At 45.0% G+C, this 461,373-nt stretch carries 407 protein-coding genes, 5 tRNA genes, 2 other RNA genes, 4 pseudogenes, 1 riboswitch and 1 other annotated feature (2 of these 420 cut by a window edge); of the genes and pseudogenes, 285 read left to right on the forward strand and 133 right to left on the reverse strand.

Translation table 11 applies throughout. The annotated features are described in order from the left end of the window. Nucleotide 1 carries a 1-nt sliver of a 2-iminobutanoate/2-iminopropanoate deaminase gene (gene ridA / locus EL341_RS03245; protein WP_047780020.1) on the forward strand. 386 nt of this gene lie to the left of the window's left edge, so a 1-nt sliver of its 387-nt coding sequence is all that appears in the window; its start codon lies beyond the left edge, outside the window; the stop codon is cut by the window's left edge — 1 of its three bases falls inside, at nt 1. A 78-nt stretch (nt 2-79) separates the two neighbouring features. Here the strand turns inward: ridA and EL341_RS03250 are convergent, their stop codons facing one another. Together EL341_RS03250 and rsmC are read right to left on the reverse strand one after the other, a co-directional pair. Beyond that, entirely contained in the window at nt 80-1,075 is a 996-nt protein-coding gene (locus EL341_RS03250; protein WP_114986236.1) for a Gfo/Idh/MocA family protein, read from the reverse strand. Nucleotides 1,076-1,214: 139 nt separating this feature from the next. Further along, the gene (gene rsmC, locus EL341_RS03255) at nt 1,215-2,270 is read right to left on the reverse strand and encodes a 16S rRNA (guanine(1207)-N(2))-methyltransferase RsmC (protein ID WP_126467029.1); all 1,056 of its coding nucleotides are present in this window, start codon (nt 2,268-2,270) and stop codon (nt 1,215-1,217) included. 158 nt (nt 2,271-2,428) lie between these two features. Here rsmC and EL341_RS03260 point away from each other — a divergent pair, with 158 nt between their 5' ends. Then, nucleotides 2,429-2,860: a DNA polymerase III subunit psi gene (locus tag EL341_RS03260; protein WP_074820235.1), complete on the forward strand. Its 432-nt coding sequence runs from the start codon at nt 2,429-2,431 to the stop codon at nt 2,858-2,860. Then, a complete protein-coding gene (gene rimI, locus EL341_RS03265) occupies nt 2,829-3,269 on the forward strand; it encodes a ribosomal protein S18-alanine N-acetyltransferase (protein ID WP_047780024.1) in 441 nt (146 codons plus the stop codon). The genes EL341_RS03260 and rimI overlap by 32 nt, the downstream gene beginning before the upstream one ends. 352 nt (nt 3,270-3,621) lie before the next feature. Here the strand turns inward: rimI and EL341_RS03270 are convergent, their stop codons facing one another. Further along, nucleotides 3,622-3,936: a BON domain-containing protein gene (locus EL341_RS03270; protein ID WP_047780026.1), complete on the reverse strand. Its 315-nt coding sequence runs from the start codon at nt 3,934-3,936 to the stop codon at nt 3,622-3,624. Nucleotides 3,937-4,391: 455 nt separating this feature from the next. Beyond that, complete coding sequence (locus EL341_RS03275; protein WP_074820233.1) at nt 4,392-4,793, reverse strand: helix-turn-helix domain-containing protein; 402 nt, start codon at nt 4,791-4,793, stop codon at nt 4,392-4,394. Between the two features lie 113 nt (nt 4,794-4,906). Between EL341_RS03275 and EL341_RS03280 the strand changes: the two genes are divergently transcribed. Together EL341_RS03280 and prfC are read left to right on the forward strand one after the other, a co-directional pair. Further along, a complete protein-coding gene (locus EL341_RS03280; RefSeq protein WP_074820602.1) occupies nt 4,907-5,407 on the forward strand; it encodes a DUF2938 domain-containing protein in 501 nt (166 codons plus the stop codon). Nucleotides 5,408-5,563: 156 nt separating this feature from the next. Further along, nucleotides 5,564-7,153 (forward strand): peptide chain release factor 3, encoded by a 1,590-nt coding sequence (gene prfC, locus EL341_RS03285; protein ID WP_047780028.1) that lies wholly within the window; start codon nt 5,564-5,566, stop codon nt 7,151-7,153. Nucleotides 7,154-7,763: 610 nt separating this feature from the next. Here the strand turns inward: prfC and EL341_RS03290 are convergent. After that, nucleotides 7,764-8,018, reverse strand: a complete 255-nt coding sequence (locus EL341_RS03290; protein WP_074820230.1) for a hypothetical protein — start codon at nt 8,016-8,018, stop codon at nt 7,764-7,766. Nucleotides 8,019-8,686: 668 nt separating this feature from the next. Here EL341_RS03290 and EL341_RS03295 point away from each other — a divergent pair. From EL341_RS03295 to EL341_RS03435, 29 genes and pseudogenes are all read left to right on the forward strand, one after another. Continuing rightward, nucleotides 8,687-9,193, forward strand: a complete 507-nt coding sequence (locus EL341_RS03295; RefSeq protein WP_047780030.1) for a fimbrial protein — start codon at nt 8,687-8,689, stop codon at nt 9,191-9,193. Between the two features lie 285 nt (nt 9,194-9,478). After that, nucleotides 9,479-11,992, forward strand: a complete 2,514-nt coding sequence (locus tag EL341_RS03300) for a fimbria/pilus outer membrane usher protein (RefSeq protein ID WP_114986239.1) — start codon at nt 9,479-9,481, stop codon at nt 11,990-11,992. Between the two features lie 36 nt (nt 11,993-12,028). After that, nucleotides 12,029-12,748, forward strand: a complete 720-nt coding sequence (locus tag EL341_RS03305; protein ID WP_047782491.1) for a fimbrial biogenesis chaperone — start codon at nt 12,029-12,031, stop codon at nt 12,746-12,748. Between the two features lie 17 nt (nt 12,749-12,765). Continuing rightward, nucleotides 12,766-13,293 (forward strand): fimbrial protein, encoded by a 528-nt coding sequence (locus EL341_RS03310; RefSeq protein ID WP_047780032.1) that lies wholly within the window; start codon nt 12,766-12,768, stop codon nt 13,291-13,293. 9 nt (nt 13,294-13,302) lie between these two features. Continuing rightward, nucleotides 13,303-13,815, forward strand: a complete 513-nt coding sequence (locus EL341_RS03315; RefSeq protein WP_053007502.1) for a fimbrial protein — start codon at nt 13,303-13,305, stop codon at nt 13,813-13,815. 26 nt (nt 13,816-13,841) lie between these two features. Further along, nucleotides 13,842-14,828: a hypothetical protein gene (locus tag EL341_RS03320; RefSeq protein ID WP_074820226.1), complete on the forward strand. Its 987-nt coding sequence runs from the start codon at nt 13,842-13,844 to the stop codon at nt 14,826-14,828. 108 nt (nt 14,829-14,936) lie between these two features. Then, nucleotides 14,937-15,221 carry an IS1 family transposase gene (locus EL341_RS03325; protein WP_126467031.1) on the forward strand — a complete coding sequence of 95 codons (285 nt, stop codon included), beginning with the start codon at nt 14,937-14,939 and terminating at the stop codon, nt 15,219-15,221. A gap of 400 nt (nt 15,222-15,621) precedes the next feature. After that, nucleotides 15,622-15,729: pseudogene (locus tag EL341_RS17770) on the forward strand (peptide chain release factor 3); the annotation flags it as partial. Between the two features lie 1,576 nt (nt 15,730-17,305). Continuing rightward, a complete protein-coding gene (locus EL341_RS03335) occupies nt 17,306-17,812 on the forward strand; it encodes a fimbrial protein (protein WP_074820224.1) in 507 nt (168 codons plus the stop codon). Nucleotides 17,813-18,099: 287 nt separating this feature from the next. Further along, nucleotides 18,100-20,607 (forward strand): fimbria/pilus outer membrane usher protein, encoded by a 2,508-nt coding sequence (locus EL341_RS03340; RefSeq protein WP_074820222.1) that lies wholly within the window; start codon nt 18,100-18,102, stop codon nt 20,605-20,607. Nucleotides 20,608-20,632: 25 nt separating this feature from the next. Then, nucleotides 20,633-21,355 carry a fimbrial biogenesis chaperone gene (locus EL341_RS03345; RefSeq protein WP_047782494.1) on the forward strand — a complete coding sequence of 241 codons (723 nt, stop codon included), beginning with the start codon at nt 20,633-20,635 and terminating at the stop codon, nt 21,353-21,355. 122 nt (nt 21,356-21,477) lie between these two features. Then, complete coding sequence (locus tag EL341_RS03350; protein WP_232036587.1) at nt 21,478-21,900, forward strand: fimbrial protein; 423 nt, start codon at nt 21,478-21,480, stop codon at nt 21,898-21,900. A gap of 9 nt (nt 21,901-21,909) precedes the next feature. Next, nucleotides 21,910-22,413 carry a fimbrial protein gene (locus EL341_RS03355; protein WP_074820218.1) on the forward strand — a complete coding sequence of 168 codons (504 nt, stop codon included), beginning with the start codon at nt 21,910-21,912 and terminating at the stop codon, nt 22,411-22,413. A gap of 284 nt (nt 22,414-22,697) precedes the next feature. Next, the gene (locus EL341_RS03360; RefSeq protein WP_126467033.1) at nt 22,698-23,426 is read left to right on the forward strand and encodes a hypothetical protein; all 729 of its coding nucleotides are present in this window, start codon (nt 22,698-22,700) and stop codon (nt 23,424-23,426) included. 122 nt (nt 23,427-23,548) lie between these two features. Further along, nucleotides 23,549-23,833 (forward strand): IS1/IS1595 family N-terminal zinc-binding domain-containing protein, encoded by a 285-nt coding sequence (locus EL341_RS03365; RefSeq protein ID WP_053007506.1) that lies wholly within the window; start codon nt 23,549-23,551, stop codon nt 23,831-23,833. Between the two features lie 802 nt (nt 23,834-24,635). Further along, nucleotides 24,636-25,079, forward strand: a complete 444-nt coding sequence (locus EL341_RS03370; protein WP_074820212.1) for a hypothetical protein — start codon at nt 24,636-24,638, stop codon at nt 25,077-25,079. A gap of 370 nt (nt 25,080-25,449) precedes the next feature. After that, entirely contained in the window at nt 25,450-25,671 is a 222-nt protein-coding gene (locus tag EL341_RS03375; protein ID WP_074820210.1) for a hypothetical protein, read from the forward strand. Between the two features lie 1,091 nt (nt 25,672-26,762). Beyond that, on the forward strand, nt 26,763-27,269 hold the full coding sequence (locus EL341_RS03380; RefSeq protein ID WP_047780038.1) for a fimbrial protein: 507 nt from the start codon (nt 26,763-26,765) through the stop codon (nt 27,267-27,269). Between the two features lie 287 nt (nt 27,270-27,556). Continuing rightward, nucleotides 27,557-30,058 (forward strand): fimbria/pilus outer membrane usher protein, encoded by a 2,502-nt coding sequence (locus EL341_RS03385; RefSeq protein WP_074820209.1) that lies wholly within the window; start codon nt 27,557-27,559, stop codon nt 30,056-30,058. Nucleotides 30,059-30,082: 24 nt separating this feature from the next. Then, nucleotides 30,083-30,799 carry a fimbrial biogenesis chaperone gene (locus EL341_RS03390; RefSeq protein ID WP_047780040.1) on the forward strand — a complete coding sequence of 239 codons (717 nt, stop codon included), beginning with the start codon at nt 30,083-30,085 and terminating at the stop codon, nt 30,797-30,799. A 16-nt stretch (nt 30,800-30,815) separates the two neighbouring features. Further along, nucleotides 30,816-31,346, forward strand: a complete 531-nt coding sequence (locus EL341_RS03395; RefSeq protein ID WP_047780041.1) for a fimbrial protein — start codon at nt 30,816-30,818, stop codon at nt 31,344-31,346. Between the two features lie 9 nt (nt 31,347-31,355). Further along, the gene (locus tag EL341_RS03400; protein WP_074820206.1) at nt 31,356-31,853 is read left to right on the forward strand and encodes a fimbrial protein; all 498 of its coding nucleotides are present in this window, start codon (nt 31,356-31,358) and stop codon (nt 31,851-31,853) included. A gap of 49 nt (nt 31,854-31,902) precedes the next feature. After that, the gene (locus EL341_RS03405; protein ID WP_047780042.1) at nt 31,903-32,892 is read left to right on the forward strand and encodes a hypothetical protein; all 990 of its coding nucleotides are present in this window, start codon (nt 31,903-31,905) and stop codon (nt 32,890-32,892) included. A 110-nt stretch (nt 32,893-33,002) separates the two neighbouring features. Continuing rightward, the gene (locus EL341_RS03410) at nt 33,003-33,287 is read left to right on the forward strand and encodes an IS1/IS1595 family N-terminal zinc-binding domain-containing protein (protein ID WP_158487416.1); all 285 of its coding nucleotides are present in this window, start codon (nt 33,003-33,005) and stop codon (nt 33,285-33,287) included. Between the two features lie 1,061 nt (nt 33,288-34,348). After that, nucleotides 34,349-35,314, forward strand: a complete 966-nt coding sequence (locus tag EL341_RS03415) for a hypothetical protein (protein WP_126467035.1) — start codon at nt 34,349-34,351, stop codon at nt 35,312-35,314. Between the two features lie 548 nt (nt 35,315-35,862). Then, nucleotides 35,863-36,510, forward strand: coding sequence for a molecular chaperone OsmY (osmY, locus tag EL341_RS03420; RefSeq protein ID WP_114986245.1), 648 nt, complete (start codon nt 35,863-35,865; stop codon nt 36,508-36,510). 38 nt (nt 36,511-36,548) lie between these two features. After that, on the forward strand, nt 36,549-36,737 hold the full coding sequence (locus EL341_RS03425) for a CsbD family protein (protein ID WP_047780051.1): 189 nt from the start codon (nt 36,549-36,551) through the stop codon (nt 36,735-36,737). Nucleotides 36,738-36,747: 10 nt separating this feature from the next. Then, a pseudogene (locus EL341_RS03430) lies at nt 36,748-37,665 on the forward strand (patatin-like phospholipase family protein); the annotation flags it as partial. Between the two features lie 111 nt (nt 37,666-37,776). Next, nucleotides 37,777-38,553 carry a TatD family hydrolase gene (locus tag EL341_RS03435; protein WP_047780052.1) on the forward strand — a complete coding sequence of 259 codons (777 nt, stop codon included), beginning with the start codon at nt 37,777-37,779 and terminating at the stop codon, nt 38,551-38,553. On the opposite strand, the gene EL341_RS03440 is transcribed toward EL341_RS03435, so the two are convergent. Continuing rightward, nucleotides 38,554-39,255, reverse strand: a complete 702-nt coding sequence (locus tag EL341_RS03440) for a YtjB family periplasmic protein (RefSeq protein WP_047780053.1) — start codon at nt 39,253-39,255, stop codon at nt 38,554-38,556. A 127-nt stretch (nt 39,256-39,382) separates the two neighbouring features. Here EL341_RS03440 and serB point away from each other — a divergent pair, with 127 nt between their 5' ends. Next, nucleotides 39,383-40,360 carry a phosphoserine phosphatase gene (gene serB, locus EL341_RS03445; RefSeq protein ID WP_047780054.1) on the forward strand — a complete coding sequence of 326 codons (978 nt, stop codon included), beginning with the start codon at nt 39,383-39,385 and terminating at the stop codon, nt 40,358-40,360. A 111-nt stretch (nt 40,361-40,471) separates the two neighbouring features. After that, entirely contained in the window at nt 40,472-41,851 is a 1,380-nt protein-coding gene (gene radA / locus EL341_RS03450; RefSeq protein WP_047780055.1) for a DNA repair protein RadA, read from the forward strand. Nucleotides 41,852-41,890: 39 nt separating this feature from the next. Here radA and EL341_RS03455 read toward each other — a convergent pair whose 3' ends face one another. Continuing rightward, a complete protein-coding gene (locus EL341_RS03455) occupies nt 41,891-42,892 on the reverse strand; it encodes a zinc-binding alcohol dehydrogenase family protein (RefSeq protein ID WP_114986247.1) in 1,002 nt (333 codons plus the stop codon). A gap of 105 nt (nt 42,893-42,997) precedes the next feature. On the opposite strand from EL341_RS03455, the gene EL341_RS03460 reads away from it, so the two are divergent. Next, nucleotides 42,998-43,909, forward strand: coding sequence for a LysR family transcriptional regulator (locus EL341_RS03460; RefSeq protein ID WP_114986248.1), 912 nt, complete (start codon nt 42,998-43,000; stop codon nt 43,907-43,909). A gap of 384 nt (nt 43,910-44,293) precedes the next feature. Continuing rightward, nucleotides 44,294-45,427, forward strand: a complete 1,134-nt coding sequence (locus tag EL341_RS03465; RefSeq protein ID WP_126466704.1) for an IS481 family transposase — start codon at nt 44,294-44,296, stop codon at nt 45,425-45,427. 166 nt (nt 45,428-45,593) lie between these two features. On the opposite strand, the gene EL341_RS03470 is transcribed toward EL341_RS03465, so the two are convergent. Both EL341_RS03470 and ettA read right to left on the reverse strand, forming a co-directional pair. Then, the gene (locus EL341_RS03470; RefSeq protein WP_114986249.1) at nt 45,594-46,241 is read right to left on the reverse strand and encodes a Rossmann-fold NAD(P)-binding domain-containing protein; all 648 of its coding nucleotides are present in this window, start codon (nt 46,239-46,241) and stop codon (nt 45,594-45,596) included. Nucleotides 46,242-46,461: 220 nt separating this feature from the next. Continuing rightward, nucleotides 46,462-48,129, reverse strand: a complete 1,668-nt coding sequence (ettA, locus tag EL341_RS03475) for an energy-dependent translational throttle protein EttA (RefSeq protein ID WP_074820175.1) — start codon at nt 48,127-48,129, stop codon at nt 46,462-46,464. Nucleotides 48,130-48,440: 311 nt separating this feature from the next. Here ettA and sltY point away from each other — a divergent pair, with 311 nt between their 5' ends. Both sltY and trpR read left to right on the forward strand, forming a co-directional pair. After that, nucleotides 48,441-50,339 carry a murein transglycosylase gene (sltY, locus tag EL341_RS03480; RefSeq protein ID WP_074820601.1) on the forward strand — a complete coding sequence of 633 codons (1,899 nt, stop codon included), beginning with the start codon at nt 48,441-48,443 and terminating at the stop codon, nt 50,337-50,339. A gap of 79 nt (nt 50,340-50,418) precedes the next feature. After that, on the forward strand, nt 50,419-50,721 hold the full coding sequence (trpR, locus tag EL341_RS03485) for a trp operon repressor (protein ID WP_047780060.1): 303 nt from the start codon (nt 50,419-50,421) through the stop codon (nt 50,719-50,721). A 53-nt stretch (nt 50,722-50,774) separates the two neighbouring features. Here the strand turns inward: trpR and yjjX are convergent, their stop codons facing one another. Continuing rightward, nucleotides 50,775-51,302 carry an inosine/xanthosine triphosphatase gene (gene yjjX / locus EL341_RS03490; RefSeq protein WP_047780061.1) on the reverse strand — a complete coding sequence of 176 codons (528 nt, stop codon included), beginning with the start codon at nt 51,300-51,302 and terminating at the stop codon, nt 50,775-50,777. 53 nt (nt 51,303-51,355) lie between these two features. Between yjjX and gpmB the strand changes: the two genes are divergently transcribed. Continuing rightward, nucleotides 51,356-52,003: a 2,3-diphosphoglycerate-dependent phosphoglycerate mutase GpmB gene (gene gpmB / locus EL341_RS03495; protein WP_074820173.1), complete on the forward strand. Its 648-nt coding sequence runs from the start codon at nt 51,356-51,358 to the stop codon at nt 52,001-52,003. Here gpmB and robA read toward each other — a convergent pair. Then, nucleotides 52,000-52,869 carry an MDR efflux pump AcrAB transcriptional activator RobA gene (robA, locus tag EL341_RS03500; RefSeq protein WP_126467037.1) on the reverse strand — a complete coding sequence of 290 codons (870 nt, stop codon included), beginning with the start codon at nt 52,867-52,869 and terminating at the stop codon, nt 52,000-52,002. The two genes, gpmB and robA, sit on opposite strands and share 4 nt — an antisense overlap. 322 nt (nt 52,870-53,191) lie before the next feature. Between robA and creA the strand changes: the two genes are divergently transcribed. Beyond that, nucleotides 53,192-53,680, forward strand: a complete 489-nt coding sequence (gene creA, locus EL341_RS03505) for a protein CreA (protein ID WP_047780065.1) — start codon at nt 53,192-53,194, stop codon at nt 53,678-53,680. A 71-nt stretch (nt 53,681-53,751) separates the two neighbouring features. Here creA and arcA read toward each other — a convergent pair whose 3' ends face one another. Beyond that, complete coding sequence (gene arcA / locus EL341_RS03510; RefSeq protein ID WP_047780066.1) at nt 53,752-54,471, reverse strand: two-component system response regulator ArcA; 720 nt, start codon at nt 54,469-54,471, stop codon at nt 53,752-53,754. 881 nt (nt 54,472-55,352) lie between these two features. After that, nucleotides 55,353-55,466, forward strand: a sequence feature (Thr leader region). A gap of 47 nt (nt 55,467-55,513) precedes the next feature. Here arcA and thrA point away from each other — a divergent pair. The 3 genes from thrA to thrC are packed head-to-tail and all read left to right on the forward strand — an operon-like array spanning nt 55,514 to nt 60,211. Beyond that, nucleotides 55,514-57,973 carry a bifunctional aspartate kinase/homoserine dehydrogenase I gene (gene thrA / locus EL341_RS03515; protein WP_126467039.1) on the forward strand — a complete coding sequence of 820 codons (2,460 nt, stop codon included), beginning with the start codon at nt 55,514-55,516 and terminating at the stop codon, nt 57,971-57,973. A 1-nt stretch (nt 57,974) separates the two neighbouring features. Continuing rightward, the gene (thrB, locus tag EL341_RS03520) at nt 57,975-58,904 is read left to right on the forward strand and encodes a homoserine kinase (protein ID WP_047780068.1); all 930 of its coding nucleotides are present in this window, start codon (nt 57,975-57,977) and stop codon (nt 58,902-58,904) included. 17 nt (nt 58,905-58,921) lie between these two features. Next, nucleotides 58,922-60,211, forward strand: coding sequence for a threonine synthase (gene thrC / locus EL341_RS03525; protein ID WP_047780069.1), 1,290 nt, complete (start codon nt 58,922-58,924; stop codon nt 60,209-60,211). Between the two features lie 316 nt (nt 60,212-60,527). Here thrC and yaaA read toward each other — a convergent pair whose 3' ends face one another. Next, a complete protein-coding gene (gene yaaA, locus EL341_RS03530) occupies nt 60,528-61,304 on the reverse strand; it encodes a peroxide stress protein YaaA (RefSeq protein ID WP_074820160.1) in 777 nt (258 codons plus the stop codon). Nucleotides 61,305-61,572: 268 nt separating this feature from the next. Here yaaA and tal point away from each other — a divergent pair, with 268 nt between their 5' ends. From tal to EL341_RS03545, 3 genes are all read left to right on the forward strand, one after another. Further along, the gene (gene tal / locus EL341_RS03535; protein ID WP_074820157.1) at nt 61,573-62,526 is read left to right on the forward strand and encodes a transaldolase; all 954 of its coding nucleotides are present in this window, start codon (nt 61,573-61,575) and stop codon (nt 62,524-62,526) included. Nucleotides 62,527-62,710: 184 nt separating this feature from the next. Next, nucleotides 62,711-63,298 carry a molybdopterin adenylyltransferase gene (gene mog, locus EL341_RS03540; protein ID WP_047780074.1) on the forward strand — a complete coding sequence of 196 codons (588 nt, stop codon included), beginning with the start codon at nt 62,711-62,713 and terminating at the stop codon, nt 63,296-63,298. 359 nt (nt 63,299-63,657) lie between these two features. Further along, the gene (locus EL341_RS03545; RefSeq protein WP_126467041.1) at nt 63,658-64,980 is read left to right on the forward strand and encodes an MFS transporter; all 1,323 of its coding nucleotides are present in this window, start codon (nt 63,658-63,660) and stop codon (nt 64,978-64,980) included. Nucleotides 64,981-65,295: 315 nt separating this feature from the next. Here the strand turns inward: EL341_RS03545 and satP are convergent, their stop codons facing one another. Beyond that, a complete protein-coding gene (gene satP / locus EL341_RS03550; RefSeq protein WP_126467043.1) occupies nt 65,296-65,868 on the reverse strand; it encodes an acetate uptake transporter in 573 nt (190 codons plus the stop codon). A 336-nt stretch (nt 65,869-66,204) separates the two neighbouring features. Here satP and dnaK point away from each other — a divergent pair, with 336 nt between their 5' ends. The 3 genes from dnaK (at nt 66,205) to nhaA (ending at nt 70,902) form a co-directional block, all read left to right on the forward strand. After that, nucleotides 66,205-68,115 (forward strand): molecular chaperone DnaK, encoded by a 1,911-nt coding sequence (gene dnaK / locus EL341_RS03555; RefSeq protein ID WP_047780077.1) that lies wholly within the window; start codon nt 66,205-66,207, stop codon nt 68,113-68,115. 116 nt (nt 68,116-68,231) lie between these two features. Beyond that, nucleotides 68,232-69,362, forward strand: a complete 1,131-nt coding sequence (gene dnaJ / locus EL341_RS03560; protein WP_047780078.1) for a molecular chaperone DnaJ — start codon at nt 68,232-68,234, stop codon at nt 69,360-69,362. 355 nt (nt 69,363-69,717) lie between these two features. Beyond that, nucleotides 69,718-70,902, forward strand: coding sequence for a Na+/H+ antiporter NhaA (gene nhaA / locus EL341_RS03565; RefSeq protein WP_074820154.1), 1,185 nt, complete (start codon nt 69,718-69,720; stop codon nt 70,900-70,902). Nucleotides 70,903-71,063: 161 nt separating this feature from the next. On the opposite strand, the gene rpsT is transcribed toward nhaA, so the two are convergent. Then, nucleotides 71,064-71,327, reverse strand: a complete 264-nt coding sequence (gene rpsT / locus EL341_RS03570) for a 30S ribosomal protein S20 (protein ID WP_047780080.1) — start codon at nt 71,325-71,327, stop codon at nt 71,064-71,066. 386 nt (nt 71,328-71,713) lie between these two features. On the opposite strand from rpsT, the gene ribF reads away from it, so the two are divergent. The 10 genes from ribF to folA all read left to right on the forward strand — a co-directional run bounded on the left by ribF (nt 71,714) and on the right by folA (nt 84,958). Then, nucleotides 71,714-72,652 carry a bifunctional riboflavin kinase/FAD synthetase gene (gene ribF / locus EL341_RS03580; protein ID WP_047780081.1) on the forward strand — a complete coding sequence of 313 codons (939 nt, stop codon included), beginning with the start codon at nt 71,714-71,716 and terminating at the stop codon, nt 72,650-72,652. A gap of 31 nt (nt 72,653-72,683) precedes the next feature. Next, a complete protein-coding gene (gene ileS, locus EL341_RS03585) occupies nt 72,684-75,500 on the forward strand; it encodes an isoleucine--tRNA ligase (RefSeq protein ID WP_074820153.1) in 2,817 nt (938 codons plus the stop codon). Beyond that, a complete protein-coding gene (gene lspA, locus EL341_RS03590) occupies nt 75,500-75,991 on the forward strand; it encodes a signal peptidase II (RefSeq protein ID WP_074820600.1) in 492 nt (163 codons plus the stop codon). The genes ileS and lspA overlap by 1 nt, the downstream gene beginning before the upstream one ends. A gap of 73 nt (nt 75,992-76,064) precedes the next feature. Next, nucleotides 76,065-77,009 (forward strand): 4-hydroxy-3-methylbut-2-enyl diphosphate reductase, encoded by a 945-nt coding sequence (gene ispH / locus EL341_RS03595; RefSeq protein WP_047780083.1) that lies wholly within the window; start codon nt 76,065-76,067, stop codon nt 77,007-77,009. 288 nt (nt 77,010-77,297) lie between these two features. Beyond that, nucleotides 77,298-78,116, forward strand: coding sequence for a 4-hydroxy-tetrahydrodipicolinate reductase (gene dapB / locus EL341_RS03600; protein ID WP_074820151.1), 819 nt, complete (start codon nt 77,298-77,300; stop codon nt 78,114-78,116). A gap of 485 nt (nt 78,117-78,601) precedes the next feature. Beyond that, entirely contained in the window at nt 78,602-79,750 is a 1,149-nt protein-coding gene (gene carA / locus EL341_RS03605) for a glutamine-hydrolyzing carbamoyl-phosphate synthase small subunit (protein WP_047780085.1), read from the forward strand. 18 nt (nt 79,751-79,768) lie between these two features. After that, nucleotides 79,769-82,990, forward strand: coding sequence for a carbamoyl-phosphate synthase large subunit (carB, locus tag EL341_RS03610; RefSeq protein WP_074820149.1), 3,222 nt, complete (start codon nt 79,769-79,771; stop codon nt 82,988-82,990). A gap of 219 nt (nt 82,991-83,209) precedes the next feature. After that, complete coding sequence (locus EL341_RS03615) at nt 83,210-83,989, forward strand: threonine/serine exporter family protein (protein ID WP_114986259.1); 780 nt, start codon at nt 83,210-83,212, stop codon at nt 83,987-83,989. Further along, nucleotides 83,986-84,450, forward strand: coding sequence for a threonine/serine exporter family protein (locus tag EL341_RS03620; protein WP_047780088.1), 465 nt, complete (start codon nt 83,986-83,988; stop codon nt 84,448-84,450). The genes EL341_RS03615 and EL341_RS03620 overlap by 4 nt, the downstream gene beginning before the upstream one ends. Nucleotides 84,451-84,475: 25 nt before the next feature. Further along, nucleotides 84,476-84,958, forward strand: coding sequence for a type 3 dihydrofolate reductase (gene folA / locus EL341_RS03625; RefSeq protein ID WP_074820147.1), 483 nt, complete (start codon nt 84,476-84,478; stop codon nt 84,956-84,958). Nucleotides 84,959-85,010: 52 nt separating this feature from the next. Here folA and apaH read toward each other — a convergent pair whose 3' ends face one another. The 6 genes from apaH to lptD all read right to left on the reverse strand — a co-directional run bounded on the left by apaH (nt 85,011) and on the right by lptD (nt 91,905). After that, entirely contained in the window at nt 85,011-85,844 is an 834-nt protein-coding gene (gene apaH, locus EL341_RS03630; RefSeq protein WP_047780090.1) for a bis(5'-nucleosyl)-tetraphosphatase (symmetrical) ApaH, read from the reverse strand. A gap of 35 nt (nt 85,845-85,879) precedes the next feature. Beyond that, complete coding sequence (apaG, locus tag EL341_RS03635) at nt 85,880-86,257, reverse strand: Co2+/Mg2+ efflux protein ApaG (RefSeq protein ID WP_047780091.1); 378 nt, start codon at nt 86,255-86,257, stop codon at nt 85,880-85,882. Between the two features lie 77 nt (nt 86,258-86,334). Further along, nucleotides 86,335-87,144, reverse strand: a complete 810-nt coding sequence (gene rsmA / locus EL341_RS03640; RefSeq protein WP_047780092.1) for a 16S rRNA (adenine(1518)-N(6)/adenine(1519)-N(6))-dimethyltransferase RsmA — start codon at nt 87,142-87,144, stop codon at nt 86,335-86,337. After that, nucleotides 87,137-88,135 carry a 4-hydroxythreonine-4-phosphate dehydrogenase PdxA gene (gene pdxA / locus EL341_RS03645; RefSeq protein ID WP_047780093.1) on the reverse strand — a complete coding sequence of 333 codons (999 nt, stop codon included), beginning with the start codon at nt 88,133-88,135 and terminating at the stop codon, nt 87,137-87,139. Before pdxA ends, rsmA begins: the two co-directional genes overlap by 8 nt. Further along, nucleotides 88,122-89,459, reverse strand: a complete 1,338-nt coding sequence (gene surA, locus EL341_RS03650) for a peptidylprolyl isomerase SurA (protein ID WP_232036602.1) — start codon at nt 89,457-89,459, stop codon at nt 88,122-88,124. The genes pdxA and surA overlap by 14 nt, the downstream gene beginning before the upstream one ends. A gap of 73 nt (nt 89,460-89,532) precedes the next feature. Next, nucleotides 89,533-91,905: an LPS assembly protein LptD gene (lptD, locus tag EL341_RS03655; RefSeq protein WP_074820142.1), complete on the reverse strand. Its 2,373-nt coding sequence runs from the start codon at nt 91,903-91,905 to the stop codon at nt 89,533-89,535. Nucleotides 91,906-92,084: 179 nt separating this feature from the next. Between lptD and djlA the strand changes: the two genes are divergently transcribed. Genes djlA through EL341_RS03670 form a run of 3 tightly spaced genes read left to right on the forward strand, consistent with a single transcriptional unit; the run spans nt 92,085 to nt 94,576 of the window. Then, nucleotides 92,085-92,900 carry a co-chaperone DjlA gene (djlA, locus tag EL341_RS03660; protein WP_047780095.1) on the forward strand — a complete coding sequence of 272 codons (816 nt, stop codon included), beginning with the start codon at nt 92,085-92,087 and terminating at the stop codon, nt 92,898-92,900. Between the two features lie 60 nt (nt 92,901-92,960). After that, nucleotides 92,961-94,043, forward strand: coding sequence for a hypothetical protein (locus EL341_RS03665; RefSeq protein ID WP_126467045.1), 1,083 nt, complete (start codon nt 92,961-92,963; stop codon nt 94,041-94,043). A 26-nt stretch (nt 94,044-94,069) separates the two neighbouring features. After that, nucleotides 94,070-94,576, forward strand: a complete 507-nt coding sequence (locus tag EL341_RS03670; RefSeq protein ID WP_074820139.1) for an AAA family ATPase — start codon at nt 94,070-94,072, stop codon at nt 94,574-94,576. A 42-nt stretch (nt 94,577-94,618) separates the two neighbouring features. Here the strand turns inward: EL341_RS03670 and rluA are convergent, their stop codons facing one another. The 3 genes from rluA to EL341_RS03685 all read right to left on the reverse strand — a co-directional run bounded on the left by rluA (nt 94,619) and on the right by EL341_RS03685 (nt 100,772). After that, nucleotides 94,619-95,272 (reverse strand): bifunctional tRNA pseudouridine(32) synthase/23S rRNA pseudouridine(746) synthase RluA, encoded by a 654-nt coding sequence (gene rluA / locus EL341_RS03675; protein ID WP_047782505.1) that lies wholly within the window; start codon nt 95,270-95,272, stop codon nt 94,619-94,621. A gap of 87 nt (nt 95,273-95,359) precedes the next feature. Continuing rightward, complete coding sequence (rapA, locus tag EL341_RS03680) at nt 95,360-98,266, reverse strand: RNA polymerase-associated protein RapA (RefSeq protein WP_047780097.1); 2,907 nt, start codon at nt 98,264-98,266, stop codon at nt 95,360-95,362. A gap of 139 nt (nt 98,267-98,405) precedes the next feature. Next, nucleotides 98,406-100,772 carry a DNA polymerase II gene (locus tag EL341_RS03685; RefSeq protein ID WP_074820137.1) on the reverse strand — a complete coding sequence of 789 codons (2,367 nt, stop codon included), beginning with the start codon at nt 100,770-100,772 and terminating at the stop codon, nt 98,406-98,408. 599 nt (nt 100,773-101,371) lie between these two features. Here EL341_RS03685 and EL341_RS03690 point away from each other — a divergent pair. Next, the gene (locus EL341_RS03690; protein ID WP_047780099.1) at nt 101,372-102,079 is read left to right on the forward strand and encodes a DsbA family oxidoreductase; all 708 of its coding nucleotides are present in this window, start codon (nt 101,372-101,374) and stop codon (nt 102,077-102,079) included. Between the two features lie 313 nt (nt 102,080-102,392). On the opposite strand, the gene EL341_RS03695 is transcribed toward EL341_RS03690, so the two are convergent. The 4 genes from EL341_RS03695 to thiB all read right to left on the reverse strand — a co-directional run bounded on the left by EL341_RS03695 (nt 102,393) and on the right by thiB (nt 106,191). After that, the gene (locus tag EL341_RS03695) at nt 102,393-102,833 is read right to left on the reverse strand and encodes a DUF1090 domain-containing protein (protein ID WP_047780100.1); all 441 of its coding nucleotides are present in this window, start codon (nt 102,831-102,833) and stop codon (nt 102,393-102,395) included. Between the two features lie 82 nt (nt 102,834-102,915). Next, on the reverse strand, nt 102,916-103,617 hold the full coding sequence (gene thiQ / locus EL341_RS03700; protein ID WP_047780101.1) for a thiamine ABC transporter ATP-binding protein ThiQ: 702 nt from the start codon (nt 103,615-103,617) through the stop codon (nt 102,916-102,918). Continuing rightward, the gene (gene thiP, locus EL341_RS03705) at nt 103,601-105,208 is read right to left on the reverse strand and encodes a thiamine/thiamine pyrophosphate ABC transporter permease ThiP (protein WP_074820134.1); all 1,608 of its coding nucleotides are present in this window, start codon (nt 105,206-105,208) and stop codon (nt 103,601-103,603) included. The genes thiQ and thiP overlap by 17 nt, the downstream gene beginning before the upstream one ends. Beyond that, on the reverse strand, nt 105,184-106,191 hold the full coding sequence (thiB, locus tag EL341_RS03710) for a thiamine ABC transporter substrate binding subunit (protein WP_074820132.1): 1,008 nt from the start codon (nt 106,189-106,191) through the stop codon (nt 105,184-105,186). The genes thiP and thiB overlap by 25 nt, the downstream gene beginning before the upstream one ends. Nucleotides 106,192-106,270: 79 nt before the next feature. Next, a riboswitch (TPP riboswitch) is annotated at nt 106,271-106,389 on the reverse strand. A gap of 141 nt (nt 106,390-106,530) precedes the next feature. Here thiB and EL341_RS03715 point away from each other — a divergent pair. Beyond that, on the forward strand, nt 106,531-107,226 hold the full coding sequence (locus tag EL341_RS03715; RefSeq protein WP_074820130.1) for a DJ-1/PfpI family protein: 696 nt from the start codon (nt 106,531-106,533) through the stop codon (nt 107,224-107,226). A gap of 28 nt (nt 107,227-107,254) precedes the next feature. On the opposite strand, the gene EL341_RS03720 is transcribed toward EL341_RS03715, so the two are convergent. Next, the gene (locus EL341_RS03720) at nt 107,255-107,971 is read right to left on the reverse strand and encodes a DUF554 domain-containing protein (protein WP_047780105.1); all 717 of its coding nucleotides are present in this window, start codon (nt 107,969-107,971) and stop codon (nt 107,255-107,257) included. Nucleotides 107,972-108,681: 710 nt separating this feature from the next. Here EL341_RS03720 and EL341_RS03725 point away from each other — a divergent pair. Both EL341_RS03725 and EL341_RS03730 read left to right on the forward strand, forming a co-directional pair. Further along, nucleotides 108,682-108,981 carry a DUF5862 family protein gene (locus EL341_RS03725; protein WP_074820126.1) on the forward strand — a complete coding sequence of 100 codons (300 nt, stop codon included), beginning with the start codon at nt 108,682-108,684 and terminating at the stop codon, nt 108,979-108,981. 102 nt (nt 108,982-109,083) lie between these two features. Next, nucleotides 109,084-109,410 (forward strand): DUF5862 family protein, encoded by a 327-nt coding sequence (locus EL341_RS03730; RefSeq protein WP_074820124.1) that lies wholly within the window; start codon nt 109,084-109,086, stop codon nt 109,408-109,410. Nucleotides 109,411-109,495: 85 nt separating this feature from the next. On the opposite strand, the gene flhA is transcribed toward EL341_RS03730, so the two are convergent. The 7 genes from flhA to EL341_RS03765 are packed head-to-tail and all read right to left on the reverse strand — an operon-like array spanning nt 109,496 to nt 115,840. Next, complete coding sequence (flhA, locus tag EL341_RS03735) at nt 109,496-111,592, reverse strand: flagellar biosynthesis protein FlhA (RefSeq protein WP_047780107.1); 2,097 nt, start codon at nt 111,590-111,592, stop codon at nt 109,496-109,498. Next, nucleotides 111,585-112,715 carry a flagellar biosynthesis protein FlhB gene (gene flhB / locus EL341_RS03740; RefSeq protein ID WP_074820122.1) on the reverse strand — a complete coding sequence of 377 codons (1,131 nt, stop codon included), beginning with the start codon at nt 112,713-112,715 and terminating at the stop codon, nt 111,585-111,587. The genes flhA and flhB overlap by 8 nt, the downstream gene beginning before the upstream one ends. Continuing rightward, on the reverse strand, nt 112,708-113,487 hold the full coding sequence (fliR, locus tag EL341_RS03745) for a flagellar biosynthetic protein FliR (protein ID WP_074820120.1): 780 nt from the start codon (nt 113,485-113,487) through the stop codon (nt 112,708-112,710). Before fliR ends, flhB begins: the two co-directional genes overlap by 8 nt. Before the next feature lie 8 nt (nt 113,488-113,495). After that, nucleotides 113,496-113,768, reverse strand: coding sequence for a flagellar biosynthesis protein FliQ (gene fliQ / locus EL341_RS03750; protein WP_047780110.1), 273 nt, complete (start codon nt 113,766-113,768; stop codon nt 113,496-113,498). 2 nt (nt 113,769-113,770) lie between these two features. After that, a complete protein-coding gene (gene fliP, locus EL341_RS03755; RefSeq protein ID WP_083399608.1) occupies nt 113,771-114,580 on the reverse strand; it encodes a flagellar type III secretion system pore protein FliP in 810 nt (269 codons plus the stop codon). Continuing rightward, nucleotides 114,577-114,969 carry a flagellar motor switch protein FliN gene (gene fliN, locus EL341_RS03760; RefSeq protein WP_047780111.1) on the reverse strand — a complete coding sequence of 131 codons (393 nt, stop codon included), beginning with the start codon at nt 114,967-114,969 and terminating at the stop codon, nt 114,577-114,579. Before fliN ends, fliP begins: the two co-directional genes overlap by 4 nt. Then, complete coding sequence (locus EL341_RS03765; RefSeq protein WP_047780112.1) at nt 114,962-115,840, reverse strand: FliM/FliN family flagellar motor switch protein; 879 nt, start codon at nt 115,838-115,840, stop codon at nt 114,962-114,964. Before EL341_RS03765 ends, fliN begins: the two co-directional genes overlap by 8 nt. 576 nt (nt 115,841-116,416) lie before the next feature. On the opposite strand from EL341_RS03765, the gene EL341_RS03770 reads away from it, so the two are divergent. The 7 genes from EL341_RS03770 (at nt 116,417) to fliJ (ending at nt 123,094) form a co-directional block, all read left to right on the forward strand. Beyond that, nucleotides 116,417-117,439 (forward strand): sigma-54 interaction domain-containing protein, encoded by a 1,023-nt coding sequence (locus tag EL341_RS03770; protein WP_047780113.1) that lies wholly within the window; start codon nt 116,417-116,419, stop codon nt 117,437-117,439. A 73-nt stretch (nt 117,440-117,512) separates the two neighbouring features. Beyond that, nucleotides 117,513-117,866 carry a flagellar hook-basal body complex protein FliE gene (locus EL341_RS03775; protein WP_047780114.1) on the forward strand — a complete coding sequence of 118 codons (354 nt, stop codon included), beginning with the start codon at nt 117,513-117,515 and terminating at the stop codon, nt 117,864-117,866. A gap of 10 nt (nt 117,867-117,876) precedes the next feature. Next, a complete protein-coding gene (gene fliF, locus EL341_RS03780; protein ID WP_074820116.1) occupies nt 117,877-119,505 on the forward strand; it encodes a flagellar basal-body MS-ring/collar protein FliF in 1,629 nt (542 codons plus the stop codon). Beyond that, the gene (locus EL341_RS03785; RefSeq protein ID WP_047780116.1) at nt 119,468-120,514 is read left to right on the forward strand and encodes a flagellar motor switch protein FliG; all 1,047 of its coding nucleotides are present in this window, start codon (nt 119,468-119,470) and stop codon (nt 120,512-120,514) included. Before fliF ends, EL341_RS03785 begins: the two co-directional genes overlap by 38 nt. Nucleotides 120,515-120,518: 4 nt before the next feature. Continuing rightward, on the forward strand, nt 120,519-121,283 hold the full coding sequence (gene fliH / locus EL341_RS03790) for a flagellar assembly protein FliH (protein WP_047780117.1): 765 nt from the start codon (nt 120,519-120,521) through the stop codon (nt 121,281-121,283). Next, nucleotides 121,276-122,595 carry a flagellar protein export ATPase FliI gene (fliI, locus tag EL341_RS03795; RefSeq protein WP_114986267.1) on the forward strand — a complete coding sequence of 440 codons (1,320 nt, stop codon included), beginning with the start codon at nt 121,276-121,278 and terminating at the stop codon, nt 122,593-122,595. The genes fliH and fliI overlap by 8 nt, the downstream gene beginning before the upstream one ends. A 73-nt stretch (nt 122,596-122,668) precedes the next feature. Then, entirely contained in the window at nt 122,669-123,094 is a 426-nt protein-coding gene (gene fliJ / locus EL341_RS03800; RefSeq protein WP_047780119.1) for a flagellar export protein FliJ, read from the forward strand. A 143-nt stretch (nt 123,095-123,237) separates the two neighbouring features. Here fliJ and EL341_RS03805 read toward each other — a convergent pair whose 3' ends face one another. Both EL341_RS03805 and EL341_RS03810 read right to left on the reverse strand, forming a co-directional pair. Then, nucleotides 123,238-126,165, reverse strand: coding sequence for an autotransporter outer membrane beta-barrel domain-containing protein (locus EL341_RS03805; protein WP_126467047.1), 2,928 nt, complete (start codon nt 126,163-126,165; stop codon nt 123,238-123,240). A 199-nt stretch (nt 126,166-126,364) separates the two neighbouring features. Beyond that, the gene (locus EL341_RS03810) at nt 126,365-126,760 is read right to left on the reverse strand and encodes a winged helix-turn-helix domain-containing protein (protein WP_164720436.1); all 396 of its coding nucleotides are present in this window, start codon (nt 126,758-126,760) and stop codon (nt 126,365-126,367) included. Between the two features lie 750 nt (nt 126,761-127,510). On the opposite strand from EL341_RS03810, the gene EL341_RS03815 reads away from it, so the two are divergent. Further along, the gene (locus tag EL341_RS03815) at nt 127,511-128,287 is read left to right on the forward strand and encodes a winged helix-turn-helix domain-containing protein (RefSeq protein WP_047780122.1); all 777 of its coding nucleotides are present in this window, start codon (nt 127,511-127,513) and stop codon (nt 128,285-128,287) included. A gap of 601 nt (nt 128,288-128,888) precedes the next feature. Here the strand turns inward: EL341_RS03815 and flgN are convergent. The 3 genes from flgN to flgA form a co-directional block, all read right to left on the reverse strand. Next, complete coding sequence (flgN, locus tag EL341_RS03820; protein ID WP_047780124.1) at nt 128,889-129,317, reverse strand: flagellar protein FlgN; 429 nt, start codon at nt 129,315-129,317, stop codon at nt 128,889-128,891. A gap of 5 nt (nt 129,318-129,322) precedes the next feature. Beyond that, nucleotides 129,323-129,601: a flagellar biosynthesis anti-sigma factor FlgM gene (flgM, locus tag EL341_RS03825; RefSeq protein ID WP_047780125.1), complete on the reverse strand. Its 279-nt coding sequence runs from the start codon at nt 129,599-129,601 to the stop codon at nt 129,323-129,325. A gap of 433 nt (nt 129,602-130,034) precedes the next feature. Then, a complete protein-coding gene (flgA, locus tag EL341_RS03830) occupies nt 130,035-130,850 on the reverse strand; it encodes a flagellar basal body P-ring formation chaperone FlgA (protein WP_114987476.1) in 816 nt (271 codons plus the stop codon). 102 nt (nt 130,851-130,952) lie between these two features. Here flgA and EL341_RS03835 point away from each other — a divergent pair, with 102 nt between their 5' ends. From EL341_RS03835 to EL341_RS03890, 12 genes are all read left to right on the forward strand, one after another. Continuing rightward, a complete protein-coding gene (locus tag EL341_RS03835) occupies nt 130,953-131,303 on the forward strand; it encodes a flagellar basal body protein (protein ID WP_047780126.1) in 351 nt (116 codons plus the stop codon). Nucleotides 131,304-131,305: 2 nt separating this feature from the next. After that, nucleotides 131,306-131,731 carry a flagellar basal body rod protein FlgC gene (gene flgC / locus EL341_RS03840; RefSeq protein WP_047780127.1) on the forward strand — a complete coding sequence of 142 codons (426 nt, stop codon included), beginning with the start codon at nt 131,306-131,308 and terminating at the stop codon, nt 131,729-131,731. Then, complete coding sequence (flgD, locus tag EL341_RS03845; RefSeq protein ID WP_047780128.1) at nt 131,731-132,423, forward strand: flagellar hook assembly protein FlgD; 693 nt, start codon at nt 131,731-131,733, stop codon at nt 132,421-132,423. The genes flgC and flgD overlap by 1 nt, the downstream gene beginning before the upstream one ends. 6 nt (nt 132,424-132,429) lie before the next feature. Continuing rightward, on the forward strand, nt 132,430-133,617 hold the full coding sequence (gene flgE, locus EL341_RS03850) for a flagellar hook protein FlgE (protein WP_047780129.1): 1,188 nt from the start codon (nt 132,430-132,432) through the stop codon (nt 133,615-133,617). A 10-nt stretch (nt 133,618-133,627) separates the two neighbouring features. Continuing rightward, nucleotides 133,628-134,359: a flagellar basal-body rod protein FlgF gene (gene flgF, locus EL341_RS03855; protein WP_047780130.1), complete on the forward strand. Its 732-nt coding sequence runs from the start codon at nt 133,628-133,630 to the stop codon at nt 134,357-134,359. 66 nt (nt 134,360-134,425) lie between these two features. Beyond that, on the forward strand, nt 134,426-135,211 hold the full coding sequence (flgG, locus tag EL341_RS03860) for a flagellar basal-body rod protein FlgG (RefSeq protein ID WP_047780131.1): 786 nt from the start codon (nt 134,426-134,428) through the stop codon (nt 135,209-135,211). 70 nt (nt 135,212-135,281) lie between these two features. Continuing rightward, nucleotides 135,282-135,956: a flagellar basal body L-ring protein FlgH gene (gene flgH, locus EL341_RS03865; RefSeq protein WP_074820595.1), complete on the forward strand. Its 675-nt coding sequence runs from the start codon at nt 135,282-135,284 to the stop codon at nt 135,954-135,956. Nucleotides 135,957-136,025: 69 nt separating this feature from the next. After that, entirely contained in the window at nt 136,026-137,102 is a 1,077-nt protein-coding gene (locus EL341_RS03870; RefSeq protein WP_269471918.1) for a flagellar basal body P-ring protein FlgI, read from the forward strand. A 10-nt stretch (nt 137,103-137,112) separates the two neighbouring features. After that, nucleotides 137,113-137,424 carry a rod-binding protein gene (locus tag EL341_RS03875; protein WP_047780133.1) on the forward strand — a complete coding sequence of 104 codons (312 nt, stop codon included), beginning with the start codon at nt 137,113-137,115 and terminating at the stop codon, nt 137,422-137,424. Between the two features lie 113 nt (nt 137,425-137,537). Further along, nucleotides 137,538-138,899 (forward strand): flagellar hook-associated protein FlgK, encoded by a 1,362-nt coding sequence (gene flgK, locus EL341_RS03880; protein ID WP_074820101.1) that lies wholly within the window; start codon nt 137,538-137,540, stop codon nt 138,897-138,899. Between the two features lie 104 nt (nt 138,900-139,003). Next, nucleotides 139,004-139,921, forward strand: coding sequence for a flagellar hook-associated protein FlgL (gene flgL, locus EL341_RS03885; protein ID WP_074820099.1), 918 nt, complete (start codon nt 139,004-139,006; stop codon nt 139,919-139,921). 11 nt (nt 139,922-139,932) lie between these two features. After that, nucleotides 139,933-140,952 carry a hypothetical protein gene (locus EL341_RS03890; RefSeq protein WP_074820097.1) on the forward strand — a complete coding sequence of 340 codons (1,020 nt, stop codon included), beginning with the start codon at nt 139,933-139,935 and terminating at the stop codon, nt 140,950-140,952. A 347-nt stretch (nt 140,953-141,299) separates the two neighbouring features. Here the strand turns inward: EL341_RS03890 and EL341_RS03895 are convergent, their stop codons facing one another. After that, nucleotides 141,300-141,839 (reverse strand): hypothetical protein, encoded by a 540-nt coding sequence (locus EL341_RS03895; protein WP_074820096.1) that lies wholly within the window; start codon nt 141,837-141,839, stop codon nt 141,300-141,302. Further along, nucleotides 141,814-142,794 (reverse strand): transcriptional regulator, encoded by a 981-nt coding sequence (locus tag EL341_RS03900; RefSeq protein WP_074820592.1) that lies wholly within the window; start codon nt 142,792-142,794, stop codon nt 141,814-141,816. The genes EL341_RS03895 and EL341_RS03900 overlap by 26 nt, the downstream gene beginning before the upstream one ends. 1,407 nt (nt 142,795-144,201) lie before the next feature. Between EL341_RS03900 and EL341_RS03905 the strand changes: the two genes are divergently transcribed. The 14 genes from EL341_RS03905 (at nt 144,202) to lafU (ending at nt 157,558) form a co-directional block, all read left to right on the forward strand. After that, the gene (locus EL341_RS03905; protein ID WP_074820094.1) at nt 144,202-144,897 is read left to right on the forward strand and encodes a DUF1120 domain-containing protein; all 696 of its coding nucleotides are present in this window, start codon (nt 144,202-144,204) and stop codon (nt 144,895-144,897) included. Between the two features lie 90 nt (nt 144,898-144,987). After that, the gene (locus tag EL341_RS03910) at nt 144,988-145,779 is read left to right on the forward strand and encodes a fimbria/pilus chaperone family protein (RefSeq protein ID WP_083399606.1); all 792 of its coding nucleotides are present in this window, start codon (nt 144,988-144,990) and stop codon (nt 145,777-145,779) included. A 12-nt stretch (nt 145,780-145,791) separates the two neighbouring features. Then, a complete protein-coding gene (locus EL341_RS03915) occupies nt 145,792-148,236 on the forward strand; it encodes a fimbrial biogenesis usher protein (protein WP_126467053.1) in 2,445 nt (814 codons plus the stop codon). A gap of 21 nt (nt 148,237-148,257) precedes the next feature. Further along, a complete protein-coding gene (locus EL341_RS03920) occupies nt 148,258-148,812 on the forward strand; it encodes a DUF1120 domain-containing protein (RefSeq protein WP_074820089.1) in 555 nt (184 codons plus the stop codon). Between the two features lie 266 nt (nt 148,813-149,078). Beyond that, nucleotides 149,079-149,909: a flagellin N-terminal helical domain-containing protein gene (locus tag EL341_RS03925; protein ID WP_074820087.1), complete on the forward strand. Its 831-nt coding sequence runs from the start codon at nt 149,079-149,081 to the stop codon at nt 149,907-149,909. A 186-nt stretch (nt 149,910-150,095) separates the two neighbouring features. Beyond that, nucleotides 150,096-150,935, forward strand: a complete 840-nt coding sequence (locus EL341_RS03930) for a flagellin N-terminal helical domain-containing protein (RefSeq protein ID WP_047780142.1) — start codon at nt 150,096-150,098, stop codon at nt 150,933-150,935. A gap of 351 nt (nt 150,936-151,286) precedes the next feature. Then, nucleotides 151,287-152,597 carry a flagellar filament capping protein FliD gene (gene fliD / locus EL341_RS03935; protein ID WP_047780143.1) on the forward strand — a complete coding sequence of 437 codons (1,311 nt, stop codon included), beginning with the start codon at nt 151,287-151,289 and terminating at the stop codon, nt 152,595-152,597. A 29-nt stretch (nt 152,598-152,626) separates the two neighbouring features. Continuing rightward, a complete protein-coding gene (fliS, locus tag EL341_RS03940; protein ID WP_047780144.1) occupies nt 152,627-153,022 on the forward strand; it encodes a flagellar export chaperone FliS in 396 nt (131 codons plus the stop codon). Further along, a complete protein-coding gene (locus tag EL341_RS03945) occupies nt 153,015-153,329 on the forward strand; it encodes a hypothetical protein (RefSeq protein WP_047780145.1) in 315 nt (104 codons plus the stop codon). Before fliS ends, EL341_RS03945 begins: the two co-directional genes overlap by 8 nt. A gap of 4 nt (nt 153,330-153,333) precedes the next feature. Continuing rightward, nucleotides 153,334-154,479 carry a flagellar hook-length control protein FliK gene (locus EL341_RS03950; protein ID WP_074820086.1) on the forward strand — a complete coding sequence of 382 codons (1,146 nt, stop codon included), beginning with the start codon at nt 153,334-153,336 and terminating at the stop codon, nt 154,477-154,479. A gap of 14 nt (nt 154,480-154,493) precedes the next feature. Further along, nucleotides 154,494-154,985, forward strand: coding sequence for a flagellar basal body-associated FliL family protein (locus EL341_RS03955; RefSeq protein ID WP_047780146.1), 492 nt, complete (start codon nt 154,494-154,496; stop codon nt 154,983-154,985). A 30-nt stretch (nt 154,986-155,015) separates the two neighbouring features. After that, nucleotides 155,016-155,726 (forward strand): FliA/WhiG family RNA polymerase sigma factor, encoded by a 711-nt coding sequence (locus EL341_RS03960; protein ID WP_047782513.1) that lies wholly within the window; start codon nt 155,016-155,018, stop codon nt 155,724-155,726. A gap of 12 nt (nt 155,727-155,738) precedes the next feature. After that, a complete protein-coding gene (motA, locus tag EL341_RS03965; protein ID WP_047780147.1) occupies nt 155,739-156,602 on the forward strand; it encodes a flagellar motor stator protein MotA in 864 nt (287 codons plus the stop codon). Then, nucleotides 156,602-157,558 (forward strand): putative lateral flagellar export/assembly protein LafU, encoded by a 957-nt coding sequence (gene lafU / locus EL341_RS03970; protein ID WP_074820083.1) that lies wholly within the window; start codon nt 156,602-156,604, stop codon nt 157,556-157,558. The genes motA and lafU overlap by 1 nt, the downstream gene beginning before the upstream one ends. 963 nt (nt 157,559-158,521) lie before the next feature. On the opposite strand, the gene leuD is transcribed toward lafU, so the two are convergent. Genes leuD through leuA form a run of 4 tightly spaced genes read right to left on the reverse strand, consistent with a single transcriptional unit; the run spans nt 158,522 to nt 163,237 of the window. Next, nucleotides 158,522-159,124: a 3-isopropylmalate dehydratase small subunit gene (gene leuD, locus EL341_RS03975; RefSeq protein ID WP_074820082.1), complete on the reverse strand. Its 603-nt coding sequence runs from the start codon at nt 159,122-159,124 to the stop codon at nt 158,522-158,524. A 13-nt stretch (nt 159,125-159,137) separates the two neighbouring features. Then, the gene (leuC, locus tag EL341_RS03980; RefSeq protein WP_047780150.1) at nt 159,138-160,538 is read right to left on the reverse strand and encodes a 3-isopropylmalate dehydratase large subunit; all 1,401 of its coding nucleotides are present in this window, start codon (nt 160,536-160,538) and stop codon (nt 159,138-159,140) included. A 2-nt stretch (nt 160,539-160,540) separates the two neighbouring features. Beyond that, nucleotides 160,541-161,632 (reverse strand): 3-isopropylmalate dehydrogenase, encoded by a 1,092-nt coding sequence (gene leuB / locus EL341_RS03985; RefSeq protein ID WP_126467055.1) that lies wholly within the window; start codon nt 161,630-161,632, stop codon nt 160,541-160,543. Nucleotides 161,633-161,683: 51 nt separating this feature from the next. Further along, nucleotides 161,684-163,237 (reverse strand): 2-isopropylmalate synthase, encoded by a 1,554-nt coding sequence (leuA, locus tag EL341_RS03990; protein WP_074820078.1) that lies wholly within the window; start codon nt 163,235-163,237, stop codon nt 161,684-161,686. A 701-nt stretch (nt 163,238-163,938) separates the two neighbouring features. On the opposite strand from leuA, the gene EL341_RS03995 reads away from it, so the two are divergent. The 30 genes from EL341_RS03995 to lpxC all read left to right on the forward strand — a co-directional run bounded on the left by EL341_RS03995 (nt 163,939) and on the right by lpxC (nt 203,798). After that, a complete protein-coding gene (locus EL341_RS03995) occupies nt 163,939-166,935 on the forward strand; it encodes a type VI secretion system Vgr family protein (protein ID WP_126467058.1) in 2,997 nt (998 codons plus the stop codon). A 94-nt stretch (nt 166,936-167,029) separates the two neighbouring features. Beyond that, a complete protein-coding gene (locus EL341_RS04000; RefSeq protein ID WP_126467060.1) occupies nt 167,030-168,301 on the forward strand; it encodes a T6SS immunity protein Tli3 family protein in 1,272 nt (423 codons plus the stop codon). Further along, nucleotides 168,301-169,560, forward strand: a complete 1,260-nt coding sequence (locus tag EL341_RS04005; protein ID WP_126467062.1) for a T6SS immunity protein Tli3 family protein — start codon at nt 168,301-168,303, stop codon at nt 169,558-169,560. Before EL341_RS04000 ends, EL341_RS04005 begins: the two co-directional genes overlap by 1 nt. A gap of 4 nt (nt 169,561-169,564) precedes the next feature. Further along, nucleotides 169,565-172,048 carry a T6SS effector phospholipase Tle3 domain-containing protein gene (locus EL341_RS04010; RefSeq protein ID WP_126467064.1) on the forward strand — a complete coding sequence of 828 codons (2,484 nt, stop codon included), beginning with the start codon at nt 169,565-169,567 and terminating at the stop codon, nt 172,046-172,048. A gap of 133 nt (nt 172,049-172,181) precedes the next feature. Further along, nucleotides 172,182-173,450 carry a T6SS immunity protein Tli3 family protein gene (locus EL341_RS04015; protein ID WP_126467066.1) on the forward strand — a complete coding sequence of 423 codons (1,269 nt, stop codon included), beginning with the start codon at nt 172,182-172,184 and terminating at the stop codon, nt 173,448-173,450. After that, a complete protein-coding gene (locus tag EL341_RS04020) occupies nt 173,450-174,718 on the forward strand; it encodes a T6SS immunity protein Tli3 family protein (protein WP_126467068.1) in 1,269 nt (422 codons plus the stop codon). Before EL341_RS04015 ends, EL341_RS04020 begins: the two co-directional genes overlap by 1 nt. A 4-nt stretch (nt 174,719-174,722) precedes the next feature. After that, nucleotides 174,723-177,167, forward strand: a complete 2,445-nt coding sequence (locus EL341_RS04025; RefSeq protein ID WP_126467070.1) for a T6SS effector phospholipase Tle3 domain-containing protein — start codon at nt 174,723-174,725, stop codon at nt 177,165-177,167. A 29-nt stretch (nt 177,168-177,196) separates the two neighbouring features. Next, on the forward strand, nt 177,197-178,423 hold the full coding sequence (locus tag EL341_RS04030; protein ID WP_114986279.1) for a hypothetical protein: 1,227 nt from the start codon (nt 177,197-177,199) through the stop codon (nt 178,421-178,423). A gap of 3 nt (nt 178,424-178,426) precedes the next feature. Next, complete coding sequence (locus EL341_RS04035) at nt 178,427-178,693, forward strand: PAAR domain-containing protein (RefSeq protein ID WP_114986280.1); 267 nt, start codon at nt 178,427-178,429, stop codon at nt 178,691-178,693. A 137-nt stretch (nt 178,694-178,830) separates the two neighbouring features. Beyond that, nucleotides 178,831-179,217: a cytochrome b562 gene (gene cybC / locus EL341_RS04040; RefSeq protein WP_074820076.1), complete on the forward strand. Its 387-nt coding sequence runs from the start codon at nt 178,831-178,833 to the stop codon at nt 179,215-179,217. A gap of 309 nt (nt 179,218-179,526) precedes the next feature. Beyond that, a complete protein-coding gene (locus tag EL341_RS04045; RefSeq protein WP_047780154.1) occupies nt 179,527-181,326 on the forward strand; it encodes an AMP-dependent synthetase/ligase in 1,800 nt (599 codons plus the stop codon). A gap of 413 nt (nt 181,327-181,739) precedes the next feature. Next, nucleotides 181,740-183,458 carry an acetolactate synthase 3 large subunit gene (ilvI, locus tag EL341_RS04050; RefSeq protein ID WP_126467072.1) on the forward strand — a complete coding sequence of 573 codons (1,719 nt, stop codon included), beginning with the start codon at nt 181,740-181,742 and terminating at the stop codon, nt 183,456-183,458. A gap of 2 nt (nt 183,459-183,460) precedes the next feature. Further along, complete coding sequence (gene ilvN / locus EL341_RS04055; RefSeq protein ID WP_047780156.1) at nt 183,461-183,952, forward strand: acetolactate synthase small subunit; 492 nt, start codon at nt 183,461-183,463, stop codon at nt 183,950-183,952. 405 nt (nt 183,953-184,357) lie between these two features. Beyond that, nucleotides 184,358-185,368, forward strand: coding sequence for a catabolite repressor/activator (gene cra, locus EL341_RS04060; protein ID WP_047780157.1), 1,011 nt, complete (start codon nt 184,358-184,360; stop codon nt 185,366-185,368). 541 nt (nt 185,369-185,909) lie between these two features. After that, on the forward strand, nt 185,910-186,368 hold the full coding sequence (gene mraZ, locus EL341_RS04065) for a division/cell wall cluster transcriptional repressor MraZ (RefSeq protein WP_047780158.1): 459 nt from the start codon (nt 185,910-185,912) through the stop codon (nt 186,366-186,368). Nucleotides 186,369-186,371: 3 nt separating this feature from the next. After that, complete coding sequence (gene rsmH, locus EL341_RS04070; RefSeq protein ID WP_047780159.1) at nt 186,372-187,313, forward strand: 16S rRNA (cytosine(1402)-N(4))-methyltransferase RsmH; 942 nt, start codon at nt 186,372-186,374, stop codon at nt 187,311-187,313. Beyond that, entirely contained in the window at nt 187,310-187,630 is a 321-nt protein-coding gene (gene ftsL, locus EL341_RS04075) for a cell division protein FtsL (protein WP_047780160.1), read from the forward strand. Before rsmH ends, ftsL begins: the two co-directional genes overlap by 4 nt. 82 nt (nt 187,631-187,712) lie before the next feature. Then, on the forward strand, nt 187,713-189,482 hold the full coding sequence (gene ftsI, locus EL341_RS04080) for a peptidoglycan glycosyltransferase FtsI (protein ID WP_047780161.1): 1,770 nt from the start codon (nt 187,713-187,715) through the stop codon (nt 189,480-189,482). Further along, the gene (gene murE / locus EL341_RS04085; protein ID WP_126467074.1) at nt 189,469-190,968 is read left to right on the forward strand and encodes a UDP-N-acetylmuramoyl-L-alanyl-D-glutamate--2,6-diaminopimelate ligase; all 1,500 of its coding nucleotides are present in this window, start codon (nt 189,469-189,471) and stop codon (nt 190,966-190,968) included. Before ftsI ends, murE begins: the two co-directional genes overlap by 14 nt. Further along, a complete protein-coding gene (murF, locus tag EL341_RS04090) occupies nt 190,965-192,341 on the forward strand; it encodes a UDP-N-acetylmuramoyl-tripeptide--D-alanyl-D-alanine ligase (protein ID WP_074820066.1) in 1,377 nt (458 codons plus the stop codon). The genes murE and murF overlap by 4 nt, the downstream gene beginning before the upstream one ends. Further along, nucleotides 192,335-193,417, forward strand: a complete 1,083-nt coding sequence (mraY, locus tag EL341_RS04095; protein WP_074820064.1) for a phospho-N-acetylmuramoyl-pentapeptide-transferase — start codon at nt 192,335-192,337, stop codon at nt 193,415-193,417. Before murF ends, mraY begins: the two co-directional genes overlap by 7 nt. Nucleotides 193,418-193,419: 2 nt before the next feature. Continuing rightward, nucleotides 193,420-194,739: a UDP-N-acetylmuramoyl-L-alanine--D-glutamate ligase gene (murD, locus tag EL341_RS04100; RefSeq protein ID WP_074820061.1), complete on the forward strand. Its 1,320-nt coding sequence runs from the start codon at nt 193,420-193,422 to the stop codon at nt 194,737-194,739. After that, nucleotides 194,739-195,950: a cell division protein FtsW gene (ftsW, locus tag EL341_RS04105; RefSeq protein ID WP_047780166.1), complete on the forward strand. Its 1,212-nt coding sequence runs from the start codon at nt 194,739-194,741 to the stop codon at nt 195,948-195,950. The genes murD and ftsW overlap by 1 nt, the downstream gene beginning before the upstream one ends. Next, nucleotides 195,947-197,005: an undecaprenyldiphospho-muramoylpentapeptide beta-N-acetylglucosaminyltransferase gene (murG, locus tag EL341_RS04110; RefSeq protein ID WP_074820059.1), complete on the forward strand. Its 1,059-nt coding sequence runs from the start codon at nt 195,947-195,949 to the stop codon at nt 197,003-197,005. The genes ftsW and murG overlap by 4 nt, the downstream gene beginning before the upstream one ends. A gap of 104 nt (nt 197,006-197,109) precedes the next feature. Further along, the gene (gene murC / locus EL341_RS04115; RefSeq protein WP_217639202.1) at nt 197,110-198,540 is read left to right on the forward strand and encodes a UDP-N-acetylmuramate--L-alanine ligase; all 1,431 of its coding nucleotides are present in this window, start codon (nt 197,110-197,112) and stop codon (nt 198,538-198,540) included. Continuing rightward, nucleotides 198,533-199,444, forward strand: a complete 912-nt coding sequence (locus EL341_RS04120; protein ID WP_047780169.1) for a D-alanine--D-alanine ligase — start codon at nt 198,533-198,535, stop codon at nt 199,442-199,444. The genes murC and EL341_RS04120 overlap by 8 nt, the downstream gene beginning before the upstream one ends. A gap of 1 nt (nt 199,445) precedes the next feature. Continuing rightward, complete coding sequence (ftsQ, locus tag EL341_RS04125; RefSeq protein ID WP_047780170.1) at nt 199,446-200,276, forward strand: cell division protein FtsQ; 831 nt, start codon at nt 199,446-199,448, stop codon at nt 200,274-200,276. A 2-nt stretch (nt 200,277-200,278) separates the two neighbouring features. Further along, entirely contained in the window at nt 200,279-201,535 is a 1,257-nt protein-coding gene (ftsA, locus tag EL341_RS04130; RefSeq protein ID WP_047780171.1) for a cell division protein FtsA, read from the forward strand. Nucleotides 201,536-201,604: 69 nt separating this feature from the next. After that, a complete protein-coding gene (gene ftsZ, locus EL341_RS04135) occupies nt 201,605-202,762 on the forward strand; it encodes a cell division protein FtsZ (RefSeq protein WP_047780172.1) in 1,158 nt (385 codons plus the stop codon). A 118-nt stretch (nt 202,763-202,880) separates the two neighbouring features. Next, a complete protein-coding gene (gene lpxC / locus EL341_RS04140; RefSeq protein ID WP_047780173.1) occupies nt 202,881-203,798 on the forward strand; it encodes a UDP-3-O-acyl-N-acetylglucosamine deacetylase in 918 nt (305 codons plus the stop codon). 3 nt (nt 203,799-203,801) lie between these two features. Here the strand turns inward: lpxC and EL341_RS04145 are convergent, their stop codons facing one another. Then, nucleotides 203,802-204,320: a DUF721 domain-containing protein gene (locus tag EL341_RS04145; RefSeq protein WP_047780174.1), complete on the reverse strand. Its 519-nt coding sequence runs from the start codon at nt 204,318-204,320 to the stop codon at nt 203,802-203,804. A 36-nt stretch (nt 204,321-204,356) separates the two neighbouring features. Between EL341_RS04145 and secM the strand changes: the two genes are divergently transcribed. The 3 genes from secM (at nt 204,357) to mutT (ending at nt 208,418) form a co-directional block, all read left to right on the forward strand. Beyond that, nucleotides 204,357-204,881: a secA translation cis-regulator SecM gene (gene secM / locus EL341_RS04150; RefSeq protein WP_083399605.1), complete on the forward strand. Its 525-nt coding sequence runs from the start codon at nt 204,357-204,359 to the stop codon at nt 204,879-204,881. Between the two features lie 106 nt (nt 204,882-204,987). Then, on the forward strand, nt 204,988-207,705 hold the full coding sequence (gene secA / locus EL341_RS04155; protein ID WP_047780176.1) for a preprotein translocase subunit SecA: 2,718 nt from the start codon (nt 204,988-204,990) through the stop codon (nt 207,703-207,705). 299 nt (nt 207,706-208,004) lie between these two features. Next, complete coding sequence (mutT, locus tag EL341_RS04160) at nt 208,005-208,418, forward strand: 8-oxo-dGTP diphosphatase MutT (protein WP_327078768.1); 414 nt, start codon at nt 208,005-208,007, stop codon at nt 208,416-208,418. 76 nt (nt 208,419-208,494) lie between these two features. Here the strand turns inward: mutT and yacG are convergent, their stop codons facing one another. The 4 genes from yacG to EL341_RS04180 all read right to left on the reverse strand — a co-directional run bounded on the left by yacG (nt 208,495) and on the right by EL341_RS04180 (nt 210,977). Continuing rightward, the gene (gene yacG / locus EL341_RS04165; protein ID WP_047780177.1) at nt 208,495-208,692 is read right to left on the reverse strand and encodes a DNA gyrase inhibitor YacG; all 198 of its coding nucleotides are present in this window, start codon (nt 208,690-208,692) and stop codon (nt 208,495-208,497) included. A gap of 67 nt (nt 208,693-208,759) precedes the next feature. Next, nucleotides 208,760-209,512 carry a cell division protein ZapD gene (zapD, locus tag EL341_RS04170; RefSeq protein WP_074820053.1) on the reverse strand — a complete coding sequence of 251 codons (753 nt, stop codon included), beginning with the start codon at nt 209,510-209,512 and terminating at the stop codon, nt 208,760-208,762. Further along, nucleotides 209,509-210,132, reverse strand: a complete 624-nt coding sequence (gene coaE / locus EL341_RS04175) for a dephospho-CoA kinase (RefSeq protein ID WP_074820050.1) — start codon at nt 210,130-210,132, stop codon at nt 209,509-209,511. The genes zapD and coaE overlap by 4 nt, the downstream gene beginning before the upstream one ends. After that, a complete protein-coding gene (locus EL341_RS04180) occupies nt 210,129-210,977 on the reverse strand; it encodes a prepilin peptidase (protein ID WP_074820048.1) in 849 nt (282 codons plus the stop codon). The genes coaE and EL341_RS04180 overlap by 4 nt, the downstream gene beginning before the upstream one ends. 177 nt (nt 210,978-211,154) lie before the next feature. On the opposite strand from EL341_RS04180, the gene EL341_RS04185 reads away from it, so the two are divergent. Then, nucleotides 211,155-212,198: a GMP reductase gene (locus EL341_RS04185; RefSeq protein WP_047780181.1), complete on the forward strand. Its 1,044-nt coding sequence runs from the start codon at nt 211,155-211,157 to the stop codon at nt 212,196-212,198. A gap of 286 nt (nt 212,199-212,484) precedes the next feature. On the opposite strand, the gene hofC is transcribed toward EL341_RS04185, so the two are convergent. Genes hofC through ppdD form a run of 3 tightly spaced genes read right to left on the reverse strand, consistent with a single transcriptional unit; the run spans nt 212,485 to nt 215,605 of the window. Continuing rightward, nucleotides 212,485-213,672 (reverse strand): protein transport protein HofC, encoded by a 1,188-nt coding sequence (hofC, locus tag EL341_RS04190; RefSeq protein ID WP_074820046.1) that lies wholly within the window; start codon nt 213,670-213,672, stop codon nt 212,485-212,487. Beyond that, complete coding sequence (gene gspE, locus EL341_RS04195) at nt 213,669-215,159, reverse strand: type II secretion system protein GspE (protein WP_074820044.1); 1,491 nt, start codon at nt 215,157-215,159, stop codon at nt 213,669-213,671. The genes hofC and gspE overlap by 4 nt, the downstream gene beginning before the upstream one ends. Next, nucleotides 215,156-215,605, reverse strand: a complete 450-nt coding sequence (gene ppdD / locus EL341_RS04200) for a prepilin peptidase-dependent pilin (protein WP_074820042.1) — start codon at nt 215,603-215,605, stop codon at nt 215,156-215,158. Before ppdD ends, gspE begins: the two co-directional genes overlap by 4 nt. Nucleotides 215,606-215,863: 258 nt before the next feature. Between ppdD and ampD the strand changes: the two genes are divergently transcribed. After that, complete coding sequence (gene ampD / locus EL341_RS04205; protein WP_126467076.1) at nt 215,864-216,406, forward strand: 1,6-anhydro-N-acetylmuramyl-L-alanine amidase AmpD; 543 nt, start codon at nt 215,864-215,866, stop codon at nt 216,404-216,406. A 67-nt stretch (nt 216,407-216,473) separates the two neighbouring features. Here ampD and EL341_RS04210 read toward each other — a convergent pair whose 3' ends face one another. Then, the gene (locus EL341_RS04210; protein WP_047780186.1) at nt 216,474-217,814 is read right to left on the reverse strand and encodes an amino acid permease; all 1,341 of its coding nucleotides are present in this window, start codon (nt 217,812-217,814) and stop codon (nt 216,474-216,476) included. Nucleotides 217,815-218,597: 783 nt separating this feature from the next. On the opposite strand from EL341_RS04210, the gene pdhR reads away from it, so the two are divergent. The 7 genes from pdhR (at nt 218,598) to EL341_RS04245 (ending at nt 230,620) form a co-directional block, all read left to right on the forward strand. Next, on the forward strand, nt 218,598-219,362 hold the full coding sequence (pdhR, locus tag EL341_RS04215) for a pyruvate dehydrogenase complex transcriptional repressor PdhR (protein WP_047780187.1): 765 nt from the start codon (nt 218,598-218,600) through the stop codon (nt 219,360-219,362). Between the two features lie 123 nt (nt 219,363-219,485). After that, nucleotides 219,486-222,155, forward strand: coding sequence for a pyruvate dehydrogenase (acetyl-transferring), homodimeric type (gene aceE / locus EL341_RS04220; protein ID WP_047780188.1), 2,670 nt, complete (start codon nt 219,486-219,488; stop codon nt 222,153-222,155). A 14-nt stretch (nt 222,156-222,169) separates the two neighbouring features. After that, nucleotides 222,170-224,041, forward strand: coding sequence for a pyruvate dehydrogenase complex dihydrolipoyllysine-residue acetyltransferase (aceF, locus tag EL341_RS04225; protein ID WP_126467078.1), 1,872 nt, complete (start codon nt 222,170-222,172; stop codon nt 224,039-224,041). Nucleotides 224,042-224,221: 180 nt separating this feature from the next. Then, nucleotides 224,222-225,646, forward strand: a complete 1,425-nt coding sequence (gene lpdA, locus EL341_RS04230) for a dihydrolipoyl dehydrogenase (RefSeq protein WP_047780190.1) — start codon at nt 224,222-224,224, stop codon at nt 225,644-225,646. Nucleotides 225,647-226,132: 486 nt separating this feature from the next. Next, nucleotides 226,133-227,527, forward strand: coding sequence for a chitoporin ChiP (gene chiP / locus EL341_RS04235; RefSeq protein ID WP_408634896.1), 1,395 nt, complete (start codon nt 226,133-226,135; stop codon nt 227,525-227,527). Nucleotides 227,528-227,584: 57 nt separating this feature from the next. Beyond that, the gene (chiQ, locus tag EL341_RS04240) at nt 227,585-227,914 is read left to right on the forward strand and encodes a ChiQ/YbfN family lipoprotein (protein WP_047780191.1); all 330 of its coding nucleotides are present in this window, start codon (nt 227,585-227,587) and stop codon (nt 227,912-227,914) included. A 21-nt stretch (nt 227,915-227,935) separates the two neighbouring features. Further along, on the forward strand, nt 227,936-230,620 hold the full coding sequence (locus EL341_RS04245) for a beta-N-acetylhexosaminidase (protein WP_126467080.1): 2,685 nt from the start codon (nt 227,936-227,938) through the stop codon (nt 230,618-230,620). 334 nt (nt 230,621-230,954) lie between these two features. On the opposite strand, the gene EL341_RS04250 is transcribed toward EL341_RS04245, so the two are convergent. Next, nucleotides 230,955-231,230 carry a hypothetical protein gene (locus EL341_RS04250; protein WP_047780193.1) on the reverse strand — a complete coding sequence of 92 codons (276 nt, stop codon included), beginning with the start codon at nt 231,228-231,230 and terminating at the stop codon, nt 230,955-230,957. 352 nt (nt 231,231-231,582) lie between these two features. Here EL341_RS04250 and acnB point away from each other — a divergent pair, with 352 nt between their 5' ends. Then, entirely contained in the window at nt 231,583-234,183 is a 2,601-nt protein-coding gene (acnB, locus tag EL341_RS04255; protein ID WP_047782516.1) for a bifunctional aconitate hydratase 2/2-methylisocitrate dehydratase, read from the forward strand. A gap of 211 nt (nt 234,184-234,394) precedes the next feature. Then, on the forward strand, nt 234,395-234,757 hold the full coding sequence (gene yacL / locus EL341_RS04260; RefSeq protein ID WP_074820033.1) for a protein YacL: 363 nt from the start codon (nt 234,395-234,397) through the stop codon (nt 234,755-234,757). Here yacL and yddG read toward each other — a convergent pair. Both yddG and hemL read right to left on the reverse strand, forming a co-directional pair. Continuing rightward, a complete protein-coding gene (yddG, locus tag EL341_RS04265) occupies nt 234,754-235,641 on the reverse strand; it encodes an aromatic amino acid DMT transporter YddG (RefSeq protein ID WP_074820031.1) in 888 nt (295 codons plus the stop codon). The genes yacL and yddG overlap by 4 nt on opposite strands. A 272-nt stretch (nt 235,642-235,913) precedes the next feature. Beyond that, a complete protein-coding gene (hemL, locus tag EL341_RS04270; RefSeq protein WP_074820030.1) occupies nt 235,914-237,197 on the reverse strand; it encodes a glutamate-1-semialdehyde 2,1-aminomutase in 1,284 nt (427 codons plus the stop codon). Between the two features lie 375 nt (nt 237,198-237,572). On the opposite strand from hemL, the gene erpA reads away from it, so the two are divergent. Beyond that, on the forward strand, nt 237,573-237,917 hold the full coding sequence (erpA, locus tag EL341_RS04275; RefSeq protein ID WP_074820028.1) for an iron-sulfur cluster insertion protein ErpA: 345 nt from the start codon (nt 237,573-237,575) through the stop codon (nt 237,915-237,917). Nucleotides 237,918-238,047: 130 nt separating this feature from the next. Here the strand turns inward: erpA and EL341_RS04280 are convergent, their stop codons facing one another. Genes EL341_RS04280 through mtnN form a run of 3 tightly spaced genes read right to left on the reverse strand, consistent with a single transcriptional unit; the run spans nt 238,048 to nt 240,239 of the window. Then, nucleotides 238,048-238,662 carry a TRIC cation channel family protein gene (locus EL341_RS04280; RefSeq protein ID WP_047780198.1) on the reverse strand — a complete coding sequence of 205 codons (615 nt, stop codon included), beginning with the start codon at nt 238,660-238,662 and terminating at the stop codon, nt 238,048-238,050. A 21-nt stretch (nt 238,663-238,683) separates the two neighbouring features. Then, entirely contained in the window at nt 238,684-239,520 is an 837-nt protein-coding gene (btuF, locus tag EL341_RS04285; protein ID WP_074820582.1) for a vitamin B12 ABC transporter substrate-binding protein BtuF, read from the reverse strand. Nucleotides 239,521-239,537: 17 nt separating this feature from the next. Next, a complete protein-coding gene (gene mtnN / locus EL341_RS04290) occupies nt 239,538-240,239 on the reverse strand; it encodes a 5'-methylthioadenosine/S-adenosylhomocysteine nucleosidase (protein ID WP_047780199.1) in 702 nt (233 codons plus the stop codon). Nucleotides 240,240-240,501: 262 nt separating this feature from the next. Here mtnN and dgt point away from each other — a divergent pair, with 262 nt between their 5' ends. From dgt to EL341_RS04305, 3 genes are all read left to right on the forward strand, one after another. Then, a complete protein-coding gene (dgt, locus tag EL341_RS04295; RefSeq protein ID WP_074820024.1) occupies nt 240,502-241,998 on the forward strand; it encodes a dGTPase in 1,497 nt (498 codons plus the stop codon). Nucleotides 241,999-242,294: 296 nt separating this feature from the next. Continuing rightward, a complete protein-coding gene (locus EL341_RS04300) occupies nt 242,295-243,449 on the forward strand; it encodes a CdaR family transcriptional regulator (RefSeq protein WP_047780201.1) in 1,155 nt (384 codons plus the stop codon). A 323-nt stretch (nt 243,450-243,772) separates the two neighbouring features. Beyond that, complete coding sequence (locus tag EL341_RS04305; protein ID WP_074820020.1) at nt 243,773-244,771, forward strand: reverse transcriptase family protein; 999 nt, start codon at nt 243,773-243,775, stop codon at nt 244,769-244,771. A 95-nt stretch (nt 244,772-244,866) separates the two neighbouring features. Here EL341_RS04305 and garD read toward each other — a convergent pair whose 3' ends face one another. After that, a complete protein-coding gene (gene garD / locus EL341_RS04310; protein WP_074820017.1) occupies nt 244,867-246,429 on the reverse strand; it encodes a galactarate dehydratase in 1,563 nt (520 codons plus the stop codon). A gap of 558 nt (nt 246,430-246,987) precedes the next feature. On the opposite strand from garD, the gene EL341_RS04315 reads away from it, so the two are divergent. The 5 genes from EL341_RS04315 to EL341_RS04335 all read left to right on the forward strand — a co-directional run bounded on the left by EL341_RS04315 (nt 246,988) and on the right by EL341_RS04335 (nt 252,863). Continuing rightward, nucleotides 246,988-248,328 carry an MFS transporter gene (locus EL341_RS04315; protein WP_047780204.1) on the forward strand — a complete coding sequence of 447 codons (1,341 nt, stop codon included), beginning with the start codon at nt 246,988-246,990 and terminating at the stop codon, nt 248,326-248,328. 114 nt (nt 248,329-248,442) lie between these two features. Continuing rightward, nucleotides 248,443-249,780, forward strand: coding sequence for a glucarate dehydratase (gudD, locus tag EL341_RS04320; protein WP_047780205.1), 1,338 nt, complete (start codon nt 248,443-248,445; stop codon nt 249,778-249,780). Nucleotides 249,781-249,883: 103 nt separating this feature from the next. Beyond that, nucleotides 249,884-250,651, forward strand: coding sequence for a 2-dehydro-3-deoxyglucarate aldolase (garL, locus tag EL341_RS04325; protein ID WP_047780206.1), 768 nt, complete (start codon nt 249,884-249,886; stop codon nt 250,649-250,651). Between the two features lie 98 nt (nt 250,652-250,749). Further along, nucleotides 250,750-251,634 (forward strand): 2-hydroxy-3-oxopropionate reductase, encoded by an 885-nt coding sequence (gene garR, locus EL341_RS04330; RefSeq protein ID WP_074820014.1) that lies wholly within the window; start codon nt 250,750-250,752, stop codon nt 251,632-251,634. An 89-nt stretch (nt 251,635-251,723) separates the two neighbouring features. Further along, complete coding sequence (locus EL341_RS04335; protein ID WP_074820011.1) at nt 251,724-252,863, forward strand: glycerate kinase; 1,140 nt, start codon at nt 251,724-251,726, stop codon at nt 252,861-252,863. A 225-nt stretch (nt 252,864-253,088) separates the two neighbouring features. On the opposite strand, the gene emrB is transcribed toward EL341_RS04335, so the two are convergent. The 4 genes from emrB to EL341_RS04355 form a co-directional block, all read right to left on the reverse strand. Next, nucleotides 253,089-254,639 (reverse strand): multidrug efflux MFS transporter permease subunit EmrB, encoded by a 1,551-nt coding sequence (emrB, locus tag EL341_RS04340; RefSeq protein ID WP_047780209.1) that lies wholly within the window; start codon nt 254,637-254,639, stop codon nt 253,089-253,091. A 7-nt stretch (nt 254,640-254,646) separates the two neighbouring features. After that, complete coding sequence (emrA, locus tag EL341_RS04345; protein WP_047780210.1) at nt 254,647-255,813, reverse strand: multidrug efflux MFS transporter periplasmic adaptor subunit EmrA; 1,167 nt, start codon at nt 255,811-255,813, stop codon at nt 254,647-254,649. A gap of 178 nt (nt 255,814-255,991) precedes the next feature. After that, nucleotides 255,992-256,498 (reverse strand): transcriptional repressor MprA, encoded by a 507-nt coding sequence (gene mprA, locus EL341_RS04350; RefSeq protein WP_047780211.1) that lies wholly within the window; start codon nt 256,496-256,498, stop codon nt 255,992-255,994. A 282-nt stretch (nt 256,499-256,780) separates the two neighbouring features. Continuing rightward, nucleotides 256,781-257,497 (reverse strand): XRE family transcriptional regulator, encoded by a 717-nt coding sequence (locus EL341_RS04355; RefSeq protein ID WP_047780212.1) that lies wholly within the window; start codon nt 257,495-257,497, stop codon nt 256,781-256,783. Nucleotides 257,498-257,636: 139 nt separating this feature from the next. Between EL341_RS04355 and EL341_RS04360 the strand changes: the two genes are divergently transcribed. The 21 genes from EL341_RS04360 (at nt 257,637) to EL341_RS04460 (ending at nt 272,443) form a co-directional block, all read left to right on the forward strand. Then, nucleotides 257,637-257,996 (forward strand): antiterminator Q family protein, encoded by a 360-nt coding sequence (locus EL341_RS04360; RefSeq protein ID WP_047780213.1) that lies wholly within the window; start codon nt 257,637-257,639, stop codon nt 257,994-257,996. A 451-nt stretch (nt 257,997-258,447) separates the two neighbouring features. Beyond that, entirely contained in the window at nt 258,448-258,765 is a 318-nt protein-coding gene (locus EL341_RS04365; RefSeq protein WP_047780214.1) for a phage holin family protein, read from the forward strand. Continuing rightward, entirely contained in the window at nt 258,755-259,180 is a 426-nt protein-coding gene (locus EL341_RS04370) for a lysozyme (protein ID WP_047780215.1), read from the forward strand. Before EL341_RS04365 ends, EL341_RS04370 begins: the two co-directional genes overlap by 11 nt. Further along, nucleotides 259,177-259,578: a hypothetical protein gene (locus EL341_RS04375; protein ID WP_047780216.1), complete on the forward strand. Its 402-nt coding sequence runs from the start codon at nt 259,177-259,179 to the stop codon at nt 259,576-259,578. The genes EL341_RS04370 and EL341_RS04375 overlap by 4 nt, the downstream gene beginning before the upstream one ends. Further along, nucleotides 259,484-259,762, forward strand: coding sequence for an Rz1-like lysis system protein LysC (lysC, locus tag EL341_RS04380; protein WP_428480387.1), 279 nt, complete (start codon nt 259,484-259,486; stop codon nt 259,760-259,762). The genes EL341_RS04375 and lysC overlap by 95 nt, the downstream gene beginning before the upstream one ends. Before the next feature lie 354 nt (nt 259,763-260,116). Further along, complete coding sequence (locus EL341_RS04385; protein WP_074820007.1) at nt 260,117-260,614, forward strand: phage neck terminator protein; 498 nt, start codon at nt 260,117-260,119, stop codon at nt 260,612-260,614. A gap of 4 nt (nt 260,615-260,618) precedes the next feature. Next, nucleotides 260,619-261,701, forward strand: coding sequence for a DUF3383 family protein (locus EL341_RS04390; RefSeq protein WP_074820005.1), 1,083 nt, complete (start codon nt 260,619-260,621; stop codon nt 261,699-261,701). A 17-nt stretch (nt 261,702-261,718) separates the two neighbouring features. Further along, nucleotides 261,719-262,156 (forward strand): phage structural protein, encoded by a 438-nt coding sequence (locus tag EL341_RS04395; RefSeq protein ID WP_074820003.1) that lies wholly within the window; start codon nt 261,719-261,721, stop codon nt 262,154-262,156. 113 nt (nt 262,157-262,269) lie between these two features. Further along, the gene (locus tag EL341_RS04400; protein ID WP_083399604.1) at nt 262,270-262,686 is read left to right on the forward strand and encodes a phage tail assembly chaperone; all 417 of its coding nucleotides are present in this window, start codon (nt 262,270-262,272) and stop codon (nt 262,684-262,686) included. Between the two features lie 193 nt (nt 262,687-262,879). Beyond that, the gene (locus EL341_RS04405; protein ID WP_074819999.1) at nt 262,880-264,664 is read left to right on the forward strand and encodes a hypothetical protein; all 1,785 of its coding nucleotides are present in this window, start codon (nt 262,880-262,882) and stop codon (nt 264,662-264,664) included. Then, nucleotides 264,664-265,332, forward strand: a complete 669-nt coding sequence (locus EL341_RS04410; protein WP_074819997.1) for a phage baseplate protein — start codon at nt 264,664-264,666, stop codon at nt 265,330-265,332. Before EL341_RS04405 ends, EL341_RS04410 begins: the two co-directional genes overlap by 1 nt. A gap of 41 nt (nt 265,333-265,373) precedes the next feature. Continuing rightward, nucleotides 265,374-265,694, forward strand: coding sequence for a phage baseplate plug family protein (locus EL341_RS04415; RefSeq protein ID WP_074819995.1), 321 nt, complete (start codon nt 265,374-265,376; stop codon nt 265,692-265,694). Between the two features lie 46 nt (nt 265,695-265,740). Next, nucleotides 265,741-266,706, forward strand: a complete 966-nt coding sequence (locus EL341_RS04420) for a phage protein (RefSeq protein ID WP_074819993.1) — start codon at nt 265,741-265,743, stop codon at nt 266,704-266,706. Further along, complete coding sequence (locus EL341_RS04425) at nt 266,693-267,358, forward strand: Gp138 family membrane-puncturing spike protein (RefSeq protein WP_126467082.1); 666 nt, start codon at nt 266,693-266,695, stop codon at nt 267,356-267,358. The genes EL341_RS04420 and EL341_RS04425 overlap by 14 nt, the downstream gene beginning before the upstream one ends. Further along, nucleotides 267,355-267,708 carry a hypothetical protein gene (locus tag EL341_RS04430; protein WP_047780239.1) on the forward strand — a complete coding sequence of 118 codons (354 nt, stop codon included), beginning with the start codon at nt 267,355-267,357 and terminating at the stop codon, nt 267,706-267,708. Before EL341_RS04425 ends, EL341_RS04430 begins: the two co-directional genes overlap by 4 nt. After that, nucleotides 267,708-269,129 carry a baseplate J/gp47 family protein gene (locus tag EL341_RS04435; RefSeq protein WP_126467084.1) on the forward strand — a complete coding sequence of 474 codons (1,422 nt, stop codon included), beginning with the start codon at nt 267,708-267,710 and terminating at the stop codon, nt 269,127-269,129. Before EL341_RS04430 ends, EL341_RS04435 begins: the two co-directional genes overlap by 1 nt. Beyond that, nucleotides 269,126-269,869: a DUF2612 domain-containing protein gene (locus tag EL341_RS04440; protein WP_126467086.1), complete on the forward strand. Its 744-nt coding sequence runs from the start codon at nt 269,126-269,128 to the stop codon at nt 269,867-269,869. The genes EL341_RS04435 and EL341_RS04440 overlap by 4 nt, the downstream gene beginning before the upstream one ends. Then, on the forward strand, nt 269,866-270,534 hold the full coding sequence (locus EL341_RS04445; RefSeq protein WP_126467088.1) for a phage tail protein: 669 nt from the start codon (nt 269,866-269,868) through the stop codon (nt 270,532-270,534). The genes EL341_RS04440 and EL341_RS04445 overlap by 4 nt, the downstream gene beginning before the upstream one ends. Next, a complete protein-coding gene (locus tag EL341_RS04450; RefSeq protein WP_126467090.1) occupies nt 270,534-271,124 on the forward strand; it encodes a tail fiber assembly protein in 591 nt (196 codons plus the stop codon). The genes EL341_RS04445 and EL341_RS04450 overlap by 1 nt, the downstream gene beginning before the upstream one ends. Before the next feature lie 126 nt (nt 271,125-271,250). Next, nucleotides 271,251-272,009, forward strand: coding sequence for a phage tail protein (locus EL341_RS04455; protein WP_126467092.1), 759 nt, complete (start codon nt 271,251-271,253; stop codon nt 272,007-272,009). Nucleotides 272,010-272,017: 8 nt separating this feature from the next. Then, on the forward strand, nt 272,018-272,443 hold the full coding sequence (locus EL341_RS04460; RefSeq protein ID WP_126467094.1) for a tail fiber assembly protein: 426 nt from the start codon (nt 272,018-272,020) through the stop codon (nt 272,441-272,443). Nucleotides 272,444-272,607: 164 nt separating this feature from the next. On the opposite strand, the gene EL341_RS04465 is transcribed toward EL341_RS04460, so the two are convergent. Together EL341_RS04465 and EL341_RS17710 are read right to left on the reverse strand one after the other, a co-directional pair. Beyond that, nucleotides 272,608-273,006, reverse strand: coding sequence for a phage tail protein (locus EL341_RS04465; RefSeq protein WP_232036588.1), 399 nt, complete (start codon nt 273,004-273,006; stop codon nt 272,608-272,610). Between the two features lie 6 nt (nt 273,007-273,012). Further along, nucleotides 273,013-273,087 (reverse strand): annotated as a pseudogene (locus EL341_RS17710) (phage tail protein); the annotation flags it as partial. A 116-nt stretch (nt 273,088-273,203) separates the two neighbouring features. Between EL341_RS17710 and EL341_RS04470 the strand changes: the two are divergent. Together EL341_RS04470 and EL341_RS04475 are read left to right on the forward strand one after the other, a co-directional pair. Then, entirely contained in the window at nt 273,204-273,767 is a 564-nt protein-coding gene (locus EL341_RS04470) for a recombinase family protein (RefSeq protein WP_047780243.1), read from the forward strand. Between the two features lie 167 nt (nt 273,768-273,934). Further along, nucleotides 273,935-274,831, forward strand: coding sequence for a tail fiber protein (locus tag EL341_RS04475; RefSeq protein ID WP_126467098.1), 897 nt, complete (start codon nt 273,935-273,937; stop codon nt 274,829-274,831). 184 nt (nt 274,832-275,015) lie between these two features. Here EL341_RS04475 and EL341_RS04480 read toward each other — a convergent pair whose 3' ends face one another. The 4 genes from EL341_RS04480 to grxB form a co-directional block, all read right to left on the reverse strand. Further along, nucleotides 275,016-276,581 carry a DHA2 family efflux MFS transporter permease subunit gene (locus EL341_RS04480; protein WP_164720437.1) on the reverse strand — a complete coding sequence of 522 codons (1,566 nt, stop codon included), beginning with the start codon at nt 276,579-276,581 and terminating at the stop codon, nt 275,016-275,018. Beyond that, nucleotides 276,565-277,665: an HlyD family secretion protein gene (locus EL341_RS04485; RefSeq protein WP_114986315.1), complete on the reverse strand. Its 1,101-nt coding sequence runs from the start codon at nt 277,663-277,665 to the stop codon at nt 276,565-276,567. The genes EL341_RS04480 and EL341_RS04485 overlap by 17 nt, the downstream gene beginning before the upstream one ends. Before the next feature lie 580 nt (nt 277,666-278,245). Next, nucleotides 278,246-278,941, reverse strand: a complete 696-nt coding sequence (locus EL341_RS04490; protein WP_047780245.1) for a pirin family protein — start codon at nt 278,939-278,941, stop codon at nt 278,246-278,248. A gap of 186 nt (nt 278,942-279,127) precedes the next feature. Then, on the reverse strand, nt 279,128-279,775 hold the full coding sequence (gene grxB / locus EL341_RS04495; RefSeq protein ID WP_126467102.1) for a glutaredoxin 2: 648 nt from the start codon (nt 279,773-279,775) through the stop codon (nt 279,128-279,130). On the opposite strand from grxB, the gene EL341_RS04500 reads away from it, so the two are divergent. After that, on the forward strand, nt 279,752-279,988 hold the full coding sequence (locus EL341_RS04500) for a hypothetical protein (RefSeq protein ID WP_126467104.1): 237 nt from the start codon (nt 279,752-279,754) through the stop codon (nt 279,986-279,988). The two genes, grxB and EL341_RS04500, sit on opposite strands and share 24 nt — an antisense overlap. Before the next feature lie 95 nt (nt 279,989-280,083). Here the strand turns inward: EL341_RS04500 and EL341_RS04505 are convergent, their stop codons facing one another. From EL341_RS04505 to EL341_RS04520, 4 genes are all read right to left on the reverse strand, one after another. Next, complete coding sequence (locus EL341_RS04505) at nt 280,084-280,476, reverse strand: VOC family protein (RefSeq protein ID WP_126467106.1); 393 nt, start codon at nt 280,474-280,476, stop codon at nt 280,084-280,086. Nucleotides 280,477-280,640: 164 nt separating this feature from the next. Then, the gene (locus EL341_RS04510) at nt 280,641-280,967 is read right to left on the reverse strand and encodes a hypothetical protein (RefSeq protein ID WP_126467108.1); all 327 of its coding nucleotides are present in this window, start codon (nt 280,965-280,967) and stop codon (nt 280,641-280,643) included. Nucleotides 280,968-281,218: 251 nt separating this feature from the next. Then, nucleotides 281,219-282,547, reverse strand: a complete 1,329-nt coding sequence (locus tag EL341_RS04515) for an MATE family efflux transporter (RefSeq protein ID WP_047780249.1) — start codon at nt 282,545-282,547, stop codon at nt 281,219-281,221. Nucleotides 282,548-282,745: 198 nt separating this feature from the next. Then, a complete protein-coding gene (locus EL341_RS04520; RefSeq protein ID WP_126467110.1) occupies nt 282,746-284,854 on the reverse strand; it encodes a WG repeat-containing protein in 2,109 nt (702 codons plus the stop codon). Nucleotides 284,855-285,134: 280 nt separating this feature from the next. Here EL341_RS04520 and EL341_RS04525 point away from each other — a divergent pair, with 280 nt between their 5' ends. Further along, complete coding sequence (locus EL341_RS04525) at nt 285,135-286,040, forward strand: diaminopimelate dehydrogenase (RefSeq protein WP_074820577.1); 906 nt, start codon at nt 285,135-285,137, stop codon at nt 286,038-286,040. Nucleotides 286,041-286,136: 96 nt separating this feature from the next. Here EL341_RS04525 and cfa read toward each other — a convergent pair whose 3' ends face one another. Beyond that, nucleotides 286,137-287,288 (reverse strand): cyclopropane fatty acyl phospholipid synthase, encoded by a 1,152-nt coding sequence (cfa, locus tag EL341_RS04530; protein WP_126467112.1) that lies wholly within the window; start codon nt 287,286-287,288, stop codon nt 286,137-286,139. 502 nt (nt 287,289-287,790) lie between these two features. Between cfa and EL341_RS04535 the strand changes: the two genes are divergently transcribed. Further along, nucleotides 287,791-288,687 carry an acetamidase/formamidase family protein gene (locus tag EL341_RS04535; protein ID WP_126468237.1) on the forward strand — a complete coding sequence of 299 codons (897 nt, stop codon included), beginning with the start codon at nt 287,791-287,793 and terminating at the stop codon, nt 288,685-288,687. Between the two features lie 19 nt (nt 288,688-288,706). Here the strand turns inward: EL341_RS04535 and EL341_RS04540 are convergent, their stop codons facing one another. Continuing rightward, nucleotides 288,707-289,066, reverse strand: a complete 360-nt coding sequence (locus tag EL341_RS04540; RefSeq protein WP_074819966.1) for a DUF4186 domain-containing protein — start codon at nt 289,064-289,066, stop codon at nt 288,707-288,709. A gap of 117 nt (nt 289,067-289,183) precedes the next feature. Further along, a complete protein-coding gene (locus EL341_RS04545) occupies nt 289,184-289,738 on the reverse strand; it encodes an HdeD family acid-resistance protein (RefSeq protein ID WP_126467114.1) in 555 nt (184 codons plus the stop codon). Nucleotides 289,739-289,837: 99 nt separating this feature from the next. On the opposite strand from EL341_RS04545, the gene EL341_RS17775 reads away from it, so the two are divergent. Both EL341_RS17775 and EL341_RS04555 read left to right on the forward strand, forming a co-directional pair. Further along, nucleotides 289,838-290,011, forward strand: coding sequence for a contractile injection system protein, VgrG/Pvc8 family (locus EL341_RS17775; RefSeq protein WP_408634897.1), 174 nt, complete (start codon nt 289,838-289,840; stop codon nt 290,009-290,011). A 796-nt stretch (nt 290,012-290,807) separates the two neighbouring features. Continuing rightward, the gene (locus tag EL341_RS04555) at nt 290,808-291,056 is read left to right on the forward strand and encodes a hypothetical protein (RefSeq protein WP_126467118.1); all 249 of its coding nucleotides are present in this window, start codon (nt 290,808-290,810) and stop codon (nt 291,054-291,056) included. A gap of 11 nt (nt 291,057-291,067) precedes the next feature. Here the strand turns inward: EL341_RS04555 and EL341_RS04560 are convergent. Together EL341_RS04560 and EL341_RS04565 are read right to left on the reverse strand one after the other, a co-directional pair. Then, a pseudogene (locus EL341_RS04560) lies at nt 291,068-292,183 on the reverse strand (IS3 family transposase). 295 nt (nt 292,184-292,478) lie between these two features. Continuing rightward, a complete protein-coding gene (locus EL341_RS04565) occupies nt 292,479-293,951 on the reverse strand; it encodes an MvaI/BcnI family restriction endonuclease (protein WP_126467120.1) in 1,473 nt (490 codons plus the stop codon). A 280-nt stretch (nt 293,952-294,231) separates the two neighbouring features. Here EL341_RS04565 and EL341_RS04570 point away from each other — a divergent pair, with 280 nt between their 5' ends. After that, entirely contained in the window at nt 294,232-295,857 is a 1,626-nt protein-coding gene (locus tag EL341_RS04570; protein ID WP_126467122.1) for a DNA cytosine methyltransferase, read from the forward strand. Nucleotides 295,858-296,148: 291 nt separating this feature from the next. On the opposite strand, the gene ssrA is transcribed toward EL341_RS04570, so the two are convergent. The 3 genes from ssrA to smpB all read right to left on the reverse strand — a co-directional run bounded on the left by ssrA (nt 296,149) and on the right by smpB (nt 298,003). After that, nucleotides 296,149-296,513: a transfer-messenger RNA gene (gene ssrA, locus EL341_RS04575) on the reverse strand. A 204-nt stretch (nt 296,514-296,717) separates the two neighbouring features. Further along, nucleotides 296,718-297,227, reverse strand: coding sequence for a DUF2165 family protein (locus tag EL341_RS04580; protein WP_047780307.1), 510 nt, complete (start codon nt 297,225-297,227; stop codon nt 296,718-296,720). Nucleotides 297,228-297,520: 293 nt separating this feature from the next. Further along, on the reverse strand, nt 297,521-298,003 hold the full coding sequence (gene smpB / locus EL341_RS04585; protein ID WP_074820575.1) for an SsrA-binding protein SmpB: 483 nt from the start codon (nt 298,001-298,003) through the stop codon (nt 297,521-297,523). 255 nt (nt 298,004-298,258) lie between these two features. Here smpB and EL341_RS04590 point away from each other — a divergent pair, with 255 nt between their 5' ends. After that, nucleotides 298,259-298,693, forward strand: coding sequence for an SRPBCC family protein (locus tag EL341_RS04590; RefSeq protein WP_047780308.1), 435 nt, complete (start codon nt 298,259-298,261; stop codon nt 298,691-298,693). Then, entirely contained in the window at nt 298,683-298,979 is a 297-nt protein-coding gene (locus EL341_RS04595; protein WP_047780309.1) for an RnfH family protein, read from the forward strand. The genes EL341_RS04590 and EL341_RS04595 overlap by 11 nt, the downstream gene beginning before the upstream one ends. 44 nt (nt 298,980-299,023) lie before the next feature. On the opposite strand, the gene bamE is transcribed toward EL341_RS04595, so the two are convergent. The 3 genes from bamE to nadK form a co-directional block, all read right to left on the reverse strand. After that, nucleotides 299,024-299,374, reverse strand: a complete 351-nt coding sequence (gene bamE, locus EL341_RS04600) for an outer membrane protein assembly factor BamE (RefSeq protein WP_047780310.1) — start codon at nt 299,372-299,374, stop codon at nt 299,024-299,026. Nucleotides 299,375-299,558: 184 nt separating this feature from the next. Beyond that, nucleotides 299,559-301,220 carry a DNA repair protein RecN gene (gene recN / locus EL341_RS04605; RefSeq protein WP_047780311.1) on the reverse strand — a complete coding sequence of 554 codons (1,662 nt, stop codon included), beginning with the start codon at nt 301,218-301,220 and terminating at the stop codon, nt 299,559-299,561. An 84-nt stretch (nt 301,221-301,304) separates the two neighbouring features. Then, the gene (gene nadK, locus EL341_RS04610; RefSeq protein ID WP_047780312.1) at nt 301,305-302,186 is read right to left on the reverse strand and encodes an NAD(+) kinase; all 882 of its coding nucleotides are present in this window, start codon (nt 302,184-302,186) and stop codon (nt 301,305-301,307) included. Nucleotides 302,187-302,310: 124 nt separating this feature from the next. Here nadK and grpE point away from each other — a divergent pair, with 124 nt between their 5' ends. Both grpE and EL341_RS04620 read left to right on the forward strand, forming a co-directional pair. Further along, entirely contained in the window at nt 302,311-302,892 is a 582-nt protein-coding gene (gene grpE / locus EL341_RS04615) for a nucleotide exchange factor GrpE (protein ID WP_047780313.1), read from the forward strand. Between the two features lie 340 nt (nt 302,893-303,232). Beyond that, nucleotides 303,233-304,630: a cytochrome c peroxidase gene (locus EL341_RS04620; protein WP_074819955.1), complete on the forward strand. Its 1,398-nt coding sequence runs from the start codon at nt 303,233-303,235 to the stop codon at nt 304,628-304,630. 87 nt (nt 304,631-304,717) lie between these two features. On the opposite strand, the gene ung is transcribed toward EL341_RS04620, so the two are convergent. Next, on the reverse strand, nt 304,718-305,395 hold the full coding sequence (ung, locus tag EL341_RS04625; protein ID WP_074819952.1) for a uracil-DNA glycosylase: 678 nt from the start codon (nt 305,393-305,395) through the stop codon (nt 304,718-304,720). A 385-nt stretch (nt 305,396-305,780) separates the two neighbouring features. Between ung and grcA the strand changes: the two genes are divergently transcribed. Continuing rightward, the gene (grcA, locus tag EL341_RS04630; RefSeq protein WP_047780316.1) at nt 305,781-306,164 is read left to right on the forward strand and encodes an autonomous glycyl radical cofactor GrcA; all 384 of its coding nucleotides are present in this window, start codon (nt 305,781-305,783) and stop codon (nt 306,162-306,164) included. 102 nt (nt 306,165-306,266) lie between these two features. On the opposite strand, the gene srmB is transcribed toward grcA, so the two are convergent. Further along, complete coding sequence (gene srmB / locus EL341_RS04635; protein WP_047780317.1) at nt 306,267-307,607, reverse strand: ATP-dependent RNA helicase SrmB; 1,341 nt, start codon at nt 307,605-307,607, stop codon at nt 306,267-306,269. Nucleotides 307,608-307,792: 185 nt separating this feature from the next. Between srmB and EL341_RS04640 the strand changes: the two genes are divergently transcribed. The 5 genes from EL341_RS04640 to rseC all read left to right on the forward strand — a co-directional run bounded on the left by EL341_RS04640 (nt 307,793) and on the right by rseC (nt 311,557). Beyond that, nucleotides 307,793-308,539 carry a tRNA1(Val) (adenine(37)-N6)-methyltransferase gene (locus EL341_RS04640; protein WP_126467124.1) on the forward strand — a complete coding sequence of 249 codons (747 nt, stop codon included), beginning with the start codon at nt 307,793-307,795 and terminating at the stop codon, nt 308,537-308,539. Nucleotides 308,540-308,887: 348 nt separating this feature from the next. Then, complete coding sequence (gene rpoE, locus EL341_RS04645) at nt 308,888-309,463, forward strand: RNA polymerase sigma factor RpoE (RefSeq protein ID WP_047780319.1); 576 nt, start codon at nt 308,888-308,890, stop codon at nt 309,461-309,463. Nucleotides 309,464-309,509: 46 nt separating this feature from the next. Continuing rightward, nucleotides 309,510-310,142, forward strand: coding sequence for an anti-sigma-E factor RseA (gene rseA / locus EL341_RS04650; RefSeq protein ID WP_047780320.1), 633 nt, complete (start codon nt 309,510-309,512; stop codon nt 310,140-310,142). A gap of 3 nt (nt 310,143-310,145) precedes the next feature. Continuing rightward, nucleotides 310,146-311,090 (forward strand): sigma-E factor regulatory protein RseB, encoded by a 945-nt coding sequence (gene rseB, locus EL341_RS04655; protein WP_047780321.1) that lies wholly within the window; start codon nt 310,146-310,148, stop codon nt 311,088-311,090. A gap of 11 nt (nt 311,091-311,101) precedes the next feature. After that, on the forward strand, nt 311,102-311,557 hold the full coding sequence (gene rseC / locus EL341_RS04660; protein ID WP_047780322.1) for a SoxR-reducing system protein RseC: 456 nt from the start codon (nt 311,102-311,104) through the stop codon (nt 311,555-311,557). Between the two features lie 98 nt (nt 311,558-311,655). On the opposite strand, the gene bhsA is transcribed toward rseC, so the two are convergent. Beyond that, entirely contained in the window at nt 311,656-311,916 is a 261-nt protein-coding gene (bhsA, locus tag EL341_RS04665) for a multiple stress resistance protein BhsA (protein WP_074819946.1), read from the reverse strand. 365 nt (nt 311,917-312,281) lie between these two features. Between bhsA and lepA the strand changes: the two genes are divergently transcribed. From lepA to pdxJ, 6 genes are all read left to right on the forward strand, one after another. Next, nucleotides 312,282-314,096: a translation elongation factor 4 gene (gene lepA / locus EL341_RS04670; RefSeq protein WP_047780324.1), complete on the forward strand. Its 1,815-nt coding sequence runs from the start codon at nt 312,282-312,284 to the stop codon at nt 314,094-314,096. Between the two features lie 16 nt (nt 314,097-314,112). Then, complete coding sequence (gene lepB, locus EL341_RS04675; RefSeq protein ID WP_047780325.1) at nt 314,113-315,102, forward strand: signal peptidase I; 990 nt, start codon at nt 314,113-314,115, stop codon at nt 315,100-315,102. Nucleotides 315,103-315,266: 164 nt separating this feature from the next. Further along, the gene (gene rnc, locus EL341_RS04680) at nt 315,267-315,947 is read left to right on the forward strand and encodes a ribonuclease III (protein ID WP_047780326.1); all 681 of its coding nucleotides are present in this window, start codon (nt 315,267-315,269) and stop codon (nt 315,945-315,947) included. Continuing rightward, nucleotides 315,944-316,870 (forward strand): GTPase Era, encoded by a 927-nt coding sequence (era, locus tag EL341_RS04685; RefSeq protein WP_047780327.1) that lies wholly within the window; start codon nt 315,944-315,946, stop codon nt 316,868-316,870. The genes rnc and era overlap by 4 nt, the downstream gene beginning before the upstream one ends. Nucleotides 316,871-316,881: 11 nt before the next feature. Then, nucleotides 316,882-317,625, forward strand: coding sequence for a DNA repair protein RecO (gene recO, locus EL341_RS04690; protein WP_074820573.1), 744 nt, complete (start codon nt 316,882-316,884; stop codon nt 317,623-317,625). A gap of 211 nt (nt 317,626-317,836) precedes the next feature. Next, nucleotides 317,837-318,568, forward strand: coding sequence for a pyridoxine 5'-phosphate synthase (pdxJ, locus tag EL341_RS04695; protein ID WP_047780328.1), 732 nt, complete (start codon nt 317,837-317,839; stop codon nt 318,566-318,568). Between the two features lie 57 nt (nt 318,569-318,625). Here pdxJ and barA read toward each other — a convergent pair whose 3' ends face one another. Continuing rightward, a complete protein-coding gene (barA, locus tag EL341_RS04700; protein ID WP_074819944.1) occupies nt 318,626-321,397 on the reverse strand; it encodes a two-component sensor histidine kinase BarA in 2,772 nt (923 codons plus the stop codon). A gap of 81 nt (nt 321,398-321,478) precedes the next feature. Here barA and rlmD point away from each other — a divergent pair, with 81 nt between their 5' ends. The 6 genes from rlmD (at nt 321,479) to queE (ending at nt 329,970) form a co-directional block, all read left to right on the forward strand. Further along, nucleotides 321,479-322,810, forward strand: coding sequence for a 23S rRNA (uracil(1939)-C(5))-methyltransferase RlmD (gene rlmD, locus EL341_RS04705; RefSeq protein ID WP_126467126.1), 1,332 nt, complete (start codon nt 321,479-321,481; stop codon nt 322,808-322,810). A gap of 16 nt (nt 322,811-322,826) precedes the next feature. Further along, nucleotides 322,827-325,058: a GTP diphosphokinase gene (gene relA / locus EL341_RS04710; RefSeq protein ID WP_074819936.1), complete on the forward strand. Its 2,232-nt coding sequence runs from the start codon at nt 322,827-322,829 to the stop codon at nt 325,056-325,058. 111 nt (nt 325,059-325,169) lie between these two features. Next, nucleotides 325,170-325,976, forward strand: a complete 807-nt coding sequence (mazG, locus tag EL341_RS04715; protein ID WP_047780332.1) for a nucleoside triphosphate pyrophosphohydrolase — start codon at nt 325,170-325,172, stop codon at nt 325,974-325,976. Nucleotides 325,977-326,089: 113 nt separating this feature from the next. Beyond that, the gene (gene pyrG / locus EL341_RS04720; protein ID WP_114986330.1) at nt 326,090-327,727 is read left to right on the forward strand and encodes a glutamine hydrolyzing CTP synthase; all 1,638 of its coding nucleotides are present in this window, start codon (nt 326,090-326,092) and stop codon (nt 327,725-327,727) included. Between the two features lie 179 nt (nt 327,728-327,906). After that, entirely contained in the window at nt 327,907-329,208 is a 1,302-nt protein-coding gene (eno, locus tag EL341_RS04725) for a phosphopyruvate hydratase (RefSeq protein ID WP_126467128.1), read from the forward strand. A gap of 90 nt (nt 329,209-329,298) precedes the next feature. After that, nucleotides 329,299-329,970 carry a 7-carboxy-7-deazaguanine synthase QueE gene (gene queE / locus EL341_RS04730; RefSeq protein WP_074819927.1) on the forward strand — a complete coding sequence of 224 codons (672 nt, stop codon included), beginning with the start codon at nt 329,299-329,301 and terminating at the stop codon, nt 329,968-329,970. A gap of 115 nt (nt 329,971-330,085) precedes the next feature. Here queE and queD read toward each other — a convergent pair whose 3' ends face one another. After that, entirely contained in the window at nt 330,086-330,448 is a 363-nt protein-coding gene (gene queD / locus EL341_RS04735; RefSeq protein ID WP_047780336.1) for a 6-carboxytetrahydropterin synthase QueD, read from the reverse strand. 454 nt (nt 330,449-330,902) lie between these two features. On the opposite strand from queD, the gene EL341_RS04740 reads away from it, so the two are divergent. After that, the gene (locus EL341_RS04740) at nt 330,903-332,147 is read left to right on the forward strand and encodes a pyridoxal-phosphate-dependent aminotransferase family protein (RefSeq protein WP_047780337.1); all 1,245 of its coding nucleotides are present in this window, start codon (nt 330,903-330,905) and stop codon (nt 332,145-332,147) included. 267 nt (nt 332,148-332,414) lie between these two features. Here EL341_RS04740 and EL341_RS04745 read toward each other — a convergent pair whose 3' ends face one another. From EL341_RS04745 to EL341_RS04755, 3 genes are read right to left on the reverse strand one after another with little or no spacing between them, the layout of a single operon-like run. Beyond that, on the reverse strand, nt 332,415-333,527 hold the full coding sequence (locus EL341_RS04745) for a M20 family metallopeptidase (RefSeq protein WP_126467130.1): 1,113 nt from the start codon (nt 333,525-333,527) through the stop codon (nt 332,415-332,417). A 55-nt stretch (nt 333,528-333,582) separates the two neighbouring features. Continuing rightward, entirely contained in the window at nt 333,583-334,050 is a 468-nt protein-coding gene (locus EL341_RS04750) for a YjiG family protein (RefSeq protein ID WP_126467132.1), read from the reverse strand. Between the two features lie 11 nt (nt 334,051-334,061). Further along, complete coding sequence (locus tag EL341_RS04755; RefSeq protein WP_126467134.1) at nt 334,062-334,892, reverse strand: nucleoside recognition domain-containing protein; 831 nt, start codon at nt 334,890-334,892, stop codon at nt 334,062-334,064. A 370-nt stretch (nt 334,893-335,262) separates the two neighbouring features. On the opposite strand from EL341_RS04755, the gene EL341_RS04760 reads away from it, so the two are divergent. The 13 genes from EL341_RS04760 (at nt 335,263) to rpoS (ending at nt 345,439) form a co-directional block, all read left to right on the forward strand. Continuing rightward, entirely contained in the window at nt 335,263-336,039 is a 777-nt protein-coding gene (locus EL341_RS04760) for a basic amino acid ABC transporter substrate-binding protein (RefSeq protein ID WP_126467136.1), read from the forward strand. 67 nt (nt 336,040-336,106) lie between these two features. Beyond that, nucleotides 336,107-336,868: an amino acid ABC transporter permease gene (locus EL341_RS04765; protein WP_047780342.1), complete on the forward strand. Its 762-nt coding sequence runs from the start codon at nt 336,107-336,109 to the stop codon at nt 336,866-336,868. Next, complete coding sequence (locus EL341_RS04770; protein ID WP_047780343.1) at nt 336,861-337,589, forward strand: amino acid ABC transporter ATP-binding protein; 729 nt, start codon at nt 336,861-336,863, stop codon at nt 337,587-337,589. Before EL341_RS04765 ends, EL341_RS04770 begins: the two co-directional genes overlap by 8 nt. Nucleotides 337,590-337,654: 65 nt before the next feature. Then, the gene (locus EL341_RS04775; protein WP_126467138.1) at nt 337,655-338,608 is read left to right on the forward strand and encodes an aminoimidazole riboside kinase; all 954 of its coding nucleotides are present in this window, start codon (nt 337,655-337,657) and stop codon (nt 338,606-338,608) included. Between the two features lie 76 nt (nt 338,609-338,684). Further along, entirely contained in the window at nt 338,685-338,981 is a 297-nt protein-coding gene (gene ftsB, locus EL341_RS04780) for a cell division protein FtsB (protein ID WP_047780345.1), read from the forward strand. A 68-nt stretch (nt 338,982-339,049) separates the two neighbouring features. After that, nucleotides 339,050-339,688: a 2-C-methyl-D-erythritol 4-phosphate cytidylyltransferase gene (ispD, locus tag EL341_RS04785; protein ID WP_114987500.1), complete on the forward strand. Its 639-nt coding sequence runs from the start codon at nt 339,050-339,052 to the stop codon at nt 339,686-339,688. An 18-nt stretch (nt 339,689-339,706) separates the two neighbouring features. Next, nucleotides 339,707-340,180, forward strand: a complete 474-nt coding sequence (ispF, locus tag EL341_RS04790; RefSeq protein WP_047780347.1) for a 2-C-methyl-D-erythritol 2,4-cyclodiphosphate synthase — start codon at nt 339,707-339,709, stop codon at nt 340,178-340,180. 8 nt (nt 340,181-340,188) lie between these two features. After that, entirely contained in the window at nt 340,189-341,229 is a 1,041-nt protein-coding gene (gene truD / locus EL341_RS04795) for a tRNA pseudouridine(13) synthase TruD (protein WP_114987502.1), read from the forward strand. Between the two features lie 123 nt (nt 341,230-341,352). Then, nucleotides 341,353-341,499 (forward strand): hypothetical protein, encoded by a 147-nt coding sequence (locus EL341_RS17565; RefSeq protein WP_158487422.1) that lies wholly within the window; start codon nt 341,353-341,355, stop codon nt 341,497-341,499. Nucleotides 341,500-341,555: 56 nt separating this feature from the next. Continuing rightward, a complete protein-coding gene (gene surE, locus EL341_RS04800; RefSeq protein WP_047780348.1) occupies nt 341,556-342,305 on the forward strand; it encodes a 5'/3'-nucleotidase SurE in 750 nt (249 codons plus the stop codon). 2 nt (nt 342,306-342,307) lie between these two features. Then, nucleotides 342,308-342,940 carry a protein-L-isoaspartate(D-aspartate) O-methyltransferase gene (locus EL341_RS04805; protein ID WP_047780349.1) on the forward strand — a complete coding sequence of 211 codons (633 nt, stop codon included), beginning with the start codon at nt 342,308-342,310 and terminating at the stop codon, nt 342,938-342,940. A gap of 286 nt (nt 342,941-343,226) precedes the next feature. Beyond that, nucleotides 343,227-344,390: a murein hydrolase activator NlpD gene (gene nlpD / locus EL341_RS04810; RefSeq protein ID WP_071845443.1), complete on the forward strand. Its 1,164-nt coding sequence runs from the start codon at nt 343,227-343,229 to the stop codon at nt 344,388-344,390. Nucleotides 344,391-344,449: 59 nt separating this feature from the next. Continuing rightward, entirely contained in the window at nt 344,450-345,439 is a 990-nt protein-coding gene (gene rpoS / locus EL341_RS04815) for an RNA polymerase sigma factor RpoS (RefSeq protein ID WP_047780350.1), read from the forward strand. A gap of 83 nt (nt 345,440-345,522) precedes the next feature. Here rpoS and EL341_RS04820 read toward each other — a convergent pair whose 3' ends face one another. Further along, nucleotides 345,523-347,634, reverse strand: a complete 2,112-nt coding sequence (locus tag EL341_RS04820; RefSeq protein WP_126467140.1) for a TonB-dependent siderophore receptor — start codon at nt 347,632-347,634, stop codon at nt 345,523-345,525. A gap of 221 nt (nt 347,635-347,855) precedes the next feature. Here EL341_RS04820 and EL341_RS04825 point away from each other — a divergent pair, with 221 nt between their 5' ends. Next, nucleotides 347,856-348,962, forward strand: coding sequence for an ABC transporter substrate-binding protein (locus EL341_RS04825; protein ID WP_126467142.1), 1,107 nt, complete (start codon nt 347,856-347,858; stop codon nt 348,960-348,962). A gap of 4 nt (nt 348,963-348,966) precedes the next feature. Continuing rightward, nucleotides 348,967-349,542, forward strand: a complete 576-nt coding sequence (locus EL341_RS04830; protein ID WP_047780353.1) for an MSMEG_1061 family FMN-dependent PPOX-type flavoprotein — start codon at nt 348,967-348,969, stop codon at nt 349,540-349,542. A gap of 165 nt (nt 349,543-349,707) precedes the next feature. On the opposite strand, the gene mutS is transcribed toward EL341_RS04830, so the two are convergent. Then, nucleotides 349,708-352,269, reverse strand: a complete 2,562-nt coding sequence (mutS, locus tag EL341_RS04835) for a DNA mismatch repair protein MutS (RefSeq protein WP_126467144.1) — start codon at nt 352,267-352,269, stop codon at nt 349,708-349,710. 883 nt (nt 352,270-353,152) lie between these two features. Between mutS and EL341_RS04845 the strand changes: the two genes are divergently transcribed. Together EL341_RS04845 and EL341_RS17570 are read left to right on the forward strand one after the other, a co-directional pair. Next, nucleotides 353,153-354,163 carry a Fic family protein gene (locus EL341_RS04845; protein WP_126467146.1) on the forward strand — a complete coding sequence of 337 codons (1,011 nt, stop codon included), beginning with the start codon at nt 353,153-353,155 and terminating at the stop codon, nt 354,161-354,163. A gap of 268 nt (nt 354,164-354,431) precedes the next feature. Then, nucleotides 354,432-354,602 (forward strand): hypothetical protein, encoded by a 171-nt coding sequence (locus EL341_RS17570; protein ID WP_164720438.1) that lies wholly within the window; start codon nt 354,432-354,434, stop codon nt 354,600-354,602. Here the strand turns inward: EL341_RS17570 and EL341_RS04850 are convergent. From EL341_RS04850 to tssB, 16 genes are all read right to left on the reverse strand, one after another. Beyond that, nucleotides 354,599-355,216, reverse strand: a complete 618-nt coding sequence (locus EL341_RS04850; RefSeq protein ID WP_047780356.1) for a Fic/DOC family protein — start codon at nt 355,214-355,216, stop codon at nt 354,599-354,601. The two genes, EL341_RS17570 and EL341_RS04850, sit on opposite strands and share 4 nt — an antisense overlap. 530 nt (nt 355,217-355,746) lie before the next feature. Beyond that, nucleotides 355,747-356,517 (reverse strand): hypothetical protein, encoded by a 771-nt coding sequence (locus EL341_RS04855; RefSeq protein WP_126467148.1) that lies wholly within the window; start codon nt 356,515-356,517, stop codon nt 355,747-355,749. A gap of 40 nt (nt 356,518-356,557) precedes the next feature. Next, nucleotides 356,558-357,916, reverse strand: a complete 1,359-nt coding sequence (locus EL341_RS04860; protein ID WP_126467150.1) for a VasL domain-containing protein — start codon at nt 357,914-357,916, stop codon at nt 356,558-356,560. Nucleotides 357,917-357,963: 47 nt separating this feature from the next. After that, complete coding sequence (tssM, locus tag EL341_RS04865; protein WP_047780359.1) at nt 357,964-361,491, reverse strand: type VI secretion system membrane subunit TssM; 3,528 nt, start codon at nt 361,489-361,491, stop codon at nt 357,964-357,966. Between the two features lie 3 nt (nt 361,492-361,494). Further along, nucleotides 361,495-362,907, reverse strand: coding sequence for a type VI secretion system protein TssA (gene tssA / locus EL341_RS04870; protein WP_126467152.1), 1,413 nt, complete (start codon nt 362,905-362,907; stop codon nt 361,495-361,497). Between the two features lie 7 nt (nt 362,908-362,914). Next, nucleotides 362,915-363,601 (reverse strand): type VI secretion system-associated protein VasI, encoded by a 687-nt coding sequence (gene vasI, locus EL341_RS04875; RefSeq protein WP_047780361.1) that lies wholly within the window; start codon nt 363,599-363,601, stop codon nt 362,915-362,917. Then, the gene (gene tssH, locus EL341_RS04880) at nt 363,595-366,267 is read right to left on the reverse strand and encodes a type VI secretion system ATPase TssH (protein ID WP_126467155.1); all 2,673 of its coding nucleotides are present in this window, start codon (nt 366,265-366,267) and stop codon (nt 363,595-363,597) included. The genes vasI and tssH overlap by 7 nt, the downstream gene beginning before the upstream one ends. 11 nt (nt 366,268-366,278) lie before the next feature. Beyond that, entirely contained in the window at nt 366,279-367,043 is a 765-nt protein-coding gene (gene icmH, locus EL341_RS04885) for a type IVB secretion system protein IcmH/DotU (RefSeq protein WP_047780363.1), read from the reverse strand. After that, nucleotides 367,043-368,386 (reverse strand): type VI secretion system baseplate subunit TssK, encoded by a 1,344-nt coding sequence (tssK, locus tag EL341_RS04890; protein ID WP_126467157.1) that lies wholly within the window; start codon nt 368,384-368,386, stop codon nt 367,043-367,045. Before tssK ends, icmH begins: the two co-directional genes overlap by 1 nt. Nucleotides 368,387-368,395: 9 nt before the next feature. Continuing rightward, nucleotides 368,396-368,920, reverse strand: coding sequence for a type VI secretion system lipoprotein TssJ (gene tssJ, locus EL341_RS04895; protein ID WP_047780365.1), 525 nt, complete (start codon nt 368,918-368,920; stop codon nt 368,396-368,398). Then, nucleotides 368,917-370,152, reverse strand: a complete 1,236-nt coding sequence (tagH, locus tag EL341_RS04900; protein WP_053007539.1) for a type VI secretion system-associated FHA domain protein TagH — start codon at nt 370,150-370,152, stop codon at nt 368,917-368,919. The genes tssJ and tagH overlap by 4 nt, the downstream gene beginning before the upstream one ends. Before the next feature lie 3 nt (nt 370,153-370,155). Next, complete coding sequence (gene tssG, locus EL341_RS04905; protein WP_047780366.1) at nt 370,156-371,133, reverse strand: type VI secretion system baseplate subunit TssG; 978 nt, start codon at nt 371,131-371,133, stop codon at nt 370,156-370,158. Continuing rightward, a complete protein-coding gene (gene tssF, locus EL341_RS04910; protein WP_126467159.1) occupies nt 371,112-372,830 on the reverse strand; it encodes a type VI secretion system baseplate subunit TssF in 1,719 nt (572 codons plus the stop codon). The genes tssG and tssF (EL341_RS04910) overlap by 22 nt, the downstream gene beginning before the upstream one ends. A 32-nt stretch (nt 372,831-372,862) precedes the next feature. Continuing rightward, entirely contained in the window at nt 372,863-373,279 is a 417-nt protein-coding gene (gene tssE, locus EL341_RS04915) for a type VI secretion system baseplate subunit TssE (RefSeq protein ID WP_053007540.1), read from the reverse strand. A gap of 4 nt (nt 373,280-373,283) precedes the next feature. Then, the gene (tssC, locus tag EL341_RS04920) at nt 373,284-374,771 is read right to left on the reverse strand and encodes a type VI secretion system contractile sheath large subunit (protein ID WP_047780368.1); all 1,488 of its coding nucleotides are present in this window, start codon (nt 374,769-374,771) and stop codon (nt 373,284-373,286) included. An 89-nt stretch (nt 374,772-374,860) separates the two neighbouring features. Continuing rightward, nucleotides 374,861-375,367, reverse strand: a complete 507-nt coding sequence (gene tssB / locus EL341_RS04925; RefSeq protein WP_047780369.1) for a type VI secretion system contractile sheath small subunit — start codon at nt 375,365-375,367, stop codon at nt 374,861-374,863. A 752-nt stretch (nt 375,368-376,119) separates the two neighbouring features. Here tssB and EL341_RS04930 point away from each other — a divergent pair. From EL341_RS04930 to EL341_RS04990, 13 genes are all read left to right on the forward strand, one after another. After that, a complete protein-coding gene (locus EL341_RS04930) occupies nt 376,120-376,635 on the forward strand; it encodes an Hcp family type VI secretion system effector (RefSeq protein WP_047780370.1) in 516 nt (171 codons plus the stop codon). Between the two features lie 74 nt (nt 376,636-376,709). Beyond that, nucleotides 376,710-378,461 carry a type VI secretion system baseplate subunit TssF gene (gene tssF / locus EL341_RS04935; RefSeq protein ID WP_126467161.1) on the forward strand — a complete coding sequence of 584 codons (1,752 nt, stop codon included), beginning with the start codon at nt 376,710-376,712 and terminating at the stop codon, nt 378,459-378,461. An 84-nt stretch (nt 378,462-378,545) separates the two neighbouring features. Next, complete coding sequence (locus tag EL341_RS04940) at nt 378,546-380,726, forward strand: type VI secretion system Vgr family protein (RefSeq protein ID WP_126467163.1); 2,181 nt, start codon at nt 378,546-378,548, stop codon at nt 380,724-380,726. Nucleotides 380,727-380,743: 17 nt separating this feature from the next. Next, nucleotides 380,744-381,958 (forward strand): DUF2169 family type VI secretion system accessory protein, encoded by a 1,215-nt coding sequence (locus EL341_RS04945; protein ID WP_074820679.1) that lies wholly within the window; start codon nt 380,744-380,746, stop codon nt 381,956-381,958. 14 nt (nt 381,959-381,972) lie between these two features. Beyond that, nucleotides 381,973-382,326, forward strand: a complete 354-nt coding sequence (locus EL341_RS04950; protein WP_074820683.1) for a DUF4150 domain-containing protein — start codon at nt 381,973-381,975, stop codon at nt 382,324-382,326. A gap of 17 nt (nt 382,327-382,343) precedes the next feature. Next, entirely contained in the window at nt 382,344-382,550 is a 207-nt protein-coding gene (locus EL341_RS04955) for a hypothetical protein (protein WP_074820685.1), read from the forward strand. A gap of 18 nt (nt 382,551-382,568) precedes the next feature. Next, nucleotides 382,569-383,087, forward strand: a complete 519-nt coding sequence (locus EL341_RS04960) for a hypothetical protein (RefSeq protein WP_074820688.1) — start codon at nt 382,569-382,571, stop codon at nt 383,085-383,087. Between the two features lie 21 nt (nt 383,088-383,108). Continuing rightward, the gene (locus EL341_RS04965; RefSeq protein WP_074820690.1) at nt 383,109-384,215 is read left to right on the forward strand and encodes a beta propeller repeat protein; all 1,107 of its coding nucleotides are present in this window, start codon (nt 383,109-383,111) and stop codon (nt 384,213-384,215) included. Nucleotide 384,216: 1 nt separating this feature from the next. Continuing rightward, nucleotides 384,217-384,762 (forward strand): hypothetical protein, encoded by a 546-nt coding sequence (locus EL341_RS04970; protein WP_074820693.1) that lies wholly within the window; start codon nt 384,217-384,219, stop codon nt 384,760-384,762. 443 nt (nt 384,763-385,205) lie between these two features. After that, a complete protein-coding gene (locus tag EL341_RS04975) occupies nt 385,206-385,466 on the forward strand; it encodes a hypothetical protein (protein ID WP_074820694.1) in 261 nt (86 codons plus the stop codon). 253 nt (nt 385,467-385,719) lie between these two features. Then, nucleotides 385,720-386,406, forward strand: coding sequence for a ZIP family metal transporter (locus EL341_RS04980; RefSeq protein ID WP_074820696.1), 687 nt, complete (start codon nt 385,720-385,722; stop codon nt 386,404-386,406). Between the two features lie 225 nt (nt 386,407-386,631). After that, nucleotides 386,632-387,711, forward strand: coding sequence for a lytic murein transglycosylase B (gene mltB, locus EL341_RS04985; RefSeq protein WP_126467165.1), 1,080 nt, complete (start codon nt 386,632-386,634; stop codon nt 387,709-387,711). Between the two features lie 236 nt (nt 387,712-387,947). After that, complete coding sequence (locus EL341_RS04990; RefSeq protein ID WP_074820700.1) at nt 387,948-388,691, forward strand: SDR family NAD(P)-dependent oxidoreductase; 744 nt, start codon at nt 387,948-387,950, stop codon at nt 388,689-388,691. Between the two features lie 76 nt (nt 388,692-388,767). Here EL341_RS04990 and EL341_RS04995 read toward each other — a convergent pair whose 3' ends face one another. Together EL341_RS04995 and EL341_RS05000 are read right to left on the reverse strand one after the other, a co-directional pair. Continuing rightward, nucleotides 388,768-390,204: a 6-phospho-beta-glucosidase gene (locus tag EL341_RS04995; protein ID WP_126467167.1), complete on the reverse strand. Its 1,437-nt coding sequence runs from the start codon at nt 390,202-390,204 to the stop codon at nt 388,768-388,770. Nucleotides 390,205-390,420: 216 nt separating this feature from the next. Beyond that, nucleotides 390,421-391,155, reverse strand: coding sequence for a MurR/RpiR family transcriptional regulator (locus tag EL341_RS05000; RefSeq protein ID WP_074820704.1), 735 nt, complete (start codon nt 391,153-391,155; stop codon nt 390,421-390,423). A 240-nt stretch (nt 391,156-391,395) separates the two neighbouring features. On the opposite strand from EL341_RS05000, the gene EL341_RS05005 reads away from it, so the two are divergent. The 18 genes from EL341_RS05005 (at nt 391,396) to EL341_RS05095 (ending at nt 416,534) form a co-directional block, all read left to right on the forward strand. Then, entirely contained in the window at nt 391,396-391,953 is a 558-nt protein-coding gene (locus EL341_RS05005) for a Ppx/GppA phosphatase family protein (protein WP_074820706.1), read from the forward strand. 231 nt (nt 391,954-392,184) lie between these two features. Next, on the forward strand, nt 392,185-392,673 hold the full coding sequence (gene pncC / locus EL341_RS05010) for a nicotinamide-nucleotide amidase (RefSeq protein ID WP_162488760.1): 489 nt from the start codon (nt 392,185-392,187) through the stop codon (nt 392,671-392,673). Between the two features lie 104 nt (nt 392,674-392,777). Next, nucleotides 392,778-393,821 (forward strand): recombinase RecA, encoded by a 1,044-nt coding sequence (recA, locus tag EL341_RS05015; RefSeq protein WP_074820708.1) that lies wholly within the window; start codon nt 392,778-392,780, stop codon nt 393,819-393,821. 27 nt (nt 393,822-393,848) lie between these two features. After that, nucleotides 393,849-394,331: a regulatory protein RecX gene (locus EL341_RS05020; protein WP_074820709.1), complete on the forward strand. Its 483-nt coding sequence runs from the start codon at nt 393,849-393,851 to the stop codon at nt 394,329-394,331. Nucleotides 394,332-394,471: 140 nt separating this feature from the next. Continuing rightward, the gene (gene alaS / locus EL341_RS05025) at nt 394,472-397,099 is read left to right on the forward strand and encodes an alanine--tRNA ligase (RefSeq protein WP_074820711.1); all 2,628 of its coding nucleotides are present in this window, start codon (nt 394,472-394,474) and stop codon (nt 397,097-397,099) included. Between the two features lie 273 nt (nt 397,100-397,372). Then, nucleotides 397,373-397,558 (forward strand): carbon storage regulator CsrA, encoded by a 186-nt coding sequence (csrA, locus tag EL341_RS05030; RefSeq protein ID WP_027275176.1) that lies wholly within the window; start codon nt 397,373-397,375, stop codon nt 397,556-397,558. A gap of 282 nt (nt 397,559-397,840) precedes the next feature. Next, nucleotides 397,841-397,933: transfer RNA gene (locus tag EL341_RS05035), tRNA-Ser, on the forward strand. Nucleotides 397,934-397,958: 25 nt separating this feature from the next. After that, nucleotides 397,959-398,035, forward strand: a tRNA-Arg gene (locus EL341_RS05040). 74 nt (nt 398,036-398,109) lie between these two features. Beyond that, a tRNA-Arg gene (locus tag EL341_RS05045) sits at nt 398,110-398,186 on the forward strand. Nucleotides 398,187-398,390: 204 nt separating this feature from the next. Beyond that, nucleotides 398,391-398,467: transfer RNA gene (locus EL341_RS05050), tRNA-Arg, on the forward strand. Nucleotides 398,468-399,839: 1,372 nt separating this feature from the next. Then, nucleotides 399,840-401,420, forward strand: coding sequence for a MotA/TolQ/ExbB proton channel family protein (locus EL341_RS05055; protein WP_074820715.1), 1,581 nt, complete (start codon nt 399,840-399,842; stop codon nt 401,418-401,420). 91 nt (nt 401,421-401,511) lie between these two features. After that, nucleotides 401,512-402,993, forward strand: coding sequence for a TolC family protein (locus tag EL341_RS05060; RefSeq protein ID WP_126467169.1), 1,482 nt, complete (start codon nt 401,512-401,514; stop codon nt 402,991-402,993). Nucleotides 402,994-403,010: 17 nt separating this feature from the next. Then, complete coding sequence (locus EL341_RS05065; protein ID WP_126467171.1) at nt 403,011-403,571, forward strand: hypothetical protein; 561 nt, start codon at nt 403,011-403,013, stop codon at nt 403,569-403,571. Then, complete coding sequence (locus EL341_RS05070) at nt 403,571-404,863, forward strand: HlyD family type I secretion periplasmic adaptor subunit (protein WP_047780395.1); 1,293 nt, start codon at nt 403,571-403,573, stop codon at nt 404,861-404,863. The genes EL341_RS05065 and EL341_RS05070 overlap by 1 nt, the downstream gene beginning before the upstream one ends. A gap of 39 nt (nt 404,864-404,902) precedes the next feature. Further along, nucleotides 404,903-408,961 carry a beta strand repeat-containing protein gene (locus EL341_RS17575; RefSeq protein ID WP_164720439.1) on the forward strand — a complete coding sequence of 1,353 codons (4,059 nt, stop codon included), beginning with the start codon at nt 404,903-404,905 and terminating at the stop codon, nt 408,959-408,961. Nucleotides 408,962-409,019: 58 nt separating this feature from the next. Next, nucleotides 409,020-413,075 (forward strand): beta strand repeat-containing protein, encoded by a 4,056-nt coding sequence (locus EL341_RS05080; RefSeq protein WP_126467173.1) that lies wholly within the window; start codon nt 409,020-409,022, stop codon nt 413,073-413,075. Nucleotides 413,076-413,115: 40 nt separating this feature from the next. Continuing rightward, a complete protein-coding gene (locus tag EL341_RS05090; RefSeq protein ID WP_074820721.1) occupies nt 413,116-415,185 on the forward strand; it encodes an ATP-binding cassette domain-containing protein in 2,070 nt (689 codons plus the stop codon). Nucleotides 415,186-415,676: 491 nt separating this feature from the next. Continuing rightward, complete coding sequence (locus EL341_RS05095; RefSeq protein WP_053007543.1) at nt 415,677-416,534, forward strand: winged helix-turn-helix domain-containing protein; 858 nt, start codon at nt 415,677-415,679, stop codon at nt 416,532-416,534. Nucleotides 416,535-417,345: 811 nt separating this feature from the next. Here the strand turns inward: EL341_RS05095 and EL341_RS05100 are convergent. After that, a tRNA-Arg gene (locus EL341_RS05100) sits at nt 417,346-417,420 on the reverse strand. A gap of 284 nt (nt 417,421-417,704) precedes the next feature. Between EL341_RS05100 and ccmA the strand changes: the two genes are divergently transcribed. The 10 genes from ccmA to mlaA are packed head-to-tail and all read left to right on the forward strand — an operon-like array spanning nt 417,705 to nt 425,481. Further along, entirely contained in the window at nt 417,705-418,331 is a 627-nt protein-coding gene (gene ccmA, locus EL341_RS05105; RefSeq protein WP_074821478.1) for a cytochrome c biogenesis heme-transporting ATPase CcmA, read from the forward strand. After that, complete coding sequence (gene ccmB, locus EL341_RS05110; RefSeq protein ID WP_047780399.1) at nt 418,331-418,990, forward strand: heme exporter protein CcmB; 660 nt, start codon at nt 418,331-418,333, stop codon at nt 418,988-418,990. Before ccmA ends, ccmB begins: the two co-directional genes overlap by 1 nt. 47 nt (nt 418,991-419,037) lie before the next feature. Further along, nucleotides 419,038-419,772: a heme ABC transporter permease gene (locus tag EL341_RS05115; RefSeq protein WP_074820723.1), complete on the forward strand. Its 735-nt coding sequence runs from the start codon at nt 419,038-419,040 to the stop codon at nt 419,770-419,772. Then, on the forward strand, nt 419,772-419,987 hold the full coding sequence (gene ccmD / locus EL341_RS05120) for a heme exporter protein CcmD (RefSeq protein WP_047780401.1): 216 nt from the start codon (nt 419,772-419,774) through the stop codon (nt 419,985-419,987). Before EL341_RS05115 ends, ccmD begins: the two co-directional genes overlap by 1 nt. Next, complete coding sequence (gene ccmE / locus EL341_RS05125; RefSeq protein WP_047780402.1) at nt 419,984-420,484, forward strand: cytochrome c maturation protein CcmE; 501 nt, start codon at nt 419,984-419,986, stop codon at nt 420,482-420,484. The genes ccmD and ccmE overlap by 4 nt, the downstream gene beginning before the upstream one ends. Then, nucleotides 420,481-422,442 (forward strand): heme lyase CcmF/NrfE family subunit, encoded by a 1,962-nt coding sequence (locus tag EL341_RS05130; RefSeq protein ID WP_047780403.1) that lies wholly within the window; start codon nt 420,481-420,483, stop codon nt 422,440-422,442. Before ccmE ends, EL341_RS05130 begins: the two co-directional genes overlap by 4 nt. After that, nucleotides 422,439-422,993: a DsbE family thiol:disulfide interchange protein gene (locus EL341_RS05135; protein WP_047780404.1), complete on the forward strand. Its 555-nt coding sequence runs from the start codon at nt 422,439-422,441 to the stop codon at nt 422,991-422,993. Before EL341_RS05130 ends, EL341_RS05135 begins: the two co-directional genes overlap by 4 nt. Next, nucleotides 422,993-423,487 carry a cytochrome c-type biogenesis protein gene (locus EL341_RS05140; protein ID WP_074820725.1) on the forward strand — a complete coding sequence of 165 codons (495 nt, stop codon included), beginning with the start codon at nt 422,993-422,995 and terminating at the stop codon, nt 423,485-423,487. Before EL341_RS05135 ends, EL341_RS05140 begins: the two co-directional genes overlap by 1 nt. Beyond that, nucleotides 423,487-424,689, forward strand: a complete 1,203-nt coding sequence (gene ccmI, locus EL341_RS05145) for a c-type cytochrome biogenesis protein CcmI (protein ID WP_074821480.1) — start codon at nt 423,487-423,489, stop codon at nt 424,687-424,689. Before EL341_RS05140 ends, ccmI begins: the two co-directional genes overlap by 1 nt. A gap of 36 nt (nt 424,690-424,725) precedes the next feature. Next, a complete protein-coding gene (gene mlaA / locus EL341_RS05150; RefSeq protein WP_074820727.1) occupies nt 424,726-425,481 on the forward strand; it encodes a phospholipid-binding lipoprotein MlaA in 756 nt (251 codons plus the stop codon). Nucleotides 425,482-425,583: 102 nt separating this feature from the next. Here mlaA and fadL read toward each other — a convergent pair whose 3' ends face one another. Continuing rightward, the gene (gene fadL, locus EL341_RS05155; RefSeq protein ID WP_126467179.1) at nt 425,584-426,879 is read right to left on the reverse strand and encodes a long-chain fatty acid transporter FadL; all 1,296 of its coding nucleotides are present in this window, start codon (nt 426,877-426,879) and stop codon (nt 425,584-425,586) included. Nucleotides 426,880-427,293: 414 nt separating this feature from the next. On the opposite strand from fadL, the gene EL341_RS05160 reads away from it, so the two are divergent. Next, complete coding sequence (locus tag EL341_RS05160) at nt 427,294-427,587, forward strand: YfcZ/YiiS family protein (protein WP_074820730.1); 294 nt, start codon at nt 427,294-427,296, stop codon at nt 427,585-427,587. A gap of 82 nt (nt 427,588-427,669) precedes the next feature. Beyond that, a complete protein-coding gene (sixA, locus tag EL341_RS05165; protein ID WP_074820733.1) occupies nt 427,670-428,149 on the forward strand; it encodes a phosphohistidine phosphatase SixA in 480 nt (159 codons plus the stop codon). A 59-nt stretch (nt 428,150-428,208) separates the two neighbouring features. On the opposite strand, the gene EL341_RS05170 is transcribed toward sixA, so the two are convergent. From EL341_RS05170 to smrB, 4 genes are all read right to left on the reverse strand, one after another. Further along, nucleotides 428,209-428,538: a low molecular weight protein tyrosine phosphatase family protein gene (locus EL341_RS05170; protein ID WP_047780410.1), complete on the reverse strand. Its 330-nt coding sequence runs from the start codon at nt 428,536-428,538 to the stop codon at nt 428,209-428,211. Continuing rightward, nucleotides 428,535-428,759 (reverse strand): hypothetical protein, encoded by a 225-nt coding sequence (locus EL341_RS05175; protein WP_047780411.1) that lies wholly within the window; start codon nt 428,757-428,759, stop codon nt 428,535-428,537. The genes EL341_RS05170 and EL341_RS05175 overlap by 4 nt, the downstream gene beginning before the upstream one ends. A 141-nt stretch (nt 428,760-428,900) precedes the next feature. After that, nucleotides 428,901-429,335, reverse strand: coding sequence for a hypothetical protein (locus EL341_RS05180; protein ID WP_074820735.1), 435 nt, complete (start codon nt 429,333-429,335; stop codon nt 428,901-428,903). Between the two features lie 77 nt (nt 429,336-429,412). Further along, nucleotides 429,413-429,955: an endonuclease SmrB gene (smrB, locus tag EL341_RS05185; protein ID WP_071845444.1), complete on the reverse strand. Its 543-nt coding sequence runs from the start codon at nt 429,953-429,955 to the stop codon at nt 429,413-429,415. 191 nt (nt 429,956-430,146) lie between these two features. Here smrB and prmB point away from each other — a divergent pair, with 191 nt between their 5' ends. From prmB to EL341_RS05220, 7 genes are all read left to right on the forward strand, one after another. Then, nucleotides 430,147-431,079: a 50S ribosomal protein L3 N(5)-glutamine methyltransferase gene (prmB, locus tag EL341_RS05190; protein ID WP_047780413.1), complete on the forward strand. Its 933-nt coding sequence runs from the start codon at nt 430,147-430,149 to the stop codon at nt 431,077-431,079. A gap of 65 nt (nt 431,080-431,144) precedes the next feature. Beyond that, a complete protein-coding gene (gene aroC / locus EL341_RS05195; RefSeq protein WP_047780414.1) occupies nt 431,145-432,230 on the forward strand; it encodes a chorismate synthase in 1,086 nt (361 codons plus the stop codon). Nucleotides 432,231-432,244: 14 nt separating this feature from the next. Beyond that, on the forward strand, nt 432,245-433,078 hold the full coding sequence (gene mepA / locus EL341_RS05200; protein ID WP_047780415.1) for a penicillin-insensitive murein endopeptidase: 834 nt from the start codon (nt 432,245-432,247) through the stop codon (nt 433,076-433,078). 3 nt (nt 433,079-433,081) lie between these two features. Next, on the forward strand, nt 433,082-433,882 hold the full coding sequence (locus tag EL341_RS05205) for a sulfite exporter TauE/SafE family protein (RefSeq protein ID WP_126467181.1): 801 nt from the start codon (nt 433,082-433,084) through the stop codon (nt 433,880-433,882). 46 nt (nt 433,883-433,928) lie between these two features. Continuing rightward, nucleotides 433,929-434,489 carry an elongation factor P hydroxylase gene (locus tag EL341_RS05210; protein ID WP_126467183.1) on the forward strand — a complete coding sequence of 187 codons (561 nt, stop codon included), beginning with the start codon at nt 433,929-433,931 and terminating at the stop codon, nt 434,487-434,489. Between the two features lie 46 nt (nt 434,490-434,535). Next, nucleotides 434,536-434,820 carry a YfcL family protein gene (locus EL341_RS05215; RefSeq protein ID WP_126467185.1) on the forward strand — a complete coding sequence of 95 codons (285 nt, stop codon included), beginning with the start codon at nt 434,536-434,538 and terminating at the stop codon, nt 434,818-434,820. A 195-nt stretch (nt 434,821-435,015) separates the two neighbouring features. Then, entirely contained in the window at nt 435,016-435,246 is a 231-nt protein-coding gene (locus EL341_RS05220) for a hypothetical protein (protein WP_047780419.1), read from the forward strand. A gap of 128 nt (nt 435,247-435,374) precedes the next feature. Here EL341_RS05220 and mnmC read toward each other — a convergent pair whose 3' ends face one another. Then, the gene (gene mnmC, locus EL341_RS05225) at nt 435,375-437,399 is read right to left on the reverse strand and encodes a bifunctional tRNA (5-methylaminomethyl-2-thiouridine)(34)-methyltransferase MnmD/FAD-dependent 5-carboxymethylaminomethyl-2-thiouridine(34) oxidoreductase MnmC (protein ID WP_126467187.1); all 2,025 of its coding nucleotides are present in this window, start codon (nt 437,397-437,399) and stop codon (nt 435,375-435,377) included. 173 nt (nt 437,400-437,572) lie between these two features. Here mnmC and fabB point away from each other — a divergent pair, with 173 nt between their 5' ends. Together fabB and rhtA are read left to right on the forward strand one after the other, a co-directional pair. Beyond that, nucleotides 437,573-438,787: a beta-ketoacyl-ACP synthase I gene (fabB, locus tag EL341_RS05230; RefSeq protein WP_126467189.1), complete on the forward strand. Its 1,215-nt coding sequence runs from the start codon at nt 437,573-437,575 to the stop codon at nt 438,785-438,787. A 184-nt stretch (nt 438,788-438,971) separates the two neighbouring features. Beyond that, on the forward strand, nt 438,972-439,886 hold the full coding sequence (rhtA, locus tag EL341_RS05235; RefSeq protein ID WP_047780423.1) for a threonine/homoserine exporter RhtA: 915 nt from the start codon (nt 438,972-438,974) through the stop codon (nt 439,884-439,886). Nucleotides 439,887-440,050: 164 nt separating this feature from the next. On the opposite strand, the gene EL341_RS05240 is transcribed toward rhtA, so the two are convergent. After that, nucleotides 440,051-441,091, reverse strand: coding sequence for a PLP-dependent cysteine synthase family protein (locus tag EL341_RS05240; protein ID WP_047780424.1), 1,041 nt, complete (start codon nt 441,089-441,091; stop codon nt 440,051-440,053). 144 nt (nt 441,092-441,235) lie between these two features. Between EL341_RS05240 and EL341_RS05245 the strand changes: the two genes are divergently transcribed. From EL341_RS05245 to amtB, 7 genes are all read left to right on the forward strand, one after another. Next, nucleotides 441,236-441,697 (forward strand): Lrp/AsnC family transcriptional regulator, encoded by a 462-nt coding sequence (locus tag EL341_RS05245; protein ID WP_047782544.1) that lies wholly within the window; start codon nt 441,236-441,238, stop codon nt 441,695-441,697. A 131-nt stretch (nt 441,698-441,828) separates the two neighbouring features. Further along, complete coding sequence (locus tag EL341_RS05250; RefSeq protein WP_126467191.1) at nt 441,829-443,568, forward strand: SmdA family multidrug ABC transporter permease/ATP-binding protein; 1,740 nt, start codon at nt 441,829-441,831, stop codon at nt 443,566-443,568. A gap of 1 nt (nt 443,569) precedes the next feature. Further along, nucleotides 443,570-445,342, forward strand: coding sequence for a SmdB family multidrug efflux ABC transporter permease/ATP-binding protein (locus EL341_RS05255; protein ID WP_074820747.1), 1,773 nt, complete (start codon nt 443,570-443,572; stop codon nt 445,340-445,342). 590 nt (nt 445,343-445,932) lie between these two features. After that, a complete protein-coding gene (locus EL341_RS05260) occupies nt 445,933-446,145 on the forward strand; it encodes a hypothetical protein (protein WP_074820748.1) in 213 nt (70 codons plus the stop codon). A gap of 34 nt (nt 446,146-446,179) precedes the next feature. Next, on the forward strand, nt 446,180-446,386 hold the full coding sequence (locus tag EL341_RS05265) for a hypothetical protein (RefSeq protein ID WP_074820749.1): 207 nt from the start codon (nt 446,180-446,182) through the stop codon (nt 446,384-446,386). Nucleotides 446,387-446,856: 470 nt separating this feature from the next. Next, nucleotides 446,857-447,195: a P-II family nitrogen regulator gene (glnK, locus tag EL341_RS05270; protein ID WP_074820751.1), complete on the forward strand. Its 339-nt coding sequence runs from the start codon at nt 446,857-446,859 to the stop codon at nt 447,193-447,195. 38 nt (nt 447,196-447,233) lie between these two features. Further along, nucleotides 447,234-448,520, forward strand: coding sequence for an ammonium transporter AmtB (gene amtB, locus EL341_RS05275; RefSeq protein ID WP_126467193.1), 1,287 nt, complete (start codon nt 447,234-447,236; stop codon nt 448,518-448,520). Between the two features lie 67 nt (nt 448,521-448,587). On the opposite strand, the gene EL341_RS05280 is transcribed toward amtB, so the two are convergent. Together EL341_RS05280 and tesB are read right to left on the reverse strand one after the other, a co-directional pair. After that, nucleotides 448,588-449,889, reverse strand: coding sequence for a serine/threonine transporter (locus EL341_RS05280; RefSeq protein WP_083399628.1), 1,302 nt, complete (start codon nt 449,887-449,889; stop codon nt 448,588-448,590). Between the two features lie 501 nt (nt 449,890-450,390). Beyond that, entirely contained in the window at nt 450,391-451,257 is an 867-nt protein-coding gene (tesB, locus tag EL341_RS05285; protein ID WP_047780432.1) for an acyl-CoA thioesterase II, read from the reverse strand. 255 nt (nt 451,258-451,512) lie between these two features. On the opposite strand from tesB, the gene EL341_RS05290 reads away from it, so the two are divergent. Next, nucleotides 451,513-451,938 (forward strand): YbaY family lipoprotein, encoded by a 426-nt coding sequence (locus tag EL341_RS05290; RefSeq protein WP_074820755.1) that lies wholly within the window; start codon nt 451,513-451,515, stop codon nt 451,936-451,938. Nucleotides 451,939-451,956: 18 nt separating this feature from the next. Here EL341_RS05290 and EL341_RS05295 read toward each other — a convergent pair whose 3' ends face one another. Beyond that, nucleotides 451,957-452,280: an MGMT family protein gene (locus EL341_RS05295; RefSeq protein WP_047782547.1), complete on the reverse strand. Its 324-nt coding sequence runs from the start codon at nt 452,278-452,280 to the stop codon at nt 451,957-451,959. Between the two features lie 175 nt (nt 452,281-452,455). Between EL341_RS05295 and ffs the strand changes: the two genes are divergently transcribed. Next, nucleotides 452,456-452,552, forward strand: an RNA gene (ffs, locus tag EL341_RS05300) — signal recognition particle sRNA small type. Nucleotides 452,553-452,716: 164 nt separating this feature from the next. Here the strand turns inward: ffs and EL341_RS05305 are convergent. From EL341_RS05305 to EL341_RS05330, 6 genes are all read right to left on the reverse strand, one after another. Beyond that, nucleotides 452,717-453,223 (reverse strand): hypothetical protein, encoded by a 507-nt coding sequence (locus tag EL341_RS05305; protein ID WP_074820757.1) that lies wholly within the window; start codon nt 453,221-453,223, stop codon nt 452,717-452,719. Continuing rightward, nucleotides 453,210-454,019 (reverse strand): winged helix-turn-helix domain-containing protein, encoded by an 810-nt coding sequence (locus tag EL341_RS05310; RefSeq protein WP_126467195.1) that lies wholly within the window; start codon nt 454,017-454,019, stop codon nt 453,210-453,212. Before EL341_RS05310 ends, EL341_RS05305 begins: the two co-directional genes overlap by 14 nt. 279 nt (nt 454,020-454,298) lie before the next feature. Then, nucleotides 454,299-455,966: a GGDEF domain-containing protein gene (locus EL341_RS05315; protein ID WP_126467197.1), complete on the reverse strand. Its 1,668-nt coding sequence runs from the start codon at nt 455,964-455,966 to the stop codon at nt 454,299-454,301. A gap of 369 nt (nt 455,967-456,335) precedes the next feature. Further along, nucleotides 456,336-457,292 carry an iron exporter MbfA gene (gene mbfA, locus EL341_RS05320; RefSeq protein WP_047780441.1) on the reverse strand — a complete coding sequence of 319 codons (957 nt, stop codon included), beginning with the start codon at nt 457,290-457,292 and terminating at the stop codon, nt 456,336-456,338. A 120-nt stretch (nt 457,293-457,412) separates the two neighbouring features. Further along, complete coding sequence (locus EL341_RS05325) at nt 457,413-460,562, reverse strand: efflux RND transporter permease subunit (protein ID WP_047780442.1); 3,150 nt, start codon at nt 460,560-460,562, stop codon at nt 457,413-457,415. A gap of 19 nt (nt 460,563-460,581) precedes the next feature. Further along, nucleotides 460,582-461,373, reverse strand: the 3' portion of a protein-coding gene (locus tag EL341_RS05330; RefSeq protein ID WP_126467199.1) for an efflux RND transporter periplasmic adaptor subunit. The gene runs 396 nt beyond the window's last position; 792 of the gene's 1,188 nt are visible here — the last part of the coding sequence; the start codon falls outside the window, past its right edge; the stop codon is at nt 460,582-460,584.

Consider the following 461,373-nt stretch of genomic DNA (forward strand, 5'->3'; position numbering starts at 1 on the left):
ATCGTTTTCTTTCTACTATAAGTAAGATTCCAGGGTTCAGATTTGGAATCTTACTGTCAGTTCCCCGCACTTATCGTCTTTAGTATTTATTCGCGACCGATGTATCTGCCGGAAATTTTACCCCAGTCAGTGCACGTATGTTGGTTAACAAACGGGATGTACTGCGAGAAAGGGTCAGACCGGCATGATAGATTTCTTGGTTACGCACTAATTCAGCAAACACATCCGCTTCATAGTACATGGTATTTTCATGCTGTGGCTGTGATATCTCCTGCGGTTGTCCGCCGCGTGGGGTGAAGATGATGTTTCGACACTGCGAAATCTTATCTATCACCAAGGTTCCTTCTTCTCCCTGAATTTCGCTGGGAATATAAGAATCACTGATTTTTGAGTGGAACAATACCGCATCAAAACCGTTGTAGCTCATCCAAACGCTACCATGCCCATCTACGCCGGATTTTAACAGCGTGGCGCTGGCGTCCAGACTCATCGGTTCACCAAATAGCGCAATAGCGCTGGCCAGACAGTAATAACCAATATCCATAATTGAGCCATTAGAGAAGGCCGGATTGAAGGTATTCGGATTTTCTCCGTCCAAGTAGCGCTGGTAGCGTGATGAATACTGGCAATAATCAATAAAGACCTTACGTACTTTACCGAGCTGCGGGAGCGTTTGTTTTAGTATTGAAAAATTGGGCAAATAGGCGGTCTTAAATGCCTCAAATAAAACCACCTGATGTTTCAGGGCGCAGGCAATCAGACTTTCCATCTCCTGAATATGGGAGGTCATCGGTTTTTCACAAATAACGTGCTTGTTGTGCTGTAGCATCAACAGAGCTTGTGAATAGTGCAGGGAGTTTGGACTGGCAATGTACACTGCATCGATTTGATTGCAGTTGGCCAGCGCCTGTAGATCGTCAAAAAACAGCTCGGCCTGATTGGGTTTGCCAAAGTCATGAGCGGTGTTTAATGATCGGGAGTATACGGCGGTGAGTTTTAGCTTTCCTGTGGCATGGGCAGCATCAATAAACTGTTGAGTAATCCAGTTGGTACCAATAACGGCGAATCGAATCATAGGACAGTTCCTCGAAAGGAAAAGAAGGATATCTTATAGACTAGCACAGCTATTGTTGCAGATTCAGTTGGATAGCATTATTGGTAACAGACCTGCATGGTAGTGCAGGTCTGGGAACACCTAGTTTACTCGCTGACTTTTAGCGTCTACCTTTGGCTTTTTTATCTTTCGCTGGGCTGGATGGACGCGCCATTACTGATTGGTAAACCTTGAAACGTCCGGTTTGAGCCAACACTTCATGGCTGCCGAAAGTGGCATCCAGAATATCCGGATAAGGCAGGAATGCGTTGGCAACAATGCACAGGCGACCGCCCAATTGCAGATGTTTGGTTGCCCCACGGATCAGCGATTCAGCGGCACTCAAGTTGGTTTGCAATCCATCGTGAAACGGAGGGTTGGAAATAATGAAATCAAAGCGGCCTTCAATATCAGAGAACACATCGCTGGCGATGACTTTGCCTGATAAATCATTGGCAGCCAGCGTGGCTTTACTTGATTCAAGAGCCGCAGCGCTGACGTCACTTAATGTCAGCTCCAGTCCATCAACGCTTTTAGCCAGTATCATCGATAGCACACCGGCACCACAGCCAACATCCAGAACTTTACCTTTGACATTATCCAGGACTGAAAGCAGCAGTTGGCTGCCGACATCCAGGCCATCACGGCTGAATACGCCGGGCAGGGTTTTAATCGGTAAATCATCCAGCGTATATTCATCCCACCACTTGGTCAGATCGAACTGAGCCTGACGTTCAGAGCGGAAATGGTAGAGGCTACAACGGCGTGCGCTGTCAATTTTAGCAATCGCGCCGAACTCCGCCAGTAAGGTTTCTGCGCTACGAACTCCACTGCGGTTTTCACCAACAATAAACAGCTCGGTGCCGACGGGGAGGAGGCTGAGCAGTGACTGAAGCTGGAATTGAGCTTCCTGCTTGCTTTTGGGCCAGTAAAAAATCAAGGTATCACAGCCAGCGGTGAGTTCTGGTTGTGGCAGTAGATTAAACTGCGCTTTGTCACCTAAAGTTCGGCTAAGCTGGCGCCAATGGTGATATTGGGTACAGTGAACCCGGATATCCTGCGCCTCAAGCTGACAGGCGAGGTTGTCTTGTAAATCACCGGCAAACAGCACCCGGCGTTGAGTAAATTCATCAGTGTGCCGTAGTATTACTTCACTAGCGGGGCATAAAACGGACATATTATTCTCCTGTGAAGCAACAAGCCGCTGCCTCAGATAGTATTCGGCCAGAATTATAGAGCTTTATTGGCGGAAGTTCGATGGGTTTGCTAGCATAGCGCGGCTTAACCGTGTAATTTCATCCTGGCGGCAAAGGTAAAGAGTAACAGCGGAGAACCATGGCAACATCACGACGTGACTGGCAACTGGAACAAATGGGCATCAAGCAGTATCAACTGCGGCGTCCAACGGCGCTTCATGGTGAAGTGGCTATTGTGATACCTGACACCATCAAGCTGGTTTTATTGTCCGAACAACTTCCCGCGTTATCATCGCCGTTGATGTTGGATATTTTACGCGCCATGCAGCTAACGTCGGAGCAGGTTTATGCTCTGATGCCTGAGCAGGCGATGATGATTCCAGAAAATATACGCTGTGTTTTGTGGCTGATCGGGTTGAATGAACCGCCGTCATTACCAACCGCGTTAGCTGAATTACCTTTATTGACCAGTCCTTCCTTGGCTGAATTGGCCAATGATCCTGATGCGAAGCGCATCCTATGGCAACAGATATGTCGTGATGAATACTATTTCTTCCCTCACTCCGAGTGATTTAACCTCGGTTTATCAAATTGAACTGGCTAGTCATGCTTTTCCCTGGACGGAAAAAACGCTGTTGAGTAATCAAGGGGAACGTTACCTTAACCTCAAATTGTGTGTTGATCAGGCTATTGCCGCTTTTGCTATTACTCAGGTGGTATTGGATGAAGCCACCCTGTTTAATATTGCGGTACACCCTGATTATCAGCGTAGAGGGATAGGGCGAGAATTATTGCAGGCTTTAATTGATCAATTGCTGGAGCGTAATGTGATGACGCTGTGGCTGGAAGTCAGGGCTTCAAATCACGCCGCTATTGAACTGTATCGTTCATTTGATTTTAACGAAGTCACCGTGAGGAAAGGGTATTATCCAGCAGTGAACGGCAGGGAAGATGCTATTGTGATGGCTTTAACGTTGTAGTGGTTAGTTGTAAATAGATAATAAAAAACGCCGATGACATTAAATCCATCGGTGTTTGATACCACAGACAAATATTTCCGAATCGGATTCAGTGAACATTTCGTCCGTAAAAAGAACGTCAGAATATTAGCTTTTCTTCACGGACGAGGAGGAATGTTTTTGAGTTCAACGGGCGTCAGGCCTAGGCTTCTTAGGGGCGCTCCGGCTGGCAAGCCAGCTACGACCCCAACAGAACCCTCTCCTTCCGTTTTGGTTAACGAGCCCATTCATATTTTAGAATTTTGTTATCAATCTGAAACGCCGATGATATTAAATCTATCGGCGTTTTTTATGGAGAAATATGACAAAGTCACTACTTAACGAGCAGTGAGTTTTCAACGGAATGGACGCCAACCACGGTTTTTGCTGCATTAACAGCGGCCTGTGCTTCTTCAGCGGAGCGAACAAAACCACTTAGCTGAACTTTACCTTTAAAGGTAGTGACGCTGATTTGAGTTGAACGAATATTTTTTTCACCTAACAGCGCAGTTTTAACTTTGGTGGTTAACACTGAGTCATCAATATAACCGCCGGTACCTTCGGTTTTAGCCGTTGGTGAACAACCTGCGACGGCTATAGTCATCACAATAGCGCCAAATAGGGTTGTTATTAACTTCGCAATCTTCATTCCCATACTCCTTAATGATTGATGAATATCTCTGGTGAAAACGGTTAATGAAAACCGTCGCGCTGGTTCATCCAATCTCCAATCTATTGGTGATATCGCGCTAAAAACACTCTCTTAATATAGAGATTAAATAGCTAGACGGCTAATTTTTTAGTGCTGACGGGTATCGTCAATGGGGATATAGGTTAATTGAGGAAGAGATGAAGAAAATATAGACGGTCTTATTCATCATGCTTGTCAGTTAAGAAAATGCAATCGGTGAGTTTTATCTTTTGACCTTTCTATTGAGCGCTGTCATTAAGCTTAACTGACAAGCGCTATAGTTATAGCGGGCTTTAATTCATCATAATCGGCATTTATCCGATGGCGTTATTTTGCCTGTTTTCTGTTTTAGCATGGGCGATAAACAAATTCTGTTTGGATAAAGAAAGAGGGCGACGGTGAATGCTCTTCTTTTATAGTGTGCTTTTTGTTCCAGCCGCTTTGAGCATCTTTTGAAATGCCGGGCATTGCATATGATTGGGAGCCGGACAGTTTGCCGCATGGTTTAATCCATCACGTATTGCACTAAGGCGCTGTATGGTTTTACCTATCTCGTTAGCTTTTGCCGCCAGCATTTCTCGATCGAGGGCCGGTTCCCCTTGTTGATTAAACATGCCAGCGATCTCCGTCAGAGAAAAACCGGCGGACTGACCTAAAGCGATCAGCGCCAGTCGTTGTAGTACATTCTCATGGTATTGCCGACGTAAACCTTTGCGGCCAATGGATTGAATTAGCCCCTTCTCTTCATAAAAACGCAGAGTTGAAGGGGGCAAACCACACTGTTTCGTCACTTGTGCAATATCCAGCTGTTTCATACTTGACCTCAAGTGAACTTTAAGTAGTAGGATGTTTGATACCTTACATTAGCCGAGGGGCAGATTAAACCAGCAGGATTGACTATTCTGTGTACTGCTGGATGCTGAATATTATGAATGACTTTATTGATATCTTAATACGCATCGTTTTTATTGGCGTTGGAGCCACTTTGTGTATGGATCTTTGGGCGCGAATACAGCGGGTTTTATGGGGTATTACGTCATTAGATTATGCGCTGGTCGGTCGTTGGCTTGGTTGGATAGCACGCGGTCGATTTTATCATACGACGATTCTGACCAGTGGCAGAATTACAGGTGAGCATATTATTGGTTGGGTCGCTCACTATTTGATTGGCGTCATGTTAGCCGCTCTACTAACTATTGTGGTCGGCTCGAAATGGCTCTATCAGCCAACGCTGATTCCAGCGCTCATTACTGGCATAGTCAGCGTAGTAGCGCCTTTTTTTGTTATGCAGCCGGCCTTTGGTTTTGGGATTGCTGCTGCAAAAACGCCAGCACCAAATATCGCTCGAATTCGTAGCATGATAACGCATTTGGTGTTTGGTTTAGGCATTTACCTAGCGGCGAAAGTATCGCTATGGCTATTAGGATAATATTTTGATGCAATAGGCGCTTTAAAGCCCGCAACGATTCCCGTTAGCGGGTTTTTAGTATCCTTTCGATTCTCATCTGTGTAAAATCCACCCCCATTGCACCCATTCGAACATGGTTTTATGTACACAGGTTTGTACATATCTGAGATTACATAAATGAAAGAAACTTCAAGAGCCGCGGAAATAGCGTGCCGACGCACGTTTGCTATTATTTCCCACCCCGATGCGGGTAAAACGACCATTACTGAAAAAGTATTGTTATTTGGACAGGCAATCCAAACGGCGGGAACGGTTAAAGGCCGTGGTTCCAACCAGCATGCTAAATCTGACTGGATGGAGATGGAAAAGCAGCGCGGTATTTCTATTACCACCTCGGTGATGCAGTTCCCTTATAAATCATCGCTGGTTAACCTGCTGGATACTCCCGGACACGAAGATTTCTCGGAAGATACCTACCGGACTTTAACCGCGGTTGACTGCTGTTTAATGGTGATTGATGCGGCCAAAGGTGTAGAAGATCGTACCCGTAAGCTGATGGAAGTAACCCGCTTGCGCGATACGCCGATTTTAACCTTTATGAACAAGCTGGACCGTGATATCCGCGACCCTATGGAGTTGCTGGATGAAGTGGAAAACGAACTGAAGATCATGTGTTCACCGGTCACCTGGCCAATTGGCTGCGGTAAGCTGTTTAAAGGGGTTTATCATTTATATAAAGATGAAACCTATCTGTATCAGAGCGGTAAAGGGCATACGATTCAGGAAGTCCGTATAGTTAAAGGATTGGATAATCCTGAACTGGATACGGCCGTTGGTGAAGAACTGGCCGCTCAGCTACGTGAAGAACTGGAGCTGGTAAGAGGTGCATCGCCGGAGTTTGAGCTGGAGTCATTCCTTGCTGGTGAATTGACGCCGGTATTCTTTGGCACCGCTTTGGGTAACTTTGGCGTCGATCATATGCTGGATGGGTTGGTTGACTGGGCTCCGGCACCTATGCCGCGTAAAACCAATGTGCGTGAAGTTATCGCTTCAGAAGAGAAGTTCAGCGGTTTTGTGTTTAAAATTCAGGCCAATATGGATCCTAAACACCGAGACCGTGTGGCGTTTCTGCGTGTCGTTTCGGGTACCTATGAAAAAGGCATGAAACTGCGTCAGGTACGGATTGGTAAAGATGTGGTGATTTCTGATGCGCTAACCTTTATGGCTGGCGATCGCTCTCATGTTGAAGAGGCTTATCCGGGCGATATTATCGGATTACATAATCACGGTACTATCCAAATCGGCGATACCTTCACTCAGGGTGAAGATATGAAGTTCACCGGTATTCCTAACTTTGCCCCAGAGCTATTCCGTCGTATTCGCCTGAAAGATCCATTAAAGCAGAAGCAGCTATTAAAAGGCTTAGTACAGCTATCGGAAGAAGGTGCGGTTCAGGTTTTCCGTCCTATTGCCAATAACGATCTGATTGTTGGAGCGGTGGGTGTGCTGCAGTTTGACGTGGTGGTTGCCCGTCTGAAGTCTGAATATAACGTTGAAGCGATTTATGAATCCGTGAACGTATCTACCGCTCGTTGGATTGAGTGTGATGATGCGAAAAAGCTGGAAGAGTTTAAACGTAAAAACGAACTAAACGTAGCATTAGACGGTGGTGATAACCTGAGCTATATCGCACCAACCATGGTTAACCTAAATCTAACGCAAGAGCGCTATCCGGATATTATGTTCCGTAAAACCCGGGAACATTAATGGGTTTTATCTTCTGAGTTAGTTCCTGACTGACCAGCGCAATTTAATCATTAAACGCCTGATGTTTTACATCAGGCGTTTGAGGCTGCTGACAAACTTTTTAATCAGCATCAATGGTTGTTCCGGCTGTAAAAATCTTGAGTGAATATCACCTAAGTGCTCAGCCGGAAGGACATCAGTATTCAGCTTTAGCGTGCGTCGTGCCTAGCCGGGTTACGGGCACTCCGGCGGGCAAGCCCGCTACGACCCCCACACCCGTCTCTCCCGACGATTGCGTATATTAGTACTTTATCAACAATCTGAAACGCCTGATGTTTTACATCAGGCGTTTTTTTACGCTATGGGCAAAATAAAATAGCTTCCTGGTGTGTGACCGAGCGGTTTTTCATCGATTCTCTTCCATAATTTTTGCTGCAACACTGCAACACTGCAACACTGCAACACTGCAATTTCTCGTGTTCCTTGGGGTAACCAACATCATTAGCACCCTAATCCGTCATATGACTTAATCAGCTTGGCTGGTGAGGACTCTTGGTGGATAGAGAGGCATAAGTTACTTGGTAGAGCCTATTTTTATCTGGCCTTTAGGTTGGTTTAAGGCGGTAGTTCATTATCCATAGCTTTGAACTGGCGTTGTTAGATAAACATTAAATTGATTAAGGGTATAAACGTTCTGACGGGGATTCGGTAATAACGCTATTTGGCCCGTTCCAGCTGGTTTTGCATAGTAATATGTTGATTTAATCATCGGTTTATAGGTGAAATAATATTTTTGTTTTATTTTTAATCGGTTGGTTTTTTGTTTTTTGTTTTTTATTTTTTGCGTGTATTGTTTTGCTGGATGTGTGTTTTTTTGATTTTTCATCTTGTGTTTTTAAGAGCGAGAGAATCTTTAATTAAGGTTTTTTATTATTTCAAATGTTGTTTTTCATGGTTTTTCTGTTTATATGCAATTGATTATTAATGATTTTATTGGTTATTTTGATTTTCTTACATAGCCTCTTTATTTATGTGGATAAATTCTTGTTTTGTTTTGATCATATATTTTAACAAATCAAAATGAGTTGAAATTATAATATTTTAAAAATGTTCAGTATATTATGCCCTCCAATTCTGCTTATTTCGATTTAAAACTCTGCTCTTATGTTGTTTTCTGGTTTTTAATTGGTGTTATGTCTTGTAATTGTCACATATATAGATCATTCGATCGTTATAAGTGTTTATAGTGGTTTTTTATTCTTATTCTTTATGTATAATGCCGGGTATGGAGAAGGTGTTGTGATAAAATTCATTTTCTTTCCAATGATGATATTTAAATACCACCTTAAACTGTGTGTGTTTAATGCCTGGTTTATTTTTAGTGCGTATTTCACACCGATTTTATTTCCAAGTTCTTATTTGTAAAGGGTGTTTAATAAAGGGTTTTAGCCTGGTTTCGGCATTTTTTAACGTAAAGGTTCTATAAAGGATCTTTATATATGGAGGCGCAGATTGAACCTGTGCCGTTGTTAGCTAGAGGAAAAGGAAAAAACTATGAAACTGTCTCAAATTGCCATGGCAACTTTACTGGCGAGCGGTATCGCATTTGGCGCGCAGGCTGCTGGTAACACCGGCACTGTAACGTTCTCCGGTGAGGTGGTGGATTCACCATGCGATCTGGCGGCGGGTCAAGACGGTGCGGATATTAAAGTGGACTTTGGTCAGCTGTCTGTTGCTGGGCTAAATGGTGGCCGAGTGGCAACTAAAAACTTTGAAATCAAGTTAAAAAACTGCGTTATTGATAAAAAAACTGCGGCGATTACTTTCACCAGTACTGACCAGATCGCGGGTAAAAACCTGCTGAAAACCAATGGTGATGCAACTGGTTTAGGTATCAAACTGAATAATATTACTTTTGGTACCGCGCTGGAACTGAATGGCTTGGCCAACGGCGATCAGACTTTGACTTACATTGCCGGTGTTCAGAAAGCCGATGAAGCCACCGATGTTACTGCGGGGGCATTTACCGCCAGCGCTAACTTCGAAATTGCTTATAAATAAGCGACATCTTTAACCGTAGCGGAAACGCTCGGTCAGAAGAACTCGTTTGTATGGCAGGACATCACACTGTCCTGCCATTTTATCAGCACCACGCGTGAACGTTACTTACCGCAGAGCTATAGCAAAAAGTTGTCCATGACGGTTACCCATGTTGGCTCAGGTTTTTGCTATGACTCTTCAGTGATTTTGAGTACTCACAGAATAAAAGGATGTATTTGTAATTCGGTTTACCACGAGATGTAAAAGACATGATGTATTGCTGGTAAAAAGGACTTTGAATAAAAGATGACAACTCAGCCCCAGTTTATAAAAAATCGTATTACGTTATCGATATTATTGATGCTAGTGACGGGAAATGCACAGGCTGTCAAATTCAATCTCGATATGCTCAATGCCGAAGATAAAGCGAATATTGATTTTTCAAATTTTTCCCAGACCGGCTATGTGATGCCCGGTGAGTACCAATTACAGGTCAAATTGAACGGGGAAAGTCTGGGCAATGAGATGGTGATACCGTTTTATCCCTTTCAATCCGCAACGGATCTGACTTCAGCTTCAGACTCGGATGAACTGCCTCAGGCCTGTTTAGCACCTGAGATGGCGGAAAAACTGGGGTTGACCAATGCTGCCCGCCAGAAATTGACCACCTGGCATGATAATCAATGCATAGACTTTAGTGCCCTGCCAGGAGTAATGCTGACCCCAAATCTGGGGGCCGCTGCGTTGGAAATCAATTTGCCTCAGGCCTGGCTGGAGTACAGCGATGCAACCTGGGTGCCACATTCCCGCTGGGATAACGGTATTGCCGGCGGGCTGCTGGACTATAACCTGAATACCTCATTTAGCCGTTCTAAGGACGGTCAGCGCCAACGGGACATCAGCTTTAACGGTACCGCCGGATTGAATGCCGGTGCTTGGCGTTTACGAGCAGACTATCAGGGCCGAGATAGTCAGGTTTCCGGGCGACAGAGTTATTCTCAACGAAACTTTGATCTGACCCGAGCCTATTTGTATCGCCCCTTGCCGAGCCTGCAGTCCACGCTGACGCTGGGGGAAGACTATGTTAACTCCTCCCTGTTTGATTCCTGGCGCTACACCGGGATGAAGCTGGCCAGCGATGAGCGGATGTTACCGCCGCGCTTGAGGGATTATGCGCCGGAAATTATCGGCGTGGCTAATACCAATGCTCGAGTAACGGTCACCCAGCAGGGCCGAAAAGTATATGACAGTGTCGTACCAGCAGGCCCGTTTCGTATTCAGAGCCTGGACAGTGCCATTCGCGGCACGCTGGACGTCACTATTACTGAACAGAATGGCGAAGAGCGTAAGTTTAGTGTGTCCACTGCATCGGTTCCCTACCTGACTCGACCTGGGCAGGTGCGTTATCAGTTGATTGGCGGGCGACCGAGTACCTGGGATCACGACCTGCAAGGGCAGACGTTCGTCGCCGGCGAAATCAGTTGGGGAGTCAGCAATGCCTGGTCAGTCTACGGTGGCGGCACGGTCTCGCAAGACTATCAAGCGGCTGCATTGGGGGTGGGACGCGATTTGTTCATGTTGGGCACTGTTGCACTGGACGTTACTCAGACCACCGCGAGGTTCCCTGATAAAGAAGAACTGAAAGGTAAATCCTGGCGGCTCAGTTACTCCAAGTTTTTTGACCAGATGGATGCGGACGTGACATTTGCTGGCTATCGCTTCTCGGAGAAAAACTTCCTCAGTATGCAGGAGTATCTGGATAAGCGTTATCAGGGCGGCGATCGTGGCCGGCAGAAAGAGCGCTATCAGGTGAACGTGAATAAGCGTTTCGATGCCTTTTCGCTGGGGCTGAACTATGAGCGCCAGACCTACTGGGATCGGGGAGATACCGAACAGTTTGGTGGCAGCGTAGGCACATACTTTAACCTGCCATCGCTGGATTTAAGAAATTTATCGGTGAGTGGTTCGGTGACCCGCAGCCAGTATCAGGGGCGTCAAGATGACATGGTTAGTGTGATGATATCGGTGCCGTTGGGTAGTGGAACAGTGAGCTATAACGGTAGCCGTAGCCGTGGGCGTTATAGCCAACAGATGGGGTATTACGGATTAGTTGGTCAGGACAGCTACAGCATGAATGCCGGCATTGACAGCGGCGGGAATGACTCAACCACGGGGCAATTTAATGGCATGTACACCCACAATGGCGATTTGGCCAGAGTCAGCGGTAATGTGGCTTTTGCCAGCCGGGGAAACTCATCATTAGGTCTGAGCGCCAGCGGTGGTTTGACGGTGACTGGTCAGGGCGCGGCATTGCACCCGGCCGGGTATAACGGTGGTACCCGGCTGATGTTGAGTACCGATGGGGTTGCGGGCGTGCCGTTAGACGGACTGGGTGTTAAGAGTAACGCCTGGGGGATCGGGGTGCTGGGGGATGTGAACAGTTATTACCGCACCACCGCCCGAATAGATTTGGATACCTTGCCGGATGATGTTGAAGCGATGCAGGGCGTGGTGGAAGCGGCGCTGACGGAAGGGGCGATTGGCTTTCGCCGTTTTTCGGTGTTGCAGGGCGCCAAGGTTTTTGCAGTGTTAAGGCTGGCGGACAGCAGTTATCCGCCGTTTGGCGCCAGCGTCAGAGACCACCGGGGACGTGAAGTCGGTCTGGTGGGAGAGCAGGGACTGGCATGGCTCAGTGGTATTTCACCAGAGGGTATGCTGACGGTGGAATGGGCTGGAAAAGTGCAATGTCAGGTTAGCCTACCGGCACAGATAGGGGAATCGAATCTGTTATTACCTTGTCCGGTGACGGCATCTAATTAAGTGAATGATAAGTAAATGATAAGTGAGTTAATTAATATGAGAAATAAACAGATTACAGCCCGACTTGTTGGATTTTTTATCACCTTGCTGATCTTACCTTTATCCGGTCAGGCTGCAGTGACGCTGGATCGCACTCGGGTAGTTTTTGATGGTGGCAGCAAGTCCGTCAGTTTGAATATCAGCAATGATAATCAGCAGCAGCCTTATCTGGCTCAGGCTTGGCTGGAAGATGCACAGCAAAATAAGTTGTTGACCGGCCCTTTGGTGATCACACCGCCGGTCCAACGGCTGGAGCCCGGGGCGAAGAGTATGATCCGCATTACCGCGGCATCCGGTCAATTACCACAGGATAAAGAGTCTCTATTCTATCTGAACCTGCGGGAAATTCCGCCGGTGAGCGACAAGCCAAATGTGCTGCAGATAGCGCTGCAAACCAAAATTAAACTGTTTTATCGGCCAAAGGCGCTGAAGCGCGATCCCGGTTCAGTTTGGCAAGATCAACTGGTCTTGCATACTGAGGGTGGCGGTTATCGGATAGAGAATCCAACGCCGTATTACATCACGGTGATCGGACTGGGTGGCAGTGAGAAGCAGTCACTGGAAGGGGACTTTGAGACGGTGATGCTGTCACCAAATAGCAGTGTCAAAGTGAAAAGTGCGGCTTATGGCAAACCCTATTTAACTTATATCAATGATTACGGTGGGCGTCCTACGCTGGCATTTCGTTGCAACGGTAGTCGGTGCGTGGCTCGCTAAACAGGGGGAGAGGGCTGATGAACAGGAGATGGATGGGATTAAGTGTCTGCCTACTTTTGCTGCTCTCTTTAGCGAGCCGAGCGGACGACAATCTGAATGTGGTCTTTAACGGGAGGTTGCTGGCGCAAAGTTGCGAATTTGATTCGGTGGGTGGTTATCAGGAGATCCCCTTACCCACTAAAACGCTACATTTTTTTGATCGCCAGACACGTACCGAAAGCACGCCGTTTACCCTTGGTTTGATCGGCTGTACCTCAAGCACAATGGGAAAAGTGGTGAAATTGACCTTTAGCAGTGCGCAGACTCAACTGGTGAATGGGGTGGCTATGTTAGCCACCAGCGGCAATACCGGTCTGGTGATTGGTTTGGAAGACGGTGCCGGTCAGGCAATAACGCTGGGTCAAGCGGTAAACGTTGGAAGCATTAGTCAGGTTGGTCCGGTGGGGGTTAACCGATTCCAGTTTGCTGCATATGCTCTGGCTCCGGGGGCGGTGAAGGCGGGTAGCTATAGTGCGACGGTTACATTTGAAGTGGATTATCAGTAGGAGAGAATCATGCGACTAAATAGCCAGCGATATGGATTATATGGCCTGCTGAGTTTGATGTTAGCGAGTGGCGCAGTACAGGCGGATGTGCCTGTTACAGTAAAAGTGACGCTACTGGAACCGGCGTGTCAAGTATCGGGTGAAAACGGAGAAACCCAGCTGGAGATGCCATTTGGCGATGTCGCATTTCAGTATGTGGGTACTGCCAAAGCGGAACAGTCGGTGAATATCAGGGTCACGTGTAGTGGCGGCCCACCAGCGGGTAAGAGCTTGAAAATGTATTTTACGCCAACGTCCTATGGAATTGTGCCAGCTCTTGGACAGAATGTGCTGGGTACGTCAATGACTGGAGTGGGTATTGCATTAACGAATGCTCAAAGACCGTTCAATATTGGTCAAGGACTGCCGATACAAGCCGGACTATTTAGGCTCACCGGGCAGTTGGTTATGCAAGATGGCACTAATGTGGAAGTCGGTGGGGAATTTAGTGCCAGTGCGTCATTGTTTGCCACCTATATGTAGTGAGCCGGTGGAAAGGGAGAGGTTAAATGTATCTGGAGAATGAACAAATGGGCAGAACAAGCAAAATAAGATACTTCACAGTGTTGGGGCTCTGGGTATCCATCGGTTTGATGGCGATGAGACCGGCTGTTGCTGCCTACAATGCTGTCGCTGACAGCGCTATTTCCAGAGTAACTATTAAAGGCAATGTTTCGGCGGGTGTTGGCTATATATCGAAGTTTATTATCGATGCATATACGGTGAGTGGCATAGTAAATTGTGGACCAGCAAATGGGGATGCGTATAAGGCATGGCACTATACCTTGATTGATTTACCGAAAAATAGCGCAGGCCGCTATATGATTAATAAAAACTTATCCTTTTCTGCGACGGCGGCTAATAATTCATTAGGTCAATGGATAAATGCATATGCAAGGGGGTGTTCTAGCGATATGGGGCCGGGGATCGTAGCAAGTGTCGAGGCCGATTACATGTCGGTTGCTTTTCCTATTGAATTAAACTTTTATCTCGAAAGTCGCCCTATTGATAATGTGATTACCTTTCCAACAATGATTTTAGGGGGGTATCTTCGCAGTTTCGGTGGGCCACAAGGACTCGAGTCGAAGAAGTATGCCATTCCAATTCGGTTGGAGGGGGGCACACTGCAGTTAAAAAATAGCTGTACCGCGAATCCGACTGCGTTGGTAATAGACCATGGAATATTGCCGAGTGGCACACCATCCCATCGCACCTCGACACCTATTACTTATACCTGTGATTCACCTGTGGATGCGACATTATCAATAGAATATGAGGCTAACGGGGATGGTTATTTGCCGTTGAAAGATGCGAAAGGGCTAACTGGCGCAGTGTCCAAGTTGACCATTACCGATCCGCAAACCAATGCATCAGGCACCACCATTAAAACAAAGATTCAGACTGAGAAGACTTTTACAGTTAGCAGCGAACTTTCTCAAACTATCGGCAATGGTGCATTCACGGGCAGCGCCTGGTTAACTGCGGTGCATAATTAATCAATCAATATATAGCGATATGCCTCTGGCTGATATCTATAGGCATGATGGCATAAGGTGATGGGATATTGTCAGGCTAAACCTAATTTTTATTGGATGATGGGTAAGATGCTACAGTCAAAAAAAAATACTATTTGCCAATTCTGTGGTTCAGGCGCACTAGTCAGAAAGCACGGTAAGTCAAGAGCGGGTATACAACGTTTTTGGTGTTCATTCTGTAGCCGGACATTTCAGAATGATTATATTTATACCGGTTGGGAGCAGCAGGCTAAAACCATGATGGTTGATTTTTTAAGTCAGGGGCTGTCAACCGATGAAATCAGTAAAAAATCGGGTTGGCCTGCACGACGGGTGAAGAAAATGATTTCAAGTCTTAAGTTAAATAAAGATTAACTGGCGTAAATAGCCCGTCTCTTCTCTATTTTCACGTTAATCGTTGCTGATTATCTCAGCTAAGCAGCGTTTTCTCGCCGTTGTGATTGGTTAGACGCAAGGCTTATCGGTATCGCCTTTAAGGTGTATTGATAGCTTTCCGGCATTAACATGCATTTGTTGTCAGCCTTGCTATTATTCCTGTAGCTGTTCATTCCTCTCGATCTACCGTCAGGCAAAACGTGATTTATCTTATTCCACGTTTTGCTCTAGTCTCGTTTGAAAGCCTGCTAGTCAGGTTAAGCATTCCTTTTAATCCCCATAAGTGAGCTTACTTAACGTATCTATTGCTTGTTGGATGGAGAGTGGCAATAGGAAACGCTGGAAGAGTTTAAGCGTAAGCACTAACTAAACGTAACCATTAGACGGTGGTGATAACCTGAGCTATATCGCACCAACTATGGTTAATCTAAACCTAACGCAAGAGCGATATCTGGATATTATGTTCCGTAAAACCCGGGAACATTAATGGGTTTTATTTTCTGAGTTAGTTCTGGACTGACCTGCGCAATTCAATCATTAAACGCCTGATGTTTTACATCAGGCGTTTGAGGCTGCTGGCAAACTTTTTAATCAGCATCAATGGTTGTTTCGGCTGTAAAAATCTTGAGTGAATATCACCTAAGTGCTCAGCCGGAAGGACATCAGTATTCAACTTTAGCGTGCGTCGTGCCTAGCCGGGTTACGGGCACTCCGGCGGGCAAGCCCGCTACGACCCCCACACCCGTCTCTCCCGACGATTGCGTATATGAGTACTTTATCAACAATCTGAAACGCCTGATGTTTTACATCAGGCGTTTTTTTACGCTATGGGCAAAATAAAATGGCTCAGCGGTGTGTGACTGAGCGTTTTTCATCGATTGTCTTCCATCAGTTTTGCCGTAACACCGGTATTTCCTTCGTGAGGAGGGATAACCGATATCGGCAGAGCCTTTCTCAATACACTAAGGCTGCAAGCCTATTGTTATCTGGTATTCAGGTCGATTTGAGGCAGACAGTAGCGTTAACCAAGAATTGGTTAGAAGAGAAGGCGGTTTTGATCATCTGGCCTGTAATAATGTTACTTAACCTGTTTTGAGTGATATTTGTATGACAATGTGTTGGTTTGTTCGGTAAAACATAGATATAAAATAATTAAAAAATTGCTTTTCCTGTACGGGTTGCTTGTCATGATTTTTCTATTTTAGGTTTTATAAAAGTTACTTTTTATCTGTTTTTTATTTCACTAATCATAATAGGATTGGTGAGTTCGTTATTATCAGGGTGCTAATGAGTTGGTGGTTTGGTTCTTTTTGTGTGTTTTTTGTTTTTTTATGTGTTGGCTTTGATTTGTTTTTTTATTTCATAAGGGTTGTTTTTTTATATTTTTAATGATTGAAGTGATTTTCATTGAGTTTTTAGTGTCTTTTTAATTTAATGCTTCATGAGTTATTCTTATTTATCTATTTGAAATTTAATGTATTTATTTATTTTATTCATTATAGTTAAATAAATTTTAATAATAATGGTGTTTTTTTTAGATAAATATTGATTATTTTTATTGTTTGTTTTTTATAGGTATTTAATAACTTTAAATAAGTTGATCGAATAATTTTAAAAAAAATTTAGTATATTATCGCTGTTATTCTTATTTATTTCGATCTAAAGCTCTGCTTTGTTGTTGATTTTTAGTGATTATTGGCTTTACCGTCTTTGTTTTTTGACTTAAATAGATCATTCGATCGTCAAAAGTGTGTTTAGTGGTTTTTTATTCCTGTTTGTGTGTATAATGCCGAACGTAGGGGAAACGGCAGGATACTATCCATTTTCTTTCCAAAAATGATGTTTAAATACTGTCATTCCTTATGGGTGTTTAATTTCTCATTTGTTTTTTGTGCGAGATTTATACCGATTTTATTTCTCATCCTTAATTATTAAAGGGTGGTTGTAATAAGGCATTTAGCCTGATGATGTCATTTTGACGTAAAGGTTCTACAAAGGATCTTTATATATGGAGGCGCAGATTGAACCTGTGCCGTTGTGAGCTAGAGGAAAAGGAAAAAACTATGAAACTGTCTCAAATTGCCATGGCAACTTTACTGGCGAGCGGTATTGCATTCGGCGCTCAGGCTGCCGGTAACAAGGGTACTGTGACGTTCTCCGGTGAAGTGGTGGATTCACCATGCGATCTGTCGGCGGGTCAAGACGGTACGGATATTAAAGTAGACTTTGGCCAGCTGTCTATGGCGGGACTAAACGGTGGCCGAGTGGCAACCGAAAACTTTGAGATCAAGTTAAAAAACTGCGTTATGGGTAAAAAAACCGCGGCTATTACTTTCACCAGTACTGACCTGATGGCCGATAAAAACCTGCTGAAAACCAACGGTACTGCTACTGGTTTAGGTATCAGCCTGAAAGGGATTACCTTTGGTACTGCGTTAGACCTGACTGGTTTAGCCGACGGCGACAACACCCTGACCTATACCGCAAGCGTTCAGAAAGCGGATGGTGAAACCTCAGTTACTGCCGGTACTTTTACCGCCAGCACCAACTTCGTGATTGCCTATAAATAAGCGACGTGTTTGACCAAGGGGAACATTCTCGGTCAGAAGAACTCGTCTGTATGGCAGGGCATCACACGGTCCTGCCATTTTTATCAACATATAACATGAATGCTTCTTATCAGTAGAACGATAGCAAAAAGTTGTCCATAACGTTTACCGCTGCCGGGACAGTCTTTTGCTATAACTCTTCGATTATTTTGAGTTTTCGCAGAATAAAAGGATGCGTTGGTAATTTGTTTTACCACGAGATGTAAAAGACGTGATGCACTGCTGATGAAAAGGACTTTGCATAAAAGATGAAGATTCAGCCCCGGTTTATAAAAAATCGTATTACGTTATCGATATTGTTGGTGCTAATGACAGGGAGTGCACAGGCTGTCCAATTCAATCTCAATATGCTCGATGCCGAAGATAAAGCGAATATTGATTTTTCAAATTTCTCCCAGACCGGCTATGTGATGCCCGGCGAGTACCAATTACAGATCAAATTGAACGGGGAAAGTCTGGGTAATGAAATGACGATACCGTTCTATCCCTTTCAATCTACTACGGATGCGGTTTCAGCTTCAGATCCTCTTCCGCAGGCCTGTTTGGCACCGAAGATGGCGGAAAAGCTGGGGCTAACTGAAGACGCTCTTAAGAAACTGACCACCTGGCATGATAATCAATGCATAGACTTTAGCACCCTGCCGGGGGTGACGCTGGTGCCTGATTTAGGGGCCGGTGCGCTGGACGTCAATCTGCCTCAGGCCTGGCTGGAGTATAGCGATGCGACCTGGCTACCACCTTCCCGCTGGGATCACGGTATTGCCGGTGGGCTGTTGGACTATAACTTGAATACCTCGTTCAGCCGTTCTGAGGATGGTCGGCGCCAGCGGGATATCAGCTTTAATGGTACCGCTGGGTTGAATGCCGGTGCCTGGCGATTACGGGCCGACTATCAGGGCAGCGACAGCCAGGTTTCCGGGCGACAGAATACTTCTCAACGAAACTTTGACCTGACCCGGGCTTATTTATACCGACCTTTACCCAGCTTGCAGTCCACGCTAACGCTGGGGGAAGACTATGTGAACTCCTCCTTATTTGATTCCTGGCGTTATACCGGGATGAAGCTGGCCAGTGATGAGCGGATGTTACCGCCGCGTTTAAGGGAGTATGCGCCGGAAATCATCGGCGTGGCCAATACCAATGCTCGGGTGACGGTGACCCAGCAGGGGAGAAAAGTGTATGACAGTACTGTGCCAGCAGGCCCGTTTCGTATTCAGAGCTTGGACAGCGCCATTCGAGGGACGTTAGACGTCACCATTACTGAACAGAATGGGGAAGAACGAAAGTTCAGCGTATCTACCGCATCGGTGCCGTACCTGACCCGACCGGGACAGGTACGTTATCAGCTGATTGGCGGGCGCCCCAGTACTTGGGATCACGATCTGCAAGGGCAGACGTTCGTCGCCGGTGAAATTAGCTGGGGGGTCAGCAATGCTTGGTCGGTATACGGTGGTGGCACCGTATCGCAAGACTATCAGGCGGCAGCACTAGGGGTGGGTCGCGATCTGTTCCTGTTGGGCACCATCGCGCTGGACGTTACCCAGACTACCGCGCGGTTCCCTGATAAAGAGGATCAAAAAGGCAAATCCTGGCGGCTCAGTTACTCCAAATTTTTTGACAAGTTGGATACCGATGTCACGTTTGCCGGTTATCGCTTCTCGGAGAAAGAATTCCTCAGTATGCAGGAATATTTGGATAAGCGTTATCAGGGCGGCGATCGGGGTCAGCAGAAAGAACGCTATCAGGTCAACGTGAATAAGCGTTTCGATGCTTTTTCACTGAGTTTGAACTATGAAAAACAGACCTACTGGGATCAGGGTGAGACCGAACAGTTTGGTGGCAGTGTGGGCACCTATTTTAATTTGCCATCGCTGGATTTAAGAAACCTGTCGGTGAATGGCACAGTGACCCGCAGCCAGTATCAGGGACGTAAGGACGACATGGTCAGTGTGATGGTGTCGGTGCCGCTGGGTAGTGGCACGGTGAGCTATAACGGTAGCCGTCGCAGCGGGCGCTATAGCCAGCTGGTGGGGTACTACGGTCTGGTGGGGAAAGACAGTTACAGTATGAATGCCGGCATTGATAGTGGTGGCGGAGAGTCGAGCGACGGTCAATTTAATGGTATGTACACCCATAACGGCGACTTGTCCAAAGTCAGCGCTAATGTGGCGGTAGCCGGGCGGAGCAGTTCCTCAGTGGGGCTGAGTGCTAGTGGTGGTTTGACGGTGACTGGTCAGGGCGCGGCATTGCACCCGGCCGGGTATAACGGCGGTACCAGGTTGATGCTGAGTACCGACGGGGTGGCAGGCGTACCGTTAGATGGTCGGGGAGTTAAGAGTAACGCTTGGGGGATCGGGGTGCTGGGAGATGTGAACAGTTACTACCGTACCACCGCCCGGATCGATCTGGATACCTTACCGGACAATGTTGAAGCGACTCAAGGGGTGGTTGAAGCCTCGCTGACGGAAGGGGCGATTGGTTATCGCAAGTTTTCAGTATTACAGGGCGCTAAGGTGTTTGCGGTGTTAAGGCTGGTGGACAGCAGTTATCCGCCATTTGGTGCCAGCGTCAGAGACAGCCGAGGACGTGAAGTGGGTCTGGTCGGAGAACAAGGACTGGCTTGGCTTAGCGGTATTTCACCAGAAAGTACGCTGAAGGTGGAATGGGCTGGAAAAGTGCAATGTCAGGTTAGCCTGCCGGCGCAGATAGGGGAATCGAATCTGCTATTACCCTGTCAGGCGTTGGAATCTAATTAAGTGATTAATAAGTGAGTGAATGGATATGAAAAACAAACAAATTACCGCCCGCATCGTTGGGATTTTTATCACCTTGCTGATTTTACCTTTATCGGGTCAAGCAGCGGTGACGCTGGATCGCACTCGGGTGGTGTTTGATGGCGGCGGCAAGTCCGTCAGCCTGAATATCAGCAATGATAATCAGCAGCAGCCCTATCTGGCACAGGCTTGGCTGGAGGATGAGCAGCAGAATAAGTTGCTGACCGGTCCATTGGTGATCACGCCGCCGGTACAACGTTTGGAGCCGGGAGCGAAAAGTATGATCCGTATTACCGCGGCGGCGTCGAGTCAATTGCCACAGGATAAAGAGTCACTGTTTTATCTTAACCTGCGGGAAATTCCGCCGGTGAGTGACAAGCCAAATGTGCTGCAGATAGCCCTGCAAACCAAAATCAAATTGTTTTACCGACCGAAGGCGCTGAAGCGTGATCCTGGTTCGGTTTGGCAGGATCAATTGGTGTTGCATGCTGAAGGTGGCGGTTATCGGATAGAGAACCCAACCCCGTATTACGTGACGGTGATTGGTTTGGGTGGCAGTGAAAAACAGTCACTGGAAGGGGATTTTGAGACGGTGATGCTGGGGCCGAACGGCAGTGCTCGAGTGAAAAGCGCGGTTTATACCAAGCCCTATTTAACCTATATCAACGATTACGGTGGTCGCCCTACGCTGGCATTTCGTTGCAGCGGTAGTCGATGCGTAGCACGTTAAACAAGGTGGGCGAATTGATGAACAGAGGATGGTTAGCAGGAAGTTTCTGTTTGCTTTTAATGCTCTCTGTAACAAGCAGGGCGGCTAAGCACTTGGATGTGAGGTTTAACGGGGTGCTGTTGATGGAAAGCTGTCAATTAGAGCAGGAAGGCGGCCATCAGGAAGTTATTTTGCCCACCAAAACGTTACATTTTTTTGACCGTAACAGTCGTACGGAAACCTCGCCCTTTTACTTTGGCTTGAAAGGGTGCACGCCAACCATGATGGGCAAGACGGTGAAACTGACCTTTAGCAGTGCACAGACTCAACAGGTAAACGGGGTAGCGATGTTAGCCACTAGCGGCAATACCGGTTTGGTGATTGGTCTGGAAGATGGTGCCGGTCAGGTAATTACTCTGGGTCAAGCAGTGAAGGCCGGACCCATCAGTCAGGTCGGTCCGGAAGGGGTTAACCGATACCAGTTTGGTGCTTATGCCTTGGCACCGGGGGCGGTGAAAGCGGACAGCTATAGCGCGATGGTCACAGTCGAAGTTGACTATCAGTAGGAGATGATGATGCGAAATGGATGGCGATATGGGTTAGGTCTGTTAAGCCTGATGCTGACGAGTGCGGTAGTCCAGGCGGATGTGCCTATTACCGTTAGTGCAGTGATCGTCGCGCCAGCGTGTCAGGTGAGCGGTGTAAACGGCGAAACAAAGCTGGAAGTGCCGTTTGGTGATGTACTGGTACAGCATGCCGGTACGGCGAAAGCCGAGAAATCGGTCGGGATCAGGGTTAAATGTACTGCCGGAGCACCGGTGGGTAAGAGCTTAAAAATGTATCTAACACCCACCTCCCATGGGGTGATGCGTAGCATGGGACAGAATGTGTTAGGCACCTCAATGAGCGGAGTCGGTATTGCGTTAACGGGTAATCAAACACCGTTAAATATAGGTCAATGGGTTCCGATGAAAGCCGGGGTATTGACGCTAACCGGGCGGTTGGTCATTCAGGATGGGATCAGCTTAGAAGGCGGGGAGTTTAGTGCCGACATGTCATTATTTGCCAGTTATATGTAGTGAGATGCGCTAAACATATCCTTGATCAAATGCGGAAGAATAATTAGATGGATAGAACAGGCACAATAAAAAGTTTCATCATGTGGGGGCTCGGGTTATTCATCGGTTTGATGTGTATCCGGCCAGCTGCTGCTATTTATAATGTTACAGCCACTACAGCTATCTCCCAGGTAACTATTAGTGGCAAGGCGACAGTGGATACCGGGCTGATAACGACGTTTGTTATCAGCAGCGCTACGGTATCGGGCGAGGTAAATTGTGGTGACCGTAATGAGCCGCCTAATATGGCGTATCAGTATACGTTGATTGATTTGCCAAGGGATACCGACAATTATAGTCGTTATCGGATCAATGACAATTTATCCCTGTCGGCGACGGCGGCGAATGGTTCACTAGGAACATGGATAAATAATCAATATTCAGCGGTTTGTTCTAACAATAACTCAGCGAAATTTGAGCCTGCCTCGAAATTGGCGAATGCTTATCCTATTACCCTGTCTTTTTATGTCAAACATCGTCCCATTGATAATTTGATTACTTTTCCTGCCATGCCGTTGGGGGGATATATTCGTAGTTTTGGTGGCGCAAGAGGGGTAACGGATAAGGTTTATGCTATTCCCATTGTGTTGATGGGGGGAACCATACAATTACCCAGCACTTGTACCGTGAATCCAACGGCTTTGGTCTTAAACCATGGGACAGTGCCAGTTGGTCTGGCCTCTCATCGCGTGTCCGTCCCTATTACTTATACCTGTGATTCGTCGGTAAGGGCGACTTTTAAACTGAGCTATGACGCTGACGGAAATGGCGCGCTGCCGTTAAAAGACTCGGCAGGAAGAACCGGTGCTGTATCTAAGCTGACCATTACCGATCCGCAAACTGGCACCTCAGGACGAACGATTAAAGCGGCTATCCAGAAAGAAAAAACCTTTACGGTCAGTAGCGAACTTTCCCAGATTACCGGCAGCGGTGCAGTAAGCGGCAGTGCCTGGTTAATTGCGACACATGATTAATAAAGAGATGGAGCAATGCTGGTGCCATATAGTCATCGGTTTTCCTGAATACGGTGATGAGGGATGCCTGAAGGTGCCAGGTTGTCAGGTTAAACATAATTTTTTAATAGGTGATTGATGAGATGTTACGGTTAAATAAAAATATTATTTGTCAATTCTGTGGTTCGGGCGCATCGGTCAGAAAGCATGGTAAGTCAAAATCAGGTATGCAGCGCTTTTGGTGCTCATCCTGTAGCAAGACGTTTCAGAATGACTATATTTACACCAGTTGGGAACATCAGGTTAAAACCATGATGATGGATTTTTTAAGTCAGGGACTGTCGACCGATGAAATCAGTAGAAAATCAGGTTGGCCGGTACGTCGAGTGAATAAAATTATTTTAAGTCTGGAATTGGATAAAGCTTAACCGGCATAAACAGCCGGACAGTTCTCTATTTTCGCGTTAGTTAATAGTTGCTGATAATTTCAACTAAGCAACGTTTTCTCGCTGTGGTGATTCACTCAATGCCAGGCTTATCGGTATAGCATTTAAGCTGTATTGATGGTTTTTCGGGTAAGCGGTTATTCAGGATGGCACACTGTCGTGGCGGGCTGAGAATTTAGCGCCGGTGTATCGTTATTTGCCTGTTGTATGTAGTGAGATGTAGTGAAAATATTCCCGATAAAAGGGATATGGAGAATAAACAGATGAATGAAACAGGCAAAATAAAATACCTCACCGTGTGGGGGCTAGGGTTTATTGCTCGGCTTACTGAGTTTTAGGTCAGCTTTTGCCAATTATAACGTTATCGCTAAGACGGCTATTGCTAAGGTGACTATTAGTGGGGTGGCAGAGACGGATACTGGGCTGATATTTCAGCACGTAATCAAAAGGGATACGGTCTCTGGAACCATGGATTGCGGACCTGGAAATTTGCCTGCTGGTGATGCATATCACTATATGTAGATTGATTTGCCGATAGATCTTGAAAGCGGAGTTATCGGATTAATGAGAATTTATCCATGTCGGTGGTTCTGACGAATAGTAATTCACTGGGTAATTATGAAGAGAAATATTCAACAATTTGTTCCAGCAGTGTAGTACAGGAGCGTTATCGAGAAGCCAATTTACTGTGGTGGGCTTTTCCCGTTACCCTGTCTTTTTATCTCAAACATCGTCCTATTGATAATTTAATTACTTTTCCTTCCATGCCATTGGGGATATGTTTATGGTTTTGGCGCACCGAAATGGTGCCCGCCAGAAGGCTTATGCCATTCCGTATATGCTGATGGGGGGAACGATAGCGTTATCCACCTCGTGTACTGTGAATCCGACAGTCCTGACCTTAAATCATGGTACAGTGCCGGTTGGTTTATCATCCCATCGAACGACAGCGCCGATTACTTATACTTGCAATGCGCCGGTTAAGGCGACGTTTACGTTGAGCTATGAGGCTAACAGTAATGGTGCATTACCCTTGAAAGATGCAGCAGGAAAAACGGGGGCGGTGTCTAAGTTGACCATTACCGATCCGCAAACCGGTGCTTCCGGCCGAAGTATTCATGCAGAGATTCAGACATCAAAAACCCTTACGGGCAGCAGTGAACTTTCCCAGATTACCGGCAGCGGTGTCGTCACTGGCAGTGCTTGGCTAATTGCAACACACGATTAATAAGAGATGGAGCAATGCCGTTACCATATAGTCAGCGGTTTGCTGGAATACGGTGAATCGTTGCTGATAGTCTCCATTAAGCAACGTTTTTTCGCTGTTGTGATTGATTAGATATAAGTCTTATCGGTATAGCATTTAAGCTGTCTTAATCGCTTTCCGGCATTAATATGCATATGTTGCCTGTCTTGGCGTCATCCCTTCTTTGTTTGTCCCTGTTGACCTCTCTTCTGGCAAAACGTGGTTTCTCTTCCTCCACGTTTTGTCCCAGCTTCGTTTGAAAGCCCACTTTTCAGGTTAGGCCTTTCTTTTAATACCAATAAATTTAATAAGGTTATTTTTAATGTAAAGATTCTACAAAGGATCTTTATATATGGAAGCGCAGATTGAGTCAGTGTTGTTGCGAGCTAGAGGAAAAGGAGAAAACGATGTCATCGTCTCAAATTGTCATGGCAACTTCACGGGCGTTTCGAGCCGAATTATTCAAGTTGCTATCCAGACCGTAAAAACTTTTACGGTCTGCAATGAACCTGCTGACATTACCTGTAGCAGGGTATTAACCAGCAGTGCTGGGCTCATTGCAACACATGATTAGCCAAACGATAGTGACAAGTGGGTCGTGTTTTGTTGTTTTATTCGTGCGGTGAGTGAACTGACATTATTAGACATTTCCTCAGGGTCAGGATAGTTAGTTAACCTACATTATATTGTTAGTGAGACTCTCTGGTTAATAGATTGGAATAGGAAAAGGCGATGTCATGGATTGATATTATACCCATATTTATTCACGCTGAGTTTATCAGGGGCTTTAGCCTGTCTTTGTTAGTTATCATATGAAAATGCGTGGGCTGAAAGAATCAATCCCTGATTGTAAAGTTATATAAATTATTCGTTAATACAGGATTTCATGGTTTTTATAAAGTTTAATTTTTTATTTTATTTTCTATTTGTTTTTATTGTTTTTTGTTTATCAAGGGTTGATTTTTTTGTTTTTTTATTATTTTGAATGATTTTTTATCGATGTCTTTTGCTACTACCGTCTTATTTTTAATAATCGAATTTCTATTATCATATTGATAAATAATGATTATTTGTGTTTTGTTTCTTTTTGTTAAACTGAGATTAATGATTGTTATTTTTTTTTAAAAAATAAATTGATTGTATTCTTATGCTTGTTTTTTTATGGGATTTAATATTGTCATTGATTTTAAATATATTGCTTAATTAAGATTTTAAAATAATTTAGTATATTACTTTGCATTATTTGATTTTTTTCGATCTAAAACTCTGTGTTTCTGTTGTTTTTTGGTGTTTTTTGGTTTTAATGTCTTTTCAATGCACAATAAATAGATCTTTCGATCGTTAAAAATGTTAAAAGTGGTTTTTTATCCTTAGTTTTTATGTATAATGCCGAATATGGAGAAAACGGCAGGATACTATCCATTTTCTTTCCAAAAATGATATTCAAATACTGTCGTGATTTATTGAATCTTAATTTCGTCATTGGTTTATGACGAAATTAAGATCGAATTCTTGCCAACTTTTGATTTAAAAAAAGGGTGGTTGGAATAAGGTATTTAGTCTGCTTGGATTATTTTTTAACGTAAAGATTCTGCAAAGGATCTTTATATATGGAGGCGCAGATTGAACCTGTGCCGTTGTTAGCTAGAGGAAAAGGAAAAAACTATGAAACTGTCTCAAATTGCCATGGCAACTTTACTGGCGAGCGGTATCGCATTTGGCGCGCAGGCTGCTGGTAACAAGGGCACTGTAACGTTCTCCGGTGAGGTGGTGGATTCACCATGCGATCTGGCGTCGGGTCAGGACGGTACGGATATTAAAGTAACTTTTGATCAGCTGTCTGTGGTTGGTATCAACGCTGGCCGAGTGGCTGCCGAAAACTTTGAAATCAAGTTAAAAAACTGCCTGTTGAGTAAAAAAACGGCACAAATTACTTTCAATAGTACCGATCAGATCGCCGGTAAAGAGCTGCTGAAAACCAACGGTACTGCGAATGGTTTAGGTATTAACCTGAAGGGTATTAAATTTGGTACCGCGTTAGACCTGACTGGTCTGGCCGACGGCGACAACACCCTGACTTACACTGCAGGCGTTCAGAAAGCTGATGAAGCAACTGTGGTTACTCCTGGTACCTTTAGCGCCAGCGCCAACTTCGTGATTGCTTATAAATAAGCGATGTCTTTGACCGAGGGGAATATTCTCGGTCAGAAGTACGCGTTTGTATGGCAGGGCATCACATTGTCCTGCCATTTATCAGCGCCCTGAGTGAATACGTCTTACCGCAAAACTATAGCAAAAGATAGTTCATAGCTGTTACCGATGTCGGGACTGGCTTTTGCTATGACTTTTCGGTGATTTTGAATCTTCACAGAATAAAAAAGGAATGCGTTTGTAATCAAATTTATCGCGAGATGTAAAAGACGTGATGTACTGCTGGTGAAAAGGACTTTGAATAAAAGATGACAACTCAGCCCCGGTTTATAAAAAATCGTATTACGTTATCGATATTATTGATGCTAATGACAGGGAGTGCACAGGCTGTCAAATTTAATCTCGATATGCTCAATGCCGAAGATAAAGCGAATATTGATTTTTCAAATTTTTCCCAGACCGGCTACGTAATGCCCGGTGAGTACCAATTGCAGATCAAATTGAACGGAGAAAGTCTGGGTAATGAAATGACGATACCGTTCTATCCTTTCCCATCCACCTCTGATTCAGCTGCGGAAACGAATGAGCTTCCGCAGGCTTGTCTGGCGCCAGAGATGGCGGAAAAGCTGGGGCTGACCGAAGATGCTCTCAAGAAACTGACCACCTGGCATGATAAGCAATGTATAGATTTTAGCGCCCTGCCGGGGGTGATGCTGGTGCCTAATCTGGGTACTGGCGCGCTGGAAATCAATTTACCTCAGGCCTGGCTGGAGTACAGCGATGCGACCTGGCTGCCGCCTTCCCGCTGGGAGAACGGTATTGCTGGTGCATTGCTGGATTATAACCTGAATACCTCGATCAGGCGCAGCGAGGACGGTCAGCGACAGCGGGATATCAGCTTTAACGGCACCGCTGGTTTGAATGCCGGAGCCTGGCGGTTACGGGCCGACTATCAGGGGAATGATAGTCAGGCTTCCGGACGACAGAATACTTCTCAACGAAACTTTGACCTGACTCGAGCCTATCTGTATCGCCCTTTGCCCAGTCTGCAGTCCACGCTGACGTTGGGGGAAGACTATGTGAACTCCTCCTTGTTTGATTCCTGGCGTTATACCGGGATGAAACTGGCCAGCGATGAGCGAATGTTAGCTCCGCGTTTAAGGGATTATGCGCCGGAAATTATTGGCGTGGCCAATAGCAATGCTCGGGTGGTAGTGACCCAGCAGGGACGAAAAGTGTATGACAGTATCGTACCAGCAGGCCCGTTCCGTATTCAGAGTCTGGACAGCGCCATTCGCGGCACCTTAGACGTCAAGATTACTGAACAGAACGGTGAAGAGCGTACGTTTAGCGTGTCTACCGCATCGGTGCCTTACTTGACCCGACCGGGACAGGTGCGCTATCAGCTGATCGGCGGTAGGCCCAGTACCTGGGAGCATGATCTGCAAGGGCAGACGTTCGTCGCCGGTGAAATCAGTTGGGGGGTCAGCAATGCCTGGTCGGTATACGGTGGTGGCACCGTATCACAAGACTATCAGGCGGCGGCGCTGGGGATAGGACGCGATTTATTCCTGTTGGGTACCATGGCACTGGATGTCACCCAGACCTCTGCTCGGTTCCCCGATAAGTCAGATCAGAAAGGCAAATCCTGGCGGCTTAGTTACTCTAAGTTTTTTGACAAGTTGGATACCGATGTCACGTTTGCCGGTTATCGCTTCTCGGAGAAAGATTTCCTCAGTATGCAGGAATATTTGGATAAACGTTATCAGGGCGGCGATCGGGGTCAGCAGAAAGAGCGCTATCAGGTCAACGTGAATAAGCGTTTTGATGACTTCTCAGTAGGGTTGAACTATGAAAAACAGACTTACTGGGATCAGGGCGAGACCGAACAGTTTGGTGGCAGCATCGGTACCTATTTTAGCCTGCCGTCGCTAGATTTAAGAAACCTGTCGGTGAATGGCACGGTGACCCGCAGCCAGTATCAGGGGCGTCAGGACACTATGTTCAGTCTGATGGTGTCAGTGCCGCTGGGCAGTGGAACGGTGAGCTATAACGGCAGTCGTTATAGCGGGCGCTATAGCCAGCAGGTGGGGTATTACAACACAGTGGGTCAAGACAGCTACAGCCTGAATGCCGGTATTGACAGCGGTGGGGAAGGGTCGAGTAATGGTCAATTTAACGGCATGTACACCCATAACGGTGACTTGTCCCGAGTCAGCGCTAATGTGGCGGTGGCCGGGCAGGGCAGTTCATCCGTGGGACTGAGTGCCAGCGGTGGCTTGACCGTGACCGGACAAGGGGCGGCGCTGCATCCAGCGGGATATAACGGTGGCACCCGACTGATGTTGAGTACCGACGGGGTTGCGGGCGTGCCGTTAGATGGTCGGGGCGTTAAGAGCAACGCCTGGGGGATCGGGGTGTTGGGGGATGTGAACAGTTATTACCGCACCACCGCCAGAATCGATCTGAATACTTTACCGGATGATATTGAAGCGATGCAGGGAGTGGTGGAAACCTCGCTGACGGAAGGGGCGATTGGCTATCGTAAGTTTTCAGTATTGCAAGGGGCCAAGGTGTTTGCGGTACTGAGGTTGGCGGACAGCAGCTACCCGCCGTTTGGTGCCAGCGTCAGAGATCACCGGGGACGTGAAGTCGGTCTGGTGGGAGAGCAGGGACTGGCATGGCTTAGCGGTATTTCACCAGAAAGTATGCTGAAGGTGGAGTGGGCTGGAAAAGTCCAGTGCCAGGTCAGCTTGCCGGCGGAGATAGGGGAATCGAATCTGTTATTACCTTGCCAGACGGCCAATTAATTTAATGATAAGTGAGTGAAAATAATGAATAAATCTATTAAGGCCGGTGGGTTATGGCTGTCAATAATGTTGTTGTCAGCGCCGCTGATTGGACACGCGGCGGTAACGCTGGATCGTACTCGGGTGGTATTTGATGGGGGGAGTAAGTCCGTCAGCCTGAATATCAGCAATGAGAATCAGCAACAACCCTATCTGGCGCAGGCCTGGCTGGAAGATGAGCAGCAGAATAAATTGCTCAGCGGTCCATTAGTGATCACGCCGCCGGTACAACGGTTGGAGCCGGGGGCGAAAAGTATGATCCGCATTACCGCCGCGTCTGGTCAACTGCCACAGGATAAAGAGTCACTATTCTATCTTAACCTGCGGGAAATTCCGCCGGTCAGCGACAAGCCGAATGTGCTGCAGATAGCCCTGCAAACCAAAATCAAGCTGTTTTACCGGCCGAAGGCGCTGAAGCGTGATCCCGACTCGGTGTGGCAGGATCAACTGGTATTGCATGCTGAAGGTGGCGGTTATCGGATAGAAAATCCAACACCGTATTACATCACGGTGATCGGGCTGGCTGGCAGTGAAAAACAGTCACTGGAAGGGGATTTTGAGACGGTGATGCTGGCGCCAAACAGCAGTGCTCGGGTGAAAAGCGCAGCGTATGGCAAGCCCTATTTAACTTATATCAATGATTACGGTGGTCGTCCTACGCTGACGTTTCGTTGCAGCGGCAGTCGGTGCGTGGCGCGCTAAACAGAGTGAGGGGCTTATGAACAGAGGATGGATAGGGGGAAGTGTCTGTCTGCTATTAGCGCTGCTCTCTCTTGAGAGCAGGGCGGCCAAGCATCTGGATGTGACGTTTAAAGGGGTGCTGATTATGGAAAGCTGCAAGCTTGAGCATGAGGGCAGCATTCAGGAAGTCCCTTTACCCAATAGTAGGTTACATTTTTTTGAGAACAACAAGCGTACAGAAAGCACGCACTTTTACTTTGGTGTGAAAGGGTGTACGCCGACCATGATAGGAAAGATGGTGAAGCTGACCTTTACCAGTACGAAGACCAAACTGGTGGATGGGGTGAGGATGTTAGCTACCAGCGGCAAGACTGGTCTGGTGATGGGGCTGGAAGATCGTTTCGATCAAGCAATAACGCTGGGTCAAGCGGTGAGGGCGGGAACCATCAGTCAGGTCGGTCCTACCGGCCTTAACCGATACCGGTTTGGTGTTTATGCGCTGGCACCGGGGGCGGTGAAGGCGGGTTCCTATAGTGCAACGGTCACGGTTGAGATGGATTACCAGTAGGAGAAGACGATGCGAAATGGATGGCGATATGTGTTAGGGCTGTTAAGCCTGATACTAACGAGTGGCACGGTACAGGCGGATGTGCCCGTTACGGTTAGAGCGGTGATAGTGGAGCCGGCGTGTCAGGTCACTGGTATGAACGGTCAATCGGAGTTGGAGGCGTCGTTTGGTGATGTGCTGGTGGAGAAAGCAAATACCGCCAAAGCATCAGCGGTTATCAGGGTTTTCTGTACTGCAGGGGCTCCGGTGGGTAAGAGCTTAAAAATGTATCTGACGCCTACCGCCCATGGAGTGATACGCAGTATGGGACAGAATGTGTTAGGCACCTCGATGATCGGTGTGGGTATTGCGTTAACTGACAATCAAACACCGTTAAATGTTGGCCAATGGCTGCCGATACAGACCGGGCTGTTTGTGCTTACTGGTCAGTTGGTTATTCAGGATGGGATTCAGTTAGAGGGCGGGGAATTTAGCGCCAGCGTGTCGTTGTTTGCCACCTATATGTAGCGATATGCGCTAAAAGGATCCTTGATAAAGGGATGTGGAGAATAAGCAGATGAGCAGAACAGACAAAATTAAATACTGCACCGTGTGGGGGCTGGGGTTATTGATCGGCTTGCTGGCTATCAGGTCGGCGGTGGCTGATTATGTGCCTCCTTATAATGTTAGACCATATTATGGGATTGAGGGATCTCCCGCTATTTCCAATGTGCGCATTAGCGGTCAGGCGACGGCGGATAAGGATCTTATAGCGACTTTTACTATCCTTGCGAGTACGGTAAGTGGTTTGGTAAATTGTGGCCCCCGCAATCAGCCGCCTGGCGCAGCATATCACTATACAATGATTGATTTGCCGCGAGAAAGTAATGGGCGTTTTCGTATCAATGAAAATTTATCCATGTCCGCGTCGTCGAAATTTGGTGCAGTGAATACATGGACAGATACAATATCTTCAACGGTTTGTTCTAATCAGAATTCAAAGGCAAATGAACCCGCTGAGAAATTGACGAATGCTTATCCTATTAAGCTGTTCTTTTATGTTAAACATCGCCCGATTGATAATTTGGTTACCTTTCCTTCCATGCCATTGGGCGGTTATATTCGCGCTTTTGGTGCACAAATAGGCGAGACTGGTAAGGTATATGCCATTCCCATTGTGCTAACGGGGGGAACCATATCGCTAGATACTGCCTGTACTGTCAGTCCCCAATCCCTGACGATCGATCATGGAGGGGTGCCTCGAGGTCTGACCTCTCATCGTATGTCTGCCCCTATTACTTATACCTGCGATACGCCAGTTAAGGCGACGTTTACGCTGAGCTATGAGGCTGACGGGAATGGTGCACTGCCGTTGAAAGACTCCTCAGGAAGGGTTGGTGCGGTGTCTAAGCTGACCATTACCGATCCGCAAACCGGAGCTTCAGCCCGAAGTATTCATGCGGAGATTCAGACATCAAAAACCTTTACGGTCAGCAGTGAACTTTCCCAGATTACCGGCAGCGGTTTAGTCAGCGGCAATGCCTGGCTAATCGCGACACATGATTAATTTAATTAAACGATAGCGCCGTACGGGCGCCAACTAGTGACAGGCGTGATGACGTAAGGCGATGAGATGTTATCAGGTTAAAACTTATTTTTTATTGGATGATGGTTAAAATGTTAAAGTTAAGAAGAAATATTATTTGTCAGTATTGCGCTTCAGGCGAATCAGTTAGAAAGCATGGTAAGTCAAAATCAGGCATGCAGCGGTTTTGGTGTTCATCCTGTAGCAAGACCTTTCAGAATGATTATATTTATACTAGTTGGGAGCATCAGGTTAAAACCATGATGGTGGATTTTTTAAGTCAGGGACTGTCGACCGATGAAATCAGTAAAAAATCCGGTTGGCCGATACGGCGGGTAAATAAAATTATTTTAAGTCTTGAGTTAGATAAAGGTTAATCGGCATATTTTTTCCTATTGCTAATAATGATCTGATAGTAGGGTCAGATATGATAACTAAAGCATATATTATGCCAATTAGGGTCAATCTGAATTTAACTCAGTAATTTTATCGGGATATTACCTATCGTAATGCTCAGCAATATTAATTTTTTTATTTCTCCTATAATTAAGATAGCTCAGTGATGTATGGCTGGGCTATCTTAATTAATTCTTTTCATTAATCCTTCTCATTAATTCCCTTCGGTGGCTTTCTTTTTGATACCGATGTTTATTTATCGTCATTTGGATTTTTACTAAAATTTATATAAGTTTAATAAAGGTTTTGTGGTTATGAAAATGTTTACATTATTTTCATAATACTGCTTTGTTATGGGCTAATTAAAACTATATTTTTGTATATTCTGAGGTTTTTTTCACGGTTCTATATATTATCTAGATTAGTGATTTAATTTCATCTCATTGATTTTTATGTTTTTTATTTTTTGTGATTTATAATGGAATTATATATTTAAATAGTTTGATTAATTAATATTTTTGAATGAATTGATACATTAAGTTGGTTTTTCTTATTTATTTCGATCTAATATTCTGTTTTTTTATTTCATGTTGGTTTTTTTGGCTTTTGCTGTCATTTTTTCGTCATTTTACAGACTATTAGATCGACAAGCTAAATAAAAATGGTTTTTTGTCCTATCATTTTATGTATAATGCTAATTGTAAATAAACGGCAGGATACTCTCTGCTTCTTTTCGAAATAAATGATATTCAAATACTCTTTGGTTTGTGCTTGATTGGTTTTTTATTACAGGGATAATACTGATTTCATTTCTTTTATTTATTGATGAAGGGTTGTTTGAATAAGGTATTTAAACTGACATTGCCATTTTTAATGCAAAGGTTTTAGGGTGCGTCTTTATATCGATGCGTAGATTTATCCTGATTTATCAGGATAACGAATGCCAATGTCTGGAGCACGGTGATTTGGCAGAAATGGAAAGTGTATGGCAGTGATATATGCAGAAAGGATCCTTGATAACAGGGAGATGGAGAATAAACAGATGAATGGAACAAACAGCATAAAATACTGTATCGTGTGGGGGCTCGGGCTATTGATCGGCTTGATGGGAAGCAGGCCAGCAGCGGCTGCCTATAATGTTCTCGCGGGTACGGCGAAGTCTGTGGTGACCATCAGTGGTAACGCGAAGGTGGATACCGGACTGATAACGACGTTTGTTATTAATAGTAATACGGTAAGTGGTGATGTAAAGTGCGGTGCCCAAAATCTGCCCCCTAACACAGTAAATCACTATACGCATATTGATTTGCCAATGGATTATAACCTCAATCGTTTTCGGATTAATGAAAATTTATCCATGTCTGCCACGACGACGAGTAAGAATAGTCCAGTGAATGCTTGGTCATACGAGTCGTCAGTGGTTTGTTCTAATAGGGGGGGAACGGATAAACCACCTGCCAGTGATATGATGAATGCTTATCCGATTACCCTGAGTTTTTATGTTAAACATCGCCCGATTGATAACTTGATTACCTTTCCTGCTATGCCATTGGGTGGCTATATTCGCGCTTTTGGTGCAAAAATCGGAGTCACTGGGAAGGCCTATGCTATTCCTATATTACTGGCGGGGGGGACCATATCGTTACCGACTAGCTGTCGTGCCTTTCCTAACTCTCTAACTATCGATCATGGTACGGTGCCCCGAGGTCTGTCCGCTCATCGTATGTCTACCCCTATTACGTATGCCTGCGATACGCCAGTCAAGGCGAGGTTTACGCTGAGTTATGAGGCTGACCGAAATGGTGCTCTGCCATTGAAAGACACATCAGGAACAGTTGGCGCGGTGTCTAAGCTAACCATTACCGATCCGGATACTCTAGCTTCAGGCAGAAGTATTCATGCGGAAATTCAGAGATTCAAAACCTTTACGGTCAGCAGCGAACTTTCCCAGATTACTGGCAATGGTGCTATAAGCGGTAGCGCTTGGCTAATCGCAACACACGATTAATTTAGCTATTCCTATTGATCTACCGTCAGGCAAAACGTGGTTTCTCTTTTTCCACGTTTTGCCCCAGTCTCGTTTGAAAACCTGACCCTCCGGTCACATATCTTTTTTATACGCTTGAGTTTCCTTTGCTAAATATAAACATGCTTACAAAGTTTTTGTGCGCTAGACGGCAGTTTACTTTGGCTGTTTTATAGTTAAGCCAAGCGTGAATCGTTTTTTTTGTTATTTTTCCCGATGTTTTTTCTGCCGTGTTGCCAATAGATGACATTAAGTATTCAACTAACTCAATAAGTTATTGCGCGACGTTATTAGATTGTTACTGATATATGAGGTTTTGTCGTCTTAAGGCGACGTTTTAGGTCAATACTGCATAGGGTTTGGGCGTAACTTATTGGTTTTCATATTAATGAAAATATTGGTCTGGCAATTGCATGATTGAAGTTTAATCGCTGATTCTATCGGTATTTCACCCGCTAAGTTGCGGAGCGATCGCGGTTTGCAGGCAATAATTCTGCTTAATCCTTAACAATGATTCAAGGTGGTTATGAATGAAAAATATATCCTTCACACGTTGTTGTATTGCCGCCATTTTTTCCACCGCGGTGATGGGTAGCAGCGCATTTGCTCAAGAGACCATCGCCACTAAAGCTGAGAATGTTGCAGAAAAAGTCGGTACATCTATTGATAAATCCGTTGATAAAGTCGGTGAGTCAATCGATCACTCGATGAAAAAGATCGATGGTTTCATGGATGACAGCACCATCACCGCTAAAGTAAAAAGTGCCTTATTGGATCAGAAAAGTATTCAGAGTACCGATATTTCTGTGAAAACAACGGCGGGTGCCGTGACCCTCAGTGGTTTTGTCAGTAGCGATGCGCAATCAACTCAGGCAGGCGAGATTGCCAAGCAGGTTGCGGGAGTAAAATCGGTGAGTAATAAACTTCAGGTACAAACCGACAAACGTCACTCGGTTGAAAACTATGTAAATGATTCGGTGATTACCAGTGAAATTAAGACTAAATTTTTAGCCGATAAAATAGTCCCTGCGCGAAAAATTAAAGTGGACACCAGTCAAGGCGTGGTTCAGTTAACGGGAACCGTAGATAAAGTGACCCAGATAGCACAAGCGGAAAGCATTGCCCAGCAGGTTAAGGGGGTGAAAAGTGTGAAAAACGATCTGGTCATCAAACAATAACCGGTAAGATAAACGGGTCTGACTCGGAGGCTGTGACTATGAATAGTGATATTATTCTAGGCAGGTTAAAACAGTGGAAGGGTTCTGTCAGATTGTGGTGGGCAGAACTGGCTGGTATCGAAGATGAGTTCTTTGCTGGGAACAGCGATTGGCTGTCGGGAATCTTACAAGAAGATTACGGAAAAGAGCAGGAAAGAGTATCCTCTGAATCCAGAGTTCATCATTAAGGATAAAAAATTGGGTAATAGAATACCTGTCACGTTGGGATGTCTGGAACCGTTAACCAACCGGCCAGAGCCACCGGGCAAAATTGCGCTGGTGTGCGAGGGCGGTGGTCAGCGAGGGATTTTTACCGCGGGGGTTTTAGATGAATTTCAGCGGGTAGGATTTGACCCATTTGATATCATGCTTGGCACCTCTGCCGGTGCCCAGAACTTATCCGCTTATGTTTGTGGTCAACTGGGCTATGCGCGCCGCATTATTGTGCGTTATAGCACTTCGCCTCAGTTCTTTAATCCCTTGCGCTTTGCCAAAGGCGGCCATCTGATTGATATTGATTGGTTGGTTGATACCGCTTCCGACCAGATGCCGCTGGATATGGACTATGCTATTCAGAAAATGGCAGGTGAGCGAGAGTTTTATATGTGCGCTTGCCGTAGCGATGATTTTACGCCGACCTATTTTCCTGCCCGAAAAGAGAACTGGCTACAGGCGCTTAAGGCATCCAGCGCGATTCCTGGGTTTTACCGCACCGGCGTTGATATCGATGGCGTAACCTATATGGATGGCGGCATCAGCGATGCGATTCCCGTTGAGGAAGCCTACCGGCGCGGGGCTGATACCATTGTGGTGATCCGAACCGTTCCGTCTCAGTTTTACTATACCCCGGCATGGGTGAAACGGATGGAGCGCTGGTTTTCGGAAAGCTCGACCCCGCAGATGCTGCGTATTCTGCAACAGCATGAAGCGACCTATACGCGTACTCAGCAGTTTATTGAGAATCCTCCGGATGGCGTGCAGATTTTGGAAATTTTCCCACCCAATCCCCTGACCAGTAACGCGCTGGGTAGTCGTGTTGCGGCGCTAAATAAGGATTATCATTTAGGTAAACGCTGTGGGCGTTACTTTATGGCAACTATTGGTCGTTCTCTACTGCATCATAATGAACGGCAACAAAGAAATAAGGTTAACGTTCAGTCTAAGGTTTTTCAGCCTGATATGATTGAGCAGCCGTAACCCTGATTATCCTTGCATAGCGGAGGTGGTGTGAAGCCGGTGTTTATCGATACCCATTGCCATTTTGATTTTCCACCTTTTGTTGAGCATGAGGAAGAGAGCCTGAGTCTGGCGGCGCAATCTGCGGTTGAGCGTATTATTGTGCCGGCGGTCACGTGTGACAGGTTTGAGGGGATTGTGCAACTGACGCAGCGCTTCCCGATGATTTATGGCGCGCTCGGACTGCATCCACTTTATATTGCTTCTCATCAGGATGAAGGGCTGGATAGGCTACAACAGTTGTTAAGCCAAAATAACGGCAAGCTGGTGGCGGTAGGGGAAGTGGGTCTGGATGAATATATGGACACACCGCAATCCGACCGGCAGGTTTGGCTGCTGTTGGAGCAGCTTAAACTGGCTAACCGATTTGAATTACCGGTGATTCTTCATTCCCGCCAAACCCATGATAAGTTAGCCAAAATTTTGCGCCAGACCAAACAAGTGCGTACCGGGGTGGTTCATGGCTTTTCCGGTAGCTTGGCGCAGGCGATGGCTTTTGTGCGCTTGGGTTATGCGATTGGTGTGGGTGGGGTGATTACCTATGAGCGAGCACAGAAAACGCGACAGGTTATGGCGGCGCTACCTCTGGAGGCGTTGGTGTTAGAAACTGACGCGCCGGATATGCCGTTGGCTGGATTTCAAGGGCAACCTAATCGACCGGAACGATTGACGCTGATTTTTGAACAGCTCTGCCGCTTGAGATCTGAACCGGCGGAACAGATTGCCCGACAGCTTTATGCCAACAGTGTGGCGCTATTCTCGCTGTAGTTACCGATAAGGCTTCTTTTTATGCGGGCGTTTCTTTTTCTGTACCGTTTTTGTTGATTCAACAGAGTCTGCCGTCGCATGTTTGCTATCACTTGCGGTTAACGGATAAGGAGACTTTTTCCCGTCAGTGTTTTGCCGAGTCAGCAGCGTTCGGGCCAGAATAATGCCGATCACCATTGCCAGCAGTAACATCAGCCGCAACATATTGGTGGTATTATCCACTTGCTCAGTTTCAGTAGCCAGTACATGTGTGTCGAGCGTGAGGCGAATAAACCCAAGCGGCCCATCTTTCCCCGCTATCATTTCCACGACTTGCTGATTGAAATCGCTTCCCGGTCGTTGACCGTCGATCGCCAGCCGATCTCTAACGCTGGTTTTATCACCAACCTGAGCGACCAGTGAGCCATCTACGCGATAAACCGAGGCATCAAGTATCCGGCTATGTTGCGTCAGATGTTGTAGAATGGCTTCAATTTGTTGGTCATCAGTACCATTAATCGCGCTTTCCAGCAACGGAGATAAAGTAAACGTCACCTGCTTGGCCAAGGTGCGAGCCAAATCCTGCGATTGTTTTGCTTGTACTGCCTGATTGTTTAAGCTGAAATAAGAGACACCCTGCATCAGAGCGACTAATAAAGCCAGACAAAACAGGATGATAACAATCCGGTGCAGATTAAATTTGAATTTAAGCCGTTTGGTCATGCAACTACCTTATGTGCTGAAGATGTTTTATGTTGCCAGAACTCTATCCATTAGGATAGCTTGAAACGCTGTTTTGCCATTGAATCTCTTTTTTGGCCGATAAGCCTCGTATTTAAGGAGTTGTAGTATGCCGATTAGCCTGACCTATAGCGATTTGCCCGCAGAAATAGACGGCTGGCCAGGATTGCCACTGTCATTGAGTGGTGATGAGGTCATGCCATTAGACTATTGGGCTGGACATACGGGCTGGTTACTTTATGGCAAGGGGCTGGATAAGCAACGTTTGTCTTCGTTTCAGCGCCGATTGAATGAGCCTTTAGTGGTGGTGTCAGCCTGGACGGTGGATAAGTATCAAGTGATCCGCTTGGCCGGGGTGCTTGCCACCAAAGCCAAGAAAATTGCCGAAGAGTATCAGTTGGACGTCGCCCAGATGGGCAACCTTCCTTCTTTGCGTTCGCCGGGATTGCTGGTAATGGATATGGATTCTACCGCCATTGAAATTGAGTGTATTGATGAAATAGCCAAGTTGGCCGGCGTAGGCGAGCAGGTTGCTGAAGTGACCGAACGGGCCATGCGTGGTGAGCTGGATTTTGCCGCTAGCTTGCGTCAGCGGGTCGCGACGCTAAAAGATGCCGATGCGGCGATTCTTGAACAAGTCAGGGAAAACTTACCGCTGATGCCAGGGTTAGTTACGCTGGTAGAAAAACTACATCAGGCTGGCTGGCATGTCGCCATCGTGTCCGGTGGGTTCACCTATTTTGCTGACTATCTGAAAGAAAAACTGAATCTGGTGTCGATTTCTGCTAACCAGTTAGGGATTAAACAGGGTAAGTTGACCGGCAGAGTGACCGGCCAAATTGTTGATGCCAAATTTAAAGCGGTGAAGTTACAACAGTTGGCGGAAGAACTGTCGATTCCTATGGAGCAAACGGTGGCTATCGGTGACGGTGCTAACGATTTAAAAATGATTAAAGTTGCTCATTTGGGAATCGCTTATCATGCTAAGCCGAAGGTGTATTCAAAATCGAAAGTGGCGATCCGTTTTGCTAATTTGCTGGGCGTCTTATGCATTCTTTCCGCAAGTCTGAATCATGAAGGTAAATAGCAACGAGGCAGATTTTCGGCTGATGTGTAAGCGAGAATACTTGCCGAGCCTGTTGCTGTTTCGCTGTTAATAGTTACCGTTTTAACGATGTTTATATAGGTTGAGGTTACCATGGCTAAGCCGGCAAAGCGTGCTTTTGTATGTAATGAATGTGGTGCGGATTATCCGCGTTGGCAGGGGCAGTGTAGCGCTTGCAACGCGTGGAATAGCATTACTGAAATTCGTCTGGCGGCGGCCTCCTCTTCCCGAGTCGATCGTTTCTCCGGCTATGCCGGAGATGCTGGCATCAGCCGAGTACAAAAGCTATCGGATATTAGTCTGGATGAGCTACCGCGCTTCTCTACCGGTTTTAAAGAGTTTGACCGTGTTTTGGGCGGCGGGGTGGTACCGGGCAGCGCCATTCTGATTGGCGGTAATCCGGGTGCGGGTAAAAGTACCTTATTGCTGCAAACCATGTGTAAATTGGCCGGGCAAATGAAGACGCTGTACGTTACCGGCGAGGAGTCTTTACAGCAGGTTGCCATGCGCGCTCACCGTCTGGGTTTACCCACCGAGCATTTACAGATGCTGTCTGAAACCAGCATTGAGCAAATTTGCCTGATCGCTGAGCAAGAACAGCCGCGCCTGATGGTGATTGACTCTATTCAGGTGATGCATATGGCCGATATTCAGTCATCTCCCGGTAGCGTGGCACAGGTGCGGGAAACGGCGGCCTATCTGACCCGTTTTGCCAAAACCAAAGGCGTGGCGATTATTATGGTCGGTCACGTAACGAAAGATGGTTCTTTGGCTGGCCCCAAGGTATTGGAGCACTGTATCGACTGCTCGGTATTGCTGGATGGGGATGCCGACTCCCGTTTTCGCACATTGCGCAGTCATAAAAACCGCTTTGGTGCCGTGAATGAGCTGGGGGTCTTTGCCATGACGGAGCAAGGGCTAAAAGAGATCAGTAATCCTTCCGCCATTTTCCTCAGTCGAGGGGACGAAATTACCTCCGGTAGTTCAGTCATGGTGGTATGGGAAGGATCTCGTCCGTTGCTGGTGGAAATTCAGGCTTTGGTCGATCACTCAATGCTGTCTAACCCACGTCGGGTGGCGGTAGGGCTGGAACAGAATCGTTTGGCGCTGCTGCTGGCGGTGCTGCACCGCCATGGCGGTTTGCAAATGGCCGATCAGGATGTGTTTGTTAACGTGGTGGGTGGCGTTAAAGTGACGGAAACCAGCGCTGACTTGGCGTTGTTGCTTTCTCTGGTCTCCAGTTTACGTGACAGGCCACTGCCGGAAGATTTAGTGGTGTTCGGCGAAGTGGGGTTGGCCGGTGAGATTCGCCCGGTACCCAGCGGTCAGGAACGCATTTCTGAAGCAGCCAAGCACGGCTTTAAGCGCGCTATTGTGCCGCATGCTAATGTACCGAAAAAAAGCTTACCGAATATGCAGGTGTTTGGTGTGAAGAAGCTGTCTGATGCGTTGAGTGTGTTGGAAGATCTTTAACGCGTGCTGAATTTTTACAGCACGCGATTGGCATCAGAATCAGTAAACGATAGCTATCTTGCCGGTCATATGGCCTTCGAGCTGTTTTTTATGCGCTTGAGAGATGTTTTCCACACTTAAACCGTGCAGCGTTTCATTCAGGGTTCCTTTCAGTTCACCCTTATCAATCATATCGGCAACGCGCTGAAGAATCGCGCCTTGTTCGGCAATGTCTGGCGTTTGGTACATGCTGCGGGTAAACATCAGTTCCCAATGTAAAGCGACGCCTTTAGAACGGATTAATGACTGTTCCAGCGGCTGCTTGTTCTCAACAATAGAACAAATATGGCCAAATGGCGCGATCACTTCAGCCATCGCTTGCCAGTGACCGTCGGTATCGTTCAGACAGAAGATATAATCCACCTGTTTGATATCGTGCTTCAGCAGATTTTGCTTCAGATCTCGATAGTCTACGGTGAGATCGGCACCGCGATCCAAACACCATTTAGCTGATTCAGGTCGAGATGCGGTGGCAATCACCCGTACTTTGCTGCGCAGTGCTGCCAGAGAAATGGCCAGAGAACCAACGCCACCAGCGCCACCAATAATTAATAGCGTTTTATCACTGCCGGCGTCCTGAATTTTCAGGTGTTCAAACAGGCCTTCCCAAGCGGTAAGCGCCGTTAGTGGGATTGCCGCTGCTTCGGCCCAAGCTAAAGATTTAGGTTTATGGGCAGTGATTCTGGAGTCTATCAACTGATGTGTGGTGTTACTGCCCGGGCGGGTAATATCACCTGCGTACCAAACTTCATCACCAATGGCGAATCCCGAGGCTTTTGGGCCAACGGCGGTGACAATACCTGCGGCATCCCAACCCAATATCCGAGGCTCCTGTAGGCCATTTTGCTTTAATCCGGCATGAACTTTGGTATCTACCGGATTCATGGCAATCGCTTTAACCTGAACCAACAGATCAAAACCTTGTGGGGCCTGTTCGGGTACATCAATTTGGATAAAGTTTTGCGGGTTTTTAGGGTCAACAGCAATGGCATATTTAGACATAAAGGCGTTCCTTTCTGGAGAGTGAATACGGACAGTCTAGTGGTTGAGGTAGAAAGTGATAAGATAACCTTTAACAAACACACTGTTTATATAAGATGAACAATCATGTTTAGACAATTACAGGATATGGCTCTGTTTGCGCTGGTGGTTGAGACGGGAAGTTTTACCGCTGCCGCTAAGCGTGCCGGATTACCGAAGTCGAGCGTTAGTCAGCGTATTAGTCAGTTAGAACAGCAACTGGGATTGCGTTTATTAATGCGAACCACTCGTCAATTGAGTTTAACCTTTGCCGGGGAGCGTTATCTGGTGCATTGTCAGGCAATGGTTCAGGCTTCAGAACAGGCCGGGCAATCATTACAGATGTTGAAAGCGTCACCGAGCGGAAGAATTCGTATTACGGCTCCGGGTGGATTGGCTATTGCGTTATTGGCGCCGATAGTGACTGATTTTCAGCAGCGGTATCCGGAAGTATCCGTTGAGGTTTATGTTTCCGATACGGTAAAAGACTTGGTTGCCAGTGGATTCGATCTCGGTATTCGTACCGGAAAACCGCAAGACTCAAGCCTGATTGGTCGTTTTCTTGCTCACTATCCGCGTTATTTATTGGCTGCACCAGACTATCTTGCTCAGTTTGAACCGATTACTCAGCCAAGCCATCTGCTTCAACATCGCTGTATTACTCATCGGGCTTGGTCAGAATGTCTGCTGCGTAAAGGTGATGAAACTTTCCGCTGGTTACAGCCGGGGCAGCATGTGACGGATAATTTATTGTATGCCCGCCAGTGTGCGATCGCCGGTGGTGGCATTACGTTTCTGCCGGCTTTTCTGACCGCCGAGGTGATTCAGCGGGGTGAGCTACAACAGGTGCTGCCTGACTGGCAGGCGGAAGGCAACGAACTGTATTTGGTCTACCCCAGCCGTAAGTTAAATATGCCAGCGCAGGAAAGATTTATTGAAACGGTTATGAACCATCCGTTGGTTGCCGATTATTCGGTTAAACCTTCCCTGTTTGATTAAGCACTACAGGGAAGAGTAATGCTTGTCAGTTAAGAAAATGCGATCGGTGAGTTTTATCTTTTGACCTCTCTATTGAGCGCTGGAATTCAGCCGACAACAGAGAGAGGGAGCAAGCCCATCAGGGATGATGGGCGAGGCGCTGCTTCGTTGGGAACGAATCAGCGCCGGTGCGTTAACCCGAGCGAAGGCGGAGGGGAGGCGCCGTAGGCGGCCTGGATTCGGGGGCGAAGGCGTGGGAGTGCAGAGGGCGTTTGTATGGACTGGGGACATAGGTAACAGGTGTTCAGGGACATAGGTAACACTTTTTAGAACGTAATCGCTGGTGCTTTTACGTTTTGTTGTTCCATTATCGGCATATCACTATTCCATACTAAGGAGAGTTATATGCCGTGGAATGAGGTTACCATCATGTCTTTAAAAGAAGAGTTTGTTACTCTGGCCACTTTACCCGGGGCGAATATCTCTGAGTTGGCACGGCGATTCTCTATTAGTCGGAAGACGGCTTATAAATGGCTCTCTCGTTACCAGCAACAAGGTCTCCCGGGATTAGCTGAACGTTCACGTAAGCCCTTGTCTTCACCCTCCAAAACCGCCGATGATGTTGAACTCAAGCTGATAACGCTACGTCAACGTTATCCCGCCTGGGGACCCAGAAAGCTCAAACGATATCTGGAAAATAAAGGAGAAAGCGTCCCTGCCGTTGCCACCGTTGCCGCTATATTGAAGCGTCATCACCTCATTGAGCCTCAGGCTTCCCTACAGGCTCAACACTGGCAGCGCTTTGAACATCCTCACCCCAATGACTTGTGGCAAATGGATTTTAAGGGGTGGTTCTATGTCAGCAATCAGCGCTGCTTTCCACTGACTATTCTTGATGACCACTCTCGTTTTTCACTGTGTTTACGAGGTTGTCAGGGCGAGTCACATGACGATGTTAAACCCGTTCTGATTGATGTATTCCGCCATTACGGCTTGCCCGTTGCTATGACAATGGATAATGGGGCACCGTGGGGAGTTTCCCGAGCACATTACCGCTTTACACGTTTAAGTGCCTGGTTAATTCATCTTGGAATACGAGTGTCCCATTCACGCCCTCATCATCCTCAGACACAAGGTAAAGACGAACGTTTTCATCGTTCTTTAAAAGCGGAAGTATTAAATAATCGGGCATTTAGTGAAATGAGACAATGCCAGACGGCTTTTGATAGCTGGCGACGAATTTATAACTGCAAACGGCCTCACGATGCCTTATCACTGGAGGTACCAATCTCGCGTTATCAAATCAGTCAGCGTGCTTATCCTGAGACATTGCCTGCAATAGAATATGATGAAGGGCTGGTGGTGAGAAAGGTTCAAATGAATGGACACATCTGTCTCTATGGTAAGAGATATTTGGTCAGCAATGCATTCTGGGGATATCCGGTCCTGGTAAAAGAAACCGCTGATGAGTATGAAAGAGATATCTATTTTACTCACCAGCGTATTGCCAAAATTGACTTACGTAGGCCATTGGATTAGAAATAATGTGTAACCCATGTCTCCGAACACCTGTTACCTATGTCTATAATCCATACAGCGTTCGCCTAACGCCCTTTGCTCGGCCACGTGCACCAACGTTAATTGATACTCTGCACTGATAGTGGACGAAACTTTCGCTGTCATTAAGCTTAATTGACTGGTATTACTACAGGGAAGAGGCTTTTTTCCGCAGTTGGTCGGACTCAATAATGTCGACGCTGGATGCGCTGGGGGAGAAGGCTTCTTGCCACAGGACATAGGCAACATCTCTGGCGGGAATTGCTTTCCATTTTCCCGGTAGTAAGTGAAACAGCGGTGCGGCTAATAGCTCCGGGGTACGCGGTGTATCTCGCTTACCGATTAGCATGGAAGGGCGGGCTATGGTCAGGTGCGGCCAGTTTTGTGCGATGAGCGCCTGTTCCATTTGGCCTTTGGTTTTATTGTAAAACACCCATGATTTGGCATTGGCTCCCAGTGCACTGACCACCAGATAGTGGCTTGCGCCAAGGCGTCGGGCGGTTTTGCCACCGTGTACCGGCAAGGTAATATCGGCAAAGCGGAAGGCTTCCCGGCTACCGGCAGTTTTTTGAGTGGTGCCCAAGCAACAGAAGGCGACATCAACCGGTTCTGTCAGAGTATCAAGCAGAATTTGTACATCGCTACCGACCGGATTAATCACTTTATCGCCGATGTTGGCCAGTGGATGGCGGCTAGGGGCATAAATATGGGTAATGCGGGGATCGGATTGCAGCATGTTTAAGAGCTGGCTGCCGATGAGTCCGCTGGCGCCCAGTAATAGTGCTGTGGTTGGCATCATCTTCTCCCATGTTTGTGGTGGTAATGAATAAAGTGCCCTGAGTATTAGGGGGAATGCCGTTTACTTAAGCGTTTCATTCCATTTAACCCATTATTCCGGTTTTTACCGGGATGATGGAGTTGATGAGTCATCACATACAAAGTGTAAACGCTTAACTGACCAGCGCCCCCTTATTTAAGGAGGCGCTGATACTGCTGTTTATAAGAATAGACCAGTATTATTTGGCAATCTTCTTATATTTGATGCGGTGTGGTTCAAGGGCTTCGGCACCCAGCGTGCGTTTTTTCCACTCTTCGTATTCGGTAAAGTTACCTTCGAAGAACTCCACTTTGCCTTCATCGCCGTAGTCGAGAATATGGGTGGCAATACGGTCAAGGAACCAGCGGTCATGGGAAATAACCATGGCGCAGCCGGGGAATTCCAAGAGGGCGTTTTCCAGTGCGCGCAGGGTTTCAATATCCAGATCGTTGGTTGGTTCATCGAGCAGTAACATATTGCCGCCAACCTGCAATAGTTTCGCCAGATGCAGACGACCGCGCTCACCACCGGAAAGCTCTCCAACGCGTTTACCCTGATCGGTGCCTTTGAAGTTAAAACGACCAACGTAAGCTCGGCTTGGCAGTTCAAAGCTACCGATCTTCATCATGTCCTGACCGCCGGAGACTTCTTCCCATACCGTTTTACTGTTATCCATGCTGTCACGGAACTGATCAACGGAGGCGATTTTCACCGTGTCACCTAACACAATGCTGCCGCTATCCGGTTGTTCTTGCTGGGAGATCATCCGGAATAGGGTTGATTTACCCGCGCCGTTAGGGCCGATAATACCGACGATAGCACCTTTAGGAATCGCGAAGGACAAGTCTTCAATCAGCAGGCGGTCGCCGTAGGATTTTTGCAGGTTGCTGATTTCCAGTACTTTGTCGCCAAGGCGTGGACCCGGTGGAATAAACAGCTCGCTGGTTTCATTACGTTTTTGGTACTCAACGCTGTTAAGCTCATCAAAGCGGGCAAGACGAGCCTTGCTCTTAGCCTGACGGCCTTTAGGATTCTGACGAACCCATTCCAGCTCTTTCTCAATCGATTTACGACGGGCAGCTTCGGAAGAGGCTTCCTGTTCCAGACGCTTATCTTTCTGTTCCAGCCATGAAGAGTAGTTGCCTTCCCACGGAATACCTTCGCCGCGGTCAAGTTCCAGAATCCAGCCGGCCACGTTATCCAGGAAGTAACGGTCGTGGGTAATCGCCACCACGGTGCCTTCGTAGTCGTGCAGGAAGCGTTCTAACCAAGCGACGGATTCGGCATCCAAGTGGTTGGTTGGTTCGTCCAGCAGCAGCATGTCTGGTTTTTCCAGCAATAGGCGGCACAGGGCGACACGGCGGCGTTCACCACCGGACAGGTGCTCAATTTTGGCATCCCAAGGTGGAAGGCGCAGGGCATCAGCGGCACGCTCTAACTGGTTATCCAGGTTATGCCCGTCGTGGGACTGGATAATGGCTTCCATCTCGCCTTGTTGCTTAGCCAGCTTATCAAAATCGGCATCCGGTTCTGCATAGGCGGCATAAATTTCATCCAGACGCGTCAGCGCGTTTTGCACTTCGCTGACTGCTTCTTCAACCGCTTCTTTAACGGTTTGTTCTGGGTTGAGTTTCGGTTCTTGCGGTAAATAGCCGATCTTGATACCCGGCTGAGGGCGTGCTTCCCCTTCAATATCGGTATCAATACCCGCCATAATGCGTAGTAAGGTTGATTTACCTGCGCCGTTTAACCCCAGTACGCCGATTTTGGCACCGGGAAAGAAGCTGAGAGAGATATTTTTTAGAATATGTCGTTTCGGAGGAACTACTTTCCCGACACGATGCATAGTATAGACGTATTGTGCCATAGTCTTACAGGTATCCATTACATTGGTAGAGTACAGAATAGTCGCCTATTGTATCGTTTATCCGAGGGAAGTCTAATTTCTCCTTTATGAATAAAAATGAAGAGTTTGTTGTCTTATTGGTATTGTAGATTTTCAGGTTTTAACCAGCATAACGTTAGGTATAGAGATATACTATTGTCAGTATGTGTGTGTAACGCTAAACAGGTTTAGCCTGAGGCGCAGAGCGTAAAACAACAGGAAAAGTGAGGAAGCTTGTGACGGATAATCAGCGTAATTTGGGAAAAAGTAACTTAATTAATAAGTGTGCCCTAATGGTTGGACTAATCATGGCGGTAACAGCCCAGAGTGTATGGGCTGACTCACTCAACGCCCAGCGCGATCGCTATCAGCAGGTTAAGCAAGCGTGGGATAATAAGCAGATGGATGACGTTGCTCGCTTGATGCCAACGTTAACCGATTACCCGCTCTATCCTTATTTGGAGTATCGCCAATTGACTCAGGATTTGAGTGCATTGACGGTGGAACAGGCGGAAAAATTTACCGCGCACTATCCGACTTTACCGTTGACGCGTAATCTGAGAAATAATTTTATCAATGAGCTGGCTAACCGTCAGGATTGGCAAGGTATTGTTGATTTTTCTGCCGAAGCCCCGTCTTCTGTAGCATCTCGCTGTAACTTTTATTATGCCAAATGGGCTACTGGCCATAAACAGCAGGCCTATGATGAAGCGAAAACTATTTGGTTAAGCGGCCAGTCTCTCCCAGCCTCCTGTGACAAATTATTTAGTGAATGGCGTAATGCCGGTCATCAGACTCCGCTGGTTACCCTGGAGCGTATTCGTATGGCCAGTCAGGCCGACAATACGTCTCTGGTGACATCGCTGGTGAATCAACTGCCAGCCAATTATCAAACGATTGGTGAAAGCGTTGGCAAACTGCAGAAGGATCCGATGACGGTTGAATCTTTTGCGGCGAACCTGTCACCAACCGATTTTACCCGTGAAGAAACCCGCCTGGCTTTTGCAAAAGTTGTCCGTAAAGACGTAGAGAAGGCGCGCTCTATTTTGCCGCAAATTGTACGTCAGCAAAAAATGAGTCAATCCGAACGGCAGGCGTTGGAAGATATGATTGCTGGTCGACTGATTAACAATAATACCACTGATGAACAGGCGAGATGGCGCGATGCCACCCTTGCTCGCAGTAGCAATGGCGATTTAATCGAGCGGCGGATTCGCTTGGCGCTAAGTAATGCCGATAAATCGGGCGTGTCTCAATGGATTAGCCGCTTACCCGCTGACGCTGCGGCAAAAGAAGAGTGGCGTTATTGGAAGGCCGATGCGTTACTGGAAAGAGGTCAGCGTGCTGAAGGGCAAGCCATTTTGCGTGAGTTGATTAACACTCGTGGTTTTTATCCGATGGTGGCCGCTCAACGTTTAGGGATTCATTATCCGGTCAGAGTGGAAACTGCGGTTAAACCAACTAAAGCATTGACTCAGCGCTCTGAAGTGAATCGCGTGCGCGAACTGATGTACTGGCGTCAGGATAATCTGGCACGAACCGAGTGGCGTAACCTGATCCAGAGTTTATCCAAACCGGATCAGGAAGCGCTGGCACGTTATGCTTACGATCAAGACTGGGCCGACCTTAGCGTACAGGCCACCATCGTTGCGAAGCTGTGGGATCATATTGAAGAGCGTTTTCCTTTGGCTTATCCAACGTTGTTTAAAACCTCAACCAATGATAAAGAAATTACAGTTTCGTTTGCGATGGCCATCGCTCGTCAGGAAAGCGCCTGGAATCCTCAGGCTCAATCACCGGTTGGCGCACGAGGGTTAATGCAATTGATGCCGGCAACGGCTAAGCAAACGGCAAAAAGAAATGACATCAACCATTACAGTAACGTTAGCCAGCTATTTGATCCACAAACCAATATTCGGTTAGGTACCAGCTATTTGGAACATACTTATCAAACGTTTAACCGTAACCGTATCTTGGCCGCTGCGGCTTATAATGCGGGGCCGGGTAGGGTAAATAGTTGGTTAAATAATAGCGCCGGGCGCTTGGATGCGGTGGCTTTTGTGGAAAGCATTCCGTTTAATGAAACCCGGGGTTATGTGAAGAATGTGTTGGCATATGATTTGTTTTACCGCAGCTTTATGAGTCAGCCAACGGTAGTCATGACCGATGCGGAATGGAAACGCAGTTACTGATAATGTGCTTAGTTCTGCATTTTTTCCCCGGCTTATGATATTGTACTAGTGAGATAGTTCGTTAGCCGGGGTTTATAGAATGTCAGAACAACATAAGCAGCAGGATTGGCAAAGCTTTGTCATGCTATTACAACAAGCATTTACCGATGGTCACCAGCAGGCGCTATTACAGCTTTTAATGACGCCGGATGAACGTGAATCATTTGGTACTCGGGTAAGAATTGTTGAAGAGCTAATGCGCGGCAATATGAGCCAGAGGGAATTGAAAAGTGAATTAGGGGCAGGTATTGCCACTATCACCCGCGGTTCCAACAGTCTGAAAATCGCTGAGCCAGCATTTAGAGCCTGGTTGGAAGACGCGTTGATTAATGAGAAAAAATAGTCAGCTCAGCTTGAATAATGTTTTGAGTTAACTCGCATTATTCAAGCTGGTTTTTATTTGGTATGTACCTGATAGATTTCGTTATGGAAAGGTACAAATGCCAGCAGTAGGGCCTGTTGATAAACGCTAGTGCGTGAAAGTTTACCGCCGGTAAACAAACCGATGGCTCCACCCTGCTGTTTAATATTACTGACGCCGGTCAGCTCAGCCATTTCGTCACCCAGCTCTTTTCCTTCGTATAGATTTTTTAAAATAACTGGGGGCAGCGTCAGGCTGGCGGAACGCGCTTCGCCACGACAGCGATTATTTTCAATGACAATCCAGGCAAAAGTCATATCATCATCAATACCTGCTTCTATGCCGATCCAGAAATCAGCTTCCGGTCTTACCTGACGTGCAGACATCACACGATGACGGGCACCGGTTCTGGTTTCTTTATCACCCATAGGTTGATTAGGAACGCCGCTATTAACTTCAACGCTTTCGATACGACAGCTGTCAGGACCGAATAGCTCATCAAAGGCTAGACGGATGGCGTTTATTTTGGCAGGGTTAGTGGTTGCAGCAATTACGTGATACATAGTTAAATCAAGATAGTAAGAAGACAATTCCCACAGTATAACGGATAACAGGCATGACACAGGTATACTTAATTCGACATGGTGAAACAGAATGGAACGTAGCCCGCAAAATTCAAGGGCAAACGGACAGTAATTTAACCCAAATGGGTGAGAGTCAGGCTCGACAAGCCGGGATGCGATTACAAAATATGGGGATAACTCATATTATCGCTAGCGACTTAGGTCGAACGCGTCGTACCGCTGAGCTTCTGGCTGAATACTGCCAGATTGAACCCACCTTTGATGCCCGCTTGCGTGAGCTTAATATGGGTATTTTGGAACAGCGCTGTATTGATTCGCTGACGGAAGAAGAAGAACACTTACGCCTGCAGATTCTGAACGGCAATCCTGATGGACGTATTCCTGAAGGGGAGTCATTAAGCGAATTAACCGCGCGTATGCGTGCGGTATTGGACGATTGTAAGAAACTTCCACAGGGGAGTCGCCCGGTGCTGGTTAGCCACGGCATCGCTTTGGGAAGCTTGCTGGGTAATGTGTTAGGGCTTCCGCCTTATGCAGAGCGTCGTTTACGTTTGCGTAACTGCTCACTCTCTTTGGTAGAGGGCCAGAATAGTCCCTGGCTCGCTCCGGGTTGGGTGGTGGAATTTGCCGGCGATACACAGCATCTGACGGCAAATGCCCTTGATGAAATCCAGCGTTAACGCTGGATTGGTATCATATATTCACCGCTAATCACCGCAGGGGTCGCGTCACCGACCTTCCCCTGTTTGGGGTGAAATATCTCAATATCATAACCCTTACGGCGCGTCAGCTTCAGTAACGGCAGACAGGTTCCGTAAAGGGTCATGACAAAGTGTTGTAAGTCTTCTGGCGGCCCATTATAGCGAAACAGGGCATATTCTCCCGACTGTAGCGTAATCGGGTGACCTTCTACGCCTTGAGGAACATGCTGTGGTTCTAGCGCGGTGGTATAGAACACTTCCTGCTCATCGTCTTTTTCCTGACTTGGACGAGAGTGATTCAGACCATACAGAATCGGCGGAATATCTACCGGCAGTGTGCCCAGATATTGTTTCCAAAACTGAGTGCGGATCTGCGTTTTGGATTGAAAGATATCTTCCAGTCGACAGGTGTAGCTTTGGGTTACGCCAATAAGCTGTTTCTCTTCCTGCATAACGTATTCAACCGGGATTAAGTTATTGTCGGATAACTTAATGGGTGGACACATGCCGATGGCACTCCATGAATCGGAGCGACGATAAAAAGCGGGGGTTTGGGCAAACTGTTTCTTAAAAGCTCGGGTGAATGTCTGTTGGGAATCAAAACGATATTGTAAGGCGACATCTAATATCGGGCGGGCTGTTAATCTCAGAGCAACAGCGGCTTTTGATAATCGGCGAGCTCTAATATAAGAACCAATCGCTTGTCCGGTAATGTCTTTAAACATCCTTTGCAGATGCCACTTAGAATAGCCTGATTTGGCAGCAACATTATCCAGCGATAATGGTTGATCTAAATGACTCTCTAGCCAGTGAAGGAGATCGTGGATAATACTGGCTTGATCCATAAAAAACTTCCTCATCATTGGGGCGCATTATCTACAATGAGTACCGCTATGTTGGCTTGTAACACGGGTTGCCAGTACATCATGGAAAACGCTTTTAAGCAATTCAATGATATTGGCGTAATATTGAGCTTGAAACAAGGTATTACTGTTCGATATGACGACAATTTTTTCATAAGGGTAATTTTTGTTTATGTGGTTTCTCGTTTATTGTTATTGATAAACAAAGTGAGCAACATGGTCTGGATAAGAGATGATTTAACGTATAACTTAACGATAATTAGGCTAATATTTTGATTGCTATACCGTTTGCCGGAGAAAATTAATGAGTAAAGTTATGTTGGGTGTTTGCTCTTTAGCGCTGTTTTTTTCTGCCGCTCTGAGGTCAGAACAGATTGGATCGGTTGATACTGTATTTAAGCTATTGGGGCCAGATCATAAAATTGTTATTGAAGCGTTTGATGATCCTGAGGTCGACAATGTGACCTGTTATTTGAGTCGGGCGAAAACCGGCGGAATCAAAGGGGGCTTGGGGTTAGCTGAAGATACCGCCGATGGCGCTATTTCTTGTATTCAGGTTGGGCCTGTTACGCTTAGTGATAAGGTTAAAAGTCGTAAAGCGGATGGTGAGACGGTATTTCGTAAGAGAACATCCATCATTTTTAAAACCATGCAGGTGGTGCGTTTTTATGATGATAAGCGTAATACGCTGGTGTACTTAGTCTATTCCGATAAAGTGATTGATGGCTCACCGAAAAATGCGTTAAGTACCGTTCCGATTATTCCATGGGGAACGGAAGCTTTAGCCAAATAATGATTGTTGAATTAAATCAGACAATAAAAAAACCAGCTTTAAAGCTGGTTTTTTATTCGGGATGGTTTGAATTACTCTTCAAGATCGCCGCAGAAACGATAGCCTTCACCATGAATGGTGGCAATGATTTCCGGTGTATCTGGAATGGATTCAAAGTGCTTACGGATACGACGGATAGTAACGTCAACCGTACGGTCATGAGGTTTTAGTTCACGGCCGGTCATTTTTTTCAGTAGCTCTTCACGGGACTGGATTTTTCCTGGGTTCTCACAAAAATGCAGCATCGCACGGAATTCACTGCGCGGTAGCTTGAACATTTCACCAGCAGGATCGATTAAAGAGCGGCTGTTGATATCCAACGTCCAACCGTTAAATTTATAGTTTTCAACCAGCTTGCGTTCTTCGCCGCTGACGGCACTTAAATTCATGGTACGGGATAGCAGATTACGCGCACGGATAGTCAGTTCGCGAGGATTAAATGGCTTGGTGATGTAATCATCGGCACCAATTTCCAAGCCAAGAATTTTATCTACTTCGTTATCTCTACCGGTTAAGAACATCAAGGCGACGGCTGCCTGCTCACGAAGCTCACGAGCAAGCAACAGGCCATTTTTACCTGGCAGATTGATATCCATGATGACCAGATTAATATTATGGTCGGATAAAATCCGATGCATCTCAGCACCATCATTGGCTTCAAAGACAACGTATCCTTCCGCCTCGAAAATGCTTTTTAATGTGTTACGAGTTACTAGTTCGTCTTCAACGATCAGGATATGCGGGGTTTGCATGTCTGTTACCTAATTTGCCAACAAAATCAAATTTAATATTACAGCGGCCGCATTTAACTTTATAGCGTTAAAATAAGCTACTGCAGTATAAGGGACGAATCCCCAATCAATTTTTCAAATTTCAACACAATCGTAGGTTCGGCTAAGGTAACCACTTAACATACCGCTGATTTGTTAAAATCAATCGTTTATTACTCTTTATTGTAGCAGTAATATAACAGGAGTCTCGCTTTTGCCGATCAACAAAATTGTTGCTTGTTGATATATATCAATAATAGTTATAGCACATTAGCCGATTTGTGAGAAAAATCTACAAAATTAGCCCATGCCAGTTGCTATTCATTGACATTTTATTCACATGAAAGGTCAATAAACACGCATTCTATCGAGGGTTTAAATGACGTTTTTCTCTAATGTTATTAAGGAGTGTGCCATGAAAAGGGGATTTTCTCCTGTTTTGTTGGAAAAGAAAATAATTTTTAACAAATATTTTTCAAATATAACCTTTATGAAACCCTATAAATACAAGGGATAATGGGGAGATATGCTGGCTAAATTCATCCCGAAAGGTGATACGATATTGAGGGACAGGATTCATTGCGCGACATTTTTCGTAATATAACCCGTTAAAATTGTAGAAAAAACGAACAAAAAGCGGCAAGAAATAGATATGTTATTTTTTTCTAGAGGTTTTTTCTTGATATCGTTTTGATTTTTAAAAGTATTATTTATGTTTTTTACGTTGGTAGTGGACGCTGGCGTGTAATTAATTTGAATAAAAAACAAAAAAAAATTGACTCTTAATCATAATTGCTTTAACCGTATATAGCGTTAACTGAATATTTTTATTTATTTCTGAGACAGACAGATTATGAAAAGCATCGACAGCCTGATTATTACAACCACCATCACCGGTACAATTGGTAGCGGGGCGGGCTGACGCTTAAACAAAATAAAAAAGCCCGCACCGTAAATCGAGTGCGGGTTTTTTTTTGCTGATTTTTAATAATGATTTAAATCTTAAGGCAGGAGAGGCCAAGAAATGCGAGTTCTGAAATTTGGCGGTACATCAGTAGCGAATTCTGAACGCTTTTTACGCGTAGCAGATATCATCGAAAATAATGCACGTCAGAGTCAGGTCGCTACGATACTGTCTGCTCCGGCAAAAATTACTAACCATTTGGTTGCCATGATTGAGAAAACCGTTGCGGGTCAGGACGTGGTGACCAATATCATGGATGCAGAACAGATTTTTGCCCAACTGCTAAAGGGATTGGCGGAAGACCAACCAGGGTTTGAATATAGCCGGTTAAAAAGTGTAGTTGAGCAGGAGTTTGCCCAGCTTAAGCATGTTCTCCACGGTATCTCACTGTTAGGCCAATGCCCTGACAGTGTGAATGCGTCGATTATCAGTCGCGGTGAAAAGCTCTCTATCGCGATTATGGAGTCAGTATTCCAGGCCAGAGGATACGGTGTTACCGTGATTAATCCGGTCGCTATGCTGTTGGCTCACGGTCATTACCTTGAATCGACCGTCGATATTACTGAATCCACTCGCCGACTGGTGGAAATGGGTATCCCTAAAGATCACGTGGTCCTGATGGCGGGCTTTACTGCCGGTAACGAAAAAGGTGAATTGGTGGTGTTAGGGCGTAACGGCTCGGATTACTCCGCAGCGGTGTTAGCAGCCTGTTTACGTGCTGATAGTTGTGAAATCTGGACGGATGTTGATGGCGTCTATACTTGTGACCCGCGCTCGGTGCCTGACGCGAAGCTATTAAAGTCGATGTCTTATCAAGAGGCCATGGAGCTGTCCTATTTTGGCGCTAAAGTTCTCCATCCTCGCACCATCGCCCCTATCGCCCAGTTCCAGATTCCTTGCCTGATTAAAAACACCTCTAACCCACAAGCCCCCGGAACCTTGATTAGCCGAGAAAGCGGTGACGATCGTTATCCGGTGAAAGGCATTACCAACCTGAATAATATGGCGATGATCAATGTATCGGGTCCAGGCATGAAAGGAATGGTGGGGATGGCGGCTCGGGTGTTCTCGGTGATGTCACGGGCGGGGATTTCTGTGGTATTGATTACCCAATCGTCTTCAGAATACAGCATCAGTTTCTGTGTGCCACAAAGTGAATTGTCCCGCGCCAGAAAAGCGCTGGAAGATGAATTCTATCTGGAACTGAAAGATGGTTTGTTAGATCCACTTGATGTGGTTGAGAAGCTGGCGATCATTTCGGTGATTGGTGACAACATGCGTACGCTACGCGGCATGTCTGCGCGTTTCTTTAGTGCGCTAGCCCGGGCAAACATTAATATTGTCGCCATTGCTCAAGGTTCGTCAGAGCGTTCTATTTCTGCGGTAGTTAACAATGATTCTGCAACAACGGCGGTGCGTGCCAGCCATCAGGTACTTTTTGGTACCAGTCAGGTGCTGGACGTATTCTTGATTGGCGTTGGTGGTGTCGGTGGGGCGTTGTTGGATCAGATCTATCGTCAGCAGCCGTGGTTAAAGCATAAAAATATTGAACTGCGAGTATGTGGTATTGCTAACTCTCGCGGTATGGTGACCAACACTCTGGGTATCGATTTAACCAACTGGCGTGAAGCATTAGCCGCGGCAGAAGAGCCGTTTAATCTGGGCCGTTTGATTCGTTTGGTGAAAGAGTATCATCTGTTGAATCCGGTTATTGTGGATTGTACTTCCAGTCAGGAAGTGGCATCACAATATGCTGATTTTCTGGCCGATGGTTTCCATGTCATCACGCCTAACAAGAAAGCCAATACCGGTTCGATGAACTATTATCATCAGCTACGCCAGGCTGCCAGCGTGGGTAACCGTAAGTTTCTTTATGATACTAACGTTGGTGCCGGATTACCGGTTATCGAAAACTTGCAAAATTTATTGAATGCCGGTGATGAATTAATGCGTTTTTCCGGTATTCTTTCCGGCTCATTATCGTTTATTTTCGGTATGCTGGATGAAGGTTTAAGCTTATCTGAAGCGACTAAGCTGGCGAAAGAGAAGGGCTATACCGAGCCGGATCCTCGCGATGATTTATCCGGTATGGACGTTGCTCGTAAGCTGTTAATTCTGGCGCGTGAAGCGGGTTATGCGTTAGAGCTCGACCAGATTAATGTGGAGTCCGTCCTGCCTGCTTCGTTTGATGCCAGTGGTGATGTTGATACCTTTATGCAGCGCTTGCCTCAACTGGATAGTGAGTTTGCTCAGCGGGTTGAACTGGCGGCTAAGCAGGGTAACGTGTTACGTTACGTTGGTTTGATTGAAGATGGCCAATGCCGAGTGAAAATTGAAGCGGTGGATGGTAACGATCCGCTGTTTAAAGTAAAAAATGGGGAAAATGCGCTGGCGTTTTATACCCGTTATTATCAGCCGTTGCCGTTAGTCTTACGCGGTTACGGTGCAGGGAATGATGTGACTGCTGCTGGCGTATTTGCCGATATGTTACGTACGCTGTCAGGAAAGCTGGGAGTTTAAAATGATAAGAATATATGCGCCTGCCTCAATTGGTAACGTCAGCGTGGGTTTTGATGTGCTGGGCGCGGCGGTATCGCCGGTGGATGGCACCCTGCTAGGGGACTGCGTCAGTATTCAGTCTGCCGATCGGTTTAGCCTGAGCAATAAAGGGCGTTTTGTCAGTAAATTACCGACTGAGCCTAAAGAAAATATTGTTTATCAATGCTGGGAGCTGTTTTGTCAGCGTCTGGGGCGTGAATTGCCCGTTGCAATGGTGTTGGAAAAGAATATGCCGATTGGATCCGGACTCGGATCCAGCGCTTGTTCTGTGGTTGCCGGTTTAATGGCGTTGAATGAATATTGTGACAATCCATTTAATGAAACAGAATTGCTTGCCATGATGGGAGAACTGGAAGGTCGAATTTCCGGTAGCGTCCATTATGATAATGTTGCTCCCTGCTATTTGGGTGGCATGCAACTGATGTTGGAAGAGAATGGTATTATTAGTCAGTCAGTGCCAGGTTTTGACGACTGGTACTGGGTGATGGCTTATCCGGGCATTAAAGTCTCGACCGCGGAAGCGCGGGCGATTCTACCAGCACAGTATTTGCGTCAGGATTGTGTTCGCCACGGTCGTTATCTGGCTGGCTTTATTCACGCCTGCCATACGCAGCAGCCTGAACTGGCCGCTAAGCTGATGCAGGACGTGATTGCTGAACCCTATCGTACCCGTTTATTACCCGGTTTTGCTGAAGCTCGTAAAGCCGCTCAGGATATCGGTGCACTGGCCTGTGGAATTTCTGGTTCTGGCCCAACGCTGTTTGCCGTCAGCGATTGTTTGGAAACCGCTCACCGTCTGGCTGACTGGCTATCCAAACACTATGTACAAAATGATGAAGGCTTTGTTCACGTTTGCCGTCTGGATACCGCCGGTGCCCGTAAATTGGATTAATGGAAAATAGCGACACAATGAAACTGTATAACTTAAAAGATCATAATGAACAGGTTAATTTTGCCCAAGCGGTACGTCAGGGATTAGGTAAACAGCAGGGGCTATTCTTCCCAGCGGATCTGCCGGCGTTTGATAGCTCGGAAATTGATGAACTGCTGGCTATGGATTTTGTCAGCCGCAGTGCTCGTATTCTGTCGGCTTATATTGGTGAAGAGATTGCTGCTGCTGATGTTGCTAAGCGCGTTGCGAATGCATTTCAGTTCCCGGCACCCGTGGTGCCGGTAGAAAAAGATATCGGCACGTTAGAGCTATTCCATGGCCCAACGTTGGCATTTAAAGACTTCGGCGGGCGCATTATGGCGCAGATGTTGACGCAAGTGGCTGGCGATACGCCGGTGACCATTCTAACCGCTACTTCCGGCGATACTGGTGCGGCGGTTGCCCACGCATTCTATGGCCTGAAGAATGTACGAGTCGTTATTCTTTATCCGAACGGTAAAATCAGTCCATTACAGGAAAAACTGTTTTGTACGCTGGGCGGTAATATTCATACCGTTGCGATTGATGGGGATTTTGATGCCTGTCAGGCGCTGGTTAAGCAGGCATTTGATGATGAAGAGCTGAAGGTAGCGTTGGGTCTTAACTCCGCCAACTCAATCAATATCAGTCGGTTGTTGGCGCAAATCTGTTATTACTTTGAGGCGGTGGCGCAACTAACGCCAGCACAGCGTGAGCAACTGGTGATTTCAGTTCCAAGCGGTAACTTCGGGGATTTAACCGCTGGTTTACTGGCTAAATCCATGGGCTTACCGATTAAACGCTTTATCGCCGCGACCAATGCGAATGATACCGTACCGCGCTATTTGGATGAGGGGAAATGGCTGCCGAATAAAACCGTGGCAACCTTATCTAATGCGATGGACGTGAGTCAGCCAAATAACTGGCCGCGCATTGAAGAACTGTATCGTCGTAAAGAGTGGTCACTGAAGTCGCTTGGCCATGGTGCCGTTAGTGATGAAACCACCCGTGAAACCATGCGTGAAATGGCTAAGTTAGGCTATACCTCAGAACCACACGGTGCCATTGCTTATCGTCTGTTGCGTGATGAATTGCAAGAAGGGGAATATGGTCTGTTCCTTGGTACTGCGCATCCAGCGAAGTTTAAAGAGAGCGTGGAAGAAATCTTAGGCACAACCTTGGCATTGCCTCAAGCGTTAGCTGAGCGTGCGGATCTGCCGCTGTTATCCCACAATTTACCTGATGGATTTGCCCCGTTACGTGCATTCCTGATGGCATTACCTAAGTAGTTGATTAGGGGAGAGGACATATCATATGGCTCGAGAAAGGGCCATATGGGATTGTTGACAAGATCGTTTAATTTGATCTCAGTGAATATTTCGTCCGTAAAAAGAACGTTGAAATATTCACTTCGTCTTACGGACGAGAGGGGATGTTTTGGAGTTCAACGTGCGTCGGGCTTAGCCGGACTACGGGCGCTCCGGCAGCTAAAGCTGCTACGACCTCCATGCCCGTCTCTCCCTCCGATTGAGTGTATGAGAATTTTATCATCCAATCTAAAATGGCTCCCACGGGAGCCATTTTTTTCGAGCAAAGAATCCATCACTAGGCTTGTTCGGCGCGTTTAAATACCAGTTCATTGCCCTGAGAGGCGGACTGTTCGAACTGATAACCTTCCAAATCAAAATCAACCAGCTGTTCAGCGCGAGTTAATCTGTTTTTGATAATAAAGCGGCTCATTAAACCTCGGGCTTTTTTGGCGTAGAAACTGATAATTTTATACTTACCGTTTTTCTCATCTAAAAATACCGGTTTAATGATGGTTGCGTTTAAATTTTTAGTCTGCACCGATTTAAAATATTCATCGGAAGCCAGATTAACCAAAATATCATCGCCCTGATCTTTCAACGCTTGATTCAGCTTATCGGTGATGCGTTTCCCCCAAAACTGATACAGATCTTTTCCACGGGCGTTTTCCAGTCTGGTCCCCATTTCAAGGCGGTAAGCCTGCATCAGATCGAGCGGGCGTAACACGCCGTATAAGCCTGATAGCATACGCAGATGCTGTTGAGCAAAATCAAAGTCTTGCTCATTGAAATCTTCAACATGCAGGCCGGTATAAACATCACCTTTAAAGGCCAGAATGGCCTGGCGAGCATTTTCCGGGGTGAAATCCGGCTGCCATTCGGCAAAGCGGGCTGCATTCAAACCGGATAATTTATCACTGATGCTCATCAGGCTAGCGATTTGAGCTGGCGTTAATTTACGGCAGGTTTTTATTAAAATTTTTGACTGATCCAGCAGCTCCGGTTGGGTGTAGCGCTCGGTGATCAACGGGCTGGTGTAATCTAAAGTTTTTGCCGGAGAGATAGTAATCAGCATAATCAGATCCTGTGATAAATATGTTTTTGCTACTTTAGCAGAAAGTGACAGAGGAAAAAGCGATGGATTTAATAGGGGTAGAGCACAAGGGATTGTTTGCTGTTTTTTTCTTTTATTTATCAATATATAACTGATGAATGGTGTGATAAAAAACCACGGCTTTTACTCTGAATCCACGTTACACCGTTGCGCCCTTGTTAAGTCATGTTATCATCAGTTGAGCCCTTTAATATAATGATGCCAACTCGCTTAACAATGAGACCTATCCATGACAGATAAACTGACCTCTCTACGTAAAATAACTACCGTTGTGGCTGATACCGGCGATATTGCAGCAATGAAGCTGTACCAACCTCAGGACGCAACCACTAACCCTTCACTGATTCTAAACGCCGCACAGCTACCGGAATACCGCAAGCTGATTGATGATGCGATAGCTTGGGCAAAAAGCCAGAGTTCCGATCGTGCTCAGCAAATCGTGGATGCATCCGATAAGCTGGCGGTGAATATTGGTCTGGAAATTCTAAAACTGATTCCAGGACGTATCTCTACCGAGGTTGATGCTCGCCTGTCATACGATACTCAAGCTAGCATTGTTAAAGCTAAGCGTTTAATCAAACTGTATAACGATGCAGGTATCAGCAACGATCGTATTCTGATCAAGTTAGCTTCAACCTGGCAGGGTATTCGTGCCGCTGCTGAGTTGGAAAAAGAAGGCATCAACTGTAACCTGACGTTACTGTTCTCTTTCGCTCAGGCTCGTGCCTGTGCTGAAGCGGGTGTTTATCTGATTTCCCCGTTCGTAGGGCGTATTCTTGACTGGTATAAAGCCAACGGCGATAAAAAAGAGTTTGCTCCGCAGGAAGATCCGGGCGTGGTTTCTGTTACCGGTATTTACGAATACTATAAACAGCACGGTTTTAAAACGGTTGTCATGGGTGCCAGCTTCCGTAACGTTGGTGAGATTATTGAATTGGCCGGTTGCGATCGCCTGACTATTGCTCCGGCATTGCTGAAAGAGCTTTCTGAAGCTTCGGGTGAAGTTGAGCGCAAACTGTCTTACAGCGGTGAAGTGAAAGCTCGTCCGGCGCCGTTGACTGAAGCTCAGTTCTACTGGCAGCACAATCAGGATCCAATGGCGGTAGATAAACTGGCTGACGGTATCCGTAAGTTTGCTGTCGATCAGGAAAAACTGGAAAAAATGATTGCAGACCTGCTGTAATTTGCTGCTGCTGTAGTTTACTGATGTGTTTTAAATACCGGCTAATGGCCGGTATTTTTTTATCTTCGACTAAAGATTAGTTGGTATAATACCGTACCATGACCTGAACCTATGCTAAACGCGGTTTGGGAAGCTATCTGATTAAATATAAAAGTAAAAAACAGCGCTTAGGCGAGGACAAGATATGAATAAATTACGCATTGGTTTGGTATCGGTATCCGATCGTGCATCTAACGGCGTTTATCAGGACCAAGGTATTCCGGCGCTGGAATCATGGTTAAAAACCGCACTAAAAACTGAATTTGTCACCCAGGCTCGCCTGATTCCCGATGAGCAAGCGATGATAGAGGAAGCATTGTGTGAACTGGTGGACGAACGAGGATGTCATTTAGTATTGACCACCGGTGGTACTGGCCCGGCGCGGCGCGATGTGACACCCGATGCGACCTTAGCCATTGCCGACCGCATTATGCCCGGTTTCGGTGAGCAGATGCGCCAGATCAGCCTGTATTATGTGCCGACCGCCATTCTGTCTCGTCAGGTTGGTGTTATTCGCAAGCAGGCGCTGATTATTAATCTTCCGGGACAGCCTAAATCTATTAAAGAAACGCTGGAAGGGGTAAAGGATCAGGATGGAAAAACCGTTGTAGCCGGTATTTTCGCCAGCGTTCCTTACTGTATTCAACTGCTGGATGGCCCGTATGTTGAAACCCATTCGGACGTTGTCGCTGCGTTTCGTCCCAAGAGTGCCATTCGTCATATCGATATTTAGTTTACTACTGTCAGCAAGATATCGCGGTGAACCGCACAGGATGTGCGTAAGTTATTGACTAGTAACTGAATGGTTGATGGCGTTTATGGTTCACAGGCCACTCCGTTAGTTTAATCAAAATAATACATTGCTGAACCCGGTGTGATGCCGGGTGCATGGCATGTACTTTTTCATTCATGCAGGGTTCACCTCTCATTTTAAATTTAGCCGATGGCGTTATGGCTAAGTTAAATACCAACTTTTTACCAAATTAAGATCCCCATCTATTTGTGTATTGTCTGGATTACGATATAGTAAAAATTAGTTTACAAGGACTGATTTAATTTTTTATATCCACCTCTAGATATTGATGGAATTTTATGATTCAGCAAGAAAATCGCCAATTAAATAAACAAGACTATAAAACGTTAACGCTGGCGGCATTAGGCGGTGCGCTGGAGTTTTATGATTTCATTATTTTTGTGTTCTTTGCCGTGGTTATCGGTCAGTTGTTCTTCCCGCCGGGGATGCCTCAGTGGCTGGTATTGATGCAGACCTACGGTATTTTTGCCGCAGGTTATCTGGCTCGTCCGCTGGGGGGCATTATTATGGCTCACTTTGGTGACTTGGTGGGGCGTAAACGGATGTTCTCATTGAGCATATTACTTATGGCGGTACCGACATTAGCGATGGGAATGTTGCCGACCTATGAATCTATTGGGATTGCCGCTCCATTGTTACTGCTGTTGATGCGTATTTTTCAGGGCGCGGCAATTGGTGGTGAAGTTCCCGGCGCCTGGGTATTTGTGGCAGAACACGTACCTAAAAAGCGCATTGGTCTTGCCTGTGGCGTGTTAACCGCCGGTTTAACCATCGGTATTCTGTTGGGATCGTTGGTGGCTACCGTCATTAATTCGATGATGAGTTTGGAGGCCATTCATAATGGTGGCTGGAGAATACCTTTCTTTCTGGGCGGTATTTTTGGCCTATTCGCTATGTATTTACGCCGCTGGTTAAAGGAAACGCCAATCTTTATTGAAATGCAGGCGCGTAAAGCGCTGGCAAGTGAATTACCGTTAAAGTCAGTGGTATTTAATCATACTAAAGCAGTCAGCGTTTCTATGCTGCTGACTTGGTTGTTGTCCGCTGGTATCGTGGTGGTGATACTGATGACGCCAAATTACCTGCAAACTCAGTTTGGTATTGAGCGAGTGATTGCGCTGAAGGCTAACAGTATTGCGATTATTGCCCTCTGCGCCGGTTGCATTATCGCTGGGGTATCTGCTGACCGATTTGGTGCCAGCAAGACGTTGATTTTCGGTAGCATCTTGCTGGGAATAGCCAGTTGGACTTTTTATCATTCAGCCACTAACGTCGATTTGTTGTTTGTGACTTATGGTTTAGCTGGGCTGAGTGTTGGCGTGGTGGGGGCGGTGCCGTTTGTCATGGTGAGAGCTTTCTCGGCTGAAGTGCGATTTTCCGGGCTCTCTTTCTCTTATAACGTGTCTTACGCCATATTTGGCGGTTTAACGCCGATTTGTGTCACGTATATGATGAAATTTACTCCCATGGCTCCGGCGTATTATGTGTTAATACTGTCGATCATTGGCTTATGTTTGGGTCTGTATTTGCGTAATGATATTGATGCAACGGAAGATGTAGCTGAACTGGAGCCTGTCGATTTGCAGAAGCAGGCGGTATAGATGGGGAATTAAGTGAATGCTCGGAATAGGTATTAATAACAAAGATAGACTGCTCATAAACCTTTTTTAAATGAGGTGCAGTGGATATTCCGGTCGTCATTAATGTAGAGAAAATATAACCATCGAGTGCGACCGGACAGGTAGGTTTTCGACTATGACGTGCGTCGGGCCTACCTTTCCTATGGGCACTTCGGTAGCTAAAGCTACTACGACCCAAACGGAAAGGTTTCCCTCCGTTTGAGTGCAGAAGATAAGAACTTTGTAGCAATTTAAAAAGCCTGCATTATGCAGGCTTTTTTATTTCGGGCGGGCGAATTACTTCGCTTTAGGTGCACCAATTGGCAGAACGGTTCGGCCAAATTGTTCGTTCAGTACTTCAGCCATGGCCAAGTAGATAGCGCTGGCGCCACAAACGATGCCTTCAAAACCGGCAACGTTCAGTAGTGCTTTATTGCCGGTGATATTACCAACCGACAGCATAAAGAACAGTATGGTCAGGCTGGCAAAGACAAACTGCAGTCCGCGGTTAGCACGTAGGGTTCCGAAGAACATAAACAGGGTGAAGATACCCCAGAGGGCTAAATAGATGCCCAGGAAGGTGCTATCCGTGGCTTCAACGTGGCCAATTGATGGAATTAACCAGATGCCAACGAGCGTCATCCAGAAGAAACCGTATGAAGTAAAGGCGGTGACGCCAAAAGTATTGCCTTTTTTGAACTCTAAGATACCTGCAATAACCTGAGCCAGGCCGCCGTAAAAAATACCCATAGCGACAATAGCGGTAGTGACCGGGAAGAAACCGGCGTTATGTATATTTAATAAGATAGTGGTCATTCCAAATCCCATTAATCCTAACGGACCTGGGTTGGCTAATTTATTCGCGTGCATAAATCCTCTGTACTCATGGGATGCTTGATTAATAAGTAAATTTTATCCGCCAATAACGATCTTCACGGACAATGACCACTTGTAAATAGTCTATTGGTATTACAAGTGACCGCGCATGATAATGAGGGTGAGGCACCGAGACAATGGTTTAGATCAGGATTAATGTAAAATTTTTTTTATTTCCCCCCTTGATGACAGACTTGCCGCCCCCATCTTATGTACAACGGTAAAACAGGCCTATGGATGTATAACTTAAAACAGCAGTTGAAAAGTTATTTTACATCCCCATATAGGTGAGTATGTGAACGAATATAGTTTTTAAGGGGAGAACATCTGATGGGTAAAATTATTGGTATTGACTTGGGTACAACGAACTCATGTGTTGCTGTTATGGACGGCACGCAGGTTCGCGTAATTGAGAACGCGGAAGGGGATCGTACTACTCCGTCAATTATCGCCTATACCCAGGACGGCGAAATTCTGGTTGGTCAACCTGCAAAACGTCAGGCAGTGACTAACCCACAGAATACGCTTTTTGCAATTAAGCGTCTGATTGGTCGTCGTTTTGGCGACGAAGAAGTACAGCGCGACCGCGACATCATGCCTTTCAGCATTGTTGGTGCTGATAACGGTGATGCATGGGTTGAAGTTAAAGGTCAAAAAATTGCGCCACCACAAATTTCTGCTGAAGTTTTGAAAAAAATGAAGAAAACAGCGGAAGATTTCTTAGGTGAGCCAGTGACTGAAGCGGTTATTACCGTTCCAGCTTACTTTAACGACTCACAGCGTCAGGCAACGAAAGATGCTGGTCGTATCGCTGGTTTAGACGTTAAACGTATTATCAACGAACCAACCGCAGCCGCTCTGGCTTACGGTCTGGATAAAGAGATGGGTAACCGCACTATCGCCGTTTATGACTTAGGTGGTGGTACATTCGATATCTCAATTATTGAAATTGATGAAGTTGACGGTGAAAAAACCTTCGAAGTGTTAGCAACCAATGGTGATACACATTTGGGTGGTGAAGACTTCGATAACCGTTTAATCAACTATCTGGTTGATGAGTTCAAGAAAGAGCAAGGTTTTGATCTGCGCAATGACCCGCTGGCAATGCAACGCCTGAAAGAAGCGGCTGAAAAAGCGAAGATTGAGCTGTCCTCTGCTCAGCAGACCGACGTTAACCTGCCGTATATTACTGCAGATGCAACCGGTCCTAAGCATATGAACATCAAAGTGACGCGTGCAAAACTGGAGTCACTGGTAGAAGATTTAGTTAATCGTTCTTTAGAGCCGTTAAAAGTTGCGCTGAAAGATGCAGGTCTGTCAGTCACTGATATTGACGATGTTATCTTGGTTGGTGGTCAGATCCGTATGCCACTAGTGCAGAAGAAAGTATCAGACTTCTTCGGTAAAGAACCGCGTAAAGACGTTAACCCGGATGAAGCAGTAGCTATCGGTGCTGCGGTTCAGGGCGGCGTGTTGGCTGGTGATGTGACTGATGTATTGTTGTTAGACGTAACTCCACTGTCTCTGGGTATCGAGACCATGGGTGGCGTAATGACTTCATTAATTTCTAAGAACACCACTATCCCAACTAAACATAGCCAAGTGTTCTCAACGGCGGAAGATAACCAGTCTGCGGTAACAATTCATGTTCTGCAGGGTGAGCGTAAACGTGCGGCGGATAACAAGTCACTGGGTCAGTTCAATCTGGACGGTATCCAATCTGCACCACGCGGTATGCCGCAAATCGAAGTAACTTTCGATATCGATGCGGATGGTATTCTGCATGTGTCAGCGAAAGATAAGAACAGTGGTCGTGAGCAAAACATCACCATTAAGGCATCTTCTGGTCTGAATGAAGAAGAAATCCAAAAAATGGTGCGTGAAGCAGAAGCCAACGCCGATGCTGACCGTAAGTTTGAAGAGTTAGTACAAACTCGTAACCAAGGTGACCACCTGTTACACAGCACGCGTAAACAAGTGACCGAAGCAGGTGACCAATTACCAGCTGATGATAAAACGGCTATTGAGTCTGCATTAAGCGCGCTGGAAACTTCGCTGAAAGGTGAAGATAAAGCCGATATCGAAGCGAAGATTCAGGCACTGGTTGAAGTATCCGGTAAGCTGATGGAAATGGCACAACAGCAGCACGCTGAAAGTGCTTCCGCAGGCGCCGACGCTGGCCAGAGCAAAGACGACGATGTTGTTGATGCAGAGTTCGAAGAAGTTAAAGACAAAAAGTAATCGCCCTTGAGCGGGCACGGTAATGATACTGAAAATATGGTATTGTTAACGGAACTTGGCACGGGCGTTGAGGAAACTCTACGCCCGTGTACGCATATATAGGGTAAAGTCCACAGATGGCGAAGAAAGACTATTACGAAATTTTAGGCGTAAGCCGTGACGCGGATGAGCGTGAAATTAAAAAAGCGTATAAGCGTTTAGCGATGAAACATCACCCGGATAGAAATCAGGGTGATAAAGAGTCTGAAGAGAAATTCAAGGAAATCAAAGAAGCCTATGAAATTCTGACCGATGCGAATAAAAAAGCAGCCTATGACCAATATGGTCACGCAGCCTTTGAACAAGGCGGCATGGGTGGCGGCGGAGGTTTCGGCGGCGGCGGCGGTGATTTCAACGATATCTTTGGTGATGTGTTTGGTGACATTTTCGGCGGTCGACGTCAGCGCGCAAGCAGAGGGTCTGACCTGCAATATAATATGGCGCTAACGCTAGAAGAGGCTGTCCGAGGCGTAACCAAAGAGATCCGTATTCCGACACTGGCTGAGTGTGATGTATGTCATGGCAGCGGTGCCAAGGCAGGAACGTCCTCAACCACCTGTTCGACCTGTCATGGTGCTGGTCAAGTGCAGATGCGCCAAGGGTTCTTTGCGGTTCAACAAACCTGTCCTACCTGTCATGGACGCGGCAAAATCATTAAAGATCCATGCACCAAATGTCATGGTCAGGGTCGGGTAGAGAAGACCAAAACGCTATCGGTTAAAATTCCTGCCGGAGTTGATACGGGCGATCGTGTACGTTTATCCGGCGAAGGTGAAGCGGGTGAGAACGGCGCACCAGCGGGCGATTTATACGTTCAGGTTCAGGTTAAACAGCACCCAATTTTTGAACGCGATGGCAATAATCTTTACTGTGAAGTACCGATTAACTTTGCTATGGCGGCGTTAGGTGGCGAAATTGAAGTCCCAACCTTAGATGGTCGGGTTAACCTGAAAGTCCCTGCGGAGACCCAAACTGGCAAACTATTCCGTATGCGCGGTAAAGGTGTGAAGTCGGTGCGTGGTGGAAGCCAAGGCGATCTGCTATGCCGTGTAGTGGTTGAGACCCCAGTTAAGCTAAACGACAAGCAAAAACAGTTGCTGCGTGAGCTTGAGGAATCTCTCGGTGGAGATAAAGGCGCGAAGAATAGCCCGCGTTCTAAATCCTTTCTGGACGGCGTGAAGAAATTCTTTGATGACCTGAAAGGCTAACGACCAGACGCAATCGCAATATACTGAAAAATACCCAATCAATGATTGGGTATTTTTTTGTCTTGGCGATCGCAATAGATAACAAATGCTATTCTATAGTTGTAGGGCGTTTTTTATTTGGTTGGGTGTTTTTTGATGTTATTGAAATGACTAATTGATTATTAAGAAAAAATTTAAATTTCGTTCATGAATTCACGCTGTCTATTGGCGATTTACTGCTGAGTTTTACTTGGTTTTTAGTTTTTTACTTTACTTTAATAAATTAACTGAGATTTTATAGTATTATTGCGTGATTCTATATCAAACAATAACAGTCATGTACCTGATCTCAGGTATTGAAGGAGCCGTAATCACTATGACTCACTATCTACGCCAATTTCTTAAATTAGAAGCCTCGGGCGGTATTTTATTAATCATTGCCGCACTTATTGCCATGGGAATGGCTAACTCGCCTTTACAGACCGCCTATGAAGGATTTTTGCATCTTCCGGTGGTGATTCAATTTGCTTCTCTGGATTTAAGTAATTCGCTGGCCCATTGGATTAATGATGGCCTAATGGCGATTTTTTTCTTGGTGATTGGGCTTGAGGTTAAAAAAGAGCTAATAGAAGGCTCTCTGGCCGGAAAGGATAAGGCGTTATTTCCTGTAGTTGCCGCCGTCGGTGGGATGATTTTACCCGCTGCGGTTTACCTGATGTTTAATTTCAATGATCAGGTGACTCGTACCGGATGGGCGATTCCGGCCGCGACCGATATTGCTTTTGCCCTTGGTGTGATGGCATTGCTGGGTAGCAGAGTACCGACCAGCCTGAAAGCTTTCTTGATGGCGTTAGCTATTATTGATGATTTAGGCGCCATTATTATTATCGCTCTGTTTTACACCAAAGAGCTGTCTATGGTAGCGCTGGCAGGAGCCGCTCTGACCATTGTGGTTATGGCAGTGATGAACTGGCGTGGGGTGGGTAATAAACTGGCTTATATCATCGTTGGTGCCGTGCTATGGGTATTTATGCTCAAGTCTGGCATACATGCAACGCTGGCTGGAGTGATTACCGGGTTCTTTATTCCATTAAACGGAGCAGAAAAGAGTAAACCGCTGGATAGTTTGATCCATCAACTGCATCCCTGGGTGACCTACTTTATTTTACCGGTGTTTGCTTTTGCTAATGCAGGGGTTGCTCTGACCGGCGTTACGCTGAGCTCTCTGGGCGGTATATTGCCGCTGGGTATCATGCTGGGTCTGGTGGTGGGTAAACCTATTGGTATTTTCGGTTTTTGCTGGTTAGCGCTAAAAGCAGGTTTGGTTCGTATGCCTGAATCTATCAACCTGAAACATATTTTTTCTGTGTCGGTGTTGTGTGGTATTGGTTTTACCATGTCGATATTTATTTCGTCATTGGCGTTTGAAGGGTTGTCGGATGAATATATTACCTACTCGCGCTTAGGTATTTTGATCGGTTCAACAGTAGCGGCTATTTTGGGCTACTTCTTGTTAAAGCTATCGTTAGGCAATCGCCGAATCGTTGAAGAAGATGCGTAACAGCACGAAGTTTTAACGAAAAGTATCATCAATACGTCTGGTTAACGTGAAGGTTAGTCAGGCGTTTTTTATTGTGGCAGGGAATTGATATCTAAACAGGTTCTAAATCGCAGGCATAAAAAAAACCGGCATAGCCGGTTTTTTTTAGAAACGCTCAACGATTACTGCATAGCGTTGATTTGTGCAACCAGGTTTGACTTATGACGCGCAGCTTTATTCTTATGAATTAAGCCTTTTGCTGCCTGACGGTCAACAATAGGTTGCATGTCATTAAATGCTGCTTGCGCGGCTGGTTTGTCACCTGCTGCAATCGCCATTTGTACTTTCTTGATGAAGGTACGCATCATAGAGCGACGGCTTGCATTATGCTTACGGCGCTTTTCTGACTGGATGGCGCGTTTCTTAGCTGATTTGATATTAGCCAAGGTCCAACTCCCAAATAGTTTCTTGAGGACATTCTAAAGGCGAAGGAATATGCCCTTTCGACCTTCTTTTGTCAACGGATTTGTGCAAATTAGCGCCGCCATTTCCCATTTTTTTACAAAAAAGAAGCGACGACACCGCGGTTATCGATGGCGCAGAATTCTAACAGCTTTGCCTGACGGAATACAGTAATTAACGCGTTTTCTTTAATGCATCCGTTGAAGAGGGCTATGTTACCACTTATTGAGCGGCAATATTCATAACAAATTTGCCTGAGAATCAGAAAATAGTGGAAGATTTTCGCTTATCTTGTAATCGCTGGTTAACCTTAGCCGCCGCAGTTGCTATAATCGGCGACTTCCACTAGTACAGATCCCAGAGCTGAGTTATGGAGCTGATTCGCGGCATACACAATATCCGACCTCGTCATCACGGATGCGTTTTGACAATCGGTAACTTTGATGGAGTTCATCTTGGTCATCAGGCGCTGCTACGTCAGTTGAAACGGGAAGGAAAGCGATTGGGGCTTCCTACCATGGTGATGATTTTTGAACCTCAGCCTTTAGAGCTATTTGCACCAGAGCAGGCGCCGGCGCGGTTGACCCGGTTGCGTGATAAATGTAGATATCTGGCGCAGGCGGGTATTGATTATCTGCTGTGCGTTAATTTTGACGCTGATTTTGCGGCCAACAGCGCAGAAGATTTTATTTCTCAGTTGCTGGTTGATTTGTTGGGTGTTAAGTTTTTGATGGTCGGCGATGACTTTCGCTTTGGCGCTAAGCGGCAGGGGGATTTTTCACTGCTGCAAAAAGCCGGCGAAAAATATGGTTTTTCCGTTGCTGATAGCGAGAGTTTCTGTGAATCAGGTAAACGCATCAGCAGCACTATGATTCGCCGTGCTCTGCACGACGATGAACTCACATTGGTCGAGTCTTTATTGGGGCGTCCATACAGTATTTGTGGACGCGTCGTTCATGGCGATGCGTTGGGACGAACCATTGGTTTTCCAACGGCGAATATACCGATGAAACGTTTAGTGACTCCGGTTAAAGGGGTTTACGCCGTTGAAGTGTTGGGACTGAACGATAAACCATTGCCCGGCGTAGCCAATATTGGAACTCGCCCAACGGTTTCAGGGGTTCGCCAACAGCTTGAAGTGCATTTATTAGACGTTGATATGGACCTGTATGGTCGCCATATTGATGTAGTAATTAGAAAAAAAATACGTAGTGAGCAGCGTTTTACATCGCTGGACGCTTTAAAACAGCAGATTGAAAATGATGTCGTGTCCGCCCGCCAATATTTTGGACAAACGGTACGAACTTAATTTCTAGCCGAGATATGGAACAGAGAATCGAATGACTGACTATAAGAATACGTTGAACTTGCCGGAAACCGGGTTTCCGATGCGTGGCGATTTAGCCAAGCGCGAACCGGATATGTTGAAACATTGGTACGAATCCGATCTTTACGGTGCGATTCGTCAGGCTAAAACCGGGAAGAAAACCTTTATTCTTCACGATGGCCCTCCATATGCCAACGGCAGCCTTCACATTGGTCATGCGGTTAATAAAATTCTCAAAGACATTATCATTAAGTCAAAAACCTTGGCTGGCTACGATGCGCCTTATATTCCTGGTTGGGACTGTCATGGTTTACCGATTGAGCTGAAAGTTGAGCAGTTGGTGGGTAAACCTGGCGAAAAAATCAGTGCGGCGGAATTCCGCAAAGCTTGCCGTGATTATGCGGCAGAGCAAGTTGAAGGTCAGAAAAAAGATTTTATCCGTTTAGGGGTATTGGGTGACTGGGATCATCCTTATCTGACGATGGAGTTTAAAACTGAAGCCAATATCATTCGTTCTCTGGCAAAAATTATCGGTAACGGTCATTTGCATAAAGGCGCTAAGCCGGTTCACTGGTGTATTGACTGTCGTTCTTCTCTGGCTGAGGCCGAGGTGGAATATTACGATAAAACGTCACCATCGATTGATGTGCGCTTTGCGGCCGTTGATCCGGCTGCGGTAGCGGCCAAATTTGGCGTGAGTGATATCAAGGGGCCGGTTTATTCAGTTATCTGGACCACCACTCCGTGGACTTTACCAGCAAACCGCGCGATTTCTTTGCATCCTGAATTTGAATACCAATTAGTTCAGGTTGGCAATGAGTCGCTGATTCTGGCTGCCGATTTGGTTGATAGCGTGATGAAGCGTGCCGGCGTTGAAAGCTGGAGCGTATTGGGCAGTGCCAAAGGTAGCGATCTTGAACTGATGCGTTTTAAACATCCGTTCCTGAATTTTGATGTGCCGATTATTCTGGGTGAGCACGTGACTCTGGATGCCGGTACTGGTGCAGTACACACCGCGCCAGGTCATGGTCCTGATGACTATGTGATCGGTCAGAAGTATCAGTTAGAAGTGGCTAACCCGGTTGGCCCAGACGGCTGCTATCTGCCGGGAACCGGTGCCGGTCTTGATGGCTTAAACGTATTTAAAGCCAATGACGTGATTGTCGAGATTTTACGTGACCACGGTGCTTTATTGCATGTGGAAAAAATGCAGCATAGCTATCCGTGCTGCTGGCGTCACAAGTCACCGATTATTTTCCGTGCGACACCGCAGTGGTTTATCAGCATGGATCAAAATGGCCTGCGTAAAAAATCGCTGGAAGAAATTAAAGATGTTCGCTGGATCCCTGACTGGGGTCAGGCACGTATTGAGACCATGGTAGCGAATCGCCCTGACTGGTGTATTTCCCGTCAGCGTACCTGGGGTATGCCAATGTCTCTGTTTGTGCATAAAGATACCGATGAGCTGCATCCTCGCGCATTAGAGATTATGGAGCAGGTGGCGCAACGTGTTGAGCAACACGGTATTCAGGCATGGTGGGATTTGGATCCTAAAGATGTGTTGGGTGAAGAAGCTGCCGACTACGTTAAAGTGCCTGATACGCTGGATGTGTGGTTTGACTCGGGTTCAACTCATGCCTCAGTGGTTGATGTACGCCCTGAATTCCACGGTCACAGCGCGGATATGTATTTGGAAGGTTCCGATCAGCATCGCGGCTGGTTTATGTCATCGTTGATGATTTCAACGGCGATGAAAGGTAAAGCGCCTTATCGTCAAGTTCTGACCCACGGTTTCACCGTTGATGGTCAAGGACGTAAGATGTCTAAGTCGATCGGTAATACCATCAGCCCTCAGGATGTGATGAACAAACTGGGGGGTGACATCCTGCGTTTGTGGGTGGCTTCAACGGATTATACCGGTGAAATCGCGGTATCTGACGAAATTCTGAAGCGTTCCGCCGATGCTTATCGTCGTATTCGTAACACCGCTCGCTTCTTACTGGCTAACTTAAACGGTTTCGATCCGCTTAAGGATATGGTGAAGCCGGAAGAGATGGTGCTGCTGGATCGTTGGGCGGTAGGTCGTGCTTTAGCGGCGCAAAACGAAATTGCTGCCAGCTATGATAACTATGACTTCCATTTGGTCACCCAGCGTCTGATGCAGTTCTGCTCCGTTGAGATGGGTTCCTTCTATCTGGATATCATCAAAGACCGTCAATACACCGCTAAAGGCGATAGCCTGGCGCGTCGCAGCTGTCAGACAGCGCTTTATCATATTGCCGAGGCTTTGGTTCGTTGGATGGCACCGGTGATGTCGTTTACCGCCGATGAAATCTGGAACTATTTACCGGGAGAGCGTGATCAGTTCGTGTTTACCGGAGAATGGTATCAGGGGCTGTTTGGTCTGGCCGAAGGCGAAAGCATGAATGATGCCTATTGGGATGAACTGCTGAAAGTGCGCGGTGAAGTTAATAAGGTGTTGGAGCAGGCGCGTAATGACAAACTACTGGGCGGTGCATTAGAAGCGGCTGTTACGCTGTATGCCGATCAGGGACTTTCCGATAAGTTGAATGCGCTGCAAAACGAGTTGCGTTTCGTGTTGTTGACGTCTGGTGCCAAGGTTGAGCCAATTGCTCAGGCTAGTGCAGAAGCACAGCAGAGCGAAATGATTAAAGGCCTGAAAATTGGTCTGGCGAAGGCTCAGGGGACTAAGTGTCCACGCTGCTGGCATTATACTCAGGACGTTGGTCAGAACGCCGAACACCCTGAACTCTGTGGTCGTTGTGTGACTAACGTTGCCGGTCATGGCGAAGAGCGTAAGTTTGCATGATGAGTAAATCTATTGGTTCGACAGGACTCCGCTGGCTTTGGCTAGCGGTTGTTGTTCTGGTTATTGATTTGCTGAGTAAGTTTTGGGTCATTAAGAATTTCAGATTGGGTGAATCGGTAGATTTACTGCCTTTCTTTAATTTTTACTATGCGCGAAATTACGGTGCGGCATTTAGCTCTTTTATGGGACAGCGCTGGGCGTTGGCCGCGGTGGCAATTACCATTAGCATTGTGCTAATGGTAATGATGTATCGAACTGTGGCTAAGGACAGATGGAGTAATATTGCTTTTGCGTTAATTATTGGTGGCGCATTGGGTAACCTGTTCGATCGCCTTTATCATGGATTTGTCGTCGACTTTTTTGATTTTTTCATTGGTGACTGGCACTACCCAACCTTCAACGTTGCTGATTGCGCTATTTGTATCGGTGCGGTGATGGTGGTATTGGAAGGCTTTATCTTCTCGAAAAAGAAAGAGAAGCCTGAATCCTAATCGTCACGTAAACGCTTTATCAGTCTGTTCGGCATGAGCCCGAACAGACATGAGTACCATTTGGAGAGTAAACATGCAGATATTGTTGGCCAATCCACGCGGTTTTTGCGCCGGGGTAGACCGGGCCATCAGCATTGTTGAGCGAGCGCTGGAAATTTATGGTGCGCCAATTTATGTGCGTCATGAAGTGGTTCATAACCGCTATGTGGTGGATAGCCTACGTGAGCGTGGGGCAGTATTTATTGAGCAGCTAACGGAAGTGCCGGATGGCGCGATACTGATTTTCTCCGCTCACGGTGTTTCACAAGCGGTTCGAGCCGAGGCTAAAGCCCGCGATCTAACGGTATTTGATGCAACCTGCCCGCTAGTGACTAAAGTGCATATGGAAGTGGCTCGCGCCAGCCGTAAAGGCCGTGAGGCTATTCTGATCGGTCATGCCGGACATCCTGAAGTTGAAGGGACAATGGGGCAGTACAGTAATCAGGAAGGCGGTATGTATCTGGTCGAGTCACCGGAAGACGTCTGGGATCTACAGGTTAAGAATGAAAAAAACCTGTGCTTTATGACTCAGACAACCTTATCCGTTGATGATACCTCCGATGTTATTGATGCGCTGCGTAAGCGTTTCCCGGATATTATCGGCCCTCGCAAAGATGATATCTGCTATGCCACTACCAATCGTCAGGAAGCCGTACGTAATCTGGCTTTAGAAGCGGATTTAGTATTAGTGGTTGGTTCCAAAAACTCCTCCAACTCTAATCGGCTAGCTGAATTAGCGCAGCGAATCGGTAAGCCGGCTTATCTAATCGATACTGCTGAAGATATTCAGGAAGAGTGGGTTAAAGGTCTTAACTCTGTTGGTGTCACAGCCGGTGCTTCTGCTCCCGATGTGCTGGTTCAGGCGGTGATCGCTCGTTTAATTTCATTGGGTGGCTTGCCTGCGGTAGAAATGCATGGCCGTGAAGAGAGCATTGTGTTCGAAGTTCCCAAGGAATTACGCGTTAAGCAGATTGACTGATATTCAGCGACCTTATATCCAATTCTTTTTAATGGGCCGATTTATTCGGCCCATTATATTTTGGTGATAAAACTCTATCTTAGCGACTGCTCTTTTTATCTGTTCCTGTCTGGTTCAGAGCATTGTTACAGATATTGCAGTAGCAAATACATTGGCGGATTTTGATTAGCTTTGCTGTTTTATCATGAATGATTATAAGTAAATAAATTTGTCAGAATTGAAGGTGAACGCTACCCTGATACGTAAAAGGTAGCTTTGCACAATAGAATAAAAATTCAGAGGAAAATTATGACCAATAAGCAGGTTAGGATTGCCATTGCTGGCGCTGGTGGGCGTATGGGGCGTCAGTTGATTCAGGCCGTTCATCAAGCGGATGGCGTAACGCTGGGGGTCGCTTTGGAACGTCCGGGGTCTTCGCTGGTTGGTGTTGATGCCGGAGAACTGGCGGCTATTGGTCAGGTAGGGATTCTTGTAAGCGATAATTTGCAGGCGATCGCTAATGACTTTGATGTATTTATTGATTTCACCCGTCCGGAAGGCACGCTGGAACATATTGCATTCTGTCGTCAGCATCATAAAGCGATGGTGATTGGCACCACCGGTTTTGATGAGGCGGGTAAAGCCGTTATCCAGCAGGCTTCTAAAGAGATTGCTATCGTCTTTGCTGCCAACTTTAGCGTAGGGGTAAATCTGGTGCTTAAGCTACTGGAACAGGCGGCTAAAGTGATGGGCGACTATACTGATATTGAGATTATCGAAGCTCATCATCGGCATAAAGTTGATGCTCCATCAGGTACCGCACTGGCCATGGGCGAAGTTATTGCCGACACCCTCGGCAGGGATTTAAAAACCTGCGCAGTATATGGCCGAGAGGGACATACAGGTGAGCGTGCTCGTGAAACTATTGGGTTTGCTACCCTAAGAGCGGGAGATATTGTGGGTGAACATACCGCCATGTTTGCCGATATTGGTGAGCGTGTGGAAATTACCCATAAGGCCTCCAGTAGAATGACCTTTGCCAATGGTGCAGTAAGGGCGTCCGGATGGATAGTTCAACATAACTCAGGTTTATATAGTATGCGAGATGTTTTATCGCTGAATGATTAATTAATTTTAGTTATCTTAAGGTTAACTTGATTTTCTAATTGAGTTAGCCTTTATTTTTATTTAATTATTCATTTGATTTTAAATGAATTTGTTGTTGGATTTATTTGTTTTAATTACTTCGGTTTATTTTTTGAATTTTATTGGTGTTTTTTTGGTTTTTAATCGTTTTTTTTGTCTTTTAGTCTCATTTTCATCTCCACCTCTCTCCTTTTTGCCCTATATAGCATAAATTTCTATTATGTCTCTTAGTAATCGTTTTCTAATTGAGTTTTACTTGTCTTTTTGGGTGTTAAGTCTCAATTTTCATGCTGGATGGTTAAAATTGTAATAAAAATGTGTATTTTTATAGACAACGGACTATTCGATCATTAAAATGCGCCCAATTTGCCCAAAATATGTCAATAAGACTTTTTTTGTGCTTTTTATCAAGGTATAGTTGTGAATTAATATGCATGTAATGTGACTTTTTATTCTAGGAGGGCGTTTTGAGTAAGACAGCGCTACTGGTTCTTGAAGACGGAACCCAATTTCACGGTCGGGCCATTGGGGCCAACGGAACGGCAATTGGGGAAGTTGTTTTTAATACCTCAATGACCGGTTATCAAGAAATCCTCACTGACCCATCTTATTCCCGCCAAATCGTAACGCTTACCTACCCTCATATCGGCAATGTCGGCACCAATACTTCAGACGAAGAATCCACCATGGTTCACGCTCAGGGGTTGGTTATCCGCGATCTTCCGTTAATTGCCAGCAACTTCCGCAATCAGGAAGGACTGTCCGAATACCTTAAACGTCATAATATTGTCGCTATCGCTGATATCGATACGCGTAAGCTGACCCGTTTATTACGCGAAAAGGGGGCTCAGAATGGCTGCATCATCGTTGGTGATGTGGTTGATGCCCAACTGGCGCTGGAGAAAGCCCGCGCTTTCCCGGGTTTAAAGGGAATGGATCTGGCAAAAGAAGTCACAACAAAAGAAGCATATCACTGGGCTCAGGGAAGCTGGACACTAGAGGGTGATCTACCCGCAGTAACCGATAATAGCGAGCTACCTTATCATGTGGTGGCCTATGACTATGGAGTGAAGCGTAATATTTTAAGAATGCTGGTGGATCGCGGCTGTCGCTTAACGGTTGTTCCGGCGCAGACGCCGGCTGAAGACGTATTGAAGCTCAATCCTGACGGTGTTTTTCTGTCAAACGGCCCGGGAGATCCGGCACCTTGCGACTATGCTATTCAGGCCATTAAACAGCTTTTAGACACGAATATTCCGGTGTTCGGTATCTGTCTGGGGCACCAACTATTGGCGCTGGCCTCTGGTGCACAAACCATCAAGATGAAGTTTGGCCACCACGGCGGTAACCATCCGGTGAAAGACCTGGATGGTAACTGTGTGATGATCACCGCACAAAATCATGGTTTCGCCGTGGATGAAACCACGCTGCCAGCGAATCTACGTCCTACGCATAAATCATTGTTTGACGGCTCTTTACAGGGTATTCATCGCACCGATAAAGCAGCATTCAGTTTTCAAGGGCACCCGGAAGCTAGCCCTGGCCCGCATGATGCGGCACCGCTGTTCGATCATTTTATCGAACTGATTGAATCTTATCGTTCTACCGCTAAATAAATCAGGATCCCATAAACCATGCCAAAACGTACTGATATTAAAAGCATCCTGATTCTTGGTGCTGGCCCTATTGTGATCGGCCAGGCCTGTGAGTTTGACTATTCCGGTGCTCAGGCGTGTAAAGCGCTGCGGGAAGAAGGGTACCGAGTGATTCTGGTTAACTCCAATCCGGCCACCATCATGACTGACCCTGAAATGGCCGATGCCACCTATATTGAGCCCATTCACTGGGAAGTGGTGCGCAAGATTATCGAAAAAGAGCGTCCGGATGCGGTGCTGCCAACCATGGGCGGACAAACTGCCCTTAACTGTGCCCTTGAACTGGAACGTCAGGGCGTGCTGGCTGAATTTGGCGTGACCATGATTGGAGCCACCGCGGATGCGATTGATAAAGCAGAAGACCGCCAGCGTTTTGACAAGGCAATGAAAAAGATTGGGCTGGATACTGCACGTTCCGGTATCGCCCATAATATGGAGGAAGCTTACGCCGTTGCGGCGGACGTTGGCTTCCCCTGTATTATCCGACCTTCATTCACCATGGGCGGAACCGGCGGCGGGATCGCCTATAACCGCGAAGAGTTTGAAGAAATCTGTGAGCGCGGCTTGGATCTGTCACCCACCAAAGAATTGCTGATTGATGAGTCGCTCATCGGTTGGAAAGAGTATGAAATGGAAGTGGTGCGGGACAAAAATGATAACTGCATTATCGTTTGTTCGATTGAAAACTTCGATGCCATGGGAATTCATACCGGCGACTCGATTACGGTCGCTCCGGCACAAACCCTGACCGATAAAGAGTATCAAATCATGCGTAATGCCTCGATGGCGGTACTGCGTGAAATTGGGGTGGAAACCGGTGGTTCTAACGTGCAGTTTTCTGTCAATCCGAAAAATGGCCGCCTGATTGTTATCGAGATGAACCCTCGGGTGTCCCGATCTTCGGCGCTGGCATCGAAGGCGACAGGTTTCCCGATAGCCAAAATAGCCGCCAAACTAGCGGTAGGCTACACCCTCGATGAACTGATGAATGATATTACCGGTGGTAGAACGCCGGCCTCGTTTGAACCTTCCATTGACTATGTTGTGACTAAAATTCCGCGCTTTAATTTTGAGAAGTTTGCCGGAGCCAACGACCGCTTAACCACGCAAATGAAGTCGGTGGGGGAAGTGATGGCCATTGGTCGCACTCAGCAGGAATCGTTGCAAAAAGCGTTACGCGGTCTGGAGGTTGGCGCGAATGGCTTCGATCCTAAAGTGAATCTGGACGATCCGGATGCACTGACCCGCATTCGCCGTGAACTGAAAGAAGCCGGCGCTGAGCGTATTTGGTACATTGCCGATGCTTTTCGGGCTGGCATGTCCGTTGACGGTGTGTTTAATCTGACTAACGTTGATCGCTGGTTTCTGGTACAGATTGAGGAACTGGTACGCCTGGAAGAAAAGGTGGCCGAACGCGGCATTACCGGTCTGGATGCTGATTTTATGCGCTTGCTAAAACGTAAAGGGTTTGCCGATGCCCGGCTGGCTGAGCTGGTTGGCTTCTCTGAAGCGGAAGTGCGTAAACTGCGTCATAAGTACAATCTGCATCCGGTGTATAAGCGAGTGGATACCTGTGCGGCTGAATTTGCTACGGATACCGCCTACATGTACTCAACGTATGAAGATGAGTGTGAGGCTAACCCGACCAACGATCGGCCAAAAATTATGGTGCTGGGCGGAGGCCCGAACCGTATTGGTCAAGGGATTGAGTTTGACTACTGCTGCGTACATGCTTCGCTGGCGCTGCGTGAAGATGGCTACCAAACCATTATGGTGAACTGTAACCCTGAAACGGTTTCCACCGACTATGACACCTCCGACCGTCTCTACTTTGAACCGGTGACTCTGGAAGATGTGCTGGAGATTGTGCGATTAGAACAGCCTACCGGCGTTATCGTGCAATACGGCGGGCAGACGCCACTGAAGCTGGCTCGCGCATTGGAAGCGGCTGGTGTACCGATTATTGGCACCTCTCCGGACGCGATTGACCGGGCTGAAGACCGTGAACGTTTCCAGCAGGCGGTGCACCGACTAGGACTAAAACAACCGGCTAACGCCACGGTATCAACCATTGAAATGGCGGTGGATAAAGCGGTTGGTATCGGTTATCCGCTGGTGGTACGCCCTTCCTACGTGTTAGGGGGCAGGGCGATGGAAATTGTCTATGATGAGATGGATTTGCGCCGTTACTTCCAAAACGCGGTAAGCGTGTCTAACGATGCACCGGTATTGTTGGACCATTTTCTGGATGATGCCATTGAAGTGGACGTTGACGCCATCTGTGATGGTGAAAGAGTTCTGATTGGCGGCATTATGGAGCATATCGAACAAGCTGGCGTGCATTCCGGTGACTCCGCTTGTTCTCTGCCTGCTTATACTCTGAGTCAAGAGATTCAGGATGAAATGCGCCGCCAGGTTGAGAAGCTGGCTTTTGAGCTGTGCGTTAGAGGATTAATGAACGTCCAGTTTGCAGTAAAACAGAATGACGTTTATCTGATTGAGGTTAACCCGAGAGCAGCGCGTACCGTGCCTTTCGTCTCTAAAGCCACCGGAGTGCAGTTGGCGAAAGTCGCCGCACGGGTGATGGCCGGTAAATCTCTGGCGGAGCAGGGAATAACTAAAGAAGTGATCCCGCCTTACTACTCGGTAAAAGAAGTGGTGCTACCGTTTAATAAATTTCAGGGAGTAGACCCGATTCTGGGGCCAGAAATGCGCTCCACCGGTGAAGTGATGGGAGTGGGTCGTAGTTTCGCTGAAGCCTTTGCCAAAGCGATGTTAGGCAGCAGCCCGAATCGTATTCCCCGTGGACGCGCATTACTGTCGGTGCGTGAAGGCGATAAATCCAGAGTGGTGGATCTGGCGGCTAAACTGCTGAAGCAGGGTTTCGAACTGGATGCTACCCACGGTACAGCGATTGTGCTGGGGGAGGCGGGTATTAATCCACGCTTGGTTAACAAGGTGCATGAAGGTCGTCCGCATATTCAGGATCGCATTAAAAACGGTGAGTATAACTATATCGTTAATACCACTGAAGGCCGTCAAGCGATTGAAGACTCCAAACTGATTCGCCGCAGTGCGCTACAGTACAAAGTGCACTATGACACCACCTTGAACGGCGGCTTTGCCACCACCATGGCAATGAACGCGGATGCCACAGAGAAGGTGATTTCAGTACAGGAAATGCATCAAATGTTGAAGTGATAAGGATTGGTGTTGTCACTGCTTAAACCCACAAATGGTTTTTTATTTGTGGGTTTTTCCTTTTCCTGACCAGCATCAATAAAACCCTAATCCTCAATAGCGGGCATTTGAAGCGGGTTAAAATTAAGTGTTATTCTAGTCGGCGTTTTGTAATATCGTGGTTGACGGTAGGGTTCTGACCGTTGTCCCCTTTCTCTGATTCGCTCAGGTAAAAATAACGTGGAATCTGATAAAATTCATCAGCGCCAGCGAGAAATTACTCGCTTGTGTATCCAATGTGCTTTGCTACTGTTACAGCACGGAGCAGAGAGCATGTTGGTGGAGCAACTCGCTCAACGGCTCGGTAAAGCGCTCGGGGTGGATGAGGTGGAAAGTTCGCTGTCGGCTAATGCAATTGTGTTGAGCACTATCTATAAAGGCCACTGCGTTACCTCTACCCGTAAAAATATCGATCGCGGCATAAATATGCATGTTGTGACGGAAGTTCAGCGTATTGTTATTCTGACCGAGCACCGTTTATTAGACATCGATGACGTTCAGAAACGACTCAATAATATTAAGCCGTTGCGCTATCCGCGTTGGTTAATGGTACTGATGGTCGGGTTATCCTGTGCCAGTTTCTGTAAACTGGCTGGTGGTGACTGGGATGCGGTGCTGGTAACCTTATTGGCCAGCGGTCTGGCAATGTACGTCCGCCAGATTCTAACCTCACTACAGATGAATCCATTAATTAACTTTTTTGCCACCGCGTTTGTGGCGACCACGGTCGCCGGCTGGCTGGTGAACTGGATGAATATTCCGAGCGCCTCCGTTGCAATGGCCTCCAGCGTACTACTGTTAGTTCCCGGTTTCCCGCTAATTAATTCCGTCTCGGATATGTTTAAAGGCCATATAAATATGGGGATTGCCCGCTGGGTGATGGCCAGCCTGTTAACGCTATCGACCTGTATTGGTGTAGTGGTGGCGATGGCCATTTGGGGTTTCAGGAGCTGGCTATGAGTTTTATCATGATGCTAGTCGGCAAGATGTGTCTGGCTGCAATACCGGCAGTTGGCTTTGCGTTGGTATTTAATGTACCGGTTAAGGCCTTAAAGTATTGTGCTTTGCTGGGGGCAATTGGTTACGGCACAAGAACCATTCTGATGTATTACCAGTTTCCTCTGGAATGGAGTACATTACTCACCACTATTTTGATTGGCAGCATTGGTATTAGCTGGTCGCGTCGTTTTTTGGCACACCCTAAAGTGTTTACCGTTGCCGCCGTTATTCCGATGTTTCCCGGCGTTTTTGCCTATAAGGCAATGATCGCGCTGGTTGAGATTTCGCATAAGGGTTACTCTCCGGAACTGTTGGAAACCCTGATTACCTATTTTCTTCGGGCATCGTTTATTGTTGGTGCTTTATCGATTGGGCTGTCTTTGCCCGCACTTTGGCTCTATCGCCGCAGACCCAGCGTGTAATGGCAACGTTTAGCAGGATAATTTGATGATAATTAGTTTAATTGCCGCCATGGCGGCCAACCGGGTGATTGGTGCTGATAACGCTATGCCATGGCATCTTCCCGCCGATCTGGCTTGGTTTAAGCAAAATACTTTAAATAAGCCGATTATTATGGGACGCAATACCTATGAATCGATAGGGCGGCCGTTACCCGGCAGATTGAATATTGTGATTAGCCGTCAGCCGCAAACCGATGAGCGGGTTACTTGGGTGACTTCGTTAGAACAGGCGATTGAAGCCGCTGGTCAGGTTGATGAAGTGATGATTATTGGCGGTGGACGGGTTTATCAGCAGGCTTTATCTTGTGCTGACCGACTGTATCTAACCCACATTGATGCCGAATTGCAGGGGGATACCCATTTTCCTGACTATCAGCAATACGCATGGCGTCAAACATTTTCTCAGCAACATCCTGCCGATGAACGTAATCAGTATGATTATCGGTTTGAGATTTTGCAGCGTTCGTAAGAGCCAATAAATCCGGTATTTATCATGGATAGATACCGGGTCGCATCGGCAGTTAGTTATCCAGTTCGGCTATTTGAGCTAATGAATCTTGCTGAAAGTAGCGCTTATCTTCCCATCTCAGCATAGTCAGTTTACCTCCCCAGCAGCATCCGGTATCCAATGCATAAATACCTTCTGGAGTTCCTTGGCCTTCCAGTGACGCCCAGTGACCGAAGGCAATGGAATAGTGCTCTGTTACTGAACCCGGTAAATCAAACCAGGGTTTTAACGGTGCCGGTGCTTTCTTGGGAACGTCTTTGCAAATCATATCCAGACAGCCGTTGGGATAGCAAAAGCGCATTCTGGTTAGGGCATTAGTGGCATAGCGTAATCTCGGCAGCCCTGACAGCTCATCGTTCCAGCAGTTGGGTAAATCACCGTACATTGAATCAAGAAACAGTGGATAACTATCGCTGGAGAGAATGGACTCCACCTCCCGAGCACAGCGTTTAGCGGTTTCAATTGTCCACTGTGGGCTGATTCCGGCATGTCCCATCACCAGCGCTTTTTCTTCATCAACCTGAAGGACTGGCTGACGGCGTAGCCAGTTAATTAATTCGTCACAGTCAGGGGCTTCAAGTAACGGCGTTAGGTTATCTTTTGGTTTATTGCGACTGATACCGGCGTAAATGGCCAGCAGGTGAAGGTCATGATTGCCCAGTACAAGACGAGCGGAGTCCCCTAATGAACGCACATAGCGCAGGACTTGTAGTGAGTCAGGCCCGCGAGCAACTAAATCGCCGGTCAACCAGAGGGTATCGACGGTGGGGTTAAAATCGGCCTGAGCCAGAAGGGCCTGTAATTCGTTAAAGCAGCCGTGAACATCACCAACTAAAAGTGTAGCCATAGACAGGAACTAGCCTTTTTATTATTCAATATTGATCAGTGAATCAGCGATGGAATCGCCAGACGAAACACTGGAATCACAATTTGGAATGGCTGCCCCAAATGATCGATCATATTGTAGTGGCCTTCCATTGTCCCCAGCGGTGTTTCCAGAATAGCACCGCTGGTGTACTGATATTCACTGCCGGCGGCAATAATCGGTTGTTCACCGATTACGCCTTCGCCCTGAACTTCAGTATGTTTACCATTTGCATTGGTAATTAACCAATAACGTCCCAGCAGTTGAACCTGTTCTCGCCCCAGATTGCGTACTGTCATGGTATAAGCAAAGACAAAGCGCTCTTCATCCGGCAAAGATTGGGTTTCAACATAGAAACTTTGTGCCTGAATAAAAATCCGGGGTTTGTTGATCATGGTACAACTCCTGTTCAGCCTCCGGTCTTATACACTTTATCTTTCAAGCTGCCTGAACGTATCTTGAATGACTTAGTTTATATACCCTTGGTTGATAACCAATTCGCCATTTTACAATATAGCTCAACGGAGATATTTTCTGCCCGCATGTTCAAATCTAAACCTAAGTCAGTAAGCTGTTCAGCGGTGAACAGATGACCCAGGCTATTGCGGATAGTTTTTCGCCGTTGGTTAAATGCCTCAGTGGTCAGACGGCTTAAGATGCGGATGTCTTCCACAGGATAAGGAATATTATCGTGTGGAATCAGCCGTACGACTGCCGAATCAACTTTTGGTGCCGGGCGGAATGCCGTTGGCGGCACTTCCAGCACTGGAATCACTCGGCAATAATATTGCGCCATCACGCTTAATCGGCCATAAGCCTTGCTGTTAGGCCCGGCAACCAGTCGGTTAACCACTTCTTTCTGCAACATAAAATGCATATCGCTGATAGCATTAGTATAGCTGAAAAGGTGGAACATCAGCGGCGTTGAGATGTTATAAGGCAGGTTGCCAAACACTCTTAACGGCTGGCCGATTTCTTTGGCCAGCGCAGCGAAATCAAAGGTCATTGCATCTTGCTGGTAAATCGTTAGCTTATCTTTCAGCTTCGGGTTTACTTCCAGACGGGCGGCCAAATCCCGATCCAGTTCAATTACCGTCATATGATCCAAGCGCTCAGCTACGGGTTCGGTTAACGCGGCTAAACCTGGGCCAATCTCCAGCATTGCCTGACCCGGCTGAGGGTGAATGGCGGATACGATACTGTCGATCACATAGGGATCGCTTAAAAAGTTTTGCCCAAAACGCTTACGGGCGAAGTGGCCTTGGTGAACACGATTATTCATTACGATTATTTATCATTTTAATAGCAAGATTGAGCGCTACGGTAAAACTGCCCACATCGGCGTTTCCTGTAGCAGCAAGGTCCAGCGCCGTACCATGGTCGACAGAGGTCCGGATAAAAGGCAGCCCCAGCGTGATATTCACCGCTCGGCCAAACCCTTGATATTTCAATACCGGTAATCCCTGATCGTGATACATGGCTAATACTGCATCAGCATGCTGTAAGTATTTGGGCTGGAATAGGGTATCGGCAGGCAATGGACCAACTAAGTGGATCCCTTGCTGACGTAATTTCTCCAGCGTAGGGGAGATAGTGTCTATCTCCTCATGTCCCATATGCCCGCCTTCGCCAGCATGAGGGTTAAGTCCGCAAACATAAATTTGTGGTTGGTGGATACCAAACTTGGTTTGCAGGTCATGATGTAAAATAGTGATGGTTTCCGTCAGGCTCTGTGGCGTAATCGCAGCGGAAACTTGTGATAACGGCAAATGGGTGGTCACCAGCGCAACCCGTAACTCTTCCGTCGCCAGCATCATAACCACACGTGGTCGCTGGCTTCTTTCGGCAAAAAATTCGGTATGACCGCTAAATGTATGGCCGGCATCATTAATAATACCTTTATGCACCGGACCGGTTATCAATGCGGCGAATTCACCGTTTAAACAACCGTCGCAGGCGCGAGCCAGAGTCTCTATCACATATTGCCCGTTTTTTATTTCAAGCTGACCCGGTTTGACCGGTGCTTTTACAGGAACGGGAAGAATAGTGAGTGAGCCTTTTTCCTGAGCGCGCGGCGGCTGTAAGGGATCGTAGCTGCGCAATTGTAAAGGCAGCCCAAGTAGGGCTGCTCTTTGCTGTAGTAAGTCAGGATCTGCACAGGTCACTAACTCAACCGGCCAAGCCTGCTGAGCTAACTGAACCGTTAAATCGGGGCCGATACCAGCCGGTTCACCCGGTGTGATAACGACCCGCTGGGGATTACTGACCATCATTGCCGCTGTTATTCATAATCTTAACGTAAGCACTGGCGCGAATTTCTTGCATCCAGCTTGGCACTTCTTCAGAGAACTTACGGTTGAAAATCATGCGGTAAGCGCGATCTTTCTGGGCCACATCAGTTTTATCAACCTGACGGGTATCCAGCAACTGAATCAGATGCCAGCCAAAGGAAGAGTGTACCGGCGCGCTGGTTTCATTTTTCTGCAAACGCATTAAAGCATCGCGGAAAGCGGGATCGTAAGCTTCAGGTGATGACCAACCCAAGTCGCCGCCTTGTTGGGCTGAACCTGGATCTTCAGAGTATTTACGCGCCATTTCTTTAAAATCAGCTTTACCACTGCGGATATCGGCGGCAATAGATTCTATTTTGGCTCTGGCCTGATCATCCGTCAGGACAATCGATGGCTTAATCAGAATATGACGGGCGTTGACTTCCATTACGGAAATGGCTTTTTGCTCACCGCGAATATCGTTAACTTTCAAAATATGGAAGCCGACGTTGGAGCGAATAGGCCCAACAATGCTGCCTTTTTTCGAGGTTTGTAGTTCATTGGCAAAAATGGATGGTAGTTCCTGCATTTTACCCCAGCCCATCTTGCCGCCTTGCAGCGCCTGAGGATCGGCTGAATAGGTTACCGCCATCTTGCCGAAGTCGGCGCCAGCTTTCAGCTGCTCAACTAAACCCGTGGCTAACTCGCCAGCCTTATTCATCTGATCCTGCGTTGGGTTTTCTGGCAGAGGAATCAGGATATGGCTTAAGTTAAGTTCAGCACTGCCGCTAAGCTGATTAGAGATTTGGTTAGCCAGCGTGTCGACTTCCTGAGGTAACACCGTGACGCGACGGCGTACTTCATTACTACGCACTTCGCTTAACAGCATCTCTTTACGGATTTGCTCACGATAGCGGTTGTAGTTGATACCTTCAGTAGCAAGGCGACTTTTAAGCTGGGCAACGCTCATGCGGTTTTGTTGAGCGATATCAGCAATGCCTCGGTCAAGCTGCGCTTCATCAATTTTAATACCCATTGATGTGCCTAACTGACTGATAATGCTGTCCATTATCAGTCGTTCAGTAATCTGGGTGCGCAGGGTTTTGTCATCCGGCAACTGCTGTCCTGCCCGACGGGCATTGCTTTTAACCGAAGACATCAAATTATTGACGTCGCTTTCCAATACCACGCCATTGTTGACGATAGCGGCGACGCTATCAACATGTTGCCCTTGAGGTGCAGCAAGAGCGGTATGCGATGCTAAAGACATTGATGCGAGCGATGCGCAGATCGCTAAACTTGCGGTCAGCGATCTCCAGTTTTTCATTACTTTTTTCATATAGTCCATCCGCTTTTGGCGGTTTAGGGTAAAAATTTTACTAACGTTTAAACGATTAGCATTAGAAAGCTTGCTGATACGGCAGAATACCGGAGCGTAACATTTTGCTTCCGCCCAGGCTGTGGTTACTACTTAAACCACGCAGCTCAACGTTAAAGGATACTTTGTTGTCATAATCGCTCTGGAAGTTGCCTTTGGAGTTCCAACCAACAATTTTACGTTCGTATCCGACACCGACAGCCCAACAGCAGGTATTGTACTGAACGCCTATTAGACTATCGGCAGTCTGATTTAGTTTCGTATCATAGAAATATGCGCCAGTAACAGACCATCTGTCTGCAATTGGCCAGGTTGCAATACTACCAACCTGTGAAATATCCTGATTATAGGATGTTCTACCATTAGATATGTTGGTGGTCATGGCTGAGACATACTCTTTACTGGCGTAACGGTAGCTCAATTGTAGCACTCGCTCGCTGTCTTTGCGGTATTCTGCTACTGCGTTACCAACCGCTATCGTATCCAGACGGGCATCATATTGCACACCGCCGCGCAGGCCAAAATTGGAGTCAATTTTCCAGTAACTGTCCCCGGCCCAGACAACGCTACCGGTGTCTCTGCTTTTCTCGATCTTGTTGGTGTAAAAATCTTCATTGCCAGTACGAGATTTTTCAAAGAAATAAATCTGACCGAGCGAGGCATTAAACCGCTCGTTTTGGCGTTCATCATATACTCGGGTTGTCAAACCGGTAGTGAACTGGTTAGCTGAAGCAATACGATCTAATCCACCATAGGTGCGATCGCGGAATAATCCGGTGTAATCGCTTTGCAGTAGCGTTGAGTCATAAACATAAATATCGCTCTGATCTTTATAAGGTACGTAGAGATATTGCACGCGAGGTTCCAGCGTTTGCGTGTAGTCTTGCCACATATCCATCGGGCGATCGAAAATTACTTTGCCGGATATTTTATACTGCGGTAATACCCGGTTAACGGAGTCTTGTAGATGAGGAGCTAGAGTACCGTAATATTTGTAAAAATTATCCGAAAAATCCTGCTCATAGTGAGTGGCCATCAGCTTTACTTCGGTATCCAGACTACCCCAGCGGTTGGCGATAGGGTAGTTTAGCGTGGGCTCAAGATGGGCACGAACCGCCGTTGGATTACTTGGATTTTCACTGGAAAACTTGGCGAGTTGACCATAGGTATGCAGATCAAAACCGAAGATATTGTTTTGGTAGTTATTAATATCGATTTGTGGTTCGGCGCGATAGGCATTAGCGTTACCAAAACCGGCGATAATCTGAAACTTTTTCATCGCCACGGTCGCGTCCCAGTTTTGGTTGGCGTAGCCTACGCTATATTTCTGGGTGGCATAACCATCGGTGCTGGAGCCGTAATCGCTGTCAAAATCGCTTAAGTAACGGCCATCACTTAACTTGGTGTAGTCAATATTAAAGCGCCAAAACTTATCCATGACCCCATTGTGATTCCAGTAGAACAGCCAGCGGTCGGTATTGCTGGCGTTAGGGAAATCGGAAGCGTATTGGTCGTCGCTTTTTAACCAATCAAATTCCATAATACCGGCACCCGGTGCCAGTAAATAACGGAACTCGTTCTGAAACTGTGTGCCGCGCTCACTGATATAGTGTGGCGTCAGCGTAGCATCGAAGTTAGGGGCAATATTCCAGTAATACGGCAGCATAAACTCGAAGCCGCTGTTATTACTGTATTTAGCGTTAGGCAGTAGGAAACCGGAGCGGCGTTTATTACCGGTCGGCATCTGTAAATAGGGGCTATAGAAAACCGGTACGGGGCCGATTTTAAAGCGGGCATTCCAAATCTCAGCCAGCTCTTCTTCATTATCGTGAATAATTTCGGAACCCACGATACTCCAACTGCTATCGCCGGGTAAACAGGAGGTAAAGGTACCGTTTTCCAGAATCGCATAGCGGTTATCTTCACGCAGTTTCATCTGATCGGCTTCACCACGGCCTTGACGGCCTACCATCTGATAGGTTCCCTGATACAAGTCAGTATCTTTGCTATTCAGGTTTGACCAGGCTTTAGGACCGCTAAGCTTGATCATATCATCATCATACTTAACGTTACCGGTTGCAGTCACGGTACGCAGTGGATCGGTTTGACCTTCTTGAGGTGTTTGGGTGACCTCGGCTTCATCAGAGACCAGCAAACGATTACCTTGCTCTATGATAACGTTGCCTTTAAATATGGCACTGGCAGGGTAATTGACTTCACTGTCATCCGATTGAATGTTAACCGGTAACGAGTTCGGATCGCCCGAAACTAATGGACGTTCATACATTGGAATGCCGAGTCGACATTGTTCCGCTAAAGGGTTAGCCAGTGCACTTTGGCTGTATAACGCCATCCAGATGGTGGTGGCAAGCAGTGTGGGATAACGTTTTTTCATTCGGTTATTCTTGGTATTCCGTCAGTTGCGGCGATTTATGCAGAAGTAAATATGTTGAGATTATATCACTCATCTCGGTTACACCAGCGTTAAATCTTACCATCACCGTTAGGTGGTTCAATATTTGACGGGTATGATAATGCAATTTACGGCTAACGGCATTGTCAATTGAGGATCATATGCAGTATTGGGGAAAAATCCTTGGCGTTATTTTAGGTGTAGTATCCGGCGGAGGCTTCTGGGCGATACTTTTGGGGCTATTCGTTGGCCATATGGTTGATAATGTAAGAAATGCTCGTCGGGGTGGTTTTTTTGCCAATCAGCAGGCTCGTCAGGATCTTTTTTTCCGTACCACTTTTCAGGTGATGGGGCACTTAACCAAATCGAAAGGTCGGGTAACGGAGGTAGATATTCAGAATGCGTCTATGATTATGGATCGTATGCGTATTCACGGTACGCGCAGAGAAGATGCGCAACAGGCCTTTCGCGAAGGTAAACAGAGTGGATATCCGCTGCGTGAAAAACTGCGTGAACTGAGAACAATTTGTTTTGGCCGTGCCGATCTGATCCGTATGTTTCTGGAAATTCAGCTTCAGGCGGCGTTTGCCGATGGGGTGTTACACCCTAATGAACGGCAGGTATTGTACATTATTGGTGAAGAGTTGGGGATTTCCCGCGCTCAGTTAGATCAACTGCTCAGCATGATTGACGGTGGCAGACAGTTTGGCCAGTCCGGTGGATGGCAAGGACAGCAGCAAGGATATCGCCCGGCATCAGGGCCTACCTTAGCGGATGCCTGTAAAGTTTTAGGTGTCAAGCCGGATGATGAGGTGGCTACGATTAAGCGCGCTTACCGTAAGTTGATGACTGAACATCATCCGGACAAGTTGGTGGCAAAAGGATTACCACAGGAAATGATGGAAATCGCTAAACAGAAAGCGCAGGAAATTCAGGGTGCCTATGATTTGATTAAGCGAGAAAAAGGATTTAAGTAGGCCTACTTTCAGTTAATCAATCAGTGAACAGGGAACCATTGCTCAATAAGGAGTGTTCAAATGAAACGGTTATTGGTCGGTATCAGTACGCTGTTGTGTTGTTCATTGGCTTCAGCGCAGTCGGTGAAGGTCAGTGAATTGGTTTATCAAACCGACAGCTATAACAAGTACCGTTTACCTTGGGTGACTCAGTCAGATAATCCTCAGTCAGCACAACGAATTAATGACGCTATTTTTAGCCGCTCTGTGGCGTATCTTCCTGGCAATGATCCCCAATTAACCCTGAATAATGCGGTGAAGCAGGGCATTGATGGTGTCGCCAGTCTGGATTATGGTTTAGTTGAGAGTAACGACAACTTTATTACTCTGGCCATCTTTACTGAGTTCTGCGGTGCTTATTGCGAAAGCGATACCAGCCAATTTAGTTTTGATCTCAAACACGGTACCGGCATTTTACTCACCGATATCATTCGCCCTGAAGCGTTAAGTTCAATCAACGATATGATAAAGGCTAATATTCGGGGGGAAATTGATGCTTTGATTAAGCGGCAAAATAAATCCCCAACGCCAGTTGAAAAACAAGACGAAGACTATGTTGATTATCAGGCATTTTATGGTGATTGCTGGGTAATGAGGGATGAAGACGACATTCGTTTCACCAATAGTTTTTCGTTGGAAAAAGGCAAACTGGTATTTTTCAATGACCGTTGCAGTAACCATGCCAACCGCGCTTTGGATGAGTTAGGGGAATTTACCACTAAAATCTCAGTGAGCAAAATAGCCGATCTTTTAACGCCTTATGGCCGCAGTCTGTTATCTGGAAAAAAGGATGGGGTGATATCACCGCCGGCTCAGCTATTTAATCGGATGTTATACGGCACGATTGGCAATAAAACGTCTATTGCGATCAACGCTAATTGCTTATCCAAGTCGGTTAATGGCGCTTATTTTTATACTAAATATGGTCAACCTATTGAGCTGAACGGTTCTTGCCTGAGTGCTAATGCTCAATCGGTAGTAATGACCACCTCCTCCGGAGATACCGCAGCTGAACGTATTGAACTGACCTTAAAAGAGGGAGAGTATCAGGGAAGCTGGATATCACAGGGAAAAACCTTGCCGATCACAATTTTACTGCCGTAATACTGGAATAAGTAAACGGAGACATAATGTTAATTGTATTCAGTGGATTACCTGGCGTGGGTAAAAGTACCCTTGCTAAAGCGCTGGCAAAAAAGACCTCGGCCATTTATTTGCGCATTGATTCCGTTGAGCAGGCGATTCGCAGTGCCAAGGTGCTAAGGGATGATATTGGGATTTCAGGATACGCTGCCTGCTATGCTTTAGCGAAAGATAACCTATTGCTGGGGCAAACGGTGATCGCTGACTGCGTTAATCCGGTGAGTTGGTCGCGGGATGCCTGGATGCGTGTTGCCACTGAAGCTGAGGTGCCGGGGTTAGAAGTGGAGATCGTTTGCTCTGATTTAGTCGAGCACCGCCAACGGGTTGAAACCCGAAAAGTGGATGTTCCCGAGCTCACATTGCCCGACTGGGCAGCGATTATGAGCAAAGAGTATCAGCCGTGGCAACGAGCAAGAATAGTGATTGATACCGCAGGTAAAGAGATTGCCTGCTGTGTTGATGAGCTACTGGCTCATATTCATGTCTGCGAGTAATTCACACTAAAGCTGATGATTTTATGGCTGAAAAACCAGATTTTAGAAATCCGGTTCACAACGAAAGTGCATCGGTGTGCCAAAAGCCGGATGAGTAATACAAAGCTCTTGAGCATGAAGCTGGAGCCGGGAAGCCATCGCTTTCGCTTCCGGATGGGCATAAAAACGATCGCCTAAAATCGGGTGATCCATTGCCAGCATATGTACGCGTAACTGATGGGATCGCCCGGTAATCGGCATAAGCTTAACGCGAGTGGAACCATCCTCATCACGCTGAATAACCTGATACTCCGTTTGAGCACTTTTACCGGTGTCATAGCATACTTTTTGTTTAGGCCGATTTGGCCAGTCGCAAATCAACGGTAAATCGATTAATCCCTCATCCTTCTCCAGATGCCCCCACACTCGGGCGATATAGGATTTCTTCGGCTCACGTTCACGAAACTGGCGTTTTAGCTCGCGTTCCGCCGCTTTCGTTAGCGCAACGACCATCACACCGCTGGTGGCCATATCCAATCGATGCACCGATTCTGCGCTGGGAAAATCACGCTGAACGCGCGCCATAATGCTGTCATGGTGTTCTGGTGCTTTACCCGGAACGGAAAGTAATCCACTGGGTTTGTTGACCACCATAATGTGTTCATCCTGATAAAGGATATATAGCCAAGGATCGGTTGGGGGATTATAGGCTTCCATCATGGGGGTTTTCTCCGGTGATGTTCAGGTTTGAGTCAGTATTGATGCCAATCATCGTCAGACAATGATTGGCATCCTGAATCATCATTATTGGTGACTAACCACAATCATTCGTAGCGCGTCCAGTCTCCAGCTTGCCTGTTGCAAACAGGCGAGGATCTGCTGTCGGTTATCTTCGATAGCTTCTACCTCATCATCGCGAATGGTTGGATTAATCGCTTTCAGCGCATTCAGGCGATTGAGCTCCAGCGTTAGCGTATCATCCGCTTCCTGCTTGGCGGCATCGATGATTGTTTGCGCTTGTTTAGCAATCTCAGCTTCAGACATTTGCAGTACTTCATGGATGTCTTTCTGTACCGCATTAACCAGCTTGCTGCCGGTATGGCGATTTAACGCATTGAGCTGACGATTAAAGCTTTCAAACTCAACCTGAGCGGCCAGATTGGTACCTTTACGATCCAGTAACAATCTGATCGGGGTAGGTGGCAAGAAACGGGTAAGCTGTAAGTTTTTCGGTGCCTGAGCTTCAACCACATAAATCAGCTCCATTAGCATGGTGCCAACGGGTAATGCTTTATTTTTTAGCAGGGAAACGTTACAGCTACCGGTATCGCCGGACAAAATCAGATCCAGACCATTGCGCACAATTGGATGTTCCCAACTGATAAACTGGGCATCTTCTCGTGACAGGGCTTTATCGCGGTCAAACGTAATGGTACAGCCATCCTGAGGAATTCCCGGGAAATCAGGTACCAGCATATGATCGGACGGGGTCAGAATCATCAGGTTATCAGTATCATCTTCCTGATTGATACCGATAATATCAAACAGGTTGATGGTAAAACCGATCAGATCAACGTTGTTATCCTGTTCGGCGATAGTCGCTACCAGCTTTTGTGCTGGCTCCCCACCGTTAGAGTTCATTTCCAGTAGTCGGTCACGACCGTTCTCTAACTGCGCTTTCAGCGCGTTATGCATAGTACGACTACGATGGATAAAGTCGTCGAGCCCGCTCTGCTCTGAGGGTTCTGCCAAATAGGTCATTAACTCATCATGTAGCGCATCATACACCGGACGTCCGGTAGGGCAGGTGTGTTCAAAAGCATCCAACCCTTCGTGGAACCAACGGATCAGAATCGCCTGAGCGGTATTTTCCAGATACGGTACGATGATTTGGATATCATGGCTTTGGCCAATACGATCCAAACGACCGATGCGCTGTTCCAGTAAATCTGGGTTAAATGGCAGATCGAACATAATCAGACGGCTGGCAAACTGGAAGTTACGGCCTTCAGAACCGATTTCCGAACAGAGCAGTACCTGAGCGCCGTTTTCTTCTGCGGCAAAATAGGCGGCAGCGCGATCGCGTTCAATAATGGATAAACCTTCGTGGAATACCGCTGCATGGATAGCTTCCCGCTCGCGCAGGGTTTGCTCCAGTTGCAATGCGGTGGCAGCCTGAGCGCAAATGACCAAGACTTTCTCATCGCGATTTTGCTTGAGGTACTCCATTAGCCATTCAACGCGGGGATCAAAGTTCAGCCAACTGACGCTATCGCCCTCAAACGTTTGGAAAATTTGCTCTGGATAAAGCATGTCATGGGCGCGTACGCTGAATGACTTTTTGTCATTCATTAACTTCGCCACTTTAAAGGCGGTTTGATACTGTGATGGCAGCGGTAGCTTAATCTGATGCAGATAGCGCATCGGGAAGCCTTTAACCCCTTGGCGGGTGTTACGGAACAGCACGCGGCTGGTACCGTGGCGATCCATCAACATATTCACCAGCTCGTTACGGGCGGACTCGCTCTCTTCACCGTCTAAATTGACCGCTTTAAGCAGCGGTTCAATATCTTGTTCATTAATGAGATCGCCCAACGAATTTAGCGCGTTGTCATCCAGCTTGTCTCCGCTGACCAATAAACTGACGGCATCGGCAACCGGACGATATTTCTGCTGTTCTTCAACAAATTCGTGATAATCATGGAAACGGTTGGGATCCAGCAGGCGCAAACGGGCAAAGTGGCTTTCCTGACCTAGTTGCTCTGGGGTCGCGGTTAACAGTAATACGCCGGGAGTGTTTTCAGCGAGTTGCTCAATAGCCAAATAGTTACGGCTCGGCGCTTCTTCGCTCCAGACCAGATGATGGGCTTCATCGACTACCAGCAGATCCCAGTCCGCTTCAACCAAATCGCTCAGGCGTTGCTTACTTTGACAGACAAAATTCAGCGAACAGATCACTAATTGCTCGGTTTCAAACGGGTTGCTGAAATCGAGGCGCGCTTCGGCATAGCGTTCTTCATCAAACAGGGAGAAATGCAGATTAAAGCGGCGCAGCATTTCCACCAGCCACTGATGTTGTAGGGTTTCCGGCACCACGATTAAAACACGGTCAACACGACCGGCCAGCAACTGCTGATAAATGATCATGCCGGCTTCAATGGTTTTACCCAAACCCACTTCATCGGCTAATAACACCCGAGGTGCATGGCGATGGCCGACTTCATTGGCAATGTGTAGCTGGTGCGGAATTAAACTGGCGCGTACGCCAGTCAGGCCACTCCACGGCATACGATATTGTTCGCTCTGATATTTTCTGGCGCGATAGCGCAGGCAGTAGCGATCCATACGATCGAGCTGGCCGGCAAACAGGCGATCCTGTGGTTTGCTGAAGGTTAGTTTACTATCCAACATCACTTCACGCAGGGTGACATTGGCTTCATCGGTATCTAATCGATGACCGACATAAGATAGAACTCCGTCTTTCTCTTTAACTTCTTCAACCAAAAGTTGCCAGCCTTCATGACTGGTTACCGTATCGCCAGGGTTAAACATGACGCGAGTGATAGGAGAATCTTGCTTGGCATACAGGCGATTTTCGCCAATAGCAGGAAATAATAAAGTTACGGTACGTGCATCCGTTGCAACGACTGTTCCCAGTCCTAAATCACTTTCAGTGTCACTAATCCAGCGTTGGCCTAGAGTAAAGGGCATATGTTTATCGGCTTCTTTTTTTAATTAATGTTTACCATAACAATCATAAATCGTGGTAACGGCGTTACGACACAATAGTTTTATGGTTATGTTTTTCAGGGATGTGGAATAAGGGCGATATGGTAATGATCGGCGGCAGTTAAAACAACCCCATCTGACCAGTAATCAACGAATCAAAATTATCGTGCATAAATGGCAAAATTGCATCCGCTATCGGCTCTAATTGGCGGGAAATATAGTGCTGGTAATCAATAGCAGATTGTAAGTTCTCCAGTGGCTGCGGGCCCTGCAAGGTAATTAGATAACGAATAGTGCCGCCATTTTGGTACTGTAACGGCCTGCCGTGGGCGTGATTATATTCATCAGCCAGCTTGGCTGCTCTGGCGTGTGGTGGAATATTACGCTGATATTCGGATAAACGACGACGTAAGCGTTTACTATAAATTAAGAGATCGTCGAATTCGCCATTCAGGGTTTTGGCAACATAATCACGAATAAAGTCCTGATAAGGCTGATTATGGAATATTCGTTGATAAAGCTGTTGCTGAAACTGTTGTGCTAGCGGTGTCCAGTCGGTGCGTACCGTTTCCATTCCTTTATAAATCATCTCATCACCACCGTCATCACTAAGGATTAAGCCGGCATAACGCTTTTTGCTTCCTTGTTCGGCTCCGCGAATAGTGGGCATCAGAAAACGGTTGAAATGGGTTTCAAACTCCAGCTCCAGAGCCGATTCCAGCCCCATATCCTGCTTTAAGGTTTGTCGCCACCACTGATTAACGTGATTGACCAATGCCCGGCCTATTTGGCTAGCCTGTTCATTGGTGTGGGCTTGTTTCAACCAAACAAAGGTTGAGTCGGTATCGCCATAAATAACCTGATAGCCCTGTTGTTCTATCAGCGATTTGGTTTGCAGCATAATTTCATGGCCGCGCAGGGTAATGGAAGACGCCAAACGGGGATCGAAAAAACGGCATCCGCTGGAGCCTAATACCCCATAAAAGGCATTCATAATAATCTTTAATGCCTGAGACAGCGGCTTGTTAGCGGTTCGCTTGGCCTGCTCACGACCCTGCCAAATTTGCGCCACGATATCCGGCAAGCAGTGGACGGTACGTGAGAATCGAGCCTGACGAAAACCGGCGACAGAATCTTGCTCTTTATCTTTTAACGAGCCTTCAATCAGCCCGACTGGATCGATAAGGAAGGTGCGGATAATGGCGGGATACAGGCTTTTATAATCCAACACCAGCACGGAGTCATATAAACCAGGCGTAGATGACATCACATAGCCGCCGGGGCTGTGTTCTTCCGGTAAGGTGCCAAGATTGGGGGCAACATAACCAATACGGTGCATTCGAGGCAAATAGAGATGGGTGAAAGCAGCCACGGAACCGCCGCTACGGTCTGCTGCCAGCCCGGTTACGGTGGCTCTCTCCAGTAGAAAAGGCATCAGCTGAGTTTTGGCAAAAATTTTGGCAACCAGTATACAGTCCATCAGGTTGTAATGTGCCAGAGCCGGCTTATCTTCACGGAACATGCGATTGATTTCATCCATCCGCTGATAAGGGTTATCAATGGCTTTTCCCTCATTCAATAGCTCTCTGGCAACATTTTCAAGACTGAACGAAGCAAAATTCCAGGTGGCACTTTTCAGCGCTTCAATGCCATCAATAATTAATCGACCGCTGGCGGCGGCAAAAAAGTGACCTTGCTTAAAACCGTGTTCTCGCCACTCCAGCGCACTACCGTCTCGACCGAACGTCAGCGGTGTTTGATAGCGTTCGGCGTGCTTTTGCAGCACCCGCAGGTCAAACTGCACCAGATTCCAGCCGATAATTGCATCGGGGTCGTGTTCTGCTATCCACTGGTTAAGTTTTTGCAACATTAATGGACGGCTGGCAACGTATTCCAACTGAAAATCACCGTGCTGTGGCGTGCCATTTTCTGGCCCCAACATATACACCTGATTCTGGCCACAGCCGTGTAGGCCAATGGAGTAGAGTTCACCGTGTTCAGTGGTTTCAATATCCAGCGATACAAAACGCAAAGTAGGACGATAGTCCGGTGCCGGTTTTATCCGCGCATTGATTAGGCTGCCGTTAGGCCCAGGCTCACCCTGAAACCAGATTGGGGCGGTAATAAACCGCTCCATTAAATAACGTTCCGGTGGTCGAATATCCGCTTCGTATACGGTGATTCCCGCTTCGTTTAAGTTTTTCTCTATGCGTTGCAGCTGGCGATATTGTCGACAATACAGTCCGTCAATGGATTGGCAGCGAAAGTCCTGCATGTCCAGCGATCGCAGATTCCAGCCGCGTTCGCTGGTGAGCAGTGAGCGGATTCGGGATTGGCTGGCCGAAGGGGTGAAAGCAACGGCTTGCTGTAAAGGTAAACGAATACGCTGTGGGCCATTGTCCGTTGCCAGCCAATAGTCGATCTCAATGCCGGAAGGGGTATCGCGCCAGTGTCGAGTCAGGATAAAACCTTGTTGTATCACCGTCACCGTATGTTTACCTGCGTTGGTTATGCTCAATGAAATGTTGGGGTTATTGGATCGCTTACCTGTAAGGACGCGGATTATCCAATGATGACGCTGATATTCTGCGAAATAATATGGGGTCTATTATAGACTGTGTATCCATACAGGTGTTAGCGGTTTTATCCATAAATGGCGTTTGGTGATTTTCAGCCAAGAATAATAGAGAAAAATGTGTGGCTTAGCCGGTGACAGCCTGATGATGAAAAGATGAATCAGATAACGGGTGATTGAGGCGCCGGCTGGTATCAGTTTTCATGGCTTTTTTTTTAATAATTTTACCTTAGTCAAGGTTCTCAGCAATATTGGGTCATTATTTGGGGTGTGGCGTGTTTTTGTTCTATCTTTAAAAAGTAGAGATGTGTTTGTTCATCGCCATTGTATCCTATGCGCATTTCCTTAAAATCAGTTTTTATAGATATATCAATCGGATTAAGGCTTTTAATCCGAACGACTCAATAACTTCAGCATAAAAGCGCCAAACTGTGTTTTTATCCGCTCGTTAATTGATCGGAGAATTTTCTGGATCCGCGATTTACCGATCTGTTGTAAGGAATAGAGATATTATGAAAATACAAATATGGTCCGATTTTTCCTGTCCGTTTTGCTATATCGGTAAGCACCATCTTAATAAAGCGATGGCGTCTTTTGCCGGGAAAGAGGGGGTTGAGGTGGTTCTACGCAGTTTTGAACTCGATCCCGATGCGCCAAAGCAGAGCCAGAATAATATATATACCAACCTGTCGGAAAAATATGACATGAGCGTGCAGGAAGCCAGAGAGATGACGCAGCATATTAGCCAACAGGGTAAACAGGCTGGGCTGGATTTTCATTTTGATACCTTGGTTCCTACCAATACCTTTGATGCCCATCGGCTACTACATTATGCGGCCGAGCAGGGTGCAATGGAGGCGATCGGTGAAATGCTATTTAAGGCGCTGTTTACCGACTCGGCTAATTTAGCCGATCGTGAAACGCTGGTGAATTTAGCGGTGCAGGCTGGTTTGGATGGGAGCGAAGTCACAAACGTGCTGAATTCAGACCGCTATGCGGACAAGGTTCGGGAAGATGAGTCCTTGGCTCGTCAGCTAAAAATTACCTCGGTCCCTTTTTTCGTGTTTGATAATAAATATGCGTTATCAGGCGCGCAGCCAGTAAGTGCCTTTAGTGAAGTGTTGGTAAAAGTTCAGGAAGAGGCGCAACGCTTGTCAGAGGTGGAGAGTCAGCATTATGGTCATGGACCGTCGTGCTCCGATGGCGAATGTAAAAGTTAAGGGCGACAGTCTGATTGTGAGTAGGGCTTGAGTGAATTTGAACGGTTGCCATTCTGGCATGCCATTATTACGTTATTTCGGTGAAAACCGAAATCCAGTTTTTAGCTTAATATCCACACTGGGCTGAAGAACGAGGTCCCCGCTTTCGCAGGGATGACGGTATAAATGCGGGAATGACAATATAAATAATCGTCAGAAATTCATGCTTATTTTTCAGGGGAAGCCATTCACTCGGTGAATATTTGCTACTCCTGCGGCTACGCGTGCTGGGATGGCGGGGGTAAAGACGCCATCAACAGTCAACGCTGACAAATTATCCTTTTAACCCGGCTAACTCCGCGCGTGCTTCGGTGAGTTCGGCTTCCAGTTCAGTGATATCACCTTTTTTCTGCGCAATTTTTTTGTCGTATTTAGCGACTTTCTTGCTATTGCCTGCTGATTGCGCTTGTTGCTTGTCGGCTTCAATCTTAGCGATATCTTGCTGTTTTTCAGCAATCTTCTGTTCTAATTTAGTGGCTTTTTCCTGTGCACTCTTAATTAAACCTTCGGTAGTGCAGTTGGCGCCTAACTGCGCTAATGCCGTTTCCAGGCCGGCAACACGATGGCTATTGTTATGTGCTTTTGCCTGAACAATTTGGTTTTCTATTTCTGCGCGTTTCGCCGCACAATCGTTACCTGCGGCACTGGCGTGACCTGCACTAAAGGCGAATACTAAAGGCAGTACGGTTAATTTAGCCAACGTTTTTACGTTCATTGTCTTTCCTTATCAATGTATCAAACAGGTATGTGATGGGTAGGCTGAACATTGCTGCTTCTGGCCTATACCGGAAACGATTCTATTGCTGCAATACGCCTAAAATTCTGGCTGCATCGGCTTTTCCTGCCAGTAAATCTGTGGTTGAGCCGTCATAGGCAATATTTCCATCCACAACCAATAGGGTTCTGGCGGCAATTCGTGTTGCGTCCTCCAGATTATGTGACACCATCAGAAGCGTCAATAATTGTTCGTCACAGACCTCCTCCAACAGTGACAACATATCGTAACGCAAAGCTGGATCGAGGGCTGAGAAAGGCTCATCCAGCAGTAAAATCGGTTTATCACGCACTAAACAACGAGCCAGTGCTGCTCTTTGCCTTTGTCCGCCAGAAAGTTGGGAAGGTAAGCGATCGAGGTAGTCAATTAAGCCAATGCGTTGGCAGATCGCCAGACGCTTTTGCTGTTGTTCAGCGCTGAGCCTTAGACCGGGGTCTAACCCCAGCCCAATATTTTGCTCAACGGTAAGATGAGCAAACAGATTGTTCTCTTGAAACAGCATCGATACCGGGCGTAGTGACGGCGGAGTATGGCTATGATCCTGATTATTCAACAGCAGGGTTCCACTTTCAGCCATGACAAAGCCGGCGATCAGATGAAGAAGGGTGCTTTTTCCTGCCCCGCTAGGGCCCAGAATCGCCACCCGTTCACCAGCGCTCACCTTAAGGTCGAAGCACATCGCCAGTGGGGGATAAAGATAACTTAGTTTATTCAGTGTGATCATGGCGTCCGGGTAATCGTTCAATCAGAGTAAACAGCAAAAAGCACAGTATCAGCAAAATTAGCGCAGTCACTGCGCCTGATTCGCTACGATAGTTGCCCAACTGCTGATAAAGATAATAGGGTAATGTACGGAATTGTTCATTGCCGAATAGGGCAATAACCCCAAAATCCCCAATTGATAACACGCTGGCAAAGGCAAGAGCCTGAGCAATGGGGCGTTTCAGGGCTTTTAATTCTATCCAGCGCAAACGGTTCCAGCCGCTGAGGCCAAGAGACTGACTAAGTAAAGTATAGCGTTCAGCCAAATCGCGCATTGGGTTTTCTAATACTTTTAATGCGTAAGGAATAGCCATCAGGGCGTTGGTGAATATCACAATGCCATCGGCGGATTCAGGCAAGCCAACGCTATTATTGAGCAGAAGAAAGAAGCCAGTGGCTAATACAATCGCGGGCATTGCTAAAATAGCCATGCCACTAATTTCCAGTCTGGCGCCCCAAGGGTTATGGCGCAGTTTTAGTTCACGACTGCTCCATAACAGCATCATGGTTAATATCAGGCTAAGTACCCCGGAACCGGCAGCAATGCGTAATGACGTAGCTAATGCTTGCCAAAGAGCGGGCTGGCTGAGTACGTTACCGATGGTACTGTTGATGCCATCGATAATGACCGCTAATAAAGGCGGCATTAATAAACACAGGGTAAAGGCAATCAGCAGACTATCAATGATTTTTCCCATTGCAGAGTCCTGAGGATCTCGCCACTTTTGACCATAGGTGGTTCCCACTGGCAGTGAAGGATTCAGACGTTGACTAAGCAACACGATTCCCAGACAAAAGGTTAATTGAATCAGACCGAGCAGTGCTGCCCGTTGCGGATCAAAATCATAATGTAATGATTGATAGATAGCCAATTCAATAGTGGTCGCTTGCGGCCCACCGCCCAGAGAAAGTACGGTAGCGAAGCTGGCAAAGCACAGCATAAAGATTAAGGCACCGGTAGGTAGAATCTGTCGCCGTAATGCTGGCCATTCCACAAAACGAAAACGCTGCCATGTATTCATGCCTAACTGTGCGGCTAATTGTCGTTGTTCAACGGCAATGGTTTCCAGTGATTGAAGAAGTAGACGGGTAGCCAGCGGCAAATTAAAGAACGCGTGGGCTAATAAAATGCCCTGTAGCCCATAGGGTGAGAATTGGTAATCAAGGCCAATAAAATGACATAGCTGCGCCAACCAGCCTTGACGGCCATAAACGCTTAACAACCCAAAAACGGCCACCAATACTGGCAGAACCAACGTCATAGCGCACAAGCGTAGCAAGATGGCTCTGCCCATAAAGCGGCGGCGATACAACGCTCCGGCAATAAATATCGCCGGAATCAAGGAAATCATCGCGGATAAAAACGCTTGCCAAAAGGTAAAACGAATGACGTGCCATAAATAGCGGTCATTCAACAGTTGGCCGACATTACCCGGAGGAGAATAAACCCAGAGCGCGATAAACGCCGAGAGCGCGATGCCAAGAATCAGCATCGCAGCAATCAGGCCAGGCCATAGCCAAGGTGCGATTAACGGCTGACGGCGTTCTGCCATACCTGAATCCATGAGCGACGAGACTGAGCCACTTCTTGAGGGCTAAATTCCAGCGTAGTGACGGGTTTGGGCGTCTCAATAAATGCTTCTGGTAATGGGATATCAATCACCGGATACATCCAATTGGTGGTGGGAATTTGGCTTTGGAATGCAGGCGTAGTGATAAATGCCATAAATTCGGCAGCCAGTTTAGGTTGTTTGCTGCTGGCCAGCTGTCCGGCAATCTCAACTTGCAAGTAATGGCCTTCACTGAATGGTGCAGCGACATAACGATGATCTTTTTCTTCAATCACATGATAAGCAGGAGAAGTGGTATAACTGAGCACCAGATCGGCTTCTCCTTTTAAAAACAGGCCATAGGCGTCGCTCCAGCCTTTGGTTACCGTGACCGTTTTTTTAGCCAGTTGCTGCCAGGCTTGTGGCGCTTGATCGCCATAAACTTTTTGTATCCACAGCAGTAAACCCTGGCCGGGGGTACTGGTGCGCGGATCCTGATAAATTACTCGCCACTTTTCCGGGCTTTCAATTAACTCATGCAGGCTTTTAGGTGGATTTTTCAGAGTTTGCTGGTTATAAACAAAAGCGAAGTAACCGTAATCATAGGGAATGAACGTATCATCTTGCCAGCCGCCGGGCAGGGTCAGTGAGTGGGTATTCACATTCTGCTGATGTGGAGCAAACAGGCCGGATTGTTTTGCCGCAGTGAGTAAGTTGTTATCCAACCCTAGTACCACGTCAGCCGGGCTATTTTTCCCTTCCATTCTGAGTCGGTTAAGTAGCGAAACGCCATCGGCCAAAGCAACAAACTTCAGATTGCACTGGCACTGTTGTTCAAATATCTCTTTGATTTTAGGTCCCGGGCCCCAATCCGAAGCAAACGAATCGTAGGTATAGACCGTCAGCGTGGGTTTGCTTTGCTCGGCATTCGCCCATACCTGTGTGGTGATTAACAGCAGGGTTGCAGCAATCAGTTTCTTCAACACGTTGTGCTCCTATACAGCAAAATAATGGGTCAGGAACAAAGGTCTTTGAGCGAGGAAACCATTCAAGGGTAGCGCGGATGATGAATGGGTTCTCAAATCCCTCCGCCGGTATTAACCGGATCAGGTTCTACGGGTATGGTTCAGGATTTATCAGCCCAAATGCATTCTCAGCTTTAACAAGCACCCCGTTGAGAAGGGGCTATTGTAGAGACTCTTGAGGTTAGGTGAAAGGATATTATGACGGTGAGTGAATACTGACATAGGACGGATTGTTATTTGATACAGATTAGTGTTATTTAGAGGGAAACGCCCGTCTTCTGAGTAAGTAGGAAAACCGTGATGAATAAAGCCACTCTCAATGTTGTAATGCTGATTTATCCTAATATGACGCAATTGGATTTAACGGGCCCATTTGAGGTGTTTTCCAGTTTTAAAGAGTTACAGATTCATTTGGTGTGGAAGGATATGGCACCGGTCAGGGATGTTAACGGTTTGGCGATTTTGCCCACGGTGAGTATGGCGCAGTGTCCGCAGGCGGATATTTTGTTTGTCCCGGGAGGGGCTGGTCAGTTGCCACTGATGGAGGATGAGGAAGTACTAACTTTCTTACGAGGCCAGGCGCAAACGGCACTGTATGTCACTTCAGTGTGTACCGGTTCACTGATTCTGGCGGCGGCCGGATTACTTACCGGCTATCGTGCGACTTGTCATTGGCTTTCTCTGAATCAGCTGGCTTTTTTTAACGTTGAGCCGGTTAATCAGCGGGTGGTTATCGATGGTAATCGGGTGACGGGGGCTGGGGTAACGTCGGGCATTGATTTTGCTTTGTCACTAATGGCGGAAGTGTTTGGTACTGAACGGGCTAAGTTGGCGCAGCTCAGGATGGAATATGACCCGGCTCCACCGTTTATTGGCGGTTCGCCGGCTAAAGCAGAACCAGAGTTAGTGGCTCAGGTTAGGGATTTAACCTGTTCTTTTCAGCAGCAGCGTGAGCAGATAGCTAAAAAGGTTGCCGCTAAACTGATTCAACCTTAAGTCGGGGAAAGAGAACTCTCTTGTTATGTCATCCCATAAATCTATGCCAATACAGAGATATGGGAATAATAATCAGCAATGCTGGCAAAAAGTTAACCACGGCGAAGGTCTTAATTTGGGCGATGCGCAAGCCAACGGCAATCATAATAATGCCACCGCAGGCTGAAAAGTCTCCCAGCGTGATCTCGTTCATATAGGGCATGATAAGACGGGCGGAGAAGTAGAGCAGGCTTTGGATGAGTAACTGGGGGAAGGCGATTGACATCACAGCGGCACCCAGCGTGGTAGCGAAAATCATGGCGGTAAAGATATCCAGCAATGATTTGACCAGCAAGAGCTGATAGTTACCGGTCATCCCTTCGGTTAATGCACCAACCACGCCGGTTCCTCCGGCACAAAACAGCACGATCAGAGCGGTAAAGTTTTGGCTATAAAGTTCAGGCGTCATATTATGATTGCGCACCGGCAGAATTCGAGCCAACACGCGTTGAATAAAGCTGCCAAATCGTTGAACGCCTTTTTCCATAAAACACAGTTCACCAATAGCTAAACCGAGTATTAGCGCCAGAGCGACGGCGGGTAATTGTTGCACCTTAATCGTCATCACCACCCCCATGGCGATGGATATCATGGCAAAAGCGGCAGGTAGGCCATCTCTTAAACGTTGGGGTATCACCGGGGCTAATAGCAAGCCAAGCCCGCCACCGATAAAGACGGCGGCGCTATTTAGTAACGGACCTGTCATTTATTCTCCTTAAATTGGTTGAAGGTGCTCACCTTGCCTTGTTAGATGCTGTTGTTAAGTCAGGTGATGGTATCATCGTGCTCGACAATCGTTTGTTTTTATCGCTGACGATATCTATATGGTCGACCATAGCGAAATGCGCGATGTTGGGTTGTAAAGAGAAGAAATGATACTCCGTTTAGGCCAGGGATTTATATCGTAATATGGTGAGGTTTTTGTTTAATGCGATAAATAAAAAACTATTGGCATAGGATTATTTGTGTATATACATTGTTATGGTTATATTTTTATTTAATTATTGTTTTTCCATGGTAATTGAAAATAATGATTTCTTTCACCATTTAAATTTTAATACTTATTTTTATTTACCCTTTTGTTTTTCGGGTTTATTATTTTTCCTTATTGTTGGTAAAATGGATTTGATGCGAATTTTTAGCATTATTGTTTTATCGTTGTTAATTTCTTTCTTTTGATTTTTAAGGTTTTTGTTTAATTCCCTTATGTTTTGATAAGTAAATTCGTTTTTTTGATAAATGACTTTATGCTGAAGCTAAAACGAATGCTTAATTATTCTTGTTATTTAAATAAATAAAATAAATTCTAATAAAACAAAATAATTTTATATGGTAAAAATAGAAATTGGTCGGTCTTGTTATTAAGTCGTCCTATAACAGATGTCTAATTATATATATTTGAGAAGGGATTTTAATATGCGTGAATTACAAAACAATGAAGTTGAAATGATCAGCGGTGGTTGGACTGCTAGCGTTAATGACACTATCGAAGGTGCTGCTTGGGGCTTAGGTGACGGCCTGACTACCGGTATCGCTATTGGTGGAACTGCAACTTCTTCTGGCGGTTTAGGTTTTGGTACTCTTGCTCAAGCCGTTGGTGGTCTGTTAGTTGGTCCTCTTGTTGGCGGTATTTTTGGTACGCTGGCTGGTGCGATCTTTGGTAAAGATGAAGTGAAAGCCACTCTGGCTCACTATCGTGAAAATATCCACGGTTAATTAACTGTTGGTGTATTTGCCAATAGGCATTTTGTTTTCAGGATCCGGATAAACGTGTTTATCCGGATTTGATGATTTGTTTATTCATTAGGGATAATAACAATGCGTGAATTACAGAACAACGAAGTAGAAATGGTAAGCGGCGCCTGGACATCTGGTATTACTGATTCTATCGAAGGTTTTCTTTGGGGAGTTGGTGATGGTGTAACAACCGGTATTGCTCTCGGTGGTACTGCAACAGCTTCTGGCGGTTTAGGCTTTGGTACTCTTGCTCAAGCCGTAGGTGGTTTATTTGTTGGCCCAATCGTGGGTGGCATTTTCGGTGGTTTAGCCGGTCTGGCGTTTGGTAAAGATGAAGTGAAAAACACCTTAGCCCACTACCGTGAAAATATCGGCAGAGGCAAGGCTAGCGGACAATCAATTATCTAATTGTATTGATTAATCGTATGCAGATATTCAAACAGAGGGAATTCCCTCTGTTTTTTTATGATGAATTTTTACCGTTAAATTCCTATCAGGCTAGTGAGCCGACAATACTCAGTTCACTCTCATCCGGGACTTCATTGTAAGATAAAACGTGTAAACCGGGAGCAAACAACCGGGCATAGCGTGCCAATATTGGCCTGAGCTGTGGCGTTACCAGTAAAATAGGTTCACATCCCTGGGCTTTCATTTGCTCTTTAATCACCGGCATATTGGTTTGTAATTGAGTCAGAATATTCGGATCGACCGGGAAACTGTCCAATGCGACTTTACCGGATTGCTGCGCCTGATTTAACGAACTCAATAACATATTTTCCAGTGCATTATCGATGGTATAGGTCGCCAGTTTTTTGCGATCCTGATTCAGTCCATAGACGATAGCGCGACGTAAGGCATAACGCACATCCGATGCTAACAGAATCGGATCTTTGGTGACGGTAGAACTCTCCAACAGGGTTGAACTAATGGTCACAATATCTTTCAGGGAAACCTGTTCGACCAGCAACTGGCGATAGATTCGTAACTGCTGACTGAAATTTAGCGCAGCGGATAAGTCTTCTGCCAATTTGGGTGCGATGGAAGATAGACGCTCATGCAAATGAGTAATGTCATCGTAGTTAAACAGGTCCGGCAGGCATTGACGTGCCACTTTATTAACATGAGTAGCCACGACGCTGGCGCAATCTACCACCTGATAACCGAGGTTCAGGGCTTTGGGTTTTTGTTCTGGCGTAATCCACGTAACGGGCATACCGTAAGCCGGATCGTTATCCAGTACACCATCGATTTCACCGTAAGTTTCCGTTGATGGAATAGCCATCATCTTGTCGGCATGAACCTCACCGGTAGCCACTTTTACGCCATTGATATGAATGGCATATTGCGCGGGTTTGAGCCGGAAATTTTCGCGAATTCTTACTTCGGGTAATAACACTCCGCAGGTTTCTGAAATGACCTGACGTACCCCGCGAATTCGCTGAGTGAGTGGATCACCCTTGGATTGATCCACCAGCGTCACCAGTTTATAACCCAGATTCAGACCAATCGGCTCAACAATGGGAATGGTATCCCAACTGACCGTTTGCGCGGTGTCCTCGGTCATGGCATTGGTAATCGCGACAAGATCTTCAACCGGGGCGGGTTTTTCTATGGCTTTACTGCGTTTCCAGGCGACAAACAGCAATACGCCAGTAAACGTTAAGAAAGCCATATGTGGCATGCCCGGCACAATCGCCAGAATAAACATGACTCCCGCAGCGGTATATAACAGCGATGGTGATGCCAGCAGTTGAGTTTTAATCTCATCGGACATATCACCGCTGTCACTTACGCGAGTAACGATGATCGCTGCCGCCGTTGATAGCAGCAATGATGGGATCTGGCCGACCAAGCCATCACCGATGGTTAACAGCACATACTGTTCAAATGCGGTGCCAGCATCCAGATTATGTTTGAAAATACCAATTAAGATACCGCCGATGACGTTAATTACCAGGATCATGATCCCGGCAATGGCATCACCGCGCACAAATTTGGAGGCGCCGTCCATTGCCCCGTAGAAGTCGGCCTCATTGGACACATCTTTACGCCGTGCTCTGGCCTGCTCTTGATTGATCAAGCCTGCGTTCAGGTCTGCGTCAATCGCCATCTGTTTACCGGGCAGGGCATCCAGTGTAAAGCGTGCAGAAACTTCAGAAATTCGCTCGGCACCTTTGGTCACCACCACAAAGTTGATGATCATCAGAATCACGAACACCACGAAACCAACCACGAAGTTGCCGCCGATCACCACCTGACCGAAGGCTTCAATCACCTTACCCGCGGCACCAACCCCTTCATGACCATTGAGTAGTACCACACGGGTTGATGCGACGTTCAGGGTCAGGCGCATCAGCGTGGTAATCAGCAAAATGGTAGGGAAAATGGCAAAATCCAGCGGACGTTTACTGTTCACGCTCACCAGCAGAACCAAAATGGCCAGCACAATATTAAAGGTGAACAGGACGTCCAGCACGATAGGCGGAAGCGGCAGAATAACCATCGCCAGTACGCACAATAGCAGAATTGGCACCCCTATGTGCCCATGCCTTAATGCGGCAAATATTCCTTTTAATGAAAACTTACTCATACTGCTTCAATACCTCGTTAGGAATGGAGATCCCAGTGTTCAGTTTGGGTTTATCAGCTTTGCCGGCTCGCCATGACTTTAATTGCAAAACGTAAGTCAATATGTAGGCGATAGCGCGATACAACTGTGCGGGAACCTGTTGATTCACGCGGGTGGTGTGATAAATCGCGCGGGCCAGCGGGGGTAACTCAACAATTTCAATTTGGTTGGTTCGGGCCACTTCACGAATATATAAAGCGACCTCATCAATACCTTTGGCAACGACGTAGGGCGCACTGGCTTTCTCCGGTTCATATTTTAATGCCACGGCGAAGTGAGTGGGGTTAGTAATAATGACATCGGCTTTGGGCACGGTTTTATTGATTTGTCCCATAGCAAACTGGCGCTGTAGCTGACGAATGCGGTTTTTAACTTCAGGTTTACCTTCACTGTTTTTATATTCGTCTTTGATTTCCTGCTTGGTCATTTTCATTTTTTTGGTAAACAGATGCTTACTCAATGGAATATCAATAAAGGCAAACAGCGCGATAGTAATCACAAAGTAGATCATGATGCTGTAGTATTCCTGAAATCCTTTCTTAATAGCATCATTCAGAAACAGTCCCTGTAGCTGCATCATGTCGCCAATCGAGCTTTGTACCATGACGTACAGCAGATAAATCAAAATGCCACATTTCAGTAGCATCTTAATCACGTCAGTCAGATGACTAGCGGAGAACAGGCGCTTAACGCCGCTGATTGGACTGAGTTTCTTAAAATCAGGAATCAGCTTGTTGGGGGTAAAGAGCCAGCCGCCGGGAACCAGCGAAGCAACAAAACAGGTCGCCGGGATAGGCAGCAATGTGGCAATAAATTTAATAATGATCATCACATTGGCCATCAAAAACTGGGCCATGGCCTCGGTGTCATCCAGCTTACCGGCCATTTTGGCAATGGTATGAAATGACTCTTCAATCAATTTACCGTAATAAGGGAAAAAGCTGGTGATGGTGAACAGTGATGCCACCAAGCCAGCCGCCATCGTCACGTCTTTTGAGCGGGGGATTTCCCCTTTTTCTCTGGCCTTACGCAGTTTTCCTGCGGTAGGTTTTTCCGACTTTTCGCCGCTGCTTTGCTCAGCCATGATTAATCCTTAGCTTATCCAATTGGTCGAGCACCATATTGGTTAGGTTGAGATAGTGGTCCGGAATATTACCGGCCAGCAACATCAGGCAAAACAGGCCAAATAACATGCTGATGGGAAAACCCAGCGAAAACAGGTTCAAGGTTGGTGAGACGCGATTAAGCAGGCCAAATACCCCCTGAACCACCAGCATAATCAGGGTGGTGGGCAGAGACAGCAATACGGCGGAGGAAATGACCCAACTCAGACCCAACACTAAAGTGTGTAGTGAAAGGTCGTTGATTGCCTGGCCAATTGGCCAATAGGTGAAGCCTTTAAACAGAATCGTGATAAATAGCAGGTGCCCATCCATCGAGAGGAACAGCAGGGCGGAAAAAATAAAAATAATCTGAGAGATAACGGTGGTTGATGCGCCGCTGTTTGGGTCGTTCATGATCGCCATACCTAAACCCATATTGAAAGACAGAATATGGCCAGCGGTTTGCAGAGCGACGAAGACAAACTGTAGCAGCGTGCCGAAAATAAAGCCCCAGATAATCTGTTCGCCAATTAAGACTAAACTGCGCACGGTGAGTAAATCGTTGAGCACTACGTTACTGGCTATCATTGGCGTCATGACAATCGCTAATACCAGCGATAGGGCCACTTTAGCCTTAAGCGGAAACGATCGTTGATCGAAAATTGGACAGAAATGGAAAAACGCCAAGATACGCACAAATGGTAGCCAGATGGCTAACATTGGTGTGATCAGCGTATTAATATCAATGCCCATTTTTCGTGTTACCCGACATACTGCGCGGCTTGATGAAACATTTCAATGGTGAAGTCGCTGAGCTTCAGCAACATCCATTTTCCACCAATGATCAATACCACCAACGTCATGACCAGACGCGGCAAAAAGCTGAGCGTCTGCTCATTGATTTGCGTGACCGCCTGAAAAATACTGACGCACAGGCCAATAAGCAGGCTGGGGATAATCGCCACCGCACAAACAATTAAGATCAGATAAATACCGCGAGAAACGATATCGGAAGCCAGATCGATCGTCATCATAGCTAAGTCGCCTGTATGCTGGCGGTGAGAGTGCCTACCGTTAATGCCCAGCCGTCACAGAGCACAAACAGCATTAGCTTAAACGGTAATGAGACAATCAGCGGTGATAGCATCATCATACCCATGGCCATCAAAACGCTGGCCACAATCATGTCGATAACCAAAAATGGGATATAAATCATAAACCCAATCTGGAAAGCGGTTTTTAGCTCACTGAGAACAAAAGCGGGAATGATAACCGACAGGCTCTGATCCTTTGGTTCGCCGGTAACTTTGGCAATATCCATGATTTGGCTTAAGGCTTTTTTACTGGTTTGAGCCAGCATAAAGGTCTTCAGTGGGGATTCGGCATTGCTCAGCGCTTGATTCAGGGTGATTTGATCGTTCTGAAATGGCTCAACCGCAGTGGTATACACCTGATCCCAAACCGGACGCATAATCAGCAGGGTTAATGCCAGAGCAATACCGGTTAGAATTTTATTCGGCGGGCTTTGTTGTAATCCCAGCGCCTGACGTAAGATGGCCAGCACAATAATAAAACGGGTAAAGCAGGTCATCATTAACAACATGATAGGCAACAGACCTAGCAGGGTCATTAAAATCAAAACCTGAATCTTTACGCTATATTCCTGACCGTTGGCCGTGGTGTTACTGCTAAATAGCGTTAGATCGCCTCCGGCAGCAAAGATTTTGCCAGAAAATAGCGCAGCCGCCAGTAAAAGCAGTAACAGCAGCCCGGTACGAAACCGGCCTGATAATAGCGTGTTTTTCCTATTCACACCGGCGAGCGTGCCAGAAGAGAGCGCTATCATAATGACAGATCACCTAAATTCTTATTGTTAAACTCAATGATGCGCAAACCGTATTTATCATTTAGTACCACCACTTCGGCTTTACCAAACTGAATACCGTTAACTTTAATATCCAACGGCTCTCCCGCGAGTTTATCCAGTTCGATAACGGAGTCACCGGTGATAGACATCAGTTCAGCCAATGAGATTTCGACCGAAGCCACTTCCAGCGTCATGGTGACCGGAATACGACTGAACAGTGACATATTGCGTTTTTTCTCCGCCTGCGCCAGCTCTTCTGCCGTTTGTCCTGCGGTGGCTAACAGCGCGTCACTGTCGGGGGACAGCATGTCATCGTCCAGATTAAAGTTAAAATCTAAATCGTTGTGATCGTCGTTGTTATCAATCATGTTTTGTCTCGTTGCTATTGTCGTTAAACTCAGAAAAGTATAATTTGCCCCGATCTTCGGCTATCACGGCGTTAAATAGCTGCTCTTTTCCGATTAACAGAGGGAAACGGTTAGGTAATGAAACCGGGATAATATCCCCGGCCGTTAGCGTCATTAATTCCGCCACGGTGAGCTGTGAGCATGACAGTCGGCCAACAAGGCGTACCGGCAAACAATTAATCATGCGTTCAAGCTGCTCGTTAGAGAGGTTTTCGCTCTCTTTACGATCTTGTTCATTAGGGCGGCGTAAGGTAGCCAGCAAGCGATCGACGTGCTGATTATCCAACAGAATATGGAACTGCCCCTGATCGTACCCTTCCAGCGAAAAGGTAATTTTGTAGGACCATTTATTGATAATGGTGGAGTAATCGTTTTTGATTTCCAGCTCATCACCAAAAATACCGGGGTGTAATACCAATGATGACAGCTCAAGCCCCAGCTTGTTTTTAAGGCGTTCTTCAGTTTTAGTGATCGGTGTTTGCAGATCGGGGTGGATCTGCACATTGTCTTTACCTAATCCATAATAGTCATTAAGAATGTTAAGTAATAACATCCGATCAATATCAAAAGCGATATTACCAAACGGAGTAGAAAAGATTTGAGCATATTTATGCTCTGAATCCATATGAAAAGTAATATCATCAAGCGCGACATTGACACGATACTTTTTCAAAAAGTACGTGCTAATTTTTGCATCTAATATATCGAAGTTGTTGGTGAATATTTTAGGAACCTTATGATACGGTCGTCCTAATTTATTAACTTCCAACTTCATTATCTGAGGCAAGTCATGAATGTGAAAAATTCTACTCTTTTGCCGTTTGCGTAACATCGTTTTATCCAATAAGGGTTGCAATATATTGTTTGCGTTCTTCTCATTTCTTCCTGAATTTTTAAACAGCGAAAACAGACTGAGAAAGGTGTCTGCTGCACTTTAAGCGTTATTTTTAGATATTTTTAAATAAAAGATAGAAGAATATTTAAGTTTTCACCACACTGTGTCGTTATCAATATTTAACGGCGGTAGTGAATGCAGATTCCTTCTCTTTTATTACATTCCTGCGTAACGCCCGATATTAAACTCTCTATTAAGTCCCCGATCAATAGCATGGGACTTATTAATCTATTATTAATCCTCGCAAAATAACCATTAAAAAAATATTAATTATATAATATTCAATGACTTATTATTTAATATTTAATTAATTGAATAAAATTTGAATACTATGGTTATAATTCTGCCAATTATGTGAATATTGATTGGCTTAACTGGCATTAAAAGTTTTTTTTAAAATGTTTACTTTTAGTTAAATAGAAAATATTTATATATATTCTATTTATTGTTGTTGCCTAGAGCTAAGTAATTTGGATTACAAACGGAATTGATTTGAGTCGGGTGAAATAAATTATGCATCTAAAATCAGCTATCTCAGTTAATGAGACAACTTTTGTTGCGAGCGCACCTTCAACGATTAGTCTGTTTTCTCTTGCCAAAAAAGTTGCAAAATATAATGTCCCAGTTTTAATTACTGGTGAGACAGGAACGGGTAAAGAGTGTATTGCTAAATATATTCATCACCACGCTTTTAAAGATAATGCAGCACCTTATATTGGTGTTAACTGTGCCGCTATTCCAGAAAGTATGCTGGAGGCCATGTTATTTGGTTATGAAAAAGGCGCATTTACCGGTGCAGTGAATAGTGTAGCCGGTAAATTTGAACAGGCGAATGGCGGTACCTTATTACTGGATGAAATTGGTGATATGCCACTTTCTCTACAGGCTAAGCTATTACGTGTATTACAGGAACAAGAAGTAGAACGCTTAGGTAGCCATAAAAGAATCCCGCTGAATATTCGTTTAATTGCTTCAACCAATAAGAGTTTGGAAACTGAAATCGAGGAAGGTCGTTTCCGGCAGGATCTCTTTTATCGCTTATCCGTTGTTCCCATCCATATCACGCCGTTACGTGAACGCAGTGAAGATATCCTGCCTCTGGCTAATCGTTTTATTCGTAAATATGGCATGTTCTCTGCGGGTGGTATTCATTTATCCGAAGAGGCACAGCACCAGCTACAGCGTTATGAATGGCCGGGAAACGTACGTGAGCTGGAGAATGTGATCCAACGCGGCATCATTATGAGTAATGACAGCGTTATTCAGGTCACCGATCTGGGATTGAAGATCAATGAGGAAATGCCAATAGAAAGTGATGCAGCTCCTCAAGTCATCGTGACCCAACTGAACGAACCGGCCAGACATCTTAAAGTGCGCGGTCGCATTGCAGAGTACCAATACATTGTTGATTTATTGAAACGACATAAGGGCAACAAATCAAAGACGGCACAGTTTCTGGGCATTACGCCACGAGCGCTGCGCTATCGTTTGGCGTCTATGCGTGAACAGGGCATCGATGTGGAATGCTTTTCATAAAATCAGTTTTACTACCGGCGTTGATTAAAGCGCCAAAGATTTGCTTTATATTTCACAAAGGAAATAACCAGAAATGGATAAAATAGATTCAGTGGGTATCCAACGCTCCCAGTTAAATATGATGCAGGAAATGCAGCGCATGTCGGCCATGTCCGGTGCCGAAATTCTGCCGGCTGCGAATGTCGGTAGCGCCAGTCAGACTCAGGGTGTGGCGTTTTCCCAGGTGTTTAACGGTGCCATCAATCATGTTGATGGTATGCAGCATAAAGCCAGTGAAATGCAGACTGCCATTGACATGGGTACCAGCGATAATCTGATGGAAACCATGGTTGAAAGTCAGAAAGCCGGGATTGCTTTTTCCGCGATGATGGAAGTTCGCAATAAGTTAACCCATGCACTTGATCAAGTGATGAATATCTCGTTGTAAGGCCATCAAAGTGCTAGAACAATTTAAACAGAAAATTACCTCATTAAGGCTCAGTAAGAATCAGGGCATGATGATTGGCATTGCCACCGCGGCTCTGATTACCGGAATTATCGTTTTCTCACTATGGCGCAGCACGCAAGGCTATGTGGCTTTATTTGGCGCTCAGGAAAATATTCCAGTTTCTCAGGTCGTAGAAGTCTTGGGCGGCGAGTCGATTAGTTACCGCATCGATCCGAACGGCGGTCAGATTTTGGTTCCTGAAAATAGTTTGGCGAAAGCGCGTATGGCATTAGCCGCTAAAGGAATCACCGTGATGGTGCCATCCGGCTATGAGCTGATGGATAAAGAGGCACTGCTTGGCAGCAGCCAGTTTATTCAGAACGTACGCTATAAACGGAGTCTGGAGGGAGAGCTAGCTCAGAGTATTATGGCGCTGGATTCCATTTCTCAGGCCAGAGTGCATTTGGGCATTAGCGAAGCCAGTTCCTTTGTGATTAATAATAAACCGGAGAATAGTGCTTCGGTTATCGTGCGTTTACGATATGGTCAGCATCTGAATGAAGAACAGATTGGTGCGATTATTCATTTAGTTTCTGGCAGCGTACCGGGCTTGAACCCGAGTAATGTACAGGTGATTGATCAGGACGGCGAACTGCTGTCGGGAAGCTATCAGTCCAATAATCCGGGGCTGGCCAGTATGAAGAGCCGCTCCGATATTTCAGGCCGTTTGCAGGCGGAAATTGAGAAAAACGTTGCCCATATTTTGGGGCCGTTGGTTGGCACCGGCAATTATCGGGTTAGCGTTATGCCGCAGCTTGATTTGAGTAAAATAAATGAAACTCAAGAGCGTTATATTGGTGATCCTCGGGTTAGCGATGAAAATGTTAATCAGGAAAATGCGTCTGATGATGCGGCACAGGGAATTCCTGGCGCATTGAGTAATCGACCGGCTAATCAAGCGAATAATAATGCTACTGCCTCGACTTCAATACGTAGCCAGTCGCAGCGTAAATATGCTTACGATCGTGATATTCGCAGCATCAATCATCCGGGCTTTAAGCTGGAGAAAATGACGGTCGCCATCATCCTGAATAAGGATGCGCCAGCCGTTGCCGGTTGGAATGATGAACAGATTGCTAAGCTCAATAAGCTGGTGGACGATGCAGCAGGTATCGATCGTCAACGCGGTGACTCGTTAACCCTGAGTATGATGGCATTTACAGCGCCATCGCCAATCGATGATGTGGCGTTGCCGTGGTGGCAGGATCCAAGCATTATTCGTTGGGCTGAGATGGGCGGCATTGGTTTGCTATCTCTGCTGTTCCTGTTCTTTGGTATGAATCCGTTAATTAAACGGTTAACCAGAAAAGAAGAGAATGTCCCGGCGTTAGCCGTTCGCCGAACAGGTGAAGACGGCGAAGAAGAAGATGATGAGTCAGAAAGCGGCAAAGGGCTTGAGCTACCGCGCGCAAGCTTCCAGGGTGAGGATAATCTCCCACCGCTGAGTTCTGGCCTGGAAACAAAAGTTGAATACTTACAGCTGTTAGCGCAGAGCGAAACGGACCGCGTAGCGGAAGTAATTAAACAGTGGATAAACAGTAATGACCGAAGCAACACAAACGCCAAGCAAGAGCAGTAAGTCTGCCAGCAGCGCCAACAACTCGCGTAATCGTCTGGAACAGGCGGCAATTCTGCTGTTGAGCGTGGGAGAAGAAGCTGCTGCTACGGTAATGAAAAAACTGACTCGTGAGGAAGTTATTCGACTGAGTGAAACCATGGCCAGACTGCACGGTATCAAGATCACTCAGGCCAGACAGGCGATGAATAGCTTTTTCCAGGACTACAGAGAACAGAGTGGTATCAATGGTGCCTCACGTTCCTATTTACAAAGTATTCTGGATAAAGCGCTGGGGGGCGAAATCGCTACCAGCGTGATTAACGGCATTTATGGCGATGAAATTCGCCATCGTATGGCACGCTTACAGTGGGTTGATACTCGCCAACTAGCGGCACTTATCGATCAGGAACATTTACAGCTTCAGGCGGTATTCCTGGCATTCTTACCGCCGGATGTGGCTGCGACCGTGCTGTCGTTTATCGAAGCGGAACGTCAGGATGAGATCCTGTATCGCATTGCTAAACTGGATGATGTTAACCGTGATGTGGTGGACGAACTGGATCGTTTGATTGAACGCGGCGTTGCCGTGCTGTCTGAACATGGTTCTAAAGTCAAAGGGATTAAACAGGCAGCGAATATCGTTAACCGTATTCCGAATAATCAGCAGCAGCTATTGGATCAACTGCGCGAGCGTGATGAAGCGGTGGTGGATGAATTGAAGGATGAAATGTATGAATTCTTTATCCTCAGTCGTCAGACCGAAGCCACCATTCAGCGGTTGTTAGATGAAATTCCAATGGAAGATTGGGCGGTGGCATTAAAAGGCACCGAGCCGGTACTGCGCCAATCCATCTACAACGTAATGCCAAAGCGTCAGGTTCAGCAATTACAGCTGAGTACCACCCGTTTGGGTCCGGTACCGGTCAGCCGTATTGATCAGGTGCGTAAAGATATTATGGCGACGGTACGTGAATTGGCTGAGGATGGTGAGATTCAAATTCAGCTGTTCTCGGAACAGACCATGGAGTGATGTGATGAGTGACGGTCGCGAAAAGCTCAATTTATTAACCCAGAAAAATAGCCGTAATGCGGGAAAGTACCGCGTGCATCAGTTTCCACCTCTGCGTAAGCGTTGGGAAGTTTCTCTTAATGAGTCCCAAACGCTGGAACCGGCTGAATATCAGCAACAGCTGATGAACGGTTTTCAGGAAGGATTGGATAAAGGATTTGAACAGGGTGTTAATCAGGGTAAAGAAGAAGGCTATCAGGAAGGATTACGCCTTGGCTTTGAAGAAGGGCTGAAAAAAGGCAACAAAGAAGGCTCTCTCGAAGGCCGGGCAATGTTTGAGCGAGCAGCCGATCCTCTGGATGGTATGGTTCAGCAGTTTCAGACATTTCTGGATAACTATGAAGTTCAGCGCCGTACCGAACTGCTACAGTTGGTGGATAAAGTCACTCGGCAGGTTATTCGCTGTGAACTGGCGTTACAACCAACGCAGCTGTTAGCGTTGGTTGAAGAAGCGCTGGCAGGGCTACCAGAACAACCGAAACAAATTCGGGTACACGTTAACCCGGAAGAGTTCTCCCGCTTGAACGATGCCGAACCGGAGAAAGTCCGCGAATGGGGACTCACGCCAGATGCCAATATGGAGCACGGCGAATGCCGAGTAGCGACCGATACCACGGAAATTGATGTGGGCTGTCAGCATCGGTTGGATCAATGCATTGATGTGTTAAAAGAGAATTTGTTGCCGCCGGAAGTTGAACGCGAAACGGGAACGGGAACGATCGATGACTGATTTCTCCTCTTTGGATAAGGCGCTCAAGTCAATTGAGAGTATTAATCTGGCTCGGGTGGCCGGGCGTCTGGTACGGGTAAACGGCATTCTGCTGGAATGTGTAGGATGTCGGCTGGCTATTGGCCAGCGTTGCCGTATTGAAGGGGCAGATCATACGTTAATCGATGCGCAGGTCGTTGGTTTTGACCGAGACGTTACCTTTTTAATGCCGTTTAAATCGCCGATGGGTTTAATTGCCGGAGCACGGGTTTTTCCCTGTGAAAAAGAGCAGGATATCCAGATTGGCGATAGCTGGTTGGGTAGGGTGGTCAATGGACTGGGGGAACCGATGGATAACAAAGGTAAACTCAGCGGTGATACCCCTCTGTCTCCTCAACCGACGCAAATTCATCCGTTGACCCGCCAACCGGTCATTGAACCGTTAGACGTGGGGGTTAAAGCGATTAATGGTTTGCTGACCATCGGTAAAGGTCAACGCGTTGGCCTGATGGCGGGTAGCGGCGTCGGAAAAAGCGTGTTGCTGGGTATGATTACTCGGCAGACTCAGGCTGAAGTGGTTATTGTTGGCTTAATTGGTGAGCGTGGCCGAGAAGTCAGAGAATTTATTGAGCACTCCCTGAAAGCTGAGGGCATGGCTAAATCCATTGTTATTGCCGCCCCAGCGGATGAGTCTCCGCTGATGCGTATCAAAGCAACTGAGCTTTGCCACACGATTGCTGCTTATTTTCGTGACAAAGGTAAGGATGTCTTGTTGTTGGTAGATTCCCTGACCCGCTATGCCATGGCTCAGCGGGAGATTGCCCTTTCCTTGGGGGAACCTCCAGCCACCAAAGGTTATCCGCCTTCAGCATTTGGTATTATTCCTAAGCTAGTGGAGAGTGCGGGTAACAGTGCCAGTAGCGGTTCAATGACCGCGATCTATACGGTATTGGCCGAGGGTGACGATCAGCAGGATCCGATTGTTGACTGCGCCCGTGCGGTACTGGATGGACATATTGTTCTGTCGCGTAAACTGGCTGAATCCGGGCACTATCCAGCGATTGATATTGGTCAGTCGATTAGCCGTTGTATGAGCCAGATTACCGATAAAGATCATCAGAAATCAGCCCGGACCATGAAGCAACTGTATGCCACCTATATGGGCATTAAACCACTTATCCCACTGGGAGGCTATGTGCCTGGTGCCGATCCTGACGCGGATCGCGCAGTAAACCTGCATCCGGCGATCAGTCGTTTTCTGTGTCAGGAAACCGATGAAGCTGCGCCGCTGGGGAGTGTGGTGGAACAGTTGGGGAATATTAGTCGGGGATAATCCTGTTTTTGGTTTTGCTCTTTTTACTCAGCGTCTGAAATTTATGCGTTATTAAATCAGGAAACCTTGCCTCATGGATCAAACCATCAAAACGCTGCAACTGCTAAAGCAACTACGTAGTCGAGCGGTGTCGGAATTGACCGGCCAGCTTTCCCAACAAAAGCAGCTTTGTCAGCGTTATCAGAACAATATTGATGCCCTGACTTCCCTGAATGACGATACCCAGGTTAAGCCGGGCGATTCACCGATACTGATGAATAATCAATCCCACTATAAAAATCATCTACGTTATTTGATTAACTGGCAGCAGCAGGAATTTGCCATGGCGGATAATCAGGCCAAAGTTTTACAGGAAAATTTGGTTAAAGAAGCCTGCCGTGAGAAAACCGTTGAGCTGGTGTTGGATGAGCAAAAATCGGATATTGCACTGGAAGAAGATCGTAAACAGCAGAAAGTGACTGATGCACTATCGGCACAGTGTTGGCTGCGCGGACGTTAACTGTTTCATATTCTCTAAGTCACTCGATGTTGCTGAGTGATGATCTTTCCTACTGGTTTTACCCGAGATATATTTATTAACCATATAAAAAAACAACGCTCAGCATAAGCTGAGCGTTGTCGGTTGATTGCGATAAGTTGGGGTTACCAGCTGTATTTCACGCCAATCTGGCCTGATACATCACGCTGCTCGCCAGCGGAAAACTGTTTACCTACGTTACCCCAGATACCGAAGCCTTTATTTAGCGCAACTTCAGCACCCACTTTTGCCTCATAGACGTTCTTGGCACTATTGAGTTTCATCGTACTGTTGTTAAAGGCAATACTATTATCACCTGCCTGATGCCACCAGTTAGTTTCCACAAATGGCTGAATGCTAACTGTAGATTGAGTCACTGGGCGTATGTAGGTACGCGCACCCAAACGGGTAGTGACATCCTGTGAATCTTTAGTTGTGACTAGGGTGCCGTTCTTTTCACGGTGTTTATCAGCGTCAAAGCTGGTGTAGATAACTTGAGCCTGAGGTTCGATAAACCAAGCGTAATTTTCGCCACGAGCCGCTTCGAAGGCATAGCCAGCCTCAACGGAAGCACTGAAGGTTTTGCTGTCATACTCCTCTGTTGCCAGCCCATCACCTTTCACACTGTTGTTATAGCGGCCAAATTGTAGCCAGGTATCAATATAGGCACCGGTAGGTTGGCTGGCGCTCTGATACCAAGTACCGTAGAGTCCGGCACTATAACCATCCACGTCACCTTTGGCTTTGTAGCTCAGTACGTTAGAGTTAACGTCGGTTTTTGCGTGGCCGATACCCGCCATCACACCTAAATGGTAGCGGCTATCACCGTTGCTCCAGCGCGCCAGATCACCGCCCAACTGCAGAATATCGGTGGTGGTATCGACATCGATCTGTTTTGAGCCGGTATCCGCGGTGAAGTCATTACGCTGTACGCGCAACCAGACTGAGCCCGGGGTACCTTCTGAAGTACGCTGTGCTTCACTGAAATCCAGCTCACCTAAACGCTGATGCAGGGTATGACGGAACATATTGGTCGCTGCAAGCTGGTTACCCAGGTAAGCGCCGATCTCTGGACGGTAAAGGCTGGATGGTCGCACCGGCGGGCGTACTTTTTCCGGTACCACGGACCCAGGTATTTCAGTTTCGCCAGTCTCCGGTTTTTCAGGCTCGGTAGGCTTCGGTGGGACGATAACCGGTGCAGGCACTTCAGAACGCAGGTACCAGTTACCATCATTTGCCGTACTTTTTCCACCCTGAAATAACAGGTACTCATTAGTACCTGCGACTACACGCTCAGCGAGTGAGAATACACCATCAGAAGCGCCATTCACTTGAATGACCTGAATGCCGTCATTATGGGTGAAGTCACCGGTACCGCCGTTGTTATTGACCTGTAGGTAAGTATGACCAGATGTGTTGCCGTTAACGATCACTTTATCAGTCAATGAGTCATCGCTGCTTAACTGAGTTCTGATTCTTAGGGTGCCATTATCTGACAGATAATCACCATTAACAGTTAATGTATTAAACGTATTATCCAAACCGGTAAACATAATAGAACTGCGCGAGTTATTTAAATTGCTGATGTTGGAGTCACCGGCTAGCATCCATAAAGAACCATCCAGTAGCGTCACATTGCTGGTACCATCCGCAGCAGTGCGTACCGAACCATTTAGCTGGCTGCCATTTTCAAATAGAATATTTAACTTGCTGTTTGACAAAATATCCAGTGCAAGACCGCTCTCACTTACGCCAACTAACGAACTGGCATTGCGAACATCAATATCTGCTTCACCGTCTATAATTGCGCCAATACCGTTGTAAGAAATGATATGACTGTCGTCAAGCAGCGATAGCTGGTATTTGGTTGCTCCAGTATTGCCGCTATTGGGACCCATTAAGACAAATCCTGCTGCTTCCGCTCCGTGAGTACTAATTTTACTTCCTATTAGCGTCATCGGCAGGGCATTCTTAACGACCAAACCATGGGCAAGATCACCGTAGGTGGAAATGTTACTCTGCTGTAAGTCTATATTTGCATCATTGAGGGCATAAACGCCATAAGCGCTAACGCCGAAGGTATTGATGTTGGTTTTGTTCGCATGGATGGTACCGTTAGTGTCGGCGGCGAGTCCATAAGCGGTAGTGCCCAGAGTATATATTGCATCATTGTCGAGAGCGATATGACCACTGCGAGCGTATGCACCTATGCCACCAGGCATCTGGGTTGTAATTTGTGTCGCAGCGGTGTCAGAAAGATTAATCTGGCTGTTAGCCCCGTTAGCGTAGAGGCCATACCCGTTTGTGAGCATTGAACCGCCATTAATATATACGATGCCGCCAGCGTTAGCTTGAGCACCAACTTGGGCTTCAATTCTGGTATTACCAGCGACGATCTGAGAACCCGCAAATAGGCTAGATAACCCGGCCCCCGATGTTTTGATGGTACTATCAGTGATATTCAGTTGTCCCTGGCTGACAGCGTATACACCATATGCTGAGGTTCCCGTGCTTTCGATTTCACTGTTGGTGATATTTACCGTAGCACCAGCATATACGGCTTGTGCACCAGCAGCAGATGCGCCTGTCGCGATTAGCTTTGCGCCATTGACATTAACTTGACTCTGATCCCCTGATGCGACAACGGCATGTCTGTTGGTGCCCGAACTCTGGTAGAGACCACCAATGATATTTATTGCACCACCAGCGCTGGCGTATGCGGCAGAACTACCGTTACTGGTTGCCGATACGTTGGTAGCGTTCATAATGGTATTGGCTCCGCTAGCCTGTAGCGCAGAGTTTGTCGATGCTATACCAGAAGACGTCACGGTTGCTGATTCAATCGTACAGCTGTTACCTGCACTCACGGTAACGGGGCCGGTGCCGGTACAGGTATTGGTGGCTGCGCTGGCAGTAAAAGGCAGCATTAATAATAATGAGGCCGTTATCATACCATTTGATTGTACTGATTTTTTTCCGGATCTTGTCAGTTCAGACACAGCGATCCAAGATTGCAACGTGGTGTTCCAGACTAATGAATATATCTTGTTCATACTTTAACTACCTTAAATAAAAATAAAAAATATAGAAAAGTTGTTTATGTTTGGTTTGGTAACAAATAAGCTTTTTTATTTGTTTGGAATTTTTAAATCATAATTTTAAATCCTCTGGATAAATCATGATGAAATAATTCTGTTTTAGGTTAATTTGAATTAACCTATTTATTTGAAATTTATTTATATTGGCTTGAGGCTATGTATTACATTGAATCTTTTCGTTGTAATATATTGGCATGATAAGCTCAGCCCTTATGGTGTAACCTTTATTACCAGACTTGGTAATGAAGTCATAAGGTACTCCTGTTGTAATTAGCTTAAGTTTCAATAGATTAATTACCTGCCATAACCGTGGTGAAGAAGACTTTAGATTAAAGTTATCCCAAACATGGACTAAAATATCATTGTTTGATATCAGTTTGTTATCGGCATTCTCCAGCAAGTAAACCAATAGTCTCATCATGGTGCCTTTTAATTTAACTGTCCTGATTAACCTTTCGTTATGAGAGGCGGTTAAGTTCATTAAAATGTTATGATGAATATCTAAAAGTACATCTTTCCCGATATAATAACCGGAGGCTTTCTTTTCCATTTTATCCGTATAAACCATTTATTTATTTTAGATGACTTCAGGGCTAAATATTCTTATGAAGATTCATCGCTAATTTACACATGTATATAAAAACTATCAAACATGCAAAAACATAAACATAAAAATGTGTTTTTATTTCCTGCTTGATATTTAATTTTGTATATAAAAATTATTGAGAGTAAACATTCAATAAGATACTTAGGCTCCTTTCTGGTGTGGCTGTGTTTTCACTACAAAATAAATAAGAATTAAACGCTAAACTTTTACTTATGAAAGAGTATAAATCTATATAATCATCATTCTTTAGCTCCATATTTAACTTGTTTGGCTGTTTTCTGTTCTAATGCTATGACTAGTAAACAGTTATATGTGTATTTTCTTGCTTTCTTCATTATCAACATCATTTATGCTGACGAAGAGAAGTAAGAGGGGGAGTATGCGTTATTTGCATCTTCCCCGACCTGACTGACAAACTGCTTACTGCCTGTCGGGATGCAATAAGATTAAGCTGCCAGTGCGCTTCTGGGTAGTGAACTTTGCTTAAGTAAGGAATAAAAAGAGTGGCGGGCTGAGGGATAATATTAATGCAGAGTAAGAGGTAAGTAGAATGGCGTATGTTTATCGCCGCTGAAAAAATCTTAATAAGATAAAATAACCTATCCACTGTGTCTTAATGACATTATTGATCTAGACTTAAATATCTTAACTGAATCTTAATCGTAAAATTGTTTTTACGTAAGTGGCTGTTAAATGGAAAAATCTTATCTAATTAATAATACAATTCTGTTTTATCCAGAACGTTCATTACTGGTTTCGCGTGATGACAGCAGTTCTGCTGTGACACTCAATATGCCTGCTAGCATGTGTTTTTTGTTATTGATCGAACGTCAAAATGGGGTGGTGACGCAGCGAGAGTTCTTTAAAGAAGTATGGGAAAACCACGGTAGCTATGTCACAGCCAATACCTTTTACCAGAATATTTCAATATTGAGGAAGGGGTTAAAGGCAGTCGGATTGCAGGAGGAATTGATAAAAACCGTACCAAAAATAGGGCTTACGCTATCAAAATCTGTCTCAGTCGTTGCGTATGAAGGCGGTCATGATACGCATGTGGCTGAGCCTGTTTCAACTGTAGAGTCTGTAGTTTCATCACCAATGTTGCCTCAGAGCAATATGATTGTTGGCCGGCGATTTCTTTGGTTATTAACGTGTTGTGCGGTATTCATCTTTTTCGGGTTATCTTGGTGGTCGTACTCAAGCTATATCGGTGAGGGTGAATATTTTTCCGATTATCAATATCTGGATAAGATAGGCGATTGTACTTTTTATGCCCGGGGGAAAAACACCAATAATTACATCACGTTTATTCAAGAGAATAAGGTAACCTGCCCACCAGGCCACTTTTCTTATCTGACAATATATCGGACTACGCCAAGAGTATCGGTGATAACTTGTGACAAAGCTATCTCTACTCACGGGGTCTATTGCGAGTCTAAATATTATATGAAGGCAGAAGATGATAACTAAACGGCAGGCTCTTACTCTCATTCTGGTGATAATGCTGGTGTTATCACCGTTGTTACCTAAAGCATATTATTGGTATCAGAACGACCATTTCTCTTGCGAAAGTAACCTCCAAGTGCTGTATAAAAATAATTTATTGAATGTTGTTTTGCATTACTCTTTCGAGGGAGGGGATGGGGAATTAGAAGTGACGGGAAATTTATCTGAGTCTGGGAAGGTCGCTGCCAATATTAATCGGAAAATTAATTTTTCATATCAACATGAAAATAACGTTTTTACCTTTTCGTCAAAAGAATCGTTTGATAATAATCCCCGGTTGGTTGAGCTATTAAGGCCTTTAGTACTGGATTTCTTCTTGCGAAAAGATACGGGGTATAAGATAAAGATCCATCGACTTAAAACGGGCGATTATATTTTTGAAAGTAATAACATACCGAACTATTACTGTTCGAAATCCTAAGCAGATGACTGATAGATATGAACGGCGGAGGCGGTAAATAAGCTTATGTCATCGTTAGTAAAATGACGATAAGCTTTTTTAGCCATGTAGCGGTAAACATGTTTAATGACCTATCAATCGGGAAACTATTTTTCCCTCATCAGATTAACGCTGATAAATCGGATCCGGTTCATGACCTAAAATGGTATTCACAATATCCTGTTGCATGGTCAGGATATGGGCATTGCGCTCGTTTAGCTCTTTACATTCCCGTACTCGTAGCTCCAAATCATCCCATAGCGCTTTGGCTTGAATATGATGGGTGGCCGGTAGGCGAGAAAACAAAAAGCGCATTCCTTCCGCATGAGGTGGGATGCACAGGTTTTTTAAGGTAGCCATACGTTTTCGAGTTGATTCAGCAAGCAGGTTATAAATAGTAGTCATATGCTGATTCAGTTCGTCGATCGCATCCGTTTTGCGTTCGATGATCATCGTATGTTGCTGCTTAAGCAGGTGAATAAGCTTGATATAGTACTTCCGATCGCTTTGGATCTCGGACAGTAGCTCCTTCACCTGCTCCTGTAATGTTTTCACTTAGGTTATCCCCGATAATATTTTTGTATTGCCGCAGCCAGTTCATCCGCGTCAATATTGATTTTGCCATCCTGAATAGCGGCTTTGATCTCGGCAACTTTCTGCAAATCAACTTCTGGCATACTGGCCAGCTCTTTTTGAGCTACCTTAACGGTTTCTGATAACGCTTCGTTAGCCTGTGATGCCACATTGCGTTTCTGAGCCGTTTCTGCGGTCGGCTGAGCCTTTTGATTCTGCGCTGTTGTCAAATGCTGGTGATTCATTTGAGTATGGGTGATTTTCATAACTCTTCCTCTGGCGTTTTTTCGCATAGTTTTGACCACGTGTTGCATTAAATGTTGTGAACATTTGCCTGGACATTGGCAACCCGAAAAATTTCACTTCATGTATATGCAACGTAACGCGCTTATTAATTATTTAAGCATGGCATAGTGCATAAAGCACTATACGTTTTGTTTCGGCTGTGGGTGATGTCCTCGCACCTGTTAGGTGTCGTTATCACTAGTCGCATGCCTTGCGTCGCACATATGAATCGAAACTATTTGGTGGAAGCCCCCCATATTTAAGGAAGATTTCCTTCATACTTTAGTTAAGCGACACGCCGTATTAAAAACTTTAATCCATCTTTACTCTTTTTCACCAAACTGATGGATTAATGGTTTTGATGCAAAATTATCAGATAATATTTTCACCTGATACAAACGGCCAAAATTCCGATTACTGCCCGGGTGCATACAGCATTCTGACTACGCCCATACCATCAACCACTGCGGTGACCACTTTCTTACTGCTAAGATTTTTGACTTTTATCATGTCGCCTTTACGGCCATTTTTCATTGCTTCGCCCATGGTACGCGCTTCAATACCGTCTTGAGAGGCAATCATAATAACCCGCTGACCGCGATTAACCAGTACAGGCTGTTCAAGCTGAGAAGGAATAATGGGCTGCAAGGGACGAATTCGGCGCTTGACCGTTAGGCCTACCGCTTCATCAGGGTTACTAATAAACCCATTGCGTGAGCTGCTGATATTGCGCTTTTTCATCTCAATATCTCCCGCGGTAATTTTTTCTCCGCGTTCGATAGTGTTTTTAGCCACCAGTACAGGCAGATAAATATCAGGCTTGACGGTAACGGCGACTTCCCATCCACTGCCATCTTCACAGCGAATATCGTAGCGAAGACGCGACAGCTCCATCTTGTTACCGGCCGGTGAAGAGGCTTTGAGCGGTGTCCGACACGCTTTATTACGACTCACATCGTTAGGAATGAAGACGTTAACTTTGCTGTTATATCCCTTCCAGCCTTTACGTTTGGCTATTTGAGCAATATCCGAACCCGCTTGTTCAACCGCGAGTGCGTAAACCTGTTTACGCGCTGAGTTGGATGATGGTGCGGCGCTGGCGGATGAAGCCATAGCGACAATATATAGCACCAGACTGAAGGTGATAAAAGTGGAAAACAGGAAGCGGTTTGCGCTGTCTGCTTTCTTCCTTTTAGGGAGGAAGCAGGCCTTCCCCTTTAATGATGGCATATCCATAAAACTCCTACTATTCACGCAGTTAAAAATGTGGCACGCATCTTGCTTAATGTATGCCTGTCCGTTGCAATAAATAACATCTACAGGAAGTTTCTTATGGGTATAAGTTTTGATAAAGCGTTGGGAGTTCATCCGTCGGCATTACAGCTTCGTCTTGCGAGGGCCGAGTTGCTGTCTGCGAATTTAGCCAATGTGGATACGCCCAACTTTCAGGCTAAAGATATAAATTTTGCGGCCGAAATGCAACGTACAAAATTTTCAACCGGCATGCACCGATCGCCAGAAACGATGTATCGCGTGCCGACCCAGCCGTCGAAAGATGGTAATACGGTTGCATTAAACGTTGAGCAGGCTGCTTTTTCTGAAAACAGTCTGGATTATCAAACCAGTTTAACTTTTCTCAATATGAAATTGAGTGGGTTAAAAAAAGCGATTGAAGGGAAATAAAGATGTCCTTTTCCTCGATTTATCGAGTATCCGGCTCGGCCATGACGGCTCAGACTATTCGTCTTAATACCATCGCCAGTAACTTGGCCAACGCCGAATCACCCGCTGCATCTGAAGGTGCAGTTTATAAAGCGCGCCGTCCGGTATTTTCTGCCATTTACCAAAGCAGTGAATTAATGGCTAACCGGGCATCTGCGGGTGCCAGCGTTCAGGTCACTGATGTAGTGGAAACGGGTGGGGCGGTACAACGTTACGAGCCCGGTCACCCGATGGCCAACCAAAAAGGGTATGTGTATTACCCGGACATCAGCGTTGTGGAAGAAATGGCCGACATGATGTCGGCATCACGTAGTTTTGAAACCAATGTTGAAGTCTTGAATAACGTGAAAAGTATGCAGCAAAGTTTGCTGAAACTAGGAGAGGGATAATGTCGATCAACGTCGATAATACACGAAATTATAGCGGTTCAGGTAACGATCCCGGCGTGCAAAAGAACGACGGTGGCGATCTGAATAGCCTGTTTATGACGCTGTTAGTCGCCCAAATTCAGAATCAGGATCCATTGAATCCGACCGATGGTACTGAATATGTCAGCCAACTGGCGCAAATGACTCAGGTTCAATCAATGGAGACTATGTCTCAATTGATGAAGAACAATTCAGTCCTGATGGATAACCTTCAGGTGTTGTCTACCGCAGGTCTGGTAGGGCAATCCGTTATGGTGCAGACCGACAAAGTTCAGTTGGAAGATCAGCCGATTAACGGACGTATCACGCTAGGGCAGAGTGCCAATACGGTTAACATTATTGTTAAAGATTCAGCCGGAGTGGAACGCAAAGTTGAACTGGGGAAACAGGCTTCAGGACAGGTTGAGTTCACCATTGATCCGAAAGAGCTGGGTCTGGCCCCGGGCGAATATTCTCTGAGCGTTGTCACTGACGTAGGGGAAAAGAAAGTTCCGCTGGAAGTTGCCGGTACGGTTAACAACGTACGTATTCCGCTTGAGGGTGGTTCTGCATTGGTTAACGTTTCAGGACTGGGAGAAGTTCCTTTCTATAACGTCAGTCAGTTCGGCCCTAACGGCAAAACATCACCAGATAGTTCAAAACAAGGAGTTTAACGTTAAATGAGCTTTAATATTGCAAACAGTGGGCTGAATGCCGTCACTGAACAAATGAATTCAATCAGTAACAACATCGCTAACTCAGGTACCGTCGGCTATAAATCTTCACGTGCCGAGTTTTCCTCGATTTATGCTCAGTCTCAACCACTGGGTGTGTCCGTTAGCGGTGTAACGCAAAGTATTACCCGCGGTGGTGATATTACTGCCGGAACTAATCCACTGGATTTAGCTATCAGCGGTAATGGCTTTTTTGTGGTACACGATTCTTCCGGTGCTACCAGCTATACCCGTGCTGGCTATTTTGGCTTTGATAAAGAAGGCTATATCGTTAACAACACCGGTATGAAAATTCAGGGTTTCCCGGTTGATGGTAGCGGCAATTTACAGGTTGGTACCGTTTCCGATCTGCAAATCAGTACCGGTTCTATTCCGGCAAAAGCCACTGATAGCCTGAACTTTACCGCGAACTTTGATGCACAGGCTAAAGAACCGGTGAAGTCGCCTTTTGACCCGGCAGATAAAGATTCCTATAACCATTCTTATACGACTCAGGTTTTCGACTCTCTGGGACGTGAACACACCATGACTCAGTATATTGTTAAAACCAATGAAAATGAGTGGCAGGTTCATTACAGCGTTGACGGGACTTCTGTCGGTTCGCCGGTAGACATTAAGTTCGATCAGAATGGTGCGATGCTGGAGCCACTAGGCAATGTGATGGTTGATTGCCCGATTGCTGGTGCCCAGGATCTGAATATTGCCGTTAACTACGGTGGCAGCAGCCAGTATGGCTCAGGTTTCAGCGTTTCTAACAATTCCAGTTCTGGTTATGCTTCTGCAGAACGTACCGGTGTACAGGTTGATAAAGACGGTACTATTTATGCAACCTACAGCAACGGTGAACGTATGCTGCAAGGGCAGTTGGTATTAGCTAACTTTACCAATCCTAACGGTTTGTCACCAAGTAATGGTACTAGCTGGACTCAAACATCCGCTTCCGGTAACCCAGTACTGGGAACTCCAGGCAGTGGTTTATTGGGTGCAGTTCAGTCCTATGCGCTGGAAGGCTCTAATGTGAATCTGACGGCGGAGCTGGTCAATCTAATGACAGCACAGCGTAACTATCAGGCGAACACTAAAGTGATTTCAACCAATGACAGCATGATGCAGTCGCTGTTCCAGGCACTTTAACGAGTAAGTTATGGATCCATTAATTTATACCGCAGTGAGCGGCGCTAATCGTACGCTATCTCAGCAGCAGATTAGTGCGAATAACTTGGCGAATGCCAATACTCAAGGGTTTCGTGCCGATCTGGAGCAGGCGAACAGCCGTCAGGTCACCGGAACCGGTTTTGATACTCGCTATTTAGTGCAAGGGCAGAACGGCGGCGTTGATATGACGCCGGGTTCTATCCATCAAACCGGTCGTGAACTGGATGTGGCGATTCAAGGCAATGGCCTGATTGCATTACAAAATGGTGGTCGTGAGGTTTATACCCGTAACGGCGCCATTGAGATCGATCCGGATGGCAACTTAACTGTGGGTGGTTTGCCGGTATTAGGTGATGGTGGACCGATTGTCCTGCCTCCGTACTCTTCTGTCGCTATCGGGCGTGATGGCACCATTACCATTACGCCGGATGATGGTGATATGTCCGCTGCGATGGACGTTGATCGGATCAAACTGGTGGATATTCCAGCCAATCAACTGAACAAAAACGAGACCGGGCTGTTGATTTCCAACAACCGTGCCGCTGCGCGCAGTGAAATGGTGCAGGTAGTGGGTAAGCATCTGGAGAGTAGCAACGTGTCAGCCATTACCGAAATGGTGTCTACCGTTTCGCTCAATCGTCAGTTTGAAGCACAAATCAAGATGATGAAGGCCGCGGAAGAGTTGGCTCAGGCCGGTAATAAACTGTTGCGTAATAGCTAAATATCGGGTGATGGCGTTTCAGATTAAGAGAAACGTAACGGTCACCATAGATTAAGGAAAGTAGATATGAATCCTGCATTATGGATTAGTAAAACAGGTTTGGCAGCGCAAGATGCCAAAATGAGCGCTATCTCCAATAACCTGGCCAACGTGAATACCACCGGCTTTAAACGGGATCGCGTGATTTTTGAAGACCTGTTTTATCAAACGGCTCGGGCACCCGGTACCCAAATGGATCAGCTTAATGTTGCGCCATCAGGTATCCAATATGGTAGCGGCGTTAATATCATTGGTACCCAGAAGCAGTTTACCGTCGGTAGCATTCAAACCACTTCACAAAATCTTGATGTGGCAATCACCGGTCAGGGTTTTTTCCAGGTGGAAACGCCGGATGGCGATATGGCCTATACCCGTGCGGGGAACCTACAGGTTAATGCTGACGGGACTATTGTTACCGCTCAAGGCTTACCGATTGTTCCTCAAATCGATCTGCCGCCGAATACCTCGTCAATCACCATCGGTACTGACGGTACGGTTTCTGCCATTGTGGCCGGTGATACCGATCCGGCTGAACTCGGGCAGATTACGCTGGTGAACTTTATTAATCCGGCCGGTTTGCAGGCGATTGGCGGCAATATGTACAAAGAAACTGCCGCCAGCGGTGAAGCTACTGAAGGAGTGCCGGGTGAAGAGGCATTTGGTCAGTTGAAACAGGGTGCCTTAGAAGGTTCCAACGTTCAGGTGGTTGAAGAAATGGTGGATATGATCACCGTACAACGCGCCTATGAGATGAACGCCAAAATGGTGTCAGCATCGGACGATATGTTGAAGTTTATTACTCAGACGCTGTAATCCTGTGGATTTAACATATGGCGTACTGAGGTACGCCTTCCCTTACGGAAACAATGCTGTCGTTAATATGATGAAAAAAATAGTTTTTTTACTGTGTGGTCTACCTCTGTTACTGGTTCTTGCTGGCTGTGAAAGCCCGGCAATGTTGGTGAAGAAAGACGATGCAGAATTTGCACCACCAGAGAATTTCTCCACCCAGTTACCGCCGGTGAGCGGTGGTGGGCTCTATCAGACCGGTTATAACTGGACGCTGATGCAGGATCGTCGCGCCTATCGCGTTGGCGATATTCTGACGGTGAAACTGGATGAGTCGACTCAGTCCAGCAAGCAGGCCAAAACCAATTTTGGCAAGAAAAACGATGTCACTATCGGTGCACCTGAAGTATTCGGTAAGACATTCGATAAGTTAAGTGGCTCGGTATCCGGTGACCGTAACTTTGGTGGTAATGGCGCCAGCCAACAACAGAATATGTTGCGTGGCTCAATCTCCGTAGCAGTGCATCGGGTGATGCCCAATGGCGTGTTAGAGATTCGCGGTGAGAAGTGGCTTACCTTGAATCAGGGTGATGAATATATGCGCGTTACCGGGCTGGTCAGGGCCGAAGACGTGGAGCGGGATAATTCTATTTCATCGCAGCGTATTGCCAATGCCCGTATTTCTTACGCCGGGCGTGGGGCGCTTAGCGACGCGAATGCCGCTGGATGGTTCACTCGTTTCTTTAACCATCCGCTGTTCCCGATTTGATTATTTATCTGACTAAACAGAAAACAGGTACACACTATGTTAAGGATTAAACGCTCGCTGTGGGTAGCAATGACCGTTTTGGTGATGGTTTCACCAACGGCATTCAGCCAGACGGTTGGCAATTTGGTAGACATTCAGGGGGTTCGTGGTAACCAACTGGTGGGATACAGTCTGGTGGTGGGTCTGGATGGTACTGGTGATAAAAATCAGGTGAAATTTACCAGTCAGTCCGTCACTAATATGTTGCGTCAGTTTGGCGTGCAGATGCCAGCCAAGATTGACCCGAAAGTGAAAAACGTCGCGGCGGTAGCTATCAGCGCGACACTGCCACCGATGTATGCGCGTGGTCAGTCGATTGATGTGACGGTTTCATCCATTGGTGATGCCAAAAGTTTACGCGGTGGAACGCTACTGTTAGCACAGCTGCGCGGTGCCGATGGTGAAGTTTATGCGTTGGCTCAGGGTAATGTTGTGGTTGGCGGCGTTAGTGCACAGGGCAATAGCGGTTCCAGCGTGACGGTGAATACCACCACTGCGGGTCGCGTACCCAATGGTGCCAGCATTGAACGTGAAATTCCCAGCGACTTTCAGAGCAACAATCAAGTCATGCTTAATCTGAAGCGTCCAAGCTTTAAAACAGCCAACAATATTGCCGTGGTGATTAATCAAGCGTTTGGTGAGAACACCGCAAAAGCGCAAAGCGCGACCAATATTGCGGTGACTGCGCCGATGGATCCTAGCGCCAGAGTCTCTTTTATGTCGATGTTGGAAGAGTTGAAGGTTGAATCCGGTCCGCAGAAGGCGCGCGTGGTGTTTAATGCGCGTACCGGAACGGTTGTGATGGGGGAAGGTGTTGTGGTACGGGCTGCGGCTGTGGCACACGGTAATCTTTCCGTCACCATTAATGAGCGTCAGAACGTTAGTCAGCCGAACTCTTTTGGCGGTGGTCAAACGGCAGTCACGCCAGAAAGTGATGTTAACGTGACTCAGGGCGGCGCGCATATGGTTACGGTTCCTGCCGGTACCAGCCTGAAATCTATCGTGAATACCATTAACAGCTTAGGTGCTACCCCAGATGACGTGATGTCGATTCTGCAATCGCTGCATGAAGCTGGTGCGTTGGATGCTGAGCTGATCGTTATTTAAGGAGAGCGGAATGGTTAATTCAATATCAGGTTTCGGCGCGGTAAATAATACGATTGCCGGTGACCTTAGCGGTACAGCTCGGCCAGAAAGTTTGGAGCAGGCGGCTCAGCAATTTGAAGCGTTATTCTTGCGTTCTATGTTACAGCAGATGCGTAAGGCTGCCGATGTATTAGCGGCTGATGATGACCCATTTAACAGCAAACAACAGCGGATGATGCGTGAACTTTATGATGATACGTTAGCGACATCGCTGGCGTCTCAGCGCAGTGGCGGCATTGCTAATATGTTGATTCAACAGCTCGGCAGTAAAGATGTTAAATAAGGGATTTAAGTTCAGTGAAATTTTGTCGCTCTAATTAAGCGACAAACTGAAAACGATGCGATGACCCGATTGCTGCTGCTGGCTCAGGGAACGATATAACGTAGGATAACAGTATGAGTATGATAAATATTGCTTACAGTGGTGCTCAGGCTGCGCAGTCGCAGTTGAATACCACGGCGATGAATACGGCCAACGCCTATACGCCAGGCTATAGTCGTCAGCGGGCGGAACAGAGCGCACTGGTTGGATATGGTATGTCGGCGGGCAGTGGTGTCGAAGTGACCAGCATTCGCCGTATTTCCGATCAGTATCTGGTTAATCAGCTATGGCGTTCTCATAGTGAGAACGGCTATTACTCCATGAACCAACAATATGTTGGTGCGTTGGAACAAATTATTGGTTCTGAAAGTACCGGTCTGGGCTACGGACTGGATAAACTCTTTGCATCTATGAATTCAGCAACCAGCAAGCCGGATAATCGTGCACTGCGTGAGCAGGTGATTAATGAAGCTAAAGCCACGGCAACCCGCTTTAACAGCATTAATGAGTTTATTAATACTCAGCAGCAGGGGATTACTACTCAGCGCGATGCGACGATGACCAGCATTAATTCCATGAGCAGCAGCCTTGCGGAGTTCAATAAGCAAATCAGTGAGCTGGAAGCTAAGGGATACAACGCCAACGCGTTGCGCGATGAACGTGACCAGATGATTAATGAGTTAAGTAATCTGGTTGAGGTTCGTGTGACGGAAGCGGGTGATGGTACGTTGACCATTGCGTTGAAAGACGGCCAACCGCTGGTGAGTGGCAGAAACTCATCTACCTTACAAATGGGCGTTGATGGCAGCGGTAATCCTGCCATGCAGTTAACTTTCTCTGGTACGACATTTGGTGTCGATATGTCTACCGGTGGACAGTTGGGAGCACTGCACGACTATGAAACAGGTACGTTGGCAGAAATGCAGTCCACCGTAGCCAGCATGGCGAAAAGCATCGCTGAAAATTTCAATGCGCAGTTGGCAAAAGGCTATGACCTGAATGGACAACCGGGTAAGCCACTGTTTACCTTCGATCCGAATAATCCAAAAGGCATGCTACAAGTTACTGACATAAGCTCAGATGAATTAGCTTTTTCTTCGGCAGATGATGAAGAAGGTAACGGTGAAAACCTGCAGGCGCTGATTAATATTAAAAATGAAAACATGCCGATTGATGGCTTGGGCAATATGAGCCTGAGTGACGCCAGTGCCGCTTTAGTGAGTAAGGTCGGTATTGCCAGTCGTCAGAATCAGGTTGAACTCAGGGCTGCTGGTGCGGTGCTGCATGAAGCTCAAACCCAACGCGATAGTCTGAGTGCGGTAAATCTGGATGAAGAAGCGGTTAATCTGTTGGTTTATACCCAGGCTTATCAATCGAATCTGAAAGTTATCGCCACTGGCGATCAGATTTTTTCTGATTTACTGGCGTTGTTCTAAGACAGTATTAAGCCCTTGTTTTGTCAGGTGTGGCTGACGACATAAGAGCAGGAAATAGCTCAGCAGTCACGGGAGCCTGAAATGAATAATAAAGGAATAATTAAATGAGAATCAGTAGCTTACACACATCATCAGCGATGCTAAGAAGTATCAATAATAACTCAATCGCGCTGAATAAAACCATGGAGCAAATGTCCCAAAAGAAACGGGTGTTGGTGCCTTCAGACGATCCTATTGCCAGTACGCGTTTGGTTCAGTTAAGTCGTGAACAGGCGGCGATTGGTCAGTATAAGAGCAATATTACTGCGGTTTCCGGTAGCTTAGCGCAACAAGAAACGCATATGGATGCGATAAATAAACAGCTGCTTTCTTTGAGAGATAAGCTGCTAACCGCTTCTAATGCCACCAATACCGCTAAAGATATGGATGGCTATGCCAGTGAAATGCAGGCGATGTTGGACTCGGTTGTCGCAGAGCTGAACACCAAAAGCGAAGATGGACGTTATATTTTCTCTGGTACTAAAACTGGTGTGCAAACCGTAGTGTTTGATGAGGCTTCCGGTAAGTACGTTTTTCAGGGCAATAATAGTCAGCGTGAAACCACGGTAGCTAACGGCATTGATATTAAAGAAAATACCACCGTGGGTGATGTGTTTTTCGATGGAAGTCACGACCTTCTCAATGATCTTAATTCGTTGGTTGGCAAGCTAAAAGATCCAAATACTGACTTCAGTTCTGAAGAGTTTTCCGATGCAATGAAGAACATGATTGATACGGTTGATGATGCTTATGATGCCGTGAGTTCAAAAGTTACCGAGCTGGGTGGGCGTCAGAATACGCTGAGCATGCTGGGTGATGCCCATACTGATGTGGCGACTTCAAATGAGCTGGTTCAAAAGGATCTGTCCGAGTTGGATTATGCTGAAGCCTCTATCAAGTTAAAGGGTTATATGGTCGCGATGGAAGCTACTCAGGCAACCTACGTACAAATTACCAGACTATCGCTGTTTGATGCGATTTAACCGAGCGGGTTATGCAAGTAGCTTTACAATCACCCAATAGTTTTAGTTCCACTTCCCCGCTTTCGCGGGGACAGGTTTCTCGTACGGCTGGCGTTGGGCAAGTTACCGGAAGTCGCCCGTCAGACTTTCCCGATTCCCCCTTTATTTCTACTCGGCCATTACGCTATAACGTTCAGCTTAATGAGCAGCTAACGTCTGTCCAACAAGCGGATAATTTTTTGCGTAAAGTGGAGAATCATCTGTTGGCTTTGCGCCAAGGTGTGTCGTCCAACGGTGCCGTGAGTGCCGCTAAGCTGCAAAAGCATGCTGATAGCCTGACATCGCTGATGGATAAGCGTAATGCATATTCTGGTGGCACAGTAGACCGTCGGTTGAATGCGGTATTGGGTGAGAAACAGCCTCAAGTGAATTTCTCGCTACAGGGAATTGGCAATGTGTTGCAGAAGCCAGAGGGAGAAACGTTAATTTTCTCATTGGCGGGTACCAAGCGCGATATTGCCGCGGTGACGATTCGAGAGAATAGTTCACCTTCGCAGGTACTGAGAAGCCTTAATCTTGGATTAGGTAAGTTTGGCGTTCAGGGAAAATCGGTTGATGGTAATCAGGTGGTTTTTGCAGTTAATGAGAGCCAATGGGAGCGGGTATCTGAGCATTTAAGCGTCAGAGGTGAAGGACAGCGTTATCCTGATGGGGTCTTTTATCCGCTGAAGGCCGTGGCTGAACCTGCACCGGAAGATACGATTCGTAAGGTTAGCGATAACCTGTCTGGTGCCCGATCTCAGTTGAGAGATATCCAAGGTATCTTGGAGCAGGTGAATGGCCAGCGTCGACAGCTTATGCAAATTAAAGACAATGTGCGTTCGCGTATTGACGGTATGGCAACCTTTCAGAATGAGGGAGCCGCGTTGCAAGCTTCAGCGATTCTGTCTGATAAATTGAGTTCCGGAAGTAATGATTTTAGCACCGTCACTCAGGCACTTGGTGGTCAGGCTAATGTTCGTAGCCTAACGGTAAGAAACTTGTTGGGTTAAGGGAATAACAAGCTAAAACAACCTCCGTTATTCCGGTGAAAACTAACCCCCTTCGTCATGCTGGTGAAAACCAGCATCTAGGTTTTAGATTAATGACAACGTTTGGCCTAAGGGTGAGATGATTCGCTGCGCTCCCCCTTCGGGCCATCACTATGTGAATGTTTACTTCGCCTACGGCTATGCGTTCCAGCTTTCGCTGGGATGACAAGATTAGTGATGGGATCTCGAGGTAACTAACAGATTTACAAAGTAAATATTGAGATGACAGAGTGAATAAGTCATTACCTATAAAGTGAACATACTCAAGTAAACGGTATTATCCCATCAGATTGCTTTTTTCTTACCGATTAACCATTTTTATTGCTAGCTGGTGCTGCTAGTGGCTTGGGCGCAAGTACTTGTAATATATTGCTTCCTTTAGGATGAACAAACAGCAGGCCATTTTGTGTTACAACCAGTTGATCGGTTTCAGTTGCGTAGCTATTTATTAGCAGTGGCTCCCGTTTTGAGCTGTCCATTACACTATCAATGAGCTGGTCAGGCATCGGATTGTAGTAATAAATGGTGGAAAATTTAAAACTGTTATTTCCACTAACCTGAGTATCCAGAACCATTCTTCCTTTGATGATTAGTCGGCTGTTCTTTGGAGTGGTCACGTTAACCAGAATATCCTGCATACCAGGATAGAGCCGAACGTCATAAACCTCTTCTTTTTTTGACAGCAGATCGTAGAAACCAAGTTGCGACTCAAGATCCATATCTTTTAGGATTTCACTATCCTGCACTTCTGGTGAATTAGCGGAAGCTATATTAACCAGCGATAGGCTAATTGCTACCAGACCAGACACAAGTACCAGGCCTTTAATTATTACACGTAGCAAGCTCATTAAGTTTTCTCTCTGTTTCATGGTAAATCAGTGTATTCAGTCGTTCGTTATTAATACGCCAGTGGTAAATATTCATGCTGAGTTCTTTGTGTTCACAACTGGTCTTTATAGAAATAGTGTAATGCAGTATTGAATCAGTCGCCCGATAATAGACATCGAGTGTTGCATTACTTTGGCGTAACTTACCATTTATGTTGTTCAGCGATTCTTTCAAACGTTCCGGTACGCTGTAAGAAGCCTGACTCAAAGGTATTGAGCTTTTCGACACCTGATAAAGATTAATGTGATCGTAGGGCTGATTGACTTCTTTATTGATCACCATCCCCTGAGGTGGGGATATCGGCGCGTTGGGATTAAAGAAAAATACGCCAATAGCAAAAGCCAGTGCCGCCATGACAACAGCACCAATATAAAACGGATATCTTCTACGTCTGCTTGGTATTTTGCTGATGATGGTGGCAGTCGCGGATGAATTAAGATTGCCCGCCTGATGCTCGGTGCTTTGCTCTTCTCCCTGATGGTTTTCCAAACATTGCTCAAGTTCCATACTTGTCGCTTCAGGAGCGGGTGTATCACTCAATGTGTTAGAGAGTGGTTCATCATCAGCGATATCCGGATTACTTGGGGCTTCCTGCTCTTGATATTTGCAGAACTCTTTTTCCAGTAAGTAACCTTTCTTGGGAATGGTTTTGATGACTTTTTGATTTTTGCCATCATCGTCCAAAGCCGCTCTTAATGCATGGATAGCATTTGGCAGGCTATTGTTACCAATAACGCGTTTTTCCCAGACCAGACTGGTAAGCCGCTCTCTGGAAAGAACGACGCCAGCATGCTGGGCTAATGTATCCAATAATTTCAGTTGGTATTCACCAAGGCGTTTAACTTCCTTTGTTTCCTTGTGGATGATGGAACCCGACTCATGATCGATTAGCCAACCATTGACGAAGCAGTGCATGTTATTATCTTTCATGTTTAATGAGGTAAAAACCTTTTTTGTCGCGTCTTAATGATGCTCTATCGTTAATAATTAGAACTAAAACGGCAGGAAAGAGAAAAATAGAATTCTTTTATAGCCATTTTAATATCAGTTTATTTACCGGTGAGTCCGTTCTGAAGGAGGAATAGCAGGGGTTATAAAAACTCTTACAGAGATAGATGTTAAGCGTTATGAACAATCAATGTAAGATTAATGCTGGTTTTTCCTAAGCTGAATCCTATAGCCGTTATGTCTATATTTTTACTTTAAACCTTTGAAATAATCAACCTGACTCAAATAATATTTTATTAATAGTTGTAACTAAATAATATTCTCATCATTAATCTTCGCGATTTTTATATCTAAAAACATTGATTTTTAATTTATCATCTTGAAAAAAAAGGATATTAATTATTAATTAATATGTGTGATGATTGTTGTTGTCATTTGGCGGAATGTTTTCTGGATGTTCTTTTTTTGTTAAAAATATTTTTTTTGAAATTAATGTGAAAATTAATATAAAAAATAAATCGATTTTATTTTATTTGAGCAAGACTATTTCTATGATAAAAATCGAATAAACCATATAAAAAGTATGGTTATTTTAACTATTTATAATGGAAAAATACGATTTTCACCTAAATATGAAGCTACTTATTTGCCAGAGAGTAAATCTTTTTTTATCTTTTTATCGGCTTTAATTTGGGTAACGATTTTTTCGTAACGTTATGACTGGCGATTATTAGTGTTAGTTTACTAACTGCTTAAATGTTCTTATTTCTTGTTTTTTTATTGTAGATTCTACTGGTTATTTTTTTGCTGTTTTTTATACGCTACATTGTGTATTAAGCTCGTCAAATAACGTGAATACATTAGAATTTGTGGGCTTACTGCTCCAAATACTTGGTTTGCTGGTGAGTTATGCTCATTTTTCTACTGTAAAGTGAGTTGATATGATCGCGGTGAGTGCTCACTGTTTTTCCAATTTACCTCTTACCGTTCTTTGAATGCGGTTACTTCAATACTTCCTTGTTTTCCCTGTAAAGATAATGTTCCTTTTTAAGTGCAACTTAAATTATTTATGCGTTGATTGTTTCCATTGTGTTGCGATTTATGCGTTGATTGTTTTTTTATTGTTTCTATTTAGTGTCGGTATTTTACTTTTAACTGGAATTATTTATTAAATAATAATAATTAACGTTGGTTTATGGCTTTCAAATATGTTGTTTTTAGATTTATAATATCCCGCCTAATTTTTAGGTGTGGTTGTTTGTTTTGGTATTCTGATGGAATTCAACACTAGATGTTGCGTTAATGTATTTTCATGGAGGAAGTGTGGCTCTCAGAGAGAGTGTAATGTTAGCTAATTTTAATAATGGTATTTAAATGAAAGTCTGTAAAAGTACGGCACTGTTTCTTCTTTTTGTCACTTCCACATGTTCCCTTTCTGCTATTGCGGCTGAATCTGCCAGAATTACTGTAAAAGGCACATTGGCTCCTTCTGCGTGCGCTATTTCTATTGATGGTTCAGCGGATTATGGCAATTTGAAAATTGGCGAGCTGAAAGAGCAAGGCCCAGAGCAAAATGGATATCAGCTGAAGCATAAGCCTGTTAATTTTAATATCCAATGCAGCACTCCGGCAAAAGTGGCGATATCTGCACAAGCGGATAGCCAACCAGCGACCAAGCCTGGTTTTGGTATCAGAAGCTACTTTAGTGATACGAGCACGATGAATAGTGAGCAACAGCAACTCGGTATTTTGGGCATGGTTGGTGAGCAAGAGCTCGGTTATTTTACCGCTATTCTGGCCAGTGCAACGGTAGATGGTGACGATGCCGAGCTGATATATTCCGATAATAACGGAAGTACTTGGGCGGCGGACAGTAAGAACGTTAACTCATTAATGAATCAAGATGGCACTAAATGGCATACCTGGGGAAAAGGCCTGGTACCACAGAGCGCTTCTAATATCGCTGGAATTATCAATATCTCTGCTGCCGTTGATCCTAAAGTCGTGGATGAGGCGAAAGACGCTATTAACTTTAGCGCCAACACCACTATAACCCTGCAATATCTGTAAACCATCACCATATTGTCTGGCAGTCACCTGCCAGACAATACTTATCCGCCGTTCTTTTTATCAAGACCATTTTCTATAAAGTGTATTTGTATGAATTTTCAATTGTCTGCTTATTTACTCTTGGTTAAGCGCGACCGCTTGAATAAGTTATTCTCTGTCGCGCCCCCTCATTTGGGCCATAAAAGATCAACGTTGTTGTCCTGTTTATTATTGGCGGTGTTATCAATTTTTACTGTTGGAGCACATGCATCCGGAGTATTACCGGAGTCTTCCGCCGTTATTATTAACGAAGCACAGAAAGGCGGCAGCATTAATGTAAAAAATACTGAAAGTGTTCCGGTGCTGTTGTATACCAAAATTGTTGAGCTATCTGACGATCGTGAACCTCGCCTGATTGTGACCCAACCTGTGGCGCGTTTAGAACCCGGTCAGTCTCAGCGAGTACGCTTTGTCTTGAACAGCAATACACCGCTGCAGCATGAACATATTAAGCGCGTTTATTTTGAAGGGGTGACTGAACAAACCTCTGATAATAGTCAAATATCTGTTTCAGTGCGTCAGGACTTACCGGTGATTATTGTGCCGAAAGGACTGAGTAATAAACGCGATATGTGGGTCGATCTGGACTGGTCTGTGAGTGCTGATCGTCTAAAAGTGACCAATACCGGGCGTCATGTGGTGCGTCTGACACCGCAGATCACGTTGCAGCCAGCAGGGAAAGTTCTGTCTCTGAGCAAAAACTATATCCTGCCTGGTGAAAGCCTGTTTGCTACCGTGCCTAACGGTATTCGTCTTAGCAGTCAGCAACAAGTCGTGTTTTCCCCAGTGACGCGTTACGGGTTTGATGTGGGGGAACAAAAAGCCCTTCTGAGCGGGAAATAATTGCTCAGTATTATGAAAATACTTCACCGCTCATTACTGATTATGGCTATTACGCTAACGGGTTTCTGTTGGGCGTATTCTGTGCAAGCTGAAGGTTCCCGACCGACACGCTTCAATGAGAGTCGGTTGAAGGCTCTCGGTATTGATCCATCCACTGCGGCTTACTTCTCTGAAGGTGCTCGTTTTACGCCGGGTATTATGGAAGTGGCGTTACAGATAAACGGTGCCAGCCGGGGTATGCAGAGGCTCAATTTCGGTCGCCGTGGTGAGATGTGTGCGGATGAATCATTTTTTACGTTAGCAGGTATTCAGCTTACCTCTTCCCTGCCGCGGGATTCGGCGCAAGCCGACGCGTGCCCGGCGTTAACCGATGTCTGGCCAACCGCGACGATCTCTTTGCTGCCAGCGACTCAGGAAGTCAAGATTGTGGTGCCGCCTGAAGCGCTGGAGAAGGAAAATAATCAAAAAAATTATCAACAGGGCGGTACCGCCGGCCTGCTAAATTATTCGGCTTATCATTCACATTTTACCTCTGATTTTAGCCGTTCAGATTTTAGTTACCTGAACCTGGAAACTGGCCTTAACGTCGGTGACTGGATGGTTCGAGGTACTCATAACCTGCGCCAGAGCAGCGCAGGTGGATTCACTTTCGATAATGCTTATATATACGCACAAAAAACGCTGGTGAATAGAAAGCAGTTGCTGCAGGCCGGGCAGATAAACTTTTCCAATAATCTACTGACTGGTGCGGCGATTGATGGCATGCAGTTGGTGCCGCAGACCGCACTGAACCAGTTGGGTAGCGGTGTGCAAGTGAATGGGATGGCCAGAGCCGACCAGTCACGAGTGGACATTCGTCAGAATGGAATCCTGATTTATTCTACGTTGGTACCGGTTGGCCCCTTTACGCTGACCGATATTCCTGTCTTGAACACTACCGGCGATTTACACCTAAAGGTGATAACGCCGAGCGGGCAGGAAGAAGCGTATACCGTCACTGCGGCATCATTCCGTAGTCTGGTACCAAAGGCACCAGAAAGCTGGTCTTTGGCGTTGGGTCGCCTGAGAGCTGATGATGTCAGCCAAGACTATCAGCGCCCTTGGGTGGCCAGCCTGTCTGATGGTTGGGGGCTTTCCCGTCAGGTATTACTGGAGGCGGGGGCTATCACCGCTTCTGATTATTTGGCGGGCGGTGCAGGTTTGACCGTTAGCCCACACCAGAAAATATCGATGGGTCTGTCTATGGCATTGAGTCAGGATCGGAACCACGATCGGCGGGGAGCAAAGAGTACCGCCTCGGTGAACTGGCAAGCGCCGATGAATATTGGCTTTGGTGGGGATATCACCCGGTATTCACCCGGTTATCGCGAGCTAACAGATTCAGTTTCCATTACCGATTCTCCTTACAATCGAACCAGTGCCGGTCTGAGAATGAGCTGGCACCAGAGGATGCTGGGTAATGTTTCGATCTCTGCCAGTCAGATTCGTCAAGGGAATAATAGCGGGGACACCCGCCGCCTGATGGCTACCTGGAACCGTAACTTTGGTTTTATGAGTGCATCAGTAAACTGGCAGCGCCAGAGTCGGCATCTGCGCGACTGTCACGAGTCTTATCGGTGTCATGATACCGATCGTGACAGCGTGTTTGTTAACTTTAGTTTTCCGCTGGGTGGGCAGCAGGTCAGCAGTTATTACCGTCATTCATCGGATTCATCGGTGGCGGGTATGCAGGCGAGTGGCAGCATGACGCAAAATAGCAACTGGTCGCTAGCGGCAGAGCACAATTTAAAACAGGAACGTAATAATAGCTTATCGGGTAATTTGACCGGCAACCTGCATTACACCACTGCGGGGCTATATGGCTATGCAGAGGATAATAATGTACGTAACTACTCCGGCACCTTATCCGGTGGTGTGGTGCTACATCAGCAGGGGATTGTGTTTTCACCGCATAAGATTCACGACACCTTTGGCGTGGTAGCGGTGGAACCTGCCGTCAGCGGAGTGGAAATCAATACTCCGCAGGGAACGGTATGGACAGATTGGCGGGGGAAAGCGGTTGTGCCTGGTTTACCAGCCTATGCTCCCGGTAAAATTGAGTTGAACACCGAACAATTGCCGGAAAATATCGACGTCAACAATGGCTATCGACAGGTGGTTGCTGGGCATGGTGCCGTGACCGATACCCGCTTTCTTCTACAGCAAACGCGTAATGGGCTGCTGACGGTAACGATGGCGGATGGAAAACCCTTGCCGAAGGGCAGCGCCATTACCACTGAGGACGGTAGTTATGTGACTACGGCAGTGGATTTTGGGACGGTGTTTCTCACTGACTTAAACGGCCAACGTCCGCTTATGGCACGTTGGCAAGAGCAAAGCTGTAGCCTGCATTATTCTGTGCCTGAAAAAGCAGGGAAGGGTGAGGCATATGAAAGTATCACAGCGACATGCAGTTAATCGCATAATAAAGGTGGATGTGTGCAACGTAACATAAATCAATTATTTCAGTTTGTTAGCTTGGCATTAGTGTTATGGGGTGTTGCTGCACACAGCATTGCACAAGGCTGTCAGGTGGTGGCGGCACGCCCGGAAATAGCGCTGGGTAGTCAGCGTTATTCTGCCGATGCGGACATGCTGTTTACCCGTCAGGAACTGACTGTGACGGCAGAGTGTGCGGAGGAGGGGCCGATAACGTTGCTGATTGACGGTGAGTCGGATGTTAGTGGCCAGTATTTCCGTTTTGGCACCGCGGGTAGGATGTTAGTGTCGCTGTTATCGATGCAGTATAACGGTAGGGATACCGAATTGAGGCTCAGTGCTGCGCAACAAGAAGAGCGGCGGGTATCATCCGGGCAGTCAGTCATATTGTCACCAGGGAGCCAACTGACGACCTTAGCGTCAGAATATGCCGGGGACGATCGTCATTTATTGACTCTGCAACTGCGTTTAGATTTTCCGGCAACAGGAAATGAGGGACGGGTTCGTGATTTGACCGAGTTGGACGGCCAGATAAGGTTTGAGGTGTATCAATAGCATTGAGTTTTTTCGGCGTCAGATAACCTATTTGCTCCATTCGACATAGTAGAGCGGTGATTAGAACGGTTATATCCACCATTCTGTTGCGATTAATCTTTTTATTGAAATGTTGCTAGTGTTATTAGCTGTATTTATTCTTTTAATTAGACTTTTTATCTTATTTTATACTTTGAATTTAATTCTGGAAGAATTTGTGCCGTTTATCTCAAGTACTAACCACACTATGGATAGAAATTGAATCTAAACTTGCGGAGATATGGAACATGGCACTATCAATTTATACAAATGCTTCATCAATGGCTTCTACCAATTCATTGAATAAATCTAATAATGCTCTGAGTACTGCAATGGAGCGTTTAGGTACTGGTAAACGTATTAACTCTGCAGCTGACGATGCTGCTGGTCTACAAATTGCTACTCGTCTTCAGGCGCAGTCAAACGGTATGAGCGTTGCTCAACGTAACATTTCTGATGCAACAGCAATGCTGCAAACAGCTGAAGGCTCATTTGATGAAGTTACAAACATTCTGCACCGTATGAAAGACCTGTCTACTCAGGCAGCTAACGGCACTAACACCACTAAAGACTTAACCTCTATGCAGTCTGAGTTTGGTGAGCTAAGTAAAGAGCTGGACAATATCATGACTAACACCTCTTACAGCGGTGACAAATTGTTCACTAAGCTGGGAGCGGCTGTAGATTTCCAAATCGGTGCTTCTTCATCTGAAAAAATGACTCTGGATATCAGTGCCGATCTGACTAAAGTTACCGATCGTGTTACCGCGCTGAAGACCGGTACCATCGCAACAGGTACTGATGCAAACGCCATGATCGATACATTGAATACCGCTCTGGACGAAGTCAGTGGCGTGCGTTCTTCACTGGGTGCCAACATTAACCGTCTGGGCCACACAGCGAACAACCTGTCTAACATGAAAGACAACACTAACGTAGCTATCGGTAACATCATGGATGCAGACTTCGCTTCTGAAGCTTCTAACATGAGCCGTAACCAAATGTTGGCACAAACCAGCATGTCAATGCTGAAGCAATCTAACAGTATGTCTGGCATGGTGATGTCTCTGCTGGGTTAATTTTATCGTTGAAATAACGCCCGGATATGGGCGTTATCTCTGATATTTCATTGCTAATAAAATTATTTAGCAAAAAAGAATAAAAAAAGTGACTGGAGGACTTAATATTACGATTGATTGTGTCGTTTATATTAAGTACTAACCACAACGGATAGAAAAACAGGTTTATATTTAGGAGATAATATAATGGCACTATCAATTTTCACTAACGCTTCTGCAATGGCTTCTACCAACTCTCTGAACAAATCTAACGGCGCACTGAGCACCGCTATGGAACGTTTAGGTACCGGTAAACGTATTAACTCAGCCGCTGATGATGCTGCTGGTCTGCAAATTGCGACTCGTCTTCAAGCACAGTCAAACGGTATGGGCGTTGCTCAACGTAACATTTCTGATGCAACAGCAATGCTGCAAACAGCTGAAGGTGCGTTCGATGAAGTGACTAACATCCTGCACCGTATGAAAGATCTGTCTACCCAGGCAGCAAACGGCACTAACACCGCAAAAGACTTAACTTCTATGCAGTCTGAATTCGCCGAGTTAGGTAAAGAACTGGGTAACATCATGGAAAACACCAGCTACAGCGGCGACAAGCTGTTTGGTGACAAAAAGTTAGGCGCTGAAGTTAAGTTCCAAATCGGTGCAAGCTCTACCGAAACTATGACATTAGACTTAAGCACTAAATTAACAGCGCTGGATACTGAGCTAAAAACCACCGTTGGTGCAGCTGATATCAGTGTTGCAGACAAAGCAAACGGCATGATTGATACCATCAATACTGCATTAGATAACGTGAGTGGTGTTCGTTCTACTCTGGGTGCCAACATTAACCGTCTGGGCCACACAGCGAACAACCTGTCTAACATGAAAGACAACACTAACGTAGCTATCGGTAACATCATGGATGCAGACTTCGCTTCTGAAGCTTCTAACATGAGCCGTAACCAAATGTTAGCACAAACCAGCATGTCAATGCTGAAGCAGTCTAACAGCATGTCTGGTATGGTTATGTCACTGCTGGGATAATTTTCCCACAGAATGTATAGATAAAAACACTGCCTTTATGGCGGTGTTTTTTTTACCTCTCAATTCCGCCTTAATCTGACACTTTTCCCATCTAAATTATTTCATCCTACATATTTTCTATTTGTTATTAAGTTTTCACTGTTTTGTACCGCTCTAGATTAGTGGGATTACGCCATAACCAAGGTGCTAATGGTCTTAATCCGTTAGGCATGGGGAAATAGCGGAAGAATACGGTCTATTTCCCAATGGTCGAAAAGGAAGGTTTCCTTCCGCATCTTGTTTATTGATTTGTTTTATAACGAATTATTTTTTGGCATGGAACTTGCTAGATAAGAAGAGAGGAGAAGGTGTATGTCAGATTTTTTAAATTTAGATCCACAGGGTACCGCTGAGAAACTTGCGTATTACGACATCTTGACGATGAAGACGCAACTTGTATCACAACAAAAACAGCTGGCTTCTCAACAGGCTGCTTTGAAATCACTAAGAACATCGTTAAGTGATTTCCGTACCGCAATGAACGATCTAAATAAAACTAATAACGGTATGTTGCAGACTTCGGCAAAGGCCAGTGTTGAAGGGATGGCGAATATCACCACCAATTCAAACGCGGCTAAAGGCAACTACTCCTTTTTTGTTTCACAACTGGCAAGTGCACATCAGTCGGCGCTGACTAACATCACCGATGATGATATTGCCAACGGTAGCGGAACGCTTTCTCTGTCGATGAATGGTAAGCAGCTTGATATTGATATGACCGATATCAACAGTATTGAAGAGCTAGCTGTAGCCATTAACGGTAATGATGATAATCCAGGAATGACCGCTTCCGTTATCCGCTCTAATGGTGAGATTTCGCTGATGTTAAGCAGCGATGAAACCGGAGCGAAAAACCAAATTGATGTAACGATGAGCGGTAGTGCATTTGTTAACGCTCAAGAAACTGAAATTACTAAGGCTCAAGATGCCGAGGTGTGGATTGGTGAAGAGGGTAAAGGTATTAAAGTTACCAATGACTCCAATACCTTCACCAACCTGATCCAAGGTGTAACGCTTGAGTTTAATCAGGCGAGTAAGCCTGGTGATGCTGCACTAAGAATCAATGTTGGCACCGATGATACGGTGACCAAAGAGAAGATGCAGTCTTTTATCGACGCCTATAACAAGCTGGCGACGGATTTAGGTACGCTGACTAAGAGTGGTGGCAACCGTTCAGATCGCGGTCCTTTTGCCGGTGACTCGGGCATTATGGCGCTGGAACGCCAGTTGAACAGCATTATCCGCGCTGACTTTGGCGGTCATCAGTTAACTGAGTTTGGTATTACCGCCGATCGTGAAGGTAAGTTGAAACTGGATAGCGATAAATTCAGCAAACTCCTTAAGTCAGAGCCTGCCGCATTGACCAATTTCTTTAACGGCAACGATGGGCTGATTAAAGGTGTTGATAAATTAATGGATGGCTACCTCAGTTCTTCTAAAGGCGAACTGAAAATGCGTCAGGAAACGCTGGATCGTAAAGAGAGCCAGTTGACCGATCGCGAAGCCTTGATTGAAACGCGCTATAACACATCATATAGCCGCTATCTTAAGCAATTCAGTCAGTTACAGAAAGTTATGGCACAAATGAACTCAACGTTGAGTATGTTTACCACAACAAAATAGACCGGCTGGTGAGTTAAATAAGGACAATTATGTATAGCAATCAAACAGATGGATACTCGCTGTATCAGGAATCCGATTTGGCAATGCAAGCGGCAGCGGCAACGCCTTATCAATTAGTGATTATGCTTTTTGACGGCCTAATGGATGAATTAGTGCGGGCAAAAAGCCATATTGAAGCTAAGCGCTATGAGCGTAAGGCTCACAGTATCAATAAATGTATTGATATTCTGAACGCCTTAACCAGTGCGTTGGATTTTGAAAAAGGCGGCGAGCTGTCTATTAATTTAGCCCGCTTGTACGATTACAGCGTTTATCGTCTGTACGATGCCAGCGATAAGCTGTCAATTACTCAAATTGAAGAAGTTGAAGCTATTTTGGCCAATATCCACGATGGCTGGAAGAATCTGGGTACCAAAAGTGAATGAGGTTAATGAGGTTAACGCCATTCGCGAGTTAGGTATTGAATTAAAGCGCGTAGCTTCGCTGCATCAATGGGTTCGATTGCTTGAAGTTGATCAGAAAGTGGCTCAGTTATTACTGACATTTCGTCAGCGGGATGATCTCTCACCTGAAACGCTGGAAGCGCTTAAGCGCCTCCAGCAGTTGCATTTGAAAACTATCGAATATTGTCGTCGTGAACAAGTCATACTCGAAAGCAAAATGCGGCATCATCGGAGTAATCGCGAGGGCATGGCAGCCTACGCCTCGGTTGGATTTCATGAGGAAGAGTAGCTAAATGAATATTAACTCTTTTGCCCAGTTTTCTTCTCCTGCGTCAGGACAATCCTCGGCACAGGCAAGTCCACTGGAGAATCTGATGGGCTTATTATCCAGCGCTAGTCAAGGGCAGGATGGAGCGACATTCTCACTGACGGATTTATTGCCGGCATTAACCGCGCACGTCAATGAAATGGCCGATAAAAACTCGGATTTAACGCTACCGGAGTCTGGTAGTGAAGTGCAAATCGATCCTGCGTTGCTGTTGGAGAATCTGTCTGCAGGTAATCCTCAGGAAGGTATTGCGGCATTGTTGGCCTATCTGGTGAATGGTGAAGTTCCCAAGCCGAAGACGGGGGATGTCAATGCTCAGCCGCAAGACGCATCGGTAAAGCAAACTACGCCAATGAACGGGGCGACGCCGGTGATAACACCGGAGATGAGACAAAGTTTATTGTTAAATAATGGACTGGTGGCTCAAGGTCCGGCGATGCCTGCGGCAAACGTCAATTTGACCGAGTTACTGAATCCGACGCCGATGTTACGCACTGAGAACACTCAACCTGAAGTTGCGGCAACAACGACACCATTGACGATGGTGAGATCGCTGCTGGACAAGACCGAAGGTTCATCGACGGTGTCATCAGCATCGTCATCGACATCTCTGGCGTCAATAATGACGGGGTTGCCAAATAGTTTATCAACGGAAGACCAGACGGTTGAGCGTACTGCTAACTGGTCTACGGTAAAGATGCAGCCAAGACAGGAAAATTGGTCGCAGCAGCTGCATTCAGTATTAAGCGATAGGTTACAAATCCAGAGCGATAATCGAATTCAGCACGCCACTATTCGCCTTGATCCACCGGATATGGGCAAGATTGATATTTCGCTTCATATGGACGGCGGCAAGCTGCAAGTGCAGATCAATGCCAATCAGAATGATATCTATAAGGCGCTGCAACAAATTAGCCATGAGTTGAGACAGACTCTGGTTGAACAAAATTTTACTCAGGTTAGCGTACAAATTACCTCAAATGGACAGCAGCAACAGCAGGGGCAGCATCGCCAAGCGAATGGGCAGCCTCAGGAACCTGAAATTGCCAAACAGTCCGAGGCTGAAGAGTCAGCAAAACCGAAAGATGACACCATCTTAACGACAGCTTAAGGGATTTTGAGCGGATGAAAAAAAATATAGTACTGGCCTTAATTGTAGCGATTTTTAGCGCCTCTTTAACGGGATGCGTCATGTTCTTTGCCGGTAATGGTATGGCGACAAAAGAACAAGATAAGGAAGGATCCGGTATTAGCAGCCTGTTTTCCTCCAAAGAAAAGGAAACTGAGGTTCACTTCGTCACCATTAAAAATATTGTTATCACTTTGAATTCTGATTTATCCGGTAATAACGCCAGCGGATATGAACACTATTTGTTACTGGATTTAGCGTTGACGGCCAAAGATACCGACAGTGTGAAAAAAATTGAAAGTGCTATACCTTTAATACAGAGCTCAACGGTGAACCTGCTGACCAATATGAAGTACTCCGATATTCGTAACACCAACGTATCGGACTTAAGAAAAAAGTTGTTGGCTGAGTATCAGAAGGCCTATAAGGGCCTGAATATGACAGTCACATTCAATGACGTATTGATCAGCAAAATGGTTTTCCAATAGCGGGGAACTGGATACGGAGTAATGAGCGAAATGCATACTACAACGCATGGGATAGCGGAGTTTCAAGATGTCGCTCTGATGAGTGCGCAGGAAGAGGAGGCACATCTGAAAAGCTACCTACCTCTGGTCAAGCGCACGGTGAACCAGCTGGCATTTCAGGCCAGTAGCGTTATGGATCGTCAGGATATGGAACAAATTGCGCTAATGGGATTATTGGACTGTTTAAGACGTTACGGTCCGCCAGATGAGCAGTTTGCCGCTTATGCGATTCATCGGGTCAGAGGGGCAATATTGGATGAACTGCGTCAGCTTGACTGGCGGCCACGGCGTTTACGTCAGAAAACGCATAAGTTAAATGATGCGATTCGTGAACTGACTAAAAAGCTGGGTAAAGAACCCAATTTTGACGAAATTTCTCAGGCACTGGGCATTTCCGCTGAGGAATATCAAGAATATTTGCTGCTGGATAGTGCCAGAGCAATGGAGAGTCTGGATGAATTGTTGATGCCAGAATCTCAGACGGACGTATTGCAAAGCCGTTCTATTGAAGATGAAGAGATCGCCCGGAGAATGTTAGCCACGGCGATTAAGTCGCTGGATGAGCGTGAGAAAGTGATTTTGAGTCTCTACTATCAGGAAGAGATGAGTTTAAAAGAAATTGCATTGGTTATGGACCTGACTGAAGCGCGTATCTGTCAGATGAACAAGAAAATTTCTGAAAAAATTAAGTGTTTTTTCTAGTTTGAGGAAGTTATGCAGAAATTATTAGGCATGCTAATTGTATTTGGTTGCGTTTTTGGTGGATATGTTGCCGCCGGTGGTAAAATTGTTTCGATATGGCAGCCTGCTGAAATTATTATTATTTTGGGCGCTGGATTTGGTGCTTTGGTGATTGCTAACCCGAAGCATGTGCTAAAAGAGATTTTTGCTCAGAGTAAAGCCTCATTTAAGAAAAGCGAATATACCGCAGAATTTCAACGTCAGTTACTAATGATGCTGTATGAGCTGCTGGAAATGGTACAGGATGGCGGCTTAAAAGTACTGGATCAACATATTGAAGTACCGGAAGAGAGTACTTTATTTCAGCGTTACCCTTTACTGCTTAAAGATAAAAAATTGATGACCTTCGTATCAGATAACTTCCGACTGATGGCGATGGGCAAAATTAATGAGCATGAGCTTGAAGGGATCCTTGAGCAGGAAATTGAAGCGGTTGAAGATGAAATTTTAATTCCTTCCCGTTCAATGCAGCGTATTGCTGAAGCGATGCCTGGATTTGGTATCTGTGCTGCGGTTTTGGGTATTATTATTACCATGCAGTCTATCGATGGTTCCATTGCGGTTATCGGTTTAAAAGTTGCTGCTGCACTGGTGGGAACTTTCCTCGGCGTATTTTTTAGTTATTGTCTGTTAGATCCATTATCTAATGCAATGGAGCAGCGCTCACGTATTCAGCTTTCACTGTTGGAATGTGTTCGTACCGTATTAGTCAATCACGTTGCCGGTAAGCCAACGTTGTTGGCGGTGGATGCCGGACGCAAAATGCTGCCGTTAGATACTAAACCGACCTTTGCCAAGCTGGATGCCTGGGTTAATGAGATGATGGAAGCGGCATAATGAAGAGGGCTGGAAAGTCGGGTCATACCACGATAATTAAACGTTCGTCTAAACGTGGGCATCATGCGCTGCATACCGGCGCATGGAAAGTGGCCTTTGCTGATTTTACGTTGGCAATGATGGCGCTGTTTATGGTGCTGTGGATTGTTAACTCAGTGTCTCAGGAAGAGCGTGAAGAAATTGTTTCTATGCTTAACCGTCATTCCATTTTTGACGGTAATCCTTTTTCACCGATTAGTTCATTTGATGGTTTACCCGCGAAGCCGATGCCGGTGAGAGCGCCGGTGAGTTCGGGAACGATTCCGCTAGAGAAAACCTCAAATATTGCTCCCCATCGTTCGATTCAGCCACCATTACCACAGATTCCTAATCCTCGGGTTTCTTTGGCGGCAGCTTTAAATAACTCCAAAATGGAAATGGAAGAACTGGCTCGGGTGATTTTAAAAATCACCGAGGCGTTGGACGCTGGCTCTAACCTGAATATTGAAATTGTGCCGCAGGGGTTACGTATTTTAATTCAGGATGATAATTCTCGGGAAATGTTCCAGCGCGGTAGTGCGCACTTATCACCTTTTTTTAATGACTTGCTGATGCAGCTTGGCCCGGTGTTTAATGAAATTGATAATCCAATGATTATCACCGGCCATACCGATGCGGTGCCTTATAAGAGCCGAGAAAATTATAATAACTGGAATCTGTCCGGTGACCGGGCGCTGGAAGCACGGAGAGTGTTAGAGAAAAGTGGTCTGGACGAAAGCAAAGTGCTGCAAGTTAATGCCATGTCTTCTCAGATGCTGCTGGATAAAAACGATCCTGACGGTGCACAGAACCGCAGAATTGAAATTATGGTTCTGACCAAAAGTGCGGCGGATGCCCTGTATCAGTTCTTTGGCGATCACGGTGAGAAAGTGGTGAAGCCAGCGGCGGATAAACTTACGCAGAATGCCGCAGGTTAATGTTAATGGGGGCATTTAGTCCTAATGCTTGTCAGTTAAGCTTAATGACAGCGAAAGTTTCGTCCACTATCAGTGCAGAGCATTAATCAACGTAGGTGCACGTGGCCGAGAAGAGGGCGTTAGGCGAACGCCCTCTGCACTCCCACGCCTTCGCCCCGAATCCAGGTCGCCGTTGGCGACTCCCCTACGTCATTCCAGTGAAAATCTATGGCTACGCATTCCCACTTTCGCGCTGAGGAATCCCCAGAAAAATAAACATGAATTCTTAACTATGATTTATATTGTCATTCCCACATTTATACCGTCATCCCCGCGAAAGCGGGGATCTCGTTCTTAAGCCAAGCGTTGTCGTTAAGCGAAAACATTAGATGATTCGCTGCGCTCCCCTTCGGGCCATTCGCTATGCGAATGTTTGCTACGCCTGCGGCTACGCGTTCCGGTTTTCACCGGAATGACGAAGGGGGGGAATGCGATCATATTCTGACTGAGTCACTAATAAGTGGAACAAATCGCTCACAAAACACCCACTTTAATCCTTTGAATCCCCAAAGAAAAAATTTGTGGGGATTCCTCAGCGCTTTCGCGAGGATGACGGCATTAATATTATCAATATGGCCTACTCAGTACCCTTCGTCATGCTGGTGATAACCAGCATCCAGGTTTAGCTTAATGACAACGTTTGGCTTAAAGATGAGATGATTCGCTGCGCTCCCCCTTCGGGCCATTCACTATGTGAATGTTAGCTTCGCCTGCGGCTACGCGTTCCCGCTTTCGTGAGGATGACGGCATTAATATTGCCGATATAACCTACTCAGTACCCTTCGTCATGCTGGTGAAAACCAGCATCCGGGTTTTAGCTTAATGACAATGTTTGGCTTAAAGATGAGATCCCCGCTTTCGCGGGGATAATTGGGATGACGAGAATTGGGATGACAGTAAGGGAGAAATACCTTAATCAAACCATCAACGCAAAAACGCCGGTTGTTTAGCTTCATAGGCGGCGATAGCATCACCGTGTTGCAGGGTTAAGCCAATGCTGTCCAGACCGTTAATCATGCAGTGTTTACGGAATGCATCAATATTGAATGCATAACGCTTACCGCCGGCCATAACCGCTTGGTTTTCCAGATCAACCGTAAACTCGACTCCTTCCTGACTTGCCACCAGATTAAACAGTTCATCAATTTCGGTTTCGCTCAGAATCACCGGCAACAGCTGGTTGTTAAATGAGTTACCGTAGAAGATATCGGCGAAGCTTGGCGCGATAACTACTTTAAAACCATAATCGGTCAAGGCCCATGGCGCATGCTCACGGGATGAACCACAGCCAAAGTTTTCACGGGTTAGCAGAATCGAAGCGCCTTTGTAACGTGGTTTGTTCAACACAAAGTCAGGATTCGGCTGCTGGCCGGCATCGTCTAAAAAGCGCCAGTCGTTAAACAAATGCTGGCCGAAACCGGTGCGGGTAACTTTCTGCAAAAACTGTTTCGGAATAATGGCGTCAGTATCAACGTTTGCTGCATCTAACGGAACCACAATGCCGGTATGTTGAGTAAATTTAGTCATGCTGGGTGTCTCCTTAGCTCAGCTTACGGATATCGGCAAAGTGACCGCTGACGGCAGCGGCGGCTGCCATCGCCGGGCTCACTAAATGAGTACGGCCACCGCGGCCCTGACGGCCTTCAAAGTTACGGTTACTGGTTGAAGCACAGCGCTCACCTGGGTTTAAGCGGTCATTATTCATGGCTAAGCACATAGAACAACCAGGTAAACGCCACTCAAAGCCCGCTTCAATAAAGATCTTATCCAAACCTTCTTCTTCAGCTTGCGCTTTAACCGGGCCAGAGCCAGGTACCACCATAGCGACCACGCCAGGGGCGACTTTGCGGCCTTTGGCGACTTCTGCCGCTGCGCGTAAATCTTCAATACGCGAGTTAGTGCATGAACCGATAAATACTTTATCAATGGCGACATCGGTTAATTTGGTACCGGCTTTCAGATCCATATAGGCTAACGCTTTTTCTGCTGAAGCGCGCTCTACCGGATCGGTGAAAGAGGCGGGTTCAGGAATGACTTGATCAATCGCCATAACCTGACCGGGGTTAGTACCCCAGGTTACCTGTGGTGCGATATCAGCAGCATTTAAGCTGATTACCGCATCAAATTTGGCACCGTCATCTGATTTCAGGGTGCGCCAGTAAGCGACCGCTTCATCCCACTGATCTGCTTTAGGAGCAAACTGACGACCTTTAACATAGTTGAAGGTGATGTCATCAGGTGCAACCAGACCGGCTTTAGCGCCCATCTCGATCGCCATATTACATAAGGTCATTCGACCTTCCATGGATAAGGCTTCTATCGCGTTACCGCAGAATTCCACCACATAGCCGGTACCGCCAGCGTGGCCGATTTTACCGATGATGGCTAAAACGATATCTTTCGCGGTGATGCCGGTAGCGACATCGCCCTGAACCTCAATTTTCATGGTCTTGGCGCGCGACTGCTTCAGCGTTTGGGTTGCCAGTACATGCTCAACTTCTGAGGTACCGATACCGAATGCCAAAGAACCAAAAGCGCCGTGAGTGGCGGTATGGGAGTCACCACAAACAATGGTCATGCCCGGCAGCGTCATCCCTTGTTCAGGCCCGATTACGTGAACAATGCCCTGATAAGGGTGATTCAAATCGTATAGGGAGACATTGAACTCTTTGCAGTTTTTCATTAACTCCTGCATCTGAATTCGTGCCATCTCGCCGCAGGCATTAATGTCTTTAGTTTGAGTAGAGACGTTATGATCCATGGTGGCGAAGGTTTTACCCGGCTGACGCACTGGGCGCTTCATCGCACGCAAGCCATCGAAGGCCTGCGGCGACGTCACTTCATGGACTAAGTGACGGTCAATATACAGCAGCGGTGTTTCATTAGGTGCTTCGTAAACCACATGAGCATCGTATAATTTTTGGTACAGTGTCTTGGCCATGGTTATGCCCCCTGTGCAACGAACTGAGCGATGATATCGCCCATTTGACTGGTACTGACGGATTTACCATTACCTGCTAAGTCAGAGGTACGGTAACCCTGTTCTAATGCCTGATTAATGGCTTTTTCAACGGCGTCGGCAGCATCACCGGCATTCAGGCTGTAGCGCAGTAATAAGCACAGAGAAAGAATTTGGGCAATTGGGTTAGCAATGTCTTTTCCAGCAATATCCGGAGCGGAACCACCAGCAGGCTCGTATAAGCCAAAACCTTTTTCGTTCAGGCTGGCAGACGGCAGCATTCCCATCGAGCCGGTGATCATGGCACATTCATCGGACAGAATATCGCCAAACAGGTTAGAGCATAACACCACATCGAACTGAGATGGCTCTTTCACCATTTGCATGGTGGCGTTGTCGATATACATATGATTCAGGGCTACGTCTGGATATTGCTTGGCCACTTCACTGACCACTTCACGCCATAAGATGGAGCTTTGCAGTACGTTTGACTTATCGATAGACGTCACTTTATGGCGGCGTTTACGGGCCGATTCAAACGCGATGTGAGCAATACGTTCGATTTCAAAGCGATGATACACTTCGGTATCAAAGGCTTTTTCCTGAGGACCGGAACCTTCACGGCCTTTTGGTTGACCGAAGTAAATACCGCCAGTCAGTTCACGTACGCATAAGATATCAAAGCCCTTATGGGAGATATCGCTTCTTAATGGACTGAAATCTTCCAGACCCTGATACAGTTTAGCCGGACGCAGGTTACTGAATAACTGGAAGTGTTTTCTTAACGGTAATAACGCGCCACGTTCTGGTTGTTCGGTAGGGGGCAGATGCTCCCATTTTGGCCCGCCAACCGATCCAAACAGGATCGCATCAGCCTGTTCACAGCCTGCGACGGTTTCCGCTGGCAGCGGCATACCGTGGCGGTCAATGGCAGCACCACCGACATCATATTCTTTGGTCGTGATATCCATATTAAAGCGCTTGCGCAGCGCATCTAATACTTTTGTCGCCTGCTGCATAACTTCTGGGCCGATGCCATCTCCGGGCAGAACTGCAATGTGATAAGAACGCGTCATATTTGCTCCATACTTTATGATTTATTTTGTTATTGCTAATGTGTTTTAAAATTATTCAACTGATTGGGCCAAGCGCTGTTTTTGTTGTTCAACCTGCTGCGCCCGCCAAATGTGGTTCAATACGTGAACTAATGCCAAGGCAGAAGACTCAACGATATCCGTTGCCAGACCAACACCGTGGAAGCGGCGACCTTCATATTCAGCCACGATATCCACCTGACCTAATGCATCTTTACCCTGACCTTTTGCGGTTAACTGATACTTCACAATAGAGATCGGGTAGCCAGCAATGCGGTTAACGGCTTGATAAACGGCATCTACTGGCCCGTTACCGGTAGCTGCTTCTGACTTGATTTCATCACCACAGGCTAAACGCACTGAGGCTGTTGCCATCAGATTGGTACCTGACTGTACGCTGAAATAGTCCAAAGAAAAATGATCCTGCTCTTCCTGCTGCTTACTAATGAAGACTAAAGCTTCCAAATCGTAATCAAATACCTGACCTTTCTTATCGGCCAACTTCAGGAAGGCGGCATATAAATCGTCCAGCGAGTAATCATTTTCGCTATATCCCATGGCTTCCATACGGTGCTTCACGGCGGCACGGCCAGAGCGGGAGGTTAAGTTTAACTGAACCTGGCTGAAGCCGATGGATTCTGGCGTCATGATTTCGTAAGTTTCACGGTTCTTCAGCACGCCATCCTGATGAATACCGGAAGAGTGGGCATAGGCATTGGAACCGACCACGGCTTTATTCGCCGGTACTGGCATATTGCACAGTTGACTAACTAACTGGCTGGTGCGGTAAATTTCCTGATGATTGATATTGGTGTGCACGCCCATGATGTCCTGACGCACTTTTATCGCCATAATCACTTCTTCCAGCGCACAGTTACCGGCACGTTCGCCGATACCGTTGATGGTGCCTTCTATTTGACGAGCACCGGCCTGAACGGCGGTAATGGAATTGGCTACCGACATACCCAAGTCATCATGGCAGTGAACCGACAAAATGGCTTTATCAATGTTAGGAACGCGTTGATACAGACTTTCGATAATGCCGCCAAACTGACGTGGAACGGTATAGCCGACGGTATCAGGAATGTTAATGGTGGTAGCACCGGCATTAATAGCCGCTTCGACAATACGGCACAGATTATCGATTGGGGTACGGCCTGCATCTTCACAGGAGAATTCGACATCATCGGTGTGATTACGGGCTCTTTTCACTGAACGGATAGCCATTTCCATCACATCTTCAAAAGAGCGCTTCAACTTGGATTCAATATGTAAGGTGGAGGTAGCTAAGAACACGTGAATACGGAAGGCTTCGGCTACGCGCAATGCTTCTGCGGCTACATCGATATCTTTATCTACGCAGCGGGCTAAAGCACATACCCGGCTATTTTTAATTTGGCGAGCGATACTTTGCACTGATTCAAAGTCACCGGGGGAGGAAACCGGAAAACCGACTTCCATCACGTCTACGCCCATACGCTCCAGGGCTAACGCGATCTGCATTTTTTCTTTGACGCTCAGACTGGCCTGTAATGCCTGTTCGCCGTCCCGCAGGGTGGTATCAAAAATAATGACTTGCTGGCTCATATTGTGTTCCTTCTACTTTTAGACCGGTTTATCGGGTTGAAACGCCCTGCGAGGTCAAAAAAAAACCCGCGCAGGCAGCGCGGGTTTCTTGTGTTTTGTCTGAATCTGATCAGTTCGAGTTCCACAAGCCAGCCGCGCAACGAGATGCGAGGAGGAGGAGGCTGAGGAGACGAACAGTTTTAATCATGTGATTCAGTGCTCTTAATGTCATAAATTAGCAATGGGGTAAATTGATACTGGATTATGGCTGGTTTGTCAACGATATTTTGAAATTTTGGTTAAAAACGATCGGTCTACTTATAGGATGGTTGACCAGTAAATGGTCATATTTTATATGAAATAATATAGTCTCGTTATATATAGTATATTTATGATTAATTATTTTTTTGTCAAAAGTCATTCAATTTTATTCTTCTTCTTCATTACTAATTTAGATTAATTCATTCCTTAATTAACCTCCGATAATGGCAATGTTTAATTAACAATCCTCAGTCTTATACCTGTTAACTTTACTAGTTTTTAATGTTTTTCAGTTATTTATCTATTCATTGTGAACTTTTATTTCTATTATTGGTTAATATTTGATAATTAATTTTCCAAAATCGGATTAAGCTGCTTAAGAGATAAAACGCTTATTAGTCTTTCTTGTTATTGAATCATTTATATAGCTTATTCGTATTGAATATTTAAGGACAGACGGGATGAAGGATCAACTGATAACAAAGGGAAAAGACCTGCTTAAGCAGCAACTTCAGGCTTATGGCGTTGGGAGCAAGGGTGAGGGTAACTTCTTGCCGACATCACTTAGCGATGGAATCAATCGTTATCAGTTGAGTATTGAAGGACTAAGCTCACCGCTTTCTGTATTAAGTGTACAGGGCTATGAACATTTAAGTGAACCCTGGCGTTACGTTATTCAATTTAATGCGCAACATGGTTTAACCATGGAGCAGGTATTAAGCGAAAAAGCGGTTTTTGTGTTAGCGCCGCCGGGGAGTATTAGTGCTCTGTCTGACGTAGCTGGCAGGTTAAGTAATGAACTGATGTCAGCATTTAATGCCTTTGGTGGTATGTTCAGCGATAAAATTAGTAGCGCTGTTCGTTCACCAGTTGCTGGTTTTTCGGTGAATAATGTAACTCGTATTGCTGATAAAGCTTCTGGTTTCTTGAACGGGGTGGGGCGATTATCGGGGAGCGTTAAATCCGGACTGAGTTCTCTCTCATCATTTAGCAATATGGCTAATTCATTCACTGGTCAGGAAGGCGAATCTCGTACTTTTTATGGTGTTGTCACCGAGTTTAGCCAATTAGCCACGTCTGCTGATGAATCACGCTATGAAATTATTCTTTCCCCTCGTTTAGCCCTGTTGGCAAATACCCAAGGGTGCGCCATCTATCAGACTAAAACGGTTCCTCAGGTTGTGGAAGCCATACTGCGTAAACATGATCTGACTGGAGTCGATTTTCGTTTTGAGTTGACGGATACCTATCCGGTGAAAGAGTACATTACTCAATGGCAGGAAAGCGATCTTACGTTTATACGTCGTTTATTGGCTGATTCTGGTATTTGGTTTCGTTTTGAAACTCATACCAGACACGATTGTGATGTGGTGGTATTTGGCGATTCGGAGCAGCAGTATCAGGATGGGGCATCGGCGAATTATCGTCAGCCATCCGGTCAGTATGACGATGGTGTTGAATGCGTATGGGATATGTCGATTGCCCGTAAGACTGTGCCGCAAAGTGTCCTGACTCAGGACTATAACTATCGCAATGCACTGTCGGGGATGGTGGTAGAAAGTAACAATGCACAGAAAGATAACAGTACCCGAGGGCAGCAATATCTCTATGGGGAACATTATCGTGAGCGGGGCGAAACCGTCAACAATAGTAATATTCAAGATACTTTACTCTCTCAGTTTAGCAACCAGCAGCTTGATATTGAGGAGAGTGTTTCGGCTATACATTATCCATCGGGGATAGTCGCGAATGTGGCTGGAAATACTGAAAGTTCATTATCCTTGGGTGACGCTAATCATCGGGATTTAGATGAACCTATTTCCGTTGGGCAGGGCAGTTGGTACGGCCGTTTACGTCATCAGCGTTGGATGACCGAACAGATTACGATAACCGGTAAAACCACACTCTCTGCGCTATTACCTGGTGATATCCTAACGGTTTCTAATTCCCCTTTAAGTGAAGTCACTCAAGGGATGCTGATTGTCGCTATTGAAACACAAGGCGACCGCCAACAGGCTTATCACATACACTTTACCGCCATACCGTACGATATTTTACGCCCTTATCGCCCAGCACTTGTACCTTGGCCGACGATTAGCGGCACGATCCCGGCCCGAGTCACTAGCCCGGATAACGACACCTATGGTTATTTAGATACGCAGGGTCGCTATCGGGTAAAAATGGATTTTGACCTGAATGATAGCTGGCGGAAAGGTGAAGAGAGTCAATGGGTGCGTTTAGCCAAACCTTATGCGGGTGAAACCTATGGTATGCATTTCCCCCTGATTGATGGTACCGAAGTAGCAATTGCGTTTACTGGAGGGAATCCAGATCGCCCCTATATTGCCCATGGCATGCACGATTCCCGTCATCCTGATTTGGTCACGGCACAAAATCATAAACGTAATGTCATCCGTACTCCGGCCAATAATAAACTGCGGATGGATGATGAACGGGGCAAAGAGCACATCAAGGTAGCGACCGAATACGGTAAAACTCAGTTGAATATGGGGCATTTGGTTGATGCAGAAAGAAAACAGCGCGGTGAAGGGTTTGAGCTGAGAACCGATGAGTGGGGCAGTATTAGGGCGGCTAAGGGCATGTTCATCAGTGCCGATGCTCAGGGAGCAGCGAAGGGATTAAGCCGTGAAATGGCGCCGGCACTTCAGCTTTTGCAACAGGCGGTGAGTGAGATGAAGCTGTTGTCGGAAATGGCCAGTGCAGCAGAAGCTCGCGCTATTGAATTTCGTCAACAAGAGCAACTGATGAACGAACGCTTACAGGATTTACAACGGGCGGTTTTGTTAGCCAGTGCGCCTGATGGCATGGCCTTAGCGAGTGGTCATAACCTGCACTTTTCTGCAACGGATGATATTCATACCACGGCGGGAGGTAATATTGAGTCTGGCGCAATGGGTCATTATAACGTCGCGGCTTCTGAGTCAATTACGCTGTTTGCCCAGCAAAATGGGATTGAACTGGTCACGGCCGGTGAGAATGTAGTGATACAGGCCAGAGATGGTGATATTAACCTCACTTCCAATGCAACAACCCGCATCACTTCGGCGACGGAGCGGGTGGAAGTGGTCGCTGCAAAAGAGATCCTGCTAACCAGTGGAGGGGCGTATATCCGTATTGCGGACGGTAATATTTCTGTTCATGCACCTAAGCAGGTTTCTATTAAAGGGTCCGCTCATGTATTTGACGGGCCGACCAGCTTAAGTGTGGATCTTCCAACCTTTGGCAGCATGGGATTTAAGAAATCATTTAATTTTCGTGGATTAGAGCAAGAATCGGCTATTTCCAGCATGGCTCACAGTTTGTTTCATGTTGGAACGCTGCGTGATGAAACTAGCGATATGGCCGGAGTTTCTCCTGAGATTGAAGACCGAAACCCGTCGAAAATTGACCTGCATCTTGATTGGGAAGGGTTTCTGGATAGCTTGGATGAGGAGTAACGATGAATCATCGGGGCATTATGATCTTTGTTAAAGGGCTTATCGCAGTGATGGCGATGGTTAAACTCCTTGTAGCCTTAAAGGAACAGGATTAATGGCTAAGGTTAATCTATTGATTAAAGCTGTTCTGCTCGTGGCGATGATTATTGCGGTTGTCTTTTTATTCAATAAAGGCATTAACTATTATTTAGACTGGCAACAGGACGTAAAAAAAGCGCAGGTGGCGGCAGAGAAAGCGAAAAAGCAGGCCTTTGCCGTCAAGCTGGTCTATGTCATCGACCGCAATCGCTACTTTACTATGTTTGCTATCGAGGGCGATTGTAAGCGAGGGGGAGAGTTTTGGTATCACGATATAACCCGCGGAATTCATAGTCGGGTGGGGCAGGGTAAAACTAGTTATGATTACTTTTTTACCGACGGTGAGCAGCACTTAGGCTTTCCTACCGCACGGCGAGATTTACAAGCCTCAGCACCTTTTTATTATTCCAATGATTTTGGTCAAACTTGGGAACCGCGTACTTTTGATGGGAATAATACCGTCAATATTTTTACGCAGGGCAAAAGAGTATCAGCAAGAGAAAAAGAACTGGATAAAGATAGGCAAATGGCCGGTGTAAGAACCCCTTCTGGTTGGAATAAGATGATGTGCCTGGATGTATCGATGATGGTGGCCGATAAGCAGGGACAGCGGGTTTATGATGATAGAAAAATAGAAAAGCTACTGTATAAAATAGATAATGAACGTTATTTTAGTTATTTATCCGATGGGCAAACTTGTACTACTAATGGGGAAATTTTTTATAACGATAAGCATAAAGGTATTAAAAGCAAGTTAGGATATATAGAAGCTGACAAATGGGGTTTTTCTCCATTATCAATGATTTTATCAAATGATAAATATCTGGCATTGCCTAATAATAAATTGAATAAAGGATTTATCTATCTTTCTGATGATTTTGGAAAATCATGGGAGTATTCCAGAGCTATTGGTATGGATGCAATATATTCCATATTTACTATTAATGACTTTGGCGTTTTTATTTTAAGCGATTTTCATAGCGCGATGGCTGCTACTTCAAATCGAAGTCGAGAAGAGAATAGATATGAATATGTAAATGGTAGGACGCTGCTGCCGATTGCGCAATATTCACCTATAGCCGAACCATTCAAAATGAAAAATATAGAATTAGTTATGGATGTTGATACAAAAGAGATCTTTCAAATAATCAATAGGGGTAATCCTAATCTAAAAAAAATAGAGAAATTGACGGAACTGAGTATAGATAAAATTCGTCATTCACAAACCCCATCCGGCTGGACTGAAACCCAGTGTAAACCCCTTTCAGCCTTAAAGGAACAGAACTAATGGCTAAGGTTAAGCTATTTATTAAAGCCGTTCTATTAGTGGCGATGATTATTGCGGTTGTCTTTTTATTCAATAAAGGCATTAACTATTATTTAGACTGGCAACAGGACGTAAAAAAAGCGCAGGTGGCGGCAGAGAAAGCGAAAAAGCAGGCTTTTGCCGTCAAGCTGGTCTATGTTATTGACCGAAATCGCTATTTTACCATGTTTGCTAGTGAGGGGCGGTGTGAACGGGGTGGGGAATTTTGGTATCACGATATAACCCGCGGAATTCATAGCCGGGTGGGGCAGGGTAAAACTAGTTATGACTACTTTTTTACCGACGGTGAGCAGCACTTAGGCTTTCCTACCGCACGGCGAGATTTACAAGCCTCAGCACCTTTTTATTATTCCAATGATTTTGGTCAAACCTGGGAACCGCGTACTTTTGATGGGAATAATACCGTCAATATTTTTACGCAGGGCAAAAGAGTATCAGCAAGAGAAAAAGAACTGGATAAAGATAGGCAAATGGCCGGTGTAAGAACCCCTTCTGGTTGGAATAAGATGATGTGCCTGGATGTATCGATGATGGTGGCCGATAAGCAGGGACAGCGGGTTTATGATGATAGAAAAATAGAAAAGCTGCTGTATAAAATAGATAATGAACGTTATTTTAGTTATTTATCGGACGGGGAAAGTTGTGATACCAATGGGGAGGTTTTTTATAATGATAAAAATCTCAGAAGAAAATTGGGATATATACAAGGAAGAGAAAGAGGCTTTGAATCGTTATCAATGGTTTTAGAAAATGATAAGTATTTAGGATTTCCGAATAATGAATTAAATAGAGGTTTTGTTTATCTTTCTGATGATTATGGAGATTCATGGGAATATTCAAAAGCTATTAGTATGGATAGTGATTATTCTATATTTACCATTAATGATTATGGGCTATTTATTTTAAATGATTTTGATAATCGAGTATCCACTGAATCAAATCAGCGTTTAGAAAAAAATAGATATGTATATGTTTCTGATAGAAAACTAATCTCAGTGGCGAAATACTCTCCCCTTATTGAGCCATTTAAAATGAGAAATATAAATTTATTTATGGATGTTAGTTCTCATGAATTATTTGAAATTTATAACTGGGGTACTCCCGAGTTAAGAACCCTGAAAGCGTATAATGAGTTAAGTATTGATAAAGTTCGTAATTCAAACACCCCTTCCGGCTGGAATGAAACTCAGTGTAAACCCCTTTCAACCTTAAAGGAATAATGCTATGAGCTATTATAATAATATGCATATGAGCAGATTAAAACCGGTTGAGTATAATCCTTGTGAAAAATTAAAAAGTTGTACTATGGCTCAGGAGGGTAGCGAAGAGGTAACGGAAGATATTTATTTGTCGATGCTACCGTCGATTATTATTTTTGTTCATGGGGTGAATAGTGAGGGTGAGTGGTATAAACGCGCCGAGGAAAATTTTTGTCAAGGATTAAACTTGCGATTAGGCCGCGAGGAGCATTCAGGAGCACTAACACCTAATGATTATTATAGCGCTGCTGATGGTCACGATGTGATTAATAAAAAGTCATCGCCAAATATTGAAAAGATTAAAGCAGGACTGTTTAATTCCCCGGTAATCCCCTTTTACTGGGGTTATCAGTCTCATCCGGATGAAACCGAAGAGTATGATATTAGCTTGCGACAGGATGATTTAGGCAATGGCTATTGGGGCGGCGGCCCATTTCAGAACGGCACCACAACCCTGCAAGATATGTATGGGATTGGGGTACAGGATTTAATTGGCTTTATCGATCCCCAACGGATTAATCCAGTGGAGGGGCGTACCGTACACCACTGCCCGCCGCGCCACTATATGGTGCATGCCGCCCAGCGTCTGGCTTTTCTAATCGATACGATTCGCAAACAGCCTGGGGGCTACCAGCAAACCATTAATCTGGTGTGCCATAGTCAGGGCAATATGATTGGTTTGCTGTCCCAACTGATGGTGAAAACTCGAGCGGCGGATACCGTGTTATTAAACCAGCCCCCCTATGCGCTGGATTACACGCCTTATCTGGTTTTAGCCTCTAATAACTTTGACTTTAGTATTCCTACCGTGGGAGCACGCAAGCGCACCCTGCAAAATTTTGCTAAAAAAATTGAGCAGGGGTTTACATCACCTCATCCGATTACCGGTAAGAAACCGTTTTCTGAAAAGGCACTGTGGAATAAAGTCAAACCGCTGATTGCCGGTAAAAACTACGATGAAAATAATCAGCGCGATAACCGCGGTAAGGTGTTTCTTAACTTTTGCGTTCACGATCGGGTAATAGGTGTGTCGGCGGTGGAGGGCATTGGCTGGCAGGGTATTGCTGATGATAAATTACTTAATAATATGCCCAACTTTTATCAGAGGGCGTTTGCCGGCGGTGAAAAAGTCGGGCTGGATACCAATTATTATTTTGATTTTTCCAGTGTCCATATTGATGGGCAGTTCTGGCACCCAGAGCCGGAAAGAGTACGTTTTCGCCTGTCGGAAACTGAGAGCGGTGCTATTTTTTTAGGTAGCGCTGTTTTTGGTAGACCCTTGGTTGCGCTTCCCACCTCTGGATTTTTAGCCATCAACTATAGCTATAATAAAAACGAGAAAGGTGGATTTGTTCCCATTTATAACGATCCAAAAGATCGGCGGGTGAAAGTAAATGCTCCAATAGTAAATAATAAAATTGATGGTGTAGAATTAGTTGTTAAATTGAAAATAAGAGAAAAAGGCCAAGAGATATTAGATGCTTATGATCAACATACCGAAAACCTAATCAAAAGCACTTCTGAACGGGATCTCCCTTACCTGCTTAATGATATGCCTAAAAAGAGTTGGACGGAGGTTGACTACATTTATAGTCCCCACGCACAGAAACTGATGACCGATATCCCCTATCAAGGCACTTTTAGTATTAAACAAGTGGAAGAGTCTGAAGAGGAGTATCGTGAACGTATAAATAAAATAGAGGGAGCAACAACCGACCACAGCGATATTCTCGATCACCCACACTACCCAAAAATTGTCACCAATATCCTGTCTTACGATTTGGCTATCGGCATAAACACCCTATACCGCGATCGGGAGTTTTGGGTTTATCTGCATAAATTAGCCGACTGGACTCAGTCCGATCCTTATTTTAATCCCACATTGACTAAACAGGCTTACGATCCTACCGCTGAATTTAATGCTGAAGGGGTAAGGGATAGCGGGGCACTGTTTTTAACCCGCGATAGTTTAGGTGAAATGCCTGAAGGATTGGATCGGGAAACCATCCCAATATTGGGTATCAAAAAAATGGCACAGGGTATTAATCGTATTATCGTCGAGATAGGAACCACTGCTGACAGTATACAAAACGGCGTGAAAGTCGGTATGGAAGAATACGGTAAAGCGCAAGTTCTGCAGGGTGAAATTGCTTTGGAGCAAGGTAAGGCGACGATTGACGCGATTGGTTCCGGTATTGACAGCGTAAAAAGTGGCGTAAAAAGCGGTATGGAAGAATCTCGAAAAGCGCAAATGTTAAATAGCGAAATCGCCATGGCGCAAGGGAAGGCGATTAACGAAATGATCGAGAAAGGGCTAGAAAGCTGTGGTGAATATGCTGACAAAGTGCAGGCAAGCACGGTGCAGAAAATGAAACAGTTGGTTGAAGCCGCCGCTGCGGCTTATTCAAAGCATTCTGATATTGATAATCGTCAGGATAACGGTAAATAACACTCCATATTTCTATAAGGATGTCGATTATGTCATGGCCAATCCCTGAGATTCGTCGTCAGCAGCGGCCCGCTTCATTGAAATTTTGGCGCTGGGCACTGTGGTTCCTTTCGGCCTTAAAGGAACAGAACTAATGGCTAAGGTTAATCTATTGATTAAAGCCGTTCTGTTAGTAGCGATGATTATTGCGGTTGTCTTTTTATTCAATAAAGGCATTGACTATTATTTAGACTGGCAACAGGACGTAAAAAAAGCGCAGGTGGCGGCAGAGAAAGCGAAAAAACAGGCCTTTGCCGTCAAGCTGGTCTATGTCATCGACCGCAATCGCTATTTTACTATGTTTGCTATCGAGGGCGATTGTAAGCGAGGGGGAGAGTTTTGGTATCACGATATAACCCGCGGAATTCATAGCCGAGTGGGAGGAGGTAAAACCAGTTATAACTATTTCTTTACTGACGGTGAACAGTATTTAGGGTTTCCAACCGCGCGGGGAGATTTACAGTCTTCAGCCCCCTTCTATTTTTCTGATGACTATGGACAAACATGGCAAAAAAAATGGTACGGCGGGAATAATCAAATAGATACCTTCACTCAGGGAGTTGTTAGGGCGATACATCAGGGTATTGATAAAGAAGGAAAAATCCCTGAGGTTACGACTCCTTCCGGTTGGAATAAGATGATGTGCCTGGATGTATCGATGATGGTGGCCGATAAGCAGGGACAGCGGGTTTATGATGATAGAAAAATAGAGAAGCTGCTGTATAAAATAGATAATGAACGTTATTTTAGTTATTTATCGGATGGGGAAAGTTGTGATACCAATGGTGAGGTTTTTTATAATGATAGTCATAATGGAATTCGCAGTCGGTTAGGGTATTTAAATGCCAGAGGTGATGGTTTTTTTTCTACGCCATTAATTATAAATAGTCGTTCTTATCTCTTCTTACCGTTATATGAATATGCATCAGGTAGTAAAAGAACTTTCTATGTATCAAGAAATGCTGGGAGAGATTGGTTTCTTACTAAACGTTCTGATGGTGTGGTTTTAAGTCGTTATATTGCTTTAGATAAAACGCTTTTTGTATTAAACGATTTAAGTGATAAGTCAGATATTGATTTAATAATTAGTAAATATCCTGCTTATATAAAAGATAAAGTAAACCTTCGTTTTATAGGAAGAGATATAACCTTTGATAAGAAGGCAATAAATAGCCTTGAAGATATTGATATATACTTAAATACATTAAGTAACGATGCTTATAGAATAAGAAAAAATGATAACTCTACTATATTAGAGCCGGTTACTGATTTGAGTATCAATGCAATTATTCATGCCCAAACCCCCTCTGGTTGGGCTGAAACTCAGTGTAGACCCCTTTCGGCCTTAAAGGAACAGAACTAATGACTAAGGTTAATCTATTTATTAAAGCCGTTCTGTTAGTGGCGATGATTATTGCGGTTGTCTTTTTATTCAATAAAGGCATCAACTATTATTTAGACTGGCAACAGGACGTAAAAAAAGCGCAGGTGGCGGCAGAGAAAGCGAAAAAACAGGCCTTTGCCGTCAAGCTGGTCTATGTTATTGACCGCAATCGCTATTTTACCATGTTCGCCAGTGAGGGGCGGTGTGAACGGGGTGGGGAATTTTGGTATCACGATATAACCCGCGGAATTCATAGCCGGGTGGGGCAGGGTAAAACCAGTTATAACTATTTCTTTACTGACGGTGAACAATATTTAGGGTTTCCAACTGCGCGGGGAGATTTACAGTCTTCAGCCCCCTTCTATTTTTCTGATGACTATGGACAAACATGGCAAAAAAAATGGTACGGCGGGAATAATCAAATAGATACCTTCACTCAGGGAGTTGTTAGGGCAAGGCATCAGAATATTGATAAAGAAGGAAAAATTCCTGAAGTTACTACACCTTCCGGTTGGAATAAGATGATGTGCCTGGATATATCGATGATGGTGGCCGATAAGCAGGGACAGCGGGTTTATGATGATAGAAAAATAGAGAAACTGCTGTATAAAATAGATAATGAACGTTATTTTAGTTATTTATCGGACGGGGAGAGTTGCAATACCAATGGTGAGATTTTTTATAATGATAGTAAAAATAATATTCGCAGTCGGTTAGGGTATTTTAATGTCCCACGCTATGGCCACATTCCATCACCAGTAATAATTAATGGTCACTCTTATTTATTATTTCCTTTATTTGAGTATATGCCCGGAAATAGACGGACTTATTATACTTCGAGAGATGCAGGAAAACATTGGAAGCTTGATAATAGGTATGATGGTGTTACTTTAAAACGTTATATTGTTTCGGGTAAAACTTTCTTTTTTTTAAATGATTTAGATAGTCATTCACATGATGGTGTAATTGAAGGGTTTAGAAAAATAGATTCCTTGGACGAAATGCGTAATATGGATGTTAGGTATTTCGGGAAAGATTTAACCATTGATAAAAAAAGAAATGATACTAAAGATTTTTATATTTACGTGGATGTGTTAAAAAACAAACTGTATCGCATAAAAAATAATGATAACTTTATTAAATTAGAAGCAGTAGCTGATTTAGATATAAATGAAATCTTAAATGCCAAAACTCCCTCTGGCTGGATTGAAACCCAGTGTAAACCCCTTTCGGCCTTAAAGGAATAATGCTATGAGCTATTATAATAATGCGCATATGAGTAGATTAAAACCGGTTTCGTATAACTCCTGTGAAAAGTTAAAAAGTTGTTCTTTGGCTCAGGAGGACAGTGAAGAAGTAACGGAAGATATTTATTTATCGATGCTGCCATCAATTATTATTTTTGTCCATGGGGTGAATAGTGAAGGAGAGTGGTACCGAAATGCTGAAGCGAATTTTTGTGCGGGGTTAAATTTAAGATTAGGGCGAGAAGGGCATGCAGAACAATTAGTACCAAACGTTTATTATAATCCTGAAGACGGTGATGATGTAATTAATAAAAAGTCATCCCCCAATCTTGAAAAGATCAAAGCAGGACAATTTAATTCTCCGGTGATCCCTTTTTATTGGGGCTACCAGTCTCACCCGGATGAAACCGAAGAGTATGATATTAGCCTGCGGCAGGACGATTTAGGCAATGGCTATTGGGGCGGTGGCCCATTTCAGAACGGCACCACAACCTTGCAAGATATGTATGGGATTGGGGTACAGGATTTAATTGGCTTTATCGATCCCCAACGGATTAATCCAGTGGAGGGGCGTACCGTACACCACTGCCCACCGCGCCACTATATGGTGCATGCTGCTCAGCGCTTGGCTTTTCTAATCGATACGATTCGCAAACAGCCCGGCGGCTACCAGCAAACCATTAATCTGGTGTGTCATAGTCAGGGTAATATGATTGGTTTGCTGTCCCAACTAATGGTGAAAACCCGGGCGGCGGATACCGTGCTATTAAATCAGCCCCCTTATGCGCTGGATTATACGTCTTATCTGGTTTTAGCCTCTAATAATTTTGACTTTAGTATTCCTACTGTGGGAGCACGCAAGCGCACCCTGCAAAATTTTGCTAAAAAAATTGAGCAGGGGTTTACATCACCTCATCCGATTACTGGCAAGAAACCGTTTTCTGAAAAGGCACTGTGGAATAAAGTCAAACCGCTGATTGCCGGTAAAAACTACGATGAAAATAACCAGCGCGATAACCGCGGTAAGGTGTTTCTTAACTTTTGTGTTCACGATCGGGTAATAGGCGTGTCAGCGGTGGAGGGCATTGGCTGGCAGGGTATTGCTGATGATAAATTACTTAATAGTATGCCCAACTTTTATCAGCGGGCGTTTGCCGGTGGTGAAAAAGTCGGGCTGGATACTAATTATTATTTTGATTTTTCCAGTGTCCATATTGATGGGCAGTTCTGGCACCCAGAGCCGGAAAGAGTGCGTTTTCGCCTGTCGGAAACTGAGAGCGGTGCTATTTTTTTAGGTAGCGCTGTTTTTGGTAACCCCTTGGTTGCGCTTCCCACCTCCGGATTTTTAGCCATCAACTATAGCTATAATAAAAACGAGAAGGGGGGATTTGTTCCCATTTATAACGATCCTAAAGATCGGCGGGTGAAAGTGAATGCTCCTAAACTTAACGAAAGAAAGACTGTTGAGGAAGATCCATCTGAAGATTTATATCTTCATTTAGCTAAGCGGGATGAAAAAATAGAAGATAAATCAAGTTACGATCAACATACCGAAAACCTAATCAAAAGCACTTCTGAACGGGATCTCCCTTACCTGCTCAATGATATGCCTAAAAAGAGTTGGACGGAGGTTGACTACATTTATAGTCCCCACGCACAGAAACTGATGACCGATATCCCCTATCAAGGCACTTTTAGTATTAAACAAGTGGAAGAGTCTGAAGAGGAGTATCGTGAACGTATAAATAAAATAGAGGGAGCAACAACCGACCACAGCGATATTCTCGATCACCCTAGCTACCCAGAAATTGTCACCAATATCCTGTCTTACGATTTGGCTATCGGCATAAACACCCTATACCGCGATCGGGAGTTTTGGGTTTATCTGCATAAATTAGCCGACTGGACTCAGTCCGATCCTTATTTTAATCCCACATTGACTAAACAGGCTTACGATCCTGCCGCTGAATTTAATGCTGAAGGGGTAAGGGATAGCGGGGCACTGTTTTTAACCCGCGATAGTTTAGGTGAAATGCCTGAAGGGTTGGATCGGGAAACCATCCCAATATTGGGTATCAAAAAAATGGCGCAGGGTATTAATCGTATTCTGGTTGATATCGGCGAGCGAGAAATAGAGCAGGGACAGCGGCAAATGGAGGGCGCCAGAGCAACTATTGACGCGATTGGTTCCGGTATTGACAGCGTAAAAAGTGGCGTAAAAAGCGGTATGGAAGAATCTCGAAAAGCGCAAATGTTAAATAGCGAAATCGCCATGGCGCAAGGGAAGGCGATTAACGAAATGATTGAGAAAGGATTAGAAAGCTGTGGTGAATATGCTGACAAAGTGCAGGCAAGCACGGTGCAGAAAATGAAACAGTTGGTTGAAGCCGCCGCTGCGGCTTATTCAAAGCATTCTGATATTGATAATCGTCAGGATAACGGTAAATAACACTCCATATTTCTATAAGGATGTCGATTATGTCATGGCCAATCCCTGAGATTCGTCGTCAGCAGCGACCCGCTTCATTGAAATTTTGGCGCTGGGCACTGTGGTTTTTCATTGTTATGTTAGGCGGTAGTGCGTTAATTCTGGCATTTTGGTCGCAGTTTCCTAATGAATCTAATTTCACTTTTGGTATCAGGTTAGTTTTAATTCCATTACTGGTTTTTATCTTAACGTTTATGCTTCGCCTCTCTTGGCATTGGGGGAAGGATAACTTTGTTGATGCCTGGGATAGAGAAATTGAAAATGTTTATCATCGGCATCGTCAATGGGCAAAACGCCATTTGACGGTGATGGATGGCGCTACCATTACCCCTCATGAGCATTTGGCAGCGCGAATCCGCGGCGAGTCAACGCTGAAAGCACCATTTATGCCGGGGGAGAACCGGGCAATTGTTGATAAAGATGCCATAGCGGATAACTTGCCGTCCACGCCTCGGGACGTTCAATACTGGGTGATGTTGCTAAATAACATAAAATCGTCCTTGCTACAGATTCAGCATGAAGGTGAATTGGAGATAATACTCTCAGGCGCATTAGATCCTTATGATGCCAGCACTGATTGGGATAACGCTTGGCGTCTGGCGGGGCTTGAACAACCCTATTCGTTACAGCTCGTGAAGTCAGATGAATGTGGTGTTGCGCGTTTAGGTGAATGGATAGATCAGCATAATAAAACTTTCCGCTTGTTGGTGATGACTCATCTGGGACCAGCCGAGCGTTTGAAACATACAGAAAGCGTGCAAATGTTATTGCTGGCCCCACCAGATTGGTATACCGACCCGGAGCATTATCAACCTGTGGCAACCTTGTACCGCCCATTGCCGACAACGCTGGATGATTTATCTGAAGATTTATCACAGTTAAATCATTTCGGGGCACATCGTCTGGATGACGTATCCTGCTGCTGGATGGTTGGTTTACCGGAAGATAAACGCGGAGAGGTGGTGCAGTCATTGAGTTTAGCGGGTATGAACTTTAAGCAGCAGGGAGTCGCGAATCGTATTTTTTTCCTTGAAGACTATCTCGGTCTGTTGGCAGATAACTCACCTTGGCTGTTGTTGAGTTTGGCGATTGAAAAGACCTTGGATCTTCATCACGAGGCTAATCAGACGATGGGAACGGGACCACAGTTAGTCATGATCTCTCATCAGCAAGAATTATGGATACTGTTGTTGAATGATCCTAAATTACAAGGATAAGTTATGAGACATTTGATTTGCCTTGGTGATAAAACCAGCCATGGCGGTGAGGTTATCAGTGCCAGCTCTACGATCAAAATTAAAGGCATCACCGTTGCTTTGGTGGGGGATTTGGTTTCTTGCCCGATTTCAGGGCACGGCATCACGGCTATTTTACCGGATAGTTGCAGTATCCAGATGGCAGGCCAGCAGGTTGCGCTACAGGGTTTTCAGGCCGGATGTGGTTGTACGTTGATTGCTGGGCAGTCCACGACTTCAGCAATCAATTGATAGTTTATTTTCTACACCTGCTTTTAATTTTAAGCAGTTAACTATTCTTGGCATTATCTTTATTTTTTTATTAACCATGCTTATTCTTATAATTCGAATAAATTGGATTTTATTAATAATATAATTAGGAGCATGTCATGAATAAATGGTTAGCGATGCTGATTGGTATGACGTTGGTATCCGTCAGTACACTAAGTCAGGCTAATGAAGTACAAGATCAGATGATGGTGATTGCTAAAAATTACGGCACGATTCTAAGCACCAACTCTCCTGATGAGTTTAAGCAGGGATTGGCTGCAATGAAGGACGCCGCCACTAAAGCTCAACAGGGCGTACCGGACAAGCTGAAAGGTCAGGATAAAGATAGTGCCAGTATGAAAGACTATCGCCATGGATTAGATGTATTGATGGGGGAAATTGACGGTGCTAAAGCATTAGCCGATGCGGGTCAATTAGATAAGGCCAAAGAAGCGGCGCAACAGTTCAAAATGACGCGTAACGAATATCACCAAAAGTATAAGTAATCGTATTGCGTGAAGAGACACCGCCGTTTCTGTGAAAGTATGGCGGTATCTATACCTGAAAGCGGTTATTCAGGGGTTAAGATGTATGCTTATCCTGATTGCCGCTATATTGTCTGAAAGATAAACACCCCTTCCATTTTTTCTGAAAAATTTCCCCGGACTGACTTTCTTCTATCTCTGTCAACTTAGTTAAAGTTTGTTACTGCTTTTGCATATTCAATGAATTTTCATTGACCCATGAGAAAGAAAATGTAGACTGCCCATCATAAAAACAGCGAACAGCTGTAAGCTGAAATGAGAAACAACTTTATGAACCAAACTCTTGAGCAATTTCATCCTGTCGCACGGGTACAAGATCGTATTCAACAAAATCCGGACAGGATTGCTTTCAGGGAATGGCACCAGCATCAGGAAAACGCCCTGAGCTGGCAACAAATTGGCGAACGCATTTCCTTGATTGCCCGAGCTCTGTTGAGTACCGGCGTACAAGTTCAGGATCGTGTTGCTATTTTTGCTACTAATAGTATGGATTGGGCCATCACAGATTTATCTATCCAGCATTTACGTGCTATCGGTGTGCCGATTTACTCAACGAATACCCCTGCCCAGTCTGCGTTTGTGATCAACGATGCACAAGCGCGTACTCTGTTTGTTGGTGCGCAGGCTCAGATGGATGCGGCGTTAACCATCCGTGAGCTTTGTCCTCAGTTAGAGCGCATTATTGCCTTCGATAGTCAGATTGATTTAGGTGATTGCGATATCGCTATTCATCTTGATGATTTTTGTCGATTAGCGGATGACAGCCATTTAGCCGAATTGCAGTCGCGTATTGACGATCGAAATATTGACGATCTGTTTACCCTGATTTATACCTCCGGCACGACAGGCGAGCCAAAAGGCGTGATGCTGGATTATCGCAATCTGGCTACCCAGTTTTGCCTGCATGATGAACGTCTGACGGTGAGTGCTGAGGATGTCTCTCTTAGTTTCCTACCTCTTTCTCACGTATTTGAACGAGCGTGGAGTTTGTATGTGATGCACGCCGGGGCGCAGAACGTATATCTGCGTGATACTGCGGCAGTGCGTGAAGCCATGTCGGATGTTAAACCAACGGTGATGTGTGCGGTTCCTCGTTTCTATGAAAAAGTGTTCTCGGCGATTCATGACAAAGTTGCTCAGGCGCCGTGGCATCGGAGAGGCTTGTTCCGCGCAGCGATTTGGTGTGGTCAACGTAAATTCTGGGCTCAGCATCAGGGCAAAAGTTTGAACCCACTGCTGTCAGTCTGTCATCGTTTGGCCGATAAGCTGGTGCTAACCAAGCTACGGGGTATATTAGGCGGTAATGTGCGCTTTTTACCGGCTGCCGGGGCAAAGTTGGATGATAATATTATTCTGTTTTTCCACGCGGTTGGGTTGCATATCACCTATGGTTACGGCATGACAGAAACCTGTGCAACGGTTTCCTGCTGGGAAGAAACCGGTTTCCGCTTTGGCTCGATTGGTCGACCGCTACCGGGCGTTGATGTACGCATTGGCGAAGAGAATGAAATTCAGATTCGTGGCCCAATCGTGATGCGTGGTTATTACAATCGTCCACAGGCTTCCGCCGAGGCATTCACCAGCGACGGTTGGTTAAAGACCGGTGATGCCGGCATGATGGATGAATGTGGTAATTTGTTTATTACCGAACGAATTAAAGATTTAATGAAAACCTCGTGCGGCAAGTATATTGCTCCACAGGCGATTGAAGGGGCGTTAGGGCAGGATCGCTTTATCGACCAAATCGCTGTTGTCGCAGATGCGCGTAAGTTTGTTTCAGCGCTGATTGTGCCCTGTTTTGCCAGTCTGGAAGAGTATGCCCATTCAATGAATCTGATTTATAAAGATCGTTTGGAGCTGCTACGCAATAGCCATATTGTTGAGCTGTTTGAAAAACGGCTGAATGAATTGCAGAAAGAGTTGGCGCGTTTTGAACAGGTGAAGCGTTTTACGTTGCTACCTGATGCTTTTAGCATGGAACAGGGGGAGCTTACCCCAACGCTTAAACTGCGTCGTAAAGTGATATTAAACCGCTATCAGAGCGAAATAGAGAAGATGTATCGGGAATAATCACGCCATTTTTTAGCATCAGTTGGGAAGTTCCACCGATGGTAAGTGCGGTGTTGACCCGTTTTCTGTTTATGCCCATTCCCTATAGAGCCGTTACAGCGGCTCTTATCCTATCTAAAATTCAATTGCTTCAATAAACAATCTGTTAGCCTTCAGATAAACTTTCTTGCGTCGGACATAAAATTGCCTTTGCCAGCGTGGGAAAGCAACGGTATGGTAATAAGCTGTCCGTTGGCTATTTTTTATCTGACGTTATCGCGGTTTATACAGGGAAATGATTTATCAGAATGACTGCTCTTGATTGGCAGACCAACGGTCATAATTCAATATAATCATGGGTAAAACCCTATAAATAATTCGATGGCGATAAATCGCCAGTGAACACAACATAAAATAACCTGGAGGAGAGCCCCATGGAGTCGTTGTCAGGAGCTGAGATCGTTGTCCGATCGCTGATCGATCAAGGCGTTAAACATGTATTTGGTTATCCGGGGGGCGCGGTACTGGATATTTACGATGCGCTGCATACGGTGGGTGGCATCGATCATATTTTGGTGCGTCATGAGCAGGCTGCGGTGCATATGGCGGATGGTTTTGCTCGCGCGACCGGTGAGGTGGGCGTGGTGCTGGTGACATCTGGTCCGGGCGCCACCAATGCGATAACTGGTATTGCAACGGCGTACATGGATTCTATTCCACTGGTGGTTCTTTCCGGGCAGGTACCGACGTCGCTAATCGGTAACGATGCTTTCCAGGAATGCGATATGGTGGGAATTTCTCGCCCAGTGGTAAAACACAGTTTTCTGGTGAAGAATGCGGAAGATATTCCAAGCGTGCTGAAAAAGGCGTTTTACGTTGCGAGTACCGGTCGACCTGGGCCTGTGGTAGTTGATTTACCGAAGGATATTCTTAATCCGGCGATTAAAATTCCGTATTCTTACCCAGAACAAATCTCAATGCGTTCTTATAACCCAACGATACAGGGTCATCGCGGGCAGATAAAGCGTGCGCTACAGATGTTATTGGCAGCCAAGAACCCGGTGGTTTATGTTGGCGGTGGGGCGATTACTTCGGCCTGTGATGTGGAATTGAAAACGCTGGTGGAAAAACTCAATCTACCGGTAGCCAGTTCGTTGATGGGGCTGGGAGCTTTCCCTTCAACCGATAAGCATTTTGTCGGGATGCTAGGTATGCATGGCACCTATGAAGCCAATATGACTATGCATCATTGTGACCTGATTTTTGCTGTTGGAGTGCGGTTTGACGATCGTACCACCAATAATTTAGAGAAGTACTGTCCGAACGCGACGGTTTTGCATATCGACATTGACCCAACATCGATCTCTAAAACGGTTAACGCGGATGTTCCAATTGTTGGTGATGCCAAGCAGGTATTAAATCAGATGTTGGACTTGCTGAAGCAGCGCGATGCATCTCAGCAATTTGAAAATCTGGATGGCTGGTGGGCGCGCATTGATGAATGGCGCACTAAAAACTCATTGGCCTACGATAAAGGCGGCGATCGCATCAAGCCTCAGGCGGTTATTGAAACCCTGTATCGTTTAACCGAAGGTAAAGCCTATATCGCGTCAGACGTTGGCCAACACCAAATGTTTGCTGCGCTTTACTATCCATTCGATAAACCTCGCCACTGGGTTAACTCTGGTGGTTTGGGCACCATGGGCTTTGGCTTACCGGCGGCTCTGGGGATCAAACTGGCACTACCGCAAGAGACGGTGGTTTGCGTGACCGGTGACGGTAGTATTCAGATGAATATTCAGGAGTTATCTACGGCGCTACAATATGATTTGCCGGTTGTCGTATTGAACCTGAATAATAAATTCTTGGGTATGGTTAAGCAGTGGCAGGATCTGATCTATGCTGGTCGTCATTCCCATTCTTATATGGATTCGTTACCTGATTTCATCAAGCTTGCAGAAGCTTATGGTCATATCGGTATATCCATTAGCAAGCCGGAAGAATTGGAAAGTAAACTGGCGGAAGCATTAGCGGTTAAAAATAAGCTGGTGTTTGTTGATGTTGCCGTCGATGAAAGAGAACACGTCTATCCTATGCAGATTCGCGGCGGGTCGATGGATGAAATGTGGTTAAGCAGAACGGAGAGGAGCTGATCATGCGCCGTATATTATCGGTATTACTGGAAAATGAGTCAGGAGCTCTGTCTCGCGTTATTGGTCTGTTCTCCCAACGTGGCTACAACATTGAAAGTTTGACCGTTGCGCCAACGGACGATCCAACGTTATCTCGTATGACGATTCAAACTAAAGGGGACGCGAAAGTTCTCGAACAGATTGAAAAACAGCTACATAAGCTGGTTGATGTGTTGCGAGTCACTGAATTGACGGAAAGCGACTGTGTGGAACGGGAAATCATGCTGGTGAAGCTGCGGGTTTCTGGTGAGGGCAGAGAAGAGGTTAAACGCTGCGCGGATATCTTCCGTGGGCAAATTGTTGATGTGACCTCATCCCTGTATACCGTCCAATTAGTCGGTACCAGCGGTAAGCTGGATGCGTTTTTAGCTGCCATTCGTGAAGCGGGAGAGATTGTTGAAGTCGCTCGTTCTGGTTTGGTGGGCGTTGGTCGCGGTGAGCGGATTATGCGCTAGGTTGAGGTGTGTTGGGGGCGAAGAAGTAAAAAAGTAGTCTACTGACATACACTCAATCGGAGGGAGGGAATGGCGTGGGGGTCGTAGCAGCGAAAGCTGCCGGAGTGCCCGTAGCCATTCCAGGCCCGACGCTAGTCGTTGCTGAGTACTGATGGTTTTCCGGCTGAGCACTTAGGTGATATTTATACAGGTTTTTACAGCCGGAATACTCGTTAGGCCCAATTTGAAAAAGTCCCAAGCTCTACCCGATGTAGAGCTTTTTATTTTGTATTAAACTGACTGAATGGATTAAGCCCTTGCTCAATTGTTATATCTTGGGTTAGATCTACCTTGTTGAAAGTTATTTGTATTAGTATAGCTATTCAGCCTCCAATGACAGGGCGAAATAATACTTAAGGGGTTAATGTGAAACTGGATGAAATTGCGCGTCTCGCTGGCGTTTCACGCACGACTGCTAGCTATGTAATTAATGGCAAAGCTAAACAATACCGTGTGAGCGATAAAACAGTTGAGAAAGTCATGGCGGTAGTCCGGGAGCATAATTATCAACCCAATGCCGTTGCTGCCGGTTTACGTGCCGGTCGTACTCGTTCTATCGGCTTGGTTATTCCAGATTTAGAAAATACCAGTTATACGCGGATTGCTAATTATCTTGAGCGTCAGGCGCGTCAGCGGGGCTATCAGTTATTGATTGCCTGCTCGGAAGACCAACCCGACAATGAAATGCGCTGTGTAGAACATTTACTGCAACGTAAGGTTGATGCATTAATTATTTCGACGGCGTTACCGCCGGAGCATCCTTTCTATCAGCGTTGGATTAATAGCCCATTACCGATTATTGCCCTTGACCGTGCGTTAGATCGTGAGCATTTCATTAGTGTGGTCGGTGCTGACTATGAAGACTCCGAAATGCTGGCTTCAGAATTCCGGACTTTTAAAGCGGAAACCGTTGCCTATATCGGGGCATTACCCGAATTATCCGTTAGCCAATTGCGTGAGCAGGGCTTCCGTCAGGCATGGAAAGATGACAAACGCCCAGTAAGCTATTTATATGCTAACAGTTATGAGCGCGAATCAGCTGCTGAAGCATTTGGCCAATGGCTGAAATCTAATCCGATTCCTCAGGCGATCTACACCACGTCATTTGCTCTGTTGCAGGGCGTGATGGATGTGATTCTGCAAAAGCAGGGGCATTTACCCTCAGATCTGGCTATCGCCACCTTTGGTGATAATGAACTATTGGATTTTCTTGAGTGTCCGGTCTTGTCCGTAGCCCAGCGTCACCGGGAAGTTGCTGAGCGGGTACTTGAGCTGGTGTTGGCAAGCATTGATGAAACTCAGAAGCCAAAGCCGGGATTAACGCGCATTCGTCGTAGCCTGTTCCGACGTGGTTGTTTAAGCAGGGTTCAGTCATAAAAATCTCAAAAACAGCCTGATTATACAATTTTTGATAGATTTACCGCTTAAAGTTATTAATAAAACAGAGAGTTAGCGATTAACTCTCTGTTTTGCTTTTTACGATATTGCCATAGGATCGGCGAGTAACAGACTGGCGTTACTTTATGTTACGATTAAACGCTAAAGCCAATGATTCATCCCCGATTAGAATAACGCGCCTAATATATTCTCCCTCGTTCACTTCATTCAGATAGCATTGTGGTTGTTGAGGCATATTTTTTGAATTAACGGAAATTTTATTAATTGATTGCCAAAATGTATCACTGCTAACACTTCGTTTATCACTCGAATAAAATAAACATTACTATTCATAGAGTTATTTATATTTATTTTAAATAAACACGGTTTTAATTTATTTCTGGTGACAAAATTAGCCTCTATTTGAGGAAAAGTATTGGTACTTCGTCTTGACAATCTTTTAATACCCTCCGTAAACTCTATTCAAGTGGGGATTTGTGGGGTAAAGTGGTAAAACTTGTCGCTAAGGAGTGACCAGCCCATGTTTCGTGGAGCAACAACGGTAAATCTTGATAGTAAGGGGCGTCTGGCAATCCCTACTCGCTATCGGGATTCATTGCTGGATGGATGTGAAGGCCAATTGGTTTGTACCATTGACCTCCATCAGCCGTGCCTGTTGCTTTACCCCTTACCTGAATGGGAAAAGATTGAGCAAAAATTATCCAAGCTTTCCAGTATGAATCCGGTTGAGCGTCGCGTGCAACGCTTGCTGTTAGGTCATGCCAGTGAGTGTCAGATGGATAATGCCGGTCGTTTGTTGATTGCTAATACATTGCGACAACATGCGGACTTGGTAAAAGAAGTGATGCTGGTTGGTCAATTCAATAAGTTTGAATTGTGGAGTGAAGACAACTGGTATCAACAAGTTAAACAAGATATTGAGGCTGAGCTATCTGCCAACTCACCTTTATCAGAGCGGTTACAGGATTTTTCATTATAACTTATGTTGAATAACTATCAGCACACCACGGTGCTTTTGGATGAAGCAGTTAACGCCTTAAGCATTCGGCAAGATGGTATCTATATTGACGGTACTTTTGGCCGTGGTGGACACTCGCGCCTGATTCTATCTCAACTGGGGCCGGAAGGGCGCTTGATCGCCATTGACCGTGACCCTCAGGCCATTGAAGCCGCTTCAACCATCAACGATCCCCGTTTTTCCATTATCCACGGTCCTTTTTCCGATTTAGCTGAATATATGCGCGATTTGCATCTGGAAGGCAAGATAAATGGCGTGTTACTCGATTTAGGGGTTTCTTCGCCGCAGTTGGATGATGCCGAACGCGGTTTTTCTTTTATGCGTGATGGGCCGCTGGACATGCGTATGGATCCGACCCGCGGTTTGTCTGCGGCGGAATGGTTGATGAAAGCGGAAGAAGAAGATATTGCCTGGGTATTAAAAACCTTTGGTGAAGAACGTTTTTCCAAGCGTATCGCGCGCGCCATTGTGGAGCGTAATCGCGAACAGCCGTTAACCCGAACCCGTGAACTGGCCGAATTAATTGCCACTGCCACACCGATTCGTGACAAGCATAAACACCCGGCGACTCGAAGCTTTCAGGCTATTCGTATCTACATTAACAGCGAGCTGGAAGAGATCGAGCGTGCACTGGATGGGTCTCTGGATGTATTGGCAGAAGGTGGCCGACTGTCGGTTATCAGTTTCCACTCGTTGGAAGACCGGATGGTTAAACGCTTTATTCGTCAGCATAGCAAAGGGCCACAGGTTCCGGCTGGGCTTCCATTAACGGAAGAGCAGTTGAAGCAGCACGGCGGTAGAAAATTAAAGGCGCTGGGCAAAATGATGCCGTCAGAACGTGAAGTCGCCGATAATGCGCGGGCACGTAGTTCGGTTCTACGCATTGCCGAAAGGACGGCGGAATGATTCCAAATGAGCGCCATAACTTAGTCAGCATTATTGGTGATGACCTATTACGTCACGCCAAATTGCCGCTGATTTTTATGGTGCTGGTTTTAGTTTCAGCGATGGCCGTGGTGTTATCCAGCCATCGTACACGTTTACTCACTGCCGAGCGGGAGCAGTTGATTTTAGAACGTGAAGCATTGGAAATTGAGTGGCGTAACCTGATTCTGGAAGAGAATGCCCTGGGCGACCATAGCCGAATAGAACGTCTGGCTAATGAAAAAATACAAATGCAACACGTTACGCCCGATCAGGAACAAATTGTTATCCAGAAATAGAGTAGCTGGAGTCAGTAAACGTTAATGGATGAATATTTATCCGATAAACGAAATGATAAATCACGGTGGCTAATAAACTTACATGAAAACAGCACGAACCAATAAAATTAAGATCAAGCGTCCAGAGAACGAAACCGGCTTTGTAAGCTGGCGTTTTGGTTTGCTTTGTCTGTTTATTCTATTGGCGATGTTTGGCCTAATGGCTCGGGCTGCCTGGCTACAAGTGATTGAACCGGATAGATTGGTCAAAGAGGGCGATATGCGCTCTTTGCGCGTTCAGGAAGTCCCTACCGCTCGAGGCATGATTTCTGACCGCTTTGGTCGTCCATTGGCGGTAAGCGTACCGGTTAATGCTATCTGGGCCGATCCGAAAGAACTCAATGAACGTGGCGGTATTTCGCCGGATATGCGTTGGAAAGCGCTAGCGGATGTCACGGGTATGCCGTTAGAAAAACTTAGCGAACGCATTAACGCCAATCCAAGGGGGCGTTTTGTCTATTTAGCGCGCCAGATTAATGCTGAAACCGCAGAGTATGTTCGTAAACTCAAGCTGCCTGGTATCTATCTAAAAGGTGAGTCACGTCGTTTCTATCCCGCTGGCCCGGTAACCGCTCATATTGTCGGTTTTACCAATATTGATGATAGCGGCTTGGAAGGCATTGAAAAAAGCTTTGAAGATAAACTGGTGGGTAAATCAGGTGAGCGTACGGTACGTAAAGACCGTTTTGGCCGAGTGATTGAAGATATCTCCTCGGTTGACAGTCAGGCTGCCCACAACCTGACCTTAAGTATTGATGAGCGTTTACAGGCACTGGTTTATCGTGAGTTAAGTAATGCGGTTGCTTTGAATAAAGCCGAGTCGGGTACCGCGGTATTGGTTGACGTGAATACCGGTGAGATTCTGGCAATGGCCAACAGCCCGTCCTATAACCCGAATAACCGGGTCGGTACGCCGGAGGATTTCTTCCGTAACCGGGCGATTACCGATATGTTTGAACCGGGTTCAACGGTTAAGCCGATGGTGGTCATGACCGCGTTGGATCGGGGCATTATTAAAGAAAACTCAGTATTGAATACCCGACCTTATCGGGTAAATGGCCATGAAATTAAAGACGTGGCGCTTTATCCTGAGTTAACCATTACCGGTATTCTGCAAAAATCCAGTAACGTCGGGGTTTCCCATTTAGCGTTAGATATGCCATCGGACGCGTTAGTGGATACCTACTCTCGTTTTGGCTTGGGCAAACCAACTAATCTGGGATTAGTCGGCGAAAGCAGCGGTCTGTTTTTACAAAGAAAGCGCTGGTCTGATATTGAAAGAGCGACTTATTCATTTGGTTACGGGCTAATGGTTACGCCATTACAGTTAGCGCGTGCTTACGCCACTATGGGCAGCTTCGGTGTTTATCGCCCTCTCTCCATTACTAAAGTCGACCCACCGGTACAGGGAAAACGTATTTTCCCTGAAAGTACCGTGCGTACTGTGGTGCATATGATGGAGGCCGTAGCCTTACCGGGCGGTGGTGGTACCAAGGCAGCAATCAAAGGTTATCGTATTGCGATTAAAACCGGGACCGCGAAAAAAGTTGGTCCTAATGGCGGCTACATAAATAAATATATTGCCTATACTGCTGGAGTCGCTCCGGCCAGTAAACCACGCTATGCATTGGTTGTTGTCATCAACGATCCAAGCGCCGGTCAGTATTACGGCGGTGCTATTTCAGCGCCGGTTTTTGGTGCCATTATGGGCGGGGTTTTACGGACCATGAACATCGAACCAGATGCATTGCCCGTGGATGATAAAAACGAATTAGTGATTAACCAGAAAGGAGCTACCAGTGGCCGATCTTAATTTAAGCGATCTGCTCGCTCCGTGGAATATTCAGGTTCCTGAGCGCAAGTTAAAAGAGATGACCTTGGATAGCCGAACGGCTGCCGCCGGGGATCTGTTTCTTGCGATTAAGGGGCATAAAGTTGATGGGCGTCGTTATATCGCTCAGGCCATCGCTCAAGGCGTTAGTGCGGTGATTGCTGAAGCGGAGGGCGAAGCAATCGATGGTTCTGTAGCCATGTCCCACGGCGTACCGATTATTTACATTGCACAGTTGAATAAACATCTGTCCGCGTTGGCTGGTCGTTTTTATCAGCAACCGTCGGAAAAAATGCGTTTGGTTGGCGTAACCGGAACCAATGGTAAAACTACTACCACTCAGCTATTGGCTCAATGGGGGCAACTGTTGGGTGAACGCAGTGCGGTGATGGGCACCGTGGGTAATGGTCTGCTGGGCCATGTTATACCGACGGAGAATACCACCGGTTCAGCGATTGATGTACAGCATGAATTAAGCGATTTAACTCAGCAGGGCGCGACGTTTACCGCCATGGAAGTGTCTTCCCATGGTCTGGTTCAGGACCGTGTTGCTGCACTGAAGTTTGCCGCTGCTGCTTTTACCAACCTTAGCCGCGATCATCTTGATTATCACGGCACGATGCAAGAATACGAAGCGGCTAAGTGGCTGCTGTTTAATCAGCATCAGGTGGGTGAAGCGATTATTAACGTGGATGATGCGGTTGGATTACGTCGCATTGCCGATATGCCCAATGCCATCGCAGTGACCATGGAAGATAATCTTCCTGTCGGCTGGCAAGGGCGTTGGTTGCGTACCTTGGAAGTGTCTTATCACGATAATGGTGCAACGGTTAAGTTTGATTCCAGTTGGGGCGGCGGTGTGATTGAAAGCCGACTGCTGGGGAAATTTAACGTCAGTAATCTTCTGGTGGCATTAACCACCATGCTGGCTTTAGGTTATGAATTAAGCGGTTTAATTGAAACTGCATCCAGTTTACAACCGGTATGCGGTCGTATGGAAGTGTTTACTGCACCGGGAAAACCGACGATTGTGGTGGATTATGCCCACACTCCAGATGCATTAGAAAAAGCGCTGGAAGCGGCGAGACTGCATTGTAAAGGTCAGCTTTGGTGCGTGTTTGGCTGCGGCGGTGACAGAGATCGCGGTAAGCGCCCACTGATGGGCGGCATTGCTGAACAGTTTGCCGATCGAGTGATTGTCACTGATGACAATCCCCGTAGCGAAGATCCACAAGCGATTGTGGCAGATATCTTGACCGGATTTGTTGATGCTGGCCATGCCCATGTGATTCATGGTCGTGCTGAGGCGGTAACCAGTGTGGTGATGCAGGCTAAAGCCGATGATGTTGTGGTGATCGCGGGTAAAGGTCACGAAGACTATCAAGTAATCGGTAATCGCCGTTTGGACTATTCCGATCGCACAACGGTCGCTAATCTGCTGGGGATAGCAGCAGGAGTCATGGCATGATTCCAATAACGCTGACTCAACTGGCTAACGTGGTGGAGGGTAAATTAATTGCCTCTACCACCGACATTACCGGCCGTCAGATAACGGATGTGATTACTGATACCCGCAAGATCGTTGATGGTTGCCTGTTTATCGCATTAAAAGGTGAGCGTTTTGATGCTCATGATTTTGCGGCTGATGCGCTTAAAGCCGGTGCCGGAGCGCTATTGGTGAGTCAGCATTTACCGTTGGATGTCTCGCAGATTGTTGTGAGCGATACACGTATTGCCTTAGGCCAAATAGGTGCTTGGGTCAGACAGCAAGTGACGGCCAGAGTAGTGGCGCTGACCGGTTCATCCGGTAAAACCAGCGTTAAAGAAATGACCGCGACGATTTTGCAGCAGTGCGGTAGCGTGCTATATACCGCCGGTAATCTTAATAACGATATCGGTGTTCCTCTCACGCTATTACGCCTGACGAAAGCACATAAGTTTGCCGTGGTTGAGCTGGGTGCCAACCATGGTGGTGAGATTGCCTATACTACGGCGTTGACCCATCCTGAAACTGCGCTGGTCAATAACTTAGCGTCGGCGCATTTGGAAGGGTTTGGTTCTCTGGCTGGCGTGGCAAAAGCTAAGGGTGAGATTTTTCAAGGATTACCGCCCCATGGCGTAGCGATTATTAATGCCGACAGCAATGATTTAACCGGTTGGCAGTCTTTGCTGGCGGATAAGCAAGTATGGCGTTTTTCTGCCGGGCAGACCGCAAACGTTGAGTTTTATGCCACGGATGTGGTGGTCAATCATCAGGGAACGGATTTTGTACTGCATTCTCCCATGGGCAATATCGCGGTACAGCTGCCTTTGCCGGGTAAGCACAATATTGCAAACGCCTTAGCCGCGGCGGCATTAGCCCTATCCGTTGGTGCCACATTAGAGAATGTTAAACAGGGGTTGTCCCTGCTTAAAGCGGTTCCAGGCCGTTTGTTCCCGGTTCAGTTAAGTGAAGGCAAGCTATTACTGGATGATACCTATAACGCTAACGTGGGTTCGATGACCGCGGCCGCACAGGTGCTGGCTTCCATGCCGGGCTATCGTGTGATGGTAGTTGGCGATATGGGGGAATTAGGTGATGAAGCTGAAGATTGCCACCGTCAGGTTGGTGAGGCAGCGCGTCTTGCTGGCGTCGATAAAGTATTAAGCGTTGGTCAGTTAAGTGAAATGATAAGTATGGAAAGCGGTAATGGTGAGCACTTTAGGGATAAAGAGGCTGTCGCTAAACGTCTGGGTGAATTGCTATCTGAGCATGCGGTCATGACAATTTTAATCAAAGGTTCACGTAGTGCCGCAATGGAGCAGGTAGTACGCAGAGTACAGGAGATAGCACAATGTTAGTATGGCTGGCGGAACATCTGGTTTCATTTTATTCCGGTTTTAACGTTTTTTCTTATTTGACGTTTCGCGCTATCGTGAGTCTGCTGACCGCGTTATTCCTCTCTTTGTGGATGGGGCCTCGCTTGATTGCCTTCTTGCAAAAACTGCAAATTGGTCAGGTTGTACGCAATGATGGTCCGGAATCTCATTTCAGTAAACGTGGTACGCCAACCATGGGCGGTATCCTGATTCTGGTATCGATCACTGTTTCTGTGCTGCTGTGGGCTAACTTAAGCAATCCTTATATCTGGTGTTCGTTGTTTGTCCTGCTGGGTTATGGGGTAGTTGGTTTTGTTGATGACTATCGCAAAGTGGTACGTAAAGATACCAAAGGGTTGATAGCGCGCTGGAAATATTTTTGGCAATCCGTGATCGCCTTAATTGTCGCGTTTACCATGTATGCCATTGGTAAAGACACACCAGCAACGCAGCTGGTGGTTCCGTTCTTTAAAGATATTATGCCGCAGTTAGGCGTGCTTTATATCCTGCTTTCTTACTTTGTTATTGTGGGTACCAGTAACGCAGTTAACCTGACTGATGGTTTAGATGGTCTGGCTATCATGCCAACGGTGTTTGTAGCCGCCGGTTTTAGTTTGGTGGCTTGGGCGACCGGTAACGTCAATTTTGCTAACTATTTACATATTCCCTATATTCGTCACGCTGGCGAACTGGTGATTTTCTGCACCGCGATTGTCGGGGCGGGGCTAGGTTTCCTGTGGTTCAATACTTACCCGGCGCAAGTATTTATGGGCGATGTGGGTTCCCTTGCTTTGGGTGGTGCGTTGGGTGTGATAGCGGTACTGCTGCGTCAGGAATTCTTATTAGTGATTATGGGTGGGGTATTTGTCGTTGAAACCCTGTCGGTAATTTTGCAGGTGGGATCGTTCAAACTGCGCGGTCAGCGTATTTTCCGCATGGCGCCGATTCACCACCACTATGAATTGAAAGGCTGGCCAGAACCGCGAGTGATTGTGCGTTTCTGGATTATCTCATTAATGCTGGTATTAATTGGCTTAGCTACGCTCAAGGTGCGGTAATAATGGCGATCGACTATCAGGACAAGCAGGTTGTTATCATTGGATTAGGTTCTACAGGATTGTCCTGCGTCGATTATTTTATTGCCCGAAATGTTTCTCCTCGGGTTATTGATACCCGAGCTACGCCACCGGGACTGGATAAGCTACCAGAAACCGTTGAATGTCATACCGGAAGCTTTCATCGCGAATGGATTTTGGCCGCAGACTTAATTGTGGTCAGTCCCGGTATTGCGCTGGCAACGCCGATTCTACAAGAAGCGGCTGAGGCGGGAATTGAGATTGTTGGTGATATTGAGCTGTTTTGTCGAGAAGCTCAGGCTCCGATAGTAGCAATTACCGGTTCAAACGGTAAAAGTACGGTGACCACGCTGGTTGGAGATATGGCGAAAGCCGCAGGCTGGAATGTTGCACTGGGCGGTAATCTTGGTCAGCCAGCATTATCGCTGCTTGACGACAATTGCCAACTGTATGTGATGGAGTTATCCAGTTTTCAGTTAGAAACCACCAGCAGTTTAAAGGCGGCGGCAGCAACGATTCTCAATGTAACTGAAGATCATATGGATCGTTATCCGTTGGGTATGCCGCAATACCGCGAAGCAAAACTACGAATTTATAACGATGCTAAAGTTTGCGTGGTGAATGCCGATGATGCTCTGACCATGCCGTTGCAAGGTGCTGATGCACGTTGTGTGAGTTTTGGTGTGGATGTGGGCGATTATCACTTGAGCCACCAGCAGGGCGCAACCTGGCTGCGGGTATATGGTGAGAAGGTTCTCAATGCTGCGGAAATGAAAATGGTGGGGCAGCATAACTATTTGAATGCACTCGCTGCACTGGCATTAGCGGATGCAGTTTCATTGCCACGAGCTTCCAGTTTACAAGCGCTGACTCAATTTACCGGGCTGGAACATCGTTTCCAACTGGTGTGGGAAAATAACGGAATACGTTGGATTAATGATTCTAAAGCCACCAACGTGGGCAGTACCGAAGCAGCATTAAACGGCATTCAGGTTGATGGCATTTTACATTTGTTACTGGGCGGTGATGGTAAATCTGCGGATTTCTCACCGCTGTTGACCTATTTGCAGGGCGAGAATGTTCGTCTTTACTGTTTTGGTCAGGATAAGCAGCCGCTATTTAATTTGCGTCCGGATGTCGCGGAGATGACCGATACCATGGAGCAGGCAATGAGGCATATTGCTCAGCGAGTGAAGCCCGGCGATATGGTATTGCTGTCGCCTGCCTGTGCCAGTCTGGATCAATTTAAGAATTACGAGCAGCGCGGCCATGAGTTTGCTCGACTGGCGCAGGAGCTTGGCTGATGAGCGTATTAAGTTTAGCTAAACCTATCCAGTCTTTTACTCAATGGGTAATGGGTACACGCTCAGGCAGTGATGCCGCTGATAGCGGTGTGATGTATGACCGGACCCTGCTGTGGTTAGCTTTTGGCTTGGCGATTGTCGGCTTTATTATGGTGACTTCGGCATCGATGCCGGTTGCTCAACGTTATACTGATGACCCGTTTTTGTTTGCTAAGCGCGATGCGATTTATATCGGATTAGCGCTGGCAGCGGCATTGGTAACTCTACGTATTCCTCTGGCGATGTGGCAGCGTTATAGCCCGATTATTCTATTAATCGCTATTGTGATGTTGCTAATTGTTTTGGTGGTCGGTAGCTCGGTTAACGGGGCATCGCGTTGGATTGCTTTCGGCCCGGTGCGTATTCAGCCAGCAGAATTATCGAAATTAGCACTATTTTTCTATTTAGCCAGCTATCTGGTACGTAAGGTGGATGAAGTTCGCAATAATTTTTGGGGCTTCTGTAAACCGATGGGTGTGATGGTGGTGCTGGCGGTGTTACTGCTGGCTCAACCAGACTTAGGTACTGTAGTGGTTTTGTTTGTGACAACGCTGGGGATGCTGTTTTTAGCCGGCGCTAAGCTGTGGCAGTTCTTAGCCATTATCGGTTCCGGTGTATTTGCGGTAGCACTGTTGATTATCGCAGAACCCTATCGTTTACGCCGGGTGACCTCGTTCTGGGACCCATGGGCCGATCCGTTTGGCGCTGGCTATCAGTTAACGCAATCACTGATGGCGTTTGGCCGTGGAGAGTTCTGGGGACAAGGCTTAGGTAATTCAATTCAAAAGCTGGAATACCTGCCTGAGGCTCATACGGACTTTATTTTTGCCATTATTGGTGAAGAGTTGGGCTATTTTGGTGTGGTTTTAGTGCTCTTAATGGTATTCTTCGTCGCTTTTAGAGCAATGCTCATTGGACGTCGTGCATTAGAGGCTGGTCAGCGCTTCGCTGGTTTTCTGGCGTGTGAGATTGGAATCTGGTTTAGTTTCCAGACGTTAGTTAACGTTGGCGCCGCAGCAGGTATTCTACCCACCAAGGGATTAACCTTGCCGTTAATCAGTTACGGTGGCTCAAGTTTATTGGTGATGTCGACGGCGTTGGTGTTATTACTCCGCATTGATTATGAAACGCGTTTGGCCAACTGCCAGGCGCACGTAAGAGGTACACGATGAAGCAGAAGCGTTTAATGGTGATGGCAGGTGGAACCGGCGGGCACGTTTTCCCCGGATTGGCTGTTGCTCATGACCTGATGGCGCAAGGCTGGGAAGTTCGCTGGCTGGGTACTGCCGATCGTATGGAAGCTGAATTGGTACCGAAACACGGCATCGAGATAGATTTTATTACCATTTCAGGTATTCGCGGCAAAGGTTTGTTTGCCATGCTGCTGGCACCAGTACGCATTTTTCGTGCAGTGCGTCAGGCGAAAGCCATTATGCGCAATTATCAGCCGGATGTGGTACTGGGCATGGGCGGATATGTATCCGGCCCGGGCGGTTTAGCGGCATGGTTGTGCGGTATCCCGGTGGTGCTACATGAACAAAATGGTATTGCTGGTTTAACCAATCGCTGGTTGTCTAAAATTGCTAAGCGCGTATTGCAGGCTTTTCCCGGGGCGTTTCCCCATGCAGATGTGGTAGGGAATCCGGTTCGTACCGATGTTCTGGCTTTACCTGCTCCTGAAGTGCGTTTATCTGAACGCAGTGGCCCAATCCGGGTATTGGTGATTGGGGGGAGTCAGGGAGCAAGGATCCTGAATCAAACGATGCCGCAGGCTGCTGAGCGCTTGGGTGATAAAATCACCATCTGGCATCAGGTCGGTAAAGGTGCGCAGGAAAGCGTTCAACAGGATTATCAGCAGCGCGGTTTAACCGGGCATGATATTACCGAATTTATTGATGATATGGCTTCGGCCTATGCTTGGGCTGATGTGGTGGTATGTCGGTCTGGCGCGTTGACGGTGAGTGAGATTGCCGCCGCAGGCTTACCTGCGATTTTTGTGCCCTTTATGCATAAAGACCGTCAACAATACTGGAACGCGCTGCCGTTAGAGAAAGCCGGCGCAGCGAAAATTATTGAGCAACCTCAGTTTAATGTCGATTCATTGACTGAGGCATTAGAAGCGTTGAATCGTTCAGGATTACTGGCGATGGCGATGGAAGCAAGAGCGATTGCCATACCGGATGCTACCGAGAGAGTATCGGCGGTAGTGAAAAGCGTCGCTTTATAGATAATTCCTGATATTGAATGTTAAAAGTCACCGAAATTAACAAGAGTAAATAGAAAACCGTGAATGAGCATGTAGATATAAAAAGATTGGCGAAACTTCGTACCATGGTGCCCGAGATGCGTCGCGTTCGGCATATCCACTTTGTGGGTATTGGTGGCGCGGGTATGGGCGGGATCGCCGAGGTTCTGGCGAATGAAGGATATCAAATCAGTGGTTCCGATTTGGCGCCAAATGCCGTCACGCAACAGTTAAGTGAATTAGGTGCGGAAATTTATTTTAATCACCGTGCTGAAAATGTGCTCGGTGCCAGTGTGGTGGTCGTTTCTACCGCAATTCCTGCTGAGAATGCGGAAGTGGTTGCGGCGCGCGAAGCGCGTATTCCGGTGATTCGCCGGGCTGAAATGTTAGCTGAACTGATGCGTTTTCGTCACGGTATTGCTATCGCCGGCACCCACGGTAAAACGACCACGACCGCGATGGTGACTGGAATTTATGCCGAAGCCGGTTTAGATCCAACGTTTGTTAACGGTGGCTTGGTTAAAGCCGCCGGTACGCATGCTGCGTTAGGCTGTAGCCGTTATTTGATTGCTGAAGCAGATGAGAGCGATGCCTCCTTCCTACATTTGCAACCCATGGTTGCAATAGTGACCAACATCGAAGCCGACCATATGGATACCTATCAGGGCGACTTTGAGAATTTAAAGCAAACGTTTATTAATTTTTTACACAACTTGCCGTTTTATGGACGTGCAGTGATGTGTATTGACGATCCCGTAGTGAGAGAGCTTATCCCTCAGGTTGGACGTCAGGTGATTACCTACGGCTTCAGTGAAGATGCTGATGTGCGAATAAAAGATTATGAACAAAAACGCTCGCAGGGCTTTTTCACTATCTGCCGTCAGGATAAGAGTGAGCTGAAAGTGATGTTGAATGCACCGGGTCGCCACAATGCGTTAAACGCGGCGGCAGCGGTCGCTACGGCGACGGAAGAGGGAATTGATGATGAATCGATTACCCGTGCATTGGCTAACTTTCAGGGAACCGGGCGTCGTTTTGATTTTCTGGGTAAGTTTGAGCGCGAAGATGGTGGCGACATCATGTTGGTTGATGACTATGGTCATCACCCAAGCGAAGTGGATGTTACCATTAAAGCGGCGAGAGCCGGATGGAACGAACGTCGTCTGGTGATGATTTTCCAGCCGCATCGTTATTCGCGTACTCGCGATCTGTATGATGACTTCGCGAATGTGCTGTCTCAGGTTGATGTGCTGTTTATGTTAGACGTTTATCCTGCCGGTGAAGCACCGATTCCGGGCGCAGATAGCCGTTCTCTATGCCGTACTATTCGTGGACGCAGTAAGTTAGATCCGATTTTTGTGTCAGATGTCGATGCATTACCTGCCATGTTAGAGCAGGTGTTACAAAGCGGCGATCTGGTTCTGACACAGGGTGCCGGTAATATTGGCCGGGTGGCTCGTCGATTAGCAGAATTAAAATTACAAGCAATGAATACAAATGAGGGAAATCATGGCTGAGAAAGTAGCGGTACTCCTTGGTGGAACATCGGCAGAACGTGAAGTATCACTGAATTCAGGGGCTGCGGTTTTAGCCGGTTTGCGTGAAGCTGGCGTTGATGCGCACCCTATCGATCCTAAAGAGTATCCGGTCGCTCAGCTAAAAGCGGACGGTTTCAATAAGGTATTTATTGCATTGCACGGTCGCGGTGGCGAAGACGGCACCCTGCAAGGAATGTTGGAGTTCCTGAATTTACCTTACACCGGTAGCGGTGTGATGGCTTCAGCGCTGACCATGGATAAGTTGCGAACTAAATTGTTATGGCAGGGCGCTAAGTTGGCGGTGTCGCCTTATGTTGCCCTGAACAGCAATCAATTGGCACAGGTGAAGGCAAATGAGATTGTTCAACAGCTGGGTTTACCGCTAATTGTTAAGCCAAGCAATGAAGGTTCCAGCGTAGGTATGAGCAAGGTTGATACGGTGGAACAACTGCAACCGGCTCTGGAAGAAGCATTTAAACATGATACCAGCGTATTGGTTGAAAAATGGTTAAGCGGACCTGAGTTTACCGTTGCGATTTTAGGCGGTGAAGTTTTACCTTCAATTCGCATTCAGCCTGCCGGAGTATTCTATGATTATCAGGCAAAATACTTGTCTGATGAAACACAGTATTTTTGTCCAAGCGGTTTAAGCGATGAGCAGGAAAAGCAGATCCGTGAATTGGCTCTGGCGGCTTATAACGCAGTAGGCTGTAGTGGTTGGGGACGTGTAGACGTAATGATGGACAGCGATGGTCAGTTTTATCTGCTGGAAGTGAATACTTCGCCGGGTATGACCAACCATAGTTTGGTACCAATGGCGGCACGCCAGTATGGATTGAGCTTTTCTCAGTTAGTTGTAAAGATTCTGGCATTGGCTGACTGATATGTCCCAGGCAGCACGCAACGTCCGTGAAGAAATAGAGAAGAAGCGTTCCGGACGTAGTAATGGCACTCAGTTGGTTGGCGTTGTCTTCCTGCTGATGGTGATTGGAACGATTGTCTGGGGATGCTGGGCGGTTATCAGTTGGATGAATGACGCGCAGCGCTTACCACTGTCTCGATTAGTGGTGACCGGCGAAAGACATATTACGACCAATGATGATATTCGGCAGACGATTTTGTCATCGGGTGAACCGGGGACTTTTATGTCTCAGGATGTGGATGTTCTGCAACAGCAGATTCTGCATTTAAAGTGGATCAAGCAGGCCAGCGTGCGTAAACAATGGCCGGATGAGCTGAAAATCCACATTGTTGAGTATGTACCGTATGCCCGATGGAACGATCTGCAATTGATAGATAAAGACGGTAACGTGTTTAGCGTACCGGCGGAAAGAGTCAGTGATAAGACCCTTCCTCTTTTATATGGCCCTGAAGGGGGCGAAAAAGAGGTCCTGGAAGGATACAACAGCATGAGCCAAGCGCTGGCTGCCGGAAAGTTTAAGCTGAAAACGGTAGCGATGAGTGAACGGCGTTCATGGCAGCTAGTATTAGATAATGATGTGCGTATTGAGCTGGGAAGAGAGAATAGGACTCAACGGTTAGACCGATTTATTTCTCTCTATCCTATATTGCAGCAGCAGGCGCCGGCAGACAAACGTATTGCTTCACTGGATATGCGTTATGACACTGGGTCAGCGGTTGGTTGGGCTCCCGCATTTATTGAGAATCAGACAATTTTGTCTGATTGGGTTAAACAACAGGGTCAGGCAGATTAATAATGATCAAATCGACAGACAGAAAACTGGTAGTAGGACTGGAAATTGGTACAGCAAAGGTTGCTGCGCTGGTTGGAGAAGTGCTGCCTGACGGTATGGTTAATATTATTGGTGTCGGTAGCTGTCCGTCTCGCGGGATGGATAAGGGCGGGGTTAACGACTTAGAGTCGGTAGTGAAATCCGTTCAGCGGGCTATCGATCAGGCCGAACTGATGGCGGATTGCCAAATTGCTTCGGTGTATTTAGCGCTTTCAGGGAAACACATTAGCTGTCAAAATGAGATTGGTATGGTACCAATCTCAGAAGAAGAAGTGACTCAGGAAGATGTCGAAAGCGTTGTTCATACCGCTAAGTCGGTACGGGTTCGCGATGAACACCGGATTTTGCACGTTATTCCTCAGGAATACGCGATTGATTATCAGGAAGGCATTAAAAATCCGGTAGGCCTTTCAGGCGTGCGGATGCAGGCCAAAGTTCATCTGATTACTTGCCACAACGATATGGCTAAAAATATTGTTAAAGCGGTAGAGCGTTGCGGTTTGAAAGTAGATCAGCTGATTTTTGCTGGTTTAGCCGCAAGTTATGCGGTTTTGACTGAAGATGAACGTGAGTTAGGCGTCTGCGTTATTGATATCGGTGGCGGTACGATGGATATTGCTATTTATACCGGTGGCGCTCTACGTCATACTAAAGTCATTCCTTATGCGGGTAACGTTGTGACAAGTGATATTGCTTACGCTTTCGGTACTCCGCCAACGGATGCCGAAGCGATAAAAGTACGTCACGGTTGTGCATTGGGTTCTATCGTCAGCAAAGATGAGAACGTTGAAGTACCAAGCGTAGGTGGTCGACCACCGCGTAGCTTACAGCGTCAGACTTTAGCGGATGTCATTGAACCTCGTTATACCGAGCTACTGAATTTAGTCAATGATGAGATTTTGCAGGTTCAGGAACAGTTACGGCAGCAGGGTGTTAAGCATCATTTAGCTGCGGGTATCGTGTTAACTGGAGGCGCAGCTCAGATTGATGGGCTGACTGAATGTGCTCAAAGAGTATTCCATACTCAGGTACGAATTGGACAGCCGTTAAATATTACTGGACTAACGGATTATGCGCAGGAGCCTTATTACTCAACGGCAGTAGGCTTGCTGCACTACGGTAAAGAATCTCACTTACGCGGTGAGTCTGAAGTAGAAAAAAGAACATCTATGCGTAGCTGGGCACAACGCTTGAGTGGCTGGTTACGTAAAGAATTTTAATCAGTAGTGCAATTAGCGCATTTTAAGCGATAATTCATTGCGTAAGAGTTAAAAACGGAGAGAGAGATTATGTTTGAACCAATGGAGTTAACCAACGATGCGGTGATTAAAGTCATCGGCGTCGGTGGTGGTGGTGGTAACGCCGTCGAACACATGGTCCGTGAGCATATTGAAGGTGTTGAATTCTTCGCGATCAATACCGATGCTCAGGCATTACGTAAAACAGCAGTCGGCCAGACGATTCAAATCGGTAACGGTGTCACCAAAGGGCTAGGTGCTGGTGCCAACCCTGAAGTGGGTCGTAATTCTGCAGAGGAAGACCGTGAACAATTGCGTGCTGCTCTTGAAGGCGCCGACATGGTGTTCATCGCAGCTGGCATGGGTGGCGGTACAGGTACTGGTGCAGCTCCGGTTGTTGCCGAAGTGGCTAAAGAATTAGGCATTCTGACCGTTGCGGTCGTTACCAAGCCATTTAACTTTGAAGGTAAAAAGCGCATGACGTTTGCTGAGCAAGGCATTGCCGAGCTGTCCAAGCACGTTGACTCGCTGATTACTATTCCTAACGATAAGCTGCTGAAAGTGTTAGGTCGCGGTATCTCTCTATTGGATGCATTCGGTGCAGCGAATGATGTATTAAAAGGCGCAGTGCAGGGTATCGCTGAACTGATTACTCGCCCTGGCTTAATGAACGTTGACTTCGCTGACGTACGTACTGTGATGTCAGAAATGGGCTATGCCATGATGGGTTCCGGTATTGCTCGTGGTGAAGACCGTGCTGAAGAAGCGGCTGAAATGGCTATCTCCAGTCCATTGCTGGAAGATATCGACCTGTCTGGTGCCCGCGGCGTTCTGGTCAACATTACGGCAGGTTTTGACCTGCGTCTGGATGAGTTTGAGACTGTCGGTAATACCATCCGTGCATTTGCTTCTGACAATGCTACCGTGGTTATCGGTACGTCATTAGATCCGGATATGAGTGATGAACTGCGTGTAACCGTAGTTGCTACCGGTATTGGTATGGACAAGCGTCCTGAAATTACGCTGGTATCTAAATCTCCTGCGTCTCAGCCAGTCGATCATCGTTATGCTCAACATGGTTTGGCGCCTTTGCAACCGCAAGAGAGTAAACCTGCGGCAGCGAAAGTAGTAAACGATCAGGGTGTTCAACCGAATAAAGAACCTGATTATTTGGATATTCCGGCATTCCTGCGTAAGCAAGCGGATTAATCAGAATTATTAGGTCTAATAGACTGAATGATTTTGATTCTCCGCTCTTTATGCTAAACTATCGCGGAGACCGTGGTTTAAACTGCGGTAAGTTGGATCAATATTGCGAGATAATACGATGATTAAACAGCGGACACTAAAACGCATCATTCAAGCTACCGGCGTCGGTCTTCATACCGGACGTAAGGTTAGCCTGACTCTGCGCCCAGCCGCGGCGAATACGGGTGTCATCTATCGTCGTACTGACTTGAATCCACCGGTTGATTTTCCGGCAGATGCAAAATCCGTGCGTGATACCATGCTATGTACTTGCTTGGTTAATGAAGATGACGTGCGTATCTCTACCGTAGAACACCTTAATGCTGCTTTGGCAGGATTAGGCATCGACAACATTATTATTGAAGTTGACGCACCAGAAATTCCAATTATGGATGGTAGTGCGGCACCTTTCGTCTACTTATTATTAGACGGCGGAATTGAAGAGCTGAGCGCACCTAAGCAGTTTTTGCGCATCACTCAACCTGTTCGCGTTGAAGATGGCGACAAATGGGCTGAATTAACACCTCACAATGGTTTCAGCTTAGACTTTACGATTGATTTCAATCACCCGGCGATTGATTCCGGTTCACAACGTTATCGTATGGATTTTTCCGCCGATGCGTTTGTTCGCCAGATTAGCCGTGCCCGTACTTTTGGGTTTATGCGTGATATCGAGTACTTACAGTCTAAGGGACTCTGTTTAGGTGGTAGTTTTGACTGCGCTATCGTAGTAGATGACTATCGCGTGCTGAATGAAGATGGTTTGCGTTTCCAGGACGAGTTTGTCCGCCATAAAATGCTTGATGCAATTGGTGATCTGTTTATGTGTGGCCACAATATTATTGGCGCGTTCACCGCGTTCAAATCAGGTCATGCGTTGAACAACAAGTTATTGCAGGCCGTTCTGGCTAAGCAAGAAGCTTGGGAGTACGTAACTTTCGAAGACGAAGCAGAAATGCCGTTGGCATTCAAAACGTCAAGAACAGTATTGGCTTAAGGCCTACTTCTTATTACGACTCGCTGTGCTGGTAACTCTCTCTCCTGCCAGTGCAGCCAGTCGTTCTAGTTTCTCCTTTAATTTCCCCGGACTTCTCGCTGCTAATTCCCTTAACTGCTGTGCACTTTGTTCACTGAGTTGACGCACCGGTGTTTCTTCTTTTTGGCTGTCGGGCGAGTAGCGGTGGACTAAATTTTCAGCAGTCGAATTATTTGTGCTTAACTTTGGATTAATCTTTATGTCGATTGAGACTAAAGATGGTAATATTTCACTTCTAAGCGTACTTAGCAGCATTTGTTGTTCATAACGCAGGCGAGTTAACCAACTGGCATTTGCCACCTCAAGGATTAACATTCCCTGACGGTAGTTAGAAACACGACAAAATGCATGCATTTGCTTAGGTAAAAGGGCCTTAACCGCCTTGTTGAGTTTGATGAGTGCTATCGCTCGTTGCTGAATATTTCGCAATAAGTTTGCATCATCGAATAGTGTATCTAATAATAATGGGCGACTATCGCGCATAAACAAAATTCCAGCAGATAAAATAGTTAATTGATAATGGGCATTCTAAATCGTTGGCGACAATTTGGCAGGCGTTATTTTTGGCCTCACCTCTTACTCGGGGTAGTTGCGGCCAGCATTGGGGCGCCCGTAAGTCTCAATGGCTTACCACAACAGGTTTCGCTATCAACGGTTCTGGCCAGCGCCAATCATATTAATCCTGCGGTACCGGGCGTTGGGCAATTAGCCCTGTCTGGTGAAATTAATAATCGCCCGCTGCAAAATCTTAATCCGTGGCAGCATTTCGCGATACGCAACTATCTTACTCGCCTGACAGTTTCCCTCGCTAAAGATGAGGCGACACCTGATACGGCCAAAGCCGATGCAGACGAGAATCAAAAATTAAGCCTTAGCCATCTTGCGCTGTTGGATTCACTTTCCACACAGGCTACGGTGGATATCAAATCTCCATTCACAGTAACACGTCTTGTCCAGATTGATACGGGTTTTATACAACATCCCGTCAGATTCTGGCTATCTAGTATTCAAGGCATTCGTGCCGGCCCTTCCTTATACGCATAATTTCCCCGTAACAATGTCTTTCCTTGTTATTTATGGGGTATGTATTGGTAATTTTTATTTGATTCCCTCTGCCTGAAGGGCAGTACACAAAGAGATATAGAGACGTATGTTAACTAAGTTAATGACAAAAATTTTCGGCAGCCGTAACGATCGTACACTGCGCCGTATGCGTAAAAGCGTTGAAGAAATCAACCGCCTTGAACCTGAATATGAAGCATTGTCTGATGAGCAACTGCAAGGGAAAACCGTTGAGTTCCGTGCTCGTCTGGAAAAAGGAGAGTCGCTGGACTCTTTAATCCCTGAAGCTTTTGCGGTGGTACGTGAAGCCAGTAAACGCGTATTCGGTATGCGTCACTTTGACGTACAGATGATCGGCGGTATGGTGTTGAACTCTCGCTGTATCGCAGAGATGCGTACAGGTGAAGGTAAAACGTTAACCGCAACGTTGCCTGCTTATCTAAATGCTCTGTCAGGCCGTGGCGTACACGTGGTAACCGTGAACGACTATCTGGCTCGACGCGATGCGGAAAATAACCGCCCGTTGTTTGAGTTCCTGGGTTTAACCGTTGGGATCAACCTTCCTGGCATGCCGCCTCCGGCTAAGCGCGAAGCTTATGCTGCTGATATTACTTACGGTACCAATAACGAGTTTGGCTTTGACTATCTGCGCGATAACATGGCATTTAGCCCTGAAGAACGCGTGCAGCGTAAGCTGAACTATGCACTGGTGGATGAAGTTGACTCTATTTTAATCGACGAAGCGCGTACTCCGCTGATTATTTCCGGTCCGGCTGAGGATAGCTCTGAGCTGTATAAGAAAGTCGATAAGATTATTCCTAAGTTGCTGCGCCAGGAAAAAGAAGACTCAGATACTTTTGAAGGTGAAGGTCACTTCTCCGTTGATGAGAAAAGCCGTCAGGTTAACTTAACCGAACGTGGTTTGGTGCTGATTGAAACGCTGCTGATGGATGCAGGAATGATGGAAGAAGGTGAATCACTGTATTCACCAACGAATATCATGTTAATGCATCATGTTACAGCGGCACTGCGTGCTCACGCGCTATTTACCCGCGATGTTGACTACATTGTTAAAGACGGTGAGGTTATCATCGTTGATGAACATACTGGTCGTACTATGGAAGGTCGTCGCTGGTCTGACGGTCTGCATCAGGCTGTTGAGGCCAAAGAAGGTGTGGACATCCAGAATGAGAACCAGACTTTAGCATCGATTACTTTCCAGAACTATTTCCGTTTATATGAAAAACTGGCTGGTATGACCGGTACGGCTGATACCGAAGCCTTTGAATTCCGTCAAATCTACCGTTTAGATACTATCGTGGTGCCAACCAACCGCCCAATGATCCGTAACGATATGCCTGATCTAGTCTATATGACTGAGAAGGAAAAAATCGATGCGATTATTGAAGATATCAAAGAGCGTAGCGTTAAAGGCCAGCCAATTCTGGTGGGTACGATTTCAATTGAAAAATCTGAAGTGGTTTCCAACGAACTGAAGAAAGCCGGTATTGTGCATCAGGTACTGAATGCTAAATTCCACCAGAAAGAAGCTGAGATCGTTGCTAACGCGGGCCAGGAAGGAGCAGTGACCATTGCTACTAACATGGCTGGTCGTGGTACGGATATCGTATTGGGTGGTAGCTGGCAGACTGAAATTGCTGAGTTGGAAGAGCCGACTGAAGAGCAGATTAAAGCCATTAAAGAAGCATGGCAGGTGCGCCACGATCGCGTATTAGCTGCCGGTGGTTTACATATTATTGGTACTGAGCGTCACGAATCACGCCGTATTGATAACCAATTGCGCGGTCGTTCTGGTCGTCAAGGGGATGCGGGTTCATCTCGTTTCTACCTGTCGATGGAAGATGCCCTGATGCGTATTTTCGCCTCAGATCGCGTAGCTGGCATGATGCGTAAACTGGGTATGAAGCCGGGTGAAGCTATTGAGCATCCATGGGTAACCAAAGCGATTGCCAACGCACAGCGCAAGGTAGAAAGCCGCAACTTCGATATTCGTAAACAGCTGCTGGAGTTTGATGACGTGGCTAACGATCAGCGTCGTGCTATCTATAGTCAGCGTAATGAACTGTTGGATATTAGTGATATCAGCGAAACCATTGATAGCATCCGTCAGGACGTATTTAGCGCGGTTATTGATAACTACATTCCACATCAGTCTCTGGAAGAAATGTGGGATGTGCCGGGGCTGGAAGCGCGTTTGAAAAATGATTTTGATCTTGAGTTGCCGATTGCCCAGTGGTTGGATACTGAGCATGAACTGCACGAAGAGACCCTGCGTGAGCGTATTCTGGAAGAATCCATCAAAGTTTATCGCGATAAAGAAGAGGTTGTTGGCGATGAAATGATGCGTAACTTTGAGAAAGGCGTGATGCTGCAAACGCTGGATACCATGTGGAAAGAACATTTGGCCGCAATGGACTATTTACGTCAGGGTATTCACTTGCGTGGTTATGCTCAGAAAGATCCGAAGCAAGAATATAAGCGCGAATCTTTCTCCATGTTTGCCAGCATGCTGGAAGCGTTAAAATACGAAGTGATTAGCGTACTGAGCAAAGTTCAGGTGCGTATGCCGGAAGAAGTTGAAGCCGTTGAACAACAGCGTCGTGAAGAGGCCGAGCGTTTAGCGAGCCAGCAACAGTTTAGCCATCAGGAAGAGAATTCACTGATGGAAGAGTCTGACGGTAGCAATAAGCCAATGGTACGTGAAGAGCGTAAAATAGGTCGTAACGATCCATGCCCATGTGGTTCAGGTAAGAAATATAAGCAATGTCACGGTAGCCTACAGTAATCGTGATACTGAGCAGATGATGACAAAGGTATTTATTTGTCAAACGACAGGAGAGAGTTCCGTTGGGGTCGTAGCGGGTTTACCCGCCGGAGCGCCCCTAGGGACTCTAGGCCTGTCGCTCTCTGTAGTTAAGTACCGATGATCTTCCGGCTGAGCACGAGGGTGATATTCTGCCGTTTTTTTTACAGCCGGAACATATACTGTAGCTAATTTAAAAATGTTTGTTAGCTGTCTAAGAGCGCCATCTGGCGCTCTTATTGTATGTATGGTTTATCCATTAAAGCTGAATAGGGATAACGATGAGCGTGAAGCGTATTGAAATTGCAGTTGGTATTATTATCGATTCGAAAAAATCGATTTTTGTTACCCGTAGAGCCGAGGGGAGTCATCTGGCGGGCTATTGGGAGTTTCCCGGCGGTAAAGTGGAAACAGGCCGTGGGGAGTCGGTTGAGGCGGCTCTCAGTCGAGAATTACAAGAAGAGACCGGAATTCAAGTCATAGATGCTTCGTTGCTGAAAACCTTAGAATATGATTACCCGGATCGTCAGTTGAAGCTGCATTTTTATATTGTTAATGGCTGGCAGGGAACGCCTGAAGGGCGAGAGGGGCAGCAGTCGCGCTGGCTTAATGTTTCTGAGTTAATTGACGCTGAGTTTCCTGAGGCCAATCAACCCATTATTACTGAACTAAAGCAGCGCTATCATACCGCTTAAAAATGGCGCTAACTTTTGCGTTATATCGAGTTGAGGGGGAAGTTGGAACGATTCACGGCCAGTATTATGCCGGTAGTTACTCCTGTTCCTCACTCCATTCATCGTTGTCGGATATTTCGCCTGAACTTGGAATACGTTTTTCTTCATCGGCCCACTCGCCTAAATCAATCAGCTGACAACGTTTGCAGCAAAATGGCCGGTAAGGGCTCTCTTCATTCCAGGTAACAAGTTTATTGCAGGTAGGGCAGTTAACCTGAAGAGGGCTGCTACTCATAAAATTCTCCAAATTTAATCTATTACTGATGTCGGACAACGATAAATAGTAAGTATCTGCCGCGGTATTAACAGCAGGCTATCTTAAAATGAAATCGTTCTGGTGTTTCTCCTCGCTCGCTGTCGAACGGCATAAAGCGTATGGCAAAGCGTGTTTTATGGCCAGAAACTTGCGGATAGATTTGATGGCTAGAATCTATCTGGATGCGTAGGATATCACAGTCTTCGGCGTTATCCTGATAGAACCCATTCAGGCTGGTTTGTGTTTGAAATTCACCTGACTGGCGAATCATATTAAGGCAGGTATTTAAGGCATTATGTAATGGTGTTACGGTTGCCAACCATTCAGCCACCTGTTCATCACGTTCCTGTTTAGGATTGTTCAACCACATATGCAGAACTGGCAAGTCAAAGCTACAGCAACCGCCGGGAATGCTTAAGCGTTGGCGCACCATACTGATTAAACGGTCTTCTTTCAGAGCTTGGCCCAGACGCGGCGCGGCCAGTAAAACGCTTGATTGCTCTTTTAACGTATGACGCAAAGTATTCAGACGCTCGACGTCGACACCGGGAACGTCTATCCATTGCGCCAGTTTTTGTTGTTGGCGCTCCAGTTCTTTTACCAGTTCAGTGCGCACATCACCGCGGTCGATAATATCCAGTAGTTCACTGGTGGTACGGAAAAAACTTAGCGTATCAGTTAAGTTAGTTAAGGTGCGGTTGTCTTGTAACTGTTGTAGTAAGAATTCAAGGCGTAACCAAGTACGGACTTTTTCATTAAGCGGATGTTCAAAAAGTATGTTATGGGATAAATCACTCATATAGACAAATCCTGCTTGTTGAATGTATTGGCTAGGGCTAAATATTTTTGATGTAGCTGCTGTATCTTAGGGAGTAACGCTTCGGGAGTGTCATCATTGTTTAACACGTCATCCGCGTAAGACAGCCTGATTTCACGGGAAGTTTGGGCGGCTAATATTTGCGTGGCTAAATGTTCGCTGCTGCCGTCCCGCGCCATGATTCTATGTAATTGGGTTTCTCGAGTGACATCCACGACTAAAATCCGATTAGCTCGAGAGCAGAGATTATTCTCAATTAATAATGGCACAACCCAAATAACATAAGGAGATATTATAGCAGCTAACTGCCGCTGGGTTTCACGTTGAATGAGTGGGTGCAGTAAACTATTTAACCACAGTTTTTCATCTGAATCGTTAAAAATGCATTCTCGTAATTTTTGTCTATTTAGTGAACCGTTTGGCTGTAGGATTGATGGTCCGAAATGCTGAACAATGGCAGCAAGGGCTTCTGTTCCCGGTTCAACCACTTGGCGGGCAATAATATCGGCATCTATTACAGGAACACCTAATCGGGAAAACGCATTAGAAACGGTTGATTTTCCGCTGCCAATTCCGCCGGTAAGTGCCACGATATAATTCATAATAAGGCCTGTAATAATATTGATAGATCAATCATAAAGGGATCTTTCAGAAGTGCAAGCCACCCGGCAAACGCCAGAAAGGGGCCAAAAGCAATTCGTTTGTTTTTATTCTTTTTATTTCTCTGCGTTATCAAGATAAACAGCAGTGCTGAGACACTGGCGACTAATATAACGATGGGTAAGATATCTAATCCCAGCCAGGCACCCAATCCGGCCAATAATTTCATATCTCCTCGACCTAATCCCTCTATTTTTCTAATCCCTTTGAAAACGATGGCTGGTAACCAAAGTAATCCGTATCCAAAAAGTGTTCCTGCTAGTGATGTTGATAATGTGACCGGAGAAACTTCCAGGCTGGCAGCAATCAGGCCACTACAAATTAACGGCAAAGTTAAGACATCGGGCAGCAGTTGGTGGGCGATATCAATCAGTGCTGCTGTGATTAGTAAGCAGGTAATCATCAGTAAGATGATTAACCATAATAGATTCTGATTAGATGAGGCCAACACCATAAATAACAAGGCGACGGTGAGTTCCGTGAAGGGATAAGTGCAACCAATAGTTCGATGACAATCTCGGCAGCGTCCTTGTTGGTATAGCCAAGATAGGACAGGAATAAGTGAGGCTAAAGTGAGCGGTTGATGGCAGTGTGGACAACCCGAAGGGGAGAATAGTGATAAATAAAATGGATGTGGTTTATCGAGGGATTGAACGATGCTTGGACAACATGCTAATTGCCAGCGGGAGATTAAGATTAGGGGAAGTCGGTATGCAAGGTGAGTAATCAAACTGCCAATAAACAGGCCAAAAAGGCCAAACCAAACGACGAAAAAGGCATTTTCCATGGCGTGCCCTAATCTGCGTTTTCGCAGATAAATTTATGGGAGTATAGCTGAAATTTTTTGAAAATCTCAGACTTGTTCATTAATTATTCATGTGTATGATAACGTCACTGGACATGGCCAACATACAGCTTATAGTTAATTTGCGATACGTCGCCAAAAACCAGGAAACCAATCGATATGCGTATTGAAGAAGATTTGAAGTTAGGCTTCAAAGATGTTTTGATTCGTCCTAAGCGTTCCACACTAAAGAGTCGCTCAGAAGTAGAGCTTGAGCGCACCTACACCTTTAAACACTCAGGTCATCAGTGGTCAGGTATTCCGATTATTGCCGCGAATATGGACACTGTTGGTACCTTTACTATGGCAGAAGCATTGGCCTCTTTTGGCTTGCTCACTGCCGTCCATAAACACTATACCGTTGAGCAGTGGCGCGAGTTTGTTGCCAGAGTGCCTGAGTCGGTGTTACGTCACGTGATGGTGTCTACCGGAACCTCTGAAGCTGATTTCACTAAGTTAAGTCAGATCATGTCATTTTCCCCTGCGCTGAAGTTTATTTGTATTGATGTTGCCAATGGTTACTCTGAACATTTCGTTGGCTTCCTGCAAAAAGCGCGTGAAGCCCATATGGATAAAGTGATCTGTGCCGGTAATGTTGTGACAGGTGAAATGGTGGAAGAACTGGTTTTATCCGGTGCAGACATCGTTAAGGTTGGCATTGGCCCAGGTTCAGTTTGTACCACTCGAGTTAAAACCGGCGTTGGCTATCCTCAGCTATCTGCGGTCATTGAATGTGCTGATGCTGCTCACGGTCTGGGTGGTCAGATTGTCAGTGATGGTGGCTGTACTATGCCAGGTGATGTGGCGAAGGCTTTTGGCGGTGGTGCCGACTTCGTTATGCTTGGTGGCATGTTAGCGGCTCATGAAGAGTGTGAAGGCAAAGTTATCGAAGAAAACGGTAACCAATATATGCTGTTTTATGGCATGAGCTCGACCTCTGCGATGAATCGCCACGTTGGCGGAGTTGCTGAATATCGTGCTGCTGAAGGTAAAACCGTTCAATTGACCTATCGTGGGCCGGTTGAGAATACCGTGCGTGATATTTTGGGTGGCCTGCGTTCAGCCTGTACTTATGTGGGGGCTGAGCGTCTGAAAGAGTTGACCAAACGCACTACCTTTATCCGCGTGGCGGAGCAGGAAAATCGAGTGTTTGGTCAGTCTTAATGAAGTAGAAACGTGCGCCAATAATGTAATGTTGATGAGTTAAGAAAGTTTTATAAGTTGGTTTTATTTTTTGTCCTTTTATTGAGCGCTGGAATTCAGCTGACAACTGAGTGAGGGAGCACGTCCAGCATGGATGCTGGACGAGGCGCTCGCCTTAGCGCTTCTGCTCGGCCACATGCACTAACGTCGATTTATTCTCTGTACTAATAGTGGACGAAATGTTCGCCGTAATTAAACTTAACTAACAACCATTAATACTCACTGCGGACTTTTATCATATTTTACCCTACGCCATCACATTCCCCAGTTGAAAAATGGGTAAATAAATAGCAATCACCAGCCCACCGATAATTACTCCCAGTATCATCATGATTAACGGTTCAATTTTTGCGGACAGATTTTCCGCCAGAGTTTCCGCTTCGGTTTCGTAAATATCCGCCAGCTTATTCAGCATATCGTCTAGCGTGCCTGACTCTTCACCTACACGGATTAGTTGATGTGATAGTGAAGGAAACAGTGTCTGCTGACGTAGGGCTTCACACAAAGGCGATCCCTGTTCAATTAACTTGAGTATGGTCAGCAGTGCATTCAGGTATTGAATATTACCCGATGCGTTGGCGGCTGATTTAATGCCGGCGGTTAGCGGAATGCCTGCCTGTTGAGTCATCGCCAGCGTGCGGAATATTTTGGCTAATCCATTGGTCTGGATCAGCTTTCCGCACAGGGGTAAGCGCAGTAATAACCTTTGTTCTCTCTGCTGCCAATTTAGCTGGGGACGTAATTTTTTAACATAGTAGCCAATGGGAATAGAGATAAGGATTAACATAAGTAGTCCGAAGTCTCTGATGATGTCGGATAAATCAATCAACGACTGGGTAAACCACGGCAGGGGAGCATTGAAGGATTGGTAGATTTCCGAGAAGGCCGGGAGTACTAAGGTTAACATCAGTAGTACCACCAGCAACGCGACAGCCAGAATAAATATCGGATAGCTGAGCGCCTTACGGACTTTTTTCTGTAGTTTGATGAGCTTGTCTTGTTGCTCGGCCAGTAACCAGCAGCATTGCTCCAATTTACCGGTTAATTCACCCGTTCTAATTAGCTCGCAGAATAAGGGGGGAAAGGCGTCAGGGTATTCAGATAGTGCCAGAGAGAATGCCTTGCCCTGAGCTATCTGATTTTGTAGCTCTTTTAGCAGATAGCGCCATGCTGGTTGCGGATGTTCGGCGGCAATCAAACCAAGGCAGTGGGAGAGGGTAAGCCCAGCCTGTAGCATTGTGGCTAGCTGACGCGTAACCAGAGACAGCGCGCTTAGCGGCCAGCATTTCCGGCTTAACTTTACTCCGGCTTTTATTCTGACCGGAACCGTTCCCTGAATAATCAGGAGCTGTTTAGCATGGTTTCGTGTGCTGGCTGGGATTTCGCCGGTTTTACCATCAATGTCTTGCCAGATAAACAGGGTTGAGTATTTCATGGTGATATTGCTTGGCCTGAAAATGAACCAAGGGTTCTATACAGCTCCGATAGTGAGGTAATATCTTGTTCTACCAGCGATAAACCGGATTGAAACAGCGAGACCATACCTTGCTCACAGGCTAAGCGGTGTAGTTCACTGACCGGCTGTTTGGTTAATAGCCCTTGTTTTATGGCATCATTGATGACCAGCATTTCATAAATTCCTACTCTGCCGTAGTAGCCACCGCTACAGTTTTCACAGCCTTTGGCTTCGCTGGTGTAGAGCGTGATGGTTTTACTTGCTGTGTGCACCAGCTCCGGTAATAGCCGTTTTTCTTTGCAGTGGGGGCAGAGGCGGCGGATCAACCGTTGGGCCACAACTAACTTCAGGCTGGCGGCTAACAGATATTCAGGGATACCCATCAGACTTAGGCGTAATAAGGTTTCAGTGGTTGAGTTGGTGTGTAGCGTCGCCAGAACTAAATGCCCAGTTTGAGCAGCCTCAACGGCTATCTCTGCGGTTTCTTTATCCCGAATCTCTCCAATCATCAGTACATCAGGATCCTGACGTAATAAAGCTCTTAATGCGCTATTAAACGTGACTCCTGTTTTGGTGTTTACTTGAGTTTGGTTGATGCCATCCGTTGGGATTTCAATCGGATCTTCCACGCTACAGATATTACGAGAAGCATCATTTAACAGATGTAATCCACTGTATAAGGTCACCGTTTTGCCGCTGCCCGTTGGGCCGGTCACTAATATCATTCCCTGAGGCTGTTGTAGCATCGCGCTATAAAGTTGCTGCTCACGTTGACTCATTCCCAATGATGAGATGGTGTGCTGACGGTTGTCGGACTCCATTACTCGCAATACCGCTTTTTCGCCGCCGTTGACGGGAATGGTGGCTATGCGTAGTGCTCGCGGTTGGTGTTCATAATGAAAGATAAGCTGTCCATCCTGAGGAAGACGGCGTTCAGCAATATTAAGTTGGGCCATTATTTTTAAGCGTGCGATCAGCTGAGGGGCTAATGCCAACGGTGGTGATAGGGTTTCCTGTAAGGCACCATCAATGCGCAGTCGTATGCGATAATGCTGACTGTATGGCTCAAAATGAATATCTGATGCTCTACGCTGAAGCGCTTGTCGGATGACCTGATTAATAAACTGCACTACAGGTTCATCGTCATGATCTTTTCCTGATAACTCATTGATGCTGCTGGTCTCTGTATTTTTCTGCTGTGCGGCTTCTATTAAAGCGGTGTCAGGACAAGCATGGTTTAACCGCTGAAGATGTTGCTCGATTTTGATTGCCGGCCAGTCGATAACTTTAATGTGTCGACCGCTGGTAAATGCCAGCTCGGAGATGGCCTGTGCCGGTAAACTATCGGCAATTGCGGCAATGGTTAATTGCTGGGTATCTATTGCTATGGGCACCACGCGATGACGCAGGCATTCAGTAATGAGTTCCGGAGTGAAATCTTTGCCGGCTAAATCACGTCGATTCATGATTCACTTGCCTCATCAAAGCGGAAAATATCATGACAGGCCTGAATGATTTTTTCATTGGCATTAGATGTGCTGCAACTGCGCTGCCATAATAGGCCTCCGGCTGCGTTATCCATTGCTGACGTTAGGGTGACACTGAGTCCCAACAGGGCGTTTTGGCCAGTTAGGGAAATCGAGCCATTAGCGACGGTTATTTGAGAAACGTAGCGGGTGGTTTTACTGGCAGGAATACCATGGCTATCGTTATTACATTGGCTGAGCTCACCTTTTTCCAGCGCGCACAGTTCTACAGCGGTTTTATACGGTACCATCGCCTGTAGCATATCGGTTAATGCGGCTTTTTGGATATAGCCTTGATAGGCGGGCAGTCCTACGGCACTGAGAATGGCAATGATAGTAATGGCAATCATTAGTTCAAAAAGGGTAAATCCTGCTTGCTGATTCATAGTATTGGTTCCTGATGGTATGGCGAGGTAATACGATGTTCAGCAGCTTAAGTATCCAGATAAAAAACAAAATATTTAATCCAGAGTTTTGGGAATAGGGGCGCAGTTATTTTCTGGCCGTTGGGATCATTACTCAGGGAGTGCGAGATGCTTAGCAATGATCCAAGATAGTATGATGACATTGGATAAACCATTACGCAGATACCATGGCCCGCCTTATAATCATGGCAATTGTTGTTGAATACGCAGAGGCATTGGATGGAATTAGTTCAAGGGTGGATTGATGGTGTGAAGCGTGTGCCATCGCCTCATTTTGATGAGAGACCAGCGGGGGAAATTCCCTCTTTGCTGGTGATTCATAATATTAGCCTGCCACCGGCTCAGTTTGGTGGTCCCTACATCGATCAGTTGTTTACTGGCACCTTGGACGCCAATGAACATCCGTATTTTGCTGAGATTTGTCATTTGCGGGTATCCGCTCACTGTTTAATCCGTCGTGATGGTGAAATTATTCAATATGTCCCGTTCGATAAACGGGCCTGGCATGCCGGCGTTTCTCTGTTTCAAGGGCGTGAGCGTTGTAATGATTTCTCAATCGGTATTGAGATGGAGGGAACGGACGACTTGGATTTTACGCCACAACAGTATCAGAGCCTGAATCAGGTGACCCGGCTATTGATGGATCATTATCCGATTACCTCGGAGCAGATCACGGGTCATAGCGATATTGCCCCGGGCCGCAAGACCGATCCGGGACCGCACTTTGATTGGAAACGGTATAAGGCATTGATTACCGGATGACGGCGATCATATTTGGATAAAAAAATGCCCGTCAGGTAATCCAAACGGGCATTTCACATCAGGCTAATTACTTTATGGTGTTACGCGTAATGGCGTAGCCAATTCCCAGAATAACCAACCATACCGGGATCAGGAGAACAGAAATACGGATGCCGGGAGTTAAATACATAATGACCAGTACACCTGCTAAAAACAGTAAACATAGATAGTTACTGAATGGGTAGAGAATCGACTTAAACTTGGGGGTAACTCCTTCACGGTCTTTAGCTGCGCGAAATTTTAAATGCGACAGGCTAATCATCGCCCAGTTAATGACAATACTGGATACCACCAGCGACATCAGAATGTTGATGGCTTCTTTAGGAATTAAATAGTTAATTACGATGCCAATGGCCGCTACGGTGCTTGAGAAAATGATCGCATTCACCGGTACGCCGCGGCTATTGGTCTTAGCCAACGATGCAGGGGCATTTTTTTGCAGTGCCAGACCATAAAGCATACGGCTATTACTGTATACGCAGCTGTTATATACTGATAAGGCGGCGGTTAGCACCACGATGTTGAGCGCGGTAGCAACAACAGTACTGTTTAAGTCATGGAATATCATCACAAATGGGCTGCCGCCTTCGACAACTTTAGTCCATGGATAAAGGGATAGCAGCACTACCAGAGAACCAATATAGAAAATCAGGATGCGATAGAGGACCTGATTAATGGCTTTAGGAATGGTTTTTTCCGGATTGTCCGCTTCTGCTGCGGTAATACCGATCAGTTCCAGACCACCGAATGAAAACATAATAATCGCGGTAGCCATAATTAAGCCCTCGGTTCCAAACGGCATAAATCCGCCTTGAGACCAAAGGTTATCAATACTGGCGTCCGGGCCACCGGTACCGGTGATTAACAGATAGGAACCAAAGGCGATCATGCCAATAATGGCTGCGACTTTGATAATGGCAAACCAGAACTCTAGTTCACCATAGATTTTGACGTTGGTTAGGTTAATGGCATTGATTAATACAAAGAAGAATGCTGCGGAAACCCAAGTTGGGATGTCAGGCCACCAATAGTGAACATAGAGGCCAACGGCCGTTAGTTCAGCCATACTGACCAGAACGAAGAGCATCCAGTAGTTCCAGCCAGACAGGAAACCGGCAAAAGGCCCCCAGTATTTATAGGAGAAGTGGCTGAACGTGCCGGCAACCGGTTCTTCAGTGATCATTTCACCAAGCTGGCGCATGATCAAAAAAGCAATGATACCGCCGATAGCGTAGCCCAATATGACTGAGGGCCCCGCCATGCTAATGGTTTGCGCGCTGCCAAGAAACAGGCCGGTACCAACGGCGCCGCCGAGTGCAATTAATTGGATATGGCGATTTTTAAGACCGCGTTTGAGCTCATCACTCATTGTTGTTCATTCCTCACAGACTGTTGTCAGGCTTTTTATTGCTTTGAAAGTATGGCAATAGCATTATTTTGTTCGGTGTTTCTGGTCAGGTAGAAAATAGCGGTTAGCTGTGTGTATTAAAAAATTTACAGCTATCAATAAAAAGATTTTTGATGCCATCTACCGAAGCGGCAAGAATAGTGGTAAATAGCAAGGTTTGCATTAATTTTCTTTAGTTCAAGCTTTTTTCCTTTTTTTTTAATGTAATCAAACGGCAACGGCGATTATAAAAAACATTACTTTTCAAATTATTACTTTAGTGCAGCACTGATTGTTCCTAACTCATCGGCGATGTTTTTTCCATTAGCGGGATGCGGATAAATTTATTTTTGAACCGGATGTTTTGTGTGAGAGGTGATTTCCCACTGCACATTAGGCATTTCCACAGATTTTTAAGAAAAAAATTGGAACCGATAGCTCACTTTCATCCATTTCGACTATTCAAATAAAGTGAATTTAAATGCTTAAATTATATATAATAATTTATCAATTGGTTTGCTGATTCGCTTCAGTTTTATTTTTTATTCGTTTCATAAAGGTTAAATATCCAATGGTTAGCTGAATCGTTTTTATTTCAGTGATGATTTGAATGTTAACGATATTTTATGGAGAGCGCGGTGGTCATTGGCGTTGCGTGATTTTGATTAACGGCCATGTGGACATAAGGTGAATATTTTGTTACTTTAGCGTCACATATTTGATATTGGTATTACCAATTGACTCCAGAGCGTTTTGAGAAGCATTATGGTTTACAACAAGGTTCGCCAACCCAAGTTATCTGACGTTATTGAGCAACAGCTCGAAACGCTGATTCTTGAAGGAACCCTTCGTCCAGGAGAGAAACTTCTGCCGGAGCGTGAGCTAGCCAAAAAATTTGATGTTTCACGTCCTTCATTACGCGAAGCTATTCAGCGTTTAGAAGCAAAAGGCTTACTGTTACGTCGTCAGGGGGGAGGGACTTTTGTACAAACCAACCTCTGGCAAAGCCTCAGCGATCCGTTAAGCGAACTGTTGGCGGAGCATCCTGAATCTCAGTTCGACCTATTAGAAACGCGTCATGCTCTGGAAGGAATTGCCGCTTATTATGCTGCTGTGCGCGGTACTGATGAAGACTTTCAGCGTATTCGTGCCCATCATAAACAAATTGAAGTCGCTCAGGCTTCCGGCGATAAACAGAATGAAGCCGAAGCGGTAATGCAATATCAAACGGCCGTTACCGAAGCGAGTCATAATGTAGTACTGCTCCATTTACTGCGTTGTATGACTCCGCTGTTGGAACAAAACGTGCGTCAGAATTTCGATTTACTCTATTCTCGCCGAGAAATGCTGGAAAGAGTGAGTAACCATAGGGCTAGCATATTCGAAGCGATTGTTGCACGTGAACCAGAAAAAGCACGTGAAGCTTCGCATCGTCATTTAGCCTTTATTGAGGAAGTGTTGCTGGATCTCGATAGAGAACACACCCGTCGCGAGCGATCGCTGCGCTTGTTACAGCAACGGAAGGATTAAGGGCTGTTACAGCTCACTACAACACCGAGCCTGTCTTAATAATGTTTTGCGTCAGTTCTGGAGTAAGACGTTATTAGGACAGGCTTTAAATAACTAACGTAAAGAAAGAATAAGGAAACAACCATGTCGGAAATTGTAAATCAAGACGTGGATCCGATTGAAACCCGCGATTGGTTGCAGGCGATCGAATCGGTCATCCGTGAAGAAGGCGTTGAGCGTGCTCAATATCTGATTGATCAGGTTATGGCGTCTGCACGTAAGGCCGGCGTTAATTTACCGTCAGGTGCATCATCTACCAGCGATTATATTAATACCATTGCACTGGCTGATGAACCTGCGTATCCGGGTAACCTCGATTTAGAGCGCCGTATTCGTTCTATTATCCGTTGGAACTCTATCATGACCGTACTGCGCGCTTCCAAGAAAGACTTGGAACTGGGCGGTCACATGGCCTCTTTCCAGTCATCTGCGACCATCTATGAAGTGTGTTTTAACCACTTCTTCCGTGCTCGTAATGCGAAAGACGGCGGTGACTTGGTGTATTTCCAAGGTCACATTTCCCCAGGAATCTATGCCCGTGCCTTCCTTGAAGGCCGTCTGACTGAAGAGCAGATGAATAACTTCCGTCAGGAAGTTCACGGTAAAGGACTGTCTTCTTATCCGCACCCTAAACTGATGCCTGAATTCTGGCAGTTCCCGACCGTTTCCATGGGTCTGGGTCCAATCAGTGCGATTTATCAGGCTCGCTTCCTGAAATATCTGCATCACCGTGGCCTGAAAGATACTTCTGCACAAACCGTTTACGCGTTCCTTGGTGACGGTGAGATGGATGAGCCAGAATCTAAAGGTGCAATTACCATTGCTACCCGTGAAAAACTGGATAACCTGGTCTTCATCATCAACTGTAACCTACAGCGTTTAGATGGTCCTGTAACCGGTAACGGTAAAATCATCAATGAACTGGAAGGCATTTTCAGCGGTGCTGGCTGGGATGTTATCAAGGTTATGTGGGGCAACCGTTGGGATGAGCTGCTGCGTAAAGACACCAGTGGTAAACTGATTCAGTTAATGAACGAAACCGTCGACGGTGACTACCAGACATTTAAGTCTAAGAACGGTGCTTACGTTCGTGAACACTTCTTCGGTAAATACCCAGAAACAGCTGCATTAGTCAAAGATATGACTGACGATGAAATCTGGGCATTAAACCGTGGTGGTCATGACCCAAGAAAAGTTTATGCAGCACTGCAGAGAGCGCAGGAAACTCAGGACAAACCAACCGTTATTCTGGCTCACACCATCAAAGGTTATGGTATGGGTGAGACTGCGGAAGGTAAAAACATTGCGCACCAGGTTAAGAAAATGAATATGGAAGGGGTTCGTCAGTTCCGCGACCGCTTCAATGTGCCTGTGGCCGATGCAGACATCGAAAAACTGCCATTCCTGACGCTGGAAAAAGATTCTGAAGAGTACAAATATCTGCATGAGCGTCGTGAAGCGCTGCAGGGTTATGTACCAACTCGCTTACCAGCATTTACCGAAGCGCTGACGATTCCTGCACTGGATGATTTCAAAGGTTTGCTGGAAGAGCAAAACAAAGAAATTTCTACCACTATTGCTTTCGTTCGTGCATTGAACGTGATGCTGAAAGATGCCTCTATCGGGCCTCGTTTAGTACCAATTCTGGCTGATGAAGCGCGTACTTTCGGTATGGAAGGTCTGTTCCGTCAAATCGGTATTTATAGTCCTAAAGGCCAGCAGTACGTTCCTCAGGATCGTGAGCAAGTTGCCTACTATAAAGAAGATGAGAAAGGTCAGATTCTGCAAGAAGGTATTAACGAACTGGGTGCTGGCGCATCATGGTTGGCTGCTGCCACATCTTACAGCACCAACGATTTACCAATGATTCCGTTCTACATCTACTACTCCATGTTTGGTTTCCAACGTATTGGCGACCTGTGCTGGATGGCAGGTGACCAACAAGCGCGTGGCTTCTTGGTTGGTGGTACTTCTGGTCGTACGACGCTGAACGGTGAAGGTTTACAGCACGAAGATGGTCATAGCCATATTCAGGCGCTAACCATCCCTAACTGTATCTCTTATGACCCAACTTACGCTTATGAAGTCGCGGTCATCATGCATGACGGTTTACAGCGCATGTACGGTAATCAGGAAAACGTTTACTACTACATCACTACGCTGAACGAAAACTATCATATGCCAGCCATGCCTCAGGGCGTTGAAGAGGGTATCCGTAAGGGTATCTATAAGCTGGAAACGGTGAAGGGTAAAGACGGTAAAGGCCATGTTCAGTTAATGGGCTCTGGTTCTATTCTGCCTCACGTACGTGAAGCGGCTCAGATTCTGGCAAATGACTACGGCATTACTTCTGACGTTTATAGCGTAACGTCATTCACTGAACTGGCTCGTGATGGTCAGGATTGTGAGCGTTGGAACATGCTGCATCCGCAAGAAACTCCGCGTGTGCCATATGTTGCTCAGGTGATGAATGATGCACCAGCGGTTGCTTCTACCGACTATATGAAGCTGTTTGCAGAACAAATTCGTAACTTTATTCCAGCCAGCGATTTCCGCGTACTGGGTACGGATGGCTTCGGTCGTTCCGACAGTCGTGAAAACCTGCGCCACCACTTTGAAGTAGACGCATCTTATGTTGTGGTTGCTGCTCTGGGTGAATTGGCTAAACGTGGTGAAGTGAATACCAGCGTTGTGGCTGAAGCGATTACCAAATTTGGTATCGATGCAGACAAAGTTAACCCACGTCTGGCATAAGAGGTAAAGATTAAATGACTATTGAAATCAAAGTGCCGGATATTGGTGCTGACGAAGTAGAAGTAACCGAGCTTCTGGTGAAACCAGGTGACAAAGTTGAAGCTGAACAGTCACTGATCACCGTTGAAGGCGACAAAGCTTCGATGGAAGTACCTTCACCGCAGGCCGGTGTAGTAAAAGAAATTAAAATTCAGGTCGGTAGCAAAGTGTCTACTGGTTCACTGATTATGATTTTCGAAGCTGATGCGGCTGCGGCTGCACCAAAAGCAGAAGCTCCAGCGGCGGCTCCAGTAGCCAGCGCGCCAGCGGCTTCTGCTGCCAAAGATGTTCAAGTTCCTGATATCGGCGGCGATGAAGTGGAAGTGACTGAAATTTTGGTCAAGGTTGGCGATACCGTTACAGCGGAGCAGTCACTGATTACTGTTGAAGGCGATAAAGCCTCAATGGAAGTGCCAGCACCGTTTGCCGGCACGGTAAAAGAGATCAAAATTCAGGTTGGTAGCAAAGTGTCTACCGGTTCACTGATTATGGTATTCGAAGTGGCGGGCGCAGTGCCTGCTGCGGCGAGTGCACCTGTTGCGGCACCATCAGCTCCGGCAGCATCAGCGGCTAAAGATGTTCAAGTACCGGATATCGGTGGTGATGAAGTTGAAGTCACTGAAGTGATGGTGAAAGTCGGCGATAAAGTTGAGGCTGAACAATCACTGATCACCGTTGAAGGCGATAAAGCTTCAATGGAAGTGCCAGCGCCATTTGCCGGTATCGTAAAAGAAATCAAAATTCAGGTAGGCAGTAAAGTGTCTACCGGTTCACTGATTATGGTGTTTGAAGTGGCTGGCGCGGCCCCTGCGGCAGCAAGTGCACCAGCTCCGGCTGCCAGTGCGGCTCCTGCTGCGCCAGTTGCAGCGGCTAAACCTGCTGCCCCAGCTTCTGCCGGTAGCAATGAGTTTACTGAGAACGATGCCTACGTGCACGCAACGCCGGTTATTCGTCGTATTGCGCGTGAATTCGGTGTTAACCTGGCAAAAGTTAAAGGTACGGGTCGTAAAGGCCGTATTCTGAAAGAAGACGTTCAGGCTTATGTGAAAGATGCGGTTAAGCGCGTTGAATCTGGTGCAGCTGCCGGTGCTGGCGGTTCTATGCCAGGTCTGCTGCCTTGGCCGAAGGTTGATTTCAGTAAGTTCGGTGAAGTTGAAGAAGTTGAACTGGGCCGTATCCAGAAGATCTCTGGTGCTAACCTGCATCGTAACTGGGTGATGATCCCGCACGTTACGCAGTTTGATGAAACCGATATCACTGATGTAGAAGCATTCCGCAAACAGCAGAACGCTGAAGCAGCGAAGAAAAAATCAGACCTTAAAATCACCCCGCTGGTGTTTATCATGAAGGCTGTGGCAAAAGCGCTGGAAGAAATGCCTCGCTTTAACAGTTCACTGTCTGAAGACGGTCAAAAACTAACGCTGAAGAAATACATCAACGTTGGTGTTGCTGTGGATACGCCAAATGGCTTGGTTGTACCGGTGTTCCGTGACGTGAACAAGAAAGGGATTGTTGAGCTGTCTCTTGAGCTGGCTGAAATCTCCAAGAAAGCACGTGCAGGTAAACTGACGGCCTCTGATATGCAGGGTGGTTGTTTCACGATTTCTAGCCTGGGTGGTATTGGTGGTACGGCATTTACACCAATCGTTAATGCCCCTGAAGTGGCTATTCTGGGCGTATCTAAATCGTCTATGAAGCCAGTTTGGAATGGTAAAGAGTTTGCTCCGCGTCTGATGTTACCACTGGCACTCTCTTACGATCACCGCGTGATCGACGGTGCTGATGGTGCTCGCTTTATCAGCTTCATTAATAACGCGATGTCCGACATCCGCCGTTTAGTGATGTAATTTGAGGGCCGGCGGTGAGCCGGCCTTTTAATTGTTGCCTAGCTCAGAATTATCGACACTCCGGTTTGCAGAATTGTTATGTTTCTGTAAACTAAAGTGGTTGTAGAGGTTCCGGCAAAGCAAGCTATGATGAAACGAAACCAACGCCGGTTGCCCGGGAAAATAATTAAGAGGTCATAGATGAGTACTGATATAAAAACTCAGGTTGTGGTACTTGGGGCAGGTCCCGCGGGTTATTCAGCAGCTTTCCGCTGTGCGGACTTAGGTCTGGATACCGTTATTGTTGAGCGCTATTCCACGTTAGGCGGTGTGTGTTTAAACGTAGGTTGTATTCCTTCAAAAGCACTGCTTCACGTTGCTAAAGTGATTGAAGAGGCTAAAGCCTTAGCGGTACACGGTATTGTTTTTGGTGAGCCAAAAACCGATATTGATAAAGTCCGCGTTTGGAAAGAAAAAGTTATCGATCAACTGACCGGCGGTCTGGCTGGTATGGCTAAGATGCGTAAGGTTCAGGTGGTTAATGGTTACGGCAAATTTGTCGGTCCAAACACCATTGCGGTAGAAGGCGAAAACGGCATAACGAATATTAATTTTGATAATGCGATTATCGCTGCCGGTTCTCGTCCTATTCAATTGCCGTTTATTCCTCATGAAGACCCACGCATTTGGGATTCTACTGATGCATTAGAGCTGAAAAGTGTGCCTAAGCGTCTGTTGGTGATGGGTGGTGGTATTATCGGACTGGAAATGGGTACCGTTTACCATGCTCTGGGTTCACAAATTGACGTAGTAGAAATGTTCGATCAGGTGATCCCTGCTGCGGATAAAGACATAGTGAAAGTTTTCACTAAACGCATTAGTAAGCAGTTTAATCTGATGCTGGAAACCAAAGTGACTGCCGTTGAAGCGAAAGAAGACGGTATCTATGTCACGATGGAAGGTAAAAAAGCACCGGCTGAGCCTCAGTGTTATGATGCCGTTCTGGTTGCTATCGGTCGCACACCTAACGGTAAGCTATTGGAAGCAGGTAAGGCTGGCGTTGAAGTTGATGACCGTGGCTTTATCCATGTTGATAAGCAAATGCGTACCAATGTACCGCATATCTATGCTATTGGTGACGTTGTTGGTCAACCGATGTTGGCGCATAAAGGCGTTCATGAAGGTCACGTTGCTGCCGAAGTTATTTCTGGTAAGAAACACTATTTTGATCCGAAAGTGATCCCATCCATTGCTTATACTGAACCTGAAGTTGCATGGGTTGGTTTAACCGAGAAAGAAGCGAAAGAGAAAGGGATTAACTATGAAGTATCCACTTTCCCATGGGCGGCCTCCGGTCGTGCTATTGCTTCTGACTGTTCAGATGGTATGACTAAGCTTATTTTTGATAAAGAATCTCACCGTATTATCGGTGGTGCCATTGTTGGTACTAACGGCGGTGAGTTGCTGGGTGAAATTGGCCTGGCAATCGAAATGGGCTGTGATGCGGAAGATATTGCACTGACTATCCATGCGCACCCAACGTTGCATGAATCAGTTGGTTTAGCTGCTGAGGTTTATGAAGGTACTATTACTGACCTACCAAACGCAAAAGCTAAGAAAAAATAATAGCCTGTTGTGCTAGATGAATAAAAAAAACCGCTTCGGCGGTTTTTTTATGTCGAAAATTTACGTCATATATTTCTACTATTCCTATCCTATTTAATTCCCTTTCTGTTGTTTATTGTTAAAAAGATATGACAGTATCATTTTTTGCAATGAAAAATATGATGCCGGGTTCCGTAATTATTTTTAATTGAAAATTATCTTTGTGATAACAATGTTGTTTTTTAATGATTTCGATGCGTTGTAGATAAAAAATAAATTAAATAAAAAACAATAAATTAAAAAAAGATAAGCCAAGGCGTCACATTATGGCTATTTTTTATCATTTTGTGCCATAGGTCAAAATTTTAACATTTAGTTAATTTTTGATTTGATAATTCGCGACGCGAAAAATATGCTTAAACTGACTAAACATTACAAAAACCCACTCAGTAAGGATTTCAGAATGGGTTTACTTAACGAAGTATTATCTTGGAGGCGGCTAGGATGATGGTGAAGAATTTTTTTAAAAGAAAATATTTAGCATATGTTATCGCCGGTGCCACAATGGCTTCCGGTCAGTTCTTTGCCCCAGCTGCTTCAGCGGAAGAAGGTAAGGGATTTATTGAGGATTCTACCTTGACCGGTGGCATTTACTATTGGCAACGCGAGCGCGATCGTAAAGATATCTCTACTGGTCACTATGAAACCAACCTGTCTCATTCTACCTGGAACGCCAATCTGGATTTTAACTCCGGTTATGCTGCCGATATGTTTGGTCTTGATCTTGGGGTGTTTACCGCTATTGAAATGGGTGAGGCTCATGATAGTGGTCACCCGAACGAAATTGCCTTCTCTTCCAAAAACAGAACCTATGAAGAAGATTATTCCGGGGATAAGAGCGGAATCAGCCTGTATAGAGCGGCAGCTAAATTTAAGTATGGCCCGGTTTGGGCAAGAGCAGGTTACATTCAGCCAACGGGGCAGACGCTATTAGCGCCACACTGGAGTTTATTACCGGGTACATATCAAGGTGCCGAAGCTGGCGCTAATTTTGACTACGGTAGCGCAGGTGCGCTGAGCTTCTCTTATATGTGGGCCAATGAATATAAGGCTCCATGGCATACGCAAACTGATAATTTCTATCAAAACGATAAAAAGACCAAAGTTGATTATTTGCACTCTCTCGGTGCGAAGTATGATTTTAAAAACGATTTTGTGCTGGAAGGCGCCTTTGGTCAGGCACAAGGTTATGTGAATCAGTATTTTGCTAAAGGTTCTTATAAGTTTGACGTGGCGGGTCATCCGATGACCACCAGCTACCAGTTCTACGGTACCGAAGATAAGGTCAGCGGCGGTGGCGTTAATGATATTTATGATGGCTTAGCTTGGACTCAGGCATTAACCATGGGCTACAAAGTTGACCAGTTTGATTTCCGTCTGGAAGGTACTTGGATCAAGGCGGAAGGTAATCAAGGTTTCTTCCTGCAGCGTATGACGCCTACCTATGCCTCATCTAACGGTCGTTTAGATATCTGGTGGGATAACCGCTCAGACTTTAACGCCAACGGCGAAAAAGCCATATTTGGCGGCGTAATGTATGACTTAAGTAAGTGGGATCTGCCGGGATGGGCGGTTGGTGGTTCTTACGTCTATGCCTGGGATGCAAAACCGAGTACCAACCCGATATACGATCAAAGCCAACGCTTGAAAGAGAGTGCTTACAGCTTAGATGCGCTGTATACCATACAGGAAGGGCGGGCAAAAGGGACGTTATTTAAACTGCACTTCACACAATACGACAATCACTCAAATAACCCTAGCTGGGGCGGCGGTTACGGCAACGTCTTCCAGGATGAGCGCGATGTTAAATTTATGGTGATTGCACCGTTTACTATTTTCTAATGTTCCTATGCCCCACTTAGCCATAGCTAAGTGGGGCTTTTTAACAGGAGTTTCTGTATGAAAAAGCTATTACTTATTGTTGCTATGACCGTTGGTTTAAGTGCTTGCGCATCTCAGTCAGAAAATACCCAAGAAGAATCAGATTTGAAGCAGGCCTACAGTAATTGTATTAAAACCGCAGAAGGGTCAGTCGAAAAGGTTCAGGCCTGTCAGTCTATTTTAGCGGTGCTGAAGCAGGACGAAAAGCATCAAGCATTTGCTGAAAAAGAGACAGTCCGCGTACTGGATTATCAAAATTGTATTCAGGCCGCAGAGACTGGGAACGGTCAGGCTTATGCCAAGCAGTGCGGAAAAATATGGCAAGAAATTCGTGCGAATAATGAATAATTGAAATGGAGCAAGTTAAGCATGCAAAAGTTTAAACTCAGTACCATTGCCGCATTAGCTGCCAGCTGTAGCTTTATAGGTGCCGCTAATGCCGATCAGAAAACCGTCGATCAACTCAGCCATTTTAAAGTTAATTACCAAATTGTCGACAATCAGGCCGCCGATCACGGCGTCGATTGTAGTGCGTTGGGTGCTGACTGGGCATCCTGTAATAAAGTCACCATCACTTTAACTAACCCATCAGCGGAAGTGAAAGGTAAAGACTGGGCTATCTATTTCCACAGTATCCGTCAGATCTTACGCGTTGATAATGACCAATTTAAAATTACTCACGTGACCGGTGATTTACATAAGCTGGAACCAACGGATAAATTCACTTCATTCCCGGCCAATAAAGCGGTTGAAATTCCGATTATTGTTGAATACTGGCAAATCTTCAAAACTGACGTGATGCCGCGTTGGTACGCGGCTTCTGAAGGGGCTAAAGCTAAAGTAATTACCAGTACTGATACTGAAGATTTGAGCAAATTCAGCGGGCCATTAGCCGGCAATAACTTTGGTGATACCTGGAAACGCACCAAAGACGATCACAACATTTTGATGAATACGGAAAACCGTTTTGCCAAGAATGCTGATGTAAACGTGCTACCGGCCACAGAGTTACGCGGACAAATCATTCCTACTCCGATGGAAGTGACGGTACATGAGCAAGATGTTGATCTGAGTAAAGGCATCTATCTGGAAGCCAAAGACTTGGATAAAGCGGCTACTGAAGCGGTATTGAAACACTTTAAAGCTTTGGGTGTTGCTTCAAACGCATCAGGCTATCCAATTAAAGCTACCGTTTCAAAAGAGGCTTTCAAAGGGCCAATGGCCGCATCAGGCGCATATGAGCTGAACATCGGTGAGAAAGGGGCTGAAATTACGGCCTACGATCAAAGCGGTATTTTCTACGGCCTGCAATCAATGCTTTCCCTATTACCAGCTGATGGCAGCAAGAAAATTGCTACATTAGATGCAAAAGATGCGCCGCGCTTTGAGTACCGCGCTATCTTCCTTGACGTTGGGCGTAACTTCCATTCTAAGGCAGCGGTACTGCGTTTATTGGATCAAATGTCGGCCTATAAGCTAAATAAATTCCACTTCCATCTTAGTGATGATGAAGGTTGGCGCATTGAGATTCCGGGGCTACCTGAGCTGACAGACGTCGGCAGCAAGCGCTGTCATGATTTAACTGAGAAAAGTTGTTTGCTACCACAGTTAGGTTCAGGCCCGGATAGCAATAATAATGGCTCTGGCCACTTCAGTCGTGCTGACTATATTGAGATTGTTAAATACGCCAATGCGCGTCAAATTGAAGTGATTCCTGAAATCGATATTCCTGCCCATGCCCGCGCTGCTGTAGTATCGATGGAGGCACGTTACGATCGCTTGCATAAAGAGGGTAAGGAAAAAGAAGCCAATGAATACCGTCTGTTAGATCCAACAGATAATTCAGTGACGACCTCGGTTCAATTCTACGATCGTCATAGCTATCTGAACCCATGTCTGGACTCGTCTAAGCGCTTTGTTGATAAAGTGATAGGCGAAATTGCTACTATGCACAAAGAAGCTGGTCAGCCGCTAACGACCTGGCATTTCGGTGGTGATGAAGCGAAAAATATCCGCTTAGGTGCGGGTTATCAGGATATCAACGCTGAGAAGAAAGAAGCCTTTAAAGGCACCATTGATCAGAGCAAAGAGGACAAACCTTGGGCTAAGTCTCAGGTATGTCAGACGATGATTAAAGATGGCAAAGTGGAAGATTTTGAGCATTTACCAAGCCACTTTGCATTAGAAGTGAGTAAGTTAGTTAATGCTCACGGCATTGAAAAAATGCAAGCATGGCAGGATGGATTGAAAGATGCCAAAGACGCCAAAGCCTTTGCTACCAAGAATGTGAGCGTGAACTTCTGGGATACCCTGTACTGGGGTGGATTTGACTCCGCCAATGACTGGGCCAATAAAGGTTATCAGGTCATTATCTCCAACCCGGATTATGTCTATTTTGATTTCCCTTATGAGGTGAATCCTCAAGAGCGCGGTTACTATTGGGGAACTCGCTTCAGCGATGAGCGTAAAGTCTTTGCCTTTGCACCAAATAACCTGCCGCAAAACGCTGAGACTTCCGTTGACCGTGATGGCAACGCCTTTAGCGCTAAGAGCGATAAAGAATGGCCGGGATCGTATGGTTTATCCGGACAAGCCTGGAGCGAAACGATACGTACCGACGATCAGATGGAATATATGCTTTACCCTCGTATATTACCGCTGGCAGAACGCGCGTGGCACCGTGCGGCCTGGGAACTGGACTACCAGAAAGGGAAAGAGTTTAAAGGTGGAGAGACGAAGTTTGTTGATCAAACTGCTCTGAACAAAGATTGGGTATTGTTCGCCAATATCGTTGGCCAGCGCGAACTCGCGAAGCTGGATAAAGCCGGCGTTGCTTATCGCTTACCTGTTCCTGGAGCTAAAGTGGTGGATGGCAAGCTGGAAGCCAACATTGCTCTGCCGGGCATGATTATTGAATACTCGGCTGACGGTGGTAAGAGCTGGAAACGTTACGATGATAAAGCTAAGCCTGCTGTGAAAGGCGAAGTTTGGGTTCGTAGCCAAAGCCATGATGGTAAGCGTTTTAGCCGGGCAGAACCGGTAAGTGTGAAATAGCATTACCATTCCTGTTCCGGCCGATTTATTGCGCCGGAACAGGGGACATAATGATATTGCAAACAGATCGTTACACTCTGCGTCCATGTCATAATTTGTCTATCGTTGTTCTCTGTTGGAGTTGTGATTGGTTTCCGGATACCCTGTTTTACTCCGTTTTATGGGTATTATGCGTTAGGGAGGTGAGTATCAAGCGGAGCATAGTTTACTGATTTATATTGGATACTGTGGTTTATCGTACTCTAATCCTGACGGGAACAGCCTCTGGTATTTTTACCAGAGGTTTTTTTATTTATGGGCGCTGAAACCGCAGGGGAAAGGTGAGTTTTGCCCGCTAGCCTTGACTATTTTCATCACGAAAGCCGATAAATAGCAGAGTACAAAAAGCGATAGAGATAGGAAATAGCGCTAACAGGATATATTTCAAACCAAACTTTAATGATGAAATAAAGGGATCCCATTCCAGCTCTGTCATACTGTTATCGGTAACGTGCGGATAGATATCAGGGTGAAAGTCGTAGCTAACAATATGGTTAACCAGCAATAAAGCGAGAGCAGAGATAACGGTAAAGATAATGCAATAGGTATTTGAGCGTTTTTTATGCTTCATTCTGGCATCCTTGCATGAATGATGTGATAGCCTTCTAATATAACTGATTTATAGGCTAAAAACGAACGCTGTTTTTATTGCAAAATTGTAATCAAAATGTAATAAAATGCTATGTGAGATGGGCTCTGATAATATAGTCAAAACAGCGAGTCTATTTGCGTCATAAAGACCATAAAGTGTATATAGACTTTATGTGATTGAACTAACAAAATCTCCGTATATCGCTAGGTTAAATCAGCGCTCTGATGCAATTTACTCTCAGTCCGAATATACCGCAGATAAGCAAGGTTATGGCGATCAAGGCCATAAGTTTGGCTGCTTAAATATAACAATGATCGTGGGGGAAGTCGTCGTGCTAGAGGAATACCGTAAACACGTTGCCGAACGTAGCGCCGAAGGTATCGTGCCAAAACCATTAAATGCAGAACAGATGGCGGGTTTGGTGACATTATTAAAGAATCCACCGGCCGGAGAAGATGCGTTTCTTCTCGATCTTCTGATTAACCGTGTCCCGCCGGGTGTAGATGAAGCTGCTTATGTTAAGGCCGGCTTTCTTGCCGCCTTGGTGAGTGGCGAGGCCAAATCGCCGTTAGTCTCCGCGGAAAAAGCCTTGGAATTACTAGGTACTATGCAGGGCGGCTATAACATTCAACCAATGATTGATGCGCTGGATAATGAAAAGCTGGCACCTATTGCGGTTAAAGAGCTATCTCATACGTTGTTGATGTTCGATAGCTTCTATGATGTGGAAGCGAAAGCCAAAGCGGGCAACAAGTATGCTCAGCAGGTCATGCAATCATGGGCTAATGCAGACTGGTTCTTGTCTCGCCCTGCGCTGGCCGATAAGCTCACCATGACGGTATTTAAAGTCAGCGGTGAAACCAATACCGATGACCTGTCGCCGGCACCAGATGCCTGGTCACGTCCTGATATTCCTTTACATGCGATGGCGATGCTGAAGAACCCTCGCGATGGGATTGTTCCCGATCAGCCTGGTCAAATCGGACCGATCAAAAAACTGGAGGAGCTGAAACAGCAAGGCTTCCCTCTGGTTTATGTGGGGGATGTGGTCGGTACGGGTTCATCACGTAAATCAGCCACTAACTCCGTGTTATGGTTTATGGGCAACGATATCCCTTACGTGCCGAATAAGCGTAGCGGTGGCGTGGTTCTGGGTGGCAAAATTGCACCTATCTTCTTTAATACTATGGAAGATGCGGGTGCCTTACCCATTGAAGATGTCGATGTTTCTAAATTGAATACCGGCGATGTGATTGATATTTACCCGAGAAAGGGTGAGATCCGTCGTCATGACAATAATGAACTGCTGGCAACCTTCTCATTGAAGACCGATGTATTGATGGATGAAGTGCGTGCCGGTGGCCGTATTCCATTAATTATTGGTCGTGGTTTAACCTCAAAGGCCAGAGAATCACTCGGTTTAGCCGCCAGCGATATCTTTGTTCAGGCTCAGTCTGCCCATGCTTCTAGCAAAGGTTATACGCTGGCGCAGAAGATGGTAGGTAAAGCCTGTGGCGTGAAAGGTGTACGCCCTGGTGAATATTGTGAGCCAAAAATGACCTCGGTTGGTTCTCAGGATACCACCGGCGGTATGACGCGTGATGAACTGAAAGACTTAGCCTGTCTGGGATTTTCAGCAGATTTGGTGATGCAGTCCTTCTGTCACACTGCGGCCTATCCAAAGCCGGTAGACGTGCAGATGCATCATTCCCTGCCTGATTTTATGATGAACCGCGGCGGCGTTTCTCTGCGTCCGGGTGACGGTATTATCCACTCATGGCTGAACCGTATGCTGTTACCGGATACCGTTGGTACTGGCGCGGATTCCCATACCCGTTTCCCGATTGGTATTTCCTTCCCGGCCGGCTCAGGTCTGGTTGCCTTTGCTGCTGCGACCGGGGTGATGCCTCTGGATATGCCAGAGTCAGTATTGGTTCGTTTTAGCGGTAAAATGCAACCGGGGATTACCTTACGCGATCTGGTTCATGCCATCCCTTACTATGCGATTCAGCAGGGTTTACTCACCGTTGAGAAGACCGGCAAGAAGAACATTTTCTCCGGTCGAATTCTGGAGATTGAAGGTTTACCGGATCTGAAAGCGGAGCAGGCGTTTGAACTGGCGGATGCTTCAGCGGAACGCTCTGCGGCAGCTTGTACCATTAAGCTGAATAAAGAACCGGTGGCAGAGTATCTGCGCTCTAATATCGTGATGCTGAAGTGGATGATTGCCGAAGGTTATGGTGATGCTCGTACTCTTGAGCGCCGCATAAATGATATGCAAGCTTGGTTGGCGAATCCACAGCTGATGGAAGCCGATTCCGATGCAGAATATGCTGCAGTACTGGATATCGATCTGAATCAGATTAAACAGCCAATTCTGTGTGCGCCAAACGATCCGGACGATGCCCGTTTACTGTCGGATGTCACCGGAGACAAGATCGATGAAGTATTTATTGGTTCCTGTATGACCAATATCGGCCATTTCCGTGCGGCAGGTAAACTGCTGGAAAACTTCAAAGGTAAGTTACCAACTCGCTTGTGGGTAACGCCACCAACCAAGATGGATGCAACTCAGCTCAGTGAAGAAGGTTATTACAGCATTTTTGGACAGAGCGGGGCACGTATTGAAATGCCGGGCTGTTCATTGTGTATGGGTAATCAGGCTCGGGTTAATGAAGGTGCCACGGTGGTTTCAACCTCGACGCGTAACTTCCCTAACCGTTTAGGTAATGGTGCCAATGTTTATCTGGCTTCGGCTGAACTGGCGGCAGTAGCGGCTATACTTGGTCGTTTACCAACAACGGAAGAGTATCTGGCTTATATGGTTGAGGTGGATAAAACCGCTGATGATACCTATCGTTATCTTAATTTCGATCGGTTGAATGAGTATACCAAGAAAGCGGAAGGCGTGATTTTCCAGTCCGCCGTTTGAATGGTTGAAAGGCAATCTTATCCTGTTGCTTAGCAATTGATAATTTTGTCATCAAGTTAACCACGCCAATTGGCGTGGTTTTTTTATTCACGTCAGCATAAACAAAAAAATAAGATAGTCTGGTGGGGTAAGAAGTGCTTATCATGTGTCAGGGTAAGCGCATGGACAATGCTGTGCGTGGGTAGACGTTACATTATGACAGGAGCGTAATATGGACTATGAATTCAGAACTGACGTTACCGGTCAGGTATTTGCCAGTTTTTCGATGGGGCATGAAGCCGTAGGTCATTGGCTCAATGAAGAGGTTAAAAATGATCTGGCGCTGTTGGATGAAGTGGAACAGGCGATAAAACACGTTCAGGGCAGTGAACGGCAATGGCAAAAGATTGGACATGAATATACGTTATGGTTGGATGGCGAAGAAGTGATTGTTCGTGCCAATCAGATGGATCTGGAAGGTGATGAAATGGAGGAGGGGATGTTTTATTACGATGAAGAAAGCCTGTCTCTATGTGGTGTAGAAGATTTTCTGAGTGTATTACAGGCATATCGTCGTTTTTTAGCGGAACGTTAATTACTGTTGGCTTTTGGGCTGGCAGACCAACACAGTAAAGAGCCAATGATAACTAGCGCAACACCTGACCAGAATGCGCTCCCCGGCCAAGTGCTGAGCCATAGGCTAGCCATTAAAATAGAGAACAACGGGGTAAAATAGGATAGCGCAGCCACCAGCGTAACATTACCTTGTCGCATGGCTTTATCCCAGCAGACATAGGCAACCGCCGTAGTGGCTCCCATCAGCAGTAATTCTAATAGCGTATTCGATGACGGTAGCGTATCCGGCATATGGGAAAACAGCGCAGTCATTAGCCATAAGCAGGCTGAGGTGACCAAGAGGAATAGGGGGAGTGCACCCTTACCGCGGCAGTAAATTCTGACCAGATTTGAATAAAGAGCCCATGAAATTGCCGCCGTCGCTGCAAGTAGATAAGCGAGGGGATTTTGTCCGGCATGAGTCACAAATTCAGAGAGGTTTAACGCCCCTCCGCTAACCACCCAAACGACGCCTGCAAAGGCCAAAATAATGCCCGGCCATAGCCACCAGCGTGCTTTAATATTGAGTAATGGTAGCGCCAAGGCCAGCGTTAGACTGGGCCACAGATAGTTGATTAACCCTATTTCCAGCGCCTGAGCCCGGTCGGTCGCCATACCGATAGCCAGCGCAAAGCACACCATATAAATGACAAACAGCGAGCCGCAGCCCCAAATATACGCCGGGCGCTGTTCCTGTAATTTGGGTAGGCCTGTTACGCATAAAACTAATATGCCGCTCACGCTGTAAATCGCTGCACCGGCGCCGAAGGGGCCCAACACTTCTGAAATACTGCGGGTAAGGGCGACGCTCATACTCCACAATAAAATGGCAATGATGCCTGACAACGTTCCGATTCTGGTCATTGAATAATTACACTGACAAAGGTTAAGCCAGAGTTTAACACTATCTTAAGACTTTAGAATCTTGAATATTGTTCAATGAGTTAAAGCTTTTCTAATATGGAAAAGTTGGAAATTAATCCAGATAAATAGGCTTTTACCCCACTTTGGTTCTGGTCTTTTTGGCTAAGGGGGTGAAATTTGCTGTTGGTGATTGGATGAATAAGATAAGTATCGGGATGGTCGGTGAATAAAAACCGGCTACATCTTCAAGGTAGCCGGTTTTTCATTGACGATTACGCTAGCTTAGCAAAGCTACGTTCAGCGGCATCGATGGTGCGCTGAATATCTTCTTTTGAGTGAGCCAGTGACATAAAACCTGCTTCAAAAGCGGATGGTGCTAAATAAACGCCTTCTTCCAACATCAAGTGGAAGAATTTCTTAAAGCGTTCAACATCGCACTGTACAACATCTTGATAGCAGGTCACGCTGTCAGCATCGGTAAAGAAGATACCGAACATGCCGCCCACATAGTTCATTACCAGCGGAATTCCTTGTCTTTGGGCGGCGTTTAGCAGGCCTTCTGCTAGCTGTTTGGTTCTCTCTGCCAACTGTGAGTAAACACCAACATCGGTCAATTGACTCAGGCAAGCATAACCGGCAGCCATAGCAATTGGGTTACCGGATAAGGTACCGGCTTGATAAACCGGTCCAGTTGGCGCGAGTGCCGCCATTACATCCCGACGACCGCCGAAAGCGCCAACGGGCATACCGCCACCGATGATTTTCCCTAAACAGGTCAAATCAGGCGTCACATTATAATAGGCCTGAGCGCCACCCAAGGCGACACGGAAACCGGTCATCACTTCATCAATGATCAGCAGTGCGCCATATTCATCACAAAGCTGACGTAAACCAGGGAGAAAATCCGCAGATGGTGGAATACAGTTCATATTACCGGCAACGGGCTCAACGATAATACAGGCGATATCATTAAGGTTTTGCTCAAACGCCTGACGTACGGTATTCAAATCATTATAGGTACAGGTCAGGGTGTGTTTAGCGAAATCAGCGGGTACACCGGGTGAATTAGGTTGGCCCAAGGTTAAAGCGCCGGAACCCGCTTTTACCAATAGGCAGTCTGCGTGACCATGGTAGCAGCCTTCAAACTTGATAATTTTGTCACGGCCGGTAAAACCACGCGCTAGACGAATTGCGCTCATGGTGGCTTCGGTACCGGAGTTCACCATACGGACCATATCCATAGAGGGAACCAGTTCGGTGACCAGAGTAGCCATTTCAACTTCCATTTCGGTTGGCGCGCCGAAACTTAAGCCACGCTGTACCGCCTCAATTACCGCATCACGAATCACATCATTATTGTGACCCAGAATCATCGGGCCCCATGAGCCCACGTAGTCGATATAGGCTTTATCGTCTGCATCGTACAGGTAGGCTCCGTCAGCGCGTTCAACAAATAGCGGTACGCCGCCCACCCCAGTGAATGCGCGAACCGGCGAGTTAACACCACCCGGAATCACTTGCTGTGCTTGTGCATACAAACTTTCTGATTTACTCATGAATCGGCTCCTGCCTTGTTATTCTGGAGAGGGAATAGAACTTTCAACTATTGTAAAAGAAGTAGGGATAAATATCAGCTTTAGATTGTTTACCAAACTTTTCTGTTCAGCGAAGGATGAGATAGCGTTGATATGGGGGATAATAAAAGCAACCTAAGAACAATAGACGATGGTTTGATTAAGGTGCCGTCGGTGATGTGTTGTAAAATGGCGTTTATCAGCGTACTTTACACGCTAAATTAGTCCTGAGTATTGTAGCAAAGTGCGGTATAATACTTGAACGTTTTAGTCAACTATTAGATAATTATAGGATTACGGGTTTTGCCAGAGTAGCAGACCTGAAACCAGATCTGAAAAATAAGCTGGAGACAATGAATGAGTGATTCAACTGCTTTGCCGCTGGAGTTTACCGAGGCGGCGGCCAATAAAGTGAAGGAACTGATTGCTGATGAAAGTAATCCTGACCTGAAGCTACGTGTGTATATCACCGGTGGTGGGTGCAGTGGTTTCCAGTATGGCTTCACGTTTGATGATAAAGTGAATGATGGCGATATGCTGATAGAGAAGCAGGGCGTGTCGCTGGTGGTTGATCCGATGAGTCTGCAATACTTAATCGGCGGTGCGGTAGACTATACCGAAGGATTAGAAGGTTCACGCTTTATTATCCAGAATCCAAATGCCAAAAGTACCTGCGGATGTGGCTCTTCATTTAGCGTGTAAGTTGTTGTGGTTATTTGGTAAGAAAGAGATGTTTGTGCCCGTGGGCGTAGGGTCTGGAATGGCTACGGGCAGTTATGAGACACATTTATGTGTCTCACCCTTCAAGCGATTCGTCCGCGCCAGATATCGGTTATTTCTCCAAACTAAAGGTAGGTAACTTCAGGTTCCAGCGTATAGCGGCCAAACGGATGGTCAGCGTAATCACCATTCCCAGCATTCCTGACTCTTCTAACCCCAAATTAAAGAAATAATGTGATGCGGCATGAACCGAACCGCCGATAATACAGGCAGTAGCATACACTTCGGTACGCAGTATCATTGGGATCTCACGAGCTAACACATCACGAATAATTCCCCCACCGACACCGGTAAGGACGCCCATGCAGGTGGCGACTAATGGACCGGTTCCGGCAAGAAACGCTTTGTTTACCCCAATACCGACGAATACCGCCAAGCCGATAGCATCCAGTACCGGTAAAATCCATTTTGGCAGGCTGCGAGGGTGGCGTACCACGGCAATGGTAGCGACGCAGGTGACCAGCGCGACCACTAAATCGGTCGGGTCTTTGACCCAAAATACGGGGCCGTTAGCCAGTGCCATATCGCGGATGGTGCCTCCACCAACCGCGGTGACAACCCCTAATACCAGTACGCCAAAGGGATCCATACGTAGTTTTCCGGCTAATAGCACACCGGAGATAGCAAAAACGGCAGTTCCAAGAATATCCAGCCAATAGACTAACATTTACCCGTGCTCCAAATCCTATTAACTAGATGAAATTTCAGATAATTTTTTACAGATGACTTCAGCAGCCAGCATAATTCTTGGGCCACTACGGTTAAACCAGTTTTCAGGTACCGTGATAATAGGAACATCTAACTGTCCGTGCCAGAAGTCTCTGACGTTTTTTGCTTGCGCTTCTTCACCAGAAATAATAATCACCTGAGGCTTGCGAGTAAGTACCTGCTCTCTGCTTACCTGTGGCCAGGGCACCGGGCTATCGGCAAAAATATTTCTGCCGCCGCATAGGGTAACAATTTCACTTTGTAGCGTACTGCCGGAGGTCGTGAATAATGGCTGATGGCTAAATTGTAAGAAGGCTCCGACCGGTGGCTTACTTTGTTGCTGATAGCGCTGCTTTAAGGATTGCTGTTCATCTAGCAAACGGGCGGCGGCTTGATGAGCCTGTGCCGGATTCGGGCTATATTCAGCCAACAGATTCAAGTTGTCAGCGATTCCCTGAATATTCTGCGGATCGGAATAGAGCACTTTAATACCAAAATTGGTCAGCTGATCCAGCATTTTTTGCGGATTGCCTCCCCGCCAGGCTAAGACTAAATCTGGTTTTAACGCGATAACCCGCTCAAGATTGATGCCTTGCCATGAGGCCACTTGCTCCAGCTTTTTCGCTTCCGGTGGATAATCGGAATACGCGCTGGCGGCAATCAGTTTGTCGCCCATACCTGCGGCATAAGCCAGCTCAGTGGTATGGGGGGATAAACTGATCACTCGTTCAGCAACCGCGGATATCGCCGCGCCGCTATACAGATATAGCGAAGAGACTGACAGTAACAGCCACAGCGCCGTTACTGTTTTTTTCATGAAGGTCCGCAGCAGCATTATTGTTTTTCTGCCAGTGTTTTTAGCATAGTGCTGACCATTAAAGATGATTGTTTAGCCGCTAGAGTAAGAAATTCATCGAAACTCAAATGAGATTCCCGATCGGCAACGTCAGAAATTGCGCGCACCACTACAAACGGTGTACCAAACTGATGGCAAACGTGACCGATAGCGGCTGCTTCCATTTCGACGGCGGCAACATTAGGGAAATTGGCTCGAATACGTGCCAGTGGTTCAGCCCCGTTGATAAAGGCGTCTCCGCTGCAAATCAGACCTCTGACCGCATGAAGGTTGCATTGACTGATACAGTGTTCTGCCAGTGCGATTAAATCTTTATCGGCAGGAAAAGCTGCCGGACAGCCAGCCATTTGACCTGGCTCATAGCCGAATGCGGTGACATCAGCATCGTGATAGCGTACTTCATCGGATACCACAATATCGCCAACGTTGAGTGACGGGGCCAGGCCACCAGCAGAACCGGTATTGATAATCAGGTCAGGGCGACAGATTTCCAACAGTAGAGTGGTGCCCATAGCCGCTGAAACTTTACCGATACCTGATTTGAGCAGAGCGACTTCAATGCCGTTAAGGCGGCCGGTATAGATTTCGCAGCCAGCGCGTTTAAAGGTTTCACAATTGTCGATTTGATCACGAAGTAGAGTAACTTCCTGCTCCATTGCGCCGATAATGCCTATTTTCATCGTAATAATCCGTCAGGTTAGGTACATAAATTGGCGCGTAGTCTATCATGCTAATGGACGGAATGAGTCTCTTCTACAACACAGATTTTTGCATCATTTGATTAATCTTTAATCCGTGAGCGGATAATGTATGATTAACTTGGAAAATATTTTATTAAGATGGAAAAAACCACGTAATTTTTCATCGAGATAGGTTGAAAACAGGCAGGCTGCTGGAAACTGAATGTGACAGCGGTAATCGTAAGCAGAATGGGAAAAGGTTATGTCCGGAATTGATTTTAGCAAAAGAATCATTGTTCAGCGTCCTTTTGGCTCGTCACCAGCTCCGGAAGGGGAATACGAGATTACGCGTCAGTTTGAGAGCGATCGCGGGCGTATCATCAATTCTGCTGCTATTCGCCGGCTCCAGCAAAAGACTCAGGTATTCCCATTGGAGCGCAATGCTGCGGTACGTAGTCGTTTGACTCATTCGATGGAAGTGCAGCAGGTTGGTCGTCATATTGCTAAAGAAATTTTCAATCAGCTCAAAAAAGAAGGGCGAATTGAACAGCTTGGTTTGGATAAAACGTTAGACTCCTTTGAAAGCATTGTTGAAATGGCTTGCCTGATGCATGACGTAGGTAATCCACCTTTTGGTCATTTCGGTGAAGCGGCTATTAACAACTGGTTTAGTAAGAGGTTGAATCCCGGTGCTGGGAAGCTGTGTCATTATCCCTGTTTACGCCTGCAAGATGAGCAGCCGGAATTAAACGTTCTCAGGGTGCGTATTTGTCAGGACTTAAGTAATTTTGAAGGGAATGCTCAGGCTATTCGTTTGGTCCATACGCTGTTGAAGCTTAATTTAACCTATTCTCAAGTTGCCTGTATTTTGAAGTATACCCGGCCAGCATACTGGACAGAGGATATACCGGCGGATCGCAGCTACCTGATGAAAAAACCGGGTTACTATCTGGCAGAGGAAGCTTTTATTAACGATCTGCGCAGTAAGCTGGATATGAAGGAATTTAGTCGGTATCCACTGACCTATATTATGGAAGCCGCAGATGATATTTCTTACTGTATTGCCGATCTTGAAGATGCTGTGGAAAAACGCATTTTAACCATTGAGCAGCTTCACGACCGTTTGAAAAATGCCTGGGGTGAGGTGTCTGATGGCGATCTGTTTGATAAAACCATTGGTAACGCGGTACGGAAAATGGAGCAGGGCAGCGGATATCGTCATCGTGAAGATCAGTTCTTTATGTATCTGCGGGTTTATACCGTAGGCAAACTGGTGCCACGGGCGGCTCTACGCTTTATCAATAATTTACCCGCTATTTTCGACGGTAGTTTTAATCAAGCTCTGCTGGAAGATGGTGATGAGGCGTTTAAATTGCTCAGCGCTTTCAAAGATGTTGCGTTGAAATATGTTTTCAATCACGAAGAAGTGGAACAATTAGAGTTACAAGGCTATCGGGTGATCAGTGGGCTATTGGATATTTATAGTCCGCTACTGGATATGCCTATGGCGGATTTTACGCAATTAGTTCGAGAAAATGCCCATCGCCGTTATTTAATTGAAACGCGCTTATTCCACAAGTTGTCGACTAAACATTGTTTAGCTTATCAGGAAGCCATCAGCAAGCTGGGGCATTTGCCTGAATCACAACAAGAGATTAGAGAGCTGTATTATCGCGCCAGACTTATTCAGGACTATATCAGCGGTATGACCGATCTTTATGCTTATGATGAGTATCGTAAGCTAATGGCGGCAGAGTAGTTGGCTACAGAGTAACGCCTTTCTAGTCGCTATGCTTTTGGTTATTTTAACGAAAAGCATAGCGATACCTGTTTTTATCTCACCGGTTTATTTCACTTATCTGCATTACAGTAATATCTTTCTTATTTTAATGAATAACAAAACCTTCTAAATAGAGAGCAGATTGACGGTAATAGATAAATGTGATTGTTGCCTCAATTTGGATAAATAAAACTCAAGTTTGGGCAATTGCACAATGCATACGGCAATCACTACCATTAATCTTGGCTAATTCGCATTATTCCCGGGATGTTGCCATGTCTTTTTACCATCTTGATGCCAAACTCGCTCAAGACATTGTTAACCGCACCATGAAAATTATTGATAGCAATATCAATGTAATGGATGCGAACGGTATGATTATCGGTAGCGGTGATAATAAGCGAATTGGTGAGCTACATGAAGGTGCCTTATTGGCGCTATCTCAGGGTCGCGTGGTAGAAATTAATGATGCCGTGGCGATCAGTTTGCAAGGAGTTCGTCCGGGGATTAATTTGCCTCTGCGGGTAGAAGGCGAGGTTGTTGGCGTTATTGGTTTAACGGGAGATCCCGATCTGTTACGGCAACACGGACAGTTGGTCGGTATGGCCGCAGAAATGATGTTGGAGCAGGCCCGACTGCTGAATATGCTGGCTCAGGATAGCCGGATGCGTGAAGCGCTGGTGCTGAATTTGATCCGTAATGATGAGTTACCCTCATCATTAATGGAGTGGGCACAGCGATTAGGAATAGACCTCAGTCAGCCGAGAGTGGTCACTTTGATTGAACTGGATAGCCGCCGTCAAGGGGCGGATGTTTCCATGAAAGACTTACAGCAACTGCAAAGTTTGCTGACTATACCGGATCGGGAAAACTTGATTGCGATTGTTTCGCTCAATGAAATGGTGGTATTGCAACCTGCATTGAACAGCCATGGTCGCTGGGATGCGGAAGAACATCGTAAACGGGTCGATAATCTGCTACTGCGCATTTCTGAAAATAGCCAGCTTAACGTCAGAGTATCGCTGGGCAACCATTTCTCCGATCCCGGTTGTGTTGCACGTTCATACAGTACGGCAAAAGCAGCAATGACCGTGGGTAAGCAGCGTATGCCCAACCAGAGCAGCTATTATTATCAGGATCTTATGTTACCGGTGTTGCTGGATAGCTTACGCGGCGGCTGGCAAGTGAATGAACTCAATCGGCCATTGACGAAACTAAAAGCGATGGATAATAACGGATTGCTGCGTAGAACATTACAGGCATGGTTTAAGCACAATATGCATCCTGGAGCGACGGTAAAGTCTCTGTATATTCATCGTAATACGCTGGACTACCGATTAAATCGAATCTCGCAAATTACCGGATTAAATTTGAAAAAATTTGACGACCATATGCAACTGTATATCGCATTACAGTTAGATGAAGAATAATCGTTTGTTACTTAACGTGTTGTTACTTAGTGCATTGCAGTTGTTGATATAACGTGATTAGAATACCTGTGATAGAGGCAATAGCTTATTCAGATAGAATTATCTGGATCCGTTGGCGAGTCGTCACCGGATAATCGATATAGCTAAGTTATGCCAGACCATAAGCTGCTGCAAAGTACCTCAGCACACTTTGTGTGCGACGCCTTCGGTTGACCTCCGGCTGAGTACGTCTCCGCAGCTTACGGTATCGTTTTATAGTATTGTCTCTATCCCTAATTTTATATTGACTATGGTACCAATGGACGGAGATAAAAAAGGAGCATATGCCTGATACGGACGTATGGAAATATTGTACCACGGCGCAAATCAAGCAGTTTCTCGTCTCCCTGCGGCTGTTGGGCAACACTGATTGGAGCGATGAAAAGTATATCGCTTCGCTTTATGCCGTTAGCCGTAATATCAACAACCATTATCAACAGACTACCTTGTTAAAGCGAGATGGCACCCAGCGGCATTTACTGGTGCCGGATAAGCTGCTGAAGAAAATTCAAAAAAACATTCTTCGCAATCTATTGCAGGATGTTCCCCTGTCAGCACATGCCACCGCTTATCGTCAGGGAACGGATATCGTCGCTAATGCGCAAGCTCACCTTGGTCAACGACAGATACTTAAGCTAGATATTGTTGATTTCTTTGGCAGCATTACATTTATGATGGTTTGTCGCAGTGTCTTTCCGTCTCTCTACTTTCCTCCATCCGTTGGTACATTATTAACCAATCTATGCTGTTATAACGATGCTCTACCCCAAGGGGCACCAACGTCACCTGCCATTTCAAATATTGTTATGACGCCGTTCGATAACTACATAGGAAAGTGGTGTCAGGAAAGAAAAATTGTTTATACCCGGTATTGTGATGACATGACCTTTTCTGGCGACTTTGAGGCTAAACAGCTAAAAAATAAGGTTCGGGCATTTTTACAGGAAATGGGCTTTTCATTAAACCAGCATAAAACAAAGCTATTTACCTGTCATACCCGACAATTGGTAACCGGCATTGTGGTGAATGAAAAACTACAGGTATCCAGAGAATATCGTAAACAACTGCGGCAGGAACTTTACTTTTGCCAGAAATTTGGTGTGTTGTCACATTTAACTCAAATCAATAACGGTCTTATCGCTAAGCAGGAAGACGTTGAGAGCTACCTTCAGTCTCTATTGGGAAAAGCCAATTTTATTGTGCAGGTTAATCCCCAAGATGCTTACTTTTTGCAAGCCCAATCTCTAATAAAACAGCTGATTCGGACTCATCGGGCAGAATAATTTCTATTGGTTATTTCGGTTTAACTTAGCCGTAATCGGTGGATTAAGAGTGAGGTACTCACCCTTAACCTTTTGCAATGTAAGTGTTTACTTTATCAAGTCACCGGTGCGGGATTAAACACCGCTAATGCGTTATGTAACCCCCAATGATCTGACCAAGGTTTCTTACGACCGCTGGCAACTTCCAGCAGTAGATGAAATAGTTCCCATCCTACTTGTTCAATGCTGGCTTCCCCGGTTGCAATGGTGCCTGCATCGATATCCACCAGATCGAACCAGCGTTTAGCTAAGGCGCTGCGGGTTGACATTTTTATCACCGGCACGGCCGCCAGTCCGTAAGGCGTGCCTCGACCCGAAGTGAAAACTTGTAGTGTAATGCCGGAGGCTAATTGCTGGGTACCGCAGACGAAGTCACTGGCGGGCGTTGCGGCATAAATCAGACCGCGTTTGGTTGGGCGTTGTCCCGGTGAAAGAACCTCGACAATGGCACTTTTCCCAGATTTAGCAATTGAACCCAACGCTTTTTCCACCACGTTAGCCAAACCTCCTTTCTTGTTACCGGGTGATGGATTGGCACTGCGGTCTGTTTCGCCGCTATTCAGGTAATTATCGTACCAGGCCATTTCGCGCAGTAAGTCTTTACCAACCTGCGGATTAATAACCCGTGGCGTGAGTAAATGAACGGCATCTCGGACTTCGGTGACTTCGGAGAACATCACTGTGGCACCACAGCGCACCAGTAGGTCAGAGGCAAAGCCAACCGCAGGATTAGCCGTTACGCCAGAAAACGCGTCACTGCCGCCGCACTGCATTCCTACCACCAGCTCTGAGGCTGGGCAGGTTTCCCGTTGCCGTTTATTCAAACGCTGTAAATGTTTTTCCGCGACCGACATAATTTCGGCCACCATGGCGCCAAAGCCAACGTGTTGTTCATCCTGCAGACGAATAATCGGACTATCAGTCATGATGATCTTTTCAACGTCAGGGGTGCCTTCAAGCAGTCTTTCCGGCTGAAGCTTTTCACAACCGAGGCCAATAACCATCACTTCACCGCCAAAGTTGGGGTTCAGCGCCAGGTTATGAATGGTACGGATAGGGATCACCGCGGCTGGGGCGTTAATTGCCACACCGCAGCCATACAGGTGGTTTAGGCCGACAACGCCATCGACGTTAGGGTATTTAGGGAGTAAATCTCGCTCAATTAGCTTGACGACATAGTCAACGACACCTGCCACACACTGTACACTGGTGGTAATCCCCAGCAGGTTTTTAGTTCCTACACTACCGTCGGCATTGCGGTAACCATCAAAGGTATACCCTTCCAGCGAAGGTAGCGGTGCAGGAGTCTTGGTCGCCAGAGGTAGGGTATCCAACGCAGGCGCTTCAGGTAAAGCCACCAGCGATTCATCAATCCAGCTTCCTTGGGCAATATCACGTAGCGCATAACCGATAATTTCACCGTAGCGCACAATAGCTTGGTTTTGTTGAATAGGGATTAGGGCAACTTTATGTCCCTGTGGAATATGTTCTGTCAGGACTAAACCGCAGCTAAAACGAGTACCGGCGGCTAGACCGTTGTCATTGACCACAATGGCGACATTGTCTTGTTCATCGACTTTTATATAAAGCGGAGTAGTAAGATTGTTATCTTTCTGCATGATAAATACCTTCAATGTTAAAAAATTTTAACGGGTATCATTTATGGGTGACTATCTATCGTGGCGGCGGAGTGAATTATTTAATTCTGCTATTTTTAGCTATGTCTTATTTCTATTTTTACTGACTATCTTAGGTAATAACAATATCTATTTTTAAGGCGATTTTAAATTCCGCCTAACTCGCTCTTAATCTGTGATAGGTATCAATTTTTCAGACTATTTATTGGAAAGGGGATATCGGTTTTTAATATTTTCAACTCAATGATTTAATTGTGTTTTATTGCTTTTTTTGTTTGTTTTTTATGCGAAAAATGTTCTGGGCTACATAAATTGTTGGGCATCTGCCCAATGCTTTAAACCATTCTCTCCTATTAGTATCTTTCCAGCGGAACAGCGAATTATTAATTTTATATTTTGTTATTTCTTATACAGGGAAATAAAACTGACGGCCTATTTTTATTAGGCAGAAAGAAGACTTTTTTATCCGAATTATTATCACTAACAATATTAAAAAAGATGGATAAGTTAAATCAATAACTTTATCTCTAGGAGAATACTATGGAGTCTATAAAGTCGGCGGCAAGGGGCGGTGAAAAACCCACTCATGTCCGCTTTTGGATTGTTGTCATGCTGTTCGTGGTTACCGCGATTAACTACGGCGATCGGGCAACGTTATCGATTGCTGGTGCCCCGATGTCAACTTCACTGGGGTTGGATGCTATCGGTATGGGGTATGTGTTCTCTGCATTCTCATGGGCCTACGTGCTAGGGCAACTGCCGGGCGGATGGCTATTGGATAGATTTGGCTCCAAGCGCGTTTATTTCTGGAGTATTTTTATTTGGTCAACCTTTACCCTGTTACAAGGCGCAATTGGCTTCTTAAGCGGTATGTGGGCTCTGGTACTGCTTTTCTCTTTACGTTTTCTGGTTGGTTTGGCTGAGTCACCTTCATTTCCGGGAAATAGTCGAATTGTTGCCGCATGGTTTCCTGCACAGGAACGTGGTACAGCAGTAGCGATTTTTAACTCGGCACAATATTTTGCTACCGTTATTTTTGCGCCAATTATGGGCTGGTTAACCTATACCTTAGGATGGCAGTTTGTATTCTACTTTATGGGTGGATTGGGCATCATTGTTAGTTTTGTTTGGCTGAAGGTCATCCATAATCCGAAAGATCACCCGAAAATCAATCAGGGCGAAATTGACCATATTGAACGCGGTGGTGCGCTGACCAATATGGATCAGCAGGGCAAAGGTCAAGATGGTAGTTCAGGTCCTAAATTCCACTATATCAAGCAGTTATTAAGTTCCCGTATGCTGGTTGGTATTTATATCGGTCAGTACTGTATCAACGCATTAACCTACTTCTTTATTACTTGGTTCCCGGTTTATCTGGTCCAGGCACGCGGTATGTCAATTCTGAAAGCAGGTTTTGTCGCTTCGGTTCCGGCGTTGTGCGGTTTTGCCGGCGGTATTTTGGGCGGCATTATCTCTGACTGGCTAATGAAACGTACGGGTTCCATTACTTTGGCAAGAAAAACGCCGATTGTGTTGGGCATGCTGCTGTCTATTTCGATGATTTTCTGTAACTACGTGGAATCAGAAATGCTGGTGGTTGGCTTTATGGCTTTAGCCTTCTTCGGCAAGGGAGTTGGTGCGCTGGGCTGGGCGGTGATGGCAGATACTGCGCCAAAAGAGATCAGCGGATTAAGCGGTGGCTTATTCAATATGTGCGGCAATATCTCAGGCATTGTTACGCCTATCGCTATCGGCTATATCGTTCACACCACAGGTTCATTTAACGGCGCATTGGTGTATGTCGGTATTCACGCGGTGATCGCGGTTGTCAGCTATCTATTTGTGGTCGGTAAGATTCAACGCGTTGAGCTGAAACTGTAATCTTTGAGGTATCAGGCCATGCCTATGCAAGATACCTCCGGCGATAGTGCGTTAATTAACGTTTAACCGAATAACATTATCCAATTAATTAAAGATAACTAAGGTGGATTTACTATGAGTTCGTCAGCATCCCCAATAATTACTGAAATGCAGGTGATTCCGGTTGCCGGACACGACAGCATGTTATTAAACCTAAGTGGGGCTCACGCTCCTTATTTCACCCGTAACATCGTTATTATGAAAGATAACGCGGGTAACACTGGCGTCGGTGAAGTGCCGGGCGGTGAGCGCATCCGTCAGACGCTGGAAGATGCGAAGCCGCTGATTCTGGGTAAAACCCTCGGCGAATATAAAAATGTGATGAATAGCGTGCGCGATCAATTCTCCGACCGCGATGCCGGTGGGCGTGGCACTCAAACATTTGACCTGCGTACGACTATCCATGTGGTCACGGCGATTGAGGCCTCAATGCTCGATCTGTTAGGGCAGCATCTGGGGGTTACGGTGGCCTCTTTATTAGGTGATGGCCAGCAGCGTGATGAGGTTGAAATGCTGGGGTATCTGTTCTTTATCGGCGATCGCAACAAAACGGATTTGCCTTATCAGAGCCAGCCTAATGAACGTTGCGACTGGTACCGTTTACGCCATGAAGAAGCCTTAACCCCGGATAGCGTCGTGCGTTTAGCGGAAGCTGCCTATGAAAAGTATGGCTTTAACGACTTTAAACTGAAGGGCGGTGTGTTGGCTGGTGAAGAAGAGGCCGAATCGATTGTGTCGTTGGCACAACGTTTCCCTCAGGCGCGTATCACACTGGATCCGAACGGTGCATGGTCGTTAGATGAAGCAATTAATATTGGCAAATATCTCAAGGGCTCTTTGGCCTATGCAGAAGATCCATGCGGTGCTGAAGCGGGCTATTCTGGTCGTGAAATTATGGCGGAATTCCGTCGTGCTACTGGTTTGCTCACTGCCACTAATATGATCGCCACTGACTGGCGTCAGATGGGACATACCATTCAGCTTCATTCAGTAGATATTCCTCTGGCCGATCCGCATTTCTGGACTATGCAAGGTTCAGTGCGTGTTGCGCAAATGTGTCATGAATGGGGACTGACTTGGGGTTCTCACTCCAATAACCATTTTGATATTTCTCTGGCGATGTTTACTCAGGTGGCTGCGGCTGCGCCGGGCAAGATTACTGCAATTGATACTCACTGGATTTGGCAGGAAGGTAATCAACGTATTACCAAAGAGCCGCTGAAAATCGAAGGTGGCATGGTTCAGGTACCGAAGAAACCGGGGTTAGGGGTTGAGATCGATATGGATCAAGTGCTTAAAGCTCATGAGTTATACAAAAGCATGGGGCTTGGAGCGCGTAACGACGCGATGGGAATGCAGTATCTGATCCCTGATTGGACTTTTGATAACAAACGTCCTTGTTTGGTGCGTTAATTCACGATTTGGCCGTGCTATCCGCGCGGCTGACAACGTATCACTTAAGAAGCATTACTTAATCATAGCGTGTGGCTATGCGGTAAAAATACAAGGATTCATGATGTCTAAATACAATATTCCTAACCAGTTTCGTCAGGATCTTCGTGATGGTAAAAGGTTGATTGGTTGCTGGGCTGCTTTGGCCAGCCCAATTACCACCGAAGTGTTAGGGTATGCCGGTTTTGACTGGCTATTGCTCGATGGTGAACATGCACCGAATGACGTAAACACCTTTATTCCACAGCTGATGGCGTTAAAAGGTAGCGAGAGTGCGGCTGTCGTGCGCCCTCAGTCCAATGACCCGGTGACCATTAAGCGTTTGTTGGATATCGGATTTTATAACCTGCTGATCCCGTTTGTGGAGTCAGAGGAAGAGGCATTACAGGCCGTTGCGTCTACACGTTATCCCCCGCAGGGTATTCGCGGAGTATCGGTTTCTCACCGTAGTAATGGCTACGGCACCGTTGCTGATTATTTCAGCAAAATTAACGACAGTATCAGCGTAATGGTGCAGATCGAAAGCCAGAAAGGCGTAGATAATCTGGATGCCATCGCTGCCGTTGACGGTGTTGATGGGATATTTGTTGGGCCGAGCGACCTGTCTGCTGCGTTGGGATATTTAGGTCAGGCTGGTCATCCGGAAGTTCAGCAAGTGATTCGCCATATTTTTGAGCGGGCTAAAGCCCATGGTAAAGCATGCGGTATTTTGGCCCCGGTTGAAGCAGATGCTCGTCGCTATCTGGAATGGGGCGCAACCTTTGTTGCCGTCGGTAGTGATTTAGGCATTTTTCGCGGTGCAACTCAGGCGCTGTGTGACAAATATAAGTAATTGATAAAGCGGATTAATCCATTAATTGGGCAGTGCGCTAATAATTTTTTCTCCTACTTATGATAGTGGGCTGGTATACAGACAATGAGGAATGTGTCATGAAAATTGGATTTATTGGTTTGGGGATTATGGGCAAGCCCATGAGTAAAAATCTGCTGAAAGCAGGCTATTCTCTGGTGGTGATGGATCGTAATACTGATGCAGTAGCAGAAATTGTCGCTGCTGGTGCGACATCAGCGGCAACGCCGAAAGCAGTTGCGGAGCTTAGTGATGTGATTATCACGATGTTGCCTAATTCCCCGCAGGTAAAAGAGGTCGTTTTGGGAGAGAACGGCGTTATCGAGGGGGCCAAAAAAGGTGCCGTTGTGATCGATATGAGTTCTATTGCTCCTCTGGCCAGCCGGGAAATTTCCGCGGCGCTGGTAGAAAAAGGTGTAAACATGCTGGATGCGCCGGTTAGCGGCGGTGAACCTAAAGCGATTGACGGTACATTATCGGTGATGGTGGGGGGCGACAAGGCCATATTCGATAGTCATTTTGACATCATGAAAGCGATGGCGGGTTCTGTGGTGCATACCGGAGATATTGGCGCAGGTAACGTGACCAAGTTGGCTAATCAGGTAATTGTCGCGCTGAATATTGCCGCTATGTCAGAAGCGCTGGTATTAGCGACTAAAGCTGGGGTTAATCCGGATCTGGTTTATCAGGCAATTCGCGGTGGACTGGCTGGCAGTACCGTTTTGGATGCTAAAGCGCCAATGGTGATGGATCGTAACTTCAAGCCGGGTTTTCGTATCGATTTGCATATTAAAGATTTGGCTAACGCATTGGATACCTCGCACGGCGTGGGCGCTCAGCTCCCGTTAACCGCCGCCGTGATGGAGATGATGCAGGCGCTAAAAGCTGACGATATGGGCACCTTGGATCACTGTGCATTAGCCCGTTACTACGAGAAGTTAGCTAAAGTTGAAGTGAGCCGTTAATTGCAGCATCCCGCCGTCCCTATGGTGAACGGCGGGCAGACATAACGTTTTATCGTTGGTCATTTAATAATCTTTTATATGGATAGGTTATGAAAATAGTCATCGCACCGGATTCCTACAAAGAAAGTCTTAGTGCACTGGATGTTGCCGTTCAGATTGAAGCAGGATTCCGTGAAGTTTTCCCTGATGCTGAATACGTCAAGTTGCCTGTAGCAGATGGGGGAGAGGGGACAGTAGAAGCGATGGTAGCCGCTACATCAGGAAAAATGATTACGCTCGATGTGACCGATCCATTAGGTGAGCAAGGTTCGGCTTTTTTGGGGTTATCTGGTGATGAACGTTACGCCATTATTGAAATGGCTGCTGCCAGTGGCTTAGAGCGAGTACCCGTCAATAAACGTAATCCGATGACGACGACATCCTACGGCACAGGGGAGTTGATTGTCGAAGCCCTTAATCGGGGGGTAAAACATTGCATTATTGGCATCGGTGGCAGCGCAACGAATGATGGTGGCGCAGGGATGGTACAGGCGTTGGGTGCCAAACTGCTGGATGAAAATGGTCAGTCAATAGGCTTTGGTGGTGGAGCGCTATCGAAGCTGCGGCGCATTGATATCAGCACAATGGATAAGCGGATTAAAGAATGTCGATTTGAAGTCGCTTGCGACGTAACGAATCCGCTCACCGGTGAGCATGGTGCTTCAGCCATTTTTGGTCCACAGAAAGGCGCCACGCCGGAGATGATTGAACAGTTGGATGCCAATCTGTTGCATTATGCCAGTATTATCAAACGCGATTTGGGACTGGATGTAAATGACGTTCCCGGTTCAGGTGCTGCCGGCGGAATGGGAGCCGCATTATTGGCTTTCTGCGGGGCTGATTTGCGGCCAGGTATTGATATTGTGACTGAAGCAGTCGGGCTGGATGCAGTAGTAAAAGATGCCGATTTAGTCATCACTGGTGAAGGGCGGATTGATAGCCAAACGGTGAATGGCAAAGTCCCTATCGGTGTAGCGCGGGTGGCGAAAGCTTATCATAAACCAGTGATTGCTATTGCCGGAAGCCTAAGCAGCGATGTCGATATCGTCTATCAACATGGCTTAGATGCGGTGTTCAGCGTGTTATATAAGATATGTTCTTTGGATGATGCGCTAATGCAGGCGGCGGATAACGTAAGAATGACCGCCCGAAATATCGCAATGGTGTATAAACTAGGATTAGATAAATAGCGCTTAGATATTCCAGTTAATGATAAAACCTTAACCCCCTAAGTACTTAGCGACGGAGTGTATCGTGCCTGGAATGGCTACGGGCACTCCGGCAGCTAAAGCTGCTACGACCCTTACGCCATTCTTTCCTTCCAATTAAGCATTCTAACTGAGCATCATATTGATATTCGCACTAATTTTTACAGCCGGATAAGTTACAGTTAGCTCATATTAATCAACGTATAACTAATGTTCACCACCGCTATGGTGTGCGCCGCCGCCGATAATAAATGGTGGTTTAGCGAACCACACCAGCATAACCAGAACCAGAAAAATCCCACCGCATATCCAGAAGAATTCATTGGCCGACATAATCAGTCCTTGATTGGTGATTTGGTTATTGAGATACGCCGATATTTGTTCTTGCGACATGCCCATTTTACCCATTGAATCATAGGTTTGTTGCGTCAGCGGATTATAAGGATTAATAGCCTCAGTAAGCCGAGTATGGTGTAACGCTTCACGCTGTGACCATGAGGTGGTGGTAATTGAGGTTCCTACCGAACCAGCCAGCGTTCTCAAAAAGTTTGATAGGCTGGAAGCCGCAGCAATTTTAGAGGGTTCCACGTCGGATAGTGTGATGGTGGTTAGCGGCATAAAGAAGCAGGCCACGGCGAAGCCCTGAATAAATTGCGGCCAAGCCACGGCAGAGAAATCCATCGCCGGTTCAAAAGTGTAGGCGCGCCAGTAAAAACAGACGGCATAAACTACAAAGCTAAAGGTAACCAGACGGCGTAAGTCAATTTTAGGACCATATTTACCGATAACTGGTGCCAACAACAGTGGAATAAAGCCTATTGGTGCCGCTGCTAGCCCTGCCCAAGTAGCGGTATAGTTAAATACCACTTGTAAGAGCTGAGGTTGCAAGACAATTGACCCGATATACAGCATAAAGGCCAGGCTGATACACAAACAACCAATGGTAAAGTTGCGTGATTTAAACAGCGATAAATCGATAATCGGGTTATCGTCGGTTAACTCCCAGATAATCAGGAAGGTGATAGCAATTACTGCAACAACCGAGAGCACAATAATCTCGGTGGAGTGGAACCAGTCGAGCTCTTTCCCTCTGTCCAACAGCATTTGGAAGCAGCCGATACCAACCACCAGCAGCACCAGGCCAATGGTATCAATAGGCCGGATTTCTGTTTCAGTTTCACGATCTTTGAGAATGGCCCAAGTAATAACAACAACCGCAATACCCACTGGAACGTTAATATAGAAAATCCAGCCCCAGTGATAGTTATCGCTGATCCAGCCCCCCAGAATCGGACCGAAAATTGGCGCAACGGTTACCGTCATTGACCACAGAGCCAGTGCCATACTTCGTTTTAAGGGCGGGTAGTTGTTCAACAACAGGCTTTGGGAGAGCGGCATAATAGGACCGGCAACCAATCCCTGAATAACGCGGGAAAATATCAGCATCTCCAAACTATGTGACATACCGCATAGCCATGATGCGATGACAAACAGCGTGGTGGATATCATAAACAGGCGGACTTCGCCCACGCGCTTAGCTAACCAACCTGTTAATGGAATCGAGATCGCATTTGCCACCCCAAAAGAGGTGATAACCCAGGTACCTTGAGACAGCGATGAGCCTAGATCGCCGGAAATAGTTGGTATCGCTACGTTTGCAATAGTGGAGTCCAGAATTTGCATAAACGTTGCTAAAGCCAGCGCCAGCGTAATCCAGCCTAATTTCGCGCCCTCAAGGGGTTTTAATGGTGCAGTCATTTCAGCATCAGTTACCGGAGTTAGCCTGAATAATATCGGCAATTAAATGATTAACCGGCGTCAGATCATAAGTTAGCGCATCGGTTTGATAAGCGACCCCTTGCCGAGGTTTTTCAGCCAGAACCAGACCATTTTTGTCGGAAGTATTCACCGTGACATCCATGGATAAGCCGATACGCAGAGGATGTTGGGCAACCTGTTGCGGATCCAGTTCGATACGCACTGGAAGACGTTGAACCACTTTAATCCAGTTACCAGTTGCATTCTGAGCGGGTAACAAGGAAAACGCGCTGCCGGTTCCCATATCCAAGCCGGCGACGGTACCATTAAATTCCACATCATCACCGTAGAAGTCGCTGATAATGGTAACCGGCTGACCTATTCTCATGTTAGCCAACTGGGTTTCTTTAAAGTTAGCATCAACCCAAATTTGATCGGCAGGTACAATCACCATAAGAGGAGTACCCACTGCGATTTGTGAGCCAACCTGCACACTACGCCGGGAAATATAGCCAGTAATAGGCGCCACAACCTTAGTACGTTGTAAGGTTAGCCAAGCATCACGCAATTGTGAGGATGCGTGTAAAACCGATGGATGCTGTTCAACGGGTGTATTTAGCACCAGCGCGTTGTTTGAATTGTATTGCTGTAACGCAACTTCAAGTTCAGCTTTGGCACTGGCTGCCGCATCGCGGGCATGCTGTAACTCTTCTTTACCAATAACTGCTGCTTTACCGAGTGCTTCGCGGCGGGTTAAGTCAGCTTGAGCCTGACTGAGCGCGGTTTTTTTCAGTTCGATATTAGCCTGTAGCTGACGATTATTAATAATCAACTGATGAGTTTGGCGTACGCTATTGGCTAATGAGGTTTTAGCTCTTTCAAAGGCCTGCTGGGCATCAGTTGGATCCAGCGTTAGCAATACCTCTCCCTGCTTAACCAAGTCAGTATTATCGACGTGAATCGTCGTTACGTTACCGGAGATCTGCGCCATAATTTGAATTTGGTTACCGGCAACATAAGCATCATCCGTGGTTTGATGATGACGAAGGGCAACAAACCAATAAATGGCATAGCCGGTTCCGAGCAGAATGAATAGCACAGCGGCTATTGTGAGAGCCATTTTGCGTGTTTGCTTTTTACTTTTTGGTTGCGGGGACATGTTTTCCGCGGACATTCGGTTTCACCTTCAAATCAAATTAAGTTGTGTCTAAATGGGGGAAACAGACCATTTAGCTGATCTGAAATTCAGCGTTATAGTGTATGGGTATTTTATGAAATTGTGCAGAGATAAACTGCTGTAATTTAGCGGTATGCAATGGTATCGCATATATAGCTAAATTACAGCGCGACATTTAGGCGGGATCGATGTCTTCCAGACGGGTGAGTAATTTGCGGTTTAGCATTTCTAACTGTTGGCGCTCTTCTTCAGTAAATACTGACCAAATCTTTAGTAGATTAGCGTGTTGCTGAGGAAAAAGACCACTGAGAAATTCTTCACCGGCTGGTGTAAGAAACAAATGCAAGCAACGGCGATCTTTACCGCTTTCTTTACGTACGATCCAACCTTTTTTCTCCAGATCGTCTGCAATGCGCGTTGCATTGGTTCTGGATGAGCCTAAGGCTAAACTTAACTCAGATGGTTGAATAGATTTGTTTTTTTGTACGTTTAATATAATTAACGCCATAAAAAGCGTTTCATTAATACCCTGAGCCTTAAAATTCTTATTACGAAATTCTAAGAGTTTGCTATGAGTGTGCATACTCAAACGTGTTAATTGAATTTCCTGGTAAGGAAACTCATCTTGTATTGATGAATATTGGTTTAAAATACTTTCGGTAGGCGAAAATGAACTTTCCATGTGCTAGCATCTCCTTATTAGCATGGGGTAATGATAGCGTTGATAATACCTATAAGTAAATATTTTGAGATTTAATGTGAGAAATTATTTATTTATTCTTATCAATTAACTGTATTTAACTAGGTTTTAACAATATTTTTTCATCATGATAATAACTATCAAGGTAACTCATTATGAGTAAGTCAATAGTCATGCAGGGTGCAGGGAAGGGGCTAGCGAGAATGTAGCCTGCCAGAAATGTGGTCTGTACAGGCATTTAATATTAGATTTAGGCTGATTGGCTTACCAAAGAGTGGATGACCAGAATACGCGCCCAATAATATGAATGCGTTGTTCAATCTCTTCCCGAGTTAGATGCTCATCAGGGTAATCGGTACTATTAAAGCTTTTTATAATCACGCCACCATCAGGACGGGGAATGAGTTGTTTTACCCGGATAAGATTACCATCACGAATGGCATATAGATCGCCGTCAATAATCGTTGAGTTGTTGGCCGTATCTATTCCCACCACATCGCCACTGCGCAGCATTGGCGCCATGCTATTGCCAATGACTCTCACTACCCGAGCGTTACGCGCATTGACCCCCATCCGGCGTAGCGTATAGCGGCGAAAGGGCAGTGCATAAACTTCATGTTCATTATCTGGCATCGCGCCATCACCGCAGGCTGCTTCAACGTTGAGAACGGTGACTTCAACAAATTCATCTTTATCATGATTCATCGATTCCCATTCTTCTACCCGCAGGCTACTGGCTTTAATTTCACTATCATAGACATCGACCTGCTTAACCACTGAGGGCTCATCACCGAATAATAGCCACTGAGGGCTAACATCTAATGCCTCGGCCAGTTTATCCAGATTACGTGGTGAGCGGGTCTGTCCTGATTCAATTTTATTGATCGATTGCTGGCTGACGTTGATTTTTTCAGCCAGCGTTTTCTGACTTAAGCCTAATTGTTCACGTCGCTTAGCGACGCGTTCTGCTAACGTCTGCATAGTGATTCTCTTGATGTATAAGGTATATAAATGACAACTAAAGATATCACCACTATAACAACTAATATGTGTTGATCAACCATTAATTTTCAACTACTATACTACCACAACCATTTGTTGTTATTGTCCGGGGGGATAAATGAATAATATTAAGACAACTTTAGAGATGTGGGGTAACTGGGCGCGCTGTAATGTCGGTACCGAATATTCAAAAGTTAATGTCACTTTTCAGGCGGTGTTACCGGATAGTAGTTCATCATTTTTGCGTACTGATGATAACCAAGGAATGGTCGTTGATTCTGCGGTTGCGGGGCTGCGGCATTTTGACCAATTGGCTTATAAGCTAGTGATTGCACACTATGTTTACCGGATTAGCCAATCTAAACTAGCTAAGCAGTTGGGGAAGGCTCAGAGTTATGTTGCGGGTATTTTAAGAGTGGCAGAAGCGTTTATTGCCGGGCAGATTTTTGTTCGATCTGGTGAGGAAGTTGCTGTTTAGTCCAAAATGATTTTTTGTTTTTTTGCCTCTCCATGCCGCCTTTGTGCGGCATGTTTTGTTTAAATACAACGTGATAAATAAAGTTGTAAAAACACCAAAAAGGTGTTGAATTAATCTGATTATCAGGTATAGTAAGCAGTATAAAGTCGCAAAGTTGTATCCAGACAAGCCATTAGATAAAAAGCCTGCATGATGAATGCGGGCTTTTTGTTTTTTAGCTCTAACGCTCTGGTTTTGTGACTTTATTTGATACGTAGCTCTCCATTTTCAGGAGAGACTAAAGGGAGAATGATGTTATTGCTACCGACGGTAGACCGGGTACTTTCTGATTAAAGTTGTTAAACCCAGGAATATCATTATTTAGCAATAGAATTACGTATCAATGTGTCACTTTAGCCCCGCTTTGCGGGGCTTTTTTATTTCTCTTGTATAACTTAATTGGAAAATATACATGCCGATGAAAGAACCTCAAAACTACCTTTCTCTGAGCTATATCCTGGTATTGGTCATGACATTACTGGGCGCCATCGCCAGTTACGCTTACCGCATCCTGAACGGTGAAGAGTTTCGCTGGTCGATTCTGCTATTGCAGGCGACGGTGGCCATTTTTGCCGGAGCGTTAGTGCTACTGGCTGCCAGCTATTATCACTGGGCAGCAGAACTTGCTGGCGGTATTGCTGGCTTGGCGGGATGGTCCGGTGCTGAATTTATTAAGATTCTGGAAAAGCGTTTTTTGAAGCGTATAGATGGAGGACGTGATGATAACTAGCCAAAGTGGCGTAGAGCACATTAAATCCTTCGAATCTTGCCAGTTAAAAGCTTATCTCTGTCCGGCAAAAGTTTGGACGATTGGCTATGGCCATACCTCTGGGGTTAAGCCAAACGATCAAATTAGTGCCATGCAGGCGGAACGTTATCTTAAAGCGGATTTGGTACGCGTTGAACAGGATGTGTTACGGATTGTTAAGGTTCCACTAACCCAAGGGCAGTTCGATGCACTGGTTTCTTTTGCTTTTAACTGTGGCGCTCGAGCGTTAAGTACTTCGACGTTGTTACGCAAATTAAATCAGCGGGATTACAACGGTGCTGCCGATGAGTTTGGTCGCTGGGTTTATGCCAACGGTAAACGGTTTGCCGGTTTAGAACGGCGTCGCCGTTTAGAAAAACGGATGTTTGAATCATGACATTTTCTGCACGAATGATGACTACCGCTTTAACCGGTGTATGCATCGTTTTGCTGCTGCTTTATGCCCGCTGGCTTGGTAATCAACTGAGCCAGTTAAGAAATGAGAAGCAACAGGCAGTGGTGGCGTTAGCAGAGGAACGGGCTTATTCAGCCAAGATCAGGGCCCAGTATAGGCAAATCCAGGAGGTAATGGATGATGTTGCAGAGCAAAAACAAGAGAGCGAAAAACGCACTGTGGCGTTGCAGCGAGCATTGGCTCAAAGCCAACTGGCGAGTCCTTGCGTTGCTGAGCCCGTTCCTGATGCTGTCACTCAGCGGCTGCGCGAACGAGTCGCCGAGGTCAACGCCACCGCTGCCGGTGCCAAAAATGCTGTTCCGCCCGTGCCAGGCACCTGACTATCAGGTCCGCTATTACGGTGATTATCCTGGATATGTCGCTGAACTGCTGGCGGTGATTGAACGGTGTAATGGGCAATTAGAGGGGGTGAGGAAGGTGGTTGAGTCTTATACTTCGTTTGATAACGAAATTTTATCGCCAAATAACAACAAGAATAAAGAAAAACAATTAAAAGTTAAATAAACAACTAAAAGGGGTTGTTTTTATCTGATTATCAGGTATAGTAACTCCCATAAAGTCACAAGATTGTATCCAAACAAAGCATAACAAAAGGCCTGCATTTGAATGCGGGCCTTTTGCGTTTTATTGGCTAACTATCTGGTTTATTGATTTTATTTGATGCTCACTACTTTGTGGTTTGTGGTTTGTGGGCGTTAGTTATGGATTAATAGTGTTTAATGATGATCAATCACAGCTGAGTTCTTGAGCACTAAAAGTTGTTAATTGACGATTCGTTTATCTATTTCCCTATTTAAGCCCCGCTTTGCGGGGCTTTTTTGTTTCTCATATTCATTGAACCGCTATTTTGAGGTTTTTATGGCAACAATCATTGAACAGCAGCTGAAAAGTCTGCTGCAACCCCTGCTGGACTCCAACCTGATTATCAAAGGGGAAACGGTACCGCAGGAACCTTATGCCGAGTTAAGTACGGTTTCCTGTACTGCGCTGGGGATGAGTGATGAAGTTGATCGAAACGTCAGTGATGACGGTTATTTGATCGTTCGTGGCCAGCGTCGGGCTGAAATTGCTATTCACTATTACGGCGGTGATGTGGTTGAGCAATTAAGCAAAATCAACGATGGGCTGCGAAAAGTATCTGTGTCGGAGAAGTTTCAACTGGCACAAATTGGAATAGAGGGAAGCGCTCAATTAAAAACAGAAATGAAAGAGGATGCCCAATGGACACCGAATTCAGAAACCTATCTGAGCTTTTTTATCCACTATTCCGTGATTATTAAAGACGCTGTAAGCGTCATTGATAATGTTCAGGCTACCTCTGATGGTAGCAAAACTATTTTTAACTTAACGAGGTAAAACAATGGGTTCTCTGAATCAGATTGTGAACGTAAATATTGCATTAAGCACTACCAGTGTACCGCGCGGCGTGTTTGGCGTGCCAATGATTATTGCTCCGCTAACAACGTTTACCGAGCGCGTTCGCGTTTATTTTGACTATAACGCAGCTCAAGAAGATGGCCTGCCAGCCGATGTGCTGAAAGCGCTGAGCGCGGTATTTAGTCAGACTCCACGTCCGCAAATGTGTAAGGTGGGTCGTCTGGAAGCTGATACAGAAGGTAAAGTTGTTGCTACTACGCTGGCTGCTCAGCTAACGGCGATTCAGGCTGAAGATGCCAACTGGTACGGTTTTGCCTTGACTGAACGAACGGCTGCACTGCAAATGGCGGCGGCTGAGTGGGCTGAAACTCAAACTAAAATGTTCTTCACTTCCTGCGCAGAAGCAGCGGTAACTGATGCCAGCAGCAAAGAAGATACTCTGTCTCAACTGGCGGCGAAAAATTACCTGCGTACCGCCGTTATTGTTGATAAACATGCGGCAGAACAGTATCTGGAAATGGCTTGGATGGGACGCTGCTTTACCATTGCTCCGGGTGGTGAAACCTGGGCACTGAAACAACTTTCTGGTGTACAAGCCTCTGACTGGAGTGCTACTGAGCAGCAAACCATTCTGAAGAAAGGCGGGAATACCTTCGAACGTTTTGCTCCGCAAATTTATCTGACCACGCCAGGCAAAGTAGTTAGCGGTGAATGGGTTGACGTTATCCGCTTCCGCGACTGGTTAGCTGATGCTATTCAGACCAGCCTGAGTACGATGATGATCAATCGTAATAAAGTTCCTTATACCGACGGTGGTATTGCTCTGATCGTGAATAACCTGACCGGCTGCCTGATTGAAGGCCAGCGCGTAGGAGGTATTGCGCCGGATGAAATCGATGCTGAAGGTAACAACGTTAAGGGCTTTGTGGTGACTTATCCACGTAGTGTTGATGTCTCTTTCCAGGATAAAGCCGATCGTATTTTGAATTTATCCTTCTCCGCCCGTTTAGCCGGTGCGATTCACTTAACCAATATCAACGGCAATCTGTCGTATGAATTACAATAATAAGGAAAAATATCATTATGGCTGCTGAATTAACGGGTACTTATAAAGGCGATCAGGTTTTTGTTACTGTTGGCCCGGTTCTTATTTCTGGTTTTAGTGACGGTGATGCAATTACGGTAAAACGTGCTGAAGGTCTATACACTTCAAAAGTCGGTATTGATGGTGGTGTGGCGCGTGTACGTAATGCGAATAAGTCTGGTTCGATCGAAATTAAATTATTGCAAACCAGCAAAGTTAACGATGAACTTTCAGATTTGTTTTATGTGGACAACTTTAATGAAGATGGTTCTCCGGTGTTGCCGATCAGTGTGACTGATGGAAATGGCCGCACATTATGCTCCGCTGGTCACGCATGGTTGAAAGCGGTACCTGATGTCTCTTTTGGTAAAGATGTTTCCGACCGCCTATGGGCATTTGAGTGTGCTGATTTAAAAATTTATGTTGGCGGCAACTAATTTTATTCATTAGTTAATCAAAAACTATCGCAAAGTTAAATTAATTTTATTTTTTAGCTGAATAGTCAGACATATTCGGGAAGCTTCGGCTTCCCTTTTTATAAGGAATAGATATGCAAGTTGAAACTTTTATTATTGGCAACAGAGAATATACAGCAAAGAAGATGAATGCATTTGATGCTGGTCGTTTCTTATTGAAAATTAAAAATATAGCGGCACCTGCATTAACTGCATTTGCTCAGGCTGATAATGCGAATGATGTTAATTTATTTGAGCTTTTTTCTGGGCTGGATGAAGAAGCACATGAAAAAGTGATTTTCCCAATTCTTGCGGCTTCAGCCGTTTATTCTATTGAAGATAAAAGAAAAGTCGCATCTATCACTGATATGAATATGTGCTTTAACGTTGATACATTGCTCGATTTTTATCTTCTGGTTTGGGAGGTGTTAAAGATGAATTTTGCCCCTTTTATCGAGCGCGCCAGTACCCACTTTGGTTATCAAGATATAGAGCAAGCGGCCAGCGAGTAGCCAGCGATAGTGCAGGAACGTTGAGAGAAGATCTACAACAGGAGCTTTGGATTTGGCGCCCAATTATGGCACGCCTGGTGACTTTACAAGAAGTGAAACAAGGTGAAGTCGATACTGATGATTTATTAAAGCTCAATGCACTGTTGGATATGCGCGAAACGATGCAGTTACAAGCGCAGTTGGAGAACCAAACATGAGTAATCAGAATATTGGGGCTATGCAAGTAGCCAATTCATTAGATGGATTAAGAGCATCGTTACCACCACTTAATAAAGTTAATGAAAAAATAGAAGACACGGTTAAAAAAATAGGGGTACAGGTTAATATTAATCAGAGTATTGCTGAAAAAAATATTAGGCATATATCTAATAATGTTAACAATCTATTGAGTGGATTAAGTAAAGTATCGTCAGCGGTATTAACGCGTAATGCTCCCAGTATCAATCAAGCGGTAAAAAAATTCTTTTTTATTTCGAATATTACTGAACGAATAAAAAATGATATTTCAATTAAGATAAACGTTGCGCCCTCTCAATCTAATGAGAAATCTTCTTGCCCAAATGATGGAGAGCGTGGTGGTGATAAAAAAGATATCTGGGACACCATCAAGTTTTTTACTGAATTGGCTGCCGACCTTCTCACTATACTCGATATATTAGGCGGGTTTCGTAAACTGAAGAGAATCTTCAGGTTAATGGGGGGAGCATTTTCAAAGGTATTTTCTCGAATAGGTTCTTTTGCCAAGGGGGTTGGTAGCGCTGTTGGTAAGGCTCTTAAGTCAGCTGCCGGATCTATTACTCGACAAGCCAAGCGTCTTTTTTCTGGTGTCAAACAGATTGCGAGCAGTGTTAAGAGTAAGGTCGGCTCTGGTATTAGAGGCGGATACACTAAAGCCAAGAATTTTCTTTCCTCTGGTGGTAATAAGGTAAAAACGCTTTTTTTAGCCGGGAAGGATAAAGCTAAAAACCTGTTTACTTCTGGGCGAGAAAAGGCAAAAAATTTGCTTTCTTCAGGCAAGGAGAAGGCGAGGAATTTACTTTCTTCAGGGAAAAATAGGGTTAAATCAGTTGCCAACGTTGGAAAACAGCTATTTGGCCGGTTAAGCAATTTTATTAAGCCCGCAGTTTCAAAAGGAAAAGACTTACTCTCTTCAGGGAAAAACAGAGTTAAGTCAGTTGGTAACGTTGGAAAACAGTTATTTAGCCGGTTAGGCAATTTTATTAAGCCTGCGGTTTCAAAAGGAAAAGATTTACTCTCTTCAGGGAAAAACAGAGTTAAGTCAGTTGCTAACGTTGGAAAGCAGTTATTTGGACGATTGGGCAATTTTCTCAAACCTGCGGTTTCCAAAGGAAAAGATTTACTCTCAAAAGGTAAAAACACAGCTAAATCATTGGCTGGAAGAGCTTCTGGCTTAGGTAGCGATATTCTTAAGAGAGGTGGGAGCTTATTTACTAAGATGGCTGGCCCAATGCTAAACATTGGCAAAAGCCTGATGAGTAAAGTTCCTGGTGGCATTAAGTCAGCCATGAAAACAACGTTTACTGCAGGAAAAAGCCTGCTGAGTAATCCGAAGGTACTCCGAACGTTGGGTAGGGTGGCTTCTGTCGGTTTACGCGTTGGTCGGATGGCGACACCGATTGGTTGGGCAAGTCTGGCTGCTGAGGGCGCTATTCGATTAGGCTACCATGCTTATAAAAAGTATCAGGCATCAAAAGAGAATGAAGGAACACCAGGGAGTGGAGAAGGCCCAGGTAAGGATAACTCTGATGTTTATCCACAAACCGTTACCCCAGGAATGGCTGCGGCAGCCAGTGCTGCTAATGCAATGAATTACATGATTAACAGTAATCCTCAGTTTCAAATCAATATATTACCGGGAACTCCTGAACAGCAGATTAATGATATTCGTCAGGCCGCTTTGGATGGCACTAAGCAAGGCGAAAAACAGTTAACTGCAACGATTAATGGGGGTATGTAATGAGTAGTGTTTGGGGGATATTAACAAAACTTTTAAATGATAAGTCATCTGGTGTTGTGCGGTTTCAAAATGCCTATTCAAACATGGAGTTTGATGTCGTTACCAGTGAAAGCCATACATGGACGGCGGATGTGACAACCAATCCAGTGGAAACTGGGGCGGTTATTACAGACCATGTACAGCTAAAACCGGACTCGCTTGAAATCTCGGGGATCATCAGCAATTCTTCTATTGAACGCTGGCGTGGCCGTTTTCTGGAAACGCTGTCTGATTTATTCAATAAAGAATCGAATATACAAAAAGCGTTCGATCAATTAAGGATGCTGTTAGAAAATCGCCAACCGGTGATGGTGTATACCAAATACCGCAATTACCCCGATATGGTGCTAACCCGATTATCCATTCCGCGTAAAGCAGGGGAAGGGGATTCCATTGAGTTTTCTGCGACCTTTACCCATATTCGTCGAGTATCTACGCTCATTGTTGATGCAGAAGAAGCTGGAATTAATCCTAAACAGGCTGATTCTCCGGCGACATCACGTAAGTCGTCTCCAAAAAATAATAAAGGGCCAATACACCCGTCAACCGCAAATGACGAAACAGTTACCCATATTGAAAATAAAGAGACAACGGTTGAAACGAATGTGTCGGTAGAGGTGAATACTTAGAAAATAGCTATTTTCTATTGTAAGGTTTAATAGGTAATTATATGGCAACTGTATTAAAAATACCGCTGGATGCGGGTATTGCCGATCAACAAATGGATATTACTCTGGATAAAAAACCGTTAACACTAAGAGTAACATGGAATGAATACGGGCAATATTGGTATTTTTCATTAAGCGAACGTAATGGCGAGTCTATTATTGATGGGATTAAGATGGTTAAAGATACCTTTCTTCTTAAGCGGTATCAATTATCTTCACCAGAAGGCGATTTCATTTTTATGGATAATTATAGCGGGAAAGAACGTCCTGATTTTTACTCGCTAGGCAATGACCATTTATTGCTTTATCGCACAAAATATTAATTTGCTGATAAACACTTTTTTCCTTATTTAAATAAAAGGGAGCGATATGTTATTTAATCGTGTCGCAGAATTAGTGGTGGGTGAAGCTAATGGTAAAGCGGTTATTATTAACGATCTGCGTTTTTCTTTTGAAATTTCAAAAGATAATGACAAAACCACTAATAAACTAGCGCTTAAAATTTACAATATGAATAACCAAACGCGTAGTTTGGTAGAACGTGTAAATAATAATGTCATCTTAAAGGCCGGTTATGAAGATGATATTGGAGCTGTAACAATCTTTACCGGAACCGTTGTCAGTGCGTGGACGACTCGCGAAGGTAATGACACGCTGACTGAGCTTACCGTTCGCGATGGCGCATTACCTTTGAGACAAACCAAGCTGTCACTGAGTTATGCGCCAAATACATCGGCCTTGGATATCCTGGCCGATATATCCAAAGCATTTGGCCTACCGGTAAAACCCATGCCAGAAAAGATAATGGATAAACCTTATCGTCGTGGATTTGCCTTCTGTGGTAAGGCTGAAGTCGCGATGAAGGATGTGTGCCAATATCTTGGTTTAACCTGGTCAATACAAAACAACGAAATTCAAATCTTGAGTAAAGATAATCCGATCACGGATGAATTGGTTGTTTTAACCCCAGATAACGGATTAATTGGACTACCAACCAGAATTATCGATTCGACCAGAAATAAGTCCCAGGGAGAATCGTCTCCACCTTCAAAGTTAGTTCTTTCTGAAAGTCTTGGCGATAAGAGCCAGTATCAGATCGAGGGATATAACGTGAAGTGTTTATTGCAACCACGTCTGTATCCGGGCTGCTATGTCGGTCTGGAAAGCGACATGTTGCTACTCGATCCGAGTGCTGATAAGGAACGTAGCGAGCGCCCTCGAGCATTCTTCCGTGCCGAAGTCGTAACTCACAGCGGTGATACTTTCGAAGGTGAGTGGATTACCGAGTGTGAACTCAAGGCGATTCCTCAAGGAGGCAAGCGTGGCGGAAAATAATAATCTGATGCAGGCACTGCAAACCCTGATTCAGTCGGAGACCAGTCAGATCAATACCGCAGTGGATGGCATTATTGAAAGCTACGATGCCGGTATTGCCAGCGTTAAACCTATTCCTAAACAGCGTTTTGTTGATGGGACTTCACTGGATTATCCGGTGATACCTAACGTGCCGGTGATGTGGCCACGGTTTGCTGGCGATGTAGCAGGGGTAAAAGGCCCGGTTCGGTCGGGAGATAAGTGCCTGCTGGTGTTTTGTCAGCAAGCGGCGGATGACAGTGATGATGAACGTCGATTCTCCCTGACGGATGCTTACTGCATTGTAGGCGGTTTTGGCGCAGCGAAAGATCGCGCAGCGGAGAACGATCAGATGCAGCTCTATTTTGGTGAGGCGTATATCGCCCTGACCGAAGAGGGCAAACTGCTGATCAATGCCCCTGCCGGCGTTGAGATCACCACGCCAGAAACCCTGAATAAAGGGTTATTAACCACCGAAGGGCAGCTTAACTATCAGTCGGGCATGTCAGGAAAAGGTGGGGCAACTATCAACGGCACGGTAAAAGCAACCGGTGACGTTCAGGGAAGCGGGATCTCATTAACTCAACATACCCATCAGGAACACGATGGACCTTCGACAGGACCCGCAAAATGATTGATTTAAAACTCGATGCAACGGGAGATCTCGATCTGCAGCGTAATGATTTGCTGTGGATTGATGGTGCAGAACGTGTTCATCAGCAGCTACAAATCAAGCTAAAGCTATGGAAGGGAGAGTGGTTTCTCAATACTCAATTTGGTACGCCTTATCTGCAACAAATTCTGGGTAAGCAAATCACCCTGAATGGTGCACTGGCGGCGCTGAAAAACAGCATTAATGAAGTTGATGGCGTGTTGGAGATTGAGCAATTTAACTATGACTTTGATCGGCAAACGCGGCAGTTAAGCGTGCAGTTTGCTGTTAAAACCCCTTATGGCTTAGTCAAATATAAAGGTAATCAATAATGGCTTTAACTAAAGATGGCTACACAATCAAACGGTTAGCCGAACTTAAAAAAGAGTATGACCGACTGTTGATTAACCGTTTTGGGCCAATTAATACCCAGCCTGATTCGGTTATCGGTCAGTTGGAAGGCATTTGGGCCGAGGCATTGGCCAATATCTACGAACAGGCTCAGGATACCTATCATGCGATGTATCCTTTTAGCGCTGAGGGTGTATCCCTTGATGGTGCCGTTTCTTATGTGGGGATTACTCGCTTTGCCGCTTCCGCTACACAGGTTATCGCTGCGGTTTATGGTAAAGAGTCTACCTTATTGAAAAGCGGCGCGCAGGCAACGAACGGCGGCCAACGTTATCAAAGTATGTTTGATGCGGTGATTAGTCGGGCTAATGCGGTGGATACGTCGATTGAAATGAATGTGCGGGATAAAACCCAATATTCCATCAATATTAATGGCACCCTCTTTAACACTATCTCCGTCGAGGGAGAGGACGCCACACAGATTATGCAAAAAATCGCCGATCAGCTTAATCCTAATGTTCTGTCCTATGAGATAAAAGATAAGGTATTACGTATTTTTGCCGTTGATGGCATTACACCTTTTGCATTGTCAGTCGGTGAACACCTCAAGCTGGTGCGTATTGGTTCTCCGGCTAGATTTATAGCGATGCAGGAAGGGCGTCATGTCCTCCCATTGGGAGCATTGACTGAAATTGTTACACCACGTAGTGGTTGGGATGCGGTATGCAACTTAGCGGAAGGCGTGGTTGGCAGAGAAAGGGAAAGCGATGCACAACTGAGAGTTCGCTTTGAACAATCCCGTCAGTCTACCGGCTCAGCAACGGTGAAAGCGATTAGAGCCAGATTAATTCAGGAGGTCGCCGGGGTTAGTGAAGTTCATATTTTTGAAAATCGAACCGGTTCCATATCTGAAGAGGGGATGCCTCCTCATGCTTTTGAAGCGCTAGTGGTGGGGGGCGATAATCAAAGCGTTGCTAATGCATTATGGCGTCATAAACCCGCTGGCATCGAGACTTATGGCGCTCATGCCGTGCTGGTGAAAGATGAGAATGGCGACGGCCAACAAATCAATTTTTCGCGGCCAACCCAGAAGCTGGCATGGATTAAAATTAATGTCACAGGGCTATATAACGAAGAAAACCTGCCACAGAACGTTATCAGCAATATTAAAAAAGCGGTGTTGAAATATGGTTCAACGCTGAAGATTGGCGACGATATTATTTTACAGCGCATGTTAGGCCCTATTTATAGCAATACCAGTGGATTGGCTGAAATTACCATTGAAGCGGCTATGACCGAGGGCCCTGATGATGAGCCAGTTTATCAGTTGGAAAATGTTGCCATTGATAAACGTAGCGTGGCCTTGTTTGATGAGTCGCGGCTGGAGGTGATTGGGCTATGACATTTCCCTATAGAAAAACAGCCCTTTCACGGTTGGTAGGGCAATTTCAAGATAAGCCAAAAGTAAAAGCGTTAGCCGAATCTATGGTGGCTCCGCTGGAGGCCATATCTGCCGATTTTAACGATCTGAAAAACGGTCGTTGGGTGGATAGTGCAACAGGCGCTCAGCTTGATGGCTGCGGTTATATTGTAGGTGTTCCACGTTTTAGTCGAGAGGATGACGAGTACCGTATTGCCATTAAGTCGCGAATTTTAAGCAATATTTCTCGGGCGCGACCGCAGGATTTAATTGAAGGTGTGCGCTTTCTAACTAAACCAACGGAAGTTCAATATCTGGAGAGCTATCCGAGCTGCGCCATGTTATTTACCGATGGTCGACAGATTCCGGAAGGTAGTCAGGCCATTTTGCAGGATATAGCACCGGTGGCGATAGAAAATGTACCGCTGATGGTGAGCTATGGGCGAGCGAAACCTTTTAGAGCTGGGCGTTTGGCCAATCCGATGAATATGCGGGTTGATATGACGGAGAACGGCAATAGTTCGCTGTTAACTAATGATAAACATCTGGTTATTAGTGGCAGTAATCCTGTTGGCTCCGCGCGCTTATCCGGTATGGCCCCAGATAAAACACCGTTAACGGCTAATGGCACAAAAATTAGCGTCGGCGCCGGCGTTTTATCCGTAAGCACCACCTATCAGGTATTCGATAACGGATATCACTTACCAGGAGTCTTTCAATGACCACTTTTGCAGAAAATCATATAGTTTTTCCTGACGGGCAGCTAAACGTAGCGCCGTTGCCGGAAGCCGTGATGCATAACGGCTTTACCCCAGAAACCCGCGATGCGCCGGGTATGCCATTACCGGCTCAATATCTGAACTGGCTATTTCGTGATATTTACCGGAGATCGCAGGCACTAGAAGAAAAAAACCAAACCTTAAATAGCCGGGTTATTCCTGCCTGGATGCCGATTGCCTGTCCGATGGAAGAACCGCCACTGGGATATCTGAAATGTAATGGCGCTAAATTTGATAAAGAAAAGTACCCGGAATTGGCTATGGGGTATCCCTCAGGCGTGTTACCCGATTTGCGAGGGGAATTTATTCGTGGCTGGGATGATGGGCGAGGGGTAGATTCAGGAAGGGAGATATTGAGGGCTCAAGGAGATGCTATCAGAGATATTACAGGAACTTTGTTAGGGGTATTATCAAATGCGCCGGATCAGGAAAGTGTGAATTCATATGTAAAGGGGGCGTTTTCAGCAAAGCTTCTATTTGGTGGCGCAGCCATGGCGGGAACAGCTTATCGTTATGATGCGACGTTCGCTTCATCTAGAGTTGTTCCAACAGCTAATGAAAATCGTCCCCGTAATATCGCATTCTTATACATAGTGAGGGCTGCATAATGAAAACAACTTTAGATAATTATGGCTTTGCCATTTCCGACGGTTATGTTCAGGTTTATAACGTCGATCCAAAAAACGGTGAATTTATCAGTGAATCTGAAGAGTTCCTCAATCAAGGGGTAGGGCTACCGGCCTATAGCTATCTTGATAAACCGCTACCAGAAAAACAAGGGTTTGTCGTTTGCCGTCAAGGTGATGATTGGATATATCAGGAAGATCACCGAGAGGCGTTAGTTTATTCTACTGAAACCGGTGAGCAGGTTACCATTACCGAACCAGGGGCGCTGCCAGATAATCTTACTCCGTCTCAACCACAGACGCCGTTTGATAAGTGGAATGGTTCAGCATGGGTAATGGATCTTGATGCTAAGCAGAAAGCTGAGATAGATAAGGTAACAGCCGATAAACAGCGCTTGGAATTACAAGCCAAAGAGATGATTGCCACGCTATCTGATGCCATTGAGCTGGAGTTAGCTTTACCTGGGGATGATTTGAAACTGCTGGCATGGCGTAAATATCGGGTGTTATTAAATCAGCTTGATATGAAAAACGCTCAGGATATCGAATGGCCAGCCTTACCTGATTGTTAAACACCTCTATTTAATCGTTTTATAAACCTCCCATTTTTAATTTTTGATGATGCAAAGGAATATTGCTATTCCTTTGGCAGAGCTCTGCATTTTTTCGAGCAGAGTTATATTTATAAGGAAACCCAAATGGCTTTCACGATTGAACAGGAACAGGCGCTATTAGCACTGCTCAATGAAAAGAAAATTACCCTATCAGAATTACCCGCCGCCACAGAACTAGCTGCTGACGATCTGCTGCTAATGCGTCAGGGAATTCTCGATAAATCGGTGAATAATGATGTATTAAAGGCATACTTTACTCCTCCGGAGTCATCATTGATTGAATCGGGTATTGTTAAGTTAAGTAATGCCATCAACAGTGATGATGAATATATCGCGGCCACCTCTAAAGCGGTTAAATCTGCCCATAATATCGCCCTAAATGCTAGCCAAAGCGTAGCGGAGCAGGCATTAAGTAAAAGTGCTAATTTATCGGATGTAGCAGATAAGGAACAGGTTCTTAAAAACCTTGGTTTATTGGAAGCAGCAAGTCGAAGTGGAATCACAGCGTTAAATGATAAAAATGGCTGGCTATCTATTCCTGTAAAAGCTATGGGGAAATTAAGTAATGTTATTATTCAATGGGGAACGGTTACATTACCTTTAATTTCAGACGGTGGTATTGGTGAATGGCGTCAAAGCTCTACCAGTTTTTCGTTTCCCATATCATTTCCTAACGCATGCTTTTCTACTGGCTGTAGTCTGCTACATGGAGGTTCATCAACTCAATGGGTAGCTATAGCTAGTGCATCCCCATCAACCAGAACAACGGGTAGGGCATTAATACAGACGCGTTATCCTCTAGAAACTAATCCATCAATTACTTGGATAGCAATTGGATATTGAGGTTTTTTATGTCATATTTTTATAGTGCTCACGAAAATGCATTTTTTCCTGCCAAATTCAAAGAGGCATATATAGCTGCAAATACATGGCCAGAGGATCTTCTTGAAGTCTCAGTTGAGATATTTAATCAATACTCAATACAGCCACCTGAAGGTAAAATTCGTGTGGCTGGTGTAGATGGACTGCCAACTTGGATAAGCATCCCTGAACCAATAAAAACGCAATATGTGGCTACTGCTGAAATAGAAAAATATAACCGAATATCAGAAGCGAATAGAATTACTCAAACTTGGCAGACTCAATTAATATTAGGAATTATTAGCGAGCAGGATAGAGAAAAATTAACGAACTGGATGTTATATTTACAAGCGGTGCAAGCCATAGAGACCCAAGCCGCCCCTGATATTGACTGGCCTAAAGCTCCGGCGGCATAGGTAAATAAACATGCTAAGAACAGTGATATATATGACATCATTTTTGATAGGTAGATGAAGTCATATCAGACGAGCTATATTTATGGCCCGTCTGATATTTGCACACTGTAATTCTTATCGTATTGATTTAATTAACATATTATTGAGTATGATTATGAAGCTTATTAAGAGGCTCTTACAATATAGTTAAAAGATATATTGCGCGGGCGAGTACTGAACCACCATGATACTCCTGTAGATGAAGCTAACGCAGCGGTAGAAACTGTCCCTGGTATACCAGAATCGGCATTCCAACCAAGTAGTTGCTCATTATTAGCCGATTTCGCTGTGCTTGGAAAAGATTTTGTTGTCATATCAGCATTATCAAATGGAATCCCTATAGCTGCAGCAGGTACACCTTCAGCGTCGTTACCAACATAATCAAGAATAGCCGTTCTGATTAAGGTCGGTGATTGATAGCTAATTAATGCTCGTCCGGTATCAATCCCGCGTCCATCATCCCAGCCACGAATAAACTCCCCACGTAAATCTGGTAATTTTAATAATGGATAAGCTTGTGCCAACTTAGGATATTGCGCAGCAGTAAACGCCGCACCATTACATTTTAGCCACCCTTTTGGTGGTATAGCTGACGGCCAAGGGATGGGAACACCTACCGGTAAAACTGAACCTTCTTCTAAACCAAGATTTTTAAGAACCCCCTATTTATCCCAATAGTTCTTTGAGACTATCTACTCTAAAAAGAGAAGGGGGAAACGGGGTGTTAATTGGCTATGTTAGGGTGTCAACAAATGACCAGCAGACGGATTTACAGCGAGAATCGCTTAGTCGTGCAAATTGTGAGCTAATTTTTGAGGATAAAATCAGTGGAGTGAAGTCCGAAAGGCCAGGGTTAAAACGGTTGTTAAAAACCGCTAAAGCCGGGGATACCGTTGTGGTGTGGAAGCTCGATCGCTTGGGGCGCAGCGTTAGACATTTGATAACGTTGGTTTCTGATTTGAAAGCCAGAGGGATTCATTTTAGAAGCATTACCGACAGCATTGATACCAGTTCTGCTGCCGGGCGTTTCTTTTTTCATGTGATGAGTGCGCTGGCTGAAATGGAACGTGAATTAATCGTCGAACGCACCCGGGCGGGTTTGGCAGTAGCGCGAGCACAAGGGCGGATTGGTGGACGCCCGAGGAGATTAACTGATGAACAGATACAGCAGTCCATCAGATTATTAAGCAAGGGGCATAGCCGAAAAGAATTAGCGTTAATTTATAATGTGAGTCTGGCGACTATCTATAAATATATGCCGGCCAGCTCAGTCGTCTCAGATTAACCACATATCGACATTAGACGAGCTATAAGTGGATATAGCTCGTTTTAATATTGATTAACACTCTCACCAAAACGCCTATTTTTAATTTTATTTTGCTAAGGAGTATCTGTAACTCCTTCGGCAGGGCTCTGCATTTTTTGAGCGGGCATATTTATAAGGAAAATCAAATGGCTTTAACTAATGAACAGGAGCTGACGCTATTAGCGCTGCTCAATGAAAAGAAAATTACCCTATCGGAATTACCTGCTGCTACAGACCTGGTTGCGGATGATTTGATGCTGATTCGTCAGGGAATTATCGATAAGTCGGTGAATAGTAGTGTGCTGAAAAAACACTTTACTCCACCAGCTTCATCATTAACTGGTGCTGGCATTGTTAAGTTAAGTAATGCGATTAATAGCAATGATGAATTAATGGCAGCTACGCCTAAAGCAGTGAGGCAGGCACTCGAATTAGCGATCACCAGAAGTATTGATGCAGTATATCCTGTCGGCGTTGTAATGTTTTTTGCTGAAAATAAAGATCCTAATATGCTATTTCAGGGTACAAAATGGGAATATTTAGGAGAGGAAAGAACAATCCGTTTGGCTAAAAAGGATGCATCTGATCTTAAAGAGCTTGGTGGTGCTGATATGGCCACGCTATCTGTGGAAAATATGCCGGCGCATACACACTCATTTAGTGGCTCTACATCTAATTTTGATTATGGAACTAAGACGGTAAGTACGTTCGATTATGGGACGAAAACGACAAATGCAGCCGGGGAGCATATACATGATACAGCTGTGGGAGGGAATGGCTCTTATACACCATTTACGAACCACAGGCGTGAAGCAGGCATATCTATTAGAGGAGCGGATTATACATATAATTTAATGACTGCATATACAAGCTCAGGAGGAAACCATGCCCATGTTGTTGGCATTGGTGCACACAACCATACCGTAGGGATTGGTTCTCACAGTCACAGCATTAATGGAAATACAAACTCTGTTGGTTCAGGCAGTCCTGTACCCGTTGTAAATGCTTATATTAAGTTAATGGGATGGTATCGTTCAGCTTAATATTATTATTCAGCACAAAGATAAGAAATACTAACTGGTGTTGTTAAATAGAATATATTTAATACTAGTGGAAGTGAGGCGATAATTAGTTAATTATTACCTCACTTCTTTTTACGATAACGTTTAAATTAATTTTTATATCTTTTCTGGAGATAGCTCGCTTTCAGATTAATCTACACCCCAATCAAAAATGATGCCCATGCGCATTCCCTTCCCGACTACGTTCCCCCATCCTTCCTTGTGGCTTAAACAGAAACGCCAGCGGAATAAACAGCAAACAAATAAACGCTAATAAATAAAAAATATCCAGATAGCCAATCATTCTCGCCTGCGCAAAAACCATTGTTTTAACATTTTCCAGCGTAACGGTCAGGTCGGTGCTTTCAGTCACTCGTTCGCTTAGGCGGCTATAGTGCATATTGGTTCGGCTATGCAGAATATTGGCTACCATCGCAATACCAACGCTTCCCCCAATATTTCGCATTAGCGCGGCAAATGCGGCGGCTTCATTACTTTTATTTTCTGGCAGCCCTTCGTAGGACAGTGTGCTAACCGGTATGAGCAGTATGGGAAACCAAATAACCTGAAATATGCGGGCCCAGACAAAAGTAGTGAAGTCGACGTCCAGCGTCATCTGTGACATATACCAGGTCGACCATGCGGTTCCCAGCAAGCCAAAAGCGATAAGCCACTGTGGATATCGTATTTTCCCGGTTATCCCTCCCATAATAATCATGGAGATCATGACAAAGATACCGCCTATTCCCAGCATCACTCCCGCAATGGTTGCTGTGTAATTAAACAGTTCCTGAGTCATCTGCGGAATGATTTGGGTGGTGGAATAAACCATAAAACCAATCAAAAACATAATAAAACAGCTGACGGCAAAGTTACGGTAGCAAAGCAGGCGAATGTCCATGATGGGGTGAGGGTGGAACCATTCCCAAATCACCAGAAAGCTCAGTGAAACAGCGGCGGTTATCGCCATAATCCAGATGAAAGTGGAAGAGAACCCGTCATTAATTTCATAACGGTCAAGGAAGAGCTGTAGGGTGCCGAAGCCGATAATAACCAGAACAAAACCGATGTAGTCGATATTGGTTTTGTTCTTTTTACGCTGTTTGCGTTCTTCTATCAGCAACGGTGGCTCAGTAATAAGGTAATAACTGAGAATCAGCGAAATAATACCGATGGGCACATTAATCAGAAATACCCAGTGCCATGACAGGGCTTCCGTTAGCCAGCCACCGATAAAAGGGCCAAGGGCCGGTGCGACTAAAACGGTAATGCCATAAAGTGCAAATGCTTGAGGGCGCTTTTCGGGCGGAAAAGAGTCGGTTAGCATGGACTGTTCCAGCGGTGCCAGTCCACCACCGCTGATCCCCTGTAAAATACGGGCAAAGATCAGAAATTCAATATTGGTTGCGATACTGCAAAGCAGAGAACCTAGGGTAAAGCCGGCGATGCTTAACATGTAATAGCGTTTCCGGCCGATGGTGCTGGCTAACCAACCGCTCATGGGTAAGATCAGCGCATTGGCAACGATATAACAGGTTAAAACCCAAATAGACTCATTGTATGAGACGCTGAGGGAAGCTGAAATATGATAAAGCGAAACGTTAGCAATGGTGGAGTCCAGTAATTCCATAAATGTAGCAATGGAAGCTACCACCGCCATCAGCCAAGGATTACGATCTCCCGCCGCTGAACGGGGGAGGTGCGGGCGCTTAACATTACTTGATGTGGACATTAGGAATAACCGACATACCGGGTGATAACGGATGCTCTGCATCATTAATACGTGGATCGGTAAAGATAATTTTGACCGGTACCCGCTGTACAACTTTGATGTAGTTACCGGTCGCATTTTCTGCCGGTAACATGCTAAAGACCGGGCCAGTGCCGCGCTGAATGCTGTCTATTTTTGCGCTGTATTTATATTGTGGATAGGCATCCACTTTGACTTCGACATCCTGTCCCGGGCGCATATCGGATAATTGCGTTTCTTTGAAGTTGGCGGTGATCCAAACTTTATTCGACACCACTGACATTAGCGTTCGGCCAGGATCAATATAGCTACCTAGCTCAACGCTACGCTGAGTAACGTGTCCACTTTGTGGGGCGATGATTTTAGTATAAGAAAGCTGTAGCTTGGCTTTGTCAATTTCCACCTCCAACTGTTCGAGCATGGCGGTATTTTCATGCAGGGCCGCTTTTCCTTTATCTAACAGCGCCTGATTATACAAAACTGCCTGCTGGGCCGCATCCAGACGTGCTGCACTGGCTTTTGAGGCCGCTTTTTGCATGCTAAGTTGGCTTTGACTCCAGGTTTCATGAGACTTTTGATAACGCTCATAATCATCTTTGTCCCTCTGATATTCAGCTTTGGCTGATTGAACGTTGGCCTGAGTTTGTTTTAAATTGGCTTCTAATGCCGTAATTTGGCTGTGTAACTGAGGGGTTTGAGCCAGAGCAACGTTCTGGGCGGCAATGGCTTGATTTAGCAGGTTTTGATAGTCGCGGGAATCCAGTTCAACTAATACGCTACCGGCTTCAACATACTGGTTATCTTCAACCAGAATACGTTCCACACGACCAGGAATGGCGGCAGAAACTTTGGCAATATGGGTATCGATAAAGGCATCATCGGTACTTTCGTAATTTTTCAGATAAAACCAATAATAAGATAATGAAATCAGAGAAATACAGATAAGAATAAGCAGATATAGTGCGAAAACTCTTTTTTTGCCTTTTTTTAACTTTTTATTGTTATCGATATCTTCTGAATATTCATCAATATCAGATTGCAAGTCGACGTTATTCCCTGTGTTCAAGACAGAATCCTTTACTTATTATTTTATAAGTTTTGTAAGTATTTACTTATTTTATTTAGGTTGAGTAATTACGCTTAGAGTGTTTATTTACTCACGATATGGTGTTTTTAATTTCAGGCTTCATTAATAATGATAAATAGATGAGATGTCAATCCTTATATTGTTTGGTATTAGATTTTACGAGTGATTTAATTAGATGGGTATCCGTTTTTTATTTCTACTGGTTTTTGTTTTGTTATTTAATTTCATGTAGTTATGGTTTTTGTTTGATGGTTTAATCCCTTTTTTACTTAATGCGCGCTATCAGTTTTTATGAATTAAATCTTATTGTTTAAGCGTTGTGATATATAAGGTAAGTTTACGCTGTTGATTACTTATATTGTTGAGTTATTGCTTATTTTTAAATAAGCGTTGGCTTAATATTTATCTTAATATCAATATTAATTAATAATGACGCAGCTAATTATTTTAATTATACCGAACAATAGTATTTATGTTTTAATATTGTTAATAAATCAGCCGCAGTATAATAAGTTAACCTAACGTTATTATTATACTGCGGCCAGATTAAATGACGCTATCAAACTTTGGGTAAATCAAATATCAGAACTTCACTCTCACCGTAAGAGATAATGTTCAGGGATGATTCATCCCAAAGTGCAACCCCATCGCTGGTGGAAGCCTGAGTACCATTAACATCTATATTACCTTTAACAACTTGAACCCAGATGCGTCGTCCTTCTTGGATGTCAAATTGTGCTTGCTCTTGATCATCCAACGCCCAGCGCCAAAGATCCATATCCTGATACACTTTCAGAGAACCATCTCGGGCATCGGGTGACAGAACTAATTGACGGGCATGCTTTGCAGTAAACGATTTTTGTTCATATCGCGGTGTAATGCCCTGACGATCCGGGATAATCCATATTTGATAAAAATGCAGTGGTTCGCTGGTGCTTGGGTTGTATTCCGAGTGGCGTACGCCGGTACCTGCGCTCATGATCTGAAAATCACCCGCTGGGACATGCTCTTTATTTCCCATACTATCCTTATGTTCAATCGCACCACTGAGGACATAGGACAGAATTTCCATATCTTTATGTGGATGAGTTGGGAACCCTTGACCTGACTGCACTCGGTCTTCATTAATGACCCGTAGCGCTGAAAAGCCCATAAAGTTAGCATCATGATAGTCAGCAAAAGAAAATGTGTGCCAGCTATCAAGCCAACCGTGATTTGCATGACCGCGAACGTCCGCTTTACGTAAATAAATCATCTGAAACCTCCTCAACCGTTTTAATCAGTTTAGTCCATGGGGCAGATTAAAAAAGCGGAAAAAAGTCACTCAGATATTCAAAAAAATTGAATTAAATAAGGGGCAGGCATATTCGGTTTTTTAAGGCAATCCGGTAACGTGATATTGATTACCGGATTAGCTTAATAACCAGTGAAATAGCAATGTCTATTGCGCAATGGTATCCAGTAAATTTATCCCGGTAATCTTAGCCATAGCTTTTCGGTAAGCATCAACCTTAGCAGGAAACGTCAAGCCTTTAACAATGGATATACCGCGTAAAACGGGAAACAGATGAATATCATCGACGGATAGCTCACCGTTACAGCTTTCCGCTGATTGAATGAGTTTATCCAATTTGGCTAAGTCTTGTTCCAATTGTTTGATTAATTCAGGTGTTTGCTGCATAGCCTGAGAGAAGCTACCGATAAAGGCCTCTTTTTTCTGGATAAAGTATTCACGAGCCGCAGGCGTTTTAAATTCGCAGAAATCCGCTTTGGCATAGCGCGGGATGAGTAGCTTATTAACGTAGGTATAGACCTCTTTTATCCAATCTGCGATGGCTGGATTTGTTTTCCCCGTTAATGTTGGTGTACCGAAATTGTCATCAACATAATGCACAATATCCATGCTTTCCGGCATATAGCTGCCATTATCTTTTTCCAGAATCGGTGCCATTTTTTGTCCGATCATGCTAATTGGCGTTTTTTCGTCATCGCTGAGCAAAGTAATTAACTCAACCGGGATTTTTTTGATGCCAAAAATCATGCGGGCTTTCACGCAAAATGGACAGTGATCGTAGATATAGAGTTTCATATTAGTCTCCTTAATTCATCGACAAGGGATAGTATAGGTTTAACTCAGAATGAAGTAGGTTGCTATTACTATCTGCCGAATAACGTGGTATTGATGGTATTGATGGTATTGATGGTATTGATGGTATTGATGGTATTGATGGTATTGATGGTATTGATGGTATTGATGGTATTGATGGTATTGATGGTATTGATTATGGGTGTGATGGGCTAATTTTGTTGTTTTTATTCAATCAGTAGAATGTTATTTCCAGCAATGAAATGAGGATAATAATGAAAGCAGACCGAGTGGTTAGCCTGCTTTTAGGTTTAAGCCATGGGACTACATAATTCAATTAATATGCCCGATGGAGTACGAATATAGGATACGGTTTGTCCCCAAGGCATCACTGCCGGCGCTTTCAGTTCAGTTGAACCATAAACAATCGCGACATCGTGGGTTTGCTGAACATTCTCAGTGACTAGCGCAATTTCAATTCCTAATGGCTTTTCGGATGTGCCAGCGCTGATATAACCATTCGGGAAATGGCTATTCCCCAAATCATGAGAGGCGAATGCTAGTACCGTTTCGCCGGTATCCAGTTCACCATAAGTTCCGGTATCGTGTAAGAAGCGCGTTTTCATATTAAAGGCTTCATTAAAGAAGTGAAGGTTTTTCTCCACATCATCAACGTAAACAATGGTGTATCCAAATTTGACCATAATATCATCCCGTTTGCTTATGCCGTTGGTCATAGCATTATGGCTAAAAAATGGGGGAATTCTAGAGTAGGACGGTAAGAATATGTGTTCTGTGATTCGTCTGATGGTCAGTTGTGGAGGTAGGAACCTGATATCAGAGATTCAGGTTCCTGATATATCCGCGTTTAACGCAGGTGAGCTGGCCGACTACCCCGATAGTGGTTATATCCATTTGAGCGGTAAGCCGGGCGATAATTGCTGTTATATGATGGCCTATATTTAGACGAATGATAACGATATTGATAACGCACATTAGGATTGTAGCGATGGTTATAATAGCGTTTATAGCCGTTGTAGTTTGACCCATTATAATATTTGTATTTATGCGCATTATAATGGCGTTGTTGATAGTTATGGTTGTTGTATCCACGGTAATCACGGTGATCTCTGGCATTAGCGAATGAACAAAATGACATCGCTAATAAGAAAATAAGCAGTGTTTTTTTAAGCATTATCCGTATTCCTAAGCAAGTGGATCTATAGTCAATCATTACACTTGCTAAGAAATCATCAATAGCCCGAAGCGTGTTTTACGCTTTTTTTACGCTTGAGATACGTAAAACTGAGAAAGGGTATTGCGCTGTGCTGATTATCGTTAGAAAAAGAATCATGCAAGGTATTGAATAAAATATATTGAGAATGTGCAGGCTAAAAACAACTCCTCATTCCGATATTGCTGAAATGAGGAGAGATAAGTTAAGGGCTATATATCCAGGCGCTTAGCCTGCCATTTTTTTGATTTCCAGCGCCAGGTATTAGTCAGACCACGTAGCCATTCATCACAGGCAAAGCCAATCCAGATACCGATAATGCCCATTTCCATCTTGATACCCAGATAATAGCCAATGGGAATGGAAACGCACCACATAAAGAACATGGCCGTATACAACGGGAATTTGGCATCACCAGAAGCACGTAGCGCATTGACCATGACAATATTCAGCGTCCGTCCCGGCTCTAAAAATACCGAGAGTAAGAATAGTGGCAACAGCATGTCAATGATACCGGCATCTTTGGAGAGAAAATGCATAATGTTCATATCCATCAGCCAGAATACGGCGACCACAATCACAGTAACGCCAACCCCGAGTTTCAGGCTGCGGAATGTTTGACGGTAGGCATCTTCAAAGCGCTTGGCGCCAACCAAGTGACCGACAAATATCTCATTACCAATGCTCACGGAAATACCAAACAACATCACAAACAGGGCTAGCTGGAAGTAAAGCGTCTGGGCTGCCAAGGCGGTTTCTCCCATCAGACCGATAAAGGCCAGTGCGGTCATGTATTGCAGGATCCACACCATATTTTCGCCGGCGGCGGGTAAGCCGATATGCAAAATCTTTCCTAATAAGTCTTTTGACCAGTTAAAAAATTCTTTTATTTCTAATCGGATACGTAAACCGTAGTTCAGCAAGCAGGCCAAGAGGATGACGCAAATGATACGGCCAAATACCGTAGACCAAGCCACACCAACCAGACCTAAATCGAACACGTATAGCACCAGAATATTGCCGACAATGGTAATCAGGTTAACGATTAAGGTGACATACATTGCCACTTGAGATTTACCATATACCCGTAAACAAGCGGCTAAAATCAGTGAGACGGCTTCAAAAATCAGACAAATGCCGAGAATATGCAGATAGTCAAAACCATCTTCCATGAGGTGTTCAGGCATGTTCATAATATTCAGCGCTTTATAACCAAAGAAGAAAATGGTCGTGGCGCAGAACAGCCCAAGCAAAAAGTTAAACGCAATAGAAATATGGATGGCTTTTTTAGCCATGTCCATTTGGCGAGCACCCAGATATTGAGCGATAACCACGCTACAGCCAACGCTGATAAAACTGAAAATAGTAATACACAGGTCAAATACTTGATTACCCACTCCCATGGCGGCTAAATAGGATTTAGATACCTGACTGACCATATAGGTATTAATCAACAGCGTTGAAAAGTGTAAAAACAGATCGATAAAGATCGGCCAGCTCAGAGAAAACAATGAGCGCTCTGTAACATCATGGTGATGCATTAAAAAATCCTAATACTTTGTATTATCAGATAACGTCAAAATGGACGTTGAAATCAGTAAGAAGGGGTATGGAACCTGGCGTATTGTATCATTATTCAGCGAATAGTCTCTATTCGCGTCAGTTTTTATTAAAATTAATGATTTTCGCCCCGGTCATTCATGACAAGGGCGAAATATAGATACTTTTTATATTGATTGTTACCTGATCATGGCGTTGGTTTTCATAAAATAGATCTCGTTATTGTTTCTGGATTGTTGGTAGCTATCATGTTTGACCGATGTTGAAATGGTGCCATCCAGCTTAATTGTGCCAAATTTATCGTCATTTTTCTTTTTGACTAGTATGGCGTTAAATCGCTTATCGTAGGAGAGCCACTCGTAAACACACGGCTGTAGTATTTTTCCCCGAATATCACCTAGGCCAATTAAGCTGTTATAACCGGTAATCCGGTTTTGATTATCCCGTTCAATGCTGGTGGGAATAATTTTACGCAGAGTTAAAGTGTCAGCTCCTTGGGTCACTGGCTGAATGTCAATATATTCGATCGGATAAACGAGTCGTTGTTGATAACTATCGTATAGGCCTTTGTAGACCAGTCCCTGACTTCTATGCGCCACGAAAAGCAGACCATTTTTGTAGTCACTGATCTTTTCGTAAATGTCATCCAGCAATTGTTCTCCTTGATAACTAATAAATCCTTGCTGGTTCATTTGGTTGGTGACCAGATATCCCGAGCGAGTTGGACGTACTTGACGATATTTAGCCGGTATAATCATTTTTCCTGTGGCATCAATGATCCCGCTAATATCGCCGTTAGCGGTAAATATTTTATAATGTTGAAGGTTATCGGGGGTACCTTGTACGGGCTCTACTCGGTAATAGCGGTAGAGATGATCGGCGATAAATTGGCTTGAATAGGGATTGGCCTGAATCGGAGAAAGCAACCTCAAGGAATGAATAAAGTCTATGTGGGCATAGAGTGAACTATCGTCGTAACCAGGATCGAATTTTATCTGATAGGTGAGCCCGCTATCATATATGAAATAGTAACTGTGATAGTTGTTGTAATACGCTTTATCCTCGATGACCAGCGCATCCTGTGAGCGATAAATCAGTTTATAACGGTCATGATTATACTCGGTAGACAATCTATCAATAATGACTTGCTGGGCGGCATTGATATCCCCTTTACTGACTTTTATGGTGGCGTAGCTCATTTCCGACAAGGGAAAATGACTATAGCTAAATTGGCTATACGTATTGTTCTGTACTAATAAATGCGTTAGTTGCAGGCTCTTGGTGATTTCTTGCCGTAGTCGTTGTTCCAAATTCTGAATATTATACAGAGAACCATAACGTTGCTTGAACTGTGTGGGTTCTATCTCTGCCGCGCTAATATTAAATAAGGTACCGGTATTTTCTGGCGATAAGGTACGTAGTACGGCATATTTTTTGGCGATATCAGCCATGTCGTTATGGTCTGGGATGCTGGTTTCAGCAAAGGTATAGCGCTTGGCTTCCTGGCTGTAGGTATAATAAAAAGCGGTTAACTGCCCCTGCGTATTGTAATAAATAGCACCGTTATTTTCGCGATAAATAACCGCCTCGGGCGTGTCAGTTTGCTCAGATAGCCAACTATCAAAGTCGAATAATGATTTCTCACTAATGGTGCTAATTAGACAGAGATCGTCATTATTACTGTGATAAACATGGGTAGTTTCATCTTCAATATCGATATAGACACTATCAAACCAGCGATAGTAAGTTCCGGATTTTTGCTCACGAATACTTTGACCTACCGGTAATTTTATTGACAGCGTGTTCTGATGGGTGAGTTGTCCAACAAAGTCCTGAATCCCCAGGGTTTCTATGGTTTTTTTCCCTTGAGAATAGTCAATATACGGTTGATTCATGTCGAACTGGACGTGCTGAGTATCCGTCGATTTACCGCTAGTGCTATTAACGGACATCCGTAGAAATGTTGTTGAACAGTCAACCGAACTGCAGGTGTCATTCATTATTGGTATCGGTTGGATCTTTGGTGCTTGTTCGTTAAGCGGTTTGACTGTGGTGTGATTTATGGCCTCAGACTTATGCTCAACGTTAGTTTTTTGTGCATTTTCGCTTAAATTTTCAGCAGTGTTTTTGTATCTGTTGTTGATATCCATTTTTTCAACAAAATAGACTTCATCCTGAGTATTAGCCAACCCTGAGGCAGGAAGCGACAGGCTAAATGCTAATGTTATAAGAAATATCAACTGATTAAACATAATTTCTTCCGTAGACGTATTCAATGGTTCAGACATCAAGGTCGGTCCACAGAGCAGTGCTCTGTGAATATAGAATAAAACGCAAGGAGACGTTCTTGATTGTTATTACCGACGGCGGAAGATTAGCATAAAATTAATAAGCCAACTGCTTGAATTAAAATTAATAATTATTCAGGAAAACGAAGTTGGCGTATCATGGTTTTAGGTTTCATCTGAAAGTATTGCCAATGGATGAACAATGATTTTTTTCTTCTGATAAACTGCCATTTATTAGAAGAATAGGGTATTAGTGTTAAAAATTATCAATAAAATAGGGATGATTGTGACTAAGAAAATTAGAGCAGCCGTTGTCGGCTACGGAAATATAGGGCGTTATGCTATTGAGGCGCTGAATGCGGCTGAGGATTTTGAAATAGCCGGCATTATTCGGCGCAGTGCTGGTCCTGTTGCAGCCGAACTGGCCGCTTATCAGGTGGTTGATTCTATTGATAAGTTAGAGAATGTTGATGTAGCGATTCTCTGTTCGCCAACGCGGGCAATTAAAGAGATTGCTCAGCAGATTCTGGCCAAGGGCATTAATACCGTTGATAGTTTTGACGTTCACTCTCAAATTGTGGATTTGAAGAATACGCTGGCGCCGATTGCCAAAACACACAATGCTGTTTCGATTGTTGCTGCTGGTTGGGATCCGGGTTCAGACTCTATTATCCGTACCTTGATGCTGGCGATGGCACCGAAAGGCATTACCTACACCAACTTTGGCCCGGGCATGAGCATGGGTCACTCAGTGGCAGCAAAATCGATTAAAGGTGTAAAAGATGCTTTGTCGATTACTGTACCGCTGGGAACGGGTATCCATCGTCGATTAGTCTATATTGAGCTGGAAGCAGGGGCTGATTTTGCGACCGTTGAACGCACCTTAAAGGCTGATGATTATTTTGCGTCTGATGAAACGCACGTTAAGCAGGTTGACTGTATCGATAGCCTGAAAGATATGGGGCACGGCGTTCACTTAACCCATAAAGGGGTTTCTGGTGCCACGCAGAATCAAATGTTTGAATACTCAATGCGTATTAATAACCCGGCATTGACCTCGCAGTTTTTAGTATCTGCTGCACGGGCAACCACTAAGCTGCCAGCTGGCGCTTATACGGTGATTGAAGTTGCCCCAATTCATTTCTTACAGGGCGAGACAGACAAGCTGATTGAACGGTTGGTGTAACACCGTTTTATAGTGGAATCACTAAAAGAAAAACCCGGGATTTTCTGTCGAGAATTGCGGGTTTTTTATCTTTATTAAATCTAAGCGGTTTTGCATTTAACGAGGAACCCGTAATCCACCCTCAACCCCCTTGGGACTAAACATAATCTGCCAAAGTTGGATATCTCGAGCGCGAAAAGCACCGGCACAGGCGTTCAGGTAATAGCAGAACATGCGTTTAAAACGCTCATCATAGCGATCTGCAATCTGATTCCATCCTTGCATAAAGCGCTTATACCATATCATCAGGGTGCGATCGTAATCAGCGCCAAAATTGTGTAAGTCTTCCATAACAAATAGCCGTTCACTGGTTTGAGCGATATTAGCGATGGACGGTAAGCAACCGTTGGGAAAGATATATTTATTGATCCAGGGATCAACGTTGTCCATGGTTTGCTTAGAGCCAATAGTATGTAGCAGAAATAGCCCGTTAGGCTTCAGATTACGAGATACGACATTGAAGTAGGTTTGGTAATTTTTAGGTCCGATGTGTTCAAACATACCCACGGATACAATACGATCGTACTGATTATGTAAATCGCGGTAGTCCTGCAACAGTATTTCGACATCCAGTTCGCCGCAGCGTTGTTGCGCTAGCTTTTGTTGCTCTTTGGAAATAGTGACACCCTGCACGGAAACCCCATAATTTTGAGCGGCGTAGGCTGATAATCCGCCCCAACCACAGCCGATATCCAGCAATTTCATACCTGGTTTGAACTGTAGTTTTTCACAAATCATCTTCAGCTTGGCTTGCTGTGCCTGTTCCAGCGTCTCTGCCTCTTTCCAGTAACCACAGGAATACTGCATATAGGGATCGAGAATCAGATTGAACAGATCGTTTCCCAAATCGTAATGTTTTTTACCCACCATCCAAGAGCGACGTTTGGACTGACGGTTAAACAGGCGGGCACCGGCGATGCGTAGCAGGTCTTTGAAGCGGTTCGGAATACTTTTATCTAACCCGGCCCGCAAAATACGCTGGAAAAATATATCAAGACGCTGACAACTCCACCAGCCATCCATGTAGCTTTCCCCCAAACCGAGAGAACCCTGCTGTAAGACCCGTTTAAAAAACTGAGGATTATGCACTTCAATATCAAATGGGCGGGGACCGTTAATTTCAATATCTGCTTTTTGCAGTAGCTCGCTGATAATGCGGTACCACGGGTTGTTTTGAATGGTTATGTCTTCTACACATGGTGAGCTCATAGTTTCTCCATTACTTTATTTTGGATGCTGAGATCAGCGGCCATAAGACCTGCATGGTCAGCATACGGATAGCCAATACCGGATGAGTAGTGGACTACCGAATCATTCACATTGGTTTAATTGCCAAAAATAAAGAGAAATACCCGGGAGATGTAGCCAAGACGGGTGAACCGATCCATCAGTTGAACAGGGGCAATATCCATTGCCTGCAAGACGTTTTGTGATAAAAAAGTTTTAGTAATGTTACGTAAGAGTGCTTTTCCAGTATAGGGCTGCTGAAGGGAAGACTCAAGATGTGATTGGGCTCACGATTGGATTTTTTTGCCGATGCGGATTAGCTGAATGATTGATTTAGCATTTTATGCAAAAAATTTTCAATTGATAAGGCGTTTTGCTATGAGACATAGCCAGAGAGTTTGGTTAAATTCCTTTTATTTGCCTGAACCGGCCTGCAACGTTATCTTACCGATTATAAAAAATAAAACATCAGGAGTTCATCATGATCACCATTACCCGGGAAAAGCTGATTTACGCGATGTCTGCCAGCAATCCACCGGTATGTCGGGTGCCGCCTAAGACAGATATCTGCTTCCAAACCTGCGATTGCTTTGAAGATCAGATCGAATCTAAAGATACGCCGTTTAACGGTCTGGATTGGAACCGTATAAACCCGGCAACCGGGCCGGTTTATATTGAGGGAGCTCAACCCGGCGACATACTGAAAGTGACGATTAAAGCCATTACCGTAACGGCCAAGCAAGCGGTGATGGTGACTATGCCCCAATTGGGCGTGTTAGGTGATGAGCTGACTCAGGCTGAGGTTAAAATCGTTCCTTTGCAGGATGGCTTTGCCCATTTACCCGGTGGCATACAATCTCCACTCAAACCAATGATTGGCGTGATTGGCGTCGCGCCAGAGGGAGAAGCCATTTCCTGCGGTACGCCGGATAAGCACGGTGGCAATATGGATAGCAAAATTATCCGTCAAGGAGCAACTCTATGGCTGCCGGTTAATGTGGAAGGGGCATTGTTGGCGTTAGGGGATTTACATGCCGGTATGGGGGATGGTGAAGTCTCAGGCTGTGGACTGGAGGTTGCTGGTGAGGTGGTACTTTCTGTCGAGGTGATTAAAGGTAAACGTTATCCATTGCCAATGGTGATTGATGAGCAGTATGTTTACACCATCGCTTCAGAGTTAACGGTGGATGAAGCCGTTACCAGCGCAACTAAAAATATGACCAATCTGCTGGTGGAACAGGGTAACTTGACGCGTTCTGATGCCATCAGCTTGATGAGCATTGTTGGTGATTTGCAAATCTGTCAGGTAGTGGATCCTTTGAAGACCTGCCGTTTTGCTATGCCGCAGCAAGTGATTCAGCAACTGGGCATTAAGCTGTAGTCGGTACACGGGTCTGTATTCAGGCCCGTCTTTTATGTTCTAGCCAGTATTCAATCACCCTAACTATATACTGCTTCTCCTCTTCCGTTAGCGGCTGACCTTTACCAATACGATGCCACTTTTCTAAACAGCCTCGACAGCAGGTGGCCGTAGCGTGTTGAGCAATAAATACCGGATGGCCTTTCCACGGCGTTTGTTTACCATCTTTAGCCGGAAAAGCGGGAGCAAGACGTTGTTCGACAAAGTCCCGAGCGTGAGAAAGAATTAACGGTATCCCTTTATCCACCAAATAAGCGGCGTCTTTAGGATTAAGATAAAACTTAGCGCGAAAGTTAGAACGCTGTAACTGAGCCATTAACAGATCGAGGTTTTGATACATGATTGGCCTGACGGTTGGGGTGAGAGTTAAGTGCGTAATGTAACGGGGATAAAAATAAAAAACCGTATCGCTCTTAGCAAGATACGGTTTTAATCAGTATGGCTATTAACGGCTTAATTAGGCTGTATGCGTATTAAACTTACGTAATTTAAAGCCTGCATAAAGCTGCAACAGTCCATAAACCAGTACGATTGCACCAATCCAGATAGTGGTAACAATTAAACCAGTAATAGGCTGAGATATCAGCAAAATCCCTAATAAAATAGCCAAAATACCGCTGAGAATGATTAACCACTCGCCTTTAATCTGATTACGCACCTGAATCGCAAATATAATCCGATAAATACCGGCGATGATTAGCCAGACAGCGAGGAACACCAACATGACATTGGCGGTAATTGCTGGGTTATAGAGCGTTATGATGCCGAAAATAATCGAAATAACGGCATACAAAATCAACCAACCTTTGGATATGCTGGTTTGGGTGGTAAACAATGAGGCCAGGGTAATAATCCCTTCAACTAAAGCAAGTAAACCGATTGCCCAAGCAATGGCTAACACCGTAGATAACGGTGCGAACAAGGCGGATATACTGAATAATATCGCGATGATGCCGTACACAACTAATATCCACCAGTTGCGGGATATTTTTCCAATGACGTCTTGATTCATTTTTCCCTCCGTTGATTTGTAAACAATTTGTTCTTATTCAGTATAGTCCTCTGAGGGTGGTTTGATAGCGGTTTGTTAAAAATAGTGAGTGAGTTTTCAATGGGGGTTAAGGGGGAGGGTGAGACTCAACGAACGGTCAACGGTATCGTTTCTCAGGCCTTTCGTGGTAACAGCGGTTTCAAACGGACTCATTACACCTTTATCATTCGTCCTGAGCTGTGGTTGTTAACTCTAACTGTGGGTATTAACTTAAGGATGAGTTACAGATATTAAGTAATATAATACTGGACATCCTACTTAGAGGTAATAATGATTTGGTATGTGGCTAGCATAATTATGAGTATTTTTAAGAAAATGAGAAGTAAAAGAAAGCTTTCAGATATAAGGTTTTTTGCTGGTTGAAGGGAAATAAGAAGAAAATGCCATTAATAAAATAGTTAGGTTGATATATTATAAGAACGGTAATGGATTTTTACTCTATTTTATAGATGAAATAAGGGGCTATTGGATTCTGGTGAATATTGAAATTATCTCGATTTGGGTTGCTTTTATTGTTGGTGTTACTTTATTAATAAGTATGTTTTTTTGCAGGGGGAAATTAGGCAAAAAGATAAAGGAGTATTTTAAAAAATTATGTGATCTTTTCTGGGGATTAGGATAACAGCTTAATAGTATGCTTTTTGAACATGACCAAGGAAATTATCGGGCTAAATCGAACTCACAGGTTCATTGCCCTTATCAAGTTAATAATTAGAACCCTTAATCCATCGTTCAGATGTTATCTTCAAAAATATGTCTTTGAGTTGTAGTGTTGCCACCTAATTGAATAATAATTGATATTAATATGAGTAAAATAGTAACTACGGAAGATAATATCATAACATCAATTTATGATAATAAATTATGTGGGATGAAGTTTAACTTTGATGGTAGTCAGGTATACATCAAACCTCAGTTAATATTGGATATAGATTATAAAAAATAGAGTGATTACTTTGAGTTAAAAGATAAAATCATTTTCCATATTTGTCCTGCAAACCTAATTTTTGATGGAGTAAGCAGTTTTAATATGAATTTATCTTCTGATATTGAAGAATTAAATCATTATAAAGCTGATTGTCTGTATATCTCTAACATAGAAATAAAATCTACTGATAATAATATCATTTTTATAAAAATAACATTTTGTGATGATGTCGGTTTTATTGAGTTTTACACAGATGATGTATTCTTACTGATAGATGAAAAGAAAACTTATAAGATCGATGGGAATTGTATTATTCTTATTAAATTAAGAAACAATATCAATGAAGTGTAAGTACATCCGTTTTAGTTCCACGTACTTTTTGAGATTTCCGGGTTTTCAGTCCTTAGCCGGTATTCTTCCGATGTTAGGTTATTCAGGGATTCATGAGGTCGCTCGCTGTTATATTCATTCAGCCAGCAATCTGTGATTTTCCGTGCTTCATTCAGCGTTCCGAACAGATAAAAATCCAGTATTTCTGTCCTGTACGTCCGGTTAAACCGTTCGATATACGCGTTTTGTGTCGGCTTATCTGGCTTGATAAATTCTAGCATCACGCCATGCTCTTCAGCCCATTGCACCAGCGTCAATGATATCAGTTCCGGTCTGTTATCCATCCGCATCTTCAGCGGATATCCTCGGTTTGCCACTATCCGCTCCAGTACCCGGACGACGCGCTGTGCCGGGATATTCAGGTCAATTTCTATGGCCAGAGTTTCGCGGTTAAAATCATCTACGACGTTAAAGGTTCTAAAACGTCGGTTACAGAACAAGGCATCGTGCATAAAATCAATGGTCTAGCTCTGATTGGGTGTTTCGGGCGTTGCCAGCGGAGCCGGATTACGCACCGGCGGTCGTTGCTTACCTTTACGACGGAAATTCAGTTTTAACAGGCAGTAAATTCGGTGCACACGTTTATGGTTCCGCACATGCCCCAGCCTGCGAAGTACCTGAAACAGTTTTTTAAATCCGTAACGTGGATAACGCTCAGCTGCTTCAGTCAGCGCCTGAATCACCGGTTCATCACGTCGCGTATCCGGTTGGTAACGAAATATACTGTCCTACTGAGCGAGAACGTCCTACATGCTTGGCGTATGCTCATCGTAAACTGCGAGGTCAGATAATTGACGAGCTCACGCTTTATCGCCGGTTTTAAAGCTTTTTTTGATGACGTTCTTCAACGTCTGCCATTCTAAATTTAAATCGGCAAACAGCTGCTTCAGGCGAGGATTCTCATCCTCAAGATCTTTGATTTTTTTGATATCAGCAGCTTCTATACCGCCATACTTCGCCTTCCAGTTGTAATAGCTGGCTTCAGAAATAGCGGCCTCACGGCAGACATCTTTCTTCACCGTTCTTTCTGCTTCAACAGATTTAGGAACGGCAATTATCTGGTGCTTTGTGAATCGGATTTTACGCATGGCGATCTCCTCAGGGGGCATAACCAGTATGTCAGAAGATCTCTAAAAGTGAATGGGCCGTTTTGATGGGGTACTTACAAATGTTGTGCTTATTGATAGACAATTGGATGTTTAGATGCACGTAATTAGCCTTTTCGGTTTGGTGTTTTTAATCTCTGCGCTAGTTCGTGATTTGCTACTGGGAGTTGAACGACTTTATAATTGATTGAATCTTTCGTAGTCCAGTTTATGTGTCAGGAGTTTATATAGTATTTAACCTTATATATGATAAATACTATATATAATAAAGATAGAGCTAAATTAGCTTATATTTCATTGGTTCTGGAAATAGTAAGTCGAAGTTTTTTTGATCTATTTTAAATAATGGTCCTTTTTCACTTACCCTATTGTTTTTACTAGATCGTTTAATAAGATGGTCCATTGTAATCACGCCATTTTGTATTAATGGTATTAATTGATTTAATAATGGAGCTTTTGTATGAGTCACTGAAAGTAATTGAAAATACTCAATACCATTAACAAATGTACTTGATACCTCAATCCAAAAAGTTTCAGCATGTTTTTCTTTTAAGCGTTGTCTTAAAAGATGCCCACTCCAACTAGCTATATGTTCTTTATATTTTAGTTTTCCATTCTCAGTTTGCGTTGACCATTCTTGTAACTGATCATTATCAACTTTGAATATAAGGCTTTGACTATTTGGCTTCTGGCTACTTATAGTACAATAAAGCTTAAAGTCTTCTTCACGAAAATAACCAAATTTATCGAGAATTTCAGCACTTTTCTTATATGGGCTAAGCTCCCATTGAGCGACTTGGGCAAACAATGTTGAACGGTTTTTTGATGATCCACGTCCCGATTTTAATTCAATTCCTTTATAATCAGGAAGTTTACTAGAATTGGCTATAATTCCTAATGCATGTTCGATAGACATTCCGACAGCAGTATCACCTTGATGTGTTGCTTGAATGGGCTGTTTCGCCAATATTCTTAACTTATCTAAAAGTTCGTTCGCAACAGAGTTACTTTCATATAAATACTCATTTATAAATGTCTTTATTATATTTGAAGATTGCAATTCGGTTTCAAGATTTACTTCACTAAGATTTAATAAATAAAGGCTATCTTTAAAAACAATAATAGCGACTTGAGATCCTGCTGAAGCAAATTCACCTAGGCCGGAGAACCACATTCTAGGATCGCCTTTTTTGGCTTTAGGTCGATATAAACTAACCTTTGATTCAATTCTCTGTGTAGGTGTAAGAAAATAAGCCTTTTTCTTTACGCCATGTTCATCGGAACCTTGTCCTTGCTGTTCATAGAAATGGAGGTTTGTAAGTTCAAAGTGTGTTCTAACTGTTTGTGTCGCATCTAAAATACTCTTTTTTAAACCAGTTATAGTCGGTTCAAACATAGAGAACTCAATAGCAAGTTGAGCTAATTCTTTTTTATTATTAATAACTTTTAATTTTAAGTCATCATCAAGATCTTGTTGCCGTTCATGTTTTATGTTCAGTTCCTCTTCCTCGCTTAATTCAATGTCGTCATCATGAACAAAGTCCATTGAAACATCGGGGGTAGGAACAGTTAATTTCTGATTTAATTTATACGCATTCGTTACAGCTTTCCAATTACCAAATTTATTTTCTTTGGCAACCCTCTGTAGCGCATCATCTTGGCTTAGATGACTATATTGTTTTTTTAATTTTTTAGCTTGTTGCTTAAATCGTTCATATTGTGAACGCGTAATTGTGGGTTGTTTGGACATGTATTCCTCTCTGTAACAGAAGTTTCAAAAACATATACATGCACCAAACTTACTGCCCATAAATAAGTTAAAAGTGCAATGTGAAACTAGTTATTACAGAGAGGACGCGGAGGGTCTTTACTTGCTTGGGCTGAAGGCTTCTCTCTAAGCCTTATTTCTCAGAATATCGAGACATCTCGAAAAAGTCAACTAAACACATAATAATCACCTGGACTTTTATCTTTTTTTAGATTAAAATGAATTTCATTGTTGTGGTACTGTTTATTTATATAGGTGTTAATTGAGAAATTCTTCTTTATTCAATCATATAGAATTATTTGCTGGGTGTGGCGGCTTATCGTTAGGCTTAGATAAGGCAGGTTTTGAGTTATTATTGGCTAACGAATTGTCCCCTATGGCTGCGGAAACATTCTCGTATAATTTTTTCAACGAGGATTTTCAGCAATTAGCGAGAGATAATCAGAAACCTGAGCATGCTTATTGGATTAGTAGTCAATTTGAAAATTTATTGCAACGTCTAAGAGAAAACCCTTTCCAGTATCCATCTTATTCATTTGATAATACTGATTTGCCGGAGGATACTGAGCAATTAAAAGGCAATTTAGTTATTGGTAATATTATTCAACTTAATAAGTTATTAGAGAGCAATAAAGAGTTACTTAATACAATCAAAAATGGTTTTCATGGTGAAGGGGTCGATTTGGTTTCCGGAGGGCCTCCTTGCCAAAGTTTTAGTATGGCTGGCTTAAGAGAAAAAGATAGTGATAAAAATACATTACCTTGGGAATTTGCTAATTTCGTTGAACATACTCAACCTAAGATTGCTGTCCTAGAAAATGTAACTGGCATTCTAAGAGCATTTTCAGATAAAAAAGGAAATTTATTTCATGCTTGGTTTGAAGTAGCCAAAGTATTTGCCTCTAAAAAATATATCCCGTTGTGTTTGCATGTTAATGCCAGATTTGTTGGAATTCCCCAAAATAGGCCCCGTTTTATTATGATTGCGGTACGTTATGATATTTTTGAGCAATTAGAAAAAACATTTGGGGATGAGAGCGCAGAACGGAAATTGTTTGAACAATCTAAAACTTTCTATCATCTAGTACAAAACGAACCAAAGAAAGCAATATTTGGTTCTTTACCTTATTTTGATGTGACTAAACCTAATGCTTTATTATTATTTAAAACCTCGTTTTTACATCACTTGGTTGAGCATAAAACTGTCTCAGTCAAAGAAGCTTTGGATGATTTAAAAATACATGAACCGAGTAAACAATCAACTTTTATTAAAACATTAAATAAAACATTTTTAACAATATTGCAGAAAAGAGATAAAGTTTATAATCATGAATATCGTAGTAACAGCCCCTATGTTCAACGGCGTTTTCGATTATATCAAGTGATCCAGCAGTGTAATGATACAAATATAAAAAAAGCAGTTTTTAATATTTTAAAGGGTGATGTAAATATAATTACTGATTCGATATGGGACAGACTTAAAACTTTTGAGTATTTAAAAGAAGACAATCAGATGGGAAAATTCTCATCAAAGTCAGAGTTTATTCGCTATTTGCAAGCTCACCCTACAAAAAAACAAACGCAAAAAGCATTAGATGCCAATGCACCAGCACCAGCTGCTTTATCTATCCCTGATGATGCTTGTCATTATGACCAAAAAGAGCTAAGGGTTTTAACAGTAAGGGAAATGGCGCGTATTCAGTCTTTTCCAGACAATTTTGTTTTTAGGTCTAAGACAACAACTGGGGGGCAAATGCGCAAATTTGAAGTCCCTCAATACACTCAAGTAGGAAATGCTGTACCTCCATTACTTGGATTAGCATTAGGTAAATGTATTATCGAATTACTCAATAAATTACAAAAAAGTGAAAACTCACTATTAAATTAAAAAGTTACAGTAAATTATGAGATTCAATATAGTTCTAATATTTTAATTCCAACAGGCTCAATTAATTGGTACATAGAACTGAAAACTTTCTTAGCTACTTCAGAAGTGAGTTGGTAATTATACACATACAAGAATTGTATTAATTATGACTGTTAATATAGAAGCTTTAATCCATAATTTGGGGAAAACATATTAAGAAATATTCGATATCGGTTCTGTAGATAAAGAAAAAGCCTTGTCGCCATAAAAGAAAAAGGACTTACAAAATAAATTGTAAGTCCTTGTTTTATTTGGTGGAGCTGGCGGGAGTTGAACCCGCGTCCGAAATTTCTACACCGTCGGCACTACATGTTTAGTCTGGTCTTTACATTCGCCTACCAGCTGCGGACAGACACGCCACTAATAAACTAGCTTGATTAGTTTTAATGCTTCAACCCCAAGCAAGGCATCCACACGATCTCTTTTGGTTTTGACCTCTCTTGATCCCCGTCCTAAGAGCGGAGGCTAGGGAGAGAGGGCTCTAAGCAGGTTATTAAGCTGCTAGTGCGTAGTTTTCGTCGTTTGCGACTATTTTTTTGCGGTTTATTAACGAGGCCTACCGCACCTCGACATGCACCTTGGGTTTCGCAAATCCCGTCGAATCCAGAATCAGCCCCAATAGTTTGGTCATTATAGCAAGAAGATGAGTACTTTAACCAGCGTTAGATGAAAGTGAGGTTAATTAGTTATTGGGTAGAGGGTTGGCGTATAAAATAGGTTCTATCGGGAAAGGGGGAAAGATGTACTCGGTGCCGCCAACGGTGGTTTAGACGCTGCTGGCGGCGAGTTTGGCTTATTGTTCAGTTCTTATCGAGCGTGAGTTATTTATCCTGCTGGCAATCCAGCTCTTCATCACGTCGGGTCAGATACAGTAAAACCAGAATAATGGTGACGAAGAAACGGAATGCATCAGGTACGCCGTTCCACTGTTTTGACATCCACATGCCGAACCATTCACCACCTACTGACATAAAGCCAACTTGCCATACCAGAAAGCCAAGGGTTAGGCCCAAAATGGCGACGTTTTTCTTTTTATTAAATACAGAAGCTGATGCTTTAATATTTTTTAACAGAATAAAACCACCAATCCAGCATAACAATGCAGTTAGCGTTTCGGCTGCAATAATCGCCACATAGCCAGCAGTATGCATCCAAGGGGTTTCGATGCTGCGGTATTTGATGGTGGCATCAGGGAAAATCGTGTCCATGGAAAAGACGTGGTATACAAAGGCGAAGTTAGTATTAAAGTCGGTAATATTGCCAAAAGCCACCAGGCTGGCAAAAAGGGCGATGGCCATAAGCATGGATATTTTGGATAAACGGGTGATCATAAGTCTTTCCTTGGTGTTAATAAGTTAATGCTGATTTTGTTGATGAAATTGATCTAAATTATTACACAATGTTTTTTTATTGTTAATTTTTTAATGATGAGATCAACGTGCCCTTTTAAACATGGGTCAACATAGGTGGTGAAATTGATAGAACAAGTGAAGAGAATGCAATGATTTACAAAGAGGAGATTTAAAATGGTTAGTGAATTGGTGGTATATCAGAGGAGTATCAATAAGCAGGCAAAGTAAAAATGCCTGCTTAATAATATACGCTCAGCAACTGAAGAAAGAGGTTAACGACCTGCATTCTTCATAATTCGCGACTGACTCACTTTCCATTCGCGATCTTTAATATCGGTACGCTTATCATGCAGCTGTTTACCTTTTGCCACACCGATCTTGATTTTGCTCCAGGCATTTTTCCAGTACATGGAAAGCGCCACAATGGTATAGCCATCACGGTTAGACAGGCCGAACAGTTTATCCAGCTCTTTTTTGTTCAGGAGTAATTTCCGTGAACGGGTTGGATCGCAAACAATATGCGAGGAGGCCACGTTTAATGGCGTAATGGTTGCGCCAAATAAATAGGCTTCACCATTACGAAATACTACGTAACTGTCACTGATATTGGCTTTACCGGCGCGTAAGGATTTTACTTCCCAGCCTTGCAGGGCTAATCCAGCCTCGATCTCTTCTTCAATGAAGTATTCGTGGCGGGCGCGTTTGTTCATCGCAATGGTAGCGGAACCGGGTTTGTATGCTTTTTTCTTTGTCATAATGCTTTTATTATACTTAATGCTGATTTGAAAGATATCCCTCAATCCCGCTACCGATAAATTTTTATGTTACTTTTCACGTGATACCAGATATTAACGTAGGTATGGACAGCGGGATTGTTTAATCATCTGCTCAATTATGGTCAGCGCAGCAGGCAAACCCCGGCAAGTTTTTTGGTCAGAAACTGCGAAGGTGGTATGATTTGCGCCGTTAATTTTTTTACCCATTCTCAGAATCATTGATTAGGAAATGTAATGCAGCGTATCAAACGTTCGGCACTGGTCAATTATAGCGCCGGGCAAATGTATAAACTGGCTAATGATGTTCTTTCATATCCGAAATTTTTACCCGGTTGCGTAAGCAGTCGCATTATTGAACAGACTGACACCACCATGACGGCATCCATAGATGTTGCCAAGATGGGGATTCGTAAAACGTTTACTACCAGTAATCAGATGGTGAAAGATTCAGTTATTGATATGACGCTGGTGGATGGTCCATTTCGTACTTTGCAAGGCGGTTGGCTGTTTACTCCGTTGGGAGACGATGCCTGTCGTATCGAATTTAATCTGGAATTTGAATTCAGCAGTAAACTGATTGAAATTGCGTTTGGTCGAATTTTTCAGGATTTGGCGTTGAATATGGTGCAGGCATTTACTAAGCGGGCGAAAGAAATTTATGGCTGCTGATCTCCAGATTGAAGTGGTTTATGCCTTGCCGGAACGTCAATATATCAAGACGTTAACCGTGCCGCAGGGAACCACCGTTGAGCAAGCCATACTGGCTTCTGGCATTCTTGCTGAGCGTAGCGATATTGATTTAGCGGTGAATAAGGTTGGGGTGTTTAGCCGAGGGGTTAAATTGGCTGATGTATTGCAAGATGGTGATAGGGTAGAGATCTACCGTCCGTTAACCGCCGATCCAAAAGAGTTGCGGCGTATACGCGCAGAAAGAGCAAAAAATAAGACGCCTTAAGGCGTCTTATTTATTTGAAATCGATTGTGTAAACGATTAAATCGTTACTCATCCCGCTGTTTCATCATGGATGTATCGTTATTGATGCTGGTCAGCGTACCGCCGCTATTAAACGTTAGGGTCAATGTTTGCTGAGTAACGTCCTGATGTCCTGGCTGCTGACGGAAGACGTAGTACCAAGTATCGGAACCAAATGGATCTTGCATCAGTGGTGTACCCAGAATATAAACCACCTGTTGTTTGGTCATGCCTTTTTGCAGTTTGGAGACTTCAGCCGGCGTTAAGAAGTTACCCTGATTGATATCCGGGCGGTAAACCACTTTTTGAAAGGTGGAGCAACCGGTTAACAGAATTCCAATGGCCACCACAGCGGCAGTCAACAATTTGCAGCGCATAATAGTACTTTCCTTTAAAACACAGGCTGTCGATGATAATAGACCTTGCGACATTTGGAAACCTTTAGTGTTTGTTTATCACGGTCATGTGATAAAAAGTTATCTTCACTTTCCATAATGCGCGTTGGTATGACCCTGATTTTAGCAAAAAGTTAGCACCATGATTTATTTTTTATTCATCGAATCAGGCGGCCAGCAGTTCACGGGCGTTAGCCAACGTATTACGAGTAATTTCACTGCCGCCTAGCAGACGAGCCAATTCCTGTAAGCGGGCGTTTTTGTCTAGTAATAGCATTTGAGTTTCGGTTTCTTCGCCGTCGGTTTGCTTACTCACATAGAAGTGTTGGTGACCGTTGCCGGCAACCTGAGGTAAATGTGTCACGCACATAACCTGAGTCGATTCACCTAACTGGCGTAATAGCTTACCGACGATGGCGGCGGTTGGGCCGCTGATACCGACATCAACTTCATCGAAAATTAACGCTGGGGTATCCATTTTCTTGGCGGTAATGACCTGAACGGCCAAGGCAATACGTGACAGTTCACCGCCGGACGCGACTTTTGATAGTGCCTGTAACGGTTGTCCTGGGTTAGTGCAGACGCGGAAATCTACCCGGTCTGCGCCTTCAGCATTCAGGTGTTCCGGTTGATAGTTCACTTCAATAGTCAATTGGCCGTGTGGCATAGAAAGTGAGTGCATGCTATCGGTAATCAGCGTGGATAGTTCGTTAGCATAATGTGTACGTTGAATATGCAGTCGTTTCGCTACTTCCAGAGCGTGTTTATGATGTTCAGCGACAGCCTCAGTTAGGGCTGCATAATCGTTGTCACGTTGACTGATGAGTTGTTGTTCTTCCAGCAGTTGCTGGTGAAGCTCAGGCAGTTGTTCAGGAGCGATATGGTGTTTACGGGCAAGGGCTAACTGACGTGATAGACGCTGCTCTAATTCATACAGGCGAACCGGATCCATTTCCATCCGCTCGGTGTAGTGGCGCAGTTCTTCACTGGTTTCACTGATCTGAATCGCGGCTTCTTCCAGCATACTTAGTAAACCACTCATTTTATCATCAATGGTGATGAGCTCTTGTAGGCTGTGTTTGGCGTGATTAAGCAGGCTCAATACGTTTTGCTCATCGTTTTCAGCCAGTATTTGTAGGGCTTCCTGACTTAACGAGAGTAGCTGTCCACCGTTAGCCAAACGCTTATATTCTTCATCAATTTGCTCATATTCTCCAGCTTGCGGAGCAAATTCGTTGAGTTCTTTTAGCTGATATTGCAGTAACTGCTGGCGGGATTCCTGCTCCAGACTTTGTTGCTGATACTGAGCCAGTTCGACACAGCTTTGGTGCCATTTTTGGTATGTTTGCTGCATCTCAACGGTTAACTCAGTTTGATGAGCATAGGCATCCAGCAAATGTTTTTGGTGATCGGGTTTTAGCAGGAGTTGGTGCGCATGTTGCCCATGAATTTGAATTAGTAGTTGACCCAGTTCACGCAGTTGAGAAACCGGTACCGCCGTCCCGTTGATAAAACCACGGGAGCGCCCGTCGGCACTGATCACTCGACGAAGTAGACACTCTTGCTGGTCATCAAGCTGATTATCTTCCAGCCAGCGGCGCGCTGCCGGCGTGTCTTTTAGGGAGAAACGGGCACAGATATCCGCTCGATTGGCGCCATTGCGTACCATGGCCGCTTCTGAGCGGCTGCCCAGACACAGCCCTAAGGCATCGATAGCAATGGATTTACCGGCGCCGGTCTCTCCGGTAATGGCGGTCATCCCTGCCTGAAAGTCGATTTCCAATTCACGAACAATAGCAAAATTGCTGATGGTTAACTGTGCCAGCATGATTATCTTCCTGTACCAGACCATAACTGTAATTACATACAGTATAAACTGGTTTTTTATACAGTAAAGTCAGTTATGCAATTTTTAGAATAATTTTTTTGACCATCCCAGCTTGGTGCTTAATGTATTGTAATAGCTATAGTTTTTCGGGTGAATCAGGTTCAGGTGTGAATCACTGCGTTTAATGACCACCTGTTCATCCCTTTGAATTGGCAGCGCGATCTGGCTATCGCAGCTAATTTCAAGGTCGCGGCTATAGTGGGCAAAGCGCAGATTTATCGTACTGTTGCTGCTGATGACCAACGGTCTTGAGGTCAGCGTATGTGGAAACATAGGAACCAGCGTAATGGCGTCCAGTGTGGGCGTCAGAATAGGCCCTCCGGCGGATAACGAATAAGCGGTTGAGCCCGTTGGGGTGGAAATAATTAATCCGTCAGAGCGCTGGGAAAAGGCGAAGTTGTCGTCGATATACACTTCGAACTCAATCATGTGGGCAACTTTACCCGGATGCAGAACCACTTCGTTAATCGCCGTGCTGATACGCGTTGGTTGGTTGGCTCTATGGAGTTGGGCTTCCAGCAAAAAGCGTTTTTCGCTAATGTATTCACCTTCCAGAACTTCGGAAAGCTGCTGATGAAGGTTATCCGGATTGAGATCGGTCAGAAAACCAAGGTTGCCACGGTTTACGCCGATCACTTTGATATCGTAACGCGACAGAACCCGAGCCGCTCCCAGCATATTACCGTCACCGCCGATAACAACGGCCAGATCGGCTTGTTGACCTATTTCCGCCAGACTGCCGGTCACCATACCGTCAAGTTTCAGGTCATTAGCGATTTGCTGCTCAACAATGACCGAATACCCTTTGGTTTTCAGCCATTGGTAAAGCGTTTTATGTGTCGCTAATGCGGCAGGATGGCGAGGGTGGCCAACCAACCCTATGCAACTGAACGTGTTATTATTCATTTAATTTTTCCTGTCAGATGCGACAATGCATCCATACAATGTGAACGACTTCCTTGATTCGTCAATTTTCATCCCCATAATATAAGCGAACAAGTGAGCGTAATGCCAAACTGCGGAGATTGACATGAGTAGTAAAGAACAAAACACCCCTAATGAGCAAGTCTCAGAAGAAACATTAAATGAACATCAGCAAATGGAAGGCGCAGAACAGGCCGCAGAGACAGACGTAAACAGTCAATATATTGAACGTATCGCTAATCTGGAAGCCCAGCTGGCTGAGGCTCAACAGCAAGAGCGTGAAAATATTTTACGCGTTCGGGCTGAAGTTGAAAACGTTCGTCGTCGTGCTGAGCAGGATGTTGAGAAAGCGCATAAATTTGCTTTAGAGAAATTTTCCATAGAATTATTGCCGGTCATTGATAACTTGGAACGTGCATTGGCTTCCGCCAATCAGGAAAATCCCGATATTGTGGCCCTGACTGAGGGAGTTGAATTAACCCTTAAGTCACTGTTAGGTGCAGTACGTAAGTTTGGTGTGGAAGTAGTTGAGGATGTTAACGTACCGTTTAATCCTGAATTACATCAGGCCATGACCATGATGGAATCGGCTGAGCATCAGCCAAACCATGTGATGATGGTTATGCAGAAAGGTTATACTTTAAATGGTCGTTTAATTCGTCCTGCTATGGTAGCGGTTTCTAAATAAAAATAATCACGATATTAATTAGACTCGCTTCTAATTAATTTCTTTATTTGTGTGAGATAAGAATCTTAATTAAGTCTTATCTCACATTTCTTTAAATTCTTTTTGTTATTCATGTCATTAAATATTATTTTCCCCTCATTGATTTATTTAAAGCAACGCATTGGATGCATTTTTTATATTAATAGCTATAACCTATACTAACGATAGGGAATATTATTAGAGAGACTTGATCTCTATCAACTGCCTATTTTATTTACCAGAGATAATCCAAGCGCTTTTCTTTATGAATTTGGATTTTTCATGATATTAAAATTAAGACAGATAATTATGCGAGGGAGCAATGATAAAAAAGTTAATCGTGGGAGCGTGTGCCATAGGTATTGTCGGTTATTTAGGAACCGTAGCCTATCTTTACAACTATGACGCTAAACGTAGTGAGCGTCTTATTAGCAGTGCGGCGCCAAAAGGTGACGCACATATTAGGGAGATTTTTTACCAGCGTGGCTGTGAGTATTGTCATACATCCAATGCTGATATGCCTTTCTATGCATCATTTCCCATTGCCAAGCAGTTAATGGAACATGATGTGAAGATGGGCTTTGTTCACTTCAATCTGACCTCAACAATGAATAGCTTAATCAATGGGACAGCGGCTCCTGAAGCTGATTTAGCAAAAATTGAACGTGTGATGCAGGATCAGGTGATGCCACCAACACGTTACACTGCGATGCATTGGAGCGGTAGTGTCAGTAGCGAAGATCGTACCGCTATTCTTGACTGGGCTAAACAACAACGCGCTAAATATTATGTCACTAAGGGCGTGAGTGCCGATTTCCAAAATGAAATTGTTCAACCATTACCGGAACCCATAGCAACGGATGCTAAAAAAGTGGCTTTAGGTTCAATTCTGTATCACGACAATCGTCTATCTGGTGATAACACGCTTTCTTGTGAAACCTGCCATAAGTTGGACGGTAGCGGTGTTGATAGTTTAGTTACATCAAAAGGTATTAACGGTCAGATGGGGCCAATTAATGCACCAACGGTGTTTAACGCGGTGTATAACGTTGAGCAATTCTGGGATGGTCGGGCGAAAGATCTGCAGGAGCAGGCAGGTGGGCCGCCATTGAATCCGATCGAAATGGGTTCTGAGTCCTGGGATCAGATCATCGGTAAACTGGCTAAAGACCCTGCGTTAACTGCTGCGTTTATTGAGGTTTATCCGGCAGGCTTCTCTGCAGAGACTATCACGGATGCTATTGCCGAGTTTGAGAAGACACTGGTCACGCCAAACAGTCCTTTTGACCGGTATATGAAGGGAGATGAGAACGCCCTTACTGCTCAGCAGAAGAATGGTTTTAAACTATTTAAAGATAATAAGTGTGGTACGTGTCATGTAGGTAAGAATTTAGGCGGGCAGTCGTTTGAAATGATGGGATTAAAAGAGGATTACTTCGCCGGCCGCGGGCATGGAATCACTGAAGTTGATTTAGGGCGCTTCAACTTTACCACTTTTGAACGTGACCGTTTTCGTTTCAAAGTACCAACGTTGAGAAACATCGAGCTGACGGGGCCCTATTTACATGACGGCAGTATTGATACTCTGAAAGGGGCGGTGGATATGATGCTTAAGTATCAGTTAGAAACAACGCTACCAGAGAAAGATGTGGATGATATGGTTGAGTTCCTGAAGTCTTTAACGGGTGAGTATAAGTTGGATCAACCGACTAAGATTTAAGTTTGATTGAGGTTTAGTTAATGATAACCGCGCTATTTAGCGCGGTTATGTTTTATTGGAGCGAAATAGATTTTAATCTGGGAAGTTTTAGAGGTTATCCAACTGCCATTTAATCGGTGTTAAACCCTGTTGTTCCAGTAGCATATTGGCCTGCGAGAAGTGTTTACAGCCTAAAAAACCACGGTGGGCTGATAGTGGTGATGGGTGTGGTGCGGCTAAAACGTGATGGCGTTGACGATCGATAATGCGGCCTTTTTTCTGCGCATGAGCGCCCCATAACATAAACACAACGCCGTCGCGGTTTTCATTGATAGCCGCAATCACTTTATCGGTAAAGGTTTCCCAGCCCAGACTGGCATGGGAGTGGGCTTTGCCAGCTTCTACGGTTAATACGGTATTGAGTAACATCACACCCTGTTCGGCCCAGCTTTGAAGGTAGCCGTGATTAGGCCGTTGGAATCCGGGGATATCGGTGATGAGTTCTTTATACATATTCACCAGTGATGGGGGAGGCTGGATACCCGGCAGAACCGAGAAAGATAGGCCATGGGCCTGATTTGGGCCGTGATAAGGATCTTGCCCCAGAATCACCACTTTAATATCTGCCAGTTCAGTTGAACTGAAAGCATTGAATACGTCTTTCTGCGGTGGATAAATAACTTTGCCAGCAGCTCTTTCACAGGCAACAAATTTTAGCGTGTCCTGAAAGTAGGGCTGCAGTTTTTCCTGACCGATAACATCATGCCAGGTTAGTTTTTCGCTCATGAAGGGTCTCCTTTCTTCTGGCGGTACGGAGCGGTAAGAGGAACTTATTGATTAATAATACCGTAAGGCGAAGACGAGGAGGATCTTTAAATTGTGCTTAATGCTGCTACAGGACAAAATTATAAAAAAAATTGAAAATTTACAAAAATATTTAAATTCTAAGAAAGGGTGAAAAGTTGATACAAAACAAAAAGCTGCAAAAATAAGTGAATTGTTTGCAAAAGACGAATTGATTTAAGTCAAAGAATTGCGGCTGTTTCACTGTTATATAAGAGGCAAAATAATATTAGTGTGATGTCACTAATGTTACATATTGAATAAATTCAAGATTGTTGCCCTAAAATATCAGGGGAGCATAAATTTTAAAATACTAATGGAGGCACCAATGATTACTGGTATCCAAATTACTAAAGCTGACAACGCTGCACTATTGAACTCTTTCTGGCTGTTGGATGATGAAACGGCTGAAGCTCGCTGTGTATGTGCTAAAGCTGATTATGCAGAAGATCAGGTTGTTCCTGTTGAGCAACTGGGCCAAATCGAGTATCGCGAAGTTCCGATGGAAGTTAAACCAACCGTACGTGTTGAGGGTGGCCAACATTTAAACGTCAACGTGCTGAGCCGTGATACGCTGGAAGATGCAGTGAATAACCCAGAAAAATATCCTCAGCTAACGATTCGTGTTTCTGGTTATGCAGTGCGTTTTAACTCACTGACTCCAGAACAACAACGCGATGTTATTACCCGTACTTTTACTGAAAGTCTGTAATATATCGATATAGCCTATGGGCTTAGCGTTATAGAATGATAAAGGCCGCTGATAATCAGCGGCCTTTTTTACGGCATCGTCTTTATTAAACCAGACTGAACATTATTCGTTGCTGTCGGTTTTATTTGGGGTAGCACTAGTGGCAGCACTTTTACGGCGCTTACCGACATTTTTACTATCCCGATGGCGAACCTTAACTTTGACCTTTTCTTTATTTTTCTCTTTGCGTTTGGTCTCTGCTTTTTCTTTAGCTTTCTTCGATGGCTTACGGCCATTGGTTGGCCCCGGTGCTTTGGTGGACGGGCGTAGTTCATCGATAACGCGCACTTTCAGCGGTTCTTGTAGATAACGTTCGATCTTGCCTAACAGCAGATGATCGTGAGATTCCACTAAAGAAATCGCAATGCCTTTTTTACCCGCGCGTCCGGTACGGCCAATACGGTGTAGATAGGTATCGGCAGTGCGAGGAAGATCAAAGTTGAAGACGTGGCTGATATCAAGAATATCGAGCCCACGAGCGGCGATGTCAGTGGCGACCAGAATGCTAACGGTACCATCTTGTAAGCGTTTGATAGCTTCATTGCGTTTTGCCTGAACCATTTCCCCTTCAAGGTAGAAACAGTTAATGCCGGCATCGCGGATCCACTTAACCAGTTCATGTAAACGTTCACGTTTGCGTACGAATACAATGGCCTTGTGAACATCATCCTGCTTTAGCAGATGGCAAAGCAGGGCGGTTTTATGTTTGACATCGTCAGCGCGATAATACCACTGGTGGATTTTTTTACGTTCACGGCGAGAAGGATCGGCTTCGATTTCTACCGGATCGTTGAGTAAGCGTTCAGCAAAGTCATGAATCGCTTCCCCTTCCAGAGTTGCCGAGAATAATAAAGTTTGCTTGCGCCAGCGGGTTTCGGCAGCGATTCGTTCGATATCCTGAGCGAAGCCCATGTCTAACATACGGTCAGCTTCGTCTAAAATCAGGGTTTCAACGGCGCGGCAGTCAAAATTCTCTTCTTTTATATATTGCAGCAAACGACCGGTGGTCGCGACGACAATATCCTGATTTTCGCTGAACACTTCAGCATGGTTCATATAGGCAACGCCGCCGGTAATGGTGGCGATATCTAAATGAGTATGGGCAGCCAGTTCGCGAGCCTGCTCTGCAACCTGCATGGCCAGTTCACGGGTGGGTGTCAAAATCAAAATACGTGGCGGACCGGACTTCTTGCGCGGATAGTCGAGCAGGTGCTGCAATGCCGGTAACAGGAACGCAGCCGTTTTACCGGTGCCGGTTGGGGCGGAACCGAGAACGTCACGTCCTTCCATTGCGGCAGGGATCGCTGCCGCTTGAATAGCGGTAGGGCGTTGGTAGCCCTTGTCACTTAATGCATCCAGCAATGGCTGGTCGAGATCGAGTGCGGAAAAGTCTAATACGGTCATGTCTACCTCTGCTTGGGGCGCCGATTATAGATGGATTGGCGGCGATCTTCATCTGTTATTGTCGACTATTGGGTATTTATCTTTATTTTCGGCTAGAATCGCTGCTGCATTTGGGGTGTGATAATCGGCTTATCTATTTTTTACCCCAACGATAGGATGATAATAAGCTATTTATGCAGGGTACGATGAAAGATAACGAAACGAAACCTTTACTTCGCTGCGGCGGTTTTACCTTTAAACAATTTTTTGTTGGTCACGATAGATGTGGCATGAAGGTGACGACGGATGGTGTCATTTTAGGCGGGTGGACGGACGTTCATAACTGCCAACGCGTTTTGGATATTGGCACAGGCACCGGATTATTGGCTCTGATGTTGGCGCAGCGCAGTGATGAGCGGGTAGTTTTAGACGCGGTAGAAATCGATGGCGCAGCTTATCTTCAGGCCAAGGAAAACGTGCAGGCTTCTCCCTGGCACCAGCGGATTCAAGTCTTTCATGCGGATATTCAGGACTATGCCGAACAAACCAATGAACATTATGATTTGATTATCAGTAACCCTCCTTATTTTCCGGAAGGGACGGACTGTCGTGACGAGGCCCGTTCCAGAGCACGCTATACTCATATTCTTAGTCATCATAATTTATTGATGTATGTTGATAAATTGCTGCTTCCCCATGGACGATTTGCGGTGATGTTGCCTTGTGCCTCTGGGCAATCATTAGAGCAGCTTGCGCTGAGCATGGGGTGGTTCACCCTACGTCGAACTTGGGTTAGCGATGTGCCTGATAAACCCGCTTATATTGTTTTACTTGAGTTAACCAAGACGCCGAGCATCTGCCATGAACAACACTTAGTGACTCATCAGCCGGGAAGACAAAGTTATACCGAGCAGTTTAAACAATTGGCGAAAGATTTTTATCTGGCACTTTAATGCGGCCTTATCCATCATTAACCGCAATATCATCGTAAATAGAGTGCTGAAGATTTGCCGCCTTGTTTTCAAAGAAACGTTGTAAGATTAAGGTGGTAAAGTAGAATTCATGTTAGCCTACGGTAATCAGGCTAAGCCATTGGTTTTTTAGACTGGGCCGATCGCCGAAATAGACAAATAATTTGCATATTGGTTGAAAAAACAGCTAATGATATTCATACGCGTAAGATCATGGGAACTAATCGTTACTTATGGTCTCTAATGAGTTGCTTGCTCAAATTAGTACCATAATAGAATTGGTTTGGCAGCATGATACGCATCGAGATAGTTGAGGAGATATTACCTCGAATGAGCGAGCAGTTAACCGACCAGGTGTTGGTTGAACGAGTCCAGAAGGGCGACAAAAATGCATTTAATGTTCTGGTTGTTCGTTACCAGAATAAAGTTGCGGGTCTTGTTTCCCGGTATGTGCCACAGGCGGATGTATCGGATGTGGCGCAGGAGTCCTTCATTAAGGCTTATCGTGCACTGGAATCTTTTCGCGGGGACAGTGCGTTTTATACCTGGTTGTATCGGATAGCAGTTAACACCGCGAAAAATTATTTAGTGGCTCAGGGACGTCGCCCACCATCCAGCGATGTTGATGCTGGGGATGCGGAAAATTTTGAGAATGCAGGTGCATTAAAAGAAATTTCGAACCCTGAGAACTTAATGTTGTCAGAAGAGTTGAAAAGAATTGTATTTGGAACCATTGAAGCATTGCCGGAAGATTTAAGAATGGCAATCACACTGCGTGAAATCGATGGTTTGAGTTATGAGGAAATTGCAGAAATCATGGATTGCCCTGTTGGCACCGTGAGATCGAGAATTTTTCGGGCTCGTGAAGCAATTGATAATAAAGTGCAACCGCTAGTACAGCGCTAGTTTTGTATCTGGCTTTTAGGATATTGCAAAAGAAAGGGTATTAGGCATGCAAAAAGAAAAGCTTTCAGCTCTGATGGATGGGGAAAATATAGATAACGAAGTTATCTGGTCTCTGTCTCAAGATAGAACGCTTCAGCAAAGTTGGCATCGCTACCACCTGATTCGCGATACTCTGCGAGGGGATATCAGTGAAGTGGTTCATCTGGATATTGCCGATAAGGTTTCTGCCGCATTAGCGTTGGAACCTGCTATTACAACGACAGCTCAACCAGCTGTATCACAGCCGCACCCAGAGAGCTGGAAGAAAATGCCTTTCTGGCATAAAGTTCGCCCTTGGTTTTCTCAGGTTGGGCAAATTGGTATTGCTGCGGGTGTTTCTCTGGCCGTTATTGTTGGGGTTCAGCAGTATAACCAACAAGGCATTGAAAGTACGCCAGATACACCGGTATTTAATACTATCCCGTTAGGTGGGCAGGCTTCGCCAGTCAGCTTTGATGTAGCGACTGAAGGAGCTCAGAATACCAATCAGCAGGCTTTGGAACAGCGTAAGCGTATCAATGCCATGCTACAGGACTACGAATTGCAACGTCGTTTGCATGCTGAGCAATTAAAAATTGCTCCACAAGCGAGCACAAGTGCGAAAACCAATGGTTCGACGCAAACAGGATTAACTCAGTAGTCAATGAAGCCAATTGCTTTTATTTTTTGTAGTCTGCTGGGGGGAATATTATCCCCAGCGCTAGCTTCTGCACAAAATGTAACAGAAGCGCTATTGCAGCAAATGACCAGTGCCAGTCAGACATTGAGTTATGAATTTTCCTATGTGAACGTTAGCAAGCTTGGGATTGAATCGCTGCAATACAGCCACTCTATACAAAATGGCAAACCTCTGGTTCAGCTTATCAATATGGATGGACCGCAGCGTGAAGTGATCATGCATGGTATTGAGGTGAGTTATTTTGAGCCGGGGATTGAGCCTTTTAGCATCCGTGGCGATCACATCGTTGATTCATTACCCTCTTTAGTTTTTGCCGATATCTCTCGTTTAGAAAAGTACTACGATTTTATTCCGGTCGGTCGGTCACGTATTGCTAATCGTATTTGTGATGTAATACGCGTGGTGTCACGTGATGGTTTACGTTATAGCTATATCGTGTGGTTGGATTCTGAAACAAAATTACCTTTACGGGCTGATTTACTGGATCGGGATGGTGATACGCTGGAGCAATTTCGCGTAGTGGCTTTTAACGCGGGTGATACCGTTAAAAATAAAATGGCCGATTTTTCGATGCCGGTGATGCCGCCTCTGTTGGCAATGCCCGCTGGGGATGGGGTCACTATGTCTTGGATTGCTGATTGGTTACCGCAAGGATTTACTGAATCTTCCCGTAGTCGCCACAGCATCTCAGGGGCAGATACGGTGGTTGAGTCCCGGTTATATACCGATGGCCTGTTCAGTTTCTCATTAAGCGTTGCTCCGGCTGGTTATCAGGCGGGAGAACATTTATTACGCCAGGGCCGAAGGACGATTCATACTGAGACCCGAGGTAATATAGAAATTACGGTGATTGGTGAATTGCCGCCGGCAACGGCCAAGCGCGTTGCCAATAGCGTAGTCATAAGATAAAGGCGTGAATAATGCTGCGTGAATGGGCCACAGTTATTGATTGGCAACAAGGGATTGCAACCTTACGTTGTGAACAGCGTTCAGGGTGTAGCAGTTGTCAGTCTCAACAGACTTGCGGGACTCGAGTGCTAAATAAACTAGGGCCTCAGGTTGTTCATGATTTAAAAATTCCAGTCAGCCAACCGCTATCAATCGGTCAACGGGTTGAGTTAGGTATACCTGAGTCTGGGGTTTTGTTATCGGCCTTGCTAGTTTATATCGTGCCGCTGTTAGGCATTCTATTATGTGCTTCTGTGTTTTATTCTTTTGCCGGTAGTGATATTGCTGCGGTGCTCGGTGCGTTAATTGGTGGTGGGCTGGGTTTTATGCTGGCTCGTTTCTATGCGGCCAAATTGGCAACCCATGCTTCCGTGCATCCTATTGTATTGCAAATTGCTATTCCTGCCGTTAATTCAACAGAACATTAGTCTATTTTTTGATTTCCCTTTTTGCTTATCTAAAGTACATCAATAAAAAATCACTCCGACTGGCGGAGTGATTGATTGACGAATTTTGAGCGAATTTATTATTTGTAAATAATAGCGGTACCGCGCATATTGTTACCGGTTGAAGCGGAAACAATGTAGTAACGGCTGGCACCTTGAGCTTCAGCTTTAGCCGCTAATTTATGTTCTAATGCTGACATTCCGTGACTGTTGCTCACTGACACGCTACCAATCTTATCCAAATTTTCTGTTTGATTACGAGTAACTTGTTGAGCAGCAAAACTGCTAAAAGATAAAGTGGCTAATATTGCGGCAGTAGCGATAAGTTTAACGTTTTTCATGATGAGTAACTCCAGTTAATGTTAAGGCTGAAAGGTTGTTTCCTTTCGATGTTGTTCATTATAGGCGGATGAATTAAGCTGAAAAGCGGATAGAATTGACTTACTTATTCAATTTTTTTGAACTATGGTGATCGTCTGTGTTGAGACTGAATGGATGTAAAGCCAGTACTGAGATAACGTTCTGCGTTATCCAAAGCGTTAATAGAAGATTACTCACCGCTGGATTGCGTATGTTGCTATGTTTTAGTCATGGTGACGTGTAGAATGTGCGCCAGTTTATAGATTAAGTGAATTTTTGCTGAGTGATGGGCCAATATGGCTGTTTAATCACATCAGCGGGGTTTGTATCAGCCGGATTTAGGTAAATGACTGATAATAAAAGTATAGCAAATAAGAACATTAGAAACTTTTCGATCATCGCTCATATTGACCACGGTAAATCGACGTTGTCGGACCGTATCATCCAAATTTGTGGCGGGTTAAGCGATCGCGAAATGGCCGCACAGGTTCTGGATTCAATGGATCTGGAACGGGAGCGCGGTATTACTATCAAAGCGCAAAGCGTCACGCTGGATTATAAAGCGCAGGATGGTCAGACCTATCAACTGAACTTCATCGATACCCCAGGGCATGTTGACTTCTCTTATGAAGTATCTCGTTCTCTGGCCGCCTGTGAGGGTGCGCTGCTGGTGGTTGATGCGGGACAAGGGGTAGAAGCCCAAACGCTGGCCAACTGTTACACCGCTATTGAGATGGATCTGGAAGTTGTTCCGGTACTGAATAAAATCGATTTACCGGCGGCGGATCCCGATCGTGCTGCTCAGGAAATCGAAGATATTGTTGGTATTGATGCAACTGACGCGGTTCGTTGTTCAGCGAAAACCGGCTTAGGCGTTCCTGATGTATTGGAACGTTTGGTTCGTGATATTCCGCCACCGAAAGGATCGGCTGATGAACCACTACAGGCGCTGATTATTGACTCCTGGTTTGATAACTATCTGGGCGTAGTCTCTCTGGTTCGTATTAAGAACGGTGTACTGCGTAAACACGATAAAATTAAAGTGATGAGTACCGGTCAGACATACGGCGTTGATCGTTTAGGTATTTTTACCCCTAAACGTATTGATACCGATGCGCTGGGCTGCGGTGAAGTGGGTTGGGTGGTCTGTGCAATTAAAGACATTCTGGGAGCACCTGTCGGTGATACCCTGACCAACGCCCATAAACCAGCAGAGAAAGCGCTACCGGGCTTTAAAAAGGTCAAGCCTCAGGTTTATGCGGGTCTGTTCCCGATTAGTTCTGATGATTATGAAGGGTTCCGTGATGCACTGGGTAAGCTCAGTCTGAATGATGCTTCTTTGTTTTATGAACCAGAAAACTCAACCGCGTTAGGTTTCGGTTTCCGCTGTGGCTTCCTTGGGTTGCTGCATATGGAGATCATTCAGGAACGGCTTGAGCGTGAATACGATCTGGATCTGATTACCACCGCTCCAACGGTAGTGTATGAAGTTGTGACGACCAGCGGTGAGACCATTTACGTTGATAGCCCATCTAAGCTGCCACCGTTGAATAATATTGAAGAGTTACGTGAACCAATTGCTGAGTGTCATATGCTGTTGCCTCAGGAGTATCTGGGTAACGTGATTACACTTTGTATTGAGAAACGCGGCGTTCAAACCAATATGGTTTATCACGGCAATCAAGTGGCGTTAAGTTACGACATTCCAATGGCTGAAGTGGTTCTGGACTTCTTTGACCGTCTTAAATCCACTTCCCGAGGCTATGCGTCACTGGATTATGGCTTTAAGCGTTTCCAGACCTCAGACATGGTGCGTGTTGATGTGTTGATTAACAGCGATCGTGTTGATGCCTTGGCATTAATCACTCACCGCGATAACTCTCAGACCCGCGGACGTGAACTGGTCGAGAAAATGCGTGAGCTGATTCCGCGTCAACAGTTTGATATTGCGATTCAGGCAGCGATTGGTAACCATGTAATTGCGCGTTCTACGGTCAAACAGTTACGTAAAAACGTCTTGGCCAAATGTTATGGCGGTGACGTTAGCCGTAAGAAAAAGCTATTGCAGAAACAGAAAGATGGTAAGAAACGCATGAAGCAAGTAGGGAACGTTGAAGTTCCTCAAGAAGCGTTCTTGGCTATTCTTCACGTTGGTAAATAAGTAATAAGGAGTTCGCATGGCGAATATGTTTGCCTTAGTTTTAGCTGTGGCCACGCTGTTGACGGGAGTCATCTGGTGTTTGGACCGCTTTAAATGGGCGCCTGCGCGACGCATTAAAATAGAAGCTCTCAGGGTTGAGACTGACGGGAAAATAGATGGGAAGGCACTGGCGCTGGTCGCCAGACAACCGGGTTGGATTGAAAGCTGTGTATCCATCTTCCCGGTATTAGCAGTGGTATTTATTCTGCGTTCTTTTCTGTATGAGCCTTTTCAGATTCCATCAGGCTCGATGATGCCAACGCTGTTAATCGGTGACTTTATTCTGGTAGAGAAATACGCCTACGGTGTTAAAGATCCGATTACTCAAACTATGCTGGTGAAAACCGGCAAACCGCAGCGCGGCGATATTGCAGTATTTAAATATCCATTGGATAAGAATATTGATTACATTAAACGCGTTGTGGGTTTACCGGGTGATACCGTTCACTACGATCCCGATAACAAAAAGCTGACCATTACTCCGGCCTGTCAAACAGGTACTGAGTGTCAGCCTGCCACGATGCTGGAGTATTCTCCGTTAGAGAAAAGCAGTTGGTTTATTGGTTTTGAACCGGCAGAAGGGCGCAGTGGGCAGATGACAACGCGCTTCTTTGATACCAAAACTGAAGCTGAACGCGCTGAAGGTCTGCGTGGCCTGTTTATGGCTGAACGCAATGAAAAGCTAGGCAGCGAGTTCCACGAAACATTGATGATTCCCGGCGTAGCGAATGGCGCAACCGAGTATTATCAGCAACCGGGTTCCCCGGCAAATACCTGGATTGTTCCTGAAGGTAAATATTTCATGATGGGTGATAACCGCGATAATAGTGCGGACAGCCGTTACTGGGGTTTTGTACCGGAAGAGAACTTTGTCGGTAAAGCAACGGGTATCTGGATGAGCTTTGAGAAACAAGAGGGTGAGTGGCCAACCGGCGTTCGCTTTAGCCGTATTGGTGGGATTCACTAAATCTTTTCGGTTATACTTGTCTCTAGAGTAGAACAATCCGGATTTAGGCTATGCCTGAATTCCGGATTTATTATTCATTCTCCACCGCGCAGTAGTGGTTTATACGGGCAACCGTGAAGCTACGAAATTATTTTTTCTTGTTTGGAACAATTTGTTGGTAATGCATGAACCCCATCATCATTGAGAGGCTACAGCGAAAGCTGGGTTACACGTTTCAACAGCAATCGCTTTTTCAGCAGGCACTGACACACAGAAGTGCCAGTAGCAAACATAATGAACGCCTGGAGTTTTTAGGCGATTCAATTCTGAGTTTTGTCATTGCCGACGCACTCTATCAGCGCTTTCCACGCGTTGATGAAGGTGATATGAGTCGGATGCGTGCGACGTTGGTACGCGGTAACACATTGGCTGAGATGGGCCGGGAGTTTGACTTAGGCGAATGCCTGCGTCTTGGTCCGGGCGAATTAAAGAGCGGTGGTTTCCGCCGGGAATCAATTTTGGCTGATACCGTAGAAGCGCTAATTGGCGCAGTCTTTTTAGACAGCGATATTCATCGGGTACAGCAGCTGATTCTTGACTGGTATAAGTCTCGACTGGATGAAATTAGTCCGGGAGATAAACAAAAGGATCCAAAGACCCGTCTGCAAGAGTTTTTGCAAGGCAGGCACCTACCGTTACCAAGCTATTTGGTGACTCAGGTACGGGGAGAAGCACACGATCAGGAGTTTACCATTCACTGTCAGGTGAGCGGTATCAATGATGCCATTATTGGTATCGGCTCCAGCCGCCGTAAAGCAGAGCAGGCCGCTGCAGAACAGGCGCTTAAACATTTAGGACTGGAATGACAACTGAAAAGCAAGTGACTGATACAGAGAAGAGCCATTGCGGGTTTATCGCGATAGTCGGCCGACCTAACGTCGGTAAATCGACTTTACTGAATCAGCTATTGGGGCAGAAGGTTTCTATTACATCACGTAAACCTCAGACGACCCGCCATCGTATTATGGGCATTCACACCGAAGGGGCTTATCAAGCCATCTATGTGGATACCCCTGGATTGCATATTGAAGAAAAACGCGCCATCAACCGTTTGATGAACCGCGCCGCCAGTAGTTCTATCGGTGATGTTGAGCTGGTGATCTTTGTGGTAGAAGGTACCCACTGGACGCCGGACGATGAGATGGTGGTTAACAAACTGCGTGACTTAAAGTGTCCGGTTATTTTGGCGATTAATAAAGTCGATAATGTCATGGATAAAGAGGCATTATTACCTCATATGGCGTTCCTGAGCCAGCAAATGAATTTTATGGATATTGTGCCAATCTCAGCCGAGAAGGGGATGAATGTCGATACGATTGCGCAAATTGTGCATAAGCTGCTGCCGGAAGCCGATCATCACTTCCCGGAAGATTACATTACCGACCGCTCTCAGCGCTTTATGGCCTCCGAAATTATTCGTGAAAAGCTTATGCGTTTTCTGGGGGAAGAACTGCCATATTCGGTTACCGTCGAAATTGAACGCTTTGCGCCAAATGAACGCGGTGGATACGACATTAACGGTTTGATTCTGGTGGAGCGTGAAGGCCAGAAGAAAATGGTGATCGGTAACAAAGGTCAGAAGATTAAGACCATTGGTATTGAAGCGCGTCACGATATGGAAGAAATGTTTGAAACCAAAGTTTATCTGGAACTTTGGGTGAAAGTGAAGTCTGGTTGGGCTGATGATGAGCGCGCATTACGCAGCTTGGGTTATACCGACGATCTCTGAAGGTAATCATGATAGACGGCTGGCAGCGGGCTTTTGTACTTCACGGTCGACCTTACAGTGAAACCAGTCTATTACTGGACCTATTCACTGAAAGCCACGGTAGAATTAAGCTGCTGGCGAAAGGAGCCCGCAGTCGTCGTTCTCAGCTAAAAGGCTGCTTGCAGCCTTTTACGCCGTTACTGGTTCGCTGGGGTGGCAAAGGTGGTGTAAAAACTTTACGTGGCGCCGAAGCTGTCTCTCTCTCCTTACCGCTTTCAGGTTTAAGTTTGTATAGCGGGCTATACGTCAATGAAGTTTTGTCTCGAGTGCTTGAAGACGAAACACCATACTCCTCATTATTTTTTGATTATCTGGAATGCATCCAATCTCTGGCTGGCCTATCGGGCTCACCGGAAATGGTTTTGCGTCGTTTTGAATTGGCCTTGCTGGGGCATTTGGGATACGGCATTGATTTTCTGCACTGTGCAGGGAGTGGCGAGCCGGTATCGGACAGCATGACCTATCGTTATCGGCAAGAGAAAGGCTTTATCGCCAGTCTGGTAGTTGATCATCTGACTTTCACCGGTCGTGATTTAGTGGCCTTAGCTGAACGTACCTTCCCGGATGCGGACACATTACGCGCAGCTAAGCGCTTCACTCGTATAGCGCTGAAACCTTATTTGGGGGGCAAGCCGTTAAAAAGTCGTGAGCTGTTTCGCCAGTTTAGCGTGAAAAAATCACCTAACCTCATGGTATTACCTAACGACAGTGAATAGCATTCGCCTGATTTAGCCTCTATTGTGGGCTTAATATTGGCTATCTGATTTTCTTTTGTTGCCAAATCCGGTAAAAGAATAGAATACATTTTTTAGAACGGTGCCTGCTAATGTTTCATTACTGGCTTTCCGTAGCCCATTTATCATTTAAAGAGTTCTCGGATAACCCAGCGTTGGGCCCTGTGCGTAAACTTCTTGTTAAGGTGGAGTCATGTCGGATTTATTGTTAGGCGTTAATATCGATCATATTGCTACTTTGCGTAATGCCCGCGGCACGCAATATCCAGACCCGGTACAGGCAGCGTTTATTGCGGAGCAAGCGGGCGCTGATGGTATCACCATTCATTTACGGGAAGACCGCCGTCATATTACTGACAGGGACGTAAAAGTGTTGAGTCAGACTATCCAGACAAGGATGAATCTGGAAATGGCGGTAACGGATGAAATGGTGGATATTGCCTGTGACATTAAACCTGCATTCTGTTGTTTAGTGCCGGAAAAACGTCAGGAGGTCACTACCGAAGGTGGATTAGATGTGGCTGGTCAACTGGATAAAATGACCTTGGCGGTTGAGCGCTTGGTGGATGCCGGGATTGCCGTATCTCTGTTTATCGATGCAGACCACCGTCAGATAGATGCGGCAGTTTCCGTTGGGGCAACCTATATTGAGATTCATACCGGGTGCTATGCCGATGCTAAAAGTGAGCTGGAGCGCGCGTCTGAACTACAGCGTATTGCTCATGCAGCTACTTATGCTGCGGGAAAAGGTTTGAAGGTTAATGCCGGTCATGGGCTGACATACCATAACGTACAAGCCATTGCGGCACTGCCAGAAATTTATGAGCTTAATATCGGCCATGCCATAATTGGTCGGGCTGTCATGACAGGATTGCATTCTGCGGTGGCGGAGATGAAAGCCTTGATGCTGGCGGCGAGAAAATAATTTGTGTAGTAGATTGGCACCACTGCGGAATGCATCCGAATGGTGCCAATATTGTATTTAATCTGTAATAAATAACGCGACTTTCTCTCTCACATTATCAAACTCATCCAGCAACTCCAGCCATTCAGGTTCCAAATCTTCAGGTAATATACCGTTACGCAGTTGGCTCTCTAAATATTGGCACTGTTGTTTCAGGCGAGGTACGCCGCTGTAGCTACAACTGCCGTGTAGCTTATGAATAATATTGATGATGTCATCATCCTGCTTACCGTCTAATACTCCACGGACGCGCTCTTCAACTTCGCTGAGAAACTCGATAAGAATTTTCAGTAAGTCTTTGGCCAGGTCTTCTTTATTGGCTGCCTGACGTAAGGCTAACTCCCAGTCTAGTGAGACAGGAGCAGGTGCCAGACCCGGTTTTTTACTCTGTTTGTTCTGAATGGCGCTCGCCGATTCCTGAAGATGAGATGGAATATGGCAGCGGGCTCTCAGAACGCTAAATAGCGTATCTTCATTGATCGGTTTAGCCAGGTAGTCATCCATACCGGCATTCATTAACCGTTCACGTTCGCCGATAGCCGCATGGGCGGTGACCGCGACAATGGGGGTGGTAACGTGGTTTGGCAACTTACGGATTAATTCCGCGGCCTTGATACCATCAATTTTCGGCATCTGAATATCCATCAGAATGATATCCAGATCGTTCCTTTTCGCTTGAGCAATCGCCTCTTCACCGCTGTTACACAGAATAACTTTGGCGACAATATCTTCAAGTAACACACCGATAAGCTTCAAGTTAGCGGGGTTATCATCTACTGCCATCACCGTTAACGGTAAATGATTCTGTTTATTTTTATCCGGCTCTATCACATCACTTTGCGATGATAATAGCGCACAGAATAGTCTCCCGCGGGAGAGCGGTTTAAACAGGCAAGCCTGAGCTCCTGCATGTTTCAGCGTTTCAGCATCCATATGCGGCTGATTAGGAATGGCCAGTATCAGGCGATCCGATAGCGTTAATGCATGTATCATGGTGCCATCGATATATTGCTCGATATCATTGGTGGCAATGGGAACACCGTGCAGAACAATATCGTATCTTTGATGTTTTTCCGGTACCTGATTGAAGTTGGCATAGTGAATGACTTCAACTGGTTCTGGTTGGAGAATGGTCAATGTTGCCTGCGCAGCGGCTGGATTAGCTTCGATATACAACAGGCGCTGACCGGAAAGTTTTTCCAGATAAGGTCTATCATTGGCGATGTTGCTCTCGCTGAGTTCCAAATTAATATGGAACCAGAACGTGGAGCCTTTATGTAACTGGCTATGGAAGCAGATATCGCCGCCCATCTCTTTGACCAGACGCTGGGTAATTACCAGTCCAAGACCGGTGCCGCCATGGCGACGGGAAATGCTGGCATCCGCTTGACGGAAGGCCTGAAATAGCTGCGTCTGCTGGCGCTCAGAAATACCGATACCGGTATCATGCACCTGAACCTCAATATCGACGCTGTTCTCATGCAGCGTGCGTAGTTCAATATTGATATCGATATTACCCTGCTCGGTAAATTTGATGGCATTGCCCAGCAAATTCATGATGACCTGTTGCAGGCGTAGAGGATCGCCAACAATATTATCCGGTACATCGTTATGGATATTTAGGGTCAGCTCCAACGATTTCTCATGGGCGCCATGAGCCAGTAACGTGGCGGTTTCATCCACGGTTTCCCTCAGGGAGAATGGAATATGTTCCAGTACCAGCTTGCCAGCTTCCAGTTTGGAGAAGTCCAGTACATCGTTAATAATATTCAGCAGGTTATTGGCCGAACGTTCAATGGTTTGCAGATAATCGGTTTGGGTTGGCGTTAACGAGGTTTTCAGCGTTTGGCGGGTAAAGCCAATTACGCCATTCAGCGGCGTTCTCAGTTCATGGGACATATTTGCCAGAAACTCAGACTTAATTCTTGCCGCTTCCTGTGCTCGTTTTTTGGCTAGATCCAGTTCGACGTTTTGAATCTCCATCTGTTCAAGGGTTTCTAACAAATCGGAGGTGGCTTGGTCGATATTCTGCTGCATCTCTTCATGGTAAGCCGCCAGTGACATGGCCATGGAGTTAATGCCATTTTTCAGCATATCTAACTCGCCCAGCATATATCCTTCCACTCGGCTATCCAACTGTCCTCGACGGATGCGATCTACGGTATTAACCATATTACGGATAGGGCCTGTGACGTCACGCATCAGGCGATAGGCAAAGAGCATCGCAATACACAGACACAGACTGAGTAGCAGCGTAGCGACAAAGATTTCTTTATATTGCTGTAGACGAACGGTACGTAAATCCAGTTCAATCGCGATATAGCCCAGTGTACTATGACCGGGTTCCAGGCTGACATCCATATCCGGCAACTGATTTTCTGACACGATTGGCGTGCGCAGTATCAGTGAATCCCCTTTGGTGGTGACGGTTAAATCATCGGGAATTGGCGCACCCTTTGGCAGTTGTAATAGGGTATAATTTTGATGGAAATTGGATGTAACCAATAAATGATTTTGCGTGTCAAAAACCGCAATAGATCGCACAATATTGGAATGACGGCGATGTAACATACTAACCAATTGTCGAACGCTCTCACGGTTGCTGAAAGTCATACCGTATTCACTGGTAATTGCCAGCGGTTCGATGATACTGGAGCCAGAATCAACCAATTGATCTTGAAGTTCGTTGTAGCGGTGAACCACGAAAAAAGTACTGATTAACAACCCGATCAACAGAGTTGGCGCGAGAATCAGTATCATCATGCGGGCCCGAAGGCTGTATTTGGTCATAAGGTTCCAATGTGGGACAATTAAATCTTAACTATTTTTAGCTATTCAAATAGCAATTACGGATACTTTCATACAGTTATTATGGTGCAATTCTACTCGCCCGGCCGCCGTAAGGCGATACAACAGACAATAATTGTTACACCTCATGAGCTTGATACTCAAGGGCAGGGCGTTGCCCGCCATGAGGGAAAGACAATTTTTATTTCTGGCGCGCTTCCACAGGAGCAGGTTGAAGCCGTTATTTATGATAATAAACGTAACTATGCTAAGGCTAAAACCACCAAATTATTATCTTCAAGCCCTGACCGAATAACACCGCCGTGTTCACATTATGGTATTTGCGGAGGTTGCAACCAGCAGCACGCTGCTTCAACGCTGCAACATAGTAGCAAATCTAAAGCGCTCGGCCAGCTATTTAGGCGAGAAACTCACCTTGAACTACCGCAGGGCGAGGTCATTTTTAGTCAAGGATATCATTATCGGCGTCGAGCACGGCTAGGTCTACAGTATCAGGCTAAACAAAAATATTTACAGATGGGCTTTCGTCAAAAGGCCTCCAACGATTTAGTGGATATTGCCGAATGTCCGGTGCTGGTGGAAGCGTTAGAACAGCTGTTACAGCCTTTAAGACAATGCCTTAGTGGGTTGGACTCGGTGAAAAAGTTAGGGCATGCTGAATTGGTGATGGCTGATAATGGCCCTTTGCTGGTTCTGCGCCATTTAGCGGCTTTATCTGATAACGATAGGGCGAGCCTGACTGAACTGGCTACGCGCCATCATATTGCGGTGTATCTGGCCGGCAATAATGATCGTCTTGAAGGGCTGGTGGAGAGAGAACCCCATTATCAGATAGACAATTTAACGCTGGGATTTAATCCACAGGATTTTATTCAGGTCAATGGCGCGGTGAATCAACTGATGGTGGAGCAGGCGTTAACCTGGTTAGATTTACAACCAACGGATCGGGTACTGGATCTGTTTTGCGGTATGGGTAACTTTACCTTACCGATAGCGAAACGTGCTGGTCATGTGATTGGCGTTGAAGGGGTTGATTCGCTGGTGAGTAGAGGCAAGCAGAACGCATTGCTCAATGGGCTGTCAAATATTGAGTTTTTACATCACAATTTGGCACAAGATGTCAGTCAACAGTCGTGGGCGAAACACGGATTTGATAAAGTACTACTCGATCCTGCCCGAGCCGGTGCTGCTGAAGCGATGCCGCAAATTGTAAAATTGCAGCCTAAACGTGTGGTTTATGTTTCATGTAATCCAACCACGTTGGTTGAAGATAGTAAAATCCTACTGTCCAGCGGGTATGAGCTAAGTCAGTTGCGAATGCTGGATATGTTTCCGCAAACGGGGCATATTGAATCAATGGCTTTATTTGTGAATAAGTCAGTCTCTCAGCAGTAAGTTATGAGGAAGTGTTATGGTTGCGGTAAGAAGTGCGCATTTAAATACGGCCGGTGAGTTTGAGCTTGAAAAATGGATTAGCAACTTAGGGATTCATAATCCTGAGTCTTCTGAGCGTTTAGCAGCAACCTGGCGGTATTGTGAGCAGCAGGTTCAGGGCAACCCCGACGCTTCTTTAATTCTGTGGCGCGGATTAGAAGTGGTTGAGATTCTGGCCACGTTAAGTATGGATAACGACAGCATGCGCGCTGCGCTGTTATTCCCGCTGGCCGATGCCAAAATTGTTAATGAAGAAACTCTTAAAGAACACTTTGGCAGCGATGTGACGAATATGGTGCATGGCGTATTGGATATGGATGCCATTCGTCAGTTAAATGCCACCCAAAATAGCTCAAATACCTCGATTCAAGTAGATAATGTCCGTCGCATGTTGCTGGCGATGGTCGAAGATTTCCGCTGCGTGGTGATCAAGCTAGCAGAACGCATTGCTCATCTGCGGGAAGTGAAAGATGAAGCGGAAGAAGTGCGCGTTTTAGCCGCAAAAGAGTGCTTTAATATTTATGCGCCACTGGCAAACCGGCTGGGTATTGGCCAGTTAAAGTGGGAAATGGAGGATTTCTGTTTCCGCTATTTACATCCTGACGAATATAAACAGATTGCTACTCTGCTGCATGAGCGGCGTATCGATCGGGAAATCTATATTGACGACTTTGTGCAAACCCTACGTGATTCGATGAAAGAAGAGGGGATCAAAGGCGAAATATATGGACGACCGAAACATATTTATAGCATCTGGCGCAAAATGCAGAAAAAGGCGCTGGCGTTTGAAGAGCTGTATGACGTACGTGCGGTGCGTATTGTGGTTGAGCGTTTGCAGGACTGCTATGCCGCTTTGGGGATTGTCCATACTCATTTTCGTCATCTCCCCAGTGAGTTCGATGATTATGTTGCTAACCCTAAACCTAATGGTTATCAATCCATTCATACCGTGGTTTTTGGGCCAAAAGGTCATGCGGTAGAAATTCAAATTCGTACCCGACAAATGCATGAAGATGCTGAGCTGGGCGTAGCGGCGCACTGGAAATACAAAGAAGGTGCCGTTTCAGCTCGCTCTGGCTATGACGAGCGCATTGCTTGGTTACGTAAACTGATCGCCTGGCAGGAAGAGATGTCTGACAGCGGTGAAATGCTGGATGAGGTCAGAAGTCAGGTCTTTGACGATCGGGTTTATGTGTTTACCCCGAAAGGTGACGTTATCGATTTGCCAACCGGCTCCACGCCGTTGGACTTTGCCTATCATATTCACAGTGATGTCGGGCATCGGTGTATTGGTGCCAAAATAGGCGGACGGATTGTTCCTTTTACCTATCAGCTACAAATGGGTGACCAGATTGAAATTATCACCCAGAAACAGCCGAATCCTAGCCGTGATTGGCTGAATCCTAACTTAGGCTTTGTTAACAGCAGTCGGGCCAGAGCGAAAATTCAGGCTTGGTTTAAAAAGCAGGATCGGGATAAGAATATTTTAGCCGGTCGCCAGATTCTGGATGATGAACTGGAGCGGTTGAATATCAGCTTTAAAGAGGCTGAAAAACTGCTAGTGCCGCGCTATAACGTGCATTCGCTGGATGAAGTGCTGGCGGGTATCGGCGGCGGTGATATTCGTCTTAACCAGTTGATTAACTTCCTGCAAAATAAGTTTAACCAGCCAACGGCAGAAGAGGCCGATCGGGAAGCGCTGCGTCAGCTTAATCAGAAGACGGCGAATGCCCAACAGCGCAGCACTAAAAATAATAGTCAGGTGGTGGTTGAAGGGGTTGGCAATCTGCTGCACCACATTGCTCGCTGCTGCCAGCCGATTCCTGGTGATGAGATTATCGGTTTTATCACTCAAGGCCGGGGCATTTCTATTCACCGGGCAGACTGCGATCAGTTACATGAACTCAAATCACACGCCCCTGAACGGTTAGTTGAGGCGGTTTGGGGAAACTGTTATTCCAGCGGTTATTCATTGGTGGTACGAGTGATTGCCAACGATCGTAGTGGATTATTACGCGATATCACCACAATTTTAGCCAATGAGAAAGTGAACGTATTGAGCGTCGCCAGCCGCAGTGATGTGAAAAAACAATTAGCGACCATCGATATGGAGATTGAACTGTATAACCTTCAGGTTCTGGATCGGGTGCTGTCGAGAATTAATCAGTTGCCGGATATTATTGAGGCCAAACGCTCGGGCGCTAAGTAATACCCGCTTCTATCTGTTACCTTTCCGTCGCAGGCGCGCGGCGGAAATTTTGTTATATCGCCCGGGGCTGGTGAGCGCGGCTGCGATGGAATGTTAATCAGAAGATAAATCATGAATCAAATAACTGCCGTTCAGCGCTTGCTGGATATTATGAATGCATTACGCGACCCGGAAAGTGGTTGTCCATGGGATAAAGAACAAACTTTTGCGTCTATTGCCCCCTATACGCTGGAAGAAACTTACGAGGTTCTGGATGCGATTCGCCGAAATGATTTTGGTGATTTACGCGATGAACTGGGGGATTTGCTCTATCAAGTGGTGTTTTACGCGCGTATGGCTGAAGAGCAAAAGCTGTTTAACTTTGATGATGTGTGTCATGCAATTAGCGATAAACTGGAACGGCGCCATCCTCACGTTTTTGATACTCAGGCGGTAAACGATAGTCAGGAAGCGCTGGCTAATTGGGAAAAACGTAAGGTTAAAGAGCGGGCGCAAAAAGAACAGTTTTCCGTACTGGATGATATTCCAGAAGTGCTACCGGCTCTGATGCGCGCCTACAAAATTCAAAAGCGCTGCTCTTCGGTTGGTTTTGACTGGACTACGTTAGGCCCGGTGCTGGATAAAGTGCATGAAGAGATTGATGAGGTGATGCATGAAGCCAAGCAAGTGGTGATTGACCAGTCTAAACTGGAAGAAGAACTGGGTGATTTGCTGTTTGCTACCGTCAATCTGACCCGTCATTTGGGGCATAAAGCAGAAAGTGCCTTGCAGGTGGCTAATCGTAAATTTGAACGGCGATTCCGTCGAGTTGAAGAGATTGTTTTAGCTTCAGGAAAAACGCTGGAGCAGGCGTCATTACAGGAAATGGACATGGTTTGGCATCAGGTAAAACTGGAAGAGAATCAGACAGAAAAATAGATTAACTTTTAAGATCTGCTTTCAGTGTTTGTTGTGGAGGAAAGGGTCTGGTATACTACTGTCCCGTCCTAGTACCTCCATTTTCGTCTTTAAACCTAACCTTCAGGTTCAGCATGACAACTAATTATATATTTGTGACAGGCGGGGTTGTATCCTCACTGGGTAAAGGTATTGCAGCTGCCTCTTTAGCCGCTATTCTTGAAGCTCGTGGCTTAAACGTCACTATGATGAAGCTGGATCCGTATATTAACCTCGATCCAGGTACCATGAGCCCAATTCAACACGGTGAAGTGTTCGTCACCGAAGACGGTGCCGAAACCGATCTGGATTTAGGTCATTACGAACGTTTTATTCGTACCAAAATGACCCGTCGTAATAACTTCACCACTGGCCGCATTTACTCTGACGTGTTGCGTAAAGAGCGTCGTGGTGATTATCTTGGCGCAACGGTTCAGGTTATCCCGCATATTACCAATGCCATTAAAGAGCGTGTTATCGCCGGTGCCGAAGGCCATGATGTTGCTTTGGTAGAAATTGGTGGCACGGTCGGTGATATTGAATCATTGCCTTTCCTGGAAGCCATTCGTCAGTTAGCGGTAGAAGTGGGTCGTGAGCGCACGTTGTTTATGCACCTGACTTTAGTACCGTATATGGCGGCTTCTGGTGAAGTGAAAACTAAGCCTACCCAGCATTCAGTTAAAGAATTGCTGTCGATTGGCATTCAACCGGATATTCTGGTGTGTCGTTCAGACCGCGCAGTCCCAGCCAATGAGCGGGCAAAAATTGCGCTGTTCTGTAATGTTCCGGAAAAAGCAGTTATTTCTCTTAAAGACGTTGACTCGATTTATAAGATTCCAGGCCTGTTAAAATCACAGGGTTTGGATGAGTTTATCTGTAAAAGATTCCACCTAAACTGCCCGGAAGCCAATCTGGCCGAGTGGGAGCAGGTGATTTATGAAGAATCTAATCCAACGCGCGAAGTCACTATTGGCATGGTCGGCAAGTACGTTGAGCTGCCGGATGCGTATAAATCTGTCATCGAAGCATTAAAGCATGGTGGACTGAAGAATCGATTCAGCGTTAATATAAAGCTAATCGATTCGCAGGATGTCGAGGCCAGAGGTGAAGAAGTATTAGCCGGTCTTGATGCGATTCTGATTCCCGGTGGCTTTGGTTACCGTGGTGTAGAAGGCAAAATCACCGCTGCTCGCTATGCTCGCGAAAACAAAATCCCTTACTTGGGCATTTGTTTAGGTATGCAGGTTGCGATGATGGAATTTGCACGTAACGTTGTTGGCATGACCGACGCCAACTCAACCGAATTTGTGCCAGACTGTAAATACCCGGTTATTGCGCTGATTACTGAATGGCGTGATGAGGAAGGTAACGTAGAAGTTCGCACAGAAGAGAGCGATTTGGGCGGAACCATGCGTTTAGGTAGCCAGCCGTGCCATTTAACTGAAGGCAGCCTGGTGCGTAAATTGTATGATGCGCCAACAATTTTAGAACGTCACCGTCACCGTTATGAGGTGAATAATATGCTACTGCCGCAGATTGAAGCGGCGGGTTTATGCGTAGCGGGTCGTTCAGCTGACCATAAATTGGTGGAAATTATTGAGCTTCCGGATCATCCGTGGTTTGTGGCCAGTCAGTTCCATCCAGAATTTACTTCGACTCCGCGTGATGGTCACCCGTTATTTGCCGGCTTTGTTAAAGCCGCAGGGGAATACCAGAAGCGTCAGGGCGAGTAAACGGTTAGCTACCGTAATAATAAAGTATTCAGTGAGCCTGGCTTAGGCTAACGAAAATGATAAGCGTTGAATGCGTTCAAGCACCTCACTTATTAGCAAGACTAAGCCAGAGTGAGCGACGGGATAAACCGTTGCTGTCTACATTTGTAGTTTAATCAACTTGTACTGAGGAAAACCGAATGTCCAAAATCGTTAAAGTGCTCGGTCGTGAAATCATCGACTCTCGTGGCAACCCTACTGTTGAAGCTGAAGTTCATTTAGAAGGTGGCTTTGTAGGTTTGGCTGCTGCGCCATCAGGTGCTTCTACCGGTTCCCGCGAAGCCCTTGAGCTGCGTGATGGTGACAAAGCTCGCTACCTGGGTAAAGGCGTATTGAAAGCGGTTGCTGCAGTTAATGGTTCAATTGCGCAAGCCGTTATCGGTAAAGACGCGAAAGATCAGGCTAACATCGATAAAATCATGATCGATTTAGACGGTACTGAAAACAAATCTAACTTTGGTGCTAACGCTATTCTGGCGGTTTCTTTAGCAGCAGCTAAAGCAGCAGCAGCGTCAAAAGGCATGCCTTTATTCGAGCACATTGCTGAACTGAACGGTACTCCGGGCAAATTCTCTATGCCATTACCAATGATGAATATCATCAATGGTGGTGAGCACGCTGATAACAACGTTGATATTCAAGAGTTTATGATTCAGCCAATCGGCGCTAAAACTCTGAAAGAAGCCGTTCGCATCGGTTCTGAAGTGTTCCACACTTTGGCTAAAGTTCTGAAAGCGAAAGGTATGAGCACAGCGGTTGGTGACGAAGGTGGCTATGCGCCTAACCTGGAGTCTAACGCTGCTGCACTGGCTGCGATTAAAGAAGCAGTAGAGCAAGCGGGCTATGTTCTGGGTAAAGACGTAACTTTAGCTATGGACTGTGCAGCTTCCGAGTTCTATAACAAAGAAACCGGTAACTACGAACTGAAAGGCGAAGGTAAAACTTTCTCTTCTAAAGAATTTACTCACTACCTGGAAGAACTGACCAAGCAGTACCCAATCGTTTCTATCGAAGATGGTTTGGACGAATCTGACTGGGATGGTTTTGCTTACCAGACTCAAGTGATGGGTGACAAGATTCAGTTGGTTGGTGATGACCTGTTCGTAACTAACACTAAGATCCTGAAAGAAGGTATCGACAAAGGTATCGCTAACTCTATCCTGATTAAATTCAACCAGATCGGTTCTCTGACCGAAACACTGGCTGCTATCAAGATGGCTAAAGATGCTGGTTACACAGCGGTTATCTCTCACCGTTCAGGTGAAACTGAAGATGCCACTATCGCTGACTTAGCGGTTGGTACTGCTGCAGGTCAAATCAAAACTGGTTCTATGAGCCGTTCTGACCGTGTTGCTAAATACAACCAATTAATCCGTATTGAAGAAGCGCTGGGTGACCGTGCTCCGTTCAACGGCTTAAAAGAAGTGAAAGGTCAGGGTTAATTTTTAATCCGCTTTTAGCTTAATGAAATCCCGTATTGGTAAACGATCAATACGGGATTTTTATTTTTCGTTGTTTTGTCAGAGAAAACTATGTCATATCCGGTAAATGAGTTATTTCAGACCTTACAGGGTGAAGGGTACTTTACTGGCGTTCCGGCCATTTTTATCCGTTTGCAAAGCTGCCCGGTGGGTTGTAGCTGGTGCGATACTAAACATACTTGGGAAAAGCTGGCGGACCGTCAACGACCAATAGGCGAGATATTGGTAAAAACTGTGGAAAGTGACCAATGGAGCGAGGTTTCAGCCCATGAATTGTTGGCCATTTTACAACAGCCACACTATACCGCCCGCCATGTGGTGATTACCGGTGGCGAGCCTTGCCTGTATGACCTAAAGCCTTTAACAGAATTATTAGAGCAACACGGTTTTAGCTGCCAAATAGAAACCAGCGGTACCCAGCCGATTAAATGCTCTGACGATACTTGGGTGACTGTTTCACCAAAGATAAATATGCGCGGTGGCTTACCGGTGATATCACAGGCATTGCATCGCGCTGATGAGATCAAACATCCGGTCGCGCGTGAGCGTGATATTGAGGAATTGGATCAATTACTCACCATGCTGAATGATAGTAAGCAGCGGGTTATTGCATTACAGCCGATAAGTCAGGGAAAGCGGGCAACCGAATTGTGTATCGAGACCTGTATTGCGCGTAACTGGCGGTTATCGATGCAAACGCATAAGTATTTAGGCATTGAGTGAGGTTGATGCAACGCAGCGATGCCAGTATGAGAGTTTATTCACGGGATTGAGTGCCCTGAAGGTCGAAGTAGATAGGGCACTTTATTGTTCAGCGGATACGCGATGGGAAAAAACGTTACTCCCCGCGATAGATACAGCCTGCGGTACAGGTTTCTTTTACCATAATGGCGCTGAGTATCGGTAACTGTGGTTTTAGCTGTTGCCAAATCCACTGCGCTAGCACTTCGCTGGTAGGGTTTTCCAAACCGGCAATATCATTCAGGTAGTAGTGGTCTAAACGGTCGAGAATCGGCTTAAAAGCCGCTTTAATTTCAGAAAAATCTATTACCCATCCAGTATGTGGATCCACTTCGCCGGTAACTTCAACTCTGACCATAAAAGAGTGCCCATGCAAACGGCCACATTTATGCCCTGTTGGTACATGAGGTAAGTGATGTGCGGCTTCAAAAGTAAAATCTTTAAATAGTGTGGTAACCATATTGGCCTCTGATAATTATTGCGCGGCCATAGTACTAAAAAGTCGTCGTCGTTGCCACGTTATAAGAATATCAATGGGGTATCCGGTTAAAGCCCTGAGGAAGGCGCTGATGAGGTCATTTTACATAAGCGTTAGGTCGCTCCATTTTATTATATTGGTAAATCATTGCTGAAATATTGCCCCGAATATTCGTGCGCTGGTGTTTAACGGATTGATTGTATCGCTATATTTTTATTATCCATTTAATGAATAGCTAAAAAAATCAATATAACCATGTCGTTATTATCAAAAATAATTTTTATGTGGCCCGGTTTGTAGCAAAAGCCTTTGCAACGATCTATGGTTTGATGTTTTATAAATTAATTAGCGAGCAATGAAGATAAAAAACAAATCATTATAGATAAAAAAATTCGTTGCCCGAAATAGAATAAATAGACTAGACAGGGGAATAAAAATGTTGGATGTAACTCAGTTTGATCAAATTAACCCACCTTATCGTTTGCTTATGGGACCTGGGCCAATTAATGCGGATCCGCGCGTATTACGTGCCATGTCCAGTCAGCTAATCGGTCAATACGATCCCGTCATGACCGGTTATATGAATGAAGTCATGGAGCTGTATCGTGGACTTTTCCGTACTCAAAATAACTGGACCATGCTGATTGATGGCACGTCTCGTGCAGGTATTGAGGCGATTATTTTATCTGCTATTCGTCCTGGCGATAAAGTATTGGTGCCGGTATTCGGTCGTTTTGGCCACTTGCTCTGCGAGATAGCTCGCCGCTGTCGGGCTGAGGTGCACACCATCGAAGTGCCTTGGGGTGAAGTATTTACTCCGGATCGCATTGAGGACGAGATTAAAAAAGTGCGTCCGCGCATGCTATTAACGGTTCAAGGCGATACCTCCACAACCATGCTACAACCGCTGGAACAGTTAGGGGAAATCTGCCGTCGTCATGGCGTTTTATTCTATACCGATGCAACAGCATCATTCGGTGGTAACGTTCTGGATACCGATGTCTGGGGATTGGATGCGGCTTCTGCTGGGTTACAAAAATGTCTTGGCGGACCGTCGGGTAGTTCACCGATTACCCTGAGCCCGCAGTTTGAAGAAGTCATTCGTCGTCGTAAATGTGTGGAAGAGGGTATTCGTACCGCTGAGCATGTTGATGGCGATGATGAAATGATCTATTCCAACTATTTTGACCTTGGCATGATTATGGATTATTGGGGACCGGAACGCTTGAATCACCATACCGAAGCAACCAGTATGCTGTTTGCCGCCCGGGAATGTGCCCGACTGATTCTGCAAGAAGGTGTTGATGAGTGTATTGAACGCCATCGGTTACACGGTAATGCGCTGGTTAAAGGCATTCAGGGCATGGGGCTGGAAACATTCGGCGATCTTGACCATAAGATGAATAACGTACTGGGCGTGGTGATACCACAGGGCGTGCATGGTGAGCAGGTTCGAGAAATGATGCTAAATGATTTCTCGATTGAAATCGGCACCTCATTTGGTCCATTGCAGGGCAAAATCTGGCGTATTGGCACCATGGGCTACAATGCGCGTAAAGATTGCGTATTGCAGACGCTGGCCGCGCTGGAAGCGGTATTAAATCGTCTGGGCTTTAAATCAACTCAGGGTCAGGCACTACAGTCAGCTTGGGATTATTATGACGCTGAAGCCAAAGTTTGATGATGAATAAAGAGATTAGCTTTTTATGCTATTAATCAGCGGGAGAGATTTCCGTTGGGGTCGTAGCGGCGAAAGCCGCCGGAGTGCCCCTAGGGAATCTAGGCCCGCTGCTCGCAGTAGCTAATATAGTTTATATCCCGGCCAAACACGATGTTGATATTGCGATGGTATGTTTTAGGCCGGAATATCCACAAAAGTTAATTTTCCTGATTGATTATTGCTCTAAGACCGCCAGTTAAGGCGGTTTTTTATTTATTCACGCCAAAACTACAGCGACCTAATAATTCGGCTTAGCAGCTTGATACGTGGAATGATACTGTCCAGTTCCACATATTCCGTCAGGCTATGGAAGTCGGCACCGATGGCGCCAAAACCGTCCAGTGAAGGAATACCCAGCGCTGCGGTGTGGTTAGCATCAGAACCGCCGCCAACCGCCAGCCAGTTAATCGGAATACCTTCCTCTTTACCGCACTTCTCGACCAGTTCCATTAGCTTCTCAGTCTCGGCAGAAGGGGACATGGCTGGCGTGTGTGCCATTTGAGTTACCGTCGTGGTGACATCAGCCACGTAGGCGTTTTTGGTCATTTGGTTGATCGCGGTGTTAATACGCTGATACTCATCATTATCCCAGAAACGAACGTCAACTACGGCTTGAGCTTTATCCGGTACGATATTGGCGGCATCACCACCTTTAACCACGCCGACGTTCAGGGTAGTGCCGGTTTCTGCACTGCCTAACTGATTAATCGCCAGTATCCAATGGGCTAATTCAGTAATCGCCGAACGACCTTTCTCTGGGGCATTACCCGCATGTGCTGCACGGCCATGGAAGTCGATGTTATAGCGAACCATACCTTTACGGGCTTTAACTAATGAACCATCTGCACGGGCGGCTTCGGCTACCAGCACATAGCGGCTTTGTTTAGCATATTCACCCAGCCATTCATGGGAATAGACTGAACCCGTTTCCTCATCAGGGTTCATCGCTACGGCGATGGACAGTCTGGCGACATCTTGATCGTTCAGCGCACGCAGAGCCCACAAAATATTTAGCAGACCGGATTTCATATCTGCGGCGCCCGGCCCATACACACGGGTTTCATCGGTGGACATTGGACGTTCTGCTGCGGTTCCCGGTGGGAATACGGTATCCATATGGCCAATTAACAGAACGTCAAACTGCGTTGCGCCAGGTTTGTTGGTGGCAAATACGCCAGGGCCAACCTCTTTACCCAGATCGACGATTTCGGCATGCCAGCCTAGATCTTTATATTTCTTTTCCATCATACCTGCGATGACGGCGACGCCTTCGGTAGTTTGGGTACCACAGTCAATATTCACCAGAGGACGGAGTTCATCTAAATATTGTTCTAACTGCATGATATTTCCTTATTGAATTCTTAATCTGTTTTTGGAATGAGTCTCAGACAATGGGTTAGAGATTAATAATAATGCGCATCAGGAACATGGAGATAAACGCATTCACTACCGCGATAAGTAGCATCAATGGAATGCGGCTGGCCTTGGTTCCCACCACGCCTAAAATGCGCCCGGCGTATTGCACTAACGAGCCCATCAGATAAATAGCCGGCGCTAAAATAGCTAAATGTTCACCGCTAAGATGGCCGCTTTGGAACAGGCTGACGGCAACCCCGATAGCGCCACCCATCGACATCAGGCTACTGATTAATACCGCTGCTGCTTCGCCGGGCAGGCCGACTAAAGCCATCACCGGTTCACAGAGCTTACCTAGCAGATCTAACAAGCCAGTAATTTGTAGCGCTTTGATAATCACAAACGCCATGAGTACGTTTGGTAGCGTGCTAGTGGTGGCGATGATCCAGCCTTTACGGGCACCGGCAACGAAAATGTCGGTAATCATTGGTTTAGAGTTAGTTGACATTTTGCTATTCCTTATTGTTTTTCTGCGGTTTCATTAGCTGTTTTGGGTTCATCTTTATCTGACAAAATACTGAGATAAAGACGCATGACGTTAGCGCCAAAGACTTTCATAATGAAAATCACGCCAATGCAGGCGCCAATGGTGGTTGGAACAGCAAGTTCACCAGAAACCAGAACCAAGGTAAATAACACTGCGCCGGATGAGAAAAAGTTAGTAATCATCGCGCCGCCAGAAAATTGGAACATGGTTAATACTTCTTTCTCTTTGGCGGTTATTTTGTTTTCATCCGCCAGAGCACGGGTCAGTGACGCACCAACGTCGGTGCTTTGTAAGCTACCGATAATGGCTAAGCCGGTAATCCCAGGGACACCCAGCAGTGGGCGCAGGATCACACTTAATAGTTTACGTGCGGCGTTCAGGGCACCATAGTGCTCCAGCACGTTGATCATGGCCAAAGCAAACATCACTGAGGGAATCAAACCAAAGGCAAACAGAAAACCCTCCATTGCACCGCTACCACCGTTGCCGCGGTAGGTGCCACTGGTGGCTTTTAACGCATCATCAACCTGACTAACGCCGGTCAGTACCTTACCGAACGAACCATTAAGCGTAGTAAAGTCGATAGTGGAAAGCAGTGGCACAATCCAAGCGGTTGTCCAGTGAGCTAATCCCGGATGGGTGGTATGCAATAGATTAATCTGCGAGGCAATCCAGAGCGTGGTTGATGAATTCGGGCCAAATATTCCTGAGAAGAAGATAATGGCGAAAAAGAGAGCGAAATAGGCCCCAACACCAATCTTGAACTCCTTAGACTGGTCTGGAATAGGCGTTTCATTAGACATATTTAAACAATTCCCTGATGAAATGATATGTAGTTGTTGGTTGTAATTAACTTTTAATTATCGGTATTTCTGTTTTATTGACTTTTGACCTTGATCAAAAAGTGCTACTACTTGATATCACGCTTTGCCAAGAAATAGAATATTAAATCGTTTTTTATTGAATCATGATAAAAAATATAAGGTTAAATTTACGTCAGTATGGTTTTTTTATTAATCAATGATGTGGCGAGTAACGGTGTTTCCTACTGTAATTTTAAGATAGACGTCTGTCTTATTGTTTTTCTACTCAGAAAGACATTTTGTGTATTTTTATGCGTTATTCATGCATACTTTCGCTATTCGTTTTAAAAAAAAGTAAGGATATAACTTAATGTTTAAACGTCTTTCCATTTTTGGCGCCTGTCTGGCGGCAGCGTTGTGTACTTTACCTATCGTCAATGCAGCAGAGCCAACCTACGTGGTTGGTTCCGGTGGTACTTATCGTCCTTTCGAATTTGAAAACAGTAAAAAAGAACTGGAAGGATTTGATATCGATGTGATCTCGGCCATTGCTCAGGCCGAAAACTTTAAGATCAAGCTGGTGAATACCCCGTGGGAAGGTATTTTTGCTACTTTAAACAGTGGCGATCGTGACATTATTATTTCCGGTATCACCATTACCGATAAACGTAAGCAGATGGTTGATTTCTCAGCCCCTTACTTCCCAGCGGAGCAGGCTATTGTGGTGCCAAAAGGTAAAACCGTTAAGTCGATTGCCGAGCTAAAACCGCTAAAAGTTGGTGTCGTGAACTCCAGTACCGGCGATATTGTGGTTTCTGAGGTGTTAGGTAAAAACAGTACCTCAATCAAGCGATTTGATAATACCCCGCTGCTATTGCAGGAACTGTATGAAGACGGTATTGATGCTGCGGTAGGGGATGTTGGCGTCGCCAAGTTCTATATTAAAAACCACCCGGAAAAAGATTTTTCACTGGTTTCTGACGATAAATTTGAACGTCAGTATTTCGGTATTGCGGTGGCAAAAGGTAATGAGGAACTGCGCAATAAAATTAATACCGGTTTGAAAAAAATCATTGCCGATGGCACCTACGCCAAGATTTACCAAAAATGGTTTGATAGCAACGTTCCTGTGCTGCCAGCCGAATAATTTTTCATCATTGTTTTGTTCAGGGCGATAATCTCGCCCTGAATGCTTTTTATACGGATTCATTTTTATGTCAGGATTTCGCTGGGAAATAATCCAGGAATACGCCCCGCTGTTTGCCGAGGGCGCATGGATGACCATCAAATGCACCATTATTTGCGTAATATTGGGCGTCACCTGGGGATTGATTCTCGGGTTAGGGCGTTCCGCTCAGGCACCACGCAGTCGCGGTCTGGATCTCTTTTTACATCTGTTTGTGCAATGGCCGATAAAAATCTATGTCAGTGCCTTTCGCGGTACTCCACTATTTGTCCAGATTATGGTGGTGCATTTCGCGTTAATTCCTTTACTGATTAATCCGCGCGATGGGATATTGGTTAGTAGCGGCATCATGTCGGTGGATTTTGCCCGTATGCTGCGCTCGGAATATGGCGCTTTTCTTTCCTGCGTTGTAGCCATCACCCTTAACGCAGGGGCTTATGTTTCCGAAATTTTCCGCGCCGGGATTCAATCGATCGATCGCGGTCAGATGGAAGCCGCCCGTTCCCTTGGCATGAGCTACGGCAAGACGATGCGCAAAATCATTTTGCCACAGGCTTTTCGTCGTATGCTGCCACCATTGGGTAATAATGCGATTTCGATTGTTAAGGATTCTTCGCTGGCATCAGCCATTGGTTTAGCCGATTTGGCTTATGCCGCACGAACCGTTTCTGGCGCTTATGCCAGTTATTGGGAACCCTACCTGACAATTTCTATTATCTATTGGGTTATTACGTTTTTACTTTCCCTGATGGTTAGACACATGGAAAAGAGGTTAGGCCGAAGTGATTAAGATTCGTAATTTACAGAAACAGTTTGGTGAAACTCACGTTTTACGCGGTATCTCCTGTGATATAGCCGCCAATGAAGTGGTGTGCATTATTGGCCCATCCGGTTCAGGAAAAAGTACTTTTTTGCGCTGTATGAATGCGCTGGAAGAGATGAGCGGCGGCGAGATTACGGTTAACGGCTTTGAGGTTCACGATCGTAAGACCGATCTGAATAAACTGCGTGAAAGCGTCGGTATGGTGTTCCAACGATTTAACCTGTTCCCACATATGACGGTGTTAGAAAACCTGATTCTGGCGCCGATGGATGTGAAAAAGTTGACCAAGGCCGAGGCGATTAAAAACGCCGAGAGGCTATTACAGAAAGTTGGACTGCTGGATAAGATTGATGCCTATCCAAGCCAGCTTTCCGGTGGACAGCAGCAGCGGGTGGCCATTGCCAGAGCGTTGGCGATGGAGCCGAAAGTGATGCTGTTTGATGAGCCAACTTCAGCTCTCGATCCTGAGCTGGTGGGAGAGGTGCTGGCGGTCATGAAGTCTCTGGCTCATGAGGGAATGACCATGGTAGTGGTGACCCACGAAATGGGGTTTGCCCGTGACGTGGCAGATCGCGTCATCTTTATCGATCAGGGCATCATTCAGGAACAGGATGTGCCGGAAAAACTGTTTACTGCGCCGTCGAATGAAAGAACTAAAGCATTTTTAAGTAAAATTCTGGCGGTTTAGCTTAAATCAAAAGAGAGAGGCGGACTCACATACCGACTCTCTCTGCTTTTGTATTGATAATGAATATGACAAAAATATGGTCGCTCGGCGATGCGGTAGTGGACTTATTACCGCTGGAGAATATGCAGTATCAGGCCTGTGCCGGTGGTGCGCCGGCTAACGTTGCGGTTGGCGTTGCCCGTTTGGGCGTCGCATCGAGTTTTGTCGGGCGTTTAGGCAGCGATCCTTGTGGGCGGTTTATGCTGAAGTCACTGGCAGAGGAAGGGGTTGACTGCCAGTGTATTGAACAGGATCAACAATATCTGACCAGCACTGTGATGGTAGATCTGGCTGAAAACGGCGAACGTAGTTTTACTTTTTTGGTCAGCCCGTCAGCGGATCAGTTTTTACAGCAACAGGAACTCCCTTCTCAGAAGGCTGATATATTACACTTCTGTTCTCTGGCCTTAGTGGGTGACGTCGGTCGACATTCGCTGAATGCGATTTTTCAACAGATTAAGCGCCAACAGGGGCTTGTCAGTTTTGATCTCAACCTACGTGCTCAAATGTGGCAGGACAAAGTGCAGATGCACCGGATGATAAGCCAATATTGTGCTCAGGCCGATATTCTAAAGCTGTCGGATGACGAGCTATTCTGGTTAACGGAATGTCCCGCCGGTGATTGGGATAGCGCATTGACGAAACTGGCCAGCTATCCGGCATCGATCAAGGCGATCACTCAAGGTAAAGATGGTTGTTTGGTGATGTATCAAAACAGTATCTACTGCTTTGATGGTTATCCGGTGGTGAGCGTTGACACAACGGGGGCCGGCGATGCTTATATGGCTGGGTTGCTGGCAGCGATAGCGGTTAATGGGATACCCCAGCAGTTCGATGCCTTAAATAATGTTATTAGTCAGGCCTGCGCTTGCGGGGCTTTAGCAACGACGCGTAAAGGGGCATGGTCCGCACTTCCTGATATAAATCAACTACACTCTTTTCTATCAATCCATGGGAAACTGGCCGCAGTAATGCGATAAGTTAAGTTTTATCCCATTTCTGTATGGAGTCTGGCTTGGAGTTATGGGATGATTAGCCGGTTTTTCGGGGGGTGGGATGAAGAAACTTACGCTATTACTAATCGTATTATTTGGCTGGCTACAGTATTCACTGTGGCTGGGCAAAAATGGCGTGCATGATTATATTCGTGTTAAAGATGATGTAGCCGTACAGCAAGACAACAATGCCAAATTGAAATCACGTAATGAACGACTGTTTGCTGAAATTAGCGACTTAAAAGGCGGTCAGGAAGCGATTGAAGAACGTGCCCGTAATGAGCTGGGAATGATAAAACCTGGCGAGAGTTTTTACCGGATTATTCCTGAACAGCCTGCTCAAGGTGGTACAAAGTAGTGAGTCAGTCTGTTGGCCTCCCCCTTAATATTGTTGCCATTTTGCCCGCTGCCGGTATCGGTAGCAGAATGCAGTCGGATTGCCCGAAACAATACCTCTCGATTGGCGATAAGACTATTATTGAATATGCCATCAATATGCTGCTGTCTCATCCGATGGTGCAGCATGTGATTGTCGCTCTGCATCCGCAGGATTCGGTTTTTGCTACTTTACCCATTTCCACTGATGAGCGAATCTCAACGGTAACCGGTGGGGCTGAACGTTCTGATTCTGTGCTGGCAGGCCTGGAACTGGCAAAAACAATGAACGTTGATTGGGTGCTGGTGCACGATGCTGCGCGGCCGTGTCTACGTTATGCGGATTTGGATAACCTGATTCAATCAACCCTGAAAGCTAAACAGGGCGGTATTTTAGCGATGCCGGTTCGGGATACCATGAAACGTGAAGTGATTGGTGCACAAACCATCTCCCATACGGTAGATCGCAGTGCGTTGTGGCACGCACTAACGCCACAAATGTTTCCCCTTGAATTACTCTATGAATGTATTACCCGCGCTCATCAAGAGGGCATGGTGTTAACGGATGAAGCGTCGGCATTGGAACATTGTGGTTTCCATCCTTTATTGGTTTCCGGCCGTTCAGATAATATTAAAGTGACCCGTCCTGAAGACTTGGCACTGGCAACCTTCTATTTAACTCACCCATAATTAAGAGGAGTGTGACTAATGCGTATTGGTCATGGTTTTGACGTACATAAATTTGGCGGCGAAGGCCCGTTAATTATTGGTGGAGTGCGTATTCCTTATGAGTTTGGTTTACTGGCGCATTCTGATGGTGATGTGGCGCTTCATGCTTTAACCGATGCGCTTTTAGGCGCGGCGGCTCTGGGGGATATTGGTAAATTATTCCCAGACACCGACCCAGAATACAAAGGTGCGGACAGCCGTGAATTACTGCGTGAAGCCTATCGTCGTATTCAGCAAAAGGGATATCGCGTGGGTAATGTTGACGTGACGATTATTGCTCAGGCCCCCAAAATGGCACCGCATATTGCACAGATGCGCGTCAATATTGCTGAGGATTTAGCCTGCCATATGGACGATGTGAATGTGAAGGCAACCACCACCGAACAGTTAGGTTTCACCGGTCGTAAAGAAGGTATCGCTTGTGAAGCGGTCGCCTTATTGGTTAAAGCATGAATCAGGCTATGATGTCATTAGTTTGGCTCTATGGTAAGCCTGAAGGGACGGGAGTGTTGAAACAGTCTCCGGCTGATTTCTGCGTCCGGGAAGATTTAGGCTTTGAACCTGATGGCGATGGTGAACACGTCTTGGTCTATGTGCGTAAAACTGGTTGTAATACCCAGTTTGTCGCCGATAACTTAGCGCGATTCGCTAAAATTTCCGGCCGTGCAGTCAGCTATGCTGGCTTGAAAGACCGTCATGCGGTTACGGAACAGTGGTTCTGTTTACAGATGCCGGGTAAAGAAACTCCCGACTTTAGCGCTTTTACGCTGGAAGGCTGTCAGGTGATTAACGTCGCCCGCCATCGTCGAAAGCTGCGAATTGGTACTTTACGCGGCAATGCTTTTAGTCTGGTATTACGACATATCAGTCAGCGTGATGAGGTTGAGTCGCGCTTACAACAAATTCAGCGTTTTGGTGTTCCTAACTATTTTGGTGAACAGCGCTTTGGCCGTGGTGGTAATAATTTGCTGATGGCACAACGTTGGGCCAATAATGACATCGTGGTCAGAGAACGCAATAAGCGCAGTTTTTATCTATCGGCTGCTCGCAGCGCCATGTTTAATCATATTGTTAGTCACAGGATTGAGCAGGCATTGCATCAACAGGTTATGGGTGGCGATGCCATGCAGTTGGCTGGCAGGGGGAGCTGGTTTGTGGCTCAGCCGGAAGAGCTGGCGACCTTGCAACAACGGCTGGATGATGGCGAGTTACGTATTACTGCCCCCCTGCCGGGGGACGGTGAACTAGGCACACAAGAGCAGGCGCTGGAATTTGAACAGCAGGCTTTAGTCGGCTATGACGATTTTCTTTCACTGATAAAACGAGAGCGGGTTGAAACTGCACGTCGTGCGGCTTTAGTGATTCCTCAGCAAATGGCATGGCAATGGCAGGATGACAACACTATAACGGTCGATTTCTGGTTACCGGCTGGGAGTTTTGCTACCAGCGTGGTGCGGGAAGTGATGCTGACGGCGGACGTTGAGGATATGCCCGAAGAGTAATTATATTCTGCCCGATAAGCATGGCTTAAAATAGGGCAGAATAGCGCTTCTGCTGTTCATTTCACGTTACCTGGTCAGTGGCCTCGATTCATTTGTTGTTGATTGCCGAACGGTGACTTTTGTGTGGTCATCGACTTAACCTGTGAATTATCCCCGATAGAAAGTGCCCCATCATTTTCCTGTATGCCAGGAAATGGTTATAATCAGAAAGCTAACGCTGAGTTGGTGGTGCCGATTGCAAAATGCATTGACGATGGCATGACGATTTAACGCATGATAAACAACTAAAATATGACGAAAATAGCAGGCAACGGGTTACTTCCATAATGAGAATTCTTCTGAGCAACGATGATGGCATTTCTGCGCCGGGCATTCAGATTTTATCTGAATCTTTGCGTCAGTTTGCTCAGGTACAACTGGTAGCACCGGACAGAAACTGCAGTGGCTCTTCTAATGCGTTAACGCTGGAGATGCCGGTTAAAATACAGACCTTGGCCAACGGTGATATTTCCGTCAGGGGCACCCCCACAGACTGCGTCTATTTAGGCGTCAATGCACTGATGGTACCGCGACCGGATATTGTGGTATCGGGGATTAACGCGGGTGCCAATCTGGGCGATGATGTGATTTATTCAGGTACCGTAGCAGCGGCAATGGAAGGTCGGCACCTTGGTTTACCCGCACTGGCGGTTTCTCTGGCGGGCTCTCGGTATTTTGATACTGCTGCTGCAGTGACCTGCCGTTTGCTGAAGGCATTGGCTCAAGAGCCGTTACGCACAAGTCGGATACTCAATATTAACGTACCGGATTTACCATTAAGTGAAATCAAAGGTTATAAAGTGACGCGCTGTGGGCGACGCCATCCTGCGGATCAGGTGATTTGCCAGCAAGATCCGCGCGGTAATCCGCTGTATTGGATTGGCCCGCCGGGCGAAAAAGACGATTCTGGTACAGGTACTGACTTTGCTGCAATAGAGCAAGGGTATGTTTCTATCACGCCGTTGCAGGTTGATTTAACGGCGTATGCCGCACAAGATGTTATCAATCAATGGTTATCGCAAGTGAAGGTTAGCTGAGTATGTCCAGTAAACGTATGCAAACATTGCTGAAGCAGCTTGTTGAGCAAGGGATCCGCGATGAGCGGGTTCTCCAGGCGATTGCATCCGTGCCACGAGAAGGGTTTGTTGATGAGGCTTTATCACATCAGGCCTACGACAATACTGCTTTACCGATAGGTGCAGGGCAGACTATCTCACAGCCTTACACTGTAGCTAAAATGACTGAGTTACTGAAGCTAACGCCACACTCTAACGTGCTGGAGATCGGCACCGGTTCTGGTTATCAGACCGCGGTTTTAGCCCATCTAGTCAACCATGTCTATTCAGTTGAACGGATTAAAAGTTTACAGTGGCAGGCGAAACGACGTTTAAAACAGCTTGATTTACATAATGTCTCAACGCGTCACGGTGACGGATGGGAAGGATGGCCTGTGCGTGGGCCATTTGATGCTATTATTGTCACTGCGGCACCGGATGAAATTCCACAGTCTTTAATGAGTCAGTTGATCGACGGTGGTCGGCTGGTTTTGCCGGTTGGTGAACAGCGTCAGTCCCAACTATTGCAGTTGGTACAACGCCATGGTGATAAATTTATTGTTGATAATATCGAAATGGTGCGTTTTGTTCCGTTAGTAAAAGGTGATTTAGCCTGAACGTAAAATGTAGATATTGGTAAATATCGCTATTCTTGTTTGACCTTCTGCATAGATATAGTGTCCAATTCTCGGATATTTATCTTTTAGGAATAATTTATTGATTAATAAATTATATAAATAGCTAAACGATTTTATTTTTATAGCAGTGATATTGGCAGAAAATTGTAAGATAAATAGGTTAACCAACGTCTTAAACGGCCATGATTTATGGCATATTGGCTCGATATTTGATCGGGTACTCATGAGTTTTATTGGTTATTGATTTTGCTATGGTGGGGGAAGTATGAAGAAAGGAAGCCCGATGACAACATATCGGCGTATAACAATAGGTGCAGTGGTCAGTATGTTATTGGTGGGTTGTAATAGCGATCCTAAGAACCCCGCACCGATTACTTCTATTAATGACAGTAGCGGTACGCGCCCGTCTTCTTCAGCATCGAATACCAGAGCAAATAATGCTGGCTCGCAGAATACGATGGCGATGGATACCAGTCGTCCGAATATTGTCTACGGTCAGAGCCAAAATACGGCGCCTCAGTCTGGTGCTGGCACTGCGGCATCTCAGAATAGCGGCGGTAATCCATTCGGCCAGAACAACGCAGCCAATCAGGCTAGCAGCGTCAATACAGCCGGCGATCGCATCGTTTATAACCGCAGCTATTCTGACATTCCTAAAGGTTCTTATAACGGTGGACCAACCTATACTGTTTCCCGTGGTGACACACTCTTTTATATCGCTTGGATCACCGGTAATGATTATCGTGATCTAGCACAAAAAAATAACATTTCTGAACCTTATGCTTTATCAGCAGGCCAAACCTTAAATGTGAGTGGCGGCGCTAATAACGGCGGCATGTTGGCTGGAGCCAGTAATAATGGGGCGTCCGTCTCATCTTCCACTGGAAATCAAAACCAAATAACAACGGTTGATTCTGGAAATTCAGGGGCGTACACTGCATCTGGTAGTAAACAGAATGTTGACAAAACGTTGCCAACTACCTCGACAGCGGGCACTATGACTGGCGCTTCAACCGGAACTGCAACAACTTCGGTTGCTACTGAAAGTCGTAGTTCAAACGTTCGCTGGCGTTGGCCGACCGAAGGAAAAGTGATTGAGAACTTTTCTACATCGGAAGGGGGCAATAAAGGTATCGACATTGCCGGGTCTCGTGGACAGCCGGTACTTGCCGCATCTGATGGGCGTATTGTATATGCAGGGAATGCGTTACGAGGCTATGGTAACCTCATCATTATTAAGCATAATGATGATTATTTGAGTGCTTATGCACACAATGACTCGATGCTCGTGGCGGAGCAACAAGAAGTCAAAGCTGGTCAAAAAATAGCAACAATGGGTAGTACTGGTACTAGCTCTGTCAGATTGCATTTTGAAATCAGATATAAGGGCAAGTCCGTTAATCCGCTGCAGCACTTGCCGCAGCGTTAACCGGGCAGGAAGTCAGTTTTCCTGCCTGTTGTCGCAATACTACGGGTAGGAAAACAAAAATGAGTTCCAATACGCTGAAAGTCAACGAATGGCCTGAAAATGCTGATTTCGATGATAGTGAACCCGCGGAGTTTGATGAAAAAGCTCAACTTGATGTAGTCGAGGACGACACCTCTGCGGATGACATACTGCTTTCACAAGATGTGACTCAACATGTGCTGGACGCCACACAGCTGTATCTCGGGGAAATTGGCTTTTCACCTTTATTAACTGCGCAGGAAGAAGTCTATTTCGCGCGTCGGGCTTTACGCGGAGATGCCGCAGCTCGTAACCGTATGATAGAAAGTAACCTGCGTTTAGTTGTCAAAATCGCCCGCCGCTATAACAATCGCGGTCTGGCACTTCTCGATCTTATCGAAGAGGGTAATCTTGGTCTTATCCGCGCGGTAGAGAAATTCGATCCTGAAAGGGGCTTCCGTTTTTCTACTTATGCGACATGGTGGATCCGTCAGACGATTGAACGGGCTATTATGAACCAGACCAGAACCATCCGTTTACCGATTCATATCGTTAAAGAGTTGAACGTTTACCTGCGCACTGCTCGTGAACTTTCACAAAAACTGGATCATGAACCACGTGCGGAAGATATTGCCATCCAACTGGATAAATCAGTTGGTGATGTTAGCCGGATGCTACGCCTTAACGAACGCGTGACTTCTGTCGATTCACCTTTAAATGGTGAGTCAGACAGCGCATTGTTAGACATCCTACCGGATGAAAATAACAATGATCCTGAATATATGATTCAAGATAACGACATCAAACAAAGTATTGTGAAATGGCTGTTTGAGCTGAATCCAAAACAGCGGGAAGTATTAGCCCGTCGTTTCGGTCTGCTGGGCTATGAAGCGGCTACATTGGAAGATGTTGGTGCTGAGATCGGTTTAACCCGTGAACGCGTACGCCAGATTCAGGTTGAAGGTCTGGGTCAACTGCGTGAAATTCTGGTTAAACAAGGTCTGAGTATTGAGGCATTGTTTCAGGAATAATTCAGAGTAACGTGAGTTATTTTAGTCGTTAAGATGATAAAAACACCGTCCCATATGAGACGGTGTTTTTTTAACTTCAATCACTACCAGCGATAGTTCACTTTCGCGGTGACTGTCCGCCCATCACCGTAATAACACCAATAGTCACAGGCGCTGACGTATTTCTTATCTGCCAGATTATTGGCGTTAACCTGCACCGACCACTGCTTATTGACATCATAACGGATCATGGCATCCCACAACGTATAATCAGGCACTTTCAGCGCTTGAGTGTTGGTCGCATCGCCATAAGTGCTACCAATATAGCGCACACCGGAGCCAATAGTTAATCCATCCAACGGACCGCTTAGTGCATAATCGGCCCATAGTGATGCCATATTTCTCGGGGTTGCCGGTAAGCGTTTACCAATCTCTTCATCATTGAGTGAACGAATGATTTGGATACGACTTAGCGTATAACTGGCGTGTATTTTCAGCGCATCGGTGGCATAACCAACGGCTTCCAGTTCTAATCCACGTGAGCGAGCCATACCGGTTTGGCTACGAATCGCCGGATCGTTTGGATCGGTGGTTAAGGTATTTTTTTGGTAAAGCTCATAGAGTGCTGCGTTGATGTAGCCGTTAAACCCTTGTGGCACGTACTTAATACCGATCTCAGTTTGTTGACCGGTTTGCGGAACGTAGGGTTTATTGTCGTTATTACGGCCGGACAATGGCTGGAATGATTCGGAATAGCTGACATACGGATTTAAACCGATATCTGACAGGTACATCAGACCAGCACTTTTGGTGTACTTATGATCATCCATATCCTGACGGTCGTTAGTATCTGGCTGGATATCACTGGATCTGGCTTTATCATAGCGCCCACCCAGCAGCAGCAACCATTTGTCATCAAACTTCAACTGATTCTGTACATATAAACCGGTCTGGAAACGTTTGGTGCGATGACTGAACAACTGGTCATCACTCACGGGATTATAGTTGCCGTAGGAGGGATTAAAAATATCCAGCGGGGCACCAAAACTGTAGAGGTTGGCATCTTTGCCCCGTGAGTTGGCGGTAAAGTAGTCAACTCCGAGTAATAAGGTATTTTCAAAACGATCGAAGGTCCAGTTACCCACCATACGGTTATCAATCGCCCAGCTTTGCGCGCTGCCGTTACGGTAGGTCAAACCGCGGTTAACGTGACGATCGTCGACCATACCCAGACCGTAAATACTACGCAGATCCATATTCAGATAGCTGTAGTTCATATTCTGGTGGAATGTCCATGTGTCATTAAAACCGTGTTTAAACTCATAACCAGCGTTGAATTGTTCAGTATTGTTGCGGCTATAGCTTGGCTCACCATAAGACATTTTATAATCGACTTTACCAAATGGCGTATTTTGCAGCGTTCCATAAGGCAGTTTAAAGCCGCTGGTCGGATTGGCATTATCTTTCAGGTAGCTGGTTAACAGGGTCAGGCTGGTATCATCTGATATATCAAAGGTCAGGCTTGGTGCAATATAGTAACGTTCGTCTTTAGCGCCATCGCTAGGTCCGTTGGTTTTCTTGGCAAAGCCAACCAAGCGATACTGAACGCTGCCTTCGTCGTTTAATGGGCCGGAGGTATCCAATCCGAAGTCGCGGTAATCATCGGAACCGTAAGATAATTGTACTTCCCCTTGTTGTAGGCGGGTAGGGCGCTTACTAATCACGTTGACCAGACCACCAGGAGGGTTTTGGCCGTAGAGCATAGAAGCCGGGCCTTTAAGCATCTCAATACGTTCGATGCCGTAGGCTTCTTGCTGCCAACCATAGAAACCATTTTCGTTAATGGCTTGTAGGCCATCTTGATAGCGACTCCAGCCGAAGCCACGTACAATTAACCAGTCGGTTTTATTATCCGGGCCATAAGGTGTAGCAAAAACGCCGGAGCTGTAACGCATGGCCTCATCAATTTTTTTACTTGCATGGCGATCCAAATCTTCACGAGTGACTTCGGATAACGCTCTTGGCGTTTCGGCTGCTGGGGTATCTATTTTTGAGGCGGTATTTCCACCAATAACCACCATCTTCTCAGTGCCGGAATTGGTTGAGGGTGATGTTTCAGTGGCGGCTAGAGCCGGTGCGGTTGCCGTTAGGCTGAGTAAAATAGCATAAGCTAACGGTTGATAGGTTAGGCCAGTCGGAACGACTCGGTTATCCATTGATGATGTTTCCTGAATCAGTATTGGTAATGAGAGTGATTATCATGCGTATTTTCTTTTTATTTAGGTGTTTCTGTCAATTGAAACCATCAAATGAGAATAATTTTTTACAACTCTTCTGCTTTGGTGGTTCAAAATGATATATTGAGAATCGTTATCACTATTTTTAACGGTTAGACTAGACTGCTACCATTCACCTGCTATTAAAGGTTCCGTATTTCATGAATAATCGATTGTTGAAGCTGTTACTGATATTTATTTTCAGTATTTCAACGGCCTATGCCAGTGAATGGCCAAAAGAAGTGACGGATATATTAGGCAATAAAGTGGTGATTACACAGAAACCACAGCGGGTAGTGCTGGCATCAGGCTATAGCTTTGTTGCTTTGTCATTTGTTCATGAAGATCCGGCTTCGGTACTGATTGGCTGGGGAAGTGAACTGAAAAAATTTGATACCGCAACTTATGAACTCTACAAGAAGACCTTTCCTAAACTGGCAACGCTGAAAACCATTGGCAGCGGCAGTGGCGATGAATTATCGGTAGAAACCATACTTTCCTTGTCACCTGATTTAGTCATTTTTGAGGCGTGGCAGGCTCCTCGCTCTCAGGTTTTGATTGCTTTATTACGTAAGAGCCATATTCCCGTGGTGTTTGTCGACTTCTATCAATCACCTTTAGAAAATACCCTTCCTTCCGTGCGCTTATTAGGGCAATTATTAGATCGCGAACAGCAGACGGAACAGCTAATTGGTTTTTATCAAAGCCATATGGAACGTCTTACTTCCAGATTAAACGATCCTAAAATAGAACATCCGCGAGTATTACTGCATGCGTATCCTGGCGTCTGGGAATGTTGTTGGACCAGCGGAACCGGGGGAGTTGGGGAATATATTACTTTGTTTAAAGGCATCAACGTTGGCGCAGATAAATTCCCAACCGGTAATGGTGGTCAGCTTAGTCTGGAATATTTGATTCAGAAAAACCCTCAGGTGTATATTGCCACCGGACATTCCGGCGTCGATCCGAATAAAGCTTTGCCGCTAGGTACCGGAGTTGATATGGCCCTTAGCCAACGTCAGTTAAGTAAACTGGTGGCGGAGAAAGGGCTGAACACGTTTGATGCGGTACAAAATGGCCGGGTTTATGGCTTTTGGAACTATTTTTCTGGTTCACCGCTCAATATTGTGGGAGCAGAGGTGATGGCAAAGTGGATCCAACCGGAGTTATATCAGGATGTCGATCCACAAAAAACCATGGATGAAATGAACCAACGTTTTCTTCCGGTGACGTTAACCGGGACTTATTGGCTTACCCTACAGAGATAGCGTTATGTATATCAAACCAGAACATACAGTCACTTCAAAAGAGCAACTGCGTGAATATTACGCCATGCCACATCAGATGGTGGTGAAGAAGCAAATTGATTTTTTGGCGCCTTATGGCCAAAAGCTGATTTCCCTGTCACCGTTTTTTATGTTGGCAACGGTAGGTAAAAATGGTGTGGATGTTTCACCTAAAGGGGGATATCCCGGGTTTGTAAAAACGGTGGGTGAGAAGACACTGTTGATTCCTGATTATGCCGGTAACAATCGGTTAGATGGCCTACAAAATATTATTGATAACCCACAGGTTGGCCTGACATTTTTGATTCCCGGTTATAACGAAGCATTTCGAATAAACGGTAAAGCGACCGTTTCCATTGATCCCTCCCTGTGTGAGTTCTTCACGGATACTGGCAAAACAGTGAAGTGCGTGATTGTGGTTAACATTGAAGAGGCGTTTATCCACTGTGGTCAGGCAATATCACTGGCTAAACTGTGGGATGTTGAAAGTCAGCAAAATAAAGACAGTGCACCAACGCTGAAGGATATTATTGCTTTCCATACGGCGCGGGAATCGGTTTAAGTCGACTACAGAAATATAAAGAATGTGTCATCCGATAAATTGACTCATTCTTGCAAATAAACTGCGACCTAAACGGTAATCTCTCCTGTCGTGTGATGATTGATACCATTCTTTATAAGTTAAAGAACCGATCGGTTTTAGCGATCGGTTCTTTTTTCGTTATAGCTAGACCAGATCTTTTAAGCGATAAATCCATTCCAGTGCCTGTTTGGGCGACAGCGTATCCGGATCTAAGGCTTCCAGCGCTTCTACCGCCGGGGATGTTTCTGCTTCAACGGTAAGTAGCGCCATTTGTGAGCCTTCAGCGGTGCTGTTGGCGGCGCTCAGCGAGAGCGATTCCAGCTCTTTTAGCTTTTGACGTGCGCGCTTGATAACGTCTTTAGGCACTCCGGCCAAAGCGGCGACCGCCAGACCATAACTCTTACTGGCTGCACCGGGCTGAACGCTATGCATAAAGGCGATAGTATCACCGTGCTCCACCGCATCCAGATGGACGTTCTCTACCCCTTCCATACGTTCAGGTAGGGTGGTTAATTCAAAATAATGGGTTGCGAACAGCGTCATGGCCTTAATTTTATTAGCCAGATTCTCTGCACAGCTCCAGGCCAGTGATAAACCGTCATAGGTTGACGTACCTCGACCAATCTCATCCATCAGAATCAGACTTTGTTCGGTGGCGTTATGTAGAATATTGGCGGTTTCCGTCATTTCCACCATAAACGTAGAGCGACCAGAGGCCAGATCGTCAGCGGCACCGATACGGGTAAAGATGCGATCGACGGGCCCGATGTTGGCGCTGTCGGCGGGAACAAAACTACCGATATGAGCCATTAACACAATCAGGGCAGCCTGACGCATATAGGTACTTTTACCGCCCATATTTGGGCCGGTGACAATTAGCATTCTGCGCTGGGGAGAAAGCTGTAGTGGGTTGGCGATAAAGGGTTCGCGCAATACCTGTTCAACTACCGGGTGGCGTCCGCCGGTAATATTGATGCCCGGTTTATCGCTCAGTTCCGGACAGATATAGTTTAGCGTATAGGCTCGTTCTGACAGATTGCACAACACATCCAGTTCAGCCAGCGCAGCAGCACTTTGTTGCAGAGCTTCAAGATGCGGTAGCAACAAGTCGAATAGTTCATCATACAGGGATTTTTCCAGCGCCAGCGCTTTACCCTTGGAGGTCAGAACCTTATCTTCATACTCTTTCAGTTCAGGGATGATATAGCGTTCAGCATTCTTTAGCGTTTGGCGGCGAACATAGTTAATCGGCACCAGATGGCTCTGACCGCGGCTAACCTGAATGTAGTAACCGTGAATTGCATTAAAGCCTACCTTTAAGGTATCCAATCCGAGTTTTTCACGCTCACGAATTTCCAGACGATCCAGATAATCTGTAGCGCCATCCGCCAGCGCGCGCCATTCATCCAGTTCGGCGTTATAACCGCTGGCAATTACACCGCCGTCGCGAATCAGTACCGGTGGCGACTCGATAACCGCTCTTTCCAGCAAATCCTGTAATTCATCAAATTGATTAATCTGATTTTTCAGCGTTTGGATATAGCCCGATGCGTAGGGCGCCAGTAACTGATGAATATCCGGGAGCTGTTGGAAAGCATAACGCATCCGCGCTAAATCGCGGGGGCGGGCTGTTCGCAGCGCCAGACGAGCCAGAATACGTTCTAAATCACCAATATTACGCAGATAGGGTTGGATGTCGCTATAGTTGCCCTGAAGCTCCTGTATCGCCGATTGACGGTTGCGTAGCAATGCCATATCGCGACTCGGCGCATGGATCCAGCGTTTTAGCATCCGGCTCCCCATTGGGGTAACGGCATGATCGAGAATCGCGGCCAGCGTATTTTCCGTTCCGCCGGACAGGTTTAACGTTAACTCCAGATTACGGCGGGTAGCAGCATCCAAAATAATACCGTCCTGCTGGCGCTCTAAGGTTAAACCTCGAATATGGGGTAGCGAAGTGCGCTGAGTATCTTTAACGTACTGCAACAGACAACCCGCGGCACGCAGGGCTCGTTCCGCTTTCTCTACGCCAAACCCATTTAAATCACGTGTGCCAAACTGGAGGTTTAACTGTTGACGGGCGGTATCCAGCTCAAATTCCCAAATTGGACGGCGGCGTAGGCCGTGGCGCTGATCGATTAGATCCATCGCCTGAAGGTCTTCCGGATAAAGCAGCTCCGCCGGATTGGTTCGTTGGATCTCTGCCGCCATAGTTTCTTTATCAAGGGGTTCAGAAACCTGGAAACGGCCGGAACTGATATCTAATGTGGCGTAACCAAATCGTTTATCTTCCTGCCAAATTGCTGCCAGTAGATTGTCCTGACGTTCCTGTAACAGCGCTTCATCACTGACTGTACCTGGGGTAACAATGCGCACCACTTTACGCTCTACCGGCCCTTTGCTGGTGGCAGGATCGCCAATTTGCTCACAAATCGCAACGGACTCTCCTAACTGAACCAGCTTTGCCAGATAGTTTTCTACCGCATGATGGGGAACGCCGGCCATTGGAATAGGTTCACCAGCAGAAGCACCACGCTTAGTGAGTGAAATATCCAGCAGCTGAGACGCGCGCTTGGCATCGTCATAGAAAAGCTCATAGAAGTCACCCATGCGGTAAAACATCAGGATATGCGGGTGCTGTGCTTTCAGCTTCAGATACTGCTGCATCATTGGTGTGTGGGTGCTTAAGTTTACATCGTTATTCATAGGGTTAATCTTTTTAATTCATTGAATTTAAAGTTTATTGTGATTTTTATTGTTCTCACTTAGTCTCTTGTAATCTTAGTGAAAATCACTGAAACGCATAAAAATGTATAGGTTAAAATGTCGGCTGTTGTACCACCATCGGTATCATTCAGCATGTACAACCTACACTTTTTAAAATTTGTTCTATATTATCATTTGGTTATGTGTAAATGGAGCCACCATAAAAGATAAACAGCTAGCCAATAACTTTCCACCGAAGCTATCGAGGCAATGAAATCCCCAATGATTAAAGATAAGGCTAATACGGGAGAAAATACGGGCTTACGAGTTACCTGTGGTGCGATAGGCAGCAAAACATTTTTTCTACCGTTATAGTAGCCCAGTTATGGGTAAACTCATACAGCTAAAAACGGGAAGCATTCCGCAAAATTCACTTGTAATAGCAAGGACTAAGCTAAAATGCTGAGGGAAATAAGGTGCGACGGGTGTTGTCCGGTGGCTGAAAATAAAGAAGCAAAACCAAAGCAGCAGAAAGAGAGCCGAAAGCAATAAATCTCAGAGTTTACAGTGGTAGGGCTTACTCGACCGATCGAATTGAAGAGCGAAAAGGTGTCGATCATAAAATCTCTTTGAATGCGCCCAAAATAAAGGATGAATGCTTGATATACCACACAGGGCACCTCATGATTTGAGCGGTACTGTCCGTACAGTGTTATTACGCTTACAATGCTCTAATGAAGTGGCTAAAGCTATTTTGGGGCATACCAAAGGCGGCATGAGAGAGGAGCTATCATCTCTATATGTATGGTGCTGAGAGCAGGAATGGGGAGATTATTCAGATGAATTGTAATCTTATTAAAATAGACAATAGGGAAGCGACATAATGAGCAGTCAATATTCACCTCCTTATGCTATTACACCGTCAATACTTAACTCTGTAGCGGAAATTAGCGAATTATTAGGCTATTGGTCGGCAAAAGATAAACTCGTTTCTCCACAATTGCGTAGAGAAAATCGCATTCGTACCATTCAGGCATCTTTAGCCATTGAACACAATAGCCTATCCACTGAACAAGTGACGGCTATTATGGATGGTAAACAAGTATTAGGGCCAGCTAGAGATATTCAAGAAGTACGTAATGCTATTTTAACTTATGAGCAATTACCTTATTGGCGTAGTAATAATGTTGAGCATTTTCTTGCAGCACATAAATTACTCATGCAGGGATTAGTGGATTATTCAGGCCATTGGCGTAATGGCAACGTAGGTATTTATCGTGACAATCATTTGATTCATATGGCGCCACCAGCCAACCAAATTCCCAGATTAATGACCTCTCTTTTTGATTGGCTAACCAATACGGATATTCATTCGCTGATTAAAAGTTGTATTTTTCACTATGAGCTTGAGTTTATTCATCCATTTTCGGATGGCAATGGTCGTATGAGCAGGCTATGGCAAACGTTAATATTGAGTGAATGGCGACCGGAATTGGCATGGTTGCCCGTTGAGACACTTATTCAAAAACAACAGAATGATTACTATCGAGTATTGGGTGAGGCTGATAAGGCTAGCAACTGTACCTGTTTTATTGATTTTATGCTGAGGGTGATAACTGAGGCGTTGAAAGAGGGGATTGATAGTCATAGCGACAAAATGTCGGGAGAAATGACGGGAGAAGTGTCGGGAGAAAATGAGCCGATTGCTCTACATAAAGTTGCTCGCCAGATCTTTGATGTGCTGAAGCAAAACCCAACGATGACGATACCTATGGTTGCAGAAAAGCTGAAAGTCAGTACCCGAACAGTTGAGCGTCATCTTAATACCTTGCAGCAGGTGAAATTGTTAGAGCGGGTAGGCTCGACAAAGGCGGGATATTGGAGGGTTGTTTAGTTTGTTGCGGTGAAATATAGTCTTGGTATGACTTAACTAACATCCGTATGGGATTATTACGCATACAATTCTCTAATGAGGTGGCAAGTGCAACACACATTGTATAGGCCAGTTGATCTTCGAAAATCCGTTTAATTAGGGGCATAAAGGTTGGTTATGTGTGTCTGGGATTGTGGTTAATATGTAACAGTCTAAAAATACTAGCACCCTACCAACGATAATAGCTTATAATATATATTCAATATATATCTGAAATCTGGAAGCCTTGATGAACAATAGCAAAAAAGAGCAGGTATCTTATACCAAGCCGTCTCGTGAAGAGATCGTTCGTTCGGTGGCAACGTCAACGGCGGTTGAAACGGGTCAATCTTCCAGTCAAATTGAAGCTTCACTTGAAGCTAAGCGCAAGAAGTTCTCCCATCTCCGTCTGGCTGTTTAGTTATTTCCTAATGCTTTTTTGACCCAAAATTTCATGGGGTCATAGTTCATTGATATACCTGCGTGGATAGCTGAAATATATTCGGCTTTATTCTGCTCCCAGCTTTGGTAATCCAATGGTTTAAATCCCCCTTGAACGGCCATCACATCAGCTAAAAGTCGTGATAAACGACCATTTCCTTCTCTAAATGGATGGATAAGTATCATTTCAACGTGGATTATTGCGATGGCCTCAATGAGCTGTTCTTCATCCATGCCGACACACGGTGTGTAATGGGCAAGGTACTTAGCTTCTAATTCATCCAGGAGTTTTGGGAGTTGAGCAGAAGGCGCAAACATAAAACCGCTTTTGCTGATGTTGACCGTTCTTTCCTGCCCGGCCCATCTATAAAGGTTACCTAACCACCGATGATGCCAGTTTTTAAGCATGGATACCGTGATTTGTTCAAGGGGAAAATGATCTTCAAAGATAAACTGATAGAGCTGTTCTAGTAACACCAGTTCGGCATCATCGATTTCATCAGAATTGGAAATACCTAATTTATTGGCTAAAACCTGTTCGTTCGAGTCTTCCTCATACTGTCCTTCACTGTTGGAAACATGGTATCGACTCATAGAAATGCTCTGTGTTGATGCGGTAATGGGGTTAACGAGAAACATACATAAATTATAACGCTATGTTAGTTATATACAATGTTATAAAAATCAATTAATTACATAAGTGTAGGTTAAACTATAGGTTTTTAATATAAGCTAATAAAAACTGTGAATATTGAGGTCGCTAGTATTACTCATGATGTTTTTCTTTTTAATACATTGAATTTGATATGAATTATGATTTCTGTTGCGCCAATTGTCTATGGCGGATTTTTACTGGAAATCACTCAATTTTATAAAGTCGATATGACGAACGTTATCGATAAAACAGGGTAGATACGGATTCTAAGCGTTGATGGATAAATTTCTCTGCCATTATACTAGCTGACTTAATGGCAAACTGATACTGGTAATAATTGGAGGTCTTACGCAAATTTTGCTTTAAATAGTAAGAGGTAAGAAAAAACAAAAGGCGGATACAGTCAATATTCTGCTCCGCCCTGTGAAACTCATCGATTAGCTCCTATGATGACTATTTTATGGCGTGACTACCTGAGTTTTTCAAAGCGTTCAGAAAAATTCTTCGCCGCTTCTACATAAGCACTTTCTTTAACCTCAGTGACCTGATTCAGTTTATTTTGACTGGATTGAAAGGCGATATTAATAAATTCACTTTCGGTATTGGGCGGCGTATACATTACCCACATTCCACTTTTAACATCGACGGTAGCAAAACGGATACTATATCGTAAGTATTTGGTTTCTCTTAGAATATCTCCGTTATGATAAGGGAGCCAAACAATTTTCGTATTATCTTTGTCCGGTAAACCCTGTTCGAAGCTGCCCCAGTACACCACAATTTTATTTTGTCGCGCTTTAGCTGCGGCTAAACGGAGCGATTTAATATAGTTAGGTTGTGGTAACAGCGCCTGTTCTGCATTTTTCCGCGCGATTGGCGTTCTGGGTTTGGTGGGGGATAGGCCCGAATAGACGGAGATATTGTAATACTTCATCATTTCCTGCTGCATAGCTGCATCCGGGATATTGGCCCCTGATTGAACCAGCACAATAGGTGAGTTTTTTGGAATCAGAAAACTGTCTTTATTGGCCTCTTTTAATGCTTGTTGAATATCATGCTCGGTAATTTCAGTGAGTGGATCGATATCCAATACTTCCTGCTCTGTCAGTTGACTTTTCCCGGTAAGATTTGCTGCTCTGGATTTGAATTCGGGCGCTGAAGAGCAACCGCTAATAAGAGTGGCAGAAATAAGAATCAGCGGTAGAAAAATAGCTGAACCCAGACGCTTTACTGATTGCATTATTTTATCCTTTTTATATAAAAACGGTGACATCATTTTGCTAGTTGTTATCCGTGATTAACTCATGGTAATGGCTTAATAAGCCATTGAGCCGTTGTTCGATCTGTTTGGTTTGTGCCGCTGTTGGTGAAGGCTGATCCGCCTGCTGCCGCAATAGCTCTTCAACAGGTGGACTGTCATTTAACTGGCGTTGAATGGCATTTAGTGAAGACTTTAATTGTGCAAGAGATAACGTTCTCCCCTGAGCTTCGGCTTGGTTAATCTGACGGATTAAACCGGTTATCCTTTTTTGTGCCTGACTATATCCATCACTGAGTGGGTTTTCGCTGCGTAAACTGTTCTGATGTTGTTGCCATTCTTGTTTTAGTGCGGCTGCTTTTTTGGAGTCGGGCCACAATTGGGTAATTAGCGTAGACAGATTGTCGGCATAAAAGTGGCTGGCAAGCGGCGATTGATTAGCTAACGAAGTTAACTGTTGTTGGTAAATCGGCAAGTCCGGCTGATAGGCTCGGAGTGGGTTTGCCTGTAGCTCATTGGCATACTGGATGATTTCTTGCCGTGGTATTTGGGCGAAAAATTGCGGATCCATCAAGGGGGATTTTTGTAATTGGCTCAGATGAATCAACGTCAGAAAAGCTGCACTGGCAAGGCAGATTCCCATTAAAAAACCGTGCCATGCTTTAAATCGCGGTATTTGCGTCGGGGCAAATGGTAAATTTATCGATAGCGGTGGCTGTTGAGCATTGATCCTTACCGTTTCAGGTTCGGGCTCCTGTTCCGCTTTGGTCTGCACAATCGTCGGCGGATTATCAACCTTTACCTCTTCAACTGGTTCCGGCTCAGCGGGGAATAAGGCTTTTTTCCTTTGTAACTTAAGCTGGCTGGCGGCTCTTATCTCAAGGGTTTCACGCGTATTATGAATAAATTTATACAGCTCGATTACGCTGGAGTCTTTTTTTAGTTTCAGCTCATTCAACGTATCTGCTATTTGCTTTAACGGTTGTTCCAATTGGATTAGGAGCGGGATATGCGAGGCTTTAAAGGAAAACGTTCGGATATCGTAGCCAACCCGATTATTTAACCAATCCAGCATTTCTATGCGGGAAGTATCGCTTTCCGGCCATAGCTCTTGCCAATGTTCAGCTATCAAGCCAGCGATAAGGCAGCATCCTTCACCAAAACCGGCTAATCCTTCAAGTTTAGTTTTAGCAAAAGTAAAGTAGCTGGCAGTTTGTAAATCAACGCCATTTTTGCGGAATAATTCCTGAGATAAGCTGACGATTAAGGTGAAATCAACATCCGGCGCTGCGGGATGGCTCAGCTTATTAATCTCACTGCGTATTTCAGTAAATTCCAGATAGTTACGAGGATCGCCGCCAATATGGATATCCTTATGCATAAACAAATCTCCAGAGAAGGCCGGAACTTTATCCGGCCAGACAGGATTTAATACAAGGTGTTAGGTAAATTGAACTGACTAAACAGCCCACCGGCGAATGGATTATCCGATTCATCAATAAACACGCGATAAATAATGTAGCCATTATCAATGTCATAACGCACATCAAACGAGTTATTGCTGACATTGGTTAGCTTGCCTGAATTGATCATGCGTAGCAGACCCCAGGCACTGCTATAACTTAGTGTTTTATTGCTTCTGTCTCCGCCAATCAAAGTGAGTTTACTTTCCACATTATCGCGCATGGAGTTTGGCCAGATTAAGCGAACCGGAATACTGCTTGAATGGCGGTATTCAACTAATTGACCATCCAGATTGAGCACGCCGCGGCGGCGATTGCCTGACATATTGATCGGTTGAATTGAGAACTGAATGCCTAATCCATTCTGTTTACTAAAGAAGGTACGGCGGATTTTTTCAGCGATCTCAAGCTGTCTCAAGATGTTTGGATGGATAAGTGACTTACCGTTCTCATTCATACCCAAGTCATTATCGATAAACACTTTCAGATTTTGTTGGTAGAAGGCATCCAGCGTACCGCCATAGCCAAAGAAGCGCTCGAACTCGCTAAGAGGCACATCAAGTTTAGCACCAGGGGCAAACGGATAACGGTTAGCCAGCGTTTGACGATATGGCATAACAACCTTGTCATTCCATTCAATCTCCAGCGATTTAATCGCTTCGATCATGATGACATTCCAGGCTTCTGTCGCCAGTTCGCTGACCCAACGTCCCAATGGTTCTGGTAGCGATTTTGAGAGCTGCTGAGCTTCAAAAATAGGATCGCTGTTATTATTGCTTAACCGTAGCTGTACCGCCTGTAGTGCGGATTTCCCTGGCGATGGCGAGTTCTGTATTGCCATCATATAACGATGTAAATCAGTCAATCTGACGCTAACATTGCCCAACGCACTGATTTGATCTTTATCTTCAATGGTAACGCTATTTTCTTTAGTGAACTGGTGGCTTAAGTAGTTCAGTAAGCGGTAGTCACTGCTTTGGGTTGGATTACTGGTATTGAGTAGTTTAGAGCCTTCCCCTAATACTGAATCTTTAGGGGTGGTGTTCTCTCGCAGTAACTCCATGATTCGTTTAAAAACATATTCACCGCTGGTGATTTGCTCCAACCCGGCAATCACGTCCGGAATATCAGCAAATTTACGGATATGGATGTTGTTATAAGCGTTATGCCAAGTGGTGATATAGTCATTGAGATACAGCGAGGTGATTTGCTTTTGTATCTCTTCACGGTCAGCTTTGCTGTAATGGACGTTCTTGGTAATCTCCAATACCCAACTATCCAGTGAGGTATATTTAATTAAAGAATCATCCTGCAGGACAAAAAAGTTAGTGAGGCCTGACCGCGTCAGGAGTTGAGGCACTTTAAGCAACGCTTCATTATCGGCAGCAAACACCGAGTCAAAGCTGGCCCCCACCTGATTCCGGATATTTAAATCAGTCGGTAAGGCTGATTTAGCCTGTCCATGTAAGCTTTGATAAACCCGGCGATAGATGGATAAACGACGTAGATCAACCTGAGCATCTTGAATGTTTTGCTCATAAGGCCGATAACTCTCAATGGCCAGTCGGTTTTTCTTCAGGCGCTCAGCTTTCCAATGGATGTTATCTAACGCATAGGAAAGGTGATTTTCCAGTTGGATCTGGACATCATTCTGACCTTTAAATTCCTCACTCCAGCGATCAATCATATAATTCATCACCGCCGTTTTATCACGGCCGGTTTCATCTTCAATCATTCGCATGATGCGCAGGATTCTGAGTTTATTATCACTCCCTTCTTTTTCTTTACTAAGCTGTTGTTCCAGGCCATTCATAATGGACGGAAGAAAGCGCTGTAACAGCAGGTTATAATACGTTGATTCAACATAAGGACCGATTTTATAGCCCTGATATAGTCCCATATCCGACAGCAGACCCCGCCGATTATAGTCACCATAGGCAAACGTCGCCTGACTGACCGGATTAAGCAGGGGAAGCTGTAAGGCACCCAGATAATCTTTTTCAGTTGGGAGTTCGATGTTCACATACTGTTTCGCTTTGGCTAAGACTTCCTCACCGGCTTGATGGTTACTGCTATAGAAATATTGCCAACTGGCAATAATGATCACGGCTAATCCGGCTGCACTGGCACTCCAACGATATAAACGATGGCGAACATACTGGCGGTATTCTTCATTTTTACCCGCTAGCTGAGTCTCTTCAAATAACAGATTGTTCAGTAACTCATGGGTAAAATAGGTATGGGATAATGGGGATTGCCAGCTTGGGTAAACCTGTTCCGGCAAGTTATATTGCGATGCCGCGGATTTGACAAACAGATCCTCCATTTGCCCTTTCTGCATCGAAGAGGTCAAATAGAGACCACGCAGTAAGAATGGCTGGTGTTCTGATGAGAATAATCCTTGGTCAATCAGATCTTCAATATAGTCCTTAAGTCCATTAATCTGGCGGATAAAGGTAAAAAGTTGGCTACGTTGACTAACGTCAACATTGTTGAGCATCATGCCCGGTAAGGCGTTATTGAGCTGATGGATCCACTGTTGCCAGAAATTATTCAGCGATTTTTTCCAGTCACCGTCATCAATTGGGAAGGTGATGCCCAGAATTTCTTCCCGCTGGGCTTTATCCAGTGCTTGGTACATGGCACCAAAACCATACAGCAAGTCGAGTTTTGTCAGCACGATATAGACTGGAAGTTTGGTATGTAAATCTTGAGCGATTTCAGTTAAACGGGATTTCAACGCGGAAATATAGTTTTCCCGCTCTATTTTATTAAAGGTACAGAATTGGTAGAGGTCAACGGTCAGAATAATCCCGTTTAAGGGTTGTGCAGGACGAATCTCAGCCAACCATGATAACGCGTTTCGCCATAACTTTTCATACAGCGTGGGCAGCGCATGATCGGTAGGTTGCTCCAATAAAATCCCATCGGCTTCAATAATAACCGCCTGATCGTTCAGCCAGCAATGAACTCGCTGTTCATTTTCCGGAGCGTAGAGTTCATTCAGTTTACAACCTTCTTTAAGAAAGGTGGTTTTACCGGCACCGCGATTACCAATAACCAGATACCAAGGTAATTGATACTGGTAATCTTTTACCGTTAGCTGCTTTTGTAAATTCACTATCCAGCGATCGAAGTATCGCTGTTGAATGCCAACCTCCAACTGAACCGGATCTTTGACTTCTTGCTTAGCCTGCTTTTGTTGTGAGCGTAATCGGCGGTTAGTGAATTCCAGATGCAGCAGTGCCCATATCATGGCGCTAAGAATCGTTATTAAGGTAATCAGCCAGCGGCGAACGGATGGAGCAAAGGGTTTCATCTCCATAATTTCAAAGTCATCACCATAGCTCCACATCCAAAACATGAAGAACAGCCAGATACCGGCAATGACATACAGTCGGGTTTTTTTAGCCGGTAATTTGGGTGATTTTATTAGCTTCGGTAATCTGGGAAGCTTGGGTAACCGGGGTTTTAGTATAGACGGCAGCTTCATTGATTACTCCTTGTTACCTAATGAGTCTTTTAGTCCGCTACAACTATCAAAGAAAGAGGGTTCCCACTCTTTTGCGGATAGCTGGGCTGCTTTATGAACTAAGTTTTCTAATTGTTGTTTGCCTAACTTATGGCATCCGGCCTGATGTAACAGCTTGATGGTTTGCAGTTGGGTATAACTCCGTGAGCGGGGCTCATCGCCGGTGGTTTGTTCCAGAAACGTTAGCGCTGACTGTAGGCCTTCGCTGTTAAACAGGGATAAAGCCTGAGAAAAATCTTCACTTTGTGATTGGCTATGTTCTTTCTGGTTTAGCCACTTTTGAGTTTGTGGATTCATAAACGGTTCACCGTTAGAGAAACACAGTGATTGGCATTCAGAAAAACGTGCCAGAAAATACTTCAGTTCATTTTTGATGACGTCCGCCGTAGTGGGATGTCCCAGCTTGTTGGCAATGGCGGCGGAGAGATAGTGGCCATCAAACCAGAAAGGAGAATAGGCGATGGTGTTTTCTACCTTGAGCCAGAGTGCCAATGAGGGACGAGACAACTCACGTTCAAATTCACTGATTTTTTCTATCGGTAGTGCCGGTACCGAAGTCACACCATTACTGACGGCGGGTGGTGTGGCAATATTAAACCAGACGGCATGGCGTCTTAACTGAAAGCTGATTGGTGTGGTAAATGAGCGCTCTGCCTCAATTTCGGCAATTTTTAGCAGGGTTTTACTCCAAGCTCGCTCAGATGAGTCATCCAGCATCACATGAGGGAGCGAGGTATGAGGTACCTTGGATTCAGAGGTTGTCAGCGAACCGTTATTTGGGCTTGTTGATGGTGCTGCCGCGGCTACTGTGGTCGGCGTCACTGCCGCTGCCGACGGTAGCTCACTAATGGATGATTTTGAGTAGCTAACAATCAATTTATCCAGTTGTTCACATAGGGCGGTTTGCTCTTGCCACAGCTGTTTTAAACGAACAAATTCGCTGATAGATTGCTCACGCTCTTCGGCAATCGCCGAGTGGCTAAATAGCTCTTTGGCGTTAACAAAACGCTGGATAATCATTTGAGCGATGCGCAGTTTATTTTTCTGCGGGGCAGCAATACTCCAGTAAGCTTCAACATAATCAGCCAGCAGAGCGATAGCCAGCAGAATACTGGCGGGGCGTTCACTGCGCTGTAACGTATTGAGCAGGTGAGTTAATAGCCTGAAATCTTTCGTCTCTTCAGCCAGCAATTTTAAGATTCGATCTTGAACATCGGGGATATTGACCGTTTCATGGCTAATCGTGCCGAGTTTAGCCATTTCGGTGTCAATATATTCCCAGTCCCCATTATCCGATGGGATAGCCTGTTCTAATTGTCTTTGTGGCAGTGGCTTAAGGATTAAGTCACGCCAGGGGTGCTGAGTAATAAATTCCATAATTCGTTTACCATCTACAGGCTTGTCGAAGGGGGGAAATTGCTTTTGATAGCCCGCTAATTTGGAAAGAGATCCCGTTTAATGCTTTGTTTTCTGACTCAATAGTTAATGTTTCAGCATTGAGCAGGCGCTGAATTTCCGAAATACCGGGTAATCCACGGCTGCTTTCCAGCAACAGACCGTTATCGCGAACGAACCAATGACTGCGGAATGTGGTACCGGTATTGGTTTTCAGCGTAATGGTGCTGCTTTTGTCATTTGAGAGCGGATTAAAAAATGCAATTTGCATACGGGTAATGTTGTCCTGACAGCTAAAGATCAATACCGGCCGGGGAGGGCGAATGCCCAACGCCGGCGTAGAGATAATGACTTCAGGAGACAGTTCACCGTCCGCTTGCTCAGTAAGAAACTCAGTGGAGTGCTCAGGCCGCTGTTTTTCAAGCAACAGGGCTTTTTGTACCGTATCACTGCGCTTCATAACGGCAGGTTGAGAGACATTCGCCTCGGTTGTTTTGAACAAATTGTCATAACAGGCCAAACGCAACAGTGCCGACGGCTCACTTCGGCATTGAATCAACGCTTGCTCCAGACCAGACTTATCGGCAATTTGGGGCTCTGCGGACACGCTGACTGACCCGGCCAAAAGTAAAGCTGGTAATAGACGTTGTCGTAGCGCTACCCCGATGTTTAACATACCGGTTCCTCACCTACATAAGAGGTAAACTGGTTGTTGTTAACGCTGAAGCGTACATAGTTAATGGACTCACCCGAGGCCATTTTATTCAGCAGTTGCAGAGACACCGGCGGCAGAAGTTGACCATCAATGATGGATTCCAGCATACGGGCACCGTTCTCCGCCCGAGTAGCTCTGGCAATAATTTGTTCAGGCACGTCTTCATCGAATACCACTTTGGCATCAAATTTATCCTGAAGCGTTCTTTCCAGTTTCTTTAGTTTTCCTTGAACAATCACGCTTAACACTGCCTTGGAAAGTGGCAGGTAAGGAATAATTTCCATACGTGCCAGCAGCGCTGGTTTAAAGAAGTCAGCTAACTCTTGATAAAGTTGGTCGCCAATCATCTCTGGTCGATCGGCATAGTCAACGATGGTTTGGTAGCCTAAGTTAGACGTTAGGAAGAACACCACATTCTTACAGTCAATGATTCGGCCTTCTCCATCAGCTAATTCACCTTTATCAAAGGCTTGATAGAACAAGTTGAGGACATCAGGATGGGCTTTTTCTACTTCATCCAGCAGTACCACTGAATAAGGTTTTTGACGAATACTTTCGGTCAGAATACCGCCTTCACCGTAGCCGACATAGCCAGGAGGAGAACCAATTAGGCGAGATACGGTATGCTTTTCCTGATATTCAGACATGTTAATGGTCGTCAGATACTGTCTGCCACCAAACATCAGCTCAGAAATTTGAATAACGGATTCTGTTTTACCAACGCCACTCGGGCCAACTAACAAGAATGCGCCCAATGGTCTACCCGCTCGGCGAAGATCGGCGCGAGCGGTTAATAAATGTTTATGCAGATTCTCAATGGCCAGATCCTGACCTTTAATTTCGCTGCTGAGATATTTCGGTAGTTCGGTGACAATGGATAGTTCATTTTGCGAAATGCGGTTAAGCGGTACACCAGTCCATTCAGCAATAACGGAAGAGATCTGTTTCTTATCTACGTGTGGCGACACCAACAGCTCTTCTTTTTGTAGTTCATTGAGTTCTAGCGTTAAAGAGGTGAGCTCACCCAGTAGAATCGGCTCTTGTGATTTAGCATCATTGATGCTGTCATCCTGTGTATCTGCTTCACTTCCTCCAGTGATTACCGGAGTTGAAGGCGAGAGTAACAGCGCCCGCAGTTCAATAATGCGGTGAACCAATGCTTGCTGTTTTTGCCAGAGAACATTGATGTTATCCAGTTGTTCCTGACTGTCATCACACAGTTGTTTGAGACCAATGATGCGCGCTGAGTTATCTTTCAGCCCCAAACGATGCTCTCTCTCCAGCAGTTCTATCTCTTCGTTAAGCTGATGCAGGCTATTTTCCAGCACCGAAACCTGACGTGGCGGAGAAGTTAAATTGATGGAGATACGAGCACAGGCAGTATCCAATACATCAATGGCTTTATCGGGCAGTTGGCGACCTGAAATATAGCGATCGCTGAGATAGGCGGCAGCCTGTAATGCATCATCATCAATTAATACCCCGTGAGATTCTTCATAGATTTCACGTAATCCACGCATGATAATGACCGCTTCGTCAGCAGAAGGCTCGCCAACTTTAACTAATTGAAAGCGGCGAGAAAGGGCGGCGTCTTTCTCAAAGTATTTTTTGTATTCGCTCCAGGTCGTTGCTGCGATAGTTTTCAGTTCACCGCGGGCTAACGCAGGTTTCAACAGGTTCGAAACGTCTAATCCTCCTTGCTGATTACCAGCACCGATGAGCGTATGGGCTTCATCAATAAACAGGATAATCGGAATAGGAGAATGACTGACTTCAGACATAATACCTTTGAAGCGTTTTTCAAATTCACCTTTTACTGAAGCCCCTGCCTGTAGCGAACCTAAATCCAACGACATAATTTGTGTACCCAATAAACGTTCTGGTACACGGTCTTTGGCAATTCTTATGGCTAATCCTTCTATCAGGGCACTTTTACCGACGCCAGCGTCGCCGACTACGATCGGATTGTTTTTTCTGCGGCGGGAGAGAATATCTACCATCAGGTCGATCTCTTTATCACGGCCTAATACCGGATCAAGTTTTCCATCAATCGCCTGTTGCGTCATGTTGGTGGCGTATTTATCGAGTAAGGTCGCATTGTGGGCAGAAGCTGCGCCGCCAACCTTTCTGTCGGATGAATGGGGCGTAACGCTTTCGGCAGAACCACTGGTCCACTGATGGAATTCAGACTGTAACAAGTCTTTATTGATCGACGTCAGCAACTGGGCGACTGGTTTTGAAACATAGCGGTTTGGACTATGCAGAATAGTCAGCAAAATGACGCCGGTTCTAAGGTTGGTTTCTTTTAATTCAGCGCTACTGAGTAACAGTGAATCTTGTAATAGTTCGACCAACAGTGGGGAAAAACTCGGGGTCGTTTGCCCATTTTGCGCATTATCAATCGGTGTTTGTTCTAATAAGCCACACAGTACTTCGGTATCGATATTGGCTTTAGATAATATTTGTCGAATATCACATAGCGGCGTTTCCAGGCTTTGTAACAGGAAATGCGAAACCGTAATCTCTGCACTTTGCGAGTTGACACAGATGGCGGCAGCACTTTCAAAAATATGACGACTGACCGGGTTTAGCTGTTGAAGTAATTTTGGAAGTTCAATACGAATCATGGCTAATCCCTTTATTTAAGTAGCATATTAAGTTGTTCTAATATGCTGATACTTTGTGAGTTGAGTTTGGATAAATAGAGCGAGTAGGCTAAAACCAGCACGCCAACGGTAACGATAACAATATGCTTTGTCGTCAATTGCTTAGGTAGGAAATAGCGAGCTGGTTTTTTAACGCCAAGGTGCAGACGAGTAGACGTCGGCTCGCCGTTTAGCGATAACAGTAAGCTTTGTAGGCGGCGGAATAATTTTTCAAACTCGTCGTTATTGGCATTCTGAACTTTATAGCGTCCTCTGAATCCAAGGCCAAAACACAGGTAAATAAATTCCAGCATATCTTTGTAGCGTTTAGGCTCATTCATCAGTCGTTCGGTAATCTGAAATACTCGCTCGCCGCCCCAGCCTTCATTGTGAAAGTGAATAAGTAATGACTTCTGGCTCCAAAACTTGGCCAGAGAAGAGTCAGCGCTCATCACACATTCATCAATAAAGGTGCACAGGACATAGCGAAAGGTCACAATCGATCCTGGCTCATAACCTTCCATTTCCAGAAACTGCTCGATACTTTCAATATCGGTTTGAATCTGACGGTATAAATAATCCGGTTCAGGGATATCCACCGATAGATCCTGCATACGCAGAATCATGCCTAACAGGGGGGTTGCCGCATCAATAATGGGATTGATATTGCGACCCCGAAGGGTTAATGAGTACTGTTCCAGCCTATTTAGATAACGGCTGGACTGATCGGCTCCGTGCCATAGTGATTGTTCACTCATTACTTACTCCTCACCGCCCAGAACTGCAGGTCAAGCTCAGGGAAGTTACCTGCAACATGGAAGGCAATGCTGTTTGCTTTGACAATTTCTTGCCATTCAGCAGACTGGTTATCCAGTTGGAAATAGATATAGCCAGCATGGAATGGTAACTGAGGTGGTGCTGCAGACAGTGGCGTCAGAGGAATACCAGGTAATTGAACCCTGACCAGATGCTCGACTTTGGTTGGTGTGGATATCTTAGTTTGCTGAACAAACAGGCGAATTAATTGATCCTGCGGTAGTTGAGCCTTAACCGCCAGAACAAAGTTAGCGGTTTTCAGCAGATCAATATCGTTAATCACACCGGTATATGCATTGTTGCGATCGACCAGTGGAATCGGTACCGCTCTCGGGGTTAGAACAATACTTAACGCCTGACGGGTTTTCAGCACTAAATCACTGAATGTCCGCGTTAGATCATCATGATTATACAGTTGGAAATCCTGCGCGGTTTTCGATTCAGAAGTGAACGTCATTAACTCTGAGCAGGTTTTGGTTAACATTAAATACAACGTTTCCGGGTGCACAATTTGTGTGTGCGCCAGATGCCGATAAATAGGTTTCGTTGAATTCAGCAGCTGTAACATCAGGAATTCGGCGATACCAGAAATACCTTGTTGCGTTGGTGAACCAATTTTTTCCGACAGTTGTTTAGCGCGTTCAGCAACCAGATTGGCTACTTCTTCCATAAAGGTTTGTAAGTGGGAGGCCACCTGTACTTTGGAAACGGTAGGAATAAAATCTTCATCCAGCATCAGTGTGCCATCGGCCCGCACTTCTTTGATGCGGCATAATGGCAAGATAGTATAAGCGCTTAAATTATCGGAACCTCTAATCAGCCGCGGCGATAGTCGGGCAATATTGACCTGAACATAGTTACCGTTTTGGCTATGTAAATCTCTAATTTGATGAGGATGATTTTTAAAACGCGATATCTCAGACAAATTGTCTGAGTCATGATGCAGTTCAGTAATCACATCACTAATGATGGGGAGAGCCAGATAAATATCACGGCTTTCAGTGCTCGGAATTTGCTTTATTTCAATCGGTTGAGGCGGAATATCCTCAAAAGGAATATCAAATAATGTTCCGTCAGGCATCACTCCAGCGGCATCAGTGATACTGATACGGCCCAACTTAAGCATTTCGTGGTCGATAGAAAGGCGACTGAATCCATAAGAATAGTTGACTGCGGCATCGACTCGACCGTGAATTAAATAATCAATATGCCTTTGTTGCTGTTGTAAATGCTGTGGCGCGATGGAAAGTCCTTCACGCCAGATTACGCGATTCTTATTTGCCATTTTATTCCCTTAAGATTTCTTTATTTCGACTTCGCCAGCGCGCAAGTGAATAAGGATTTTGTATTTTTTTCCTACCCCATCGATATCAACGATATCTAACCAATAGATCAGTCCCGAATCTGAGCCTGCATAGTGGGCAATAACCGCCAGATATTGAGTTTTAGACTCAATTTTTATCGGTTTTAGCGGTTTAAACTGCCCCGGCTCTAGCGTGTAGTCCTGATGGTCGACATAGTTTTTACCCAATATTTTGTCTAACGGTTCCGTTGCAATCTGGTAGTAGTCAGTGCTGAGCAGTTTCGAGTCGTCTTCTAAATAGATCACCTGAATATCGGTCGGGGAAGCTTCTCCCTCCAGATTCTGGTTAATGTCACTGTCCGCCAGTAATGAGAACTCGATTTCCGTCGGATTTTGGTCCGGATAACCAACCGGGACATCTGGATCCTGAATGACGGTATAAACCTTTTTAGACACTTCACAGCCTGATAGCATCAGACTAATGAAAACCAATATAACGACCCAGATACGGCTCATAGCGGATCCTTTCCATCAACCTCTTGTTGAAGTTGGCGAATGTGTCGGTCATAGGATTGCTCATAAATTTCCCAAAACAGTTTTTCAAATCCTTGCTGACGGTTAGAGGTCAGTTCGTCAAAGTAACTGCTGTACATTTCCCACGCCCAGGAACCATCTGGAGTACTTTTTTCACTTGCACGGCGATAGCGTAGGAAGCGGGTAATTAATGCCTGTGGAGAGAAGGCCTGAAGTAGTGCCGCGAGTGCTTCGGAGATAGCCCGTTGGTTTGCCGTATGATGAAGGCGAATTTGACTGAGGCTTTCTGCAAAAGCGGATGGTGCAGATAAATGCACCGGACATTTTTCAGTGGAATATAATAATTTCAGCATTTCGTCATAGCTGAGATTAAGGTGTAGAGGGTTATCTTCAATCGGTCTTAAATGTTTATCCGACGAATAGAGATTAGCGGCATGTAGCGAGCTTAATCCTTCAACCACGGATTTGATGCTATGACCAATTTCTTCTAGTAAATCGTAAGCTTCTTTACTGTCTTTTAGGTTAATGGAGTGCTGTAATCCCTGAAATAACGGGTTAATGGCTAAGTGATTGAGGTCATTATCCAGAGGCGTAAAATCGTTATTTGACTGGCCTTCTAACCGAATAGATTGTTCGAGCACATTTTGTGTGGTGACCACAGGAGGAACCTTATTAATAGTGAACTGGGTGGTAGGTTGTGCAGCATCCAGAACTTTCATTGGATCAAGCGGTAGTGACGACAGCACGGGAGTTTGCTGTAGTTCAGTCAATGAATATTCTTCAACGGAATCCACTTTTTTTGACAAAATTTCATTAATTGGGTCGTGATGATTGGAAATAATATTTTCAGGTCGGATCGATAGAGGATCCTGATACAACGTGCCATTTGGATTGACCTGAACTTTGATTTTAAAATCGGAGAGCTTCATGATGTCACCATGCTGCAAACGCACCGGTTTGGCTTTGGCAAATAGATCAACATCGTTCAGATAGAGCCCCGGCGCATAAGCACTGATGCAGAAGTGAGAATCAACCATATCAACTTTGGCATGCAGTGGTTCAATCTGGCCTCGTTGATTTTGAATTGACCAGAAATTATCAGCATTGCTGCCTATTGTTGCACCTTCCTGATCTATCAATGTATTTCCATGTTTTCCACTGGCAAGACATTCATGATTGAGTATCTGGAGTGTCAGCGTGTTTGAATTATTCATTAATTACTCCTGCATCTTCAGCATGGTGCTGGGATTACTTGGTGGTTCTTGGAGGAAGGTGGTCCATCCCAGATAACATCCGGTATTTTCACCCAATGTCATGGCGTCGATCTGGTTTTCCCCCAGTACCAGCTGCAGATCCCAGGCAAACTGATCCCTTAAAATAAATGACACAAAATTATGGAGAGCGTGGTGGAGCGAGCCGGTAGGAAGAAATTGCTCCATTTTTTCACGACTTAATTCACTGATGGTTAAGGTAAACTTACCGCTGTAGTCAGGAATATGTGTGCCAATAATCAGGTTTTCGCCCAGCACGGCATTGGCTTGGCCAATACGGTTTTGCTGTTGTTGAGGTATGGGCACTCGGCGAAATTGCCATGATTCAATATTGACATTCGATAAATCAAAACAGTGAGCAATAAGGGAGGCCATCAAATGAGGTGAACGTCCTGCACTGGCGAGAATACCGGCATAAGACAGCATCTTGCTTTGGTTCACTTGTAATGATTGGCGAATACTTACTTTCCCCAAGCCGACCAGTGCAAACATCCGCTGGGAAAATTCATCTTGGCCACTATGGCTATAGCAGATGTAGTAACGATACTTCCGCCAGACTTTGTATAAGTAAGTGGCTAAACGGTGATTAAACAGATCGAGCAGGGCGGTTAACCGATAATCCTGCTGAATCTCTTCCCATGCCATTCCTTCCAGATAATAATTTGGCAGAGGAGAATGGGTACCTGTCAGGCTCAAAAACGGTAATTTGATCTGTACTTTATTATCTTTAACGGTAACAGAGGAAATATCCCGGGTTACGAAGGCCAAAGATGGATTGCTAATAAAGCGGATAGATTCTTTATCCGGCGGTAAATTCAGTAAGTTATCGATATCAGTACCGCTAGACTTAGCCAGTAGCTCGATAAGCTGATAAAAGTTATATTTTTCAGCCTGTTCAGGGACTAAGTATTCATCAACGACCATTGATACACCTCATGAGTTGATGAATTAACCAATTCCAGTACGTGGAATGAATTGACCGTGGCATATTGCGAATAGAAATGCGCCATGATTGAGCCAAACAGATACATCTCCCCGGTGTTATTAAATGCATCAGGTGAGATGACTAAGGTTGATTTATGACCTTCAATAATTAAGTCATTGAAATACTGCTGATGTGGCACTGACTCAAAACTCTGGATACAGGATAATAATTTAGTCAGTGACTTCTCTGAACGTTGGTTATAACGAGCAGTGAAATTATAGTTTTGTAGAATTTGGCACAGCGAGTCCTTATTGAGTAAGGACAGATAGTTTAGAGACAGTGACGATATGGTGCTCCACTGTAAGCTGCCATCAAGGTTAGGACGGGTAATACCGGATGGAAAGGTGATGTTTTTAAACGTCACCGTTGCTGGAATACCCTCACCAGCAAGATTAATCTCTCCAATACGTAATTTCTGCGCTTCATCTCGATTACTGCACAAGGCGCGAATGGAAATGATCTCATCGTCATTGCGTCGCTCTGCTTCATCACCTCTGACAAAAGATAAAGAATAATCGATGTGCTCTTTTTCTACGCTCGGTTTACGATTTAAGTGGTAATAGAGTGGATTACCGCCATTTTCATAATTTATTTGATGTTGAAAACTGTCAAATGCCGTGTATTTCCGCGTTTGATTGTTAGCCCATCCGGTTATGCTATCAATGGAAAATAGCTCATAATGTTGGCGCTGTTGATGGTTGATATATAAAGGATATTCTGTTTTTTCACCGCTGAGGGTGATGGGTTCACAATCATGATAGAACAGATTAATGGCCGGCACACAGTTCACTTTGATGGAATCCGTGGTCAGCTTCAGCGCTGGTGGCAGTGGTTGTTTAAATTCGAATTCAAGCGCGAACGTTTCACTGGATAATCGATCCAGATAATCAGGCAATCCTTTCAGGGTAAAAAAGAGAAATCCCTCGGTAAAACTGAAGTATTCATGCAGTAATCGATAACCGGCATAAGTATTAATCGGGTAGTCCAAAATAGCATCTTCGGCATTAAATCCTGTTGCGACTAACTGAAGGTCAGGTAGCGGTAGAGATTGCCCATTGATGTGCAGTGTTGCTGCGGATAAATATTCGGCAAAATAGAGGTAGAGCTGGAAGCTGGTCATCATATCCGCTCCCAGAAATAAGCTTAATTTATCAATGCCGGCAGCGGCCAGATTTTGGCTATTGTGGCTAGTAAAGCTCAGACGAAGGGTATTGGTTGATGTTTTAGCCGTCTGATTAATAACAAATGGCGTTACCCATATATCCCGGGTTGTTCTGAAGGTACATGAAACCGGCTGACTGGCGGTGACCGGACTTAATACCGTCGCTTGCGACAGTATTTGCACGCCTTCATGATCCTGATGATTAAACTCCATAATGGTGATGCTTGGCGTTAGCTGTAAATAATTCGGCCATAGCATGTCCATCAGGTTTGAGGTGAGTTGTGGATATTCCTGATTGATTTTTGCGTGTAGCAAGCTGCTTAGATAGGTAAAACCATCTAAGGTACGATTAACGTCCGGATCGAAATAAGGCTCCGCAAGAAATTGAGAAATCTGAGGGAACTCCTCAACAAATCTCTTACTTTCTTCATTGAGATAGTGATTTTCTTGCTTAATATAACTATCTGACAACATATCATCCCTAATAGCGCTCAGAAATAAATTGATTAAAGAACTTCTAATTTATTGTTATTTATACGAATATCGAGTTCGATTTTCTCTATGTCATATACCTGAGCTATTTGGGCGATGACCAAAAAATAATAGGTAAAGGTAATAGGGTCCTGCCTGACAACAACTTGGGTATGGCTGATTCGCGGTTCATAACGTGCAATGCAATGGCGAATCGAATGACAGATAGAACTTTGAATTTCTTCAGTACCTAGCAGGGCATCATTAACATCAATGATGCCCAGTTCTTTAGTGCCATGGCATTCACCGGGCCTTGCGTTGAAAATATGACGCAGGTTATTTTTGATCGAGAGAATAAAGGCCGCGTCACCTTTGAGTCGCGGCTGGTCGTTCTGTAATCGGTCAAACAGGCTGCCTTTACTGCCTGTATCCCAGCGTCGCAAGGTTGCCATGTGACTATTCCTTGTCCAAACGTCCTACCAGAGAAAGCTCGGTATACGAACCCATACTCTTCAAATGAGGACGCAGCAACAGACGCGTTTTCACCCAACCTGGTTCACCAGGAACGTCGCTTACTGCCAGACTGATTGCGCGGAATGGGCGGCGGCAACGTACATCTACCGGTGGATTTTCCTGATCGGATACGTACTGCTTCAGCCAGGTATTCAGATTACGCTCTACATCAGCAGATTCCTGATAGGAGCCCAGTTTTTCACGCTGAATAACTTTCAGATAGTGGGCAATACGGGTAGACAGCATAATGTAAGGTAGTTGAGTACCCAGTTTGCTGTTGGTTTCTGCCGCTTTACCTTCATCCGTATTCGGGAATTTCAACGGCTTCTGAACGGATTGAGCCGAGAAGAATGCGGCATTATCCGATCCTTTACGCATTGTTAAGGCAATAAAGCCTTCTTCGGCCAGTTCAAATTCGCGGCGATCGGTAATCAATGTTTCGGTTGGGATCTTGGTTTGTAACTCACCCATTGCTTCAAAGACGTGCACCGGTAAATCTTCAACCGCACCGCCACTTTCTGGACCGATAATGTTTGGGCACCAGCGATATTGAGCAAAACTGTCTGTCAGACGAGTACCAAATGCGTATACAGAGTTGGACCACAGATAGTGTTCATGATCCTGACTGACATTTTCGTCATAGCCAAAGCTTTTAACCGGATTATCCGTTGGTGAGTAGGGTAAACGCGCCAGATTTCTAACCGTCAACAAACCCAACATTCTTGAATCTTCAGCTTCACGCAGTGAGCGCCACTTGGTATAGGTCGGGCTTTCAAAAACTGAGCTGAGTTCTTTGATGCTATCTAATTGGGTATAGCTATCAAGGCCGAAAAATTGAGGTGATGCTGATGAGATAAACGGAGCATGCGCCATGGCACCAACAGAAGCGGTATATTGCAGTAGCTTCATATCTGGCGCCGTTGGTAGGAATTGGTAATCGGCTAAAATTGCGCCAATCGGTTCACCACCAAATTGTCCATATTGAGCAGAATAAACATGCTTATAGAGACCGGATTGGGTAATTTCAGGCGCAAACTCGAAGTCTTCTAAAAGTTCATCTTTAGTGACATACATCAGATTAATTTTGATGTTTTCTCTGAAATCAGTGCGATCAACTAACAGTTTTAAACCACGCCATGATGATTCGATTTTCTGTAGTTCCTGATTGTGCAGGATTTCATCGATCTGTTGGCTGAGTTTTTTATCCAGTTCTGCAATCATTCTGTCAACCAGCTGTTTGTTGACCGGTTCTTCCGTATTTCCCGTATCCAAGAGATGGGAGACCAGCGTAGCGATACCCTGTTTAGCAATATCGTAGCTTTCATCAGCTGGAGAATAATTGGTTTGAGAAGCTATCTGATCCAGAAGGCTCATTGAGCTAAGAGCCTGCTCCTGAGAATCGGCAGCAATATTTTGTTCAGCTATAGACATATAAAGTAATCCCTTCTTAAAACATCAAATGCAATGACACAGAGGCCCGATACAATTTATCAATCTGTCACAATTGGCTTTTATGCTTACTATTCATCCGATCCAGTTGTCATACTTAATTCACGCAGCAGCTGTTCACGGCTCTTCTCATCACCGAGGATCGCTTCAATTTGGGCACGGAACGCAGGCTTATTACCTAATGGGCCTTTTAGGGCTACCAGTGACTCTCTTAACTCAATCAATTTTTTCAATTCAGGGATGGCTTGAGCAATGCTATCTGGGGAGAGATCTTTAAGTGTTTCCACTTTTAATTTGACGGGAATTTCCGATTCAACCTCGGCATTTTCTTCCAATCGATTAGGCACCGAAAACTCAAGCTCAATACCTGCATTTGCCATCACAGAATCAAAAGAATATTTATCAATTGATATCGGCTTACGTTCTTCAATCGGAGTATCTTGGGCTTTACCGGTAAAATCACCTGTCACTAATACGTGAAAGGGTAATTCTTTTTCTGCAACCTGACCGTTAGTCTCGGTTGTATATTTAATGTTGATTCTTTCTTTTGGTGCAACGCTACCTTTTTTACCAGCCATGAGTTAATCCTTTGCTAACTATATCCTGAGATTGAAAAGTGTGTGGGTGTGTTTCAGTTAATCTGATATTTAACCTGATTTAATTAATGATACGCGTATTTTTATACGACAATAATGATCAAAATACAAAATGGCAATAGCAAATTTTTTTATTTTATATTGCTTGTGCATTCATTGTGTTGCTATTTAAAAAATAACTCGCATATGTATTTTTTATATTTTATTGTTATTATTCATCCGGTTGTGTTTGTTTTTTTGTGTTGTATTTTTTGTAATTAAAAGCTGTTTTCATGTTCTTGTTTAATGAACAAAAGCTAATAAACTAGTATAAATAACAGGTGTGAAAATAATTATTATATGTTTAACATATCCCAGCTTAAATCAGGGTATTACGTATGTTTGTATATAATTTCGCACGTTATTTTATCGGTACTTAATAATCTAAATTTTAAATAAACCTGTTGGTTTTATTTTTCTTAATTTGAATTGAATTTAACTGTTATATTTATTGGGTTTATTGTGGTGGATTGACGTTATTGATGTTCTGAATAAACAACTTCGCTTAAATAATCGTGTTGTTTTAAGAACATTAAGATTTTTTTGGAAATGGAATTTAAACATGGATGCATGGCTAACAGATATGGTTTTATCGAATGTATTCATGATTTTAAGAAATTTAGAATAGCGTACTGAATAATCAGTAATTGTTACTCTAAATATACTCTTGGCAACTAAATGTAAAGGAGAATGCGATGCCAACACCAGCTTTTGCCTCGATCACGGGGAAAACTCAGGGCAATATTACTCAGGGTGCTTATACCTTAGAATCTGTAGGTCAAGGTTTTGTCGAAGGTCATGAAGATGAGATGATTGTTCAGGAAGTTAAACATCAGGTATTTGTTCCTACCGATCCTCAAAATGGCCAGCCTTCAGGCCAGCGTCAACACAAACCTTTAATTCTTACTATTGCATTAAATAAAGCAGTTCCTCTGCTTTATAACGCATTAGCTTCAGGTGAGAGCCTGCCAGAAGTGAATCTGAAGTGGTACAGAACTTCTCCAGATGGTAAGCAGGAGCACTACTTCACCACTAAGCTGGAAGACGCCACTATTGTTAACATGAACTTAGTGATGCCTAACAGCCAGGATCCTTCTCAGGCTCATTTCACTCAATTGCTTGATGTGCACTTAGCCTATCGCAAAATCGATTGGGAACACACTGTAGCCGGTACTTCCGGTGCAGATGACTGGCGTAAACCAGCAGCTTAATTGTTGTGATATGACAAAGATAGCCGTATTCGCATGGATATGGCTGTCTTCATATAATAAGCCGAGGTGGAAATATGGAGCTAAGGGATTGCTTCAAAGATGAATTACAATATATCAAACAGTTAGCCGCGGAGCGTGCAAATCAAAATTCATCGTTTGGTGATTTTCTGCAGTCTGCCGAGAATGATGCCGACGTCGAATTTTTATTTGAACACTTCGCATTTTTAATGGCCAGATTGCGCCAAAACGTTGATGATGCGTTTCCTGAAATTACGCAAAACTTATTATCGCGGGTCTGGCCTACGCCGATCAGACCAGTACCCTCAACCGCAATTCTCCGTTTTCAACCTAAGTCGGATGAAATCTATCAGCTTGCCAAAGGCAGCAGGGTCGAGGCTAATCTGGAAAATGGTGAGGTTTGTACTTATCAATTGGCCAGAGAGATCCGCGTTCTTCCCTGTTTTGTCCGAGACTGTAGTTTAGTTAATACGCCAACTAATGGCGCAATTAAGATAAAAATTGAATGGCAAGGCGGTATCACTAAAACCGGTGAGTGGATTACTGAGCCTTTTCGATTGTTTTTGAGCCATGATCCTCAGATTGCTGGGTTGCTGCAGCTGTGGTTACAGCAATATCTGGTTAAGATCTCCGTTGTTAGCGGCGATAAGCGTTTCTCTTTATCAAACCAGGTTATTGAGACTTTTATTCCGGATGCGGAGAATTTAATTCTGCCATTGGATATTCCATTATTCTGGCGATTACAGCTGTTACAGGAGTATTTTCATCTACCACACGTGAATGATTTTATTACTCTCGATCTCAGTCATGAGCTGAGTGAAATCACGATAGATGAAGATAAAACGTTTGAGCTGATTTTTGAGTTTAACCAACCATTATTGACGGATAAAACCATTGATGCAGCATCGGCATTTTTATCTAACTGTACACCTATCATTAATCTTTACAGCAGCCAGCCGCAGATCCGGGATTTTGTTAAAGGACAAAGTTCTTATCAATATATCGATGAAGAAGATAACCATCTTTATCAAATAAAATCCATTTACTCCATTCTGGAGTCAGGGCAGCGTAACACTCGCGGTGATAACATTGCCTATCTTCCAGTAACACAGTTTGCGACCAATAACTTTAATGGTCAGCAGATTTACTATCAGAGTATGTTGGAAAACAACGTAAAGGGAGAGGCGCAGAGCCAAATTACCTTTATTGATAGTCAGGGGAAACGAGTGATTGATTTTCCTCATAAGACTTTCTTTTGTGATGTTCAGTTAACCAACGGTAAAAAATGTGATGAATTAAGTATCGGTGATATTTGTATACCCACGTTGGATATTGCCAATAGCTTAAATTTTACCAATATTACTCAGCCAACCAGTGAAATTGCTCCGTTAGTGGATAGCCACGAACACTGGCCAATTATCTCCTATTTATCATTAAGTCCGCTGTTCCTGAAAGATTTAAGTGCGATGAGGCAGTTGATCATTGACTTAAATTATCACATTCACACCAGTGCGCCATTACAGCAAATGAGTGAACAACGCCTAAAAGGCATTGTGAGCCTGCAAACCAAAGCATTGGATTGGATCTGGAATACCGGGGCCATAAAACGAGGGTTAGAGATGACATTATCTTTAGATCCTGACTGCTTTAGGGATGAAGGAGAGATGTATCAGTTCGGCTTCATTTTAGGCAATGTGCTGCCGTTTTGTATGACCAGCAATAATTTCCTGACGATGAAGATCGTCAACAGTAAAACACAGAGATTATGGTCTTTAGCGCCGATTCTTGGCGGTAGGGAGCAAATCTGAATGTTGATAACCACAATATGGATTGTGCAAGCCGCAGGGTTATATACCGCACATCGTGTTGATGTAATGAAAGGGACGTAGGTTATGGATACCGGCTTATATTTTTCATGTAACATTGGCGGCCTGCCAGAATCGACTTTTGATGTGGTTGATTTCACGCTGGAAGAAGCATTATCAACGCTGTTTACCTTGGAGGTTCAGGTAGCCAGTGATGATGCTAACGTCGATATGGATGAGCAGTTACTACAAAATGCCTCACTGACCATCAAAGTGGATGGGCAGGTTAAAAGAACGATTAATGGCATTGTGGCTGAGTCATTCCGTGGTGACAGTGGTTTCCATCGTACTTATTACACTTTTACCATCCGGCCTGAAATGTGGTTATTGACGCTAACTCAGGATAACCGAATTTTTCATTTCAAATCAGTTCCTGATATTTTAGATGAACTCTTACAAAAACATAATGTTAGGTCTGAATCTAAGTTAATCGACTCCCATAAACAGTGGGAGTACACCACCCAACGCAATGAAACGGATTATCACTTTTTCAGTCGCTTAGCCGCAGAAGAAGGGATTGTTTTTTGGTTTGAAGAAAACAAAATGTTTTACAGTGATAGTCGAACGGGAATGACCGGAGGCGAAAAGCTGCTGTATAACGCACATGTTCAGAGTGCCAGCAAAGAGTCGGTGATTCATCGCCTGCAGTATGGGGCAAAAATGAAGCCTAATGCGGTTCATCTGAAAGATTATAAATTTTCTCATCCGGATGTTGGCCTGGACACTAAAGCCAAGCAGGCTAAAAAACGTCCTCTATACACCATGTATGAAAGCTATGGCCGCTATGATGATGATGGTGTAGCCCAGCAATATGCCAAATATCGGTTAGAGTCTCATCAGTCTAATAGTCTATCCGGCAAAGCCGAGAGTAACTGTATTCAACTGATGCCAGGCAAGATTTTTGATATAGAAGAGCATCCTACTGATGCAATGAACAGCAACTGGCAAATTGTCAGCATTGTTCATCGTGGATCATTACCCCAATCTGTCGCGGAAGAGTCCGGAGATAAAGTTGCGGCGTTAACCAACAGTTTCACTTTTATTCCCGGTTCTGTGGACTGGCGTGCGCCGTTTATTGCCAAACCTACGGTATACGGTGATGAAACGGCTACGGTGGTTGGGCCGGCCGGTGAAGAGATTTATGTGAATGAATACGGTGAGGTGAAGATCCACTTCCACTGGAATAAGTATGATGCCGCTGATGAAAATGCTTCTTGCTGGGTACGCGCCGGGCAGGGTTGGAACGGCGACGGTTTTGGCTTTATGGCAGTGCCACGCATTGGTCAGGAAGTGATTATTGCCTATTTAAATGGCGATATTGATATGCCGGTGATTGTCGGCACCTTGTATAACGGCAAAAACGCCACACCAGTATCACTGCCAGCGAAGAAAACCCGCATGACTATTCGTTCCCAAACCCATAAAGGGGATGGATTTAACGAAATTGGTTTAGAAGATGAGGCCGGTCAGGAAGAGTTCTACATGCATGCCCAGAAAGACATGAATGTGGATGTACTCAACGACAAAGGTGTACATGTTATCAACGATCATAATGAGAATGTTGATAATAATCAGACCATGGTGGTCGGCGTTGACCAAAAATTAAACGTCGGTAATAACCAAGCTGGCACCATTGGTGTGGATCAAACCTTGGATGTTGGCAATAACCAAACCAATACCATTGGTAATAACCAAGACTCCACCATTGGCGTAGATCAGAGCTGGACCGTTGGTAGCAATCAAACCAATACCATTGGCAGTAATCAAACGGACAATGTGGGCGCTAACCGTACAACCACCGTGGGCGGTAATGATGTACTGACGGTGCAAGGTAATCAGGCTGAAACGATAGCTATAGCTAAAGCAGAAACTATTGGTGCGGCTAAAGCAGAAACCATTGGTGCAGCTAAAGTATTAACTATTGGTGGTGCTTATCAGATTTCTGTTGGTGCAGCGATGAATACTTCAGTTGCTTTGGTGCAGGCAGAAGAGATTGGATTAAATAAGATTGTTCGGGTTGGTAAGAATATTGGAGTTAGCTCTGGAGATTCAATCAAAATTACAGCTAAGAATACGATCGAATTAGTTTGTGGTAAGAGCATATTAAGAATGGATAAAAGCGGTAAAGTTACGATAAAAGGTAATGACATTCTTATTACGTCGAAGGGGCCACTTAAACTAAAAGGCAAAGACATTGATCTGAATTAGCGGGAGATTTTTAGTATATGAAGTTTGCTAATAAGACACCTTTTGACGCATTGTGCTACCAAATGGTCGATAAAAATGACGCTGAATATAATGTCTTTGTTGCTAAGGTCGGATTCAATTTAATTCAGCAAGAAAATGGTGAGTATCGTGTAGATATTCAAGATGAGAATTCTGTTCCTCTGAGCTTTCAGGATGTTTATGCCGGAGAGATGAATAAAAGTGCAGTGTTGGTTGAGAGCGATCTAGCGCCCTATAAACCTTATTGCGATGTTGTGATTAATGCGACAGCTTATGCGCCTGGTGGCAAAGCATGTTCAGCTTTTTCGGTTAAGGCACAGCTAACATCTTTAGATGGTGAAATAACACTCTGGTCTAAAGAGGTGGATATAATTGGAGAACGCAGAATAACGCGGAATAGCCTGACAGCGCATCATATTAGTCAACCTAAGCCATTTCTGTCGCTTCCGATCAATTATCAGTATGCATTTGGGGGGGAGTGTGTAATTGACAAGCAGGATAAACGAGCATCACGTATAGATAAAAAGTATCAATTAACAGAAGAACAATTGATTGCTTATGGTGATTTTCCTCCTTGTAATGCTATTGCCCATACAGCTTGTATGAGCAATCCTATCGGTTTGGGTTTTTGCGAGTCATGGTATTTAGATGTTATTAAAGAAGACTGTTGGTCAGCGCCGAGGATCATGAATGTTGGGAGAGCATTATCTAATTCTCATATTAGTAAAATGCTAAAAGGAAAAATGGATTTATCCGATCCGGTTTATTCCCCAGCTGGATTTGGTTTTATTGGTCGAGGCTGGTCACCTAGATTAGCAAAAGCAGGTACTTATGATCAGGAATGGATCGATAATCGTCATCCTCATTTACCGCATGATTTTGATTTTAATTACTGGAATGGAGCGCCCGAGGATCAGCAGGTGGTTGAATTGCCATCAGGGCTTCATGTCTCGATAACGAATGTTAGGCCTGATGGTGAGATTAGTTTCAATTTACCAAACCATTTAGCTTTTATCCTGTTGAGAGCTGAACAGGGTGTGATTCCTCAACCAATGAAGCTTGATACTTTATTGATAGATACTGAGTCGTTGACGGTGCATTTAACTTATCGCTACTTAATCAAAGCCGATATTCCTATATCAGCGGCTGAGTTTCGTTACGAGATTCATCCTCTGACATTGCTAGATAAACTGTATCCTCGTTCATCAGTATAAGGGAGTGAAATAGAATGGCTAAAAATTTAATCGCGAGGAAGAATGGCACTTGGTTAGTCGTCTGTATCTTTCCTGATGTGTGCAAAACTCCGATTGGTCCTTCAATGGTGCCAATTCCATATCCAGTGATGACTTACTTATCAAATTCAAAGTCAATAGTTCCATCGGTTAGAGTTAATGGTGATCCTATATTGGTTCATTCAAAAAGTTTTGTTTCGATTACTATCGGTGATCAACCCGGGATCGGTCGTGGTCTTAAAAAGGCTAAAGTTAGCGGTAAGTGCCGGCCTGACCAACGAAGCGATACGGTGAAGGCCAAGAAGAAAAAAATATTAAGGCACGGTGATAAATTTCATATGAACGGCTAACAAAGGGAGGGGACATTATGGCAAAAGGCAATACGGTTGGTAAAATTGTCAATAAACCAGCGATGTCGTTGGTTAAAGCATCTGAAGCGAATCCGGCGGAGGTTTCATTAAAAAGTGAGCTGGAGAAAATTAATCCGCTTGAGATTATTGGTGGGATTTTAGCCAGCTTCGGTGATTCGCCAGATATAGCAGATATAAAGGCAAACGCAGTGAAGCTATTGTAGTGGTAAAAAGGAGTTAAAATGTCAAAGTTTGGAGGAAAAGTTAGTGGCGGTGGGGACCAAAATGAAAATACTCCTGACTGTCAATTATACTCCTATGAAGATAAAGATTGTCCCTCAGGTTATGATGCCCACCATATCGTGCCCGATTTTGTTTTACGATATGGTACGCGTAAAGATGCGATAAAAAATGATAAGCGAATAAGTGGAATGCCGACTTTAAAAGAAGGTGTGTGTATTTGTTTGAGCGAAAAGGCGCATAAATCAGCACATGAAGTTGATGCTGCTATTAAAGATCTTGGGGATATGGGAAATCCTATCGGTACATCAACACTTTTTGATGTTTTGGAGGAGGTTAAAGTTTCTTTGGACGATATTGAGCCAGAGTTAACCGACGATTGTAAAGAAAGAATAGAAAAAAAAATCGATGGGATGTTTCCTGGGGTTGATAAGACAGCAGTCCCAGTAAGAACAACAAAGCGGCCACCAAAAGAGGGAAGTGACGCTTATAGTAGGTTGGCTAACTTTAAGTCTAAATAATATGTAAGAGGATATGGAATAATGATAATAGATCAAAATATTAAGTTTACCGGTGGCTGTTTAGTTGACAATGACCGTTTGGTCTTGACATCTGTAGATAATGATATTGAATTTTATTCTGATTATTCAGAATTTAGCTTTTGGGATACCTCCAATATAAATGATTTAACGTTTACTACTCTGGAAGTAAAAAACTGGGCTGATAATATGGTGCGTTATATATCCGCTCAGGAGGAGTTTAATGGTCTTTGTTGTTTGTCTCCAGTTGGTAAAGTTTTTTTTATTCAGGATGGTAAAATTGTTAGCATTGAAACTCTGAATGAAGTAGAACGCTGGGGCAATTTACGAAATATAGTACAAATTGGTGGACAATTATATGTATGTGGTAATAAAGGGCAAATTTATCAACGGGTAGAAAAAAATAAGTGGCAGCATATTGATGATTCTATTCTATCGGAACAGGATAGGAAAGCTGGCGTAAAAGAACGAAAAAAAATGCGTGACGAAGTCATCAATAGTTTACCAGAAGAGCAGCGAACGATGGAAAATATTACGCGAGTGCTCGACGAAAGAAAAAAGCAGGAAAAAAAACAAGGAAATAGAAATTTATCCGCAATCAATGGTTATTGTAGTAACGACATTTATGTATGTGGAACCTCGCCGGGGAGCAAAGAAGGTGGTGTGGTATTTCATTATAATGGTATTAATTGGCAAAGGTTAACAGTGCCAACGACTGATGGTTTGTTGAGCATCTATCTTCACGATGAAAATACAGTGTATATTGGTGGCTATAATGGTTATCTGTTAAAAGGTAATTATCGTGATGGCTTTATTGAAATTAGTGATAGTACTAATCTTGTCTCTATTGATAATTTTGTGTCGATAGCGGGGCGAGTTTTTCTCAGTACCAATAAGGGAGTGAGGCAATTAAAAGACGATAAGGTAGTAACCGTTGATATGTATGATGAATTAAATCAAGTAGCGTCTGAATTATTAAATGATACTGTTATAATTGATGTTTACGGTGATAATTTACTTATTGTTGGTAAAAAAGTTGTTTGTCGTTATTCGTTTAAAGAGAGTAAGATCAATTTCTTATTGTCAGTTATCGGGCAGGATGATAACTAGTATGGATAAAACACAAAGAGAGATCATAATGCAAACGTTAATGGAGCCTTTTCCGACATTAGCCGAAGCGATTTGTATCAGAGTCGGTTGCCATAATATTTATAATTGGCTGTTACGGTTAGAGCAGCTCTATGAGCTATCTCCGCATACGATCTGCCCTGAGTTGCTAAAAAAACAACATCGAGTTGTATTGGCGCAAGAGGGTTTAACATTAACGTTGTCACATCCTCACGTGATTTATGTACCAAGGGGTGATAAAGAACGGTGGTGTTTAGAATCGGCTGAATTTGAGTTTGTTCAGACTAATAGTTGGAAGACAGAAGCGCCGTTTTCACTGGATATCCAGTCAGAATCATTAACTTCAATTCAAACTAAGCTTAGCGATGACTTTACTGATATTACTGATGATTTACGCCAATCCTATTATCTAGATGATGGACGGGTTGTTGAAGTGACCTGGAATGATAAATTAGGAAAGGGGATTCAACGTATATTAGTAGTAAGATTAGGTGTTGATATTGAGTTTGAACTTCCTGAAAGTGAATAGCGCTATTGTCGCGAACCTCTTATTTATTTTTGTTAGTCGGCGCTATATAAAATTATATTTCAGATTATTTTTGCATATCTATAGTAGGTGGCAACTATTATTTTTAGTTATCACCTGTCTTATTGCTTGTTGAATTTTTTATGTTGTATTTATGTTAAGAAATAGAGGCAGGAGTCCATTCTTACATAAACAATTATCTATTTGTGGTTCGGGGTATGTTAGCCGGATCAGTTTTAGTTTAACGGATATGACGGTGGCTAAAAGTATAGTCTTATTACCGATTCGTTATGAATAGGTGTTTGGAGAGGAGTGCTGTCTTACTTCAAAGAAGAAGTGTGCAAATAAAGTCGCTAAAAATATCAGTTAACAGAAAAACAAGTCTCTTAAACGAGAGTCTATAGTACTTAAAAATAATATGTAATTAAACTGGCAGGATGCTGACAATGACTAAAGGTGAAATAAGTGAATTAAAAAAAGAGAAAATGGCAAGAAAGATTGAGAATATAACGATACTCGAAAAACACAATGTATCTTATTCTCAATATGATATTAACCAGTCCGTTGTATTTGATACTTTAGATGGTGCAGTATGTTTTTACCCTACAACGAATAAAATTCAACACCGGGGTAAAGTATTTCCAGGGAATGCTTATGATGTTCTTGATTATGTTGAACGAATTATTAGCGGCTGCAATAATGATTAAATATCATTTTAGCCTTGGTTAAAAACTATTTTGGTATTCAATAAGTTGTTAGTCTCTGAGGGAAGCTGGCTACGAATATAGAGAAATATTTATAATTCATCAATTTTTTAGTCAATTAGCCTCTTATTCGCCTGAATGAGAAAATCATTGGTTTTTGAAAACGATTTGCCGCCTAGAATCTCACCCCAATAAAAACAGTTTTACAAGTCTGCTAAACTTATCCCTAAGCCCCCAATCATAATTGGTCTATCCCATGACTGTTGCCGTGCTTTATACGTTAATTCCTGCTGCTGCTGCCATTATTGGTGCTTCTGTTGCGCTATTTCGCCGCCCGGGTGATGGAACGATGAGTATTATTCATCATTTTACCGCTGGGATTGTTTTTTCTGCGGTGGCTGTGGAGATCCTTCCCGACTTAAAGGGGCATTCTCTTTGGGCAGTGCTGTTAGGCAGTATTACCGGTGTAATACTGATGCTGGGTATCAAATATCTGGGGGAGAAGGCAGAGGGGCCGGTGGGGTTTATTTCTGCGGTGGGTATCGATATTTTTATTGATGGTTTGGTATTAGGGATTGCCTTTGCTGCTGGGGCGAAAACCGGAATGCTGTTAACTCTGGCGCTGACGCTGGAAATTTTATTCCTTGGATTATCGGTGGTTGGTGAGCTACGGGACTTTTTAGGTAATCGTCGTCGGGCATTGGCGGCCGTGATTGTACTGGCATCATTACTACCAATCGGTAGTATGCTGGGCGCACCCTTAGCTACACTTGGAACCTTCTGGTTGACAACTTTTTTGGCATTTGGCCTGACTGCTCTGCTTTATCTGGTTACTGAAGAGTTGTTGGTTGAGGCTCATGAAGGGGGTAAAGATACGCCACTGGCAACCGCCATGTTTTTTGCTGGTTTTATATTACTGCTGGTATTGGAAGAAAGTATGTAAAACGGTGAGCAATTTTAGTCGCTGTTATTAAAGCCGATAGATTGGAAGAGTGGCTTATCCTTAACCGATCACTTTTCCAATTGCATGTCGGCTATTGAAAGCTACAATAATCACAAGTACCTCCCTGATTAACTCAAGGGAGTCAGGAGAGATTTTTATTTTTCGCGCGCAGGGCAATGTTTTACTATAGCGCCCAATTCTTTTACACCGCCGTATGGATATCCGATGCGTTATTTAGCTGCTTGTATACCTTTAATTTTTTTGCTCTCTGCCTGTAGCAGTAAGCCTAAACCTACTGTCTCTGAACCTACTTTTGTGCAGGGAGGATTCAAGCTTGAACCAGAACATGCGGTTCATCCATTAACCGGTGATTTTGCCGCTAACCCGGCAACCGAGCGCTTTATTAATAATATGGTGCAGAAACACGGTTTTGATCGTCAGCAACTACATGACATATTGGCACAGGCAAAAAGGTTGGATAGCGTGCTACGCTTGATGGATAAGCAGGCTCCGTCGACAACTAAACCTGTCGGTATACCAAAACCGAATGGCGCATGGATTCGTTACAGCAACAAATTTATTACCCCTGACAATATACAAAACGGTGTTGCTTTCTGGAATCAATACGATGCAGCCCTGCAACGCGCATGGAATATTTACGGTGTACCACCTGAGATTATCGTCGGTATTATCGGCGTGGAAACCCGTTGGGGACGCGTGATGGGCAGAACGCGGATTCTCGATGCGCTGGCGACCTTATCGTTTGAATATCCGCGTAGGGCAGAATATTTTAGTGGAGAACTGGAGACGTTTCTGCTGATGGCACGAACGGAAGGTAATGATCCGCTTTCTTTACGCGGTTCTTTTGCCGGAGCCATGGGGTATGGCCAGTTTATGCCTTCGTCATTTAAGGATTATGCGGTGGATTTTAACGGCGATGGACATATCAATCTATGGGATCCGGTAGATGCGATCGGCAGCGTTGCTAATTATTTTAAGTCTCATGGTTGGGAGAAAGAAGCCACTGTAGCCGTTCCGGCAATCGGACAGGCGCCTGAACTTAAGCATGGTTACAATACCCGTTATTCTTTGACCACTTTGGCTATGGCGGGTTTAAAACCGCAGGGTTCAACCAGTCATCATAAGGAAGTGAGCTTGCTGCGTCTGGATATGGGAAGCAGTTATCAATATTGGTATGGCTTACCCAATTTTTACGCGATTACTCGCTATAACCACAGTACTTATTACGCCATGGCCGTCTGGCAATTGGGAGAATCGGTACGGGTTGCCCGTAAGCGCCAGTAAATAAGTTTATTCACTCAATAAAGGGTCGCTAATCAGCGACCCTTTTTGCGTTATATCACAACGAGATTATCTGTTGGCAGGTGCTGGTGCACCTGGTTTTGCCAAAGTTAAAAGCTACTTTTCATTTGTAAAATTATTGTAACTGGATGCCATTTTATGTGAAACAAGCCGCTGGGTTAGAGCGTATCAATAATTACAGTAAATATGATTATTTAGGACAATGAGAGGTAAACAGTATGAGTTTTCAGGAGAAAGTCGTCATTGTTACCGGGGGTGGTAGCGGTATTGGTCTTGAAGCGGTAAAAGCCTTTGCCAGAGAAGGAGCGTCAGTCGTTATTGCTGATATTAGCGAGCAAGGTGAAAAAGTAGCTGAGTCACTTAGACAGGATGGATTTAATGCGCTGTTTGTTAAGACGGATGTTACCAGTGAACCAGATCAGCAAAACCTGATAGTCCAAACGATTAAGCATTTTAAACGCCTGGATGTTGTGTTTGCCAATGCGGGAATTGCCCGGGATAACGTTATTGATAAATTGAGTCTGGCTGACTGGCAAAAAACTATCGACATCAATTTATCCGGGGTATTTCTCAGCAATAAATGCGCTATCAGTCATTGGTTGGAGAACCAACAACGCGGGGTTATTGTTAACTGTGGTTCTATCCATAGTTTCGTTGGTAAGAAACACGTTACTGCTTATGCTGCGGCTAAAGGTGGAGTTAAGCTGTTGACGGAAACGTTGGCTGTTGATTATGCCAGTCAAGGCATTCGAATTAATGCGGTTTGTCCCGGCTATATTGATACGCCATTACTCAGTGCCTTAACTTCGGAACAGAAAGATGCGTTGGTAAGCCTACACCCTCAGGGGCGTTTAGGGCGTCCGGAAGAAGTGGCTAACGTTGTGTTGTTTCTGGCTGGAGATAAAGCGACTTTTGTTAACGGCGCATCGGTGTTGGTGGATGGTGGTTATACGGCGCAATAATTAATGCCAGCAGTAAAGCACGAACTTCCGCTTTTTTGATAGTAGAAGTTCGTGACCCGCTTTTTACTCCATTCGGTTACAGTATTTCACCATTACTGGCGATAACCTGGCGATACCAGTCAAAGCTGACTTTTTTCGAACGCTCCATAGTGCCAGTTCCATCATCATGTTTATCAACGTAAATAAAACCGTAACGTTTATCATATTGGCCGGTGGTAAATGATACGCAGTCCAAGCATCCCCATGGCGTATAGCCCATTAACTCAACACCATCGTAAGTAACGGCTTTTTTCATCTGCTCAATATGGGTTTTTAAATACTCAATGCGGTAATCATCGTTAATCTTTCCATCTGTACCGATCTTATCAATGGCACCAAAACCGTTTTCTACGATAAACAGCGGCTTTTGATAGCGTTCATACAGAATATTGAGCGAATAGCGCAGGCCAACCGGATCGATTTGCCAGCCCCAGTCTGAGGCTTTGACATAAGGATTGACTACGCTGCTCTCAAAACCGGTAATAGCATCGGTATTACCTTTGGTATCGGCTGAAACGGCATTGCTCATGTAATAACTTAGGCCAATATAGTCGACGCAGCCTTCACGTAAGATTTCAGCATCCTGCGGTTGCATGTCAATATGAAAACCTTTACGTTGCCATTCAAGCAGAGCATAGGCAGGGTAATAGCCGCGAACCTGAACATCGCTGAATAGGAAACGATGATGCATTGCTTCCTGCGCGTACATAACATCATCCGGATTACAGGAAAATGGATATAGTGGAATAGTGGCGATCATACAGCCGATTTTAAACGCTGGGTTAATGGCGTGCCCCAGTTTCACAACCTGAGCACTGGCAACAAATTGATGATGCAGTACTTGATACATGCACTCTTCGGGATTCGGTTCCTGATTGAATATAACGCCAGAACAGCAATAGCCAAATAAAGGGACTTTATAGTCACGTTGATTGTTTATTTCGTTAAACGTCATCCAGTATTTAACTTTGTGCTGATAACGTCGCATGACCACTTCGCTGTACTTAACGAAGAAATCAACGACCTGACGATTTTTCCAGCCGCCATACTCTTTTACCAGATGCCACGGCATCTCGAAGTGCGACAGAGTAATCACCGGTTCAATATTGTATTTGAGCAATTCATCAAACAGGTCATCGTAAAACTGTAAACCCGCTTCATTTGGCGTGGCTTCATCCCCATTAGGGAAAATGCGTGTCCAGGCAATGGAGGTGCGGAAGCATTTAAAGCCCATTTCAGCAAATAAGGCGATATCCTGTTTATAGTGCGAATAAAATTCAACGGCCTGATGGTTGGGGTAATAGTTGTCTTGTTGAATATCGTCGGTTATCACGCGTTCGACGCCGTGAGCGCCGCCGGTTAAGACATCTGCAATGCTGATGCCTTTGCCTCCCTGATTCCATCGACCTTCAACCTGATGGGCAGCGACTGCGCCTCCCCATAAAAAACCTTTAGGCAATTGATGCTGTGTCATATCGCAGTTCTCATTTGGTAATAATGATGATTTTAACTCGTTGGTTTAGTGTAGGTGTGGACGTGCAGTAATCAGTTATGACTACGCGAAAATATGCCCAACGAGTATGCATGGGATAATAATTTGCTTTGTTGAAGATTAACAAAAATAACGGGGATGTCACGATATAACAAATAGGGTAAAAAGTGATTTGTTACCGCCAAAAAACAAGCTGTTTTATTTGCTCAAAGACATTTGTGCCAGATGATGTCCGATCGCTTCTAATATATAAATAACCGGGACTTGGGTAGTAATATTATGTCCGCCAGAGACAATGGTTTGAGGCATATGATAGGAAAGATTAAAGTCAGCCATTCGTGCTAAAGAACAGGTTTCACTGTTGGTAATACTAATAACTTTGCAGCCGTGTAGGCTGAATTGACTGGCCAGACGAAGGATTTCCTGAGTTTCTCCAGAGACCGAAAGAATAATCGCTACGGCATTTTTAAAGGTATCTGTACTGACCGGATAATAAGGGTCGTCAATATAATTGCTAAATTTACCGACGTTAGAAAAAAAACGCGCTCCGTATTTCCCTAATGAGCCAGAAGAGCCCGCACCGACAAAGACAATTCTGTCCGCATTAGCAATGTGAATAACGGCTTGATTTATTAATTCATCGAATTCTTTATTATTGATGCTGTTAAAGAAGCTGACGATCTCACCCACGCCAAAATTAACCGGTTGATGGATTTCCTGCTCAATAGAGAGCTTAAAACGAATACGAAATTCAGAATATCCGTCACAGCCCATTTTCTTACAAAAACGCATAACGGTAGTGGTTGAAACATCAGCTGCATCGGCAAGCTCACGGATAGTCATATACATAACTTTGTCCTTATTCTTAATGACATAGTTATAAATTATCAATTCCAGAGCGTTAAGATTTGCGATTGCAGTATGAGTAAACATTGTTATGCCTGAGTAAACGCCAGTCGTTTGAATAACGCCAGTCGTTTGAATAAGGGCTAAATTTAATAACACAATAACAGATTTTATGTTTATCGGCATACTTGATCGAATGCGGACTGAACAGGACGAAAGGCTGATTTATGTATGCTGTAAATTAACCATCTAACGGCACAATAACGCTTATAAGCAGGGTGATATGCTGTAAGATTGGCGTAACACGTTTTCAGACAGGAAAGTGATATGAATGATTCCTCATCCATCATCTCAACATCTGATGATGCCGCTATTCAGCAACAGTTTATTCAGCTAAGCCACAGCCTAAAACACAATCTACCAATAACCTTACTGCATATTGGTCAGGAAAAAACATGGGTGTTATCCGGAAGCTCACAACGACTATCTACTGTTCAACGGCTGAATATTGGCGCTGAAAATATTGCGAAAGACTGCTTTTTTCATCAACCTCCTACGGAGGGTGAAATGGAGAGGGCGATTATGTCGGTTGAGGATGAGGTGATTCGTATTAGCAATCAGATAACTGCAGATTCACAATTATATACAGCTGATAGAACGCTGGATGATATTGCCCGCGCACTTGGAATCGCGCCTCAACCTGAATACAGACTTTCTCTGGAAGAGGTTGAGCGGGTATTTGATAGTTTGGCAGCAGTAATGTCAGGCCGCTCTGCGGCATGGGAAGGCATACCTGAAGATAATGTTTTTTCTGCCAGTTTATTGATTTTACGTGAATTCATGCATCATTTGGGTTTTTCGGCGATTACTGTGGTTGAACTTTAATGTTTAATCTAAATTTGAGAATCAATAACGAGAGAGACTTTTTATTCTAGTACGTTAAAATATGGTTCATCTCATTATTGGAAAAGTTGGAATGTGTTTGGCAAAGCTGACTTAAGCGGTTTGCCTAATGTGTTCGAATGTCGCTAGGATAAATACGCTGAGGCATATGGTGGTGAGTTGGCGTATTTTATACGATGTTGCTAAAAATACGATAACCAAATGGGGATATCGATTTTGAATAAAAGAACGTGTGAATTAAGCCAGCAGGTAGGGGAACGCTTAGCCAGACAAGGGCTGTGGTTTACCTGTGCAGAATCTTGTACCGGCGGTCTGGTGGCCGCATATATTACTGAGATACCGGGAAGTTCGGCCTATTTTGACCGTGGTTTTGTTACCTACAGCAATCAGGCCAAGCAGGATTTACTGGGAGTGAAGCCGCAGACGCTACACCAATGGGGTGCTGTCAGTGAGTTAACGGTACGTGAAATGGCGAGTGGCGCTCTCAAAGCCGCTAACGCTGATGTTTCCGTGGCTATCAGCGGTATTGCTGGGCCAGATGGTGGAACGCAAGATAAACCAGTAGGTACGGTCTGGTTTAGTTGGGTACACCGGGATGGCCGGGTACTCGCTAGGAAGATATGCTTTACCGGTGATCGTCATCAGGTGCGCCAGCAGGCTGCAAATTACGCATTGACGGTCGTGTTGGAAAAATTTCTTTAAAACTCTCTTGATACTGTATGATTATACAGTATAATCATTTTATCGCTTTAGAAATGAAGCCTCATACATTTTTATGACCATATTTATAACCATGGAGCCACACAATGGATGACAACAAACAAAGAGCACTTGCCGCTGCATTAGGGCAGATTGAAAAGCAGTTCGGTAAAGGTTCAATCATGCGTTTGGGTGATACTCAATCCCTTGATGTGGAGTCTGTTTCTACCGGTTCTCTGAGCCTGGATATTGCACTAGGCATTGGTGGTTTACCTATGGGCCGCGTTGTTGAAATTTTCGGGCCAGAATCTTCCGGTAAAACTACCTTGACTCTATCGGTTATTGCTCAAGCGCAGAAAGAAGGCAAAACGTGTGCCTTTATCGATGCGGAGCATGCGCTGGATCCCGTTTATGCGGAAAAATTAGGCGTACAGGTTGATGACCTGTTGATCTCCCAGCCGGATACCGGCGAACAAGCCCTTGAAATTTGTGATGCGTTGGTGCGTTCTGGTGCTGTTGATGTCATCATTATCGACTCCGTGGCGGCACTAACGCCGAAAGCGGAAATTGAAGGCGAAATGGGGGACTCACACGTTGGTCTGCAGGCTCGTTTGATGTCTCAAGCGCTGCGTAAGCTAACCGGTAATATTAAGAATGCGAAATGTCTGGTAATTTTTATTAACCAGATTCGTATGAAAATTGGTGTGATGTTTGGTAACCCGGAAACCACTACTGGTGGTAACGCGCTGAAGTTCTACTCTTCTGTTCGTTTGGATATCCGCCGCGTTGGTGCGATTAAAGACGGTGACGAAGTGGTTGGTAACGAAACCCGCGTTAAAGTGGTGAAGAACAAGATTGCTGCACCATTCCGTCAGGCTGACTTCCAAATTCTTTACGGTGCTGGCATTTCTAAAGAGAGCGAGCTGATTGACTTAGGCGTGAAACATAAGCTGGTTGACAAATCCGGCGCATGGTATGCCTATAACGGTGACAAGATTGGTCAGGGTAAGGCTAACTCAATGAAGTTTTTACTGGAGAATCCGGCTATCTCTTCTGAGCTGGAAAAACGCCTTCGTGACTTGCTATTGAGTAATAATCCGGTGATTGAAGCTGAAGCCGAATCAGAGCTACCTGAAGGCGAAGAGCTTTAATTAGCACTCATTAGGATCTTTGTTTAAATGAAATCACTGTTACCACGAGCGATGCGATTACTGGCTCAGCGTGATTACAGTGAACAAGAAATGCGCCGTAAGCTTGCGGCGCATTCTCCTTTTGACGGTTTTAGTAAAGACCGTTACGCAGAAAAAACGCCCATCTCAGAAGAGTCTATCAACCAGGTTATTGAGTATTGCCATCAACACAACTGGTTGAACGATGCCGACTATGCCCGCCGTTTTATTATTAGCCGCAGCAATAAAGGTTATGGTCCACAACGTATTCAGTCTGAATTACAGCAAAAAGGCATCAATCGTGATGAAATTCGTCATGCGATGTCGGAATGTGAAGTTGACTGGTATCTGAAGGCCAGAGAGGTTGCTGTCAGACGTTTTGGCTATGAGTTACCCACTGACTGGAAAGAGAAATCTAAAGTTCAGCGTTATCTCGCCTACCGGGGTTTTATGCAGGATGAAATCCAATCAGTTTTTACTGATTCTGAATAATAAACCCTCTGTGGATTTACTTCCCATCAAAGAAATTTTATCTTATGCCTACTTTTAATTCGTAAGCCAGCCATTTTTCTTCTGATTCGCTGTACTTTACTTACGGATAGCCTTCATTTTAGCCAGATATTGGAAATTATATGAGCAAGAGCACCGCTGAGATCCGTCAAGCGTTTCTCGATTTCTTTAATAGTAAAGGGCATCAGGTTGTTGCCAGCAGTTCTTTAGTCCCTCATAACGATCCTACGCTTCTGTTTACCAATGCGGGGATGAACCAGTTTAAAGATGTGTTTTTGGGGCTTGATAAGCGCCCTTATACCCGAGCGACGACTTCACAGCGTTGTGTGCGTGCTGGTGGTAAACACAACGATTTAGAAAACGTGGGTTACACGGCCCGCCATCATACTTTCTTTGAAATGTTAGGTAATTTCAGCTTTGGTGATTACTTTAAGCATGATGCGATTAACTTTGCCTGGGAATTATTGACCGGGGCGGAGTGGTTTAATCTGCCAAAAGAGAAGTTATGGGTGACCGTTTACGCCACCGATGATGAAGCCTATGACATTTGGGCTAATGATATTGGCGTTCCCCACGAAAGAATTATTCGCATCGGTGATAACAAAGGTGCTGCGTTTGCCTCGGATAACTTCTGGCAGATGGGTGATACCGGTCCTTGTGGCCCATGTACCGAAATATTCTTTGATCATGGCGATCATATTTGGGGTGGGCCTCCGGGATCCCCAGAAGAAGATGGCGATCGCTATATTGAGATATGGAACATCGTCTTTATGCAGTTTAACCGTCAGTCTGACGGTACCATGCTGCCATTACCTAAACCTTCAGTAGACACCGGTATGGGGCTGGAGCGTATTGCAGCAGTACTGCAACACGTTAATTCTAACTATGATATTGACCTGTTCCGCACTCTGATTGCTGAAGCAGCCAAAGAGACTAAAGCAACGGATTTAGACAGCAAATCTTTACGCGTTATTGCCGATCATATTCGTTCATGCGCATTCCTGATTTCTGATGGTGTAGTGCCGTCAAATGAAGGGCGAGGATATGTGTTACGCCGTATTATTCGTCGTGCGGTTCGCCATGGCCATATGCTGGGCGCTACAGAAACGTTCTTCTATAAGCTGGTGAAACCACTGATTAGTGTAATGGGCAGTGCTGCTGATGAGCTACTGCGTCAACAGTCGATGGTTGAGCAAACTCTAAAAACGGAAGAAGAGCAGTTTGCGCGTACGCTGGAACGAGGTCTGGCCCTGCTGGATGAAGAACTTGCCCAGTTAACCAGTGATACATTAGCGGGTGAAACTGCATTCCGTCTGTACGACACTTTTGGTTTTCCACTCGATTTAACGGCAGACGTTTGCCGTGAGCGTAATATCAAAGTTGATGAAGCCGGGTTTGAAAAAGCGATGGAAGAACAACGTCGTCGAGCCCGTGAGTCCGGTGGTTTTAGCGTAGATTACAGTAAGCTGATTCGCGTTGAAGGTGAAACAGATTTCAGCGGCTATCAGCGTCTGGAGCAGTCTTCTAAAGTGGTTGCTTTGTTTGTTGATGGTCAGGAAGTCAATCGTGTTCAACAGGGGCAGGAAGCGGTCGTTATTCTTGATGGGACGCCATTCTACGGTGAATCCGGTGGTCAGGTAGGTGATGCTGGTTTGCTTAAATCAGCTAAGTTTGCTTTTGATGTACAGGATACTCAGAAGTATGGTCAAGCCATTGGTCACATTGGCCGTTTAACGCAAGGTGAACTGAACGTTGGAGATAGTGTTGATGCTATCGTCGATGGTGTACGTCGTGAGCGAATTCGTTTGAATCACTCTGCTACTCACTTGCTTCATGCTGCATTACGCCAGATATTGGGTGAGCACGTTGCTCAAAAAGGCTCATTAGTAAACGACAGCTATTTGCGTTTTGACTTCTCCCATTCTGAAGCAATGAAACCGGAACAAATTCGTGCTGTTGAAGATTTGGTTAACCAGCAGATTCGTCGTAATTTGACGGTTGAAACCAATATTATGGATTTAGATGATGCTAAATCCAAAGGTGCTATGGCGTTATTCGGTGAGAAGTACGATGATAAAGTTCGTGTACTTTCAATGGGTGATTTCTCGACTGAACTTTGTGGTGGTACGCATACTGAGTCAACGGGTAACATTGGTTTATTCCGTATTACCTCTGAGTCGGGTATTGCTGCGGGTATTCGTCGTATTGAAGCTGTAACGGGCGAAAACGCGATTGTTGCTATGCATCAACAAAGTGATGTGTTAAATGAGGTAGCATCACTGGTTAAAAGTGATGGCAATGGCTTAATTGAGAAAGTAAAAGGATTACTGGAACATAGCCGCGCAGTTGAAAAAGAGTTGCAACAGCTGAAAGATCAGATGGCAGCACAGGCAAGTTCGTCGTTAGTCAATAAGGCGATAGATGTAAAAGGTGTGAAGCTGCTGGTCAGTAATTTGAATAACGTTGAGCCTAAAATGCTACGTACGATGGTTGATGATATCAAGAATCAGTTAGGTTCTGGTATCATTGTGTTAGCAACCGTACATGATGGCAAAGTAAGCCTGATTGCTGGCGTAACTAAAGATTTGGTTGATCGGGTAAAAGCCGGTGAGCTTATTGGAACCGTCGCACAGTTAGTGGGTGGTAAAGGCGGAGGTCGTCCTGATATGGCACAGGCCGGCGGTACGGATACTAGTGCATTACCAGCAGCGTTGGCTACAGTTGAGAGCTGGGTTGCTGCGAAGTTATAAAGTATTAAGCCGCATATTTATCATAATAGCGTTTGTTGCTTTGTTTATATATGCGGATTTTGTTAATATTTTTAACGTAAGTAAAACACAAATTTAAAAAAGTTGGCTAAACTTAGATGTATACATGTTCTTATCTTGGTTATTGATAGAATGAGTTTGAGCTAAAACGATCGGTATCGGCTGTAATAGCTTACGTTCTTGTGGTATATCATGGATAATGGGCAGGATGCACAAGAGAAGCAATGGTCTGTTTAATCTGTCAAGGAGCAAAGAATGCTTATTCTAACTCGTCGAGTTGGTGAGACGTTAATGATTGGTGATGAAGTTACCGTTACCGTTCTGGGCGTAAAAGGTAATCAAGTTCGTATAGGTGTTAATGCACCTAAAGAAGTATCTGTTCATCGTGAAGAGATCTACCAACGAATTCAGGCTGAGAAGTCACAGCAATCGACTTTTTAAGCTTTTGGCGCGTCTCGCTTTGTTGAGTGAGGCGCGTTGATTTTTCCTTTCCTGCTTTATCCCTCTCCCGTTTTTCCATCATTCAATATTGATTATTCGTTGCTGGTGATAGCCATTTTATGCGCATTTTTTGCTGGTAAACTGTTCGGGTTGTTTGCTTAGTGCACAAACGAACGTTATGAATAAAAAAGTATTTGACTTATAAGCCCGGGAAAGTAATATGTGCGCCACGCAGTGCCGATAAGCATTTCAAATGTTGAAGGTATTGTAAGTAGTAAGAACGGTGAGGTGGCCGAGAGGCTGAAGGCGCTCCCCTGCTAAGGGAGTATGCGGTCAAAAGCTGCATCGAGGGTTCGAATCCCTCCCTCACCGCCATTCTTATTACAGATTTTAGTAATCTGCACCCGTAGCTCAGCTGGATAGAGTACTCGGCTACGAACCGAGCGGTCAGAGGTTCGAATCCTCTCGGGTGCACCATCTTATGTGAATATTGTTTTAGCAACGATATTCAAACAGATAGTATTATCGCGTCTGTTTTAGTATTTCAAAGAGCACCCGTAGCTCAGCTGGATAGAGTACTCGGCTACGAACCGAGCGGTCAGAGGTTCGAATCCTCTCGGGTGCACCATCTTCCTCTTAAATCTTAGTTGCTTTTTGTAGCGTTAAGGTTTTGCGAAAACGCAGAGAGAGGATAACGTTGCGTAAGCAACGGCCCGAAGGGCGAAACAATAGTGGAGTCATCCTCTCGGGTGCACCATCTTATTATCAATATCGTTTTAGTTACGATATTCAAGCAGATAGAATTATCGCGTCTGTTTTAGTATTTCAAAGAGCACCCGTAGCTCAGCTGGATAGAGTACTCGGCTACGAACCGAGCGGTCAGAGGTTCGAATCCTCTCGGGTGCACCATCTTCTTCTTACATCCTAATTACTTTTTATCTCGTTAAGCTTTTGCAAAAGTGCAGAGGGCGTATAACGTTGCGTAAGTAGCGTCTCGCAGATCGAGACAATAGTAGAGTCCTCTTGGGTGCAGCATCTTCTTCTTGATTCCTTTTTTATTCCCAGTTAATCCCTTCTGGCTTTGGTGCTAATACTCTTTAAAAGTGCAGCATAGAGCAGAGCTTCCTATTGGGTATGCTTAGCGTAGTATCTGGCAAGTTATGCAGAGGGCTTATAACATGATGACAGCGGCCTTTATTACGCAATTCTTCAATATACTCCAACATATCCAAATCTAGCGCCATAGCGGCTGCTTGGTTTGAGTATTAAATCAAGTCAGGGTCAAGTTCAGGATGGTTTACCGCGATGCCTAAGAGTGCCGTTAATTCGTTTTTTGGACGGATTATATTGTGTGGATAAGCATTCAGTGGTGTTGATGAATACGAATTGTATCTGAGCTTGTCGCTAATCTAATGAACCTGGAGTGACTAATCGAAAAGTTTGGGCTTGGTTATCGTTATCGCTGATTAGACATGATGTGTAAATTAGTTTGCCTGCGATTGTTAGTTACTGCTAATGATTTTGTTATGGAAATGTTGATTAATATTGTTGATGTAAATCGATAAAATAGTAAATACCTAATTTTAGTCATTTGATTTTTTTAAATGAAATGATGTTTTTAAAATGGCCGAATACATATTCGGTATTTATTGTGACACAATTTTGTATAAAATTATTATCATTTTCAATGATGTTTAAGTCTTTTTTGGATTTAACTATCCACATGAAATACTAATTAGTGCAATTTTGATAATAGGAAATTTTATAATCGCCAGGGGTAAGCCGGTTTTAACTTATTAATGTATTATTAATGACCAGATTTCTTTGATCCTCGGTCATTTTGGTTAGAGTGAATAATGAATGGTAAATTATTTTAAGTTGTTTTCTTTGTTTTTTTTGAAATAAAAATCTATATATGTGAAATTTTATAGTTAAGCTTTTATTTGTAAGGGCAGTATTGTTATTATTTACCAATAGGGAACAGGTGATTCTCATTGTGCTTAGCGCTAATTTGATAAATAACTTAGGGTTTATATTAGTATGATGACACTCTTTAGTATTTATTAAATCAAGTTTTTCGCTGAGTCAGAAAATAGCGAAACAGGATATTATCAAGCTATTTACATGGCAGTAATATTCTTAATGGTTTTCATATCTGGTTGTTTCAAGTGAATTTTTATTAGGCTATAGATAATTAAGTTATCGGGCCATCGGTTTTTTGTCTTTTGGAGATATATAGACACTTAAATAATTAAGATGTTTATTATAAGGATGTATAAGCATGTCGTTAAAATCAGCAAGCCAATCATTACGATTTATATTTATTATTCTAGCGGTAATCGTTGGTTGCTATGTCTTTTTTTTCCACGATCTATTAGAAACCATTGATCATTCTCCGTTAGTCAATGCCAGTATTATTACCGTTCAGATTGTTGGTGTTCTCTATTCATTTTTTATGGCGATTTCTCTGGTGATTGGTATCAGAGATTGGCGTCGTTTTACGCAAACAACGCCTTCAGAAGGTACATCGGTTCGTTTACGAGGTGCAATTAACCCACTGCAAAGTCGTATATCCGACTTGATGCATTCTAATAGTGAAGTCCGTGGGGCTTTGTTACAAACGTTAAGAGAATCTTTAACGCGTAAAGTGACCGGTGCAGAATATCTTTCAGGACTACTGGTTGGTCTGGGGTTATTAGGAACGTTTATTGGTCTGATTATGACCATGGGCAGTATTAAATCAGCGATTGGCGTGATGAGTTCTGGTAACAGCGAAATTTCGGCATTGTTGGACGGTTTGGCCGCACCTTTAGGTGGGATGTCTGCTGCATTTACTGCATCGTTACTTGGGTTATTAGGTTCACTGGTGATGGGACTTATCGCTCATATGCTAAGTACCGCATCAGAGCATTTATATACTGATATTGATGGCTGGGTTCATACACAACTTGCTGAGAGTAATTCAGGGGATGAAGGATATACCAGCAATTTGGCCGATGGTCGGCCAGGTGTTAGCCAGTATGCGCCAGCCAGTGGAATTGGTCCGAATTATGAAGTTGAGCGTTTGTTAAGGGGAATCTTAAAGTTCACTGAAGTTCAGCAAGCTCAACAACATGAGAGTATTGGTTATTTGAATAAATTGTTAGCCTGCCAGGAAAAATTATTTGCCAGTCAACAGGCTGTTGCAGAAAGTCAGCAAAGTACGTTGGAGAATCTGGAAAATAATCATCAGCACGTTATGGACATTATTGATGTTCATAATCGCCATATTGTTGATATTTTGCAGGGTTCACTGAATCAGCAATCAGGTCTGGTTACCGCTTTACAAAATACTAATCATTATCTCTCCGTTAATGGCGAAGTTCTTCAACAGTCACTTCAGGTTCAGGAAGGATTATCGAAGGGATTAAACGGTATCCAATATGAGTTAAGCGAATTAAACCAGCATGCTGAGCAGCAGAGCCTGAAACAGGATGATCTTGTTAATACCGGGCAGGAAACATCTACCTCAGTGAAATATGTGAAACAAGCCCTGATTGAATGTACGGGGTATCTTAACCAGAATCGAATTCAGCTCGGTGATACCTTTATTCAGGTTGCCGATAGTTTGAAGAGTTTACAGGCTGAAATACAAGGCGGCCGCCAACAGATACTTACTCTGGAATCCATACTGAGAATGGGGGCTGGTGATTCTGACAATATTTCTCAAGCCATTCAGTCTCAGAATAATGCATTACTTGAATGTATGCGCCAAATTACAGAAGCTAACATTTTTATGCGCTCGAGTAGTGAAGTGTTTATGGAGGAATACCGCAATATCCAGAAAGAAGACCAGAAAGCCGTGCCAGCAGAAATAAACTAATTTCTTTTTATCAATGAATTATTGTTTATACCGAACCGTGTTTTCAGGTAGTGATTGAGTCGTAAGAACGCTACAGGGATGTTTTAATATTATGAAAATAAAAAGAAAAAAAATAGTTTATTCTGTTTTATGTGCGCTTCTTATTTCCGGATGTCGTTCTGGAACGTCAGATACACAAATATATACATTAAACTCGGAAGAGAGTAGTGGCGTCCCGAATATTGAGGCCCCAAACAATGAGGTAGAAACGAATACTGCGGTTGTATTTAACTCGGTTATCGTTGCCTCTTCAGACCTCATGGCAGATAGCTCAAAAGAAGGAATATTTAAACCGGCATCCAGCGTTGGAATGTTTTCACTGACGGCGGCATTGAAACAAGCTCAAGAATATTCATTGCGTACGGTGATAAGCCGCGCAAAAGTTGATGAAGCAGAGTTACGAATCGATGAGGCTAAAGCAGGCTACTATCCAAAATTGCAAGCGATGGTAAAAACGGCAGATTGGCTCTCCGACCGCAGTGCTAAAGTGGCGCGATCTTTTGATGAATATTCCCAGATGCAATTAACATTGCAATATAACCTGATGGACTTTGGTCGAACCAGTCATGCGGTTGGCAGTGCCCATGAGATTCATTGGTCGGCACTTTTTAGTTCGGATAGTGAAATTAACTCGGTTTCTTTTGATACCACCAAAGCTTATCTCGATGTTCGTCGTTACACATTATTGCTGGCTGCCGCCAAAGATTACGTGACAGTGACTTCAGAGTTGGTTGATACATTAAAAATTAGGGTTGCTGGAGGTGGTTCCCCCGAATCGGAACTGATTAGAGGGCAGTTAGCGCTGACCAACGCTAAAAATCGTCAGAAAACCATTGATCTTCAGTTGACCAAAGCAAAACAAAAACTACGTAGTTTGTTGGGGCAAGAGATATCCATTGAAATGGTTGAGCTCGCAGATATTCCTGCGAACATTGATTTTAATGCCATGATTGCCAGAGTCCGGTTAGAAAATCCAAATATTAAAGCCCGTTTGGCTGAGCTGAACGGTGCTAAAGAGGATGTTTCTGCGGCCAGATCTGGTCGCTATCCTAGCGTGGATGTTGTTGGGGGTTACAAGCGGCCTTTCCAACACCCGGAGAATTTAGACGGTAACTATTTAGGCGGTAACGTTGCTTTGCAAGTGAGTGTTCCCGTACTGGATGGAGGAATTAATAGTTCACGTATTGGTCAGGCATTAGCTCGCTTACGTATGGCTGAAGCGTCATATGGTCAGTTACAGCGTGATGTCAGCGAAATGGCATTTAACTTATCTAACGATGCACTGAATGCCAAAGATTTGTGGAGAATCCAAGGTCAGGCCAAAACGGATGCCAGCCGTACGAAAAATTTATATTTAGATGAGTTTCGTTTAGGTACCCGTAGTTTGAATGACCTAATTAGCGTACAGACAGACTTCTTTAATGCCAGCGTGGGACGGGTGACATCGCAATATGATTATTATTTATCCGTATTAGGACTTTATCTGCTCTCAGGGCAGGTAGATAACGGCATTACCATGCTCAAGCTACGCTAAAAACAGGAAGCAGAAAGATGAAAGGGAATGGACATTTTTGGCCAGCTTACGTTGATATGATGACGGTCCTTTTACTGGTCTATTTACTTATTTCAATGATTTTTCAGGTTTTATTGATTGTTGCTCAACAAAATGTTGGTGTAAAGCTTAGTGCTCAGCAGCAGGTAGAGATTCACGCAGTTCCTCAAGGTTCTAAATTGAATGAATTACGTATGATGCTGGATGTTAATCAAAACTATCTGGGTTCGAAAAATAAGAAAGAGCTGATTAGCTGGCTGGAAAAATACAAGGATGACATTGAAAAAAATGGAGTGGTTATTTATGCCGCTTCAAAAGAAGGTAAGCAAATAGGTGTAAATCTGACGTTGCAATACGATCGTTGTCTGGAAGTGCTTAGGACTATGCAACAGTATGAAATATCGACTCAAAAAGTGACAATTAATAATTCATCAGTCAATATTTTTCCTGAGGATTTTGCGGCAATTTACCTTAAGTCACCGTCAGATGTACCAGTGAAAAATGACGAAATGAGTACATCTGACAGAGCAGGAAATCCTGCCTTAGTTGGAGGGGTATAGTGTCTCAACCAACCCTTATCAAGCGCGGGATGACTGCTTTCAGGCTGATAACAAGGTGGTTTCCTCAAGGAATAGCCGGTTATACCTTATTGGCATTTTTTCTGTTTTTTATTTGGGCATTTTGTTTCCAACTCGATGTATTAGTTAAAGGTAGCGGCGTCATCCGGGTAGAGAGTCGCAACCTTTTGCTACAGCATCCTGAAGGTGGGGTAGTACGACAACTATTGGTCCACGAGGGGGAAACAGTTACCAAAGGGCAGTTAATTGCGGTTATTGATAACAGTTTGATCAGTGAGGATTCAGCCAAAAATGAGGCAGAGCGTCAGGCGTTAAAAATAAGAGAACAGCGCTTGCAGCATGAATTATCAAAAACCAGATTTGAATTAACGCTGACTGGCAATGATGAAACAGACAAAATAGTCCGTAGTGAATATCAACTCTATTTGTCTCGCCAAACTGCATTGCATGAACAGCTACAGGTTAATAAAGCACAGTTGGAGCAGCGTAAAGCCCAGCAGACCGAACTGATGACCAAAGTCAGTGATTTAACCAAGCAGCTGGCCTTGTCACAAAGTCAGGTCAATCTCTATAGCTCCATGGTTGCTAAAGGAGCTGCTGCGGAAGCTTCGTTATTACAAAAACGGTCAGAATTCCAGCAAGTTCAAACTTCTCTGAATGAAGCACGTCTGAGATTACCAAAAGTCCAAAGTGAGTTAGATGAGTATCAGGCCAGATCTAATCAGGCTTTGGCTGATTTTATGTCGGATACACAAAGCCAGCTCAACCAAACCAAAGTCGAATTAAGCCGGGTTGATGTACAAAACACCGCGAGCGAAGGACGTAAAGCTAACGCTCGCATTGTTAGCCCGGTTGATGGCGTGGTTCAAAAACTATTCGTGGCCCATAACGGTGCGGTGATCAAGTCTGGTGGTGAAGTGATTGAAATTGCGCCGTCAAAAGTTCCATTAATTGCTGAAGTTAAAGTTCGACCGGAAGACCGGGATCGTATTTGGGAGAAAATGCCAGCGCGTTTGCATATCAGTGCATTTGGTTCGTCTTATGCCAATACATTGGAAGGGAAAATTACGGTAATTAGCGCGGATGCCATCAGCGATGAGCAAAATGGTCGCTATTACCTGATTAGCGTTGAAGTGCCTGAACAGCAATATGAAAAAGTTATTTATCCGGGAATGGGGGTTGATGCCTATTTGCTTACCGGAAAAAGAACACCGTTAGAATATTTAATTAAGCCATTATTAAATAATGCAAAATTAGCATTGTCTGAGCCATAGAAAAGGATTTTAGACAGTACTATATAAAAGGAACTGATAATGATAAACGATTTTCCATTACCGGCTTCACCTGCCGTTTCAGTTATTCCTATCACGTATGCGGATAACCATATCCCACTCGATTTTGATCAGATTCAATTACTGATTAATGGTCCGGATTTAATTATAAAAAGCGGGGATGATAAACAGCTGATATTGCCGTTGGGGGCTAAATTGGCCTCACTGAATCAGCATTTATTTACCCTGAGTTTTAGTGATGGAACGGTTATCAGTTCAGACGATTTACTCAGACAGGCCAAAGTCGAAATTGAAGCGCCGGGGATGAATAGAGCAGGAAAAGATCTCAAAGGAGAGCCAACGACAGAACCTCAGGTGGTGATTAAAGAGGTCATTAATCAAGTTATTATCGATGAAAATATCGGTGGTGCCGTTGACGAGGCGGAATCGGATGAGATTACCATAACTCAGATTGATAGCGCTCTGCCTTTACCGGACAAACAACCCGTCACTGAACTGTTGGTCAGATCTACCTCATCCGGGACTCCACCCGAACCTTTAGGCCAAGCGGCATCTGCCGGTGAATCTTCTCATCCACCGGTTACTCCTCCAGATACGGAGGGTAATGGTGTGGTTGCCATGCCACTAACCTTAACACAGGTAGCCGGTGTTGCGGATATGTTGAATCATTTTTGGCAAGGCGGGACGGGAAATCTGGCAGCAACCAAATCAGGTGATTGGGCAACTCAATATGTGGCGACTAATATTGATTTATCTGCGGAGTCATCTAATTGGACCATTCAAGTCAACAATAATCAGGTGATACCTGAAGGTATGGTTGCCAGGGTGATTCGGTTAGATAAGAGTAGTGGCGATATTAGTGTGACTGGCCTGCCTGCCGGATACGTATTGATTACTGCGGATAGTGCGGAAGGTAAATTTTACAATCTGCAACCTAATGAATTGATGCTTATTTATCCGCAAGGACATAAAGCATCGTTTGAATTGAGTTTTACCTATACCTCGTTATCCGGTACTCAGATCAAAGAGAGTGCTAAGTTTGTCATTGTTGATAATCCCACTACTAATATCGACAGTGATGGTCGCTTCCAGCTGTCAACAATGATGAATGACGTTAACGTTTTGGGCGGCAGCGGCGATGACCACATTATCGCCGGTCATCAATATGGTATTTATGATGGCGGTGCTGGACACAATACTGTGGATTATTCCGCTTCATCCCAGGCATTGGTGATTGACCTGACAAAAGGGGAAACCACCATTGCATCCAATGGTACTAAGCAGCATAGCCTAATTAATATTCAGGAAGTGGTCGGCTCAGATTATGGCGATACGCTGATTGGTAATAGTGTTGATAACGTTTTACGCGGTGGTGCTGGTGATGACTTGCTGATCGGCGGAGCGGGAAATAATCGCTTAGACGGCGGTAGTGGAATCAATACTGTTTCTTATGCGGCATCCACGACTGGCGTTTCCGTTGATCTTAGTGGTGGAGTGACCAGTAATAATGGACTAGGTGGTCAAGATACCCTGTTAAATATCCAAAATATTATTGGTAGTAGTCAGGATGATGTGTTGATTGGAAATCATCAAAATAACCATATTCAGGCGGGAAATGGTGACGATACCCTAATGGGAATGGGGGGCGATAACTATCTTGATGGCGGTGCTGGTATTAATACCGTGAGTTATGAGCACGATATTGCCGGTGTTCATGTGGATCTCTCTACGGGAGTCGCACAAAACGGCTTCGGTGGGACAGATACGCTGATCAATATCCAACAAATTATTGGTTCATCATTTAATGATGTTTTACTCAGTGGTCGGGGATATTCCTACATCCGAGGTGGTGGTGGGAATGATACGCTGATTATTAACGGTGACATGGCCAGCCGGGCAATACTTGAAGGTGGGCTAGGTGATGATATGTTTATTGCTGGTAACGGCGTGAATAAATTTATCGGCGGTGGTGGTTTTGACAAAGTTGATTATAGCCAGGCTCGTAGCGGTATTGATGCTAATCTAAAAACGGGTCAGGTTTATGATAATGGCTTTGGCGGCATGGATACGCTGGAGGAGATTTCAGCCATTATCGGTACCCAGTTTGCCGATCGTTTTATATTAGGTAACGGTAATCATCATATTTCGGCTGGCGGTGGAGATGACACCATTATTGCGGGTAGCGGAAATAATCATATTGACGGTGGAAGCGGGTTTAATACCGTTGACTATAGCGCTGCTGTTAGCGCGATTAACGTTGATCTACTGAGTGGTGTTGCCAGTAGTAACGGTTTTGGCGGTCAAGATAATCTAACCAACGTTAATCAGATTATCGGGACTGCATTTAACGATGTCATTGCCGGCGGTAATGGTGATGATGTTATTTATGCCGGTGATGGTGACGATATTATTCTTGGTTCATTAGGCAGCGATACGCTGTTTGGCGGGGAAGGGAATAATAAACTGGATTACAGTCGGTTATCTGCCGGCGTCACCATTGATGTCATTAACGGCCGTACAATCAAATCAGTCGGTGGGACAGATTCATTTTCACATTTCACCCAGTTTATTGGTTCTCTCGATAACGATGTATTCATTATGTCTAAGGGCAACTTCACTATCGACGGTGGTGCAGGGGTGGATACGGTTGATTATAGTCAGATCAGCGCGAGAATTGTGGTTGATTTACGCAGTGGCCGTGCCTACCAATTTGATGCCGCCAATGCTGATTTCGGCGTTCAGTACTTATCCTCAATAGAAAAAATTATCTTACCAAATTCAGTATCCGGTAGAGGAAGCGTGGTTTATACCGGTACCAGTGGTGGCCTTTGGGTTATGGGTAGTGATGGCGCAGATACCTTCTATGTTATGGGGGGAAGTAATACGTTTACTGGCGGAGGTGGTACTGATTGGATTTCTTATATACATGCCAAGTCTGGTGTCAACGTGAGAGTCGATGCCAATAACAATGGCAAAGCTACGAACAATGGTTATGGTGGTCAGGATATTCTCAACGGGATTGCTTATATTCAGGGGTCGTCACATGACGATTATCTGGCGGGTAATAACCTACTGAACGGACGCAAGGGTAACGATACTCTGGAAGGAACGGGCAGCGGTGCGATTGCTTATTATCGTGAATCACCGAGGGGTATTGTGGCGGACCTGGAAGCTGGGATAGTGAGTGATGACGGCTATGGATATCAGGATAAGTTAATCAATATCAACAAGATATATGGCAGCGATAGCGGCGATATTATCTATGGTAATTCGCAAGATAATGTCATTAGTACTTATGAGGGGAATGATTTAATTTTTGGCAGCAAAGGTAATGACTTTCTTAATGGTGGCAGTGGCATTGATACCGTTGATTATAGCCTGCTGGACGCTGGGATCCTGGCCAACCTGTCAACGAAGATAGTGAATAAAGGCGTTAACGGTAAAGATAATTTGGCATCAATAGAAAATCTGACTGGAACGATATTTGATGATGTCCTGATCGGTGATGCAGGGAATAATATTCTGGTTGGTGGTGGTGGTAATGACATTCTCATTGGCGGCGGTGGTGATGATTTACTTTTCGGTGGTAATGGATTTGTTACCGCCAGCTATCAAACATCGACCTCAGGTATTCATGCCAATTTGAGTACCGGGGTGGTTGCTGATGGTTTAGATGGAACAGATACGCTGGTTCAGATTAATAAAATTTTGGGCTCATCCCATGATGATATCTTCACCATTACCAGTAGTAGCGATCTGCAGAACTATGTTATTGACGGCGGGGCAGGTATCGATACGTTGAAGAAAGTCGGTTCTGGCCAGACGTTCAATTTAACCGGTCCAGATTTTCAGATTAGTAATATTGAACGGTTTGATTTTGCTGATAAAGCTGCCGACGACATTACTGTCGATCTTAATGCGTTATTTGCCGGGCAGGCTGCCACCTCTTCTATTTTTATGAATACCGATGCTGCCGATGTTGTTCATCTCTCTGGTAGCGGTTGGTCAATGGTCGCTAGCGATGCGAATAGTGAAACATGGGCTAACGGGAATCAGACCTTCAGCCATACGTGGGCTTAAGCTATGACACTAAGCAAGAATAACCAAGGCAGCATAAGCAGCATAAAAGGATTTAACCATGAATAATAATGTATCTGTACCTGGCACCAATCCCACATCCATGGTGCCTTTTACCTATGCTGAAAATAAAATTCCTTTTTCCTGGAGTAAAGATGACGTTCAGCTATTGATTAATGGGCCTGACCTGATTATTCAAACCAGCAATGGCGAACAGATAATTTTGATGCTGGGAGCTGAGTTGGCATCGTTGCATGATGGGTTGTTCAGACTCATATTCAGCGATGGTAAAGTACTGGATTCAAGTGAAATTATTACTCAGGCAAAAATACAGAGTACTGCACCAGAGAGAGATAAGGCACCTGAGAGCCTAAATCCAGAAGCACTTCAGGAAGGTAATATCGTCGTTAAAGAAGTTGTTGTCGAAGATATTATTACCATAGACAGCAAGGGTGGTGGTGCAACAGAACAACAAGATGATTCAACCTACGTTCAATTAGATGCCACTGTTGAGACGACGCTGACGAAAAATCAGGTTGTTGATGACTCTATTCCTGTGATTAAGAAAAGTTCGGGTTCTCCACCGGTCGAGCAGCAAATTCAAAACAGTAATATTCCGACGCCAGGTGAGCCAACGGAGCCAACCATTGTTTATCCTAAGGTCACATTATTGCAAGTGAGTTCATGGCGTGATCCTGTTGCTCATCGTTATCAAGTGGGGACGGGGAGTGAGGAGGCCAGAACGGATGGCAGCATTAAGCAACAGTATCAATCTACGCGAATTGATTTATCTAATGAAAGCGCTAATTGGACTATTGATGTTCAGAACACCGCGTATTTTGCTGATGGAATGGTCAGCCGGATCATTCGTTTTGATGAGGCCATGGGCCAGGTAACCTTAAGCGGATTGCCGGCAGGATACCAAATGATTACCGGAGGTACGGCAGAGGGGAATCGATACGGTTTATTACCGGGTGAAATAATGTTGATTTATCCTCAGTCACAATACGATACCTTTACTGCAAACGTCTCTTTTACCGACGCTGAAGGCAATATCAAGCAGCAGAAAATGACCTTTAGCGTAGTGGATAATCCGACATCGTTAATTGATAGTAAGGGACAAATCCAACTGGCAGCGAGCCCGAATGATGTGTCTGTCATTGGTGGTACCGGCGATGATTTTATCATTGCCGGTACCACCAATGACAGTTATGACGGTGGGGCTGGGAGCAACACTGTTGATTTCAGCAAAATTACTGTCGGAATAACGGTTAATTTAACGGAAGGAACCGTTACTGGTGGTGGGCAATATAGTTTGTCTAATATTCAGAATATTATTGGTACAGATTATGATGACGTGTTGATCGGCAATCACCAGAATAATCATCTACAAGGTGGGTTGGGTAACGATACGCTAATTGGTGGTGGTGGGAATAATATTCTCGACGGCGGTGAAGGTGTTAACACCTTGAGCTATCAACATGCCAATTCCGCCGTGAGTGTTGATCTGAGCTTGAATCAGGCCACCAATAATGGGGAAGGTGGTACCGATCAAATCACGAATATTCAAAACGTCATAGGAAGCCAACATAACGATCGGATTGTGGGTAATGGGAGTGATAATTATCTATCTGGTGGGGATGGTGATGATGTCCTTATTGGTATGGGTGGAAATAATACTCTTGATGGCGGAACGGGCATCAATACTGCCAGCTATGAGAATTCAACGTCAGGTATTCAAGCCGATTTAATAACCAAGATGGTCAGTAATGGTTTTGGTGGAACGGATACTTTAATCAATATTCAGGACATTATTGGCTCTAGTTTTAATGACAGAATTGTGAGTGGCAACGGTAGTTCCTCAATCCACGCGGGAGCGGGTAACGACATTATTATCGTCGGCGGAAATGCAAGTAGTCGAGCTATTCTGGATGGTGGTGAAGGCGATGATTTATTTATTGCTGGCTATGGCTATAACGCCTTTATTGGCGGAGGCGGTATTGATACGGTTGATTATAGTCATGCATTAACTGGTATTAACATCAGTATGAAAGATAATCGCGCCTATGTGAATGGATTTGGCGGTATCGATCAATTTGACGGGATTACCGGTATTATAGGTTCTGAATTCGACGACCGTATTGAGCTCGGTGCGAACGATGCCATTATTCATGCGGGCGCTGGAAACGATCTAATTATTGCTGGTGGCTCCGGGACTAATTTGATTGATGGCGGCAGTGGCATTAATACGTTGGACTATAGTAATGCAGCATCCGGTATCGATCTCAGCTTGCAACAAGGTAAGGCGCGACAGAATGGATTTGGCGGTCAGGATACAATCGCGAATATCCAAAACTTAGTCGGTTCGGGATGGAACGACACTATCGAAGGCGATGATCACGATAATAATATTAGCGCTGGAGCGGGTGATGATTGGGTATACGGTTCCAAAGGCAATGATGTCATTGATGGTGGAAAGGGCAGTAATACTCTGGACTATAGCCGGTTATCTGAAGGTGTCACCGTTAATATGGTGCAGGGCACTGTACAGAAAGGGATAAACGGTAGCGATAGTTTTACTTCCTTCGACAGTTTTATTGGTACGGAACAAGACGATTCATTTCTTATTACTACTGAGGTTGCTTCAATTGATGGCGGTGCTGGCTTTGACAGCGTGGACTTTGGCACTATCGGTGGCAGCTTTATCGTTGATTTGTCTAGCGGAACCGTTGTTGGGCGCAATGGTACTAATCAGAATATGGGAACAATACGCCTGAACGGTATCGAAAAGGTTATCATCAGTTCGGGAGTTGGCAGCCATTTCATTGGTCATATGACCGAGAGTAATGAGTTTGTTGGTAGTGCCGGCAATGATATTTTCCGTGCTAACGGTGGCAATAATGTGATTACTGGAGGCGGAGGCGCTGATTGGGTGGAATATATTAGTGCTACCCAAGGTGTTAACGTTAATCTGAATCAAAACGGTATTGGCCTTGGTGTAAGTAGCGATAACGGATTTGGTGGGCAAGATATTTTAAATGGTATCACTCATCTTCGGGGTTCTTCTTTCGATGACGTTTTAACCGGCAGTCATTACCTTGATGGCGGTCGTGGCAATGATGTTTTGGTCGGGGATAATGGCGCTACGGCATATGCCTATTATGGTTCAGTAAGCTCAGGAAGAGGGGTAGTTGTCGACTTGGCTGCGGGTATCACTTCAGAAGACGGATATGGTACTCAGGATACTCTGTCGGGCATAAGGAACGTTATTGGTTCAAGTAATAACGATACGGTATATGGCGATAATAGTAATAATATCATCAGACTCGGTGCGGGTGATGATTATATGTATGGTAGCCAAGGAAATGACGCATTATATGGCGAGGCTGGCACAGATACCATTGACTATAGTTTGTTAAATGCTGCTGTTAATGTGGATCTGTCTACTGGTAAAGCGAATAAAGGCGCTAACGGTACAGATACGTTAAGCAGTTTTGAGAATATTACCGGTACACAATATGCCGATGTATTAAAAGGGGATAACGGCAGTAATGTTATTCGCGGCGGCGGTGGAGACGATATTCTTATTGGCTTGGGCGGCAATGACACTTTAATTGGTGGTGATGGCTTTGTGACCGCCGATTACAGCTTATCTCCAGACGGAATCATTGCCAATCTTTCCAATGGTCAGGTTCAGGATGGTCACGGTAGTCTGGACACGCTGATCTCCATTTCAAAAATTACCGGCTCAGGTAAAGACGATATATTCCAAATAACCAATAATCTGGATTTGCATCAGTATACGCTCGATGGTGGGGCGGGGAATGATGTGATTAAAAAATCTGGCGCTGGAGGATTATTTACGATCGGTGACAGTAACTTTCATATTGCTAATATTGAAAAGCTGGATTTTGCCGACGGTAAAAATGACACGCTTAATGTGGATCTTTCCGGTTTGTTCAATGGATATTCATCAAATGCTTCAATCAATTTGAATACTGATGCTGGAGATACGGTAAATATCAGCCCTGGTGGTGGCTGGAGCCTGACTGCCAGCGGTAGTGGCCATGAAACGTGGAGTCATGGTGAGCAATCTTTTACTTGGTCATGGGCATAAAATCCAGCGAATGATAGATAAAAAATAGGCGTTTATAAAGATGGCATTTATTGATCCAGAATTAAATAAACTTGGTAATGAGAGCGCCAACTTATCAGGAAAGTATATCTCATTAGGAGATGGACTGGTCGAGGCTGCTAATAGGCTGTCTTTGCCTATTGCTCGTTGGGAGTGGCAGCATAGCTCAGAGCAGCTATCATCAAATGCCCAACCAGAAGTTTGGTTTGAGCAGGCAAAGAAAATTTTGGATGTTGAAGCAATATTCTGTAGCCCGGATCATCAGATTCTGAATGGCGCGGTGTATCTGATTGAGACTAATAATGGCTGGTTAGTATTGCAAGCGGGAAGAGAGAGACAGCTTAAAACACCAGAAGGACAACTTTTATCATTAGCTGAAAGTCGTGCCTGGCGTATTGTCCCGCTAGAAAAAGAACGTTTATTAAGCTGGCGTTCTTTATTCAAGCTGGGAGAGCAAGAAGGGCGAATTGTGACTCGTTTATTGTGGTCAACATTGATTATTAACCTTCTGGCTATCGTTATGCCACTTTACTTAAATGCCATTTATGATCGGATAATTCCGGGGCATGCGGATGCTTCGCTCTGGACATTATCCATTGTTGTGTTGCTGGCTTTAGCTGTTGAATACGTCTTTCGTATGGAAAGAGTTAAAACCGGTTGCCATTTTTTAACCTCAATGCAGCAACGGCTCGAACCCGGTTTAATCCGCGATCTTATCCATGTCACGCCAACTCAAGACAATCGCTGGGGCAGAAACGTCTTAGAAGCGATGAATAACTGGAATCGCTTTCGTATGCAATGTCTGGGGTTATTTTCGAGTTCTGCCCTCGATTTAGCCTTCTGTATTATCTATTTCGTAGCCATTGCGGCGATTGCCGGTTGGCTCGTTCTGGTACCGCTGTTTATTTTTATATGTGCCATTATTCGTGTTGTGGTTTTCCATAGGGAAAGCGAGAAGATTCCAACCATTCAGGCCCAGGTTCCTTTCTCTACCGGGATGTTAGAGAACTATCAAGCGACGGTTGCTTATCAAAATGCGTCTTTACGCTTTCTTTGTGCTAATGAAAAAGCGCAACAGGCAGAACAGGCTCGTTTTATTGCTCAGAATAGATGTAGTGCCTCGTTGTTAGCGCTGATGAATATTCAAACTGTATTGGCGGTTATCGGTGCATTTTATTTGGTGCAACTCGGTGGTATGTCTCCTGCCGGATTATTTGCAACTATCATTATCGCCGGTCGTCTTGGACAACCTATATTTTCTCTGATGCATCTGTTGCCAAATGTGCAGCAAATGCGCCGGTCAATGCGAGAAACTAATCGGTTGTTACAAGAGCGAAATCAAGAGTCTGATACTAACCTTATGGGATACCACGGCCCGCAAAATGGTTGGGGCGTTTCACAGTTGGAGTTCAAATATCATTCTGCGTTACCCTTGGTTAGTCAGCTCAATTTTAACATTGGACCTAAAGAGAAAGTTGCTATTGTCGGCGGCGCGGGGGCAGGAAAAAGTACCGTATTGAAATTATTGATGGGTATTTTATCTCCGGTTGGCGGTCATGTTACATGGAATGGATTGCTGTTATCCGCAGATACTGTTAATTCAATGCGTAATAGCGTTCATTATTCCTGGCAGGATAGTGACATTATTGGTGATACATTATACGAGTATTTATCTTTAGATAATGCGATTACCAATAATCCGGAAGCCATTCTGAATATTTTAAAGCGGGTTAATTTAACCAATTTACTGCCTTTTCTTAATCAAGGGCTAAATACTCAGTGGAAAAATCTGGCAGTACCGTTAACGGCTTTACAAAGACAGCAGCTGTCACTGGCTCGGTTATTATTGTCACAGCGTAAGTTTTGTATATTAGATAATCCCAGTGCCCATTTGGATGCGGCTTCTGAATTAGTGCTTATTGAACAGCTAAAAGAAAGAGTTGAAGCCGGTGAAGGATTTCTGATTGCAACGGATAGAGCTAATTTAGTTTCCTTAGCCGATCGCGTTATTATGTTGAGCTCCGGAAATGTTATATTTGATGGTAATAGAAGTGATTTCAGTGCGTTTTTACAGGCCAGAAGAGATAACTGAGCCTGATTTTTAATTCCCTTTATAATATTATTGATAAAGGTCAGGCTAATAAGAATAGCCTGACCTTTTTTATTGATAATTCCTATCTTTTAAAACCTAATCTTAACAATAATTATCTTTTTCTATTTTAAACTCGTATTTCTTGAGTGTTAAAACTTTGTTTTTTAGAAATTTGATACAAATCAAACAGATCTGTAACTTGTTAATTATTGGCGTAAAAACATTATTTAATAAATCAATCTGGACTCAAAATCTAATTTTTTGTTGAAAATTGGTTTTTTTATCTGTAGTTTATGGTTTTCTTCATTAAGGTTTATTCTTTGGTTTTTAACAATATAATCAAAAAATCGATATGGATGTTAATGGTTATTAATCGGGTTATTTTTATTAATGAGTTTTGTTTTTATATTTTAAGTAAAAATCAGGCCTTTTGATTTTTTATAACGATGATAAACCGATTGTGAGAAATTTTTATCAGGTGAAATTACATTATGATATATCTAATAAATAATAATATTGTTTATAATACTGAAGATAGAACCTTAGTTATGCAGCAAGACGACATGTCAACCGTCATGTTATCTAATTCATCTAATAGATTGCTTTATGAATTGCTATATAACTATGGACAAACGGTTTCTCGCGATACGCTATTTCAGAATGTATGGGATAATCATGGTCTGGTTTCATCAAATAGTAATTTAAATCATTATATTAGTCAGCTAAGAAAGAACCTTATTTCTTTTGGCTTATCGGATAAAATCATCATTACGATTCCTAAGGTCGGTTTCAAATTTAGTGAAAAAATTCCGGTTATGATTCTGGACAGTGGTGGTGAAACACCGCGAGCAGAAAATGAAACTGATAGATTAGAATCAATTGATTTACAGCTTAATAAATTAACCTCTGAAATATTAGTTGAAACGCAAATTCGACATGAAGAGGTTGATGAGCCTTTACCCCTAAAAGTGGATGAGACACCTAACATTCATAATAATGAGGTGACTAAGGCAAGGTTTAAATGGCCTGGTAAAATATTTTATATTTCCCTGCTACTTTTAGCTTTAATTTCTGCGGTGACTATAGCTTTTTTTGCTATGGAACATAAGAAAAGCAATAGTGGTTTGTTTTTGTCTGCAAAAAGCATCTGTCCTATATATACCTTTTATCCATTATCTACAGATGAAAAAGTAAAAATGGTTGATAACGTTGATGCGATACTGAAAGAAAATAATATTTCCTGCGGAAAAGAAAAGTTTGTTATGGTTCATTATAATAGCCAGATATTAATATCCCTTTGTTCAGTAAAAGGTGAACGAACATTCTCTTGTTCTAAGATTAAATTTTGATATCAATTGTTGTTTAGCCTTTTTTATTGAAGGACCATGTGGATGGTTGAGTTAAGGCCCCTTTGTAAAAAGGGGCCTTAATTTATCTCTGATTGTTATTATATTTAACGGATATAACCCTTTAATATCACTTTGTTTTTATCAAATGTTGCTGCATTCTTTGATTTTAGTTTAAAAATAACATTAATTATTATTTTTTGAAATAATCATCTGCCTTGTTTTTGTTTATGGTGGTAAAAACTATATAACAGTGATATTTAGATTAAGCTTTTTTTTAGTGAAAATTGCCTATTATAATTAAGTGGTGCGGAGATTGACTCTCTATCATCGTTATTTTGATGATGGTTTAAATAATTATTTCTAGTTTCTATCTCCGCGGTTAATAATCAAAATTATTAAATAAAATAGTTGTGATTTTTACCAGTGGCCATTGGCTGATTTTATTAATTTAAAAATAGAAGGGTTTAATAAAATGAGAGTGAATAAAACTCCTTGTAGATTTTGTGGGGAAGTTGAAGGTGTGCGTAAACATGGCAGCGGTAAGTCGACAAAAATTCAACGTTATTATTGTACTCATTGTGCGAAAACATTTCAGGCAAAGTATATTTATAACATAATTCAACCAGACGTATCTTCATCGGATGTAGTGAATAAAACACGTTATTCTTCAACTAATTCAGTGAACTCATCGACAATGATGAATAATTAAAAATATCATTTTGAAGAATACGTTATTTCTACAGCTTATGATTTTAACTAAAAATCATTCAGAGAAGATCGGCTATTCGTTTGACTTTGAATGATTTTATGATGGTGTCCCCTGCAGGAATCGAACCTGCAACTAGCCCTTAGGAGGGGCTCGTTATATCCATTTAACTAAGGGGACATCTAAGATTTTGCAGTATACCTGCTTTTATCATGATATCCAGCGGACGGGGGCGTGTTTGTGCAACTTGTAACCGATTTTCTGCAAAATATTTCCGGTCATTCATTGGCGATTAAATATTGTCGATGAATTTTACATTCCATTCGGTTTCTCGTTTCTGTTTTGATCTGAATTCTATATTTACTCATAAATAGGTATGTGTCGGGCAGGCGTCACGCTACGAGCGAGCGAAATGCTGTGATATGATAATGGCAAGATTCATTATTCAAGCCATGTATAAAACGATGCTGGAAGTGCAAGGACTAAATTGTATCCGTGATGAGAGAGCTCTGTTTACAGAGCTAAGTTTCGTTATACATTCCGGTGAACTGGTACAGATTGAAGGGCCGAATGGCGCAGGGAAAACCAGTTTATTACGAATATTGGCAGGGTTAGCCAGCGCTGATGGCGGTGAAGTGTTATGGCAGGGCAACTCGATTTACCGTAACCGTGACAGTTTCAATCAATCCCTCTTATATATTGGTCATCATGCTGGTGTAAAAGCCGTGCTTACTCCATTTGAAAACCTCTCTTTTTTTCAGCAGGCAACCAGTGAGAAAAATAGCGATGCTATTTGGCAGGCTTTATCTCAAGTTGGATTAGTCGGTTATGAAGATGTCCCTGTTGCTCAACTCTCTGCCGGACAACATCGTCGGGTAGCTTTAGCACGTTTGTGGCTGAGTGACGCACCACTATGGATTTTGGATGAACCGCTGACTGCAATTGATAAACAAGGGGTTGCATATCTAACTCAATTGTTTGAGCAGCATGCGGAAAAGGGCGGCATTGTGATATTAACCACCCATCAGGACATGATGAGTTCGCGTTGTCCGATCCGTAAAATTAAACTTGATGGCGGGGTGTGGCGCTGATGTTTTTCGCTATTTTACATCGTGAGTTGAAAATCGCCTTTCGTAAGGGCGCGGAGATTATCAATCCACTTTGGTTTTTCCTAATTGTAATCACGCTCTTTCCATTAAGTATTGGTCCTGAACCTCAGCTACTTTCACGGATTGCTCCGGGTATCGTTTGGGTTGCGGCACTGTTGGCCTCTTTGCTCTCGTTGGAACGTTTACTACGGGATGATTTTCTTGATGGTTCTCTGGAGCAACTGATGTTGCTACCTGTGCCATTACCGATGACTATTCTAGCGAAAGTATGTGCTCACTGGTTATTAACCGGTTTGCCGCTCATTATTTTGTCGCCGTTGGTCGCGCTACTATTGTCATTTGACTTTGCTACCTGGAAAGCGGTGACGTTGACCCTGCTGTTAGGCACGCCAACCTTAAGCTTTATTGGTGCGATTGGTGTATCGTTAACCGTCGGGTTGCGTAAAGGCGGGGTGTTGCTTAGTTTGCTGATTTTACCGTTATATATTCCCGTATTGATTTTTGCCACATCAGCGATTGATGCTGCATCGATGGCGCTGCCAATCAATGGCTATTTAGCAATTTTGGGGGCGATTTTGGCCGGAACGGCAACCTTGGCTCCTTTTGCGGCTTCATCCGCTTTGCGGGTAAGCGTGCAGTAACAGAAAAAACATAATTTTAATGATATTTCAATGTGAGCATAACGACTATGTGGAAGTGGCTACATTCCCTGGCAAAACCTGAGACGCTGTATCATCTCTGCGGTAAATTTATTCCTTGGTTGGCTATTGCGGGTACGCTGTTCCTGCTTGGCGGATGGATATGGGGATTTGGTTTTGCCCCTTCTGATTATCAGCAAGGGGACAGTTTTCGGATTATTTACATCCATGTTCCGGCTGCCATATGGTCTATGGGAATTTATGGTTCGATGGCCATCGCTGCGTTTATTGGCCTGATATGGCAAATGAAATCCGCTGATATGGTGGCATCGGCTATGGCGCCAGTGGGGGCCGTGTTTACTTTTATCGCATTAGCAACCGGGTCCGCATGGGGTAAGCCGATGTGGGGGACTTGGTGGGTGTGGGATGCGCGTTTAACCTCTGAGCTGGTGCTACTGTTTTTATATCTTGGGGCCATTGCTTTATATAATGCTTTTGAAGATCGTCGTCTTGCAGGACGTGCCGCAGGGATTTTGGTATTGGTCGGTGTTGTGAATTTACCGATTATCCATTTCTCTGTAGAGTGGTGGAATACGCTGCATCAGGGCTCGACTAATATGCAGCAGACCGTTGATCCAAGCATGCGAACGCCATTGAGATTGTCTATTTTTGGTTATTTGTTCTTTTTTATCACCCTAACCCTGATGCGGTTACGTAATTTGATTCTTATCCACGACCGCCAGAAACCTTGGGTTGAGTCACTGGTCAGTAAGGGAGAGCGTTAATGACACCGGCATTTTCTTCATGGCAGGATTTTTTTGCGATGGGCGGTTATGGCTTTTTCGTCTGGCTGGCCGTAGCGGCAACCTTGATTCCTTTATTGGCACTGGTTTGGCATACCCGCTGGCAGCGTAAGCAATTACTCACCGAAATCCAGCGTCGTAAATCTCGGGAAGCGCGGATCGAGAAGGCAAAGAATAAGCAGGGGACTACCTTATGAATCCACGTCGCAAGAACCGATTGTTTTTAGCCGTTGCCGTTTTGATCGGTATGGCGCTAACTATTTCGCTGGTGCTGTATGCGCTTCGTTCGAATATTGATCTGTTTTATACGCCGGGCGAGATTATTTATGGCAAGGGTGAAGCTAAAATTAAACCTGAGCCGGGGCAACGACTGCGGATTGGCGGTATGGTGATGCCGGGTTCGGTAAAACGCGATCCAGATACGCTCAAGGTCAGTTTCAAAGTTTATGATGCCCGCGCCGCTATTGATGTCCACTACGAAGGTATTTTACCTGACTTGTTTCGCGAAGAGCAAAGCGTAGTGGCTCAGGGGGTATTTGAAGAGGGTAATGTGATTGATGCTAAAGAAGTTCTGGCCAAGCATGATGAAAATTATATGCCACCAGAAGTGGAAGAGGCGATGAAAGAGAATCATCAGCGTCCGGCAGAAAGTTATAAAACCCAGCCATCTGAATCTCAGGGGAATGGCAAATGATTCCTGAAATTGGTAATTTCGCACTGGCGCTGGCTGCTGCGTTGGCATTGCTATTAAGTATTTATCCGCTTATTGGCGCCTATCAACAGAACTCCCGCATGATGGCGGTGGCTCGGCCATTAACCTATGGTTTATTAGCCACAACGCTCTTGGCATTTGGCTGTTTAATGTATGCCTTTATCATCAATGATTTTAGCGTGATATATGTTGCAACCAACTCCAATAGCCAATTACCGGTGTATTTCCGGATGGCGGCAGTATGGGGAGCCCATGAAGGTTCTTTACTACTGTGGATTGTTTTACTTTCACTGTGGACTGGGGCTGTCGCGGTATTTAGCCGCAAAATGCCGTTGGATGCAGTCGCGCGGGTTTTATCCGTGTTGGGGATGATCAACGTTGGCTTTCTGCTGTTTGTGATTCTGACCTCTAACCCATTTACTCGCGCTTTACCGATGTTCCCGATAGATGGGCGTGACCTTAATCCACTGTTGCAGGATGTTGGCCTGATTTTCCATCCGCCGTTACTGTATATGGGATACGTTGGATTTTCTGTCGCTTTTGCCTTTGCCATCTCATCCTTGATGGTTGGTCGTCTTGATACGGCTTGGGCTCGTTGGTCTCGTCCATGGACCACTGCCGCATGGATCTTTTTAACCCTGGGTATTGCTCTGGGTTCATTCTGGGCTTATTACGAGCTGGGATGGGGAGGATGGTGGTTCTGGGATCCGGTGGAGAATGCTTCCCTGATGCCGTGGATTACTGGGACGGCATTAATGCACTCTCTGGCAGCAACGGAAAAACGTGGCTCCTTCAAAGCATGGACGGTGTTACTGGCGATTATTTCATTTTCTCTTTGTTTGCTGGGTACCTTCTTGGTGCGTTCCGGCATTCTGGTTTCGGTTCACTCGTTTGCTTCCGATCCCGCGCGCGGCATGTTTATTCTGGCGTTTCTGGTGGTGGTTATTGGCGGTTCTTTATTGCTGTATGCGATTAACGGTAGCCGGGTCAGTAAAACCAAAGCGCGCCATGAGTTTTTCTCCCGGGAATCATTTTTACTGGGTAACAACATTCTGCTGATGGCAGCGATGTTGGTGGTGCTATTAGGAACATTATTGCCGCTGGTGCACAAGCAGCTCGGTCTTGGTTCTATTTCAGTCGGTGCACCTTTCTTTGACACGATGTTTATCTGGTTAATGGTGCCGTTCTCCCTATTGTTAGGCGTCGCCCCTCTGGTGCGCTGGCGTCGTGATGAGCCATCGAAACTGCTGAAGCGTTTAATTGCCGCGGTGGTTATCACCTTGATTGCTGCTTTTGCTTTACCATGGTTACTACAAGATCGGATCATGATGATGACGGTCTTGGGGCTGATGATGGCTATTTGGGTGGTGGTTCTGACGTTGATGGAGCTACATGAACGAGCAACTCATCGTTATGGCTTCTTTAAAGGACTGACTCATCTTTCCCGCAGCCATTGGGGGATGGTGATTGCTCACCTTGGTGTGGCGGTGACGGTATTTGGTATCGCTTTTAGCCAAAACTATAGCGTGGAAAGAGATGTTCGCATGAAGGATGGCGATAGTATCATGATTCATGATTACACCTTTACTTTCCGTGATGTACGTGAAATTACCGGGCCTAACTATACCGGTGGTGCCGGAGAAATTGCCATTACGCGTAACGGCAAGCCCGAAGCGACGTTACACGCTGAGAAACGCTATTATAAAGTGGCTGGCAGCATGATGACCGAAGCGGCTATTGACGGCGGCTTCAGCCGGGATCTCTATGCGGCACTGGGCGAGCAGTTAAGTGACGGCGCTTGGGCGGTCAGGATTTACTATAAACCGTTTGTGCGTTGGATATGGTTCGGTGGCCTGTTTATGGCCTTTGGTGGACTGCTTTGCATCTTGGATCCACGCTATCGTATTAAAAAACAGTCTACCAGCGAGGCAACAGTATGAATCGGAAACTACTGTTTATTCCATTAATCGTTTTTTTGGTGATGGTTACCGCCTTTATGGTGCAACTACAGCGTAATGCAGACGGTGACGATCCGACTACGCTTGAGTCGGCTTTGATTGGTAAACCGGTTCCTCAGTTTAAGCTGGAGTCATTGGATGTTCCGGGCAAGGTTTACGATCGCGCCGCATTAAACGATGGTAAACCCGTGTTGTTAAACGTTTGGGCGACCTGGTGTCCAACTTGTTATGCCGAACATAAATTTTTAAACAAACTTGCTGCACAAGGGATTCGTGTAGTGGGAATGAATTATAAAGACGATCGCAATAAGGCCATTAAATGGCTCAATGAACTGGGTAATCCCTATGCCCTAAGTCTGTATGACAACAACGGTATGTTAGGGCTCGATCTTGGCGTATATGGAGCACCCGAAACCTTTCTTATCGATGGGGATGGCATTGTTCGCTATCGGCACGCCGGCGACCTCAACGACCGGATATGGGAAGAAGAGATTAAACCCCTTTGGATTAAGTATCAGGGGAGCGGATCATAATGCTTAAGCGAATTTCGTTCATTCTGTTTGGCATGGCGCTGACTTTTATCGCTCATGCCACCATCGATACCTATGATTTTAAATCAGTAGAAGAAGAGCAACAGTTTCGTGAGCTAACCGGGCAACTACGTTGTCCGAAGTGTCAAAATAATAGCATTGCCGACTCCAATGCTCCCATTGCTACTGATATGCGAGAGAAGGTTTATCAGTTGATGGAACAAGGGAAGTCTCGGCAGGAAATTATTAATTACATGGTTGATCGTTATGGCAACTTTGTGACTTATGAGCCTCCGTTAACGCCAGCGACGATTATCCTTTGGCTGATACCGGCTCTTTGTGTCGTTTTTGGTGCCGTAGCAATTGTGATGCTTTCCCGTCGTCATAAACGAGCGGTATCTGACGCCACGCCGGATGCGTTATCTGCTGAAGAACAGAAACGCTTGCAGCAACTATTAAGCGATGAACATAGCGCGAAAGGCAGGAAATCATCATGATTGCATTCTGGCTAACAATTATTGTGTTACTGGTTATTGGTGCTGCATTATTGATAGTACCCACCATGTGTAAAGCTAATCCTGATACGGATACCAACCGTGATGCGATCAATAAGGCTTATTATCAACAACGTTTAACCGAGTTGACCGAAGATGAAGCTCAGGGAGTGATCGCCGAGCGGGAAACGATGGTAGCGGAACTTCAGCATAATCTGTTGGAGGATATCCCGGTTGATGAGTCGGTGGCTAAGCAGACTTCATTTAATCGCATGCTGCTGTTGCCTGGTGTTTTGTTAATGTTGGTTGTTTCTTTGGGCCTGTATTTGCATACCGGTGGTTTAGGGCAGGTCATGCAATGGCAGCAGGTGATGAAAGAGATGCCGGATTTACGCCACCGTGCCGATACAGGGCAGCTCTCTACGCCAGAAGATATTGCTCGTTTTGCTTTGGGACTGCGTACCGATTTGCTTTCAGAACCCGCTAACGTACGTGACTGGACAATGCTGGGATTAGCCGGTTTAAAACTAGGTAACGGTGAAATGGCTTTACAGGCTTATGAGAAAGCTTATCAGCTAGCGCCAAACGATGCCTATATTCAAATTATTTATGCCAAGCTGCTTACTCGTTCTAACGATCCTAACGACATTCAACAAGCCAGCGCTATTTTGAAAGATATAGTGAAAACCAATCCAAACAACGTCGATGCGCTATCGGCTTTAGCAATGAATGCTTTTGGGCGGGGAGATTTTAATCAAGCTATTGCGGCTTGGGAGAAAGTGTTGACATTATTGCCTGCGGATGCGAACGGTATCGATGTGATTAAAAGCAGTTTAGCCTACGCTAAAGCACAACTCACCGCCAACGGTTCTCGGTTATCTGTGAAGCTATCATTAGCGACGGAAATGGCCGCTCAGTTGCCTGCTGAGGGAAGTGTTTTGATTGCGGTAACCGATGGTGAGTCTCCGGTACCAGTGGCGGTTAAACAGTTGCCATTAGGCCAGTTCCCGCTAGAATTATCGTTAGATGACAGTAATGCCATGATGCCATCACGTTTGCTTTCGAGCCTGAAAAAAGTAAAAATAAAAGCAACAATTACCAGTAATGATCGGGCTGATAACCGACATATAATGGGTGAAAGTGATATTCAGCCGTTTAGCGGTAAAGAAACCGTAAATGTGACTATCGGGCATATTAAGCAGTGAGTAAAGCTGTAAGGCCTACATAAAAGGGAGAGTAGAATGAAATGCCGTCTTATTAGTCTTGCGCTTGCTGGAGTAATGCTTACTGGCTGTGCCAATAGCGGTCAGTTAAATGAAGATGGAACCCGTCCTGATCCAATGGAAGGGTTTAACCGTAGTATGTTTAACTTTAACTACCACTATATGGATCCGTATGTGGTACGGCCTATTGCCGTGGTGTGGCGTGATTATATGCCGCAACCGGCTCGTAACGGCTTGGGCAATTTTACCAGTAATCTGGGTGAACCAGCCAGCATGGTGAATAATTTCCTACAGGGCAATATTTATGATGGTATGCGCCACTTTAACCGCTTTTTCCTGAACACGTTATTAGGGATGGGTGGCTTTATTGATGTGGCGGGTATGTCTAACGATAAGCTGAAGAAGGATTACAACAAAGAGTTTGGTCAAGTACTGGGCTATTATGATGTACCTTATGGCCCTTATGCCGTGTTGCCGGGCTATGGCTCTGCGACGGTGCGTGATGAAGGTGGTGGCTATGTGGACTATGTTTATCCGGTATTAAGCTGGATTACCTTCTGGGGTTCCGTTGGTATGTGGGCCGTTGAAGGGATTGAAACCCGTGCTCAATTCCTCGATCAGGATCAGATGCTGGCTAATTCACCGGATCCATATGTCTTTATGCGTGAGGCTTACTTCCAACGCCATGACTTCCTGGCAAATGATGGTCAGATTGAAGCCGAGAAGAATCCTAATGCGGATGCCTTGAAAGATCAGTTGGATGATATCGATTAATTGCTTTATTCGATGATAAACAAAAAGCCCTGTCACAGTGTGACAGGGCTTTTTTACTATGCATATTCTCCATGGTAAATACATGGAGGGCATCGCGCTAAATTAGAAGGTATAGTTCAGGTTAAGACCATATAACCAAGCTTTGCCTTTCGAATGGAAAGTATAAACCGGGCTGTTTGGCGAGTTGTTTAACTTCTCTTCAACCTTCACTTCTTTGCCGTTCATATAGGAAATACCTACGTCTACTGAAGCATCTTTAGTGAAGTTATAGGTGGCACCGGTACTTAACCATACACGGTCTTGGTCAGGAATAGAAATAGAACGGTTCTTGGCAGGTACGGCGCTATCATCAAAGGCAATACCGGCACGCCATGTCCAGTTCTCATTATGGTAATAAGTGGTACCTAATGCGATACGGTAAGCATCACGGAACCCTTCGTGTTTGTAGAACAGAGTATTGCCGTCAGAGTCGGTTCCTTTCAGCTGTTCAAACTCACTCCAACTGGTGTAGGCCAGGGTATAGTGCATAGCCCATTTAGGCGCCACTTTATGGTAACCGGACAGCTCCCAAATCTCTGGCAGGTTTAGCGTCAGGTCACCGCTCATAGTAGAACCATTGGTTCCCCATGGATAGCCGGTAACAGACTGCATGCCGTTAATATTGGAGGGTAAATTACTGCTGTAGTCGCCGGTAAAATCGATATCAACTTTAGAGCGATAGCTCAGACCAATACGGTTATCTTTATCGATTTCATATAATAATCCGGTACTCCAACCGTAGCCCCATTCGTCACCTTTCAAGTGAGCGACTTCAGTATTGCTTGGCATACCGTTTTGGTTTTCACCGGCATAGCGGCTTATTTTCGCTTTTGCATAAACAGCATTGAAGCCTGCGCCGAAGCTAAGGTATTCATTAATACGGTAAGCAGCACTGAAGTTAAAGTTACCGGTTGTCAGCTCGGTCTTACCGGCCAGTGGTCCGGCAACATATTCATCGCTGAATTCTGTCGATAAACCATAGTTAGTGGTCAATGAGGTACCTACCGCCCAGCGATCGTTAATAGGGTAGATGAAGTGCAGATTAGGTACCCACTCGTTTGGCGTGATGTCACTGGAGGACATATCACTACCGGAAGGGGATGTACCGGTAATTTTTACCGTAGGCTGAACATAGATTGCCCCGCCGGAGAAAGTTGGACGATCAAACATCATCATTGATGCAGGGTTACGATTGCCTGAAGATGCGTTATCAGCGATAACACCTTCACCGGAGAACGCGCGACCCAGACCTGAAGCTGAGGATTCCTGAAGTTGGAAACCAGAGGCGTAGAGGTTGGATGATAATGCTGCGACAACGATAGCCAGTGCCGACTTTCTTAAAATGTTTTTACGGGACATACAAGATCTCAAAAGTTCAAAAATCATTACGGATTGTAATAATTAAGGAGGGCATTGTATGGAGGAAGGCGTTATCGACAGATTAGACCAGTTCAACGATCTTGAGATATTTTGTTAGCATTTCTATCTAATGTTCCGACAAAAAGTAAATGTTTTTTCACGCGCATGCGTATTTTGTTAGTGGAATAAAAAGTGAAATGGATAAAAAAAATTAAATATCAATCGATTAATTTGGCGAGTGTGGCGATTTAAAAAACTGACCTTGCGTCAGATCATGACAATTTAACAAAGTTCATGCGTAACTTGGGCTGGAAGAGTAGTATAAGCGAGATTATTAAATTTTGAGCTAGATCTCATAAACAGACGTTAATAGAGTGGTTATTTGTCCGCTTTATTCCAGAGGAGATAAACAATATGTCTGATTCATTGAAGTGTAATGCACAAGAAACAGCGGCCTGCTGTTGTGTTGATGTTGGTACCGTAATGGATAACACGGATTGCACCGCGTCTTATCAGAACGTGTTTGTTAACCGTGATGAAGCAGAACAAATGCTGAAGATGTTGACAGAGAAAGCGCGCGCTGTTGAATCTGAACCTTGCCTGATTGAAAGTCGCCTGGAAGACGTGACTGGTGGCGTGCAATTGACTACAGATTTCACGTTCTCATGTCAGGCTGAAACCATGATTTTCCAGCTGGGTCTACGCTAATACTGTTTGGTTGATAAGAGATTCGGGTGAGGCATTTAACGTCACTGCTTTGGCGTTAACGGTTAAGTGAACGGAGTCAAATATGCAAATCTTTATTATGCGCCATGGTGAAGCCAGCTATCATGCTGACAGCGATCCACAGCGTCCCTTAACGGATAAGGGACGTCAGCAAACCGCTGAAATGGCTCTTTGGTTGCGAAAAAAGATTGCAGAAATTGATTGGGTTCTGGTTAGCCCTTATGTCAGAGCACAGCAAACGCTGGATGTTTTCAAAGCAGAGTTTCCGATACCTGAACCGACAACGATTGAGACATTTTCTGCTTTGATACCGGGCGGTGATGCCATGTTGATTGCGGACTACCTGATGACCTTAGCTCAGGATGGTGTTAGTTCTGTATTGCTGGTTTCTCACTTGCCTTTGGTGGGGTACTTGGTTTCGGAATTGTGCAGTGGTGTTTATCCTCCGATGTTTAATCCTTCGGCAGTGGCCTGTATTACCGTGGAGCCACAAACGGGTAGAGGCACTCTAGACTGGCAGCAAGCGCCAGACGCACTAGCTTGATCGTTTAGGTTTTATTGACCGAATTAAAAAAGAGACGCTAATGGCGTCTCTTTTTCTGTTTATATGGCTAGCCTCAATCGGTGGGCCACAACGTCTTTCAGCAACTCAACCAATTGCGGATCCATATATTGGTAATCATCAGCAATATCCAATACATGAATCGTTTTATGTTCCAACAGCCGGTGATATTCAGCGACCAGACGATTTTTATGTTTTTGCTCCATCACGCAAATGGCATCAGCCCACTGTAGCAGTGCGGGTGTTACCGGTTTACGGGCATTACGGCTGGTGCCAGCGGATTTGACCGATAAATCGGGATGGTAACGCCAAACCTGTTCTGCGGTTGGACTACGCCATTGATTACGACTACAGATAAACAAAACATTCACGCTGAGGTCACCTCTTCCATGGCTTTTAATGTCAATTGGGCATTGCTAACCCTTGGGTACGCCATGCCTAACTGCGCCGCTCTGACTATTTTATCTGAGCGGGTATACATCATTTTCCAGTTTTTCTCTCTGGGGAAATCATTCCTGATGGAACTACTACCCCGATGCTTATTACGTTTATTTTGTGCCAGCCGCCAGGCTCGAGTGCGGATATTATCCATTATATTGCCTCATAAGATTAATCGTGGTTCAGCAGCCGCGATAATACAGAGAGGTCTAAATGGCAGTATTTATGCCAGCACTAATCATACATCATTTTGCTTAAATCAAAATAGAGTGAGTAACTATTGAATTTGGCTCAGTTATGATTGAGCGGGGTTTACCTTGCTGGAAAACCTCGGTGGAAGATAGCGGATGAAATAATTCATTATGACAGCAGAGATAAGTCCAGCTGCTGCGCAAACTAAACTCAGCTCGGAAGCATCGTTATTTCCTAATATTAATAAAGCGAGGGGAAAGAGCAGTGAGGTCATCATACCAATTAATGCTATGTAAATAATGTGAGCATATTGTTTGGGTAAACAAGCGATGATGATGCCAGTAAGCAAGGCTGCGGGTGCACCCCAGACATAAACAATCAACAAGACTAAGGGGAATTCGCTAAGTATATCCCTCAGAAAATGATGTGGGTAATTAAGGATGATATACATCAATGGGATGGCTGCAATCAGTCCAATAAGCGGCCCTATAAGGGTAAACCAAAAGGCATGATGGCAGATTCGCTGTATTTTATTCATAAACTGTCGTTTCCTGCAGGGGGATAACAAAATGTTTTAATGCAGATTAACGACAGTATGTGAAAAAGGCGTGAAGTTTAAATATCGATTCTATCTTCCAACTCAATTAGAACCAAAATGGCCGCATCGCCACCAAACTCTTTTGATGCTTGATGAAAGGCCAATACGTCAGGATGTTGGGCTAACCACAGCGGTGTCTGTTTCTTCAATATATGTTTACCGTGGCCGTGCATAACGCAGGCACAGTGAACGTGTTCACGCCGACAGGCGGCAATAAGCGCACCGAGCTCCTGTTTTGCCTGCTGTTGAGTTAATCCATGCAGGTCGAGAAATAGCTCCGGCGAATAATCACCACGTCGAAGTTTTTTGACCTCATAAGCGCTGGCTCCGGGGCGAACATAGCGCATTGGGCCTTCTTCACTGAGTAGCGGCTGGAACTCATCAGAAAAATAAAAACTGGCATCGATCTGATCTTGCAACAGACGTTCCGGCGAAATCTTCTTGTTTTTAGGTTTGGTTGAGTGAACCGCTTTATCCTGTTGGATCGGTTTAGTGCCGCGTACAGACTCTCTGAACAGGGCAAATTCTTCATCGGATAAGGCAAATTTCTTTTTCTTCACGGGATAATAATCGAGTAAAAATAATATGAGATAGGGGTAGTGTAACCTTATCGTTAATTCTGTTCATGCAGTTATCGCCATTGTTGATAAAATTGAATAGAACAATATCCGCGGATAGAAGCTGATTTGTTATGTACTTCATGGCAAACTAAGGGGTTATTTCCAGATTAGAATCCCGGTCGGAGGGTCAATTGGACAAGATTTTTGTGGATGAAGTTGTCAGTGATATGCACACCATTCAGGATATGCTGCGCTGGTCGGTGAGTCGTTTTAATGCGGCGAATATTTATTATGGTCATGGAACAGATAATCCGTGGGATGAGGCGGTACAATTAATATTGCCTACGCTATTCCTGCCGTTAGATATTCCACCGGAAATGTACCTTTCTCGTTTAACCGTTAGTGAGCGTCATCGCATCGTTGAGCGGGTTATTCGTCGGGTTAATGAGCGTCTGCCGGTGGCTTACCTGACGAATAAAGCCTGGTTTGCCGGTCACGAGTTTTTTGTTGATGAGCGGGTTTTAGTACCGCGTTCGCCAATTGGTGAATTAATCAACAATCGCTTTGAATCACTGATCCCCCACGAACCGCAGTCTATTTTAGATATGTGTACCGGCAGCGGATGTATTGCTATCGCCTGTGCTTATGCTTTCCCTGAGGCTGAAGTGGATGCGGTTGATATTTCCGTTGATGCGCTGGCCGTGGCGGAACAGAATATTGAGGCTCATCGCCTGGAGCATCAGGTTACGCCAATCCGTTCTGATCTGTTCAGGGATATGCCACCGATGAAGTACGATCTGATTGTCTCTAATCCACCTTATGTGGATGCCGAGGATATGTCAGATTTACCGAAAGAGTTTCGTTTTGAACCTGAATTAGGTTTGGCGGCCGGCACGGATGGCTTGAAGTTGGTGCGCCGTATTCTGGCTCGTGCCCCAGACTTCCTGAATCAAGATGGTGTCTTGATCTGTGAAGTCGGTAATAGCATGGTGCATTTAATGGAAGAGTACCCGGATATTCCATTTACCTGGCTGGAGTTTGAATACGGCGGTGATGGTATCTTTATGCTGACGCGTGAACAATTGCTCGCCTGCAGCGAGCACTTCCGTATTTACCGCGACTAATAAACAGCACAACATTACCGGGCTATTGAACGCTCTAATAATAATTAACGGCTAAAGGAGCTGTGATGGCAGGGAACAGTATTGGACAACTATTTCGCGTAACAACGTTTGGTGAATCTCATGGTGTTGCGTTGGGCTGTATTGTAGACGGTGTGCCACCGGGAATTCCTTTAACCGAGGCGGATCTTCAGCACGACCTCGATCGTCGTCGCCCGGGAACGTCACGTTACACCACTCAGCGCCGCGAGCCAGACAGCGTACGTATTCTGTCAGGCGTTTTTGAAGGGGTAACCACCGGCACCAGTATTGGTTTGTTGATTGAGAATACCGACCAGCGTTCGCAGGACTATGGCGACATTAAAGATACGTTTCGCCCAGGCCATGCAGACTATACCTACCAACAGAAATATGGCCTGCGTGATTATCGGGGCGGTGGGCGTTCTTCTGCTCGGGAAACCGCGATGCGGGTAGCGGCAGGAGCTATCGCTAAGAAATATTTACAGCAACAGTTCGGTATTCAGGTTCGTGGTTATCTATCACAGATGGGAGATATCAGCTGCGAGTTAAAAGATTGGCAACAGGTAGAACAAAACCCTTTCTTTTGCCCGGATCCATCACGGATTGACGCATTGGATGAATTAATGCGTGAACTGAAAAAGGCCGGCGATTCCGTTGGGGCTAAAGTTACCGTGGTTGCTGATGGAGTTCCGGTTGGTTTAGGTGAGCCGGTATTTGATCGCTTAGATGCCGAACTGGCCCATGCTCTGATGAGTATTAATGCCGTTAAAGGTGTGGAAATTGGTGATGGTTTTGCGGTAGTGAATAAACGCGGTAGTGAAAATCGCGATGAAATCACTCCTCAGGGATTTATCAGTAATCATGCCGGTGGCATTCTTGGTGGAATCAGCAGCGGACAACCAATAGTCGCTAATATTGCACTGAAACCGACCTCCAGCATTACTATTCCAGGGCGCACGATCAATAAGCAGGGCGAAGCGGTAGAGATGATTACGCGCGGGCGTCACGATCCTTGCGTGGGGATTCGTGCGGTACCAATCGCAGAAGCCATGATGGCAATCGTGTTAATGGATCATTTAATGCGTCATCGCGCTCAATGCTATGACGTGAAATCAGATGTGCCAAGTTGGTAATCAGGATATTGACGATGAAACAGATATTTTTCGCCGCGATGGCACTGTTTTTTTCTACTTCTACGCTAGCAGCAACGCCGTGGCAGCAGGTTAAACAGCCGGTTGAGGGTACACCTCAATCGATCGGTGGGTTTTCCAATGGTTGTATTATTGGGGCTCAGCCACTTTCACTGCAAGGTCAGGGGTATCTGGTGATGCGCAGCCAGCAACTGCGTTATTTTGGTCACCCTGATTTGCTGGCATTTATTCATCGTTTGACCAATAAAACCCAATCCTATGGTTTGGGCAATGTACTGATCGGCGATATGGGCATGCCGGCTGGTGGGCGTTTTGCCACCGGACATGCCAGCCATCAGAGTGGTCTGGATGTGGATATTTGGTTGCAGTTACCGCGTGAACGTTGGAGTGCGACCCAATTGAAAAATCCAAAGGCGATTGATTTGGTTGCCGGCAATGGTAAACAAGTGGTGGAAAGCCTATGGCAACCGCAAGTTGGCGAATTGATTAAGTTGGCAGCCAGCGATAATGACGTAACGCGCATCTTTGTTCATCCGGCGATTAAGCAGAAATTGTGTCAAACCGCAGGTAGCGATCGCACATGGTTACGTAAGGTTCGTCCGTGGTTTGGGCATCGCGCTCATATGCACGTGAGGTTACGTTGTCCGGCAGATAGTCTGGAGTGCGAAGAGCAGGCCGCTATTCCTGCTGGTGATGGATGTGGTGCTGAACTGGCCAGTTGGCTGGAAGCACCGGCTAAATTACCAAATGCCAAGCCGAAACCGCCGCAAATTCCTGAACCGCCTGCATCATGTAAGGCTCTGTTGGTGAATAACTTTAAGGTAGAGTAAAAAATGGAGTGGTTTTCCCTCAGCGTTGAGATTTATATCATATTATTTTTCGTTGCAATGCTGGCCGGATTTATCGACTCTATTGCCGGCGGCGGGGGACTCATTACCTTACCCGCACTGCTATCTGTGGGGCTTCCCCCGGCTCAGGCATTGGCCACCAATAAATTACAGTCAATTGGTGGCTCATTTTCAGCCAGTCTTTATTTTATTCGCCGCAAAGCAGTGGATTTAAAAGAACAGCGCTGGGCTATTTTACTGACGTTTATTGGCGCCATGATCGGCGCAATCCTCATTCAGCGCATTAATGCTGATGTTTTACGTTCTATATTGCCGCTGCTGGTGATTGCTATTGGTCTCTATTTTTTACTGAGTCCGAAAGTGGGGGGAGCGGAGCGGCAGAAGCGTTTAAGTGCTTTGCCCTTTGCTTTTATTGCTGGTTTTGGCATCGGTTTTTATGATGGTTTATTTGGACCCGGTACCGGTTCTTTTTTTGCTCTGGCCTACGTTACCCTGCAAGGTTTTAACCTGACTAAATCTACGGCTCACGCTAAAGTACTCAACTTCACTTCAAACCTGGCTTCACTGCTGTTTTTTATTCTGGGTGGCAAAGTGGTATGGGCCATTGGTTTAGCCATGTTAGGTGGGCAGGTTATCGGTGCCCGACTCGGTGCTCGTATGGTACTTTCTCGCGGACAGAAGCTGATTCGGCCAATGTTAATCGTGGTGTCATTCGTCATGAGCTGTAAATTAATTTATGATAGCCACGGCGCAGAAATATCCCAGTGGATTACGCGTTTTTTCTAATTTGAATTTCCAGGATATTTTCCTGCTAAAAATAGAGTTAAGTTAATTGACCAGACAACATATTCCTCAAGATCTTATCGATCTGTTTGAGCACACTTTTGGTGCGAATTACCAGACAAAACTCGTTCAGGGCGATGATGAGCCAATATACCTGCCGGCAGATGAGCAGGTGCCTTATCATCAAATTGTGTTTGCCCATGGCTTTTATGCCAGCGCTTTTCATGAAATTTCTCACTGGTGTATTGCCGGTGAAGAGCGACGCAAACAGGTTGATTACGGCTACTGGTATTGCCCTGACGGTCGCGGTGCGGATAAACAGGCCGAGTTTGAAGTTGTGGAAATTAAACCTCAGGCGTTTGATTGGTTTTTTTGTGTCGCCTCGGGTTATCCGTTTAACGTGAGCTGCGATAATCTGGACGGTGATTTTCAGCCCGACCGCGTTGCTTTTCAGCGTAAGGTTCATGCTCAGGTATTAGATTATTTAACTAATGGTATTCCTGAGCGCCCAGCTCGGTTTATTCAGGCCCTACAAGAGTTTTATCAGACCAAGCCGCTAGTTGCTGATGATTTTCCTTATCCGCAATACCCAACTGGCTGGTGTGTGTAATTTTAGCAATATTTTATTTTTTGAATCAATATATTGAGGAACCTGCATGATCGCAGAATTTGAAGAGTCCATTCTGGCGCTGATTGATAGCAATGTTGAACATGCCAGTGATGATGAGTTATTTGCTGGTGGCTATTTACGCGGTCATATTACCTTAGCGGCAGCCTTGGCTGAGGAACAGGGGAAAACCACACTTGAGGATTTTGCTCACTTGATTGAACAGAGTTTGGCTGATGCGATTAAATTAGGGGAGCTTTCTCCGGTGGATCAGGTCTTAGTTTTTAACCTGTGGAAGACCTTGTTACAACAAGTTTCAGCAGAAAAAAACTAAGTAATACTTAGAATTACTGGGTGGAATTTAGACAAAAACATTTTAGTTATCAATAACAAATAATGTAGCTTATTAAAGTATCTGAACCTTGATATGACAAATAGTGGTATCAACGGGACGGTACTTTTTTATTCATCAGCTCTGCAAGATTTAAGATGAATATAGGTTCATTAATCAAAACAATGGAGATGTTTTATGTCTAAAAAGACGTTAGGTATGTTGTTAGCCGGTTGTGCTTTAGCGATTAGCTGCAGTGCTTCTGCTGCTCAGTTGGGACCGTGGTTTAAAGCGGCATCGAGTTATAATGCCTTATGGGAACACTGTACGTGGAAACAATACCTGTACAATGATCAAGGCCAAGTTATTGGTTATGGTAAGAATGTTAAAAAAACATTCGGCTTCTTAAGAGGTTGCCCGAAGCCATAATCAATTCGATTTAGGCTCGATGGCGTGAATACACCGATGAATTAAACCAGCTAAGGCTGGTTTTTTTGTATTTATTACACGACAGTGATTCAACTTAAAGGCTGAACCTTCGGCTTTTTTCTTTACCGCTATAGCGGTGCCCCTTTTAACAGTTTCTTTATCCACTTGCGGTTCGGGCTTAACGCTTCCAGCAGGTCAGCCGTCATCGGTAAAGGCTCATCAAATATTTGACCTGCCAAAATTTCTGCCAGTAGTGGGGCGGAGCATAAGCCTCGGGAACCCAATCCGGCGATTAAATACAGATCGGGCCATATCGGCGCTTGTTCAATACCTTCATGCTTTTTTACGCGGTGTTCGAGATGTTGGTAAACCTCGAGTAAGCGTGAATAATCAGGTAGAGCACCCAACAGCGGGAAATGATCTCTGACCGCGCTGCGGATACTGCATCGGGCGATGTTGTCGCTGATATCAACATACTGTGGCCACGCAAGGTTTGGTAAACAGTTAATTAGACGCTGGCGGTTTTCTTCTTGTTCAGTCTGGCGATAGTCGGTTTGACCATCATCTCGCCCATGGCTGGCACCCAGACAGTGAAACTGACGTTGCTGATCTACCGGTGTCAGATAACCGTCGTAACACAAAACCTGTTGCAGTGAACTTAACTCGGGTGAGGTTGGTACCTGCGACACCTGCCCGCGAACGAGAGTAAGGGGCAGATTTGCTGCTTGAGTGATATCGCTGACTTGATATCCCATAGCCAGAATAACCGTTGCATGCTGAACGGTCTTGCCATGTTTAAAGCTAAGCGACCAGCTTTGTTCCATTCGTTCTAGCTTGATTAGCTGAGATTGATAATAGGTTTTCATGCCTAAGGTTTCTGCATAGGCCAAGGCATTAGTCGTCAGTTGTAAAGGGGAGAGCCATCCTCCCATCGGGTAGTGAATGCCATCACAGCCGACGGGTAATCCACAGGCGGTTTCCGCCTGTGGTTGAGAAAAGCCGGTGACGATTTGAGGTAAAGGTTTTGATGCCAAAATAGCATCATTCCTACGTTTATTTTTTAGGTTATGGCCAAGTTGAATCACGCCACACCACCGATGATCAAAATCAATGTCTTTATTTAACAGACTGTCATAGGTTTGTCTGGCAAAAGTGAATGCCTGAGTAAAGAATTGGGTCAATGGCGAATTATCTTTGACCATCAGTGGATAGAGTACGCCCTGATGGTTGCCAGAAGCAGATTGCGCCGGAGCGGCATCAGCACAGTAAAGCGTCACCTTGGCACCACGACGCAATAACGATAGCGCCGTCATGGCCGAGGCTATGCCGCCGCCAATAATGGCAACATCCTGAGGATTATCTGCTGGTGGTCTGGCATACCAAGGGGCAGGGTGTGGTTGTTTGACTATTGTGTCGGCGTCTTTTATGCCAACCAGCATTTCTCGTTTATGGCCGAATCCTTTGATGCGTGAAACCTTAAATCCAGCGTCCTGTAGCCCACGACGGACAACCCCGGCGGCCGTAAAGGTAGCAAATGTCCCGTTATCGGCCGCAAGTTTAGCCATGTGGTTAAACAACAGCGGGGTCCACATATCCGGGTTTTTAGACGGTGCAAAACCGTCAAGAAACCAAGCGTCGACTTTAGCGTGAATACTGTAATCTAATGTGGGCAATAACTGATTTACATCGCCAAACCATAAGTCCAGCATCACTTGCTCATTGTCCAGATACAAGCGATGACACCCTGCGGTTGCCAGAGGCCATATTTGACGTAATTCGGCACAGAGTTCAGCAAACTGTGGCCAAGTTTGTTGAACAGTGGTCAGGTCTTCACGGGTTAAGGGATATTTTTCAAAGCTGATAAAGTGTAGTCGCTTTAATGCTGATTGTGGATTGGCCGTTTTAAAACGGCGAAAAGCGTCCCATAAGGTGATGAAATTTAATCCGGTACCAAATCCGGTTTCGGCAATAACGAAATGACTTTTAGAGTGAGTGCTAAATCTTTCCGGAATTTGGTTTCCGGTTAAAAACACGTATTTGGTTTCTTCCGGTCCATCCTGATTGGAAAAGTAAACATCATCAAACTCTCGGGAAACAGGTGTACCCTGTTCATTCCAGTTCAATGTTGCATGTCGAATTGATATCTCACCCACGTTAAAATACCGTCTGTTCAAGTACTAGAGTGATAATAATGATGAACGACTCGTAAAGAAATTAACATCTTTTGTTGCATATATTTTGCTGATCGGACTTGTTCAGCTTACAAGTGTAAGCTAATCTGTTAGGCAAATTCGCAATACAATAAAAAAGTAGAAAGAGGTAATAGATGAAACGTGCAGTTATCACCGGCTTAGGTGTTATTTCTAGTATCGGTAATAATAAACAAGAAGTCTTGGAGTCTTTAGAACTGGGACGTTCCGGTATTACCCATGCTCAGGAATTGCAAGATGCAGGCATGCGCAGTCATGTTTGGGGTAATATTAAACTGGATACTGCTGGATTAATTGACCGCAAAATTGCTCGTTTCATGAGTGATGCATCAATTTATGCTTATCTTTCTATGCAAGAAGCGATTAAAGACTCAGGATTAGCAGACGATCAAGTTTCTAACGACCGTACTGGCTTGGTTGTCGGTTCAGGTGGTGGTTCTCCACGCAGTCAGGTGGCGGGTGCTGATGGTATGCGCGCTCGCGGCTTACGTGGCGTAGGGCCATATATGGTGACCAAAGCGATGGCTTCAGGTGTTTCAGCCTGTTTAGCCACACCTTTCAAAATTCGCGGCGTTAACTACACCATTAGTTCCGCTTGTGCTACTTCCGCACACTGTATTGGTCATGCCTTGGAACTGATTCAGTTAGGCAAACAAGACGTGGTCTTTGCCGGTGGCGGTGAAGAAATGTGCTGGGAACTCTCCTGTGAGTTTGATGCTATGGGTGCATTATCTACCCAATATAACGATACGCCGGAAAAAGCATCCCGTACTTATGATACCGACCGTGATGGTTTTGTTATCTCTGGTGGTGGCGGTATGGTTGTGGTTGAAGAACTGGAGCACGCTCTGGCTCGTGGCGCACATATCTATGCTGAAATTGTTGGTTACGGTGCGACGTCTGATGGTGCGGATATGGTTGCTCCTTCTGGTGAAGGTGCGGTTCGCTGTATGAAGATGGCAATGCAAGGTGTTGATACCCCAATTGATTACCTGAACGTCCACGGTACTTCTACGCCGGTTGGTGATGTGAAAGAACTGGGCGCTATTCGTGAAGTGTTTGGTGATAATACGCCAGCGATTTCATCCACTAAGGCAATGACGGGTCATGCGCTGGGTGCTGCCGGTGTTCATGAAGCTATCTATACGTTGTTAATGGTTGAAAATAGCTTTATAGCCCCTAGCATCAATATCGATAATTTAGATGAACAAGCTGCCGGTATGAATATCATTACCAAGACAACTCGCCGTGAGTTAACTACTGCGATGTCTAACAGTTTCGGCTTTGGTGGTACCAACGCCACGTTAGTGATGCGTAAATACAGCAAATAAGTTCTCGAAACTTTGTCTCTATAAACTGCCGGTGATTTGTGTCACTGGCAGTTTTTATTTTATAGCCTGGGGTAAAAACCAGCGTAGTATTCAGGTATCATAGACGGTATCTATTTAGCTATTTTGATTTAATTAAACACGCTTTCGGTTGCTGAAATTGACCGAAAGAAGGTTAAGCGTATCTATGTTTCTGAAAGAGAAAAAAACTTCAGTATTGCTACTGGTCATCTTATTGCTTATTGCAATGTTATCGATTCAAAGTGGTGCTTCGCTGGCGAAAAGCCTGTTCCCTATTGTGGGTGCCCAAGGCATGACGGCTCTGCGTCTGTTTTTGGGGACTATTATTCTGATGATCTTTTTACGCCCTTGGCGTAAGAGCAAAACTCGGATCCCTGCACCGGGAGCAAGATGGTGGCTTCTAGCCTACGGACTGTCCCTTGGTGGAATGAACTTACTGTTTTATATGTCCTTGAGAACGGTGCCGCTGGGAATTGCTGTAGCGCTGGAGTTTATTGGACCACTGGCCGTAGCGATGTTTTCTTCTCGTCGTTTGGTGGATTTTCTGTGGGTTGGTTTAGTTATTGTCGGTTTAGGGTTATTGCTACCGCTAAATCAATCCGTTAATGGCGTAGATCCGGTGGGTGCCTGCTATGCGCTGGGTGCCGGGGTATTTTGGGCCCTATATATTGTATTTGGTCAACGGGCAGGCGCCAGCTACGGCACACGCTCCGTTGCGTTAGGGGCATTGGTTGCCACGATCATTGTTTTACCTGTTGGGGTTATTTATGCTGGCAGCGATTTATTTTCGCTGTCGATATTGCCTGTCGCCATCGGTGTAGCCATACTGTCAACTGCGCTACCTTATTCATTAGAGATGGTTGCTTTAACGCGTTTACCAGCACAGACCTTTGGCACACTGACTAGCTTAGAACCTGCAATGGGGGCGTTTTCTGGCCTCATTTTCTTGAATGAAACGCTGTCTTTTATGCAATGGATGGGACTGTTAGCGGTAATTGTTGCTTCGATGGGGGCATCGTTAACCATTAAGCCCAAGGCTAAGCTTGAATCGGTGAAGATTGATACTGAAAGCGTCCGTTGATGTTAAGAGATCGCCACAATATTTTGACCGTCATCCCGGCGAAAGCTGTGATCTCGTTTAAGCCAAGCGTTGTTATTAAGATAAAATGACGGGGTAGATGGCGTAAAAATGCTTAACAGACAAAATAGCCACCCAAAAGGTGGCTATTTTGTTATCCATTATCTTTACAGATTTTCCAACTGTTGCTGATACTGGCTTAAATCACCCAGCGTTTGAGCCACCCACTCAGGATTGTAGTAGGTATCCAGATAGCGTTCTCCGCTATCGCACAATAATGTCACAATAGCGCCTTTTTCACCGTTGTCACGCATACGCTTAGCCAACTGTAGTGCTCCCCAGACGTTAGTGCCTGTTGAAGCGCCGGTTTTGCGTCCTAAAATCTTTTCTAACCAAAGAATCGTGGCGATACTGGCGGCATCTGGAACCTGAATCATTTCCTCAATCACGGCAGGAATAAATGAGGGTTCTACTCGTGGACGGCCAATGCCTTCAATTCGGCTTCCGCAGTGGGTAGAGAGGGCACCATCTCCGGTTTGGAAATAGTCATAAAATACCGAGTTTTCTGGATCGACGACTACCAGTTTAGTGTCATATCCTTGATAGCGGATATAGCGCCCTAATGTGGCAGAGGTTCCGCCAGTGCCGGCACTCATCACAAGGTAATCGGGAACGGTATGTGGCTCACGCTGCATTTGACGGAAAATACTGTCGGCGATATTGTTATTACCACGCCAGTCGGTGGCCCGTTCAGCATAGGTAAATTGATCCATATAGTGACCGTTAAGCTCTGTTGCCAGGCGCTCTGAGGCGGCGTAGATTTCAGATGAATGCTTCACGAAATGGCAGCGGCCACCATAGAATTCAATTTGTTCTATTTTGCGCTTTGCCGTGCAGTCGGGCATGACGGCAATAAAAGGCAATCCCAGCAAACGGGCAAAATAGGCCTCTGATACGGCGGTACTGCCGGATGAGGCTTCAATAATGGTGGTATCCTGTTTAATCCAACCATTAGACAGACCATATAAAAACAGTGAGCGAGCCAAACGGTGCTTTAGGCTACCAGTAGGATGAGTGCTTTCATCTTTCAGATAGAGATAGATACCGGGAAATTGGGCTAACTGAATGCGAATGAGATGGGTATCTGCGGAACGTTGGAAATCAGCTTCAATTTCACTGATGGCCTGTTTTACCCAATGGCGTGTCATATTTTTCTCCGGATCTGTGTGGTTAATCTGTGGCTTTAGACAATGGGTCTATACTGATAGACTAACGGTAATTTGAGAAAAAATTATTGCTATTTTTACTCTATATTTACTCAGTAATGGAAAAATTTTCTCCCGGGAGTGGCTGTGCTAGATAAAATTGACCGTAAACTACTGACCCTTTTGCAAAAAGACTGTACGCTGTCTTTACAGGCTCTGTCTGAAGAAGTGAATCTAACTTCTACTCCTTGCTGGAAACGATTAAAAAAGCTGGAGGATGATGGTTATATCCGCCAGAAGGTGGCATTGCTTGATGCCACAAAACTAGGGTTAAACCTAACGGCGTTTGTGCTGATTAAAACCCAATGTCATAGCAGCGAATGGTATCAACATTTTGTTGATCGGGTTAATGCGATGCCGGAAGTTATGGCATTCTACCGGATGGCGGGAGAATATGATTATCTGATGCATGTGCAAGTAGCGGATATGAAAAGTTATGATAACTTTTATAAGCAGCTAGTGAATAGCGTTAGCGGATTAAGTGATGTGACCTCAAGTTTTTCGATGGAAGAGATAAAGCTGACGACCTGCTTACCCATAACCGAGTAATGCTTTCCGTTTTTCCAAATGAGAAATTGTTTCATTTAGTTCTGGTGAAGGTGCTATTCTACTTGGCTTATTAGTATCGGATTCAACCTGAAGCGGTGACGGATTAACCGCCTAACCACTGGATTATTATAGTGAAACTGTTTTCCCAATTGCGCTGGTTTTTTGTCCTTGAATGGAAACGTTATCTAGGTGCAGTGACACTTCTTATCGTTATTGCGATGCTGCAACTGCTGCCACCAAAACTGGTCGGCATTATTGTGGATGGAATTACTCATCAGCAGATGAGCGGTCGTACTCTATTACTGTGGATTAGCCTGATTGTAGGTACGGCTGTGGTGATTTATTTGCTGCGATATGTATGGCGTATCTTATTGTTTGGTGCCTCTTATCTACTCGCGGTTAAATTACGTAATAATTTCTATAATCAGCTTAGTCGCCAACACCCCAATTTTTATTTGCGTCACCGGACGGGTGACTTAATTGCTCGCGCCACCAATGATGTTGATCGAGTGGTGTTTGCCGCGGGAGAAGGCGTGCTAACGCTGGTGGATTCTTTGGTGATGGGGTGTGCGGTACTCATTATCATGAGTATTGAAATCAGTTGGCAACTCACGCTGCTATCCCTACTGCCGATGCCCATTATGGCGATCTTTATCAAGCGCTATGGTGATGAACTGTATAATCGTTTTCGCGTGGCTCAGGCCGCGTTCTCTTTATTAAACGATCGTACTCAGGAAAGCTTAACCAGTATCCGGATGATTAAAGCCTTTGGGTTGGAAAATTATCAATCAAAACTATTTTCTGACGTAGCCATCGATGCTGGTAATAAGAACATGCATGTGGCGAAAGTGGATGCCCGCTTTGATCCAACTATTTATCTGGCGGTTGCCTGTGCCAATATGCTGGCAATCGGGGGCGGAAGCTGGATGGTGATTAATAACCAACTGACGCTAGGACAGCTAACCAGCTTTGTGATGTATTTAGGGTTGATGATTTGGCCTATGCTGGCGCTGGCGTGGATGTTTAATATTGTTGAACGCGGTAGCGCTGCCTATAGCCGTATAGCTAGTTTGTTAACAGAAGCCCCAGAAGTGGTCGATGGCGAACTGTCTTTACCGCCAGGGCGTGGAGTGCTGGAACTCAATATTATTCGCTTTGATTATCCACCGGCGGAAAAACCGGTATTGGAAAATATTCAGGCTCGTTTGGAACCGGGAAAAACTCTGGGGTTATGCGGCCCCACTGGTTCAGGCAAGAGTACGTTGCTGGCGCTGATTCAACGTCAGTTCGATGTAACGCAAGGTGAAATTTGTTATCACTCGCTGCCTCTTAGCCAAATTAAACTGGATGAATGGCGCGCACGAATGTCGGTCGTCAGTCAAATGCCGTTCCTGTTTTCTGCCAGTATTGCTGAAAATATTGCCTTGGGTAACCCATCGGTATCACAAGACGAGATAGAACATGCGGCTGCACTGGCCTGCGTTCATGAAGATATTTTGAATTTGTCCCAAGGCTATCAGACTGAAGTTGGAGAGCGGGGCGTGATGTTGTCAGGTGGTCAGAAACAGCGGATAGCCATCGCCAGAGCGTTACTGATGGAAAGTGAAATTCTGATTTTGGATGATGCTTTATCTGCCGTTGACGGGCGGACCGAATATCAAATTTTGCAAAATTTACGTGGCTGGGGACAAAATCGTACGCTGATTATCAGCGCCCATCGGCTTTCCGGACTATTGCATGCCAGTGAAATACTGGTGTTGCAGGATGGAAAAGTAGCCCAGCGAGGCACGCATTCTGAACTGGCTGAACAGATGGGATGGTATCGTAATATGTATCGTTATCAGCAATTGGAAGCGGCACTGGATGAGTGATATGAATACGGATAGCAATCATAAATTCCGCCAGCTTTGGCCGACGTTAAAACGTTTACTTTCCTATGGCTTACCTTATCGACGTCCATTGACGTTGGCGGCGATATTACTGTGGTTAGCGGCTGGGGCTGAGGTATGTGGCCCGGTCTTGATCAGCTATTTTATCGATAATATGGTGGCCAAAAACAGTATGCCGACCGGTAAAGTTATCGGGTTAGCGGTGGTGTTTCTACTGTTACAAATTTTGGCGGCTACCCTGCGCTATAATCAGGCGTTGTTGTTTAATCGTGCCTCAGTAGGGGTTGTTCAGACGATTCGTAGCGATGTCATGGATGCGGCACTTAAACAGCCAATCGCGGTGTTTGATACACAGCCGGTTGGTCAATTAATCTCAAAAGTGACCAACGATACCGAAGTAATTAAAGATCTCTATGTGACGGTTGTTGCCACAGTATTGCGTAGTGCCGCGTTAATCAGCGCGATGCTGATTGCGATGTTTAGCCTGAACTGGCGGATGGCATTGGTGGCAATGATGATGTTCCCGGTTGTATTGATTCTGATGGGACTTTATCAACGTCACAGTACTCCTATTATTCGTCAGGTACGAAGCCTGTTAGCGGATATTAATAACGGTTTTAACGAGGCTATCAGCGGGATGGTTGTTTTACAGCAGTTTCGCCAGCAGGGGCGTTTTGGCGAGAAGCTTGGAGAGACAAGCCATGTGCATTATTTGATGCGCCTTAAGACGTTAAGGCTGGAAAGTCTACTATTGCGACCATTGCTGAGTTTAATTTCTGCGCTGGTGCTAAGTGGTTTATTGATGCTGTTTGGCTTCAGTCAGGAAGGGGCCATTGGTGTTGGCGTGCTGTATGCCTTTATTAACTATTTATCCCGATTAAATGAGCCATTAATCGAATTGGCATCTCAGCAGGCCATGTTACAGCAGGCGGTGGTAGCGGGTGAGCGAATTTTTGAACTGATGGATGGCGAGCAGCAGCAGTATGGTGATGATCTTCGTCCATTGGCTTCAGGTAAGGTAGAGATTAATCATGTGGACTTCGCTTACAACCCGTCTAAGACGGTGTTGAAAGATATTAATCTACAGGTTCCATCGCGTCATTTTATTGCGTTAGTGGGGCATACCGGGAGCGGTAAAAGTACGCTGGCGAATTTGCTGATGGGGTATTATCCCTTGGTTAGCGGCGAGATTTATCTTGACGATCGTCCCTTGAAAACGCTGAGCCATCAGGTATTACGTAGTGGTGTCGCCATGGTGCAGCAAGATCCCGTGGTGTTGGCGGATACGGTATATGCCAATATTGCTTTGGGTCGTGATATCAGTGAAGAACAAGTCTGGCAGGCGTTACAGATTTCTCAGTTAGAACCGCTGGTAAAAGAGATGCCTAAGGGCATTCATACTGTATTTGGTGAACAGGGTAATAACCTATCCGTAGGGCAGAAGCAATTGTTGGCGTTAGCCAGAGTGCTGGTTCAAACACCGCAAATCCTGATATTGGATGAGGCCACGGCGAATATAGATTCCGGAACTGAGCAGGCAATCCACCGTGCATTAAGTGCCATTCGTCATAAAACGACGCTGGTTGTGATTGCCCATCGTCTTTCAACCATTGTGGATGCCGATCAAATTGTAGTACTCAACCGAGGTGAAATTGTTGAGTCAGGCAATCATCAGCAGTTGCTGGCGCAAAAGGGACGTTATTATCAGATGCATCAATTGCAGTTGGCCGCTACGGAGTTGGAAGCGCCTCTCTGATTTTTTTATCTATTTTTTTCAATTTTCCCCGGCTCTATTGAGCCGGAAATATTGTGCTATGCCCTATTGGGAATGCAAAACAATATCATTACTCTTTTGTTAATGTATTGTTGTGATTTCGATCCACTGTTTTTGGATTTTGACAATCTGAGTTTAAATTAAAATCATCGACAAATTATTAATGTATTTACAATTCATATAATAAAGACTCATCGAATAACGTTTATTTTTTTCTTTATAAATCATCAGATAACATTTTTCAATTTTTACTCTTATTAGAAAAATGAGGCGCTTAATAATGTGATTAGACCAGTTATTTTATAACAATATTGTTAAGGGGAAATATTGTTATTAATTGAATCTATTTATATTTTTTATCTTAACTTGAAAACAAAATATTATTTTTTCTTGTTACACTTAATTTACAATCCAATTACTCAGGTCTTACGATCGCTGACAGAATTCGGTCTAGTATCTACTTCAGATTTAACAGAAACGTTATGTGAAGCTAAATCAAATTAGCATTCGGTCTATCACTGCATGCTGAATATTAAACGCAATGTAAGTTAACAATCCTGAGGATATACCAAATGAAAAAATTATTACCTTTAGCAATCGCTTCAATGTTCGTACTTTCTGGTTCTGTATTCGCTGCTGAGACAACTGCTGCTCCGGTTAAAACTGAAGCTCAGCCAGTTTCAGCTACGCAACACAAAGCAGGTGAAAAAGCTAAGCAGCATAAAAAGCATGTAACAGCTAAGTCAGAAACTAAACAGCCAGCTAAAGACGCTGCTGCTAAGTAATTAGAATCATTAACTGATATCCAAGGTGTACCAAATGAAAAAATTACTTCCGTTGGCCGTAGCCGCAATGTTTGTTCTGTCTGGATCAGCATTTGCTGCTAGCACAGCTACACAACCCGTTAAAGATGTACAACACGCATCGGTTACTAAACATAAAACTGCTCATAAAGCTAAACAGCATAAAAAGCAGGTTAAAGCTAAATCAGAAAGCCAACAGCCGGCTGGTACTCCGTCAGCTTAATATCAGGTTTGTTTATTGCGTAATAAAAACCCCGGTCTCGGGGTTTTTGCATTTTAGCTTGGTAAAAAAGGATTATCGTTGAGTGAATTGAAAATCGTTGCATCATAATTTATCTATTAAGCACTATTTTAGTGCGTAACGATGTTTAATGAATTTGGTTTATGATTTATTCAACGTCATAGTTATCTAACCCGTAAAATAATACCTGAGTGTTTATTTTTTCATTTCGCAACGTTAAGTCAGCTTTCCACTTTAGTGATATACCATCATTGCCTGAAATATCAGCATGGCACAAGATTATTTCCCTCGATCACTCTCCAATTTAAGCCGCAATTTATTTATTCGATCTACTCTTTTTAATTAAAACGAACATTTTTTTATATATTGGCATGTAACTTGCTTTTGCATGTTTGTTAGCTATTTGTCAGTAAATTGTTTTTAACCGTTGGTTTGAATCTGAGGAGAGGCATATGAAACTGGTCACGGTGGTGATTAAACCCTTCAAGTTAGAAGATGTACGCGAAGCCTTATCTTCAATAGGCATTCAGGGATTAACGGTTACTGAGGTGAAAGGATTTGGGCGACAAAAGGGGCATGCTGAGCTTTACCGCGGTGCCGAGTACAGTGTGAATTTTTTACCCAAGATGAAGATAGACATCGCGATGTCTGACGATCAAGTTGAAGGCGCAATAGAGGCCATCACCCAGTCAGCCTACACCGGGAAAATTGGCGATGGAAAAATATTTGTGACCGAGTTGCAACGGGTCGTTCGTATCCGCACCGGTGAAACTGATGAAGACGCGCTGTAATTCACTTATAGACTCAATTTTGGAAAGGATGGAATAACATGAAAAGATTTTTATCCACAGTGATGCTGAGTGCATCGGCCATATTTCCAGAAGTGACCATGGCGGCTGAAAATGTAGCCGATAAGGCTGACAACGGTTTTATGATGATCAGTACTGCATTAGTACTGTTTATGTGTATTCCAGGTATCGCCCTGTTTTATGGTGGTTTATTACGTTCAAAAAACGTGCTTTCTCTGTTAACTCAAGTGATGGCTACTTTCTCTTTAGTCAGCGTACTTTGGGTGATTTACGGTTATAGCTTGGCCTTTGGTGTGGGAAATGATTTTTTCGGTAATTTCAACGGACTATTGTTGAAAGATATCCACCTGACGGACGTAACCGGCACATTTTATAAACTCATTCACGTGGCTTTTCAGGGATCGTTTGCCTGCATTACCGTGGGATTAATCGTTGGTGGTTTTGCCGAACGAATCCGTTTTTCTGCGGTTATGCTGTTTGTATTTATATGGTTTACGTTGGCTTATTTACCGATGGCTCATATGGTCTGGGGCGGTGGATACCTATTTAAACTGGGCGCCATTGATTTTGCCGGTGGAACAGTAGTGCATATCAATGCGGCAATTGCGGCGTTGGTGGGTGCTTATATGCTGGGTAAACGTAGTGGCTTTGGGCGTGAGGCATTTAAGCCCCATAACTTGCCGATGGTTTTTATTGGGGCGGCTATTCTATACGTTGGTTGGTTTGGTTTTAACGCGGGCTCAGCCAGCGGGGCTAATGAAATTGCCGCTTTGGCATTTATTAATACCCTATCAGCAACGGCAGGTGCGGTATTGTCATGGTTAATGGCTGAATGGATGCTTAGAGGTAAGCCTTCACTTTTGGGAGCCTGCTCTGGTTGTATTGCGGGCTTAGTAGCTATTACGCCTGCTGCGGGGTCTGTCAGTATTGGGGGCGCGCTAATACTGGGGATTATTGCAGGTGTTGCCGGACTTTGGGGAGTTGTGGTTCTTAAGTCATGGTTGAAAGTAGATGACACCTGTGATGTGTTCGGAGTACACGGAGTTTGTGGCATTGTTGGCTGTATCGGTACCGGTATTTTAACCTCGGCTAGCTTAGGTGGGACGGGTTATGCTGAAGGTGTGACCATGCTAAAACAGGTCGGTATTCAGGCTGCCAGTATCGGTGTCTGCTTACTCTGGTCGGGGCTGGTGGCTTACGTTGCTTATAAAATGGCTGATTACTGGCTTGGTTTACGGGTACCGGAAGAAGTGGAACGTGAAGGACTGGATGTGAATAGCCACGGTGAGAGTGCCTATAACCAATAATCTGTCGCTCATTAGGTTAACAATAAAAAAGACGGCTTATGCCGTCTTTTTTACGAACATCAACTTATTAGGCAAACAGCGTGTAAAGAATCGCTGAAATGGCTATTAGTCCCATGATGACAACAAAGATATTGCTGAAATGGCCGCGATATTTTTGCATAGCAGGGATTTTATGAATGGCATACATCGGCATGATAAACAGAATCATAGCGATAACTGGGCCACCCAAGGTTTCGATAATACCCAGAATACTTGGATTTAACGTAGCGATAATCCAACAAGTAATAATCATGAAGACCGCGGTGATTTGCTCTAATCTCTTGACCTTAACGGGTTTACCTTTGGAACGCAGAGACTTAACCATTAGTCCTTGCATACCTTCGCTCGCGCCAAGGTAATGACCCAGAAATGATTTAGTGATAGCTACAAATGCAATAACCGGAGCAACATACTCAATTAATGGCGTTTGGAAGTGGTTTGCCAGATAAGACAGAATAGAAATATTCTGAGCTTTAGCTTCAGCCAGATTAGCCGGGCTCAGACTTAATACACAGCTAAATACAAAGAACATGACGGTAAATACCATCATCATATGGGCATAGCGCAAGATTCTGCCACTTTTCTCATCTGCATTTTTACCGTAGGTTTCTTTTTGGCTAACGGCAAAAGAGGAGATGATAGGGGAGTGGTTAAAGGAGAACACCATGGTTGGAATGATCAGCCATAAGGTTAACAGTAATCCTTTAATACTGGCAGCATCAAAAGTGGTATTCGCCTGCTCAAAGATTGCGCCACTCCACTGTGGAATCAGATATAAAGCCAGCAGCATAAGCACGACGACAAATGGATAAACCAGAATACTCATGGCTTTTACTATCATATCGCGACCGAAGTGAACAATCGTCATCAGACCAAGAATCAGGATGATTGACAATAACCAGCGCGGTGGTGCGGTCATACCCATTTGAACTTCGATAAAGCTGATGGTGGTATTGGTAATACCCACACTATAGACCAACAGAATAGGATAAATAGCCAGGAAATACAGTAAGGTAATTAATGCACCAGCAAATTTGCCAAAGTGTTCTTCTACCACCTCAGTGATATCACCACCTCGGGATGAACCGGATAATACAAATCGGGTTAATGCGCGGTGAGAAAAGTAAGTCATTGGAAAGGCAATGATCAGCATAATCATCAATGGCCATATGCCACCTAAACCAGCATTGATGGGCAGAAAAAGCACACCGGCGCCGATAGCCGTACCATAGAGACCCAACATCCACGTTGTATCTTGTTTTTGCCATGTTGATGCCTGAAGTTTTGAATCTGTATCCGGCATCGATACTGAGATGTCTTTGACCGACATTGATAACCCTCATCTGAGAAAAATAGAATATTGAAGCGTGCGTATTCTAGGGGGAGTTTCCATCAGAAGATATGCATTAGATCACAAATTTAGCACTTTAGTCGGTGGTTTGGGGTTGGATATAGAGTAATAGTTTATTATTTCAGGAAATATTGCTGGGATATTTTTGATTATATTTCATCCGGGGTATAAAAGGCTGCTGAAAATAGAATGGGGTTAGTTAAGTTTTATAGCAGCGAAAGTTTCGTCCACTATCAATACAGAGAATAAATTAATGTTGATGCACGTGGCCGAGCAGAGGGCGTTAGGGTTAACGCACCGGCGCTGATTTGCTCCCGGCAAAGCAGCGCCTCGCCCATCATCCTTGATGGGCGTGCTCCCTCACTCAGTTGTCGGCTGAATTCCAGCGCTCAATAGAAAGGGCGAAAGATAAAATTCACTTTTCGTATTTTCTTAACTAATCAGAATGATGCTAAAAGCATTCTTTTTAATTTATTGCTATTAATCATTATGATAACGGATCACGCCTTCCTGGGATGTTGAGGCGACGAGCAGACCATCTTGAGTAAAGAACTGACCGCGAACAAAACCACGAGCACCTGATGCTGAAGGGCTTTCCACTGAGTAAAGTAGCCAGTCATCCAGTCGGAATGAACGGTGGAACCAAATAGAATGGTCAATGGTTGCTACCTGCATACCCGGCTGTAGCAGGGCTACCCCGTGCGGCTGTAAAGCGGTGGGTAAAAAATTAAAGTCAGAGGCATAGCCCAGTAAATATTTATGAATGCCGGGGTCGTCAGGCATTTGACCGTTCGCCCTCAACCAGACATAGCGTACTGGCTCGTCAATGTCGGCCTGAAGTAAGTTGTGGAATTTTACCGGACGCATCTCAATCGGCATTTCATTACAGAAAATATTCTTCATGGGTGCCGGTAGGAGATGGGCTACTTTTTTAGCGATATCAGTTTCTGAAGGTAAAGTGTCTGGTTTAGGGACGACGGGCATGATTGCCGCCTGATGATTGAAACCTTGTTCATAGCTTTGATAAGAAGCGGTCATATAAAAAATGGTTTGGCCGTTTTGCAAGGCGCTCACGCGGCGGGTGCTGAAGCTATGCCCGTCACGAATAATCTCCACTTCGTACTCTACCGGCTGATGACTATCGCCAGGACGCAGGAAATAGCTGTGGCAGGAATGAGCATTTCTTTCCGGTGGCACCGTTTGTTTAGCTGCGGATAGCGCTTGACCAACAACCTGACCACCAAAAAGCTGCCTTAAGCCCAGATTTTGGCTTTGTCCGCGAAATCGGTTAGTGCCAATTTTTTCCAGATGGAGTAATGCCAGTAAATTCTGTAAAACTTCGCTCATTGTGCGAGGATCCTGTTCGATAATATATGGGTATTGATGCACCATATCATAAGCGGTTGGGCTCTATTTGTGCCAGTAATGCGTGGAGAGGGAAATTTATTAGAATATTTAATGACTTGGTTATAACTTCAATAAATCGTAAGAAAATAACCATATAGTTTGGTTTTACGATTTATGTTGGATAGCTAAACTGAGTTTTTAATATTTTTAAGCTAAAATACTTTTTCTTTTTTGTCAGTAGAGTCGGGAGTAACGATGAAATTCTTAACGCTGTTAAGCAATGCAGCAATGGTGGTTGCATTAGCCGGTTGCAGTAATGATCAACACAATAATGTGTTAGCTGAGAACGCCCTGACGGTGACCGGTAGCGTTATTTACCGTGACAGAATGGCGCTGCCAGACAACGCCCAGATTACCGTATTGTTGGCGGATGTTTCTTTGGCTGATGCGCCCGCTAAAGTTATTTCAACGGTAACTTTCCCGAGTAAAGGAAAACAGGTTCCGTTTATGTTTACACTGCCCTATAACGTTGAGCAGGTCAATGCGGCTCAACGGATTGCGCTATCGGCTTCTATTTCTATTGATGACAAGCTGCTGTATACCACAACCACCATGAATGAAGTTCTGACTAATGCTCAACCAGCTCAGATGGATCTGGTATTGGAACGCGTCAGCAACTGAGACAAATCTCTGGCATCGCTATGATGGCGGTGTCAGCCAGCCATAAATTTTGAAGTTAATTCTATCTGATGGGGTAAATAGTACGCCATCGGCAAGTAATGCCTGTTTTTGTCGGATATAGTCCGGACCGGTGAGTGAAATTTTACCCTGCGCATTGACCACTCTGAACCAGGGCAGTTTACTTCCTGCCGGTAATCGGCTTAATACAATACCGACCTGACGCGCAGCGCCCGCGGCTCCGGCGAGTCGAGCGATGGTGCCATAGGTTGTCACTTTACCTGCAGGTATGGAGGCAACAACCGTATAGATTCGGGTTGGGAGTGATGGCTCATGATTATCCATCTGTTCAGTATTATTCATTATTTGATGGCTGAAAGTTTGGATCGGCGCCCCCATTTTGCCATAAATGGCGAAATTGAGTAAGAAAACATCGCTTGGAGGATGGAGTCTTGCAATTACCCTATTCATACCGGATAATGCCTGCGCTTCAGTAGAACGAAGCCATCAATGGGGGCTCTGTTGGTTCTCCCGCAACACTAACTTGTGAACTCGGTCAGGTCCGGAAGGAAGCAGCCGCAGCAGGCGTCGTGTGTGCCGGGATGTAGCTGGCAGGGCCCCCACCCAATTCTGGGGCTCTGTTAATCTCTTCTTTTAGATCATCTTGCTATTAAACAATCTGAAGCTTGGCTAACTCAGTGATAAGAATTCAAGGCGATATTATTCTAAGCGTGATTAATTATTATCTTACATTTAAATTAACATGCTGATTTTAAAGTGTTTAATGATTTTTTGTTTTTTTACAATAATAGGTTCTGGTATCTGAGCCATACAAAAAGTATCCATTACTGTCAGCTTTACGGATTTCATAGCTATTATAATCGCCTAATTTATAGGATGAACGAGATAAGATCCGTTTTTCCAATTCTGGCGGTAAATTATCATCAGCGTTTTTAATGATTTGTGTGGCGCTAATTAAAAAGGTTTTGCGGTCAACAGTGGACGTGGTTCCATTGATGATTCTATCGATGTTAAATTCTTCTCCATTAGAAATAGCTTGTCCTTTCAAAGTGAAATAACCGGTACCATCACCATTTCGATTGGATATATATAACCGAGATTTGATTGAAAGATTGACCTTAGGCGGATAGAGAGCCAGCTCAGAAGTGGTATTGGTTTCACACATGATAGGGTCAGAGAAAGACCTATCTATAAAATATGCCGTACCAACTCCCATTATAGTTGCCGTAGCACAGGCGATAATCAATTTGGTTTTAAAGTTCATCATGATTTTTTTCAATGACATAGAGTGACTTACAGTTATGAGCATTAGTACTCTTCATTTCATCAGGGCAAAAAATAATGGATTTTCCCGGATTGGGTAATTTAGTGATGTAATATATTTTTCCTTTACTTCTAGCATCACAAGAATATGTCAGTTTATTCACATCGTTGATAATATACTTCATTGAAATACTACCTGGAGAGGAATATATTTCACAGTTTTTCATGATTCCACGAAAAGTAAAGTTATCACTATAATCATTACTGCGGTAAATGGATAATGATAGCCAGAGAGCGACGAAATAGATAATAAGCATAACCATGCTGATAATCAGTAAGGTTTTAATTTTTTTCGGGTCATGCCTTCTTTTTCTTTCCATTTTGAGATCATCTGACGCTTCTGTTGCCATTTTATACTGACTGGCGGACGTATCCTCAGGCTTGAGAGCGTTTGGATCAGAATATGCCTGTATATAAACACTTTGGCTTAGCTGTACCCCCTCACGAGGTATTGTGGTCAGCATGTCTTTTGGCAGACCTAAATCTGACAAAATACGCCGTAGCATATAGATATGTTGATGGAAGGTATTTGATGTGATCGGAAGATCTTTACTCAGCCAGACTTCCTGGAAAAAAAACTCCTTAGGAATGAGATTATGATTACTGTTTAGCAGGATCGATAAACATTGGTTGCCTGGATTGGTTAGTGGAGCAGGGCTATCTGGTTCATCAAGTCGATAAAGAATTGCTTTATTTTTATCATAAATAACACAATTATTTATTAATAGTAGATCGCCCATTGGGGGTGTATATCTCCTGAATTTACTTCAATTTAATCAATGAATTACAATGATTTCTCATAACTCTATGACGATAAACCGTTAAGAATATGATGATGTCTGTGTTTTCTGTTTCATATTAACAGTCATTGATAATGTTACAAAAATAAAATCGCTGATACATAAGAGCACTGATAAAGGCTGATTAACAAAGCTGTGTATAGAGTAGTTTATATATAGTTTGATTAGTATAACTTTTCTTTGAAAAATAATCCTCATGCAAAGAGCGGTTTTTTGACATTAATAAACCGCCATCTCGTGGGTGTATACCGTTACTCGATCTTTTCCTGTTGCTTTAGAATGATATAATGCTTTATCAGCATGAATAATAGTTTGGTTTATATCAAATTTGTTGTTCATTTCAGCGATACCAATGCTGATAGTAAAGTAAATTTTTTCCCCACTGGGAAGAGCTACCGATAGATAGCGCACTTTAGTGCATAACTTTTCCAGAATGTTTTTGGCCAGAATATGGTCACAATCATGAAGTAAAATGGCGAACTCTTCTCCACCATATCGGCAAAATAAGTCATTTTTCCTGAAAAATAGGCTTAACAGCTGGCTAAATTTTATTAATACTTCATCTCCACTCGCGTGGCCAAATTTGTCATTGATCTGTTTAAAATTATCGATGTCAATAATAGCTAAAGATGAATGGTTAAAATACTCAGGGGAAGAGTGTTTGATTGTTTCCAGAAATGCTCTTCTATTTGAAATGCTGGTCAGATAGTCTGTGGTTGATTTTAACTTTAACTGATGAATTAATTGTTGATTTTTATTTTCCAGTAAGTGCTTTTCAATTTGAATATTCTTCAGTTTAATCAAGGAGCTAATTATGGCATCCAGTTCAAAGCTAAAACGATGCTGGTTCTCTTTAAGATTAATATTTAAGTCGTTATTAGAGAGTTGGAGAATAGCTTTCTGAATGAGTGAGAATGCATCACTTAACTTGAATATCATCATGATAATAGGCAGTATGGAAAAAAGAAAAAATATAATCAGAAAGCACACCATAGTATATATTTTTATTTTTGAGGTGTTTATTTGATTGTTTGCTATATCCGTGGCTTGTTTTAGTAATAATTGACTTAATAATGAAATATGCTGTTTGTTTTGTAAGTAAAATACATTGATTTGCTGAATGTTAATGTCATTGTACTTCATGCTAACCAACTCTTTATAGATGGTTTTATTTGCTTTCTCACTGTTATTGTTAAAGATTTCATTTACTAAATCATTGATTTTCTCAATTTCATTACTATTGTTTAAATAGAATTTTTGTATAGTAATTAGCCGGTCTTTAATTTCATCAATACCTCCAAGTAGCTTGATAGCCTTAATTTTGGAGTCGGTATCAGTATTATTCGATTTGCAAATATCAATTAATTGGTCAATCAGTTCTGTGAAAGAGGAATAGAGTCGGTTGGTTAACCTGATGCCCTGAACGGATATCATAAACTCAATTGAACTATTAGGGATACGAATCATCTTATGTTCAATAATCGTTGAAAGTCGATTAAATGAATAACTGCTGGATATAGAGTCATTTTTTCTTATTATATTTGATAAACGTTTGATTTCCAGTGCGGTATATTTATCCTGAAGAAAATGGCTTGATTTAGATTGTTTCTCAGAGAACGCGATTAGATTTTTCAGAGCAATATTAGCAGGGTTGTAATTGATTGGATCTGGATTATTATAAAGTTTTGATATATGAGATATCTGATGCTCATCGTAAATTTTTTCACTGGCAACAAGCAGCAGTTGAAGATACTCAATTCTATTTTGTTCTGCGATATTTAGTTGAAGTCTGGACCAATTATCTTGAATTGTCGAAATTGAAAGAATACTCAAAGATAAAATAATAAATAAGATAATAAGGGCAAAAAAGCTTCGAATCTTCATCATTAAGGTTCCATATAAAATTCACAACCTCAATGTCATGGCAATATCACCGTTGCATTCTAACATATTTTATCTGCTCTTCAATTTGCCATTGAATATAGTGATGTATCGGTTATGCAAGTAATAATGGAAAGTGTTGATAAATAATATTACCATTCGTCTATTTTTGGTTTTTTATTCTGTATTTATGTGAAATGGCATTGGATTGATTTGATGCTGAGGAGTGAAATAAATTTTTCTATAGTATAAAACGGGTTAGATGAGGAGTGTTTAATATTTATCCTATCAGGATAGGGGAGATTCTTATTGAGCCTAATATTAACGGTACATTTAGTACCGTTAATATTGTTGCGACTCTATAGTTATCCGTTATCAGGCACTGCCAATAAATAGTCCTGTCGCAAATACCAGTAGTCCACCAACCACGACTTGGAATGCCGCTTGAAGTAATGGTGTGTCCATATAACGATTACGGATCCAGGAAATTGCTGCCAACTCAAACATCACCACAATGCCTGAGACAATCATGGCAGTCCAAAAGTCGCTAATCAGGAAGGGCAGGGTATGCCCCAAGCCACCTAGCGTTGTCATAACGCCACAGGAGGCCCCCCGCAGCCAAGGATTGCCCCGACCAGTTAATGAGCCATTGTCTGATACGGCTTCGGCGAATGCCATGGAAATACCGGCTCCAATGGAGGCTGCCATACCAACCAGAAAAGCCTGCCAACTATCTTTAGTGGCTAACGCGGCAGCAAATACTGGCGCTAAAGTCGAAACAGAGCCATCCATCAAGCCCGCAAGGGAAGGTTGGACTATCTGTAAGACAAACAGGCGATGGGCGGATTTTTTTTCTTTATCTTTCTCCGCCGGAGTCAGTAATTGTGATTCGAGCTGTTCGGCGCGTATTTGATGTCGATGCTCTTCTGCTGACAGGTCATCTAATAACTGGCGAATCTGCGCATCGGTGGTTTTTTGAGCCGCTCGCTCATAGAAACGCTGGGTTTCTATTTCCATAATTTCAGATTGCTTACGAACCTTTTCGATCCCCAGTGGCCGACTCAGCCAGATAGGTTTGCGCTCTACAAATCCTTTCACGTCCTGACGACGAATCAGTGGAATATGATTGCCAAATTTTTCTTGATATAGCTTTAGCAGGCGATGACGGTGTCCATTCTCTTCCTTAGACATGATGTCAAAAACTTTAGCTGAATTGGGGTAGGTTTCACGCAGGCCTTCGGCAAACTCTATATATATTCGGTGATCTTCTTCTTCCAGTGAAATGGCAAGGGCCAGAATTTCTTGTTCAGACAGTTCGGAGAAGTCTTTCATTATCCCTCCGGAAGGGTGGATATCTTCGGTTAGATAGAATATTAAACCCTTAATTGTATGTTGTAAAAGAATCAGGGCCGCATTATGCGGCCCTGAGAGGAAAGTTAAATGGTGATTAACTTATGATTCGTGTTTCACTTCGTGTGCATGTTCAATGTCTTCTCCGCGCTTACTGAAGCGACGACGAACCACAACAAAGAACACTGGTACAAAGAAGATGGCCAAGATGGTTGCACTAATCATACCACCCAGAACCCCGGTACCTACCGCGTTCTGAGAGCCGGAACCGGCACCACTGCTGATTGCCAGTGGCAATACGCCTAGCATAAAGGCAAGTGAAGTCATCAGGATTGGACGTAAACGCATACGTACCGATTCTAACGTAGCCTCAATCAGACCTTTACCTTCTTTGTCCATCAGATCCTTGGCGAATTCTACGATTAGTATTGCGTTTTTCGCCGACAGACCTACGGTGGTTAACAAGCCTACAATGAAGTAAACGTCGTTCTCCATACCGCGCATCGTTGTGGTAACCAATGCACCAATAACACCAAGTGGAACAACCAGCATAACCGAGAACGGAATTGACCAGCTTTCATACAGAGCAGCCAGACACAGGAATACCACAATCAGGGAGATGGCATAAAGTGACGGTGCCTGGTTACCAGACAAACGTTCCTGATAGGACATACCGGTCCAGTCATAGCCAATGCCCGTCGGTAGCTTAGCGGCCAGCTCTTCCATCAAGTTCATTGCGTCACCGCTACTTTTCCCTGGCGCTGCCTGACCTAGGATTTCCATCGAAGGTAGACCGTTATAACGCTCCAAACGTGGGGAACCAAATTCCCAATGGGCGGTAGAGAAAGCGGACATAGGAACCATTTGGTTATTGGCGCCGCGAACAAACCAGTTATTGATATCTTCCGGCATCATACGGAATGGTGCATCAGCCTGTACGTAAACTTTCTTCACACGACCACGGTCGATGAAGTCGTTGACGTAAGAGCCACCAAGCGCCGTTGATAGCGTCTGGTTGATATCACTGATAGCAACACCTAATGCTTGGGCTTTCTCATGATCAATCGTTAGTTTGAACTGAGGTGTATCTTCCAGACCGTTAGGGCGTACGCCAACCAGCATATCAGGATGTTCAGCAATCATTCCGAGCAATTGGTTACGGGCTTCCGTCAATTTCTCATGGCCTAAACCAGCTTGGTCAATGAGCTCAAAGTCAAAGCCTGAAGCACTACCCAGTTCAACGATTGCCGGCAGGTTAAAGGCAAAGACCAGACCGTCTTTAATTTGTGAGAATGCCTGACTCGCACGTCCCACAATGGCTGGCACTTTATTCTCTTCACCAGAGCGCTGTCCCCAGTCTTTCAGACTGATAAACGCCAGACCGGTATTCTGACCTTGTCCACTGAAGCCGAATCCACCTACGGTAAACACAGAAACCACATTATCTTTCTCTTTGGTCGTAAAGTAGTTACTGACTTCATCGAGAACTTTCTGGGTTCTTTCCTGAGTGGCACCTTGTGGCATTTGTACTGCGGTGAGGAATACCCCCTGATCTTCTTCTGGCAGGAATGAAGACGGCAGACGAATAAACAGTAATGCCATGCCAACAACCAGCACCAGATAAATCAGAATATAACGACCAGTACTGCCTAAGATATTGGCAACGCTGTTGGTATAGTGGTGGGTGTTTTTTTCAAACATCTGGTTAAACCAACCAAAGAAACCAGTCTGAATGCCGTGGTCACCTTTTGGTACTGGCTTCAAAATCGTAGCACACAGGGCAGGGGTCAGAACCATTGCTACCAACACCGACAATACCATGGCGGAAACGATAGTAATGGAGAACTGACGATAGATAGCCCCGGTTGAACCACCGAAGAAAGCCATTGGTACAAATACAGCGGATAGCACCAGCGCAATACCCACCAGTGCACCCTGAATTTGCCCCATTGATTTACGCGTAGCTTCTTTTGGTGGCAAACCTTCTTCCACCATGATCCGCTCAACGTTTTCTACTACCACGATGGCATCATCAACCAGCAAACCGATGGCGAGCACCATGGCGAACATCGTCAGGGTATTTATCGAGTAACCAAAGGCCGACAGGATAGCAAAGGTACCTAACAATACGACAGGAACAGCCATTGTTGGAATCAAGGTGGCGCGCAGGTTTTGCAGGAACAGATACATAACCAGGAAAACCAGCATGATCGCTTCCAGCAACGTTTTCACTACTTCGCCAATTGAAATTTTAACAAAGGGTGTTGTGTCATAAGGGTAAACAATTTTTAGACCCGCTGGGAAGAATTTCTCCAGATTGGCTAACTCTGTTTTTACCCCTTTTGCTGTGTCTAGTGCGTTAGCACCGGTAGCCAGTTTAATACCTAAACCGGAAGCAGGTTTACCGTTAAAGCGGGCAACAATGTTATAGCTTTCACCACCCAGTTCAATGGTGGCGACATCTTTCAGGCGTACCTGTGAACCATCGGGATTGATTTTCAGTAAAATCTCACCAAATTGTTCAGGCGTCTGTAGACGAGTTTGTACAATGATCGACGAGTTTAACTGCTGACCTTTTACCGGTGGTGTACCACCTAATTGGCCCGCAGCAATCTGGTTGTTCTGGATTCTAATTGCATTATTTACGTCAATTGGTGTTAACGCATAATTGTTTAACTTATTAGGATCCAACCAAACGCGCATGGCATATTGTGAACCGAACAGTTGAACGTCACCTACGCCAGAACTACGGCTAATTGGGTCCTTAATGTTAGAACCTACATAGTCCGCGATATCGTCCTGATTCATTGAACCATCTTCAGAAATAAAACCGGCAACCATTAAGAAGCTGCTGGTAGCTTTCTGCACCCGGATCCCCATCTGCTGTACTTCTTGTGGCAGAAGAGGCGTTGCCAATTGCAGTTTGTTTTGCACTTGGACCTGGGCGATATCCGGATCGGCGCTTGAATCAAACGTTAGGGTAATTGATGCGTTACCCGCCGAGTCACTGGTGGAAGACATATACATCAGTTTATCGATACCGTTCATGTTCTGTTCGATAACCTGAGTTACGCTGTCTTGCACCGTTTTTGCATCCGCACCTGGGTAAGATGCAGAGATAGATACTGCCGGTGGTGCAATCGTTGGATATTGCGATACCGGTAGTTCTACAATTGCCAAGGCACCTGCCATCATAATAATGATGGAGATAACCCAGGCAAATATGGGGCGATCAATAAAAAATTTAGCCATCTGCTATACTCAATCTCGTTTATGATTTCGCCGCTGGTGCTGCTGAGTTAGATGCGTCATCTTTAGATTTTTCTACATACTCTTTAGCATTAACTGGTGTGCCCGGTCTGACTTTCTGTAAACCAGTAACAATCACGCGATCGCCCGGCTTCAGACCTTCAGTAACCAGCCAGTCACTGCCAATTGACTGATTTGTGACAATAATGCGAGCTTCAACTTTATTGTCTGTATCAACAACCAGCGTAGTGGCTTCACCGCGTTGGTTACGCGTAATCCCTTGTTGAGGAACCAGCATCGCGTCAGGTTTAATGCCTTGCTCAACGCGAGCACGGACAAACATACCTGGCAGCAGCTCGTTATTCGGGTTAGGGAAAACGGCACGCAGAGTAATAGAACCGGTCGTTTCATCAACGGTGACATCTTCAAACTCTAATGTACCTTTTTGTTGATATTCCATACCGTTGTTGAGCAGCAGGGTGACAGCAGCCTTGCTCTCTTTCTTTAGTGAACCATTAGCTAACTGTTGCTTTAGGCTTAAGTAATCATTACTGGACTGAGTAACATCAACGTAGATCGGATCAAGCTGTTGTACTGTCGCCAGTGCAGTTGCTTGATTCGCGTTAACCAGTGCGCCTTCAGTGACGTTAGATTTACCAATTCGACCGCTGATAGGCGATTGAACTTTGGTGTATTCAAGATTAATCCGCGCAGTTTCTACTGCGGCTTTTGCCGCCTGAACCCCGGCATTGGCCTGACCGGCATTGGCGACAGCTGTATCGTAATCCTGACGGCTGATAAAGTTAGTACCAAG

It is taken from the genome of Pragia fontium (genome assembly GCF_900638655.1).
Classification (GTDB): Bacteria; Pseudomonadota; Gammaproteobacteria; order Enterobacterales; family Enterobacteriaceae; genus Pragia; species Pragia fontium.

Excerpts from the sequence above, each read along its gene's own strand:
- hemL (WP_074820030.1), bottom strand. The coding sequence starts at position 237,197 with ATGAGTAAATCAGAAAGTTTGTATGCACAAGCACAGCAAGTGATTCCG.
- EL341_RS03270 (WP_047780026.1), bottom strand. The coding sequence starts at position 3,936 with ATGAAGATTGCGAAGTTAATAACAACCCTATTTGGCGCTATTGTGATG.
- EL341_RS04990 (WP_074820700.1), top strand. The coding sequence starts at position 387,948 with ATGAGTTTTCAGGAGAAAGTCGTCATTGTTACCGGGGGTGGTAGCGGT.
- ftsI (WP_047780161.1), top strand. The coding sequence starts at position 187,713 with ATGAAAACAGCACGAACCAATAAAATTAAGATCAAGCGTCCAGAGAAC.
- EL341_RS04955 (WP_074820685.1), top strand. The coding sequence starts at position 382,344 with ATGGCAAAAGGCAATACGGTTGGTAAAATTGTCAATAAACCAGCGATG.
- EL341_RS04760 (WP_126467136.1), top strand. The coding sequence starts at position 335,263 with ATGTTTAAACGTCTTTCCATTTTTGGCGCCTGTCTGGCGGCAGCGTTG.
- EL341_RS04280 (WP_047780198.1), bottom strand. The coding sequence starts at position 238,662 with ATGTTAGTCTATTGGCTGGATATTCTTGGAACTGCCGTTTTTGCTATC.
- EL341_RS04405 (WP_074819999.1), top strand. The coding sequence starts at position 262,880 with ATGAGTAATCAGAATATTGGGGCTATGCAAGTAGCCAATTCATTAGAT.
- flgA (WP_114987476.1), bottom strand. The coding sequence starts at position 130,850 with ATGCCATCATTAAAGGGGAAGGCCTGCTTCCTCCCTAAAAGGAAGAAA.
- murF (WP_074820066.1), top strand. The coding sequence starts at position 190,965 with ATGATTCCAATAACGCTGACTCAACTGGCTAACGTGGTGGAGGGTAAA.
- carB (WP_074820149.1), top strand. The coding sequence starts at position 79,769 with ATGCCAAAACGTACTGATATTAAAAGCATCCTGATTCTTGGTGCTGGC.
- EL341_RS03775 (WP_047780114.1), top strand. The coding sequence starts at position 117,513 with ATGGATAAAATAGATTCAGTGGGTATCCAACGCTCCCAGTTAAATATG.
- icmH (WP_047780363.1), bottom strand. The coding sequence starts at position 367,043 with ATGAGTGAACAATCACTATGGCACGGAGCCGATCAGTCCAGCCGTTAT.
- EL341_RS03365 (WP_053007506.1), top strand. The coding sequence starts at position 23,549 with ATGTTACGGTTAAATAAAAATATTATTTGTCAATTCTGTGGTTCGGGC.
- ung (WP_074819952.1), bottom strand. The coding sequence starts at position 305,395 with ATGAGCGAAAAACTAACCTGGCATGATGTTATCGGTCAGGAAAAACTG.
- EL341_RS03725 (WP_074820126.1), top strand. The coding sequence starts at position 108,682 with ATGCGTGAATTACAAAACAATGAAGTTGAAATGATCAGCGGTGGTTGG.
- EL341_RS05115 (WP_074820723.1), top strand. The coding sequence starts at position 419,038 with ATGTGGAAGTGGCTACATTCCCTGGCAAAACCTGAGACGCTGTATCAT.
- EL341_RS04860 (WP_126467150.1), bottom strand. The coding sequence starts at position 357,916 with ATGCATAAGGATATCCATATTGGCGGCGATCCTCGTAACTATCTGGAA.
- EL341_RS03910 (WP_083399606.1), top strand. The coding sequence starts at position 144,988 with ATGAATTTTCAATTGTCTGCTTATTTACTCTTGGTTAAGCGCGACCGC.
- thrA (WP_126467039.1), top strand. The coding sequence starts at position 55,514 with ATGCGAGTTCTGAAATTTGGCGGTACATCAGTAGCGAATTCTGAACGC.
- EL341_RS03695 (WP_047780100.1), bottom strand. The coding sequence starts at position 102,833 with ATGAACGTAAAAACGTTGGCTAAATTAACCGTACTGCCTTTAGTATTC.
- ribF (WP_047780081.1), top strand. The coding sequence starts at position 71,714 with ATGGAGCTGATTCGCGGCATACACAATATCCGACCTCGTCATCACGGA.
- EL341_RS04020 (WP_126467068.1), top strand. The coding sequence starts at position 173,450 with ATGACTAAGGTTAATCTATTTATTAAAGCCGTTCTGTTAGTGGCGATG.
- EL341_RS04385 (WP_074820007.1), top strand. The coding sequence starts at position 260,117 with ATGGCAACAATCATTGAACAGCAGCTGAAAAGTCTGCTGCAACCCCTG.
- dapB (WP_074820151.1), top strand. The coding sequence starts at position 77,298 with ATGACCAATAAGCAGGTTAGGATTGCCATTGCTGGCGCTGGTGGGCGT.
- gspE (WP_074820044.1), bottom strand. The coding sequence starts at position 215,159 with ATGAATCGACGTGATTTAGCCGGCAAAGATTTCACTCCGGAACTCATT.
- ccmE (WP_047780402.1), top strand. The coding sequence starts at position 419,984 with ATGAATCCACGTCGCAAGAACCGATTGTTTTTAGCCGTTGCCGTTTTG.
- ppdD (WP_074820042.1), bottom strand. The coding sequence starts at position 215,605 with ATGAATCAGCAAGCAGGATTTACCCTTTTTGAACTAATGATTGCCATT.
- mutT (WP_327078768.1), top strand. The coding sequence starts at position 208,005 with ATGAGCGTGAAGCGTATTGAAATTGCAGTTGGTATTATTATCGATTCG.
- ispF (WP_047780347.1), top strand. The coding sequence starts at position 339,707 with ATGCGTATTGGTCATGGTTTTGACGTACATAAATTTGGCGGCGAAGGC.
- EL341_RS03310 (WP_047780032.1), top strand. The coding sequence starts at position 12,766 with ATGAACAGGAGATGGATGGGATTAAGTGTCTGCCTACTTTTGCTGCTC.
- EL341_RS05055 (WP_074820715.1), top strand. The coding sequence starts at position 399,840 with ATGTCGTTAAAATCAGCAAGCCAATCATTACGATTTATATTTATTATT.
- grcA (WP_047780316.1), top strand. The coding sequence starts at position 305,781 with ATGATTACTGGTATCCAAATTACTAAAGCTGACAACGCTGCACTATTG.
- mltB (WP_126467165.1), top strand. The coding sequence starts at position 386,632 with ATGCGTTATTTAGCTGCTTGTATACCTTTAATTTTTTTGCTCTCTGCC.
- EL341_RS03425 (WP_047780051.1), top strand. The coding sequence starts at position 36,549 with ATGAATAGTGATATTATTCTAGGCAGGTTAAAACAGTGGAAGGGTTCT.
- apaH (WP_047780090.1), bottom strand. The coding sequence starts at position 85,844 with ATGGCTACACTTTTAGTTGGTGATGTTCACGGCTGCTTTAACGAATTA.
- surE (WP_047780348.1), top strand. The coding sequence starts at position 341,556 with ATGAGAATTCTTCTGAGCAACGATGATGGCATTTCTGCGCCGGGCATT.
- tssJ (WP_047780365.1), bottom strand. The coding sequence starts at position 368,920 with ATGAGCCGTATCTGGGTCGTTATATTGGTTTTCATTAGTCTGATGCTA.
- aceF (WP_126467078.1), top strand. The coding sequence starts at position 222,170 with ATGACTATTGAAATCAAAGTGCCGGATATTGGTGCTGACGAAGTAGAA.
- leuB (WP_126467055.1), bottom strand. The coding sequence starts at position 161,632 with ATGACGCGTTCTTATCACATTGCAGTTCTGCCCGGAGATGGCATCGGC.
- barA (WP_074819944.1), bottom strand. The coding sequence starts at position 321,397 with ATGACCAAATACAGCCTTCGGGCCCGCATGATGATACTGATTCTCGCG.
- EL341_RS04480 (WP_164720437.1), bottom strand. The coding sequence starts at position 276,581 with ATGTCCACATCAAGTAATGTTAAGCGCCCGCACCTCCCCCGTTCAGCG.
- EL341_RS03895 (WP_074820096.1), bottom strand. The coding sequence starts at position 141,839 with ATGAGCTTGCTACGTGTAATAATTAAAGGCCTGGTACTTGTGTCTGGT.
- EL341_RS05160 (WP_074820730.1), top strand. The coding sequence starts at position 427,294 with ATGTCTGATTCATTGAAGTGTAATGCACAAGAAACAGCGGCCTGCTGT.
- EL341_RS04525 (WP_074820577.1), top strand. The coding sequence starts at position 285,135 with ATGATTGTGACTAAGAAAATTAGAGCAGCCGTTGTCGGCTACGGAAAT.
- EL341_RS05310 (WP_126467195.1), bottom strand. The coding sequence starts at position 454,019 with ATGGGCGATCTACTATTAATAAATAATTGTGTTATTTATGATAAAAAT.
- EL341_RS03370 (WP_074820212.1), top strand. The coding sequence starts at position 24,636 with ATGGTTTTGGCGCACCGAAATGGTGCCCGCCAGAAGGCTTATGCCATT.
- dnaJ (WP_047780078.1), top strand. The coding sequence starts at position 68,232 with ATGGCGAAGAAAGACTATTACGAAATTTTAGGCGTAAGCCGTGACGCG.
- EL341_RS04440 (WP_126467086.1), top strand. The coding sequence starts at position 269,126 with ATGACATTTCCCTATAGAAAAACAGCCCTTTCACGGTTGGTAGGGCAA.
- ettA (WP_074820175.1), bottom strand. The coding sequence starts at position 48,129 with ATGGCACAATACGTCTATACTATGCATCGTGTCGGGAAAGTAGTTCCT.
- ftsB (WP_047780345.1), top strand. The coding sequence starts at position 338,685 with ATGAAGAAACTTACGCTATTACTAATCGTATTATTTGGCTGGCTACAG.
- nhaA (WP_074820154.1), top strand. The coding sequence starts at position 69,718 with ATGACTCACTATCTACGCCAATTTCTTAAATTAGAAGCCTCGGGCGGT.
- tssH (WP_126467155.1), bottom strand. The coding sequence starts at position 366,267 with ATGATTCGTATTGAACTTCCAAAATTACTTCAACAGCTAAACCCGGTC.
- lspA (WP_074820600.1), top strand. The coding sequence starts at position 75,500 with ATGAGTAAATCTATTGGTTCGACAGGACTCCGCTGGCTTTGGCTAGCG.
- EL341_RS03995 (WP_126467058.1), top strand. The coding sequence starts at position 163,939 with ATGAAGGATCAACTGATAACAAAGGGAAAAGACCTGCTTAAGCAGCAA.
- lpxC (WP_047780173.1), top strand. The coding sequence starts at position 202,881 with ATGATTAAACAGCGGACACTAAAACGCATCATTCAAGCTACCGGCGTC.
- leuA (WP_074820078.1), bottom strand. The coding sequence starts at position 163,237 with ATGAGCCAGCAAGTCATTATTTTTGATACCACCCTGCGGGACGGCGAA.
- fliN (WP_047780111.1), bottom strand. The coding sequence starts at position 114,969 with ATGATTGATAACAACGACGATCACAACGATTTAGATTTTAACTTTAAT.
- grpE (WP_047780313.1), top strand. The coding sequence starts at position 302,311 with ATGAGTAGTAAAGAACAAAACACCCCTAATGAGCAAGTCTCAGAAGAA.
- EL341_RS03340 (WP_074820222.1), top strand. The coding sequence starts at position 18,100 with ATGAAGATTCAGCCCCGGTTTATAAAAAATCGTATTACGTTATCGATA.
- ispH (WP_047780083.1), top strand. The coding sequence starts at position 76,065 with ATGCAGATATTGTTGGCCAATCCACGCGGTTTTTGCGCCGGGGTAGAC.
- EL341_RS05060 (WP_126467169.1), top strand. The coding sequence starts at position 401,512 with ATGAAAATAAAAAGAAAAAAAATAGTTTATTCTGTTTTATGTGCGCTT.
- secA (WP_047780176.1), top strand. The coding sequence starts at position 204,988 with ATGTTAACTAAGTTAATGACAAAAATTTTCGGCAGCCGTAACGATCGT.
- hofC (WP_074820046.1), bottom strand. The coding sequence starts at position 213,672 with ATGAAATACTCAACCCTGTTTATCTGGCAAGACATTGATGGTAAAACC.
- surA (WP_232036602.1), bottom strand. The coding sequence starts at position 89,459 with ATGAAAAACTGGAGATCGCTGACCGCAAGTTTAGCGATCTGCGCATCG.
- bamE (WP_047780310.1), bottom strand. The coding sequence starts at position 299,374 with ATGCGCTGCAAATTGTTGACTGCCGCTGTGGTGGCCATTGGAATTCTG.
- EL341_RS04185 (WP_047780181.1), top strand. The coding sequence starts at position 211,155 with ATGCGTATTGAAGAAGATTTGAAGTTAGGCTTCAAAGATGTTTTGATT.
- EL341_RS03350 (WP_232036587.1), top strand. The coding sequence starts at position 21,478 with ATGGAAAGCTGTCAATTAGAGCAGGAAGGCGGCCATCAGGAAGTTATT.
- EL341_RS04595 (WP_047780309.1), top strand. The coding sequence starts at position 298,683 with ATGGCTGCTGATCTCCAGATTGAAGTGGTTTATGCCTTGCCGGAACGT.
- EL341_RS03400 (WP_074820206.1), top strand. The coding sequence starts at position 31,356 with ATGCGAAATGGATGGCGATATGTGTTAGGGCTGTTAAGCCTGATACTA.
- garR (WP_074820014.1), top strand. The coding sequence starts at position 250,750 with ATGAAAATTGGATTTATTGGTTTGGGGATTATGGGCAAGCCCATGAGT.
- flgH (WP_074820595.1), top strand. The coding sequence starts at position 135,282 with ATGAAAAAAATAGTTTTTTTACTGTGTGGTCTACCTCTGTTACTGGTT.
- EL341_RS03395 (WP_047780041.1), top strand. The coding sequence starts at position 30,816 with ATGAACAGAGGATGGATAGGGGGAAGTGTCTGTCTGCTATTAGCGCTG.
- pdxA (WP_047780093.1), bottom strand. The coding sequence starts at position 88,135 with ATGATGGTCAGTAATCCCCAGCGGGTCGTTATCACACCGGGTGAACCG.
- EL341_RS03925 (WP_074820087.1), top strand. The coding sequence starts at position 149,079 with ATGGCACTATCAATTTATACAAATGCTTCATCAATGGCTTCTACCAAT.
- flgF (WP_047780130.1), top strand. The coding sequence starts at position 133,628 with ATGGATCCATTAATTTATACCGCAGTGAGCGGCGCTAATCGTACGCTA.
- thiP (WP_074820134.1), bottom strand. The coding sequence starts at position 105,208 with ATGGCAGAACGCCGTCAGCCGTTAATCGCACCTTGGCTATGGCCTGGC.
- folA (WP_074820147.1), top strand. The coding sequence starts at position 84,476 with ATGATAATTAGTTTAATTGCCGCCATGGCGGCCAACCGGGTGATTGGT.
- tal (WP_074820157.1), top strand. The coding sequence starts at position 61,573 with ATGACAGATAAACTGACCTCTCTACGTAAAATAACTACCGTTGTGGCT.
- EL341_RS04010 (WP_126467064.1), top strand. The coding sequence starts at position 169,565 with ATGAGCTATTATAATAATATGCATATGAGCAGATTAAAACCGGTTGAG.
- EL341_RS03275 (WP_074820233.1), bottom strand. The coding sequence starts at position 4,793 with ATGAAACAGCTGGATATTGCACAAGTGACGAAACAGTGTGGTTTGCCC.
- tssK (WP_126467157.1), bottom strand. The coding sequence starts at position 368,386 with ATGGCAAATAAGAATCGCGTAATCTGGCGTGAAGGACTTTCCATCGCG.
- secM (WP_083399605.1), top strand. The coding sequence starts at position 204,357 with ATGGGCATTCTAAATCGTTGGCGACAATTTGGCAGGCGTTATTTTTGG.
- EL341_RS03875 (WP_047780133.1), top strand. The coding sequence starts at position 137,113 with ATGGTTAATTCAATATCAGGTTTCGGCGCGGTAAATAATACGATTGCC.
- EL341_RS05260 (WP_074820748.1), top strand. The coding sequence starts at position 445,933 with ATGAAAAAATTATTACCTTTAGCAATCGCTTCAATGTTCGTACTTTCT.
- fabB (WP_126467189.1), top strand. The coding sequence starts at position 437,573 with ATGAAACGTGCAGTTATCACCGGCTTAGGTGTTATTTCTAGTATCGGT.
- ileS (WP_074820153.1), top strand. The coding sequence starts at position 72,684 with ATGACTGACTATAAGAATACGTTGAACTTGCCGGAAACCGGGTTTCCG.
- tagH (WP_053007539.1), bottom strand. The coding sequence starts at position 370,152 with ATGAATAATTCAAACACGCTGACACTCCAGATACTCAATCATGAATGT.
- queD (WP_047780336.1), bottom strand. The coding sequence starts at position 330,448 with ATGGTTACCACACTATTTAAAGATTTTACTTTTGAAGCCGCACATCAC.
- EL341_RS04005 (WP_126467062.1), top strand. The coding sequence starts at position 168,301 with ATGGCTAAGGTTAAGCTATTTATTAAAGCCGTTCTATTAGTGGCGATG.
- EL341_RS05280 (WP_083399628.1), bottom strand. The coding sequence starts at position 449,889 with ATGTCGGTCAAAGACATCTCAGTATCGATGCCGGATACAGATTCAAAA.
- trpR (WP_047780060.1), top strand. The coding sequence starts at position 50,419 with ATGTCAGAACAACATAAGCAGCAGGATTGGCAAAGCTTTGTCATGCTA.
- cfa (WP_126467112.1), bottom strand. The coding sequence starts at position 287,288 with ATGAGCTCACCATGTGTAGAAGACATAACCATTCAAAACAACCCGTGG.
- tssG (WP_047780366.1), bottom strand. The coding sequence starts at position 371,133 with ATGGTCGTTGATGAATACTTAGTCCCTGAACAGGCTGAAAAATATAAC.
- tssC (WP_047780368.1), bottom strand. The coding sequence starts at position 374,771 with ATGTCTATAGCTGAACAAAATATTGCTGCCGATTCTCAGGAGCAGGCT.
- flgL (WP_074820099.1), top strand. The coding sequence starts at position 139,004 with ATGAGAATCAGTAGCTTACACACATCATCAGCGATGCTAAGAAGTATC.
- EL341_RS04025 (WP_126467070.1), top strand. The coding sequence starts at position 174,723 with ATGAGCTATTATAATAATGCGCATATGAGTAGATTAAAACCGGTTTCG.
- EL341_RS04510 (WP_126467108.1), bottom strand. The coding sequence starts at position 280,967 with ATGCTTAAAAAAACACTGCTTATTTTCTTATTAGCGATGTCATTTTGT.
- EL341_RS04030 (WP_114986279.1), top strand. The coding sequence starts at position 177,197 with ATGTCATGGCCAATCCCTGAGATTCGTCGTCAGCAGCGACCCGCTTCA.
- EL341_RS03815 (WP_047780122.1), top strand. The coding sequence starts at position 127,511 with ATGGAAAAATCTTATCTAATTAATAATACAATTCTGTTTTATCCAGAA.
- rimI (WP_047780024.1), top strand. The coding sequence starts at position 2,829 with ATGAATACTATTTCTTCCCTCACTCCGAGTGATTTAACCTCGGTTTAT.
- EL341_RS04305 (WP_074820020.1), top strand. The coding sequence starts at position 243,773 with ATGCCTGATACGGACGTATGGAAATATTGTACCACGGCGCAAATCAAG.
- EL341_RS04565 (WP_126467120.1), bottom strand. The coding sequence starts at position 293,951 with ATGTCCAAACAACCCACAATTACGCGTTCACAATATGAACGATTTAAG.
- EL341_RS05215 (WP_126467185.1), top strand. The coding sequence starts at position 434,536 with ATGATCGCAGAATTTGAAGAGTCCATTCTGGCGCTGATTGATAGCAAT.
- EL341_RS04445 (WP_126467088.1), top strand. The coding sequence starts at position 269,866 with ATGACCACTTTTGCAGAAAATCATATAGTTTTTCCTGACGGGCAGCTA.
- EL341_RS05095 (WP_053007543.1), top strand. The coding sequence starts at position 415,677 with ATGATATATCTAATAAATAATAATATTGTTTATAATACTGAAGATAGA.
- EL341_RS04640 (WP_126467124.1), top strand. The coding sequence starts at position 307,793 with ATGAAAGATAACGAAACGAAACCTTTACTTCGCTGCGGCGGTTTTACC.
- EL341_RS04395 (WP_074820003.1), top strand. The coding sequence starts at position 261,719 with ATGGCTGCTGAATTAACGGGTACTTATAAAGGCGATCAGGTTTTTGTT.
- tssE (WP_053007540.1), bottom strand. The coding sequence starts at position 373,279 with ATGGCAACCTTGCGACGCTGGGATACAGGCAGTAAAGGCAGCCTGTTT.
- EL341_RS03355 (WP_074820218.1), top strand. The coding sequence starts at position 21,910 with ATGCGAAATGGATGGCGATATGGGTTAGGTCTGTTAAGCCTGATGCTG.
- ftsW (WP_047780166.1), top strand. The coding sequence starts at position 194,739 with ATGAGCGTATTAAGTTTAGCTAAACCTATCCAGTCTTTTACTCAATGG.
- truD (WP_114987502.1), top strand. The coding sequence starts at position 340,189 with ATGATGTCATTAGTTTGGCTCTATGGTAAGCCTGAAGGGACGGGAGTG.
- EL341_RS03415 (WP_126467035.1), top strand. The coding sequence starts at position 34,349 with ATGAATGGAACAAACAGCATAAAATACTGTATCGTGTGGGGGCTCGGG.
- EL341_RS03405 (WP_047780042.1), top strand. The coding sequence starts at position 31,903 with ATGAGCAGAACAGACAAAATTAAATACTGCACCGTGTGGGGGCTGGGG.
- chiQ (WP_047780191.1), top strand. The coding sequence starts at position 227,585 with ATGAAAAAGCTATTACTTATTGTTGCTATGACCGTTGGTTTAAGTGCT.
- EL341_RS05180 (WP_074820735.1), bottom strand. The coding sequence starts at position 429,335 with ATGAATAAAATACAGCGAATCTGCCATCATGCCTTTTGGTTTACCCTT.
- EL341_RS04355 (WP_047780212.1), bottom strand. The coding sequence starts at position 257,497 with ATGCAGACGTTAGCAGAACGCGTCGCTAAGCGACGTGAACAATTAGGC.
- EL341_RS04855 (WP_126467148.1), bottom strand. The coding sequence starts at position 356,517 with ATGCAATCAGTAAAGCGTCTGGGTTCAGCTATTTTTCTACCGCTGATT.
- EL341_RS03620 (WP_047780088.1), top strand. The coding sequence starts at position 83,986 with ATGAGTTTTATCATGATGCTAGTCGGCAAGATGTGTCTGGCTGCAATA.
- EL341_RS04515 (WP_047780249.1), bottom strand. The coding sequence starts at position 282,547 with ATGCATCACCATGATGTTACAGAGCGCTCATTGTTTTCTCTGAGCTGG.
- fliS (WP_047780144.1), top strand. The coding sequence starts at position 152,627 with ATGTATAGCAATCAAACAGATGGATACTCGCTGTATCAGGAATCCGAT.
- EL341_RS17570 (WP_164720438.1), top strand. The coding sequence starts at position 354,432 with ATGAACAATAGCAAAAAAGAGCAGGTATCTTATACCAAGCCGTCTCGT.
- era (WP_047780327.1), top strand. The coding sequence starts at position 315,944 with ATGACAACTGAAAAGCAAGTGACTGATACAGAGAAGAGCCATTGCGGG.
- EL341_RS04850 (WP_047780356.1), bottom strand. The coding sequence starts at position 355,216 with ATGAGTCGATACCATGTTTCCAACAGTGAAGGACAGTATGAGGAAGAC.
- EL341_RS03720 (WP_047780105.1), bottom strand. The coding sequence starts at position 107,971 with ATGACAGGTCCGTTACTAAATAGCGCCGCCGTCTTTATCGGTGGCGGG.
- EL341_RS04830 (WP_047780353.1), top strand. The coding sequence starts at position 348,967 with ATGTATATCAAACCAGAACATACAGTCACTTCAAAAGAGCAACTGCGT.
- sixA (WP_074820733.1), top strand. The coding sequence starts at position 427,670 with ATGCAAATCTTTATTATGCGCCATGGTGAAGCCAGCTATCATGCTGAC.
- flgG (WP_047780131.1), top strand. The coding sequence starts at position 134,426 with ATGAATCCTGCATTATGGATTAGTAAAACAGGTTTGGCAGCGCAAGAT.
- EL341_RS04590 (WP_047780308.1), top strand. The coding sequence starts at position 298,259 with ATGCAGCGTATCAAACGTTCGGCACTGGTCAATTATAGCGCCGGGCAA.
- EL341_RS03950 (WP_074820086.1), top strand. The coding sequence starts at position 153,334 with ATGAATATTAACTCTTTTGCCCAGTTTTCTTCTCCTGCGTCAGGACAA.
- EL341_RS03260 (WP_074820235.1), top strand. The coding sequence starts at position 2,429 with ATGGCAACATCACGACGTGACTGGCAACTGGAACAAATGGGCATCAAG.
- flhA (WP_047780107.1), bottom strand. The coding sequence starts at position 111,592 with ATGAGTAAGTTTTCATTAAAAGGAATATTTGCCGCATTAAGGCATGGG.
- mprA (WP_047780211.1), bottom strand. The coding sequence starts at position 256,498 with ATGGAAAGTTCATTTTCGCCTACCGAAAGTATTTTAAACCAATATTCA.
- prfC (WP_047780028.1), top strand. The coding sequence starts at position 5,564 with ATGAAAGAAACTTCAAGAGCCGCGGAAATAGCGTGCCGACGCACGTTT.
- EL341_RS04845 (WP_126467146.1), top strand. The coding sequence starts at position 353,153 with ATGAGCAGTCAATATTCACCTCCTTATGCTATTACACCGTCAATACTT.
- EL341_RS03890 (WP_074820097.1), top strand. The coding sequence starts at position 139,933 with ATGCAAGTAGCTTTACAATCACCCAATAGTTTTAGTTCCACTTCCCCG.
- EL341_RS04300 (WP_047780201.1), top strand. The coding sequence starts at position 242,295 with ATGTCTTTTTACCATCTTGATGCCAAACTCGCTCAAGACATTGTTAAC.
- EL341_RS04250 (WP_047780193.1), bottom strand. The coding sequence starts at position 231,230 with ATGAAGCATAAAAAACGCTCAAATACCTATTGCATTATCTTTACCGTT.
- yddG (WP_074820031.1), bottom strand. The coding sequence starts at position 235,641 with ATGACCAGAATCGGAACGTTGTCAGGCATCATTGCCATTTTATTGTGG.
- creA (WP_047780065.1), top strand. The coding sequence starts at position 53,192 with ATGAGTAAAGTTATGTTGGGTGTTTGCTCTTTAGCGCTGTTTTTTTCT.
- tssF (WP_126467161.1), top strand. The coding sequence starts at position 376,710 with ATGGAGCTAAGGGATTGCTTCAAAGATGAATTACAATATATCAAACAG.
- lysC (WP_428480387.1), top strand. The coding sequence starts at position 259,484 with ATGCTGTCACTCAGCGGCTGCGCGAACGAGTCGCCGAGGTCAACGCCA.
- EL341_RS03380 (WP_047780038.1), top strand. The coding sequence starts at position 26,763 with ATGAAACTGTCTCAAATTGCCATGGCAACTTTACTGGCGAGCGGTATC.
- EL341_RS04765 (WP_047780342.1), top strand. The coding sequence starts at position 336,107 with ATGTCAGGATTTCGCTGGGAAATAATCCAGGAATACGCCCCGCTGTTT.
- nlpD (WP_071845443.1), top strand. The coding sequence starts at position 343,227 with ATGAAGAAAGGAAGCCCGATGACAACATATCGGCGTATAACAATAGGT.
- garD (WP_074820017.1), bottom strand. The coding sequence starts at position 246,429 with ATGCAGAAAGATAACAATCTTACTACTCCGCTTTATATAAAAGTCGAT.
- EL341_RS04965 (WP_074820690.1), top strand. The coding sequence starts at position 383,109 with ATGATAATAGATCAAAATATTAAGTTTACCGGTGGCTGTTTAGTTGAC.
- rapA (WP_047780097.1), bottom strand. The coding sequence starts at position 98,266 with ATGCCCTTTACTCTAGGCCAACGCTGGATTAGTGACACTGAAAGTGAT.
- EL341_RS04755 (WP_126467134.1), bottom strand. The coding sequence starts at position 334,892 with ATGTCTAATGAAACGCCTATTCCAGACCAGTCTAAGGAGTTCAAGATT.
- ccmA (WP_074821478.1), top strand. The coding sequence starts at position 417,705 with ATGCTGGAAGTGCAAGGACTAAATTGTATCCGTGATGAGAGAGCTCTG.
- EL341_RS04335 (WP_074820011.1), top strand. The coding sequence starts at position 251,724 with ATGAAAATAGTCATCGCACCGGATTCCTACAAAGAAAGTCTTAGTGCA.
- rhtA (WP_047780423.1), top strand. The coding sequence starts at position 438,972 with ATGTTTCTGAAAGAGAAAAAAACTTCAGTATTGCTACTGGTCATCTTA.
- EL341_RS05005 (WP_074820706.1), top strand. The coding sequence starts at position 391,396 with ATGAATGATTCCTCATCCATCATCTCAACATCTGATGATGCCGCTATT.
- ftsL (WP_047780160.1), top strand. The coding sequence starts at position 187,310 with ATGATTCCAAATGAGCGCCATAACTTAGTCAGCATTATTGGTGATGAC.
- satP (WP_126467043.1), bottom strand. The coding sequence starts at position 65,868 with ATGCACGCGAATAAATTAGCCAACCCAGGTCCGTTAGGATTAATGGGA.
- EL341_RS04580 (WP_047780307.1), bottom strand. The coding sequence starts at position 297,227 with ATGATCACCCGTTTATCCAAAATATCCATGCTTATGGCCATCGCCCTT.
- EL341_RS04435 (WP_126467084.1), top strand. The coding sequence starts at position 267,708 with ATGGCTTTAACTAAAGATGGCTACACAATCAAACGGTTAGCCGAACTT.
- yjjX (WP_047780061.1), bottom strand. The coding sequence starts at position 51,302 with ATGTATCACGTAATTGCTGCAACCACTAACCCTGCCAAAATAAACGCC.
- fadL (WP_126467179.1), bottom strand. The coding sequence starts at position 426,879 with ATGTCCCGTAAAAACATTTTAAGAAAGTCGGCACTGGCTATCGTTGTC.
- cybC (WP_074820076.1), top strand. The coding sequence starts at position 178,831 with ATGAATAAATGGTTAGCGATGCTGATTGGTATGACGTTGGTATCCGTC.
- dnaK (WP_047780077.1), top strand. The coding sequence starts at position 66,205 with ATGGGTAAAATTATTGGTATTGACTTGGGTACAACGAACTCATGTGTT.
- tesB (WP_047780432.1), bottom strand. The coding sequence starts at position 451,257 with ATGAGCGAAGTTTTACAGAATTTACTGGCATTACTCCATCTGGAAAAA.
- arcA (WP_047780066.1), bottom strand. The coding sequence starts at position 54,471 with ATGCAAACCCCGCATATCCTGATCGTTGAAGACGAACTAGTAACTCGT.
- EL341_RS03665 (WP_126467045.1), top strand. The coding sequence starts at position 92,961 with ATGAAACGGTTATTGGTCGGTATCAGTACGCTGTTGTGTTGTTCATTG.
- vasI (WP_047780361.1), bottom strand. The coding sequence starts at position 363,601 with ATGTTAAACATCGGGGTAGCGCTACGACAACGTCTATTACCAGCTTTA.
- ftsZ (WP_047780172.1), top strand. The coding sequence starts at position 201,605 with ATGTTTGAACCAATGGAGTTAACCAACGATGCGGTGATTAAAGTCATC.
- ilvI (WP_126467072.1), top strand. The coding sequence starts at position 181,740 with ATGGAGTCGTTGTCAGGAGCTGAGATCGTTGTCCGATCGCTGATCGAT.
- EL341_RS17775 (WP_408634897.1), top strand. The coding sequence starts at position 289,838 with ATGGGGGTTAAGGGGGAGGGTGAGACTCAACGAACGGTCAACGGTATC.
- thrB (WP_047780068.1), top strand. The coding sequence starts at position 57,975 with ATGATAAGAATATATGCGCCTGCCTCAATTGGTAACGTCAGCGTGGGT.
- murD (WP_074820061.1), top strand. The coding sequence starts at position 193,420 with ATGGCGATCGACTATCAGGACAAGCAGGTTGTTATCATTGGATTAGGT.
- radA (WP_047780055.1), top strand. The coding sequence starts at position 40,472 with ATGGCTAAGCCGGCAAAGCGTGCTTTTGTATGTAATGAATGTGGTGCG.
- EL341_RS03810 (WP_164720436.1), bottom strand. The coding sequence starts at position 126,760 with ATGGAAAAGAAAGCCTCCGGTTATTATATCGGGAAAGATGTACTTTTA.
- EL341_RS03375 (WP_074820210.1), top strand. The coding sequence starts at position 25,450 with ATGGAAGCGCAGATTGAGTCAGTGTTGTTGCGAGCTAGAGGAAAAGGA.
- EL341_RS03835 (WP_047780126.1), top strand. The coding sequence starts at position 130,953 with ATGGGTATAAGTTTTGATAAAGCGTTGGGAGTTCATCCGTCGGCATTA.
- EL341_RS04420 (WP_074819993.1), top strand. The coding sequence starts at position 265,741 with ATGTTATTTAATCGTGTCGCAGAATTAGTGGTGGGTGAAGCTAATGGT.
- EL341_RS03960 (WP_047782513.1), top strand. The coding sequence starts at position 155,016 with ATGCATACTACAACGCATGGGATAGCGGAGTTTCAAGATGTCGCTCTG.
- rseA (WP_047780320.1), top strand. The coding sequence starts at position 309,510 with ATGCAAAAAGAAAAGCTTTCAGCTCTGATGGATGGGGAAAATATAGAT.
- emrB (WP_047780209.1), bottom strand. The coding sequence starts at position 254,639 with ATGACTGCACCATTAAAACCCCTTGAGGGCGCGAAATTAGGCTGGATT.
- EL341_RS03930 (WP_047780142.1), top strand. The coding sequence starts at position 150,096 with ATGGCACTATCAATTTTCACTAACGCTTCTGCAATGGCTTCTACCAAC.
- mbfA (WP_047780441.1), bottom strand. The coding sequence starts at position 457,292 with ATGAAAGACTTCTCCGAACTGTCTGAACAAGAAATTCTGGCCCTTGCC.
- EL341_RS05295 (WP_047782547.1), bottom strand. The coding sequence starts at position 452,280 with ATGGATAATCATGAGCCATCACTCCCAACCCGAATCTATACGGTTGTT.
- flgE (WP_047780129.1), top strand. The coding sequence starts at position 132,430 with ATGAGCTTTAATATTGCAAACAGTGGGCTGAATGCCGTCACTGAACAA.
- EL341_RS03470 (WP_114986249.1), bottom strand. The coding sequence starts at position 46,241 with ATGCCAACCACAGCACTATTACTGGGCGCCAGCGGACTCATCGGCAGC.
- fliQ (WP_047780110.1), bottom strand. The coding sequence starts at position 113,768 with ATGATGACGATCGATCTGGCTTCCGATATCGTTTCTCGCGGTATTTAT.
- EL341_RS03715 (WP_074820130.1), top strand. The coding sequence starts at position 106,531 with ATGAATAAAGCCACTCTCAATGTTGTAATGCTGATTTATCCTAATATG.
- EL341_RS04245 (WP_126467080.1), top strand. The coding sequence starts at position 227,936 with ATGCAAAAGTTTAAACTCAGTACCATTGCCGCATTAGCTGCCAGCTGT.
- EL341_RS05240 (WP_047780424.1), bottom strand. The coding sequence starts at position 441,091 with ATGACACGCCATTGGGTAAAACAGGCCATCAGTGAAATTGAAGCTGAT.
- EL341_RS04505 (WP_126467106.1), bottom strand. The coding sequence starts at position 280,476 with ATGGTCAAATTTGGATACACCATTGTTTACGTTGATGATGTGGAGAAA.
- EL341_RS03305 (WP_047782491.1), top strand. The coding sequence starts at position 12,029 with ATGAGAAATAAACAGATTACAGCCCGACTTGTTGGATTTTTTATCACC.
- smpB (WP_074820575.1), bottom strand. The coding sequence starts at position 298,003 with ATGACAAAGAAAAAAGCATACAAACCCGGTTCCGCTACCATTGCGATG.
- recA (WP_074820708.1), top strand. The coding sequence starts at position 392,778 with ATGGATGACAACAAACAAAGAGCACTTGCCGCTGCATTAGGGCAGATT.
- mtnN (WP_047780199.1), bottom strand. The coding sequence starts at position 240,239 with ATGAAAATAGGCATTATCGGCGCAATGGAGCAGGAAGTTACTCTACTT.
- EL341_RS04045 (WP_047780154.1), top strand. The coding sequence starts at position 179,527 with ATGAACCAAACTCTTGAGCAATTTCATCCTGTCGCACGGGTACAAGAT.
- EL341_RS05175 (WP_047780411.1), bottom strand. The coding sequence starts at position 428,759 with ATGGATAATATCCGCACTCGAGCCTGGCGGCTGGCACAAAATAAACGT.
- tssA (WP_126467152.1), bottom strand. The coding sequence starts at position 362,907 with ATGGAATTTATTACTCAGCACCCCTGGCGTGACTTAATCCTTAAGCCA.
- yacL (WP_074820033.1), top strand. The coding sequence starts at position 234,395 with ATGGACTATGAATTCAGAACTGACGTTACCGGTCAGGTATTTGCCAGT.
- EL341_RS04390 (WP_074820005.1), top strand. The coding sequence starts at position 260,619 with ATGGGTTCTCTGAATCAGATTGTGAACGTAAATATTGCATTAAGCACT.
- leuC (WP_047780150.1), bottom strand. The coding sequence starts at position 160,538 with ATGGCCAAGACACTGTACCAAAAATTATACGATGCTCATGTGGTTTAC.
- rsmC (WP_126467029.1), bottom strand. The coding sequence starts at position 2,270 with ATGTCCGTTTTATGCCCCGCTAGTGAAGTAATACTACGGCACACTGAT.
- grxB (WP_126467102.1), bottom strand. The coding sequence starts at position 279,775 with ATGAAACTCTATATCTACGATCACTGTCCATTTTGCGTGAAAGCCCGC.
- EL341_RS03320 (WP_074820226.1), top strand. The coding sequence starts at position 13,842 with ATGTATCTGGAGAATGAACAAATGGGCAGAACAAGCAAAATAAGATAC.
- EL341_RS17575 (WP_164720439.1), top strand. The coding sequence starts at position 404,903 with ATGATAAACGATTTTCCATTACCGGCTTCACCTGCCGTTTCAGTTATT.
- thrC (WP_047780069.1), top strand. The coding sequence starts at position 58,922 with ATGAAACTGTATAACTTAAAAGATCATAATGAACAGGTTAATTTTGCC.
- emrA (WP_047780210.1), bottom strand. The coding sequence starts at position 255,813 with ATGTCCGCGGAAAACATGTCCCCGCAACCAAAAAGTAAAAAGCAAACA.
- leuD (WP_074820082.1), bottom strand. The coding sequence starts at position 159,124 with ATGACTAAATTTACTCAACATACCGGCATTGTGGTTCCGTTAGATGCA.
- EL341_RS03315 (WP_053007502.1), top strand. The coding sequence starts at position 13,303 with ATGCGACTAAATAGCCAGCGATATGGATTATATGGCCTGCTGAGTTTG.
- EL341_RS04180 (WP_074820048.1), bottom strand. The coding sequence starts at position 210,977 with ATGGAAAATGCCTTTTTCGTCGTTTGGTTTGGCCTTTTTGGCCTGTTT.
- EL341_RS03690 (WP_047780099.1), top strand. The coding sequence starts at position 101,372 with ATGAAAATACAAATATGGTCCGATTTTTCCTGTCCGTTTTGCTATATC.
- EL341_RS03730 (WP_074820124.1), top strand. The coding sequence starts at position 109,084 with ATGCGTGAATTACAGAACAACGAAGTAGAAATGGTAAGCGGCGCCTGG.
- EL341_RS04000 (WP_126467060.1), top strand. The coding sequence starts at position 167,030 with ATGGCTAAGGTTAATCTATTGATTAAAGCTGTTCTGCTCGTGGCGATG.
- coaE (WP_074820050.1), bottom strand. The coding sequence starts at position 210,132 with ATGAATTATATCGTGGCACTTACCGGCGGAATTGGCAGCGGAAAATCA.
- EL341_RS03545 (WP_126467041.1), top strand. The coding sequence starts at position 63,658 with ATGATTCAGCAAGAAAATCGCCAATTAAATAAACAAGACTATAAAACG.
- EL341_RS05305 (WP_074820757.1), bottom strand. The coding sequence starts at position 453,223 with ATGATGAACTTTAAAACCAAATTGATTATCGCCTGTGCTACGGCAACT.
- EL341_RS05325 (WP_047780442.1), bottom strand. The coding sequence starts at position 460,562 with ATGGCTAAATTTTTTATTGATCGCCCCATATTTGCCTGGGTTATCTCC.
- alaS (WP_074820711.1), top strand. The coding sequence starts at position 394,472 with ATGAGCAAGAGCACCGCTGAGATCCGTCAAGCGTTTCTCGATTTCTTT.
- tssM (WP_047780359.1), bottom strand. The coding sequence starts at position 361,491 with ATGAAGCTGCCGTCTATACTAAAACCCCGGTTACCCAAGCTTCCCAGA.
- EL341_RS03390 (WP_047780040.1), top strand. The coding sequence starts at position 30,083 with ATGAATAAATCTATTAAGGCCGGTGGGTTATGGCTGTCAATAATGTTG.
- EL341_RS04370 (WP_047780215.1), top strand. The coding sequence starts at position 258,755 with ATGATAACTAGCCAAAGTGGCGTAGAGCACATTAAATCCTTCGAATCT.
- flgC (WP_047780127.1), top strand. The coding sequence starts at position 131,306 with ATGTCCTTTTCCTCGATTTATCGAGTATCCGGCTCGGCCATGACGGCT.
- EL341_RS04980 (WP_074820696.1), top strand. The coding sequence starts at position 385,720 with ATGACTGTTGCCGTGCTTTATACGTTAATTCCTGCTGCTGCTGCCATT.
- EL341_RS05290 (WP_074820755.1), top strand. The coding sequence starts at position 451,513 with ATGAAATTCTTAACGCTGTTAAGCAATGCAGCAATGGTGGTTGCATTA.
- EL341_RS04740 (WP_047780337.1), top strand. The coding sequence starts at position 330,903 with ATGTTGGATGTAACTCAGTTTGATCAAATTAACCCACCTTATCGTTTG.
- EL341_RS04820 (WP_126467140.1), bottom strand. The coding sequence starts at position 347,634 with ATGGATAACCGAGTCGTTCCGACTGGCCTAACCTATCAACCGTTAGCT.
- EL341_RS03670 (WP_074820139.1), top strand. The coding sequence starts at position 94,070 with ATGTTAATTGTATTCAGTGGATTACCTGGCGTGGGTAAAAGTACCCTT.
- btuF (WP_074820582.1), bottom strand. The coding sequence starts at position 239,520 with ATGAAAAAAACAGTAACGGCGCTGTGGCTGTTACTGTCAGTCTCTTCG.
- flgK (WP_074820101.1), top strand. The coding sequence starts at position 137,538 with ATGAGTATGATAAATATTGCTTACAGTGGTGCTCAGGCTGCGCAGTCG.
- glnK (WP_074820751.1), top strand. The coding sequence starts at position 446,857 with ATGAAACTGGTCACGGTGGTGATTAAACCCTTCAAGTTAGAAGATGTA.
- lafU (WP_074820083.1), top strand. The coding sequence starts at position 156,602 with ATGAAGAGGGCTGGAAAGTCGGGTCATACCACGATAATTAAACGTTCG.
- EL341_RS03955 (WP_047780146.1), top strand. The coding sequence starts at position 154,494 with ATGAAAAAAAATATAGTACTGGCCTTAATTGTAGCGATTTTTAGCGCC.
- mraY (WP_074820064.1), top strand. The coding sequence starts at position 192,335 with ATGTTAGTATGGCTGGCGGAACATCTGGTTTCATTTTATTCCGGTTTT.
- fliJ (WP_047780119.1), top strand. The coding sequence starts at position 122,669 with ATGGATCAAACCATCAAAACGCTGCAACTGCTAAAGCAACTACGTAGT.
- osmY (WP_114986245.1), top strand. The coding sequence starts at position 35,863 with ATGAAAAATATATCCTTCACACGTTGTTGTATTGCCGCCATTTTTTCC.
- EL341_RS03770 (WP_047780113.1), top strand. The coding sequence starts at position 116,417 with ATGCATCTAAAATCAGCTATCTCAGTTAATGAGACAACTTTTGTTGCG.
- ccmB (WP_047780399.1), top strand. The coding sequence starts at position 418,331 with ATGTTTTTCGCTATTTTACATCGTGAGTTGAAAATCGCCTTTCGTAAG.
- EL341_RS03915 (WP_126467053.1), top strand. The coding sequence starts at position 145,792 with ATGAAAATACTTCACCGCTCATTACTGATTATGGCTATTACGCTAACG.
- EL341_RS04450 (WP_126467090.1), top strand. The coding sequence starts at position 270,534 with ATGAAAACAACTTTAGATAATTATGGCTTTGCCATTTCCGACGGTTAT.
- EL341_RS04950 (WP_074820683.1), top strand. The coding sequence starts at position 381,973 with ATGGCTAAAAATTTAATCGCGAGGAAGAATGGCACTTGGTTAGTCGTC.
- EL341_RS03765 (WP_047780112.1), bottom strand. The coding sequence starts at position 115,840 with ATGTTACGCAAACGGCAAAAGAGTAGAATTTTTCACATTCATGACTTG.
- EL341_RS05065 (WP_126467171.1), top strand. The coding sequence starts at position 403,011 with ATGAAAGGGAATGGACATTTTTGGCCAGCTTACGTTGATATGATGACG.
- EL341_RS03900 (WP_074820592.1), bottom strand. The coding sequence starts at position 142,794 with ATGCACTGCTTCGTCAATGGTTGGCTAATCGATCATGAGTCGGGTTCC.
- EL341_RS03300 (WP_114986239.1), top strand. The coding sequence starts at position 9,479 with ATGACAACTCAGCCCCAGTTTATAAAAAATCGTATTACGTTATCGATA.
- rlmD (WP_126467126.1), top strand. The coding sequence starts at position 321,479 with ATGGTGCAATTCTACTCGCCCGGCCGCCGTAAGGCGATACAACAGACA.
- sltY (WP_074820601.1), top strand. The coding sequence starts at position 48,441 with ATGGTTGGACTAATCATGGCGGTAACAGCCCAGAGTGTATGGGCTGAC.
- rseB (WP_047780321.1), top strand. The coding sequence starts at position 310,146 with ATGAAGCCAATTGCTTTTATTTTTTGTAGTCTGCTGGGGGGAATATTA.
- tssB (WP_047780369.1), bottom strand. The coding sequence starts at position 375,367 with ATGGCTGGTAAAAAAGGTAGCGTTGCACCAAAAGAAAGAATCAACATT.
- amtB (WP_126467193.1), top strand. The coding sequence starts at position 447,234 with ATGAAAAGATTTTTATCCACAGTGATGCTGAGTGCATCGGCCATATTT.
- nadK (WP_047780312.1), bottom strand. The coding sequence starts at position 302,186 with ATGAATAATAACACGTTCAGTTGCATAGGGTTGGTTGGCCACCCTCGC.
- rsmA (WP_047780092.1), bottom strand. The coding sequence starts at position 87,144 with ATGAATAATCGTGTTCACCAAGGCCACTTCGCCCGTAAGCGTTTTGGG.
- mog (WP_047780074.1), top strand. The coding sequence starts at position 62,711 with ATGAATAAATTACGCATTGGTTTGGTATCGGTATCCGATCGTGCATCT.
- zapD (WP_074820053.1), bottom strand. The coding sequence starts at position 209,512 with ATGAGTGATTTATCCCATAACATACTTTTTGAACATCCGCTTAATGAA.
- EL341_RS04540 (WP_074819966.1), bottom strand. The coding sequence starts at position 289,066 with ATGTATCAAAACCTCGATCTGTTAATGGCTCAGTTACAGCGTTCTAAC.
- murC (WP_217639202.1), top strand. The coding sequence starts at position 197,110 with ATGGTGCCCGAGATGCGTCGCGTTCGGCATATCCACTTTGTGGGTATT.
- EL341_RS03345 (WP_047782494.1), top strand. The coding sequence starts at position 20,633 with ATGAAAAACAAACAAATTACCGCCCGCATCGTTGGGATTTTTATCACC.
- gudD (WP_047780205.1), top strand. The coding sequence starts at position 248,443 with ATGAGTTCGTCAGCATCCCCAATAATTACTGAAATGCAGGTGATTCCG.
- yaaA (WP_074820160.1), bottom strand. The coding sequence starts at position 61,304 with ATGCTGATTACTATCTCTCCGGCAAAAACTTTAGATTACACCAGCCCG.
- EL341_RS04745 (WP_126467130.1), bottom strand. The coding sequence starts at position 333,527 with ATGCAGTTAGAACAATATTTAGATGAACTCCGTCCTCTGGTGAATATT.
- EL341_RS05130 (WP_047780403.1), top strand. The coding sequence starts at position 420,481 with ATGATTCCTGAAATTGGTAATTTCGCACTGGCGCTGGCTGCTGCGTTG.
- mraZ (WP_047780158.1), top strand. The coding sequence starts at position 185,910 with ATGTTTCGTGGAGCAACAACGGTAAATCTTGATAGTAAGGGGCGTCTG.
- EL341_RS04940 (WP_126467163.1), top strand. The coding sequence starts at position 378,546 with ATGGATACCGGCTTATATTTTTCATGTAACATTGGCGGCCTGCCAGAA.
- EL341_RS04620 (WP_074819955.1), top strand. The coding sequence starts at position 303,233 with ATGATAAAAAAGTTAATCGTGGGAGCGTGTGCCATAGGTATTGTCGGT.
- fliD (WP_047780143.1), top strand. The coding sequence starts at position 151,287 with ATGTCAGATTTTTTAAATTTAGATCCACAGGGTACCGCTGAGAAACTT.
- ispD (WP_114987500.1), top strand. The coding sequence starts at position 339,050 with ATGCAGTCGGATTGCCCGAAACAATACCTCTCGATTGGCGATAAGACT.
- EL341_RS05000 (WP_074820704.1), bottom strand. The coding sequence starts at position 391,155 with ATGTTTACTCATACTGCAATCGCAAATCTTAACGCTCTGGAATTGATA.
- EL341_RS04520 (WP_126467110.1), bottom strand. The coding sequence starts at position 284,854 with ATGTCTGAACCATTGAATACGTCTACGGAAGAAATTATGTTTAATCAG.
- EL341_RS04975 (WP_074820694.1), top strand. The coding sequence starts at position 385,206 with ATGACTAAAGGTGAAATAAGTGAATTAAAAAAAGAGAAAATGGCAAGA.
- lepA (WP_047780324.1), top strand. The coding sequence starts at position 312,282 with ATGACTGATAATAAAAGTATAGCAAATAAGAACATTAGAAACTTTTCG.
- erpA (WP_074820028.1), top strand. The coding sequence starts at position 237,573 with ATGAGTGATTCAACTGCTTTGCCGCTGGAGTTTACCGAGGCGGCGGCC.
- mlaA (WP_074820727.1), top strand. The coding sequence starts at position 424,726 with ATGAAATGCCGTCTTATTAGTCTTGCGCTTGCTGGAGTAATGCTTACT.
- EL341_RS04970 (WP_074820693.1), top strand. The coding sequence starts at position 384,217 with ATGGATAAAACACAAAGAGAGATCATAATGCAAACGTTAATGGAGCCT.
- EL341_RS05265 (WP_074820749.1), top strand. The coding sequence starts at position 446,180 with ATGAAAAAATTACTTCCGTTGGCCGTAGCCGCAATGTTTGTTCTGTCT.
- aroC (WP_047780414.1), top strand. The coding sequence starts at position 431,145 with ATGGCAGGGAACAGTATTGGACAACTATTTCGCGTAACAACGTTTGGT.
- rpoE (WP_047780319.1), top strand. The coding sequence starts at position 308,888 with ATGAGCGAGCAGTTAACCGACCAGGTGTTGGTTGAACGAGTCCAGAAG.
- EL341_RS03460 (WP_114986248.1), top strand. The coding sequence starts at position 42,998 with ATGTTTAGACAATTACAGGATATGGCTCTGTTTGCGCTGGTGGTTGAG.
- EL341_RS03870 (WP_269471918.1), top strand. The coding sequence starts at position 136,026 with ATGACCGTTTTGGTGATGGTTTCACCAACGGCATTCAGCCAGACGGTT.
- EL341_RS04545 (WP_126467114.1), bottom strand. The coding sequence starts at position 289,738 with ATGAATCAAGACGTCATTGGAAAAATATCCCGCAACTGGTGGATATTA.
- EL341_RS03455 (WP_114986247.1), bottom strand. The coding sequence starts at position 42,892 with ATGTCTAAATATGCCATTGCTGTTGACCCTAAAAACCCGCAAAACTTT.
- EL341_RS03250 (WP_114986236.1), bottom strand. The coding sequence starts at position 1,075 with ATGATTCGATTCGCCGTTATTGGTACCAACTGGATTACTCAACAGTTT.
- yacG (WP_047780177.1), bottom strand. The coding sequence starts at position 208,692 with ATGAGTAGCAGCCCTCTTCAGGTTAACTGCCCTACCTGCAATAAACTT.
- ftsA (WP_047780171.1), top strand. The coding sequence starts at position 200,279 with ATGATCAAATCGACAGACAGAAAACTGGTAGTAGGACTGGAAATTGGT.
- lepB (WP_047780325.1), top strand. The coding sequence starts at position 314,113 with ATGGCGAATATGTTTGCCTTAGTTTTAGCTGTGGCCACGCTGTTGACG.
- EL341_RS03360 (WP_126467033.1), top strand. The coding sequence starts at position 22,698 with ATGGCGTATCAGTATACGTTGATTGATTTGCCAAGGGATACCGACAAT.
- EL341_RS03410 (WP_158487416.1), top strand. The coding sequence starts at position 33,003 with ATGTTAAAGTTAAGAAGAAATATTATTTGTCAGTATTGCGCTTCAGGC.
- EL341_RS03385 (WP_074820209.1), top strand. The coding sequence starts at position 27,557 with ATGACAACTCAGCCCCGGTTTATAAAAAATCGTATTACGTTATCGATA.
- recN (WP_047780311.1), bottom strand. The coding sequence starts at position 301,220 with ATGCTGGCACAGTTAACCATCAGCAATTTTGCTATTGTTCGTGAATTG.
- EL341_RS03335 (WP_074820224.1), top strand. The coding sequence starts at position 17,306 with ATGAAACTGTCTCAAATTGCCATGGCAACTTTACTGGCGAGCGGTATT.
- EL341_RS03465 (WP_126466704.1), top strand. The coding sequence starts at position 44,294 with ATGCCGTGGAATGAGGTTACCATCATGTCTTTAAAAGAAGAGTTTGTT.
- EL341_RS03325 (WP_126467031.1), top strand. The coding sequence starts at position 14,937 with ATGCTACAGTCAAAAAAAAATACTATTTGCCAATTCTGTGGTTCAGGC.
- EL341_RS04775 (WP_126467138.1), top strand. The coding sequence starts at position 337,655 with ATGACAAAAATATGGTCGCTCGGCGATGCGGTAGTGGACTTATTACCG.
- EL341_RS03440 (WP_047780053.1), bottom strand. The coding sequence starts at position 39,255 with ATGACCAAACGGCTTAAATTCAAATTTAATCTGCACCGGATTGTTATC.
- EL341_RS04210 (WP_047780186.1), bottom strand. The coding sequence starts at position 217,814 with ATGAGTGATGAGCTCAAACGCGGTCTTAAAAATCGCCATATCCAATTA.
- EL341_RS05255 (WP_074820747.1), top strand. The coding sequence starts at position 443,570 with ATGAATACGGATAGCAATCATAAATTCCGCCAGCTTTGGCCGACGTTA.
- mazG (WP_047780332.1), top strand. The coding sequence starts at position 325,170 with ATGAATCAAATAACTGCCGTTCAGCGCTTGCTGGATATTATGAATGCA.
- dgt (WP_074820024.1), top strand. The coding sequence starts at position 240,502 with ATGTCCGGAATTGATTTTAGCAAAAGAATCATTGTTCAGCGTCCTTTT.
- ampD (WP_126467076.1), top strand. The coding sequence starts at position 215,864 with ATGGAATTAGTTCAAGGGTGGATTGATGGTGTGAAGCGTGTGCCATCG.
- rpoS (WP_047780350.1), top strand. The coding sequence starts at position 344,450 with ATGAGTTCCAATACGCTGAAAGTCAACGAATGGCCTGAAAATGCTGAT.
- EL341_RS05020 (WP_074820709.1), top strand. The coding sequence starts at position 393,849 with ATGAAATCACTGTTACCACGAGCGATGCGATTACTGGCTCAGCGTGAT.
- EL341_RS04400 (WP_083399604.1), top strand. The coding sequence starts at position 262,270 with ATGCAAGTTGAAACTTTTATTATTGGCAACAGAGAATATACAGCAAAG.
- chiP (WP_408634896.1), top strand. The coding sequence starts at position 226,133 with ATGGTGAAGAATTTTTTTAAAAGAAAATATTTAGCATATGTTATCGCC.
- serB (WP_047780054.1), top strand. The coding sequence starts at position 39,383 with ATGCCGATTAGCCTGACCTATAGCGATTTGCCCGCAGAAATAGACGGC.
- rsmH (WP_047780159.1), top strand. The coding sequence starts at position 186,372 with ATGTTGAATAACTATCAGCACACCACGGTGCTTTTGGATGAAGCAGTT.
- EL341_RS04930 (WP_047780370.1), top strand. The coding sequence starts at position 376,120 with ATGCCAACACCAGCTTTTGCCTCGATCACGGGGAAAACTCAGGGCAAT.
- EL341_RS03805 (WP_126467047.1), bottom strand. The coding sequence starts at position 126,165 with ATGAACAAGATATATTCATTAGTCTGGAACACCACGTTGCAATCTTGG.
- flhB (WP_074820122.1), bottom strand. The coding sequence starts at position 112,715 with ATGGCTGAGCAAAGCAGCGGCGAAAAGTCGGAAAAACCTACCGCAGGA.
- EL341_RS04460 (WP_126467094.1), top strand. The coding sequence starts at position 272,018 with ATGTCATATTTTTATAGTGCTCACGAAAATGCATTTTTTCCTGCCAAA.
- ftsQ (WP_047780170.1), top strand. The coding sequence starts at position 199,446 with ATGTCCCAGGCAGCACGCAACGTCCGTGAAGAAATAGAGAAGAAGCGT.
- bhsA (WP_074819946.1), bottom strand. The coding sequence starts at position 311,916 with ATGAAAAACGTTAAACTTATCGCTACTGCCGCAATATTAGCCACTTTA.
- EL341_RS05140 (WP_074820725.1), top strand. The coding sequence starts at position 422,993 with ATGCTTAAGCGAATTTCGTTCATTCTGTTTGGCATGGCGCTGACTTTT.
- rluA (WP_047782505.1), bottom strand. The coding sequence starts at position 95,272 with ATGGAAGCCTATAATCCCCCAACCGATCCTTGGCTATATATCCTTTAT.
- EL341_RS04945 (WP_074820679.1), top strand. The coding sequence starts at position 380,744 with ATGAAGTTTGCTAATAAGACACCTTTTGACGCATTGTGCTACCAAATG.
- EL341_RS05315 (WP_126467197.1), bottom strand. The coding sequence starts at position 455,966 with ATGATGAAGATTCGAAGCTTTTTTGCCCTTATTATCTTATTTATTATT.
- EL341_RS04120 (WP_047780169.1), top strand. The coding sequence starts at position 198,533 with ATGGCTGAGAAAGTAGCGGTACTCCTTGGTGGAACATCGGCAGAACGT.
- flgD (WP_047780128.1), top strand. The coding sequence starts at position 131,731 with ATGTCGATCAACGTCGATAATACACGAAATTATAGCGGTTCAGGTAAC.
- srmB (WP_047780317.1), bottom strand. The coding sequence starts at position 307,607 with ATGACCGTATTAGACTTTTCCGCACTCGATCTCGACCAGCCATTGCTG.
- EL341_RS03290 (WP_074820230.1), bottom strand. The coding sequence starts at position 8,018 with ATGAAAAATCAAAAAAACACACATCCAGCAAAACAATACACGCAAAAA.
- EL341_RS04015 (WP_126467066.1), top strand. The coding sequence starts at position 172,182 with ATGGCTAAGGTTAATCTATTGATTAAAGCCGTTCTGTTAGTAGCGATG.
- EL341_RS04410 (WP_074819997.1), top strand. The coding sequence starts at position 264,664 with ATGAGTAGTGTTTGGGGGATATTAACAAAACTTTTAAATGATAAGTCA.
- EL341_RS04825 (WP_126467142.1), top strand. The coding sequence starts at position 347,856 with ATGAATAATCGATTGTTGAAGCTGTTACTGATATTTATTTTCAGTATT.
- relA (WP_074819936.1), top strand. The coding sequence starts at position 322,827 with ATGGTTGCGGTAAGAAGTGCGCATTTAAATACGGCCGGTGAGTTTGAG.
- fliR (WP_074820120.1), bottom strand. The coding sequence starts at position 113,487 with ATGGGCATTGATATTAATACGCTGATCACACCAATGTTAGCCATCTGG.
- fliP (WP_083399608.1), bottom strand. The coding sequence starts at position 114,580 with ATGATAGCGCTCTCTTCTGGCACGCTCGCCGGTGTGAATAGGAAAAAC.
- EL341_RS04365 (WP_047780214.1), top strand. The coding sequence starts at position 258,448 with ATGCCGATGAAAGAACCTCAAAACTACCTTTCTCTGAGCTATATCCTG.
- queE (WP_074819927.1), top strand. The coding sequence starts at position 329,299 with ATGTCATATCCGGTAAATGAGTTATTTCAGACCTTACAGGGTGAAGGG.
- gpmB (WP_074820173.1), top strand. The coding sequence starts at position 51,356 with ATGACACAGGTATACTTAATTCGACATGGTGAAACAGAATGGAACGTA.
- EL341_RS04475 (WP_126467098.1), top strand. The coding sequence starts at position 273,935 with ATGGCTTTAACTAATGAACAGGAGCTGACGCTATTAGCGCTGCTCAAT.
- EL341_RS03905 (WP_074820094.1), top strand. The coding sequence starts at position 144,202 with ATGAAAGTCTGTAAAAGTACGGCACTGTTTCTTCTTTTTGTCACTTCC.
- thiQ (WP_047780101.1), bottom strand. The coding sequence starts at position 103,617 with ATGATCACACTGAATAAACTAAGTTATCTTTATCCCCCACTGGCGATG.
- motA (WP_047780147.1), top strand. The coding sequence starts at position 155,739 with ATGCAGAAATTATTAGGCATGCTAATTGTATTTGGTTGCGTTTTTGGT.
- EL341_RS04145 (WP_047780174.1), bottom strand. The coding sequence starts at position 204,320 with ATGCGCGATAGTCGCCCATTATTATTAGATACACTATTCGATGATGCA.
- EL341_RS04750 (WP_126467132.1), bottom strand. The coding sequence starts at position 334,050 with ATGTCAACTAACTCTAAACCAATGATTACCGACATTTTCGTTGCCGGT.
- EL341_RS04315 (WP_047780204.1), top strand. The coding sequence starts at position 246,988 with ATGGAGTCTATAAAGTCGGCGGCAAGGGGCGGTGAAAAACCCACTCAT.
- apaG (WP_047780091.1), bottom strand. The coding sequence starts at position 86,257 with ATGATCAACAAACCCCGGATTTTTATTCAGGCACAAAGTTTCTATGTT.
- lptD (WP_074820142.1), bottom strand. The coding sequence starts at position 91,905 with ATGAAAAAACGTTATCCCACACTGCTTGCCACCACCATCTGGATGGCG.
- robA (WP_126467037.1), bottom strand. The coding sequence starts at position 52,869 with ATGGATCAAGCCAGTATTATCCACGATCTCCTTCACTGGCTAGAGAGT.
- EL341_RS05080 (WP_126467173.1), top strand. The coding sequence starts at position 409,020 with ATGAATAATAATGTATCTGTACCTGGCACCAATCCCACATCCATGGTG.
- EL341_RS03280 (WP_074820602.1), top strand. The coding sequence starts at position 4,907 with ATGAATGACTTTATTGATATCTTAATACGCATCGTTTTTATTGGCGTT.
- rseC (WP_047780322.1), top strand. The coding sequence starts at position 311,102 with ATGCTGCGTGAATGGGCCACAGTTATTGATTGGCAACAAGGGATTGCA.
- EL341_RS04555 (WP_126467118.1), top strand. The coding sequence starts at position 290,808 with ATGAATTTATCTTCTGATATTGAAGAATTAAATCATTATAAAGCTGAT.
- EL341_RS03295 (WP_047780030.1), top strand. The coding sequence starts at position 8,687 with ATGAAACTGTCTCAAATTGCCATGGCAACTTTACTGGCGAGCGGTATC.
- EL341_RS05220 (WP_047780419.1), top strand. The coding sequence starts at position 435,016 with ATGTCTAAAAAGACGTTAGGTATGTTGTTAGCCGGTTGTGCTTTAGCG.
- EL341_RS04490 (WP_047780245.1), bottom strand. The coding sequence starts at position 278,941 with ATGATTTATTTACGTAAAGCGGACGTTCGCGGTCATGCAAATCACGGT.
- ccmD (WP_047780401.1), top strand. The coding sequence starts at position 419,772 with ATGACACCGGCATTTTCTTCATGGCAGGATTTTTTTGCGATGGGCGGT.
- EL341_RS04035 (WP_114986280.1), top strand. The coding sequence starts at position 178,427 with ATGAGACATTTGATTTGCCTTGGTGATAAAACCAGCCATGGCGGTGAG.
- EL341_RS03785 (WP_047780116.1), top strand. The coding sequence starts at position 119,468 with ATGACCGAAGCAACACAAACGCCAAGCAAGAGCAGTAAGTCTGCCAGC.
- pdxJ (WP_047780328.1), top strand. The coding sequence starts at position 317,837 with ATGTCGGATTTATTGTTAGGCGTTAATATCGATCATATTGCTACTTTG.
- eno (WP_126467128.1), top strand. The coding sequence starts at position 327,907 with ATGTCCAAAATCGTTAAAGTGCTCGGTCGTGAAATCATCGACTCTCGT.
- EL341_RS04805 (WP_047780349.1), top strand. The coding sequence starts at position 342,308 with ATGTCCAGTAAACGTATGCAAACATTGCTGAAGCAGCTTGTTGAGCAA.
- EL341_RS04455 (WP_126467092.1), top strand. The coding sequence starts at position 271,251 with ATGGCTTTCACGATTGAACAGGAACAGGCGCTATTAGCACTGCTCAAT.
- EL341_RS05090 (WP_074820721.1), top strand. The coding sequence starts at position 413,116 with ATGGCATTTATTGATCCAGAATTAAATAAACTTGGTAATGAGAGCGCC.
- EL341_RS04375 (WP_047780216.1), top strand. The coding sequence starts at position 259,177 with ATGACATTTTCTGCACGAATGATGACTACCGCTTTAACCGGTGTATGC.
- EL341_RS04430 (WP_047780239.1), top strand. The coding sequence starts at position 267,355 with ATGATTGATTTAAAACTCGATGCAACGGGAGATCTCGATCTGCAGCGT.
- pdhR (WP_047780187.1), top strand. The coding sequence starts at position 218,598 with ATGGTTTACAACAAGGTTCGCCAACCCAAGTTATCTGACGTTATTGAG.
- EL341_RS05135 (WP_047780404.1), top strand. The coding sequence starts at position 422,439 with ATGAATCGGAAACTACTGTTTATTCCATTAATCGTTTTTTTGGTGATG.
- pyrG (WP_114986330.1), top strand. The coding sequence starts at position 326,090 with ATGACAACTAATTATATATTTGTGACAGGCGGGGTTGTATCCTCACTG.
- EL341_RS04960 (WP_074820688.1), top strand. The coding sequence starts at position 382,569 with ATGTCAAAGTTTGGAGGAAAAGTTAGTGGCGGTGGGGACCAAAATGAA.
- fliI (WP_114986267.1), top strand. The coding sequence starts at position 121,276 with ATGACTGATTTCTCCTCTTTGGATAAGGCGCTCAAGTCAATTGAGAGT.
- garL (WP_047780206.1), top strand. The coding sequence starts at position 249,884 with ATGTCTAAATACAATATTCCTAACCAGTTTCGTCAGGATCTTCGTGAT.
- EL341_RS04415 (WP_074819995.1), top strand. The coding sequence starts at position 265,374 with ATGGCAACTGTATTAAAAATACCGCTGGATGCGGGTATTGCCGATCAA.
- EL341_RS04995 (WP_126467167.1), bottom strand. The coding sequence starts at position 390,204 with ATGACACAGCATCAATTGCCTAAAGGTTTTTTATGGGGAGGCGCAGTC.
- mepA (WP_047780415.1), top strand. The coding sequence starts at position 432,245 with ATGAAACAGATATTTTTCGCCGCGATGGCACTGTTTTTTTCTACTTCT.
- aceE (WP_047780188.1), top strand. The coding sequence starts at position 219,486 with ATGTCGGAAATTGTAAATCAAGACGTGGATCCGATTGAAACCCGCGAT.
- djlA (WP_047780095.1), top strand. The coding sequence starts at position 92,085 with ATGCAGTATTGGGGAAAAATCCTTGGCGTTATTTTAGGTGTAGTATCC.
- fliH (WP_047780117.1), top strand. The coding sequence starts at position 120,519 with ATGAGTGACGGTCGCGAAAAGCTCAATTTATTAACCCAGAAAAATAGC.
- lpdA (WP_047780190.1), top strand. The coding sequence starts at position 224,222 with ATGAGTACTGATATAAAAACTCAGGTTGTGGTACTTGGGGCAGGTCCC.
- tssF (WP_126467159.1), bottom strand. The coding sequence starts at position 372,830 with ATGTTGTCAGATAGTTATATTAAGCAAGAAAATCACTATCTCAATGAA.
- mutS (WP_126467144.1), bottom strand. The coding sequence starts at position 352,269 with ATGAATAACGATGTAAACTTAAGCACCCACACACCAATGATGCAGCAG.
- csrA (WP_027275176.1), top strand. The coding sequence starts at position 397,373 with ATGCTTATTCTAACTCGTCGAGTTGGTGAGACGTTAATGATTGGTGAT.
- EL341_RS05205 (WP_126467181.1), top strand. The coding sequence starts at position 433,082 with ATGGAGTGGTTTTCCCTCAGCGTTGAGATTTATATCATATTATTTTTC.
- EL341_RS04360 (WP_047780213.1), top strand. The coding sequence starts at position 257,637 with ATGAATAATATTAAGACAACTTTAGAGATGTGGGGTAACTGGGCGCGC.
- murG (WP_074820059.1), top strand. The coding sequence starts at position 195,947 with ATGAAGCAGAAGCGTTTAATGGTGATGGCAGGTGGAACCGGCGGGCAC.
- ilvN (WP_047780156.1), top strand. The coding sequence starts at position 183,461 with ATGCGCCGTATATTATCGGTATTACTGGAAAATGAGTCAGGAGCTCTG.
- flgM (WP_047780125.1), bottom strand. The coding sequence starts at position 129,601 with ATGAAAATCACCCATACTCAAATGAATCACCAGCATTTGACAACAGCG.
- rnc (WP_047780326.1), top strand. The coding sequence starts at position 315,267 with ATGAACCCCATCATCATTGAGAGGCTACAGCGAAAGCTGGGTTACACG.